The organism is Streptomyces sp. NPDC005393 (assembly GCF_040606675.1).
GTDB lineage: Bacteria > Actinomycetota > Actinomycetes > Streptomycetales > Streptomycetaceae > Streptomyces.
Map to the genome: position 1 here is coordinate 113,666 of NZ_JBEXFG010000001.1, position 398,547 is coordinate 512,212.

369 protein-coding genes, 3 tRNA genes, 24 pseudogenes and 2 riboswitches (1 of these 398 running past the window's edge) are annotated in these 398,547 nt (G+C 70.0%); of the genes and pseudogenes, 224 read left to right on the top strand and 172 right to left on the bottom strand.

The window, feature by feature from the left end:
* Positions 1-744, top strand: partial view of an NAD(+) diphosphatase gene (gene nudC, locus ABZS71_RS00515; RefSeq protein WP_355858489.1) — the 3' portion only. Its footprint begins 192 nt before the window's first position; the window shows 744 of its 936 coding nt (coding positions 193-936); its start codon lies beyond the left edge, outside the window; its stop codon occupies positions 742-744.
* Between the two features lie 119 nt (positions 745-863).
* Here nudC and ABZS71_RS00520 read toward each other — a convergent pair.
* Positions 864-950, bottom strand: a pseudogene (locus ABZS71_RS00520) (NrdH-redoxin); the annotation flags it as partial.
* Positions 951-968: 18 nt separating this feature from the next.
* Between ABZS71_RS00520 and ABZS71_RS00525 the strand changes: the two are divergent.
* On the top strand, positions 969-1,784 hold the full coding sequence (locus ABZS71_RS00525; RefSeq protein ID WP_356206277.1) for a recombinase family protein: 816 nt from the start codon (positions 969-971) through the stop codon (positions 1,782-1,784).
* Here the strand turns inward: ABZS71_RS00525 and ABZS71_RS00530 are convergent.
* From ABZS71_RS00530 to ABZS71_RS00545, 4 genes and pseudogenes are all read right to left on the bottom strand, one after another.
* Positions 1,778-2,200, bottom strand: a complete 423-nt coding sequence (locus ABZS71_RS00530; RefSeq protein ID WP_356206835.1) for a Scr1 family TA system antitoxin-like transcriptional regulator — start codon at positions 2,198-2,200, stop codon at positions 1,778-1,780. The genes ABZS71_RS00525 and ABZS71_RS00530 overlap by 7 nt on opposite strands.
* Positions 2,127-2,651: a transposase gene (locus ABZS71_RS00535; protein WP_356206280.1), complete on the bottom strand. Its 525-nt coding sequence runs from the start codon at positions 2,649-2,651 to the stop codon at positions 2,127-2,129. The genes ABZS71_RS00530 and ABZS71_RS00535 overlap by 74 nt, the downstream gene beginning before the upstream one ends.
* 188 nt (positions 2,652-2,839) lie before the next feature.
* A complete protein-coding gene (locus ABZS71_RS00540; protein ID WP_356206282.1) occupies positions 2,840-3,067 on the bottom strand; it encodes a helix-turn-helix domain-containing protein in 228 nt (75 codons plus the stop codon).
* 27 nt (positions 3,068-3,094) lie between these two features.
* Positions 3,095-3,145 (bottom strand): annotated as a pseudogene (locus ABZS71_RS00545) (hypothetical protein); the annotation flags it as partial.
* Positions 3,146-3,639: 494 nt separating this feature from the next.
* Between ABZS71_RS00545 and ABZS71_RS00550 the strand changes: the two are divergent.
* Together ABZS71_RS00550 and ABZS71_RS00555 are read left to right on the top strand one after the other, a co-directional pair.
* Positions 3,640-5,091, top strand: coding sequence for an amidase (locus ABZS71_RS00550; RefSeq protein ID WP_356206285.1), 1,452 nt, complete (start codon positions 3,640-3,642; stop codon positions 5,089-5,091).
* A gap of 463 nt (positions 5,092-5,554) precedes the next feature.
* Positions 5,555-5,722 (top strand): hypothetical protein, encoded by a 168-nt coding sequence (locus tag ABZS71_RS00555; protein WP_356206287.1) that lies wholly within the window; start codon positions 5,555-5,557, stop codon positions 5,720-5,722.
* Positions 5,723-5,753: 31 nt separating this feature from the next.
* Here ABZS71_RS00555 and ABZS71_RS00560 read toward each other — a convergent pair whose 3' ends face one another.
* The 8 genes and pseudogenes from ABZS71_RS00560 to ABZS71_RS00595 form a co-directional block, all read right to left on the bottom strand.
* Positions 5,754-6,233, bottom strand: coding sequence for a Scr1 family TA system antitoxin-like transcriptional regulator (locus tag ABZS71_RS00560; protein WP_356206290.1), 480 nt, complete (start codon positions 6,231-6,233; stop codon positions 5,754-5,756).
* A gap of 375 nt (positions 6,234-6,608) precedes the next feature.
* The gene (locus tag ABZS71_RS00565) at positions 6,609-6,998 is read right to left on the bottom strand and encodes a hypothetical protein (protein ID WP_356206292.1); all 390 of its coding nucleotides are present in this window, start codon (positions 6,996-6,998) and stop codon (positions 6,609-6,611) included.
* A 123-nt stretch (positions 6,999-7,121) separates the two neighbouring features.
* Positions 7,122-8,363 carry a helix-turn-helix transcriptional regulator gene (locus ABZS71_RS00570; protein ID WP_356206295.1) on the bottom strand — a complete coding sequence of 414 codons (1,242 nt, stop codon included), beginning with the start codon at positions 8,361-8,363 and terminating at the stop codon, positions 7,122-7,124.
* 92 nt (positions 8,364-8,455) lie between these two features.
* On the bottom strand, positions 8,456-8,692 hold the full coding sequence (locus ABZS71_RS00575) for a hypothetical protein (protein ID WP_356206298.1): 237 nt from the start codon (positions 8,690-8,692) through the stop codon (positions 8,456-8,458).
* Positions 8,689-9,108 (bottom strand): helix-turn-helix transcriptional regulator, encoded by a 420-nt coding sequence (locus ABZS71_RS00580; RefSeq protein WP_356206301.1) that lies wholly within the window; start codon positions 9,106-9,108, stop codon positions 8,689-8,691. Before ABZS71_RS00580 ends, ABZS71_RS00575 begins: the two co-directional genes overlap by 4 nt.
* Positions 9,008-9,576, bottom strand: a pseudogene (locus ABZS71_RS00585) (DUF6879 family protein). Before ABZS71_RS00585 ends, ABZS71_RS00580 begins: the two are co-directional and overlap by 101 nt.
* Positions 9,563-9,778, bottom strand: coding sequence for a hypothetical protein (locus ABZS71_RS00590; protein ID WP_356206304.1), 216 nt, complete (start codon positions 9,776-9,778; stop codon positions 9,563-9,565). The pseudogene ABZS71_RS00585 and the gene ABZS71_RS00590 overlap by 14 nt, the downstream one beginning before the upstream one ends.
* Positions 9,779-9,939: 161 nt before the next feature.
* The gene (locus ABZS71_RS00595; protein ID WP_356206306.1) at positions 9,940-10,197 is read right to left on the bottom strand and encodes a mycoredoxin; all 258 of its coding nucleotides are present in this window, start codon (positions 10,195-10,197) and stop codon (positions 9,940-9,942) included.
* Between the two features lie 159 nt (positions 10,198-10,356).
* Here ABZS71_RS00595 and ABZS71_RS00600 point away from each other — a divergent pair, with 159 nt between their 5' ends.
* The 4 genes from ABZS71_RS00600 (at position 10,357) to ABZS71_RS00615 (ending at position 13,844) form a co-directional block, all read left to right on the top strand.
* Positions 10,357-12,651: an ATP-dependent DNA helicase UvrD2 gene (locus ABZS71_RS00600; protein ID WP_356206309.1), complete on the top strand. Its 2,295-nt coding sequence runs from the start codon at positions 10,357-10,359 to the stop codon at positions 12,649-12,651.
* A 143-nt stretch (positions 12,652-12,794) separates the two neighbouring features.
* On the top strand, positions 12,795-13,061 hold the full coding sequence (locus ABZS71_RS00605; protein WP_356206311.1) for a hypothetical protein: 267 nt from the start codon (positions 12,795-12,797) through the stop codon (positions 13,059-13,061).
* 115 nt (positions 13,062-13,176) lie between these two features.
* The gene (locus ABZS71_RS00610) at positions 13,177-13,539 is read left to right on the top strand and encodes a WhiB family transcriptional regulator (protein WP_355851373.1); all 363 of its coding nucleotides are present in this window, start codon (positions 13,177-13,179) and stop codon (positions 13,537-13,539) included.
* The gene (locus ABZS71_RS00615) at positions 13,536-13,844 is read left to right on the top strand and encodes a hypothetical protein (RefSeq protein WP_355851376.1); all 309 of its coding nucleotides are present in this window, start codon (positions 13,536-13,538) and stop codon (positions 13,842-13,844) included. Before ABZS71_RS00610 ends, ABZS71_RS00615 begins: the two co-directional genes overlap by 4 nt.
* Before the next feature lie 75 nt (positions 13,845-13,919).
* Here ABZS71_RS00615 and ABZS71_RS00620 read toward each other — a convergent pair whose 3' ends face one another.
* Together ABZS71_RS00620 and ABZS71_RS00625 are read right to left on the bottom strand one after the other, a co-directional pair.
* Positions 13,920-15,296, bottom strand: coding sequence for an AarF/ABC1/UbiB kinase family protein (locus tag ABZS71_RS00620; RefSeq protein WP_355851378.1), 1,377 nt, complete (start codon positions 15,294-15,296; stop codon positions 13,920-13,922).
* Positions 15,297-15,371: 75 nt separating this feature from the next.
* The gene (locus ABZS71_RS00625; RefSeq protein WP_356206313.1) at positions 15,372-16,493 is read right to left on the bottom strand and encodes a ThiF family adenylyltransferase; all 1,122 of its coding nucleotides are present in this window, start codon (positions 16,491-16,493) and stop codon (positions 15,372-15,374) included.
* A 199-nt stretch (positions 16,494-16,692) separates the two neighbouring features.
* Between ABZS71_RS00625 and ABZS71_RS00630 the strand changes: the two genes are divergently transcribed.
* From ABZS71_RS00630 to ABZS71_RS00645, 4 genes are all read left to right on the top strand, one after another.
* Positions 16,693-17,322, top strand: coding sequence for a M48 family metallopeptidase (locus tag ABZS71_RS00630; protein WP_355851384.1), 630 nt, complete (start codon positions 16,693-16,695; stop codon positions 17,320-17,322).
* A gap of 102 nt (positions 17,323-17,424) precedes the next feature.
* Positions 17,425-19,116: a TerD family protein gene (locus ABZS71_RS00635; RefSeq protein WP_356206316.1), complete on the top strand. Its 1,692-nt coding sequence runs from the start codon at positions 17,425-17,427 to the stop codon at positions 19,114-19,116.
* Positions 19,117-19,125: 9 nt separating this feature from the next.
* A complete protein-coding gene (locus ABZS71_RS00640; protein WP_355851390.1) occupies positions 19,126-19,809 on the top strand; it encodes an AIM24 family protein in 684 nt (227 codons plus the stop codon).
* Between the two features lie 16 nt (positions 19,810-19,825).
* Positions 19,826-20,584 carry an AIM24 family protein gene (locus ABZS71_RS00645; RefSeq protein ID WP_356206319.1) on the top strand — a complete coding sequence of 253 codons (759 nt, stop codon included), beginning with the start codon at positions 19,826-19,828 and terminating at the stop codon, positions 20,582-20,584.
* An 88-nt stretch (positions 20,585-20,672) separates the two neighbouring features.
* Here the strand turns inward: ABZS71_RS00645 and ABZS71_RS00650 are convergent, their stop codons facing one another.
* Positions 20,673-21,200: an NUDIX hydrolase gene (locus ABZS71_RS00650; protein WP_355851396.1), complete on the bottom strand. Its 528-nt coding sequence runs from the start codon at positions 21,198-21,200 to the stop codon at positions 20,673-20,675.
* Complete coding sequence (locus tag ABZS71_RS00655) at positions 21,197-22,642, bottom strand: zinc-dependent metalloprotease (protein WP_356206322.1); 1,446 nt, start codon at positions 22,640-22,642, stop codon at positions 21,197-21,199. The genes ABZS71_RS00650 and ABZS71_RS00655 overlap by 4 nt, the downstream gene beginning before the upstream one ends.
* Before the next feature lie 191 nt (positions 22,643-22,833).
* Here ABZS71_RS00655 and ABZS71_RS00660 point away from each other — a divergent pair, with 191 nt between their 5' ends.
* The 4 genes from ABZS71_RS00660 to ABZS71_RS00675 all read left to right on the top strand — a co-directional run bounded on the left by ABZS71_RS00660 (position 22,834) and on the right by ABZS71_RS00675 (position 26,110).
* Complete coding sequence (locus ABZS71_RS00660; RefSeq protein ID WP_356206325.1) at positions 22,834-23,943, top strand: SDR family oxidoreductase; 1,110 nt, start codon at positions 22,834-22,836, stop codon at positions 23,941-23,943.
* A gap of 76 nt (positions 23,944-24,019) precedes the next feature.
* Positions 24,020-24,478 carry a molybdenum cofactor biosynthesis protein MoaE gene (locus ABZS71_RS00665; RefSeq protein WP_356206838.1) on the top strand — a complete coding sequence of 153 codons (459 nt, stop codon included), beginning with the start codon at positions 24,020-24,022 and terminating at the stop codon, positions 24,476-24,478.
* Positions 24,479-24,764: 286 nt separating this feature from the next.
* Positions 24,765-24,944, top strand: coding sequence for a hypothetical protein (locus ABZS71_RS00670; protein WP_355851407.1), 180 nt, complete (start codon positions 24,765-24,767; stop codon positions 24,942-24,944).
* Between the two features lie 71 nt (positions 24,945-25,015).
* Positions 25,016-26,110, top strand: coding sequence for a PDZ domain-containing protein (locus ABZS71_RS00675; RefSeq protein WP_355851410.1), 1,095 nt, complete (start codon positions 25,016-25,018; stop codon positions 26,108-26,110).
* Between the two features lie 22 nt (positions 26,111-26,132).
* On the opposite strand, the gene ABZS71_RS00680 is transcribed toward ABZS71_RS00675, so the two are convergent.
* Complete coding sequence (locus ABZS71_RS00680) at positions 26,133-26,696, bottom strand: PPA1309 family protein (protein WP_356206328.1); 564 nt, start codon at positions 26,694-26,696, stop codon at positions 26,133-26,135.
* 136 nt (positions 26,697-26,832) lie between these two features.
* Here ABZS71_RS00680 and ABZS71_RS00685 point away from each other — a divergent pair, with 136 nt between their 5' ends.
* From ABZS71_RS00685 to ABZS71_RS00700, 4 genes are all read left to right on the top strand, one after another.
* On the top strand, positions 26,833-29,763 hold the full coding sequence (locus ABZS71_RS00685) for a UPF0182 family protein (protein ID WP_356206841.1): 2,931 nt from the start codon (positions 26,833-26,835) through the stop codon (positions 29,761-29,763).
* 68 nt (positions 29,764-29,831) lie between these two features.
* Positions 29,832-29,905 (top strand) — tRNA-Met (locus tag ABZS71_RS00690).
* A gap of 181 nt (positions 29,906-30,086) precedes the next feature.
* Entirely contained in the window at positions 30,087-31,946 is a 1,860-nt protein-coding gene (locus tag ABZS71_RS00695; protein ID WP_356206331.1) for a tetratricopeptide repeat protein, read from the top strand.
* Between the two features lie 80 nt (positions 31,947-32,026).
* A tRNA-Met gene (locus tag ABZS71_RS00700) sits at positions 32,027-32,100 on the top strand.
* A gap of 79 nt (positions 32,101-32,179) precedes the next feature.
* Here ABZS71_RS00700 and ABZS71_RS00705 read toward each other — a convergent pair.
* Positions 32,180-32,593 carry a Fur family transcriptional regulator gene (locus ABZS71_RS00705; protein WP_356206334.1) on the bottom strand — a complete coding sequence of 138 codons (414 nt, stop codon included), beginning with the start codon at positions 32,591-32,593 and terminating at the stop codon, positions 32,180-32,182.
* A gap of 161 nt (positions 32,594-32,754) precedes the next feature.
* Between ABZS71_RS00705 and ABZS71_RS00710 the strand changes: the two genes are divergently transcribed.
* Entirely contained in the window at positions 32,755-34,221 is a 1,467-nt protein-coding gene (locus ABZS71_RS00710) for a catalase (RefSeq protein WP_356206337.1), read from the top strand.
* 76 nt (positions 34,222-34,297) lie between these two features.
* On the opposite strand, the gene ABZS71_RS00715 is transcribed toward ABZS71_RS00710, so the two are convergent.
* The gene (locus ABZS71_RS00715) at positions 34,298-34,690 is read right to left on the bottom strand and encodes a CBS domain-containing protein (RefSeq protein ID WP_355851558.1); all 393 of its coding nucleotides are present in this window, start codon (positions 34,688-34,690) and stop codon (positions 34,298-34,300) included.
* A gap of 222 nt (positions 34,691-34,912) precedes the next feature.
* On the bottom strand, positions 34,913-35,707 hold the full coding sequence (gene hisN, locus ABZS71_RS00720) for a histidinol-phosphatase (RefSeq protein ID WP_356206340.1): 795 nt from the start codon (positions 35,705-35,707) through the stop codon (positions 34,913-34,915).
* A gap of 139 nt (positions 35,708-35,846) precedes the next feature.
* Between hisN and ABZS71_RS00725 the strand changes: the two genes are divergently transcribed.
* On the top strand, positions 35,847-36,446 hold the full coding sequence (locus ABZS71_RS00725; RefSeq protein ID WP_355851428.1) for a TetR/AcrR family transcriptional regulator: 600 nt from the start codon (positions 35,847-35,849) through the stop codon (positions 36,444-36,446).
* Between the two features lie 10 nt (positions 36,447-36,456).
* On the opposite strand, the gene ABZS71_RS00730 is transcribed toward ABZS71_RS00725, so the two are convergent.
* The 4 genes from ABZS71_RS00730 to ABZS71_RS00745 all read right to left on the bottom strand — a co-directional run bounded on the left by ABZS71_RS00730 (position 36,457) and on the right by ABZS71_RS00745 (position 40,113).
* Positions 36,457-36,780, bottom strand: coding sequence for a multidrug efflux SMR transporter (locus tag ABZS71_RS00730; protein WP_356206343.1), 324 nt, complete (start codon positions 36,778-36,780; stop codon positions 36,457-36,459).
* 127 nt (positions 36,781-36,907) lie between these two features.
* On the bottom strand, positions 36,908-37,918 hold the full coding sequence (gene rsgA / locus ABZS71_RS00735) for a ribosome small subunit-dependent GTPase A (protein WP_356206346.1): 1,011 nt from the start codon (positions 37,916-37,918) through the stop codon (positions 36,908-36,910).
* Between the two features lie 12 nt (positions 37,919-37,930).
* Complete coding sequence (aroA, locus tag ABZS71_RS00740; RefSeq protein ID WP_356206349.1) at positions 37,931-39,283, bottom strand: 3-phosphoshikimate 1-carboxyvinyltransferase; 1,353 nt, start codon at positions 39,281-39,283, stop codon at positions 37,931-37,933.
* A 116-nt stretch (positions 39,284-39,399) separates the two neighbouring features.
* On the bottom strand, positions 39,400-40,113 hold the full coding sequence (locus tag ABZS71_RS00745; RefSeq protein ID WP_356206351.1) for a M50 family metallopeptidase: 714 nt from the start codon (positions 40,111-40,113) through the stop codon (positions 39,400-39,402).
* Positions 40,114-40,219: 106 nt separating this feature from the next.
* Here ABZS71_RS00745 and ABZS71_RS00750 point away from each other — a divergent pair, with 106 nt between their 5' ends.
* The 8 genes from ABZS71_RS00750 to def all read left to right on the top strand — a co-directional run bounded on the left by ABZS71_RS00750 (position 40,220) and on the right by def (position 48,019).
* Complete coding sequence (locus ABZS71_RS00750) at positions 40,220-41,044, top strand: SOS response-associated peptidase (RefSeq protein WP_356206353.1); 825 nt, start codon at positions 40,220-40,222, stop codon at positions 41,042-41,044.
* A 93-nt stretch (positions 41,045-41,137) separates the two neighbouring features.
* Entirely contained in the window at positions 41,138-41,785 is a 648-nt protein-coding gene (locus ABZS71_RS00755; RefSeq protein ID WP_355851445.1) for an alpha/beta family hydrolase, read from the top strand.
* Between the two features lie 298 nt (positions 41,786-42,083).
* Positions 42,084-42,773, top strand: a complete 690-nt coding sequence (locus tag ABZS71_RS00760) for a sigma-70 family RNA polymerase sigma factor (protein WP_356206356.1) — start codon at positions 42,084-42,086, stop codon at positions 42,771-42,773.
* Positions 42,770-43,087 (top strand): mycothiol system anti-sigma-R factor, encoded by a 318-nt coding sequence (rsrA, locus tag ABZS71_RS00765; protein ID WP_355851451.1) that lies wholly within the window; start codon positions 42,770-42,772, stop codon positions 43,085-43,087. The genes ABZS71_RS00760 and rsrA overlap by 4 nt, the downstream gene beginning before the upstream one ends.
* A gap of 224 nt (positions 43,088-43,311) precedes the next feature.
* Positions 43,312-44,742, top strand: coding sequence for an HD-GYP domain-containing protein (locus ABZS71_RS00770; protein WP_356206358.1), 1,431 nt, complete (start codon positions 43,312-43,314; stop codon positions 44,740-44,742).
* Between the two features lie 77 nt (positions 44,743-44,819).
* The gene (locus ABZS71_RS00775) at positions 44,820-46,091 is read left to right on the top strand and encodes a metal-dependent phosphohydrolase (protein ID WP_356206361.1); all 1,272 of its coding nucleotides are present in this window, start codon (positions 44,820-44,822) and stop codon (positions 46,089-46,091) included.
* A gap of 218 nt (positions 46,092-46,309) precedes the next feature.
* Positions 46,310-47,296: a hypothetical protein gene (locus tag ABZS71_RS00780; protein WP_356206363.1), complete on the top strand. Its 987-nt coding sequence runs from the start codon at positions 46,310-46,312 to the stop codon at positions 47,294-47,296.
* A 93-nt stretch (positions 47,297-47,389) separates the two neighbouring features.
* The gene (gene def, locus ABZS71_RS00785; RefSeq protein ID WP_355851460.1) at positions 47,390-48,019 is read left to right on the top strand and encodes a peptide deformylase; all 630 of its coding nucleotides are present in this window, start codon (positions 47,390-47,392) and stop codon (positions 48,017-48,019) included.
* A gap of 78 nt (positions 48,020-48,097) precedes the next feature.
* Here def and ABZS71_RS00790 read toward each other — a convergent pair whose 3' ends face one another.
* The 3 genes from ABZS71_RS00790 to ABZS71_RS00800 all read right to left on the bottom strand — a co-directional run bounded on the left by ABZS71_RS00790 (position 48,098) and on the right by ABZS71_RS00800 (position 53,236).
* Entirely contained in the window at positions 48,098-49,168 is a 1,071-nt protein-coding gene (locus ABZS71_RS00790; protein WP_355851564.1) for a ribonucleotide-diphosphate reductase subunit beta, read from the bottom strand.
* The gene (locus tag ABZS71_RS00795) at positions 49,168-51,585 is read right to left on the bottom strand and encodes a ribonucleoside-diphosphate reductase subunit alpha (protein ID WP_356206365.1); all 2,418 of its coding nucleotides are present in this window, start codon (positions 51,583-51,585) and stop codon (positions 49,168-49,170) included. The genes ABZS71_RS00790 and ABZS71_RS00795 overlap by 1 nt, the downstream gene beginning before the upstream one ends.
* A gap of 134 nt (positions 51,586-51,719) precedes the next feature.
* A riboswitch (cobalamin riboswitch) is annotated at positions 51,720-51,857 on the bottom strand.
* 332 nt (positions 51,858-52,189) lie between these two features.
* The gene (locus ABZS71_RS00800; RefSeq protein WP_356206368.1) at positions 52,190-53,236 is read right to left on the bottom strand and encodes a 2-hydroxyacid dehydrogenase; all 1,047 of its coding nucleotides are present in this window, start codon (positions 53,234-53,236) and stop codon (positions 52,190-52,192) included.
* 94 nt (positions 53,237-53,330) lie between these two features.
* Here ABZS71_RS00800 and ABZS71_RS00805 point away from each other — a divergent pair.
* Positions 53,331-53,486 (top strand): annotated as a pseudogene (locus ABZS71_RS00805) (phosphoglycerate mutase family protein); the annotation flags it as partial.
* Positions 53,487-53,502: 16 nt separating this feature from the next.
* On the opposite strand, the pseudogene ABZS71_RS00810 reads toward ABZS71_RS00805, so the two are convergent.
* Positions 53,503-53,634 (bottom strand): annotated as a pseudogene (locus tag ABZS71_RS00810) (GNAT family N-acetyltransferase); the annotation flags it as partial.
* Here ABZS71_RS00810 and ABZS71_RS00815 point away from each other — a divergent pair.
* Entirely contained in the window at positions 53,612-54,562 is a 951-nt protein-coding gene (locus ABZS71_RS00815; RefSeq protein WP_356206370.1) for an IPT/TIG domain-containing protein, read from the top strand. The pseudogene ABZS71_RS00810 and the gene ABZS71_RS00815 sit on opposite strands and share 23 nt — an antisense overlap.
* A gap of 83 nt (positions 54,563-54,645) precedes the next feature.
* Here the strand turns inward: ABZS71_RS00815 and ABZS71_RS00820 are convergent, their stop codons facing one another.
* The 5 genes from ABZS71_RS00820 to ABZS71_RS00840 all read right to left on the bottom strand — a co-directional run bounded on the left by ABZS71_RS00820 (position 54,646) and on the right by ABZS71_RS00840 (position 59,201).
* On the bottom strand, positions 54,646-57,018 hold the full coding sequence (locus ABZS71_RS00820; protein WP_356206372.1) for an LPXTG cell wall anchor domain-containing protein: 2,373 nt from the start codon (positions 57,016-57,018) through the stop codon (positions 54,646-54,648).
* A gap of 173 nt (positions 57,019-57,191) precedes the next feature.
* Positions 57,192-57,911 carry a DUF6333 family protein gene (locus tag ABZS71_RS00825; protein ID WP_356206374.1) on the bottom strand — a complete coding sequence of 240 codons (720 nt, stop codon included), beginning with the start codon at positions 57,909-57,911 and terminating at the stop codon, positions 57,192-57,194.
* Between the two features lie 31 nt (positions 57,912-57,942).
* Positions 57,943-58,134: a DUF397 domain-containing protein gene (locus ABZS71_RS00830; protein ID WP_356206376.1), complete on the bottom strand. Its 192-nt coding sequence runs from the start codon at positions 58,132-58,134 to the stop codon at positions 57,943-57,945.
* 10 nt (positions 58,135-58,144) lie between these two features.
* Entirely contained in the window at positions 58,145-58,345 is a 201-nt protein-coding gene (locus ABZS71_RS00835; protein WP_356206378.1) for a DUF397 domain-containing protein, read from the bottom strand.
* A 1-nt stretch (position 58,346) separates the two neighbouring features.
* A complete protein-coding gene (locus ABZS71_RS00840) occupies positions 58,347-59,201 on the bottom strand; it encodes a helix-turn-helix transcriptional regulator (RefSeq protein ID WP_356206843.1) in 855 nt (284 codons plus the stop codon).
* Between the two features lie 160 nt (positions 59,202-59,361).
* Here ABZS71_RS00840 and ABZS71_RS00845 point away from each other — a divergent pair, with 160 nt between their 5' ends.
* Positions 59,362-59,856 (top strand): ATP-binding protein, encoded by a 495-nt coding sequence (locus tag ABZS71_RS00845; RefSeq protein WP_356206381.1) that lies wholly within the window; start codon positions 59,362-59,364, stop codon positions 59,854-59,856.
* A 140-nt stretch (positions 59,857-59,996) separates the two neighbouring features.
* On the opposite strand, the gene mctP is transcribed toward ABZS71_RS00845, so the two are convergent.
* From mctP to ABZS71_RS00860, 3 genes are all read right to left on the bottom strand, one after another.
* Positions 59,997-61,610 (bottom strand): monocarboxylate uptake permease MctP, encoded by a 1,614-nt coding sequence (gene mctP, locus ABZS71_RS00850; protein WP_356206383.1) that lies wholly within the window; start codon positions 61,608-61,610, stop codon positions 59,997-59,999.
* Positions 61,607-61,867, bottom strand: a complete 261-nt coding sequence (locus ABZS71_RS00855) for a DUF3311 domain-containing protein (RefSeq protein WP_356206386.1) — start codon at positions 61,865-61,867, stop codon at positions 61,607-61,609. The genes mctP and ABZS71_RS00855 overlap by 4 nt, the downstream gene beginning before the upstream one ends.
* A gap of 214 nt (positions 61,868-62,081) precedes the next feature.
* Positions 62,082-62,870, bottom strand: a complete 789-nt coding sequence (locus ABZS71_RS00860) for a GntR family transcriptional regulator (RefSeq protein ID WP_355851567.1) — start codon at positions 62,868-62,870, stop codon at positions 62,082-62,084.
* Between the two features lie 241 nt (positions 62,871-63,111).
* On the opposite strand from ABZS71_RS00860, the gene ABZS71_RS00865 reads away from it, so the two are divergent.
* From ABZS71_RS00865 to ABZS71_RS00890, 6 genes are all read left to right on the top strand, one after another.
* The gene (locus ABZS71_RS00865) at positions 63,112-64,383 is read left to right on the top strand and encodes an extracellular solute-binding protein (RefSeq protein WP_355851496.1); all 1,272 of its coding nucleotides are present in this window, start codon (positions 63,112-63,114) and stop codon (positions 64,381-64,383) included.
* A 6-nt stretch (positions 64,384-64,389) separates the two neighbouring features.
* On the top strand, positions 64,390-65,391 hold the full coding sequence (locus tag ABZS71_RS00870) for a sugar ABC transporter permease (RefSeq protein WP_356206389.1): 1,002 nt from the start codon (positions 64,390-64,392) through the stop codon (positions 65,389-65,391).
* On the top strand, positions 65,388-66,218 hold the full coding sequence (locus ABZS71_RS00875; protein WP_355851501.1) for a carbohydrate ABC transporter permease: 831 nt from the start codon (positions 65,388-65,390) through the stop codon (positions 66,216-66,218). Before ABZS71_RS00870 ends, ABZS71_RS00875 begins: the two co-directional genes overlap by 4 nt.
* Positions 66,219-66,227: 9 nt before the next feature.
* Positions 66,228-67,775: a glycoside hydrolase family 3 protein gene (locus ABZS71_RS00880; RefSeq protein ID WP_356206392.1), complete on the top strand. Its 1,548-nt coding sequence runs from the start codon at positions 66,228-66,230 to the stop codon at positions 67,773-67,775.
* A 43-nt stretch (positions 67,776-67,818) separates the two neighbouring features.
* The gene (locus ABZS71_RS00885; RefSeq protein ID WP_355851507.1) at positions 67,819-68,901 is read left to right on the top strand and encodes an SIS domain-containing protein; all 1,083 of its coding nucleotides are present in this window, start codon (positions 67,819-67,821) and stop codon (positions 68,899-68,901) included.
* A 332-nt stretch (positions 68,902-69,233) separates the two neighbouring features.
* A complete protein-coding gene (locus tag ABZS71_RS00890; protein WP_356206394.1) occupies positions 69,234-70,703 on the top strand; it encodes a PAS domain-containing sensor histidine kinase in 1,470 nt (489 codons plus the stop codon).
* 94 nt (positions 70,704-70,797) lie between these two features.
* On the opposite strand, the gene ABZS71_RS00895 is transcribed toward ABZS71_RS00890, so the two are convergent.
* On the bottom strand, positions 70,798-71,055 hold the full coding sequence (locus ABZS71_RS00895; protein ID WP_003953983.1) for a WhiB family transcriptional regulator: 258 nt from the start codon (positions 71,053-71,055) through the stop codon (positions 70,798-70,800).
* A gap of 317 nt (positions 71,056-71,372) precedes the next feature.
* Positions 71,373-72,341: a diacylglycerol kinase family protein gene (locus ABZS71_RS00900; RefSeq protein ID WP_355851513.1), complete on the bottom strand. Its 969-nt coding sequence runs from the start codon at positions 72,339-72,341 to the stop codon at positions 71,373-71,375.
* 83 nt (positions 72,342-72,424) lie between these two features.
* On the opposite strand from ABZS71_RS00900, the gene ABZS71_RS00905 reads away from it, so the two are divergent.
* Positions 72,425-72,886 (top strand): hypothetical protein, encoded by a 462-nt coding sequence (locus tag ABZS71_RS00905; RefSeq protein ID WP_356206396.1) that lies wholly within the window; start codon positions 72,425-72,427, stop codon positions 72,884-72,886.
* Between the two features lie 39 nt (positions 72,887-72,925).
* Here the strand turns inward: ABZS71_RS00905 and ABZS71_RS00910 are convergent, their stop codons facing one another.
* From ABZS71_RS00910 to ABZS71_RS00925, 4 genes are all read right to left on the bottom strand, one after another.
* On the bottom strand, positions 72,926-73,813 hold the full coding sequence (locus ABZS71_RS00910) for an RNA polymerase sigma factor SigF (protein ID WP_355851570.1): 888 nt from the start codon (positions 73,811-73,813) through the stop codon (positions 72,926-72,928).
* A gap of 41 nt (positions 73,814-73,854) precedes the next feature.
* Positions 73,855-74,268 carry an anti-sigma regulatory factor gene (locus ABZS71_RS00915; protein ID WP_176180706.1) on the bottom strand — a complete coding sequence of 138 codons (414 nt, stop codon included), beginning with the start codon at positions 74,266-74,268 and terminating at the stop codon, positions 73,855-73,857.
* 246 nt (positions 74,269-74,514) lie between these two features.
* Positions 74,515-75,051, bottom strand: a complete 537-nt coding sequence (locus ABZS71_RS00920; RefSeq protein ID WP_355851520.1) for a GNAT family N-acetyltransferase — start codon at positions 75,049-75,051, stop codon at positions 74,515-74,517.
* A 47-nt stretch (positions 75,052-75,098) separates the two neighbouring features.
* The gene (locus ABZS71_RS00925) at positions 75,099-75,359 is read right to left on the bottom strand and encodes a UBP-type zinc finger domain-containing protein (protein WP_355851523.1); all 261 of its coding nucleotides are present in this window, start codon (positions 75,357-75,359) and stop codon (positions 75,099-75,101) included.
* 47 nt (positions 75,360-75,406) lie between these two features.
* Here ABZS71_RS00925 and ABZS71_RS00930 point away from each other — a divergent pair, with 47 nt between their 5' ends.
* Entirely contained in the window at positions 75,407-77,017 is a 1,611-nt protein-coding gene (locus ABZS71_RS00930; RefSeq protein WP_355851526.1) for a Na+/H+ antiporter, read from the top strand.
* Positions 77,018-77,078: 61 nt separating this feature from the next.
* Here the strand turns inward: ABZS71_RS00930 and ABZS71_RS00935 are convergent, their stop codons facing one another.
* Positions 77,079-77,669, bottom strand: coding sequence for an N-acetylmuramoyl-L-alanine amidase (locus tag ABZS71_RS00935; RefSeq protein ID WP_355851529.1), 591 nt, complete (start codon positions 77,667-77,669; stop codon positions 77,079-77,081).
* Positions 77,670-77,831: 162 nt separating this feature from the next.
* On the opposite strand from ABZS71_RS00935, the gene ABZS71_RS00940 reads away from it, so the two are divergent.
* From ABZS71_RS00940 to ABZS71_RS00950, 3 genes are all read left to right on the top strand, one after another.
* Positions 77,832-78,743: a glutaminase gene (locus ABZS71_RS00940; RefSeq protein ID WP_355851532.1), complete on the top strand. Its 912-nt coding sequence runs from the start codon at positions 77,832-77,834 to the stop codon at positions 78,741-78,743.
* Positions 78,744-78,809: 66 nt separating this feature from the next.
* Positions 78,810-79,034 carry a hypothetical protein gene (locus tag ABZS71_RS00945; protein WP_355851535.1) on the top strand — a complete coding sequence of 75 codons (225 nt, stop codon included), beginning with the start codon at positions 78,810-78,812 and terminating at the stop codon, positions 79,032-79,034.
* A gap of 44 nt (positions 79,035-79,078) precedes the next feature.
* Positions 79,079-79,747: a helix-turn-helix transcriptional regulator gene (locus tag ABZS71_RS00950; protein ID WP_356206398.1), complete on the top strand. Its 669-nt coding sequence runs from the start codon at positions 79,079-79,081 to the stop codon at positions 79,745-79,747.
* Between the two features lie 45 nt (positions 79,748-79,792).
* On the opposite strand, the gene ABZS71_RS00955 is transcribed toward ABZS71_RS00950, so the two are convergent.
* Entirely contained in the window at positions 79,793-80,188 is a 396-nt protein-coding gene (locus ABZS71_RS00955; RefSeq protein WP_355859489.1) for a VOC family protein, read from the bottom strand.
* Between the two features lie 50 nt (positions 80,189-80,238).
* Positions 80,239-81,177, bottom strand: a complete 939-nt coding sequence (locus ABZS71_RS00960) for a beta-ketoacyl-ACP synthase III (RefSeq protein ID WP_355859491.1) — start codon at positions 81,175-81,177, stop codon at positions 80,239-80,241.
* Positions 81,178-81,418: 241 nt separating this feature from the next.
* Between ABZS71_RS00960 and ABZS71_RS00965 the strand changes: the two are divergent.
* Positions 81,419-81,538 (top strand): annotated as a pseudogene (locus ABZS71_RS00965) (DUF2330 domain-containing protein); the annotation flags it as partial.
* Here the strand turns inward: ABZS71_RS00965 and ABZS71_RS00970 are convergent.
* The 3 genes from ABZS71_RS00970 to ABZS71_RS00980 all read right to left on the bottom strand — a co-directional run bounded on the left by ABZS71_RS00970 (position 81,491) and on the right by ABZS71_RS00980 (position 83,570).
* Entirely contained in the window at positions 81,491-81,730 is a 240-nt protein-coding gene (locus tag ABZS71_RS00970; RefSeq protein WP_355859493.1) for a hypothetical protein, read from the bottom strand. The pseudogene ABZS71_RS00965 and the gene ABZS71_RS00970 overlap by 48 nt on opposite strands.
* Before the next feature lie 69 nt (positions 81,731-81,799).
* Positions 81,800-82,498, bottom strand: a complete 699-nt coding sequence (locus ABZS71_RS00975; protein WP_356206400.1) for an HAD family acid phosphatase — start codon at positions 82,496-82,498, stop codon at positions 81,800-81,802.
* Positions 82,499-82,610: 112 nt separating this feature from the next.
* A complete protein-coding gene (locus tag ABZS71_RS00980; protein WP_356206403.1) occupies positions 82,611-83,570 on the bottom strand; it encodes a YafY family protein in 960 nt (319 codons plus the stop codon).
* Between the two features lie 165 nt (positions 83,571-83,735).
* On the opposite strand from ABZS71_RS00980, the gene ABZS71_RS00985 reads away from it, so the two are divergent.
* Positions 83,736-84,125, top strand: coding sequence for an STAS domain-containing protein (locus ABZS71_RS00985; protein ID WP_356206405.1), 390 nt, complete (start codon positions 83,736-83,738; stop codon positions 84,123-84,125).
* A gap of 228 nt (positions 84,126-84,353) precedes the next feature.
* The gene (locus ABZS71_RS00990; RefSeq protein ID WP_356206408.1) at positions 84,354-84,794 is read left to right on the top strand and encodes an STAS domain-containing protein; all 441 of its coding nucleotides are present in this window, start codon (positions 84,354-84,356) and stop codon (positions 84,792-84,794) included.
* Positions 84,795-84,836: 42 nt separating this feature from the next.
* Here ABZS71_RS00990 and ABZS71_RS00995 read toward each other — a convergent pair whose 3' ends face one another.
* Entirely contained in the window at positions 84,837-85,049 is a 213-nt protein-coding gene (locus tag ABZS71_RS00995) for a hypothetical protein (protein WP_356206410.1), read from the bottom strand.
* Positions 85,050-85,296: 247 nt separating this feature from the next.
* Entirely contained in the window at positions 85,297-85,959 is a 663-nt protein-coding gene (gene snpA, locus ABZS71_RS01000; protein WP_356206412.1) for a snapalysin, read from the bottom strand.
* A 306-nt stretch (positions 85,960-86,265) separates the two neighbouring features.
* On the opposite strand from snpA, the gene ABZS71_RS01005 reads away from it, so the two are divergent.
* Positions 86,266-87,291 (top strand): LysR family transcriptional regulator, encoded by a 1,026-nt coding sequence (locus tag ABZS71_RS01005; protein ID WP_356206414.1) that lies wholly within the window; start codon positions 86,266-86,268, stop codon positions 87,289-87,291.
* Between the two features lie 59 nt (positions 87,292-87,350).
* On the opposite strand, the gene ABZS71_RS01010 is transcribed toward ABZS71_RS01005, so the two are convergent.
* Complete coding sequence (locus tag ABZS71_RS01010) at positions 87,351-88,562, bottom strand: serine hydrolase domain-containing protein (protein ID WP_356206417.1); 1,212 nt, start codon at positions 88,560-88,562, stop codon at positions 87,351-87,353.
* Between the two features lie 107 nt (positions 88,563-88,669).
* Here ABZS71_RS01010 and ABZS71_RS01015 point away from each other — a divergent pair, with 107 nt between their 5' ends.
* The gene (locus ABZS71_RS01015; protein ID WP_356206845.1) at positions 88,670-89,197 is read left to right on the top strand and encodes a pyridoxamine 5'-phosphate oxidase family protein; all 528 of its coding nucleotides are present in this window, start codon (positions 88,670-88,672) and stop codon (positions 89,195-89,197) included.
* A gap of 244 nt (positions 89,198-89,441) precedes the next feature.
* Here the strand turns inward: ABZS71_RS01015 and sodN are convergent, their stop codons facing one another.
* Positions 89,442-89,837, bottom strand: coding sequence for a superoxide dismutase, Ni (sodN, locus tag ABZS71_RS01020; RefSeq protein WP_355859511.1), 396 nt, complete (start codon positions 89,835-89,837; stop codon positions 89,442-89,444).
* Positions 89,838-89,998: 161 nt separating this feature from the next.
* Here sodN and sodX point away from each other — a divergent pair.
* Positions 89,999-90,448 (top strand): annotated as a pseudogene (gene sodX, locus ABZS71_RS01025) (nickel-type superoxide dismutase maturation protease); the annotation flags it as partial.
* Here sodX and ABZS71_RS01030 read toward each other — a convergent pair.
* Positions 90,364-91,056, bottom strand: a complete 693-nt coding sequence (locus ABZS71_RS01030) for a CGNR zinc finger domain-containing protein (protein ID WP_355859513.1) — start codon at positions 91,054-91,056, stop codon at positions 90,364-90,366. The pseudogene sodX and the gene ABZS71_RS01030 sit on opposite strands and share 85 nt — an antisense overlap.
* Positions 91,057-91,145: 89 nt before the next feature.
* Here ABZS71_RS01030 and ABZS71_RS01035 point away from each other — a divergent pair, with 89 nt between their 5' ends.
* The gene (locus ABZS71_RS01035) at positions 91,146-91,922 is read left to right on the top strand and encodes a class I SAM-dependent methyltransferase (protein WP_356206419.1); all 777 of its coding nucleotides are present in this window, start codon (positions 91,146-91,148) and stop codon (positions 91,920-91,922) included.
* A 66-nt stretch (positions 91,923-91,988) separates the two neighbouring features.
* On the opposite strand, the gene ABZS71_RS01040 is transcribed toward ABZS71_RS01035, so the two are convergent.
* The 3 genes from ABZS71_RS01040 to ABZS71_RS01050 are packed head-to-tail and all read right to left on the bottom strand — an operon-like array spanning position 91,989 to position 94,698.
* Entirely contained in the window at positions 91,989-92,750 is a 762-nt protein-coding gene (locus ABZS71_RS01040; protein WP_355859517.1) for an amino acid ABC transporter ATP-binding protein, read from the bottom strand.
* Positions 92,747-93,688, bottom strand: a complete 942-nt coding sequence (locus tag ABZS71_RS01045; protein ID WP_356206421.1) for an amino acid ABC transporter permease — start codon at positions 93,686-93,688, stop codon at positions 92,747-92,749. Before ABZS71_RS01045 ends, ABZS71_RS01040 begins: the two co-directional genes overlap by 4 nt.
* 50 nt (positions 93,689-93,738) lie before the next feature.
* Entirely contained in the window at positions 93,739-94,698 is a 960-nt protein-coding gene (locus ABZS71_RS01050; RefSeq protein ID WP_355859521.1) for an ABC transporter substrate-binding protein, read from the bottom strand.
* A gap of 517 nt (positions 94,699-95,215) precedes the next feature.
* Between ABZS71_RS01050 and ABZS71_RS01055 the strand changes: the two genes are divergently transcribed.
* The 3 genes from ABZS71_RS01055 (at position 95,216) to ABZS71_RS01065 (ending at position 98,651) form a co-directional block, all read left to right on the top strand.
* A complete protein-coding gene (locus tag ABZS71_RS01055; RefSeq protein ID WP_356206424.1) occupies positions 95,216-96,448 on the top strand; it encodes an NADP-dependent malic enzyme in 1,233 nt (410 codons plus the stop codon).
* A gap of 241 nt (positions 96,449-96,689) precedes the next feature.
* The gene (locus ABZS71_RS01060) at positions 96,690-97,652 is read left to right on the top strand and encodes a zinc-binding dehydrogenase (protein WP_356206426.1); all 963 of its coding nucleotides are present in this window, start codon (positions 96,690-96,692) and stop codon (positions 97,650-97,652) included.
* A gap of 654 nt (positions 97,653-98,306) precedes the next feature.
* Complete coding sequence (locus ABZS71_RS01065) at positions 98,307-98,651, top strand: hypothetical protein (RefSeq protein WP_356206429.1); 345 nt, start codon at positions 98,307-98,309, stop codon at positions 98,649-98,651.
* A gap of 297 nt (positions 98,652-98,948) precedes the next feature.
* Here ABZS71_RS01065 and ABZS71_RS01070 read toward each other — a convergent pair whose 3' ends face one another.
* From ABZS71_RS01070 to ABZS71_RS01080, 3 genes are all read right to left on the bottom strand, one after another.
* Positions 98,949-99,413, bottom strand: coding sequence for a TIGR03668 family PPOX class F420-dependent oxidoreductase (locus ABZS71_RS01070; RefSeq protein ID WP_356206431.1), 465 nt, complete (start codon positions 99,411-99,413; stop codon positions 98,949-98,951).
* Between the two features lie 493 nt (positions 99,414-99,906).
* Entirely contained in the window at positions 99,907-101,031 is a 1,125-nt protein-coding gene (locus tag ABZS71_RS01075; RefSeq protein ID WP_356206433.1) for a helix-turn-helix transcriptional regulator, read from the bottom strand.
* Positions 101,031-101,894, bottom strand: a complete 864-nt coding sequence (locus tag ABZS71_RS01080) for a DUF4097 family beta strand repeat-containing protein (RefSeq protein WP_356206435.1) — start codon at positions 101,892-101,894, stop codon at positions 101,031-101,033. The genes ABZS71_RS01075 and ABZS71_RS01080 overlap by 1 nt, the downstream gene beginning before the upstream one ends.
* Before the next feature lie 373 nt (positions 101,895-102,267).
* Here ABZS71_RS01080 and ABZS71_RS01085 point away from each other — a divergent pair, with 373 nt between their 5' ends.
* Genes ABZS71_RS01085 through ABZS71_RS01095 form a run of 3 tightly spaced genes read left to right on the top strand, consistent with a single transcriptional unit; the run spans position 102,268 to position 106,529 of the window.
* Positions 102,268-105,147 carry a non-ribosomal peptide synthetase gene (locus ABZS71_RS01085; protein ID WP_356206438.1) on the top strand — a complete coding sequence of 960 codons (2,880 nt, stop codon included), beginning with the start codon at positions 102,268-102,270 and terminating at the stop codon, positions 105,145-105,147.
* Between the two features lie 13 nt (positions 105,148-105,160).
* Positions 105,161-106,096 (top strand): NAD(P)-dependent oxidoreductase, encoded by a 936-nt coding sequence (locus ABZS71_RS01090; protein WP_356206440.1) that lies wholly within the window; start codon positions 105,161-105,163, stop codon positions 106,094-106,096.
* Between the two features lie 34 nt (positions 106,097-106,130).
* Entirely contained in the window at positions 106,131-106,529 is a 399-nt protein-coding gene (locus ABZS71_RS01095; protein ID WP_356206442.1) for a nuclear transport factor 2 family protein, read from the top strand.
* 72 nt (positions 106,530-106,601) lie between these two features.
* On the opposite strand, the gene ABZS71_RS01100 is transcribed toward ABZS71_RS01095, so the two are convergent.
* Positions 106,602-107,222, bottom strand: coding sequence for a malonic semialdehyde reductase (locus ABZS71_RS01100; protein WP_356206444.1), 621 nt, complete (start codon positions 107,220-107,222; stop codon positions 106,602-106,604).
* 137 nt (positions 107,223-107,359) lie between these two features.
* On the opposite strand from ABZS71_RS01100, the gene ABZS71_RS01105 reads away from it, so the two are divergent.
* Both ABZS71_RS01105 and ABZS71_RS01110 read left to right on the top strand, forming a co-directional pair.
* Entirely contained in the window at positions 107,360-108,019 is a 660-nt protein-coding gene (locus ABZS71_RS01105) for a TetR/AcrR family transcriptional regulator (protein ID WP_356206446.1), read from the top strand.
* A 20-nt stretch (positions 108,020-108,039) separates the two neighbouring features.
* Entirely contained in the window at positions 108,040-108,855 is an 816-nt protein-coding gene (locus ABZS71_RS01110; RefSeq protein ID WP_356206449.1) for an AfsR/SARP family transcriptional regulator, read from the top strand.
* 112 nt (positions 108,856-108,967) lie between these two features.
* Here the strand turns inward: ABZS71_RS01110 and ABZS71_RS01115 are convergent, their stop codons facing one another.
* Positions 108,968-109,150: a DUF6104 family protein gene (locus tag ABZS71_RS01115; protein ID WP_355854469.1), complete on the bottom strand. Its 183-nt coding sequence runs from the start codon at positions 109,148-109,150 to the stop codon at positions 108,968-108,970.
* Between the two features lie 105 nt (positions 109,151-109,255).
* Here ABZS71_RS01115 and ABZS71_RS01120 point away from each other — a divergent pair, with 105 nt between their 5' ends.
* Positions 109,256-109,651: a hypothetical protein gene (locus tag ABZS71_RS01120; RefSeq protein ID WP_356206452.1), complete on the top strand. Its 396-nt coding sequence runs from the start codon at positions 109,256-109,258 to the stop codon at positions 109,649-109,651.
* A gap of 178 nt (positions 109,652-109,829) precedes the next feature.
* Here the strand turns inward: ABZS71_RS01120 and ABZS71_RS01125 are convergent, their stop codons facing one another.
* The 4 genes from ABZS71_RS01125 to ABZS71_RS01140 form a co-directional block, all read right to left on the bottom strand.
* On the bottom strand, positions 109,830-113,681 hold the full coding sequence (locus tag ABZS71_RS01125) for a multifunctional oxoglutarate decarboxylase/oxoglutarate dehydrogenase thiamine pyrophosphate-binding subunit/dihydrolipoyllysine-residue succinyltransferase subunit (RefSeq protein WP_356206454.1): 3,852 nt from the start codon (positions 113,679-113,681) through the stop codon (positions 109,830-109,832).
* A gap of 239 nt (positions 113,682-113,920) precedes the next feature.
* Positions 113,921-115,099: an ATP-binding protein gene (locus tag ABZS71_RS01130; protein ID WP_356206847.1), complete on the bottom strand. Its 1,179-nt coding sequence runs from the start codon at positions 115,097-115,099 to the stop codon at positions 113,921-113,923.
* Entirely contained in the window at positions 115,099-115,839 is a 741-nt protein-coding gene (locus ABZS71_RS01135) for a response regulator transcription factor (RefSeq protein ID WP_355854461.1), read from the bottom strand. Before ABZS71_RS01135 ends, ABZS71_RS01130 begins: the two co-directional genes overlap by 1 nt.
* A 108-nt stretch (positions 115,840-115,947) precedes the next feature.
* Positions 115,948-116,691, bottom strand: coding sequence for a spermidine synthase (locus ABZS71_RS01140; RefSeq protein WP_356206457.1), 744 nt, complete (start codon positions 116,689-116,691; stop codon positions 115,948-115,950).
* Between the two features lie 699 nt (positions 116,692-117,390).
* Here ABZS71_RS01140 and ABZS71_RS01145 point away from each other — a divergent pair.
* Both ABZS71_RS01145 and lon read left to right on the top strand, forming a co-directional pair.
* Complete coding sequence (locus ABZS71_RS01145) at positions 117,391-118,263, top strand: rhomboid-like protein (RefSeq protein ID WP_356206459.1); 873 nt, start codon at positions 117,391-117,393, stop codon at positions 118,261-118,263.
* 310 nt (positions 118,264-118,573) lie between these two features.
* The gene (gene lon, locus ABZS71_RS01150) at positions 118,574-121,000 is read left to right on the top strand and encodes an endopeptidase La (RefSeq protein WP_355854452.1); all 2,427 of its coding nucleotides are present in this window, start codon (positions 118,574-118,576) and stop codon (positions 120,998-121,000) included.
* Between the two features lie 393 nt (positions 121,001-121,393).
* Here lon and ABZS71_RS01155 read toward each other — a convergent pair whose 3' ends face one another.
* Complete coding sequence (locus ABZS71_RS01155; RefSeq protein ID WP_356206462.1) at positions 121,394-122,236, bottom strand: lysozyme; 843 nt, start codon at positions 122,234-122,236, stop codon at positions 121,394-121,396.
* A gap of 203 nt (positions 122,237-122,439) precedes the next feature.
* Between ABZS71_RS01155 and ABZS71_RS01160 the strand changes: the two genes are divergently transcribed.
* Positions 122,440-122,970, top strand: a complete 531-nt coding sequence (locus tag ABZS71_RS01160; protein WP_356206465.1) for a MarR family transcriptional regulator — start codon at positions 122,440-122,442, stop codon at positions 122,968-122,970.
* Positions 122,971-123,101: 131 nt separating this feature from the next.
* Here ABZS71_RS01160 and ABZS71_RS01165 read toward each other — a convergent pair whose 3' ends face one another.
* A complete protein-coding gene (locus tag ABZS71_RS01165) occupies positions 123,102-123,872 on the bottom strand; it encodes a hypothetical protein (RefSeq protein WP_355854443.1) in 771 nt (256 codons plus the stop codon).
* 379 nt (positions 123,873-124,251) lie between these two features.
* Here ABZS71_RS01165 and ABZS71_RS01170 point away from each other — a divergent pair, with 379 nt between their 5' ends.
* The 5 genes from ABZS71_RS01170 to ABZS71_RS01190 all read left to right on the top strand — a co-directional run bounded on the left by ABZS71_RS01170 (position 124,252) and on the right by ABZS71_RS01190 (position 130,087).
* Positions 124,252-127,227, top strand: coding sequence for a nitrate- and nitrite sensing domain-containing protein (locus ABZS71_RS01170; RefSeq protein WP_356206467.1), 2,976 nt, complete (start codon positions 124,252-124,254; stop codon positions 127,225-127,227).
* Positions 127,224-127,709 carry a roadblock/LC7 domain-containing protein gene (locus ABZS71_RS01175; protein ID WP_355854437.1) on the top strand — a complete coding sequence of 162 codons (486 nt, stop codon included), beginning with the start codon at positions 127,224-127,226 and terminating at the stop codon, positions 127,707-127,709. The genes ABZS71_RS01170 and ABZS71_RS01175 overlap by 4 nt, the downstream gene beginning before the upstream one ends.
* Complete coding sequence (locus ABZS71_RS01180) at positions 127,706-128,095, top strand: DUF742 domain-containing protein (RefSeq protein ID WP_355854434.1); 390 nt, start codon at positions 127,706-127,708, stop codon at positions 128,093-128,095. Before ABZS71_RS01175 ends, ABZS71_RS01180 begins: the two co-directional genes overlap by 4 nt.
* 13 nt (positions 128,096-128,108) lie before the next feature.
* On the top strand, positions 128,109-128,750 hold the full coding sequence (locus tag ABZS71_RS01185) for an ATP/GTP-binding protein (RefSeq protein ID WP_356206469.1): 642 nt from the start codon (positions 128,109-128,111) through the stop codon (positions 128,748-128,750).
* Between the two features lie 77 nt (positions 128,751-128,827).
* Positions 128,828-130,087, top strand: a complete 1,260-nt coding sequence (locus tag ABZS71_RS01190; RefSeq protein WP_356206471.1) for a styrene monooxygenase/indole monooxygenase family protein — start codon at positions 128,828-128,830, stop codon at positions 130,085-130,087.
* Positions 130,088-130,109: 22 nt separating this feature from the next.
* Here ABZS71_RS01190 and ABZS71_RS01195 read toward each other — a convergent pair whose 3' ends face one another.
* The 4 genes from ABZS71_RS01195 to ABZS71_RS01210 all read right to left on the bottom strand — a co-directional run bounded on the left by ABZS71_RS01195 (position 130,110) and on the right by ABZS71_RS01210 (position 133,503).
* The gene (locus ABZS71_RS01195) at positions 130,110-131,327 is read right to left on the bottom strand and encodes a C40 family peptidase (RefSeq protein WP_356206473.1); all 1,218 of its coding nucleotides are present in this window, start codon (positions 131,325-131,327) and stop codon (positions 130,110-130,112) included.
* 138 nt (positions 131,328-131,465) lie between these two features.
* The gene (locus ABZS71_RS01200; RefSeq protein ID WP_356206475.1) at positions 131,466-131,732 is read right to left on the bottom strand and encodes a hypothetical protein; all 267 of its coding nucleotides are present in this window, start codon (positions 131,730-131,732) and stop codon (positions 131,466-131,468) included.
* 22 nt (positions 131,733-131,754) lie between these two features.
* Positions 131,755-132,543 carry a TetR/AcrR family transcriptional regulator gene (locus tag ABZS71_RS01205; protein ID WP_356206477.1) on the bottom strand — a complete coding sequence of 263 codons (789 nt, stop codon included), beginning with the start codon at positions 132,541-132,543 and terminating at the stop codon, positions 131,755-131,757.
* A gap of 30 nt (positions 132,544-132,573) precedes the next feature.
* Positions 132,574-133,503 carry a diiron oxygenase gene (locus ABZS71_RS01210; protein ID WP_355854416.1) on the bottom strand — a complete coding sequence of 310 codons (930 nt, stop codon included), beginning with the start codon at positions 133,501-133,503 and terminating at the stop codon, positions 132,574-132,576.
* A gap of 190 nt (positions 133,504-133,693) precedes the next feature.
* Here ABZS71_RS01210 and ABZS71_RS01215 point away from each other — a divergent pair, with 190 nt between their 5' ends.
* Positions 133,694-134,803: a ferritin-like domain-containing protein gene (locus tag ABZS71_RS01215; protein ID WP_356206479.1), complete on the top strand. Its 1,110-nt coding sequence runs from the start codon at positions 133,694-133,696 to the stop codon at positions 134,801-134,803.
* A gap of 187 nt (positions 134,804-134,990) precedes the next feature.
* On the opposite strand, the gene ABZS71_RS01220 is transcribed toward ABZS71_RS01215, so the two are convergent.
* Complete coding sequence (locus ABZS71_RS01220) at positions 134,991-135,536, bottom strand: AAA family ATPase (protein WP_356206481.1); 546 nt, start codon at positions 135,534-135,536, stop codon at positions 134,991-134,993.
* Positions 135,537-135,797: 261 nt separating this feature from the next.
* On the opposite strand from ABZS71_RS01220, the gene ABZS71_RS01225 reads away from it, so the two are divergent.
* Together ABZS71_RS01225 and ABZS71_RS01230 are read left to right on the top strand one after the other, a co-directional pair.
* Positions 135,798-136,325 carry a GNAT family N-acetyltransferase gene (locus tag ABZS71_RS01225; protein WP_356206483.1) on the top strand — a complete coding sequence of 176 codons (528 nt, stop codon included), beginning with the start codon at positions 135,798-135,800 and terminating at the stop codon, positions 136,323-136,325.
* A 103-nt stretch (positions 136,326-136,428) separates the two neighbouring features.
* Positions 136,429-136,815 (top strand): nuclear transport factor 2 family protein, encoded by a 387-nt coding sequence (locus ABZS71_RS01230; RefSeq protein WP_356206485.1) that lies wholly within the window; start codon positions 136,429-136,431, stop codon positions 136,813-136,815.
* A 43-nt stretch (positions 136,816-136,858) separates the two neighbouring features.
* Here the strand turns inward: ABZS71_RS01230 and ABZS71_RS01235 are convergent, their stop codons facing one another.
* The gene (locus ABZS71_RS01235; RefSeq protein ID WP_356206487.1) at positions 136,859-137,629 is read right to left on the bottom strand and encodes an alpha/beta fold hydrolase; all 771 of its coding nucleotides are present in this window, start codon (positions 137,627-137,629) and stop codon (positions 136,859-136,861) included.
* Between the two features lie 160 nt (positions 137,630-137,789).
* On the opposite strand from ABZS71_RS01235, the gene ABZS71_RS01240 reads away from it, so the two are divergent.
* On the top strand, positions 137,790-138,029 hold the full coding sequence (locus tag ABZS71_RS01240; RefSeq protein WP_355854398.1) for a hypothetical protein: 240 nt from the start codon (positions 137,790-137,792) through the stop codon (positions 138,027-138,029).
* Positions 138,030-138,195: 166 nt separating this feature from the next.
* On the opposite strand, the gene ABZS71_RS01245 is transcribed toward ABZS71_RS01240, so the two are convergent.
* Positions 138,196-140,529, bottom strand: a complete 2,334-nt coding sequence (locus tag ABZS71_RS01245) for an MFS transporter (protein WP_356206490.1) — start codon at positions 140,527-140,529, stop codon at positions 138,196-138,198.
* Between the two features lie 199 nt (positions 140,530-140,728).
* On the opposite strand from ABZS71_RS01245, the gene ABZS71_RS01250 reads away from it, so the two are divergent.
* The 3 genes from ABZS71_RS01250 to ABZS71_RS01260 all read left to right on the top strand — a co-directional run bounded on the left by ABZS71_RS01250 (position 140,729) and on the right by ABZS71_RS01260 (position 142,305).
* Positions 140,729-141,223 (top strand): MarR family transcriptional regulator, encoded by a 495-nt coding sequence (locus ABZS71_RS01250; RefSeq protein ID WP_356206492.1) that lies wholly within the window; start codon positions 140,729-140,731, stop codon positions 141,221-141,223.
* 93 nt (positions 141,224-141,316) lie between these two features.
* Positions 141,317-141,712 carry a DUF427 domain-containing protein gene (locus ABZS71_RS01255; RefSeq protein ID WP_355854389.1) on the top strand — a complete coding sequence of 132 codons (396 nt, stop codon included), beginning with the start codon at positions 141,317-141,319 and terminating at the stop codon, positions 141,710-141,712.
* 104 nt (positions 141,713-141,816) lie between these two features.
* Positions 141,817-142,305 (top strand): hypothetical protein, encoded by a 489-nt coding sequence (locus ABZS71_RS01260; protein ID WP_356206495.1) that lies wholly within the window; start codon positions 141,817-141,819, stop codon positions 142,303-142,305.
* Here the strand turns inward: ABZS71_RS01260 and ABZS71_RS01265 are convergent.
* The 6 genes from ABZS71_RS01265 to ABZS71_RS01290 all read right to left on the bottom strand — a co-directional run bounded on the left by ABZS71_RS01265 (position 142,302) and on the right by ABZS71_RS01290 (position 149,526).
* On the bottom strand, positions 142,302-142,676 hold the full coding sequence (locus ABZS71_RS01265; RefSeq protein WP_356206498.1) for a hypothetical protein: 375 nt from the start codon (positions 142,674-142,676) through the stop codon (positions 142,302-142,304). The two genes, ABZS71_RS01260 and ABZS71_RS01265, sit on opposite strands and share 4 nt — an antisense overlap.
* Before the next feature lie 162 nt (positions 142,677-142,838).
* On the bottom strand, positions 142,839-145,175 hold the full coding sequence (locus ABZS71_RS01270; protein ID WP_356206500.1) for a tetratricopeptide repeat protein: 2,337 nt from the start codon (positions 145,173-145,175) through the stop codon (positions 142,839-142,841).
* Between the two features lie 120 nt (positions 145,176-145,295).
* Complete coding sequence (locus tag ABZS71_RS01275) at positions 145,296-145,922, bottom strand: DUF6879 family protein (protein WP_356206502.1); 627 nt, start codon at positions 145,920-145,922, stop codon at positions 145,296-145,298.
* Positions 145,915-146,187 carry a hypothetical protein gene (locus tag ABZS71_RS01280; protein ID WP_355854374.1) on the bottom strand — a complete coding sequence of 91 codons (273 nt, stop codon included), beginning with the start codon at positions 146,185-146,187 and terminating at the stop codon, positions 145,915-145,917. The genes ABZS71_RS01275 and ABZS71_RS01280 overlap by 8 nt, the downstream gene beginning before the upstream one ends.
* A gap of 1,213 nt (positions 146,188-147,400) precedes the next feature.
* Positions 147,401-148,609: a hypothetical protein gene (locus ABZS71_RS01285; protein ID WP_356206505.1), complete on the bottom strand. Its 1,209-nt coding sequence runs from the start codon at positions 148,607-148,609 to the stop codon at positions 147,401-147,403.
* A 137-nt stretch (positions 148,610-148,746) separates the two neighbouring features.
* A complete protein-coding gene (locus tag ABZS71_RS01290) occupies positions 148,747-149,526 on the bottom strand; it encodes a penicillin-binding transpeptidase domain-containing protein (protein WP_356206507.1) in 780 nt (259 codons plus the stop codon).
* A gap of 861 nt (positions 149,527-150,387) precedes the next feature.
* Between ABZS71_RS01290 and ABZS71_RS01295 the strand changes: the two genes are divergently transcribed.
* The 5 genes from ABZS71_RS01295 (at position 150,388) to ABZS71_RS01315 (ending at position 153,391) form a co-directional block, all read left to right on the top strand.
* Entirely contained in the window at positions 150,388-150,600 is a 213-nt protein-coding gene (locus ABZS71_RS01295; protein WP_355857189.1) for a hypothetical protein, read from the top strand.
* Between the two features lie 224 nt (positions 150,601-150,824).
* Positions 150,825-151,043: a hypothetical protein gene (locus tag ABZS71_RS01300; protein ID WP_356206509.1), complete on the top strand. Its 219-nt coding sequence runs from the start codon at positions 150,825-150,827 to the stop codon at positions 151,041-151,043.
* A 441-nt stretch (positions 151,044-151,484) separates the two neighbouring features.
* Positions 151,485-151,754, top strand: a complete 270-nt coding sequence (locus ABZS71_RS01305; protein WP_355857183.1) for a hypothetical protein — start codon at positions 151,485-151,487, stop codon at positions 151,752-151,754.
* Positions 151,755-151,927: 173 nt separating this feature from the next.
* Positions 151,928-152,383 carry a DUF6879 family protein gene (locus tag ABZS71_RS01310; protein ID WP_356206511.1) on the top strand — a complete coding sequence of 152 codons (456 nt, stop codon included), beginning with the start codon at positions 151,928-151,930 and terminating at the stop codon, positions 152,381-152,383.
* 180 nt (positions 152,384-152,563) lie between these two features.
* Positions 152,564-153,391 (top strand): AAA family ATPase, encoded by an 828-nt coding sequence (locus ABZS71_RS01315; RefSeq protein ID WP_356206514.1) that lies wholly within the window; start codon positions 152,564-152,566, stop codon positions 153,389-153,391.
* Here ABZS71_RS01315 and ABZS71_RS01320 read toward each other — a convergent pair.
* Together ABZS71_RS01320 and ABZS71_RS01325 are read right to left on the bottom strand one after the other, a co-directional pair.
* Complete coding sequence (locus ABZS71_RS01320; RefSeq protein WP_356206516.1) at positions 153,388-153,612, bottom strand: DUF397 domain-containing protein; 225 nt, start codon at positions 153,610-153,612, stop codon at positions 153,388-153,390. The genes ABZS71_RS01315 and ABZS71_RS01320 overlap by 4 nt on opposite strands.
* Positions 153,613-153,615: 3 nt before the next feature.
* On the bottom strand, positions 153,616-154,491 hold the full coding sequence (locus tag ABZS71_RS01325) for a helix-turn-helix transcriptional regulator (protein ID WP_356206519.1): 876 nt from the start codon (positions 154,489-154,491) through the stop codon (positions 153,616-153,618).
* A 296-nt stretch (positions 154,492-154,787) separates the two neighbouring features.
* On the opposite strand from ABZS71_RS01325, the pseudogene ABZS71_RS01330 reads away from it, so the two are divergent.
* From ABZS71_RS01330 to ABZS71_RS01340, 3 genes and pseudogenes are all read left to right on the top strand, one after another.
* Positions 154,788-155,111, top strand: a pseudogene (locus tag ABZS71_RS01330) (ATP-binding protein); the annotation flags it as partial.
* A gap of 22 nt (positions 155,112-155,133) precedes the next feature.
* Positions 155,134-155,865, top strand: a complete 732-nt coding sequence (locus ABZS71_RS01335; protein ID WP_356206883.1) for a hypothetical protein — start codon at positions 155,134-155,136, stop codon at positions 155,863-155,865.
* A gap of 973 nt (positions 155,866-156,838) precedes the next feature.
* Complete coding sequence (locus tag ABZS71_RS01340; RefSeq protein ID WP_356206522.1) at positions 156,839-157,771, top strand: aminoglycoside phosphotransferase family protein; 933 nt, start codon at positions 156,839-156,841, stop codon at positions 157,769-157,771.
* Positions 157,772-157,796: 25 nt separating this feature from the next.
* Here the strand turns inward: ABZS71_RS01340 and ABZS71_RS01345 are convergent, their stop codons facing one another.
* The gene (locus tag ABZS71_RS01345) at positions 157,797-159,050 is read right to left on the bottom strand and encodes a hypothetical protein (protein WP_356206850.1); all 1,254 of its coding nucleotides are present in this window, start codon (positions 159,048-159,050) and stop codon (positions 157,797-157,799) included.
* 396 nt (positions 159,051-159,446) lie between these two features.
* On the opposite strand from ABZS71_RS01345, the gene ABZS71_RS01350 reads away from it, so the two are divergent.
* The 5 genes from ABZS71_RS01350 (at position 159,447) to ABZS71_RS01370 (ending at position 161,972) form a co-directional block, all read left to right on the top strand.
* Positions 159,447-160,004, top strand: coding sequence for a bifunctional DNA primase/polymerase (locus ABZS71_RS01350; RefSeq protein ID WP_356206525.1), 558 nt, complete (start codon positions 159,447-159,449; stop codon positions 160,002-160,004).
* Complete coding sequence (locus ABZS71_RS01355) at positions 159,997-160,296, top strand: hypothetical protein (protein ID WP_356206528.1); 300 nt, start codon at positions 159,997-159,999, stop codon at positions 160,294-160,296. The genes ABZS71_RS01350 and ABZS71_RS01355 overlap by 8 nt, the downstream gene beginning before the upstream one ends.
* Positions 160,297-160,300: 4 nt before the next feature.
* Positions 160,301-160,600 (top strand): hypothetical protein, encoded by a 300-nt coding sequence (locus tag ABZS71_RS01360; protein WP_356206530.1) that lies wholly within the window; start codon positions 160,301-160,303, stop codon positions 160,598-160,600.
* Between the two features lie 231 nt (positions 160,601-160,831).
* The gene (locus ABZS71_RS01365; protein WP_356206532.1) at positions 160,832-161,284 is read left to right on the top strand and encodes a hypothetical protein; all 453 of its coding nucleotides are present in this window, start codon (positions 160,832-160,834) and stop codon (positions 161,282-161,284) included.
* Positions 161,285-161,612: 328 nt separating this feature from the next.
* Positions 161,613-161,972 (top strand): hypothetical protein, encoded by a 360-nt coding sequence (locus tag ABZS71_RS01370; RefSeq protein WP_356206535.1) that lies wholly within the window; start codon positions 161,613-161,615, stop codon positions 161,970-161,972.
* A 62-nt stretch (positions 161,973-162,034) separates the two neighbouring features.
* Here the strand turns inward: ABZS71_RS01370 and ABZS71_RS01375 are convergent, their stop codons facing one another.
* Complete coding sequence (locus ABZS71_RS01375; RefSeq protein WP_356206538.1) at positions 162,035-162,637, bottom strand: hypothetical protein; 603 nt, start codon at positions 162,635-162,637, stop codon at positions 162,035-162,037.
* A gap of 803 nt (positions 162,638-163,440) precedes the next feature.
* On the opposite strand from ABZS71_RS01375, the gene ABZS71_RS01380 reads away from it, so the two are divergent.
* The 4 genes from ABZS71_RS01380 (at position 163,441) to ABZS71_RS01395 (ending at position 168,809) form a co-directional block, all read left to right on the top strand.
* Positions 163,441-164,769 carry an N-6 DNA methylase gene (locus tag ABZS71_RS01380; protein WP_356206540.1) on the top strand — a complete coding sequence of 443 codons (1,329 nt, stop codon included), beginning with the start codon at positions 163,441-163,443 and terminating at the stop codon, positions 164,767-164,769.
* Positions 164,766-166,397: a restriction endonuclease subunit S gene (locus ABZS71_RS01385; protein ID WP_356206542.1), complete on the top strand. Its 1,632-nt coding sequence runs from the start codon at positions 164,766-164,768 to the stop codon at positions 166,395-166,397. Before ABZS71_RS01380 ends, ABZS71_RS01385 begins: the two co-directional genes overlap by 4 nt.
* Positions 166,398-167,942: an AAA family ATPase gene (locus ABZS71_RS01390; protein WP_356206544.1), complete on the top strand. Its 1,545-nt coding sequence runs from the start codon at positions 166,398-166,400 to the stop codon at positions 167,940-167,942. It abuts the gene before it with no gap.
* 87 nt (positions 167,943-168,029) lie between these two features.
* On the top strand, positions 168,030-168,809 hold the full coding sequence (locus tag ABZS71_RS01395; RefSeq protein WP_356206546.1) for a hypothetical protein: 780 nt from the start codon (positions 168,030-168,032) through the stop codon (positions 168,807-168,809).
* 316 nt (positions 168,810-169,125) lie between these two features.
* Here ABZS71_RS01395 and ABZS71_RS01400 read toward each other — a convergent pair whose 3' ends face one another.
* Positions 169,126-169,866 (bottom strand): GntR family transcriptional regulator, encoded by a 741-nt coding sequence (locus ABZS71_RS01400; protein ID WP_356206548.1) that lies wholly within the window; start codon positions 169,864-169,866, stop codon positions 169,126-169,128.
* Between the two features lie 204 nt (positions 169,867-170,070).
* On the opposite strand from ABZS71_RS01400, the gene ABZS71_RS01405 reads away from it, so the two are divergent.
* The 9 genes from ABZS71_RS01405 (at position 170,071) to ABZS71_RS01445 (ending at position 176,056) form a co-directional block, all read left to right on the top strand.
* Positions 170,071-170,421 (top strand): hypothetical protein, encoded by a 351-nt coding sequence (locus ABZS71_RS01405; RefSeq protein ID WP_356206551.1) that lies wholly within the window; start codon positions 170,071-170,073, stop codon positions 170,419-170,421.
* Positions 170,421-171,740: an FtsK/SpoIIIE domain-containing protein gene (locus ABZS71_RS01410; protein ID WP_356206553.1), complete on the top strand. Its 1,320-nt coding sequence runs from the start codon at positions 170,421-170,423 to the stop codon at positions 171,738-171,740. Before ABZS71_RS01405 ends, ABZS71_RS01410 begins: the two co-directional genes overlap by 1 nt.
* A gap of 13 nt (positions 171,741-171,753) precedes the next feature.
* Entirely contained in the window at positions 171,754-171,948 is a 195-nt protein-coding gene (locus ABZS71_RS01415; RefSeq protein WP_356206555.1) for a hypothetical protein, read from the top strand.
* 35 nt (positions 171,949-171,983) lie between these two features.
* Complete coding sequence (locus ABZS71_RS01420) at positions 171,984-172,274, top strand: hypothetical protein (RefSeq protein WP_356206557.1); 291 nt, start codon at positions 171,984-171,986, stop codon at positions 172,272-172,274.
* Positions 172,275-172,378: 104 nt separating this feature from the next.
* Positions 172,379-172,639 carry a hypothetical protein gene (locus ABZS71_RS01425; RefSeq protein ID WP_356206559.1) on the top strand — a complete coding sequence of 87 codons (261 nt, stop codon included), beginning with the start codon at positions 172,379-172,381 and terminating at the stop codon, positions 172,637-172,639.
* Entirely contained in the window at positions 172,636-174,006 is a 1,371-nt protein-coding gene (locus ABZS71_RS01430) for a replication initiator (protein WP_356206562.1), read from the top strand. Before ABZS71_RS01425 ends, ABZS71_RS01430 begins: the two co-directional genes overlap by 4 nt.
* Entirely contained in the window at positions 173,996-174,208 is a 213-nt protein-coding gene (locus ABZS71_RS01435) for a helix-turn-helix domain-containing protein (RefSeq protein ID WP_356206565.1), read from the top strand. The genes ABZS71_RS01430 and ABZS71_RS01435 overlap by 11 nt, the downstream gene beginning before the upstream one ends.
* Positions 174,205-175,587 carry a site-specific integrase gene (locus tag ABZS71_RS01440; protein ID WP_356206567.1) on the top strand — a complete coding sequence of 461 codons (1,383 nt, stop codon included), beginning with the start codon at positions 174,205-174,207 and terminating at the stop codon, positions 175,585-175,587. The genes ABZS71_RS01435 and ABZS71_RS01440 overlap by 4 nt, the downstream gene beginning before the upstream one ends.
* A 133-nt stretch (positions 175,588-175,720) precedes the next feature.
* A complete protein-coding gene (locus ABZS71_RS01445; protein ID WP_356206569.1) occupies positions 175,721-176,056 on the top strand; it encodes a hypothetical protein in 336 nt (111 codons plus the stop codon).
* Positions 176,057-176,331: 275 nt separating this feature from the next.
* On the opposite strand, the gene ABZS71_RS01450 is transcribed toward ABZS71_RS01445, so the two are convergent.
* Positions 176,332-176,403, bottom strand: a tRNA-Arg gene (locus tag ABZS71_RS01450).
* A gap of 176 nt (positions 176,404-176,579) precedes the next feature.
* Here ABZS71_RS01450 and ABZS71_RS01455 point away from each other — a divergent pair.
* The 26 genes and pseudogenes from ABZS71_RS01455 to ABZS71_RS01580 all read left to right on the top strand — a co-directional run bounded on the left by ABZS71_RS01455 (position 176,580) and on the right by ABZS71_RS01580 (position 204,139).
* Positions 176,580-177,060, top strand: a pseudogene (locus ABZS71_RS01455) (response regulator).
* Positions 177,061-177,555: 495 nt separating this feature from the next.
* Complete coding sequence (nrtL, locus tag ABZS71_RS01460) at positions 177,556-178,548, top strand: ArgS-related anticodon-binding protein NrtL (RefSeq protein WP_356206571.1); 993 nt, start codon at positions 177,556-177,558, stop codon at positions 178,546-178,548.
* Between the two features lie 19 nt (positions 178,549-178,567).
* A complete protein-coding gene (lysA, locus tag ABZS71_RS01465; protein WP_356206574.1) occupies positions 178,568-179,959 on the top strand; it encodes a diaminopimelate decarboxylase in 1,392 nt (463 codons plus the stop codon).
* A gap of 95 nt (positions 179,960-180,054) precedes the next feature.
* Positions 180,055-181,347 carry a homoserine dehydrogenase gene (locus tag ABZS71_RS01470; RefSeq protein ID WP_356206576.1) on the top strand — a complete coding sequence of 431 codons (1,293 nt, stop codon included), beginning with the start codon at positions 180,055-180,057 and terminating at the stop codon, positions 181,345-181,347.
* Between the two features lie 87 nt (positions 181,348-181,434).
* Complete coding sequence (thrC, locus tag ABZS71_RS01475; RefSeq protein ID WP_356206578.1) at positions 181,435-182,553, top strand: threonine synthase; 1,119 nt, start codon at positions 181,435-181,437, stop codon at positions 182,551-182,553.
* Between the two features lie 370 nt (positions 182,554-182,923).
* Positions 182,924-183,838: a homoserine kinase gene (gene thrB / locus ABZS71_RS01480; protein ID WP_355857116.1), complete on the top strand. Its 915-nt coding sequence runs from the start codon at positions 182,924-182,926 to the stop codon at positions 183,836-183,838.
* A 405-nt stretch (positions 183,839-184,243) separates the two neighbouring features.
* Positions 184,244-186,403: a transcription termination factor Rho gene (gene rho, locus ABZS71_RS01485; RefSeq protein WP_356206581.1), complete on the top strand. Its 2,160-nt coding sequence runs from the start codon at positions 184,244-184,246 to the stop codon at positions 186,401-186,403.
* Positions 186,404-186,714: 311 nt separating this feature from the next.
* Positions 186,715-187,836, top strand: coding sequence for an LCP family protein (locus ABZS71_RS01490; RefSeq protein ID WP_356206584.1), 1,122 nt, complete (start codon positions 186,715-186,717; stop codon positions 187,834-187,836).
* Positions 187,837-188,004: 168 nt separating this feature from the next.
* A complete protein-coding gene (gene rpmE, locus ABZS71_RS01495) occupies positions 188,005-188,229 on the top strand; it encodes a 50S ribosomal protein L31 (protein WP_355857107.1) in 225 nt (74 codons plus the stop codon).
* Between the two features lie 122 nt (positions 188,230-188,351).
* Positions 188,352-189,431, top strand: coding sequence for a peptide chain release factor 1 (gene prfA / locus ABZS71_RS01500; protein ID WP_355857104.1), 1,080 nt, complete (start codon positions 188,352-188,354; stop codon positions 189,429-189,431).
* A 52-nt stretch (positions 189,432-189,483) separates the two neighbouring features.
* The gene (gene prmC, locus ABZS71_RS01505) at positions 189,484-190,329 is read left to right on the top strand and encodes a peptide chain release factor N(5)-glutamine methyltransferase (protein WP_355857101.1); all 846 of its coding nucleotides are present in this window, start codon (positions 189,484-189,486) and stop codon (positions 190,327-190,329) included.
* 47 nt (positions 190,330-190,376) lie between these two features.
* Positions 190,377-191,024, top strand: coding sequence for an L-threonylcarbamoyladenylate synthase (locus ABZS71_RS01510; protein ID WP_355857099.1), 648 nt, complete (start codon positions 190,377-190,379; stop codon positions 191,022-191,024).
* Positions 191,021-191,683: a protein-tyrosine-phosphatase gene (locus tag ABZS71_RS01515; RefSeq protein ID WP_355857096.1), complete on the top strand. Its 663-nt coding sequence runs from the start codon at positions 191,021-191,023 to the stop codon at positions 191,681-191,683. Before ABZS71_RS01510 ends, ABZS71_RS01515 begins: the two co-directional genes overlap by 4 nt.
* 280 nt (positions 191,684-191,963) lie before the next feature.
* The gene (gene glyA / locus ABZS71_RS01520) at positions 191,964-193,229 is read left to right on the top strand and encodes a serine hydroxymethyltransferase (RefSeq protein WP_356206586.1); all 1,266 of its coding nucleotides are present in this window, start codon (positions 191,964-191,966) and stop codon (positions 193,227-193,229) included.
* A 165-nt stretch (positions 193,230-193,394) separates the two neighbouring features.
* Positions 193,395-194,132: pseudogene (locus ABZS71_RS01525) on the top strand (methylaspartate mutase); the annotation flags it as partial.
* A gap of 55 nt (positions 194,133-194,187) precedes the next feature.
* The gene (locus ABZS71_RS01530; protein ID WP_355846546.1) at positions 194,188-195,531 is read left to right on the top strand and encodes an MraY family glycosyltransferase; all 1,344 of its coding nucleotides are present in this window, start codon (positions 194,188-194,190) and stop codon (positions 195,529-195,531) included.
* 243 nt (positions 195,532-195,774) lie between these two features.
* Complete coding sequence (locus ABZS71_RS01535) at positions 195,775-196,230, top strand: hypothetical protein (protein WP_356206590.1); 456 nt, start codon at positions 195,775-195,777, stop codon at positions 196,228-196,230.
* Between the two features lie 264 nt (positions 196,231-196,494).
* On the top strand, positions 196,495-197,304 hold the full coding sequence (gene atpB / locus ABZS71_RS01540; protein WP_356206592.1) for a F0F1 ATP synthase subunit A: 810 nt from the start codon (positions 196,495-196,497) through the stop codon (positions 197,302-197,304).
* A gap of 78 nt (positions 197,305-197,382) precedes the next feature.
* On the top strand, positions 197,383-197,634 hold the full coding sequence (locus tag ABZS71_RS01545) for a F0F1 ATP synthase subunit C (RefSeq protein ID WP_356206595.1): 252 nt from the start codon (positions 197,383-197,385) through the stop codon (positions 197,632-197,634).
* Between the two features lie 38 nt (positions 197,635-197,672).
* Positions 197,673-198,236, top strand: coding sequence for a F0F1 ATP synthase subunit B (locus tag ABZS71_RS01550; protein ID WP_356206597.1), 564 nt, complete (start codon positions 197,673-197,675; stop codon positions 198,234-198,236).
* A complete protein-coding gene (locus ABZS71_RS01555; RefSeq protein WP_355846561.1) occupies positions 198,233-199,048 on the top strand; it encodes a F0F1 ATP synthase subunit delta in 816 nt (271 codons plus the stop codon). The genes ABZS71_RS01550 and ABZS71_RS01555 overlap by 4 nt, the downstream gene beginning before the upstream one ends.
* Before the next feature lie 89 nt (positions 199,049-199,137).
* The gene (gene atpA, locus ABZS71_RS01560) at positions 199,138-200,709 is read left to right on the top strand and encodes a F0F1 ATP synthase subunit alpha (protein WP_355846564.1); all 1,572 of its coding nucleotides are present in this window, start codon (positions 199,138-199,140) and stop codon (positions 200,707-200,709) included.
* Positions 200,710-200,711: 2 nt separating this feature from the next.
* Complete coding sequence (locus tag ABZS71_RS01565; protein WP_356206600.1) at positions 200,712-201,626, top strand: F0F1 ATP synthase subunit gamma; 915 nt, start codon at positions 200,712-200,714, stop codon at positions 201,624-201,626.
* A 4-nt stretch (positions 201,627-201,630) separates the two neighbouring features.
* On the top strand, positions 201,631-203,076 hold the full coding sequence (gene atpD / locus ABZS71_RS01570; protein ID WP_356206603.1) for a F0F1 ATP synthase subunit beta: 1,446 nt from the start codon (positions 201,631-201,633) through the stop codon (positions 203,074-203,076).
* 111 nt (positions 203,077-203,187) lie between these two features.
* Positions 203,188-203,565, top strand: coding sequence for a F0F1 ATP synthase subunit epsilon (locus tag ABZS71_RS01575; RefSeq protein WP_355846572.1), 378 nt, complete (start codon positions 203,188-203,190; stop codon positions 203,563-203,565).
* A 118-nt stretch (positions 203,566-203,683) separates the two neighbouring features.
* Positions 203,684-204,139: a DUF2550 domain-containing protein gene (locus ABZS71_RS01580; protein ID WP_356206606.1), complete on the top strand. Its 456-nt coding sequence runs from the start codon at positions 203,684-203,686 to the stop codon at positions 204,137-204,139.
* 21 nt (positions 204,140-204,160) lie between these two features.
* Here ABZS71_RS01580 and ABZS71_RS01585 read toward each other — a convergent pair whose 3' ends face one another.
* Both ABZS71_RS01585 and ABZS71_RS01590 read right to left on the bottom strand, forming a co-directional pair.
* Positions 204,161-204,862, bottom strand: coding sequence for a response regulator transcription factor (locus ABZS71_RS01585; RefSeq protein WP_356206609.1), 702 nt, complete (start codon positions 204,860-204,862; stop codon positions 204,161-204,163).
* Complete coding sequence (locus ABZS71_RS01590) at positions 204,859-206,061, bottom strand: histidine kinase (RefSeq protein WP_356206612.1); 1,203 nt, start codon at positions 206,059-206,061, stop codon at positions 204,859-204,861. The genes ABZS71_RS01585 and ABZS71_RS01590 overlap by 4 nt, the downstream gene beginning before the upstream one ends.
* A 79-nt stretch (positions 206,062-206,140) precedes the next feature.
* Between ABZS71_RS01590 and ABZS71_RS01595 the strand changes: the two genes are divergently transcribed.
* Entirely contained in the window at positions 206,141-206,371 is a 231-nt protein-coding gene (locus tag ABZS71_RS01595; protein ID WP_355846584.1) for a hypothetical protein, read from the top strand.
* A 265-nt stretch (positions 206,372-206,636) separates the two neighbouring features.
* Here ABZS71_RS01595 and ABZS71_RS01600 read toward each other — a convergent pair whose 3' ends face one another.
* Both ABZS71_RS01600 and ABZS71_RS01605 read right to left on the bottom strand, forming a co-directional pair.
* Entirely contained in the window at positions 206,637-207,209 is a 573-nt protein-coding gene (locus ABZS71_RS01600) for a cob(I)yrinic acid a,c-diamide adenosyltransferase (protein ID WP_356206614.1), read from the bottom strand.
* A gap of 47 nt (positions 207,210-207,256) precedes the next feature.
* A pseudogene (locus ABZS71_RS01605) lies at positions 207,257-207,422 on the bottom strand (ATP-binding cassette domain-containing protein); the annotation flags it as partial.
* An 18-nt stretch (positions 207,423-207,440) separates the two neighbouring features.
* Here ABZS71_RS01605 and ABZS71_RS01610 point away from each other — a divergent pair.
* The 4 genes from ABZS71_RS01610 to ABZS71_RS01625 all read left to right on the top strand — a co-directional run bounded on the left by ABZS71_RS01610 (position 207,441) and on the right by ABZS71_RS01625 (position 211,778).
* Positions 207,441-207,656 (top strand): hypothetical protein, encoded by a 216-nt coding sequence (locus tag ABZS71_RS01610; protein WP_356206616.1) that lies wholly within the window; start codon positions 207,441-207,443, stop codon positions 207,654-207,656.
* Positions 207,657-207,742: 86 nt separating this feature from the next.
* Positions 207,743-208,591: a 3-hydroxyacyl-CoA dehydrogenase family protein gene (locus tag ABZS71_RS01615; protein ID WP_355846593.1), complete on the top strand. Its 849-nt coding sequence runs from the start codon at positions 207,743-207,745 to the stop codon at positions 208,589-208,591.
* Between the two features lie 156 nt (positions 208,592-208,747).
* Complete coding sequence (locus tag ABZS71_RS01620; protein WP_355846596.1) at positions 208,748-209,071, top strand: STAS domain-containing protein; 324 nt, start codon at positions 208,748-208,750, stop codon at positions 209,069-209,071.
* A gap of 175 nt (positions 209,072-209,246) precedes the next feature.
* The gene (locus ABZS71_RS01625; RefSeq protein WP_356206619.1) at positions 209,247-211,778 is read left to right on the top strand and encodes an ATP-binding protein; all 2,532 of its coding nucleotides are present in this window, start codon (positions 209,247-209,249) and stop codon (positions 211,776-211,778) included.
* Between the two features lie 319 nt (positions 211,779-212,097).
* Here the strand turns inward: ABZS71_RS01625 and nucS are convergent, their stop codons facing one another.
* A complete protein-coding gene (gene nucS / locus ABZS71_RS01630) occupies positions 212,098-212,760 on the bottom strand; it encodes an endonuclease NucS (protein WP_355846602.1) in 663 nt (220 codons plus the stop codon).
* 210 nt (positions 212,761-212,970) lie between these two features.
* On the opposite strand from nucS, the gene ABZS71_RS01635 reads away from it, so the two are divergent.
* The gene (locus tag ABZS71_RS01635) at positions 212,971-213,363 is read left to right on the top strand and encodes an SCO5389 family protein (RefSeq protein ID WP_355846605.1); all 393 of its coding nucleotides are present in this window, start codon (positions 212,971-212,973) and stop codon (positions 213,361-213,363) included.
* A gap of 37 nt (positions 213,364-213,400) precedes the next feature.
* Here ABZS71_RS01635 and ABZS71_RS01640 read toward each other — a convergent pair whose 3' ends face one another.
* Positions 213,401-214,441, bottom strand: a complete 1,041-nt coding sequence (locus tag ABZS71_RS01640) for an LLM class flavin-dependent oxidoreductase (RefSeq protein WP_356206853.1) — start codon at positions 214,439-214,441, stop codon at positions 213,401-213,403.
* Between the two features lie 207 nt (positions 214,442-214,648).
* Between ABZS71_RS01640 and ABZS71_RS01645 the strand changes: the two genes are divergently transcribed.
* On the top strand, positions 214,649-214,963 hold the full coding sequence (locus ABZS71_RS01645; protein WP_355846608.1) for an ATP/GTP-binding protein: 315 nt from the start codon (positions 214,649-214,651) through the stop codon (positions 214,961-214,963).
* A gap of 16 nt (positions 214,964-214,979) precedes the next feature.
* Here the strand turns inward: ABZS71_RS01645 and ABZS71_RS01650 are convergent, their stop codons facing one another.
* From ABZS71_RS01650 to mce, 8 genes are all read right to left on the bottom strand, one after another.
* Positions 214,980-215,930 carry an ABC transporter permease gene (locus ABZS71_RS01650; RefSeq protein WP_356206622.1) on the bottom strand — a complete coding sequence of 317 codons (951 nt, stop codon included), beginning with the start codon at positions 215,928-215,930 and terminating at the stop codon, positions 214,980-214,982.
* On the bottom strand, positions 215,927-217,258 hold the full coding sequence (locus ABZS71_RS01655) for an ATP-binding cassette domain-containing protein (RefSeq protein WP_356206625.1): 1,332 nt from the start codon (positions 217,256-217,258) through the stop codon (positions 215,927-215,929). The genes ABZS71_RS01650 and ABZS71_RS01655 overlap by 4 nt, the downstream gene beginning before the upstream one ends.
* A gap of 77 nt (positions 217,259-217,335) precedes the next feature.
* Positions 217,336-218,217 carry a hypothetical protein gene (locus ABZS71_RS01660; protein WP_356206628.1) on the bottom strand — a complete coding sequence of 294 codons (882 nt, stop codon included), beginning with the start codon at positions 218,215-218,217 and terminating at the stop codon, positions 217,336-217,338.
* Between the two features lie 124 nt (positions 218,218-218,341).
* Positions 218,342-219,112: an ABC transporter permease gene (locus ABZS71_RS01665; RefSeq protein ID WP_356206856.1), complete on the bottom strand. Its 771-nt coding sequence runs from the start codon at positions 219,110-219,112 to the stop codon at positions 218,342-218,344.
* A 2-nt stretch (positions 219,113-219,114) separates the two neighbouring features.
* Positions 219,115-220,050 (bottom strand): ATP-binding cassette domain-containing protein, encoded by a 936-nt coding sequence (locus ABZS71_RS01670; protein ID WP_356206630.1) that lies wholly within the window; start codon positions 220,048-220,050, stop codon positions 219,115-219,117.
* A gap of 491 nt (positions 220,051-220,541) precedes the next feature.
* Positions 220,542-221,480: a cellulose-binding protein gene (locus tag ABZS71_RS01675; RefSeq protein WP_355846623.1), complete on the bottom strand. Its 939-nt coding sequence runs from the start codon at positions 221,478-221,480 to the stop codon at positions 220,542-220,544.
* A 174-nt stretch (positions 221,481-221,654) separates the two neighbouring features.
* Positions 221,655-225,578: a polarized growth protein Scy gene (gene scy / locus ABZS71_RS01680; protein WP_356206633.1), complete on the bottom strand. Its 3,924-nt coding sequence runs from the start codon at positions 225,576-225,578 to the stop codon at positions 221,655-221,657.
* Positions 225,579-225,848: 270 nt separating this feature from the next.
* Positions 225,849-226,289: a methylmalonyl-CoA epimerase gene (mce, locus tag ABZS71_RS01685; protein ID WP_355846629.1), complete on the bottom strand. Its 441-nt coding sequence runs from the start codon at positions 226,287-226,289 to the stop codon at positions 225,849-225,851.
* A gap of 158 nt (positions 226,290-226,447) precedes the next feature.
* Here mce and ABZS71_RS01690 point away from each other — a divergent pair, with 158 nt between their 5' ends.
* Positions 226,448-227,623, top strand: coding sequence for an acetyl-CoA C-acetyltransferase (locus ABZS71_RS01690; RefSeq protein ID WP_355846820.1), 1,176 nt, complete (start codon positions 226,448-226,450; stop codon positions 227,621-227,623).
* Positions 227,624-227,733: 110 nt separating this feature from the next.
* Positions 227,734-228,693 carry a methylmalonyl Co-A mutase-associated GTPase MeaB gene (gene meaB / locus ABZS71_RS01695; RefSeq protein WP_355846823.1) on the top strand — a complete coding sequence of 320 codons (960 nt, stop codon included), beginning with the start codon at positions 227,734-227,736 and terminating at the stop codon, positions 228,691-228,693.
* A 518-nt stretch (positions 228,694-229,211) separates the two neighbouring features.
* Here the strand turns inward: meaB and ABZS71_RS01700 are convergent.
* From ABZS71_RS01700 to ABZS71_RS01720, 5 genes are all read right to left on the bottom strand, one after another.
* Positions 229,212-229,373: a hypothetical protein gene (locus ABZS71_RS01700; RefSeq protein ID WP_355846632.1), complete on the bottom strand. Its 162-nt coding sequence runs from the start codon at positions 229,371-229,373 to the stop codon at positions 229,212-229,214.
* An 868-nt stretch (positions 229,374-230,241) separates the two neighbouring features.
* Entirely contained in the window at positions 230,242-230,718 is a 477-nt protein-coding gene (locus ABZS71_RS01705) for a MarR family transcriptional regulator (RefSeq protein WP_355846638.1), read from the bottom strand.
* A gap of 94 nt (positions 230,719-230,812) precedes the next feature.
* Positions 230,813-231,493 (bottom strand): AIM24 family protein, encoded by a 681-nt coding sequence (locus ABZS71_RS01710; RefSeq protein WP_356206635.1) that lies wholly within the window; start codon positions 231,491-231,493, stop codon positions 230,813-230,815.
* Positions 231,490-232,140 carry an AIM24 family protein gene (locus ABZS71_RS01715; RefSeq protein WP_355846644.1) on the bottom strand — a complete coding sequence of 217 codons (651 nt, stop codon included), beginning with the start codon at positions 232,138-232,140 and terminating at the stop codon, positions 231,490-231,492. The genes ABZS71_RS01710 and ABZS71_RS01715 overlap by 4 nt, the downstream gene beginning before the upstream one ends.
* A gap of 1 nt (position 232,141) precedes the next feature.
* Positions 232,142-232,780: an AIM24 family protein gene (locus ABZS71_RS01720; protein ID WP_355846647.1), complete on the bottom strand. Its 639-nt coding sequence runs from the start codon at positions 232,778-232,780 to the stop codon at positions 232,142-232,144.
* 159 nt (positions 232,781-232,939) lie between these two features.
* On the opposite strand from ABZS71_RS01720, the gene ABZS71_RS01725 reads away from it, so the two are divergent.
* Both ABZS71_RS01725 and ABZS71_RS01730 read left to right on the top strand, forming a co-directional pair.
* Positions 232,940-233,284: a DUF3817 domain-containing protein gene (locus ABZS71_RS01725; RefSeq protein WP_355846650.1), complete on the top strand. Its 345-nt coding sequence runs from the start codon at positions 232,940-232,942 to the stop codon at positions 233,282-233,284.
* On the top strand, positions 233,281-233,574 hold the full coding sequence (locus ABZS71_RS01730) for an MTH1187 family thiamine-binding protein (protein ID WP_355846653.1): 294 nt from the start codon (positions 233,281-233,283) through the stop codon (positions 233,572-233,574). Before ABZS71_RS01725 ends, ABZS71_RS01730 begins: the two co-directional genes overlap by 4 nt.
* Before the next feature lie 306 nt (positions 233,575-233,880).
* On the opposite strand, the gene ABZS71_RS01735 is transcribed toward ABZS71_RS01730, so the two are convergent.
* Positions 233,881-234,108: a hypothetical protein gene (locus tag ABZS71_RS01735; protein WP_355846656.1), complete on the bottom strand. Its 228-nt coding sequence runs from the start codon at positions 234,106-234,108 to the stop codon at positions 233,881-233,883.
* Here ABZS71_RS01735 and ABZS71_RS01740 point away from each other — a divergent pair.
* From ABZS71_RS01740 to ABZS71_RS01750, 3 genes are all read left to right on the top strand, one after another.
* Complete coding sequence (locus tag ABZS71_RS01740; protein WP_355846659.1) at positions 234,101-234,613, top strand: MarR family transcriptional regulator; 513 nt, start codon at positions 234,101-234,103, stop codon at positions 234,611-234,613. The two genes, ABZS71_RS01735 and ABZS71_RS01740, sit on opposite strands and share 8 nt — an antisense overlap.
* Positions 234,614-234,677: 64 nt before the next feature.
* The gene (locus tag ABZS71_RS01745; RefSeq protein ID WP_355846662.1) at positions 234,678-235,016 is read left to right on the top strand and encodes a DUF3817 domain-containing protein; all 339 of its coding nucleotides are present in this window, start codon (positions 234,678-234,680) and stop codon (positions 235,014-235,016) included.
* A 127-nt stretch (positions 235,017-235,143) separates the two neighbouring features.
* Positions 235,144-236,844: a methylmalonyl-CoA mutase family protein gene (locus tag ABZS71_RS01750; protein WP_355846665.1), complete on the top strand. Its 1,701-nt coding sequence runs from the start codon at positions 235,144-235,146 to the stop codon at positions 236,842-236,844.
* Here the strand turns inward: ABZS71_RS01750 and ABZS71_RS01755 are convergent.
* Positions 236,820-237,497: a TetR/AcrR family transcriptional regulator gene (locus ABZS71_RS01755; RefSeq protein ID WP_355846668.1), complete on the bottom strand. Its 678-nt coding sequence runs from the start codon at positions 237,495-237,497 to the stop codon at positions 236,820-236,822. The genes ABZS71_RS01750 and ABZS71_RS01755 overlap by 25 nt on opposite strands.
* Before the next feature lie 137 nt (positions 237,498-237,634).
* Between ABZS71_RS01755 and ABZS71_RS01760 the strand changes: the two genes are divergently transcribed.
* From ABZS71_RS01760 to ABZS71_RS01780, 5 genes are all read left to right on the top strand, one after another.
* The gene (locus ABZS71_RS01760; RefSeq protein ID WP_355846671.1) at positions 237,635-238,609 is read left to right on the top strand and encodes a tetratricopeptide repeat protein; all 975 of its coding nucleotides are present in this window, start codon (positions 237,635-237,637) and stop codon (positions 238,607-238,609) included.
* Positions 238,610-239,169: 560 nt separating this feature from the next.
* Positions 239,170-239,787 (top strand): DUF6230 family protein, encoded by a 618-nt coding sequence (locus tag ABZS71_RS01765; protein ID WP_355846674.1) that lies wholly within the window; start codon positions 239,170-239,172, stop codon positions 239,785-239,787.
* 138 nt (positions 239,788-239,925) lie between these two features.
* A complete protein-coding gene (locus ABZS71_RS01770) occupies positions 239,926-240,456 on the top strand; it encodes a DUF6114 domain-containing protein (RefSeq protein ID WP_355846677.1) in 531 nt (176 codons plus the stop codon).
* 73 nt (positions 240,457-240,529) lie between these two features.
* Positions 240,530-241,726 (top strand): hydrogenase expression protein HypF, encoded by a 1,197-nt coding sequence (locus tag ABZS71_RS01775; RefSeq protein WP_356206638.1) that lies wholly within the window; start codon positions 240,530-240,532, stop codon positions 241,724-241,726.
* A gap of 63 nt (positions 241,727-241,789) precedes the next feature.
* Positions 241,790-242,173 carry a hypothetical protein gene (locus tag ABZS71_RS01780; RefSeq protein ID WP_356206639.1) on the top strand — a complete coding sequence of 128 codons (384 nt, stop codon included), beginning with the start codon at positions 241,790-241,792 and terminating at the stop codon, positions 242,171-242,173.
* 47 nt (positions 242,174-242,220) lie between these two features.
* On the opposite strand, the gene pyk is transcribed toward ABZS71_RS01780, so the two are convergent.
* From pyk to pta, 3 genes are all read right to left on the bottom strand, one after another.
* On the bottom strand, positions 242,221-243,648 hold the full coding sequence (gene pyk / locus ABZS71_RS01785) for a pyruvate kinase (RefSeq protein ID WP_356206642.1): 1,428 nt from the start codon (positions 243,646-243,648) through the stop codon (positions 242,221-242,223).
* Between the two features lie 72 nt (positions 243,649-243,720).
* Positions 243,721-244,866, bottom strand: coding sequence for an acetate kinase (locus ABZS71_RS01790; RefSeq protein WP_356206645.1), 1,146 nt, complete (start codon positions 244,864-244,866; stop codon positions 243,721-243,723).
* Positions 244,863-246,953: a phosphate acetyltransferase gene (gene pta, locus ABZS71_RS01795; protein ID WP_355846692.1), complete on the bottom strand. Its 2,091-nt coding sequence runs from the start codon at positions 246,951-246,953 to the stop codon at positions 244,863-244,865. The genes ABZS71_RS01790 and pta overlap by 4 nt, the downstream gene beginning before the upstream one ends.
* 211 nt (positions 246,954-247,164) lie before the next feature.
* Between pta and ABZS71_RS01800 the strand changes: the two genes are divergently transcribed.
* The 3 genes from ABZS71_RS01800 (at position 247,165) to ABZS71_RS01810 (ending at position 250,784) form a co-directional block, all read left to right on the top strand.
* Positions 247,165-248,190, top strand: coding sequence for an ATP-dependent 6-phosphofructokinase (locus ABZS71_RS01800; protein ID WP_356206647.1), 1,026 nt, complete (start codon positions 247,165-247,167; stop codon positions 248,188-248,190).
* A gap of 75 nt (positions 248,191-248,265) precedes the next feature.
* A complete protein-coding gene (locus ABZS71_RS01805; protein WP_356206650.1) occupies positions 248,266-249,621 on the top strand; it encodes a hypothetical protein in 1,356 nt (451 codons plus the stop codon).
* Positions 249,612-250,784, top strand: a complete 1,173-nt coding sequence (locus ABZS71_RS01810) for a hypothetical protein (RefSeq protein WP_355846699.1) — start codon at positions 249,612-249,614, stop codon at positions 250,782-250,784. Before ABZS71_RS01805 ends, ABZS71_RS01810 begins: the two co-directional genes overlap by 10 nt.
* Before the next feature lie 16 nt (positions 250,785-250,800).
* Here the strand turns inward: ABZS71_RS01810 and ABZS71_RS01815 are convergent, their stop codons facing one another.
* A complete protein-coding gene (locus tag ABZS71_RS01815; protein ID WP_355846701.1) occupies positions 250,801-251,664 on the bottom strand; it encodes a carbohydrate ABC transporter permease in 864 nt (287 codons plus the stop codon).
* 286 nt (positions 251,665-251,950) lie between these two features.
* The gene (locus tag ABZS71_RS01820; protein WP_356206652.1) at positions 251,951-252,925 is read right to left on the bottom strand and encodes an SDR family NAD(P)-dependent oxidoreductase; all 975 of its coding nucleotides are present in this window, start codon (positions 252,923-252,925) and stop codon (positions 251,951-251,953) included.
* A 227-nt stretch (positions 252,926-253,152) separates the two neighbouring features.
* Between ABZS71_RS01820 and ABZS71_RS01825 the strand changes: the two genes are divergently transcribed.
* From ABZS71_RS01825 to ABZS71_RS01835, 3 genes and pseudogenes are all read left to right on the top strand, one after another.
* Positions 253,153-253,320, top strand: coding sequence for a hypothetical protein (locus ABZS71_RS01825; RefSeq protein ID WP_356206655.1), 168 nt, complete (start codon positions 253,153-253,155; stop codon positions 253,318-253,320).
* A gap of 316 nt (positions 253,321-253,636) precedes the next feature.
* Positions 253,637-253,797, top strand: a pseudogene (locus ABZS71_RS01830) (DUF397 domain-containing protein); the annotation flags it as partial.
* 129 nt (positions 253,798-253,926) lie between these two features.
* Entirely contained in the window at positions 253,927-254,160 is a 234-nt protein-coding gene (locus ABZS71_RS01835) for a hypothetical protein (RefSeq protein ID WP_356206657.1), read from the top strand.
* Position 254,161: 1 nt separating this feature from the next.
* Here ABZS71_RS01835 and ABZS71_RS01840 read toward each other — a convergent pair whose 3' ends face one another.
* The 4 genes from ABZS71_RS01840 to ABZS71_RS01855 all read right to left on the bottom strand — a co-directional run bounded on the left by ABZS71_RS01840 (position 254,162) and on the right by ABZS71_RS01855 (position 259,290).
* Complete coding sequence (locus tag ABZS71_RS01840; protein WP_356206660.1) at positions 254,162-255,076, bottom strand: sugar ABC transporter permease; 915 nt, start codon at positions 255,074-255,076, stop codon at positions 254,162-254,164.
* Complete coding sequence (locus ABZS71_RS01845; RefSeq protein ID WP_356206663.1) at positions 255,076-256,437, bottom strand: ABC transporter substrate-binding protein; 1,362 nt, start codon at positions 256,435-256,437, stop codon at positions 255,076-255,078. Before ABZS71_RS01845 ends, ABZS71_RS01840 begins: the two co-directional genes overlap by 1 nt.
* 318 nt (positions 256,438-256,755) lie before the next feature.
* On the bottom strand, positions 256,756-257,475 hold the full coding sequence (locus ABZS71_RS01850; RefSeq protein ID WP_355846717.1) for a response regulator: 720 nt from the start codon (positions 257,473-257,475) through the stop codon (positions 256,756-256,758).
* Positions 257,476-257,667: 192 nt separating this feature from the next.
* Entirely contained in the window at positions 257,668-259,290 is a 1,623-nt protein-coding gene (locus ABZS71_RS01855; protein WP_356206665.1) for a sensor histidine kinase, read from the bottom strand.
* 230 nt (positions 259,291-259,520) lie between these two features.
* Here ABZS71_RS01855 and ABZS71_RS01860 point away from each other — a divergent pair, with 230 nt between their 5' ends.
* Positions 259,521-260,897, top strand: coding sequence for a cation:dicarboxylase symporter family transporter (locus tag ABZS71_RS01860; RefSeq protein WP_356206859.1), 1,377 nt, complete (start codon positions 259,521-259,523; stop codon positions 260,895-260,897).
* Positions 260,898-261,029: 132 nt separating this feature from the next.
* Here the strand turns inward: ABZS71_RS01860 and ABZS71_RS01865 are convergent, their stop codons facing one another.
* The 6 genes from ABZS71_RS01865 to ABZS71_RS01890 form a co-directional block, all read right to left on the bottom strand.
* On the bottom strand, positions 261,030-261,224 hold the full coding sequence (locus ABZS71_RS01865; RefSeq protein ID WP_356206667.1) for a hypothetical protein: 195 nt from the start codon (positions 261,222-261,224) through the stop codon (positions 261,030-261,032).
* A gap of 351 nt (positions 261,225-261,575) precedes the next feature.
* Positions 261,576-263,768: a 1,4-alpha-glucan branching enzyme gene (glgB, locus tag ABZS71_RS01870; RefSeq protein WP_356206861.1), complete on the bottom strand. Its 2,193-nt coding sequence runs from the start codon at positions 263,766-263,768 to the stop codon at positions 261,576-261,578.
* An 862-nt stretch (positions 263,769-264,630) separates the two neighbouring features.
* Entirely contained in the window at positions 264,631-266,166 is a 1,536-nt protein-coding gene (locus ABZS71_RS01875) for a maltokinase (protein WP_356206669.1), read from the bottom strand.
* Positions 266,167-266,416: 250 nt separating this feature from the next.
* On the bottom strand, positions 266,417-268,153 hold the full coding sequence (gene treS, locus ABZS71_RS01880) for a maltose alpha-D-glucosyltransferase (RefSeq protein ID WP_356206671.1): 1,737 nt from the start codon (positions 268,151-268,153) through the stop codon (positions 266,417-266,419).
* Positions 268,150-270,144 (bottom strand): alpha-1,4-glucan--maltose-1-phosphate maltosyltransferase, encoded by a 1,995-nt coding sequence (locus ABZS71_RS01885; RefSeq protein ID WP_356206673.1) that lies wholly within the window; start codon positions 270,142-270,144, stop codon positions 268,150-268,152. The genes treS and ABZS71_RS01885 overlap by 4 nt, the downstream gene beginning before the upstream one ends.
* 279 nt (positions 270,145-270,423) lie before the next feature.
* Positions 270,424-271,647, bottom strand: coding sequence for a S8 family peptidase (locus tag ABZS71_RS01890; protein ID WP_355846743.1), 1,224 nt, complete (start codon positions 271,645-271,647; stop codon positions 270,424-270,426).
* Between the two features lie 605 nt (positions 271,648-272,252).
* Here ABZS71_RS01890 and glgP point away from each other — a divergent pair.
* Complete coding sequence (gene glgP / locus ABZS71_RS01895; protein WP_356206676.1) at positions 272,253-274,895, top strand: alpha-glucan family phosphorylase; 2,643 nt, start codon at positions 272,253-272,255, stop codon at positions 274,893-274,895.
* 353 nt (positions 274,896-275,248) lie between these two features.
* Here glgP and ABZS71_RS01900 read toward each other — a convergent pair whose 3' ends face one another.
* From ABZS71_RS01900 to ABZS71_RS01910, 3 genes are all read right to left on the bottom strand, one after another.
* Positions 275,249-276,916 (bottom strand): M4 family metallopeptidase, encoded by a 1,668-nt coding sequence (locus ABZS71_RS01900; protein WP_356206678.1) that lies wholly within the window; start codon positions 276,914-276,916, stop codon positions 275,249-275,251.
* A 144-nt stretch (positions 276,917-277,060) separates the two neighbouring features.
* Positions 277,061-278,710, bottom strand: a complete 1,650-nt coding sequence (locus tag ABZS71_RS01905) for a M4 family metallopeptidase (RefSeq protein ID WP_356206863.1) — start codon at positions 278,708-278,710, stop codon at positions 277,061-277,063.
* 312 nt (positions 278,711-279,022) lie between these two features.
* Entirely contained in the window at positions 279,023-281,251 is a 2,229-nt protein-coding gene (locus ABZS71_RS01910; RefSeq protein ID WP_356206866.1) for a M4 family metallopeptidase, read from the bottom strand.
* A 424-nt stretch (positions 281,252-281,675) separates the two neighbouring features.
* Here ABZS71_RS01910 and ABZS71_RS01915 point away from each other — a divergent pair.
* Positions 281,676-282,232 (top strand): annotated as a pseudogene (locus ABZS71_RS01915) (DUF664 domain-containing protein).
* Positions 282,233-282,247: 15 nt separating this feature from the next.
* On the opposite strand, the gene ABZS71_RS01920 reads toward ABZS71_RS01915, so the two are convergent.
* Genes ABZS71_RS01920 through glgX form a run of 3 tightly spaced genes read right to left on the bottom strand, consistent with a single transcriptional unit; the run spans position 282,248 to position 288,268 of the window.
* Positions 282,248-284,122 (bottom strand): ABC transporter ATP-binding protein, encoded by a 1,875-nt coding sequence (locus tag ABZS71_RS01920; RefSeq protein ID WP_355846752.1) that lies wholly within the window; start codon positions 284,120-284,122, stop codon positions 282,248-282,250.
* Positions 284,119-285,969, bottom strand: a complete 1,851-nt coding sequence (locus tag ABZS71_RS01925; RefSeq protein WP_356206681.1) for an ABC transporter ATP-binding protein — start codon at positions 285,967-285,969, stop codon at positions 284,119-284,121. The genes ABZS71_RS01920 and ABZS71_RS01925 overlap by 4 nt, the downstream gene beginning before the upstream one ends.
* A 34-nt stretch (positions 285,970-286,003) precedes the next feature.
* A complete protein-coding gene (gene glgX / locus ABZS71_RS01930; protein ID WP_356206869.1) occupies positions 286,004-288,268 on the bottom strand; it encodes a glycogen debranching protein GlgX in 2,265 nt (754 codons plus the stop codon).
* 435 nt (positions 288,269-288,703) lie between these two features.
* Between glgX and ABZS71_RS01935 the strand changes: the two genes are divergently transcribed.
* The 5 genes from ABZS71_RS01935 to ABZS71_RS01955 all read left to right on the top strand — a co-directional run bounded on the left by ABZS71_RS01935 (position 288,704) and on the right by ABZS71_RS01955 (position 292,882).
* Positions 288,704-289,936, top strand: a complete 1,233-nt coding sequence (locus tag ABZS71_RS01935; RefSeq protein ID WP_356206684.1) for an Ig-like domain-containing protein — start codon at positions 288,704-288,706, stop codon at positions 289,934-289,936.
* Between the two features lie 54 nt (positions 289,937-289,990).
* The gene (locus tag ABZS71_RS01940) at positions 289,991-290,758 is read left to right on the top strand and encodes an enoyl-CoA hydratase-related protein (RefSeq protein WP_355846761.1); all 768 of its coding nucleotides are present in this window, start codon (positions 289,991-289,993) and stop codon (positions 290,756-290,758) included.
* A 277-nt stretch (positions 290,759-291,035) separates the two neighbouring features.
* Positions 291,036-291,539, top strand: coding sequence for an ATP-binding protein (locus ABZS71_RS01945; protein ID WP_355846764.1), 504 nt, complete (start codon positions 291,036-291,038; stop codon positions 291,537-291,539).
* Positions 291,540-291,965: 426 nt separating this feature from the next.
* Entirely contained in the window at positions 291,966-292,586 is a 621-nt protein-coding gene (locus tag ABZS71_RS01950) for a peptidoglycan recognition family protein (protein ID WP_355846767.1), read from the top strand.
* 77 nt (positions 292,587-292,663) lie between these two features.
* Positions 292,664-292,882 carry an EF-hand domain-containing protein gene (locus ABZS71_RS01955; protein WP_356206686.1) on the top strand — a complete coding sequence of 73 codons (219 nt, stop codon included), beginning with the start codon at positions 292,664-292,666 and terminating at the stop codon, positions 292,880-292,882.
* A 29-nt stretch (positions 292,883-292,911) separates the two neighbouring features.
* Here ABZS71_RS01955 and ABZS71_RS01960 read toward each other — a convergent pair whose 3' ends face one another.
* The 3 genes from ABZS71_RS01960 to ABZS71_RS01970 all read right to left on the bottom strand — a co-directional run bounded on the left by ABZS71_RS01960 (position 292,912) and on the right by ABZS71_RS01970 (position 294,449).
* Complete coding sequence (locus ABZS71_RS01960; RefSeq protein WP_356206689.1) at positions 292,912-293,220, bottom strand: hypothetical protein; 309 nt, start codon at positions 293,218-293,220, stop codon at positions 292,912-292,914.
* A 47-nt stretch (positions 293,221-293,267) separates the two neighbouring features.
* On the bottom strand, positions 293,268-293,909 hold the full coding sequence (locus tag ABZS71_RS01965; RefSeq protein WP_356206692.1) for a glycoside hydrolase family 25 protein: 642 nt from the start codon (positions 293,907-293,909) through the stop codon (positions 293,268-293,270).
* Positions 293,910-294,272: 363 nt separating this feature from the next.
* Positions 294,273-294,449, bottom strand: coding sequence for a CsbD family protein (locus ABZS71_RS01970; protein ID WP_355846779.1), 177 nt, complete (start codon positions 294,447-294,449; stop codon positions 294,273-294,275).
* Between the two features lie 205 nt (positions 294,450-294,654).
* Between ABZS71_RS01970 and ABZS71_RS01975 the strand changes: the two genes are divergently transcribed.
* Complete coding sequence (locus ABZS71_RS01975) at positions 294,655-294,825, top strand: hydrophobic protein (RefSeq protein WP_355846782.1); 171 nt, start codon at positions 294,655-294,657, stop codon at positions 294,823-294,825.
* 76 nt (positions 294,826-294,901) lie between these two features.
* Here ABZS71_RS01975 and ABZS71_RS01980 read toward each other — a convergent pair whose 3' ends face one another.
* From ABZS71_RS01980 to ABZS71_RS01990, 3 genes are all read right to left on the bottom strand, one after another.
* Positions 294,902-295,066, bottom strand: a complete 165-nt coding sequence (locus ABZS71_RS01980) for a hypothetical protein (protein WP_355846836.1) — start codon at positions 295,064-295,066, stop codon at positions 294,902-294,904.
* A gap of 219 nt (positions 295,067-295,285) precedes the next feature.
* The gene (locus ABZS71_RS01985; RefSeq protein WP_355846785.1) at positions 295,286-295,444 is read right to left on the bottom strand and encodes a hypothetical protein; all 159 of its coding nucleotides are present in this window, start codon (positions 295,442-295,444) and stop codon (positions 295,286-295,288) included.
* Positions 295,441-295,668: a hypothetical protein gene (locus ABZS71_RS01990; protein WP_355846788.1), complete on the bottom strand. Its 228-nt coding sequence runs from the start codon at positions 295,666-295,668 to the stop codon at positions 295,441-295,443. The genes ABZS71_RS01985 and ABZS71_RS01990 overlap by 4 nt, the downstream gene beginning before the upstream one ends.
* A 237-nt stretch (positions 295,669-295,905) precedes the next feature.
* Between ABZS71_RS01990 and ABZS71_RS01995 the strand changes: the two genes are divergently transcribed.
* Both ABZS71_RS01995 and ABZS71_RS02000 read left to right on the top strand, forming a co-directional pair.
* The gene (locus ABZS71_RS01995) at positions 295,906-296,730 is read left to right on the top strand and encodes a helix-turn-helix transcriptional regulator (protein ID WP_356206695.1); all 825 of its coding nucleotides are present in this window, start codon (positions 295,906-295,908) and stop codon (positions 296,728-296,730) included.
* On the top strand, positions 296,727-296,951 hold the full coding sequence (locus tag ABZS71_RS02000) for a DUF397 domain-containing protein (protein WP_356206697.1): 225 nt from the start codon (positions 296,727-296,729) through the stop codon (positions 296,949-296,951). The genes ABZS71_RS01995 and ABZS71_RS02000 overlap by 4 nt, the downstream gene beginning before the upstream one ends.
* 80 nt (positions 296,952-297,031) lie before the next feature.
* Here ABZS71_RS02000 and ABZS71_RS02005 read toward each other — a convergent pair whose 3' ends face one another.
* Both ABZS71_RS02005 and ABZS71_RS02010 read right to left on the bottom strand, forming a co-directional pair.
* Positions 297,032-297,271 carry a hypothetical protein gene (locus ABZS71_RS02005; RefSeq protein WP_356206699.1) on the bottom strand — a complete coding sequence of 80 codons (240 nt, stop codon included), beginning with the start codon at positions 297,269-297,271 and terminating at the stop codon, positions 297,032-297,034.
* A 53-nt stretch (positions 297,272-297,324) separates the two neighbouring features.
* On the bottom strand, positions 297,325-297,486 hold the full coding sequence (locus ABZS71_RS02010) for a hypothetical protein (RefSeq protein WP_356206701.1): 162 nt from the start codon (positions 297,484-297,486) through the stop codon (positions 297,325-297,327).
* A gap of 213 nt (positions 297,487-297,699) precedes the next feature.
* On the opposite strand from ABZS71_RS02010, the gene ABZS71_RS02015 reads away from it, so the two are divergent.
* Genes ABZS71_RS02015 through ABZS71_RS02025 form a run of 3 tightly spaced genes read left to right on the top strand, consistent with a single transcriptional unit; the run spans position 297,700 to position 300,087 of the window.
* Entirely contained in the window at positions 297,700-298,272 is a 573-nt protein-coding gene (locus ABZS71_RS02015) for a PrsW family glutamic-type intramembrane protease (protein WP_356206703.1), read from the top strand.
* The gene (locus ABZS71_RS02020) at positions 298,254-299,723 is read left to right on the top strand and encodes a hypothetical protein (RefSeq protein WP_356206705.1); all 1,470 of its coding nucleotides are present in this window, start codon (positions 298,254-298,256) and stop codon (positions 299,721-299,723) included. Before ABZS71_RS02015 ends, ABZS71_RS02020 begins: the two co-directional genes overlap by 19 nt.
* A gap of 28 nt (positions 299,724-299,751) precedes the next feature.
* Complete coding sequence (locus ABZS71_RS02025) at positions 299,752-300,087, top strand: hypothetical protein (protein ID WP_356206886.1); 336 nt, start codon at positions 299,752-299,754, stop codon at positions 300,085-300,087.
* A 56-nt stretch (positions 300,088-300,143) separates the two neighbouring features.
* Here ABZS71_RS02025 and ABZS71_RS02030 read toward each other — a convergent pair.
* A pseudogene (locus ABZS71_RS02030) lies at positions 300,144-300,269 on the bottom strand (site-specific integrase); the annotation flags it as partial.
* Between the two features lie 129 nt (positions 300,270-300,398).
* Positions 300,399-300,650, bottom strand: a complete 252-nt coding sequence (locus tag ABZS71_RS02035) for a helix-turn-helix domain-containing protein (RefSeq protein ID WP_356206708.1) — start codon at positions 300,648-300,650, stop codon at positions 300,399-300,401.
* Between the two features lie 371 nt (positions 300,651-301,021).
* Here ABZS71_RS02035 and ABZS71_RS02040 point away from each other — a divergent pair, with 371 nt between their 5' ends.
* Positions 301,022-301,309 (top strand): hypothetical protein, encoded by a 288-nt coding sequence (locus tag ABZS71_RS02040; protein WP_355847641.1) that lies wholly within the window; start codon positions 301,022-301,024, stop codon positions 301,307-301,309.
* A 224-nt stretch (positions 301,310-301,533) separates the two neighbouring features.
* On the opposite strand, the pseudogene ABZS71_RS02045 reads toward ABZS71_RS02040, so the two are convergent.
* A pseudogene (locus ABZS71_RS02045) lies at positions 301,534-301,833 on the bottom strand (enolase C-terminal domain-like protein); the annotation flags it as partial.
* Between ABZS71_RS02045 and ABZS71_RS02050 the strand changes: the two are divergent.
* Positions 301,830-302,231: pseudogene (locus ABZS71_RS02050) on the top strand (hypothetical protein); the annotation flags it as partial. The pseudogenes ABZS71_RS02045 and ABZS71_RS02050 sit on opposite strands and share 4 nt — an antisense overlap.
* Positions 302,232-302,281: 50 nt before the next feature.
* Here the strand turns inward: ABZS71_RS02050 and ABZS71_RS02055 are convergent.
* The 6 genes from ABZS71_RS02055 to ABZS71_RS02080 form a co-directional block, all read right to left on the bottom strand.
* Positions 302,282-302,869: a hemerythrin domain-containing protein gene (locus ABZS71_RS02055; protein WP_356206710.1), complete on the bottom strand. Its 588-nt coding sequence runs from the start codon at positions 302,867-302,869 to the stop codon at positions 302,282-302,284.
* 26 nt (positions 302,870-302,895) lie between these two features.
* A complete protein-coding gene (locus ABZS71_RS02060) occupies positions 302,896-304,095 on the bottom strand; it encodes a hypothetical protein (protein ID WP_356206713.1) in 1,200 nt (399 codons plus the stop codon).
* Between the two features lie 332 nt (positions 304,096-304,427).
* Entirely contained in the window at positions 304,428-304,754 is a 327-nt protein-coding gene (locus ABZS71_RS02065) for a plasmid stabilization protein (protein WP_355847649.1), read from the bottom strand.
* Positions 304,755-305,405: 651 nt separating this feature from the next.
* Positions 305,406-305,876, bottom strand: a complete 471-nt coding sequence (locus ABZS71_RS02070) for an SPW repeat protein (protein ID WP_355847652.1) — start codon at positions 305,874-305,876, stop codon at positions 305,406-305,408.
* Between the two features lie 504 nt (positions 305,877-306,380).
* Complete coding sequence (locus ABZS71_RS02075; protein ID WP_356206715.1) at positions 306,381-306,953, bottom strand: cytochrome d ubiquinol oxidase subunit II; 573 nt, start codon at positions 306,951-306,953, stop codon at positions 306,381-306,383.
* Positions 306,950-307,105: a hypothetical protein gene (locus ABZS71_RS02080; RefSeq protein WP_356206718.1), complete on the bottom strand. Its 156-nt coding sequence runs from the start codon at positions 307,103-307,105 to the stop codon at positions 306,950-306,952. The genes ABZS71_RS02075 and ABZS71_RS02080 overlap by 4 nt, the downstream gene beginning before the upstream one ends.
* 174 nt (positions 307,106-307,279) lie before the next feature.
* Here ABZS71_RS02080 and ABZS71_RS02085 point away from each other — a divergent pair, with 174 nt between their 5' ends.
* The 3 genes from ABZS71_RS02085 (at position 307,280) to ABZS71_RS02095 (ending at position 309,522) form a co-directional block, all read left to right on the top strand.
* Positions 307,280-307,951 (top strand): hemerythrin domain-containing protein, encoded by a 672-nt coding sequence (locus ABZS71_RS02085; protein ID WP_356206721.1) that lies wholly within the window; start codon positions 307,280-307,282, stop codon positions 307,949-307,951.
* Positions 307,952-308,076: 125 nt separating this feature from the next.
* Positions 308,077-308,811, top strand: a complete 735-nt coding sequence (locus tag ABZS71_RS02090; RefSeq protein ID WP_356206723.1) for a DUF2071 domain-containing protein — start codon at positions 308,077-308,079, stop codon at positions 308,809-308,811.
* A 48-nt stretch (positions 308,812-308,859) separates the two neighbouring features.
* Positions 308,860-309,522 (top strand): hypothetical protein, encoded by a 663-nt coding sequence (locus ABZS71_RS02095; protein WP_355847661.1) that lies wholly within the window; start codon positions 308,860-308,862, stop codon positions 309,520-309,522.
* A 103-nt stretch (positions 309,523-309,625) separates the two neighbouring features.
* Here ABZS71_RS02095 and ABZS71_RS02100 read toward each other — a convergent pair whose 3' ends face one another.
* Together ABZS71_RS02100 and ABZS71_RS02105 are read right to left on the bottom strand one after the other, a co-directional pair.
* Positions 309,626-309,880: a hypothetical protein gene (locus ABZS71_RS02100; protein ID WP_356206725.1), complete on the bottom strand. Its 255-nt coding sequence runs from the start codon at positions 309,878-309,880 to the stop codon at positions 309,626-309,628.
* Positions 309,881-309,896: 16 nt separating this feature from the next.
* Positions 309,897-310,163, bottom strand: a pseudogene (locus tag ABZS71_RS02105) (hemerythrin domain-containing protein); the annotation flags it as partial.
* Between the two features lie 5 nt (positions 310,164-310,168).
* Between ABZS71_RS02105 and ABZS71_RS02110 the strand changes: the two are divergent.
* The 3 genes and pseudogenes from ABZS71_RS02110 to ABZS71_RS02120 form a co-directional block, all read left to right on the top strand.
* Positions 310,169-310,615, top strand: a pseudogene (locus ABZS71_RS02110) (SDR family oxidoreductase); the annotation flags it as partial.
* Positions 310,616-311,377: 762 nt separating this feature from the next.
* Positions 311,378-311,548 carry a hydrophobic protein gene (locus ABZS71_RS02115; protein WP_355847668.1) on the top strand — a complete coding sequence of 57 codons (171 nt, stop codon included), beginning with the start codon at positions 311,378-311,380 and terminating at the stop codon, positions 311,546-311,548.
* Between the two features lie 310 nt (positions 311,549-311,858).
* A pseudogene (locus ABZS71_RS02120) lies at positions 311,859-311,984 on the top strand (hypothetical protein); the annotation flags it as partial.
* An 892-nt stretch (positions 311,985-312,876) separates the two neighbouring features.
* Here ABZS71_RS02120 and ABZS71_RS02125 read toward each other — a convergent pair.
* The 4 genes from ABZS71_RS02125 to gcvT all read right to left on the bottom strand — a co-directional run bounded on the left by ABZS71_RS02125 (position 312,877) and on the right by gcvT (position 317,252).
* On the bottom strand, positions 312,877-314,259 hold the full coding sequence (locus ABZS71_RS02125; protein WP_356206727.1) for an L-serine ammonia-lyase: 1,383 nt from the start codon (positions 314,257-314,259) through the stop codon (positions 312,877-312,879).
* Positions 314,260-314,353: 94 nt separating this feature from the next.
* Complete coding sequence (gene glyA / locus ABZS71_RS02130) at positions 314,354-315,619, bottom strand: serine hydroxymethyltransferase (protein ID WP_356206731.1); 1,266 nt, start codon at positions 315,617-315,619, stop codon at positions 314,354-314,356.
* A 24-nt stretch (positions 315,620-315,643) separates the two neighbouring features.
* A complete protein-coding gene (gene gcvH, locus ABZS71_RS02135) occupies positions 315,644-316,024 on the bottom strand; it encodes a glycine cleavage system protein GcvH (RefSeq protein WP_355847677.1) in 381 nt (126 codons plus the stop codon).
* A gap of 100 nt (positions 316,025-316,124) precedes the next feature.
* Positions 316,125-317,252 carry a glycine cleavage system aminomethyltransferase GcvT gene (gcvT, locus tag ABZS71_RS02140; protein WP_355847680.1) on the bottom strand — a complete coding sequence of 376 codons (1,128 nt, stop codon included), beginning with the start codon at positions 317,250-317,252 and terminating at the stop codon, positions 316,125-316,127.
* A 161-nt stretch (positions 317,253-317,413) separates the two neighbouring features.
* Positions 317,414-317,524, bottom strand: a riboswitch (glycine riboswitch).
* A gap of 161 nt (positions 317,525-317,685) precedes the next feature.
* Here gcvT and ABZS71_RS02145 point away from each other — a divergent pair.
* From ABZS71_RS02145 to ABZS71_RS02200, 12 genes are all read left to right on the top strand, one after another.
* The gene (locus ABZS71_RS02145; protein ID WP_356206734.1) at positions 317,686-318,369 is read left to right on the top strand and encodes an AAA family ATPase; all 684 of its coding nucleotides are present in this window, start codon (positions 317,686-317,688) and stop codon (positions 318,367-318,369) included.
* A gap of 506 nt (positions 318,370-318,875) precedes the next feature.
* Positions 318,876-319,646, top strand: coding sequence for an enhanced serine sensitivity protein SseB (locus tag ABZS71_RS02150; protein WP_356206872.1), 771 nt, complete (start codon positions 318,876-318,878; stop codon positions 319,644-319,646).
* Positions 319,647-319,804: 158 nt separating this feature from the next.
* Entirely contained in the window at positions 319,805-320,554 is a 750-nt protein-coding gene (locus ABZS71_RS02155; RefSeq protein ID WP_355847686.1) for an enhanced serine sensitivity protein SseB C-terminal domain-containing protein, read from the top strand.
* 311 nt (positions 320,555-320,865) lie between these two features.
* Entirely contained in the window at positions 320,866-321,870 is a 1,005-nt protein-coding gene (locus ABZS71_RS02160; protein WP_356206736.1) for an ABC transporter permease, read from the top strand.
* 127 nt (positions 321,871-321,997) lie between these two features.
* A complete protein-coding gene (locus tag ABZS71_RS02165) occupies positions 321,998-323,761 on the top strand; it encodes an ABC transporter substrate-binding protein (protein ID WP_356206738.1) in 1,764 nt (587 codons plus the stop codon).
* Between the two features lie 134 nt (positions 323,762-323,895).
* Positions 323,896-324,894, top strand: a complete 999-nt coding sequence (locus tag ABZS71_RS02170; protein ID WP_356206741.1) for an ABC transporter permease — start codon at positions 323,896-323,898, stop codon at positions 324,892-324,894.
* Positions 324,891-326,021 (top strand): ABC transporter ATP-binding protein, encoded by a 1,131-nt coding sequence (locus ABZS71_RS02175; RefSeq protein ID WP_355847698.1) that lies wholly within the window; start codon positions 324,891-324,893, stop codon positions 326,019-326,021. Before ABZS71_RS02170 ends, ABZS71_RS02175 begins: the two co-directional genes overlap by 4 nt.
* A 20-nt stretch (positions 326,022-326,041) precedes the next feature.
* On the top strand, positions 326,042-327,118 hold the full coding sequence (locus ABZS71_RS02180) for a dipeptide ABC transporter ATP-binding protein (RefSeq protein WP_356206744.1): 1,077 nt from the start codon (positions 326,042-326,044) through the stop codon (positions 327,116-327,118).
* A gap of 48 nt (positions 327,119-327,166) precedes the next feature.
* Positions 327,167-327,826: a trimeric intracellular cation channel family protein gene (locus ABZS71_RS02185; RefSeq protein WP_355847704.1), complete on the top strand. Its 660-nt coding sequence runs from the start codon at positions 327,167-327,169 to the stop codon at positions 327,824-327,826.
* A gap of 52 nt (positions 327,827-327,878) precedes the next feature.
* A complete protein-coding gene (locus ABZS71_RS02190; protein WP_355847707.1) occupies positions 327,879-328,208 on the top strand; it encodes a metalloregulator ArsR/SmtB family transcription factor in 330 nt (109 codons plus the stop codon).
* Positions 328,205-329,080, top strand: a complete 876-nt coding sequence (locus tag ABZS71_RS02195; RefSeq protein ID WP_356206747.1) for an SRPBCC family protein — start codon at positions 328,205-328,207, stop codon at positions 329,078-329,080. Before ABZS71_RS02190 ends, ABZS71_RS02195 begins: the two co-directional genes overlap by 4 nt.
* Positions 329,081-329,261: 181 nt before the next feature.
* Positions 329,262-330,431, top strand: a complete 1,170-nt coding sequence (locus ABZS71_RS02200; protein WP_356206749.1) for a cysteine desulfurase family protein — start codon at positions 329,262-329,264, stop codon at positions 330,429-330,431.
* Between the two features lie 37 nt (positions 330,432-330,468).
* Here the strand turns inward: ABZS71_RS02200 and ABZS71_RS02205 are convergent, their stop codons facing one another.
* Positions 330,469-331,170 carry a peptidoglycan recognition family protein gene (locus ABZS71_RS02205; protein WP_356206752.1) on the bottom strand — a complete coding sequence of 234 codons (702 nt, stop codon included), beginning with the start codon at positions 331,168-331,170 and terminating at the stop codon, positions 330,469-330,471.
* A gap of 168 nt (positions 331,171-331,338) precedes the next feature.
* Between ABZS71_RS02205 and ABZS71_RS02210 the strand changes: the two genes are divergently transcribed.
* The 4 genes from ABZS71_RS02210 (at position 331,339) to ABZS71_RS02225 (ending at position 337,121) form a co-directional block, all read left to right on the top strand.
* The gene (locus ABZS71_RS02210) at positions 331,339-332,250 is read left to right on the top strand and encodes a TIGR03619 family F420-dependent LLM class oxidoreductase (RefSeq protein ID WP_356206755.1); all 912 of its coding nucleotides are present in this window, start codon (positions 331,339-331,341) and stop codon (positions 332,248-332,250) included.
* Between the two features lie 78 nt (positions 332,251-332,328).
* Positions 332,329-333,480 carry a tRNA 2-thiouridine(34) synthase MnmA gene (gene mnmA, locus ABZS71_RS02215; protein WP_356206757.1) on the top strand — a complete coding sequence of 384 codons (1,152 nt, stop codon included), beginning with the start codon at positions 332,329-332,331 and terminating at the stop codon, positions 333,478-333,480.
* A gap of 247 nt (positions 333,481-333,727) precedes the next feature.
* A complete protein-coding gene (locus ABZS71_RS02220) occupies positions 333,728-334,837 on the top strand; it encodes a PASTA domain-containing protein (protein WP_356206759.1) in 1,110 nt (369 codons plus the stop codon).
* Positions 334,838-335,648: 811 nt separating this feature from the next.
* Complete coding sequence (locus tag ABZS71_RS02225; protein ID WP_355847725.1) at positions 335,649-337,121, top strand: methyltransferase domain-containing protein; 1,473 nt, start codon at positions 335,649-335,651, stop codon at positions 337,119-337,121.
* Positions 337,122-337,523: 402 nt separating this feature from the next.
* On the opposite strand, the gene ABZS71_RS02230 is transcribed toward ABZS71_RS02225, so the two are convergent.
* Together ABZS71_RS02230 and ABZS71_RS02235 are read right to left on the bottom strand one after the other, a co-directional pair.
* Complete coding sequence (locus ABZS71_RS02230; RefSeq protein WP_356206761.1) at positions 337,524-337,784, bottom strand: DUF397 domain-containing protein; 261 nt, start codon at positions 337,782-337,784, stop codon at positions 337,524-337,526.
* Complete coding sequence (locus tag ABZS71_RS02235) at positions 337,781-338,182, bottom strand: Scr1 family TA system antitoxin-like transcriptional regulator (RefSeq protein ID WP_356206875.1); 402 nt, start codon at positions 338,180-338,182, stop codon at positions 337,781-337,783. Before ABZS71_RS02235 ends, ABZS71_RS02230 begins: the two co-directional genes overlap by 4 nt.
* Here ABZS71_RS02235 and ABZS71_RS02240 point away from each other — a divergent pair.
* The 3 genes from ABZS71_RS02240 (at position 338,104) to ABZS71_RS02250 (ending at position 339,668) form a co-directional block, all read left to right on the top strand.
* Positions 338,104-338,271 (top strand): hypothetical protein, encoded by a 168-nt coding sequence (locus tag ABZS71_RS02240; protein ID WP_356206764.1) that lies wholly within the window; start codon positions 338,104-338,106, stop codon positions 338,269-338,271. The genes ABZS71_RS02235 and ABZS71_RS02240 overlap by 79 nt on opposite strands.
* 10 nt (positions 338,272-338,281) lie before the next feature.
* Positions 338,282-338,809 (top strand): TIGR00730 family Rossman fold protein, encoded by a 528-nt coding sequence (locus ABZS71_RS02245; protein ID WP_355847734.1) that lies wholly within the window; start codon positions 338,282-338,284, stop codon positions 338,807-338,809.
* A 169-nt stretch (positions 338,810-338,978) separates the two neighbouring features.
* Positions 338,979-339,668, top strand: coding sequence for an SDR family oxidoreductase (locus ABZS71_RS02250; protein WP_355847737.1), 690 nt, complete (start codon positions 338,979-338,981; stop codon positions 339,666-339,668).
* A 16-nt stretch (positions 339,669-339,684) separates the two neighbouring features.
* Here ABZS71_RS02250 and ABZS71_RS02255 read toward each other — a convergent pair whose 3' ends face one another.
* Entirely contained in the window at positions 339,685-340,056 is a 372-nt protein-coding gene (locus ABZS71_RS02255) for a PQQ-binding-like beta-propeller repeat protein (RefSeq protein WP_356206766.1), read from the bottom strand.
* The gene (locus ABZS71_RS02260) at positions 339,939-340,397 is read right to left on the bottom strand and encodes a hypothetical protein (RefSeq protein ID WP_356206889.1); all 459 of its coding nucleotides are present in this window, start codon (positions 340,395-340,397) and stop codon (positions 339,939-339,941) included. The genes ABZS71_RS02255 and ABZS71_RS02260 overlap by 118 nt, the downstream gene beginning before the upstream one ends.
* A 108-nt stretch (positions 340,398-340,505) precedes the next feature.
* Here ABZS71_RS02260 and ABZS71_RS02265 point away from each other — a divergent pair, with 108 nt between their 5' ends.
* The 7 genes from ABZS71_RS02265 to gatB all read left to right on the top strand — a co-directional run bounded on the left by ABZS71_RS02265 (position 340,506) and on the right by gatB (position 350,765).
* Complete coding sequence (locus ABZS71_RS02265) at positions 340,506-341,522, top strand: methionine synthase (protein WP_356206769.1); 1,017 nt, start codon at positions 340,506-340,508, stop codon at positions 341,520-341,522.
* Positions 341,523-341,537: 15 nt separating this feature from the next.
* Complete coding sequence (gene ligA / locus ABZS71_RS02270; RefSeq protein WP_356206771.1) at positions 341,538-343,757, top strand: NAD-dependent DNA ligase LigA; 2,220 nt, start codon at positions 341,538-341,540, stop codon at positions 343,755-343,757.
* A 283-nt stretch (positions 343,758-344,040) separates the two neighbouring features.
* Positions 344,041-346,155 carry an EAL domain-containing protein gene (locus ABZS71_RS02275; RefSeq protein WP_355847749.1) on the top strand — a complete coding sequence of 705 codons (2,115 nt, stop codon included), beginning with the start codon at positions 344,041-344,043 and terminating at the stop codon, positions 346,153-346,155.
* A gap of 1,058 nt (positions 346,156-347,213) precedes the next feature.
* A complete protein-coding gene (gene gatC, locus ABZS71_RS02280) occupies positions 347,214-347,510 on the top strand; it encodes an Asp-tRNA(Asn)/Glu-tRNA(Gln) amidotransferase subunit GatC (protein ID WP_355847753.1) in 297 nt (98 codons plus the stop codon).
* Between the two features lie 5 nt (positions 347,511-347,515).
* The gene (gene gatA, locus ABZS71_RS02285) at positions 347,516-349,009 is read left to right on the top strand and encodes an Asp-tRNA(Asn)/Glu-tRNA(Gln) amidotransferase subunit GatA (protein ID WP_356206774.1); all 1,494 of its coding nucleotides are present in this window, start codon (positions 347,516-347,518) and stop codon (positions 349,007-349,009) included.
* On the top strand, positions 349,006-349,245 hold the full coding sequence (locus ABZS71_RS02290; protein WP_355847758.1) for a hypothetical protein: 240 nt from the start codon (positions 349,006-349,008) through the stop codon (positions 349,243-349,245). The genes gatA and ABZS71_RS02290 overlap by 4 nt, the downstream gene beginning before the upstream one ends.
* Before the next feature lie 14 nt (positions 349,246-349,259).
* Entirely contained in the window at positions 349,260-350,765 is a 1,506-nt protein-coding gene (gene gatB / locus ABZS71_RS02295; protein ID WP_356206776.1) for an Asp-tRNA(Asn)/Glu-tRNA(Gln) amidotransferase subunit GatB, read from the top strand.
* Between the two features lie 72 nt (positions 350,766-350,837).
* Here the strand turns inward: gatB and ABZS71_RS02300 are convergent, their stop codons facing one another.
* Positions 350,838-352,292: a M81 family metallopeptidase gene (locus ABZS71_RS02300; protein WP_356206877.1), complete on the bottom strand. Its 1,455-nt coding sequence runs from the start codon at positions 352,290-352,292 to the stop codon at positions 350,838-350,840.
* Positions 352,293-352,683: 391 nt separating this feature from the next.
* Between ABZS71_RS02300 and ABZS71_RS02305 the strand changes: the two genes are divergently transcribed.
* From ABZS71_RS02305 to ABZS71_RS02315, 3 genes are all read left to right on the top strand, one after another.
* Positions 352,684-354,936: an MMPL family transporter gene (locus tag ABZS71_RS02305; protein ID WP_356206779.1), complete on the top strand. Its 2,253-nt coding sequence runs from the start codon at positions 352,684-352,686 to the stop codon at positions 354,934-354,936.
* Between the two features lie 79 nt (positions 354,937-355,015).
* Entirely contained in the window at positions 355,016-355,276 is a 261-nt protein-coding gene (locus ABZS71_RS02310; RefSeq protein WP_355847767.1) for a hypothetical protein, read from the top strand.
* A 67-nt stretch (positions 355,277-355,343) separates the two neighbouring features.
* Positions 355,344-358,460 (top strand): AAA family ATPase, encoded by a 3,117-nt coding sequence (locus ABZS71_RS02315; protein ID WP_356206782.1) that lies wholly within the window; start codon positions 355,344-355,346, stop codon positions 358,458-358,460.
* Between the two features lie 82 nt (positions 358,461-358,542).
* Here the strand turns inward: ABZS71_RS02315 and ABZS71_RS02320 are convergent, their stop codons facing one another.
* The 3 genes from ABZS71_RS02320 to ABZS71_RS02330 form a co-directional block, all read right to left on the bottom strand.
* Entirely contained in the window at positions 358,543-358,728 is a 186-nt protein-coding gene (locus ABZS71_RS02320; RefSeq protein ID WP_355847771.1) for a DUF6191 domain-containing protein, read from the bottom strand.
* Between the two features lie 108 nt (positions 358,729-358,836).
* Positions 358,837-360,018, bottom strand: coding sequence for a PQQ-dependent sugar dehydrogenase (locus ABZS71_RS02325; RefSeq protein WP_356206785.1), 1,182 nt, complete (start codon positions 360,016-360,018; stop codon positions 358,837-358,839).
* 134 nt (positions 360,019-360,152) lie between these two features.
* Entirely contained in the window at positions 360,153-361,151 is a 999-nt protein-coding gene (locus ABZS71_RS02330) for an aldo/keto reductase (RefSeq protein WP_356206788.1), read from the bottom strand.
* Between the two features lie 146 nt (positions 361,152-361,297).
* Between ABZS71_RS02330 and ABZS71_RS02335 the strand changes: the two genes are divergently transcribed.
* From ABZS71_RS02335 to ABZS71_RS02370, 8 genes are all read left to right on the top strand, one after another.
* Positions 361,298-362,224: a 2-hydroxyacid dehydrogenase gene (locus ABZS71_RS02335; RefSeq protein WP_356206880.1), complete on the top strand. Its 927-nt coding sequence runs from the start codon at positions 361,298-361,300 to the stop codon at positions 362,222-362,224.
* 337 nt (positions 362,225-362,561) lie between these two features.
* On the top strand, positions 362,562-365,468 hold the full coding sequence (locus ABZS71_RS02340; RefSeq protein WP_356206790.1) for an EAL domain-containing protein: 2,907 nt from the start codon (positions 362,562-362,564) through the stop codon (positions 365,466-365,468).
* Between the two features lie 215 nt (positions 365,469-365,683).
* Entirely contained in the window at positions 365,684-367,543 is a 1,860-nt protein-coding gene (locus ABZS71_RS02345) for an acetolactate synthase large subunit (protein ID WP_356206793.1), read from the top strand.
* 33 nt (positions 367,544-367,576) lie between these two features.
* On the top strand, positions 367,577-368,101 hold the full coding sequence (gene ilvN / locus ABZS71_RS02350) for an acetolactate synthase small subunit (RefSeq protein ID WP_355847789.1): 525 nt from the start codon (positions 367,577-367,579) through the stop codon (positions 368,099-368,101).
* A 147-nt stretch (positions 368,102-368,248) separates the two neighbouring features.
* Positions 368,249-369,247 carry a ketol-acid reductoisomerase gene (ilvC, locus tag ABZS71_RS02355; protein WP_355847792.1) on the top strand — a complete coding sequence of 333 codons (999 nt, stop codon included), beginning with the start codon at positions 368,249-368,251 and terminating at the stop codon, positions 369,245-369,247.
* 269 nt (positions 369,248-369,516) lie between these two features.
* The gene (gene serA / locus ABZS71_RS02360) at positions 369,517-371,118 is read left to right on the top strand and encodes a phosphoglycerate dehydrogenase (RefSeq protein WP_355847795.1); all 1,602 of its coding nucleotides are present in this window, start codon (positions 369,517-369,519) and stop codon (positions 371,116-371,118) included.
* 417 nt (positions 371,119-371,535) lie between these two features.
* Positions 371,536-372,237: a helix-turn-helix domain-containing protein gene (locus ABZS71_RS02365; RefSeq protein ID WP_356206797.1), complete on the top strand. Its 702-nt coding sequence runs from the start codon at positions 371,536-371,538 to the stop codon at positions 372,235-372,237.
* Between the two features lie 35 nt (positions 372,238-372,272).
* Complete coding sequence (locus ABZS71_RS02370; protein WP_356206800.1) at positions 372,273-373,763, top strand: MFS transporter; 1,491 nt, start codon at positions 372,273-372,275, stop codon at positions 373,761-373,763.
* Positions 373,764-374,349: 586 nt separating this feature from the next.
* Here the strand turns inward: ABZS71_RS02370 and ABZS71_RS02375 are convergent.
* Positions 374,350-375,960 (bottom strand): MFS transporter, encoded by a 1,611-nt coding sequence (locus tag ABZS71_RS02375; protein ID WP_356206803.1) that lies wholly within the window; start codon positions 375,958-375,960, stop codon positions 374,350-374,352.
* Between the two features lie 96 nt (positions 375,961-376,056).
* Between ABZS71_RS02375 and ABZS71_RS02380 the strand changes: the two genes are divergently transcribed.
* The 3 genes and pseudogenes from ABZS71_RS02380 to ABZS71_RS02390 form a co-directional block, all read left to right on the top strand.
* Complete coding sequence (locus ABZS71_RS02380) at positions 376,057-376,665, top strand: TetR/AcrR family transcriptional regulator (RefSeq protein ID WP_356206805.1); 609 nt, start codon at positions 376,057-376,059, stop codon at positions 376,663-376,665.
* A gap of 71 nt (positions 376,666-376,736) precedes the next feature.
* A pseudogene (locus ABZS71_RS02385) lies at positions 376,737-377,502 on the top strand (helix-turn-helix domain-containing protein); the annotation flags it as partial.
* A gap of 153 nt (positions 377,503-377,655) precedes the next feature.
* Positions 377,656-378,189: pseudogene (locus ABZS71_RS02390) on the top strand (transposase); the annotation flags it as partial.
* A gap of 359 nt (positions 378,190-378,548) precedes the next feature.
* On the opposite strand, the gene ABZS71_RS02395 reads toward ABZS71_RS02390, so the two are convergent.
* Together ABZS71_RS02395 and ABZS71_RS02400 are read right to left on the bottom strand one after the other, a co-directional pair.
* On the bottom strand, positions 378,549-378,875 hold the full coding sequence (locus ABZS71_RS02395) for a hypothetical protein (protein WP_356206808.1): 327 nt from the start codon (positions 378,873-378,875) through the stop codon (positions 378,549-378,551).
* A 12-nt stretch (positions 378,876-378,887) separates the two neighbouring features.
* Complete coding sequence (locus ABZS71_RS02400) at positions 378,888-379,130, bottom strand: hypothetical protein (protein WP_355847821.1); 243 nt, start codon at positions 379,128-379,130, stop codon at positions 378,888-378,890.
* 587 nt (positions 379,131-379,717) lie between these two features.
* Between ABZS71_RS02400 and ABZS71_RS02405 the strand changes: the two are divergent.
* Positions 379,718-379,786 (top strand): annotated as a pseudogene (locus ABZS71_RS02405) (hypothetical protein); the annotation flags it as partial.
* Between the two features lie 382 nt (positions 379,787-380,168).
* Here ABZS71_RS02405 and ABZS71_RS02410 read toward each other — a convergent pair.
* Complete coding sequence (locus ABZS71_RS02410; RefSeq protein ID WP_356206810.1) at positions 380,169-381,416, bottom strand: MFS transporter; 1,248 nt, start codon at positions 381,414-381,416, stop codon at positions 380,169-380,171.
* Between the two features lie 123 nt (positions 381,417-381,539).
* On the opposite strand from ABZS71_RS02410, the gene ABZS71_RS02415 reads away from it, so the two are divergent.
* Positions 381,540-382,565, top strand: coding sequence for a LysR family transcriptional regulator (locus ABZS71_RS02415; RefSeq protein ID WP_356206813.1), 1,026 nt, complete (start codon positions 381,540-381,542; stop codon positions 382,563-382,565).
* 264 nt (positions 382,566-382,829) lie between these two features.
* On the opposite strand, the pseudogene ABZS71_RS02420 reads toward ABZS71_RS02415, so the two are convergent.
* Both ABZS71_RS02420 and ABZS71_RS02425 read right to left on the bottom strand, forming a co-directional pair.
* Positions 382,830-383,107: pseudogene (locus tag ABZS71_RS02420) on the bottom strand (hypothetical protein); the annotation flags it as partial.
* A gap of 118 nt (positions 383,108-383,225) precedes the next feature.
* Entirely contained in the window at positions 383,226-384,491 is a 1,266-nt protein-coding gene (locus tag ABZS71_RS02425) for a helix-turn-helix domain-containing protein (RefSeq protein WP_356206816.1), read from the bottom strand.
* A gap of 167 nt (positions 384,492-384,658) precedes the next feature.
* On the opposite strand from ABZS71_RS02425, the gene ABZS71_RS02430 reads away from it, so the two are divergent.
* From ABZS71_RS02430 to ABZS71_RS02440, 3 genes are all read left to right on the top strand, one after another.
* Positions 384,659-385,585, top strand: coding sequence for a proline dehydrogenase family protein (locus ABZS71_RS02430; protein WP_355847836.1), 927 nt, complete (start codon positions 384,659-384,661; stop codon positions 385,583-385,585).
* A 60-nt stretch (positions 385,586-385,645) separates the two neighbouring features.
* Positions 385,646-387,277, top strand: a complete 1,632-nt coding sequence (pruA, locus tag ABZS71_RS02435; RefSeq protein ID WP_355847839.1) for an L-glutamate gamma-semialdehyde dehydrogenase — start codon at positions 385,646-385,648, stop codon at positions 387,275-387,277.
* Between the two features lie 539 nt (positions 387,278-387,816).
* On the top strand, positions 387,817-387,939 hold the full coding sequence (locus ABZS71_RS02440; RefSeq protein ID WP_355847842.1) for a hypothetical protein: 123 nt from the start codon (positions 387,817-387,819) through the stop codon (positions 387,937-387,939).
* 28 nt (positions 387,940-387,967) lie between these two features.
* Here the strand turns inward: ABZS71_RS02440 and ABZS71_RS02445 are convergent, their stop codons facing one another.
* Complete coding sequence (locus ABZS71_RS02445) at positions 387,968-389,551, bottom strand: metallophosphoesterase family protein (RefSeq protein WP_356206818.1); 1,584 nt, start codon at positions 389,549-389,551, stop codon at positions 387,968-387,970.
* 129 nt (positions 389,552-389,680) lie between these two features.
* Here ABZS71_RS02445 and ABZS71_RS02450 point away from each other — a divergent pair, with 129 nt between their 5' ends.
* The 3 genes from ABZS71_RS02450 (at position 389,681) to cimA (ending at position 393,943) form a co-directional block, all read left to right on the top strand.
* A complete protein-coding gene (locus tag ABZS71_RS02450; RefSeq protein WP_355847848.1) occupies positions 389,681-390,724 on the top strand; it encodes a 3-isopropylmalate dehydrogenase in 1,044 nt (347 codons plus the stop codon).
* A gap of 214 nt (positions 390,725-390,938) precedes the next feature.
* Positions 390,939-392,024 carry a branched-chain amino acid aminotransferase gene (locus tag ABZS71_RS02455; protein WP_356206820.1) on the top strand — a complete coding sequence of 362 codons (1,086 nt, stop codon included), beginning with the start codon at positions 390,939-390,941 and terminating at the stop codon, positions 392,022-392,024.
* A gap of 320 nt (positions 392,025-392,344) precedes the next feature.
* Positions 392,345-393,943: a citramalate synthase gene (cimA, locus tag ABZS71_RS02460; protein ID WP_355847854.1), complete on the top strand. Its 1,599-nt coding sequence runs from the start codon at positions 392,345-392,347 to the stop codon at positions 393,941-393,943.
* 84 nt (positions 393,944-394,027) lie between these two features.
* Here the strand turns inward: cimA and ABZS71_RS02465 are convergent, their stop codons facing one another.
* Positions 394,028-394,645, bottom strand: coding sequence for a YceI family protein (locus tag ABZS71_RS02465; protein ID WP_356206822.1), 618 nt, complete (start codon positions 394,643-394,645; stop codon positions 394,028-394,030).
* Between the two features lie 413 nt (positions 394,646-395,058).
* On the opposite strand from ABZS71_RS02465, the gene ABZS71_RS02470 reads away from it, so the two are divergent.
* Both ABZS71_RS02470 and ABZS71_RS02475 read left to right on the top strand, forming a co-directional pair.
* Positions 395,059-396,642: an acyl-CoA carboxylase subunit beta gene (locus ABZS71_RS02470; protein WP_355847860.1), complete on the top strand. Its 1,584-nt coding sequence runs from the start codon at positions 395,059-395,061 to the stop codon at positions 396,640-396,642.
* Between the two features lie 25 nt (positions 396,643-396,667).
* Positions 396,668-396,916: an acyl-CoA carboxylase subunit epsilon gene (locus ABZS71_RS02475; protein ID WP_356206825.1), complete on the top strand. Its 249-nt coding sequence runs from the start codon at positions 396,668-396,670 to the stop codon at positions 396,914-396,916.
* A gap of 105 nt (positions 396,917-397,021) precedes the next feature.
* Here ABZS71_RS02475 and ABZS71_RS02480 read toward each other — a convergent pair whose 3' ends face one another.
* From ABZS71_RS02480 to ABZS71_RS02490, 3 genes and pseudogenes are all read right to left on the bottom strand, one after another.
* On the bottom strand, positions 397,022-397,600 hold the full coding sequence (locus ABZS71_RS02480) for an ATP/GTP-binding protein (RefSeq protein ID WP_078956610.1): 579 nt from the start codon (positions 397,598-397,600) through the stop codon (positions 397,022-397,024).
* Positions 397,581-398,252, bottom strand: coding sequence for a DUF742 domain-containing protein (locus ABZS71_RS02485; protein ID WP_356206827.1), 672 nt, complete (start codon positions 398,250-398,252; stop codon positions 397,581-397,583). Before ABZS71_RS02485 ends, ABZS71_RS02480 begins: the two co-directional genes overlap by 20 nt.
* An 82-nt stretch (positions 398,253-398,334) precedes the next feature.
* A pseudogene (locus ABZS71_RS02490) lies at positions 398,335-398,547 on the bottom strand (roadblock/LC7 domain-containing protein); the annotation flags it as partial.

The following is a 398,547-nucleotide window of genomic DNA, read 5'->3' on the forward strand; positions in this document are numbered from 1 at the left end:
CTCGTCATGACCCCGTCCTTCGACGCCCCGCCCACCGAGACGCACCGCTACTTCCTGGGCACCGACCAGGAGGGTGTGCGCTATTTCGCACTCCAGAAGGACGTCCTGCCGGGGCGGATGGACCAGTCGGCGCGCCCCGCGGGGCTGCGCGAGGCGGGCGCACTGCTGTCCGAGCGGGACGCGGGGCTGCTGGTGCACGCGGTCGCGCTGGAGAACTGGCAGCGGCTGCACCGCTTCTGTTCACGCTGCGGTGAGCGCACCGTGATCGCGGCGGCGGGCCATATCCGCCGCTGTCCGGCGTGTGGGGCCGAGCACTACCCGCGGACCGACCCGGCCGTGATCATGCTGGTGACGGACGAGCTGGACCGGGCGCTGCTGGGGCGGCAGGTGCACTGGCCGGAAGGGCGCTTCTCGACGCTGGCGGGCTTCGTGGAGCCGGGCGAGTCGATCGAGCAGGCCGTGGTCCGCGAGGTGACGGAGGAGGCGGGCGTCAGGGTCGGCGAGGTCGAGTACGTGGCCAGCCAGCCGTGGCCGTTCCCGTCCAGCCTGATGCTCGGCTTCATGGCGCGCGCCACATCCTCCCTGATCCAGGTGGACGGGGAGGAGATCCACGAGGCGCGCTGGTTCTCCCGGGACGATCTGCGGGCCGCGATCGAGTCCGGGGAGGTGCTGCCTCCGTCCGGTATCTCGATCGCTGCCCGGCTGATCGAGCTCTGGTACGGCGAGCCGCTGCCGCGGGGGTGAGTCGGGCCCTGGGGGTGAGTCGCGCCCTGGGGTAGCCGGGTCCTGAGGCGACCCGGACCCGGAGTGACTCGGGCCCGGAGTGACCCGGGCCTGGGGGTAACTCCCGCCCCGGGGGTGACTCAGCCCCCGACCTTCGCCTTGACCTGGGCGAGGGAGGGGTTGGTCAACGTCGAGCCATCGGGGAAGAGGACAGTCGGCACGGTCTGTGCAGGGGTGGGAAGAGCGTGAGCGAGAAGCCCAGGGCTCTTGGCATGGTCCGTCTGTCCGTCGGTAACGAAAACCAGACCGGCGAGGAAACGCAGCGCACGCGGATCAGCAAACGGGCGGACGCCGAAGAGATGGAGCTGGTCGACTTCGCCGTAGACATCGACGTGTCGGCGTCGATCTCACCATGGATGCGCCCGTCCCTGGGGGACTGGCTCAACAACAAGAGAGACCAGTTCGACCACATCATCATCCTGAAGATCGACCGCATCGCCCGATCGGTCCGCCATCTCTCGGACATCATCGAGTGGTGCGAAGCGAACGGTAAGGGCCTGATCTCCTGCGAGGAGGGATTCGACCTCTCGAAGCCGTGGGGCAAGACGATCGCCAAGATCCTTGCTGTGGTCGCCGAGGCGGAGCTGGACGCCATCAAAGCCCGTAACAAGGCTTCTCGGGAGACCATGCGGAGGACGGGGCGCTGGCCGGGCGGCTTTGTCCCGTTCGGGCGCAGAGCGGTGAAGGGCGAAGAAGGGTGCACCCTGGAGCTCGATCCGGAGTACGGACCGAGGCTGATCGAGATGATCCGGCGATTCATCGCCAAGCCGAGCTTCTCAGCTGTAGCTGACTGGCCGAACGAGCAAGGCGTGCCCACGGCTCAGGACATCGCTCGCATCCGTGCCGCGGCGGGGGAGAGCACTACGCGGCTGGCCGCCCCGAAGCCCCGAGGAAGCCGGTGGATGGCAACCACTGTCCAAGCTGTGCTGACGAGCCGGTCGCTGCTCGGTGAGTACGTACGAGCCAACGGCACCGTGGTCCGCAATGACCTTTCCTATTGAGGCAAGAACCCGTCTCGGATGCCCTCGACGAGAGCGCGCATGTCATCGCCGTAGAGCGCCACGTCGGCGAAGCGCTGGAAGGTGTCGACGTACGTCTGAACGTCCCTGGGATCGCGTGTCGTGATCTCCGAGTGGAACGTCTCGACGATCACGAGCCGGTCATCGTGGACGCTGAAGCACGTCATGGGGAAGTCCGGCATCCGACCGGCCAGAGGCACCACCCCAACAGTCACGTAGGGGAGCCTGGACAGGGACACGAGCCGATCGAGCTGGATTGCCATGACGGCCGGCTCACAGATCAGCCACCTTAGTGGTCGGCTCTGGAAATCCTTCGGGGGTTGATCAGGCTGCCAGGGCGACGGAGGATTCTTCTTGTCGGTCGGCGGGTGTGTGTCGGTCGAGCCGGGCCAGCAGATCGTCCACGTCGGAGGTGGTGAACTTCCACTGGAACGGCTGTGCCGTGGCGTTGTAGCGGTCTTCGAATGCTCGGAGCCGGTCCCCGACTTGGGTCAGGTCGGGGAAGTCGTTGGGTTGGACGACCTTGCGCTGGACGACGGAGAAGTAGATCTCCACCTGGTTCAACCAGGAGGCGTGGACGGGGGTGTGGATCATCGCCGCGTTCGGGAACCTGCTGGCCAGGCGGTCGATAGCCCGCTGGCCGCGGTGGGAGGAGCCGTTGTCGACGACCCAGAAGGCGCGTTTCGCGCTGGCGTGGGGCTCCTGGGTCATGACCTGCTCGACCAGGGCCATGAACGGCATGATGCCGGTCTTGGGCTCGCAGCGGCCGAAGACCTTCGCGCGGTGGATGTCGTAGGCGGCCAGGTAGGCCAGCGCGCCGCCGCGGCCGTACTCGTGGTTGACGCGCATCGCCCGGGCCCGGCCCGGGGCCAGGGTCAGATGGCAGTGCAGCCGGCCTGGATTGAGGTCTTCTCGTCGCTGGAGAGGACGTACTCGTCCTCGCCCAGCGGGACGCCCTCGAACGTGCGGGCGTACAGGTCCAGGACGCGCTGGGCCTTGGCGCGGAAGTTGGGGTCGCGGATGAAGATCCAGGACCGCTACTGCCAGGGCTTGAGCGCGTCCTCGCGCAACCAGCGGCGCACCGTGGACGCGGAGACGCTGTCGGTGATCCCGCGCGCGATCAGTTCGGCGGCCAGCTCCGGGCAGGACCAGCGCGACAGCGGTACGCCGGTCTCGGCGGGGAGTTGGCAGGCCAGCGCCTTGGCCTCGGCGACCTGCACGGGGGTGAAACACGCGGGGCGCCCGGAGCGTTTGCGGTCGGCCAAGGCCGGCAGCCCGCCGTCGGCGAACCGGCCGCGCCAGGCACGAACCGTATCCAGGTGCAGGCCCGTCTCGCGGGCGATCCGCGCGTTGGAGCGCCCCCGGCGCCGCGTGCAGGACGACCTGCGCGCGCATCCGCAGCCGGTGCTCGGTCTTGTGGCCGTAGGCCATCTTCTTCAACCGCTCGCGCTCGGCAGCGGTCGGGAATATTGGGCGGGCCGGGGCAACGGGCATGGCAGGCGGGCCGACCGGGAGAAGTGGATCACGATGGGCCGCAGCCTGCCGCATCCTCTGCCACTCGCGGTTGACCCACGCTGCGGAGAAGGGCGCTTCCACGCCGGTGCCGATGAAGCTGTCCGGGCGTACGTCGGTTCGCAGCCTCGCGAAGTACGCGCGGGTGTCCGATGAAGGTCTCCTGAACTCCCAGGCCGACACCAATCCCGCCGCGTGTCGCCATCGCCGGCGGTCGGGCGAATTGTCTGTGGCCGGAGAGGAAGATGATGAGTATAGAGCCGTCCATCCCGTTGTGCGAAGCGGCATTTCATGGCCTGTCCCAGGGGTCGGTACGGTCGGATTCATGGAGTGGAATTTTCAGACGGCCGAAGAACTTGCGGCTGCCTTGCGTGCCGGTGAAGTGACCTCGGCGGAACTGACCGACGAGGCGATCGCCCGTATCGAGCTGGACGACAAGGCGATCAACGCGATCTGTGTGCCGGACTTCGACCGTGCACGGGCCGCCGCGCGCGGTGCCGACCAGGCGCGTGCCCGCGGTGAGGACCGGCCGCTGCTCGGCATTCCGGTGACGGTCAAAGAGTCCTACAACGTCGCCGGGCTGCCCACGACCTGGGGCATGCCGCTACACCGGAACTACATGCCGGCCGAGGACGCGGTGCAGGTGTCGCGGCTCAAGGCCGCAGGCGCGGTGGTGCTCGGTAAGACCAATGTGCCCTTGGGGCTGCAAGATATGCAGAGCTTCAACGAGATCTACGGCACCACCAACAACCCGTGGGATCACGGTCGCACTCCGGGTGGATCCTCCGGCGGATCAGCGGCGGCCCTGGCGTCCGGATTCGGCGCGCTGTCCATCGGCTCCGACATCGCCGGTTCGTTGCGTACCCCCGCACATTTCTGCGGTGTCTACGCACACAAGCCGACGCTCGGGCTGGCGGCGATCCGCGGCATGGTCCCGCCGTCTGCGCCGGCATTGCCGGCCGATGCTGACCTCGCCGTCGTCGGTCCGATGGCGCGCACCGCCCGCGACCTCACGCTCCTGCTCGACGTCATGGCCGGACCGGACCCGCTGACGCTCGGCGTGGCGTACGAGTTGACCCTGCCGCCCGCACGCCACCAGCGGCTGAGCGACTTCCGGGTCCTGGTCCTCGACGAGCATCCGTTCATTCCGACCGGGGCCGCTGTGCGGGCGGGCGTGAACCGGGTGGCCGACGCGCTTATCGACGGCGGCGCCCGCGTCGAACGGCACAGTCCGCTGCTGCCCGATCTGACCGAAGCCGCGGTGCTCTACACGCAGTTCCTGTTTTCGGGCTCCGTTGCACGTTTTCCCGTCGAAGCGTACGAGCAGCTGCAGGCCCGCGCCGCCGGACTGAGCGCAGACGACCAGAGTCTGGATGCTGCGCGGCTGCGCGGCATGGTGTTCAGCCACCGCGACTGGATCGAGGCGAACAGCTTTCGCGAGCTCCACCGCCACTGCTGGCGGCAGTTCTTCGCCGAGTTCGACGCCGTGGTGTGTCCCATCACGCCCACCCCCGCGTTCCCGCACGACCACAACCCCGACCTGATGAAACGCCGGATCGACATCGACGGCGTCGAGTACCCGTACTTCGACCAACTCGTCTGGGCCGGTCTGGCCACCATGCCCGGCCTACCCGCCACCGCCATACCAACGGGCCCGTCCCCCGAGGGCCTGCCGGTGGGAGTGCAGCTCATCGGTCCGATGTTCGAGGACCGCACCCCGCTGCGGCTGGCCGAACTGCTCGAGCAGAAGATCGGCGGCTTCCAGGCCCCGAAGTAGGGCGTACTACCGGGTGTCCGTCGAGGACGAGGCGCGGACCAAACGAGATCCTCCGAATGCGCGCGGCCGCTGCCCGGAACGCGAATGTCACTCGCCTCCCGCAACACGACAGAAGGTCGTCGGACCATGCTGACACAACACGCGACAGTGAAGTCGATCACAGATGCCCCGACCTTATCGCCACACAAGCAGCAACCAGCATCACGAACGCCGCACCCGCAGTCGACCACCTCAAACGCAACACGAACCCAACCGCACACGGCGACTGCGGAGACAAGGCACAGATCCGGCGGGATGGCCGCCATGCCCACGACGCCGGAGTAGACCCAACTGTCATTCGCCCAGCGGCTGACCGAACACGCCCGCACCGCCTGACCACAACTGACGGACCTGCACATCCGCCACCGAGGGCAGTTCGCCTACGTGGAAGGCGAAACTGCCCGACGGCGAACGGGTCAAACTGATGCGCCTGCGCTACAGCGGCACCGCCAGCCGATGGGGCTTCGCCCTCTACTACGCCAGCAGCGACCGCTACGAGGACGCCCTGCTACCCACCGGCGCCTTCGCCGGCACCCCCGAAGACGCACTCGACTGCGCCTGCCACCGCCACCTCGCCGGACCCGAACTCTGACCAAGCAACAGACACACCAGCGACTCCGGACTCAACCCCCGAAGAACCTCCGGAGCCGACCACTTAGGACGTGCTCACAGATCACGAAGTGGAATGACCGGCCGTCTTCGTAGAGCGTCGCCTGCCGCTCCATTCTCGCCGCCACTGTCCGGGCCCTGGTCTCGTCCGGGAGCGCGGGCGGCAGTGAGAACACTGACGAGGCGTACTCCGGTGTCTGGAGGAGTCCGGGGATGAGTTGCCCCTGGAACAGCGAAACCAGCGGGTTCGCGGAATCTGAACGCTGGTGTGTGCCGAACCTGCGGGTGGCGGTGGCTCCGCGAGGGGAAAGGCGCTCGGGTTCAGCCCGATGAGGGATGCATGAGTGCCTGTTTTTCGAAGCCCTGGCAAGTCTAAGCTCGGCGGATGACCTTGGAATGGGAACAGGTAGTTGGCTCAGGTACAAGCCCTTGACGTAGGCGAGTTCGCTGAGTGCGTCGCCGATTCTGCTGATCCTGTCTAGGTCGCGTGGCATGACGGGCACTTTACGGTGGATCACCCCCGGTGAATGCCTGTCTCGCAAACAAGCAATGCCCCGCCTATGCGCCATGGGGGAGCAACGCACAGACGGGGCAGCCGACACGCTGAGCCTTGATTCGCCGTCTCTCAGCGAGCCGGGGTCATTCGTCCCGCGATACACGGGCATGGTCCGTGACGACACGGCGGAAGAGGGCATGACCAGTCCGACCGGTATGGCGAAGGCACCAGTCCTGTGCGTCTTCCTGCTCACCCTGGGGGCCGGATGTCTCCTGGCACTCGCCCGGCTTCGACATGCAGAAGGCTTCGAAGATCCACCCGCCTTCGGGCACATGCCGAATGGTGTGCTGGACGAACCGGAGAACCGCGCGGCTCATTCGACTGCCTCAGCGGACGTTGCCGGGTCTTCGTCGTCATCCTCGCTGGTGTCCGGCGCGGGCAGGCGGAGCCCTCGACTCTCAGCGATTCGCAGCGCGTCAGTCAGGCACTCCGACAGGCGCACAGCCGTGTACCTGACCTCAGCGTTGGGAGTCATGGGGTCTTCCAGCGCCTTGCGGGCTTGCTTGAGAACGTCCTCACCCACGGCAAGCTGCACGGCCTCAAAATCGTCAGCGAGCCGAGACAGGAAGCCGCCTTCGTCGCTAGTGCTCAACAAGCACCGCTTGCCGTCCTCAGTCACCCAGGGCAGCAACCGGAGCGTGTGTCCCGTTGACACGTCGGCAAGGTGCTGCCGTCGCTGCCGGTCGCCTTCCGTTCTCTGCATTGCTTCGGCCCCCTTCGCCGTCGGTCAGTAAGGGGGACCGTATAAGCGGATAGGACGTCAATCTACGTGTGCGGAGCGGTAGTTCAGCGAACCAGCGTGCCGAACTACCACGCTCCGCAGTAGTTACCCGGCAAGCCCAAGATGAGCTGCCATGCTGCGCATCTCTTGCGTCAGCGTCCGCTTACGGGTCTTGAGGATGTCCCCCATCACGCGTCGCGCCATGGGCTGATGCGTCAGCCACACATCGGCCGTCTCGCGAAGGTTGATCAGCTCATCCATGGCGTCCTGATGAGACCCAAGCACGACGTGAGCGCGGGCAACGTCCAGTCGGTGACGGCCCCAATTGTTGGTGCTCAAGCGCCCGAAATTCTTCACCGCTTTGGGGCTCAGGGGGCCTTCATCGGCTCGACGGAGAACACCGCGCGCGTCACCCACAAGGGAAAGGTCCTCAACGGCCTTTGCCTCAGCGGTCACAGGGCCGAATGCGCTCCAGTGTGACGGGAAGTCCGTGTGTTCCCGCTCCAGCGCTCCCCCGGCGGTCGCCGCCATTCGTCGGGCGTGCTTTGCCACATCCGGCCGGTTGTTCCTCCGTGCAGCAGCGGCAACCCTGAGCCACAACTCACCCCAGACAGCAAGCTGTGCGGGGCTCGCCTGAGACATGCGCGGTTCGATCTCCGCTGCCGTCTGCGCTGCAAGCTGTTCGCTTTCGTCGAATCGGTCCTGCCGCAGCAAAAGCCAGCCCAGTCCCACAACTCCCGTTGCAACCAACTGAGTTTGAACAGTCTCACGGGCAAGCCGGATTGCCTCAGCCAGCGCGAAGTAAGCCATGTCGTACTGCCGTACCTGAGTGAGGTACTTGCCCGTGAGCAGCAGCGCGTGAGCGCGGGCAATCATGGCGTGTTGCTGCTCTTCGCCTTCAAGAATGGCTACGGCGGCTTCAGAGGAACGCAGCAGGCCGGGCAGCTTCCGCGCTACGGACGTGTACCGGTCAGCCTGGTAGAGCGCGTGGCCGTCTTGTACGCCCTGCCGGATGATGGACAGTCCCCCAGCCTCACCAGGCTCCGACAGGGGCGCAGAGAGCCCCACAGGGGGCATGAGAGCGCGCCTCAGCTCTGCCAGATAGCGCCGGTTGGCCTCATCCTCCGTGCCGACCACGGACCTAGGCGCTTCGCTTGCGAACAAGTCGGAAGTGGACACCCCCAGTGCGCGGGCAAGCGCGGCAAGAGTGTCCATGCTGACGTGCCCGCCTTGCTCTGCCTTGCGGACCGTGCTGAGCGAGAGATCAGCCGCTTCCGCCAACCCCTCTTGGCTCAGTCCGGCCGTGCGCCGGTACTTCTTGACGTTTTCCGCCAGGCCTGTGGACATCGGCACCACCTCACGGTCAAGGGTACGCACTCGCCGTAGCTGAGCAACGCCGATAGGTCAAGCGAGAGTTTCCGAGATCATCTGACAGCGAGTCAGATACTGAAGGGGTGCGTGCCGTTCCGCTTCTCCAGGGTTGTGGGAGCAAATCCCGCAACGTCCCGGGCCCACAAGTACTCCGACACGGTTTCCAGGTAGAAGCCCTGCTCATCGACGGCATGGGTCTGTGCAGCGGCACGCCGCTGGAGCACCTGGACATCGGCCAGGCCACTGTCCTCAGCCTCGCCGGAGCCGCGTGCATCGCCGTCCTCCGGCTGACCGGTAACTCTCACCTCCTCACTTGCGCTGATCCCCGCACCAAGACCACAGAGGAACCCGCGTGAACTCCATTTCTGAGAACGGCTGTGCTGGCTTCGATGGCCTTGATGGTGTTCTGGTGCTTCCACGGACCCATGCGGCGCAGGAGGCGCCACGCTGTGGCCTCCGTGACCTCGGCTCGCGCAGTCGCGAGGAACTGTTCCTTCACTGCCTCCGAGACGCCGAACGCGGACAGGATGAGGTCGACGTCCTGAACGGTGGGCAGGGTCCGGCGGTTCTCGATCTTCGAGAGCTTCCCTGCGGACATGGAAGCCCTGCGGGCCACCGCGTCACCGGTCAGTCCCGATGCCTCCCGCAGCGCCCGAAGGGCTCTCCCGATCGACTCCGTGGTCAGTGGTGCCGCTCCCAGTAGTCGCGAACGGCAGGGCATTGGTGAGCGCCACGTCGCGGTAACCGTAGTACTCCGCGAGCCGGTCGGAGGGCAGGAGCTCGCCACCGACGAACTTGCCCTCGGGGGTGTAGTGCATCCGGTACACGTCGCGATCATCGAAGAGCCAGAGGTCGTGATCAGGAGGCCGGTCACTTCCTGCTCGGCAACGTCGATGATCCCGATGGACTCCCCGGCTTTGATGTTGCCGGGGTAGGCCGACAACTCGAAACACAGGTAGTCGGTCAAGGGAGAGCGCAGGACGTGAACGCGGGACACGTTCTTGCCCTTGTCGGTCATCGAGCGCACCCATGGGTTGTCGTGCCACTCCGGGCCCATGTCCTCGCCGGCGAGGAAGCGCGCGATTTCCTCCCGCTCCTCTTCCACGTCGTACTCGTCGAGCGTTTCCAGCCGGAACGCGGTCCGCTCGAAGGTCTCGAAGAGACAGCCGAACTCCTCACCTGCGAGCACTGAAGTACTCCTCCAGCACCGCGGCCGGGACCATGACGGCCGCCTCGCCCTCGGGGAGGTCGAGCTGTGCCAGCCGCTCAGGGTCGGTGATCACGTATCCCTGCACGACGTAGTCCTTACTGTCCTCGGTACCCCACAGCGTGGGGCACGTGCCGTTCTTGCACTCCGGGTCTCCCGACAGCTTCCGCAGCGGTGCGCCCACGGCTTCCCCCTCACGTCGACAGTCTTTGTCGCGTTCGATGCTTCCGACCCGCGGACAGCAAGGTCAAGATCGCCGGCTTTCCAGAACAGGAAAGAAGTACGCAGGGCACACAAAACCCCCGATCAGCCATTGAGGTCGTCGGGGGTCGTGTAGCGCGAGGGTCAGGCGCTGAGGGCCTGCTTCACCTGGGCAAGGCTCGGGTTCGTCATGACGACCTCAGAGCCGCCCTGGGCGGGAACTACCAGAACCGTCGGCACCGTCTGATTCCCGCCGTTCGCCTTCTCGACGAAGGCCGCGGACTCCGGGTCCTGCTCGATGTTGATCTCGGTGTACGCGATTCCCTCGCGGTCCATCTGGCCCTTGAGGCGGCGGCAGTATCCGCACCAGGTGGTGCTGTACATCGTCACAGTGCCGGACATGGGTCTTCGCTCTCCTGGAGGCTCGGTGGGGTGGGCAGAGGGAGAACGCTTACCCCCCTCGGGTCATTCCCGGCGGGCTGAGCGGGATTCGTACGACCGGGCGGGCACGGCTGTGGACAACCGGCACGGGGGTCTCAGGGGACCTGGCAGCATGGCGGGGTGACAGCAGCAACGTCCTCCCCTCTGTTCCCGCAAGGCTCCACGCCGGGTGGGTACGCGGCCACGCCGCGTGATGCCGACGCGGTGCTCGAGGGGCTCGACCCCGAGCAGCGCGAGGTGGCGACGGCCCTGCACGGCGCGGTGTGCGTGCTGGCCGGGGCCGGCACCGGCAAGACGCGCGCGATCACCCACCGGATCGCCTACGGAGTGCGCGCGGGGATACTCCAGCCGGCCAGTGTGCTCGCCGTCACCTTTACCAACCGCGCGGCGGGCGAGATGCGCGGCCGGCTGCGGCAGCTCGGCGCGGGCGGGGTGCAGGCGCGCACCTTCCACTCGGCGGCCCTGCGCCAGCTGCAGTACTTCTGGCCCAAGGCGGTCGGGGGGGAGGTTCCGCGGCTGGTCGAGCGGAAGGTGCAGCTGGTCGCCGAGGCCGCCGCGCGCTGCCGGATCCGGCTGGACCGCAATGAGCTGCGGGATGTGACCGGCGAGATCGAATGGTCGAAGGTCACCCAGACCGTGCCCGAGGACTATCCGGCCGTGGCCGCCAAGTCCGGCCGGGAGGCCCCCCGCGACCCCGCCGAGATCGGCCGGATCTATGCCACCTATGAGCAGCTGAAGCGCGACCGGGGCGTGATCGACTTCGAGGACGTCCTGCTGCTGACGGTCGGGGTGCTCCAGGAGCGGCAGGACATCGCCGACCAGGTGCGCCGTCAGTACCAGCACTTCGTGGTCGACGAGTACCAGGACGTCAGCCCTCTTCAGCAGCGGCTGCTGGACCTGTGGCTCGGCGACCGGGAGAGCCTGTGCGTGGTCGGTGACGCCAGCCAGACCATCTACTCCTTCACCGGCGCCACCCCCGACCATCTGCTGAACTTCCGCGCCCGCCACCCCCGGGCCACGGTGGTCAAGCTGATCCGTGACTACCGCTCCACCCCGCAGGTCGTCCATCTGGCCAACGGTCTGCTCTCCCAGGCCCGCGGCCGGGCCGCCGAACACCGGTTGGAGCTGGTCTCGCAGCGGGAGGCGGGCCCCGACCCGGTCTATGCCGCTTATCCGGACGAGCCGGCCGAGGCCGAGGCCACGGCCCACCGGATCCGTGAGCTGATCACCCCGGTCGAGCGGGGCGGCGGTGGCGTCCCGGCGAGCCAGATCGCGGTCCTCTACCGGGTCAACGCCCAGTCGGAGCTCTATGAGCAGGCGCTGGCCGATGCCCAGGTGCCCTATCAGCTGCGCGGCGCCGAGCGGTTCTTCGAGCGGCCCGAGGTGCGCGAGGCGGGGCTGCTGCTGCGGGGCGCGGCCCGCGCGGGAAGCGCCGATCCGGAGCTGGCGGACGAGGACGTTCCGTCCCAGGTGCGGGCCGTGCTGTCCACCCGTGGCTGGACGGCCGAGCCCCTGGCGGGGTCCGGCGCGGTGCGTGACCGCTGGGAGTCCCTGGCCGCCCTGGTGCGGCTCGCCGAGGACTTCGTCCGGGCCCGGCCCGGGGCCACCCTGTCCGATCTGGTGGCGGAGCTCGACGAGCGGGCGGCGGCGCAGCACGCCCCGACCGTCGAGGGTGTGACGCTCGCCTCACTGCACGCGGCCAAGGGGCTGGAGTGGGACGCGGTCTTTCTGGTGGGTCTCACCGAGGGCATGGTGCCGATCACCTACGCCAAGACCGATGAGCAGATCGAGGAGGAGCGCCGGCTGCTCTATGTGGGGGTCACCCGGGCCCGCCGCCATCTGAGCCTGTCCTGGGCGCTCTCGCGCGCCCCGGGGGGCCGCGCCTCCCGTCGCCCCACCCGCTTTCTGAACGGGCTGCGGCCCGGCTCCGCGGCCCTGGGCGCCCGCCCGGCGGGCGGGGGCGGCGGGATCGAGCGCGGCGCCGCCGGCGGCACGGGCGGCGGCGCGGTGCGCAAGCGGCGCGGCCCGGTCCACTGCCGGGTCTGCGGGAGAACGCTGACCGACGCGGGCGAGATGAAGCTGATGCGCTGTGAGGACTGCCCGTCCGAGCTGGACGAGGCGCTGTACGAGCGGCTGCGCGACTGGCGGGCGGAGCAGGCGGGGCTGTTGGGGCAGCCGGCCTTTTGTGTCTTCACCGACAAGACACTGCTCGCGATCGCCGAGGCCGTTCCGGGAACCGAATCGGAGCTCTCCGGCATCTCTGGTGTCGGAAGACGGAAACTCGACAGGTTCGGCGCGGATGTTCTCGCGCTGTGCGCGGGCCGGGAACTGCCCTTGGCGCGCGACGGCGAGGGGGCCGACGAGGCCGGGGGCAGCCAATCGGGTGACCCTCGGCAGAACTCGACGGAAAAATAGTTTGCGCGCGTGGAGGGCGTACCCATAGCCTTCCGAGCACGGAGACAGCGGCCCTTCCGGGATCCGAGGAATCCGTGTTGTACTTGAACACCCGGGCTGGTTCCGACCAGTCCCCTGAGACGCCGAGAGGAGGCGAAGACCAAATGATCAGCTTCATGAACACCATCAAAATGACCGATCGATCGGTCGTCGCCACCTGCCTGCTCGGCTCCGCCCTTCCTGGCACCGGTATGCCCGGCGCCAATGAAGCGCGCCTCAGTGAGCGACCGATTCAGGCACCTGCGGTAGCGGCAGCGGCACGGGCGATTGCCTATGCCTTTGCGGCCGATGGTGCCGGAACCCGGATGACGCAGCAGCACCACAAGACGTGGGCCCTCCGCAGGCTCGAACCCTGGAGTTATCCAGCCTGATCCAGCATCAGGTCGGCACCTTCCAGGGCCGCGGAACCCACACCGGGATCCGCGGCCCTTTTGATTTGCCAGAGCCCGGCCACCAGCCGGACCGAGAGACGAGGAACACACCACCGTGCAACTCAACGCGCACGCCCCGTCCGTAGCAACCGACCTGAACCGCCCGCCTGACGCCTCGGAGGACTCCTTGACCCCGCTCACCGCCCTCACCGAACTTGATGAGGCCATCGAGAACCTGGGCGTCGCCGTCCCGTGCCGCTCGTACGACCCGGAGGTCTTCTTCGCCGAGTCCCCGGCCGACGTCGAGTACGCGAAGTCGCTGTGTCAGACCTGTCCGCTGCGTGAGGCATGCCTCGCCGGGGCCAAGGACCGCCGTGAGCCCTGGGGCGTCTGGGGCGGCGAGCTCTTTGTCCAGGGCGTGGTGGTGGCCCGCAAGCGGCCGCGTGGCCGTCCGCGCAAGAACCCGGTCGCGGCATGAGCACCCTCGGCACTATCGATCGCCCAGCGACGCACGACCCCATGAAGCAGGTCCCGACGATGACCCCACTCTCCGACAGCCCCGCACGCCATACCTCCGGTGCGCCCGAGTCGCGCCAGAACAGGAACCGTGAAATGCAACTCATCCCAGAAGCCCTGGCCCGTGCGCATATGCACGACCGGCTGCACGAGGCAGAGTCCGAACGCAGGGCCGTCCGGCTCGCCGCCGCCCGCCGTATGCAGCGCCGTGCGGAGCGTGCCTCGCTCCGCGCCCGCCGCGCTCTGGCCATGGCGGTCATGCAGTGACGCTCTGACGAACAGTGCGAACGAAGCCGAAGGGCCGGTCCGAATCGGACCGGCCCTTCGGCTTCGCACTGTTCGTCAGGCGGAGGTCTCTGCCGCCTGCTCCTCGGGCTCCGGGTCCGCGGCGAAGCCGGTCACCCACGCCTCGAGTTCACCCCGCAGCCGCACCGTCGCGCCCAACTGGCACAGCACCCCGATCGTGCTCAGGGTCACCCGGTGAATCAGCAGATAGGCGGGCGGCAGATTGAGCTGATTGCCCAGCTCATAGACGGGCGAACGGCGGTCGGCCACCCGCGCCGCCTGGCGCCGTATCCACTCCCGGTCGAAGTGGAATGCCTCGACCTGGGCCGGTTCGAGCATCGGCAGCAGAAAGTCCAGCAGATCGTCCGGGTCGATCTCGATCGTCGGCTTGACGAACCCCTCCCCGCGCATCAGCTCATAGACCCCCTTGGCATCGCCCTCCAGCGCCATCCGCAGCGCGCGGCCGATGGGCTCCGGAAGCCCCTCCGGAAGCCGGCTCACCGAGCCGAAGTCCAGCACGCCCAGCTTCCACCGCTCCGGCGGCCCGTCCGGATCGTCCCCGGTCAGCAGCCGGAAGTTGCCCGGATGCGGATCGGCGTGCAGCAGCCCGGTGCGGGACGCCCCCGAGAAGAGAAAGCGGGCCAGCAACTGGCCTGCCCGGTCCCGCTCGTCGGGCCGGCCCTCCGCTATCACCTCGGAGAGCGGGATCCCCTCCATCCATTCGGTGATCAGCACCTGGTCGCTCTGGTGCACCACCTCCGGCACCACGATCTCGGCGTCGTGCGCGTACTCCTCCGCATGGGCGCGCTGGGACCGCGCCTCCAGCTCGTAGTCCAGCTCCTCGGCGACCCGGTCGCGCAACTCCGCGATCAGCGGCTTGATGTCCAGGCCCGGCACCAGCGGCCCCAGCACCCGGGCGAACCGGCTCAGCTGGGTGAGGTCGGACAGCAGCGCCTCACCCGCCCCCGGGTACTGCAGCTTGACCGCCACCTCGCGCCCGTCATGCCAGACCGCGCGGTGCACCTGCCCGATCGAGGCGGCCGCCGCCGGCTTGTCCTCGAAGTTCTGGAAGAGCTCGGGCCAGTCCGGGCCGAGCCGCTCCGCCAGCGCCGTGTGGACCGTGCGCGTGGGCATGGGAGGCGCCGCCTCTTGAAGCTTGGTCAGGGCAGCCCGATACGGCTTGGCTATCTCCTCGGGCAGTGCCGACTCGAAGACCGACATCGCCTGCCCGAGCTTCATGGCCCCGCCCTTGAGCTCCCCGAGGACCTTGAACATCTGCTCGGCGGTGCGCTGCTGCACCTCGCGCGCGACCCTCTCCGCCGGCCGCCCCCCTATCCGCTTCCCGAGCCCCCACGTGGCGCGCCCCGCGAATCCCAAGGGCAGCGCCGCCAGTTTGGCGGTACGGGTGATCGCCTTGCGCGGCAGATCGGACATGCGCCCCTCCAACTACAACTGAGCCATCCCGGGAGGTGGCCCCCGGGCCCCCGTCGCCCCATCCGCGGACGTCGGTCACCCGGACATTGTCGCGTGTGGTGCCTCTATGGCCGAGGCATATACCGCATCCTCCTCCCCGGCCGCTCCGCAGCCGCAGCCGGGATGCGCTTCGACGGGCCGCGCCTCCCAGAGCAGGGCGGGAAGAGCGAGCTCCCACCGGGCTCCGGCGGCCGGGGAGGGCCGGCCGTCGAGGAACGCCAGCGCCTGAACCGCGGTGAGCCCCGCCACCACCATGGCCAGCGCCGTGTCACAGGCAGGGGCGGCCCGGCGGCGGCCGGACCGCCACTGCGCGAGCATTCTCGGCCATTCCGGCTCCCGCTCGGCCCGACCCGCGGCGGCACAGCCCGCACATGGGGTGATGCCCGGCACCACCAGTGGCCCCACCACCCCCGTGGCCTCGATGACCCCCGCGTACAGATGGGGTGTCCCGGAGGCGAGCAGCGGCTCGGCGGTCACCGGATCCGGTGCGTACGCGGCGAGGCCGTCACGCGGGGTGATCACCGCCAGCGCCAGCCCCGGCTCGCCACAGGACGCGGGCTCCCGCGCCGCCCGGCGCGGCAGCGGGCCGGGCGCGGTCTGCCGCACCAGACGGCGCGCGGCCAGGTCTCGCCGCTCTCCGATCCGCTCGGCGGGCAGCCCGCCGGGAGCCACATCCCAGGGCTCGACACAGCCCCCGTCGACCACATCGACCTGCCCGACGCCCGAGGCCGAGAGCGCGGCGGCGACCGCCGCCCCGACCCGCCCCGCGCCGCGCACCTGCACCCGCATCGCGCGTCGCGCGGCGAGCAGCCGCGCCGCGGCCCCCGGCTCCGGGTGCAGCACCGACAGCGACGCCGCGTCCGGCCGCAGCCGGTCCAGGGCGGCCGCGGGCTCCCCGCCGTCCCTCGGCTCGTCCAGCAGCCCGGCCGCCATCAGCCGGTCCATCAGTGCGTCGGCCCGCCCTTCCGGCAGGCCGATGGCCCGGGCCTCCTGCCGCAGCAGCGGCAGGCCGCGGGTGCCGTCCAGCAGCTCCAGAAAGCTGCCCGTCGCCGTGTCCACCGGGCCCATCACCACCGCATGCGCCCGGGCCACCCCGAACTGCACCGTGTCCCGGCTCCGCCAGCCGCGCCGCAGCGCGGGCTTGAGCATGGGATGCATCGCCGCCCCCCCGTCGATGGTCTTCGTCGGTCCGCCTTCGTCGAACCGCCCCCAGGATGCGTCCGGCGCCAGGCCGCCGCAGAAAGTTGTCCACAGGCCGCCGCATTAGTCGTACAAGCCGTGCACACCCTGGAGTGGTTCGCCCCGCAACCGGGTGCGGGGCGGGACTTCCCCGGCTGCCAGCGGGTAACGTCGGGGCGTGCCCGCCGATCCGCCCCCTCGCATCGCTGGGGAGACCCCCTCGCACCGCGCCGCCCGAGCACCGCGCACCGCCCCGAGCCCGCAGAACCCAGGCTCGGGGGCGAACGCGGTCGATGTCCGCCGGAGCACCCGACGGCGCAGGACGGTCTCCGCCTACCGCGAGGGCGACCGCACCGTCGTTCTCATCCCCGCCCGGATGTCCGAGGCGGAGGAGCAGCGCTGGGTGACGGTCATGCTCGAGAAGCTCGCGGCGCAGGAGAGCAAGCGGATGCTGGGCGACGCCGAGTTGGCCGCCCGCGCCGAGTGGCTGTCCGAGCAGTACCTGGGCGGCCGGGCCCGGCCCGCCACCGTCCGCTGGGTCACCAACCAGAACACCCGGTGGGGGTCGTGCACCCCGGCCGAGGGCAGCATCCGGCTCTCCCACCGGCTCCAGGGCATGCCGGAGTACGTCGTGGACTACGTCCTCCTCCATGAGTTGGCCCATTTGCTGGTGCCCGGCCACGGCCGGCGCTTCTGGCAGCTTCTGGAGGCGTATCCGCGCACCGAGCGGGCGCGGGGATATCTCGAGGGCGTGGTCGCCGCCGGCCGGTTGCCGCATCTTTCCGGGAGCGGAGACGAGCAGAGTTGAGGAACCGCGCCCCGCTCCCTGGCGTCGCTCATAGTCGGCGGCAGCGGCTAGCCTGGCGCGCAACGCACACACCGGTATCGGGATGGGGGACGGTCGTTACGTATGGCCAGGGAATTCCAGCGCGGCCACAAGGCCAAGATCAGTGACCTGACGGCCGGGAGGGATCTGTACGTCGGCGTGCAGATCGCCGGTCCCGGCCTGACCTTCGACATCACCTGCTTCGGCCTCGACGCCGACGAGCGGCTGTCGGACGACCGCTACTTCATCTTCTTCAACCAGCCGAAATCACCTGAAGAAGCGATACAGCAACTCGGGGCGCAGGCGGGTGACACCGAGTCGTTCCGCGTCACCCTCGATGCCATTCCGGCCCATATCCACAAGCTCTCCTTCACCGCGACCGTCGACGGCGCCGGCCAGATGTCGCAGATCGGCCCCGGCCACATCCGGATCGTCGCGGGCGGCGAGGAAGTGGCCCGGTACGCCTTCAGCGGTGCGGAGTTCTCCACCGAGCGTGCGGTGATGCTGGGCGACTTCTACCTCAAGGACGTCTGGCGGTTCGCCGCCGTCGGGCAGGGCTTCGACGGCGGACTGGACGCGCTGCTCAAGAACTTCGGCGGCGAGGTCGCCGAGGAGGAGCCCGCCCCCGCGCCCGCCCGGGGCGCCGCGCCCGGGTTCGCGCCGCCCGGCCAGGCAGCCCCGGCCCCGGGCTTCGCGGCCCCGGCCGCCCCGGCGCCGCCCGCGCCCCAGCCGCAGCCCGCCCCCGCCTTCGGCACGCCCCAGGGAACGCCGCCCCAGGGAACGCCGCCCCAGGGAACGCCGCCGCAGGGCACCCCGCCGCCGGCCCGGCAGCCCGCCCCCGGTACTCCGCAGATGCACGGGGCGCCGACCATCGCCGCGCCGATCGTGTCGCCCGGCCAGGCCCCGCCCCCCGGGCAGGTCCCGCCGCCCGCGCCGCCGGGGCAGTTCCCCGGCCAGCAGCCGCAGTTCGGCCAGATGCCGGGTCAGACACCGCCCGCCCCCGCCCCGTACGGCCGGCCGCCCGCCCAGCCGTACCCCGGCCAGCCCGGCCAGCCCGCCCCGTACGGACAGTCGCAGGGCATGGGGGGCGCCCCTCAGGCACCCCAGGGCGGCGCCCCCGGTGTCCAGGGCGCGCTCGCCCAGTACCGCGAGGCGCCCACCGGCCAGCGCTGGACCCCGCAGAACCCTCGGCTGATGCGGGTGGACCTCGGCGTCGGCGGCCAGCCCGTGCTCGCCCGCCAGGGCACGATGGTGCTCTACCAGGGCAAGGTCGACTTCAGCTATAAGGGCGCCGGTTTCCGCGGCCGGATCGTCGGCAACGCGACCGGCCAGGAGATGCAGCTGATGCGCTGCAGCGGCCAGGGCCAGGTCTTCCTCGCCGAGAACGCCGCCGAACTCCACCCGATCGAGCTCCAGGGCGACGCGATCTGTGTCGCCGCCGAGAACGTGCTCGCCTTCGATGAGTCGCTGCAGCACGAGGTGCGCCGCATCGAGGGCCATGGCATCCCCGGCGGCGCGCTGTTCACCATGCAGTTCCAGGGCACCGGTACCGTCGTCGTGAAGACCGAGGGCACCCCGGTCGTCCTCCCCGTCACCCCGACGACCTTCGCCGACAGCAACGCCATCGTGGCGTGGTCCGCGGGTTCGCAGGTGATCATCTCCAGCCAGGTGCGGCTGCGCCGCAGCGCCTACCCCGGTCACAGTGGGGAGACCGTGAACCTCCAGTTCCGCGGCGCGCCCGGCAACTTCATCGTCGTCCAGCCCTACGAGGTCTAAGGCATCGTCATGGACCAGCAACTGATCACGGGCTATGCCCCTGCCCCGGTCGCCGCCCGGATGGAGAACCACGGCAGCAGCATGCTCAAGGTCGCCATGCAGAGCGGCCAGGACCTCTTCGCCCGCACCGGTTCGATGGTGGCGTATGAGGGCTTCGTGCAGTACGAGCCGAACCCGCCCGCGGTGCGCCAGATGGCCTCCCAGTGGCTGACCGGCGAGGGCGCTCCGCTCATGCGGTGCAGCGGCGACGGGCTGCTCTACCTCGCCGACTACGGGGCGAATGTCGTCTGCATCAATCTGGGCGGCGACGCGCTGTCGGTCAACGGCACCAATCTGCTCGCCTTCGACGCGCACCTCCAGTGGGGCGTCGAACGGGTCAAGGGCATCGCCAAGTTCGCCGGGCAGGGCCTGTTCAATGTGGGCGTCTCCGGCAATGGATGGGTCGCCCTGACCTCCCGGGGCACCCCCATCGTCGTCGACTGCGGACGCGGTGAGGACGAGACCTATGTGGACCCGGACGCCCTCGTCGCCTGGTCCACCAGCCTCAAGGTGAAGGGCAAGCGCAGCTTCAAGGCGTCGTCCCTGATCGGCCGGGGCAGCGGCGAGGCGTACCAGCTCGGCTTCTCCGGGCAGGGCTTCGTCGTCGTACAGCCCAGTGAGGACAGCACCGACCGGCTCCGGGCGCGGGGCTGAGGGGAAGGGAGACACCATGCAGAGCCCGCTCTTCGGCTTCACCGAGAACCAGACCCAGGACCGTTACGCGCTGCAGAACCCACAGCTGCTGCGGGTCGCCCTCAGCGGCCATGAGGATGTGCTCGCCCGTAAGGGCAGCATGGTCGCCTATCAGGGGCTGATCGAGTTCGACGGCGAGTACCAGACGCCGGGACAGCACCGGGCCCGCGCCCGTACCGGCGAGGGGCTCGATCTGATGCGCTGCTCCGGACAGGGCACGGTCTATCTCGCCAATCTCGCGCAGCACATCCATGTGGTGGATGTGGACCACGACGGGTTGACCGTCGACAGCGCCTATGTCCTCGCCCTCGACTCCACGCTGCACTGGGAGTCGATCGCGGTGGACAGCCAGTACGGAATCTCCGGCTCCGGCAAGTACAACCTCAATATCTCCGGACGGGGCAAGGTCGCGCTGATGACCTCGGGCCAGCCGCTGATGCTCCAGGTCACGCCGGACAAGTACGTCAACGTGGACGCGGACGCCATCGTCGCCTGGTCCAGCTCGCTGCGGGTCCAGATGCAGGCGCAGACGCACTCCTCGGGCGTCTGGCGGCGGCGCGGTAACACGGGGGAGGGCTGGGAGCTCAGCTTCCTCGGCCAGGGCTACGCCCTCGTCCAGCCCAGCGAGCTGCTCCCGCCGCAGAACGCGGGGATCGGGGGCGGCATGGCCGCGCAGTTCGGAATGGGCCAGCAGGGCGCCCGGGGACAGAACCAGGGCAACATCTTCAGCAACTGAACGGCGACGGGCCCCGTACTACCGCGGTGCGGGGCCCGCGTCCGCCCCGCCGCTCGGACCAGTGCCCGGGTACCGGTGCCCGGGCAGCTCAGACCAGTGCCCGGGTACGGGCCACCAGACGCCGCACCGACGCGTCGGCCACGTCCGCCACCTCGTCGTACCCGAACCAGCGCAGATCCAGCGACTCGTCGCTGATCGCCGCCACCGCGCCCCGCGGCGCCACCGCCGCGTACTGCACATCCAGATGCCAGGCGCAGGGCGTGTGGTGCCGGTCCAGCCGCACTGGGCCGCCCGGCAGCAGCGTCAGCCCCTCGATACCGGACTCCTCGGTGGCCTCGCGCAGCGCCGCGTCCGCCAGGGTGGCGTCGTCCGGCTCGCAGTGGCCGCCCATCTGGAGCCACATCCGCAGCTTGCGATGCAGGGTGAGCAGCACACGCTCACGGGTGGGGTCGATCACCAGCGCGCTGGCCGTGAGATGCCCGTCCCGGCACGCCTTCCACATACCGTCCGGATGCGCGGTCAGATGGTCGCCGTACTCCAGCCGCAGCCGCTCCTGTGCGGCGTCCGGCGCGGGCCACTCGGTGAGGACCCGCGCCGCGTCCGTGTGAAGACTCACTTCTCGTCGTCGCCCGGGTCGCCCTTGCCGCCGTCCTTGTCGCTGTCCTTATTGCCGTCATCCGACCCCTTGGGGCCGTCCTGACCGCCCGCCGCCTCGCCGAGCATCTTGTCCAGCTCGGAGAAGTCCAGCTGCTCGCGGTGGACGAAGCCGTCCGGGTCGTCGAGGTCCTGTGCCGTCGGCAGCATGTCGGGGTGCGCCCACAGTCCGTCGCGCCCCTCCATGCCGTGGGCGTCGGTCAGCGAGGCCCACAGCCGGGAGGCGTCCCGCAGCCGGCGCGGCCGCAACTCCAGGCCGATCAGCGTGGCGAAGGTCTGCTCGGCGGGCCCGCCGCTCGCCCGGCGCCGCCGCAGCGTCTCGCGCAGGGCGTCCGCGGAAGGCAGATGAGGCGCGGCCGCGGCGTGCACCACCGCGTCCACCCAGCCCTCCACCAGCGCGAGGGCCGTCTCCAGACGCGCCAGCGCGGCCTTCTGCTCGGGGGTGTCCTCCGGCTGGAACATGCCCTGCTGGAGCGCCTCCTGCAGCTGCTCGGGGTGGGTCGGGTCGAGCTGGCCGACCGCGTCCTCCAGCTTGGCCGTGTCGACCTTGATCCCGCGCGCGTACCCCTCGACGGCGCCGAACAGATGCGAGCGCAGCCACGGCACATGCGCGAACAGCCGCTGATGGGCCGCCTCGCGCAGCGCCAGATACAGCCGGACCTCTTCCTTGGGGACGCCGAGACCGGAGCCGAGCGCCGCGATGTTCACCGGGAGCAGCGCCGCCTTGCCCGCCGGGCCCAGCGGCAGCCCGATGTCGGTCGAGCCGACCACCTCGCCGGCCAGCACGCCGAGCGCCTGCCCGATCTGGGTGCCGAACATGGCGCCGCCCATGGAGCGCATCATCCCGAGCAGCGGGCCGGCCATGGCCTGCATCTCCTCGGGCAGCACATCGCCCATGGCGGCACCGACCCGCTCGGCCACCGGGTCCACCAGGTCCTTCCACACCGGCAGGGTCGCCTCGACCCACTCGGCGCGGCTCCAGGCCACCGCGGCCGCTGAGCCCGAGGGCAGCGAGGTGGCGCCGTCCAGCCACAGGTCGGCGAGGCGCACGGCTTCCTGGACCGCGTCGCGGTCGGCGGTGCCGACGCTCTCGTCCTTGGTGCCGTCGGCGGTGCCGCGCGCGACGGTCTGCCGCGCGATGTCCTTGGCCATTTCCCAGTTCACCGGGCCGCCCTCGTACGAGAGCATCTGCCCGAGCTGCTGGAAGGCGGCGCCCAGATCGCCCGGGTCCAGCGAACCGAACATCGCGGCGAACGGATTCTCCGCGCCGGCTCCGCCCGCCCCGCCGAACCCGAAGGGATTCGCGGGGCCCTGCTCGTCGCCCTGGCCGCCCTTCTTCTTGCCGTCGTCGCCGTCCTCCGGCTCCTCCGGCGGAAGGCCGAATCCGAATGGGGAGTCACTCACGGGTTTCCTCGGCTCGTTGGGCCACCGGCCCCGGGCCGGTGGCGGATGCCCGACATCACCACCCAGCCTAGACACCTCGCCGGTTTACCGGCTCGGTGCTTCGCTGATAGCCGCCCTGCGGCAGGATGGACGTCACCTGGTATGCATGCGTCGGTGCGCTGCGTACTGAAGACAACCGCTGGAGACGCCCGGTGAGTTCCCCAGACCGAGAAGTTCGCGCTGCGCGAAACGATACGGCCCGTACCGCACGACGACCCGTCGTGGCGGTCACCGGTGCCGCCTCGGGCCCCGGTGCCCTGCTCACGCAGCGGCTCGCGGAGTCCGAGGAGATCAAGCATGTGGTGGCCATCGACGAGCGCCGCGGCGAGGTGACCGAGGCGCAGTGGCAGGTGCTGGACGTCCGCGATCCGGCCATCGCCGACAAACTGCGCGGTGCCGATGTCGTGGTTCACCTCGCGGTCGACCTCGATCTGGGCACCGACCCGGCCGCCCGCACCGCGTACAACGTGCGCGGCACCCAGACCGTGCTGACGGCCGCGGCGGCCGCCGGGGTGCACCGGGTGGTGCTGTGCACCTCCGCGATGGTCTACGGAGCGCTCGCTGACAACGATGTTCCGCTCGCCGAGGACGCGGAGCTGCGCGCGACCGCCGAGGCCACCGGGGTCGGCGATCTGCTGGAGATCGAGCGGCTCGGGCAGCGCGCGCCCCGCGCGCACCCCGGGCTGAATGTCACCGTGGTGCGCCCCGCGATCCTGGTCGGCGGCACGGACACCGCGCTGACCCGCTACTTCGAGTCGCCACGCCTGCTCGTCGTCGCCGGATCCCGCCCCACCTGGCAGTTCTGTCATATGGAGGACCTGGTCAGCGCGCTGGAGTACGCCGCCCTGGAGAAGGTCGAGGGCGAGCTCACGGTGGGCTGCGAGGGCTGGCTGGAGCAGGAGGAGGTCGAGGAGCTGTCCGGAATCCGGCGCATGGAGCTGCCGTCCGCGGTCGCGCTGGGCGCCGCCTCCCGGCTGCACCGGCTCGGGCTCACGCCGTCCCCGGCCGGCGACCTCGCGTACACGATGCACCCCTGGGCGGTCAGCGGCAGCAGGCTGCACGCGGCGGGCTGGCGGCCCCGCTGGACCAATGAGGAGGTCCTCGCCGAGCTGCTGGAAGAGGTTTCCGGCCGCCATACGGTCGTCGGCCGGCGGCTGGGCCGCAAGGACGCCACGACGCTCGGCGCCGCGGGCGCGACCGTGGCCCTGGTGGGCACCGCCGCGATCGTGCGGCGCGCCCGTAAGGCACGCCGCAGGGCCTGAGAGAGCTCGCTTTCGGAAAAGAGTTTCCGTGATCCGGTATTCCATGAGGACGGGGCAGTACGGCACGATGGACGGCATGGCACATCCGTACGATCACCCTGGCGAGCACGCGGCGGCCGACCCCATCCGGCTGCTCGCCGTCCGTGACACCCCGCTGTCCGTGGACGAGGTGTTGGGGGCGGTCGGCGACGCCGCCGCGGGTGGCACGGCGCTGTTCGTGGGCACCGTACGCAATCACGACGGGGGCTCGGAGGTGGGCGCCCTCGGCTACTCCGCCCATCCGACCGCCGAAGCCGAGCTGCGCCGCGTGGCCGAGAAGGTCGCGGCCGACTTCCCGGTACGCGCGCTGGCCGCCGTGCACCGGGTGGGCGATCTCGTGATCGGCGATCTGGCCGTGGTGGTGGCCGTCTCCTGCCCGCACCGCGCGGAGGCCTTCGCCGCCTGCCGCCGCCTCATCGACGACCTCAAGCGCGAGGTCCCGATCTGGAAGCACCAGACGTTCGCGGACGGCACCGAAGAGTGGGTGGGCGCGTAGCGCCTCGATGAGGGGTGGTGGTCGGGCGACGGGTGGGGGGGTGGGCGCGTAGCGCCTCGATGAGGGGTGGTGGTCGGGCGACGGGTGGGGGGGTGGGCGCGTAAGAAGAATGGGTGGACGCGTAAGGGGTACACGCGCCCCCAGCGCGCTCGGTGGGCACTGAAGGGTGTACTCCACTTGCGTAACCCGCACCCTGCCGTGAGCGTTGACCTGGCGGAGCATTAATCTGCTGATCTGTCAGTCGCTGTTCTTCAGTCGCGGTTCTTAAAGGGGACGGGAGGCCGCTGTGGGTGCGCTTCTCTGGTTGCTCATACCAGTGCTCGCGGCGATAGCCGCGGTCATATATGCCGGTATCGCCGCCCGCGCCGGCAAACGCACGAGCGGGGGAGACGTCGCGGAGTTGGCCGGATACGCGCGCTTCCGCGAGGCGATGGAGCGCGGGCACGCCGATTCGGACGCCGCCTGAGGCCCCGCCCCCGCCCCTCGTACGGACGGCCCCAGGGGTGGACTGACAGACGCGTCCCGTACTGTCGTTCCATGCCACGCCGCACTGCGACGATGCTCGCTTCCCTTCTGATGCTGATCGCGCTGCTTTGCGCCGGGGTGTTGATCCCGGTGCCGTACGCGGAGATGTCGCCGGGACCGACGTACAACACCCTGGGCGAGCACAACGGCGAGTGCGTTCTGCAGATCTCGGGTCACAAGGGCTGTGAGACGACCGGCGGGCACCTCAACATGACCACCGTCCGGGTCACCGGCTCCGAGTACCGGATGAACCTCGTGGAGGCCGTCTACGGCTGGCTGGCCCACGATGACGTGGTCGTGCCGCACAGCACCCTCTACCCGGACAACAAGACCCCGGACGAGGTCAACCAGCAGAACGCCGAGGAGTTCACCCAGTCCCAGGAGAGCGCCAAGGTCGCGGCGCTCAAGGCACTGAAGATGCCGGTCACCGCGCATGTCATCGTCGGCATCGTGGTGAAGGGCAGCCCGTCCGAGGGAAGGCTGCACGCGGGCGATGTGATCAAGTCGGTGGACGGTACGGCGGTGCGCAAGCCCGAGGATGTCGCCAAGCTGGTCACCAAGCACAAGCCCGGCGAGAAGGTGGTCTTCTCGGTCGTGCCGGTCAAGGCGGCCGCGGCGGCGGAGAAGGCCGGCAAGCAGCCCAGCGGAGAGAAGCGGGTCACCCTCACCACCAAGAAGGCGGACCAGGGCCCGGCGCGGGCCATCGTGGGGATCCAGGCCGGGACCGACCACACCTTCCCGGTCCGGATCGACATCAAGCTGGCCGACGTGGGCGGGCCCAGCGCGGGTCTGATGTTCTCGCTGGGGCTCGTGGACCGGATGTCGCCCGGCGATCTGACCGGCGGCACGTTCATCGCGGGCACCGGCACCATCGACGACAAGGGCACGGTCGGCCCGATCGGCGGGATCGAGATGAAGACGATCGGCGCGCGCGACGCGGGCGCCCGCTTCTTCCTCACGCCCAAGGAGAACTGCGCGGCCGCGGCCAAGGATGTGCCCGACGGCCTGCGGCTGGTGAAGGTGCACACCATCGACGACGCGCTGAACGCCCTCAAGAAGATCCGTAAGGGGGACACCGCCGGCCTGCCGAAGTGCTCGACGAGCTGAGGCGGCGCGCCCCCTCGCGGGGTCAGTCGGTGGCGAAGGTGGCGGCCAGCGCGTCCGCGAGACCCGGCACCAGACCGGTCCCGGTCAGCACCTCCGTCGCGGAGTCCTTCTCGCGCAGCCGCAGGGCGGCGTCGCGCGCGCCGTCCCGTAGTACGGCGACCGTCATCCTCACTTCCTGGCGCTCGGGGTGCTCGGCGACCCATTCGGCCAGCTGGGCCTCGTCCATGTCTTTGGGGACGGAGTCCTCGGCGGACGGCGGCAGCATCAGCCGCTCCACGGTCATGGCGCAGCCGATCACGGCGTCGGGCCAGGCGATGGTGGCGAGGAATTCGTCGAGCGGGGTGTCGGCGGGCAGCTCGTCCTGCTCGATGGGGGTCAGTGTGGTGGCTGCCTCACCGCCCTCGTCCAGGCCGAGCTGGGCGGCGAGGCCGGGCTCCTGGGTGCGCAGCTGGGCGGTGTCGACAAGGGCGAAGAGCCGGGCGGGCTGGTCCCATCCGAGCCCGGAGGCGTACTCGTCGATTTCGAGGACGGCTCGGGTCAGCGGATTGGCGGCCAGCGGGCCGGTTCCGGGGGTTGCGTTGGACATGGTTCATATCGTGCCCTGATCGGACCCGGAAACGGGAACTGAGTAAAGCCTGAGTAAGTTGCATCAGGTGGGCCCTCCTGTGTCCGGGCCCGCTCCACCGACAGCGAACTTCGAGGTGCGCACCTTGGCTTTCCAGATGCCGGACCGCGGCGGAGGCCCGACGGGGCCGCGGATCAGAGTCGGCCGACCGTCCCGGCGCGTCCGGACCCTGCTCATGACCCTGGGCGTGCTGGCCGTACTGGCCATGCTCTTCGTCATGTTTGCCGGGTTTTGGACGGATTGGCTCTGGTATCGCTCACTTCATTACTCTTCGGTCTTCAGTACCACGCTGAGGACCAAGATCGGTCTGTTCTTCGTCTTCGGCCTGCTGATGGCGACGGCCGTCGGGATCAACATATGGCTGGCGCACCGGCTGCGGCCGCCGCTCAGCGCGATGTCGCTCGAGCAGCAGAGCCTCGACCGCTACCGGATGGGCATCGCCCCGTTCAAAAAGTGGGTGCTCCTCGCGGTCACCGCCCTGGTCGGGCTGATCGCGGGCGCCTCGGCGGCCGGCCAGTGGCGGGTCTGGCTGCTGTGGGTCAACGGGGTGCCGTTCGGGCAGAAGGACCCGCAGTTCCACAAGGACGTGTCGTTCTTCGCCTTCGATCTGCCCTGGTACCGCTTTCTGCTGAGCTTCGGCTTCGCGGCCACGGTGCTCTCGCTGATCGCCGCCGCCCTGGTGCACTACCTCTACGGCGGGCTGCGGGTCACCAGCCCGGGCGCCCGCGCGACCGCCGCGGCCACCGGCCATCTGTCGGTGCTGCTGGGCGTCTTCGTCGCCCTCAAGGCGGTCGCGTACTGGCTGGACCGGTACGGCCTGGCGGTGAAGTCGAGCGACTTCAAGGCGACCGGCAACTGGACGGGTCTGCGCTATGTGGACGCGAACGCCTATCTGCCCGCGAAGACCATCCTGTTCTGCATCGCGGCCATCTGCGCGCTGCTCTTCTTCGCCACGCTGTGGCGGCGCACCTGGCAGCTGCCGGTCATCGGCTTCGGGCTGATGGTGCTCTCGGCGATCCTGATCGGCGGGCTCTACCCGGCGATCGTGCAGAAGTTCCAGGTCCAGCCGAACGAGCAGGCCAAGGAAGCGCCGTACATCCAGAAGAACATCGAGGCCACGCGCAAGGCGTACGGCATCGATGACTCCAAGGTGGCGGACTACAAGGGCGAGAGCAAGGCGGACAACAAGTCACTGCGCGCCGACGCCGACTCCACCGCGAGCGTACGGCTGCTCGACCCCAATGTCGTCTCGCCGACATTCCAGCAGCGGCAGCAGGTCCGTGGCTACTACGGCTTCCCCAGCACCCTGGACGTGGACCGCTACAAGACGAAGGCCGGCGCGGACCAGGACACCGTCATCGGGCTGCGCGAGCTGAACATCGCGGGCATCCCCGAGCGCAACTGGATCAACGACCACTTCAAGTACACCCACGGCTACGGCGCGGTCGCGGCCAAGGGCACGTCGACGACGCGGAACGGCCTGCCGGACTTCACCGAGAAGAACCTGCCGGCCGAGGGCGAGTTCGACGCGTACCAGCAGCGGATCTACTACGGCGAGAAGACCAAGCAGTACTCGATCGTGGGCGGTCCGCAGAAGGAGCTCGACTACTCCGGCAACAACGGAGACGAGAAGACCTACACCTACACCGGCAAGAGCGGTGTGAGCCTCTCCAACCCGATGAACCGCGCGGCGTACGCTCTGGCGTTCGGCGAGCCGCAGATTCTCTACTCGGGGGCGATCGGCGACGGTTCGCGGATCCTCTACAACCGCACCCCCAAGGAGCGGGTCGAGAAGGTCGCCCCCTGGCTGACCATCGACGGTGACGCCTATCCGGCGGTGGTCGACCATCGCATCAAGTGGATAGTCGACGCCTACACCACGACCAACGGCTACCCGTACGCGTCGCGGACGACCCTGGGCGACACCACGGCCGACTCGCTGAGCGACGGAGAGCGCTCGGTGGTCGCGCAGCAGAACAAGGTCAACTACATCCGCAACTCGGTCAAGGCGACCGTGGACGCCTACGACGGCTCCGTCAAGCTCTACGAATGGGACACCAAGGACCCGGTGCTCAAGACCTGGGAGAAGGCGTTCCCGGGCACCGTCGAGCCCAGGGGCAAGATCAGCGACAACCTGATGGAGCACTTCCGCTATCCGCAGGACCTGTTCAAGGTGCAGCGCGAGCTGCTCACCCGCTACCACGTCACCAACCCTGCCCAGTTCTACAGCGGCAGTGAGGTGTGGCAGGTCCCGGATGACCCCACGAACAAGGGCAATTCGGTCCCGCCGTACTACCTGAGCATGCGGATGCCGGACCAGAAGAAGCAGAAGTTCTCCCTGACGACGACCTTCACCCCCAACGACCGCGACAACCTGGGCGCGTTCATGGCGGTGGAAGCCGACGCGAAGAGCTCTGGGTACGGGACCATACGACTGCTCAAACTGCCCCCCAACACCCCGGTGTCAGGGCCGCAGCTGGTGCAGAGTCTCTTCAACTCCAATCCGAAGATCGCCGAGAGCATCAGACTCCTCAAGGGCGGCGACTCGACGGTCGAGTACGGCAACCTCCTCACTGTTCCGCTCGACGGCGGGCTGCTGTACGTCGAACCGGTCTATGTCCGAGGGGCGGGGACCGACTACCCGCTGCTGAAAAAGGTTCTGGTGTCCGACGGCGGTGACCGGATCGCGTTCGAGGACAGTCTTGAGAAGGCGCTGGACGTGGCCTTCGGCCAAAGCCCGAGCGGTGATCCGACGAAGCCGCCGGCCGACAGCGGCCAGACGCCGTCCGACAACCCCACGGTGCGCCAGGCCCTCAAGGACGCCCAGAAGGCGTGGGAGGACAGCCAGAAGGCGCTGGAGCAGAAGCCGCAGGACTGGGACGCCTACGGCAGGGCCCAGGAGAGCCTCAAGGAGGCGCTGGACAAGGCCGCCAAGGCGGAGCAGAAGGCCGCCGACCGGCAGAGCGGGAAGCAGGGACAGAAGCAGAACCAGCCGCAGAGCCAGGGCGCGCCGGGCAAGGGCGGCTGACCGCGCTCACCTGGGAGAACGGCCGAGCGGCCGGCCCTCCGCGCCGTGGTACGGTGGTCACACAACGGCGCGGGGTGGAGCAGCTCGGTAGCTCGCTGGGCTCATAACCCAGAGGTCGCAGGTTCAAATCCTGTCCCCGCTACTGACAGACAAGGCCCGGATCCGCAAGGATCCGGGCCTTATCTGTGTGTTCATGAGCGTCTACTCGGGGAATCCGGATACAAGCGTTTGGGTTGTCTCTCTGTGGGCAAGTCGACAAAACGCTGAAGTGACCTCGTCGGCTGCGGTATACCAGGTGTACGCCGGGTACGGGTGATGTCACGATGGGATTTATGGGGGACAGGGTCAGTCTGGTGGAGACAGGGCGTTTTGCGCACACGCATGACGATGCCGAGGAAGAGACCCGGCACCGCCGTGCCGCCGAGTCCGGCGACACCTCCGCGATGAGCGCACTCGGCGCGCTGCTGCTGCGCCGTGGCGACCTCGACGGCGCCGAACCGCATCTGCGCGCCGCCACCGCGGCGGGCGACCGCGCCGCCGCCAACAACCTCGGCGTCCTGCTCCACCAGCGTGGCTACGCAGACGAGGCGGCCGGCTGGTGGCGCATCGCCGCCGTCGCCGGATCCGCCGCCGCGGCCCACGCCCTCGGCCGTCACCACCGCGAGCGGGGCGATGAGCCCGCCGCCGAGTACTGGCTGCGCCAGTCCGCCGAGTCCGGGCACACCCTGGGCGCGTACGCCCTCGCCGATCTGCTCGAGCACCGCAGCGACATCGGCGCCGAGCGCTGGTTCCGTACGGCCGCCGAGCGCGGCCACCGCGAGGCCGCGTACCGGCTCGCCCGCATCCTCGACCGCACCGATGACGGCGAGGCCGGGGCCGAGGACGAGCACCGCCGAGGCGGCTCCGAGGCGGAGCCGGAGGAGGCCGAGCAGTGGTACCGGCAGGCCGCCGCGCGCGGCCACCGGCGCGCCGCCCTGCGCCTCGGCACGCTGCTGGAAAAGCGCGGTGAGATCCAGGAGGCCGGCCGCTGGTATCTGATGTCCGCCAAGGACGGCGAGCCCCGTGCCGCCTGCGCGCTCGCCTTCCTGCTGCGTGACGCGGGCGACACCGACAGCGCCGCCGTCTGGTGGCACCGTGCCGCCCTGGACGGCGACGGCAACGCCGCCAACGCGCTGGGCGCGCTGCACGCCGACCGCGGTGAGACCCAGACCGCCGAGCGCTGGTACCGCGCCGCGCTCGATGCCGGGGACATCAACGGCGCGTACAACCTCGGGCTGCTCTGCGCAGAGCAGGGCCGTACCGCGCAGGCCGAGCAGTGGTACCGCCGCGCCGCCTACGCCGGGCACCGTGAGGCCGCCAACGCGGTCGCCGTACTCCTGCTGCAGCGCGGCGACGCGGCGGGGGCCGAGCCCTGGTTCTCCAAGGCGGCCGAGGCGGGCAGCGTCGACGCCGCGTTCAACCTGGGGATCCTGTACGCGGGCCGGGATGAGGAGCGGGCGGCCCGGCAGTGGTACGAGCGGGCCGCCGCCGCCGGGCACACCGAGGCGGCGCTCCAGGTCGGCATCGCCCTGCTGCGGGACGGCGACGGCCAGGCCGCCGAGCGCCATCTGCGGTGCGCGGCGGGCGGCGGCAGCGCCGAGGCCGCCTTCCGGCTGGCCGCGCTGCTGGACCGCTCGTCGGTGGGCGACGGTGCGGGGCACGGGACCGGGACCGGTTTCGGTACCGGGGCCGGTTTCGGCGGCGGCTCGGGGGTGGACGGCACCGAGGACGGGTCCATGCCCGATGTCCCCGAGTTCGAGGAGTGGTACGAGCGGGCCGCGCGCCAGGGCCATCGGCGCGCCCAGGTGCGCGTGGGCATGCTCGCGGCCGCCCGCGGCGATGTGGTCGAGGCCGCGCGCTGGTACCGCATGGCCGCCGAGGCGGGCAGCAGTAACGGCGCGTTCAATCTGGGGCTGCTGCTGGCCCGCGAGGGCAGCGAGCCGGAGGCCGCCCTGTGGTGGACGCGCGCGGCCGGGGCCGGGCACGGCCGCGCCGCCCTGCGGCTCGCGCTCCTCGCGGCCCGCAGGGGCGCGTTGACCGAGGGGCAGCGGTGGTGTGCGCGGGCGGTCGAGCTCGGGCCCGCGGAGGTCGCCGAGCGGGCGGCGCGGCTGCGGGACGCCCTGCAGCAGGAGCTCACGGCGTAGCGCTCAGGGCGTCGGCAGTGACGGACCGGTAACCGGTTTGCTCAGATCGTTGGCCTCGGGTTAAGGTTGTCTCACACCGACGCGGGGTGGAGCAGCTCGGTAGCTCGCTGGGCTCATAACCCAGAGGTCGCAGGTTCAAATCCTGTCCCCGCTACGAGAACGAAGGGCCCGGATCCTCAAGGATCCGGGCCCTTCGTCATGCCGGACGGCGGGCCGCCGGGCCGCGCCTGTCGTCAGGACGCGCAGTCGGGGCACAGGCCCCGATAGGTCACCTCGGCCGCGGAGACCGCGAAGCCGAAGCGTTCCTGCGGGGGGAGGTCGGCGAGCGGGTCGCCCGTCGGGTGGACATCGCGGATCGTCCCGCAGCGCGCGCACACCAGGTGCTGGTGGGCCCGGTGCGCGTTCGGGTCGTAGCGCTTGGCCCGGCCGTCCGTGCTGACCTCGATCACCTCGCCGAGCGAGACGAGCTCGCCGAGGGTGTTGTACACCGTCGCGCGCGAGATCTCGGGCAGGCGGTCGGCCGCCAGCGCGTGTACCTCGTCGGCGGTGTAGTGCACGTGGTCCCCGTCGAGGACCTCGGCGACGACACGCCGCTGCGCGGTCAGTCGCCAGCCGCGTCCCCGGAGCCGTTCCAGCAGGTCACTCATGCCATTCACCTATCAGTCAGATAAGGACAAGGGTAGCAGCGGGTGAGTCCATGACCAGATCCGGTATCACTCTCCAGTGCTTCTTGACTTAGACATTGTCCAATGTAGGATCGGCGTAGCCCCAGACCAAGGGACAGGACGCGAATACGCAGGAGGCGCACGTGACGGTCCAGAGCGAAACCACTGGCCCGCTGACCACGGAGTCCGGGGCTCCGGTGGCGGACAACCAGAACAGTGAGACGGCGGGCGTCGGCGGTCCGGTCCTGATCCAGGATCAGCACCTGATCGAGAAGCTCGCCCACTTCAACCGCGAGCGGATCCCGGAGCGGATCGTCCACGCCCGCGGCGCCGGTGCGTACGGCACCTTCACCGTGACCGCGGATGTGACGAAGTACACCCGCGCGAAGTTCCTCTCCGAGGTCGGCAAGCAGACCGAGACGTTCCTGCGCTTCTCGACGGTCGCGGGCAACCTCGGCTCGGCGGACGCGGTGCGCGACCCGCGCGGTTTCGCGCTGAAGTTCTACACCGAGGACGGCAACTACGACCTCGTCGGGAACAACACCCCGGTGTTCTTCATCAAGGACGCCATCAAGTTCCCCGACTTCATCCACACCCAGAAGCGCGACCCGTACACCGGCTCGCAGGAGGCGGACAACGTCTGGGACTTCTGGGGCCTCTCGCCCGAGTCCACCCACCAGGTGACCTGGCTGTTCGGCGACCGCGGCATCCCCGCCTCGTACCGCCACATGAACGGCTACGGCTCGCACACCTACCAGTGGAACAACGCGGCGGGTGAGGTCTTCTGGGTCAAGTACCACTTCAAGACCGACCAGGGCATCAAGAACCTCACCACCGCCGAGGCGGCCGAGACCTCCGGTCTGGACCCCGACAGCCACCAGCGCGACCTGCGCGAGGCCATCGAGCGCGGTGACTTCCCGACCTGGACCGTGCAGGTGCAGATCATGCCGGCGGCGGAGGCGGCGAACTACCGCTTCAACCCGTTCGACCTGACCAAGGTCTGGCCGCACGAGGACTACCCGCCGATCGAGATCGGCAAGCTGGAGCTCAACCGCAACCCCCAGAACATCTTCGCCGAAGTCGAGCAGTCGATCTTCTCGCCGGCGCACCTCGTGCCGGGCATCGGCCCGTCCCCGGACAAGATGCTCCAGGGCCGCCTCTTCGCGTACGGCGACGCCCACCGCTACCGCGTCGGCATCAACGCCGACCATCTGCCGGTGAACCGTCCGCACGCCACCGAGGCGCGCACCTACGGCCGGGACGGCCTCCTGTACGACGGCCGCCACGCGGGCGCCAAGAACTACGAGCCGAACAGCTTCAGCGGCCCGGCGGAGACCGGCCAGGCGCTGTGGCAGCCGTACCCGGTGGCCGGTCAGACCGGTGACCACGAGGCCCTCTCGCACGTCGAGGACGACGACTTCGTCCAGGCGGGCAACCTCTACCGGCTGATGTCGGACGAGGAGAAGGAGCGTCTGATCGAGAACCTCGCACAGTTCATCGCGAAGGTCTCGCGCGATGACATCGCCCAGCGGGCCATCGAGAACTTCCGCAAGGCGGATGCCGACTACGGCAAGCGGCTGGAGACCGCGGTCCAGGCCCTGCGCGGCTGAGAGACGCTTGTCGTACCAACCGAAGAGGCCGGACGCCAGTGGGCCCGGCCTCTTCGTCGCGCCGGTACCGGGTGCGCTAGGCGAGCGCGGGCTGCGGGACCGGGGCCCAGCAGCGGATGATGTCGCGCACCGACACCACCCCGACGGGGTCGCCCGCGTCGAGGACGACGAGATGGCGGAAACCGCCGTGGGACATCGTGCGCGCCGCCTCGTCCAGCGTCCACCCGGGGGCGGCGAAGACGACGTCGGCGGTGGTGTGGGCGTGCGCGGTCTCGAGGTCCGGGTCCTGCCCCGCGCCCAGCGAGTTGAGAATGTCGCGCTCGGTCAGGATGCCGAGGCCGCTGGTGTCGGGATCGAGCACGATCGCCGATCCCACGCGGCGCGCCGACATCAGCCGGGCGGCCTGACGGAGCGTATGTGCGGGGCCGATGGTGAGGACCACCGAGCTCATGGCGTCACGGACGAGCATGGGCATGGATGGAGCCACCTCCTTGGTGCATCCATAAGAGAATGCCGGGCGCCGGATGCGCCTGTGAAAGGATGCACAAGTTCACAAAGTCCTGGATTCTCATGTTCACATGCCCTGGCGGACACAACAAGGGCGCGCGGAAGCCGATCTCCCCCTTAGCGCGCCCCACGCTCCGGTTGACAGCCCCGACGGCCCATGAGGCCGCGGCTGCTCAGCGCCCGCTCACGAGCGCAGATAGTCCAGCATCGCCCCGTGCAGCAGCCCGTTGGACGCCGCCGCGTCGCCGCTGTTGGGCCCCGGCACCCCGTCGAGCCCGGTGAAGCGGCCGCCCGCCTCCTGGACGATCACCGCGTTCGCCGCCATGTCCCACAGCGACAGCTCCGGCTCGGCGCAGATGTCCACCGAGCCCTCGGCGACCATCATGTACGGCCAGAAGTCGCCGTAGCCCCGGGTGCGCCAGCAGGCGCGGGTCAGATCGAGAAAGCCGTCGAGCTTGCCGCGCTCCTCCCAGCCGCTGAGCGAGGAGTACGCGAACGACGCGTCGGAGACCTTGCCCACCTGTGAGACCCGCAGCCGGCTCGCGGACGACAGACTGCGCCCGGTGTACGCCCCGAGCCCCTCGGCGGCCCACCAGCGGCGGCCCAGCGCCGGCGCCGAGACCACCCCGACCACCGGCCGGTCGCCGCCCTCGCCGCGCTCCATCAGGGCGATCAGAGTGGCCCAGACCGGAACCCCGCGCACATAGTTCTTGGTGCCGTCGATCGGGTCGATGACCCAGCGGCGCGGACCGCTGCCCTGGCTGCCGAACTCCTCGCCGAGCACCGCGTCGCGCGGTCGGGCGCGCTGCAGTGAGCTACGGATCAGCTCCTCGGCCGCCTTGTCGGCCTCGCTCACCGGCGTCATGTCGGGTTTCGTCTCGACCTTGAGGTCGAGGGCCTTGAACCGCTCCATGGTCGTGGCGTCGGCGGCGTCCGCCAGCACATGGGCGAGGCGCAGGTCATCGTGGTAGTCGGCCATGGCCGAACAGTATCGATACGGAAAGAGCCGGATCCACACGGCGGGCCCGTGGCCCGGCGCGTCGGCGTGTACCGGGGCTCTTGACAGTATCTGGCGGGCCGTCAATTCTGTCGGGCACATGCCGGTCTGGGAGGCGACGATGCCCGCAGCGCGTGAATCCTTATTGGACGCGGCCTTCGCCGCTCTCACGGGTCGCCCGTGGTCAGGGATCCGGATGGTCGACATCGCGGCGGCGGCCGGGGTGTCGCGGCAGACCCTCTACAACGAGTTCGGCAGTAAGGACGGCCTCGCCCGCGCTCTGGTGCGGCGCGAGGCCGATGCGTATCTGAGCGGTGTCGAGCGGGTGTTGGCCGGGGTTCCCGGCGCCACGGCCCCGGGGGAGCGGCTGGCCGCCGCTGCGGTGTGGACGGTCCGCGCCGCGACCGAGAATCCGCTGGTGCGGGCGGTGCTCACGGGCTGCTGGACCGAGCGGCTGCCCGCGCCCGTCGTACGGGCCGCGCCGATCCGGCCGCCGCGGTCGCGGCGGTCCGGCGCGATGGAGCCGCTGCCCACGCCGGTCGAGCTGATCGGCCAGGTCCGGGACCGGGCGGTGCGGCTGCTGGAGGGCGAGTGGCCGCGGGGCGGCGCGGGGGAGCTGGCGCGGGCCTGTGAGACGGCAGCGCGGCTGGCGCTGTCGTACGTGGTCGCCCCGGCCCCGGCGGCGGATGTGGCGAGCGTGGTGCGCACAGCGCTGGCCTGATCCCGCCTCCTCAGTGGGCCGAGCCGGAGAGCTGGAGCCCTGTCACGCCGATGATCACCAGGCCGATGGAGACGAGCTTGAGCGTGGAGACGAGATCGCCGAGGAAGACCATGCCGTAGATCGCGGTCCCGGCCGCCCCGATGCCCGTCCACACCGCGTACGCGGGCCCCACGTCGAGCTTCTTCAAGGACAGCGTCAGCAGCCCGAAGCTGCCGAGCGCGAACACGCAGAACGCGATCGTCGGCCAGAGGCGGGTGAAGCCGTGCGAAAGCTTGAGGCAGACGGCGAAGCCAGTTTCGAGGAGCCCGGCGACCACGACCAGCAGCCACGCCATAGATGTCCTCCCGTACCGCTGACGGCTGCCTTCGCCGGAGGGTGCCTTGATCGGACCGTGATCCGATTATCCATTTACCTCGCCGGGTGGGCGCCAAACGTAGCCGCCGGAAGGCGGCGGCGGCCGGTCAGTCGCCCTCGCGCCGCTCCCGGGTGGCCAGCAACCGCCGCAGGGAGTACAGCCGGGCCGGTTCGGCGTGGCCGTCGGCCACCCACTGATCCAGCGCGCAGTCCCGCTCGTCATGGCTGCAGGCGCGCGGACAGCCCTCGGTGCCCGGCTCCAGGTCCGGGAAGGCGTGGATGACCCGCGACGGGTCCACATGGTGCAGCCCGAAGGAGCGCACGCCCGGGGTGTCGATCAACCAGCCCTTGTCGTCCGGCAGCGGCAGCGCGAGCGCCGAGGTGGTGGTGTGGCGGCCGCGGCCGGTGACCGCGTTCACCCGGCCCGTGGCCCGCTTGCGGTCCGCCGGGACCAGGGCGTTGACCAGCGTGGTCTTGCCGACGCCCGAGTGGCCGACGAAGACCGTGGTCCGGTCCGCCAGCTGCTCCCGCACCCGGTCCGCGGCCTCGCCGTCGGCCAGCTCCTCGCGGCTGGTGACGACATAGGGCACACCGATCGGCTCGTAGGTCTCCAGCAGGTCCTTGGCGGACGCGAGGTCGGACTTGGTGAGGACGAGCAGCGGCTCCAGCCCCGCGTCGAACGCGGCCACCAGACAGCGGTCGATCAGCCGCGGGCGCGGCTCGGGGTCGGCGAGCGCGGTGACGATCGCCAGCTGGTCGGCGTTGGCGACGACCACGCGCTCGTACGGGTCGTCGTCATCGGCGGTCCGCCGCAGGACGGACGACCGCTCCTCGACCCGGACGATCCGGGCGAGCGTGTCCTTGTCGCCCGACAGATCGCCGACGACCGCGACGCGGTCCCCGACCACGACGCCCTTACGGCCGAGCTCGCGGGCCTTCATGGCGATGATGGTGCGGTCCTCGACCAGGACATGAAGCCGACCGCGGTCGACCGTCAGGACCATGCCCTCGGTCGCGTCCTCGTGCTTGGGGCGGATGTTGGAGCGCGGCCGGTTGCCCCTGCGGTTGGGGCGGACCCGTACGTCGTCCTCGTCGGTGTGCTTGCCGTAGCGGCGCATGGCGGAAGGCTCTCAGGCTCTCCGCGCCGAGGGCGTCGTCGCGTCGAGCATGCCGGTCCACAGGCCGGAGAAGTCGGGCAGGGTCTTGGCCGTGGTCGCCACGTTCTCGATCTGGACGCCGTCGACGGCCAGGCCGATCACGGCGGCGGCGGTGGCCAGCCGGTGGTCCTCGTAGGTGTGGAAGATCCCGCCGTGCAGCGGACGCGGGCTGATCCGCAGCCCGTCCTCGGTCTCGGCGACCTCGCCGCCCAGCTCGTTGAGCTCCTTGGCGAGGGCTGCGAGCCGGTCGGTCTCATGCAGCCGCAGATGCGCGATACCGCGCAGCACGGACTCGGAGTCGGCCAGCGCCGCGACCGCCGCGATCACCGGGGTGAGCTCGCCGACCTCGTGCAGATCGGCGTCGATGCCGGTGATCCGGCCCGTACCGGTGAAGGTCAGACCGGCGTCGGTCAGCTCGCAGGAACCGCCCATGTCGGTGAAGATCCGGCGCAGCGCGTCACCGGGCTGGGTGGTGCGCTCCGGCCAGTCCGGGATGGTCACCCGGCCGCCGGTGACCAGGGCGGCCGCCAGGAACGGCGCCGCGTTGGACAGATCGGGCTCGACGACCAGGTCCCGGCCCAGCAGCGCGCTCGGCGCGACCCGCCAGACGCCCTGTTCGCCGCCCGCCTCGGCGGTGTCCACGCGCGCGCCCGCCGCCCGCAGCATGTCGACGGTCATCCGGATGTGCGGCAGGGAGGGCAGCGCGGCGCCGATGTGGCGGACCTCGACGCCCTGGTTGAAGCGCGGCGCGGACAGCAGCAGCGCGCTGACGAACTGCGACGAGGACGAGGCGTCAATACGGACCGGGCCGCCGTCCAGCGCCCCGCCGCCGTGCACCGTCATCGGCAGCGCGCCGCGGCCGTCGTCGTCGATCCGGGCGCCGAGCGCGCGCAGCGCGTCGATCACGCCGTGCAGCGGGCGCTCATGCGACCGCGGGTCGCCGTCGAAGTGGATCGGGCCGTCGGCCAGGGCGGCGACCGGCGGCAGGAACCGCATCACGGTGCCCGCGTTGCCGACGTCGATGGTGGCCGGGCCGTGCAGCCCCGCCGGGATGACCCGCCAGGCCTCGCCTTCGCCGTCGGGGCCCACCCCTTCCTCGATGCCGACGCCCATCGCGCGCAGCGCCTCGGCCATCAGGAGGGTGTCACGGGAGCGGAGCGGGCGGCGCAGCCAGCCGGGTTCGGCCGCGAGCGCGGCCAGGATCAGGCCGCGGTTGGTAACCGACTTCGATCCGGGCACGGTGACGGTCGCGTCGACCGCTCCGTCTGCGGTCGGAGCGGGCCAGAGGGCGGTGTGCGCGCCCGGGGAGGTCTCAATGCCGGTCATGGGTCTCACTTTAGTGGTTCGCCGAGAGTGCGAATCTTGATCAAAAGTGGCGAAACCCAGTCGAAACACAGCGCTGGTACAAGTGGCGGTCGGAGCACGCCGGGGGCTCGCACGCGTCACAGGCCCAGCAGCCAGCGGCCGCCGCCGATCAGCGAGCACAGCGAGACGACATGGAAGAGCAGCAGCCAGGCCACGGCCGGGACATCGGTGAGCCGGGCCAATTGGTCGGGGTCGGAGTCGTGCGCGCCGCCATAACGGCGCTTGCGCTGGAGCTCGAAGGGCGGGCGCACGCCGCCCAGCAGCAGGAACCAGACCACGACATAGGCGAACGCCGCCTGGATGTCCGGCTTGGTCAGCCAGGAGACGAGGAAGAAGGCGGCCCCGGCCGTGACGACCGTAAGGACGCCATACGCGTTACGGATCATCACCAGCATCGCGGCGAGCAGCACCGTCGTCCCCCACAGCAGCGCGGTGATGTGGTTCGCGGCCAGCAGCCAGGCGCCGGCCAGGCCGATCAGGGACGGCGCGGTGTAGCCGGCGGCGGCGGTGAGGATCATGCCGAGGCCGGTGGGCTTGCCGCGCGAGACGGTCAGCCCCGAGGTGTCCGAGTGCAGTCGTATGCCGTTCAGCCGCCGCCCGCTGAGCAGCGCGACCAGGCCGTGGCCGCCCTCGTGGGCGATGGTGACGGCGTTACGGGCTATGCGCCAGGTGGTCTGCGAGACGACGGTCGCGAGCGCGACGAGTCCGGTGCCGGCGACGAGCCAGGTGCTGGGGTCCGGCTGGGCGCCGACGACGCGGTCCCACAGATCGGCGGCGTTCGTTGCGTCCATGTGCGGGCGGCTCCTCGCGTTCTGTCGCGGCTTTCGCATGTGGTTGTCGGGCTCGATTCCCGGCTCGGTGGCCACCAGGCGCGGGCGTCGTGGCAGTGTGGCACCTATGTGCGGTCGATACGCAGCGAGCCGGAGGCCGGAGGATCTCGTCGGGCTCTTCGGAGTGGAGAAGTGGGAGCCGGCGGAGACCCTGGCGCCCGACTGGAACGTCGCGCCCACCAAAGACGTGTACGCGGTGCTCGAACGCCCCCTTAAGGACGCCGCCGAGCCGCGTCCGGTTCGCCAGCTGAGGGCGCTGAAGTGGGGGCTGGTGCCGTCCTGGGCGAAGTCGCCCGAGAGCGGGGTGAAGATGATCAACGCACGGGCGGAGACGGTGCACGAGAAGCCCTCGTACCGGCGCCCCTTCGCCTCGCGCCGCTGCATCCTGCCCGCCGACGGCTACTACGAGTGGGTCACCGCGGCGGGGGAGCGGCAGCTGGAGGAGAACGGCAGGCGGAAGCGGCCGCGCAAGCAGCCGTACTTCGTGACGCCGGTGGACGGCTCGGTGATGGCCATGGCCGGGCTGTACGAGTTCTGGCGGGACCGCACGCTGCCGGACGAGCATCCGCGGGCATGGTGGGTGACCTGCACGGTGATCACGACCGAGGCGGAGAAGGAGCCGTTCGGGAGCGGGAGCGGCGGCGAGGGGGAGGGGCCGCGGTCGCTGGCCGACATCCACCCGCGGATGCCGCTCGTCCTCACCGAGGACCGCTGGGCCGACTGGCTCGACCCCGCCCGCACCGACCCCGACGACCTCCGCCCCCTGCTGGCCCCGCCTCCGGCGGGTCTGCTGCGCGCCTATCCGGTGGCGACGGGCGTCAGTGACGTCCGTAACAACGGGCCGGAGCTGGTGACCGAGCTGGAGGCGCCGGAGGAGAGCACGCTCTTCTGATCACCCGGCTGATCCCCCGGCTGATCCCCCGGTCCGGTCACCGCGTCCGCCGCCTGTACGCGGCTGTACGGCTGTACGCGGCAAGATGGTCGGGTGAGCAGGAAGACGACCGAAACTGTGCCGACCCCGGCCGGGGATGCGCGGATCACCTGGCACCGGGCCCCCGACGCACGCGCCGTGCTGGCCGTGAGCCATGGGGCCGGGGGCGGCATCGAGGCGCGGGATCTCCAGGCGCTGGCCGGGGCGCTGCCTGGGCGCGGGGTGAGCGTCGCGCTGGTCGAGCAGCCGTGGCGGGTGGCGGGCAAGAAGGTCGCGCCCGCGCCCAGGACCCTGGACACCGGATGGCGCGCCCTGTGGCCCGCGCTGGAGAAGGCCGGGCTGCCGGTCGTCGCGGGCGGTCGCAGCGCCGGGGCGCGGGTGGCCTGCCGCACCGCCCGGGAGCTGGGGGCGAGCGCCGTGCTGGCGCTGTCGTTCCCGCTGCATCCGCCCGGTAAGCCGGAGAAGTCCCGGGCCGAGGAGCTGCTGGGCGCGGGTGTGCCGACGCTGGTGGTCCAGGGCGGGCGGGACCCCTTCGGGCGCCCCGGGGAGTTTCCGGCGCTCCCCGCCGGCACGGAGCTCGTCGAGGTGCCGTACGGCGACCACGGCTTCGGGGTGCCGAAGACGGCGGACATCGGTGAGACCGAGGCGCTCGCCGTGATCAGCGGAGCCGTCGCCGACTGGCTGGCCCGGGTCCTGCCCTGACCTGCGGGAGGGGCGGGAATGCGACAGCGGCGGCCGGTGTTGTAGGGGGCGTCGGTATCCACCGCGTTCAGAGGCATCGGGCGTCGGTACTGACCGCGTCAGAGGCACGTACGAGGAAAAGGGAGTCCCCCGCATGGGTTCGCTTGCTTGCCCCGCCCGCCCGCACGCCGCCGGCCTCGAGTGGTCTCGGCTGCAGGCGGTGCAGACTGCGAGTATTGAAGCGGCGGGCGGACCGGGTCGTCGTCTATTCTCCGGTTCGAGCGGGTCGGCATCCGGCACCGCCGCGAAGTTGGAGGAGGTGGGTCAGGTCACTGGGACCGACGCAGAGACCGACGGCGTTACCGAGGGACAGCCGGTCGAGCAGTCGCAGGAGTCGTCCCCGGAGCGCAATGCGCGCTTCGAGAGGGACGCTCTCACCTTCCTTGACCAGATGTACTCGGCCGCGCTGCGCATGACGCGTAATCCGGCCGACGCGGAGGATCTTGTCCAGGAGACGTATGCGAAGGCGTACGGGTCCTTCCACCAGTTCCGCGAGGGCACGAACCTCAAGGCGTGGCTGTACCGCATCCTGACCAATACGTTCATCAACTCGTACCGCAAGAAGCAGCGCGAACCGCAGCGCAGCGCGGCCGAGGAGATCGAGGACTGGCAGCTCGCGCGCGCCGAGTCGCATATGTCGACCGGTCTGCGCTCCGCCGAGTCGCAGGCCCTCGACCACCTGCCCGATTCGGACGTAAAGGAAGCCCTTCAGGCCATCCCCGAAGAGTTCCGCATAGCGGTCTATCTCGCGGACGTCGAGGGCTTTGCCTATAAGGAGATCGCCGACATCATGGGTACACCCATCGGTACGGTGATGTCCCGTCTGCACCGTGGGCGCCGCCAGTTGCGCGGTCTGCTGGAGGACTATGCCCGTGGGCGCGGGCTCGTCCCGGCGGGCGCGACCGCCGCGGCGGACGAGTCGCACGATCGGAAAGGCGCGGACTCATGAGCTGCGGAGAGCCGCACGAGACGGACTGCTCCGAGGTTCTCGACCATCTCTACGAGTTCCTCGATCACGAGATGCCTGACGGCGACTGTGCCAAGTTCGAGGTGCACTTCGACGAGTGCTCCCCGTGCCTGGAGAAGTACGGTCTGGAGAAGGCCGTGAAGAAGCTGGTCAAGCGGTGCTGCGGGCATGACGACGTGCCCAGCGACCTGCGTGCGAAGGTCATGGGCCGGATCGAGCTGATCCGCTCCGGGCAGGCGGTGCCCGAGCGCGAGATCACCGCGGAGACGAACGCTCCGACGACCGTCCAGGAGTGACCGGCCGGGAGTGACCCGCGGCCGACCGTGACGGCCCACTGTGACGGCCGGCCGCTGAGGGCCGACCTTTGAGGGCGGCGCACCCCAAGCGGTCCGATCATCACCCGAAGGTGTGGAATCGGGCCGTCCATCCGGTCTCATCCCCTGCGTGCGGCTCTATTCTCCCCAGTCTGACCCACCCCGACAGGGGTGGCTGAGCGGACATGGATGGGGAGGAGGGCGCCGTGCGGGCACTTCCCCTCGGGGCGCGCGCCTATGTGTTGTGCGCCGTGCTCGCCGGGGTGCTGTGCGCCGCCCCGGCCGTGGCACGGTCCGGAGCGGCCGTTCCCTGGGCCACCCTCGCTCTGCTCGCCGCGGTCTACGCGGCCGGCGCCCGCGAGGCGAGGGCCCCCTGGCCCGAGTGGTGCGGCCCCGTGCTTCTGGCCGGGGCCTTTCTGCTGCCGCCCGCCGCCGCGGCGCTCGTGGCCGTGCCCGGCGCGCTGCTGGCCCGGGTCGAGCGGCGCCCGGCCGGGGTGCGGCGGACCTGGCGCGCCGCACGGCTCTCGCTCGCCCTCTGGGCCGCCTCGTACGCCTTCGGGGCTCTCGGCGGCCCGAACGCCCTCCGCGCCGCCCAGGACCCCGGTGCGCCCGGTTTTCCGCACGCCCTGGCGGCCGCGCTGGCCGCCGCGCTCGTCCTGTGCCTGGCCACCACCGCCCTGGAGGGCGGCGTCCTGGTCACCGCCGAGCGCCACTCCCCGCGCGCGGCCTGGCGCGGCCGGCTGCTCGGCTCCCTCGCCCCGCATCTGGTGCACGGGCCCGCCGCGCTGGCCATGGCGGTGCTGTGGCGCAGCCCGTACGGGCCCGCCGCGGCCCTGCTGGCGCTGCTGCCGATGTACGTCTGTGCCTGTGTCTTCGCCCTGTACCACCGTGAGCGCGCCGCCCACCAGGCCACCATCCGCGCCCTCGTCCAGGCGGTCGACATCAAGGACCGCTACACCCGAGGCCACAGCGAACGCGTCGGCCGCGCCTCCGTGATGATCGCCCGGGAACTGGGCATGCGCGGCGACCGGCTGGAGGCGCTGCGGATCGCGGGCATCCTCCACGACGTCGGCAAGCTCGGCGTCCCCACCCGGCTGCTGCGCAAGAACGGACCGCTGACCCCCGAGGAGCGCCGCGTCATCGAGCTTCACCCCGAGTACGGCCATGAGATGGTGCGCGGCATCGGCTTCCTGGGCGAGGCGCGGGCGGCCATCCTCCACCACCACGAGCGGCTGGACGGCAGCGGCTATCCGTACGGGCTCGCGGGGACGGACATCCCGGAGTTCGCGCGGGTGGTGGCGGTCGCGGACGCCTTCGACGCGATGACCTCGACGCGTACCTACCGCAGGGCCCGGCCGGTGGAGACGGCGGTGGAGGAGCTGAAGCGGTGCGCGGGGTCGCAGTTCGACCCCCGTATGGTGCGGGCCCTGGCCCGTGCCCTGGACCGCCACGGCTGGCACGCGGCGGTCACGGCGGACGCCTGTGAGGAGCGCGGAAACGTCCCGCCAGGGTCCCTCGGATCGGAGCCTTCCGCGCCGCCCGCCCCGCTGGTGCGCGCGGCGGCGCCCGGCCGGTCCGGCGACCTTGGCCCGCCGCCGGATCCGGACGGCCCGCGCCGCCCGGACGGTGGCCGGTGACGGCGGCGCCCGGCACGGCCGGCCGGGGCCGGGAGCGTATACCCGGGCGGCGGGAGGGGGCGCTGATCCTCGGGGCCGTGTACAGCGCCGCCGGGGCGCTCGCCGCCGTCGCGCTGGGCTGGACCGAGTGGCACGGGGTACGCGAGCCGGAGGCGGCGCTGGCCTTCGGGGTGCTCATCGCGGTCGGGGAGGCGCTCCGGTGCGCCGATGTCCCGCCCGCGTTTCCGCGCGCGAGCGGGGCGCATGAGCACCGAGGTGAGCCCGCGCCCGTCGCCGCCGCGGGTGCCCTCGGCTACGCCCTGCTGGGGCGGCTCGGCGGGGAGCCCACCACGCATGGCGTCCTTCAGGCCGTCACCGTCGTCGTGGCGGCCTCACTGGCGGGCATGGTGCCGCGGCTGGCGCTCGGGCGTCCGGCCGACCCCGGTCACGCGGCCCGCCGGGTGCTGACCGTCGCGTTCGCCGCCACCTGCTTCCAACCGCTCCACCACAGCGGCCGCTTGGCCTCCTGGCTCGGCCATGGCTCCTACGTCGTCGCGTACTTGCTGGGCCTGCTGGCCCTGACCGCGCTGTGCGACGCCGTCCTGGCCGCGGCCCTCGCCCGCGCCCGTACCGGCTGGCCGTACGGACCGCTGCTCCGCGACGAGCTGCGGGCGCTGCCGGGGGTGGGCGCGGCGATCTGCGCGACCGGGGTGGTGATGGCGCTCACAGCCGCCGTCGTGGGGCTGTGGGCGCTGCCGGTGCTGGCGGTGCCGTTGCTGCTGATCCAGTACTCGTTCCGCCGCTACGCCGGCATACGGGCCACCTACCGGCAGACCATCGCCTCCCTGGCCCGCTCGACCGAGATAGCGGGGTACACCCCGACCGGCCACGCCCGTAAGGTCGCCGTCCTCAGCCGGGCCGTCGGCCGTGAGCTGGGGTTTTCCGAGCCGACCCTGACCGTGCTGGAGTACGCGGCGCTGATGCACGACATCGGGCAGCTGTCGCTGCTGGATCCGGTGCCCGCCGGGGCCACCGAGCCGCTGCCCCTCGCCGAGCAGCGGCGGATCGCGCTGCTGGGGGGCGCTGTGGTACGCCAGACCGGGGTACCCCCGGAGGTGGCGGTGGTCGTCGAACGGCAGGCGGACCCCTACCGGGATCAGCCGCGGGCCGCGCGTATCGTGCGCGCGGTGAACGCGTACACGGAGCTGGCGAGCGGTGGGGCGGGCGGCCCGGCGGGCGCCCCGCTGCGCGCCCTGGAGCGGCTTCGGCTGGCCACGGCGCGTGACTACGACCCGGTGGTGGTCGAGGCGCTGGCCACAGTGCTCTCACGCCCGGTGCACGGCCGTCGCACGGGGAGAACTCATGGGTAATAAGCGGGTCTCCCAAGAGGCGTGGTTGGATGCGAAGAGAGGGGTGTCGGGCCGATGGCCGGTGGCAAGGAGGTGTGGTGGGGCATCGTGTCCCGGCCGAAGGTGAGGGGCCGGGCTGAGATGTCCGCGAATGTGTGGCAGGTTGTCTTCCAGGGAGGGCGACGCCGTCCGCGAAGGCATCTGGTGCGGGACTACTTCGATACCGGCAGGCGGGAATCGTGAAGATCTTCGGCAAGGTACGGCACCGGCCATCCGCCTCATGGCGGCAGGCCACGGACCGTGCGTTCACGCTCATCGGCGACGGCCGGTACGAGGACGCGGGAGCGCTGCTGACCCGCGCCGCCGACCTGGAGCCGTGGCTGTCGGAGTCCTGGTTCAACCTCGCGCTGCTGCACAAGTTCCGGCACGACTGGGAGCAGGCGCGCGCCGCGGGGCTGCGCGCGGTCGCGCTGCTGGACCGCGAGACGGGCGCTCCGGACTGGTGGAATGTGGGGATCGCCGCGACCGCCCTGCAGGACTGGCCGCTGGCCCGCCGCGCCTGGCAGGCGTACGGGCTGAAGGTGCCCGGAGAGGCGTCCGCGTCCGGTGAGCCGCTGGGCATGGAGCTGGGCAGCGCGGCGGTACGGCTGTCGCCGGAGGGCGAGGCCGAGGTCGTCTGGGGCCGCAGGCTGGACCCGGCGCGGATCGAGGTGCTGTCCATCCCGCTGCCGTCCTCCGGGCGGCGCTGGGGCGAGGTCGTGCTGCACGACGGCGTCCCGCACGGCGAGCGTGTGACCTCCGCGGGCCCCTCCTACCCGGTTTTCGACGAGATCGAGCTGTGGGCGCCGTCCCCGGTACCGACCTGGGTGGTGCTGCTGGAGGCGGCCACCGAGGCCGACCGGGACGCCCTGGAGCGGCTCGCGGCGGACGCGGGCTTCGCGGCCGAGGACTGGTCGTCGTCGGTGCGGCTGCTGTGCCGCTCCTGCTCGGAGAGCCGGATGCCCAGCGACGAGGGCGAGGGCGAGCATTTGGACCCGCACGACCACAGCGAACCGGGCCATCCCGGGCCACTGGGGCACCGTACGGCGGGCTCGGGCTCGCTGTGGGTCGCCGAGCGCGAATGCGGGATCGCGGCGCCGGGCGGGCTGGTGCGGGGGCTGCTGGACGGCTGGGTCGCCGACAGCCCGGACACCCGTGAGTGGCGGGACCTGGAAGAGGTCTGCTGACCGCCCGGAGCTGCGCTCACGCCCCGGACGGCCGGGCGGGCCCGTACCCTGTAGGGCGACGCATCACGGTTGAAGGAAGGCATACGGCGGACGATGGCGCAGCAAGGGACTGAACAGCAGGTGGACGACCAGTTCATCGTGGACACGGAGGACTGCGAGGAGCGCGAGCGGGCGTACCGCGAGCGCGGCACCGCCCGCCCGATCACCGTCGTCGGCAATCCGGTGCTCCACAAGGAGTGCCAGGACGTCACCGTGTTCGACGAGGGGCTGGCGCGCCTGATCGACGACATGTTCGCCAGCCAGTGGGCGGCGGAGGGCGTGGGCCTGGCCGCCAACCAGATCGGCGTCGACCTCAAGGTCTTCGTCTACGACTGCATGGACGACGAGGGCGTCCGGCACGTCGGCGTCGTGTGCAACCCGGTGCTGGACGAGCTGCCCGCCGAGAGCCGTGTGCTGGACGACTCCAACGAGGGCTGTCTGTCGGTCCCCACCGCCTACGCCGAGCTGGCCCGCCCCGACTACGCGGTGGTGCGCGGCCAGGACGCCGAGGGCAAGCCGATCGCGGTGCGCGGCACCGGCTACTTCGCGCGCTGTCTGCAGCACGAGACCGACCACCTCTACGGCCGTCTCTACATCGACCGGCTCTCCAAGCGCGAGCGTAAGGATGTGCTCCGGCAGATGGCCGAGGGGACCCCGCGCTACGAGACCGTGCCGAACGACTGAGCGCGCCTCCCGCATACGGCCAAGGGCCGGATCCCTCCCGGGGTCCGGCCCTTGACCTGTACGCGGCTCAGAAGCGGCTCAGAAGTCGTCGTCGAAGGAGACCGAGCCCTCCACCGCGACCTGGTAGGCCGAGGCGCGTCGCTCGAAGAAGTTGGTCAGCTCCTGGACGTTCTGCAGCTCCATGAAGGAGAAGGGGTTCTCCGAGCCGAAGACCGGGGCGAAGCCGAGGCGCTGGAGGCGCTGGTCGGCCACGCACTGCAGGTACTCCTGCATCGACGCGGTGTTCATGCCCGCCAGCCCGTCGCCGCACAGATCGGAGGCGAACTGCAGCTCCGCCTCGACGGCCTCCTTCAGCATGTCGGTGACCTGCTGCTGGAGCTCGTCGTCGAAGAGGTCCGGCTCCTCCTGGCGAACGGTGTCCACGACCGAGAACGCGAAATCCATGTGCATCGACTCATCGCGGAAGACCCAGTTGGTGCCGGTCGCGAGGCCGTGCAGCAGCCCGCGCGAGCGGAACCAGTAGACGTACGCGAAGGCGCCGTAGAAGAACAGCCCCTCGATACAGGCCGCGAAGCAGATCAGATTGAGCAGGAAGCGGCGCCGGTCGGCCTTGGTCTCCAGCCGGTCGATCTTCTCCACCGAGTCCATCCAGCGGAAGCAGAATTCCGCCTTCTCCCGGATGGAGGGGATGTTCTCCACTGCCGCGAAGGCGGCGGTGCGGTCGTCCGGGTCGGGCAGGTAGGTGTCCAGCAGCGTCAGATAGAACTGGACGTGCACGGCCTCCTCGAAGAGCTGCCGCGACAGGTACAGCCGCGCCTCGGGGGAGTTGATGTGCTTGTAGAGCGTCAGCACGAGGTTGTTGGAGACGATCGAGTCGCCGGTCGCGAAGAAGGCGACCAGACGGCCGATCAGATGCTGCTCCCCGGGGGAGAGCTTGGCCAGGTCGGTGACGTCGGAGTGGAGGTCGACCTCCTCCACGGTCCAGGTGTTCTTGATCGCGTCGCGGTAGCGGTCGTAGAACTCCGGGTACCGCATCGGCCGCAGGGTCAGCTCGAAGCCCGGGTCGAGCAGGTTTTTGTGACGCTGGGGGTCGGCGCGAAGCGCCGTCGATGAGGGGCGGTGGTCGGGCGACGGGTGGGCGGTACGCATTACTGGCATGCCTCGCAGGACTCGGGGTTTTCCAGGGAGCAGGCGATGACGTCCTCGTCGGCGGCGGGCGCCTGCTGGACGGGGACGGTGGCGGCGGCCGAGCCACCGCCGCGCGCCGACTGGGCGATCCGGGTCGCCGGGCGCGAACGCAGGTAGTAGGTCGTCTTGATGCCCTGCTTCCAGGCGTACGCGTACATCGAGCTGAGCTTGCCGATGGTCGGCGAGGCCAGGAAGAGGTTCAGCGACTGGCTCTGGTCGAGGTACGGGGTACGGGCCGCGGCCATGTCGATCAGGGCGCGCTGCGGGACCTCCCACGCCGTCCGGTACAGCGCCCGGATGTCCTCGGGCACCCAGGAGAAGTCCTGGACCGAGCCGTTGGCCTCGCGCAGCGCCTCGCGGGTCTGGGCGTCCCAGCCGCCGAGCTTCTTGAGGTCGTCCACCAGATAGGAGTTGACCTGCAGGAACTCCCCGCTGAGGGTTTCGCGCTTGAAGAGGTTGGAGACCTGCGGCTCGATGCACTCGTACACGCCCGCGATCGAGGCGATGGTCGCGGTCGGCGCGATCGCCAGCAGCAGCGAGTTCCGCAACCCGGACTTCGCCATCCGCTCGCGCAGCGCCGCCCAGCGCTCCGGCCAGGTCGCCACCGCGTCCGTGTAGTGGTCCGGGTGCAGCACCCCGCGTGCGGTGCGCGTCGCGGACCAGGCCGGATGCGGGCCGTGGCGCTCGGCGAGCTCACAGGACGCCTCGTAGGCGGCGAGCATGATGCGCTCGGAGATCCGCGTGGAGAGCTTCTTCGCCTCGGGGGAGTCGAAGGGCAGCCGCAGCCGGAAGAAGACGTCCTGCAGCCCCATCAGGCCGAGTCCCACCGGCCGCCAGCGGGAGTTGGAGGCCCCGGCCTCTTCCGTGGGGTAGAAGTTGATGTCCACCACGCGGTCGAGGAAGGTCACGGCGGTACGGACCGTGGCGTCCAGCCGCTCCCAGTCCATGCCCTCTTCCCCGTCGCCGGCGTCCTTGCCGAGGTGTGCCGCGAGGTTGACCGAGCCCAGGTTGCACACGGCGGTCTCGCCGTCGTCCGTGACCTCCAGGATCTCGGTGCAGAGGTTGGAGGAGTGGACGACCTTGCCGGGCTCGGCGGTCTGGTTCGCGGTGCGGTTGGCGGCGTCCTTGAACGTCATCCAGCCGTTGCCGGTCTGCGCGAGGGTGCGCATCATCCGGGCGTACAGCTGGCGCGCCGGGATCTGCTTGAGCGCCCGCCCCTCGGCCTCGGCCTTCCGGTACGCGGCGTCGAACTCCTCGCCCCACAGGTCCACCAGCTCGGGCGCGTCGACCGGCGAGAACAGCGACCAGTCGGCGTCCGCCTCGACCCGGCGCATGAACTCGTCCGGGATCCAGTGCGCGATGTTGAGGTTGTGGGTGCGGCGGGCCTCCTCGCCCGTGTTGTCCCGCAGCTCCAGGAACTCCTCGATGTCCGCGTGCCAGGTCTCCAGATAGACGCAGGCGGCGCCCTTGCGCCGGCCTCCCTGGTTGACGGCCGCCACGGAGGCGTCGAGCGTCCGCAGAAACGGCACGATGCCGTTGGAGTGGCCGTTGGTGCCCCGGATCAGCGAACCGCGCGCACGGATGCGGGAGTACGACAGCCCGATGCCGCCCGCGTGCTTGGAGAGCCGTGCGACCTGGTGGTAGCGGTTGTAGATCGAGTCGAGCTCGTCCAGCGGGGAGTCCAGCAGATAGCAGGAGGACATCTGCGGATGGCGGGTGCCGGAGTTGAACAGCGTGGGGGAGCTGGGCAGATACGACAGCGTGCTGGTCAGCCGGTACAGCTCGGCCACATCGGCGAGGGCCCGCTCGGACCCGTCCTCGGCGAGCCCGCAGGCCACCCGGAGCAGGAAATGCTGCGGGGTCTCGATCACCTGACGGGTGATCGGGTGGCGCAGCAGATAGCGGCTGTGCAGGGTGCGCAGCCCGAAGTAGCCGAAGCGGTTGTCGGCGCCGTCGGCGAGCGCCTGGTCCACCAGCGCGTCCAGCCGGGCGGCGTGCGTGGCCACGAACTCGGCGGTGGAGTCGGCGATCAGGCCCTCGTGGTGGCCCACCCGGACGGAGGCGGAGAAGGAGACCGAGCCCTGCCCGGCCGCCTCCTCCGTGATCGCGAGGGCCAGCAGCCGCGCGGCCAGCCGTGAGTACTCCGGCTCTTCGGCGATCAGCCCGGCCGCCGCCTCGATCGCCAGAGTGCGCAACTCCGCCTCGTCCGAGCCGGGATGGCGGCCGCGCAGGGCGGCGGCCGCGACCTTGCCGGGGTCGGTGGCGGGAAGATCGGCGGTGAGGCCGGTCAGGGTCCGCAGCAGGGCGGTCCCGGGCGCGTCGGTCACTGCCTGAGAAGCCGTTGCCTCTGAAACCGGATCCGCGGGCGCGATGGTCACTGAAGTGCTCTCCCTCGCTCGGCTGGGGGCCAGGAGGGCGGTGCGCGACGGTCGCGTACGGGCATGCCGATTCCGCACTCGCGTACGGAGGCACACCGCGCAGCGTCCATCGAACCCAACCCGCGAGGCCCGGACGTATGCAGACGGCCGTCGGCAGGTCCTCGGACTCGCGGGTACGCATAAAGCGCACACGTACACCGTTGCGGGACAGTTCCGGATTCCCACCGGATTCCCCTGCGGCGACAGCGAGCACGAGCATACATCTTGTGTCGGCCGACGCACGTGCCCCCACATCTTGTGTCGTGAGGTGAGGAGTTTCGTATAAATGTGCTAGTGCGTTCCCGGCGCTGCCCGTGACCTGGGGCCCGTGTTCCGCCATCCGGCGAAAGCCCGGGCGAGGCGGGCGCGGTCGTCGGCGTAGCCGCTTTCGAAGGTCTCGCGGTGGTCCCGACGCGGTCCGACAGTACGCGAATCGGCCTGCCGGTGTGGTGTGTCGACCGGGTCGCCGGGCGACCGCGCCGCACCCCGCGCCCCCACTTCGGGGCTCGGCGGGGACGCGCACCGGGCGGCCGATCACATCCGCGAACAACTGGGAACCGTCAGCTCACCGCTTGCTGCCCTCCGTGGCCTCGGGGTTGGCAAGGTGGTGAAGCCTCTCGCCGCGTGCGTAGCGGCCGACCTCGGCGGCGGTGACGGCGGCGGCGCGGTGGGCGGTCTGCCGGGTGGCGCCGGCCAGATGCGGGGTGGTGACGACGTTCGGCGCGGAGTACAGCGGCCAGTCGGCGGGCGGCGGTTCGATGTCGTATACATCCAAGGCGAGGGCGCCGAGGCGGCCGGTGCGCAGCGCCTCGGGCAGCGGGGCGTAGTCGAGCAGCCCGCCGCTCGCGGTGTTCACGAGGACCGCGCCGGGCCGCATCCGCGCGAGCCGGCCCGCGTCGAGGAGATGGCGGGTCTCGGCGGTCAGCCGGGCGTGCAGGCTCACGATCTCGCTGCGCACGAGGAGTTCGTCGAGCTTGACGGGTTCGACGCCGTCGGCGCGGGCGGCCTCGCCGTCCGTGTACGGGTCCGCGATCAGCACCCGGGCGCCGAAGGCGCGCAGCACCCGGGCGACGATCCGGCCGACGGCCCCGTAGCCGATCAGGCCGACGGTCGCGCCGTCCAGCTCGCCGCCGGCCTCCTGGTACGCGGAGAGGTCACCGGGCCAGCGGCCGGCGCGCAGCTCGGCGTGGGCGGTGGGGATCCGGCGCATCGCGGCGAGCATCATGCCGATCGTGAACTCGGCGGCGGCGACGGCGTTACGGCCCGGGGCGAAGCTCACGGCGACGCCCGCGCGGGCCGCGGCCACCAGGTCGACATTGACCGGGCCGTCGCGGGCGACCGCGACCATGCGCAGCTCGGGGCGGGCGGCGAACACCCGCTCGGTGAAGGGCGCCGTCTGTGTCACACACACCTCGGCATCGAGGAGCGCCTCGATCAGCTGCTCCTCGGTGCCGCTCGCCTCGCTCACCCCGTCCACGGGGCCGAAGGGCTCGTGCGGCCACGGAAGCGTCAGCTCGCCGATGTCCAAACCGTCCGGGTCCAGCTGATCGAGGAGGGCCGCCGCGATCAGCTCGGGCGTGATGAAGTGGTCTCCGGCGGCGAGGACGCGCATGGGTGGCCTTCCTTCGGCGTTCCATCACATGAGCGATGCTCGATTTAACACCTTGGACTTGATGAGGCAATGGCCGACGCGTGGGAGGCGCCGGATGACCGCCCGACTGCTGCTCGTACGCCACGGCGAGACCGTGTGGCACGCGGAGAACCGGTATGCCGGAATCTCCGACAGCGCCCTGACGGAGCGGGGATACCGGCAGGCCCAGGCGCTCGCCCGCTGGGCCGAGGGCCGCGCCATCGGCGCGGTGGTACCCACAGCGGCGCGATGCCCGGTATCGGCTCCCAGTCGCGCTCCGGCGCGCGGACGAAGCCCAGCCGCCCGTAGAGCCGGTGAGCGGCCGTCATCGACTGCTGGCTGCAGATCACGATCCCCGTGAGCCCGAGCCCCCGGGCCCGGCACCGCGTCCGCCGCGACCAGCACCTCGGCCTGCTCGGCCCGCCGCCGGGCGTCGCGCGGCCGCCGTTGCTGCTGTCCGTGGTGCCCAACTCGGACCCCGCCGCCGGTGGGAACCTCGTCCAGCTGAACGGGCAGAACCTGCGCAACGTCATCAGTGTGACCTTCGGCGGCGTGCCCGCCCAGATCGCCAGCCAGAGCAGTTCCGGTGGCGGCGGCTGGGGTCGTGACTGGGACGGCGGCTGGGGCGGCGGTGGCTGGCCCGGAGGCGGCTGGTCGGGGAATCCCACCAACGACGTCGTCGTGGTGATAGCCCCGCCGCACGCGCCCGGGTCCGTCCAGGTCCTCGTCACCACCACCGTCGGCACCAGCAACAGCCAGCCGTACACCTACGTGGCGCCGACGCCGCCCCCCGCCGTCTCCATCACCCCGGTCGTGGGACCGACCACCGGCGGCACCCTGTACTTGATCACGGGCACCAACCTGACCGGCGTCACCAGCGTCACCTTCGGCGGGAGCCCCTCGGCGATCCTGACCATCAACCCGGCCGGGACCGGCCTGGTCGGCATCACCCCGGCAGGCCCGCCCGCGGGCGGCAACGTCACCGTCACACTGAGCGGCCCCAACGGCACCGCCACCGTCCCCGGCGGTTTCACCTACTTCGTCGCGCCGGTCGCCCCGGTGCCCGCCGCCATCACGCCCACCACCGGACCTATCGCCGGCGGCACCGCGTTCACCATCACCGGCACCAACCTCGGCAGCGTGCTGGGCGTGCTGTTCAACGGCGTTCCCGCCACGGGTGTGACCGCCACCGCCACCGCCACCACGGTCACCGGCACCACCCCGCCCGGGGTGCCCGGCAACGCGACCGTCACGCTGGTGACGGCCTTCGGGACCTTCACCGTCCCCGGCGGCTTCCTCTACGTCTGACGGCGGACGTCAGGCCGCTGCTCGCGCCGGTCACCGAGCCTCGTTCCACGGGGCCCGGTGACCGGCGTCGTCGTCCAAACTGCCTAGCTGTGCTCGGTGCTCTTGCGGCGCCGCATCCACCACACCAGCGTTCCGCCGACCGCCGCGAGAACCCCGGCGATGCCTGCGATCAGACCCACAGGGGTGTCGGATCCGGTGTCGGCGAGGTTCCCGTCCGGGTCCTTGGTGGCCGGGGACTGACTGCCGTCGCCGCCGCCCGGGGTGGACGGGTCGGGCGCCGGAGTGGTCGGCTGGTCGGTCGGTTTGTCCGTGGGCTTGTCGGTCGGTGTCGGCGTCGGGGTCGGTGTCGGCGTCGGGTTGGGCTCGTCGCCGCCGGGGAGCTTGCCTGAGGTCCCTCCCAGGTACGCGGTCTCGGTGTCCTGGTAGGTCGTCTCGGCACCGGTGGAGGTCTTCGTGGTCTTGTCCAGGCCGCGGTGCTCAAGGTTGAACTGGGTGCGGGTGATGTTCCGCTTGGGTGCCTTGGAGAAGTCCACGCCGCCGACGGTGATCACCCAGACCTCTTGGCCCTTGGTGAGTTCGTACTTGAACTCGCCTTCGGTGAAGATCTTCCGGTACTTGTCGAAGACCTGCTGCTTGTCCCAGTTCTGGTTGGGGGCGCGCAGCGGCCAACGCTTGACGTCGTTGCTGTCGATGATGCTGTGGAAGTCCGTCGGCGACGCCGCGTCCTTACGGCGGATGTACTCGGCCGCGACGCGGGCGTTGTAGACCCGGCGCAGGTCGGCGTACTGGGGCTCGGTGTTGATCCACTTCTCGACGAGCGGGACCACGGTGCGGCCGAGGACACGTTCGTTGTGCTCGATCTCGGCCTTGGTGAGGTCGTCGGCGCAGGAGTTGCCGCCGCCGGGGCCGGGGGTGTTGATGTCCATGTATTCCGACTTGAGCTTCAGCGGGGCGTCGAGGATGTAGACGCCGCCGTCCTGCTCACGGACCTTGGCCGTCTTGGGCTCGATCCAGTTGCGGCCGGAGTTCAGGCACGGCCAGCCGTTGCGCTTGACCAGGCCGTCCCACGCCGCCTTACCGATTTCGGTCTTGGGGTCCATGGCCTTGAAGAAGTCGTGCTTGAGCCGAAGGTCGGCCTCCAGCAGTACGCGGCCGGCGTCGGTGGACGCGAACTTGCTGTCCGCGATCGTCTCGGGCTGGTCCGGGTTGAGGTTGACCCAGAACTTGTCCGGCGTGAGCGCGAGCCAGGTGAACATGGCGTCCGAGGACATCGTCAGCTTGGCGTCCCCGCCGTAACCCGGGTTGGTGTCGTGGTTCTTGGCGTAGTCGGCCTTCATTGAGTAGTTGAAGCCCTTGCCCTTCACCGGGTCGCCCACGTAGCTGAGTTCGAGGCTGGAGAAGTCGATGCCGCCGGGGCCGCGCATGAAGTATCCGCGGGAATTGTTGTTGTTGTAGATCCGCTGGAGTTTCTGGGCCTCCTCCAGGGACTTCCCCGAACGGAGTGCCTGGTCGATGATCGGGCCGCGCATGCCGTTCTTGCGCGGGTCGGGGTTGAACCGCGGGTCGTAGCGCGTGTAGTTGTTCGGGTTCTGGGTGCGCTCTATCGCGTTCGAGCGGCGCTCGTTGATCCCGGCCACCGTGCGGGTGGTGTTGCGGTGCTGCTGGATGTCCTTGTTGAGCTGGGCGATCCGGTCCTTGGTGGCCTGCTCGGTGCGCGCGCCGGTCAGGTACCGGTTGGTGACCTTCTCGTTCTGCTTGGCGATCTGCCGGTCGGCGTCGACCTGCGACTGCTTCACCTCGCCGTTGGACTTGACCTCGACGTGCACGTCGGTTCGCCGGTTACGGGCGTCGACCCAGCGGCGCTTCTTCTTGCCGTTCTCGTCGGTGTAGTCGACGGGGTCCTCACACCACCAGTCGGGGCCGATCATGTTGTGCTTCTTGACCATGCGGGCCATGAAGGCTTCGCCGCGGTAGTTGTTGCCGGGCTTGCCGATGTACTTCACGTCCAGATAGCGCCTGAAGTCCGTGTAACCGCCACGGCCGCGCTGCTCCTGGTAGCGGGCGTAGATCTCCATGACGCGGTCGGCCGGCTTGCCGGACTTGTCGGCGATCCGCTGCCACTTGCGGTAGTCCTTGCCCGCTTTTTTGAGCTGTTCCTCCGTCGGCGGGAGGACGCCGTCGTACGCCTTGGCCGGGTTGTCGTAGGTGTAGGTCTCGTCGTTGGGCCAGGGGTCGTACTCCAGGTTGTCCGGGGGGCCGGAGTTCGCCGGAGTGCGGTCGAATTTCTGGCCCAGGTACTTCTCGTCACAGCGCTGCGTACGCGGCTTGGCTTCGGCCTCGTCGGTGTGGAGGCCGGGCAGACCGGCGAGCGTGACGGCACTGGCCGCGGTGAAGGCGACCGCCAGGCGCGCCCAGAGGCGCCGTGGGTGCGTGGGTTTGGATATGAGGCTGTTCAACGTGCGCCCTCCCCCTGAGAGCCCCTGTTCAAGACCGCGGCGCGCGAGAGGGCTCCGAGGCTGCGTCTAGGTGGTGGTTGCGCCGACGACGCTTCACGTTAAGGGGCGGGGCGCGTGTTGTTCCGGGGTTTTGTACGGCGTGTTCGCGTCAACTCCCCCTGGTTCTCGAATCGTTACTGATCGAACCAGGTGTCTTCCATCGACACGACGGCATCCTCGGTGCGCCGCACACGGAAGACCGAGGCCATCAGGCCGCGCCGGTCGGTGGGCGAAACAGCCTTGAGCGCAAGACCCGCAAGGGCGTCCCACGCGAAGCTCCGCGGTGCGTGGGCCGGGTTGACCCCGGCAGCGGCGGCCTGCTCCGGGGTGATCCCGAAGGCGTCGAGAATCGCGGTCACCTCGCCTTCGACATCCCAGTTCTCCTCACCGGCGAAACCGGCCGCGAAGAGACGGGCGCCGTCGGGGTGCACGATCTTCCAGGTGCCGTAGTCGGCGCCGGGAAGGTCCATGTCCGCGGCGGCGACGATGACCGCATCGGGGTAGCGGTCGGCGAGCGCTTCGGCCTGCTCCTGGATGGGGAACCGCTCGGACAGGCTGATCAGGGCAGGGTCGTTGATCTCGGTGACGCCGCCCCAGCAGCCGACCCGGATCACATCCAGGTCGGCGCGGGTGTCCACGTCGATGAGTTCGGTGACGGGAATCGTCCCTTGGTCGTCCAGCACCCGGTCGACGGTGCCGAACGCCTCGGCGAACGACCGCGCCCGCGCCTGATCGTGGGCCGCGAGCACGCCATCGGGGCCGGGGAACGGCGGCGGCACGACGGTCAGGGTGAACTCGCCGTGCCGTTCCACGGGTTCATCGGAGGGGTAGTCCCACAAGGTCTCGTCAGACATGGACGACACCGTAGCGGGCCGTCCCCCGCCCTCACGCTGTGCCGAGGTGGTCGAGTCGTCCTGCCTTGGCGCTGCGTATGAGGGCGGTGGGGGTGGTGGTGAGGATGGTGTCCGGCTGGTCGCTCTCGCGGAGTCGGACGGTGGTGTCGTCGGGTGCGGAGACGTACAGGCAGGCGTTGCCTGTGGAGCTGTACGAGGACTTCTGCCACTGGTGGGTTCGCATGTGCCCCGTCCTATGCCTTGCCGAGGCGGTCGAGTTGCCCGGCCTTGGCGCTGCGTATGAGGCGTCCTAGGGCCCTGGGGGTGGTGGTGAGGATCGTGTCGGGTTCGTCGCTCTCGCGGAGTCGGATGGTGGCATTGTCGGGTGCGGAGACGTAGAGGCAGGCGTTGCCTTCGGAGCTGTACGAGGACTTTCGCCAGTCGTGGGCGGACATCTCATTCACCTTCCAGGGTGCTGACGATGTGCCGGATGAAGTCGCGGGATTGCTTCTCTGGCAGAGCGACCGCCTCCATGCGATCAAGCACGACGCGGTACTTCTCCAGCTGGGCCGCTGCATCGAGGAGTTCGGAGCCATACTCCGCATCGAGTTGCACCGTGTCCAGCTGAGGCACGGGCCCGGAGACGTAGCAAACGGACTGTCCCGAGCCCGGGAACGACCCGGCATCGAAGGGGATCACCAGCACTTTGATGTGATCGTGCTCGCTCATGTCGAGGATGTGCTGCAACTGCCCATGCGCGGTTACCGGTCCACCGAAGCGCATCCGCAGGGCGGCCTCATGGACGATCGCCGTATAGGGCGTGGGCTTGTCCCGATAGAGGATGGCCTGGCGTTTGACGCGGTGCGAGACGCGGTGTTCCACGTCTGGAGGAGGCAAGGGCGGCACGGCTTGCCGGAAGATCTCCCTAGCGTGCTCGGACGTTTGCAGCAGGCCGGGGACGTGGGCGATGTACGCCGTGCGCAATGCCACGGCGTGGTGTTCGAGCTCGGCCAGGTCGAGCAACCCGGTGGGCAGGATTTCCCGGTACTCCTCCCACCAGCCGCGCTTGCGTTGTGCCGCCATGTCAATGAGCGTCGCGATCAGAGCTTCGTCTGCGCACGAATAGTTCCGCGCGAGTGCTCGTAGCCGGTCCGCGCTCACGCCCAACCGGCTCGCCTCGATATTGCTGATCGTCGTCTGGTTGGTGCCGAGCAAGCTCCCGGCCTCGGTCGACGTCAAACCGGCGCGCTCCCGGAGCCTGCGCAGCTCAGTGCCGAGGCGGAGTTGACGTGCGGTCGGAAGGCTTCTCATGGGCATCTGCCGATTCTCCCTGCTCAGACGCAACAGGCGTGTCACTCACACGAGCGGTATATGCACTCCTTTTCCGTTCAGGGGTAAATACCTTAAGGGTCGCGGTCTACGGTATGTGCCCGGGATCACAGCCCAACTCCACGCACAGACCGGAGACTTCATGCCCATCCCACCCCCGGAAAACCCCTGGTCGTACTCACTCCGCCTGCCCCACGACCCCCGCGCCGCCGCCATCGCCCGCACTACCCTCCGTGCGGTCCTCGCCCGGCACGGCATGGGTGACCTCACCGACCCCGCAACCCTCGTGACCAGTGAGGTGGTCACGAACGCCTACCGCCACACCACCGGTCCGGCCGAAATGCGTATCCGCGCCGTGGAGGAGGGCCGTCTGCGGATCAGCGTGTGGGACACCAATCCGGACATCCCGCCGCCCTTCGACAAGCCCCCGGCCCTCTTCGACCGCTCGTCCGCCCTCGCCGAGGTCGCCGCGAACACCGAGGCCACGTACGGACGCGGCCTGCTCATCGTCCGGATCTGTGCCGACAACTGGGGTGGCTACGCCCTCGCCGACGAGCTGTTCGGCAGGAGCGGCAAGCTGCTCTGGTTCGAACTCGCACCGCAGCCGCCGTGCGGTGCCTACGAGATCGCCGCCTGACGCGCGGGCGTCATGGCCGGTGGCCGGTGGGAAGGGCGAGGCGCACCTTCGACGGGCGGTCGGCGAAACGGGCCGTCGGCTCCCGCCAGGGGGGAGCCGACGGCCCGTTCGCCGTCAGTCAGCGCAGACCGCCGCAGGCTTCAGTGGCCGCCCGGGGAGCCCGCCGTGGCCGGCGGGAGGTCGACCTGGACGCCCGGGTCGCCCGCGTCCGCCTTGTAGTCGGCGGCGGTGGTCTCGTCGATGCCGTCGGGGGCCTTGACCGCGCGCAGCACCACCGTCAGGACGACGGTCACCAGCACGTTGAGCGCGATCGCGGTGAAGCCGATGTAGCCGATCTCGCCGATTCCGGGGATATCGGCGGTGTTGCCGAAGTGCTTCTGGGTGGCGCTCGGGGTGTCGTACGCCTTCCAGGTGCCGTAGATCATGCCGACCGCCCAGCCCGCCAGCAGTGCCCAGCGGTGGAACCAGCGGGTGAACAGGCCGCCCACCAGGGCCGGGAAGGTCTGCAGGATCCAGACGCCGCCCAGCAGCTGGAAGTTGATCGCGACCGTCTTGTCCATGCCCAGGACGAAGATCAGCGCGCCGACCTTGACCAGCAGCGAGACCAGCTTGGAGATCTTGGTCTCCTCCTCCGGCGTGGCGTTGGGCCGCAGGAAGTCCTTGTAGATGTTGCGCGTGAACAGATTCGCCGCGGCGATCGACATGATGGCCGCCGGGACGAGGGCGCCGATGCCGATCGCGGCGAAGGCGATGCCCGCGAACCAGTCGGGGAACATGTCCTCGAAGAGCTGGGGGATGGCCAGCTGGCCGTTTTCGACCGTGACCCCGGCGGCGATGGCCATGAAGCCGAGCAGCGCCAGCAGCCCCAGCATCAGCGAGTACAGCGGCAGGATCGTGGTGTTGCGGCGGATCACCTCGCGGCTGCGGCTGGAGAGCGTCGCGGTAATGGAGTGCGGATACATGAACAGGGCCAGCGCCGAGCCCAGGGCCAGGGTGCCGTAGGCCCACTGGCCCTCCGCCGGGGGTGCGAGCGATCCCGTCCCCGCCTTGGTGAACTTGTCGTTCGCCGCGCTGAAGATGTCGTCGAAGCCACCCAGCTTGATCGGGATGTAGATGATCGCCACCGCGATGACGATGTAGATCAGGGTGTCCTTGACGAAGGCGATGAGCGCGGGCGCGCGCAGCCCCGAGGAGTAGGTGTACGCCGCGAGGACGCCGAAGGCGATCAGCAGCGGCAGGTCCTTGATGAACCAGTTGGTGTTCTCCCCGCCGCCGACGCCCATCACGTCCAGCACCGCCTGGATGCCGACGAGCTGGAGGGCGATGTACGGCATGGTGGCGAGGATGCCGGTGATCGCGACGGCCAGCGAGAGCCCCTTGGAGCCGAAGCGGCCGCGGACGAAGTCCGAAGTGGTGACATACCCGTGCTTATGGGACACCGACCACAGCCGGGGCAGGAAGGTGAAGATCAGCGGGTAGACCAGGATGGTGTACGGGACCGCGAAGAAGCCGGACGCGCCCGCCGCGTAGATCGCCGCCGGGACGGCGACGAAGGTGTACGCGGTGTAGAGGTCGCCGCCGAGCAGGAACCAGGTGATCCAGGTGCCGAAGCTGCGGCCGCCCAGTCCCCATTCGTCGAGGTTGTTGGCGTTCTCGGCGGAGCGCCAGCGCGCGGCCAGGAACCCCATGACCGTGACGACCAGGAAGAAGAAGATGAAGACGGCGAGTGCGACGCCGTTCACTCCGTCGTTCATGCCGGGTCACCCCCCTTGCGCGCCCGCTGCTCACGGCGGACCAGGATGTAGGCGACCGAGGTCAGCACGGCCGAGACCGGCACCCAGAGCATTTGGTACCAGTAGAAGAACGGGATCCCGATGAGGGTCGGCTCGACCTTGGCGTACGAGCCGACCCAGAGCATCCCGACAAAGGGTGCGATCAGGCACAGAGCGGCCACGACGCGCGTAGGCGTCACGACCGGTCTCCTGCCGGGTGAAGCGGACGTGTCTGACATGCGGCGGGCTCCAGTCCCCTCGGCTCATCACCTGCGTCACAGTCGATCACCTGGATCCCAGCTGATCATTTGTGTAATGCGCAGGAAATCTAAGCCCCCGGCCCGGCGGTCGTCACTACCCGTCCGTATATCGGTATGAGAAAGAAAGCAGGTCGCCGTGGCGCGACCCAGCCGTGGCGCGGCGCAGTCGCGGCGCGCCCGGACGTACCGCCGCTCAGCCGTTCGGCCGCTGGAGCCGTGCCACGAACTTGTAGCGGTCCCCGCGGTAGACCGACCGCACCCACTCCACCGGCTCACCCGACGCGTCCAGCGAGTGGCGCGAAAGCATCAGCATCGGCAGCCCGACATCGGTGCCGAGCAGCCCCGCCTCGCGCGGGGTGGCCAGCGATGTCTCGATGGTCTCCTCGGCCTCGGCCAGATGGACGTCGTACACCTCGGCGAGGGCCGTGTAGAGCGAGGTGTACTTGACCAGGCTGCGGCGCAGCGCGGGGAAGCGCTTGGCCGACAGGTGGGTGGTCTCGATCGCCATCGGCTCGCCGCTGGCCAGCCGCAGCCGCTCGATGCGCAGCACCCGGCCGCCGGTCGCGATGTCCAGCAGCCCGGCCAGCCGGTCGTCGGTGGTGACATAACCGATGTCCAGCAGCTGGGAGGTGGGTTCGAGGCCCTGGGCCTTCATGTCCTCGGTGTACGAGGTGAGTTGCAGGGCCTGGGTGACCTTGGGCTTGGCCACGAAGGTGCCCTTGCCCTGGATCCGCTCGAGACGGCCCTCGACGACGAGCTCCTGCAGCGCCTGGCGCACGGTCGTACGCGAGGTGTCGAAGTCAGCGGCCAGGGTGCGCTCCGGGGGGACCGGGGTGCCGGGTGGCAGGGTCTCGGTCATCTCCAGCAAGTGACGCTTGAGGCGGTAGTACTTCGGGACGCGCGCGGTGCGCGTCCCACCGGAGCTGTTGCCGCTCTCGGCGGCCGTCGTGGTGGCCGCCGCCGTTGCCCCCTCGGTCTCCATCGCGCGCCCTTCCGACTCCTGGTCTGCTGCCGTCACCGGCTCCTCCGAACTCAGCGGCTCACATCGTGGCACGGTCCCGGCACCGGGCGGCCGCTCGGGCCGGATGTCGGGAGGTGTCGGTCCGGTAACGGAGCCGCCGGCGACTCTTATACACCCTTGACACCCCCAAAGGTCCAGGCCAAGCTTCCCCGGACTGGTCTAAACCATTAAACCTCTCATCCGGTCCTTTGAGGAGAGTGCTGTGAAGCGTGGGCTCATAGCGGCGACAGGCGTCGCGGCAATGCTGGTGAGCGTCGCGGGCTGTGGATCCGGCGGCGATGACGACAAGGCCGGAGCGGACGGTTTCAAGGGGGAGACGCTGACCGTCTGGGCGATGGACGGATCCACCCCCGCCGGGTGGACGAAGGATGTCAAGGCCGCTTTCGAGAAGAAGACCGGCGCCAAGCTGAAGCTGGAGATCCAGCAGTGGAACGGTATTCAGCAGAAGGTGACGACCGCGCTCTCGGAGTCCGACCCGCCGGACGTCCTGGAGATCGGCAACACCCAGACCCCCTCCTACGCCCAGACCGGCGGCCTCGCGGAGCTGGATGACCTGAAGAAGTCGATCGGCGCCGACTGGTCCGCATCGCTCAACAAGTCCGCGGTCTACGACGGCAAGCAGTACGCCGCGCCCTGGTACGCGGCCAACCGGGTCGTCCTCTACAACAAGAAGATCTGGGCCCAGGCCGGGATCAAGGACACCCCGAAGACGCGGACCGAGTTCTTCCGGGACCTCGACACCATCGAGAGGAAAACGAACGCCGAGCCCCTCTATCTCCCGGGCCAGAACTGGTACTTCTTCGACGGTCTGACCATCGGCACCGGCGCCGACCTCGTCAAGAAGGACGGCGACAGGTGGGTCTCCGACCTCGGCGACCCCAAGGTCGGCAAGGCGATGGACATCTACAAGCAGTACCAGTCCTTCAGCAAGGCGCCCAAGGACAAGGACGAGGCCACCCCGCAGCAGGGTGAGGTCTTCGCCAAGGGCAAGACCGGCGCCTTCATCGGGATGGGCTGGGAGGCGGCCATCGCCGTCAAGGCCAACCCGAAGATCGAGAAGGACATCGGCTACTTCACCATCCCGGGGGAGACCGCGGACAAGCCGGAGGGCGTGTTCCTCGGCGGCTCCAACCTCGCCATCGCCGCGGGCAGCAAGAAGCAGGAGCTGGCCAAGGAGTTTCTGAAGATCGCGCTGAATGACACCTACGAGGGGCAGCTGGCCGAGGAAGGCGGCGTGATCCCCAACAAGGAGTCGCTGCAGGCCGAGCTGAAGGGCAACGCCGCGGCACAGGCGGCCGCGCCAGCCGCGGCGGGCGGCGGTACCACCCCGCTGATCCCCGAATGGGCCGCGGTGGAGAACGCCCCGAACCCCGTCAAGTCCTACATGACGGCGGTGCTCAGGGGGAAGTCGCCCGCTGACGCCGCGAAGTCGGTCGAGGACGAGATGAACAAGCGCCTCAGCCAGGAGCAGTAGACAACGATGGCCGTAGCGACCGAACGCAACGACCCCGGCCCGGCGGCGGCCGGGGTCCGCCGGAGCGGGGCACCGCCGGTCCCCACCGCCCCGGCCCCGGCCCCCTCCGGGCGCGGGCGGCTGACCGGCGTCGCCCCGTATCTGCTGCTTCTGCCCGCGCTCGCCGTGACCGCGGTGCTGCTGGGCTGGCCGCTGGTGAAGAACGGCATGCTGTCGTTCCAGAACCTCAATATGCGGCAGCTGATCCAGCACCTCACCGAGTGGAACGGCGTCGACAACTACCGCACGGCGCTGACCAGCGAGGACTTCTGGCGGGTCACCGCCCGGTCGGTGATCTTCACCGGGGCCAATGTCGTGCTGATCATGGTGCTGGGCACCCTGACCGGGCTGCTGCTGGCCCGGCTCGGGAAGGCGATGCGGCTGCTGCTCTCCATCGGTCTCGTCCTGGCGTGGGCGATGCCCGTCATCGCGGCGACCACCGTCTTCCAGTGGCTCTTCGCGGCCCGCTTCGGGGTGGTCAACTGGGTGCTGGACAAGCTCGGCCGGCACGCCATGGCCGACTACAACTGGACCGGCAGCCAGTTCTCCACCTTCTTCGTCATCACCGTGCTGATCGTCTGGCAGTCGATCCCCTTCGTCGCGATCAACCTCTACGCGGCGACCACCACGATCCCCAGAGAGCTCTACGAGGCGGCCGCGCTCGACGGCGCCGGTACCTGGAAGAGCTTCACCTCGGTGACCTTCCCCTTCCTCAAGCCGTTTCTGCTCGCCACGACCTTCCTCGAAGTCATCTGGGTCTTCAAGGCGTTTCCGCAGGTCTTCGCGATCAACGAGGGCGGCCCCGACCGGCTCACCGAAACCCTTCCCGTATACGCCTTCATCGAGGGCGTCGGCAATCAGCACTACGGCATGGGCGCCGCGATCTCGCTGCTGACCATCCTGGTGCTGCTGGCCCTGACCTCGTACTACCTCCGGATCGTGCTCAGGCAAGAGGAGGACGAGCTGTGAAGCGCTCGCCGCTCGCCCGGCTGTGGCCCAACGCGATGGCCGTCGTGCTCTTCATCGGCTTCGCGTTCCCCGTCTACTGGATGTTCAGCACGGCGCTCAAGCCGACCTCGGACATCATCTCCGAGGACCCGGTGTGGTTCCCGACCAGCGCCACCTTCGAACACTTCCGGAAGGCGGTGGACGCCAAGGACTTCTGGACGCTGGTGGGGAACTCCCTCACCGTCACCGTCTCGGCGGTCGCCCTCTCCCTGGTGGTCGCGCTGCTCGCGTCCTTCGCCATCGCCCGGATGCGCTTCAAGGGGCGCCGCGGCTTCCTCGTGACGTTCATGGTCGCGCAGATGGCGCCCTGGGAGGTCATGGTGATCGCGATCTATATGCTCGTCCGCGACGGCGACATGCTGAACAGCCTGCTGCCCCTCACCCTGTTCTACATGGTCATGGTGCTGCCCTTCACCGTACTGACCCTGCGCTCCTATGTCGCCGCCGTGCCGAAGGAGCTGGAGGAGTCGGCGATGGTCGACGGCTGCACCCGGACGCAGGCGTTCCTCAAGGTGATCTTTCCGCTGCTGGCCCCCGGGCTGATGGCCACCTCGCTTTTCGGCTTCATCACCGCCTGGAATGAATTCCCGCTGGTGCTCATCCTGAACAAGGAGCCGGGCGCGCAGACCCTTCCGCTGTGGCTGTCCAGCTTCCAGACCAACTTCGGCGACGACTGGGGCGCCACCATGGCGGCCGCCTCCCTCTTCGCCGTCCCGATCCTGCTTCTGTTCCTGTTTCTGCAACGCAAGGCGGTCGGTGGGCTCACTTCCGGCGCTGTGAAGGGATGAACCGCGGCCATGACGACCCTCGCACACGACTCGGCCACCCTCACCCGGGACGCCCTCACCGTTCTGCAGCCCGGCTTCACCGGTACGACGGCCCCCGACTGGCTGCTGCGGAGACTCGGCGAGGGGCTCGCCTCCGTCGGTCTGTTCGGCCGGAACATCGCCTCGTCCGAGCAGCTCGCCGCGCTCACTGCCCAGCTGCGCGCCGAGCGTGACGACGTCCTGGTGGCGATCGACGAGGAGGGCGGCGATGTCACCCGGCTGGAGGTACGCACCGGCTCGTCCTTCCCCGGCAATCTGGCACTCGGCGCGGTCGACGACCCCGAGCTGACCCGCGCGGTCGCCCGGGAGCTGGGCCGCCGGCTCGCCGAATGCGGCGTCAACCTCAACTGGGCGCCGTCCGCCGACGTCAATTCCAACCCGGACAACCCGGTCATCGGCGTCCGCTCCTTCGGCGCCGAGCCCGGGCTCGTCGCCCGGCACACCGCCGCGTACATCGAGGGGCTGCAGGGCGCCGGAGTCGCCGCCTGCACCAAGCACTTCCCCGGACACGGCGACACCGCCGTCGACTCCCACCAGGCCCTGCCGCGGATCGACGCCGGTCTCGACACCCTCGCCGCCCGCGAACTGGTGCCCTTCCGCGCCGCCGTCGCCGCCGGGACCAAGGCCGTGATGAGCGCGCACATCCTGCTGCCCGCGCTCGACCGGGAGCTGCCCGCCACCCTCAGCCCCGCCGCGCTGCACGGCCTGCTGCGCCGCCCCGTCGCCGACGGCGGACTCGGCTTCGACGGACTGATCGTCACCGACGGCATGGAGATGCGGGCCATCGCGGACGCCTACGGCATCGAGCGCGGCAGCGTGCTGGCGATCGCCGCGGGCGCCGACGCGATCTGCGTCGGCGGCGGACTCGCCGACGAGGACACCGTCCTGCGGCTGCGCGACGCGCTGGTGGCCGCCGTAAGCGAGGGGTGGCTGCCCGAGGCGCGGCTGGCCGACGCCGCGGCGCGGGTGCGCGCCCTGGGGGAGTGGACGCGGCGATCCGGCGGGCCGGGCGCGGCCGATCGCATCGCGCCCGCTCCCCAGGTGGGGCTCGCGGCGGCCCGCCGGGCGCTGCGGGTCACCCCCGGCGGCCCGGCGTACGAACCCCTGACCGGCCCCGGCTACGTCGCCGCCTTCACCCCGGTCGCGAACATCGCCGTCGGCGACGAGACCCCCTGGGGCGTCGCCGCCGAACTGGCCCGGCTGCGCCCCGGCACCGGGACCGCCACCTACGGCCGGCAGGACGCCGAAACCGCGGGGATCCCCGCCCTGATCGAAAATATGCTCGACGATGCGGCGGACCGTAGGATCGTCGCAGTGGTCCGCGATGTCCACCGTCACCCCTGGATGGCCGACGCCCTGGACGCCCTGCTCGCCGCCCGGCCGGAGACGGTCGTCGTGGAGATGGGGGTGGACCAGGCGCCGCCGGCCGGAGCGCTGCACATCGCGACTCATGGCGCCGCCCGGGTCTGTGGCCGGGCCGCCGCGGAGGTCATCGCCGGCGACGCGGCCGGGGACTGACACCACCCAGCTCAGCCAGCACAGCCACCTGGAGGCACCCAGCATGTCCGCCACGACGACGGCCCAGCGCAGTGACCAGCCGGGCCGGATCATGTCCGGCGAGATGGCCGAGCAGCCCGCCGTGCTGCGCCGCTTGCTCAGCCGGGAGGAAGGGGAAGGCGCCCCGAAGATCCGTGAGGTCGCGGAGCGGATCGCCGCGCGCAACCCGCGCTTCGTCCTCCTCACCGCACGGGGTACCTCCGACAACGCGGCCCTCTACGCCAAGTACCTGCTCGAAGTGTTGCTGGGTAAGCCCTGCGGCCTGACGTCCATGTCGACCACCACCGCGTACGGCGCCCGGCAGGACCTCACCGATGTGCTGGTGATCACCGTCAGCCAGTCCGGCGGCTCCCCGGACCTGGTCGCCTCCACCGAGGCCGCCCGCGCGGCCGGTGCGATCACCCTCGCGGTGACCAACAACGCCGACTCGCCCCTCGCGGCCGTCTCCGAGTTCCACATCGATGTGCTGGCCGGGCCGGAGAAGGCGCTGCCCGCGACCAAGACCTACACCGCCGAGCTGCTGGCCCTGTATCTGTTCGTGGAGGGCCTGCGCGGCGGCGACGGCGGGGCCGCCAAGGCGCTGCCCGACCTCGCCCAGCAGATCCTCGACCGCAAGGACGAGGTCAGGCAGCTCGCGGGGCGCTACCGCTTCGCCGAGCGCATGGTCCTCACCTCGCGCGGCTACGGCTACCCGACCGCCAAGGAAGCCGCGCTGAAGCTCATGGAGACCAGCTACATCCCGGCGCTCTCCTACTCCGGCGCCGATCTGCTGCACGGTCCGCTCGCCATGGTCGACAACATCTCGCCGGTCATCGCGATCGTCACCGAGGGCAAGGGCGGCCAGGCGCTGCAGCCGGTGCTGGAGCGGCTGCGCGGCCGGGGCGCCGATCTGGTCGTCATCGGTGCCCAGTCGGAGGTGGACCAGGCGTCCGCGGGGTTCGCGCTGCCGACCGAGGGCGTGGCCGAGGAGGTCCAGCCGATCCTGGAGATCCTGCCGCTGCAGATGCTGGCGTACGAGGTCACCATCGCCCGCGGCCAGGACCCGGACGCCCCCCGCGCGCTGGCGAAGGTGACGGAGACGCGCTGACCGGAGAACCGCTGATCCGAGGCGCACGAAAAGGCTCCCGCCGCCTCCTGGTGAGGCACGGGAGCCTGTGTGTCACCCGCGGGCCGCGGCGCCAGGGCGGGACCCTCAACCCACCCGGCACCGCAGCCCGGAGTTGCATCGGCCGAGCGGCCGACCTGAGGCCCCCGGGGCAGTCAGGGCAGAGCGCGCCGGGTCCCTCGATCCGCCCTCCTGTGCGGGGAGAGCGGAAGATCGTATTGCTGGTTATTCTGGACTAGACCACTGCTGTCTGTCCATGCTTATGCGCGGATAGGCTAATCGACCTGTCCGGGTAGGCTCGCACCGTGCCCTCCATGAACGACCTCGTCCACCAGCACACCGCGCTCGATGATTCCGATCTCGAGTGGCTGCACCTGCTGGTCTCGGAGTGGCAGCTGCTCTCCGACCTCTCCTTCGCCGATCTCGTCCTGTGGGTCCCGACCAGCGATGGGACCCGGTATGTCTCGGTCGCGCAGATGCGGCCCAACACCGGGCCCACCTCCTATCAGGACGATATGGTCGGCCATCTCGTTCCCCGTGGCCGCCGCCCCATGCTGGACGCCGCCCTCGACGAGGGCCGTATCGTCCGCGAAGGGGATCCCGAGTGGCGCGAGGAGGTGCCGGTCCGGGTCGAGTCGATCCCGGTCCGGCGGGACGGCCGGGTCCTCGGTGTGATCGCCCGGAACACCAATCTGCTGACCGTACGGACCCCCAGCCGGCTGGAGCTCACCTATCTCCAGAGCGCGTCCGACCTCGCCCAGATGATCGCTGCCGGATCGTTTCCCTTCCCCGGGCAGCAGGTCGACATGGACGCCTCGCCGCGCGCGGGCGACGGGCTGATCCGGCTGGACGCGGACGGTGTGGTCCAGTACGCCAGCCCCAACGCCCTGTCCGCGTACCACCGGCTCGGCCTCGCCGCCGACCTCGTCGGCCACCATCTGGGCCAGACCACGGCCGAACTCGCCCCGGTGCGCGGCCCGGTGGACGAGGCGCTGGTCAAACTCGCCAGCGGCTGGGCGCCGCGGGAGTTCGAGGTGGAGGGCGGCGACGGGGTCATCCAGCTCCGGGCCATTCCGCTCAAGCCCAAGGGGCTGCACATCGGCTCGCTGGTGCTGCTCCGGGACGTCACCGAACTGCGCCGCCGCGAGCGCGAGCTGATCACCAAGGACGCCACCATCCGGGAGATCCATCACCGGGTGAAGAACAATCTGCAGACGGTGGCCGCGCTGCTGCGGCTGCAGGCGCGGCGGATGGACTCCGCACAGGGGCGGGAGGCGCTCAACGAGGCGGTGCGCAGGGTCGGTTCGATCGCGATCGTCCACGAGACCCTGTCCCAGAACCTCGATGAGCGGGTCGAATTCGACGACATAGCCGACCGGGTGCTGGCCATGGTGGCCGAGATATCACCCGGCAAGGTGACCGGCCGGCGCACCGGCCGCTTCGGCATTCTCGACGCCGAGGTCGCCACCCCGCTGGCGATGGTGCTCACCGAGGTGCTGCAGAACGCGCTGGAGCATGGCTTCGGACCGGGGGAGCAGGGCACGGTCGAGGTCTCGGCGGTACGCGGCGGCAGCGGTGAGGACAGCCGGCTGATGGTGATCGTCCAGGACAACGGGCGCGGGCTGCCCGAGGGGTTCGACCCCCAACGGGCCGGGAATCTAGGGCTCCAGATCGTCCGCACCCTGGTGGAGGGGGAGCTGGGCGGGACGTTCGACATGGTGCCCGCGCCGGAGCGCGGCACCCGCGTCATCCTCGACTTCCCGGTCCGGGCCGAAAAGCACTGAGCCCCGGACCGGTTGGTCCGGGGCTCAAAGCTCACGTTGCTGTGCGCATCGGGGTTACTGCGCGCTGCGGCTCGGGGGCCACGGGGTGTGGGCGTCAGGCGCTGGCGTTGCGTGCCCGGTTGCGAGCGGCACGGCGCTTCATCGCGCGGCGCTCGTCCTCACTGAGTCCACCCCAGACGCCGGAGTCCTGGCCGGACTCAAGCGCCCACTGCAGGCACTGCTCCATGACGGGGCAGCGGCGGCAGACGGCCTTGGCTTCCTCGATCTGCAGCAGCGCAGGACCGGTGTTGCCGATGGGGAAGAACAGCTCGGGGTCTTCCTCGCGGCAAACGGCGTTGTGACGCCAGTCCATGGCTGCTCCATCTCCTCGTATTGCGGGCTCATTGCTTGTGAATGTGAACGCTTTCACGAATCCCCCCACAAGGGTAGGGACGCCGACCAGTTGGGGCTGGTGCTGTCCCGTGGAATGTGGAGGGGGTTCGGGCTCTCAAGGGGGTCTTCTGAAGGCCGTCCCGATCGCCAAGAAGAGACTCGCAAACCTCGGCGGCGGATACAACCCCTTCCGAAAAGTTTTTTTTGATTCCTTGGTGTCGGCTGTATCACAGCCGTACTTCCCGGGGGTGGATCCCAGCCTAAACGTTCGACTGTAAGGACTTTATGCGGTCTCACTCACACAATCACACGCAGTGCACGGCGTACGCCTGTGAACGTCACGCTCGTACGCAGTCCCAGATGGTCACCGTCCATCTGGAACGGCAGTGGCGCCTGGGATTGCAAGGTGAAGTCGGTCAGATCGTGGAGCGATACGGCGTGCCTACCGCGGGGCCCGCGCTCGGGCGACGACATCAGCAGCTGAGTCGCGTAGCGGGTCACCGCCGACGTCGACAGCTTGGTGAGTCCCAGCACGTCAAGGGCGGTGTCAAAGGACGCCCGGGGCGATGCGTAGACCGGGCGGTTGCCCAGATAGGTCCAGGGGGCGGTATTGCAGACTATCGACAGCGCCAGTTCCTTGATCGGGTCCTGGCCCGGCCGCTGAAGGGTGATGGTGCCGTGCCGTCGATGCGGCTCCCCGAGGAACTGCCGCACCATCTGCCGTATATAGAGGGCATGGGTCGAGCGCTTGCCCCGTTCGCGCTGCTGTTCGACCCGGCCGATGACGCTCGCGTCGAAGCCGAGGCCCGCGCAGAAGGTGAACCAGCGGGCCGGAACCGCCTCGTCCGCGGTGCCCGGAGTGCCCGCCGCGAGCCCGAGGCCCACGGTGCGCTCGGTGCCGTCCCGCAGCGCGTCCAGCAGCGCGCCGGTCGCCTCGACGGCGTCATTGGGCAGGCCGAGCGCGCGGGCGAAGACATTGGTGGAGCCACCGGGGACCACCGCGAGGCGGGGCAGCTCGCGCGGGGCGGGACCGTTGTGCAGCAGTCCGTTGACGACCTCGTTGACCGTGCCGTCGCCGCCGAGGGCGACGACCAGCTCATGGGTGCCGCCGTCGACCGCGCGACGGGCCAGATCGCGTGCGTGCCCCCGGTACTCCGTGGTCGCCACATCGAGCTTCAGATCGCTGGCGAGCGCGTGGATCAGGACGTCACGGGTGCGGGCACTGGTGGTGGTTGCTGCCGGATTGACCACGAGGAGTGCGCGCATGCGCGCCAGCCTACCCATCCGGGACGACCACCCCTAACCCCCGGGTGCGCCCCGAGGGCCCGCACGGCGGCTAGGCTGCCGGGGTGAGCAGTAAGAAGTCCGCTACCGCCAAGAAGGCCGCACCCGCCTCCGAGACCGACGCCGCCCCCGCCGGGCCCCGTCCGGCCCGGCTGACCGCGGCCTCGGTGCTCGCCGCCGTCGAGGGCGTGGTGCTCCTGGGTTTCGGCGTCTATGTGCTGATCATGGGGCTGACCGGAGACCCGGAGAGCCCGCAGCAGGCGGAGATGCTCGGCGTCACCGTGCTCGCGCTCGCGGCCCTGCCCCTGGCCGCGGCCCGCGGGCTGTGGCGGCGCCGCCGCTGGAGCCGCGGCCCTGCGATGATCACCCAGCTGATGGCGCTGCCGGTGGCCTGGACGCTCGTACAGAACGGTGGCGCACTGCTCGCCGCCGGAGTGGCCACCGCCCTCGCCGCCCTCGCCGCCCTGGCGCTGCTGATCAATCCGACGGCGACCGAGGCGCTGGGCATCGGCCCGCGCGACGCGTAGGCGCAGCGGGTGCCCGGGACGGGCCCCGGGCACCGCTCACTACTCCTCGACGAGCAGCTTGTCCCGCAGCTGCGCCAGCGTGCGGGCCAGCAGCCGTGAGACATGCATCTGGGAGATGCCGACCTCCTGCGCGATCTGCGACTGCGTCATATTGCCGAAGAAGCGCAGCAGCAGGATCTTCTTCTCGCGCGGTGGCAGATCCTCCAGCAGCGGTTTGAGAGACTCGCGGTACTCGACGCCCTCCAGCGCCTCGTCCTCCGCGCCGAGGGTGTCGGCGACCGCCGGGGACTCGTCGTCCGTGTCCGGCACATCCAGGGACAGGGTGCTGTAGGCGTTGGCGGACTCCAGCCCCTCCAGCACCTCCTCCTCGGAGATGGTCAGATGCTGGGCCAGCTCATGCACGGTCGGCGCGCGGCCGTGCCGCTGGGAGAGCTCCGCGGTGGCCGTGGTCAGCGACAGCCGCAGCTCCTGCAGCCGGCGCGGCACCCGCACCGCCCAGCCCTTGTCGCGGAAGTGCCGCTTGATCTCGCCGACGACCGTGGGGGTCGCATACGTCGAGAACTCCACCCCGCGGTCCGGGTCGAACCGGTCCACGGACTTGATCAGCCCGATGGTGGCGACCTGGGTCAGGTCGTCCAGCGGCTCGCCCCGGTTGCGGAAGCGCCGCGCCAGGTGCTCGACCAGCGGCAGATGCATTCGCACGAGGCTGTTGCGCAGCTCGGCCCGCTCGGAGGAGCCCTCCGGAAGCCGTCGCAGCTCGAAGAACATCGCCCGCGCGCCGGTCCGGTCGTGCGGATCGTGTTGCTGACGCACCTGCTCGTGCTCGTGCTGATCCATGTGGTCCGCCCGCTCTGGTCGGTCTCCTGCCGCCTCCGAGTCCGCGGGATGCGGCCGGGCCGGCGGGTGCGGGATGGCCGGGGTACGCACTCCCCGCGATGATGCAGTGCTCACGGAGCCCCCTCGTTCCGTCACGGCTGTCCGGGGCCGGCGCCGCGCTCCTTGTACAGGCTGATGCTGACCGTACGGTCCTCGGCCACGGTCGAATCCACCTTGCCCGCCAGTGCGGAGAGCACCGTCCAGGCGAAGGTGTCGCGCTCGGGGGCGCGGCCGTCGGTGGTGGGAGCCGAGACGGTCACCTGCAGTGCGTCGTCGATCAAGCGGAAGACGCAGCTCAGCACACTGCCGGGCACGGCTTGCTGCAGCAGGATCGCGCATGCCTCGTCGACGGCGATACGCAGATCCTCGATCTCGTCGAGGGTGAAGTCCAAGCGGGCTGCGAGGCCGGCGGTCGCCGTACGCAGCACCGACAGATAGGCACCCGCAGCGGGCAGCCGGACTTCGACGAAGTCCTGGGTCCCGGGCTCGCCTGCGATCTGGGACACCCTCACCTCCAAGGTGACACAAGCTGGTTGAGCTGAGCTGATTGGAGCGTCGGCCGTGAACCCTTATGGTGGAGGATGGACGGACCGGCGCTATGTGTGGTTCGGCTGCGACGCTATCGCGATCTGCGGCTCGGTGTCGCCCGGACGAAGCACGGCCCCCGTCACGGGTGAAACCCTGACCCGAAGGTTCCCGATATTACTCATAGTAAGCACATGAGTACACAGCGTGGCTAGGGGTCTGCGGTCTCAATTCGAAAGAGATGTCGCCTCACTCAACGAACCGCTGGTCGCAGCAGTGCCCGATCCCTGGGCGGCCAGCGCTCGCAGCGGCTCTCCCGCCAGTCTGCGCACCGTCCACTCGTCCATCGGCTCGGCGCCCAGCGAGGCGTAGAAGCCGATCGCCGGCTCGTTCCAGTCGAGCACCGACCATTCGAAGCGGGCATAACCCCGCTCCACGCAGATCCGCGCCAACTCGGCCAGGAGCGCCTTGCCGTGGCCGCCGCCGCGGGCCCGCGGGGTGACATACAGATCCTCCAGATACACGCCATGGGTGCCCGTCCAGGTGGAGAAGTTACGGAACCACAGGGCGAAGCCCACCGGCTCGGCGGGCTCCCCGGCCTCCTCGGCGATCAGCGCGAAGACCGCGGGATGCGCCCCGAAGAGCGCCTCGCGCAGCTGCTCCTCGGTGGCCCTCGCCTCCCTCGGCGCCCGTTCGTACGCCGCCAGCTCGCGGATCATCGCATGGATCGCCGGGACATCGGACGGCTTCGCTGATCGGATCATGTGTGAAGGCTACGGGCCGCACCGACAAAACGGCAGGGCTCCCTCCCCTACACGATGAGCCGGTCCACATAGCACCAGCGCCACTCCTCACCGGGTTCGAAGCTGCGGATCACCGGATGGCCGGTCTCCTCGAAGTGCCGGGTCGCGTGCTGGTGCGTCGAGGAGTCGCAGCAGCCGACATGGCCGCACTCCAGACACAGCCGCAGCTGCACGGGGTGGCTGCCGACCGCCAGACACTTCGGACAGGTGTCGGTCAGCGGCTCCGGCTCGGAGCGCGGCAGGCCGAGAACATGCGCACACTCGCTCATGATTGCCAGACTAAGCCAACCGAACGGGGACGGGACGGGCCTGGCCGATGGACGTATTGCCGTTGTTGATGCTGGTCGCGGGCAGCGCGGCAGTCGCCGGCGCGGCCCGCCGGACCCCGGTGCCCGCGCCGCTGCTGCTGGTCACGGCCGGGCTGATGGCCTCGTATGTGCCGGGGGTGCCCGACTACACGCTCGACCCCCACATCGTGCTGCCCCTGGTGCTGCCGCCGCTGCTGCACACTGCAGCGCTCGAGAGCTCCTATCTGGACCTGCGCGCCAATCTACGGCCCATCGCCCTGCTCTCGGTCGGCTATGTCCTCTTCGCGACGGTCGCGGTCGGCTGGATCGCCCATCTGCTGATGCCGGATCTGCCGTTGCCCGCCGCCCTGGTGCTGGGCGCGGTGGTCGCCCCTCCGGACGCCGTGGCCGCCACCGCCATCGGCCGGCGCGTCGGGCTGCCCTCCCGGCTGACGACGCTTCTGCAGGGTGAATCCCTGGTCAACGACGCGACGGCGATCACCGCGTACCGGGTGGCGCTGGCCGCGGCGGTGGGGGAGGGGGCCACCTGGGTCGACGGGGTCCGGGAGTTCGTCCTCGCGGCCGTCGGCGGGGTCGGGGTCGGGCTGGTCCTGATGGTGCCGCTGCACTGGCTGCGCACCCGGCTGCGCGACCCACTGCTGAAGAACACCCTCTCGCTGCTCATCCCCTTCGTCGCGTACGCGGCCGCCGAGCAGGTCCAGGCGTCGGGCGTGCTGGCGGTCGTGGTGGTCGCGCTCTACCTCGGACACCACTCCTGGCAGGTCGACTTCGCGACCCGGCTCCAGGAGGCCGCGGTGTGGCGGGTGATCGCCTTCGTCCTGGAGTCGGCGGTCTTCGCGCTGATCGGGCTGCAATTGCGGGTCGTGGTGCGGGCCCTGAGGGAGTACGGGGCGGGGGAGGCGGCCTGGTACGCGGCCGTCGTCTTCCTGGCCGTGGTGGTGGTGCGCTTCATCTGGGTCTTCCCGGCGACCTTCCTGCCCCGCATGCTCTCCGGACGGATCCGCGAGCGCGAGCCGGAGACCGACTGGAGAGCGCCGGTCATCGTCGGCTGGGCCGGGATGCGCGGCGTGGTCTCACTGGCCATCGCCTTCTCGATCCCTGAGACGGTGCACGGCGGGGCGCCCTTCCCGGCCCGCAATCTGATCCTCTTCGTGACCTTCACCACCGTCATCGGGACGCTGGTCATCCAGGGCCTCACCCTGCCGGCCCTGATCCGGCGGCTCGGGATGCCCGGCCGCGATCTGCGGGCCGAGACGCTCGCGGAGGCGCAGGCGCAGAGCGCGGCGTCCCAGGCCGCCGAGCGCCGGCTCGACGAACTCCTCGCCGATGAGCGCAACGCCCTGCCGCCGCCGCTCGAAGAGCGGCTGCGCTCGGTGCTGGAGCGGCGCCGTAACGCGGTCTGGGAACGGCTCGGCGCGGTCAACGAGGTGACCGGCGAATCGGTGGACGACACCTATCGCAGGCTGGCCCGGGAGGTGATCGACAGCGAGCGGGAGGTGTTCGTGAAGCTGCGGGACGCACGGCAGATCGACGACGAGATGCTGCGGACGCTGCTGCGGAGGCTGGATCTGGAGGAGGCCGCGGCCTACCGGGAGGGGGCCCCGGAGGACGGGGACTGAGCCCCGCCCTCCCTCGATCACCTCAGCCCGGTATCACGTCATCCCGATCACGTCATCCCGATCACTTCAGCCGCTCATGGATCCGCGCGCGCATCGCGTCCATGGTGAAGCCGCGCGGGTCGACCTTGCCCGGCTGCCATTCGAGGTGGCCGATCACCGAGCGCTCCGTCCAGCCGTGGTAGCGGCAGACCGCCGCCGCGGCCCGCGCGATCGCCTCCAGCTGGGCCTGTGGCCACGGGTCCTCGCCGTCCCCGAGGTTCTCGCATTCGAAGCCGTAGAAGGCGCGATTGCCATCGGTGTTCGCCTCGTTGTCCGGCGGCAGCGCCTTTTCGGCGATCACCGCGCGCAGCACGTCGTCATCGCCGAGCCCCGCGTGATTGGCGCGGCCGTAGCCGACCAGGTGCACTCGGCCGTCCTTGGCGATCACGCCGTGGCACAGCGGGCCGGGCAGCCCCTCGAAGCCGTCCCGGCAGATTTCCACGGTCAGCTCGGTGCCCGAGGTGACGGTGTGGTGGATCATCACTCCGTGGACCGGGCCCCACGGCCCCTTGTGGTTTCTGTTGTGATGCCGCCAGTCGCCGACCTGCTCCACCCGCAGCCCCTCGTCCTTCAGTGCCGCCAGGAAGTCCCCCGCGGACATGGGTGAGGCCATGACCGCCTCCGTCCTCATCGTGCGGCGGGCCCCGGTCGCGGCCCGCCCGTGTCACTGCTTGCTTACCCATCGCACACCTATCAACACATGGGGTGATGAACGCGCGGCTGCGGATATCGTGCGTCTGATCCGCTCGACGACGCGCAGGAGAACCACGGCACCATGGACTACCAGGCAGTACTCGACGAGGTCGCGGCCCATGTGGAGCCGGAGATCGGCCGGGGACAGCCGGCCCAGTACATTCCGGCGCTCGCCTCGGTGGACCCGGGCCGCTTCGGGATGGCCCTCGCGGGCGTCGAAGGCGGCGTCACCGGCGTCGGCGACTGGGAGCACCCGTTCTCCGTGCAGAGCATCTCCAAGGCGTTCAGCCTCGCGCTCGTCCTCGCGCAGGACGGTGCGAAGCTCTGGCGGCGGGTCGGCCGGGAGCCGTCGGGCAACCCCTTCAACTCCCTGGTGCAGCTGGAGTACGAGAACGGCATCCCGCGCAATCCGTTCATCAACGCCGGCGCGCTCGTCGTCACCGACCGGCTGCACACCCTGACCGGCGACGCCAGCACCACCATGCTGGACTTCCTGCGCGCCGAGAGCGGCAACCCCGACCTGGCCTTCGATCGGGCCGTCGCCGAGTCCGAGTCCGCTCATGGCGACCGTAATGCCGCCCTCGCCCACTTCATGGCCAGCTACGGCAACCTCGACAACCCCGTCCCGACCGTTCTCGAGCACTACTTCTGGCAGTGCTCGATCGAGATGAGCTGCCGCGACCTGGCCCTGGCCGGCGGCTTCCTGGCCCGCCACGGGCTGCGCGCCGATGGCTCCCGGCTGCTGTCGGGGCGCGAGGCGAAGCGGGTCAACGCGGTCATGCTCACCTGCGGTACGTACGACGCGGCGGGCGACTTCGCCTACCGCGTCGGGCTGCCCGGCAAGAGCGGCGTCGGTGGCGGCATCGTCGCGGTGGTACCGGGCCGCTGCGCGCTGTGTGTCTGGAGCCCCGGGCTGGACTCGCGCGGTAATTCGGTGGCCGGGGTGGCGGCGCTGGACCACTTCACCACGCTGACGGGGTGGTCGGTCTTCTAAGGTGGCGTCCGGCGTGGGGCGGCGGGACCATGGTGAGTAGTGGTGGTGAGCAGGAGGTGAACCGCCATGCTGCATGAGATGCGCGCCGAATACGAGGAGGGCAGCTCCGGGAGGGTCGCGGGCGCCCCGGTCAAGATCTGGCACATGGTCCGCGGCAACGGCACGACCGCGATGTGTGGACGGGAACTGGCCCCGGACGCGCAGACGCAGGCGGCCGACCTGTGGGCCACGGACGATTCGGGCCCCTTCTGCCACTCCTGCGGTGCGATGTATCTGCGCGAGGTCCCTTGAGCGGGTATCGGGAGCGGAGGTCGCGGCTCGGTGGTGGCGCGGTTGTGTGGACCCGTACGGCCGGGGCCGGGGAGCAGCGGGTGCTGCCGGACGGCTGTACGGATCTGATCTGGAGCGACACGGGACCCGCGGGCGAGCTCCTCGTCGCCGGCCCCGACACCCACCCCCACCTGGCCTCCGCCCCGCCCGGCAGCCACTATGTGGGCCTGCGCTTCGCCCCCGGGGCCGGGCCCGCCGTGCTCGGTGTGCCCGCCCATGAGCTGCGGAATCTGCGGGTGCCGTTGGCCGCGCTGTGGCCGGAGGCGCAGGTGCGGAGGGTCCGGGAGCGGCTGGCGGAGGCCGGTGGCGGCGGCCGTGGCTTCGCGGGCCGCGTCCTGGAGGAGGCCGCCCTGGGCCGTCTGCGTGACGCGGAACCTCCCGACCCGGCGCTGGGCGCGGTCGTCGCGGGGCTGATGGGCGGAGCGAGCGTGTCCGAGGTCGCCGCCACGGTGGGTCTGAGCGAGCGCCAACTCCACCGCCGCTCCCTCGCGGCCTTCGGCTACGGCCCCAAGACGCTGACCCGTGTGCTGAGGCTGAACCGGGCGCTGACGCTCGCGCGGGGCGGTGTCCCGTACGCGGAGGTGGCGCTGGTGGCGGGTTACGCGGACCAGGCGCACCTGGCGCGGGAGGTCAGGGCGCTGGCCGGGCTGCCGCTGAGCCGACTGCTGGCATAGGGGCACACCGGGCCGTGGCCGGGCCCGGCCGCGGTGGGCGTGGGGTCAGGGGGACAGCGGGGCGAAGAGGTCCACGGCGTTGCCGTCCGGGTCGAGGACCACCGCGTAGCGCTGCCCCCAGAACGCATCCCACGGCTCCTTCTCTCCCCGCACCCCCGCCCGCACCAGCTCCGCGTAGGTCTTGTCGACATCGGCCGGGCTGTCGCAGGCGAAGGCCATCCCCACCCGGTTGGAGCCGCTCGGCGGGGTCCAGTCGGGGTCGAAGGAGCGGATCGTCTCGACGGTGTCCCAGAGCAGGCGGTATCCGCCCGGCAGCGGCGCCTCGGCGTGCGGCTGGGTGTCGGCCTCGGCGGGGATGTCCAGGCCGAGGCGGCGGTAGAAGGCGAGCGAGGCGGCCATGTCCGCGACGACCAGGCCGATCGCGTCGAATCGTGGTGTCATGCGGGCAGCCTAGGCACCGCCACGGCCGCCGGTCTTGAACGAATCGGACGTCAGGGGCAGCGGATGACCTGCCCGGCGTACGACAGATTGCCGCCGAAGCCGAAGAGCAGCACGGGGTCGCCGGCCCCGACCTCCCCGCGTTCGGCGAGCTTGGAGAGGGCCAGCGGAATGCTGGCGGCCGAGGTGTTGCCGGACTCGACGACATCGCGCGCGATGACCGCGTTCACGGCGCCGAGCTTCCGCGCGACCGGCTCGATGATCCGCAGATTGGCCTGGTGGAGGACGACCCCGGCCAGATCCTCCGGCCCGATCCCGGCCCGTTCGCAGACCTCCCGCGCGATGGGCGGCAGCTGGGTGGTGGCCCAGCGGTAGACGGACTGGCCCTCCTGGGAGAAGCGGGGCGGCGTGCCCTCGATACGGACGGCGTGGCCCATCTCCGGGACCGAGCCCCACACCACCGGGCCGATGCCCGGCTCCTCGGAGGCGACGACCACGGCCGCGCCCGCGCCGTCGCCGACCAGCACACAGGTGGAGCGGTCGGTCCAGTCGGCGGCCTCGGTGAACTTGTCGGCGCCGATGACCAGCGCCGCGGTGGCGGACCCGGCCCGCATGGCGTGGTCGGCGGTGGCGAGGGCGTGGGTGAAGCCCGCGCACACCACATTGACGTCCATGGCGGCGGGGCGGGTCAGGCCGAGCCGGGCGGCGACGCGGGCCGCCATATTGGGGCTGCGGTCGATCGCCGTGGAGGTCGCGACGAGCACGAGGTCGATGTCGGAGGGGGAGAGCCCGCTGTGGGCCAGCGCCTTGGCGGCGGCGGCCGCGGCCATCTCGTCGACCGTCTCGTCAGGGCGCGCGATATGGCGGGTGCGGATGCCCACCCGGCTGCGGATCCACTCGTCGCTGGTGTCGACCATGGCCGCGAGGTCGTCGTTGGTGAGCACCCTCGCGGGCTGGTAGTGGCCGAGCGCCAGTACGCGTGATCCGGTCATCGGGTATCCCCTTCGCGCGGGTGTCGGTGTCGACGTATTTCGCGTCCTTCGCGTAGGTGCCGACGCACAGTCTGCGGTGTGTCCAGTCTTGAGGGGAACCGACGTGCCGTGCGCGCGGGTACTCACCAATCTTCCACCCCGAGATCTGGAGCTTTCGGCCTTTCCTCATCCGGCGCCGGAGTGAAGCCGGCGGACCGGATCACCCCGCACACTGGAGCTGTACGTACTGGCCCCGCACCGGATGGAGCCACGCGGCGACATCGGCGGCCGGCCGCCCGAGGCGGTCCACGCCGGGCGGGTCGGCCGGGACCGCTCACCGCACGGAGAGCTGGCTGAGTCGGCGGGCGGCCCGCCGATGTTCCTGACGGCGCTCCGGCAGGACTTCCCGCGGCCCGAACGAATCTCGGGCGACCACGAGTTGCGCCGGACGGCCCACGACGACCCGTATCAGCAGGTGATCTACCACGACACCCTGCTGACGGTGGGCGGCGTCCCGGTGTGGCTGCTGACGGTGGGCGGCGGCCTCCTCGTCCGTCCTTACGGCCGCGCTCACGGCCGTAAGGACGAGGCGACGCCGCCGCGCCGTGAGGTGGTCCTGGGGGCCGGGATACCCGGCGCCGGCTCAGGACAACTGGCCGTCGTAGTCCGGCAGCTTGAAGGACTTCTCGGCGTGGCCGCCGGTGAGGTCCGTGGGGCTGTTGCCGATGTTGGCGATGATCGTGTAGCCGTTCTTCTCGATCTCCGCGCGCTTGGCCGTCTTGTACGCGGCGACGTCCTGGAAGAGGTCGGGCAGGTGGCGTACGTACACACCGGCGACCGGGTAGCCCACCTTCTCCAGGTTGTACTCGGTCGGGAGGGTGAGGATGCCCGGCCGGGCGGTGACGAAGAAGATGGCCACGCCGCGGTCGTGCGCGTACTGGGAGAGCTTCATGACCGGGGCGACGGCGGGCTGCGGGTAGGTGAAGCCGAAGTCCGTCTCCAGCGACGTGTTGTCGATGTCGAGGACGATGGCCTGCTTCTCGCCCGCCGGGTGCGCGGTGCGCTGCTCGACGTAGGGGCGGGCCTGCCCGTCGATGATGGCCCGCACATCGCGCTGCCAGGTCTCGTAGTCGACCTTGTCGTTGGTGCCGGTGCCGGTGCCGGTGCCGGTGCCGGTGGCGGCGCCGGTGGCGGCGCTCGGCTGCGCCGTGGCCACCGTGGTGCTGGTCGTGGCGGCGGTCGCCGTGGTGGCCGTGGTGGCCGTGGTGCCGACGCCGATGGCGATGGCTACGGCCACCGTCGTCGCGCCGAGCCGTCGCGATCGCGCGCGTGCTGCTGTCATCGGTCACATCCCTCGAGTCGAAACGGGTCTGCCCCATGACATGTTCACGGCTGCCGGTGGACGTGAGGAGGCGGATACGTTACTGATGAGTAACGTTTCATGGGGCCGCCTCTCAGCCGTCCCCCGCCGCCCGGCCGGCCCGGGCCCCGAGCGTCCGCAGGTACGCGATCAGCTCGGGCGGCTCATGGACCTCGAACTCGACGCCGAGCAGCACCAGCCGGAAGGCCAGCCACTCCAGGGAGTCGGTGCCGGTGCGCAGCAGACAGGAGTGCGCGTCGAGGGGTTCCAGGGTGGCGCCCGGCACCCGCTCGGCCACGGCCGCGGCCGGTGCGTGCACCGTCGCCACCGCCTTATAGGCGGGCGCGAGGTCGTACAGGGCGCGGACGAGATAAGCGGCGGCGTCCTTCGCGGGCAGTTCGCGCGGCGCGGTCCGTACGCCGGTGGGGCGCGGGTCGCGGATCCGGTCGACCCGGAAGGTGCGCCAATCCTCGCGGTCGTTGTCGTACGCGACGAGATACCAGCGGCGCCCGGCGGGCACCAGACGGTGCGGCTCCACCAGCCGTCGGCTCTCGGTGCCGTCGCTCGCGCGGTAGGCGAAGCGCAGCCGCTCATGGCCCGCGGCCGCGGCGGCCAGCGCGGTCAGCCGCCCGGGGTCGACGGTCGGGCCCTCGCCGGCCGGCGGCAGCGGCACGGTGGCCGCGCTCAGGGCGCCGACCCGGTGGCGAAGCCGGGACGGCAGCACCTGTTCGAGCTTGGCGAGGGCCCGTACGGACGCCTCCTCGATGCCCTCGATGGTGTGGCCCGCCGCCGTGCGCAGCCCGACCGCGATGGCCACGGCCTCCTCGTCGTCCAGCAGCAGCGGCGGCATGGCGGTGCCCGCCGCCAGCCGGTAGCCGCCCGTCGCGCCCATGGTGGCGCGCACCGGATACCCCAGATCGCGCAGGCGGTCGATATCGCGGCGGATGGTGCGGGGGCTGACCTCCAGCCGCTCGGCGAGCTCGCTGCCGGGCCATTCGCGGGGCGTCTGAAGCAGCGAGAGCAGCGCGAGCAGCCGGGCGGGGGTGTCGGTCATGGCGACAGCCTAAATAGGCCAACGACACGTGCCCGGCTGTTCGTTGACTGGTCAGCCGGTAGATGGGTATGTCATGTACTGAAGGGCCGGCCTGGATCCCCGGCGGTGACCGGCGTGGCTGCGGGCTCCGGTGTCGCGCGCCTCCACCATGTCAAGGAGGCTTGCATGTTCGATGATCGGCCTGCCTTCGGTGTCCGTGTGCGTGCGCTGGGCGGCGTCACGGTCGCTGAGATCGCGGGAGAGCTGGACATCTTCGCCGCGGGGCGGATCGCGGCTCGGCTCGACGCCCTCGGCCAACCGAGGTGTCCGGATCTGGTCCTGGACCTGCGGCCGGTCACGTTCCTGGACTGCGCCGGGCTGTCCTTGCTGTGCCGATTGCGCAACCGGGTGCTGGACCGGGAGGGCCGGCTGCGGCTGGTGATCGTCGATCCGCGGTTTCTGCGGCTGCTGCGGATGGTCGGGCTGGACGACGCCTTCGAGGTGCTGGATGATCTGGCACCGGTGATCGCGGGGGATGCGGACCCAGTGGCCGGGGGGAGCGACGCCTTCGCATGAGGCGCATCTGACCAAGTGTCAATAGGACGAACAGAATTTCACTCGGATGAGCGGACTTCCGGGGCGTAATGCTGCGTTCCTCCCTCCACAACCCAGGGTCACCCCCGTACGCTCGCGGGACGTCACCCAAGGACCCGGCGGATCCGTACCCGAAGCCCGACCCTGCCCGCTCCCGGGACCCTGACGGAGGTGAGAGGGGGCAGTGTGCCGTTCCGAGGGGATATCGCGATGACGCAGCAAGGCGCTCCCCGTCATGCGCCGGTGCCGCCGCACACCGCCGCCCCGGCCGCCGCTGCCCCGGATACCGCCCGCCCGTCCCCGGACCCCGCGCCCCGCGCCCGTACGCACTGGATCGGCGAGCACGCGGTCGTCGAGCTCCATGGCGAGATCGACATCGCGGGGCTGGAGAGCGTGGGGCCGCTGCTGGACGCCGCCACCGCCGCCGTCACGCCCCCGGGCCTGGTCATCGTCGACTTACGGACCGCCGCCTTCGTCGACTGCTCGGGCCTGGGGCTGCTGTGCCGCGCCCATCGGCGGGTCGCGGAGCGCGGCGGCCGGCTGCGGCTGGTCTGCGACAACCCCTTGGTCATTCGTACGCTGCACGCGGGACGGCTGCTCGATGTGCTGCGCCCGGTGCCCACACTGTACGAGGCGCTCCGGGAGGAGTAGCCCGGCCGGTCCGGCGCGGCCGGGGCCGTCCGGCGGCGGGTCTCACACCCGGCGGTCCTGGGGAGGCGTCATCCGATGGCTCCGGTGCGACCGCCCGTGGAGCCAGCGGCCGAGACGGGAGTGGCGGCCGGCCGGGAGGTCGTCGTGCTGCTCGGCCGAGACGTGGTTGCCGTTCAGGATGTTCGTCCGGTGGATCAGCAGGGCGCCCACGGCGATCATCACGAGGATCACGACCACGGTGATGACGGTCTCCATGGTGCTCACTCCCTGGGGCGGAGCCCCGGCCGGGAGGAGGTCCGGCCGGATTGTGCGGAATGCTCCTGGTGTCTACACCGTACCTCCGGTCGCGAGCGGCGGCGCTCCCCGCGCACCGCTCTCTCTCCGTCCCCGTACGCGCCTCCGTACGCCGACCGCCCGCACCCGGCGTCGGGTGACCGGGTGCGGGCGGGTGGGCCCTGATCCATGGATCAGCGGATCAGTGGGAACAGTGGGATCAGCAGGCTCAGTGGGCCTTGGCGAGTCCCTTGTCGATCGAGGCCAGACCATTGGCCCACAGCTGGTTGACGCGGCTGATCTCGGCCTGGTTCGGCTGCGCGTTCGTGCAGGACGGGCCGGGGCCGCCGCCGGACATCAGCTCGCTGCACGGGCCCGAGTAGTGGTCCGGCAGACCCAGCACATGGCCGGTCTCATGGGCGGTGACCCGGGTGGAGTCGTACTGCTGGTTCTGCGCGTAGTCCAGGAAGACATAGCCGCTGCCGTGGCCGTCGGTGCTCGCGTACGAGCCCCTCGAGTCATTGCCCTCGCGGTAGGTGAAGTCGGGGTTGCTGCCCTCCTGCAGCTTCACATTGCTCACCGACGCGTTCCATATCTGGGCGCTGCGCGTTATCACGGACCGGAAGGTCGGGGCCTGGCCGGCGTTGTAGGTGACGGTGACGGCCGCGGTCGTGCTGGGCGACTTCGCGCGCTTGGCCAGTGCCGACTTCATCACGGCCTTGATGAAGGCGTCGGTGTCGGCCCGCTCCTGGCCGCTCGCGACATAGGCGGCCGCGGTAATGCGGTGGGCGGCGGTGTGACCGGGCGTGGCCGCGGAAGCGGGCAGGGCGGACAGGCTCGCCGCCAGGCCGAGGCCGAGGGTCACGGACAGCGCCGATGTGGGCAGGGTCATGTGGGGGGCTCCTCATCGTCCTCGGGCCACCGGCCGCCGTGTGGGGTGCGGCGGCCGGTGACCGTGGGATGAACTCTTGGTGCCGAAGAGTCTTGAGGAGATCCGGTGTCGCGCGGAGATATCAACTGGCGATAGCAGGAAGGCATATCCCACCCCGCTTTCGACCGGCGCTCGACGGCGGCCAATTGGCCGTCCGTTGACCGGTGTTGGACCACCGATTGGCCCTCGTCGGCGCGGGTTTGGCGGGGTTTCAGAGGCTGGTGTGGCGTACGGGAACGCCGTTATGCTCCCGCCGTGGAGCTCGAGGTGAGGCACCTTCGTGCACTGTGCGCCATCGCCGACACCGGCAGCCTCCGGAAGGCGGCGCGACAGCTGGGCATGACCCAGCCCTCTTTGACGACACAGCTCCGGCGCATCGAGAAGACCGTGGGCGGCCGGCTGTTCTCGCGGGAGGTCACCGGCAGCCGCCCGACCCCGCTCGGGCGCTCCGTGCTGTGCCGCGCCCGGCCGATCGTGGCCGAGATGAACGCCCTGGTCAGCGAGGTCCGGCTGGAGGCGGGGCAGGCGGCGGACGCCCGGCTGCGCATCGGCAGTACGAGCAGCCGGGCCGTCGTGGGATGGCTGCGCAGGCTCCGCACCCGGTACCCCGACACGGACACCACCATCCATATCGACGTCTCCGCGAACGCACTGCTGCATATGATCGCGGCGGGCCAGCTGGACGTCGCCTTCGTCCACGAGGTCGAGGGCGCGCCGCTGAGGGTCCCCGAGGGCGTGGAGCGCCGCGTACTCCTCGCGCGGGAGCCGCAGTTCGTCGCCCTCGCCGAGACCCACCCGGCCGCCGGCCGGCCCGTGGTGCGGCTCACCGATCTCGCCGCCGACCAGTGGATGGTCGACCCCAGCGTGGACGGCGAGGGGCCGGGGCTGCGCCGGGTCCTCGCCGCCGCCGGGCTGAACCCGAGGGTCGTCTACGGGGACTATCTGACGGCCGCGGACCTGGTCGCCTCGGGGGAGGTGGTCACCCCGTGCCAGCCCACGGCGCGGTCCCGGCAGGGCGTGGCCGTCCGGCCGCTGTACGGGGATCCGCTGACGGTCCGGCTGTTCCTCGCCTCACGGGCGGGTACGGGCGCCCGCGCCGAGACCGCCGGCCCCCTCGACGTGGACGCCCTCTTCGGCGATCTCGAGGACGCGTACGTCGAGATCGCCTGGGCGAGCGCCGGGTACCGCCAGTGGCTGATCCGTAACGAGAGCCCGCTGCTGCGCTTCCACAGCGCCCGGATACCGGACCCGGTCCTGGACATCGGGCTCGCCGGGCCCGCCGACGGCTCGTAGGCCCGCCTCGTAGGCCCGCCTCGTAGGCCCGCCTCGTAGGCGCGCCTCGCGGCGCCTGCTCAGTCGTCGATCGCCTGGTACGCGAGCGTCCAGAAGTCGAGATACGCCGCGGAGAAGAGCGGGAACTGCGCCCGCTGGCTCATCATGATGGCGACCATCTCCTCGGCCGGGTCCGACGCCCAGGTCGTGCCGAGACCGCCGTCCCAGCCGTACCGCCCGGGGACCGCGGCCACGCCGTCCCGTCCGGTGACCACCGATACGCCGAAGCCCCAGCCGCGGTTGTCCCACTCGCCGGCGAGCAGCCCGGAGGCGGCCTTCTGGGCGGGCGTCAGCTGGTCGGTCGTCATGACCTCGACCGCCGGCCGGGACAGGAGCCGCCCGCCCTTCCCGTACCGCCCCTTGTCCAGCATCATCTGCCCGAAGGCCAGATAGTCGTCGGCCGTCGAGACCAGCCCCGCGGCGCCGTCCGGGAACGCCGGCGGGCGGCTCCACTGGCTGTCCTCGACGCCGTCGTAGAGCCCGAGCTTCCCGGTCTCGGGGTCGGCCATATAGGAGGTCGCCAGCCGGTCGAGCTTCTCCGGCGGCACATGGAATCCGGTGTCCTTCATGCCCAGCGGCTCGAAGATCCGTTCTTGCAGGAAGGTCTCCAGCGGGCGGTCCGCGGCGCGCGCGATCAGCACGCCCAGCACCTGGGACCCGGTGTTGTACAGCCACCTCTCGCCGGGCTGGTGCATCAGCGGCAGCGTCGCGAAGCGCCGTAGCCACTCGTCGGGGCCATGCTCGGTGGCGGGCTTGGGCGGGCCCACGGCGAGCCCCAGTTCCTCCGCCGCCCTCATCACGGGATACGCGTCCGGGGGCCCGGGCGGCAGGCCGAAGCCCATCCGGAAGGTCAGCAGATCGCGGACGGTGATCGGACGCTCGGCCGCAACCGTGTCCTCCAGCGGTCCGTCGAGCCGTCCGAGCACCCTGCGGTCGGCCAGCTCGGGCAGCAGCCGCTCCACCGGCTCGTCCAGCCGCAGCGCGCACTCCTCGACCAGGATCATCGTCGCGGCGGCGATCACGGGTTTGGTCATCGAGGAGATCCGGAAGATCGTGTCCCGGCGGAGCGGATCGCCGCCGCCGACCGCCTTCGTGCCGACCGCCTCGACCTGTGTCTCGCCGCGCCTGCTGACCAGCGTGACCAGGCCGGGCACCTCGCCGTCCGCCACATGGCGGGCCATCACCTCACGCATCCGGCCGAGCCGTGCGGTGGACCACCCTCCGGCGCTCATCGCGTGTCCCCTTCGCCTGGTACAGCTGGTTCATCTGGTTCAGGTCGTTCCCGCTCGTGAAGACTCCCACAGGAGCCGCGGTGACAAGCGATGACTTTCCCGCCGCCGTGCGCACCGCCACCGCATGGTCCGAGGGGCGTGAGCGGCTGGCGGCGGCACAGCTCTACTGGCTGTCCACCGTCCGCCACGACGGCCGCCCGCATGTCACGCCCCTGCTCTCCGTCTGGCTCGACGGCGCCCTGTACTTCTGCACCGGACCGACCGAGCAGAAGGCCAGGAACCTCGAGCGCAACCCGCACTGCGCCCTCACCACGGGCGCGAACGCCCTCCACGAGGGGCTGGACCTGGTGGTCGAGGGCGAGGCGGCGGCGGTGCGCGACGACACCACGCTCCGGCGGATCGCCGAGGCGTATGTGCAGAAGTACGGAGAGGAGTGGACCTTCCAGGTGCGCGACGGCGCGTTCCACCACGAGGGCGGCGAGGCGCTGGTCTACGAGGTCGCCCCGACCACGGCGTTCGGCTTCCGCAAGGGCGACTGGGCGGGCTTCGGGTCCTCGAAGTGCTTGAACATCTGGGCGGTCCAGCTCGTCGCGACAAACCGCCCCTCCCGGAGCCCGGCCACATCGGAACCCTGATCGTTCAGGCTCGCCTCGCTCGGTAGTTGTCGGGGCGGAAGCCGCCGGGGCGAAGAAAGACCTCGTCTCCGTTGGGAGAGCGGTAGTTCCGCCCTCTCTGCGCCGTTCCGTAGGTCCAACCTGCGGCGGGCGGGGGGGAAAAAGACGACCGCACCCGGGCCGTCATGGACTCCGTGCTGGAAGTCCTGCGGACCGGGTGCGGACAGTCGAACTCTGCGGAGAGGAAGCCGCAGTTCAGGGCGGGTCAGCCCTTCTTGGTCTCCCAGAAGATCTTGTCGATCTGGGCGATGTAGTCCAGTGCCTTCTGGCCCGTGGCCGGGTCGGTCGAGCCCTTGGCCGCGCTCAGGGCCTTGAGGGTGTCGTTGACCAGCTGGTGCAGCTCCGGGTACTTCTCGAAGTGCGGGGGCTTGAAGTAGTCGCTCCACAGCACCGAGATGTGGTGCTTGGCGAGCTCCGCGCGCTCCTCCTTGATGACGGTGGCGCGGGCGCGGAAGTGGGGGTCCTCGTTGGCCTGGTACTTCTCCTGGATGGCCTTGACCGAGTCGGCCTCGATGCGGGCCTGGGCCGGGTCGTACACGCCGCAGGGCAGGTCGCAGTGAGCGCTGACCTGGACCTTGGGGGCGAACAGGCGGGAGAGCATGGAGCCGTCCTTCCATTCGTGATCGTCTTCTCAGGTGCGAGATTACTCCGTGGGGGAAGCCTTTTCTCGGGTGCCCCGGGGGGCTTAGGTCAAAAGTCCGGTGGCAGGCTGGGATGCCTGGGATGGTGGTGGGTGGAGTACGGACCGGAGGTGCCGTGGTGATGCGGGAGCAGCTGCACGATCGCGGGCAGGAGCGGGACCGCGACCAGCGCGGACTGCTGCGGATCGGGCTCGCCGAGGTGTACAACCCGTCGATGCAGCCGACGCTGTACCCCGGCGACCAGCTGGTGGTGCGGTACGGCGCGCCCGTGCGGCCGGGGGATGTGGTGGTGCTGCGCCATCCGTTCCGGCAGGACCTGCTGATCGTCAAGCGCGCGGTGGAGCGGCGCGAGGGCGGCTGGTGGGTCATGGGCGACAACCCGTACGTGGAGAACGACAGCCGGGAGTTCGGCGTCGTGCCGGACGAGCTGGTCATCGCCCGTGCGTGGGTGCGGCTGCGGCCGCTGCCCGGCGCGGGGCGCGGGGTTCAGCGGCCGAAGGCGGGGCCGGCCGGGTTGGCCGGGTGGGTGTCGTGGGCGGCGTCCGCCGTGCGGCCCGTACGGTCGCGGTCGAGGTCGCGCTCCTCGCGGGGGCTGCGCTCGGCGTCGGCGGAGCGCTCGGCGTCGAGGCGTTTGCGCGCACGGTAGGCGGCGACGTTGGCGCGGGTCGCGCAGCGGTCGGAACAGTAGCGCCGGGATCGATTTGTCGATGTGTCGAGATAGGCGTTGCGGCAGGGTGACGCCTCGCAGATGCCGAGCCGGTCGACGCCCAGTTCGGTGAGGTGGAAGGCGAGCCCCATGGAGGCGGTCGCGGCGAAGCCGGCGCCCGCGTTGGCCGCGTAGTCCGCGATGTGCATATGCCACTTGGGCCGGTCGTCCTCGTCGCGGTATTCGTGCCCGGAGATCTGCGGGCTGACCGGGAACTCGATGAGCAGCGCGTTCAGCAGATCCACGGCCAGCACCTCGTCCCCGCCCGCCGCCGCCTCGAAGACGGCGCGCAGCCGGGCCCGTACGGACCTCAGCCGGGTGACATCGGCGTCGGTCGCGCGCCGTGCCGCCTGCTGGCTCGCGCCGAAGAGCGCGCGTACGGCGTCCACCGAGGTGAGGGCGTCGGTGCCGCGAGCGGGCTCCTCGCTGTTGACCAGACGCACGGCGAGATCCGAGTAATAAGCGAGTTCCACTTGTGGTCCTTACGAGGGGCGGTCTAAGGTCGGTAAGAGGCGCGCTGGGTACGAGGGTATTACGGACGGGTACGACATGGAGGAGCGCGATGACGGACACCGTGACCGTGACGGACTGGCAGGCGTGGCAGCGGAGCTGGGACCGGCAACAGGAGTGGTACCTCCCCGATCGTGAGGAGCGGTTCCGGGCGATGCTCGACGCGGTCGAGGCGGTCGTCGGCCCGGAGCCGAGGATTCTCGATCTCGCATGCGGCACAGGGAGTATCTCGGACCGGGCGCTGCGCCGGTTCCCGGGAGCCACCAGCACCGGCGTCGACCTCGACCCCGCGCTGCTGACGATCGCGCGCGGCCACTTCGCGGCGGACGGCCGCGCCGCGTTCGTGACCGCCGATCTGCGCGACCCGGCGTGGCCGGAGCGGCTTCCGCACCGCACGTACGACGCCGTTCTCACCGCCACGGCGCTCCACTGGCTGCGCTCCGACGAGCTGCGGGTGCTGTACGGCCAGGTCGCGGGCCTGGTACGGGACGGCGGGGTGTTCCTCAACGCCGACCATATGCCGGACCCGGCGACGCCCCGGCTGAACGCGGCCGAGCACGCGTACCAGAAGGAGCGCCAGGCACGGGCCAGGGCCGAGGGCATCCAGGACTGGGTGGACTGGTGGCAGACCGCCGCGGGGGACGCGGCGCTGGCCGGGCCCGTCGCCGAGCGGTTCGCGATCTTCGGCAATCCGGCGGACGGCGATCACGCGGACGGCGAGGCGCAGTCCCCCGCCTGGCACGCGGACGCGCTGCGCGAGGCGGGCTTCGGGGAGGCGCGGACCGTGTGGTGCTCGGTCTCGGACGCGATGGTGCTCGGTCTGAAGTAGCCCGGAAAGGGCGCGAGGGCGGTACGGGCGTGTGGCGCCCGTACCGCCCTCGTGGCTCAGACCGGCTCAGAGCACCTTCGAGAGGAACGACTTCGTCCGCTCGTGCTGCGGATTGGTCAGCACCTCACGCGGATGCCCGGACTCCACGACCACCCCGTCGTCCATGAAGACGACCGAGTCCCCGACCTCCCGGGCGAAGCCCATCTCATGGGTCACGACGATCATCGTCATGCCGTCCTCCGCGAGCCCGCGCATCACGTCGAGGACATCGCCGACCAGCTCCGGGTCGAGCGCCGACGTCGGCTCGTCGAAGAGCATCAGCTTCGGCTCCATCGCCAGCGCCCGCGCGATCGCGACGCGCTGCTGCTGTCCGCCGGACAGCTGCGAGGGGTAGTTGCCCGCCTTGTCGGCGAGCCCCACCCGGTCCAGCAGCTTCAGCGCGCGCTCGCGCGCGACCGCCTTGGTCTCGCGCTTGACCTGGACCGGCGCCTCGATCACGTTCTCCAGCGCGGTCATGTGCGGGAAGAGGTTGAAGCGCTGGAAGACCATGCCGATGTCGCGCCGCTTCTCGGCGACCTCGCGGTCCTTGAGCTCGTAGAGCTTGTCGCCCTTCTGCCGGTAGCCGACCAGGTCCCCGTCGACGTACAGCCGCCCGGAGTTGATCTTCTCCAGGTGGTTGATACAGCGCAGGAAGGTGGACTTCCCGGAGCCGGACGGGCCGATCAGACAGAACACCTCGCGCGGGGCGACCTCGAGGTCGATGCCCTTGAGGACCTGCACCGGACCGAAGGACTTGTGGACGCCCTCGGCCTTCACCATGGCGGTCATACGCTCACACCTCCGGAGCGGTTGGAGAAGGAGAGCACATTGGCCCGGATCCGCTGCAGCGGGGTGGCCGGGAGGCTGCGGCTCGACCCGCGGGCGTAGTACCGCTCCAGGTAGTACTGGCCCACGCTCAGGACGGAGGTGAGGATCAGATACCAGGCGGCGGCCAGGAAGAGCATCTCGGCGGTGGCACCGGAGTTCTGGCCGACCTCCGAAGTGGCCTGCAGCAGATCCCAGTACTGCACGGCGATCACCAGCGACGTCGTCTTGAGCATGTTGATGAACTCGTTGCCCGTCGGCGGCACGATCACCCGCATCGCCTGGGGCAGGACGACCCGGCGCAGCGTCTTGGTGTGGCTCATGCCGAGCGCCTGGGCGGCCTCGGTCTGGCCCTCGTCGACCGACTGGAGGCCCGCGCGGCAGATCTCCGCCATATAGGCGGCCTCGTTCAGTCCGAGGCCCAGAAGGGCGGCCAGGAACGGGGTCATGAAATCCGACCACTCGTCCTTGTAGATCGGCATGATGTTGATGTAGTCGAACACCAGGCCGAGGTTGAACCAGACGAGCAGCTGCACATAGACCGGGGTGCCGCGGAAGAACCAGATGTAGCCCCAGGCGATGGCCGCGGTCACCGGGTTCTTCGAGAGCCGCATCACCGCGAGGACGATGCCGAGGGCCACGCCGAGCACCATCGCGAGGATGGTGATCCAGACGGTGTTGCGGACGCCCTTGAGGATCTCGCTGTCGAAGAAGTAGTCCGGAATGGCGCCCCAGCTCACATCGCCGCGCGCGAAGGCGAGGACGAGCAGCGTGAGCAGGGCGATGGTGATGACCGCGGTGACCCAGCGGCCGTAGTGCCGCACCGGAATGGCTCTGATGTTCCCCGGCGCGGGCGGCGGGGCGTCGTCGACCGGCCCAGCCTTTTCGATCTCAGTAGTCACGGATAGTGCCTTTCAGCGCGAGTGCGCGAGCGAGCGGGGGAAGGGCCGGGTCACTTGCCGCCGTTGATGATGGCCTTGGTGACCGCGCCCTCCTTGACGCCCCACTTCTCGGCGATCTTGTCGTAGTCGCCGTTCGCGATGATGAAGGCGAGCGCCTGCTTGAGGGCCTCGCGCAGCTCGGTGTTGTCCTTGCCCACGGCGATCCCGTACGGGGCCGCCTCCACCTGGTCGCCGACGAGCTCGAAGTCCTTGCCCCCGCCGGAGGTCTTCACCGCGTACGCGGCGACCGGGAAGTCGCTGGAGCCGGCGGCGGCGCCGCCGCCGCGCAGCCGGGTCTGGGCCTCGGTGTCGTTGGCGAACGCCTCGATCGAGATCTTTCCCTTGTGGTCCTTCTCGCACTTCTTCGACTGGGATTTGGCCAGATCGTGCGAGACGGTGCCACGCTGGACGACGATCTTCTTGCCGCACAGATCGTCCCAGGTCTTGATCCCCTTGGTGTCGCCCTTCTTGGTGTAGATCGAGACACCGGCGGTGAGGTAGTCGACGAAGTCGACGCCCTTGCCTGCCTTCTTGCCGGTGTCCGGGTCGATGCCCTGCTGACGGCCCTTGTTGTCGGTCATGGCCGACATGGCGATGTCGTACCGCTTGGAGCGCAGACCGGACAGCAGGGTGTCGAAGGTGGCGTTGTTGAACTCGAACTTCACACCGAGCGCCTTGCCGAGTGCGTCGGCGACGTCCGGGTCGATGCCCATGACCTTGCCGTTCTTCTTGAACTCGACCGGCGGATAGTTGATGTCCGAGCCGACCTTGATGACGCCCGCGTCCTGGATCTTCTTCGGCAGCGCGCTGAAGAGCGGGCCCTTGTCGGCCGCGCTGGACGAGCCGCTCTTCGCCTTGTCGGTCTGGTCGCCACAGCCCGTCAGCAGCAAGGCGCCTACCACCGCTGTCGCACCGACAGCGGCCAACCGGGACTTCGGGGCGACCCGACGGCGCGTAAAGCTGGCGGTCATGCTGATTCCTCCGGCGGGGTGAGAGGGTGACCGAGATCTCAGGAACACATCTACGAGTGTCGCGATCTCGTGTGATTGGGGCATCTTGTCACCGGACGCGCTCGAACGGGCGGCCTACCATGTCAAAATCAGATAACGGGCGATCCCCGTGGAGCGCAGGAGCGGTACGCCGGGCCGGACAGTAGCGACCGGGGAAGCGGGACGGGCTCATGGGCGCGCGGAAAAGGGCGCGTGACATGGGCATGTACATCCAGAAACGATTCGACCGCTTTCGTTGGTAACGCGACGTTTCCCAACACCACTGCAACGGGAACTCGCTCGTTCTTGGAGCGCGCGTCCGGTAGAACAGACGGCTACACCCCCTTATCCGGGGCTCAGGGCGCGTGTGCGACGCGCCCGGCGTCCGTATCTCGTCCCACTATGGCGACGATCTGCTCAGTGGGAACCGGACGCGGTGCCCGCCCGCTCCGAACCTGGGGCGGCTACCCTCGACAGAAAACGACAAAGGGGTCAAACAGTGGCAGCGGAGATGGTGAATCCTCGCAGCGACAGCACAAGCGGCAGCGACGAAGGGGCTGAAGGAGTGACCGACGGAGAGCCCTTCGATCCGGCCTTCGCGCTTCACCGCGGCGGCAAGATGGCCGTCCAGGCGACCGTGCCCGTGCGCGACCGGGACGATCTGTCCCTCGCCTACACACCGGGCGTCGCCAAGGTCTGCAGCGCCATTGCCGAGCAGCCCGAGCTGGTCCACGAATACACCTGGAAGTCCCAGGTCGTCGCCGTGGTGACGGATGGCAGCGCGGTGCTCGGGCTCGGCGACATCGGCCCGGAGGCGTCCCTTCCGGTGATGGAGGGCAAGGCCATCCTCTTCAAGCAGTTCGGCGGCGTGGACGCGGTGCCGATCGCGCTCGACTGCCGGGAGGTGGACGAGATCGTCGAGACCGTCGTCCGGCTGGCGCCCTCGTTCGGCGGCGTCAACCTGGAGGACATCTCCGCGCCCCGCTGCTTCGAGATCGAGCGCAAGCTCCAGGAGCGCGTGGACATCCCGATCTTCCACGACGACCAGCACGGCACGGCGGTCGTCACCCTCGCCGCGCTGCGCAACGCCGCCAAGCTGACCGACCGTTCCCTCGGGCAGCTGCGCGCCGTGATCTCCGGCGCCGGCGCCGCCGGGGTCGCCATCGCCCGGATCCTCACCGAGGCGGGCATCGGCGACGTCGCCGTCTGCGACCGCAAGGGCATCGTCTCCCCGGACCGCGAGGACCTCACCGACGTCAAGCGCGAACTGGCCGGCTTCACCAACAAGGCCGGTCTGACCGGATCACTGGAGACCGCGCTGGACGGCGCCAACGTCTTCATCGGCGTCAGCGGCGGTACGGTGCCGGAGGACGCGGTCGCGAAGATGGCGCCCGGCGCCTTCATCTTCGCGATGGCCAACCCCAACCCGGAGATCCACCCGGATGTCGCGCACCAGTACGCGGCCGTGGTGGCCACCGGCCGCAGCGACTACCCGAACCAGATCAACAACGTGCTCGCCTTCCCCGGCATCTTCGCGGGCGCCCTCCAGGTCCGGGCCTCCCGGATCACCGAGGGCATGAAGCTCGCGGCCGCCGAGGCGCTGGCCGCCGTGGTGGCCGACGAGTTGAGCGCGGACAAGGTCATCCCCTCGCCCTTCGACGACCGGGTCGCCCCGGCCGTCACGGCGGCCGTAGCGGCGGCCGCCCGCGCGGAGGGCGTGGCACGCCGCTGACCCTTCGGGGCGCGCGGGGAGGGGGCCGGGGCAAACCCCCGGCCCCCTCCGCCGTCCATCCCCCGGCTGCGGCCGGGGGGAGGGGCCCGGCGGGGCCGGCCGGCATGCCGCCCGGCCGGGTGGCACCCCGGGTACCGCCGGAGGTGGGCGGCGGGGCCGCGCCCGGGTACCGCCGGAGGCGAGCGGTGTCACACCTCGGTGTGGTTCCATCGCGTCGCCGGCGCGGCCTATCGTCGGGATCATGTTCGCTGCCTACGCCGCACGTATTGACCCTGACCAGCCGCTGAGCGGCCTTGAACTGGGGGAGCGCCCCGAGCCGGAGCCGCGCCCCGGCTGGACGACCGTGAGCGTCAAGGCCGCCTCGCTCAACCATCACGACCTGTGGTCGCTGCGCGGCGTCGGCCTCGGCGAGGGGTCGCTTCCGATGATCCTCGGCTGTGACGCCGCGGGGATCGACGAGGGCGGCAACGAGGTCGTCCTTCACTCCGTCATCGGGCAGAGCGGCCACGGCGTCGGCCCGCACGAGCCCCGCTCCATCCTGACCGAGCGCTACCAGGGCACCTTCGCGGAGAAGGTGACGGTCCCGACCTGGAATCTGCTGCCCAAGCCGAAGGAGCTCTCCTTCGAGGAGGCCGCCTGTCTGCCGACGGCCTGGCTGACCGCGTACCGCATGCTGTTCACCAACGCGGGGGTACGCCCCGGCGACAGCGTCCTGGTCCAGGGCGCGGGCGGCGGCGTGGCCACCGCCGCGATCGTGCTGGGTGCCGCCGCCGGGCTGCGGGTCCTGGCCACGAGCCGTGACGGGGCGAAGCGGGCACGCGCCGTGGAGCTGGGCGCCGAGGGCGCATACGCGCCGGGGGAGCGGCTGCCGCACCGCGTGGACGCGGTGATCGAGACGGTGGGCGCGGCGACCTGGTCGCATTCGGTGAAGTCGCTCAAGCCGGGCGGCACGCTGGTGATTTCGGGTGCCACCAGTGGCCCCAACCCGCAGGCCACCGAGCTCAACCGGATCTTCTTCCTGGAGCTGAAGGTCGTCGGCTCGACGATGGGGAGCAAGGACGAGCTGGAGGATCTGCTGAGCTTCTGCGCCGCGCGCGGGGTACGGCCGGTGATCGACTCGGTGCTGCCGCTGGACCGGGCGCGCGAGGGATTCGAGAAGATGGCGGGTGGCGAGCTGTTCGGCAAGGTCGTTTTGACGGTCTGACGTACGACCAGCGAACATTTTTGGCGCGATTTCCACCCCCTGCGCTCAGTTCCGGAAAATATTGGTAACTCTGCGTGATGGCTCTGATGCTCACCGGAGTGGATGGGGATGCTGGTGTCGGGGGATGCTATGTCTGCTTCGGTACCACCGCTGCCAAAAATCGAATCGCTGGTCGACGCGCCCGAACAGCTCATCCCGCTGCCGCCCGCTCGGCGCGGCCCGGCTCCACAGATCCTGCTGACCCAGCTCGAAGAGGGCCCGGAGGCGGGAAACATCGCCGACGGTCTGTGCGGGCGCTATAGCGCGGGCGGCACCGCCCGTATTCCCGTTCGCACAAGTGGCGGGTGGGCTCGCGGGCCCGCGGCGGGAGCGGGTGGGGGACACGGCGAGCCAATATCGTGCATACGGCGCCGGGGAAGTGCGCGCCCGCCAAGAAGGCGGCGGTGACCGGCGATCCCGGCGACATCCACAGCCAAGAATCCGAGCGAGCGATTCGCGCAGAAATTCAAGGGCGCCCGGCAGATCTGGTATCCCCTCGATCCCGCTCCCGCCGCTCCTCCGTCCGGGCAGAACGATGAAGGGGACGAGTGGGTATCCAATCCCACCGGGATGGCCGCGAGCATATGCCGGAGACTCAAAGAGGAACCGCGCACGGTGGTCTACTGGGCCGCCCGGTCCAATGAATTCCAGGATTTCCTCGACGCGTTCGGCAACGGCACGTCATGCAGGGGCCAGGCGACCGTCCTCGGTGGCAACGACGTCACCAATGCGGTGGTCGAGGAACAGCGCCCCACCGTGCAGCGCTCGGGGCTGCGGCTGTACTACGCGGCGCATGCCCTGCCGCAGGACGATCCGCCCAATGTGATGGGCATCGTCTTCCGCGATCGTGCGCAGGCACGTACGGGAGCGACCTGTGGAGCAACGAGGGGCAGACGCCGCTCGCCTGGGACGCCCTCAGGCCGCTCTCCGAGGCGATCAACTCGGCGCACCAGGACGTGAGCCCGGCGCCCCTCGGGCGGGGCACGGTGCAGTTCGCGCTGGAGAAAGGGGGCGGCGGGACGGACGGGGTGCGCGGGGCCACCGGATCGCTGGTGTTCGGGCAGAACGGCAAGGTCCCCGCGGACAAGCGGCTGCTGATCCTCCATGACCGGGCGAGTGCGGCACCGGAGGTGGCGCTGGAGTGCGGGTCGGGATACGGGACAGCGGCGTCGAGAGGACGACGTGGGGTCCGGGCGGCAGGTTCTCCTGCCCGCGCGATGAGCGCGACGACTGATCAGCCCTCGGCGGGGGCCGTGATCAGCCCTCGGTGGGGCCGTGGGCGGGGCGGTCGTCCGGGCCGTCGGTGAACGCCCATCCCGTCCAGCGGACCACATCGATCGCGATCACCGGCCCTCGTGGCGGCCGCTCGGTGTACTGCGGGTACTTCTCGACCAGCCGCTCCACCGCTCTCTCGCGGTCGGCCGCGGACTCGTCGGGAAGCACCCGCGCCCGGCCGTCGGCCCGCACCCACCACAGCCGCCGCCAGTCCTCCTCGTAGTGGTCCACGAGCAGGGAGACCCCCGGATGGGCCCGGATGTTGTGCAGCCGCCGCAGGTCCTGATGGCGCTTGGGCTTGTCGTCCACGGCGGTGACCACCCTCTCCCCGTCGAGCGCGAAGGTGGCAGGGACGATATGCGGCTGCCCGCCCTCGTCGGTGGTGGCCAGCCGCAGCACCCTGGCACGGGTGAACCGCCGCCGGGCTACGTCGATCTCCAGTCGCATGCGGGGAGGCTACTGTGGCGCGCTCTCCGGATGGCTGAGGCTCCGCCGGAAGCGGTAGCGCCGGATCTCGGCGCGACGCCGACATCGGGCCGGGCCGGATCGGGCTTCAACCGCGCGTCAGGTCAAGCGTCGTCAGCCCCACGGCTCCGGCCATCGGGACAGGACCCAGGCGTACGACACCCGCACCGCGGCGATGCCGAGCGTGCTCTGCGTGGGCAGCATCCCCGACTCGAAGACGCCGCCCAGCAGCGGCCCCGTCAGCTTCGCCAGCCGTTCCGCCAGGCGAAGTAGCTGGGCCGGCGTGACGCGACGTCATAGCCGAGGGCCGCGGCCCCTTCGAACGCCTGCGGGGCGAAGTAGAGGCTGGCGTGGATCGGTTCCAGCTGGTGCCACGTGCGGCGGGCAAGCGCCCGGTACTCCGTTTCACTGGGCCACCTCTCAAGGGGAGGGACAGGGCAGTGGAGCGAGGAAGCACGGCGGGGGGAGACGGAGCTTACGCCTTCGCCTGCCCGCGCAGCAGGCTGTTGATCCGCACCGCGGTCGCCGCCAGCCGGCGGTGGGCGTCGGCCAGATGGGCGTCCGTCACTCCGTGGTCCCGGGCGGTGTCGCGGATGTCGTCGCGGAACCGGTCGAGCAGCCGGTCCAGATCGCGGGCGGGGTCGCCGGACGGGGTGAAGTCCCGGGCCCACTCGGGTTCGTCCGCCTCCGCCCGGTCACCCTCGCGGTCCTCGGTCCGGCCGGCCCCGACTGTGCCGTCCTTGGCCTCGCCGCCCTTGGTGCCGCCGCCCGGCTTCGGCTCGTCCGCCCGCTCGACCGTGACCTTCGTCGGCCCGGACGGCTCGTCTCCCCAGTCCCAGCCCGCGTCCGCGTCCGCGTCCGACGAAGCGGCGCCCTGCCGGGAGATACGGCTCATCCCGCGCGATACCTCGGCCAGCCCCTCCCGGACCGCGCGCTGCCAGTCGCCCGACCGGATGTGCGCCTGCGTCTGCTCCTGAAGGCGCCGGGCGATCCGCTGGACCTCCTCGCGCGCGAACTCCTGCGCGTCCCTGGCCTGCTTACGGGCGCGCTGTGCGTCCTGCCTGGCCCGCCGGCTCTCCTCCTTCGCCCGGCGCGCCTGCTCCTTCCACTCCTCCTTGGCGCGCCGCATCTCCTCCTTCGCCTGCCGCCACCCCTCCTTGTCGCCCCAGGCGCTCTCCCACTGGCCGTGCTTGCCCTCGGCGTCGCCGGACGTACGGGCCCGCTGCGCCGCCTCGCGCATCTCGCGCCGCAGGTCGTTGGCCGAGCCGCGGACGTCCTCCCGGATCTCGGCGGCGAGCTCGGCGACCGACTCGCGGATCTCCAGCTCCAGATCGGCCAGCTCGCCGCCGCGGTCGGCCAGTTCGGCGCGTCCGGCGTCGGTGATGGAGTAGACCTTGCGCCCGCCCTCGGTGGTGTGGGTGACCAGGCCCTCGGCCTCCAGCTTGGCCAGCCGCGGATAGACGGTGCCCGCGGAGGGCGCGTACAGCCCCTGGAACCGCTCCTCCAGCAGCCGGATGACCTCATAGCCGTGGCGCGGCGCCTCGTCGAGCAGCTTGAGCAGGTACAGCCGCAGCCTGCCGTGGGCGAATACGGGGGGCATCAGAGAACCTTTCCCTGGGGACCGTCGGTGGTGTCCGTGGCCGCGTCGTCCTCGGACGGCGGGCGGCGCAGCAGCGCTATGGCGCCGGAGACGGTGGTGGCCTTGAGGCTGCCAGTGCCCGCGCCGAGCCTGCCGGTGATCCTCTTGGCGCCCCACTGGCCGCTGACCCGCAGATCGTCGAACGCGTTGGAGACGGCGCCGCTCGCGGTGTGGGCCTCGACCTCGGCGTCGGCGGGGTGCGGCAGCCGGATGGCGATCTCGCCGGAGACGGTGGTGAGGCTGATGTCCGAGCATGTCGGGGTGGGGGCCAGGTCGAGCACCATATTGCCGCTCACTGAGTCGGCCCGTACGGCAGGTCCCGAGCCCTCGACGACGGTGAGGTCGCCGGAGACGGAGTTGAAGCGCAGAGAGCCGGTGACGGCCTGGGCCTCGACCCGCCCGGAGACGGTGCCGGTACGGACCGGCCCGGTCAGCCCGAGCAGGGTGAAGTCGCCGGAGACACCGCGCAGGTCGGCGCGGCCGGTCAGCCCGGAGACCACGGCGGAGGCCCCGATGACGCCGACGGAGGCGCTGGTGCCGGCGGGGACGGTGAGGGTGACATGGACGGCACGGTTCCAGTGGCCGAGCCACGTGCGGAAGCTCTTCCAGTGGAGGTCGTCGTACGCGACGCTCAGAGTGCCGTTCTTGTGGGTGACCGTCAGCGGCGGGCCGTTGATCTCCGAGACCTCCAGACGGGCGGGTCCCGCGCCGTTGCCCACCACATTGACCGTGCCGCCCGCGATGCGCACCTCCAGGGTGGCGACGGGGCCGTCGAAGGTGAGCTTCTGTGGTTCGGTGATCGACCACTGTGATCGGGCTGACATCCCTGGCCTCCCCTGGCTGGACGTATGACGCAACATATCGTGTCTCCCCTAGACACGATATATCGCGGACGGCGGGAGTCAAGCCCGACCCGGCGTCCGGCCCGGTGCCTGGCCCGGTGCCCGACCCGGTGCCCGGCTCCGCGCCCGGCCCGTCCGGCGTGTTCGGCCCGTCGGCACATTCCGGTATCAGGGCGCATGTATGTCACAACCATGGTTTCCGTGTGATGTGAGTCGCCTTCTCCAAGGAAAATCCCGTTCGAGAGATTTCTGCTAGAGCACCACTAGAGCCCTGGTAGAGCGTCATGGAGAGCGAATGTTCGAGGCTGTTACCTTCGTGGCCTCGTAATCGGGAAGGAAGAGGGTGGTGAGGGTAATGGCGTCACAGCCCTTGAAAAACTCGGCACCAGAGGAATGCCAGGATCTGCGTTCCGTCGCCCGGCTACTGCTGCGGGCAGCGCACGATCACCCCGATGCGGGGGTGCGTTACGTGTCCGGGCAGGCGGCCGAGGATTCACAACGCCAGACCTATCCGGAACTTCTTGAATCAGCCCTTGAGTTCCTTGCCGCGCTGCGGGACCGCGGGCTGCGGCCATGTGACAAGGTGGCCCTGCTCCTCGACGGACAGTCGGAATTCCTGACGGTCTTCTGGGCGTGCGTGCTGGGCGGGTTCGTCCCCTGTCCCATGGTGCCGGTCCCCGGCGACCCGGCCCGCTGGGCCACCCAACTCGCCCATGTGAACCAGCTGTTGGAACGTCCCCTGCTGGTCACCACCGAGGCGATGCGCGCCGAGCTGCCCGAGGTCCCCGGGCTCGCGGTGGCCGCCGTGGAGGAGCTGCGAGACGTCGCCGCCTCATCCGGCGCCGCCTCATCCGGCGCCGCGCGCCGGCAGCAGCCCGAGGTGCACTCCGCGGCGCCGGAGGATCTTGCCCTGCTGGTGCTGACCTCCGGCTCCACGGGGAATTCCAAGGCGGTCATGCTCACCCATGGAAATATCCTGGCGTCCATGGCCGGAAAGGCGGACAAGCAGCGCCTCACCGCCGCCGACACCACCTTCAACTGGATTTCCTACGACCATGTGGCCGCGCTTCTGGAAGCGCATATGCTGCCGCTGTACGTAGGTGCAGAGCAATTGCATGCGGAGGCATCGGTCATTCTTGAGGAGCCGCTGAGGTTCCTCCGTATTATTTCCCGTCACCAGGTGACGATGAGCTTTACCCCGAACTTTCTCCTCGGCCCGCTCAACTCCTCGGCGGGGGAGATAGCGGAGGAAATATCGGCGGGCGGTGAAAGGCTCGATCTCAGCGCGCTGCGCCATATCGTCAGCGGGGGCGAGGCGAATGTCGTCGCGACCGGCGAGGCATTCCTTGAGAACTACGCCCCGTACGGTCTGCGGGAAACCGCGCTCTGGCCCGCCTTCGGCATGACCGAGACCTGCGCCGGCAGCATCTACAACCGCGAATTCCCCGCCACGGACGCGGGCCAGGAGTTCGCCAACCTCGGCACCCCCGTGAAGGCCCTGCGGATCCGGGTCGCCGACGACGACAACCGGGCGCTGCCGCCGGGCGAGGTCGGCGAGCTGCAGCTCAGCGGGCCGATGATCACCAGCGGCTACTACAACGACGAGGAAGCCACCCAGGAAGCCTTCACCCCCGACGGCTGGTTCCGCAGCGGCGATCTGGGCCGGATCGACGACGGGCGGCTGACTCTCGTCGGGCGCAGCAAGGACAGCGTCATCGTCAACGGCGTCAACTACTTCAGCCATGAGATAGAGGCGGCGCTGGAGCAGCTCGACGATGTGGCGGCCGGCTATGTCGCGGCCTTCCCGACCCGCCGGCCGGGCAGCGACACCGAGCAGCTGGTGATCGCCGTCAGCCCCGGGGTGGCGGACGGCGACGAGCCGGGGCTGTATCGCTTGATCTCCGCGGTGCGTTCCACCGTCGTGATGCACTGGGGCTTCCGGCCCTCCCTCATCCTGCCGCTGCCCGAGGACGCGTTCCCCAAGACCAGCCTGGGCAAGACGCTGCGCCGGCGGATGCGGATCCGGCTGGAGTCCGGCGGCTTCGACGATGTCATCGCGTACGTCGCGGAACTGACCACCCGGCAGCTCGGCGGCCACACCCCGCCGCGGGGCGAGACCGAGCGGGAGCTCGCCGAGATCTACGCCGAGATGTTCGACACCGACCCCGAGCGGATCAGCGCGACCGCGAGCTTCTTCGACCTGGGCGGCACCTCGCTGGACATTCTGCGGCTGCGCCGCCATGTCACCCGGCGCCTGGGCGTCGCGGACCTGCCGATCATCACCGTCCTCACCGCTCCGTCGGTGCGGCAGCTGGCCGCTCGGCTGGCCGACGGCGGTTCGCCCGCCTCCGGGGCGTACGACCCGATCGTGCCGCTGCAGACGGGCGGCGAGAAGACCCCGCTGTTCTGTGTGCACCCGGGCGTCGGCGAGGTCCTGGTCTTCGTCAACCTCGCCAAGTACTTCGTCGGCGACCGGCCCTTCTACGCGCTGCGCGCCCGCGGCTTCAACGAGGGCGAGAAGCCCTTCGGGAGCTTCGAGGAGATGGTGGCCTGCTATGTCGAGGCCATCCGCGCCCGGCAGCCGCACGGCCCGTACGCGATCGCCGGCTACTCCTACGGCGGTGCGGTGGCCTTCGAGATCGCCAAGGCGCTGGAGGCGGCGGGCGAGCGCGTCGACTTCGTCGGCAGCTTCAACCTTCCGCCGCACATCACGTACCGCATGGAGGAGCTCGACTTCGTCGACACGGCGGCCAACCTCGCCTTCTTCCTCGATCTGATCAACAAGAAGCAGTCGATCGACCTCCCCGACGAGCTGCGCCCGCTCCCCAAGGAGGAGCAGCTCGCGCACCTGCTGCGGATCGCCCCGCGGAACCGGCTGGCCGAGCTCGATCTGGATCTGGCGAAGTTCTCCGCCTGGGCGGAGCTGGCCAACGGCCTCACGTACCTCGGCCGTAGCTACCACCCCACCGGCACCACCCGGTCTATGACGGTCTTCTACGCCATCCCGCTGCGCGGCACCAAGGAGGACTGGCTGGAGAACGAGCTGCGCAGGTGGGACGAGCACACCACGGAGCCCAACCGGTACATCGACGTGCCCGGTGAGCACTACACCCTGATGGGCCCGCAGCATGTCGCGGCCTTGCAGGCCATTGTGCGCAAGGAGCTCGACCGTGCGCTGGGCGACGCCGACCGGTCCCGGACGGACCAGGCACAGGCCCCACGGGGCCAGGCTTAAGGAGAAGAGCAGGGTGGAAGGCAAGAAGATCCTGGTCACCGGCGGCACCGGGCAGGTCGCCCGGCCGGTGGCCGAGGCGCTGGCCGAGCGCAATGAGGTGTGGTGCCTGGGCCGGTTCGGCACCCCGGGTGTCGAGAAGGAGCTGACCGACCGCGGGATCACCACATTCCGCTGGGACATGGACGATCTGGGCACGTCGTCGTACGAGGGGCTGCCCACCGACTTCACCCATGTCATCCACTCGGCGGTGCGGCGCGGTGAGGACGGCGACTTCAACGCCGCCGTCGAGGTCAACTCGGTCGCCTGCGGGCGGCTGATGACCCACTGCCGGGACGCGGAGGCGTTCTTGTACGTCTCCACCGGCGCCCTCTACAAGCGGCAGACCCTCGACCATCCGTACGCGGAGGACGACCCCATCGACGGGGTGGCCGACTGGCTGCCGGCCTACCCGGTGGGCAAGATCGCCGCCGAGGGCGCGGTGCGGGCGTTCGCCCGGGTGCTGAACCTGCCGACCACCATCGCCCGGCTCAATATCGCCTACGGGCCGGGCGGCTATGGCGGCGTGCCGATGCTCTACTTCCGGCGGATGCTCGCGGGCGAGCCGATACCGGTGCCGAAGGAGGGCCAGAACTGGTGCTCCCTCCTCTACACCGACGATCTGGTCGCCCAGGTCCCCAAGCTGTGGGAGGCCGCGTCCTCACCCGCCACGCTGGTCAACTGGGGCGGTGACGAGGCAGTCGGCATGACCGACTGTGTGCGCTATATGGAGGAGCTCACCGGGGTGCGGGCCACGCTCGTCCCGAGCGAGGTCACCCGGGAGACGTACCAGTTCGACCCCACGGGGCGCCGGGAGATCACCGGCCCCTGCCGGGTGCCATGGCGCGAGGGTGTGCGCCGTACGCTCCAGGCGCTCCACCCCGAGCACCTCGCGCCCCAGCACACCGTCTGAGCCGCCGCACACCGTCCGAGGAGACGCGAACACCGTGGCATCACAGAACATCGAGGCCATCCGCCGGTCCTACGCGGGATTCCGGGACCGCGACATCGAGGGGATCCTGTCGGGGATGCACCCCGATGTGGAGTGGGTCCATCCGGAGGGGATGGCCGCGTACGGCCTTGGCGGCACCAAGCTGGGGCATGCTGGGATCAAGGAGTTCCTCGCGCATGTCCCGACCGTGCTGGGCGGGATGAAGCTCGCTCCCCAGGAGTTCATCGAACAGGGCGACCGGGTCGTGGTCTTCGGCACCCGAGAGGTCACCTCGCGCCGTGGCACCACCGTGACCCTGGACTTCGTCCACTCGTGGACGATGCGGGACGGCAGGGCGACGCGGATGGAGGACATCTTCGACACCGTGGCGTTCCACCAACTGATCGAGAGCTGAGAACCCCCGCCGGGTCACAGGCCGGTCCGCACCCGCCGTGGCGGGTGCGGACCGGCCGCCCGCGCGGGGCGCTCAGACGGTCGTGACGACCTCGTCGTACTCCAGCCGCGGCAGCCGGCCCATCCAGGCCTCTGGCCCCGGCTTGCCGATGTTGACCACACAGACCGCCGCGTGCCGGCCGTCGCCGAAGAACTCCTTCGAGACGGCGGCCTGGTCGAACCCGATCATGGGCCCGGCCGCGAGCCCGGCGGCGCGGACGCCCAGGACGAAGTACCCCACCTGCAGCGCGGTGTTGAACCGGGCCGAGGTCTCCCGGGCGGCGGGCTCCGCGAAGATGTCCTGCGGGTTCTCCATGAACGGGACGAGCCGCGGCAGCTCCTCGTGGAAGTCCAGATCCGCCGCCAGCACCGCCACCAGCGGCGCCTTCGCCGTCTTCTCCTGGTTCCGCCCGGTCATATGCGACACCAGACGGGCACGCGCCTCCTCCGAGCGCACCAGCACCACGCGCAGCGGCTGCTGGTTCATCGAGGTGGGCGCGTACTTGACCAGTTCGTAGATCGCGCGGACCTGGTCGTCCGTCACCGGCTCGGCGGTGAAGGTGTTCGCCGTACGGGCCTCCAGGAACAGCTGGTTCTGCGCCTCCGGCGCCAGGGTGAGGTGGAGCAGGGCCGCGCTGTTCTCAGGTGCGCTCATCGAGCTCTCCCATGTCACGCGCTTGTCGCGCGGGCTGAATTAATTGGACTGGACGGGCTAGTCCAGCGCGATGAGGGAAGGTTAGACTCACAGGTCCACCCAGGGCAAGACCGGGTCAGAGCGAGGAGGTTGGACCGTTGCGGACGGACAACGGTCCCCGGCGCAGCGCCGCGGGACGCCCGGCGGGCCCCCAGCCCGCCAAGCGGCAGGCGATATTGGAGGCGGCCGTGGCCGTCTTTCTGCGCGAGGGATACATGCGGGCGAGCGTGGACGTCATCGCCGACGAGGCCCGGGTGTCCAAGCAGACCGTCTACAACCACTTCGGCGGCAAGGAACGGCTGTTCATCGCCGCCGTGGACGGCGAGCGGGAGCGGGTGGCCGCCGGATTCGCCGCCGACTCCCCGTACGCCCCCGAGCGGCACGACGACGCCGACGCCCGTACGGCGCTGACCGCCTTCGGCCACCGGGTGCTCGCCGTACTCCTGGACGAACGGGCCTCCGCCCTGCGCCGCCTGGTCATCGCCGAGGTCGCCCGCCACCCCGCCCTGCGGCCCGCGTGCGCGGAGGGCGAGCCCCGGCAACTGGTGAAATACCTCACCGAGATGCTCGGCCGGCGCACCGACCGCGGGGAGCTGAGCGTCCCCGATCCCGCCACCGCCGCCCAGCAGTTCGTGGCCCTGCTCGTCCAGCAGGGCCTCTATCAGTCGATGTACGGCACCCGCCCGATCGCCGACGGCGACGCCGCGGCCATCTGCGAGAAGGCCGCGGATCTGTTCGTCCGCGCCTACCGCATATGAAGCGTGAAGAGGTGGCACCCATGCGTGTGAACGTTCTCGGACCGCTGACGCTGCGCCATGGCGCTCTCTCCGGAGTGCCCAGCGCGATGAAACCGCGCAAGGTCCTGTCCCTGCTGGTGCTGGGCGACGGCCGGATGGTGCCGGTGCGGTCGCTGATGGCCGAGCTGTGGGGCGACCAGCCGCCGCGGACCGGGCTGACCACGCTGCAGACGTACATCCTGCAGGTGCGCAAGCTGCTCGCCCAGGTGCTCGGCATACCGTCGGCCATGGTCGCCAGGGAGGTGCTGCAGACCAGACCCGGCGGCTACGCCTTGGTGCTGCGCCCGGGGCAGCTCGACGTCCACGACTACCGGAATCTCGTCACCGAGGGCGAAGGCGCCCTGGAGGCCGGCCACGAGCGGGCGGCCGACGCGGCCTTCCGGCAGGCCCTCGCCCTCTGGCAGGGCCCGGCCCTGGTCGACGTCACTCCGCTCGGCCGGCCGCTCCAGGCCGAGGTGGCCCGTCTTGAGCAGTCCCGGCTCACGGTCACCGAGCGCGGCATCGAGACCCGGCTGCGGCTCGGCGGCCATCTGGAGGCGCTCAGCGATCTCGCCTCGCTCGTCGTGGAGCACCGCTTCCACGAGGGCATCCACGGCCAGTACATGCTCGCCCTCCACCGCTCGGGCCAGCGAACCCGCGCCCTGGCGGTCTATCAGCGGCTGCGCATGGCGATGACGGAGGAGCTGGGCCTTGAGCCGTCGGCGAAGCTCCAGCGACTCCAGCAGGCGGTGCTGGCCTCCGACCCCCGGCTCGACCACGAGGTGGGGACGCCCGGGCGCGGGCCGGCGGTGGCGTAGGAGGGCCGTGTCACCGCCGCGGGCCGGGCACTGGTCGTGGCCGCTACGGCACGGCCGACGAGGACGGAGGCCATGCGGCCTGAGCCTCCTCGGCCGGCCTTACCCGCCGTCCTCAGACGTCGTCGTCCTCCTCATCGAGCCGAGCCAGCCACGTCGCCAGCCGCTCCACCGGCACCTCGAAGTCCGGGTTCAGGTCGACGAACGTCCGCAGCTGCTCGGCGAGCCACTCGAAGGTGATCTCCTCGTGGCCGCGTCGCTGCTCCAGCTCCTCAATGCCGCGGTCGGTGAAGTACACAGGGTCGCTCCGGAAGGGGTGAGGTGGATCTACCAGCCCAGGATATGCGGCCCGGGCTGCTTGGTGCTCCGCCACAGAGGTGCCCCCGTCCGTGCGCCGAGACGTATGGACGGGGGCGCAGCGCACGAGCGGCTATGGACCGCTCGGCCTGTCGCTCCGGAGCGCAAGCGGGTAGCGGACGGGGTTTTCCAGAAGCACCACGAGGTCACCGCGAACCACCCACCGACTTCCACGCCCGCTTCGCCCCTGGGCCTCCGGCTCCCCGGTGTCCACTGGGACAGCGAGGGGTGGCTCGCCACCACCGACTCGTGGGCGTACGTACGCGACGGCGCCGTCCACCAGTGGGGTCCCCGCGACCTGTTCACCGAGCTGGAGCGCGCATGCCGGTGGTGGCGGGAGTCGGGGTCGCCTGAGCTGTACGACTTCGGCCTCACCGTCACCGCCGGCGGGCAGACCGCCTGGCTCGGCACCCCGGGGAGCGGCCGGTCCTGGGATCTGTAGCGCCTCCGTGCCCGTGCGAGAACAATGGGCCGAGCGCCGCGAGACGCAGGCCGCGCGTGACGGTATCCGCCCGGTCCGGGACTTCGAGCCGTTGCTCATCTGATCGGCCGCTACGCCGGAAGGCCCGGCTCCCGCGCATCGCGGGGACCAGGCCTTCCGTACGTACGAGGCGGGCGGGTCAGATCTCGAAGACCTCGGCCACCAGCGCCTGCTGCTCCGCCTGGTGCCGCTTGTTCGACCCCACCGCCGGCGAGGACGAGTGCGGCCGGGAGACGCGGACCAGCCGCTCGGCCGCGGGGACGTCCGCGCCGACCGACAGCTCCAGGTGGTCGATCAGGTTGAGGGCCATGAACGGCCATCCGCCCTGGTTCGCCGGCTCCTCCTGGGCCCAGACGAACTTCTCCACGTTGGTGTACTTGGCGATCTCGGCCTGCACCTCCGCGCCGGGCAGCGGGTACAGCCGCTCCAGGCGGATGATCGCCGTGTCCGTCGCACCGCGCTTCTTCCGCTCCGCGATCAGGTCGTAGTAGACCTTGCCGGAGCAGAAGACCACCTTGCGGACCGCGGCCGGGTCGGCCGTCTCGTCACCGATGACCGGCCGGAAGGCGCCGGTGGTGAACTCCTCGGTCTTCGATGCCGCGGCCTTCAGACGCAGCATCGACTTCGGGGTGAAGACGACCAGCGGCTTGTGGTGCGGGTTGTGGACCTGCCAGCGCAGCAGGTGGAAGTAGTTCGACGGCAGCGTCGGCATGGCGACCGTCATGTTGTTCTGCGCGCACAGCTGGAGGAAGCGCTCGATCCGGGCCGAGGAGTGGTCCGGGCCCTGGCCCTCGTAGCCGTGCGGCAGCAGCAGCGTGACGCCGGAGGTCTGGCCCCACTTCTGCTCGGCCGAGGAGATGAACTCGTCCACGATGGTCTGCGCGCCGTTGACGAAGTCGCCGAACTGCGCCTCCCACATGACCAGCGACTCCGGCCGGGCCAGCGAGTAGCCGTACTCGAAGCCCATCGCCGCGTACTCGCTCAGCAGCGAGTCGTAGACGTTGTAGCGGGCCTGGTCCTCGGAGAGGTAGAGCAGCGGGGTGAAGTCGTCGCCGGTCTCGCGGTCCACCAGCACCGCGTGGCGCTGGCCGAAGGTGCCGCGGCGGGAGTCCTGGCCGGCGAGCCGGACCGGGGTGCCCTCCATGAGCAGCGAGCCGATGGCGAGGGTCTCGCCCATGCCCCAGTCGATCGTGTCGTCCTCGATCATCGACGCGCGCCGCTGGAGCTGCGGGAGCAGCCGCGGGTGGACGGTGATCCGGTCGGGGATGTTGACCTGGGACTCGGCGATCCGCTTGACGACCTCCTGGGAGATCGCCGTGTTCACCGCGACCGGGAACTCCGGCTGCGGTTCGGGGACCGCGGGCTGGGCCGGGGCGGAGACCACGTCACGGACCTCGGTGAAGACCTTCTCCAGCTGGCCCTGGAAGTCCTGCAGCGCCTGCTCGGCCTCTTCCAGGGTGATGTCGCCGCGCCCGATCAGTGACTCGGTGTAGAGCTTGCGCACCGAGCGCTTCTTGTCGATCAGGTCGTACATCAGCGGCTGGGTGAAGCCGGGGTTGTCGGTCTCGTTGTGACCGCGGCGGCGGTAGCAGATGAGGTCGATGACCACGTCCTTGTTGAACGCCTGGCGGAACTCGAAGGCCAGACGGGCAACGCGGACGACGGCCTCGGGGTCGTCGGCGTTCACATGGAAGATCGGCGCCTCGATCATGCGCGCCACGTCGGTGGCGTACATCGAGGAGCGGGACGCGGCCGGGGCGGCGGTGAAGCCGACCTGGTTGTTGATGACGATGTGCACGGTGCCGCCGGTGCGGTAGCCGCGCAGCTGCGACATGTTCAGCGTCTCGGCGACCACGCCCTGGCCCGCGAAGGCCGCGTCGCCGTGGAGCTGCACCGGCAGGACGGTGAAGTCGGTGCCGGCCTTGCCGATGATGTCCTGCTTGGCGCGCGCGACACCCTCGACGACCGGGTCCACCGCCTCCAGGTGGGAGGGGTTGGCGGTGAGCGAGACCTTGATCTGCTCGCCGTCGAGGCCGGTGAAGGTGCCCTCGGCGCCCAGGTGGTACTTGACGTCGCCGGAGCCGTGCATGGACTTCGGGTCGAGGTTGCCCTCGAACTCGCGGAAGATCTGCGCGTACGACTTGCCGACGATGTTGGCGAGGACGTTGAGCCGGCCGCGGTGGGCCATGCCGATGACGACCTCGTCCAGCCGCGACTCGGCGGCCGCGTCCAGCACGGCGTCCAGCAGCGGGATGACGGACTCGCCGCCCTCCAGCGAGAACCGCTTCTGGCCGACGTACTTCGTCTGCAGGAAGGTCTCGAACGCCTCGGCCGCGTTGAGCCGGCGCAGAATCCGCAGCTGCTCCTCGCGCTCGGGCTTGTCGTGGCCTCGCTCGACGCGGTCCTGGATCCACTTGCGCTGCTTCGGGTCCTGGATGTGCATGAACTCGATGCCGGTGGTGCGGCAGTACGAGTCGCGCAGCACGCCCAGGATGTCGCGCAGCTTCATCATGGACTTGCCCGCGAAGCCGCCGACCGCGAACTCGCGCTCCAGGTCCCACAGGGTGAGCCCGTGCTCGATGATGTCGAGGTCGGGGTGCTTGCGCTGGCGGTACTCCAGCGGGTCGGTGTCGGCCATGACATGGCCGCGGACCCGGTAGGCGTGGATCAGGTCGAAGACGCGCGCCGCCTTGGTGACGTCGTCGTCGTGCGAGACGTCGATGTCCCTGAGCCAGCGGACCGGTTCGTAGGGGATGCGCAGCGCCTTGAAGATCTCGTCGTAGAAGTCGTTCTCGCCGAGCAGCAGCTGGTTCATGATCCGCAGGAACTCGCCGGAGGCGGCGCCCTGGATCACCCGGTGGTCATAGGTGCTGGTCAGCGTCATGACCTTGGAGATGCCCAGCTTGTTCAGGGTGTCCTGCGAGGTGCCCTGGAACTCGGCCGGGTACTCCATGGCGCCGACGCCGATGATCAGGCCCTGGCCGGGCATCAGCCGCGGCACCGAGTGGACGGTGCCGATGCCGCCCGGGTTGGTGAGGGAGGCCGTGACGCCGGTGAAGTCGTCCATCGTCAGCTTGTTCGCGCGGGCGCGGCGGACGATGTCCTCGTATGCCTGCCAGAACTCGAAGAAGTTGAGCGTCTCGGCCTTCTTGATCGCCGCGACGACGAGCTGGCGGTCGCCGTTGGGCTTGACCAGGTCGATGGCGAGGCCGAGGTTGATGTGCTCGGGCTTGACCAGGGTCGGCTTGCCGTCCTTCTCGGTGAACGAGTAGTTCATCGAGGGCATCGCCTTCAGCGCCTGCACCATGGCGTAGCCGATGAGGTGCGTGAAGGACACCTTGCCGCCGCGGGCGCGCTTGAGGTGGTTGTTGATGACGATGCGGTTGTCGAACAGCAGCTTGACCGGGACGGCGCGCACGGAGGTGGCCGTCGGCAGCTCAAGGCTCGCGTTCATGTTCTTCGCGACGGCGGCGGAGGGGCCGCGCAGCGTCACGAACTCCGGACCGGCGGGCGCGGCGGGCTCGGCCGGCTTCGCGGACGGCGTCGGCTCGGCCGGGGTCGGCTTGACCGGGGCGGGCTTGGCCGGTGCGGCCTTGGCCGGCGCCGGGGCGGCCGGGGCCGCGGCGGCGGGCTTCGCGTCCGCGGGCTTGGCCGCCGGTGCGGCGGGCGCGGCGGGCGCGGGCTTGGCCGCCGGTGCGGCGGGCGCGGGCTTCGCGGTGGCGGGCGCACCCGCCGCCGGTGCAGCCGGGGCGGCACCTCCGGTTACTGTCTGTGGTGGCGCGGCCACCGCGGAGCCGGTGTCCTGGCCCGGCTTGTAGTCGGCGAAGAAGTCCCACCAGGCTCGGTCGACCGAGTTCGGGTCCTGGAGGTACTGCTGGTAGATCTCGTCGACGAGCCACTCATTGGGTCCGAAGGCAGCGGCAGGGTGACTTCCCTGTCCGTCCTGCTCGTCGGTCGAGATGCTCGAAGTGTTGGGGGACTGTGGCGACACGGCGGCAACCGCCCTCTTCCGCTTCCTAAGGTGGTGGACAGCGGGAATTAAGGCTACGCCCCTTGGACCCTTACGTGCAGGCCGCACTGGTCATCGTCGCGCAAGTCACATTGATCGGCGGGTTTCGGTGCAGTATGCGGCGGGAAACAAGCGGGGTTCCGCTGTGTTTCCGCAGATACGAGCGAACGCAAAAGTGCACCCACACCGCTCGGGTGTGCGCGTCCGCGACCGACTTTACGTCAATTTTGATCTTTAGGGGGGCCCGGTTTGGTCTTCGGGGTACCCGGGAGGGTGACCTTGATCCGGCAGCCCCGCGGCGACTCCGCGACGCCTATGCGCCCGCCGTGCAGATCCACCGCCCAGCGCGCGATCGCGAGCCCCAGCCCGGTGCCCCCGTCGCTGCCCTGCCCCGATCTGCGCCGCGCCCACGGCTGACCCGAGCCGTCCGGGGACAGCCCGCCCCGGTTGAACCGCTCGAAGACGCGGTGCCGCTCCGTCTCCGGGATGCCGGGGCCCTCGTCCAGCACCTCGAGATCCAGGCTCTCCGGACCCTCGCCGCGTCGGGCGCGCACGGTGACCCGGCCGTGCGCCGGGCTGTGCTTCATCGCGTTGTCGATGAGATTCGCCACGACCTGGTGGAGCCGCTCGGCGTCGGCGTGCGCGGTCAGCTCTGGCGGCGAGACGTCGAGGTGGAGATGGACGTCCTTACGGGTGTGCGCGCCCGACTGGGACTCCGCGCCCTTGGCCATGCTCGCCTCCTTGAGGATCCCGGCGAGATACGGCCAGACCTCGAAGCGTCGCGCGTAGAGCGGCACCACCCCGTTGTCCAGCCGCGACAGATCGAGCAGCTGGTCGACCAGGCGGCCGAGCCGCTGGGTCTGGCGCAGCGCGACCCGCATCGTCTCCGGATCGGCCTCCGAGACGCCGTCCACGACGTTCTCCAGCACGGCCCGCAGAGCCGCGATCGGCGTGCGCAGCTCATGCGAGACGTTGGCGACCAGCTCCTTGCGGTGGGTGTCCACCGCCTCCAGATCGGCCGCCATCCGGTTGAAGGCGGTCGCCAGGTCGCCGAACTCGTCCCGGCGCTGCGCCGCCCCCACCCGCCGGGTGTAGTCGCCGTGCGCCATGGCCCGGGTGACCTCGGTCATCTCGTCCAGCGGGGCGGTCAGGCCGTGCGCCACGAACTGGGTGATCAGCAGCGAGGCGATGATCGAGAAGATGGTGATCACGCGCAGCTCGGTGTCCGAGTGCATCGCCGCGAACACCAGCAGCGTGGTGATGATCACCGAGCCGATCACCAGCGCGCCGAGCGCCGCCTTGACCGAGCGGTACGGGTCGAACGGCCGCAGGGCCTCCCACACCCGGCTCCACGTGGCGCGGCTCCATGCGATCCGGCGGCCGGGACCGGGCGGCCTCATCATGCCGCCGGAGTCTCCAGGGCGTAGCCGACACCGTGCACCGTACGGATCCGCTCCGCGCCGATCTTCCGGCGCAGCGCCTTGATGTGGCTGTCCACGGTCCGGGTGCCCGAGGCGTCCGCCCAGTCCCACACCTCGGCCAGCAGCTGCTCACGCGAGAGCACCGCGCGGGGGGTGTGCGCCAGGCACACCAGCAGATCGAACTCGGTCGGCGTGAGATGGACGTCGGAGCCGCGCACCCGCACCCGGCGCTGGGCGTGGTCGATCTCCAGCTCGCCCAGGCGCAGGATCCCGCTGCGCGGGGTGTGGGCGGCCAGCGCCGCCCGCTCGACTCTGCGAAGCAGGACATGCACCCGGGCGGCCAGCTCGCGCATCGAGAACGGCTTGGTCATGTAGTCGTCCGCGCCGACCCCGAGCCCGACCAGCATGTCGGTCTCGTCGTCCCGGGCGGTCAGCATCAGCACGGGCACCGGCCGGCGGGCCTGCACCCGGCGGCAGACCTCCAGGCCGTCGAAGCCCGGCAGCATCACGTCGAGGACGAGCAGATCGGGCTGCCATGCCTCGGCCGTGTCGACCGCCGCCGGACCGTCCCCGGCCGTCTGCACCTGGAACCCCTCGGCCCGCAGACGGGCCGCGATGGCGTCCACTATCGTCGGGTCGTCCTCGACGACGAGGACCCGGCGCTGAGCGCCCGGGGTGGTCGTGGCGGCCCCGTTGTGACCGATGTGAGTCTGCTCCATACGCCCGCCCCTGCGTCGTCCCGTGAAACCCGCGGCTTGTTCGCGCCTGGTCATCGCCCGGCCGCGTTTGGTAGGCAAGCAAGCGTAAAGCCAGCCTACGCGGCTCGGCTACGCGCCCCGAACCGCGAGGTGCACGACGTCCGGCACACCTCGGGCAACAGCGATCTCATCCGTACGGACCTGAGTGAACCCGGCATTCCGGAGCGATTCCTCAAACGCGGCGGACGGCTGCGCCGACCAGACCGCGAGAACTCCGCCCGGCGTGAGGCGGGCGGCGCAGGCGGCGAGCCCGGCGGGGGAGTAGAGGCCGCCGTTGTCCTCGGTGACGGTCCAGTCGGGTCCGTTGTCGATGTCGAGGCACAGCGCGTCGTACGTCGGGGCGCCCGAGCCGCCCGTGCGGAGGTGGGCGATCAGATCGGTGTGGACGATCTCGGTGCGCGGATCGGCCAGCGCCTCGGCGGACACGGCCGCGAGGGGGCCGTTCCGGTGCCAGTCGATGACCGCCGCCTCCCGCTCGACCACCGCGATCCGCCCCCACCGGGGCTCGGCCGCCGCCTCCACCAGCGAGAAGCCGACGCCCAGCCCCCCGATCAGCAGCGCGGGCGCCGGGCGTCCGGCGGGCAGGGCGTCGAGCGCGGCGCGTACGAGCAGCCGCTCGGAGCGGCCGTCGGAGGTGTCCATGAGGAAGCAGCCGTTGGCGATGATCTCGAAGACGGCCTCGGATCCCTGCTCGCCCCCGCCCCGCCGCCGCAGCACCACCTCGCCGTACGGTCCCTCCCGGCGGTCGACGGTCACCGGCGGCCGGTCGGCGGCGGCGTCGTACGGCTGCGGTGGCTGCGGCTGAGGCTGCATGGGACGGGGTCCTCCTGGGCGGTCCGTAATGCCGCCATCCTCGCGCCGGTGCGGCCCGCCGGTCCAGCGGGTCCAGCGGGTCCGCGCGCGGCAGGCACTGTGGCGGCGTTCACCTCACAATCGGCTGCACGGTGACATGGCTCACGATCCGGAGGTTGTTCTCCGCCGGCGTGGAAAAGCGGGAACAGATGTATCGGGAACACGGGAACAGATGTATCGGGAACAGACGTAGGGCGAAGGCGGCGGACGAGGAAGGGGCCCTCGGTGACGACATGGGCACAACCAGCCGAACCGACGGCCGACGACGCGGACACATCCGACGCGACCCCGGCCGCCCCTGCCGTCCCGGCTGCCGATCCGGCCGCCCCTGCCGTCCCGGCTGCCGATCCGGCCGCCCCCGGCCGGCGCCCGGCCGTCCCCGGTGGCAGGGCGCCTGCCGTCCGCGCGGATCTGCCGGGCCGAGACCCGGCCGTCGACCCGGGCAAGGCCACCGATGGGAGTCCGGGCGCGTCGAGCCGGGGCCCGGCCGCCGGCCCGGACGACAAGGCCACTGATGGGAGTCCGGGCGCGTCTGGCCGGGGCCCGGCTGCCTCCGCCGAGGGGCGCCCAGCCGCTTCCGTACGGGCCCCGGCCACCCCTGACCGGGGCCCGACCGTCCCCGGCGTCCGTCCGGCGGCTGACGGCGATGCGAGCCCGAGCATGGCCGCCGACACCGCCGACACCGCCGACACCGCCGACACCGCCGACAACGCCGACCCGGCGACGCCCCGCCGAAGCCGGACCGCCGGCCCGGCGGTGCGCGGCCCGGGGGTGCGCGGCCCGGGGGTGCCCGGCCCGGGGGTGCCCGGCCGGGCGGGGCCCGTCGCCGTCGGGGCCAGTACGCCGCAGACTCCGGCGCGCGGGCGCCGCCCGTCGCCCACAGCGGCCCGGCTACGGCGACTGGTGCCCACCCTCACCGCGGCGCCGTTCACCCTCTGCTACTCGCTCGTCCTCCTCGGCACCGGGCTCTTCGCCTACCTCGGCGACCCCGGCACCGTCCATGACCTGCTCACGAGCTCCAGCACCGATGTGTCCCATCTGTCCGAGCGGCCGCTGCTGACGCTGCTCGCCAGCGCGCTGTGGATCGTGGGCGGCATCAGCTCGCCGTATCTGCTCGCCTTCCTCCTCGTGCTCACCGCGCTCGAGCGCCGCATCGGCGGACTCCGCACCGCCGGGGTGTTTCTGCTCGGCCATGTCCTCGCGACGCTCCTCACCGAGCTTCCGGTGGGAGCGTCCGTCGCGGTCGGCCGGCTCCCGGACAGCTCTCTGCGCCGCCTCGACTACGGCGTCAGCTACGGACTGATCGCCTGCGCGGGCGCCCTCGCGGGGCTGCTGCGGCCCCGGCTGCGGTGGGCCCTGGTCGGCGGGGTCGGGCTGGCGGTCGTCGTCGGGAGCCTGGTGGATTTCGACCCGCTCACGGACGGGGGCCACGCCCTCGCCCTACTGACCGGCGTCGCCTGCCGGCCGTACGTCCGCCGCGTCGCTCAACGCCGCGGCGCCGGTCCCTCCGAACGCGCCCCGCGCATCGGGTAGCCCGCCGCGCCCAGGGCGAAGGCCCCGCCCGCCGTCCACCTTGCCGCCCGCCGCGGCCCCGGCCAGAGCGGCCAGCGCGTCCGCGTCCCCCTTCGCGACGGCGCGCGGCAACTCCGCGTCGCTTCGGTCTGCCCCCATGGGCCGGAACAGTCTCACGCCCCTCTATCGCTCGGGGGCCGGCCGGCGGTTCACGCTCTGCTCCGGGTCTGATCGCTCACAGCGAACAGACGTCCGGGAACACCGGAGTCCCGCAGCGCATTGTGTGGACATTGAGTCTGCATAGCTCAACTTGCCTGCCGAAGGGGAGATCATGGCTTCGCTGCCCACACCGCTCACCCTGCCCGTGCTGCCTCTCGATGACGAGGTGGTACTGCCTGGCGTGGTGGTGCCACTGGACCTTTCCGATGCCGAGGTGCGCGCCGCGGTGGAGGCCGCGCAGGCCGCCGCGCGCTCCAGCGGGGACGGGAGCGGGAAGCCGCGGGTGCTGCTGGTGCCGCGGATCGACGGGACGTACGCCGCCATCGGCACGCTCGGCACCGTGGAGCAGGTGGGCCGGCTCTCCGACGGGGACCCCGGTGCGCTCATTCGCGGCGTACGGCGCGTCCGCATAGGGGCCGGGACCACCGGGCCCGGGGCCGCGCTGTGGGTGGAGGGCACCCAGGTCGAGGAGATCGTGCCCGACCCGCTGCCCGGTGCCGTCACCGAGCTGATGAAGGAGTACAAGGCGCTGGCCACCAGCTGGCTGCGCAAGCGCGGCGCCTGGCAGGTCGTGGACCGGGTGCAGCAGATCGACGACGTCTCGCAGCTCGCCGACAACTCCGGCTACTCCCCCTTCCTCTCCGCCGCCCAGCGCGTCGAGCTGCTGGAGACCACCGACCCCGTGGCCCGGCTCAAGCTGGCCGTCACCTGGCTGACCGACCACCTCGCCGAGCAGGACGTGGCCGAGTCGATCGCCAAGGACGTCCAGGAGGGCGTCGACAAGCAGCAGCGCGAGTTCCTGCTGCGGCGCCAGCTGGAGGCGGTCCGTAAGGAGCTGGCGGAGCTCAACGGCGGAACCCAGGGCGAGGCTGACGAGGCTGACGACTACCGGTCCCGGGTCGAGGCCGCCGATCTGCCGGACAAGGTCCGCGAGGCGGCCCTCAAGGAGGTCGACAAGCTGGAGCGGGCCTCTGACCAGAGTCCCGAGGGCAGCTGGATCCGCACCTGGCTGGACACCGTCCTGGAGCTGCCCTGGAACGAGCGCACCGAGGACGCGTACGACATCCGGGGCGCCAAGGCCGTGCTCGACGCCGACCACGCGGGCCTGGACGACGTGAAGGAGCGCATCACCGAGTACCTGGCGGTGCGCAAGCGCCGTGCCGACCGGGGGCTCGGGGTCGTCGGCGGCCGTCGCGGCGGCGCGGTGCTCGCGCTCGTCGGGCCGCCCGGCGTCGGCAAGACCAGCCTGGGCGAGAGCGTCGCGCGCGCGATGGGGCGGAAGTTCGTCCGCGTCGCGCTCGGCGGCGTCCGCGACGAGGCGGAGATCCGCGGCCACCGGCGCACCTACGTGGGCGCGCTGCCCGGTCGCGTCGTACGGGCCATCAAGGAGGCCGGCTCCATGAACCCGGTCGTCCTCCTCGACGAGATCGACAAGGTCGGCTCCGACTTCCGCGGCGACCCGGCCGCGGCCCTGCTGGAGGTCCTGGACCCGGCGCAGAACCACACCTTCCGCGACCACTACCTCGAGGTCGAGCTCGACCTGAGCGACGTCGTCTTCCTCGCGACGGCCAACGTCCTGGAGGCCATCCCGGAAGCGCTGCTGGACCGTATGGAGCTGGTGCGCCTCGACGGCTACACCGAGGACGAGAAGGTCACCATCGCCCGCGACCACCTGCTGCCCCGGCAGCTGGAGCGCGCCGGCCTGGAGCCGGGCGAGGTCGTGGTGGCGGACGAGGCGCTGCGCAGGCTCGCGGGCGAGTACACCCGGGAGGCGGGCGTACGGACCCTGGAGCGGTCCATCGCCCGGCTGCTGCGGAAGGTCGCGGCCCAGCATGAGCTGGGCGAGCGCGAGCTGCCGCTCACGGTCGGCGTGGACGAGCTGCGCCCGCTGATCGGGCGGCCGCACCACACCCCCGAGTCCGCCCAGGACCCGGCCGAGCGCCGCACCGCCGTCCCCGGCGTGGCGACCGGGCTCGCGGTCACGGGCGCGGGCGGCGATGTGCTCTTCGTCGAGGCGTCGCTGGCCGATCCGGAGACGGGCGGCGCGGGGCTGAGCCTCACCGGTCAGCTCGGCGACGTCATGAAGGAGTCCGCCCAGATCGCGCTCTCCTTCCTCCGCTCCCACGGCGCGGAGCTGGAACTGCCGGTCGGCGATCTGAAGGAGCGCGGCATCCACCTCCACGTCCCGGCGGGCGCGGTCCCCAAGGACGGGCCCAGCGCGGGCATCACCATGACCACGGCCCTGGCCTCGCTGCTCTCCGGCCGTCAGGTGCGGCCCGAGGTGGCGATGACGGGCGAGGTGTCCCTGACCGGGCGGGTGCTGCCCATCGGCGGCGTCAAGCAGAAGCTGCTGGCGGCGCACCGGGCTGGGGTCACCACCGTGATCATCCCCAAGCGCAATGAGCCCGACCTGGACGACGTCCCCGCCGAGGTCCTGGAGAAGCTCGACGTCCACCCGGTTTCGGACGTTCGCCAGGTCCTGGAGCTGGCCCTCGAACCCGCCTCGACGGCCGCCCCGGAGGTTCCGGTGGCGGCGTGACGGACGCTGCCGGTGCGCCGGCCCGGGACCCCGGTCGAACGGGGTTCCGGGCCACGCGTGACCTGTCGGCCGTGCGTATCGCCGGACTAACCGGTCGCATGCGGTTCGAGTGTGCGGCGGGGAGGAGCGGCACGGTAACCATCGCGGAGATGGCAGGGACTGACGCACGCTGCCTCGTTCCAACAGGGACGCCTCCGGATCGGCCCGGTCGCGGTGGACAGGATCCGGTCGTGGGCGGAGGGGCGGGCGCAGCTCATGGTCAGGCTCCTCGGGGCGGACACGGGACACGGCCGAGGACGGCCGATGCCCTCCGGTGTACAGGCAGACCTGTCCGTACACCGGAGGGCGAGGAGACCATCAGATGTGGGGGGTAGGTGGTCTCAGCGGTGGGCCTCAGCCGTTGGCGAGCGCCTGCAGCCGGTCCATCGCGCCATTGAACTGGTCGTGGTCGCCGACCGTCGGACCCGTCGAGGTGTACTGCCAGATGGTGTGGAAGCCCCAGCCCGCCGGCAGCTCACCGACGGATGAGCCGTAGCGGGGGATCCACAGCGGGTTGACGCTGCCGAAGGCGCTGGAGTTGCCCGTGCAGCTCTTCCACCAGCTGGTGGAGGTGTAGATCACCGGGTCGCGGCCGGTGCGCGACTTATAGGTGGTGGTGAAGTCCTTGATCCAGCTCACCATCGCGCTGGCGCTCTTCCCGTAACAGGTCGCGCCGTAGGGGTTGTACTCCATGTCGAGGGCGCCCGGCAGCGTCTTGCCGTCCTTGGTCCAGCCGCCGCCATGGTCGACGAAGTAGTTGGCCTGTGCGGCGCCGCTGGAGTTGTCCGGCAGGGCGAAGTGGTACGCCCCGCGGGTCATGCCGACGTTGTACGAGCCGTTGTACTGCTGCGCGAAGTACGGGTTGATGTAGCTGGTGCCCTCGGTCGCCTTCACATAGGCGAACCGGACTCCGCTGCTCCAGAGCGTCGACCAGGCGACATTGCCCTGGTGGCTGCTGACGTCCACGCCCTCGACGGTGGCAAGCAGCCCCGAGGGCTCCTCATCGGACAGGGACGCGCCCTCGTGCTTGAGTATCTGCGAACCCGCCCAGTCGTCCTCGGGGTGGGGGATGGCCTTCGCGCCCTGGGCGGCGAATGCCGAACCGGGCAGGGCGAAGGTAGCGGTGAGGAGAGCGGCGAGAAGACCGATCAGCGCGCTGAGGGCGCGTCGGGCCGAACCAGATCTGTGCACAGGCATGGCGTGCCTCCGAAGCCTCGGTGGGGAGAGGGACATGCGATTGGAATGGCCATGTCAGAAAGACGCTACGGGCGTAGATAGGTGCATGGAAGGGGGAGGGTGTGATGCCGTTGGTCTAATCCTGCGAAATACTGGTGGAGCTGCGGTAACAGCCGTGCGTGCAAGAAACTTTCACGATGTGAAAATCCGGAGAGGGCTCTGACGTGCACAACACCGGGCCAACGCCCCCCGCGCAGGGTGAGGGCGGTACCGCGGGCGGAATTGGCGTAGATCATGCATTCCTGGCTCTGGAGCGCGAATTGGCGCTTTTCCTCCGCCGGGCCCGCGCCGCTTCGGGTGAATTGGCCCGGGAAGTCCATCCCGACCTGGAATCCGCCGCCTATGGGCTTCTGATGCGGCTCGAGGACGCGGGCGCGCAGCGGGCCACGGATCTCGCGGCCTATATCGGCGTCGGCAAGGCGACGATGAGCCGTCAGCTGCGTGCGCTGGAGGGGCTCGGTCTGGTGGCGCGGACGCCCGACCCGGCGGACGGCCGGGCGTCTCTGGTGCAGCTGACGGACGAGGGCCGGACCCGCTTCCGCTCCGTCCGGGTCGCCCGGCGGGCGCGGTATGCCCGCCGGCTCGCCTCCTGGGAGCGCAGCGAGGTCGCCGAACTCGCCAGGCTGCTGCACCGGTTGAACCGGGAGCAGGAGGCCGACGACCGAGGTCGGACGGCCCGCGCAGGCGACGAGTAGGGCGCTCATACACGCCAGGATCGACGAGCTCCGTGGATCCGGCGACGCGGGTGTGGCAACGGCGTTACGGCGCCCGTGGATACGGCGGCGACCGCCGCTCTTATGGGGCGCCCTCTCCCGGCCCCGCCCCCTTACGGCTCGACGAAGACGACCGCCGCGTCGTCGTGCGCCTTGCCCCGCGGGAAGGCCGTCCTGTCCGGATCGGAGTGCTCCGCCGCCCGCACCCGGTCGATCAGCGCCTGCGGGCCCTCCTTGCGCAGCAGCGCGAAGCACGCGGCCCAGTCGCCCTCGCCGAACACCTCCACCCAGCGCGACGCCCCGTCGGTGAGCGCCGCCAGCGCCCGTACCTCGGTGCGCGGAATCTCGCCCACGACCGCCTTATGGGCGACGTCGGGGTCGGCGGCGGCGGTGAAGAAGCCGCCCTCCGCATTGCGCAGCGGGGCGAGCCGGCGACCGGCGGCCCGTAGCTGGTCAATGCGGTCGTCAAGCACCGGGGTCACCCCGCCGTGGCTCCGCTCGATCAGCAACGCGGAGTCGGAGAGCACCAGATACTCGACCCGCCGCACGTCCCAGCGCACCGTGACCACGGTTGCCTGGGGTGTGAGCGAGTGAGAAAGGTCACAGGTTGAACGGTGTGTTTCGGCGGTACGCCTGATCGCCTCGGAGAGGCACTCTGCCAGGGGCATATCCCGTCGCGAACCGGACAGTTCGAGCAGCGCTCCGCCGAGCCGTGCGGTGAACCAGGGCACGCCATGGACGCATCCGTCGTCGCCCTCGGGTGGCGTCACTCCGTCCAGCACCACCAGGGCACCGCCGCCCCCCGACGCTGGTAGGGCTACTGACGCGTAGTCCTCATTGGGCAGTTGATGATCGCCGGGTGCGGTCGCGAGTTCGATGCGCATGGAGTCAGTCTGCCGGATCGGCGCTGCTCAGCGCCGTTACCCAGGGTTAGGGCCGGTCTTGGTCCATACCAGGCTGACGCATGCCGGATTGGGGAGGAATTGACACCTCTTGGGAAGGCGTGGGCGCGCATCCTGCCAGGATGACCAATCCTTTTCCAGCCCGTGAAAGGCGGCGGGAGGATGTGGCCCGCGCCAAAAGTTGGTGGTCAACTACGCAATGCGGTTCACTCGTTCGGGTGGCCGGGTGGATGATGCATGCCCGCCCCAGAGCCGTCCTGAAAGGGTCGGAATCCCTACCAGAGGTGGGGAAACACAATTGTTGATCCGTCGTCACCTCTGGATAGCCCAGCGGTCGGGCGAGAAAAGATTGTGAGCACCGGTGCGGAAGAAGTGGCTTCGGGGCAGCAACCGCGAACAGAATGGCGAGTCACGCCAGCAACAGGAGGCGCCGCAGCGGCGCACCGCACGCGTCCGTAATCGACTGGCCGCGTCCGTCGCCCTCGTCTCCGTGGCCGTCCTCGGGGCCGGCGCGCCCGCCGTCGTCCTGGCCCTGGACGACACCACCGACGCCCAGCGCCTCGTCGACCTCGCCGAGACCAACCGCGGTGCGGTGGCCCTCGCGCATTCCCTCGCCGATGAGCGCGACGCCATGACGCGGTATGTCGCGGACGGGCGCACCACCGCGTCCGGCGGCGGGGTCTCGGAGAGCATGCGCGCCCGGGTCGACCGGCAGGTCAAGGAGGTGCGTGGAGAGGTCCCGGCCACGGTCCGGCGGCTTCTCGACGACCTCCCCGGACTGCGTCAGCAGGCGCTGAGCGGCCATGGCTCGGCGCTTGACGTCTTCACCTCGTACACCAAGGCCGTCCAGGCGCTGAACGGCATCGCCGACACCCTCGCCCGCAAGCTCCCGGCCGACGCCGACTCCGGCGCCACCGCCGCGCTGGCCCCGCTCGGTCGCGGCGCCGAGGAGGCGTCGGCCACCCGCGGGCTGCTGCTCGCCGCGCTCGCCGCGGGCGGCGGCCAGTCCAAGCTGGTCACGGCCGCCCAGCGGACCAATGTGCGCGAGCAGTCCGCGCTCGCCGACTTCCGGGAGCTCGCCCCGGCCTCGGTGCGCGACCGCTACGACCGCACCGTCAACGGCACCGAAGTCACCGACGCCGAGCGCTATATCGCCCGGCTCACCGACCAGGACCGGTTCGCGGGGAATGACTTCTTCCTCGACGACGGCCGCGTCGAGTCGAGTCTGAACGCCCGAGTCGACCAGATGCGCGGCGTCGAGTCCGCGCTCGCCTCCTCCGAGGCGGCCCATCTCGCGCAGCTGCGTGACGACGATGTCACCGCCCTTGAACTGCGCATCGCCCTCGTCGGCGGCGCGCTGCTGCTCGCCCTCGGCATCAGCGTCCACAGCGCCCGGTCGATGACCCGGCCGCTGGCCGCGCTGCGCCTCGGCGCCCGCCGGGTCGCGGCCGATCCGGCGGCCGAGGAGCCGGTCGCGTTCAAGGGGCGCGAGGACGAGTTCGCGGAGGCCGTACGCTCCGTCAACGAGCTGCACGCCGCGGCGGTGCGCGCGCAGGAGCGCGCCACGAGGCTCGACGCCGAGCGCGCCCGGCTCGTCGGCGAACGGCAGCGGCTGGCCGACGAGGCGGACGGGCTGCGCGAGGAGCGGGACGCGGTCGCCACCCGCCTGGGCGGCCTGCGGGCCCGGGTGCACGGCAGCTTCGTCAGTCTCGCGCTGCGCTCCCTCGGCCTGATCGAACGGCAGCTGGCCGTCATCGAGTCCATGGAGGAGACGGAGCAGGACCCGGACCGTCTGGAGACGCTCTTCCAACTCGACCACCTGGCCACCGGGATGCGCCGCTACGGAGAGAACCTCCTGATCATCGCGGGCTCCGAGAACCAGGCCACCCACCCCGGCCCGGTGTCACTGCTGGATGTGCTGCGCGCCTCCATCAGCGAGGTCGAGCGGTACGACCGGGTGCAGATCCAGGCGCTGCCGCCGCACGCCCAGGTCGCCGGGTTCGCCGCGGACAGCATCAGCCATCTGATCGCCGAGCTGCTGGACAACGCGACATCGTTTTCGCCGCCGGACGCGCAGGTCCAGGTCGCCGGCTGGCTGCTGGAGAGCGGCGAGGTCATGCTCTCCATCCAGGACGAGGGCATCGGCATGACGCCCGAGCGCTTCGTGGAGCTCAACAACCGGCTCGCCGACCCGGTCCCGGAGTACTGCCAGGGCCCGCAGCCGGAGGATCCGCTGGGGCTCGGTCTGTACGTGGTGACCCGGCTCGCCGCGCGCCACGGCGTCCGGGTGCAGCTGCGCGAGCAGAAGCCGGGCGGGGTGGCGGCCACCGTCGTTCTGCCGATCAAGATCCTCCCGGCCGGTCCGCCCGGCGCCGGGCTGCCGCCCGCCCCGCCGGTGGGTGTGGGCGCGTCGCTCGGCGGCGCCCGTCTGCCCGCCTTCCCGGGCTCGGAGGCCGAGGCCAACTCCAACGCCCTCGCCGCCCGCGACCGTTCGGCGGCCTCCGGCGGTACGCGGCGCGACCAGGCATCCGCTGAGATACCCACCCAGGCCGTGCCCGAGGCCGCCGCCGGGGTCCCGGTCGGGGCCGCGCCGGTCGCGGAGCCGGAGCCGCGCGCTCCGGAGCCCGGGCCCTTCGAGACGGCCTCCGAGGCCGAGGCGTCCGCCCCTTGGGCCGCGCCCGGCGAGGGATGGGCGCAGGCCACGGCCACCGACGGCGCGTACCCGATGGAGCCGACGCCGCCGCGCGGCCATCCGCATCCGGGGAGCGGCGGCGAGCTGCCCAACCTGCCGAAGCACGCCCGGACGTCGGCCCAGGCCGCACCGGCCGGCGCCGGCGGCGCCCCGGCCCCGACGGCCCCATCGGCCCCACCGGCCGAGCCGGATGTACCGGCCGTCGAGCAGACGATGGAGCTGGGCGTCCAACGGGACGACCATGAGCAGCGGTTCGGCAGCCACGGCATACGCCCGGTCGGCGCTGACGCCTGGGGTCCGGCCCAGGGCGGTGGTACGCCCGCCCCGGATCCGTACGCCATCGGCCCCGATCAGCACGCACGGGCGGATGAGCGGCCCCGCACCGACAAGGGGCTGCCCAAACGCACGCCGAGGAATCTCGCGCTGCCCGAGCCCGATCCGCGGGAGCGGACCGGCTCGCTGAACGCGGAGGAACTGCGGCGCCGACTCGGCGGCTTCCAGCGCGGTGCCCGCGACGGACGCCGTGACGTCGAGGCCGAGATCGCGGCGGACGACCGGCAAGCGGAGCAAGCAGGTCACACAGGACAAGAAGGTCAAACGGGGGCGCAGGGCGAGGGCGGCACGGTTGAGGAGGCACGCAGGTGAATGCGCCCAGTAGTACCTATGGGTTGAGTTCCGAGGCCCGTAATCTGCACTGGTTGCTGTCGAACCTGGTCGAGGAGGTGCCGGGCGTCCGCTCGGTGGCCGTCGTGTCATCCGACGGGCTGATGCTGCTCTCCTCCGACACACGGCACGCCGTCGGGTCCGCCGGTCCGGTGGGTCGGGACGGCCCCAAGGGCTCCAGTGCGGACCTCGCGACGATCGTCTCGGGGCTCGGCAGTCTGACGCTCGGTGCGTCGAAGCTGATGGACGCGGGCGGCGTCAAGCAGACGATGGTGGCGATGGACGAGGGCAGTCTGTTCGTCATGTCGATCAGCGACGGCTCGCTGCTGGGGGTGCATGCCACCCCGGACTGCGATATGACCGTCGTCGCCTACCATATGGCGCTGTTCGTGGGCCGGGCCGGACATGTGCTCACCCCCGAACTCCGCAGTGAACTCCGCAAGTCCATGGAGTCCGCGCAGTGACGGCCCTGTCCCGCCGGCCCGACCGCAAACCCGGCCGGGTACGTCCGTACTCGCTCACCGGCGGCCGCACCCGCTCCGGCCATGTGCTGCTGGTGGAGACCTTCGTGGCGTCGCTGGAGTCCCCGGACGGACGGCTCGACCTGGCCCTCAGCGGGCTGAACGCCCGGATGCTGCCGGAGATCAGGGAGATCATCGACCTGTGCCGCCGGATGCGCTCGGTCGCGGAGGTGTCCGCGATGCTCAAGATGCCACTCGGGGTGGTGCGTGTCCTCCTCAGTGACCTGGCCGATCAGGGAAAGATCCGCGTCTACGGCACCGGGCGGAGCCCCGGTCAGCCGGATCGCGCGTTGCTCGAAAGGGTGCTCAGTGGACTTCGCAGGCTCTGAGTCGGTGACGACGATGACTGTGACATCGCCGAGAGAGTCGGAGATACCCGGGGCCGGGATACCCGGCGCCGAGGAGGCGCTCCAGGGGTGGCAGACGGATCGTTCGCGCGCGCCGATCGCCACCAAGATCGTGGTAGCGGGGGGCTTCGGCGTCGGCAAGACGACCTTCGTCGGCTCGGTGTCGGAGATCACGCCGCTGCAGACCGAAGCGCTGATGACGCAGGCCAGCGAGGACGTGGACGATCTGGCGGCCACGCCGGAGAAGCTGACGACGACCGTCGCGATGGACTTCGGCCGGATCACGCTGGAATCCGATCTTGTGCTGTATCTCTTCGGCACCCCCGGCCAGCAGCGGTTCTGGTTCATGTGGGACGACCTGATGCGCGGGGCGATCGGCGCGGTGGTGATGGCCGACACCCGGCGGCTCGAGGACAGCTTTCCGGCGCTCGACTACTTCGAGAGCCTCGGTCTGCCGTATGTGGTGGCGGTGAACCACTTCGAGGGGACTCCGCGGTATGAGCCCGAGGACGTACGGGATGCGCTCTCCGTGGCGGCGGATGTACCCGTTGTGATCATGGATGCGCGTCAGCGGATCTCGGTCGTGGACGCGCTGCTGGCATTGGTGGGGCACGCCGTTGACGTCTCACCTGAGTGACGTAACCTCAGCTCCGCTCGCGGAATGGAATACTCCGCTCCTCTTTTTGGTCTGAGCTTGAGGGAGAGTCGACAGTCATGCGGAAGATACTCATCGTCGGAGCCGGGCAGTCCGGGCTCCAACTCGCCCTCGGGCTGCAGTCCCGGGGATACGAGATCACCCTGATGTCCAACCGGACGGCCGATGAGATCCGCAGTGGACGCGTCATGTCCACCCAGTGCATGTTCCACACCGCGCTCCAGCACGAGCGCGACCTGAAGATCAACTTCTGGGAACAGCAGGCACCGCGGATCCAGGGCCTCGGCGTCTCCGTCGCCGGACCGCCGACCCCCGAGGGTCACGCGCGGGCCATCGACTGGGTCGGCCGGCTCGACGGCTACGCCCAGTCCGTCGACCAGCGGATCAAGATGGCCGGCTGGATGGAGGCGTTCGAACAGCGTGGCGGCCAGGTGGTCATCCACGGCGCGGCCGTCTCCGACCTGGACGTCTTCGCCAAGAAGTACGATCTGGTGCTGGTGGCCGCCGGCAAGGGCGAACTCGTCTCGCTCTTCGGCCGCGACGCCGCCCGCTCCCCGTACGCCACCCCGCAGCGCGCGCTCGCGGTCGCCTATGTGCACGGCCTCGGCCCGCGCCCCGAGCACCCCGACTTCGACGCGGTGCGCTGCAATCTGGTCCCCGGCGTCGGCGAGCTCTTCGTCATGCCGGCCTTCACCAACACCGGACGTGCCGACATCCTCTTCTGGGAGGGCGTGCCGGGCGGTCCGGTCGACGCCTTCCAGGGCATCACCGACCCCTCCGAGCATCTGGCGCGGACGCTGGAGCTGATGGAGCGGTTCACGCCCTGGGAGTACGCGCGCGCCACCAAGGTCGAGCTGACGGACGCGGGCGGCACGCTGGCCGGGCGGTACGCCCCGACCGTGCGCAACCCGATCGGGCGGCTGCCGAGCGGCGGTCTGGTCCTCGGCGTCGCCGATGTCGTGGTCGCCAACGACCCGATCACCGGACAGGGCTCGAACTCCGCGGGCAAGTGCGCGGCGTCGTACCTGGAGAGCATCGTCCGGCACGGCGGCCGGCCGTTCGACGAGCAGTGGATGCGGGCGGCCTTCGACCGCTACTGGGAGACCGCGGCCCACGTCACCAAGTGGACGAACGCGATGCTGGCGCCGCCGCCGGAGCACATCGTGAACCTCCTGGGCGCGGGCATGAGCCTCCCCGCCGTGGCGGACCGCATCGCCAACGGCTTCAACGACCCCTCCGACTTCGAGAACTTCTTCTACGAGCCCGAGAAGACGGCGGCCTATCTGGCGGAGGTCGGCGCCGCCCAATCCGTCGGCTGACCGCACGCGGCCCGGGCGCGGTTCAGTTCCTGGCCGCGCTGGCCGGCCCCGGACGCACCGCGCCCTGCAGCGGGTTGGAGGCGAGCGGGGAGAGCTTCACCCGCTGGCCGGGGCGCGGCGCCTGCACCACCTCGCCGTCGCCCGCGTACAGCGCCACATGGCTCGCGCCCTTGTAGTAGATCACCAGGTCGCCGACGCGCAGCCGGCTGAGCGGCACCTTGGGCAGCCGGCGCCACTGCTCCTGGCTGGTGCGCGGAATGATCCGCCCCGCGTGCGCCCACGCCTGGGAGGTCAGCCCCGAGCAGTCGAAGGAGTCCGGCCCCTCGGCGCCCCAGACGTACGGCTTGCCGATCTGGTCGAGCGCCCAGCGCAGCGCCCGCTGGCCGGCCGCCGCCGAGGCCCTGGGGGTGCGTGGGGTGGTGCCGGTCGTCGTCCGGCCCGGACGGCCGGGCCGGACGGGCGTCGGGCGGCGGCCGGTTCCCCGGCCGGTGCCGGCGGTCGGCGTGTCCGGGGCGGGCGGCGGGTGAGCGGCCTCCTGGGCGGCGCCGTTCGCCGCACCGAGGGCTCCGGAGGCGAGCAGCTCGCGCTGCGCCGTCTCGGTCTCCTCGCGCTCGCGCTCCGCCACCCGGGTGATCTCGCGGGCGCTCAGCGAGGCGAGCGTCTTTTCGATGGTCGCGAGCCGTTTTTTCACCTTGTCGTGCTGTTTCTTTCGCTTCGCCATCAGGGACATCTGTTTGTCCAGCGCGGCGCGGGCCTTGGTGGCGACGGTGTCGGCCCGCCGCTCGCCCCTGGTCAGCCGTTCGATCAGGGCCGCCTCGCGGCCCGCCGCCCGGTCGAGCTCGCGCTCCTCGTCGGCGGCGTCCTCCGGATGGGGGGTGAGCAGGGTCAGCAGAAAGGTATAGCCGGCGAGCGGGGTGTGGCCCTGGTACTGCTCTCGGGCCAGCCGCCCCGCATCCTCCTGGCTGTCGGCCAGCTCGGTACGGGCGCGGGCGAGGTTCTCCGTCAGCGCCCTGGTCTTCTCGCGCTGCTCGCGCAGCTTCTCCTCGGTCGCGTTGTACGCCTCGGTCGCCTCCTCGGCCTTCCGGTACAACGTCTTGAGCTGCGTCAGCAGCTCGGAGACGGACCGCTCCTCGGGGCGGGTGGGGGCGGCGGCCGCCGTGGCCGCCGCGAGGGGCGGCACGAGTGCGGCGGCCGCGGTGATCGCCGCCGCGCAGACCGAGCCTACGATGCGTCCTGACACGAGCTCACCTCCGGCTCCTGACACCTCTGTCCGGTGTCCAGCTGAGCAGGATCGTGACATGACGGTCGTATCTTCAGGAGAATTGTGGGCGAGTCGGACCAATACGGTCACCCGTCCGGTGGTGGCTCCGTCACGCCGTCAGCTCGGCTTGGACCACGGCCACTTCGGTCGGGAGCGCGGCGTGCCTTCCGGGTCGTACTCGTACCGCCAGCCCCGGATCAGACCCAGCCGCTTCGACATCCCGGCCGGGACCCTGCGGTAGACGTACACCGTCGGCGGTCCGCCCGCCTCGTCCTCCACCGGGACCTCATAGGTCTTCGGGGGCGCTCCGGTGGCGCCGACCAGCACCGCAAGCACCCGGCCGTCCAGCGGCCCGCCCACGAAGGGCGTCTCCTCGCTTCTCACCGCACCAGTCTCACAGCAGCGCTCACAGCAGATGCGACGCCTCACCCAGCACCGGCACCACCCGGCGCGCGAGCGCGCCGACCAGGCCCTGCGCCGGCTCCACCGCGAGCGCGGCCCGGATCACCCGCGCCGCCTGTGGATCGCTCGCCGCGGTGGCGGCCAGCAGGGCGACGAAGTGGTCCACGAGCCAGTCGCGCAGCTCCCCGGCCGACGGCTGCTTCTCCTCGTCCAGCCAGATCAACGAGGCCGCCTCGACTGCCGTGATCCAGGTGCGCACCATCATCCGCAGCCGCGCACCGGGCTCCTTGACCGCCAGATGGAGCAGAATCTGCTCGGCCGCCGCGCGTCGCACCTCGTCGACGATCGCGGTCGTCCGCGAGGTCTCGACGACGCTGCCGCTCTGCAGCAGCGCGCTGAACCCCGCGCCGTGCTCGTCGACGAAGGCGAGATAGCGGTCCAGCACCCGGCTGAGCCGGGTGCTGAGCGGGCCGCTGCGGGGCTCCTCGAAGCACCGCTCCAGCTCATCGGCGGCGCTGCGCAGCGCCGCCTCGTACAACTGCTGCTTGCCGCCGGGGAAGTAGCGGTAGACGAGCGGGCGGGAGGCGTCGGCGGCCGAGGCGACATCGTCCAGCGACACGTCCTCGGGCGCGCGATGGGCGAAGAGAACGAGCGCCGCGTCGATCAGTTCGGCGCGCCGCGCCTCGACGCTGAGCCTGCGGTAGGCCCCGCGGCGCGGCGCCGCCCCCGGTGGCGCCGCCTGCGCGGGGGCGGCTTCCGGGGGCGCCGGGGTGGTGCCGCTGCCTGTCGTCATGCCTGGCAGCGTAACCGCCGCCGGAACCGATTACGCCAGCAGCCCGGAGCTCTTCCACAGCCGGCGGCCCAACCCCTGCATCACGCCGACGTCATCGAGGAATTCGGTCAGCCGCCGGGCACCGGTCTGCATCACCTCGCGGCGATGGGCGCTCGCCCGCACTTGGGCGACGGCCGCACGCCGGTCGAGCCCGACCTCCGTATAGACCTGGGGGTTGATGAACGCCTGCGAGAAGATACGGGCGAACTCACCCGAGCCGACGCGGGTCAGCTCCGCCTCCCAGCGCGGCGCGCGCAGCATCTGGCGGCGCAGTTCCTCGCGCGCGTACCGCACATGGCGCGCCTCCTCCACGACATGGATCCGGGTCACCCCGCGCACCAGAGGCTGCACCCGGTCGTCGGGGAAGGTCAGCCGCTGCATCCAGTCCAGGATCTCCTCGCCGAGCAGCGTCGCCGTGAAGGAACCGGGGGTGGTGGAGAACGTCTTGAAGAACCGGCCCAGGTTGTGGTGGAGCCGGGAGACCGGGTAGGCGGGGGTGCCGCCCTTGGCGATCAGCCGCGCGAACATCTTGGAGTGACGGCACTCATCGGCGATCTCGGTGAGCGCGTACCGCACATGGGCGCTCGTCGCGGGCTTGTCGTAGATATGGCGGGTGAGCAGCTGGATCAGGATGATCTCGAACCATATGCCCAGCGAGGCCAGCGCCGCGGCCTCGTGCTGGGAGAGCAGGATGCGCTGCTCCTCCGACATCCGCTGCCACATCGGCGTGCCGTACAGCGAGACCAGCTCCGGCGGCCAGAACCACTTGCCCGGCTCGTAGGGTGCGTCCCAGTCCAGCTCGGCGTCGGGGTCGAAGGAGTGCTTGGCGGAGGACTGGAGCAGCCGCTCCGCCACCCGCTCACGGTCCTTGATCAGCCCGAGCGCGTCCCGGGGCGCGGGGGGTTCGGTCGTGGTCGTCATCGCTGAGGGCACCTCGCTGATGGCTCGGACGTAACGCCGGATCGATCGGTTACCGGCGGACACACCTTATGAGACTGCGTGTCAGTAAGCTCGTCAATCCCTCGGAGGTGTTGTTGACCGTTCGGTAACCGACGTGTGAGCCTGCCGAGTACGCATCCGTTCACGGGGGAGCGAGGCGAAGGAGGCGTCGGTGTCGACGCAAGAGCTCTACGCGATGGATCCCGGAGACCCGAGGTGGCAGGTGCCGGCCGGCGGCGCCGCCCGATTCAGCTGGGAGTACGACGACAACCGGGCCCGGCTGCTCGCCCTTTACCAGAAGGGCAAGGACAAGCAGTGGGACGCGAACAAGCGGATCGACTGGGAGCTGGACGTCGACCCGTACGATCCGCTCGGCACGCCCGACGAGTCGCTCGCCCTCTTCGGCACCCGGTACTGGGACCGGATGACCGACCGGGACAAGGGCGAACTGCGGCACCATGTCGCCTCCTGGCAGTTCAGCCAGTTCCTCCACGGCGAACAGGGCGCGATGGTCTGCGCGGCCCGTATCGTCGAATCCGCGCCCGATCTCGACGCGAAGTTCTACTCCGCGACCCAGACCATGGACGAGGCGCGTCACGCCGAGCTCTACGGCCGCTTTCTGCGCGACAAGATCGGGATGCTGTACCCGATCAACGACAACCTGCAGGCCCTCCTCGGCGACACCCTCCGCGACTCCCGCTGGGACATGGCCTATCTGGGCATGCAGGTGCTCATCGAGGGCCTCGCGCTCGCCGCGTTCGGCCTCATCCGCGACACCACCGACAAGCCGCTGCCACAGCAGATCCTCGCGTACGTCATGCAGGACGAGGCCCGGCATGTGGCCTTCGGCCGGATGGCGCTGCGCGACTACTACCGGCAGCTGACCGACGCGGAGCTGCGCGAGCGTGAGGAATTCGTCATCGAGGGCTGCTACTTGATGCGCGACCGGCTGCGCGGGGTCGAGGTGCTGGAGAACCTGGGCATCCCGAAGGCCGAGGCCGAGGAGTTCAGCGAGCAGTCGCCGTATCTGCACATGTTCCGCAAGCTGCTCTTCAGCCGGATCGTGCCGTGCGTCAAGGACATCGGGCTGTGGGGTGGGCGACTCCAGCGGGCGTACGTCGACATGGGCGTGCTGGAGCTCGGCGACAGCAACCTCGACCTGCTGATGGCCCAGGACGAGGAGCTGGCCCAGCGGCTGGACGCCCAGCGCTTCGCGGAGGAGGAGGCGGCGCGGACGGGCGAGGTCGAGGAGGCGATCGCGCAGGGCGCGGCGGACGGCTGACGGCAGGGCGCGGCGGACGGCTGACGGCGGAGGCGCGGCGGACGGCTGATGGCGAGGCGCGGCGGACGGCTAAGGCCGGGGAGCGCGGACGGCTGCGGGCGGGGGAGCGGCGGACGGTTGCGGGCGGGGGAGCGGCGGACGGCTGAGGCCGGGGAGCGGCGGACGGTTGCGGGCGGGCGGGTCCGCGTCACGGGCCCGCCGCCACGCCCAGACGTGCCAGCACCTCCTCCGCGAGCTCCCGCGACGGCCGCTCGCCGTCCAGGAACACCGTGTCGCCGGGCATCCGGTCCACCGCGGCCGTGCACGGCGCGATCTGCTCCTTGCCCCAGCGCCGCGCGGCCTCGTCGCGCTCGGGGTCGCCGGGCGCGACCACGCGGGCGTCGAGCCGGCGCTCCAGAACCTCGGGGGAGACCTTGAGGAAGAAGTGGTGGACGGTCACGCCCGCGCCCATGAGCGCCCCGAAGATCTCGCCGAGGTAGCCGGGATCGACCACCGTCATCGGGGCCAGCACCGGCCGCCCGTACTCCTCGGCCAGTCCGATGGCCATGGCCGCCGCCTGCCGCCGCCACAGCGGCAGATCCTGGAAGTTCCCGGTCGGCACCGCCACGATGTCCCGCAGGACATAGCCGATCCGCTCGGGGTCGTACACCAGCGCCTCGGGCCACCGCCGGCTCAGCTCGGCGGCCAAGGTGGTCTTCCCGCTTCCGAACGCGCCGTTCAGCCAGACGATCACGCGCCGCTCCCGCTCCCCGGCCGCCGCCCACCGGGGCCACCGGGCCCACCCTACGGAAGCCGGCGCGTGGCGCGGGCGCCACACCGCCAACACCGGGCCGTGACACGGACTTTGTTGGCGTCGTGATCAGTACCACCGGGAACACCGAGGCCGTTGGGGTGACCTGGGTCCGGTGGCACCGGTAGTTCAGGGAACGGCCAAAGGGTGCTCTCCACGGCGGTGGGGGCACCTCTTTGTGGCGCGCCGGAGGATGATGGTGCCGTGCGGATTCGAACGAGCACCATCGAGGAACTCCCCGTCCTCCAGGACATAGAGCGCGCCGCCGGGCTGTGCTTCCGGGACATCGGGATGGACGAAGTCGCCGACGACGAGCCCCTGAGCCTGGAGGAGCTGGGCCACTACCAGCGGGCGGGACGGGCCTGGGTCGCGGTGGACGACACCGACCGGGCGATGGCGTACCTGATCACCGACCCCGTCGACGGGAACGTGCATATCGAGCAGGTCTCGGTCCACCCCGACAGCGCCCGGCGCGGTGTCGGACGGGCGCTGATCGAGCACACCGCGGCGCGGGCCGCCGCCGAGGGCGTACCGGCGCTGACCCTGACCACCTTCGTCGACGTGGCCTGGAACGCGCCGTACTACGCCGCGCGCTGCGGCTTCCGGACGCTGACCGAGGCCGAGCTGACCCCCGGACTGCGGGCGATCCGCCGCAGCGAGGCCGGCCACGGCCTGGACCGCTGGCGACGGGTCTGTATGCGCCGGGAGGTGCGCCAAGGGCTGTCTCCTTGACCTCCGCTTGACCTCCGCGGGCCCGGGACGCCCGTTCGGCTGGACACGATCGCCGACGGCGCAATCACCGCCAACGGCGACGGGCGCTGGCTAGCGTGGCCGTATGATGACCAAGCCCGTGCCCGCGGAGGCCGCCGACCTGCTGCGCCGGATGTACGACGTCTTCAACACACAGGATGTCGACGCGATGATGGCCGAGGCCCTCCACCCCGAGGTGGACTGGCCGAACGTCGCCGACAACACCCGTCTGCACGGCCACGCCGCGGTACAGGCGTACTGGCAAGCGCAGTTCGACGCCCGGCATCCGCTGGTATCCCTGGAGGGGCTGGCCCTCGGCCCGGACGGCCGCGTCGTCGCCACGGTGCGCGGTGGACTGCGCGACGCCGACGGCGACCACTGGGCCGAGGAGCCGGTCGAGCACGTCTACACCTTCCGGGACGGGCTGATCACCCACATGGAAGTCCGGGCGGTCCGCTCGGACCAGGGCTGAGCAACACTCGGCGCTCGTCGAGCGGACCTGGGCCCGGAGCGCGTTACCCGTCGTGGACGGCGCGCAGCCGCTCCGCCACCGCCTTGACCACGACCGGCACCTGCTCATTGATGAAGAAGTGCCCGCCGGGGAAGACCTGGAGATCGAACGCGCCCGTGGTGTGCTCCTGCCACGCACGCGCCTCGTCGGTCGTCGTCCTCGGATCGGCGTCCCCGGTCAGCACGGTGATCGGGCAGCTGACCCGCTCGCCGGGCACACAGCGGTACGTCTCGATGGCGTGGTAGTCGCCGCGTATCGCGGGAAGGGCCATCCGCAGCAGCTCCTCGTCCTGGAACACCGCCCCGTTCGTCCCGTCCAGCAGCCGCAGCTCACGCACCACCCCGTCGTCGTCCCGCAGCCGCACGGCCTCGTCGCGGTGGGTGGACGGGGCGCGCCGCCCGGAGGCGAAGAGCACGGCGGGCGTCACCCCGAGCGCCTCCAGCCGCAGCGCCACCTCGTACGCCAGCGTGGCGCCCATGCTGTGGCCGAAGAGCGCGAGCGGCTTGTGGAAGAAGCCGTCGATCTCCCGCAGCGACTCGACCACGGCGTCGGCGAGCGTGTGCAGATCCTCCACACACGGCTCGCGGTAGCGGTCCTGCCGCCCCGGGTACTGCACCGCGCGCACCTCGACCGATGGCGCCAGGGCCTTCGACAGGGGGAAGAAGTAGCTGGCCGATCCTCCGGCGTAGGGGAAGCAGAGCAGCTGTATCTCACTGTCCGGCGCCTCCTGGTAGCGCCTGACCCAGGCGCCGGCGCCACGGGCGATGCTCGTCATGGTGGGGTGGATCCTTCCGCTCGGGGCACTGGCCAACGATCACCGCTTTCCTACCAGGAATCCCCTACGGTCCGGCTCGAGCCGCGAAAATTCAGGTCGTGTGCACCCGGCGCGCAGATGAGACCCTGAAACCAGGGGACTCGTCTTCGGGAGTGGTCCGATGGCAGTGAGCATGCACGTGGTCTGGAGTAAGACCGAGCCGGGACGCGTCATCTACGAGACGCACTCGATCGAAACGATCACCGACGGCGAGGGCGTCCACGCGACGGTTGACAGCCACACCTATGAGATCTCCGTCCGTAGCCGCGCCCAGGCGGAGTCCATCGCGGACGAGGAGGGGTACGAGCTGTTCCGGAAGGGTGAGGCGTGGGAGAGCCTCCCCGAGGAGGAAGAGGAATGAGAAGGAGCAGCGCCCGGGGGGCGCTGTGCCCTCTGCCCGGTTGCCCGAGTGCCCGGTATCCGACCGGTCGGATACCCGTCCGGGCGTGCTCGGCGTCAGCCGAGCGTCAGCGGGGCCGTTGGTCAGCCGTTGGTCAGCCGTTGGTCAGCCGTTGGTCAGCCGTGGGTCAGCCGTGGGTCAGCAGGAAGTCGATATTCCGCGCCTCCGTGCCCTCCGCACCGCCGACCGTGACCGGCCGGGTGGCCGGTGCGTAGCCGCTCGCGACCACCGTGTACTGCTCTCCGGTGAGGCCCTCGAAGCCGAACACCCCGTCCTCGCCCGTGACGCACTGCCCCACGACATCCCCCGACGCGTCCAGTAGCGAGACCCGGGCGTCCTCCAGCGGACGTCCGCCACGGTCACGTACGGTGCCACGGACCTGGGCCGCGGGCCGCAGTTCCACGTCCACGCGGACCGGCTCACCCGCGGTGAGCTCCACCGAGGTGGCGTGCGGACGGTGCCCGGCGGCACTGAGGGTCAGCGTGTACGGGCCGGGGGCCAGCTCCGCCAGCGCGAACTCACCCTTCGCGTCGGCCGCCGCCGACCCCGCCACCTGCCCGTCGGGCCCGGTCGCCGTCGCGGTCGCACCGGCCAGCGGCTCGCCGCCGGAGGCCCGTACGGAGCCCGTCAGACCGCCGCCACCGCCGGACAGCCGCAGATCGCACTCAACGGACGGGTCCGAGATCAGCAGGGTGGCGGCCTGCGGCTGATGGCCGGTGGCCGAGCCGATGAGGACGAGGCTCCCGGTGGCGGGGGAGGTCACGCGGTAGCGGCCGTCGTGCCCGGTGACAGTGCGGCCGAGCTGATGGCCGCCGGTGTCGATCAGGGTGACGGCGGCGTCGGCGAGGGGGCTGTCGCCGGGGCCGAGGACCCGGCCGTGGATGACGCTGCCGGTGGCGACGGCGCCGGGCTCGGCGGCGGTCGCGGGGGCCGGCTCGCCGACCGGCTCGGCAACGGGGTCGGCGTTCGGCTTGGCGATCGGCTCGGAGGTGGCCGCGGGGGCCGACGTGCCGAGGGGGGCGCGGCGCCGGGCGGGCAGGAAGAAGGCGATCAGCAGACCGACGACGGAGGCCGCGCACGCGACGGCGAACGACGTCCGGAATCCGTCCTTGTTCGGCAGCGCGATCCCGCCGAAGTCCGTGGTCTGGTGCGCCAGGATCACGCCCACCACCGCGCTGGAGGTGGACATGCCGATGGACCGCATCAGGGTGTTGAGGCCGTTCGCCGCGCCCGTCTCACCGGCCGGTACGGCGCTGATGATCAGGGTCGGCATGGCCGAGTACGCGATGCCGACACCGACGCCGAGCGCGGTGGACAGCACCACGATCTGCCAGATGTGGTCCATCATCACCATGCCCGCGCCGTACGTACCGCCGATCACGATGAGCCCGAGGATCAGCGAGACCTTCGGCCCGCGCGTGGCGTTGATGCGCGCTGACAGCGGCGAGACGAGCATCATCGCCACCCCCATCGGGGCGAAGCACAGCCCGGCCATGACCATCGACTGGCCGAGGCCGTAGCCGGTGGCCTTCGGCAGCTCCAGCAGCTGGGGGAGGATCAGCGACATCCCGTAGAAGGAGAAGCCGACCATGATCGATGTGAGGTTGGTCAGCGGCACCTGACGGCGCGCGGTGGTCCGCAGGTCCACGAGCGGTTCGCTGGTCCGCAGCTCGAAGAGCCCCCACAGGGCCAGGATGACCGCGGCCGCGCCGAACAGCCCGAGGGTGGTGCCGCTGCCCCAGCCCCAGTCGCCGCCCTTGGTGATGGGCAGCAGCAGACACACCAGGCCGGCCGAGAGGCCGAGGGCGCCGATGAGGTCGAAGCGGCTGGGGGTGCGTACGGCGGACTCGGGGACGACGGCCAGGACCAGCGCGATCGATGTGACGCCGAGGCCCGCGGCCCCGTAGAACAGCGCATGCCAGTTGGTGTGCTGGGCGACAAACGCGGCGGCCGGGAGCCCGAGCGCGCCGCCGATGCCCAGCGACGAGCTCATCAGGGCCATGGCGGAGCCGAGCTTCTGGGGCGGGAGCTCGTCCCGCATGATGCTGATGCCGAGCGGAATGGCGCCCATCGCCCCGCCCTGGATGGCCCGGCCGATCACCATGACCACCAGCTGGGAGGTGACGGCGCAGGTCAGCGAGCCGATGACGAGCAGCGCCAGAGCGACCATCAGCATCCGGCGCTTGCCGAACATATCGCCGAGCCGCCCCATGACCGGGGTCGAGACGGCACCGGCGAGAAGGGTCGCGGTGATCACCCAGGACGCGTTGGAGCTCGTGGTGTGCAGCAGCTGGGGCAGCTCGGTCACCAGCGGGACGACCAGCGTCTGCATCACCGAGACGGCGATGCCGCAGAACGCGAGGACGGCCACGAAGCCGCCACCGACCTCGCGCGGAAGTGGCGAGCCGGGCGGCGCGGCGCTCGGTGGCTCGTCGACGCGGGTTGGGGCTGACTGGGACATGCGGTTGCCGCCTCCAAGCGGGTTCTAGCGGTTCTGGCCAGCGGTGCCGGCGGAGTTCCAGCGGGCTGAAGCGGGTTCCAGCGGGCCTCCGGCAACTGATGGAGAGTGGTTCCATGGGAAAGTGGGAGATGTGCATCCTACACGCGATGTGTATCGTGCACATTTCCATTGATGAGCGCGGGGGCTGCGAGGAGGAATCGTGCTGGAGCGGCTGGAACGCGAGTTGATGCTGGTCGCCAGATGCCATGTGCTGACACCGCGCGAGCGGAAGGGGCCGGGCGCCGGCGATCAGGACGGGCGCGGCGGCCAGTGCGGCCCGGACCGCCTGGACCGCTCCGCCTACCTGCTCCTCTCCCGTCTGGACGCCGAGGGCGCGATGTCCATCGGCCAACTCGCCGACGCCTTCCAGCTGGACGTCTCGACCGTCAACCGCCAGACCGGCGCCCTGCTCCGGGGCGGCCTCCTGGAGCGCATCCCCGACCCCGACGGCGGCCTGGCCCGCAAGCTCCGCGCCACCCCCCTGGGCGCCGACCGCATGGCAGCCGAACGGGAATGCCGCCAGACGAGCCTCGCCCGGCTCCTCGCGTCGTGGACCCCGGAGGACGTGGCCCGCTTCGAGGAGGTCCTCACCCGCTTCAACAGCGAGGTGGAAAGCCAGGACGGCCGCCCCTGGCCGCGCGAGCCCGGCGCGTAGCCGGAGCGCGGCGGCGCACGGGTGCCGGACCGGCCGGAATCACCGTCCGGGACCATACGTTGACGTGAATAAGGACTACCGGAGGAGATCGATATGTCGACCCATACCCCCCACCCCCCGACGACCGGCACTGGTGGGCACCGCGTGGACGTGGAGCGCGGCTCGCAACACGTCACGGTCGCGATCGACGGCCGGGTGGTCGCCGAGTCGAACCACCCGCTGCTCGTCCACGAGACCGGGCTGCCGGTCCGCTACTACCTCCCGCCACAGGACGTGGACCTGACCCTCTTCGAGCCGACGGACACCCACACCACCTGCCCCTTCAAGGGCCAGGCGGCGTACTGGACGTATCGCGGCGCGGCGGGCGACGGGGCCGAGCCCCGGCCGGATGTGGTGTGGGCGTACCCGGAGCCGATCGAGACGGTGGCGGAGATCAAGGACCATCTGTCGTTCTACGACGAGGTCGCCGAGATCACGGTGACGAAGTAACGCGGAGGCGGAGCAACGGCGTAACGGCGTAACGCGGACGACCAGGCGGCCCCATCACCCCATCAGGGGCCTTCCCCACCGCCCGGCACGGGAACGCCTGACGCGTGCACATCCACGCGTACTCATGGCTGGGCGAAAAGGAGCTGTTCGACCGCGACGCCCTCCGCCGCCTCCCGGACCGCCCCCGCCCGCCCGCCACGGCGGAGGACGAGGAGTACTACCGCACGCTCGTCGACACCTTCCGCCGCTCCGAGCTCCCCCCGCTGCAAACCGCCCACTGGCTTCTCAAATCCCCCCACCTCATCCGCGCCACCTTCGACGAACCCAAGGACGCCACCGCCTGGCTGGCCCGCGAACTGACCGACCACGCCCCCGGCTTCCTCTCCCAACAGGAAGCCGACACCTCCCGCCTGGCCCGCGTCGTCACCTCATCCGCGACCACCCTGACCCACGCCGGAGACGTCTCGGTCGGCTTCTACCTCGGCCGCACATCCTTCCTCTCCCTGGCCCTGGTCACCTGCTCCCCCAACCGCTGGGCCCCCGACCTCCCCTGCCCTGCGCCCCCGGCCCCCCAACCGCCGAGGCCCGCCTAACGCGAATCGGCTCGCGGGCCACTTTGCCGCCGGCCCTGGACGGCGTTGCCGATGGCCGTGACGAGGAGAGCCCCCGCGAGCATGAGCCCCGCATGACCGGCCCGCTGCGTCCGCGCCACGGTGCACTCCTCGCGGTAGCGCGAGAATTCGCCCTCCACCCGCTCCGCATCGGGAGAGACCACGGACCCGCACTCCAGGGAGATGCTCTTCTCCAGCCCGCTCGGGCGCTCGATCGTCTCGTGATACCCGGTCGGCAGCAGCAGCATGAACACCGCCACAACGGCCAACAGCACCGTCAGCCCCACCCACACCAGATGCTCTTTCCCGGCGCGCTCTTCACGCGTGAGTTCCGCCCTCACCTCTGGCGGCAACCGATGCTCACTCCCAAAGGACATGCTGAACCGAACCCCCGTCGTCTGGCATGGCCATGCCTTGTTGTGGGGGAGAGCGTACCGGCCTTAAGGAGATCGGCCGCCCGAACAGCCACCACCCGCGACCGCGCGAGCGCAGAACGCCGAGAACGAGGAGCGCCCTCAGCCTTCAGCGGCCTCCAGAGCCCGGTTGATCCTCGTGCGCATCGCAGCCGCCCGACCGTCCTCGTATCCAGCGAGCACCCTCAACGCCTCACCCCAATGCCGCCGGGCCTCTTCCCCCGCTCCGCCCTCCTCGGGCTCGCGCAGTGCGGTGGCGAGACCGTCGAGCGCTGTGGCCATCTGCCAACCATCGTTCAGTTCGCGATGCGCAGCGGCCGCGCGCCGGTGAAACGCGGCTGCCTCCTCGAATCGGCCCAGCCGACCGTACGCTTCACCGGTGCCGTTCCAGGCACGTGCCTCGCGCGAGCGGTCCCCCAGCTGCCGGTGCAGCACGGCGGCACGCTGGTAGGAGACCAGGGCGTCTTCCGGGCGGCCGTCGGCCAGCTGCGCCTGCCCGAAGTCCAGCAGCCAGTACCCCTCCCAGGCGTGGTTGCGATACCGACGGGCGATGTCTACGGCGCTCTGGGCGGATTCCAGAGCCTCTCCTATGTCACCCGTCTCCCGCTGTACGGCGCTCAGGATCCGCAGAGCGTTGCCTTCACCACCCTCGTCGCCTCGCTCTCGCAGAGCTGTCAACGCCACGCGGACGAAGTCAGAGGCTTCCGCGAGATCTCCCGCCTCGTAGCTCACCGTCGCGAGATTTGCGAGCATGGTGGGCTCCCACTCGGCGGCACCGAGTTCCCGGAAGAGCGCCAGAGCCTCCGTAAAACGCTCCTTCGCCGCCTCTAACTGCCGGGTCCGAAGATGGACCAGCCCGAGCGCGTTCAGCGACAGCGCTTCCGCCAGCCGGTCACCCAGCTCACGACGCACGGCGAGGGCACCCTCGTGGTACTGCGCCGCCTCCGCGAGTCGGTGCGACTGTCGGCAGGCCATGCCCAGGCTTTCCAAGAGCCTCGCTTCCCCGGCGCGGTCGCCCGCCCTTCGTGCGGCACTCAGCCCCAGGTGGCCCATGGCGAACCACTCCTCGAACGCGTTGAGGCGTGCGTGCACGGGACGCAGCAGAGCGGGCAGCTGCCAGGCGATCGCGTCGAGCCCGGCGTCGGCCGCGGCACGCGTGGCGGCCAGGAGATTGCCGTGCTCCAACTCGTACCAGCGCACCGCCTCGTCGTAGTCCGCGAAGACCGGTGGCGTGACGCCGTTGGGCGGCGATTCGAGCGGGAGGGGCGGCTCGGCCGGGCTGACGCGGGTGCGCGCGGCATCGGCAGCGTGCAGATACCAGGCCAGTACGCGCAGCCGGGCCGCCTCGCAGGCCTCGGCGGGTTCCTCGTCCTGAGCCTGATCGGTGGCGTAGGCACGGAGGAGATCGTGGAACTCGAAGCGGTCGGGTGCGGTCTGTGTGAGCAGGTGCGCGCCGACCAGAACGTCCAGTAAGTGCTGCGCCCGGCTCACGCCGACCCCGGCGAGGGCAGCGGCGGCCGAGGTGCCGAATTCTGGCCCTGGGTGGAGACCGAGCAGCCTGAAGAAACGTGCGGCGTCCGCGGGCAGCGCCCGATAGGACCAGGCAAACACCGTACGTACCGCGTCCGCTTCCTCGTCGTCTCCCACGGTCAGAGCCTCCCAGAGGCCGGACTCATCACGTAGGTCTCTTATCAAGTCGTCAAGACTCATCAGCGGTCGGCTGGCGGCGCGTTCCGCGGCGATACGCAGCGCCAGGGGAAGCCGAGCGCACAAGCGCGCCAGCTCGGCGAGCTTCTCCGCGTCATCCTCGGTCCGGTAGCCGGCGGTGACGGTACGCAGCAGGGCGACGGCCTCCGGCTCGGCCAGTGTCCCCAGGGTCAGCCGGTGCGCCCCGTCACGAACGGCCAGCCCCGACAGTCTGCTGCGGCTCGTGACCAGCACCAGACAGCCTGCGGTGCCCGGCAGCAGCGGACGCACCTGGCTCACGGTGGCGGCATTGTCGAGCACGATCAGCATCCGCCGCCCGGCCAGCAGCGAACGGTACAGCGCCGCACTGGACTCCGGATCGGCTGGAATGGCCGCTGAGGACACACCCAGCGCCAGCAGGAACCGGTGCAACACCTCAGGCGCGGTGACGGGCGCGCCGGGGTCATAGCCGCGCAGGTTCACATACAACTGGCCGTCGGGGAAGTGCGCCTGCGCCTGATGCGCCCAGCGCAGCGCCAGAGAGGTCTTGCCCGCTCCCGCCGTGCCCGCGATCACGCAGATGGAGACGACGAGAGGTTCCCCGGTGTCGCCGGTCAGAATCGCGTTGAGCCGCTCCAACTCGCTGGTCCTGTTGACGAAACCGCGTACGTCGCCCGGGAGCTGCCGTGGACGCGGGGTATCGCGGGTCGCGCCGTGCTGACCCGTGCCGTGGAAGTGAACACCGCCGCTCACGTCACGGGCCTGTACGACGTCACCGGCGGACCCCGACAGCCGCGACTGGGTTCCGTGGGGGCCCTGGGACTGCCGGGGTTCTTCGTGGGGGCCTTCCTGCCCTCTGTCCTCGTTGATCGTCTACTCCGCTGGTGTCGGGGGTGGGAGAAGGGCCACCTTGCGTTCGAAATAGGAGCTCATGTCTTCGCCTCTTTCGTAGAGGCCCTTGATGAACTCTTCCCAGCGCCCGAGGATTTCGGGATCCACGAACCGTAGTGCGCCGTCGCTGATTCCCCGGCTGTCGTAGATGACCTTGTACATGGTCCGGCCACCCAAGGAGACAAGCTCCGGAAGCGGTCCGTTTTCCTCGAACCCCCTGATGTGCTCGGGCCCGACCACCCTGATCCGCTCGCCGCACTCCGCCCGCAGCCGCAACAAATACAGCTCCCATTGGAGGTAGGGGACGATGGGCTCCTCCACGACCCGCACGCGATAGAGGCTGAAGTTCCGCTTCTCTGCCTCGCTCATGTATTGCAGCAGGCCGTCGCGTCGTTGCTCAATGAGCCGCAATGCGCCTTCCCAGTCACCTTGGGAGAAGGCTTTCCAGCTGTCGCTGCCGGGCTCTTGAAAACACTGCTGCCTCTCCAGTTTCCATGAGTCACGGCCGTCGTTGTCCCACACACGGTCCCGGAAGTCGGCTCGGTAGGCGTCCCGCGACAGCCGATCGCCCTGCGAGATGTCGAGGGTGGGAACTTTAAGGCTAAGCATCTGGAATCTCCGACTTCGCCGCGCTAAGGGTATTTCCCGGGATGACGACGAGTCGTTCATCCATGGCGATGCGGACATCTCCGGGAAGGCGTGACCTATACGCATCAGTGAGGTCCCGCCCGATCACAGCGATATCGCCGTTGTCAAGCTGCCAGATATCGGGACAGTCGTCGTGGTCACCTGTATTGCCAAGTTCGCTCGGTGACTTTCCTAACCGACGCACGAGCGATGCGGTGGGATCCGCATCCCATGAACGACGAGCCATGATCGCCTCCCTGTGGGCCTTCCTGTCTGCCTGACCCGGTGGCGGCACCAGGTGGTTGGCAACGGATTGTAGGGGAGGTGGTTACAGTGCGCAATGATTCCGGTTTGGAATGCTTGCTTTCGTGATGTTATTTCGGCCATTTGTGCTCGAAAAGCTGTTAGTGGCAATCATGCGGCCCATATGCATCTTCACATGACAGTGTCATCTGAAGATGAACCGTCAGCCGGGACCGTCGCGCCACGAGGCTCCGGCAGGGCGGTGCTGTCGCCCTGCCGATCGCCTGCCTCGCTGCTGGTCAGGCGGTGAGCAGTGGTTCCAAGAAGGGACTCGGGGCGCCATGCCAGAAGATGTCCAGGGGGCACGGGCGCGGGTCGTGGCGACGAAGAGCAACGACCGAGCCCGCTGTGCTTCCCGCCGATACCGCACCAGATCGGTGCCTCGCAGCCGGTAGCACTGTTGACGATCGCGTCGTCGAGCAGCCGCACCTCGATGTGCCCCGGCCGCAGCCCGTACCGCCTGCGGAGGTACTCGGTGGCTCCGGCCGCGTCGAGCCCGAGGCACCGCCGGGTCCAGGTCCTGGTACCAGCCGCCCCGCCCGGTGACCATGTCGAAGACCGACCGGTCCTTCTGGCCGTCGAGCAGGAACCTCGGCGGTGCCATGCCGTCCGGGAAAGCGGGCATTCCATCGGGCCGGCCGCCCCAGATCTTGTACCGGGCCACCCCGGTGTCCTTCATCCAGGCTCCAGCCACCGGTGCCGTACGGACCGCGCAGGCGCAGCCGCGCCAGCAGGCCGCGCACAGAGAACGGGATACCGCTCGGCGTCGGCAGACCACCCGTCGCGACCAGCTGCCCCGGCAGGGACAGATGCGGATCGCGGGCGAGGTCGGTGACGCACTCCGGATCCGCTACACGCGGATCGCGGACCTGCTGACCAAGGCCCGCGCCTGCCACGAAGCCCTCGGCACGCTGGACGACTTCACCGCGTACCTGGCCGGGCTCCGCCGCGGAGCAGAAGCGCAAGCGCAACCTGATGCGCATCCTGGACCAGCGGGGGCTGTGACCAGCCGGGTGGGTCCCACCGGGGCATGCCCGGCAGTGCGAGTCGGGGCTGGTGATACGCGGTGGATGTGGACCCGCGTAGAGGGCGTCGGGCGGTTCCCGGGTTCGGCGCCGGGCTCGGTGGGGGACGCGGCGGCCCGGGGAGCTCCGCAGTCAGCGGATGAGCAGCGTAATGATCAACGGGATGGCTCCGGTGAGAAGTGTCAGAGTCATTGAGGCGATGGTCTGGTTGTTGACCACGCCGGTCGGGCTTCCGCTCACACGACTGAACAAGTCGAAAAGTCGCATACTTTCCTCATCGACCTGACCGGATCCGATGGGCGGCTGTTGAGGCAGGGCTCGTTTGAGGCGACGCAGCGACGCGATTCTCTTTTCCGTTACGGTGGCGGACAGGCGCCAGTGTGAATAAAGCCCGAACAGGGCAACCGAGAGCATGAGGGTAATCGCCAGTCCCCACTTGATGATGGCGAACACCCTGTCTCCCGGTACATACCGGGAAATGTATACGGCCGGCGCGAAGGCGATCGTGCCTCCCAGGGCAGCCCAGGCCGTCACTATCCGGTACCAGCGTGACAGGCACTCGATCCCGGGCGTATTGGCCGGGGACATCCACCAAAGTCTGATGTGCCCGCGCCGGGTGATGAGCCTGGAGAGCCGTGCCGCTCTGAGGATCCAGTACAGACAGTTGGCACCCGCGGCCCCCGTGAGCGCCACAGACATGTAGGAGGCCAGGCCGATGTACAGGTGGTCGGTTAACCGGTGGATGGTCGAGAGCCCGAAGAGGGTGACGACCGCGATGACTGAGCCCAGGAGCATATAACGTAACTGGCGCCGTTGGGGGTTGCCCCGATCGAGCCATGCGTGCAGCTCGGCGCGGCCTCGAATGGTCAGCATCTCGTCGATGCTCTGGGTGATCGCGTTGAAGAGGCGACAGCCGCTCCACTGGCACAGCACAACGACGAAGTTGACCGCGCAGTAGTAGGCCAGCCAGCCGAAATAGGGCACCATTCGCGAGGTCTTCGCCGGGTGCAGCATTTGCTCGACGGCTGCGAGCAGGAGTGGCGAGACGTTCACCACGATGAAGGGGACGCACCGCTTCGGGGACCATGTGTTGCGTTGGCCCGCGGTGCGAATCCCGAACAGCCGCAGCACCGTCATCTGTGAAATGTCGGAAGGATATCTGTCGCGGAGATCTCCAAGGGCGGGCACTGCTCGTTCCTCAGGTGTCGAGTCGGCCGCCGCCGCGTTGAACCTCGGCTCGGCGCCGGTCGGGCCGAACGTGCCGGTCGCGCCGATCATGTGGCGGAACGGAGGGCCGGAGATGACTCCCAATTCCGGAATGATCCCTTCCTTCCATAACATGGCCCCTCGAAGCACCTTCCCCCTAAATGTGTTGAACCAAAACCTTGTTGGGGTGACCTACGGCGATTGCCGCAGAAGTCGTTCCATCGTGGGACCGAGATGAGCGCCGCGACGGCACAAGGGCCCGACGACCGGTCCTAGCCGATCGCTGCCTGCATGATCCGCTTGGCGATCCGGGCCCCCGGCCCCGCCGTCTGCCGAGCCGCTCGCGCCCTGGTCCTCCACGACCACCGCCACGGCCATCTGTTTGCCCCTCCGCCGCGCCGGGCGTACGAGGTGAACCAGCTGGTCTCCGCGCCGCCCGCGCCGCCACGCGCGGTGGCGGGCTTGCCGCCGAGCTCCGCGCCGTCGATCCGGGCTGCGCTGCCCGCGCCGCGCGCGACGACGTCTGCCATCGCCGTGCGCAGCTGGCCGGCCGTATCCGCGCTGACGACCTGGGTCGTGGTGGGCTTCGCGCCGTCGCGCAGCACCTTGCCGTCGCCGTCCGTCACCCGTGAGACCACGTGCGGTGCGACCAGCTTGCCGCCGTTCGCCAGGGCCGCGGACACCATCGCCATCTGGAGCGGTGTCGCCGTCACGTTGGACTGCCCCATGCCCGAGAGGGCGGCCTGCGCCTTGCTCATGCCGTTCGGGTACAGGCTCTCGCCGGCCCGTGCGGGCACGAGCTGCTCCTTGGCATTGAAGCCGAACTTCTCCGCTGTGCTCCGCACCGTCTCCTGGCCGAGATCGGAGGCCAGCTTCGCGAAGACGCTGTCGCAGGAGTCGCGCAGCGCGACGCGCAGGCTGACGTTCTCGCAGTGGGCCCCGCCGTTGTCGTTCTTGAGTACGGTGGCGGTGCCGGGGAGGGCGTACGGCTCCGGGCTGTTCGTCGCCTCGTCGATCGACCCGTACAGGCCGTGCTCCAGCGCCGCCGCCATCGGCACCCGTGCGGGCAGGTGCGCGGTGCTGGCGCCAGGTCGCTGATGCTGCCGACGCGCTCAGGCAGCCCCCTCATGTGCCTTAGCGGTGTGGAGGGGGCCAGCCCGTTCGGGTCGGCGAGGTGGGTCGACACCCGCTTGAGGAGAGAGGTGGGGATGCCCTGCCGGTGGCCTGCGGCTTCTCTGGTCGAGCCAACGTGTCCGGATACGCCCGCTAGCCGCCCTTGTTGACCGTGGCTGACCCCTGCATCTGGCACGGATGTGGCACGCGGCCCGAGCTACATCCTCAGTCTTCGCCCGGTCCCGTTGAAGTAGTGCATGCGGCCATCCTCTCCGACGTGCGCCGGCGCCTCCTGCGCTTTCGCAGGTCTGGGCAGTCTCCGCTGCGTACGATCCGCGCAGTCTCCGTTGCGCACGATCCGCTATCGATCGACAACGGTCAGTTCCCGAGCGTGGGATGGTAGTCCGGCTTCAGTGAACCTGCACATAAAATGCGCAGCTGCGGCACGGGGTGCGTTGGATCCGCACAAGAGCCTGCCGGGTGGTGCTCTCTTGGTGCGGAGAGTGTCCCGTTCGGAACCACCGTGGCAATACCCGTCACCTCCCAGTGTCGCGCAGCATGTAGAGAAGCTGTCGTCATTTTGTGTTCACACCTGCACGGATGAGTAGCCTTGCGTTCAACTGCTGTGGTGGGAGTGTCGATTGATTGGATGCCCGGCGCGCTCCGTGATTTGATCCTTCGCGCCGCCCGGGGTCGCGCGACGGTTTCCGGAAACGGATGTCGCACGCCCGCGGTAGCGGCCCGCCGTCCCCCAGCGGGGCCGCTCCCCCTTTTGGAACATCCATGCGAAGGAACTCATCATGAACTCCGCTCCCCAGATTCAGACCGTTGAGATCTCCGATGCCGAGCTCGACAACGTCTCCGGCGGCGTGAGCCCGCACGCCAGCGTCACCGCCGGCTCCACGACGGTCAGCGACTCGAGTGTCCTGGCTCAGGTCGACGCGGCCAAGAACGAGGCCATGGGCGCCAGCGGCCAGTTCCCCCACCAGGTCGGCGCCGTCGTCTCCTTCTGATCGGCAGCCTGGCCGCCGGTCGGTGAGGTCCCTTCCAGCCCAACGGTGTGGTGGGGGCCGGAAAGGCGGATGCAGGCTGTAGGGAACGACAAGGCTCCTGGCAGGCACGGGTTCTCGATCAAGATCACCCGTGCCTGGCAGGAGCTTCGCGTGCTCGTCCACCCGCCGCCGGTCTATCTGCCCACGCGGTCGGCGACGGTGGGGGAGAAGACAGCCTCGCAGTTGTGGCCCTGGCCATGGTCCAGCGTGACGAGGGCGTCCCGCCGGATGAGGAACTGCGGCTTGCCCTGCGGTGGGCGGTCGTGCCCGCAAACCATGACACCGAAGTGCCGGCGGGGCTCAAGGCCGCGTTCGACTGGCTGAGCACGTCAGACCGGCCGGTCACCGACCTCAACAAGCCGGAAGTCTTCCGGGACGTGCACGTGAATCGCGTGGGCACGTAACCGATCGGCGCTCCGACGGCAGCGCACGGGAGCGGCGCCTCACGGCCCTCCCCACGCGTGTGCGGCGCACGTCCGGCCGGGCGCAGGAGCGCGCCGTCAGATCTTGATGACGGTGACGCGTCCGCAGCACAGTGCCAGGGCGCGCACCAGCCAGGCCGGGGCAGACGTCTGGCCCCTTCCGAAGAAGGCCGTAGCTGTGTGGGCTCAGGGCATCACGACAGCGTTGTGGGATTGCGGGACCTGAGAAGGCAAGCTCCTCGGCCCCACGGAGGAGGCGACGGCTGACGCCGCACCGCCTTCACCCTTGCCGCCGTTGGTGTCGTCGCTCCTGATGTTGGCCATCCACGTGACGACCGTGGGGGCGACCCTCTCACCTATGGGTGTGGTCCTGGATACAGTGGGTAGCCACAGCGTGCTCGACCACCTCGACCGGAGGCAGACGTGGCCCGTGCCTGGGAGGCTGACCCGTCCGCGTTATTCGAGCGTCGGCTGGGGAAGTCGGCCGAAGAGCTCGGGAACTCCGACGGCAATGACGAGTGTCCGGACATCTGGCAGCTCGACAACGGTGATGTGGCTGTGATCGGCAGGGATCTGACAGCCGTCTACGGCCCCCGCCTGCCGCAGGGCGTGCACCTCGCTCCGGATGAGCGGCTGGTCGTCATTCCAGGGAACATGGTCAGCGCGGCAAAGAAGGACATCCCCGATGCTTGACCTCCTCGCCCCCGATCTCGTTCCCGAGCAGGGCGATCGGCTCACCCGCACCGCCTACAAGCAGGACTTCCGGCAACGGGAGGACGCGGTCCGTGACGGGAGTTCCTGGAAGCTGGAGTGCCGACAGCACTTCGAGGAGCAGGGCAGTCCGAGCCGGGACGCCCTGCGCCGGGGTGACTGGGAGGAGGCGCTTCGGCTCCTCGCCGACCGGCGCGACACCTTGGCCGCGACCGCTCAGGAGGACGAGCGCAGGGGGGTATGCCTTTCACCGGGTGCGGGTGGTCGAGAGGCCACTGACGCCGTATGTGCAGTGGGAACTCCACTCCCAGCGGCAGCGTGCGGAGTACGGGCAGCGGATCAGGGTCGTCCCCGCCGCGCAGGTGGCCGCCTCGGAGGACACCGGTCCGCTTCCGGAAGTGGTTGTGCTGGGCGGCCGCACCCTCTTCCAAGTCCTGTACACCGAAGCAGGAGTTGCGAACGGCGCGATCCGCTACACCGACCGTGACCTTGTCGAGCGCTGGGAGAACTACATCAAGGCGCTCTACGCGGTGGGTGAAGAGGTGATCTCCTACTTCGACCGCGAGGTGGCGCACCTTGATCCTCCGACGCTGAGCGCGGGAAGGGAGTAGGCCGATCACAGCGTCAGGCGGACAGGACGAGCACTTCGGCAGCGCCCACTCCGAGCTGTCGGGATCCTCACGTGACGTCGTCCAGGCGAGAAGTGTCCACGGAGGCATCCACTTCCACGCGCAGGGCACACCGGACCCGGGGAGCTCCTCCAGCCCCGTCCCACCCCGTTACCGGCCGACGTGGGCGGATTCGTCAACCGAACCGATGAGCTTGGCCAGTTGAATGCCGTCCTCACCAGCGAGGACGGCGATCCGCTTGTCGTCTCGGTATACGTGATCGCCGGCACCGCCGGCGCCGGAAAGACATCGCTGGCACTGCGCTGGGCACACCAGGTCCGGGAGCGTTTCCCGGATGGCCAGCTGTACGCCAATCTGCGCGGCTACGACCCCGGAGAGCCGGTCGCGGCACGCGAAGCCCTGCACCGCCTGCTGACCCGGCTCGGTGTCCCGGCCGAAGCCGTACCGCAGGACCTCGACGCGGCCGCAGCGTTATACCGCTCGTTGCTGGCCGACCGCCGGGTACTGGTTGTCCTGGACAACGCGGCGACTGTCGGCCAGGTCAGGCCGATGCTGCCGGGGAGCGCGCACAGCCTGGTGCTGGTCACCAGCCGTAGCCGTCTGTCCGGCCTCGCTGTCCGCGACGGGGCCCGCCGGCTCACGCTTGGCGTGCTGCCGGAGCCGGAGGCGGTTGCTCTGCTGCGCGTCGTCACCGCGGGATACCGGCCGGTCGATGACGAACGGCAGCTCGCCGAACTGGCCCGGCTGTGCGCACGACTTCCGCTCGCTCTGCGGATAGCCGCGGAACGCGCCGCCAGTCACCCCCACCTACGGCTGACTAACCGAAACAAGCTGAAGCACCGACCGAGGCGGAGGCCGACGTGGACAGGGGCGGGGCCGCTGATTCGGCGGCGCTCATCTTCTTGGCTGATTCCCAGCCTCCGCCTCCCGGCCGATCAGCCGCAAGATTCGCAAGTTGAACCGGTGAGCGGTTCCGAAAGATCGATTTAAAGATCGTCAAAGTCTCCTGCGGTCATGCCTGCCTTGAAGGCTCGCCACTCTCCGGAAGAGAAGCAGAGATGCGGGCCGGATGGATTCTTTGAATCACGAACGGCCACCCCTCCACCGGGGAGGGGCGCCAGCTCGAAGCACTGGCCGTTGTTCGCGGTGAAGCTGCTCTTCTGCCAGGTGAGGGAGGCAGGGTCGATCGAGTAGAGGTCTATCTTCTCCATCAGTCAGCTTTCCCTGTTTCTCGTGTGAGCGATGACGTCGCGGCTCTCCTCCGGGGAGAGGGCCGCGTCGGTGAGACTGCGGAACAGTCGGTGCAGGCGTCGCAGGTCCCGTGGGTCGTCCATCGTCAAGCTACCAGCCACCGACTCGCCGAAGGCCACGTCGGGAACGTCTTCGTCCGAGAACTGAAGGATCATGAACGCTGAGATCTGAGCGGCCTGTTCACCCTTCTCGTAGGGGATGACGCGAAGGTCGACACTCGGATGAGCTGAGACTTCCACCAGATGTTCCAACTGTTCCTGGTGCGTGCGCGCACCACCGACCTGAAAGTCCAGAGCAGCCTGCGCGATGACGTAGCGGCACACCAGTGGGGATTTTGTCTCGTGAAGGCAGTGCCGCTGACGCAAGCTGCGCACCTCGACAAGAGTCTCGATCTGGTCCGGACCCAGCGAGGCGAAGCCCACGCCGGTGACGGCCGTCGCATACGCCTCTGTCTGCAAGAGCCCTGGCACGATCCCGACTTGATACTCGTGGACAGTGGAGGCTGCGGCCTCGAACCCAAGGAAGCGTTCGTACTGCGCACTGATCACTTCGCCGTAAGGCGCCCACCACGACTGGCGTCGCTCCCGGGCGGCTGCGTGCAGTTCGGCAAGTTCGTCACGCTGGTCAGCGGGGACCTCGTAGAGGTCCATGAGCTGGGCGAAGTGCTGCTGGGAGCAGACCCGCTTTCCGTTCTCGATCCGGCTGATCAAGGAGACGTCGCAGCCGAGCGCCGCCGCGACTTCCGCGATGGTGAAGCGATTGGCTTCATGCCGCAGACGCCGCAGAGCCCGGCCGAACGTGACGCGAGACATCAGCAAGGTGCTGTTGCTGTTGGTCATTGCTTCTCCTTGTGCCCGCGAGTTGACCTCAAAGACCGGGCGGGTGAGGGACATTCTCGATCCCGATGTGGCCAGGAACGATCAATTGGCAACGTCTTGTCACTTGACACGATGTGTGACTTGACGATGCCTGGCTGTGGGGTGCAGCTTAGCGTTCATGACGTTATGCGCTCAACTGAACGCTGAGCGTGGCAAAACTCCGTGCGATGACTCAGAGGCACGGGTAACTGACGACCGAGCAAGTTCCCGCTCACACCTCGGAGTTCGAACTGCTCGCTGGATCGGTGGGAGCTGTCGTGAGCGAACCGTACGAAGTCAAGTTCCGCCTGTCCCGTCGACGCAACAGCGTTCCGAGGGCGCGGGCGCTGCTGCATTCCGTGCTCGCCGACTGGGGTGTCGGACAGGAGGCCGTGGATGTGGGGGAGTTGGTGTTGTCGGAGCTGGTGACCAATGCCCTGCGTGTGCGTGTGCCCAATGACCGACTGGTGGAGGTGCGGATCGCGCGGCTGGTGGATGAGGGCGTGCTACGGCTCGAAGTCAGCGACGCCGGCGGGGGCAAGCCGGAGGTGCGGAAGCCGGAAGAGGACGAGGCAGGCGGGCGAGGGCTGCTGCTCGTGGAGACGCTGGCTTATTGCTGGGGCTATGAGAGGCGCGCCTGCGGGATCGGGCGACATCTACTGGGAAGGCGACTTCCCCGAACTCCTCAACGGCAACGATTTCGAGACGTGGAAGAAGCGGGCCGAGGAGGCCGCCCGACAGTGCGCGGCCTCGGAGGCCGCGGTCGACGTCCTCAGCAACGCCGGGAGGCGGCTGACCGTCCACCCCGGAACAGCTCCCCAGGGCACCACCCTGACCGGGGACACCGTAGAGAGCGACCAGGGCAAGCGGCTCCTGGGCAAGGTGCGAGGCAAATGCGCCAAGACGGAGGGAGCGGGCACCGCGTGGATCTGGGTGGAGGACCACAGCGGCCTCTTCCACTTCCCGATGCCCTTCGCCGACATGTCGCTCGCTGCCAAGACCGACGCGCTCGCAGACCTGCTCGGGCCAGTCCTGGGGGAGTACGTCCACGTCGCCGGGATCATCGTCTCGAACGCGGCCCGCCGACGCCTGCCGCTCCCGCTGGACGAGGACGCGCTCCGCCCAGCCGCGCAGGGGTTCCGACGGGGGCTGCCCCTCGACCGGGTCCGCGAGACGATCGTGATCCCGCGGAGAATCATTCTGCCTGACCAGACGAACCTGATTGCCAGAATGTGCCATGCCGAAGCTGCCTCGCTCGACTGGGCTTTGGGGAGGCTCGGTGTTCCCGGGGGCGTGACGTCGCTGCTGGCCGACTCGTCGACACCGCGCCGGGTTTCCCCACTATGGACGCCGTGAGCTGGCCTCGGCGGTAAAAGAGCGTGGAGCTAGGCCTTGCTGGCGATGACTCCATTCGCTTCGCGGCGGCGTCACAGAATGCGATCTGAGCGCGAACACCGGCCGCGGCGCGGTCAGCGGGCCACGGCCGGGCGCTGCACGACGCCGAGCAGGAAGTCACCTATGTCTGGGATTCGGCGACCGCCACCGTACGGTCGGAGGTCTCGATGCCGCTGAGCCGCGCACTATATTTACGGGACAGCCCTTATGGAGACCCTAGGGGTGCTTTCCGTAGGCTTCATAGTTCGGCGAATTGTTCGCTCCATCGGTGCAACCTTCCATCCAGATAGCCCGGTCGCTGACGTCATCGGGCATCTGCTCACCGCACTGTTCATGGATCGTGGCCTGCGAAGGGGCTTCTGGGCCGGTGCACGACATGAGGTACTCCGCGGTGTCCGTGATGCTCCCGTCGGTGCACTCTGGACCTTTGGGCGGGGGCCGGTAGTCCTGAGCGGCCTGGACGCCAACGTCGAACGCGTCCCAGTAGGTGTCTTCCCGAGATGCTGAACATCCTGCTGCTGTGAGGACACTGATCGAAGCCAGCACAGTCCCGATGAGTAGGCGCTTCACGCCGTCTCCTTGAGAAGGGGATCTTGATGGATCAAGTGCGTCGGAGCTGTGTCGTGTGTATCGCAGATGGTGCGCGAACGCTGAGAGACAGCGAGAGAGGGCGGGAGTCAGTGAGACTGACTCCCGCCCTCTTCTGTCGGCATCCGCCCTGGTCAGAGCTTGACTTTTGCTGGCTGACTGGCGAGTGCCCCCGGCAGGATTCGAACCTGCGCACACGGCTCCGGAGCCCAGGTGAGCTCACTGGGCCTACACCCCTCTGACCTGCGCCGGAGCTGCCTGACGCCGGGCAGCTAACCAAGATCATTACGTCCCCATTGCGCAGGTGACCTGTCGGCGTAGGGATGCGCCCCGTATGGTCGGTCACATGATCTCGGGCAGCGACGGCGGGTGGGAAGACGGCGGCGACACGGGGTTCACGGCCGGGGGTACGGCGCCAGTCCTCCGAGACGCCTGCCGCTCCGCCGGCCTCGACCCGACCGGCGCCGAGTTGCTCCGCCTTGGCTCCAACGCCGTGTACCGCTTGGTCTCGGAACCGGTGATCGTCCGCATTGCTCGTGACCCTGCCCTCCTTCCTGAGATGGAACGAGCCGTAGACGTCGCCCGCTGGTTGGAGCAGTCCAACTTCCCGGCTGCGCGCGTTCCGCGGGACACCGCCCAACCTGTGGTCGTCGGTGGCAGGGTCGTGACCTTCTGGGAGAGCGTCCAGGAGCGGGAGGAGTACGCCACGGTAGGCGAACTTGCAGATCTGTTAAAGCGCCTGCACTGGCTGGAGGAGCCCGAATCCATGGGCCTGCCGTACTTCGACCCACACGCCAAGCTGGCCTCGTCCCTGGCGGGCCTGGACGGCATCTCAGACCGGGACCGAGAGTTCCTGGAGGGCCGGGCGGCCGAGCTGGCCAAGGAGTACGACCGCCTGGACTTCGTCCTTCCCTTCGGGATGATCCACGGTGACGCCAACATTGGGAACGTCCTCCGTCACCGCGACGGCCACGCCGTCCTGATCGATCTCGATGGCCTCGCCCTGGCCCCGCGTGAGTGGGACCTGATCCTCACTGCGATCTACTACGAGCGGTACGGGTGGCACACCCGCGAGGAGTATGCGGAGTTCGTCCACCGATATGGCTTCGACCTGATGAACTGGCCCGGCTACGAAACCCTCGCGGACCTCCGCGAACTGATGATGGTGGCGTGGATCGGGCACCAGGTGACGACGAGCGAGCGTTTCGCGGCCGAGTTCCATAAGCGCATGCACTCCCTTCGGACCGGTGAGGGCCGGGACACGTGGGGCGCCTTCTGAACAACCTCGGACACCGCCTGCCGACTCAACGAGCGGCAGGACCACCGGCCGCGGCTGCCACCCACAACCGGTGCTCGCCTACCTGCTCCGCGAACGCCTGGGACACCGCGTTGTCCCCTGCCGCGAGCAGATTCGCCCGGAACTCGGCCAGGTAACTCACGCATCGTGCGGACTTCAAGTTCTCCCCGAGATCCAGCGCATCCACCGCCACCCGGCAGGCCTCCTCGATGTCGTCGGCGCGTAAGTGGGCGTCGGCGAGGACCATCGTGGCGAAGAAGTCGCTCCGCACGTGGCTGCCGCTCATCGCGTTCTCGGCGTGGGCGACGGCTTGCCTCGCGCTGTTGACGTCGCGGAAGCAGTGCGCCGCTTCCGCAGCCAACTCCGCCTCATCGAAGTAGGCGATCCACTCGGGCTCGTCGTCGCTGTTCCTACCCTCCAGCGCTCGCGTCGCCGCCGCCAGAGCTCCTTCACACCCTCGGACATCCCCTGTACGGGCGAGCGCGCGAGCCTCCATCGCATGGAACTGGGCCCGGAGCGTCGGCGTCGCCACCGCCGAGATTCCCATCAGGGCGGCACGGGCGAGCGTCGCTGCCTCGGTGTAGCGGCCGAGGAAGGTGGCCTGGTGGCTCATCGCCGACAGGATGCTTCCGGCAAGGCGCCGATCGTTGGCGTCCTGGGCCAGCCGGAGGGCTTGAAGGAAGTAGCGCTGCGCGAGTCCGTGATGGCAGGCGTCGTACGACATCCAGCCGGCGAGAAGGGTCGCCTCCGCCACGGTGGAGTAGAGAGCCCTCCCCACGGCGTCGCTGTAGCCGCCGCGCAGCAGCGGAACCACCTCGGCACTGAGGTACTGGATAACGGACCGCCGAGCGTGGTCGCCGCCGAACTGGTCGTCGAGTCTGGCGAACATGTCGGCCGTGGTCTTCACCGTTGCCACGTCTCCGAGCCCCACACGCAGCCCCACCGGGCGACCGGATCGGGGCGCCGGCTCCGGTGCCACCAACCACCGTAAGGACGCTTCGTTCCACGCTGGCTCGGACGCCTCGGACTGCAACAAAGGCTCGTACCGGTTCAGGTCGGCGCTCCACAGCCGGTCAACCGTGTTGATCGCTGCGTCAGGGCTGTCGGGGTAGCTGGCGTCCAGAAGAGCGGCGTCCTCTCTGCCGTTGTGTTCCAGCCCCAGCTCATGTGGGCTGGCGCCGTATGCGTCCCCGAGCAGCGCGCCGTAGAACCCGTCCGGCACGCTGTGCCCGTTCTCCCAGCTCGCGATGCGCCGCTTGATGCTGTCGTCGGTGGGGAGTTGGTGACCGCGCTTGGCCGCGGCCTTGCGCAGTTCACGTACCAATCGCAACTGGCTCCAGCCGCGTTCGGTTCGAGCCCGGCGTAAACGCTCGCTGACGGGGTCCATAGGAGACGGCCTTTCCCTCCTCGTGGCAGTGCAAAGGGGGTGGTGCGTGGTCCTTGACCATCACGAACGTACGTGATTTACAACCCCGTTGGCAGCGGCGAACGGGATTTGTCGCCACCACTTCGGGACGACGGGGGGTGACGGGCCTCCGCGCCACACGTCATCCCCCATCACCAGTCGTCATCTGCCCTGGTCAATGCCGGTCCAGCGACTCTGAACCCACTGCGGCGCAGGCGCCGTGGGGTAGCCGACCCAAGGTGGGAAGAAGACGTGCAAACGATGACAAGGAGAGGCATCGAGTGGCTGTCGGCAGCGGCGGACGACCCGGTGATGTGCCGGGCGCTCTGGGCGGACGACCCGCGTAGCCCGTCGATGATTCCGGCCGGCCGCCTCTTCGACGTGGTGTCGGTGGAACAGCGGCTCGGCCTGGAGACGTTCGATCAGATGTGCCGCCGAGAGCTGCCATGCGGCCCGGTCATGGTCGACCACCGGGCCCGCAGGGCCGGCTTCTTCCTCAACTCCAACAGCCGCGACTGGTTCACCTACTTCCTCAGGCGTGAGACCAGCCAGCCGCCGGAGTACCGCTACCTCGGTCTCAAATCCGTTGTCGTGGTTCCGGGTCCCATGCCTCTGAGCGGCGACCGTTACGAATGGCTCCGCGCCCCGGTACGGCGTCCAGAGGCCAATCCGCTCCGTCCGATTGCCCTGGCAACAGTGCTTGTCGCAGCCGCCGAGCTACTGGCACGTGTCGACCGCTACGGCGATCGGTTCAGCTCCGCCGCTGACGCCATGGCGGCTTACCCGGAGGAGTCGACTTCCGGTGCATGAGGAATCCCGCGGCCGCCTTGACGCAGCGCGCTGGTCCCCGTTGGACAGCGACGGTTGGTACGCCGCTCGTGACGCGACAACGGCCCTCCGCGACGCATTGATCAGCGCGGGCATGGAGCGCGACTTCCCGTACCTGCGGGCCGACCTGAACGCCTTCGGCCACGGCCTGGTCGAACTGGGCCGAGTCTCACCTGCGACTGCCGAGCACCTGGCCGAGCTGCTGCGCCTGGCCCTGGCGAGCGCTGCCGCGCCTCGCCTCGACACCGAGACTGACCGCGAACCGGGGGAGTGACCTCATGACAGACCGACGCGGAGTCGTCGCCCCACGCGCCGAGAACCTGACGGCCGGCGTGAGCTATGTCCGAGGCTGGGGCGAGGCTCGACGCGGTGCCGACCGGCTCGCCGAACAACTCGTCTCGCTGGGGCTGGAGGCAGACTTCCCGGGGCTCACAGCGGACGTGAATGTGCGCGGTGACGGCCTGGTCCGGCTCGGCACGGTGCGCCCTGAAGCAGCCTTGCTCCTGGCACGGCTCATCCAGACCGGCTTGGAAGCGAGGGATCGTGAAGCGCGCTCTTCGGCGACTGCGCTGCGCTGAACAGAGAGACGCTCCTCCCTAAGAGCTTTCCACAAAGTTCGGCGGCGGCACCAGTTGCTCAGCGGATACTCGCGAGACTCCGACGTGGTGGCTGTGGGAGCCCGCGGACACGCCAGGGCAACGCGTGCATGCCGGCCCCTAATACACCATCCTCGGACTCGGCGCTGCTGCCAGTTGGGAACTCACCGGCACATAAAGCCCAAACATCCCTTTCAGCGCTACCCTCCGTCCATGACGAGCGGCCACGACTCCATGCCTCAGCCACTGCCCGCAGACGGGGACACCCTACGGATACGCGTAGACCCCGGGGGCTCCTTCGGCGAAGTCAAGCTACGGACCACCCCAAGCCTCGCCCCCGCACTGCTCGCCAGCCTCCAAGAGCACGGGGCCGAGGCCAGCTACGGCGCCGAGTTCGGCATCGACCCGGGGCACCTGCTGATCGTTGCCCTGATGATCCCTGACAGCGGGGCCTGGATGACCCTACGGACTGCCATCGACGCCATCGCTGGTCGACATCAGGCCACGCGCATCCGCATCGAACTCGGCGACCGGGCCGTGGAAATTGAAGGCAAGAGCACGGCGGACATGGAGCTCCTCCTCACCCAGGCCCGCGAGATATTCGAGTCAGACGCGCAGGAGTGGCGGCGGATCAGCGGCGGAGGCGGAGACGGCACGGCAGAGTAACCGCCAGCCTTCGCCACGACTGGAACCACGTTGGCTCACCAACTGTGCTACGGCCTGTTCCGTAACGAAGACCAATCAGGTGGTCTGCTGCTCGGCCGGGACCGGCGCCCTAGCGCCGCAGCCCGGACGGTCAGCAGACCACCCCAGTTGCGCCAACGTTCGGGAAGCTGTTAGCAGTAGCGGCCGATTAAGGCCCTGGACTGGCCGAACGGGGAAGCGGTGACTTCGTGGGGTAGGCCGCTTTCACCACGACTCCCGGCTACAGCGCTTCACGTCTTCAGTGTGCGTCACGGCTCGCGCTACGATCCGTGCGCCATAAGGGGGGCAAGTGAAGCGATTTCATGTTGGGGCAACGCTGCCAGTGTTGGCCCTACTCACTGTGGTGGGATGTTCGACGTCGGCATCTCGCGACGATATCTACTGGGACGCGTTCGATGGCGGGGCGAAGATCGCTGGGGACTATGAGCCGCCCCCCGTCGATGCAGGTTGTACCGACGGCAGCATCACCGACACTGCTCAACGGATCCTGAAATGCAGCAGATGGGACAAACCGTCACAGGACTGGGTCCGCCAGCAGTGCGGCGAGCAGATGCCCAACGATGTGGCGGACCGAACCACGTGGATGGCGGGCTGTACCGACGGCGCGAACGACTCGCCTGAGTACGAGGTTTACGGCAAGCATCCTTGAGTCCGTCGGCTAGGCAACCGAGTGGCGTCCGGGGCCGCCTCCGCCTGTCGGTCTCAACCAGGTTAGCGGCGTCGCCATGGCAGACGGCGCTGGGCGGTCGGATAGAGGACCTCTCTGATTGCTGCACCAAACTCATAGCTTGCTGCTTCGAGCTGCGCTGCATTCCTCGACTCGTGGTAGGAGAACACTGCCTCCCTGAAGCGTTCCGTCGCTTCTCGCACCGTTTCATTTGGATGACGCATCAAAGGTGCCGCGGCAGCGACTACGGCTTCCAACTTTGGCACGAGGCTGGCTGTCGCGGTCTTCATTCGCTCGCGCTCCAGAGCCAGGTACCAACCAGCACCACCGATGGCGGCGGCGATCTGTCGTCGTTCGGATCCCCTGACGAAAGCAGCTGGCGCGAGGCCCGTCACGGTGGCCAGGGCGAAGGTGCGTAGCCCCTCCAACCAGCTGCTGCGCAGTACCTTATCGGCGTCAATGGCAGCGCGGAGCCCAGCGACGGCTACCACTATGGCCTCGAACTGCGTTCCCAGGGCGTCGCGCTCCGCCTTCTCTTCGGTGCGAGCGGCGGCGCGGGAGCTGTATCGGGCGCTCAGCCAGGCCCCAAGTGCAACGGCACCAAGAGTGCCGACGAGATTGACGAGCGCGTTAACGTCCAGGTTCACAGGCTCAGCGTGTCCGGCGCCATTCCGGATAGGGGCGGCTGTTGCTGAGCCGTGACTTCCCAGGAGCCACACAGTGATCTTGCAAGCATGGCGACGGCCGCACGGGGTCGTGCGGTCCGCCCCGACGCGGGCGGCTCGGCCGCCTGGTACGCCCGCTCCCTGGACCAGGCCGCCGGACTGCATGAGGCTGCCTGCACTTGGGACATGCAGGGGCTTCATCGGTCACGCGGAGCACCGAAACCGAGTAACCGCTTCGTCGCGAAGCAACTTGGTGGGACCTTGACTTGGGTGGGTGCCCCTCACCTGTTGCGAACGTCCACTGACCTTCGCAGGTGGTTGCCTCTGTGTCGACCTTGTCACCCAGTTAGACACTCAGGGCCCGCTCGTCTTCTACGACGCTGGCGGCGTGCAGCGGGTCGCCCACGACCCCGCGGCTGGCAGGTCGCAACATCTTGCGCTTGAGGTGCACTGCTATGTGCTCGGCTGGCACTACCCAGAGACCGATCACCGTGTGGCTGTCTGAATGCCCAGGAGTATTGCCTGCTGGGCAGTCGCTCGCTCCGGCACTGCGACTGCTCCGGAGGCTGAGGGTGGCGCCGATCGTGGCCGACCGGCTCACAGACTGCGCCAGACGCCAGGCCAAGCACCTGCAAGGCGATACGTCGGTCTTACGTCAGACACACACGGAGGGGGCGCTCCTGGGTAGGCTGGGTCGCCACCAACCTAAGGATGCGACCATGCAAGACACTTCGGATGTGACCCGAAGGCTTTGGGCTCTGTGCGGAGTGCTGAGAAACGAAGGTGTGACCTATCACGAATATTTGAATGAACTTACATATTTGCTTTTCCTCAAGCTTGCTCATGAACTTGAGATGGAAAATAGAATTCCGCGCAACTGTCGCTGGGTTGAGCTTAGCGAAAGTGCCCCTGAAGACATTCTCCCTCGATACGCCGAGATGCTGAAGAATCTCGGTGCGGCTGACGACGAAGTCGTCAAAACCATCTTTGCGGATTCGAAGACAGGCATCAATTCCGGCGAATCCCTGATGCAGCTAGTCCAGGGCATCGAGGATATTGACTGGTATCGAGCGCGGCAAAATGGCCTTGGTGACGTCTACGAAGGGCTGATTCAGAAGAACGCGCAGGAGTCTCGTTACGGTGCCGGCCAGTACTTCACGCCTCGACCAGTGGTTGAGGCACTTGTTCATGTCACTGCGCCGAGTAACGACGACGTTGTGTACGATCCTGCCGCAGGCACCGGTGGGTTCCTGGTGGCCGCAGGCTTGGGTGCTGCGGCCCGCAACATTTCGCCTCCTAAATTGGTTGGCATTGAGTTGGTTCGGGACGTGCAGCGTATGGCGCTCATGAATCTTTTGCTGCACGGGCTCGAGGGGAAGATTATTCTCGGTGATGCTTTGCATCACGATGTGGGCGAGAACGGCTACTCAGTCTGCCTCACGAATCCGCCCTTCGGTGCAAAGGGTGCTCTAACTGCGGAGCAGAACGAGAGGCTTGAGTACCAAACCTCGAACAAACAGTTGGCATTTTTGCAGCACGTCTATCAGAACCTGGCTAAGGGGGGGCGTGCTGCGATTGTCGTTCCTGACAACGTTCTGTTCGAGGGAGGGACGGCCGCAGCTGTACGGACCAAGCTTCTGGAAAGCTACAGAGTCCATACCATTCTGAGTCTCCCGACAGGCATCTTTTACGCGACCGGCGTCAAAACTTCAGTGCTATTCTTTTGCGCCGATGGCACCACTGAAGAAACGTGGTTCTATGACTTGCGTTCGGGCCAGACGAGCTTCGGCAAGAGAAGGCAGCTACTGGCTAGTGACTTGAACGAATTCATCTCAGCCTATGGTGCAGATGCGTTCGGGAAAAGCCCTCGGATTGAAACGGATCGATTTAAGCGGCTAACGCGTGAAGAACTCATCGCGCGTGGTGATCGTCTCGACTTCGCGCACGTGAAATCTACTGATAGGTCGGCAGGTTCAAGTAGTATTGCAGAGCTTCTCGATGACACCAGAAGCCTGCGCGAGGAACTCGACAGCGCGTTGTCTGGAATTTCTGAGATTGAGAAGATTCTTACGCGTCACTTCCAGGACCGCGAAGGGGAGGCACTCGGGCGATGATAATTCCAGATGCTTTCCCTGCTGCATGGCGCTTCTGCCTGGTTAAAGAAGCCGGCGAGACTCTGGTTGGCCAACAACGTTCACCAGAGACTACAAGCGGCCCAGCAGATGATCAAAGGAACTATCTGCGTGTTGCGAACGTTCGTGATGACGCGCTGGATCTGCAGGACCTAGCAACAATGAGCTTCGACACTGATGCTAGAGAGAAGTACAGGCTTGTAGACGGAGACATTCTCCTATGTGAGGGGCAGAGTCGTGAGCTGGTAGGGCGAGCGGCGATGTATCGATCCGAACCTGAGGAGCTCTACTTCCAGAACACGCTTATTAGGTTCCGTGCTCACCGTGAAATTCTGCCAGAGTTTGCGCTTCTGGTCTTCAGGGCTTACCAGCACTCAGGTGTTTTCACAGAGATTGCCAAGGCTACTACCAATATCGCTCACCTCGGACTTCGGCGCTTCCAAGAGCTACCTTTCCCATTGCCTCCCCGAATTACTCAGGAGGCAATCATTGATTGCGCCCGCGACATACAGAGTTCCATCGACGCCGCTCTCGCGGCGATGAGTAACATCATTGACACAGCAACCGGCCTTCCGGGGACGGCGAGAAACATCCTCATCTTGGAGGGCGCGGAGCTTGGAGCGCCTGGAAAGTCAGATCCGAAAACGCGGATAACTTGGCAACAAGCGGCAGATGTTGTAGCTGAAGATTCACCCATTGTCTATGGGATTCTTCAACCCGGGCCTGACATTGACGATGGTTCAGGCGTTCCGTATGTTCGCGGCCAGGACTTGCAAGACGGGTTTATTCTGCAGGATCAACTTAGGAAGACATCACAATCGATCGCTCAGCGATATAAGAGGTCATCGCTGAAGCCGGGTGATGTGCTACTTGGGATCATCCGCAGTCTGCGTGTTGCCGTCGTACCGCAAGAGCTCAGCGGGGCAAATATCACTCAGGGAACTGCCCGGATAAGACCCAGCGATCATGTGGATAGCGACTACCTAGCGCATTGGCTATCAAGCTCGGCTGCACAAGAGTGGCTTCGAAGTCGATTGCGCGGTATCGACATGCCTGGGTTGAATCTGCGCGATGTCAGGCAGTTGCCTGTACCAGTACGGGATCTTAGTACTCAACGTCAGATCGCCGAAGCCTTGAATGAGGTGACCTCGGCACACCAGAGCGTCATCAGGGATGCGCAAAGCGCCGTCGGCCGGCTCCAAGCACTGGAGCGTGAGTTCACCGCATCCTGTGCTTTTGGAGAAATGGCCAGGTGGATTACACAGAGGACAGCGGGCGACGAGAGTGAGGAATTGTCATCGCTGATCCTGACCCAGGTAAAGGAAGCAGCTTCAAAGCAGCGTAAGAAGCCTGCTTCTAGGTCGCCGCGGTCCAGCAAGAATGGGAGCAAGCGGATTAGTCTCAAATCCAGCACCAGTCCGGAAGAGATCCTAGCCGTGCTGCAAGAGGCTTCGGGGCCTTTGGATCCAGAACACCTATTCCGGCAGCTTTCCCTTGCCGATAGCGCCGTTGATAGCTTCTACGCCGCGTTGCGTGAGCTGAAGCAGTTGCGCCAGCTTGAAATAGCACGACCGAACGACACGGATGTCAAGATTTCGGTGGCAGAATAGATGCGCATCACACGTGTGAAAGTAGAGTCGTTCAAGAACCTGCAAGACTTCGAGATCCAACTCGACGAAAATGCCGCCGTATCCGTACTAGTGGGACGTAACGGCAGCGGAAAGTCCAATCTCCTCGAGGCTTTAACAATCATTTTTCGTGACCTTGACCTCGGGCGGCGGCCTGACTTTTCGTTCGAGTTGGATTATCTCATCAAAGGAAATGCAGTTTCCATTTCCTCGGAGCGGTCTCGAACCGGCCACAGTGTTAAATGCAGTGTGAATGGCCGCTCAATGAGTTTCGCCAAGTTCTCAGGCGAAGATGGTCGAGGGTACCGCCCCCAGCATGTATTCGGATACTACTCCGGGCCGAGCAATCGGCTTGAAGAGCACTTCATTCCTCATCAGGAGCGTTTCTACAAGGATCTCCTTGACGGCATCGAGAGGCCGTTGCGGCCTCTTTTCTATGCACGTAATGTGCACTCAAACTTTGTTCTCCTGGCCTTCTTCTTAGATGATGACCCTGTAGTCCTGCGGTTGCTGCGTGACCATCTGGGTATCGAAGGCTTGGACTCGGTGCTTTTTGAGATGCAGAAGCCCTCATGGCCTGGCAAGAACGGCGATGAACGGTTTTGGAACGCGCGTGGCACGGTTAGGGCCTTACTCGATCGCCTCTACCGTCTCTCACTAGCGCCAATGAGGCTGGAACGCAAGGTGAGAACGGGGTTGGCCCGATCCTCGCAAACGGAGCACCTCTACCTTTACCTTGAGGGTCTATTGGAGGCCAAAGAGCTTAGAGCTGCCTACGCAAGTAACGGGGACTTCTTCAAAGCCCTCGAAAGTACTTACATCTCCGAACTCATCCATGACGTACGCATCAGGGTGAGAACCAGTAGGTCATCCTCTCCTCTCACATTCCGGGAGTTGAGCGAGGGGGAGCAGCAGCTTCTTCTTGTCCTTGGATTGATGAGATTCACGCGAGAGGAAGAATCCCTGTTTCTGCTGGATGAGCCTGACACACATCTGAACCCGGCCTGGAGCGTGCAATACCGGAAGTTCCTCGGCGAGTTTGGTGGGCTTGACGACGGTTGTCAGGTTCTGATGGCAACCCATGACCCGCTCGTTGTAGCCGGCCTACTCAGGCAGGACGTTCGCATTCTTGAACGGCATGCCGACGGGCGTATAAGCGCCGTGGAGCCGTTGGAGGACCCTCAAGGAATGGGAGTCGGAGCGCTTCTAACGAGTGACGTTTACGGGTTGAGGTCTCAACTCGACCTCGAGACGCTCGACAAGCTAGATGAGAAGCGACTGCTGTCGGCTCGTCCTGACGACCAATTGACTTCCGAGGAGCAGGACAGGCTAAATCAACTCGGTAATGAGCTTAGGCATCTCGGTCTTTTGATGGAAGACAGGGACCCGGAGTTTCACGCCTATCTCAAAGCTAAATCGGCGAGTCATACCACGCAGCGTCGTCTTTCTTTCACACGGGAGGAAGTAGAGGAGAACTTCGAAGACGCTGTGGCGCTATTGAATGAGATCGAAGAGCAGGAAGGCTAGTACTGTCGGGGGCGGTTCTTGATTTTCATTGATCGGCAGGAAGTGATCGCGCGTCTTCCGGAAGGGTGGAAGGCCAAGGCGAAGAGTGTGACCGATGAGTTGTTGGGGGCCAATGGTGCGACGGCGCGGAAGAAGATTATCGACGATAACGAGGAACTCTGGCGCAGTATCAAGGGAGTCTTGGCAGCCGTTGGACATCAGAAGTGCTGGTATTGCGAGACGGCTGATATCAGGTCGGACAACGCGGTTGATCATTTCAGGCCGAAGGGAAGAATTTCCGGGGAGAGTAAGGAGGGGTACTGGTGGTTGGCCTTCGATGTACGTAATTACAGATTTGCCTGTACTTTCTGTAATAGCCGGCGCCACGGAGAGGGTGGGACCACCGGAGGTAAGGCCGACTTTTTCCCCTTGGCTGACGGCTCGCGCAGGGCGGACAGTTATTTAATTCCAATATCGGTCGAGATTCCGATGCTTCTCGATCCTTGCGATCAGTTCGACATCACCGCTATATGGTTCGATGAGACGGGCCAAGTGAAGGTGAATCCTGACGCAGAAGCCCTGGAGGATAATGTATCCGATCGGGTAGCTGTGTCGCGTAATCTGTATCATCTAGATCACGTAAGGCTCATTGAAGCGCGGAAGCGTATTTTCCTAGAGGTGCTTCAGATGTGTGATCAGGCAGATGAGGCGCTTGTGAGCTATAAAGCGACTCAAGATGTCATGGCGCGAAGCGTCTTCCATGAGTCAATTAATGCTCTTAGGCGGATGAAGAAGGAAGACGCGCCCTACTCGGCGGTGGCTAAGTGTGCTGTCAGGGGCTATCGCGTTAGTAGTCCCTCAGCGAAACTCATTGCTGAAGCTTCATAGGCGCAGCGGGTTTGGCCGGTGGCCTGCCCGGTCTGGGGTCGAGCATGATCAGGGGGCCGTACGCTAGTTGGCAACTCGGGCAGGCTTTGGACCTGCCCGCAATGTGCACGAGTGGCCCCCTGGTCTTGCTCGACGCGGGACCCTGACTGGGGAGGTGGCTAAAGCCGTGGAGCCGACCGCCCCAGCCGCGACGCATCCCTTCGCTGGCATTGGGTGGCTGACTGCTCTGAGCTTGGCTCGGTTGGCGGGCCAAGCGCGGTGAGCGGAGCGAGCCGCCTTGATGACGTAGAGAAAGTCTGAGCCAACTCGGCTCGTGCTACAGCCGGAACGACAGTTCTAGCTCGTCGCCTGGGAGGTGGAACTCCTCAAGGGCGAGGGGCTTGTCCGACTCGGTGAGGGTCACGCGGATGACGTGGAGCATCGGGACCCCGTCGGCGAGTCGTAGCGCTTGAGCCTGATCGGGTAGAGGCATGCGGGTGCGGATGTATTCCGTGAAGTGGAGTTCGTAGCCCAGGTCGGCCAGCGCTGTGTAGAGCTCTGGCGCCGGCGGCGGAGCTTCCTCCTCGTACTTGGTGTCGATGAGCACCGAGAACGGGACGTATGTCCTGTGGAGTTGGCGAAGGCGGCCATGGTCCGCAGTCTGCAACGCGTCGTACGTGAACATGGGCTCGCCCGGCGGGATGCGGAGTAGGTCCGCCAGGGCCAGTGGAGCGTCGGTGCGGGTAGCTACCGGCGGCTCCGCATCTGTCCAGCGGATGCCGTCCGCTTCGACGTAGCGGCCATCTGTGGTTCGGCGTACGCCGCGCGGGCGCGTGTGGCTGGGGCGGCTGTGGGGGGAGCGAGCGAAGGTGCCGCGGCCCATGATGGCTTCGACGAGACCTGATGCCCGGAGTTCGCTAAGGCCCTGGCGGACTGTGGGGCGCGTCACGCCGAACTGCTTCGCCAACGCCTCTTCGGAAGGCAGTGGTTGGCCGGCAGCGAAGGTGCCGTCCAGGATGCCTTCGCGCAGGTAGTCGGCGATCTGCCGGTACTTCGGCTGCGTGTTCTTCGGCGGCATGCGTGCCCTCCACGGCCGTGGTCACTGCTTCTTCCGTCCGTGGGTGGAACGTAACCGCCCGCGGACGGACCTAGCTTCTCCCACGCGAAGGCGGTTGACAACCCGTACTACGGGTGGCCAACCTTGTCCGTGCACCCGTACTACGGGTGGACTAGCAACCCGGAGGAATGGCCTCCGGGTGCCTGAGATGAGGAGATTTGAAAAGTGGCAACCCTTCCGATCGACACCGCGAAGTACACGGGGATCATCTGCGCCGTGCCCCCGGCCCCGCGGGTCGCCAACCGTGAGACCGGTCAGCTTCGCGTTGACCGCGACACGGGCAAGACCGTGTACCAGGTCGGCCTCTGCCTGATGGCGGGTGCGTCGGCCGACGTCGTGAACGTGAGCGTGGCCGGTGAGCCGGCCGGTGTGCAGCTCGGCATGCCGGTGGCCGTGCGGGACCTGGTCGCCACGCCGTGGGAGAACGAAGGGCGGCACGGGATCGCGTTCCGCGCGGCGGAGATCCGGCCCCTGAGCGCTCCCGCCACCCCGGCAGGTAAGGGGGCCAGTCAGTGATGAAGCCGGCCTCCGCCGCTTCGGCCGGTGAGACCTGGCCGAGCTGGGTTCTGGTGGTGGCCGCAGTGCTGGTGTCGGGTCTGCTTCTGGCAGGCCCGGCCCTGCGCCGCCGCTGTCCCGTCGCCTGGTGGCTGTTATGCGGCTTCCCGGCCGCGGCCTTCCGGGCCGTGCAGACCTGGCGGCCCTTGATGGCTGGCTGCGGGCTCGCCGTGAGTCGTCGGCTGGCGCTGACCGTGGTGTCCGGGCTCGTCGGCAAAGGGGCGCCTCCGCCGCAGCCGCGGGTGCCCCGGATGGGGCTCATACGCCCGACCTCCGGCGGCTTCGCGCTCCTCGTGCGGTTGTTGCCGGGGCAGGTGCCGGAGCACTTCGTCAAAGCTGCGCCCGCCATGGCGGAGAACTGGCAGGTGCACGCGGTGCGGGTGACCTCCTGGAAGCCGGGGATCGTGCGCATCGTCGCCTCGGCGACCGACCCATTGGCCGATCCTCGGGTGCCGAAGCAGCGAGGGCCCGGCCATCTGCTCCGGGTGACCGTGGGCGCCTTGGAGACCGGGGCCGCGTGGGTGGTCGACCTGCGGCGCGTGCCTCACTGGCTGATCGTCGGCGCCACCCGCTCCGGCAAGTCGACCCTGATCAACGCACTCGTGGCGGGTCTCGCCCCGCAATCCGTCGCCCTGGTCGGGATCGACTGCAAGGGCGGCATGGAACTGTCTCTCTACGAGCCGCGGTTGTCCGCCCTTGCGACGAGCCGAGAGCAAGCCGTCCGGCTGCTGGCCGCTCTCGTCGACCTGACCCTCGACCGGATGGCCCTCTGCCGGGCGGCCCGCGTCCGGAACATCTGGGGTCTGCCTGACAAGGAACGCCCGGTCCCCGTCGTCGTCATCGTCGACGAAATCGCGGAGCTCTTCCTCGTGGCGAGCCGGAGCGAGAAGGACGTAGCACATGCGGCCGGTACGGCGCTGATCCGGCTGGCCCAGCTCGGGGCGGCGCTGGGTGTCTTCCTCGTTGTGGCCGGACAGCGCGTCGGTTCCGACCTCGGACCCGGTGTCACGGCTCTGCGGGCGCAGTTGGGCGGCCGGGTGTGTCACCGCGTGGCCGACCCCGGTACGGCGGAGATGGCGCTCGGCGACCTCAACCCCGACGCGCTGAAGGCGGCGCAGGCCATCGCCCCTGAGCAGGCCGGTACGGCCGTCCTCGCCTCCGGCGACGGCTGGGAACGCGCCCGGTCCCATCTGATCACGGAAGCGGAGGCGGAAGTTGTCGCCGCGGAGTACGCGCACCTGACTCCCGTTCTGTCCGAGCTCCGCGTCGAAGCGCTGTGAGAGGGGGACTGCCGTGCTGGTGTCCATGTCGGCCGTTCTGCTGCTCGGCCTGCTGATCTGGTTCCTCCTGCGCATTCGGTACCTCAGGTGGGCCGACGCGCTGCTCTGCGGAGCCTTCGGCTTTCTGCTCGCCCGGACCGTGGCCGCACCGTTCGTTCAAGCCTTCCTCGACGGCGTGAACGGCTTCCTCGGCCAACTCCGCTTCTGAAACGCCTCACCACCGACCCGACAAGGGGACTTCCTGTGTCCGACTACGTCATCCGCTCCGGTGACCGCGCCGCCTTCCTGGCCGGTCTGCGGGAGCTGGTCGACTTCTTGACCGCCAATCCCGCCGTCGTCGTACCGCGTCACGCGTCCGTCGTCGTCCTGGTCGACGCCTCCGACTCGACCGCTCGCCGCGACGGTGTGGAGTCCGTCGCCGCTCCGCTCGGCGTGCCGGCGGAGGACATCGGCCGGGGCTACTTCGACGCACGCCGTGACTTCGGCCCGATCTCGTACAGCGTTGTCGGGATCCCTCCCGAGGAACGGCAGTGATCGCCCGTACGAAGGGCTCCCGACGGGGCGCGAAGTCGCCAAACCCGACCCCGTCAGGAACCCACTCCATCCGCCATATGAGCAGTGAAAGGAGCACCCACACTTTGTCCACCGCGCATCATTCGCGCAAATCCCCGTCGCTCGCCTGCGACCTCAGGCAGCACGACGCGCAGGTCCCGACCTGCGCCGGACGGGAACAGATCGTCCTCGTCGAACTCGACGGAACCGAACAGTGGCTGTGTCCCGCGCACGCGGCGGCCGTCTGGCTCACGGACCCGACGCTCCGCTTCAGCGCCAAGACTCGGCCGGAAGGGATCTCGGCCGTGATGGGGCAGGCGTTTGGCAACGGGGGTGGTCGCCGATGACTACCCACCTTCCGCAGAGCGTCGCCGCTCTTGTCACCAGGGCGTCGGAGCCGGAGTTCGCGGCTTGGCGCCGGAGCATCGTCCGCCTCGGTGGCTGTACCAACCCGATTCACCTGGTCGGTGCGGCCACCGTCTACGACACGACGACCGGCGCCGCCCTGCTCTCCTACGGCTCGGACATCTACGGCGGTCGCCTGCTCACTGCGTGCGGCAACCGGCGGGCGACGGTCTGCCCGGCGTGCTCGGCCTTGTACCGGGCGGACACGTACCAACTCGTCCGTGCCGGCCTCGTCGGCGGCAAGAACGTCCCGGAGGCGGTGAGCGGTCACCCGCGGGTGTTCGCCACGCTCACCGCCCCCGGGTTCGGCCCGGTTCACACCCGCCGTGAACGTGATGGACGCGTGCCGCCCTGTCGGCCTCGTCGGGCAGGGGACCGCTGCCCGCACGGGACTCCGGTCGGATGCCGGGAGCGGCATTCGGCGGACGACCCTCGTCTCGGCGAACCTCTCTGCCCACGCTGCTACGACTACGCGGGGGCTGTCCTCTGGCACGCGTTCGCCGGTCGGCTCTGGCACCGCTTCGGGCTGGAGTTGCGGCGGGAGGTTGCGCGCCGAGCCGGACTGCCCCGTACCGAGTTCGGGGAAGTCGCCCGACTCTCGTACGCGAAAGTCGCCGAGTACCAACAGCGGGGCCTGGTCCACTTCCATGCCGTGATCCGCCTCGACGGGCCGGATGGACCCGACTCGCATCCGCCCTGCTGGGCAACCGTGCCGCTCCTGGTCGACACCGTACGGGCGGTGGTCGGACGCGTGGGGCTGAACGCCCCCGGCGTGGGCGTCATCGGCCCGCGGGCACTGCGCTTCGGCGCCCAGGTCGACGTACGTCCGGTCACCTCGTACCGGCGGGACGCGGGGGAGAGGCCTGCTTCCCCGGCCTCCGTGGCGGGCTACATCGCCAAGTACGCCACCAAGGGTGCGGAGTCCGCCGGCGCGGTGGACGGTCGCATTCATCATGCGCGGGACATGGTCATGTTGCCGGTGCGCGCTCATGTGCTGCGGATGATCAGTACGTGCTGGTGGCTCGGCGGACTACCGGAGTTCCAGCCGCTCGGGCTGCGTCGCTGGGCCCACATGCTCGGGTATGGCGGCCACTTCTCCACCAAGTCGCGCCGGTACTCGACCACGCTGACCGCGCTCCGGCGGGCGCGTGTCGAACATCGCGCGGAGCAGCAGCGGGCTTCTCTCGGTCTGGCCGACTACCCCACGGTCACGGTCGGCGAGTGGCGGTATGCGGGGCGCGGCTACTCGCCGGAAGCGGCTCTCCTGGCTGCCTCGGTACGGGAGGGCGGTGGTCTCCATGGCGCGTGACAGCCGCACGAAGCCGGCCGAACTGCTCACGGTCCGGCAGGTGCTCGACGAACTCGGCGGCATCTCTCGGCGGACCTTCTACCGCTGGCGGGAACTGCGGCTCGCTCCGGCCTGCATCCGGCTGCCGAACGGGGAGCTGAGGGTCCGTCGTGACGTGCTCGACGAGTGGTTGGAGGAGCGGGCGGAGGGGGCGGCGTCGTGAAGTCGTACAAGGTCGTCGTCTGGAAGCTCAGCGTCAACCGCTCGGCGAAGAAGCCGACCCATCTCGTCCGCTGGTCGGTGGACGGCCAGCCGTTCCACGAGTCCTACAAGACCAAGGCACTGGCCGACCGCTTCAGGTCTCAGCTCTTGAGGGCGGCGGACAAGGGCGAACCGTTCGACACCGTGACCGGCCTGCCCGATTCGCTGCGCGGCGGTAAAGCTGCCCTGTCGTTCCTGGACCTGGCGGTGAAGTACGTGGATGCCCGGTGGGCGGAAGCGTCGGCCAAGCAACGGGACAGCATGACGGACGCACTGGCGACGGTCGTTCCCATCCTGGTCAAGCCGGGACGGGGGCGGCCTGGGCCGGAGGTACTGCGGCGGGCCCTGCGTTCGTACGTCCTGCCGGTTCCTCGTCGAGAGCGGGAACGGCCGGAGGAGATTGCCACGGCGGTGAAGTGGGTCGAGAAGGCGTCGCTGCCGGTGGCCGAACTTCAGGAGATCACCCGGGTGCATGACCTGATCGATGCGCTGGGCCGTAGGTTGGACGGCAAGCCTGCGGCGACCCAGACGTACCGGCGGCGACGCGCCGTGGTCTTCAACGTCCTCGAATACGCGGTGGAACTGGAACTTCTCCCGTCCAACCCACTGAGCCGAGTACGGCGTAAGCGGGGCAAGCGGGCCCTGCAGGAAGTTGACCGCCGGGTGGTGGTCAACCCTCGGCAGGCTCGGGAGCTACTGACCGCACTCACGTATGTGGGCGGCTATGACCGGGCGAGCGGCCGGCGACTGCGGGCGTTCTTCGGGTCCCTGTACTACGCGGCGATGCGGCCGGGGGAGGCCCTGGGCCTTCGCCGCTCCGACTGCACGCTTCCAGAGTCGGGCTGGGGTCGAATCGAGTTGGCGGAGACCCGGCCCACTGCTGGGAAGTCGTGGACGGACTCCGGGGAGGCGCACGATCGGCGCGGTCTGAAGCAACGGGCCCATGGTGAGGTACGCATCGTGCCGATTCCGCCCCCGCTGGTGCGGCTGCTCCGCGAGCATCTGGCGGATTTCGGTATGGCGAAAGACGGCCGATTGTTCGCCAGCGAGCGGGGCAACGTGATCGCTGCCTCGTCGTACTCGCGGGCGTGGAAGCAAGCTCGCGAACTCGCGCTCGTCCCTGATCAGGTGTCGTCGGTTCTGGCCTTCCGCCCTTACGACCTTCGGCATGCGGGAGTCTCCCAGTGGCTCAACTCGGGCGTTCCGGCGCCAGAGGTCGCCGCTCGGGCAGGCCACTCGGTGGACGTCCTTCTGAAGATCTACGCGAAGTGCATCGACGGCCAGGAACAGGAGATGAACGACCGGATCATGCAGGGACTCGGGGAGGACACGGCGGACTGACGCAAGGACCTGATCACATACGGAGCCCTGGACTGACTTGAGTGGTCCGGGGCTTCGGCCTGCTGTCAGGCGTGTAGCCTCCTGGCCGATACGGCCGGAGAACGATCCCGCCAGGTCCGATTGAGGAGACGCCATGGCCCCCGAACACATGAGCACGTCTGCATCAACCCGCGTTGGTCTGAAGGACGGTACCTATGCCGTCCTTACGCTCGCGGACGTCGCTGTTGCTGCCCTGCATACGTCCGAAGACGAGAAGTACGACGTGCTCGCGGTGGTCGGCGGGAAGAACGTCCCCGCACTCGTGCTCGTGCGGAACGCGCTGAAGGGACAGGACCCGGCGAACACGAATGCCGCCGAGATGGCTCTGCATGATCTCGGGTTCAGCATTCTGGTGCGGCGCCGGTTCGACAACGCGACCGGTGAGCCTGTGCGGCTGACCCGTGAGCAGATCAACAACTCTTCGATCTGACCTCGAACGACGTCTTCGACGAGATCGACTGCATGTCGGAGCCCCGGGTCGTGAGTGGTCCGGGGCTCCGGCCTGTCCACAGGTGGTCCACAGGGCTACGCTCAGGGCCTCGCAAAAGATGCTCTGACCTGGCACGACGTCATCAAGATCATTACGTCGCCATTACGTGATCACTGGCAAATTGCTGCTTCCGGCGGCATCTGCCTGCACATACGACAAGACCCCGCACTCAGCAAACTCGCTGGTGGCGGGGTCTTTAGGCACTTCACGCGAAGTGCCCCCGGCAGGATTCGAACCTGCGCACACGGCTCCGGAGGCCGTTGCTCTATCCCCTGAGCTACGGGGGCGTTGTCGCTGCTGATTGCGGCGACGGGTAGAACCCTACCAGCTCGATCCGGGTGGCCATGAACGCTTATCGGGAGCCCGCGGGCGGGGAGGGGGAGGTGGGAGCGGAGGGGTATATACCGCATGTGGAGGTGGCGGCGCAGGGGTCTGGGGGAAAGGTCCCCCGCACGTGGCGGAAGTGGGCAAAACCCGGACGCGGCCGGGGCCGCCCGCCTACTCTTCAGGATGTGCCTGGCTTGTCCGGCCGGGTCCTTGTCGTCGACGACAACAAGGTCATCCGGCAGCTGATCAGGGTCAACCTCGAGCTGGAGGGCTTCGAGGTCGTGACCGCGGCCGATGGTGCCGAGTGCCTGGAGATCGTTCACCAGGTGCGGCCCGATGTGATCACTCTCGATGTCGTGATGCCCAGACTGGATGGGCTGCATACGGCATCCCGATTGCGTGCTGACGCTCGTACGTGTCATGTGCCCGTCGCGATCATCAGTGGGTGTACGCAGTACGAGGTGGACAGCGCGAAGGCTCTGGGAGTCGATGCCTTCCTGGCGAAACCCTTCGAGCCCGCCGAGCTGGTGAAGCTCGTACGGCGGCTGATGAGGCGAGGGGCTGCTGGGGCGGCGGCGCCCGGTGATGCCGAGCCGGTTGTGGGGCCCACCGGCTAGCGGGTGGCCCTGTTGGCCGGTGGGGCCCATATCCGGTGCGATCACCATCCGGCGCGATCACGTCCGATGCGGTCACCGTTCGGCGCGATCACTTTCGGTGCGTGCGTGGGCGGTGGGCCGCGTCCCGGTGGGGTCGCATCTGGCAGAGGTGTCCTGTCGCCTTTCATGGGGCGTCCCGTGGCGCCGCGTCGCCGTCCGCCGGGCCGGGTGCCTCCTGGGAAACGGTTGATGTGGTGCTTGCGCCAGATCAACCGTTTTTTGGAGGGGTACCCCAGGCGCGGCCGGAAGCGTGGGTGTTCCGGGGCCGCGTCCGGCCGGGGCGTCCCGTGGGGCCGTGCCCGGCGGGGGTGTCCCGCGCGGGGCCGCACTCGGCAGACGCATCCCCCGGCCCGCATGCCATCGGCCGCGGCCGGTGCGGTCGGGTCAGAGGCGATGCGCGTCCGAAGGGCGAAACCGGTTCGCGGAGTCACCCCCCTCCTCCCATACGCTTGTCCCGTGACTCCCGCCCAGCTCTCCCGCACTGTGCTGCACACCGTGCGTCGCGCCGTTGAGGACGACGAGCTGAGTGTCGCCGTGCCGGAGCGGGTCACGGTGCGGACGCCGCCGCGGCCTGGGTGTGGGGATTACGCGACCAATGTGGCGTTGCGGCTGGCCCAGGGGCAGGGGGGGGACAACGGGGCGGCGCTGCGCATCGCGGAGATATTGCGGAGGCGGCTCGTCCGTACGCCTGGGATCGCCCGCGTCGACATCGCCGCGCCCGGGTTTTTGAACATCACCCTCGACGCCACCTCCCATGCCCAGCTCGTGCGGACCGTCCGCTCCCAGGGCGGGGACTACGGCCGCGGGGACGGGCTTGCGGGGGTGCGGGTTCGGGTGGCCGAGTCCGATGAGGTTCGGGGGGCGCTCGTCGCGCATGTTGTTCGGGGGCTTGTCCGCGCGTGTGGGGGAGAGGTTCTGGAAGGGGATGTGCCGGTCGTGCGCGGTGCCGGGGTTTCCGCCGCAGCCCTCCTCACCCGCCTCGGGTCCGATGCCGCCCGCTGGGCGCTGCTCCGGCCCGCCGGCCATGACCTCCCCGATCTCGACCCCGCCCACCTCCTCTCCCAGCGTGAGGCCAATCCCCTCTTCCGGGTGCGGTACGCCCATGCCCGCGCCCGGGCCCTGCTGAGGAACGCGAGCGATCTTGGGATGGAGGCCGACCCGGGGTCCTATGACCACCCCGCCGAGAGCGCCCTGCTCGCCCTTCTCGCCGACTTCCCCCGGACGATCGAAGCCGCCGCCCGCCACCGCGCCCCAGACCGCGTCGCCCGCCACCTCGAAGCCACCGCCGACGCCTTCTTCCGCTTCCACGACGCGTGTCCGCCCCTCCCGCGCGGCGAGCGGAAACCCTTGGCCGTTCACCGCTCCCGGCTGGCCCTCGCCGAGGCCGCCGGCACGGTGCTCGCCAATGGCCTTCACCTGCTCGGCATCAGCGCCCCCGATCATCTGTAAGACGTGTGAGAGAGACAGCATGAGCCGTTCCGCCCACCCCGCCGGACCCCGCCACGCCGATGTCCTTCCCGAGGGGCACTATGCCGCGCCGCCCGCGGATCTCAATCAGCTCGACCCACGGGTCTGGTCCTGCACGGTCACCCGGGACGCCGAGGGCGTCGCCGTCGTCGGCGAGATCCCCGTCACGCGGCTCGCCGAGGAGTTCGGGACCCCTGGCTACTTCCTCGACGAGGAGGACTTCCGGGCCCGCTGCCGCGCCTGGCGCGAGGCGTTCGGGGAGGACGCCGATGTGTTCTACGCCGGCAAGGCCTTCCTCTCCCGCGCCGTCGTGCGCTGGCTGCACGAGGAGGGGCTCAACCTCGACGTCTGCTCCGGCGGGGAGCTGGCCACGGCCCTCGCCGCCGGGATGCCCGCCGAGCGCATCGCGCTGCACGGGAACAACAAGTCGGCGGAGGAGATCGAGCGGGCCGTCCAGGCCGGGGTCGGGCGGATCGTGCTCGACTCGTTCCAGGAGATCGTGCGGGTCGCGCACATCGCCCAGCGGCTCGGCAGGCGCCAGCGGGTGCAGATCCGGGTGACCGTCGGCGTCGAGGCGCATACGCATGAGTTCATCGCGACCGCGCACGAGGACCAGAAGTTCGGGATTCCGCTCGCGGGCGGGCTGGCCGCCGAGGCCGTCCGCAGGGCCCTCAAGCTCGAGGGGCTGGAGCTCATCGGCATCCATTCGCACATCGGCTCGCAGATCTTCGACACGTCCGGTTTCGAGGTGGCCGCCCACCGCGTCGTCGGGCTGCTGAAGGAGATCCGCGACGAGCACGGGGTGGAGCTGCCCGAGATCGACCTCGGCGGTGGCCTCGGCATCGCGTACACCTCGGACGACGACCCCAGCGAGCCGCGGGACATCGCGAAGGCGCTGCGGGAGATCGTCACCCGTGAGTGCGCGGGCGCCGGGCTCTCCGTGCCGCGGCTGTCGGTCGAGCCGGGTCGGGCGATCGTGGGGCCGACCGCGTTCACGCTGTACGAGGTGGGGACGGTCAAGGAGCTGCCGGGGCTGCGGACGTACGTCAGCGTCGATGGCGGGATGTCCGACAACATCCGCACCGCGCTCTACGACGCGGAGTACTCGGTGGCGCTGGTCTCCCGCTCCTCCACCGCCGAGCCGATGCTCTCCCGCGTCGTCGGCAAGCACTGCGAGTCCGGCGACATCGTCGTGCGGGACGCCTTTCTGCCCGCTGACCTGGCGCCCGGCGATCTGATCGCCGTGCCCGCCACCGGCGCGTACTGCCGCTCGATGGCGAGCAATTACAACCACGCGCTCCGTCCGCCCGTCGTCGCCGTACGGGACGGACAGGCGCGCGAGATCGTCCGGCGCGAGACGGAGGAAGATCTCCTGCGGCTCGATGTCGGCTAGCGAGAAATAAATCTCGGATACTGGACCTGGGATAGGAAATTCCGTCCAGTGCATGAGACTGGTGCACCACCAAGATGGATGAGAAGCGAGGTCGGATGATGCGTACGCGTCCGCTGAAAGTGGCGCTGCTGGGCTGTGGAGTGGTGGGCTCAGAGGTGGCGCGCATCATGACGACGCACGCGGACGATCTCACGGCGCGCATCGGGGCCCCGGTCGAGCTGGCCGGGATCGCCGTGCGGCGGCCGGGGCGGGTCCGCGAGGGGGTGCCGGCCGAGCTGGTGACCACCGACGCGATGGCCCTGGTCAAACGCGGGGACATCGATGTGGTGGTCGAGGTCATCGGCGGGATCGAGCCCGCCCGCACCCTCATCACCACCGCCTTCGAGCACGGCGCCAGCGTGGTGTCCGCGAACAAGGCGCTGGTCGCCCAGGAGGGCGCGGCCCTGCACGCCGGCGCCCAGGAGCGCGGCGCGGACCTGTACTACGAGGCCGCGGTCGCGGGTGCGATCCCGCTGGTGCGGCCGCTGCGCGAATCGCTCGCGGGCGACAAGGTCAACCGCGTTCTCGGCATCGTCAACGGCACCACCAACTTCATCCTCGACCGGATGGACGGAAGCGGGGCCGGCTACAGCGAGGCGCTCGACGAGGCCACGGCCCTCGGATACGCCGAGGCCGACCCGACCGCCGATGTCGAGGGCTTCGACGCCGCCGCCAAGGCGGCGATCCTCGCCGGGATCGCCTTCCACACCCGGGTCACCCTCGACGATGTGCACCGTGAGGGCATCACCGAGGTGACCGCAGCCGATATCGCCTCCGCCAAGCGCATGGGCTGCACCGTCAAGCTGCTCGCGATCTGTGAGCGGGCCGCCGACGGCCGGTCCGTCACCGCGCGGGTGCATCCGGCGATGATCCCGCTGACCCACCCCCTCGCGTCCGTGCGCGAGGCGTACAACGCGGTCTTCGTGGAGGCCGACGCCGCCGGTCAGCTGATGTTCTACGGGCCGGGGGCCGGCGGCTCGCCGACCGCATCGGCCGTCCTCGGCGATCTCGTCGCCGCATGCCGCAACAAGCTGGCGGGCGCCACCGGACCGGGGGAGTCCGCCTACAGCCGGCTTCCGGTGAGCCCCATGGGCGACGTGATCACGCGATACCACATCAGTCTGGACGTCGCCGACAAGCCGGGAGTTCTCGCGCAGGTCGCGACAGTCTTCGCCGAGCATGGGGTGTCCATCGATACGGTCCGCCAGCAGGGCAAGGACGGCGAGGCGTCCCTCGTCGTCGTGACCCATCGCGCGAGCGACGCCGCGCTGTCGGCGACCGTCGAGGCGCTCCGTAGGCTCGACACCGTCCGCGACGTCGCCAGCATCATGCGGGTCGAGGGCGAGTAGGCCCGGTGGAGAGCGGGTGGAGCGACGTGCCCAGCGGGCGTACCGCGCATCAGCGGGGCCGGGAGTAGCAGGGGAGTAAAGGAAATCATGAACGCAATCGCCGACGCCGGGCCCCGAATGTCCGGCACCCGCCAGTGGCAAGGCTGGCAGGGCATCATCGAGGAGTACCGCGACCGCCTCCCGGTCAGCGAGACGACCCCCGTCGTCACTCTGCGCGAGGGCGGCACTCCGCTGGTCCCCGCCCAGGTGCTCTCCGAGCGCACGGGCTGCGAGGTCCACCTCAAGGTCGAGGGTGCCAACCCCACCGGGTCCTTCAAGGACCGGGGCATGACGATGGCCATCAGCGCGGCCAAGGAGGCCGGCGCCAAGGCCGTCATCTGCGCCTCCACCGGAAACACCTCGGCCTCGGCGGCGGCCTACGCCGTACGGGCCGGGATGGTCTGCGCGGTGCTGGTCCCGCAGGGCAAGATCGCGCTGGGCAAGATGGGCCAGGCCCTCGTCCACGGCGCGAAGATCCTTCAGGTCGACGGCAACTTCGACGACTGTCTGACGCTGGCGCGCGGGCTCTCCGAGAGGTACCCGGTGGCGCTGGTCAATTCGGTCAATCCGGCCCGTATCGAGGGGCAGAAGACCGCGGCCTTCGAGATCGTCGACATGCTCGGCGACGCCCCCGACATCCATGTGCTGCCGGTCGGCAACGCGGGGAACATCACCGCCTACTGGAGGGGCTACCGGGAGTACGCGGCGCCTTTCGCGGGCGATGCGGCGCGCGCCTCCCGTACGCCCCGGATGTGGGGGTTCCAGGCGTCCGGCGCGGCCCCGATCGTGCGCGGTGAGCCGGTCAAGGAGCCGAGCACCATCGCGACGGCGATCCGCATCGGCAACCCCGCTTCCTGGGCGTTCGCCGAGCAGGCGCGGGACGAGTCGGGCGGCCTCATCGACGAGGTGACCGACCGTCAGATCCTCGCCGCCTACCGGCTGCTCGCCTCCCAGGAGGGGGTCTTCGTGGAGCCGGCCTCCGCGGCGAGCGTGGCGGGTCTGCTGAAGGCCGCCGAGCAGGGTCTGGTCGACCCGGGCCAGCGCATCGTGTGCACGGTGACCGGAAACGGGCTCAAGGACCCGGACTGGGCGGTGGCGGGCGCGCCGCAGCCGGTCGTCGTCCCGGTGGACGCAGACGCGGCGGCCGTGCGGCTCGGCCTGGTCTGACGGCGTCAGCGGGCCGGGGTCCACCGGATCCCGGCCCGCCGGAGTCCCGCGGAGGCCGCGGCAGGGCCCCTCCCGAGTGATCCTGTCTAAAGATCCACTCAAGTGGTGGCAGAGAAGCACGGGATCGACGAGGGCGCACGCAACGCTCCAGTAGAGTGGTCGCGAACGACGGCAGGGAGCGCGACACGCATCGTGCGCCTCCCGTGCGCCCTATGTCGCCACAGAACCTTCCTTCGATAGGCTGTACTGAATCCGCCCCGACGCAGAGCGCTCACCTCTGCGCGGCGTCGCCGTACTTCGCGTCACGGCCCCCGCGGTGTTCCGTACCTCTTCGAGCAATCTCACGTCTCACAAGGAGAGTCATCGAGCGATGGCCGGTCCAGCGTTCCGCGCCGCCGCCGTCCGAGTGCGCGTCCCCGCCTCGAGCGCCAATCTCGGTCCCGGCTTCGATGCCCTCGGCCTCGCCCTGGGGCTCTACGACGACGTGGTCGTCCGGGTCGCCGACTCCGGTCTCCATGTGGACATCGCGGGCGAAGGCGCGGAAACCCTCCCGCGCGATGAGAGCCATCTGCTCGTACGGTCCCTGCGCACCGCGTTCGACCTGCTGGGCGGGCAGCCGCGCGGCCTCGAGGTGGTCTGCGCCAACCGGATTCCGCACGGCCGGGGCCTGGGTTCCTCGTCCGCCGCCATCTGCGCCGGGATCGTCGCCGCGCGCGCCGTGACGATAGGCGGCGCCGAAAGGCTCGACGACGAGGCGCTGCTGGAGCTGGCCACCGAGATCGAGGGCCACCCCGACAATGTCGCCGCCTGTCTGCTCGGCGGCTTCACCCTCGCCTGGACGGACGCGGGAGCCGCCCGGGCGATCAGAATGGACCCAGCCGATTCCATCGTTCCGGTGGTCTTCGTCCCCGGGAAGCCGGTGCTGACGGAGACCGCCCGCGGACTGCTGCCGCGGACCGTCCCGCATGTGGACGCGGCGGTCAACGCGGGGCGGGCGGCCCTGCTCGTGGAGGCCCTGACCAGGCGTCCCGAGCTGCTGCTCGCGGCGACGGAGGACCGGCTGCACCAGGAATACCGCGCTCCGGCGATGCCCGAGAGCGTGCGCCTGGTGAACCGACTGCGCGCGGACGGCGTCCCCGCGGTCATCTCCGGCGCGGGGCCGACGGTGCTCGCGCTGGCCGAGGACGGTGCGGCCGACAAGGTCGCACGGCTGGCGGGCGAGGGGTGGGCGGCCAACCGGCTGGCTCTCGACGCAGGGGGGGCCAGTGTCCTGCCGCTCACCTGACACAGCGGCCCGGGGACGCCCCCGGACCCTGGGAAATTCGATGTGCCGGTCTTGGAGAGGGGGAATGTTTGTTGGATCCGGTAGTGTTAACCTCAAGTCTGCACTTGATGCCTCTTGGATGTACTCGGAGGCGCGGTGCTCAGTGTCCCCATCCGGGACCACCCTTCTTCCGGGAGCCTCCCCCACTGCCTGAGCAGCCTGCCTGAGCAGTAGCGAGCACGCTCCGGAATCGGCGTGGCGGATCCAAGTGAGCCTTCCTCCGCGTCGGAACCAAGAAATTCTCTCTCCGCCGTACCCGGCGGACCACCGCCCCGGCCCCGGTCCTCAAGAGAAGGACCACAGCCGGACAGCACAACCGGTCGCCGAGCCAGACAGGCCGACGCCCGCTCCAGGGAAGGACCCTTCGTGAGCGACACCACCGATCTGATGGGCGTGAACGCCTCCGGCACCTCCGACAGCGGTGTCGGCAATGCCGACGCGCCCGCTACGGACGCTCCCGCCGCGCCTGCCACCGGTGCTGCCACTGGCACTGCCCCGCGGCGACGCCGCTCGGGCACCGGCCTTGACGCCATGGTCCTGGCCGAGCTGCAGCAGCTCGCCTCGAGCCTCGGCATCAAGGGCACCGCGCGGATGCGCAAAGGCCAGCTGATCGAGGTCATCAAGGAGAAGCAGGCCACCGGCGGAGCCCAGGGCTCCGAGGCCGCCCCGTCCGCAGCGGAGGGGGTGACCAAGCCGAAGCGCCGCGCCACCTCCAAGGCCCGTACGGGCGACGACAGCGACGACGCCGCCGCGGACAAGGCCGAGAAGGCCGACAAGGCCGAGAAGTCCGTCGCGCAGCAGCAGATCGACATCCCGGGCCAGTCCGGTGAGCCCGCCGCCGATGAGCAGCCGGCCGGTGAGCGCCGCCGCCGTCGGGCGACCGCGCCCGCGACGAGCGCCGCCGAGTCCGGTGGCACGGCCACCGCCGTCGACACCAAGACGGAGGCCCGGACCGATGTCGGCGCTTCCGCCAAGGCCGAGACCAAGGCCGACGCGAAGGCCGAGGCCGCTGTGGACAGCGCCGAGGGCAAGGGCGCCAAGGGCGGCGACCGTCAGGACCGCGGCCAGAAGGGCGACCGCCGGGAGCGCGGCGGTCAGCGCGACCGCGGCGACCGCGACCGTGGCGACCGCGACCGTGGCGACCGCGACCGTGGCGACCGCGACCGCGGCGACCGCGGCGACCGGGACCGCCGCGGTGCCAAGGGCGACGACGGCCAGCAGGGCGGCCGCCAGCAGCGCGACGGGCGTGGCCAGGGCCAGCAGCGCCCCGATGAGACCGACGACGACTTCGACGGCGGGCGCCGCGGGCGCCGCGGCCGCTACCGTGACCGCCGTGGCCGGCGTGGCCGCGAGGACTTCGGCAATGAGCCGCAGGTGGCCGAGGACGATGTGCTGATCCCGGTCGCGGGCATCCTCGACATCCTCGACAACTACGCGTTCATCCGGACCTCCGGCTACCTGCCGGGTCCGAACGATGTGTACGTCTCGCTCGCCCAGGTCCGTAAGAACGGTCTGCGCAAGGGTGACCATGTCACCGGTGCGGTCCGCCAGCCGCGCGACGGCGAGCGCCGCGAGAAGTTCAACGCGCTCGTCCGTCTCGACTCGGTCAACGGCATGGCGCCCGAAACCGGGCGCGGGCGCCCCGAGTTCGGCAAGCTGACGCCGCTTTACCCGCAGGACCGCCTGCGGCTGGAGACCGAGGCCGGCGGGCTGACGACCCGGATCATCGACTTGGTCGCGCCGATCGGCAAGGGCCAGCGCGGTCTGATCGTGGCCCCGCCGAAGACCGGTAAGACCATGATCATGCAGGCGATCGCCAACGCGATCACCCGCAACAGCCCCGAGTGCCATCTGATGGTCGTTCTCGTCGACGAGCGTCCGGAAGAGGTCACCGACATGCAGCGGTCGGTCAAGGGCGAGGTCATCTCCTCGACCTTCGACCGTCCGGCCGAGGACCACACCACCGTCGCCGAGCTGGCGATCGAGCGGGCCAAGCGCCTGGTCGAGCTGGGTCATGACGTGGTCGTGCTGCTGGACTCGATCACTCGTCTGGGCCGTGCCTACAACCTGGCGGCGCCCGCCTCCGGCCGCATCCTGTCCGGTGGTGTCGACTCGACCGCGCTCTACCCGCCGAAGAAGTTCTTCGGCGCCGCGCGCAACATCGAGGACGGCGGCTCGCTGACCATCCTGGCCACCGCGCTGGTCGAGACCGGCTCGCGGATGGACGAGGTGATCTTCGAGGAGTTCAAGGGCACCGGCAACATGGAGCTCAAGCTCGACCGGAAGCTCGCCGACAAGCGCATCTTCCCGGCGGTGGACGTCGACCCGTCCAGCACCCGTAAGGAAGAGATCCTGCTGGCTCCCGATGAGCTGAGCATCGTCTGGAAGCTCCGCCGGGTGCTGCACGCGCTCGACTCGCAGCAGGCCATCGAGCTGCTGCTGGACAAGATGAAGCAGACGAAGTCGAACGCCGAGTTCCTGATGCAGATCGCCAAGACCACGCCCACTCCGGGCAACGGCGACTGAATCGGACACGCTCCGTAGCCGAAGGGCCTTCCCACCATGGTGGGGAGGCCCTTCGCCATGAGATCTGAACCACAGTGGCCGGACCCGTCACGGACCGGCCGCTGTGGCGTTATCACGCGCGAAAGTGCAGGTGAGAGCGGTAAGGCGGACGAAGGGGACGAACGGCGCTGTGGCCGCCCCACAAGAAAAACCGAGGAACTCGGTATGCAACCCTGGCGCTCGGCCTTCCATCTGTCAGGTCAAGACAACCGACGCCACGCCTGACCGTGACGGCAGGGGGTACCCGGGGACACAGAGGGACTGAGGAGCACATGGCAGAGGACTTCAATGGCACACCGGTGAACCCGGGCCGCCACCGCGCCCGCGGCGCCGCCGGCGGCCGCCGCCGCAAGGGGCCCAGCACGCGCCGTAGGACCGTGCACTACGTGGTGTGGACGCTGGCCGCGGTGCTGGTCCTCGGCGGAGCCGGTCTGGGCTATCTCTACTTCAAGCTCAACGGCAACCTGACCGGCGTCGACGTCAACGCCGCCCTCGGCCCCGACCGCCCCAAGAACGTCGACGACGGGTCGATGGACATCCTCGTCCTCGGCTCCGACTCCCGGGCCGGCAAGAACGCCAAGTACGGCACGGACGAGGGCACCTCCCGCTCCGACACCGCGATGATCGTCCACGTGTACAAGGGCCACAAGAAGGCCAGCGTGGTCAGCATCCCGCGTGACACCCTCGTCAAGCGCCCCTCCTGCGCCAAGGGCGGTCAGCAGACCCCCGCCATGCGGGAGGCCATGTTCAACAGCGCGTACGAGGTCGGCGGCCCGGCCTGCACCGTGAAGACCATCGAGTCCATGACGGGCATACGCATGGACCACTTCCTCGAGGTCGACTTCTCCGGCTTCAAGCAGCTCATCAACGATCTCGGTGGCGTCAACATCACCACCACCGCCTCGATCCACGACAAGAAGAGCCACCTCGATCTGGAGGCGGGCCCGCACACCCTCGACGGGGAGCAGTCCCTGGGCCTGGTGCGGACCCGGCACGGCATCGGCGACGGCAGCGACCTGGGCCGGATCAAGCTCCAGCAGGCGTTCGTCAAGGCGCTGCTCGACCAGATCAAGCACGTCGATCTGTTCGGCAACCCGCAGAAGCTGTACGACCTGGCGGACACCTCCACCAAGGCGCTCACCACCGACTCGGACCTGGCCTCGGTGAGCAAGCTGAGGGGCTTCGCCGAGAGCCTCAAGGGCATCGGCTCGGGCGATATGAAGATGACGACGCTGCCGGTGCAGTACGACCCCCAGAACCCGGCCCGGGTGCTGCCCATGGAGCGCAAGGCCCACCTGATGTGGACGGCGCTGCGCAACGACCAGCCCATCCCGGCCTCCGCCACCAAGGGCTCGGCGGGCGACGCCACCAGCGCGGGCAAGGTCGTCAAGTAACGGGGGGCCCGCCGGACGCGGCGGCGCGGACGGGGCCCCGGGAATAACCGGGCCCCACCCCCGGTTTTGGGGTATACGGCCAGTGCTGGCAGACTGGACCGTCGGTCCCGGTTCACGACAGGCAACCCGCCCGTCGACCCGGTGCCCTCCCGAACCTAGGAGAATCCCTTGAAGCGCGACATCCACCCCGAGTACGTCGAAACGCAGGTCAGCTGCACCTGCGGCGCGTCCTTCACCACCCGTAGCACCGTGAGCGGCGGCGCGATCCGTTCCGACATCTGCTCCGAGTGCCACCCGTTCTACACGGGCAAGCAGAAGATCCTCGACACCGGTGGCCGTGTGGCGCGGTTCGAGGCCCGCTTCGGCAAGAAGGCCGGGTCCGCCAAGAAGTAGCGACCCGCACGGCGCCGGTCTTCGGTCGCCCCTTCCCTGGGGTGACCGGACCGGCGTTTTGTCGTCACCGGCCTTTCCGGCTCTACCGGCACCACCCCACGCAGACCACCCAGGGAGCCCTGATGTTCGAGGCTGTCGAGGAGCTCATCGGCGAACACGCCGACCTCGAGAAGCGGCTCGCCGACCCCGCGGTCCACGCCGACCAGCGCGAGGCGAAGCGGCTCAACAAGCGCTACGCCGAGCTGACCCCTATCGTCTCGGCGTACCGCTCCTGGAAGCAGACCGGGGGCGATATCGAGACGGCCCAGGAGCTGGCGCAGGACGACTCCGACTTCGTGGCCGAGGTCAAGGAGCTGGAGCTGCGGCGCGAGGAGCTGACCGACCGGCTGCGCCTGCTGCTCGTCCCGCGCGACCCGAGCGACGACAAGGACGTCATCCTGGAGGTCAAGGCGGGCGAGGGCGGGGAGGAGTCGGCCCTGTTCGCGGGCGACCTGCTGCGGATGTATCTGCGCTACGCCGAGCGCGTCGGCTGGAAGACCGAGATCCTCGACGCCAATGAGTCCGACCTCGGCGGCTACAAGGACGTCCAGGTCGCGGTGAAGACCAAGGGCGGGAACGGCGCCACCGAGCCCGGCCAGGGCGTCTGGGCCCGGCTGAAGTACGAGGGCGGGGTGCACCGCGTGCAGCGCGTGCCCGCCACCGAGTCGCAGGGCCGTATCCACACCTCCGCCGCCGGTGTGCTGGTCACGCCCGAGGCCGAGGAGGTCGAGGTCGAGATCGGCCCCAACGATCTGCGGATCGACGTCTACCGCTCCTCGGGCCCCGGCGGCCAGTCCGTCAACACCACCGACTCCGCGGTGCGCATCACCCACCTGCCCACCGGCATCGTCGTCTCCTGCCAGAACGAGAAGAGCCAGCTCCAGAACAAGGAGCAGGCGCTGCGCATCCTGCGCTCGCGGCTGCTGGCCGCGGCCCAGGAGGAGGCCGAGCGGGAGGCGTCGGACGCCCGCCGCAGCCAGGTCCGCACCGTCGACCGGTCCGAGCGGATCCGTACGTACAACTTCCCGGAAAACCGGATCTCGGACCACCGGGTCGGCTTCAAGGCGTACAACTTGGACCAGGTGCTCGACGGCGAGCTCGACCCGGTCATCCAGGCGTGCGTCGACGCCGACGCGGCCGCCAAGCTCGCGGCCGCGCAGTAAGCACGCGCCAGGATAGCTCTGTGCCCTTGTCCGGACCGGCTGGAGGAATTCAGTGAATGTGCTGCTCGCCGAGGTGGCCCAGGCCACTCAGCGGCTGGCCGACGCGGGCGTGCCCTCTCCGCGCTTCGACGCGGAGGAGCTCGCCGCCTTTGTGCACGGCGTCAAGCGGGGTGAACTGCACGGCGTCGTCGACGCCGACTTCGACGCCCGCTACTGGGAGGCGGTCGCCCGCCGCGAGGCCCGCGAGCCCCTGCAGCACATCACCGGCCGCGCCTTCTTCCGCTATCTGGAGCTCCAGGTCGGGCCGGGGGTCTTCGTGCCCCGGCCGGAGACCGAGTCGGTGGTGGGCTGGGCCATAGACGCGGTCCGCGCCATGGACGTCGTCGAACCGCTCATCGTCGATCTGTGCACCGGCTCCGGGGCCATCGCCCTCGCGCTGGCGCAGGAGGTGCCGCGCTCCCGGGTGCACGCCGTGGAGCTGGACGAGGGCGCCCTGCGCTGGGCCAGCAAGAACGTCGAGGGGTCCCGCGTCGTTCTCCACCACGGAGACGCGTTGACGGCGCTGCCGGAGCTCGACGGGCAGGTGGACCTCGTCATCAGCAACCCGCCGTACATCCCGCTGACCGAGTGGGAGTACGTCGCGCCGGAGGCCCGCGACCACGACCCCCAGCTCGCGCTCTTCTCCGGTGAGGACGGCCTCGATGTGATCCGCGGCCTTGAGCGCACCGCCCACCGGCTGCTGCGCCCGGGGGGCGTGGTGGTCATCGAACACGCAGACACCCAGGGCGGCCAGGTGCCATGGATCTTCACGGAGGAGCGTGGCTGGGCGGACGCCGCCGACCACCCCGACCTGAACAAACGGCCCCGGTTCGCCACCGCGCGGAAGGCCATGCCGTGACGGCGGCACCGCACCACACATTGGCCACGTACGAGGAGGTCCGTTAGATGGCACGGCGATACGACTGCGGGGATGCGACCGACCGCAAGACCGGCCTGCGCGAGGCCGCCTCCGCCGTCCGCCGCGGCGAACTGGTCGTGCTGCCCACCGACACCGTCTACGGGATCGGTGCGGACGCCTTCAACGCCGAGGCGGTCGGCGATCTGCTGGAGGCCAAGGGCCGCGGCCGGAGCATGCCGACCCCCGTCCTCATCGGCTCCCCGAACACCCTGCACGGCCTGGTCACCGACTTCTCCGAACAGGCGTGGGAGCTCGTCGACGCCTTCTGGCCCGGCGCGCTCACCCTCGTCGCCCGCCACCAGCCGTCGCTCACCTGGGACCTCGGGGAGACCGGGGGCACCGTCGCGGTCCGGATGCCGCTGCACCCGGTCGCGATCGAGCTGCTGACGGACTTCGGCCCGATGGCGGTCTCCAGCGCCAACCTCACCGGACATCCGTCCCCGCAGGACTGCGACGCCGCCCAGGACATGCTCGGCGACTCCGTCTCGGTCTACCTCGACGGCGGGCCGACCCCCGCCGCCGTACCGTCCTCCATCGTCGACGTCACCGGCAAGGTGCCGGTGCTGCTCCGCGCGGGCGCGCTCACCGCCGAGCAGCTCCGCGAGGTCGTACCCGACCTCGAGGTGGCCAATTGACCACCCCTGAGACGGGGCGTGGCATAGCGGAACACCGGGCGAAGAACGCCGAGACCTCCTTCCGCATCCTCCACGTCAGCACCGGCAATGTCTGCCGCTCGCCGATCACCGAGCGGCTGACCCGGCATGCTCTCACCCACCGCCTCGGGAACGCCCGCACCAGCGGTCTGATCGTGGAGAGCGCCGGCACCTGGGGCCATGAGGGCGCCCCCATGGAGGCGCACGCCGCGACCGTCCTGACCGACCTCGGCGCCGATCCGGCCGGCTTCCTCGGCCGCGAGCTGCTGGACGAGCACGTCATCCGCGCCGACCTCGTGCTGACCGCGACGCGCGACCACCGCGCCCAGGTCATCTCGATGGGCCACTCGGCGGGCCTGCGCACCTTCACGCTCAAGGAGTTCACCCGGCTGGTACGGGCCATAGACCCCGCGACGCTGCCCGATCCGGAGGAGGCGGGCGGCGTGGTCGAGCGCGCCCGCGCCCTGGTGCAGGCGGCTGCCGCGCTGCGCGGCTGGCTGCTGGCCCCGACCGAGGAGGCGGACGAGGTGCACGATCCCTACGGCGCGCCCATCACCTTCTTCCGCTCCATCGGCGACGAGATCAACCAGGCCCTGGATCCGGTTGTGACGGCACTGACGGGGTTTCCCGCCCCCGCGTAGCCCTTGGGCGGGCCGCGGAGCCGCCCAGCGCCGCTGGGGCTGGTGTGGCAGCGCCCGGCCCGGACTCGTGACATGAGCCCCCATGAGCCCCACATGGGCCGTCGGCTCGGCACCGCCGGACTCCGCCGTGCTGGTCGCCCGCCGTCGCGGCGGGCAGTACGCGCCCGGTAGGGCGGGCCCCCGTGGCTCTGTGCGGGCGCGCACGGCGCGCGCAGACGGCTTCCCGGGCCTACCTTGGGGGTGACAGCCCGACGACCCCTCCCAAGGCTGTGAGCATGCCATGGCCGTCACCCCCTGGGGCCCGGATTTCGACGCGCTCGCCCGCCAGGACCCCGAGCTCGCGGGCATCATCCTGAGCGAGGCCGAGCGCGTCTCCAGCGGGCTGCAGCTGATCGCCGCGGAGAACTTCACCTCGCCGGCCGTGCTGGCGGCGCTGGCCTCGCCCCTGGCCAACAAGTACGCCGAGGGCTATCCCGGCGCCCGCCACCACGGCGGATGCGAGGTGGTCGACATCGCCGAGCGGGTCGCCATCGACCGGGCGAAGGCCCTGTTCGGCGCCGAACACGCCAATGTGCAGCCGCATTCGGGCTCCTCGGCGGTGCTCGCCGCCTACGCCGCGCTGCTGCGGCCCGGCGACACCGTGCTGGCGATGGCGCTGCCGCACGGCGGCCATCTCACCCATGGCTCCCGGTCCAATTTCTCCGGCCGCTGGTTCGATTTCATCGGCTACGGCGTCGATCCGGCCACCGGACTGATCGACTACGACGAGGTGCGCGGTCTCGCGCACGCGCACCGGCCGAAGGCGATCGTCTGCGGTTCCATCTCCTATCCCCGCCATCTCGACTACGCCGCGTTCCGCGCCATCGCGGACGAGGTGGGCGCGTACCTCATCGCCGACGCCGCGCACCCCATGGGCCTGGTGGCCGGGAAGGCGGCGCCGAACCCGGTGCCGTACGCCGACGTCGTGTGCGCGACCACGCACAAGGTGCTGCGCGGACCGCGCGGCGGGATGCTGCTGTGCGGCGCGGAGCTCGCCGAGCGGATCGACCGGGCGGTGTTCCCGTTCACCCAGGGCGGCGCCCAGATGCACTCCGTCGCCGCCAAGGCCGTCGCCTTCGGCGAGGCCGCCGCGCCCGCCTTCACCGCCTACGCCCAGCGGGTCGTCGCCAACGGCCGGGCGCTCGCCGACGCCCTGGCCGAGGAGGGGCCGACGGTCGTCACCGGGGGCACCGACACCCATATCATCACCGCGGACGTCTCCCCGCTGGGCCTGGACGCACCCACCGCACGGGCCCGCTGCGCCGCCGCCGGGATCGTGCTCGACATCTGTGCGCTGGCGTCCGCCACCGAGCCCGGCGGCTGCGTCAAGGGGCTGCGGCTGGGCAGCGCGGCGGTGACGACGCAGGGCATGGGGGAGGACGAGATGGCACGGATCGCCGCGCTGCTCGGGATCGCGCTGTGCGAGGAGGAGACGGCGCCACGGATGCGGGGCGTGCGCGCGGAGGTCAGGGAGCTGACGGCCGGCTTTCCCCCGTATCCGGCATAACCGTGTTTCCGCCTACCGGTGCCGTGTGTGGTGGCCGATCACCGCGACCCGGGAGTTCCGCGCGTACAAGACCCCGGACCTGCCGTTCGGGCCGGCGTACACGAAGTTCACCCACACCATGTCCGCCCAGATGGAGTGGGCATGGCAACGCCCCGCGGTCAACAGGAGGCCCTGGTCTTCCTCCAGCACGGGGTGCGCAGCGTATCGGTCAGTTACGCACAGCAAACGCACGCCGGACAGGACCGGGAAGCGGTGGCGGCGCTGCGCAGGCTGTGCGGCGAACTGCTGCCCACCGACGACTGGCACGTGGTGGTCTACGCCTACATGGGGCTGTACCCGCGGACCGAGCACGGGGCCTACCGGCTGCTCGGGCAGGCGGCCGAGCCGGCGGTGGCGAGCGGGGCCGAGCGGCTGATCGTCAAGACGGTGGCCGAATCCCGGCGCATTCCGACGATCGAGGAGAACGTCAGCGCGCTGGAGTACGCGGGCCGGGTGGCCGCCCGGCCCGGTCCCGCGCCCCACAGCGCGCCCGGCCCCGTGGCCGACACCCAGACCTACCGGGAGGCGGCGGCCCTCACCGAAGCGGTGCTGAATCTTCACCCGGACATCGGAACGGCCCTGCTGCGGGCCTTCCGGGCCGGATATCTGGACAACCCGTATTGTCTGCACCCGGACAACCGGGGGGAGACCCGCAGCTACATCGGCGGCAACGGCCGGCTGCTGTGGGAGCGGACCGGTTCCCTGCCGATCGGGGACATCGCCGGGGCACGGCGTGCGCGGCGGGTCACCTCGGCGGGGCTGCTGGAGGACCTGTCGTACATGCGCAGAAGGTTCGACGAGGTGCCGGTGGAGCACCGGGCGCCCCAGCCCGTCCCGGGCACATCGGGAACCGGAGCAGGCTAGGGTGAGGTCTTCTAGGGTGTGGCCCTGATCTGCCCTCACGACTTCTGGGGAATAGGTGCGTGAATACCTGCTGACTCTGTGCATCACGGCCGCGGTGACGTATCTGCTGACCGGGCCGGTGCGGAAGTTCGCCGTCGCGGCCGGCGCGATGCCGGAGATCCGTGCCCGCGATGTGCACCGCGAGCCCACTCCGCGGCTCGGTGGCATCGCCATGTTCGGCGGGCTGTGCGCGGGGCTGCTGGTCGCCGCGCACCTCAGCAACCTCAAGGACGTCTTCGAGCTCTCCAACGAGCCGCGGGCGCTGCTGTCCGGTGCCGGACTGATCTGGCTGCTCGGGGTGCTGGACGACAAGTGGGGCGTGGACGCGCTGATCAAGCTCGGCGGCCAGATGATCGCCGCGGGTGTGATGGTGCTTCAGGGTCTGACCATCCTGTGGCTGCCGGTGCCCGGTGTGGGACCGGTCTCACTCACGCCCTGGCAGGGCACGCTGCTGACGGTCGCTCTGGTCGTCATCACCATCAACGCGGTCAACTTCGTCGACGGTCTCGACGGTCTGGCGTCCGGCATGGTGTGCATCGCCGCCGCCGCGTTCTTCATGTACGCGTACCGCATCTGGTACGGCTACGGCCTCGAAGCCGCCGCCCCCGCGACCCTGTTCGCCGCCATCCTCATGGGCATGTGCGTGGGCTTCCTGCCGCACAACATCCACCCGGCGCGGATCTTCATGGGCGACTCGGGCTCGATGCTCATCGGGCTGGTGCTCGCGGCGGGCGCCATCTCCATCACCGGCCAGGTGGACCCCGACGCGATGAAGCTGTTCTTCCACGGGTCCAAGACCGCCGCGGTGCACGCCACCGTCCCGGTCTACATCCCGCTGCTGCTGCCGCTCACCGTCATCGCGGTGCCCTTCGCCGACCTGGTGCTGGCCATCGTCCGGCGCACCTGGCGGGGCCAGTCGCCGTTCGCGGCGGACCGCGGCCATCTGCACCACCGGCTGCTGGAGATCGGCCACTCGCACAGCCGGGCCGTCATGATCATGTACTTCTGGTCGGCGCTGATCGCCTTCGGCGCGGTGGCGTACTCGGTGAACACCGCCGGGGTGTGGTTCGTGCTCGCGATCGTCGCGCTCAGCGCGGTGGGGCTGGTTCTGTTGCTGATGCCCCGGTTCACCCCGCGGGTGCCGGGCTGGGCGGAGGCGTTCGTACCGCCCCGCTACCGGCGCGGCGAGCGGGCCGGGGCGGTGGCCGAGCGGATCGCGGAGCCGGAGGCGGCCGAGCAGTCCGCACCGGAGACGATCGCCCCCGAGGTGATGACGCCGCCGCCCGGGCTGAACGGGGCCACCGCGATCGGCGACCGGTCCGGCTTCACCCACCGGCGGAAGATCGGAACCTCGCGATAACGGCCCGCTTGGTCTCACCGAAGGCGTCAAGACGGTACACGTTCCATAACTCTTGCGTGTGACCTCCAGCACAGTTGACGGGTAAAGACCTCATCAAATAGTTTGTGATACCGTTCACTAAACCCGGTGCCCAGAGCCGCGGGACCGTAGTGCATCGGTCCATCATCGCGGGTCTCCCTCATGTCCGGGGATACGCTCGTCCACGACGAATCGTTGCTTCCGACTCTGCCGGAGAAACCCTTCATGCAGTCCAACGACGCCAGAACGCTGCTGAGTTGCGCAGTGCCCACCGCCGTGGTCGGGGTGGTCGCCGTCGCTGTCAGTTCTGTGCTCGCCGGTGGAAAGGGTGCGATCGGGGCCGCCTTCGGGGCGGTTCTGGTGGCCGCGGTCATGACGGTCGACCTGATCATCCTGGAGCGCACCGCCAAGCACCTTCCCCAGCTGTTCCAGATGATGGGGCTCGCGCTCTACATGGTGCAGTTCCTGCTGGTCGCCGTGGTGCTGGCCGTCTTCAGGGACACCACCTTGTTCAACACCAGGGCATTCGCCTTCTCCCTGCTCGCCGCGACGCTGACGTGGATCGCCGCGCAGACCCGCGCCCATATGAAGGCCAAGATCCTTTACGTGCAGCCGGAAGCCGAGGACGAACGTAAGCCCGAGGGGGCGAAGAAGGGTGCGCCCGCCGGGTCCGCATCGTGATTGGTAGGGCCGGTATAAGGGGGCGTCCGCTCACCTGCTATCGTCCGGTGCCATATGAGGCACGGCAGGCGCAGGTAGCTGAACCCCCGGTTTCCACGGGACGGAATCGGCGGCCCATGCAGCTGATGCCCTACACGCCACTCGGCCACACGCCGACCATGCACGCCCATATCCGTATGACCAGTCCAGTGCCGCTCCGTGGCCGTGTGCCGCGCCGACACAACGAGGTTGCCGTACCCATGCGCCACGCTGAAGGAGCTCGCGGTGAGTCCTGATCAGACGCTCGCCTTCGAGACCGATTGCCACATCTTCAACGGGTGCGGCTTCCCGGCCCCGGGGCTCCAATCGTTCACGTTCGAGCCGATCGCCACGATCGGCGGCATCGAGATCAACAAGCCGATACTGCTGGCTCTGCTGGGCACCGTTGTCGTCGTGGCCTTCTTCTGGGCCGCCTTCGGCAGGGCCAAGGTTGTCCCCGGCAAGCTACAGCTGGTCGGCGAGGCGGGCTACGACTTCGTGCGCCGCGGGGTCGTCTACGAGGCGCTGGGGAAGAAGGAGGGCGACAAGTACGTCCCCCTCATGGTCTCGCTGTTCTTCTTCGTGTGGATCATGAACCTCTGGTCGGTCATTCCGGTCGCCCAGTTCCCGGTGACGTCGATCATCGCCTTCCCGGCGGGGCTCGCCGCGCTCGTCTACATCCTCTGGGTGGGCCTCACCTTCAAGAAGCACGGCTTCGTCGGCGGCCTGAAGAACATCTCGGGCTACGACAAGTCGATCGGCCCGGTGCTGCCGCTCGTCATGGCCCTGGAGCTGTTCTCGAACCTCCTCATCCGGCCGTTCACCCACGCCGTCCGGCTCTTCGCCAACATGTTCGCGGGCCACGTCCTGCTGCTGATCTTCACCGTGGCCAGCTGGTACCTGCTGAACGGCATCGGTATCGCGTACGCCAGCGTCTCGTTCGTGATGGTCATCCTGCTGACCATGTTCGAGCTGTTCATCCAGGCCCTTCAGGCCTACGTCTTCGTCCTGCTGGCCTGCGTCTACGTTCAGGGCGCTCTCGCCGAGCACCACTGACAAGCCAGCCAGCACCCGTCCTAAAAGACGTCCGGTGGCCAACCCCCACCGGTCCGTGAAAGAGAAGGAAGAAACGGCATGTCCGCTCTCCAGACCCTCGCCGCAGACGCTGTCCAGATCAAGGGCAACCTCGGCTCGATCGGTTACGGCCTCGCGGCCATCGGTCCCGGCGTCGGCGTCGGCATCATCTTCGGTAACGGCACCCAGGCGCTCGCCCGCCAGCCCGAGGCGGCCGGTCTGATCCGCGCCAACCAGATCCTCGGCTTCGTTCTCTGTGAGGCGCTGGCCCTGATCGGTCTGGTTATGCCGTTCGTCTACCCGACCAAGTGACGGCGTAGCGCGAGCCGTTTTCGACGAAAGGCAATGATGTGAAAGCCCTGACACAGCTGGCGGCCGAGGGGGCACAGAACCCCCTCATCCCCGAGTGGCCGGAAGTTGTCATCGGCCTCATCGCCTTCGCCATCGTTTTCTTCTTCTTCGCCAAGAAGCTCCTCCCGAACATCAACCGGGTTCTGGAGGAGCGTCGCAAGGCGATCGAAGGCGGCATGGAGAAGGCCGAGGCCGCGCAGGCCGAGGCCCAGCAGGTCCTCGAGGACTACCGCGCCCAGCTCGCCGACGCCCGTCACGAGGCCGCGCGACTGCGCCAGGAGGCGCAGGAGCAGGGCGCCGCGCTCATCGCCGAGATGCGTGCGGAAGGCCAGCGGCAGCGTGAGGAGATCATCGCCGCCGGTCACGCCCAGATCGAGGCCGACCGGAAGCAGGCCGCTCAGGCGCTGCGCCAGGACGTGGGCAAGCTCGCCACCGACCTGGCCGGTAAGCTGGTCGGCGAGTCCCTCGAGGACGTCGCCCGGCAGAGCCGCACCATCGACCGGTTCCTCGATGAGCTCGAGGCGAAGGCGGCCGACGGCTCGAAGGCCGAGGCCGGCCGATGATCGGATCGAGCAGGGAGGCGCTGGCAGCCGCGCGTGAGCGGTTCGACGCACTGACGGACAACACCTCCGTCGACGCGACGAAGCTCGCCGATGAGCTGGCCGCCGTCACCGCGCTGCTCGACCGCGAGGTCTCGCTGCGTCGGGTCCTCACCGACCCGGCGCAGCCCGGCGAGGCCAAGGCCGAGCTGGCCGGGCGTCTGCTGCGCGGGCAGGTCGGCGGCGAGACCGTCGATCTGATCTCCGGCATGGTCCGCTCCCGCTGGTCGCGCTCGCGCGACCTCGCGGACGCGGTCGAGGAGCTGGCGAACACCGCCGACCTGGTGGCGGCCCAGCGGGCCGGCACCCTGGACGATGTCGAGGACGAGCTGTTCCGGTTCGGCCGGATCGTCTCCTCCACGGCCGAGCTGCGGGCCGCGCTGACCGATCGGGGCGCGAGCTCCGCGGCCAAGGCCGGACTGGTGCGCGAGCTGCTGGGCGGCCGGGCCGACCCGGTGACCGTGCGGCTTGTCGTCCGCCTTGTGACGCATCCGCGGGGACGTAGCCTGGAGGCGGGACTCGAAGCCCTCTCCAAGCTCGCCGCGGCGCGCCGGGACCGTATGGTCGCGGTCGTGACCTCGGCGGTGCCGCTCAGTGACCAGCAGAAGCAGCGTCTCGGTGCGGCTCTTGCGAAGCTGTACGGCCGCAAGGTGCACCTCAACCTCGATGTGGACCCGGAGGTCCTCGGCGGGGTCGCGGTGCGCATCGGCGACGAGGTCATCGACGGGACCATCGCGGATCGCCTCGAAGAGGCGGCCCGGCGGATTGCCGGCTGACCAGCCAACCAACTCAACAAGCATGTCAGCGGCCCGAGTTGGGCCGTAGTCAGACACTTCGGGCCCAACAAGGAGAGCAGGGAACCCAGATGGCGGAGCTCACGATCCGGCCGGAGGAGATCCGGGACGCACTGGAGAACTTTGTCCAGGCGTACCAGCCGGACGCGGCCTCGCGCGAGGAGGTCGGTACGGTCAGCGCTGCCGGCGACGGCATCGCGAGGGTCGAGGGTCTTCCCTCGGCCATGGCGAACGAGCTGCTGAAGTTCGAGGACGGCACCCTCGGCCTCGCCCTCAACCTTGAGGAGCGCGAGATCGGTGCGGTCGTCCTCGGCGAGTTCAGCGGCATCGAGGAGGGCCAGCCGGTGCAGCGCACCGGCGAGGTCCTTTCGGTCGCCGTCGGCGAGGGCTACCTCGGCCGCGTCGTCGACCCGCTGGGTGCCCCGATCGACGGCCTTGGCGAGATCGAGACCGAGGGCCGCCGAGCCCTCGAGCTGCAGGCCCCCACGGTCATGGACCGCAAGTCGGTGCACGAGCCGATGGAGACCGGCTACAAGGCCGTCGACGCGATGACCCCGATCGGCCGCGGCCAGCGTCAGCTGATCATCGGTGACCGCCAGACCGGCAAGACCGCGCTGTGCGTCGACACGATCATCAACCAGCGCGACAACTGGCGCTCCGGCGACCCGAAGAAGCAGGTCCGCTGCATCTACGTCGCCATCGGCCAGAAGGGCTCCACCATCGCCGGCGTGCGCGCCGCGCTGGAGGAGGCCGGTGCGCTGGAGTACACGACGATCGTCGCCGCCCCGGCGTCCGACCCGGCGGGCTTCAAGTACCTCGCCCCCTACACCGGCTCGGCCATCGGTCAGCACTGGATGTACCAGGGCAAGCACGTCCTGATCGTCTTCGACGACCTGTCCAAGCAGGCCGACGCCTACCGTGCCGTCTCGCTGCTGCTGCGCCGTCCGCCGGGCCGTGAGGCCTACCCGGGCGACGTCTTCTACCTGCACTCGCGGCTGCTGGAGCGCTGCGCCAAGCTCTCCGACGAGATGGGCGCCGGCTCGATGACCGGTCTGCCGATCGTCGAGACCAAGGCCAACGACGTCTCGGCGTTCATTCCGACCAACGTCATCTCCATCACCGACGGCCAGTGCTTCCTGGAGTCGGACCTGTTCAACGCCGGTCAGCGCCCGGCCCTGAACGTCGGTATCTCGGTCTCCCGAGTCGGTGGCTCCGCGCAGCACAAGGCCATGCGCCAGGTCTCCGGCCGGCTCCGGGTGGACCTCGCCCAGTACCGTGAGCTCGAGGCGTTCGCCGCCTTCGGCTCCGACCTGGACGCGGCCTCCAAGGCAGCGCTGGAGCGCGGTCAGCGCATGGTCGAGCTGCTGAAGCAGCCGCAGTACGCCCCGTACTCCACCGAGGACGAGATCGTGTCCATCTGGGCGGGTACCACGGGCAAGATGGACGACGTCCCGGTCGAGGACATCAGGCGCTTCGAGCGTGAGCTGCTCGACTATCTGCACCGTGAGCACAAGGGGCTGCTGACCAGCATCGTCGAGGGCGGCAAGATGTCCGACGACACCCTCCAGGCGCTCGGCGAGGCCGTCGACAGCTTCAAGCGGCAGTTCGAGACCTCGGACGGCAAGCTGCTGGGCGAGGGCTGAGCATGGGTGCCCAGCTCCGGGTCTACAAGAGGCGGATCAAGTCCATCTCTGCGACCAAGAAGATCACCAAGGCGATGGAGATGATCGCCGCCTCGCGCGTCGTCAAGGCGCAGCGCCGGGTGGCCGCGTCGAATCCGTACGCCAGTGAGCTCACCCGGGCGGTGGGCGCGGTTGCCACCGGGTCCACCACCCAGCACCCGCTCACCACCGAGTCGGAGAACCCGACGCGGGCCGCGCTGCTGCTCGTCACGAGCGACCGCGGTCTGGCCGGTGGCTACTCGTCCAACGTCATCAAGGCGGCCGAGCAGCTCACCGAGCGGCTTGTCGCGCAGGGCAAGGAGGTCGACGCCTACATCGTCGGCCGCAAGGGCGTCGCCTACTACGGCTTCCGTGAGCGCAAGGTCACGGAGTCGTGGACCGGCTTCACCGACAACCCGACCTACGCGGACGCCAAGAAGGTCGCGGGCCCGCTGATCGAGGCGGTCCTCAAGGACACGGCCGACGGCGGCGTGGACGAGCTGCACATCGTGTTCACCGAGTTCGTCTCGATGCTGACGCAGACCCCGGTGGCCGACCGGCTGCTGCCGCTCAGCCTCGAGGAGAAGACGGACGAGCAGGCGAAGAAGGGCGAGATCCTTCCGCTGTTCGAATTCGAGCCGTCGGCCGAGGACGTCCTTGACGCCCTGCTGCCGCGGTACGTCGAGTCCCGCATCTACAACGCTCTGCTGCAGGCCGCCGCATCCAAGCACGCGGCCACCCGGCGGGCGATGAAGTCGGCGACCGACAACGCCGAAGAGCTCATCAAGTCGCTCACGCGACTTGCCAACGCGGCCCGACAGGCCGACATCACCCAGGAAATCAGCGAGATCGTCGGTGGCGCGAGTGCTCTGGCCGACGCCTCTGCGGGGAGTGACTGACACTATGACCACCACTGTTGAGCCGACCGCTGTGGCCACCGGCCGCGTCGCGCGGGTCATCGGCCCGGTCGTCGACGTGGAGTTCCCCGTCGACGCCATGCCGGAGATCTACAACGCGCTGAAGGTCGAGATCGCCGACCCCGCCCAGGAGGGCGCGAAGAAGATCCTGACCCTCGAGGTCGCGCAGCACCTCGGCGAGGGCCTGGTCCGCGCCATCTCCATGGAGCCCACCGACGGCCTGGTCCGCCAGGCTGTGGTGACCGACACCGGAGCCGGCATCACCGTCCCGGTCGGCGATGTCACCAAGGGCAGGGTGTTCAACACCCTCGGCAAGATCCTCAACGACCCCGAGGCCGAGTCCGAGGTCACCGAGCGCTGGTCCATCCACCGCAAGGCCCCGGCCTTCGACCAGCTCGAGTCCAAGACCGAGATGTTCGAGACCGGCCTCAAGGTCGTCGACCTGCTGACCCCGTACGTCAAGGGCGGCAAGATCGGACTGTTCGGCGGCGCGGGCGTCGGCAAGACCGTCCTCATCCAGGAAATGATCATGCGTGTGGCCAAGCTGCACGAGGGCGTTTCCGTGTTCGCCGGTGTCGGCGAGCGCACCCGTGAGGGCAACGACCTGATCGAGGAGATGGCCGAGTCCGGCGTGCTCCCGCAGACCGCACTGGTCTTCGGTCAGATGGACGAGCCCCCGGGCACCCGTCTGCGCGTGGCCCTGGCCGGTCTGACCATGGCGGAGTACTTCCGCGATGTGCAGAAGCAGGACGTGCTGTTCTTCATCGACAACATCTTCCGCTTCACGCAGGCCGGTTCCGAGGTCTCGACCCTGCTCGGCCGGATGCCCTCCGCGGTGGGCTACCAGCCGAACCTGGCCGACGAGATGGGCATCCTCCAGGAGCGCATCACCTCGACCCGTGGTCACTCGATCACCTCGATGCAGGCGATCTACGTCCCTGCGGACGACCTGACCGACCCGGCCCCGGCGACCACCTTCGCGCACCTCGACGCGACCACGGTGCTCTCCCGGCCGATCTCGGAGAAGGGCATCTACCCGGCGGTGGACCCGCTGGACTCGACGTCCCGGATCCTGGACCCGCGCTACATCTCGCAGGCCCACTACGACTGCGCCATGCGCGTCAAGTCGATCCTGCAGAAGTACAAGGACCTCCAGGACATCATCAACATCCTGGGCATCGACGAGCTCGGCGAGGAGGACAAGCTCACCGTCTTCCGCGCCCGCCGTATCGAGCGCTTCCTGTCGCAGAACACCCACGCGGCGAAGCAGTTCACCGGTCTTGACGGATCGGATGTTCCGCTGGACGAGTCCATCGCCGCGTTCAACGCGATCGCCGACGGTGAGTTCGACCACTTCCCGGAGCAGGCGTTCTTCATGTGCGGTGGCCTGGACGACCTGAAGAAGAAGGCCAAGGAGCTGGGCGTCTCCTGAGCCCCGCGCTCATGGGAGAGGGGTGGGCCCGGTCCCGCCCCTCTCCGAACGCCCGTTATTCTTTGACGAAAGCCCTGTCGTACCCGGCAGGTGGAGACCCGAGGAGCCACGTTGGCTGCTGAGCTGCACGTCGAGATGGTCGCGGCGGACCGTAGTGTCTGGTCCGGTACGGCCACCTTGGTGATCGCGCGCACCACATCGGGTGACATCGGCGTCATGCCCGGCCACCAGCCGCTGCTCGGTGTGCTGGAGTCCGGCCCGGTGACCATCCGTACGAGCGACCGCGGGACGGTCGTCGCCGCGGTGCACGGCGGCTTTATTTCATTTTCGGACGACAAGCTCTCGCTGCTGGCCGAGGTCGCGGAGCTGTCCGACGAGATCGATGTCAAGCGCGCGGAGCGGGCGTTGGAGCGTGCCAAGGCGGAGGCGGACGCCGCCGCCGAGCGGCGCGCCGATGTCCGGCTGCGTGCGGTGACGGGAGCCCACTGAGCCTGTCACGTACGGTCGATACCCTCAGCCGCGGACCTCGCTGGAGCTCTCTTCAGCGATCCGCGGCTGAGGCGATGCAGGTGCGGTTTTTCCGGATGACGCGAGGAGGTCGGTGAAGATGGTCCTCGCTCTGCTTGTGAGCGGCGTGGTCGTCGCGCTGGTGGTGGTGGGGCTCTTCGTCTTCGGTCTCCGGCGGCGGCTGATCCAGCGGTCCGGCGGAACCTTTGACTGTTCGCTTCGCTGGGGCGCGCCCCCACCGGAGTCCGAGCCCGAGCCCACCGGCAAGGGGTGGGTGTACGGGGTCGCCCGTTACAACGGTGACCGGATCGAGTGGTTCCGGGTCTTCTCCTACGCGCCGCGGCCCCGCCGGGTGCTGGAGCGCGCCTCGATCGAGGTGCTGGAGCGGCGTACGCCCAAGGGCGAGGAGGAGCTCGCGCTGCTCTCCGACGCGGTCGTGCTCGCGTGCCGGCACAGCGGCACCCGGCTGGAGCTCGCGATGAGCGACGACGCCCTCACCGGCTTTCTGGCCTGGCTGGAGGCGGCGCCCCCCGGCCAGCGCGTCAACGTCGCGTAGGGCCTCAGGGCCGTTCGCCCGCTACACCCCCAGCTCCTGGGCCAGCACCGCGGCCTGGACCCGACTGCGCAGCTCCAGCTTGCCCAGCACCCGGCTGACATGGGTCTTCACCGTCGCCTCCGCCATCGAGAGCCGCACCGCGATCTGCGCGTTCGACAGCCCCTGGCCGAGACAGCCGAGCACCTCCCGCTCGCGCGGGGTGAGCGTGGCCAGCACCGACGGATCGGCCGCGCCCGGGGAGCGCCGGTCCCGGGGCCGGGTGAACTCCGCGATCACCCGGCGGGTCACCGCCGGGGCGATCAGCCCCTCACCGCGCGCCACGGTGCGGACCGCGTCGATCAGGCCCGCCGCGTCGCTGTCCTTGAGCAGAAAGCCGGCCGCCCCGGCGCGCAGCGCCCAAAAGACGTACTCGTCGAGGTCGAAGGTGGTCAGCACCAGGACGTCGGCGAGCTGCTCGCCGACCACCTGACGGGTGGCCTGGACCCCGTCCAGGCGCGGCATCTGCACATCCATCAGCACCAGATCGGGGCGGAGCGAGCGGGCCAGGTCCACCGCCTGCCGGCCGTCGTCGGCCTCGCCGACCACCTCGATATCGGGCGCCGACCCCAGGATGAGGACGAGCCCTGACCGCACCGAGGCCTGGTCCTCGGCGACGAGCACCCGGATCGGCGACGACGCGGCGGACGGCCGGGTCACGGCGGCTCCTGGTCGGTGAGCGGTCATGGCTGAGGTGCGCCCTCGTACCCGAGCGGCAGCGCGGCCCGGACCCGCCACACGGTCCCCCAGGGGCCGGTGACCGGGCCCGCGTCGAGGGTGCCGCCGAGCAGGCTCACCCGCTCGCGCATCCCGATCAGCCCGGTGCCGGAGCCGGGCGCCCGGGGGACCGGACTCTCGCCGTACGGGCTGGTGACGCTGACCTCCAGCGGGCCGCCCGTGACATGGGACAGCGTCACGTCCACCCGGCCGGGCGCGGCGTGCTTGAGGGCGTTGGTCAGCGACTCCTGGACGATGCGGTACGCGGCGAGCTCGACCGGGGCGGGCAGCGGGGCGGCGTCGCCGGGCCGTTCGTCGCACAGCCGGAACTCCTGGCCGCCGGTGCGTGCCTGTTCCAGAAGGGTGTCCAGCGCGTCCAGGGTGGGCGTGGCGGCCGGTTCGTCCTCGTCCCCGGCGTCGCGCAGCAGCCCGATCAGCCGGCGCATCTCGGCGAGGCCCCGCACGCTGTTCTCCCGGATCACACCGAGCGCCTGATCGGTCGCGGCGGGGTCGCCCAGGGAGAGCGCGGCCGTGGAGTGGATGGCGATGGCCGAGAGATGGTTGGCCACCAGGTCATGGAGCTCGCGCGCCATCCGGGCGCGCTCGGCGGTGACCGCCTCCCGGCGGTCCAACTCGGCCAGCAGCGCGGTCTGCTCGGCGCGCAGCCGCTCGGTGGCCGCGGTGTCCCGATGGCCGCGGATGATCCATCCGGTCCAGGCCGGGGTCAGCACGACGAGCCCGAAGGCCACGCCGATCAGCAGCGAGACGGCCGTACGGAAGATCACCAGCGGTACGACGGTGGCCGCCACCGTCAGATAGACGGTGGCCTGCGGGATGCTGCGGGCCGCCCTGGGTGTCCCGTACACCACGGCCGCGTACAGCACGTCGGTGAACATCAGCACGGTCGCGATCAGTGAGCCGCTCGTCTGGTCGACGGCGAGCGCGACGGTGGCCAGCGGCAGCGCGACGGCGGGCGCGGTTCTGCGCAGCAGCTCGGCGCCCGCCATCACGGTGAGCGGAACCAGTGGCAGGGCGTCCGGCAGCCGGGGGAACCAGTCGTTGTTGACCAGCCCGAGCGACCACAGCACCACCCCGCCGAGCAGCCCGCCGAGGCCGATCAGCACATCGTCGCGGTGCGGACGCGGCGGGAGGCGCGGACGGGACGGCATGGCCCCATCCCACCACGCGGCACGGGCCCGGTGGATCCGCTCGCGGGTGGGCGCGGACGGGGCGCGCGTACATCGAAGGATGCAGTCCCGTCTCATCGCCGCCGACGACGCGACGGCCCGGACCGCACGGGATGGTGAGGGGGAGCGAAGGGAGCACGCCGTGATTGTCGCGCTGATCATCGCCTGTGAGGTCGGCTCGTTGCGGGACCGGCGGTCGAGAACGCTCTTCGTCATCGGCGTCAACGTGGTCATCGCCCTGAGCTACACGCTCTGGCCGAAGCGGGAGCGAGCCGGTTCCACCGAGCGGTAGCACGGCATATCGGCGGCACCCAGGACAGAGCATCAGCGCCCGGACCCGGCGGTCGGCGATGCCGCGCAGCGAGTCCCCGAGCAGTGCCCCGCCGCCCGTGTGGTGCCGCGCCGGGCGGTGGGTGCCGAAGCGCAGCACCAGCGCCGGGGCCGACCAGGCCCGCCGCCGTGATCTCCGGCACGGCACGCGGCGAGACGGCGGCCGACCGCGAAGGGCCGGGGTCCGGGGGGCGCCCCGGACCCCGGCCCTTCGCCGACGCCTCGTCTCAGCGGTTCTCGCCGGGCACCCACAGCACGTCCCCGACCTCCTTGTTGGCCGTACGGGCCAGGATGAACAGCAGATCCGAGAGCCGGTTGAGATAGGTGGCGGTGAGCGGATTCATGGAGTCCGCGAACTCGCCGAGCGCCGCCCAGGTGGAGCGCTCGGCGCGGCGTACCACCGTGCACGCCTGGTGCAGCAGAGCGGCGCCGGGGGTGCCGCCGGGGAGGATGAAGCTGCGCAGCTTGTCCAGATCCGCCAGGAAGCGGTCGCAGTCCGCCTCCAGCTTGTCGATATAGCTCTGCTCGACGCGCAGCGGCGGATGCGCGGGGTTCTCGACCACCGGGGTGGACAGATCCGCGCCCACATCGAACAGATCGTTCTGGACCCGGACCAGGACCTCGGTGATCTCGGCGGACAGCCCGCCCAGCGCGATGGCCACCCCGATCGCGGCGTTCGCCTCGTTCGCGTCGGCATACGCGGCGATACGGGGATCGGTCTTGGCGGTGCGGCTCATATCCCCGAGGGCGGTGGTGCCGGTGTCCCCGGTACGCGTATAGATGCGGGTGAGATTGACCATGAGGCCGAGCCTACGCGCCGGCCTCAGGCGCCGGCCTGCCGGAACGGGAGCAGCGTGGTGAGCATGCGCAGCGTGGTGGTCTTGCCCGCGCCGTTGGGGCCCAGGAAGCCCAGGATCTCCCCTCGCTCGACGGTCAGATGCCGCGCACGGCCTCCACGGGACCGCGCTTGTCGAGAAGGTGCGGGCGAGCCCGCTCGTCGTGATGACTGCCATGCGCCCAAGAAAAGCAGGGTGACGCCAGATGTGCCGCCCGACGACCCCGAGCCGATGCTGATCGCCGGCCGGCTCTCCTGGGTCGGCAGCGTGACGTTCAACAGCGTGCGGCGCCTCCTCGCCGCCGGAGGCGATCCCGTGGACGTGGCACGGCAGGTGCTCCAGAGGCTGGAGATGGTCAAGTCGCTTCTGGGAGAGCGGACGCTCAACTATGCGGTGAAGAACACACCGTGACGCGCCTTACTAAGGGCTGCCGGGAGGGGTGAACGGACGTTAAGGTCCGGCACATCAACGTCTCGCCATTCGGAAGGGTGTGTGTCGTGGCCAAGAAGCTCGCGGTCATCGGAGCCGGTCTCATGGGGGCCGGTATCGCGCAGGTCTCGGCCCAGGCGGGCTGGGACGTCGTACTGCGCGATGTGACCGACGAAGCGCTGCGGCGCGGCACGGACGGGATCCGGGCCTCGTACGAGAAGTTCGTCGCCAAGGGCAAGCTGGCGGCGGAGGACGCCGAGCGGGCGCTGGAGCGGATCACCACCACCACCGACCTCGACGCAGCCGCCGACGCGGATGTCGTGGTGGAGGCGGTCTTCGAGAAGATCGAGGTCAAGCGGGAGATCTTCCGTACCCTCGACGGGCTGGTGAAGGACGACACGATCCTCGCCTCCAACACCTCCGCCATCCCGATCACCAAGATCGCGTCGGCCACGCAGCGCCCGGAGCGGGTCGTCGGCACGCACTTCTTCTCACCCGTTCCGATGATGCAGCTGTGCGAGCTCGTCCGCGGTTACAAGACGAGCGACGAAACGCTTGCCGCGGCGCGGGAGTTCGCGGAGGGCGTGGGCAAGACCTGTATCGTCGTCAACCGCGACGTCGCGGGCTTCGTCACCACCCGGCTCATCTCGGCACTCGTCGTAGAGGCAGCGAAGCTGTACGAGTCCGGGGTCGCCACGGCCGAGGACATCGACATCGCCTGCAAGCTGGGCTTCGGCCATGCGATGGGGCCCCTCGCGACAGCCGACCTGACCGGCGTGGACATCCTGCTGCACGCCACCGACAACATCTACACCGAGTCTCAGGACGAGAAGTTCGCGCCACCGGAGATCATGCGCCGAATGGTCGACGCGGGTGACATCGGCCGCAAGAGCGGCGTGGGCTTCTACCGCTACTGAGGGCCCCGGAGCCGCGCCAGGCCCAAAAGCTCACCCTCGCGGGTGAATTCGGTATCGGTTCGCTTACAAGCGGCAACTTCGTCGCGTGGGAGACCGTCAGTTCTGTAGACAGAATGGCGCATTGACGACACCGACGCACCGCACAGGGGAGCGCATATGTACATCAGGGGCGACCACGCCGAGCTGGTCGTCGGGGGCCGACTGGATGTCCGGAGCGCGGCGGACGCCCGTACAGCCCTGCACACCGCCGTCGACTCCGGCGGCGGGGATCTCGTACTCGACCTCACCGAGCTGGCCTCCTGGGACGCCACCGGGCTCGGGGTGATCATGGGGGCGCACCGCCGGGCGGGCCGGGCGGGCCGGCGGCTCGTGCTGCGCGGGGTGCCGCCACAGATGCAGCGGCTGCTGGTGGCCACCCGGTTGCACCGCATTCTGGCCATCGAAGGCGGGCTCGAGGCGGAGTCGCTGCCCCGGGTCTGACCCCATCCTTCCCTTGGACACCGGGGCGGCGCGCCCCGGTCCGGGGGCAGTGGATACTGTGTCGAGATCTGGGGTCCGGTACGCGCCGGACATCATCCCTACGGCGGCACCGGACCAGAAGCGCGGAGAGGCCGGGGAGCCACACAGCACGCCACGCATCTGGGGGTCAGGGGCCATGGAGCAGCAGTACCGGGGACCGGAGGATCACGGTCACGACGGCGCGAGCCCTCATCCCGCGGACGAGGCCGCTCCGTCGCGGTCTTCGCGGTCGGCGGCCGACGGCCGCGGCCCCAAGTCCGGGCCCGCCCGCACCGCCAGGATGGTCTCCGGCGACCATCTGCTGACGGTCAACCCCGTCGACGGCAGCGAGATAGAACCCTGCCCGCCCGGGGAGCGCCCCGCCCGGCCCGACCGCCACGGCCCCGAGGAGCGCGCCGAGCTGCGCCGCGCCGCCGCCGCGCCGCGCCCGTCCGGCACCGTAGTGCCCGAACTGCCGATGCTGGAGCGCGACGAGGACCGGGAGCGGCTGGCCCGGCTGCTCGCCCGCGGCCGCTCGGTGCGGGTCACCGGGCCCTCCGGCTCGGGGCGCAGTGTGCTGCTGGATGCCGTCGCCGCCGACTGCGAAGGGCTCGCGCCCGACGGCGTCGTACGGCTCTCCGGCTACCACCGCACCGCCACCGACCTCCTCCACGATCTGTACGCCGCCGTCTACGACGCGCCGCTCTACCGGCCCGACCGGGCGGAGCTGTTGGAGGCGGTCCAGGAGATCGGCGCGGTCGTCCTCCTCGACGACCTCGAATTCGGCGGCACCGCGCTGGACGAGTTCCTCGACGCGACCCCCGAATGCGCCTTCCTGATCTCCGCCACCCCCGATGTCCCGGCGCCCTCCGCCGAGTCCCACCTCGAAGAGGTCTTCCTCTCCGGACTCTCCCGCACGGCCGGTCTGGAGCTGCTGGCGCGGGCCGTACGGCGCCCCCTGGAGGAGGACGAGGCGAGCTTGGCCGCGGACCTGTGGTTCGAGTCCGAGGGGCTGCCGCTGCGCTTCGTCCAGGCGGGGGCGCTGCTGCGGCAGCGGGACGCGCTGCGCGAGGACGCCGCCGGCTCCGCCGCAGAGGTGCCGCTGCCGTCGCTGGCCGAGGCCGCCGCCCCCGCCGCGCTGCTCGCCGGGCGGCTCGGCGAGGCGGCCCGCGACGCCCTGCGGTTCGCGGTCGCGCTCGGCGGCGAATGCCCGCACCAGGCCCATCTGCCCGCGCTCGCCGGGGACACCCACGCGGACGCGGCGCTCGGCGAGCTGCTCGGCTGCGGCCTCGTCACGACCGTAGGGTCGCACTACCGGCTGGCGGTCGGTGTGGCGGCGCAGCTCGCGGACGAGGGTTACGGGGACGAGAGTGCCGGGCGCGCGCACACCGTCGCCCGGCACTACGCCTGGTGGGCCGCCCACCCCTCGGTGGCCCCCGAGCGCGTCGCCGCCGAGGCCGACGCGATCCTCGCCGCGATGACCGCCCTCGTCGCCGGCCGTGAGGCCGGCCACGCCGACACCGCCGTGCTGCTCGCCCGCGCCGCCGCGCCCGCCTTCGCCGCCGGGCTGCACTGGGGCGCCTGGGAGCGCGCCGTACGCCACGGGCAGGAGGCGGCGCGGCTGGCGGGACAGGTCGCCGACGAGGCGTACTTCCACCATGAGCTGGGCGTCCTCGCGCTGTGCACCGGCAATCTGGACCGGGCCCGCGCGGAGCTGGAGGCGTCCATCGGGCTGCGCGGCGTCCTCGCCGACAAGCGCGGCACGGTCGCGGGCCGACGCGCCCTGGCCCTGGTCTCCGACCGCTCGGCCGGCCCGGCCATGTCGGGTGCGTTCGGGGTGAGCGGCGGCCGTACGGCGGCGGGGGAGGAGGCCCCGGCGGCGCGGCGCGAGGAGTCGGCCTCGGCGCCGGGTGCCGTGCCCGGTGCCGTGCCCGGCGGGGTGCCGGACGACACGGAGACGACGATCGTCACGCCGAGGGTGGAGTTGACGACCCCCACGGCCGGCCTCGGCGCGGCGCTCGCAACCCCGAGCGCCCCTTCGGGCACCCCCGGTGGCCCGGGTGGCTCCGGTAGCCCCGCGCAACGGTCGAAGGGGCTGCGCGGTCTGTCGCTGACGTCGCTCAAGTCGCTGAGCGGTGCCCGGCGCAACGCGGCCGCGGCAGCCGCCGGCGCGCTGCTGGTGGCCGTCCTCGGCACGGTGGTGACCCTCGGCGTCACATCGGGCGACGACCCCGGCGGCCCCTCGTCCGACAAGGTCAAGCCCGGTCAGTCGACCTCCCGGCAGGGCGAGGACAAGGATCTGACGGCCGACGAGCCGACGAGCGACCCCAGCCACGCCCCCCAGCCGGGCCTCAGCGGCGTCCCCCAGTCGTCCACATCCTCGACCACCCCGAGCACCGGCGCCCCCAGCGGCTCGACGAGCCCGGGCGACCCGACGTCGACAAGCAGCGGCCCGTCGACGACCGACGATCCGAGCTCCCCGCCGTCCTCGCACTCCCCGACGCACCGCCCGACGCATTCGCCCAAGCCGCCGTCCGGCACCCCGTCGCCCTCGGACAAGCCGACCCCGAGCCCCTCGTCCACGCCGCCCCCGAGCCCCTCCACCACCCCCGGAGGTGGCACCTCCACCACAGCCGGCGCCCCCGCCACGGACACCGCTCCCGCCACGACGACAACGGTCTCCGCGTAGCCCCCTCGGGCAATCCGCCCACACGAACGCGGCTGGTCGGCCCTGGTACCAGCGAGGCGTCGCGACTCGCCGTGGGCGGTTTTTTTGGGGGGGCACCAGGCTCCCGTACTGCGGCCGGTGGGATACCTCCTTCCGCCGCAGCGGCGGGGAGTGGGACGGAGCGGTCCGGCGGCGCCAACCGGCCCATTCGCGCCGGGCCCGGCGCGGTCCGGGTGGCGGGATGTGGTCGCCCGCCGGCGTGGCCGGGGGCGCCGAGCCTCCGTACTACGGGGGGCGACGCCGTGGGGGCGCCGGGCCGGCGGGCCCGGCCCCGTGGGGCTCAGAACAGGCGGAGCTTGTCGTCTTCGATGCCCCGCAGCGCGTTGTAGTCCAGGACCACACACCCGATGCCCCGGTCGGTGGCGAGGACGCGGGCCTGGGGTTTGATTTCCTGGGCCGCGAAGATTCCCTTCACCGGGGCGAGATGCGGGTCCCGGTTGAGGAGCTCCAGATAGCGCGTGAGCTGCTCGACGCCGTCGATTTCGCCGCGCCGCTTGATCTCGATGGCGACGGTCACCCCGTCCGCGTCCCGGCAGAGAATGTCCACGGGGCCAATGGCAGTGGGGTATTCACGCCGAATAAGCGTCCAGCCATCGCCAAGTGTCTCGATACGATCGGCGAGCAGCTCCTGCAGATGGGCCTCGACGCCGTCCTTGATCAATCCGGGGTCGACGCCGAGTTCATGCGAGGAGTCATGGAGGACCTGCTCCATGGTGATGATGAGCTTCTCGCCCGCTTTGTTCACGACCGTCCACACATCGTCATCGCCTTCCTTGAGCGTGCACGGCGGAGACATCCAGTTGAGGGGTTTGTAGGCCCGGTCGTCCGCGTGGATGGACACGCTTCCGTCGGCTTTGACGAGGATCAGGCGGGGTGCCGAGGGAAGGTGGGCCGTGAGACGGCCGGCGTAGTCCACGGAGCAACGGGCGATGACGAGACGCATGGTCGGCAACGCTACTCGACCATCGCCGCTCGACGCGATTCGTCCGGCGATGGGCCCCTCCGGCGGTGGCTGGTTGTGTGCCCACTCTCCTGGTGCGGGCGGAGTGGCCGAATTACCGTTGAAGCCGGCGGTCGCCGGACGGGTACGCTGCGTCGCCGTCCGCCTTTCCATCCCTGAGACCCCGCTCCCGGGGTCGCGAGAGGAGAACCCATGTCGCTCGACGTCTCACCGGCCCTGCTCGAACAGGCCGAGCGAGGCGAGGTCGACGAAGCCGACTTCGTCGACTGCGTCAGGAACTCCCTACCCTTCGCATGGGAGATGATCAGCTCACTGGTGGCCCAGCTGAAGGTGGACGGCGGAGAGTTCGCCGACAACCAGACGCCACCGCCGGACGAGCAGGCACGCGGCCAACTGCTGCGCGCACTGGCGAGTGACGCGATACGCGGCGCGCTGCAGCGCCACTTCGGGGTGCGGCTGGCCTTCCAGAACTGCCACCGGGTAGCGGTCTTCCCGCTGGACGCGTCGGCCGACGAACGCCTGGCCCGCTTCACCTCGGTACGGGGACAGCTGCTGAATCAGTCACCCGAACTCCGGGACTGCTGACGCGATGTCCGCTGCCGCTCCACCAGGGGGAGGTGTATCAGCGCAGGAGCGGCAGCACCTCACCACCCAGCCGGCGCACATTCTCTTCCGTGGCCACGAGATCGCCCGACCCCTCGACCAGCAGCGCGAACCGGCTGATGCCGGTGCGCTCGGCGGTCGCCGCGATCCGGTCGGCGCACAGCCGCGGCGGCCCCACGGGGTGCAGTTCGCACAGCAGCTCCGCGTAACCGATCGGGTCGCGCATCCGGCGCTGCCGCCCGTCGACCGTGACATGGGCGTCAAGGCCCTGCCGTAGCCAGCCGGGCATCGTCTTGGTGAGGGTCTCGGCGGCCGTGGGCCGCGCGTCCGCGATCTGCACCACTCCGGCCGAGACATGCTCCGCGGCCACCGCCGCGACCTCCTCGGGCGAACGGCGCGCGGCGAGCGCGGACGTCCGCCACAGGCCGACCGCCTCGGCCTTCTCCTCGTCCCCCCAGTGCATACCGAGCAGCATGGGCAGCCCGCGCTCGGCGGCGAGCCGCACGCTCCCGGGCGAGGTGCAGGCGACGATCACCGGCGGGGCGCTCGTGGCGCGCTCGCCGAGGGTGTCGTCGGAGCGCGGGACGACCGGGACCTCGCGGAAGGCGAACCGCTCCCCGTCCGCTCCCACCCGGGGCTCGCGCAGCCAGCGCAGCAGCAGATCGAGCGATTCGGGGAAGTCGCGCTCGTACGCCCGCAGGCCCGTGCCGAAGACCTCCAGATCCACCCAGGGGCCGCCGCGGCCCACACCCAGCGTGAACCGGCCACCGGAGACGAGGTGGAGCAGTGCGGCCTGCTCACCCAGTGCGACGGGATGCGCGGTCGGCAGTACGCTCACCGCCGTACCGACGCCTATGGCGCGGGTACGTCCGAGCAGGAGCGCGGCGAGGGTGACCGCGGACGGACAGACGCCGTAGGGCACGAAGTGGTGCTCGGCGAACCAGACCGCGTCCAGCCCGGCCTCCTCGGAGAGCTCGGCGGACCGCACCGCCCGGTGCAGCGCCTCCTCCTGTCCCTGGCCGGGGAATTGAGCGGACAGGATAAAAGCCCCCACATCCATCGCCATCTGCCTCCTTGTCGCGGCTCAGGGGCCGGCTCGTGGGCACCCCCTTATGGGCATTAACGTCTGACACGTGCCAAGGGCACGGCTTGGCAAGACGTTTTCATGATGATCGGAGAGTCGTTGTGGACGACGACTTTCCGGGACCGTGACCCTAACGCGTACGCTGGTCACAGCCAGTAGCTCCCAGTTGTGTCGAGGTGCCCCGTGTCTCCACGCCGAAACCGCCCGCGAGGCGGCGAGAAACCCGTCGGCCGCGAAGGCACAGACCGTTACGGGCTGGAGTCCACGGTGAGCTGGCAGGGCGAGGAGTGGGTGGTGCGTCAGGTGGGCGGCGGGGCCGCCAAGCACTACCGCTGCCCCGGCTGCGACCAGGAGATTCCGCCCGGCGTCCCGCATGTGGTCGCCTGGCAGCACCACACGGGCGCGGACGACCGCCGCCACTGGCACAAGGCCTGCTGGAACGCACGGGACCGCCGGAGCGCCAAGCTCCAGCGGTCCCGTAACGCGCCGAGGTACTGACCGAGTCAGCCGGATGTCACACGTCGCGCTTCTCAAGGAGTGCGAACGCGGCGACCAGCGCCGCCGCCGTGATCGCGGCCAGCACCCCCACCTGCTTCCAGCCGCTGCCCAGGCTGTCGTCGATCTGGAAGAGCGCGGCCAGCGAGTTCGGCGAGGAGAACTCCTGCATCTTCTCGCCGAACTTGTCGAGGCTGCTCGACATCATCAAGAACGCCGGGAGGATCGCCGGCAGCAGCACCACGCCGAGCATCGCGGTGATCGCCCCGGCGGAGTGCCGCAGCATGCTCCCGACCGCGAGCGAGAGCAGCCCGAGCAGCGATACGTACAGCCCCGCGCCGACGGTCGCGCCCATGATCTGCTCGCTGGTCGGCTCCACGACGTCCGGGCCGCTGTGCATCCCCGTGCCGGCCCAGGCCACCAGCGCGAGCGCGGCGGTCGTGGTGACGAGGGAGAGCGAGAAGAAGACCAGCGCCTTGGCGGTCAGCACTCGCGAGCGCTGCGGGGAGGCGGTGAAGGTGGTGCGGATCATCCCGGTGCCGTACTCGGAGGAGACGACGAGCACGCCGAGCGTGACGATGCACAGCTGGCCGAGCAGGGTGCCGAAGAACCCGGGGAGCGTGGGAGGGGTGATGGTGTAGTCGGTGTCGTTGGTTGTCGCCGCCACGAGCAGTCCGATCCCGACGACCAGCGCGATCATGACGCTCAGCGTCCAGATCGTCGAGCGCACCGACTTGATCTTGGTCCACTCGGAGGCGATGGCGTTCCCGAGGTGGGTGCGCCGGACCGGGATCGGCGAGGTGTACGCGCCGACGGTGGCGTACGGCTGGGAGGGGCTGCCGGCCGGGGGGTGCGGCGATGCCTGGTGGGGCATCTGCGGCGGCATGTTCGGCGGCATGTGCGGGGGTGTCTGCGGAGGACCCTGCGGCGGGACGGGCGCCTGGGACTGCCGCTGGTAGGGGGTCGTCATCGGGCGTCCTCGCTGTCGCGCTTGGTCAGATCGGCGGGGGCGGGAGCGGCGGGCGGCTGCGCCGCCGGGGCCGGGGCCTGAGTCGGAGGGATGGCCGGAGCGGCCGGAGGAGCGGCCGGAGCCGCCGGGGGAGTGGCGGGCGGCGTCGCGGGAGCGGCCGGGGCGGCGGGAGCCGGTGCGGCCGGGGTGCCGTGCGGTGCGGCCGGGGTGCCGTGCGGCACGGGCGGGGTGCTGCCGTGCGGTGCGGCCGGCGGTTCGGCGTACCCCGGCAGCACGGTGCCCGGCGGGTAGCCCATGGGCCCCGCGGGCTGTCCCGGGATCGCCGGGCCGTATCCGTACGGACCGCCCGGTCCGCCCTGCGGTCCCGTTCCGGGGACGGGGACCGGCTGCTGCAGCCCGGCCCGCTGATCGACGGTCGAGCGGTAGTCGACCGCGCTCTGCGTCATCCGCATGTACGCCTCTTCGAGCGAGGCCTGGTGCGGGGAGAGCTCCCACAGCCGCACGTCCGCCTCATGGGCCAGATCGCTGATGCGCGGCAGCGGCAGCCCGGTCACCCGCAGGGCGCCGTCCTGCTCCGGCAGCACCTGGCCGCCCGCCTCGCTCAGCGCGGCGGTCAGCTTCTCGCGCCGGCCGGGGTCGCCCTCGGGGGTGCGGACGCGCGCGAAGTCCGCCGAGTTGTAGGAGATGAAGTCCCGGACGCTCATATCGGCGAGCAGCTGACCGCGCCCGATCACGATCAGATGGTCGGCGGTGAGCGCCATTTCGCTCATCAGATGGCTGGAGACGAAGACGGTGCGGCCTTCGGAGGCCAGCTGCTTCATCAGGTTACGGACCCACAGGATGCCCTCGGGGTCAAGGCCGTTGACGGGCTCGTCGAAGAGCAGCACCTGCGGATCGCCGAGCAGCGCGGCCGCGATGCCCAGGCGCTGCCCCATGCCGAGCGAGAACCCCTTGGACCGCTTGCGCGCGACGCTCTGCAGCCCGACCACGCCCAGCACCTCGTCGACCCGGCGGGCCGGAATGCCGGACAGCTGGGCGAGGCAGAGCAGATGCTGACGCGCGCTGCGCCCGCCGTGCACGGCCTTGGCGTCGAGGAGCGCGCCCACCTGGCGCGGGGCGTTGGGGAGTCGGCGGAAGGGATAGCCACCGACCGTGACATGGCCGGCGGTGGGCTCGTCGAGGCCCAGGATCATGCGCATCGTCGTCGACTTGCCGGATCCGTTGGGCCCCAGAAAGCCGGTGACGGCACCCGGCCTCACCTGGAACGACAGGTTGTACACGGCTGTCTTGGCGCCGTAGCGCTTCGTCAGGCCGACTGCCTCGATCATTCTCCGCCCCTCGCGCAATGGTCGGGGCGCTTGCCCCCGTGAGAGTTAGGAGCTTAACGGGGCGTTGACGGTTCCCCTTACCGGAGGGCTGAGAGCACATCGTAACCACGGGGCTCCGCGGGCCCGGTGGTCTCGTCCTCCAGATAGCGCAGGAACGCGGGCTGCGGCAGCGCCCAGCCCTCGTCCTGGAAGACCTGGGTGCCCTCCTTCCGGATCGTCGGGTCGGCGCCCGCGCGGCTGACCCAGGTGTGCGGGTCCGGGCCGAGGAGTGCGCGCAGACGCCGGGAGGCGGCGAGCAGACGGGTCAGCAGGGCGCTCTGGTCCCCGCCGCCGGGGAGGGGGGTCGCGGTCGCGGTGGCGTCGGGGGACAGGAGTACTCCGCGTACGCCGACGTAGAGATACCCGCCGCCGAGCCGCTCGCCGGACGGCAGGACCATCGGGAAGTCCGCGCCGGGCAGCAGTATGCGCCGGTAGTTGGGGTGCTCGGTGGCGTCCACGGCCCGCAGCTGGGCCGCGTCGAGCCAGCTGACGACGAGCGGGGTGCGGGTGCCCGGCGCCGTGTACGGGGCGGAGGCGACGTATCCGTACCGTCCGATGTGCGCGGAGCAGCCGACCGCGATGCCGTCCACCTCCACGGGGACCATGGGAACGACGGCCGGGCGGTCCGGGCGGGTCAGCTTGTGGTGGAGCTGGGCGGGCGAGGCGTTGGAGCCGACCGCGATGACGGGGTGGCGCTCCCCGGTGGGTGCCTGGCCGAGCCGGGTCAGCAGGGCGTCGAGGGGCTCGCGGGACGGTCCGCCGGCCGGCCAGGTGCCGAGGCGGCCCGGTGCGGGCTCCAGGTCCCACAGCTCGCCGCCGATGAGGAGGGTGGGGGCGGTGACGGGGCGGCCGGGGTAGGTGAGGGGCCGGGCGGCGGGCACGTCGGCGAACCCGAGGGCGGCGAGGCTGCGATCGTCCACGCTGGTGAGTCTTCCCCACCCCGCCCCTTCCCGCAGCATCGATACGCGGCTCCGCCGCATGGCAAGGGCTGCACCCTGGACCCTGCCGGGGCTGCACCCCGGACCCTGCCGGGGCTGCACCCCGCTACGCGTCGCGGCGCTTCATCAGCAGATACCCCGCCGTCACGGCCACAGCCACCCACAGTGCCATGATCGCGAAGCCGCCCCAGGGGCCGTAGGGCGGGGGATCCTCGGGGGTGACCACGCGCATGATCTTCTGGCCCGCCTGGTCCGGGAGGTACGCGCCGAACGTCCGGGTCACCGACACATTGGCCAGAATGTTCGAGATCAGGAAGAAGAACGGCATCAGCACGCCCAGCGACAGCATCGGGCTGCGCAGCATCGTGGCGACGGCCATCGAGAAGACGGTGATGAGCGTCATGTAGAGCCCGCCGCCGATGACCGCGCGCAGGACGCCCGGGTCGCCCGGCGAGGCGCCGTAGCGGCCCAGCATCAGCTGGCCGGTGGCGAAGGCGGCGCAGCTGGTCACCAGCCCCACGACCAGCGCGGCCAGCGTCGCCACCGCGATCTTGCAGAAGAGGAGGACGCCGCGGCGCGGAACGGCGGCCAGCGAGGTGCGGATCATTCCGGTGCCGTATTCGCCGGATACCACCAGCACCCCGAAGACGATCATCGCGAGCTGGCCGAGACCGGTGCCGGCGAAGCTGGTGAAGGTCGGGTCGAAGGCGCGTTTGTCGTGGGCCGACAGGGTGGCGTAGTCGTGCCGGACCAGCGCGCTGATCAGCGTGCCGATCGACACCGTGACCGTCACGGCCATGCCCAGCGTCCAGAGGGTCGAACGCACCGAGCGGATCTTGGTCCACTCCGAGCGCAGCACCCGCGTCACCATGGCCATCATCAGGCCCCCTTCGCGACGGGTTCGGCGGCGGCCGGGCGCGCCTCGTACTCCACCGCACCGGCCGTAAGCTGCATGAACGCCTCCTCCAGGGACGCCTGCTGGCGGCTCAGCTCATGCAGGACGAGCCCCTGCCCCGCCAGCAGCTCGCCGAGGTGCGCGGGATCCGCGCCGTCCACCTCCACCGAGCCGTCGGAGCCGGGGACCGCGGGGAAGCCGCCCGCGGTGAGGAGGTCGCGCAGCCGCTCCTGGTCGGGCGAGCGCAGCCGCACATACGACCGTGAGTTCTGGGTGATGAAATCGGACATCGAGGTGTCGGCGAGCAGCCGTCCCCGCCCGATGACCACCAGATGGTCGGCGGTCAGCGCCATTTCGCTCATCAAGTGGCTGGAAACGAAGACGGTACGGCCCTGGGCCGCTAGATCGCGCATCAGATGGCGGATCCAGTGGATGCCCTCGGGATCGAGGCCGTTGACCGGTTCGTCGAACATCAGGATCCGTGGATCGCCCAGCAGCGCCGCCGCGATCCCCAGCCGCTGGCTCATGCCGAGCGAGAAGCCCTTGGAGCGCTTGCGGGCGACGGAGGCGAGCCCGACCATGTCCAGCACCTCGCGCACCCGGGCGCGCGGTACGCCGTTGCTCTGCGCGAGGCACAGCAGATGGTGGTACGCGCTGCGGCCGCTGTGCACGGCCTTGGCGTCGAGCAGGGCGCCGACATGGGTCAGCGGGTTGGTCAGCTGCCGGTAGTGCTTGCCGTCGATACGGACCCGGCCGGCCGAGGGGTGGTCGAGGCCGAGCACGATCCGCATGGTCGTGGACTTGCCCGCGCCGTTCGGGCCCAGGAAGCCGGTGACGATTCCGGGCCGGACGGTGAAGGAGAGGTCGTCCACGGCCGGCGTGTCGCCGTAACGCTTGGTCAGCCCCTCGATCTCGATCATGCGGCCACGCTAAGCGCGGGCCATGCCCCCCGCCACCGGGCCGCCGCCCACCGAGGGAAGGGCCCCGGCTGGGGGCACCTCCCAGCGGTAGCTGGGGGCGAGCCGAAGGGGCGCGCCGCTGTCGTAAGGGAGAGCGCGCGCAGGCCCCTCGGGCTCCTATCGGTTTGGGGTGGCCCCCTCGGCTGGGGGCACCTCCCAGCGGTAGCTGGGGGCGAGCCGAAGGGGCGCGCCGCTGTCGTAAGGGAGAGCGCGCGGAGGCCTCTCGGGCTCCTATCGGTTTGGGGTGGCCCCCCTCGGCGAGTGTGCCGAAGGGGCGCGCCGCTGTCGTAAGGGAGAGCGCGCGGAGGCCGCGAGGAACGAGTGGCCGAGCACGGTCGACCGTCGACAGTGGCTGAAAGCGCCCCGGAGGCGAACCGAGCCCTGAAAAATGGCGCGTGCCCCGCGCCGCTCACCGCGGCACGGGGCACCGTACGCTCCGTCGTGACGGAGCGTCACCGGGTCTGCTGGGCCGGGACGCCGCGGGAGACCGCCTCGTCCTCGCCCGGGGTGCCGGCGGCGGCCACCGCCGCGCCGGTCAGCGTCGCCAGCATCTCGCGGACGTTGGTCAGCTGGGCGTTGATGCTGTCGCGGCGGTTGGTGAGCGCCGCCAGCTCGCGCTCGGACTCGCTGCGGATACGGTCCGCCTTGGCGTTCGCGTCGGCCACGATGTCCTCGGCCTGGCGCTGCGCGGTCTCCACCGTCTGGCGGGCCCGGCGCTCGGCGTCCGTACGCAGCTTCTCGGCCTCAAGGCGCAGCTGCTCCGCGCGGTGCTCGATCTCCGCGAGCCGCTTCTCGGCCTTGGCCTGACGGGAGGCCAGGTCGCGCTCGGACTGCTCGCGCCGCTTGGCCAGGTTCGTCTCGAAGTCGGCGGCGGCCTGCGCGGCCTTGGCGCGGGTCTCCTCGAAGAGGGAGTCCGCCTCCTCGCGCTTGGACTGCGCGTCCTTCTGCGCCTCCTGGCGCAGCGTGGCCGCCTCGCCCTTCGCCTTCTCGACAATACGCTCGCCCTCGTCCTCGGCCTTCGCCTTGCGGTCGGAGGCGAACGACTCGGCGTCGTTGCGCACCTGCTGGGCCGCCGACTCGGCGAGCTCACGGTGCTGATCGGCGGCCCGGCGGGCCTCCTCGCGCAGGTCCTTCGCCTCTTCCTCGGCGAGACGGAGGATCTTCTCGACCCGGGCGCCGAGCCCCGCGTAGGACGGCTCCGAATCGTTGATCTGGGCCTGGGCGTTCTGCGTCTCGAGATGCAGCTCCTCGATGCGCTTTTCCAGCGAGGTGATACGGGCCAGTGCACTGTCACGGTCGGCGACGAGCTTGGTAATGCGGTCGTCCACCTGACCGCGGTCGTACCCACGCCGCACGAGCTCGAAGCCGAAGGGGGAGGAAGTGTCGCTCATGGGGTTCCTGTCGAAAGAGACCGGTGAGGTGATAGAGGGAATCCTAGGGGGCCAAGCGGCGTGTCATCGAGTCAACGTCTGTTTGATCTGGAGAATGTCCAGCCTTTTGAGTGGCAGTAAGACGGAGACCTCGTCACTCGTCGGGATGATACGGACACGACACAGTGAGTGTCGCTAGCCCTCGGACCGTTTTCCACTCGACCTCGTCGCACCCGCACCCGCCGTCGTCTTGGCTCCGCCATTCTCCTTGCCGCCCGCGCCGCCCGACGCGGGGGTCTCGAAGGACTCCAACGCCTCCAGCACGTCCTGGACACGGGAGATCTCCGCGTTGATGTCCTCGCGGCGTCGCTTCAGCAGCTCCAGCTCGCGCTTGCCCTCGTCGACGATCTCCTTCGCCTCGGCCGTGGCCTCGGAGCGGACGCGCTCCGCGTCCCGCGTGGCGTCGGACTTCTTCTGCTCGGCCTCCTTCAGCAGCGCCTCGGCCTTCTTCACCGCCGCGATCCGGACCCGGCTCGCCTCGCTGTTGGCATCCGAGACCAGCGACTTGGCCTTCTCCTCCGCCTTCATCAGCTGCGCCGTCGCGGCCGCGACGAGCTTGTCCACGCGCTCGCCGGTCGACTTCATCTGCTCCGCCGACTCCCGGCGGGCCCGCTCGTGCAACCCCTCGACCTCGGCCTCGACCCGCGCCCGCAGCTCCTCGGCGCGCTCCCGGATGGCGGTCGCGTCGCCGCGCGCCTCGCCGAGCATGGTGTCCGAATCCGTACGGGCCTTCTCCACCATCGCATTGGCCTCGGCCGTGGCCTCGGCGACCAGCCGCTCCGCCTCCTGGCGGGCCACGCCCACCATGGTGTCCGCCTGCTCCTCGGCCGCGGTCGCCGACCGCAGCGCGGCCTCCTGCGCCTCGGCGACGAGCCGCTCGGCCTCCGCCGAGGACTCGGTGACCAGCCGGTCCGCCTGCTCGGCGGCGTCCGAGCGGCGCTTGTTGGCGTCCTCGCGCGCCCGGTCGACCAGCCGGTCGGCCTCCGCCTGCGCCTCGTTGCGGATCCGCTCCGCCTCGGCCGCGACCCGCTCCGCCTCCGCGCGGGTGCGCGCCGCGTGCTGCTGTGCCGAGCTGACGGTCTCCGCGGCCTCGCTGCGCAGCCGCTCGGCCTCGCCGGTGGCCTCCGAGCGGATGGTGTTCGCGTCCCCGCGGGCCTGGGCGCGGGTGCGCGCGGCGTCCTGCTCCGCCGTCGCCCGTGCGTCGGACGCCTCCGTACGCAGCGCCTGCGCCCGCGCGGTGGCCTCGGCGAGCAGCCGCTGCGCCTCCTCCGTCGCACCGGCCATCAGCGTGTCGGCCTGCTCCGCCGCCTCCGCGCGGGTCTTGTGGGCCGACCGGCGCGCCTCGTCGAGCGTCTCGTTGGCCTCCGCGTGCAGCCGCTCGGCCTCGTGCGTGGCCTCGGTGACCAGCCGGTCGGCCTGCTCGGCCGCCTCGGCGCGGCGCCGGTTCGCGTCCTCGCGGGCCTGTGCGCTCAGCCGGTCCGACTCGTTGATCGCCTCCGAAACCGTACGCTCCGCGAGCGACTTGGCGGCCTCGGTCTCCTCCTGCGCCTCGCGCCGCAGCCGCGACGCGTCCTCCGAGGCGCGCTCCCGCTCCGCGTACGCGTCCGCGCGGACCCGGTCGGCCTCCTCCTGCGCCTCGTGGCGGGTGCGCTGCGCCGCGTGCTCGGCGGCCGTACGCAGCCCCGCGATCTCCGCCTCGGCCTGCTCGTGCAGCCCCGCGACCGAGTCCCGCACCTGCTGCGCGGTCTGCTCGGCGGCCGCCACCAGACCGGCAGAGCGCCGCTCCGCCTCCTCGACCAGCTGCTGCGCCTCGGTCTGCGCCTCGGAGACCCGGGTCCGGGCGGCGGCCAGCAGCTCCTCGCCCTGCTCGCGCGCCGTCGTCCGCTCCGCTTGCGCCTCCTCGCGCGCGTCGGTCAGCAGCTCCTCGGCCTCGCGGCGGCGACGGGCCGCCTCCTCCTGGGCGGCCGCCAGGGCCTCCGCGGCCTCGGCGCCGATCCGCTCGGCGGCGCTCGCCGCCTCCGCCCGCACCCGGTCGGCCGTCTCCTGCGCCTCGGAGCGCAGCCGCTCGGCCTCCGCCGTGGCCTCGCCGCGCAGCCGTACGGCCACCGACTCGCCCTCGGCCCGCGCGTTCGACGCGTCCGCCGCGGCCTCGTCGCGCAGCCGGTCGGCCTCCTCCTCGGCCTGCTGGCGCAGCGCGTTCAGCCGCTCCGCGGACTCCGCGCGCTGCCGCTCGATCTCCTCGCCGGTCTCCCGGCGCAGCCGCTCGGCCTCGGCGCGGGCGTCCCGCAGCGCCTGGTCGGCGGAGGCGAGCCGCTGCTCGGCCTCCTGGTGCAGCCGGGTCAGCTCGCTCTCGGCCTCGGCGCGGCGGTCCTCGGCGGCCCGCTCGGCCTGCTCGCGCATCTCCTCGGCCGCGCGGGACGCCTCCGACTTGACCCGCTCGGCCTGCTCATCGGCCGAGGACACCAGCTCCTCGGCCTCGCCGCGGGCCCGCTTCAGCAGCTCGTCGGCCTGCCTGCGCAGCGCGTTCGCCCGCTCGATCGCCTCGGTGCGGACCCGCTCGCTCTCCGTGGTCGCGCCCGAGCGGGTCTCCTCCGCGTCGGCCTTCGCCTTCGTCAGCAGGTCCTCGGCGCTGGTGGCCGCCTCCTCGATCTGCTGGACCGCCTCGCGGCGCGCCTCGGCGCGGATCCGCTCGCCCTCGGCCACCGCCTCGGACCGCAGCTGCTCGGCCTCGCCGCGCAGCCGGCGCGCCTCCTCCTGCAGCTCGACGGTCTTGGCGCGGTACTCCTTGGTGTCGTCCTTCGCCGAGCCCTTGAGCTGCTCGGCGGCGTCGTGCGCCTCGGCGCGCAGCCGGTCCGCCTCCGCCTCGGCCTCGCGCCGGATCCGCTCCGCCTCGTCGGCGGCCGCCTTGGTGGTGGCCTGCGCGTTGTCCGACGCCCGGGACAGCACCTCCTCGGCGCTCCGGGCCGCCTTGGCGAGCTGCGCCGCGGAGTCCTCGGCCACCCTGGCCCGCGCGTCGTCGCCCGCCTCGGCGAGCAGCCGCTCGGCCTCGGCGCGGGCGTCGTCCCGCAGCTGCTCGGCCTCGGTCCGCAGCGCCTCGGCCTCCTTGGTGGCCTCGCCGACCAGCCGGGCGACCTCCGCCTTGGCCGTGCGGGTGCGCTGCTCATTGTCCGACTCGGCGGCCGAGAGCCGCTTGGTCGCCGCGTCCTTGGCCTCGGTGAGCACCTTCTCGGCCTCGGCGCGCGCCTCGCGCAGCGCCGTCTCGGCCTGCTGCATCCGCTGCTCGGCGGCGCGGGTCTGCTCGACGGCCGCACGGCGGGCCTCGTCCGCCTCGTTCGCCGTGGTGCTGCGCAGCTGCTCGGCGTGTTCGGTGGCCTCCTGGGCCCGGGCGCCCGCCGCGTTGAGCAGCCGCTCGGCGTCGGTGCGGGCCCGGCGCAAGATCGTGTCGGCCTCGGCGCGGGCGGCCTCCGCCTCGGAGCCGAGCCGCTGACGGGCCTGCTCGGCCAGGCGCTGCGCCTCGGCGCGGGCCGCGGACAGGGCCTGCTCGGCCTCCGCCCGGGACTCGTCCATCAGCCGGCGGGCCTGCGCCTCGGCACGGGCCCGCAGCTGCTCGGCCCAGGCCACGTTCTCGTTGACATGCGACTCGACGGTGGCGCGCCGCTCCGCGAGCTCCTGGTCCAGCCGCTGCCGCCGGGCCACGGCCTCGGCATGCAGCTCGGCTTCGAGCCGGGCCTGCTGCTCGGCCTGCTCCTGCAGCAGCCGCTGGGTCTGGGCCCGGGTCTCGCGCAGCTCGCGCTCGGCGTTGGCGCGCAGCTGATCCGCCTGGAGCTGCGCGTCCCGCAGCAACTGCTCTGCCTGATAGCCGAGATTGGCGCTGTCGTAGGCAGGGCGGCTCGCCAGATTGCGGCGCGCCTCATGCAGCTTGGCGCGCAGCACCTCGACTTGGTAGCCGAGGTCGTCGGCGTGCTGGACGGCCTTCTCCCGCTCGGTCTTCAGCCGCTCCATCTCGGCCTCGAACTTCGAGAGGTGGTCGTCAGGCTCGTAGCGGTCGTAGCCCCGCACTGCGCGGTCCCATCCGTCCCCTTGTCGCGGTGGCGGCCGGCTCCGTACCTCGCGGTCCCCCGATGGTCCCTTGCGGTACCCGGGGTTCCTTGGCGGTTCCCTTGCGGTCCCGACCTGGCGAGGTGCGTGCCGGGTCGGACCGGAGCTGGCCCTTCCGAAGAAATGGTGTCAGATCATCGGCAAAGCCTGGGCCGGACCCCGATCCGATTCCCGTACCCCGGCCGAGGCTGCACTCTACCGGCCGGGGAAGGGGTAGGTCAGTGGTCCGTTTCAGTGGCCCCCTTCCGCGGGGTCCGCGGCGGTGACGAGTTCGGTCAGCACACCATGGCAGTCCTTGGGGTGCAGGAAGGTGATCCGCGAGTCCATCGAGCCACGGCGGGGCTGCTCGTAGAGGACCCGGACGCCCTTGTCGCGGATGGCCTCGGAGTCGGCGTCGACGTCGGCGGTGCCGAAGGCGATGTGGTGGACGCCCTCACCGTTCTTGGCCAGCCACTTGCCGACCGCCGAGTCCTCCCTGGTCGGCTCCAGGAGCTGCAGATACGAGGCTCCGCCGTCGGAGGTCTCGTTGATCTTGAGCATGGCCTCGCGGACGCCCTGCTCCTCGTTGATCTCGGAGTGGAACACCTCGAAGCCATACGTGGCACGGTAGAACTCGACGGTCTTGTCGAGGTCGAAACAGGCGATCCCGATGTGGTCGATTCGCGTCAGCATGAGGACAGTGCACCGCTCACCCAGGCGGTTACGCAACGTGCGCGCGATCACACTGGTGGAGCGGTGACCGTACGGGGTACTCGTCAGTACATTGACGATAACCCTCGTTAACTTCCTTCTTCTCGTGAAGGGAAGCACCAATGACTCGTACGACATCTGTGATTGTGGCGGGCGCCCGGACGCCCATGGGACGGCTGCTCGGCAGCCTGCGCTCGTTCTCCGGCGCCGACCTCGGCGGAATCGCGATCAAGGCCGCGCTGGACCGGGCCGGGGTCGGCGGTGAGCAGGTGCAGTACGTGATCATGGGCCAGGTGCTGCAGGCCGGCGCCGGGCAGATCCCCGCCCGGCAGGCGGCCGTCAAGGCCGGCATCCCGATGAGCGTGCCCGCGCTCACGGTCAACAAGGTCTGCCTCTCCGGGCTGGACGCCATCGCCCTCGCCGACCAGCTGATCCGCGCGGGTGAGTTCGACATCGTGGTCGCGGGCGGCCAGGAATCCATGACCAACGCCCCCCATCTGCTCCCCAAGTCCCGTGAGGGCCACAAGTACGGCCCCATCGAGATGCTCGACGCGATGGCCCACGACGGGCTGACCGACGCCTTCGAGAACATCGCCATGGGCGAGTCCACCGAGAAGCACAACACCCGGCTGGGCATCCTCCGCCCCGAGCAGGACGAGATCGCCGCCCGCTCCCACCAGCGGGCCGCCGCCGCCCAGAAGAACGGCCTGTTCGACGCCGAGATCACGCCGGTCGAGATCCCGCAGCGCAAGGGCGACCCGGTCGTCTTCGCCAAGGACGAGGGCATCCGCGGCGAGACCACCGTCGAATCCCTGGCCAAGCTGCGCCCCGCGTTCTCCAAGGACGGGACGATCACGGCCGGGACGGCCTCGCAGATCTCCGACGGCGCCGCCGCCGTCGTCGTCATGAGCAAGGCCAAGGCCGAGGAACTGGGCCTGGAGTGGATCGCCGAGATCGGCGCCCACGGGAATGTGGCCGGGCCCGACAACTCCCTCCAGTCGCAGCCGTCCAACGCGATCACGCAGGCGCTGGGCAAGGAGGGGCTGACGGTTCGCGATCTTGATCTCATCGAGATCAACGAGGCGTTCGCGGCGGTCGCGGTGCAGTCAATGAAGGACCTGGGCGTTTCCTCCGAAAAGGTGAACGTGAATGGGGGCGCGATTGCCCTTGGACACCCCATTGGGATGTCCGGTGCGCGGATCGTGCTGCATTTGGCGCTGGAGCTGCGGCGGCGGGGCGGCGGCGTGGGGGCGGCGGCGCTGTGCGGTGGCGGCGGGCAGGGGGATGCGTTGATCATCCGCGTGCCGGGCGCGTAGCTTCTCGACGCGTTTCGTCGCGCCCCGTCCCGTCCCGTTTCGTCTCGTCGTATTTCGTATGTCGTCCGTTCCGAGCGTTGAGGAGCGCAGCACCCATGGCCGCAGCACCTATGGCTGACGTGCCCACCCTGGTGGAGCAGGCCCGGCAGGGGCGGCCGCGTGCGGTCGCCCGGCTCATCTCGCTGATCGAAGGCGATTCGCCGCGGTTGCGCGAGGTGATGGCCGCGCTCGCTCCGCTGGCCGGGGGCGCGTACGTGGTCGGGGTGACCGGGTCGCCGGGGGTCGGCAAGTCCACGTCGACCTCCGCGCTCGTCTCGGCGTACCGGAGGGTCGGGAAGCGGGTGGGGGTCCTCGCGGTCGACCCCTCCTCGCCCTTCTCCGGCGGGGCGCTCCTCGGCGACCGCGTACGGATGTCCGAGCACGCGTCGGACCCCGGCGTCTACATCCGCTCCATGGCCACGCGCGGGCACCTGGGCGGGCTGGCATGGGCCGCCCCCCAGGCCATCCGGGTGCTCGACGCGGCCGGCTGCGATGTGGTGATCGTGGAGACGGTGGGCGTCGGCCAGTCCGAGGTCGAGATCGCCGCGCAGGCCGATACGAGCGTGGTGCTGCTCGCACCGGGCATGGGGGACGGGATCCAGGCGGCCAAGGCCGGAATCCTGGAGATCGGCGATGTGTACGTGGTCAACAAGGCCGACCGGGACGGGGCCGACGCCACGGCCCGGGAGCTCAACCACATGCTCGGGCTGGGCGAGGCGCGGTCGCCGGGGGACTGGCGGCCGCCGATCGTCAAGACGGTGGCGGCGCGGGCCGAGGGGATCGAGGAGGTCGTCGAGGCGCTGGAGAAGCACCGGGCGTGGATGGAGGAGCACGGGGTGCTGGCGGAGCGCCGCATGCGGCGGGCGGCGGGCGAGGTCGAGACGATAGCGGTGACGGCGCTGCGGGCGCGGATCGGTGACCTGCACGGGGACCGTCGGCTGGGGGCGCTGGCGGAGCGGGTGGTGGCGGGGGAGCTGGATCCGTATGCGGCGGCGGACGAGTTGGTGGCGGGGGTGACGGAGGGGGCGTAGCGGTGTGCGGGTGCCGGGTGCCGGGTGCCGGGTGCCGGGTGCCGGGTGCCGGCGGGTGCCGCCGGGTGCCGGGTGCCGGGTGCGGGGCCTCCGGGGCGGGGGGTCTGGACCGTATATTTACGGCGCCGGTGCCCGGAAGCGTGGTGTTGCCCGGAGATGGGCGCCACAAATACACGTAAGCGTCCAGACCCCCCACCCCTGCACCCCCGCCCCCTCCCGTCTCGTCGCCGACCCCGCCCGCGTGGGCCCGTCCCCGTCCGATCGCCGGGTTCGGGGCTGGTGGCGGTGCCCCGCCCCCTCCCGAGCGTCCCCTGCTTCTCACTCGGTGCCTCCCCGGCCGGGCGGTCGCCTGTGCGGAGCCCCCGCAGACAGCCGCGCCTGAGCCTGACGACAGCGATATCCGGGACTGACCCTGCCCCCGCATGCGTCCGCGGGGGCTTTCGCGTGCAGCAGGCTTCCGCAACGCTGCGGGCTCACTTACTGAACGAAGATCACCATTCTAGTTTGCGACTCGAAAATCAGCAGCGCCATGCGCCGCCAACCAGATCCGCTTCGCGGAAGCTGCCATCGGCGACGCGGCGGGGCACTTCTTCCCATTCGCGGATCACTCTGCGCTTGCCGTCCGGAGTGAAGGGCCAATCGGCGCGAATGCCGCGATACCGAGCAAGCAAGACAGCCACCTGGTAGCTAGGTTTATGTCTTTGCGTTGTCGCACGGCTCCGGCACTGTCGAGGAATCCATTTACGTACGACCTCACCATGAGAAGCTCGTCGTACACGTCCGCAGGAGGCGTAGCGGAAATCGACTATTACGACCCGCGCCCGGTCGGCATCGTGCCCTGCCGGTAGCCTCTTTGGCGCATCCGGCGCCCTCGCGGCTCGTGGACGTTCCGACGATCCCACTGCGCCTGGATGGAGAGACACCCGCCCTGGTGCGTCCCTACGTCACCGCCCACGAGAAGCGGCAGGAGCACGTGGCGTGGAGTGGGGCCCGGTGAACGCCCCGGCTCCGGCGCCTGGCTGCGCCCTGTGCGCGGTGCCCGGTGCATTCGGGCACCGTGACCCCAGCGATCCGCGCTCGGGTCTGTGCCCGGCGTGTATCGCTGCGGGCAGGCCCACCCGCGAGGGTCTGGAGCGGGCCGTGGTGATCGTGGCCGGGCAGTCCCTCGCGGGCGCCGAATCTCTCGACCTGGCCACTGCCGCGCCGGTAGAACTGGCCTACCACCTGGGCGCGGTGAAAAGGAGTCTGCACAGCGTGCTTCAACCCCTCGCGCCAGTCGAGGGGGAGGTCCGGTGAACGCCGACGAATGTTCCCGGATGACGATGCGGGTCTACTGCGCGACCCGCGACGGGATCGTGACAGCCGGACGGGCGGTGGTAGGCGTGATTGTCGGGATGGATGACACGAACCCGCACCCACCGGGCGCGGCCTCTTTCCTGGAACAGGAAGGGGCGAGGTGGGAGGCTCCGCCCGCCGCAGGCGCCCGCGGCGCCCGCGCGCGACAATGGCGACAATGGCGAGGCCGCACCAGCCTCGCCATCGTGCGGGTCAGACCCGGCCGCGCTGCGCGCGCAGATGGTCGGCCACGGGCACCAGTGACGCGTAGAGCGCCTCGAGGTCGGCCGGGGCGAGCAGGTCGATGAAGTGCCTGCGGACGGACGCGACATGGTGGGGCGCGACCTTGCGCATGATGTCCCAGCCCTGCTCGGTGAGGACCGCGTAGAGCCCGCGCCGGTCGGATTCGCAGTTCTCGCGGCGGACCAGGCCGGCGTTCTCCATCCGGGTGATCTGATGGGAGAGACGGCTCTTGGACTGCAGGGTCGCGGAGGCGAGGTCGCTCATCCGCATCCGGTGGTCCTCCGACTCCGAGAGGTTGACCAGGATCTCGTAGTCGTTCATCGTCAGGCCGAACGGCTGCAGGTCTTTTTCGAGCTGGTAGGTCAGCAGCCGGCTGACGTCCAGATGGGTGCGCCACGCGCGCTGTTCCTCATTGCTGAGCCAGCGCGTGCCGTTCTCGGTCTCCATGGGATGTATTCTACCTATAGAAGTTGAATTCCGAACCAATGGATGTATCGGGCTAGAGGTCACCTGTTCGACGCTACACTCCGCACGCTTGTGCTCACGAACCGGTACCCCCTGTTGCGCCAACCTCTATCTGGGCCATGACGTCCTCCGTGGACTGGAGCAGCACGGTCCCGGCGCCCACGAACTCGAACTGATGCTCCTCGCCCGATGTGCCCCCGATGCCCGTGCGCGCCCGTATCCCGCCGAGGAAACCGCGCAGATACGCGTGGTCGTAGTGGTGGCAGGGGGAGGGGCAGTCGGCCCAGCCGACGAGGGCCTGCGGATCCACCCGGATCGGCGGCTCCATGAAGACCACGGGCCCGTTGGAGGCCGCCACGAACGTGCCCGTGCCGATGAGGGTGAGAAAGCCCGGGACGATCGACTGCTTGAGCGCGAGGGACGGCTGAAAGGCGAGGAGATTGCCGGACCGGATGGTGAGGTTGCCGTCGTCGAGGTCGTAGGAGTTGACGTCGAAGGCGCGGTCCGCGAGCACCATCTTGCCCTGGCCCTCGGCGACCACCCACTCCGCGGCGTGCAGCGGGGAGTGGAAGCTGCCCGCGACGAGATGGTCGAGACGGCCGAGCCCTATGCCCTGGAAGTCGATCTTCCCGTAATAGGCGACCATCTTCCCCTTCTGCAGGAACCACTGGCCGTCCAGGTCCACGCTGAAGGCGTACGGATTGATGTTGCCATTGGCCGGGAGCGTGTGGGCGTCATGGACGACCGGGCCGTTCACAGCTTCTCCTCCGATGCCTGGACATAGACCATGCCGGTGCCGGACAACTCCAGTTGGAACGCCTCCCCCGAGCCCCGGCCCACCATTTCGCGCCAGCCGATCGCCGTCGAGAGCTTATTGCGAACATCACCCCGGTGGGCGACATACGCCTGCGGATCGACATGGACCGGCCGCCCGGGGTGTATCGGCAGCTCGATCACGCCGCCGTGCGCCATGACCGCGGCGGACCCCTGCCCCTCCAAGGTGGTGGTGAACAGCCCCTGGCCGGTGACCTGGCCGCGCACCATGCCCATCACCCCGCCCTGCGAGCCCATGAACATCGTGCCCTGGCGCAGCGATCCGTCGAAGGCCAGCAGCCGGTCCGACTCGACGTAGAGCGTGTCGCCGATCAGACCGATCACATGCACATGGTGGCCGCCGTGCCCGAACATCACCGTGCCCTGGCCCTCGACGGTCATCAGCGGCGTCGCCTCATTGGCGACCCGGCGCCCGATCATCCCCATCACCCCGCGCTGTCCGCCGGTGATGCTGGGGGTGAACCGTACGTCACCGCGGTACGCGAGCATCGCGCCGCGCTGGCTGAAGAGCGTCTGGCCGGGCATCACCTGGGCCTCGACCATCCGGGAGGTGAGGGTGGTGAACGGCATGTCAGAGCTCACCCCCGACCGTGTTGCGCTCGCTCGGTTGGATGTACACCAGCCCGTCCCCCTCGAAGCGGATCTGGAAGGACTCGCCTCCGCTCTCGCCTATGAGCGCACGGAAGTTCACCCCCGACTGGAAGTGCTGTTTGAGGTTCCCGGTGTGGGCGATGTACGCGCCCGGGTCGACCTGGAGCGGCGTCTGCGGGGTGACACGCAGCACGATCGCCGTGCCGTCGGAGAGGACCGCCGCCTGGCCGGTGCCCTCGACGGTCGTGGTGAACAGGCCGTTGCCCTGCGCGGAGCCGCGCAGTCCGGTGAAGGAGGTGCCGGTGCGCAGCGCGGCGTCCGCGCACAGCAGATTGCTGGCCTCCACGTACAGCTTCTCGCCGTGCAGCGACACCAGGTTGATCTCGCTCGCCCGGTCGGCGAAGTAGCACGTGCCGTGCCCCTTCACCTCCATGACCGCCATCTGCTCACCGGTGAGCCGCCGGGTCACCATCCCGCGCAGCCCCTCCCCGCCGCCGGTCTTCTTCTTGAAGGTCATCTCCCCCTCGTACGCGACCATCGCGCCGTTCTTGGCCTTCACGGAGTCGCCGGTCATGTCGACCGCGAGCACCTTGCTTCCCTGGAGCCGAAACTGAGCCACGGAGCCGACGTTATCGGTCTCTCACGTCGGCGGACAGGGACCACCGGGGCGGCCACGGTGACCCGCGAGCGATGATCGCCCGCAATGCTGTCACAATGGGCGATGGCTTGTGCATGACTTCACAAGCCATCCGTGTCCTCCTCACGCGAAGGTGCTCCCGTGGACCTCAAGACCGCCACCGCGCTGCGCCGGCTCCGCCTGGTCTCCGCGCCCGAGGCCGTGTCCTTCCTGCTGCTGCTCGTCTGCTCGGTGCTCAAGCGCACGACCGACTTCAACGCGGTGCCGGTGATGGGCATGGTGCACGGCGTCCTGTTCATCCTGTACCTGGTCTTCTGGGCGGACGCCTGGAACCGCACCAAGTGGACGTGGCAGACCGCCGCCCTCTACTTCGTCCTCTCCGTCCTGCCCACCGGCGGATTCTTCGCCGAGCGCAAGCTCAAGCGCGAGACCGAGGCGAGCGTCATCGCGGCCCGCGCCCGCAAGGAGGGCGTGGTCAACGCATGATCGTCGCCTTTTCGGTGACGCCGCTGGGCGTCGGCGAGGACGTGGGCGCATACGTCGCGGACGCGGTGCGGGTGGTCCGGGAATCGGGGCTGCCCAACCGTACGGACGCGATGTTCACGTCCATCGAGGGCGAGTGGGACGAGGTCATGGCCGTCGTCAAGCGAGCCGTCGCGGCGGTGGAGGCACGGGCGCCGAGGGTCTCGGTCGTCCTGAAGGCCGATATCCGACCGGGTGTGACGGACGGCCTGACGTCCAAGGTCGACACGGTGGAGCGCCACCTGTCCGCGTAGTGGTGCGTGGGGCTCCGCCCCGGCGGACCCGGGGCGACGCCCCCGGACCTCGGCCGGGGTCCCGCCCCCCGGGCGGCGCTCCTCACACGCCGGAGGGGCTGGCGTGCCCGGCCGGGAGAAATCCAGTCCGTCCCGACACCTCCAAGCGGTGGCTGGGGGGAGTCCCGGGGGCCCGGAACGGAGCCCCTGGAAGGGATCGGGCGGGGGTGTCAGCCCCCGCCCGTCGGCGCCATGCCGAGCGGCGTTCGTACAGCACCTGACGGCCCTGGCGGCGCGAGGTCAGGCGGCCGGCGTTCCGCAGGACCGTCAGACCGGCGCGGCGAAGCCGCTCACCACATCCGGCCGGACGAAGACGCTCGCGGTGGCCGAGTTCGCGCCGGTGCATGTCGTGGCGGCGGTGGGGGCGGCTGCGGGGCGGTCTGCTCGCTGCTGGTGGCGCTGGAGGTGCGGCGCGCCGTCGCCGGGGCCGGGCCCGAAGTGTGAGACCGGGCTGACCACGATATGACCGGCCGGTAGGGTCGGTACCGTGCCCAAGCCGCTCAGCCTGCCGTTCGATCCCATCGCCCGCGCCGACGAACTCTGGAAGCAGCGATGGGGGTCCGTGCCTTCCATGGCCGCGATCACCTCGATCATGCGGGCCCAGCAGATTCTGCTGAGCCAGGTCGACGCCGTGGTCAAGCCGTACGGACTGACCTTCGCCCGCTATGAGGCGCTGGTGCTGCTCACCTTCTCCAAGGCCGGTGAGCTGCCCATGTCGAAGATCGGCGAGCGGCTCATGGTGCACCCCACCTCGGTCACCAACACGGTGGACCGCCTGGTCAAGTCGGGTCTGGTCGACAAGCGGCCGAATCCCGACGACGGCCGCGGCACGCTGGCCTCCATCACCGACCGGGGCCGTGAGGTGGTCGAGTCGGCCACCCGCGATCTGATGGCGATGGACTTCGGGCTCGGGGCGTACGACGCCGAGGAGTGCGACCGGATCTTCGCGATGCTGCGTCCGCTGCGGATCGCCGCGGACGACTTCGAAGAAGAGGCATAACAGGCCCGAGCCACCGCCGGGGGCGGCGAAGATCGCCCCGGAACGGACGGTTACGCTCAGTGCCATGAAACGAAGCGTCCTGACCCGCTACCGGGTGATGGCCTATGTCACCGGCGTCCTGCTGATCCTGCTGACCATCGGCGTGGTCGCCAAGTATCTGCTGGACATGGACGGCGCGGCCGGGTTCGTCAGCGTCGTCGGCATCGCCCACGGCTGGCTGTACGTCCTGTACCTGGTCTTCGCCTTCGACCTGGGCTCCAAGGCGAAGTGGCCGTTCGGCAAGCTGGCGTGGCTGCTGCTCGCGGGCACGATCCCGACCGCGGTCTTCTTCGTGGAGCGCAAGGTCGTCCGCGAGGTCGGCCCGCAGGCCACCGACGCGGCGCCGCAGCCCGCGAAGGTCTGACGGCGCTCCGCGCTCTCATCTCGCGCCGGGCCGCTCACCTGCGGGTACGGTCCGGCGGGCCACTCGATCGGCCACCTCGGGCCGTCAGCCGTCGACAATTAGTTGGACGTCCTAGTAAATTTGAACCATGGACGCCGAAGGCATTGAGGCAGGCCGCCGTCGCTGGCAGGCCCGGTACGACGCGGCTCGCAAGCGCGAGGCCGACTTCACCACGCTCTCGGGTGATCCCGTCGAGCCGGTCTACGGACCCGCCGCGGGCGACACCGTCGAGGGGTTCGAGCGGATCGGCTGGCCGGGCGAGTTCCCGTTCACCCGCGGCCTCTATCCCACCGGCTACCGCGGCCGGGCCTGGACCATCCGCCAGTTCGCGGGGTTCGGCAACGCCGAGCAGACCAATGAGCGCTACAAGATGATCCTGGAGGCGGGCGGCGGCGGTCTTTCGGTCGCCTTCGACATGCCGACCCTGATGGGCCGCGACTCCGACGATCCGCGCTCGCTCGGCGAGGTCGGCCACTGCGGCGTCGCCATCGACTCCGCGGCCGACATGGAGCGCCTCTTCAAGGACATCCCGCTCGGCGATGTGACCACCTCGATGACGATCAGCGGCCCGGCCGTCCCCGTCTTCTGTATGTATCTGGTCGCCGCCGAGCGCGAGGGCGTCGACACCTCGGTGCTCAACGGCACGCTCCAGACGGACATCTTCAAGGAGTACATCGCGCAGAAGGAGTGGCTCTTCCCGCCCGAGCCCCATCTGCGGCTGATCGGCGACCTGATGGAGTACTGCGCGCACGGCGTCCCCGACTACAAGCCGCTCTCCGTCTCCGGCTACCACATCCGCGAGGCCGGGGCGACGGCCGCGCAGGAGCTCGCGTACACCCTCGCCGACGGCTTCGGCTATGTGGAGCTCGGGCTCTCCCGCGGGCTGGACGTCAACACCTTCGCGCCCGGTCTGTCCTTCTTCTTCGACGCGCACATCGACTTCTTCGAGGAGATCGCCAAGTTCCGCGCGGCGCGCCGGATCTGGGCCCGCTGGATGCGCGATGTCTACGGGGCGACCTCCGAGAAGGCGCAGTGGCTGCGGTTCCACACCCAGACCGCCGGGGTCTCGCTGACCGCGCAGCAGCCGTACAACAACGTCGTTCGGACCGCCGTGGAGGCCCTCTCCGCGGTCCTCGGCGGCACCAACTCGCTGCACACCAACGCCCTGGACGAGACCCTCGCGCTGCCCAGTGAGCAGGCCGCCGAGATCGCCCTGCGCACCCAGCAGGTGCTCATGGAGGAGACCGGGCTCCTCAATGTGGCCGATCCGCTGGGCGGTTCCTGGTATGTCGAGGCGCTGACCGACCGGATCGAGGCCGACGCCGAGAAGATCTTCGAGCAGATCAAGGAGCGGGGCCGCCGCGCGGTGCCGGACGGGCAGCATCCGGTCGGCCCGATCACCTCCGGCATTCTGCGCGGTATCGAGGACGGCTGGTTCACCGGTGAGATCGCCGAGTCCGCCTTCCAGTACCAGCGGGCGCTGGAGAAGGGCGACAAGAAGGTCGTCGGGGTCAACTGCGCCCATGGCTCGGTCACCGGCGATCTGGAGATCCTGCGGGTGAGCCACGAGGTCGAGCGCGAGCAGGTGCGGGTGCTGGGCGGCCGGAGGGCCGGGCGCGACGAGGCGAAGGTCGCCGCGGGGCTCAAGGGGATGCTGGCCGCCGCCCGGGACGGCTCCAACATGATCGAGCCGATGCTGGAGGCCGTGCGCGCCGAGGCGACGCTCGGCGAGATCTGCGACGCCCTGCGCGACGAGTGGGGCATCTATACGGAGCCCGCCGGCTTCTGATCGTGCCCCGGTACGGGCTCCGGCACCGCGTAGGCGCCGGAGCTCGCCGCGGCCAGCCCGTGCAGCAGGAGCACCGAGAACTCACGGGCCCACCGCGGGTCCACCGGCTCCGCGCTGACCAGCATGCGGTGCACCACCGCGCCCGCGATCACATCGAAGATCAGGTTCGCGTTGCGGGCCGCCGCGTGCGGATCCTCCTCGCGCGGCAGCTCGCCGCGCAGCTGTGCCCGCTCGCGACCGATCAGTACAAGCCGCTTCTGCCGGTCCACGATCGCCGACCGGACCCGGTCCCGCAGCGCGTCGTCGTGGGTGGCCTCGGCGATGACGGCCATCAGCGCCGTCTTGGTCTCGGGGCGCTCCAGCAGCGCGGCGAACCGGAGCACCACGTCCTCGATATCGGCCTGCAGACTGCCGCGGTCGGCGACCTCCAGCTGCTCGTCGAAGACCGCCGCGACCGCGTCCACGACCAGCTCGCTCTTGCCCGCCCAGCGGCGGTAGAGGGTCGTCTTGGCGACGCCGGCGCGCGCCGCGACATCCCCCAGCGTCAGTTTCGCCCAGCCGAGCTCGACCAGGGCGGCGCGGGTGGCGCCGAGGATGGCGCGGTCGGCCTCGGCGCTGCGGGGGCGCCCGGTGCGGCGTGCGGGCGTGCTCATGGCCGGGACCCTACCCGCCAGTACCGGGAGGAGTCCCGGTGAGTTACGCTACGGCTCGTAGCGTAAGGCGTGTGCCCGGTCCGTACGTCGGGTGGTGCGCTTTTCCATTCGCCGCGTGAAGAGGGGAGGATAGGACCATGCAGCCACGGAACATGTCCATGAGTGGAGTGGTCGACCTCGCCGCGGTGAAGGCGGCCGGAGAAGCGAAGCAGAAGGCGGAGACGGCGCGGGCCCAGGCGGCCCGCACCGGTGGCGCCCCCGCGCCCACGCGTCTGGTCTTCGACGTCGACGAAGCGGGTTTTCAGCAGGAGGTCCTGCAGCGCTCCACCGAAGTACCGGTCGTCATCGACTTCTGGGCCGAGTGGTGCGAGCCGTGCAAGCAGCTCGGTCCCATCCTGGAGCGGCTGGCCGAAGAGTACGCGGGGCGGTTCGTCCTCGCGAAGATCGACGTCGACGCCAACCAGATGCTCTTCCAGCAGTTCGGCGTCCAGGGCATCCCCGCGGTCTTCGCGGTGGTCGCGGGCCAGCCGGTGCCGCTCTTCCAGGGAGCCGCGCCCGAGGCGCAGATCCGTCAGGTGCTGGACCAGCTGATCCAGGCCGCGGAGCAGCAGTTCGGCATCGTGGGTACACCTGTTGAGGGCGGAGCGGAGGCGGAGCCCGCGCAGGAGGAGGCCGCCGAGCAGCCGCCCGCGTCGCCGCACGACGCCGCGCTCGCGGCGGCCCATGAGGCGCTGGACGCGGGTGACCTGGGCGGCGCGGTGCAGGCGTACAAGAACGTGCTCGCGGACGACCCGGGCGACGGCGAGGCGAAGCTGGGCCTGGCGCAGGCCGAGCTGTTGCAGCGGGTTCAGGGTCTGGACGCACAGCAGGTGCGCAAGGCGGCCGCCGAGAACCCGGGGGACGTGGCGGCGCAGATCGCGGCGGCCGACCTGGATCTGGTGGGCGGTCATGTGGAGGACGCTTTCGGACGTTTGGTCGAAACGGTGCGTCGCACGACGGGGAACGACCGGGAGGCGGCGCGCGTCCATCTCCTCGGTCTCTTCGATGTGATCGGCGGTGACGACCCCCGAGTGGTCACGGCGCGTAGTGCGTTGGCACGCGTGCTGTTCTGACCTCTGGCATCTCAAACAGCACAGCGACCGCTCTTTACTAAAACTTGGTAAACGCGGTCGCTGTTACTGCCAGTAAATGTGCGTCAGTACTTTGTCCGGTCCTGGAGTAAATCTCCCCCTCTTTCCGGTCACCGTGCGACGACCCTGCGTGCCCGGCCTCGACCATCCTGCCGCAGTTCGGTTATCCGTCCGTTACTCGCTGGTAACGAACCCCTTGTGCCTCAGCCAGGAATGGACCACGATCGGCCAAGCTCGGTCCGTTCCCCGCAGCCCGGCAGCCGGTCGGTGCGTCGGGGAACGGGTCCCCACCGGGCAGGCCGGCGGCAGTGACGTCGGCCTTGGACAGGGGGGTCTCTGCCCAACAGGCAGGGCCTGTCCAGGAGGTTGCGCGAGAAGCGTGGCCAGTGGTTGTCGCTCGGGGGTGATCGCCGGTGTTGCGGGTGCGGTGTGCGCCTGTGAGACGTGGGCGCTCTCCTTCCCGAGGACGTAGCACTTCTCCCATCCCAGGTCCGGGGCTGGACGCCCCGGCCGGAGATGTACGTCCGAGAAGGAGGAAAGTCATGGAGTCTCTGGCTCGTGGCGGGACCAGATGGAAGCGGTTCGCCGTTGTCATGGTGCCGAGCGTTGCTGCCACGGCCGCGATTGGCGTCGCCCTGTCACAGGGTGCGCTCGCGGCTTCGTTCAACGTGTCCGGCCAGCAGTTCAAGGTCACGGCCGACCGGCTTGACGGTACGGGCTTCGCCCAGTACGGCGCCCTTGACACGCAGCACGGGGGGAAGACCATCCCCGTCGCCGTGTCGGCGTTCAAGAGTGCCAAGATCAAGGGTCTGTGCCAGTCCGTCGTGGTTCCGGTCCCGGTCTTCGGCGATGTGTCGCTGAAGCTGTCGGCCGGCAACGGCAGCAAGTTGGTCGAAGCCAAGAACCTCTTCATCGATCTCGATCAGCTGGACGCGGACGCGACGTTCCGCGGGATCGACATCGGTGTGGCGGCGGGCGACGCGTCCAAGGGTCCCGGCATCAAGAAGGGCGACAAGGCCGATCCCGGTGCCTTCGCCCAGCAGGCCGATTCCGCGACGCTGACCGATGTGAAGCAGACCGCCTGGGCGACCAGCGCGGGCACGTTCAAGCTCTCGGGCCTTTCGATGAAGGTCAGCAAGGGTAAGAACGAGTGCTTCTGACGCGCTGAGCTGGGGGTGAGGGGCCGCGGCGCTGCCCCTCACCCGGCATCGCCCGGCAGCGCATATGCGCCATGCTTTTTAGTACCGCTGTAGAACACTGCGATCGCACCGATCGCCAGCCCCAGGGAGCTGTTTTCAATGAGTGCCGAGTCGCCGGGGGCGCGTGACCGTATCAGCCGCTGGCGGAAGTCCTTCCGGGCGTGGCGCTGGCAGCGCCCGTTCTGGGCGGGGCTGTTGACCCTGCTGGCAGGGCTGCCGATCATGTACTTCCCGTACAACAGCCTCAACGCGGGCGGGTTCACCATCAACCTGTCCACCACCGCGGGATCCGCCTCGCTGATCATCGGCGTGCTGTTGGTGATCCTGGGCCTGACCATGTGGTTCCAGCCCTTGGTTCGGGTATTCGCCGGAGTCGCCTCGATCCTCCTCGGCCTGGTGTCGCTTCCCGTCTCCAACATCGGCGGCTTCCTGATGGGATTTCTGCTGGCGCTGTTCGGCGGCGGCATGAGCGTCTCCTGGGCACCGGGCGAGGCGTCGGCGGCGCAGCCGGCCGAGGGGCCGGGAGCCGTACCGGAGGACGACGGGAACGGTGACAGCGTGCCGGAACCGGCCGGAGCCGGGACCGCGGCGGACCAGGATTCCATGAATGGGAGGCACCGTGCGGGGTGAAGAGGAGCAGCCGGAGGGCGCGAGCCCTCGGCGGATCAGAATGGGGCCGCGGCACGCGGCGCCGAGAAAGTCGATGCTCACTCGCCTTCAGGTGCCCACGGGCAAGGCGATAGCGCTGGCCGCCATGCCCACTGCCGTGCTCATGGGCATGGGGTTGACTCCGCAGCTCGCCTCGGCGAGCTCCAAGGCCGACGACCGGTACAAGGCCGGGCCGTGTGTGTCCCAGCCCGATGAGGCGGACAAGAGCGACGCCAAGGGCAAGGAAGCCTCGGACACCAAGGGCAAGGACACGGCGGACTCGAAGGACGACGCCAAGGACGACTCCTCGGCCGATCCGAGCCCGTCGGCCGACAAGCCCACTCCCGAGCCGTCCCCGTCCGGCTCCGCGTCCGGCTCCGGGGACAAACAGGAGTCGACGGAGCCCTCGGCATCGCCGAGCCCCTCGGAGTCCGATTCCAAGAACCCGCTGGATCCGCTGGGTGTCGGGGACGCGCTGCACAACGTCCTCACCGGTGGCGGTGGTGACGACGCCAAGGGCGACGCGTCCGCCGAGCCGAGCCCCTCGTCGACCACGAAGCCGAGCCCGTCGCCGTCCGGTACGTCCGACAAGGCCACCGACAAGGTCACGGACCCGGTCAAGGACACGGTGGACAAGGTCGGCAAGGGGGTCAAGGACACCGTCGACGGGGCGAAGAAGACCGTCGACGATGCCAAGGACGCGGCGGACAAGGCCGTTCCCACGCCGTCCGCCTCGAAGTCCGGCGGCGCCGACGGCAAGGAGGCGTACCCCTGCCCGGAGTTCGACGCCGACGCGTACAAGAACGCCGAGGCGGAGCAGACCTCCAGTCTGCTGCCCGAGGACCCCTGGACCCTCAAGAGCACCCTGCTGAGCCTGCACGGCCTGGACTACCAGGGCATCGTGAAGGTCAAGACGTACAGCGGCCAGGTCAAGAAGGTCCTGAAGTTCACCGCCAAGGGCGTGGACATCAAGGATCTGCACCAGACGGTCGTGGGCCCGGCCGGGACCACCACCCATGTGCAGGCCCGTGAGGGCTCCACCTCGACCATCCGCAACGGCACGGTGACCATGTACACCGAGGAGCTGTCGGGCAATCTGCTGGGGATCATCCCGATCACCTTCAGCCCCAAGACCCCGCCGCCGGTGAACATCCCCGAGGTCTTCTTCACCCATGTCACGGTCAAGCAGGCCGGCCAGTTCGGTGGCGATCTGACCGTACCGGGCATGCATCTGTACAAGACCGGGGGATGACCCCGCGACCACACAGGCCCGTTCGGGAGCCGCACAACCCCTCCTCAGGGAGGGGAAGCGCCCGTGGACACCGACTCCGCCCGGAATTGGTGCCCACGGGCGCAGTTGTCTGCGCCGGGCGCCGATCTGGAATCGCTCGCCGAGTGGCTGCGGGGCGAGCCCGAGTCGGCCGGCCGGGTGCGGCCGCGATCGGCGCCTCCGGCGCCCGGCGAGATGGGCGCGGTCACCGAGCCGCTGGTGGTCTCGCTCGGCGCGGGCGGCGCCGTCTCCGTCCTCGCGTCGGCGCTGCGGGCCTGGCTCTCCCAGCCCAGGAGGTCGGCGATCCGGATCAAGGTCCATGGCCCCGACGGGCGGCGCCTCGATATCGACGCGAAGCAGGTGAGCAAGGGCGCGGTGGCGGATATCCTCCGCCAGGCGCGGCGCGAAGAGCGGACGTCTGGGCCATGAGCTGAGCGGCCGGACTCCCCGGGGGAGTCCGGCCGCTCAGCCGTGACTTACTCGTTCCCGCCGCCCAGGTGGTGCACCCGGACCATGTTGGTGGTGCCGGGGACGCCCGGGGGCGAGCCCGCCGTGATGATCATGATGTCGCCCGAGGCGTAGCGGCCCAGCTTCGACAGCTCGGCGTCCACGAGGTCCACCATCGCGTCGGTGTTCTCCACATACGGCACGACAAAGGACTCCACGCCCCAGCTCAGCGTCAGCTGGTTGCGGGTGGCGAGGTCCGTGGTGAAGGCCAGGATCGGCTGCTGGGCGCGGTAGCGGGAGAGCCGGCGGGCGGTGTCGCCGGACTTGGTGAAGGCCACCAGCGACTTGGCGCCCAGGAAGTCGGCGATCTCGGCAGCCGCGCGGGCCACCGAACCGCCCTGTGTCCGCGGCTTCTTGCCGGGCACCAGCGGCTGGAGGCCGCGCGAGAGCAGCTCCTCCTCGGCCGCCTGGACGATCCGGGACATCGTCTTGACGGTCTCGAGCGGGTAGGCGCCGACCGAGGACTCGGCGGAGAGCATGACCGCGTCCGCGCCGTCCAGGATCGCGTTGGCGACATCGGACGCCTCGGCGCGGGTCGGCCGCGAGTTGGTGATCATCGACTCCATCATCTGGGTCGCGACGATCACCGGCTTGGCGTTCCGGCGGCAGAGCTCGATCAGCCGCTTCTGCACCATCGGGACCTTCTCCAGCGGGTATTCCACCGCCAGGTCGCCACGGGCCACCATGACGCCGTCGAAGGCCGCGACGACGTCCACCACATTGGCGACGGCCTGCGGCTTCTCCACCTTGGCGATCACCGGCACCCGGCGGCCCACCTCGTCCATGACGCGGTGGACGTCACGGACGTCGGCCGCGTCCCGCACGAAGGAGAGCGCGACCATGTCGCACCCCATGTGCAGGCCGAACTTCAGGTCCTCGATGTCCTTCTCGGACAGCGCGGGCACATTGACCGCCGCACCGGGGAGGTTGATCCCCTTGTGGTCGGAGATCACCCCGCCCTCGATGACGATGGTCCGCACCCGGGGACCCTCGACCGCGGTGACCCGCAGCTCGACATTGCCGTCATTGATCAGAATCTGGTCGCCCTTGGACACATCGCCCGGCAGCCCCTTGTAGGTGGTGCTGCAGATCGTCCGGTCGCCCGGCACGTCCTCGGTGGTGATGATGAACTCGTCCCCGCGGACCAGCTCCACCGGGCCGTCGGCGAAGGTCCCCAGGCGGATCTTGGGGCCCTGGAGGTCGACGAGCACGCCGACCGCGCGCCCGGTCTCCTCGGACGCCTTGCGGACGCGGTGGTACCGCTCCTCGTGCTCCGGATGGCTTCCGTGGCTCATATTGAAGCGGGCCACGTTCATCCCGGCCTCGATCAAGGACTTCAGCTGGTCGTAGGAGTCGACGGCTGGGCCCAGAGTGCAGACGATTTTGGAACGGCGCATGAGGCGGATCCTATCGGTTTGTTTCGGAGCGGAATATTCAAGGCTTGAGTCAAGGTGAGCAAAGCCCGAGAGCTAGGCGCTGACCAGGTCGAACGCCTGGCCGGCGATCTCCAGTTCCTCGTCCGTGGGCACCACGGCCACCGCGACCCGGCTGCTCCCGGCGGAGATCAGCCGCGCCGTGGTGGAGCGCAGCGCGTTGCGCACCGAGTCCACCTCGATGCCGAACGCGGTGAGGCCGCGCATCGCCGCCTCCCGCACCGCCGCGGAGTTCTCCCCCACGCCGGCGGTGAAGGCGATGGCGTCCACCCGTCCGAGTACCGCGGTGTACGCGCCCACATACTTGCGCAGCCGGTGGATGTAGATGTCAAAGGCCAGCTGTGCGGCCGCGTCGCCCTCGCCCATCCGGCGGCCGATCTCGCGCATGTCGTTGTCCCCGCACAGACCGAGCAGCCCGCTGCGCTTGTTGAGCAGGGTGTCGATCTCGTCGGTCGACATCCCGCCCACCCGGGACATATGGGAGATCGCCGCCGGGTCGATGTCCCCGGACCGGGTACCCATGACCAGGCCCTCCAACGGAGTCAGCCCCATCGAGGTCTCCACGCACACCCCGCCGCGCACGGCCGAGGCGCTGGCGCCGTTGCCCAGGTGCAGCACGATCGTGTTGACCTCGGAGACGTCCTTGCCCAGCAGCCCGGCGGTGGCCCGGGAGACATACGCGTGCGAGGTGCCGTGGAACCCGTAGCGCCGCACCCCGCACCGGTCGGCGGTCTCCACGTCGATCGCGTAGCGCGCCGCGGCCTCCGGGATCGTCGCGTGGAAGGCGGTGTCGAAGACCGCGACCTGCGGCAGATCCGGGCGCAGCGTGCGGGCCACCTTGATCCCGGTGACGTTCGCCGGGTTGTGCAGCGGGGCCAGCGGGATCAGCTTCTCGATCTCCTCGACCACCTCATCGGTGATCAGGGTCGGCTCGGTGAACCGGGTGCCGCCGTGCACCACCCGGTGGCCGACCGCCGCCAGCTCGGGCGAGTCGAGGCCCAGGCCCTGCCCCCTCAGCTCCTCGGAGACCTGCTTGAGGGCCGCCGCGTGGTCGGCGACGGGGCCCTCCCCGATCCGCTCCACGATGCCGGAGGCGAGCCGGGCGCCGTCGGCCATGTCCAGCAGCCGGTACTTGACGGACGAGGAGCCGGAGTTGAGGACGAGGACTCGGGTGCGGTTCACGCGGTCTGCGCCTTCTGCGTCGGGGACTGGGCCTGGATGGCGGTGATCGAAACGGTGTTGACGATGTCCTGGACGAGTGCCCCGCGGGACAGGTCGTTCACCGGCTTGCGCAGACCCTGGAGGACCGGGCCCACCGCCACGGCGCCCGCCGAGCGCTGTACGGCCTTGTAGGTGTTGTTGCCGGTGTTCAGGTCCGGGAAGATCAGGACGGTGGCCCGGCCCGCCACCTCGGAGTCGGGCAGCTTGGTCGCCGCGACCGCCGCGTCCACCGCCGCGTCGTACTGGATCGGGCCCTCGACCAGCAGATCCGGGCGGCACTCGCGCACGATCTCGGTCGCCTTGCGGACCTTGTCCACATCCGCCCCGGAGCCGGAGGTGCCGGTGGAGTACGACAGCATCGCGATCCGCGGCTCCACCCCGAACTGGGCGGCGGTCGTCGCCGCCTGGATGGCGATGTCCGCCAGCTGCTCGGCGTTCGGATCCGGGTTGACCGCGCAGTCGCCGTACACCAGCACCCGGTCGGCCAGGCACATGAAGAAGACGGACGAGACGATCTCGGCGCCCGGCGCGGTCTTGATGATCTCGAAGGCGGGCCGGATGGTCGCCGCGGTCGAGTGCGCGGCGCCCGAGACCATGCCGTCGGCCAGGCCCTCCTGCACCATCAGGGTGCCGAAGTACGAGACGTCGGCCACCACGTCGTACGCCAGCTCGTAGGAGACGCCCTTGTGGGCGCGGAGCCGCGCGTACCGCTCGGCGAAGCGCTCCCGCAGCGGGGAGGTCTGCGGATCGACGATATCGGCGTCCGCGAGCTGGATGCCGATACCGGCGGCGCGCTTGCGGATCACGTCCTCCTCGCCCAGCAGGGTGAGGTCGCACACATCGCGGCGCAGCAGGACGTCGGCGGCGCGCAGCACCCGCTCCTCGGTGCCCTCCGGGAGGACGACCCGGCGGCGCTGGGAGCGGGATCGCTCGATCAGCTCGTGCTCGAACATCATGGGCGTGACCCGGACGGAGCGGGCCAGCGAGATGCGGTCGGTCAGCGCGGCGGTGTCCACATGGCGCTCGAAGAGGCCGAGCGCGGTCTCGGCCTTGCGCGGCGAGTCCGCGGTGAGCTTGCCCTCGATCGCGAACAGCTCGGCCGCGGTCGGGAAGGAGCCGCCCGCCACGGACACCACCGGGGTGCCCGGGGCCAGCCGCGAGGCGAGCGCCAGGATGTCGGGGCCCGGCCGCTCGTCCAGGGTGAGCAGCACGCCGGCGATCGCGGGCGCGCCCGCGCTGTGCGCGGCGAGCGCGCCGACAATCAGGTCCGCCCGGTCGCCGGGGGTCACCACCAGGCAGCCCTCGGTCAGCGCGGGCAGGAAGCTCGGCAGCATCGCGCCGCCGAAGACGAAGTCCCGTACGTCCCGGGAGAGTCCGGAGTGATCGCCGAGCAGCACCTCGGCGCCGAGCGTGCGGACGATCTGGGAGACGGTCGGCGCGGAGAGCGCGGCGTCCTCGGGGAGCGCGTAGCAGGGCACGGGCAGCCGGGTGGCCAGCCGCTCGGCGATGGCCTCGCGGTCGTCGGGGGCGACCCGGTTGACGACGACGGCGACGACGTCGCAGCCCTGCGCCTCGTAGGCGCGGTAGGCGTTGTGCGCCTCGGCGCCCACCGACTCCGCGGTCTGGTTCTGGCCCCCGACCACCGTGATCACCGAGGCGCCGAACTCATTGGCGAGCCGTGCGTTCAGCCCCAGCTCGTCGGGGAGGCTGGTGGCGGCGTAGTCGCTGCCCAGCACCAGCACGTACGCGTACGCGCGGGCCACCTCGTGGAAGCGCTCGACCAGGTGCGAGACCAGCTCGTCGGTGCCCCGCTCGGCCTGGAACGCGGCCGCGTCCTCATAGGTCATCCCGAAGACGGACGCGGGCGACTGACTCAGCCGGTAGCGGGCCCGCAACAGATCGTAGAGACGGTCGGGATCGTCGTGCACGAGGGGGCGGAAGACGCCGACCCGGTCGACATGGCGGGTCAGGAGCTCCATGACTCCCAGCTCGACGGCCTGGCGCCCGTCGCCGCGTTCGATCCCGGTCACGTACACGCTGCGCGTCACGCGTGCTCTCCGTTCCTTTGGCGTTCCTCGGCGTTTTCCCGGTGTGCGCCACTTCGGACACAAATTGGCCATATTGGATGGCCCAGTCCTCTTGACAATACCCGCGGGCGTGATTATGGCGCTCGTCAGCGTGGGGGACACAGCATCACCTCGCCCATGAAACAATCGGACTGGCTCAGATCTACCCGTAGGGAGCAGGAGACACAGCACGATGCGCATCGGAGTTCTCACCGCAGGCGGCGACTGCCCCGGCCTGAACGCTGTGATCCGGTCGGTCGTCCACCGCGCGGTGGCCGGCCATGGTGACGAGGTCATCGGGTTCGAGGACGGCTTCAAGGGCCTGCTCGACGGCCGTCACCGCAAGCTCGACCTCGACGCGGTCAGCGGCATCCTCGCCCGCGGCGGCACCATCCTCGGCTCCTCCCGGCTGGAGCGGGCCCGGCTGCGCGAGGCGTGCGAGACCTCCAAGGACCACGCCCGCGACTACGGTATAGACGTGCTGATCCCGATCGGCGGCGAGGGCACCCTCACCGCCGCCCGGATGCTCTCGGACGCGGGGCTGCCGATCGTCGGCGTCCCCAAGACGATCGACAACGACATCTCCTCCACCGACCGCACCTTCGGCTTCGACACCGCCGTCGGCGTCGCCACCGAGGCGATGGACCGGCTCAAGACCACCGCCGAGTCGCATCAGCGGGTCATGGTCGTCGAGGTCATGGGCCGCCACGCGGGCTGGATCGCGCTGGAGTCCGGTATGGCGGGCGGTGCGCACGGCATCTGTCTGCCGGAGCGGCCCTTCGAGGTCGACGGGCTGGTGAAGATGATCGAGGAGCGCTTCGCCCGCGGCAAGAAGTTCGCGGTCATCTGTGTCGCCGAGGGCGCCCACCCCGCCGAGGGCTCGATGGAGTACCAGAAGGGCGAGATCGACCAGTACGGCCATGAGCGGTTCGCCGGTATCGGCAACCGCCTCGCGGCCGAGCTGGAGCGGCGCCTGGGCAAGGAGGCCCGTCCGGTCATCCTCGGCCATGTGCAGCGCGGCGGCACCCCCACCGCGTACGACCGTGTGCTGGCCACCCGCTTCGGCTGGCACGCCGTCGAGGCCGCGCACCGCGGCGACTTCGGCATGATGACCGCGCTGCGCGGCACGGACATCACGATGGTGCCGATCGCCGAGGCCGTCACCGAGCTCAAGACCGTCCCCGTGAACCGCATGGACGAGGCCGAGTCGGTCTTCTGAGCCACCTCCTGGTACTGTCCCGGCCTGATCTTGGCGGACGCAGGATCAAGGGGGGATGAAGGAGCAACGGGCGGGATGCGTGGGTTATGGGACCGGGTGCGGCTGCGCCGCACCGTCCTCTTCGTACTGATCACAGCGCTGGTCGCGAGTGGTGTCGCCCTCGCGAACCTTGGCGGCGACGGCGGCCATCTCGCCGCCAACCGGGACCAGTTGCGCAAGGCGTGCGACGGCACGCTGCCGTACGGCGACCTCGAACGGCTGGTGCGTGACGGCCGGCCGGGCGAGCTGAGCCAGCACGGCACGATGCTCGCCCCGGGCCGGCAGAGCCGGTCCCTGCTGGACTGCTCGCTGAACTGGGGAGCCGGCTACGGGGTCACGGTCCACGCCGAGGCACTGGTCTCCGATGTGCCCGAGGCCGTGAAGACCCGCGAACTCCTCGATACGGGCGGCGGCGCCTTTGTCGCGCCCGGCACCACCGGCCAGTACGGCAAGCGGGGCGCCTGGCTGGTGGCCGACTGTCTGTACGGACTCAGCGGCCGGGTCCGGCCGACGACCGATCTGTATGTCACCGCCCGGGTGACCGCCGGGGCCGACCAGGGCAAGGGCGAGCCCGACCGCACCGCCGCGCTCACCGGCTTCCGTACCGCCGTCCATGTCGCGAACGCCATCACCAAGGCCCAGCACTGCGGCTCCGCCCCGCTGGACCTGCCCACCGATGTGGTGAACACGGACGAGACACATGGCGCGCCCGGCCGTGATCTGCGCACCTGCGGATGGATCAGTGGCTCCTCGCTCCCCGGCGTCAGGTCCGGCACCTGGACCACCGTCGGCGATCTGCAGGAGTCCACGCGCCTGAGCGCCTGCGCCGGCGCCTGGGACGCGGACGCCGAGCGGAATGAGGGCGAGCGCCCGAAGCAGTGGCAGATCACCGGGGTCGAGGCGGCCAGCTGGTCGGGGATCCTCGGCCGGTCCGCCTATGACGCGTACGAGCGCGAGGGCCATGTGCCCGGCTGGGGAGCGGACGAGGAGAGCCGGCGCCCCTCCGAGGCCGGTCCCGAAGCGGACGCCAAGACCGATGCCAAGACCGACTCCGACTCCGACTCCGAGTCCGACTCCCCGTCCGGCTCCGGGACCGGCTCCGGGGCGGATCGGCGCGAAGACCGCATCTCCTCCGATGTGAGCCATCCCCAACTCGCCCTGTGGGCCCGGTCGGTGTGCGGCGGCCGGGCCACCTACCACCGCGTCTCCGTCCTCCCTGAGGTCCGGCTCGCGGACGGTGAGACCGCCGTCCTCGGCGCCGAGGACCGCGCCAAGCTCTCCCGCACCGCGCGCACCGTGCTGGACCGCTATCTCAGCGCCAAGGACGGCTGGCCGAAGTCCGCGGACTGCCGCGATACGAAGGTGCTCGGGGAGGTGGAGCAGTGGCACTGACCCCACCACGGCTCAGCCGGCGGCACCTACGGGCCCTCGTGGCCGCCGTCGTCGCGCCGGCCGCCCTCACCGGCGCGATCGTCTGGTTCGCGGGCAGCGACGACCGGGCGCTGGACGAGGCGTGCGACGGGGTGCTCCCCGTCGGCGACGTCCGCGCCGTGCTCGGCGACGACGGGCTGGACGTCACCAACCGCACCAAGGGCTCCTTCGGCGCCAAGAGCGAGGGCGCCAAGAGCGACGGCGGCAGCAGCGACGGGGGCAAGCGGGGCAACACCCTGTCCGTCCACTGCCAGGTGACCGCCGGGGACAAGGGCCGCCTCTCGGTGACCATCGCCGGCTCGCCCCGCCCCCACAGCGCGTACGGACGCGGCGAGCTCTACATCGCCGTACCCGCCCGCGACACCCTGCCCGTCCCGCTGGGCCACGGCTGGTCCGGCCTCTTCGCCACCGACACCGCACGGCTCGGCGACGCCAAGGACGGCACCGCGACCGCCGCCGTCCTGCTCGACTGCGACCGGCGCGGCGACAGCCTGCTGATCACCGTCGAGACCGCGCTCGGCGGCGACGCCACCCTCGACGACCCCGCCGCCCGCCCCGACTTCGTCCGCACCGCCACCGCCACCGCCAAGGCGGCCAACGACCACTGGCACTGCGGCGCGCCCCTCGGCAAACCGGTCCGCGGCGTCGGCCTCCCGGTGAACAAGGACGAGTACGAACCCCTCCTCGGCGCCAAGGGCACCTGCGCCGGCGTCCCCACGGCCTCCCGCTCCGCTGTCTCCACCGCCCGCGAGACCGCCCGCGGCCGGGCCCCGCGCGAGGTCTGCGCCCTGGGCGCCCGCGACGGCTCACCCCGCTACCGGCTGGAGGCGTACTACGGCCCGTACGCCGAGGACACCCGCTCCCAGTACACCCGGGACCACGACTACGAGAACGTCACCCCCGCCGAGAAGCCCGCCGGACGGCTCGGCCAGAGCGCCTACTGGGCCTCCGCCCCGTGCCCGGCCGGCGCCGAGCCCGCCCTCTATCTCATCCGCGCCGACGACGCCGACGGCGACACCCGCCGCCGCCCGGACCTGGCGTACGAACGCGCCGCCCTCAAGGCGTTCGCCACCCGCTCCGCCGCACACCACGGCTGCACCGTGCCGTCCCTCCCCGACACGTGACCGGCCGGCGGCGCCGTCACCCCTTGACGGCGCCGCCCAGCGCGAAGCCGCCGCCCATGCGGCGGGCGATCAGCACGTACAGCAGGACCACCGGGGTGGAGTAGAGGATCGAGAAGGCGGCCAGCTGGCCGTAGACCACCTGGCCGTAGTTGCCGAAGAAGGTGAAGATGGAGACCGACGCCGGAAGTTGGTCGGGGGAGAGCAGCAGCATGAAGGGGACGAAGAAATTGCCCCACATCATGATGAAGCTGTAGATCATCACCACCGTGATCCCCGGCCCCATCAGCGGCAGGATGACGCGCGTCAGGCTCTGCAGCCACGACGCGCCGTCCGTCCACGCCGCCTCCTCCAGGATCACCGGCACGCCGTCCATGAAGTTCTTCATCAGCCAGATGGCGAAGGGGAGCTGGGAGGCGGCCAGGAAGAGGGCCGTGCCCGACATGGTGTCGATCAGGTCCACCTGGACGAAGAGGCCGTAGACCGGGACCATGATCGCGGTGATCGGCAGACAGGTGGTGAACAGCACCGTCAGCAGATACGGGCGCACCAGGCGGGAGCGGAAGCGGGAGAGCGGATAGGCGGCCGGCGCCGCGCACGCGACCGTCAGCACGGTCGCGCTGCCGCACAGCAGCAGGCTGTTCAGCATGGGCGTGAAGGTGATCTCGTCCGTCCACACCGCCGAGAAGTTGTCGAGCGTGGGGGAGCCGGGCGCCGATACCCGCAAGGTGGCCGCGCCGTCGACCGAGGCCAGCACCAGCCACGCCAGCGGAAGGAGAAACGCCGCCGCGACGGCCAGCAGAGCGGTGTCGGCGGCCAGCCGGCGGCGGACGCGAGGGGACCAGAGGGGACGGGGCCAGGGATCACGGGAGAGTGCGGACAACCTGGGACCTCCTCGCGCGGCGAGCGCAGTCGATCAGCGTCCCGTCCATGAAACCGTGTGCCCCACCGTGGGGGAAGACCGGTGCGGACCTCTGGCTGTCTTCGGCTACTCCACGAAATAGCTGTCGGGGCGGACCAGGAAGTCGGCGAACTCCTGGCCGCCGCGCTGAGCCGGCTCCGGAGCCGGCCCGCCGGGCGGCGACGGCGCGGTCTGGGCCCCCACCGCCCCGATGCGCGTCTGTGCGCCGAAGGCGCGAGACGGCGCCGCCCTCAGAAACGGCGTTGGCTCAGCCGGTCGTCGGGAAGGCGTTCACCCCCGTGAGGTCGGCGGAGAGGCGCCACAGCCGCTCCGCCGCCCCCGGGTCCGTCGCATACGTGCGTACGCCCGCGATGAGCTCGCCCTCGCCCGCCGGCTCGGCGATGTCGCAGTCCTCGCAGTAGACGCCGCCCGCGCCCGTCAGCCGGGGGGACGTCGCCGCCCACACCTGGGTCGCCGCGCCCTGTTCGGGTGTCTTGAACGAGCCTGCCCAGGTGCCGTTCTCGTCCATCCAGCCGGCGGCGACCATCTCTTCCTTGGGGACGTGGCGGGCCAGCTGGGTGGCGATGGTGCCGGGGTGGACCGAGAAGGCGCGGACGCCGGCGTCCCGGCCCAGGGCGTCGAGCCGGACGGCGAACAGGGCGTTGGCCGTCTTGGCCTGGCCATATGCCCGCCACTTGTCGTAGCCGTGCTCGAAGCGGACGTCGTCCCAGTGGATATCGGAGAGCTGATGGCCGTTGGAGGACACCGAGACGACGCGCGCCCCGCCCCGCGCGCCGCCCTGGGCGATCGCGGGCCAGAGGTGGTTGACGAGGGCGTAGTGGCCGAGGTGGTTGATGGCGAACTGGGCCTCCCAGCCCGGTCCGACGCGGGTCTCCGGGCAGGCCATGATCCCGGCGTTGTTGATCACGAGGTCGATGGGACGGCCGGAGGCGAGGAGGCGTTCGGCGAAGGCACGGACGCTGTCCAGGTCGGCGAGATCCAGTTCGTCGACCTCGACGCCGTCGATGCCGGCGACCGCCTCCTCAGCCGTCGCGCGCCGCCGCGCGGGGACCATGACCGTGGCCCCGGCGCGGGCGAGCGCCCGTGTCGTCTCCAGACCCAGGCCCGAGTAGCCGCCGGTGACGACCGCGAACTTATCCGTGAGGTCGATCCCGCGCAGGACCTCCTCGGTGGTGCTCCGGGCTCCGAAGCCCGAGCCGATCCGGTGCTGGGGTGTTGTCATGCGGCGAAGCTATGGCCTGGAGGGCGCTCGAAGTCAACGCACGGGCCATGCCGCGGGCCGGGTTCACTCCGGTGCGCTCGAGGACGGCGGGACGCGGTCGTCGTCGGCCGGCCGCGCGCGGCCGGCCGGAAGACGCTTTCCCGCCTCCGTGACGCCGTCGAGGGCCGGTGCCGACAGCTGTCCTGTCTTGATATGGGCGCAACAAACGGCTTCTACGGTGGGGGTCCATGACCACCGTCACTCGTCCCAAGCCCCGAACGGCCGTCGTTGTGGCGGCCGTTCTCGCCCTCGTCGCGGCCCTGGTGACCCTTGGCCCGCTCTCGTGTGCCTCCGGCGACGCGGACAACGGCAGAGCCAGGGTCCGGCCATCCTGGACAGCCGCCGACTGGACCTGAGCAAGGCGTACTTCCTCACCTCCGGTATCGGCGGCGCACGCCCTCGGACAACGGCACCCTGGGCACACGGCCACCTGGACCGCTACGTCGACCTGCGCACCGCGAGCGACTTCGACCAGCCGTACCAGGGACAGAGCGCCAAGGAGGCGCTGTCGGCCTTCCCGGGCTTCAGGATCTCCGTTGGCCCAGGAGACCTCGTCCGGCACCTCGATCTCGGCGTGCAGGGCACGCAGGGCCGGGGTCGCGGCCACACACGCCCCCACTTGAAGCGCTCTCCCGGATGAATCCGGGAGATTCCTACCTACCTTGCTGAGCCATGCCTGATTTCGTGTACCGCAAGTCGAGCTACAGCAACGCAGAACGCGAGTGCGTCGAGGTGGCCACCAACGTGCCCGGCACGGTGGCCGTACGCGACTCCAAGGACCCCGACGGCCCCAGTGCACGCCCGCCGCCTGGGCGGCTTTCCGGGCCGCTCTTACCGAGGGGCTTGGGGCGCCGCACGCCCCCGTGCTCCCGGTCCAGGCCGGGGCCATGGCTATGCTGACGCCCGCGTGGCGTGTTTCGAACGAGTGAGCTGCTCGGTGACCTAGGGGGAAGGTGGGGCGCGTGGCCAAGCCTGTGCGTGCGGCTATCGGGGATGTGTGGATCACCTGCACGTTCTGCAAGGGCGATCTGTTCCGGGACCGTGAGGTGAAACTCAACAGCTCCGGCATGGAGTTGCTGAACTTCGCCTGGGCGAACGAGTCGGCGACCGGGCTGATCTGCCGGAACTGCGGCTACGTTCACCTGTTCGCGAACCGGGACCTTGAGCTGTACAAGGCCAAGAAGGGCGAGCGCTGATTCAGACCTCTTCCCTCATCAGCCGCAGGTGGACCACCGAGAACACCGCCCCCACCAACAGCAACAGCAGCGCCACCGCCGTCCCGTAGCCGATCAGCGACTTGTTGAACGCCTGGTCGTACATGAAGACCGGCAGCGTCTGGCTGCGGTTTCCGGGCCCGCCGCGCGTCATGGCCCAGATGAGGCCGAAGACGGACAGCGTCTGGAGCGTGTTGAGCATGAGGTTCGTGCCGATGGACCGGCGGATCATCGGCAGGGTGATATGCCAGAAGCGCCCCAGACCACCGGCGCCGTCGACCTCCGCCGCCTCGGTGATCTCCTTGGGGATCTCGGAGAGCGCGGCGGAGTAGACGAGCATGGAGAAGGCCGTACCGCGCCAGACGTTGGCGAAGGAGACGGCGAGGATCGGCAGGGTGTAGAGCCAGTTCTGGGACGGCAGACCGAGCCGGTCCAGCAGCTCGTTGAGCGTGCCCTCGCGGCGGAAGAAGGCGTACAGCAGGAAGCCCGCGACGATCTCGGGGACGACCCAGGCCGCGATGACGATCGAGCCGGTGAGCGTACGCACCGGCTTGGAGGCGCGTTGCATCAGGGCGGCCAGGGCCAGACCCAGGGTGTTCTGGCCGACCAGGGAGGACACAAACGTAAAGACGAGGGTGAGAACGACCGCGTTGCGGAAGTCGTCGTCCCCGAAGGCGCGCCGGAAGTTGTCGAGGCCGACGAAGTCCGTGGTGGACGCGCCGGTCAGTTGCATATTGGTGAAGGCGATATAGACGCAGTAGCCGATCGGCCCGCCGAGGAAGAGCAACAAGAGCACCGTGGCGGGGGCGAGGGGGAGCCAGCGCAGGGGGCGGCGGCGACGCCCCGGGCGCACGGGGGCAGTGGGCGGCGCCGCCGCCACCTTGGTCGCGGTGGTCATCAGCCCGTGGCGCCGGAGGCGATGGACTTCAGCCGGCTGTCATACGCCTTGGCGGCGCCGCTCGGCGAGGAGTCACCCGTGGTCGCCGCCTCCATGGCCTCGCCGATGGCGGTGGAGACCTGGGGGTAGAGGGGGGTGGCCGGGCGGTAGTGGGTGTAGTTCACCAGGCCGGTGAAGAAGGTGATGCCGGGCATCGAGGAGGCGTACTCCGGGTCCTTCGCCACGTCCTTGCGGACCGCGATCTGGGCATCGACGATGCACCACCTGACCGCGTTGTCCTTGGTCTGGAGCTGCTCGATGAACTTCCAGGCGAGGTCCGCGTTCTTGGACTTGGCGCTGATGGCCCACGTCCAGCCGCCGGACATGCTGACCTTGCCGGGTGCCTGGCCGTGCTGGGTGGGCATCGCGGCCTGGCCGAGCGTCTTCGACCACTCCGGCCACGGCTTGCCGCCGGTCTTCAGCCAGTTCTGACCGAGCCAGGAGCCGTCGAGGGCGATGGCGAGCTTGCCCTCGGGCAGCCATTCACTGAAGACCGTGGTGCCGACGTTGGGGTCGAGGGCGTCGGAGATGTCGGGGCCCAGCTTCTCGGAGTAGACGGTCTTGAGGAAGGTCAGGGCGTCCCGGAAGCCCTTGCCGCCGGTGACCCACTTCTTCGTCTTGGGGTCGTGGAGCGGATGCGCGTCCGCGCCGCCCGTGCCGTACAGCAGCATCTCGAAGCTCTGCATGACCGACGTCTCGCCCGGGGCCTTGCCGGTGTAGAGGTTGAGCGGGGTGACGCCGGGGACCTTCTTCTTGATCGTTCGGGCGGCTTCGAGGATGTCGTTCCAGTTCTTCGGCGCCCAGTCGGCGGGGAGCCCGGCCTTGGCGAAGATCTTCTTGTTGAACCACAGGCCACGGGTGTCGGTGCCGTCCGGCACCCCGTAGGTCTTGCCGTCCTCGGCCTTGGCCGCGGTCTTCGCCGTGTCGACGAACTGGTCCCAGCTCTTCCACTTGGCCAGATAGTCGTCGAGGGGGCGCAGATAGCCCGCCTTGATATCGGAGTTGATCCGGAAGGTGTCCTCGTAGACCAGGTCGGGCGCGGTCTTGGGGGACCGCATCATCTGCTGGACCTTGGTGGCGTAGTCGTTGTCCTGCGCCTGGATCGGGATCAGCTTGATCTTCTTGCCGGGGTTCGCCTTTTCGAACTGCTTCTTCACCGCGGCGAGATGGTTGTCCTTGAAGCGGATCTTGTTGTCGGTGCTGCGGTTGTAGGCGACCTTGACGGTGTCCGGGTCGCTTCCCGAGCCGCCGCCGCAGGCGGTGAGGCCCATGGTGGCGGTGAGGGTGGCGGCGGCGAGGATCAGTGGGGTGGTGGGGCGCACGGGCACGACCTCCTTGCTGGCCTCTGAGGGCTGCGGGCTGACCGTAAGGTCGGCTTCACCGCAAGGTCAATCCCCGTGACCGGCAAGCCATTTGATCGAACGCCGGTCCGGTCGCGGGGGCTCAGCCGGTGCAGCCCGCGAGCACCTCGGTGAAGTCGTACGTGCCCTGGTGATGCCGCCGCAGGCGTCCGCGTCCGTACCGGAGCCGCACTTCCGGTCGCGGTTGAGCGACCAGAAGCTGACCCGGGCGAGATGGTGGTTCTTCGCGTACGTGATCATGGACTTGAAGTGGGATGGGAAAGCTTCCTCACAGCATTGCTAGTGGTCGCCCTCGTGCTCGCTGAGCCAGCGGTAGAAGAGCTCGGGGCGGCCGATCTGCCCGTAGTGCGGGGAGCGTGCCGCCCGTCCCGCGTCCACCAGATGCTCCAGATAACGGCGCGCGGTGATCCGGGAGATGCCGACCGTCTCGGCCGTCGCCGCGGCCGAGATCCCCTCCCCGGCGCCGCGCAGCACCTCGGTGACCGCGTGCAGGGTGGCCTGGGTCAGCCCCTTCGGCATCGCGGCCGGCTGCGGCGCGCGCAACGCGGCCAGCGCGCGGTCCACCTCGTCCTGTCCGCTGGCCTCGCCGGCGGTCGCCCGGAACTCGGCGTACCGCAGGAGCCGGTCCCGGAGGGTGGAGAAGGTGAACGGCTTCAGTACGTACTGCACGACCCCGAGCGAGACGCCGTCCCGCACCATGGCGAGATCCCGGGCCGAGGTGACCGCGATCACGTCCGCCCCGTGCCCGGCCGCGCGCAGCGCTCGGACCAGCTGCAGGCCGTGGCCGTCGGGGAGATAGAGGTCCAGCAGCAGTAGATCGGCGGGCGTCCGCTCCAGCCGCCGCTGGGCATCGCCGCCCGTGCGTGCCGTCCCGACGACGGCGAACCCGGGGACGCGCTCGACGTACATCTGATGCGCGTCCGCCGCGACGGGGTCGTCCTCGACGACGAGAACCCGGATCGGCGCCGGTTTCGCCGGTCTCGCCTGCGTCGGGCTCATGGGGCGGATTCCTCTCGGGCAGGGGTCGCGGCTGGAGGGGCGTGGGGGGTGGGACGCCCGCGCGCCGGGTTGGTGGGCGTGCGGAAAGCTCGGGGCTCTAATTTACGGAGGGTAACTGCCGCTGGCCAGGGCCGGGCGCTGCCGATTCGTGTGCGGGCGCTGCGCCCGTCGGGCTGGACCGGGTGCGGCAACTCATGGGGTGGGGGCCGCCGAGGGCAAGGGGAGGCGGACGGTGAATTCGGCGCCGCCCTCCTGGGACGTGGTGACCTCCACCGTGCCCGCGTTGCGGCGGGCGGCCTGCTGGACCAGGGCCAGGCCCAGGCCGCGCCCCGGCGACTTGGTGCTCCAGCCGCGGCGGAAGGCCTCCTCGGCCGCCGCCGGGTCGAGACCGGCCCCGGTGTCCGCGACGCGCAGCGTCAGCTCGCCGCCGTCCGCGCGGGCGGTGACCGTGACGCGGGCGCTGCGCGGAGCCGTACCGCTGCCCACGCCCTCGGCCGCGGCGTCCGTCGCGTTGTCGATGAGGTTGCCGAGGATGGTCACCAGATCGCGGGCGGGCAGACCGGGCGGCAGGAGACCGTCGTCGATCCGGCTGTCGGGGGCGAGGACGAGCTCGACGCCGCGTTCATTGGCCTGGGCCGCCTTGCCGAGCAGCAGCGCGGCCAGCACCGGTTCGGCGACGGCCGCCACCACCTGGTCGGTGAGCGCCTGGGCCAGCTCCAGCTCGGCCGTCGCGAAGTCGACCGCCTCGTCCTCCCGGCCCAGCTCGATCAGCGAGACGACGGCGTGCAGCCGGTTGGCGGCCTCATGGGCCTGGGAGCGCAGCGCCTCGGCGAAGCCGCGTACCGAGTCCAGCTCGCCGGAGAGCGCCTGGAGCTCGGTGTGGTCGCGGAGCGTGACGACCGTGCCGCGCTGTTCACCGCTGCTGACCGGCGAGGTGTTGACGACCACGACCCGCTCCGCGGTCAGATGCAGCTCGTCGACGCGCGGCTCGGTGGCCAGCAGGGCGCCGGTCAGCGGTGCGGGCAGGCCCAGCTCGGCGACGTACCGGCCGACCGAGTCCTCGGGCAGGCCGAGCAGCTCCCGGCCGCCGTCGTTGATCAGCGCGATCCGCCGTCGGCCGTCGAGCATCAGCAGCCCCTCGCGCACGCCGTGCAGCGCGGCCTCGTGGTAGTCGTGCATCCGGCTCAGCTCGGAGGCGTTCATCCCGTGCGTATGGCGGCGCAGCCGGGCGTTGATGACATACGCGGCCACGCCGCCGACCGCGAGCGCGCCGAGCGCGACGCCGAGCAGGGCGAGCAGCTGGCGGCGCACCTGGGCGCTGATGGTGTCCACCGTGATGCCCGCGCTGACCAGCGCGGTGATCCGGCCGCCCGCCCGCGGATCGTGCACGGGGGCGACGACGCGCACCGAGGCGCCCAGGGTCCCGGTGTAGGTCTCGGAGAAGATCCGGCCGCGCAGCGCGGGCCGGATGTGGCCGAGGTATTTCTCGCCGATCTGGTCCGGGTCGCGGTGGGCCCAGCGGATACCGCGGGTATTCATGATCGTGACAAAGGTGACGCCGGTGTCGCGGCGCACCTTCTCCGCGTACGGCTGGAGCCGGGCGCTGGGGTCGTCGGACCGTACGGCCTCGGCGACCGCCGGGGAGTCGGCGACGGCGGCCGCGGCGGCCGTCGCCTGGCGGCGTGCGGCGACCTCCGCCTGGCTCCGGTCGGTCACGTAGGCGAAGACGGCGCATCCGGCCACCAGAGCCGCGACCAGCACGACCTGCATCGCGAAGAGCTGGCCGGCCAGGCTCCGGGGGTGGGGGACGCGCATGCCCATCAGTCTGCACACGCATCTTTGGATGAACGAAATGAACGGAAGGGTGACCCCCGTCACAGGGTGGGGCATAGTCGCCGGGACCGTTCAAGGCGGTGTGCGAGCCGCACACAGTACAGCGCCAGGACAGTTGGACGGCAGATGAAGAAGGGGGCAGCACCGTGGCTGCGCAGACCTCGCCGCCCGCATCGGGGCGTCACGAGCCCGAGCGGGCGAACAAGGCAAGGATTCACTACCTCTACCTCGCCGTGATCGGCGCGGTGGTGCTCGGCATCATCGTGGGGTTCGCCGCCCCCGGGGTGGCGGTGGAGCTGAAGCCCATCGGTACCGGCTTTGTGAATCTGATCAAGATGTTGATCTCGCCGATCATCTTCTGCACGATCGTGCTCGGCATCGGTTCCGTACGGAAGGCCGCCAAGGTCGGCGCGGTCGGCGGTCTCGCGCTCGGCTACTTCATGGTGATGTCGACCGTGGCCCTCGCCATCGGCCTGGTCGTCGGCAACATACTGGAGCCCGGCAGCGGCCTCCATATGAGCCATGAGGCGGCCCAGGCCGGGCAGAGCCAGGTCGAGGGCGGCAGCGAGTCCCTGCCGGACTTCCTGCTCGGCATGATTCCCACCACCCTCGTCTCCGCCTTCACCGGCGGTGAGGTGCTGCAGACGCTGCTGATAGCCCTGCTCGTGGGCTTCGCCCTGCAGGCGATGGGCAAGGCGGGCGAGCCGGTGCTGCGCGGCGTGGGCCACATCCAGCAGCTGGTCTTCAAGCTGCTGTCGATGGTCATGTGGGCCGCGCCGGTGGGTGCCTTCGGCGCGATCGCCGCGGTGGTCGGCGAGACCGGTCTGGACGCGCTCAAGGCGCTCGCGGTCATCATGATCGGCTTCTATGTCACCTGTGCGCTGTTCGTGATCGTCGTCCTCGGCACGATCCTGCGGCTGGTCGCGGGCGTGAATCTGTTCCTGCTGCTGAAGTATCTGGCGCGGGAGTTCCTGCTGATCCTGTCGACCTCGTCGTCCGAGTCGGCGCTGCCGCTGCTGATCGCCAAGATGGAGCACGCGGGCGTCAGCAGGCCGGTCGTCGGCATCACCGTGCCGACCGGCTACTCCTTCAACTTGGACGGCACCGCGATCTACCTGACCATGTCCTCGCTGTTCATCGCCGAGGCGATGGGCAACCCGCTCTCGATCGGCCAGCAGATATCCCTGCTCGTCTTCATGATCGTGGCCTCGAAGGGCGCGGCCGGTGTGACCGGCGCGGGCATGGCGACCCTGGCCGGCGGCCTCCAGTCGCACCGCCCGGAACTGGTGGACGGCGTCGGCCTCATCGTCGGCATCGACCGCTTCATGAGCGAGGCCCGCGCGCTGACCAACTTCGCGGGCAACGCGGTCGCCACCGTCCTGGTCGGCACCTGGACCAAGGAGATCGACAAGGAGCGCATGCAGGAGGTCCTCGCGGGCCGGCTCCCGTTCGACAGCGAGGCCTTCGCCCGCGGCGGCGACGGCCACGGCGCTCACGGCGAGGCGATCCCGGGCCATGAGGCCGACGAGGGCAAGACCCTCCCCGAGCAGCGCGACGGCGACACGGCGAAGAAGCACGTCCCCGCCTGACGCCTCACGCGCGACCGCGGCCCTGCCCTCCTGAATCGGGGCAGGGCCGCAGGTGCGTGCAAGTGGGTGTCGATCGGCGCCCCGCGTCCTCCCCCCGTTGGAAGCCGCGAGACGCCCGCAAAGGGAGCCCCGTCAGCGCTCGCCGTCCGCCGCGAGGCGCAGTTGCTCCGGGAGCGCCGTCCACTCGGGGCCGTCGTGCTGGGGTTTGAGCCAGGCGAGGTTGGAGCCGGTGTCGACATAGGCGACACGGCCGATGGCCTCGCGCTCGGTGTCGTAGACGAGATCGCCTGTCCGAGGTGCGCCGCGGATCCGTCCAGCTGTGGTCATGAGCCGCCCTTTCGGCATCGCACCGCCCAGCCGCCCCCCTTCACGGTCGGGAAGAGGGTCCCCGGGAGCGGACGCTTCCCGCCCGGCCGCCGTGGCGGACCGGGGTGAGTTTCCGGTGCCCGTGGGACCCTCGATGACCGTAGGGTGCTACATACCGCTGATGTCCCGCTGATGCCTCGCTGACCTGGCCCTGTGGGCAGGCCGCGATGGTCGTCGCAGTGAATCTGCCGCCGGGGACCGGGCCGGGGCCTGCCACAGCCGGCAGCAGGCCCTGACCCGCTTCGACACCCTCGGCCACCCGGACGCCCACCGCGTCCGCACCGAACTGGGCCGGCTCGGCGTCAGCCAGGCCTAAGCCGGCCGCAGCCAGATCGTGGCGAGCGGGGGGAGGACCGGGAGGATGCTGGCGGGGCGGCCGTGCCGGCCCGTGGGCTCGGACTTCAGCGGTTCCGGGTTGACGACGCCGCTGCCTCCGTAGCGCCGGTCGTCGGTGTTCAGCACCTCGCGCCACTCCGGCACGGCGTCCGGCACCCCGATCCGGTACTCATGCCGGACCACCGGGGAGAAGTTGCTGATGGCCAGCAGCGGTGTGCCCGCGGCGTCGAAGCGGAGGAAGGCGAAGACATTGTCCTCGTAGCCGTCGCCCTCGACCCAGGCGAAGCCCTCCGGGTCGGTGTCGCGCTGCCACAGGGAGGGCGTGGCGGCGTACACCCGGTTGAGGTCGCGGACCAGGTCGCGGACGCCGCGGTGGTCGGCCTCGGCGGAGTACGAGGGGTCCAGCAGCCACCAGTCGGGGCCGTGGGCCTCCGACCACTCCGCGCCCTGCGCGAACTCCTGGCCCATGAACAGCAGTTGCTTGCCCGGGTGGGCCCACATGAAGCCGAGGTAGGCGCGGTGGTCGGCGCGCTGCTGCCACCAGTCGCCGGGCATCTTCGAGACGAGGGCGCCCTTGCCGTGCACCACCTCGTCATGCGAGATCGGCAGCACATAGTTCTCGCTGTACGCGTACACCATCGAGAAGGTCATCTCATGGTGGTGGTACGTGCGGTGCACCGGCTCGTGCGCGACATAGGCCAGCGAGTCGTGCATCCACCCCATGTTCCACTTCAGCCCGAAGCCGAGGCCGCCGAAGCCGCTCGGGCCGACATGGTGGGTCGCGCGGGTGACGCCGTCCCAGGCGGTGGACTCCTCGGCGATGGTGACCACGCCGGGGCAGCGGCGGTAGACGGTGGCGTTCATCTCCTGGAGGAAGGCGACGGCGTCCAGGTTCTCCCGCCCGCCGTGCGCGTTGGGCGTCCACTGGCCGGGCTCGCGGGAGTAGTCGAGATACAGCATGGAGGCGACGGCGTCGACCCGCAGACCGTCGATATGGAACTCCTGGCACCAGTAGACGGCGTTGGCGACCAGGAAGTTACGGACCTCGGTGCGGCCGTAGTCGAATTCGAGCGTGCCCCAGTCCGGATGCGCGGCCCGCGCCGGGTCGGCCGGTTCGTACAGCGGGCGGCCGTCGAACTCGGCCAGCGCCCAGTCGTCCTTGGGGAAGTGCGCGGGCACCCAGTCCACGAGGACGCCGATGTCCGCCCGGTGCAACGCGTCGACCAGGTACTTGAAGTCGTCGGGGGTGCCCAGGCGGGCGGTGGGCGCGTAGAAACCGGTGACCTGGTAGCCCCAGGAGCCGCCGAAGGGGTGCTCGGCCACCGGCATCAGCTCGACATGGGTGAAACCGAGGTCCTTGACGTAGGCGGGGAGCTGCTCGGCGAGCTGCCGGTAGGTCAGGCCCGGCCGCCACGACGGCAGGTGGACCTCGTACACCGAGAACGGGGACTCATGGACGCGCAGGCCCTCCCGGCGCGCCATCCAGGCGTCGTCGCGCCAGCGGTGGTGCGAGGAGTGGACGACGGAGGCGGTGGCGGGCGGGCATTCGGTGCGCCGCGCCATCGGGTCGGCGCGCAGGGTGTGGGTGCCGTCGGGGCGGGTGATCTCGAACTTGTAGAGCGCGCCCTCGCCGACCCCCGGCATGAACAGCTCCCAGATGCCGCTGCCGCCGAGCGAGCGCATCGGGAAGGCGGCGCCGTCCCAGTAGGTGAAGTCGCCGGTGACGCGCACCCCGCGCGCGTCGGGCGCCCAGACGGTGAACCGGGTCCCGGCCACGCCGTGGTGCGTCATTGGGAGCGCGCCGAGCGCCCGCCACAGCTCCTCGTGGCGGCCCTCGCCGATGAGGTGCAGATCGAGTTGGCCGAGGGCGGGCAGGAAGCGGTACGGGTCGTGCACCTCCAGTTCGGTGTCGTCGTACGCCACGAGCAGCTGGTAGTCGGGGATCTCCTGGAGCGGCAGCACGCCGGAGAAGAGCCCGTCGCCGTCGGCGTGCAGCCGTGCGCGCAGCCCGGCGGCGGTGACCGTCACGGAGCGGGCGTACGGGCGCAGCGCCCGGAAGAGGACGCCGCGGCGGACGGGGTGGGCGCCGAGCAGGGCGTGCGGATCGTGGTGCGCGCCGGCGAGCAGCCGCTGCCGCTCCTCGTCGCCGAGCGCGGGCGCGGCGCGCACCCGCCGGTCGGCGTACGCATCGGCCTCCGGCCGCTGGGCGGCCCGTGCCGTGGGCCGCCCGGCGACCGGCGGCCGGGCCGGGGCGCCGCTCTCGGCTCCGGGCCCCGCCTCGGCGGCCCGGTCCGGGGCGTTGGTCCCCTCGTCCCGGCCCTCTTCCGGGCGCGGCGCGCGGGGCCGGGGGGCGGAGCCGTAGGACACGCGCGCGTCGGGGCCGGGGGACTCCTGGCCGGGCGCGGGTTTGACGCCCGCCGACTCGGCGGACGCGGGATCCTCGCGGGGGGACGAGCCGGCCTCTGCCGCGGAGGCGTCCGCCGGGCCCGGTCGGTCCGGGCGCGGGTGTCCGGCTGTCGGGGTGTCCGGCGTCCGTGACCGACCGGCCCCGGCGTCGGCGGATGCGGGATCCTCGCGGGGGGACGAGCCGGCCTCTGCCGCGGAGGCGTCCGCCGGGCCCGGTCGGTCCGGGCGCGGGTGTCCGGCTGTCGGGGTGTCCGGCGTCCGTGACCCGGCCCCGGCATCGGCGGACGGCTCGGCACGGGGGTGTTCCGGTCGTGCGGGCGGCGGGGAACCCGGGCCCGCCTCCTGGGCCGGTGCCGCGGCGGGGCCCGCGGCCCGGCGCGCCCGGTCGGGGGCGGGTGGGACACCCTCGCCCGCCTCCCGGGCCGGTGCGGCGGCGGGGGCCGCCTCGGTGCGCGGCCGGGCGCGGTCGGGGAGGAACGTGCGAGGGACCGCCGGGCCGGTCCTGGCACCGGTGGCGGCGGGACCGCGCCCCGGGTCCTCGTCGGACGGGTACTGGCTGGAGGGCGGGCGTGCGGTCACGGGGTGGTCCTCCCGGAGGTGTCGGGGGCGTCGGAGGGAACGTCGGTCATGCGCGGGCGCCGGCGAGGCGGCGGATCGCGGTCATGGGGACGGACAGCCAGTCGGGTCGGTGGCGCGCCTCGTAGAGGACCTCGTAGACGGCCTTGTCGGTCTCGTGGGCGCGCAGCAGCTCCGGCTCGGCGCGCGGATCGGTGCCGGACGCGTCCGCGTAGCCCGCGCAGTAGGCGGCGCGGGTGTGGCCGGCCCACTCCTGGGGGTCCTCGTGCTCCCCTACGGCCGCCGCGTAGTCGAAGGACCTGAGCATGCCCGCGATATCGCGCACCGGCGGCTGCGGGCGGCGGCGCTCGGCGAGCGGACGCGACGGCTCGCCCTCGAAGTCGATCAGCGACCACCGCCCCTCACCCCCGGAGTCGGTCGTCAGCAGCGCCTGCCCCAGATGCAGATCGCCGTGGATGCGCTGGGCCGCCCAGGTGCGGCCCGCGCGCCCGAGCGCGGCGAGGTCCTCGTAGGCGCCGTGCAGCGCGGCGCGGTACGGCTGGAGCGCGGGCACCGCGGCGGCGGCCGAGTCGAGCCGTTCGCTCATGGCGGCCGCGAGGTGTTCGATCTGCGGCCGCCGTAGTACGGAGGTGGGCAGCGCGCAGGCCATCGCGAGATGCACCTCGGCGGTGGCGTGGCCGAGCGCTCGGGCGGCGTCGGTGAAGTCGGCCCGTACGTCCAGGGCGTCCAGGGCGAGCCGCCAGCCGTCGGTGGAACCGGTGAGGAAGGGCTGCAGCACACCCAGCGTGAAGGGCTCGGGCGGAGGCCCCGCGCCCTCGACGGGCGGTTCGGCCTCGAACCAGGCGGCGGGCGCGGGCACCCGGGTGCAGCTGGTGTGGGCGAGCGCGAGCGGAAGTTCGAGGTCGGGGTTGGTGCCGGGGCTGACCCGGCGGAAGAGCTTGAGAATAAACGTATCGCCATAGACCACCGAGGAGTTGGACTGCTCGGCGGTCATCAGCCGGGGCACCAGCACGGAGGGGATGACGGTGGACGGCTCGCGGACGAACCGCAGCGGCCCGAGCCGGCCCGGCACCCGCAGCCGCTCCAGCAGGAGCCCGGCGAGACGGGGGTCGAACAGGGCCTCGTACACGGTGCGCCCGTCCAGCGGCCCGCCGCTCGGGCGGCCGACGAGCGCGTGCGCGAGCGGCGGCGGCAGGGCGGAGCGCACCCCGAGGAGGATCTGATAGCAGTCGCTGGCCGCCGCACCGCGCCGGTGCCCGCAGCCGAAACCGTGCCGGTGGCCGGGCGGCTCCGGCTGCTGGGCGCGGATGAGCAGATGGAGCAGTCCGGGCGTGGCGCCGCCCGCCGCGCACGGCAGCAGCTCGGTCGCTGAGACGAGCGCGAAGCCGTTGACGGGGCGGCCCTTGCCCGCGAACCAGCGCTGCCGGGGCAGCCACTCGGCGAGCAGCGGCGCGAGCGAGGTGAGCAGCCCGGCTGAGCCCGCGTCACCCGACGCGGCGGCGCGGACGGCGGGTGACAGGGGCTCGGCCCGTGGTGCAGCGGTCGGCGGGTGGTGTGCCCCCCGGGAGAATGAAGCTTCCGGCATGGCGTCGCGTCCTTTCCCCGGGCACACGACCGATCAGGGCAAAGTGTCCCGGATTGCGGCATTGACTGTGCGACGGTGCGGGACGTGTCGGGCGAGGATCGTCCGTACGGCGAGTACGGAGTACGCGATCGGCGCTCCGCCTGCGGCGGTAGTAGACAAGTGCCCATGACGGGGGGTCGAAAACGCCCGTACGCGCCCGATGTGGACGCGTACGGACGAGGGGCCGTAACAGCGGGCCGAAATCGGCCGCTCAGTCGGCCCAGTGCCCCGCGGCCTCGTTGCGCCGCAGCCGGAACCAGTAGAAACCGTGCCCGGCCAGGGTCAGCAGATACGGCAGCTCACCGATGGCCGGGAAGCGGACCCCGCCGATCAGCTCGACCGGATGGCGGCCGGCGAAGGACTGCAGATCGAGCTCGGTGGGCTGGGCGAAGCGCGAGAAGTTGTGCACGCACAGCACGAGGTCGTCCTCGCCGTCCCGGGTTCCCGGGGCCTCTCGGAGGAAGGCGAGGACGGCGGGGTTGGAGGACGGCAGCTCGGTGAAGGAGCCCAGGCCGAAGGCGGGGTTCTGCTTACGGATCTCGATCATCCGGCGGGTCCAGTGGAGCAGCGAGGACGGGCTGCTCATGGACGCCTCGACATTGGTGACCTGATAGCCGTAGACCGGGTCCATGATCGTCGGCAGGAACAGCCGCCCCGGATCGCAGGAGGAGAATCCCGCGTTCCGGTCGGGGGTCCACTGCATGGGGGTACGGACGGCGTCGCGGTCACCGAGCCAGATGTTGTCGCCCATGCCGATCTCGTCGCCGTAGTACAGGATCGGCGAACCGGGCAGGGACAGCAGCAGCGCCGTGAACAGCTCGATCTGATTGCGGTCGTTGTCCAGCAGGGGCGCCAGTCGTCGGCGGATGCCGATGTTGGCGCGCATTCTCGGGTCCTTGGCGTACTCCGCGTACATGTAGTCGCGCTCTTCGTCGGTGACCATCTCCAGCGTCAGCTCGTCGTGGTTGCGCAGGAAGATGCCCCACTGACAGCCGGAGGGGATCGCGGGGGTCTTGGAGAGGATCTCCGAGACCGGATAGCGGGACTCGCGGCGCACCGCCATGAAGATGCGCGGCATGACGGGGAAGTGGAAGGCCATATGGCATTCGTCGCCGCCTGCCTCGAAGTCGCCGAAGTAGTCGACGACGTCCTCCGGCCACTGATTGGCCTCGGCCAGCAGCACGGTGTCGGGGTAGTGGGCGTCGATCTCGGCCCGGACGCGCCTGAGCATCTCATGCGTACGGGGCAGGTTCTCGCAGTCGGTGCCCTCCTCGGCGTACAGATACGGGACGGCGTCCAGCCGGAATCCGTCGATGCCCAGGTCCAGCCAGAAGCGCAGGGCGGCCAGTACCTCTTCCTGGACGGCGGGGTTCTCGAAGTTGAGATCCGGCTGATGCGAGAAGAAGCGGTGCCAGTAGTACTGCTTGCGTACCGGATCAAAGGTCCAGTTGGAGGTCTCGGTGTCGACGAAGATGATCCGCGCGTCCTGGTACTGCTTGTCGTCGTCGGCCCATACGTAGTAGTCGCCGTACGGTCCGTCCGGGTCGGTGCGGGACTCCTGGAACCACGGATGCTGGTCACTGGTGTGGTTCATGACAAAGTCAATGATGACGCGCATGCCGCGCTGATGGGCGGCGTCGACGAACTCGACGAAGTCCGCGAGGTCCCCGAACTCCGGCAGGACGGCGGTGTAGTCCGAGACGTCATAGCCGCCGTCACGCAGCGGGGAGGCGAAGAACGGCGGCAGCCACAGGCAGTCCACGCCCAGCCACTGCAGATAGTCGAGTTTGGCCGTGAGTCCCTTGAGGTCGCCGATGCCGTCGCCGTTGCTGTCCTGGAAGGAGCGGACCAGGACCTCGTAGAAGACGGCGCGCTTGAACCAGTCGGGATCGCGGTCCTTGGCGGGCGTGTCTTCGAATTTGTCCGGTACGGGCTCGTTGACGATCATGGTGTGGGTGACCCTCCGATCGGTGAGGACGGTCGCAGGGAGAGCACATGCGCGGGAGCCATTTCACGCCCTGGCTCCAGGCGCACATAGTTGTCCCTGCCCCAGTGATAGGTCTCGCCGGTGAGCTCGTCGCGCACCGGGACGGACTCGTGCCATTCGAGGCCGAGTTCCGGCATGTTCAACGAGACCCTCGCCTCCTGGGTGTGGTGGGGATCCAGGTTGACGACCGTGAGGACGCACGAATCTCCCGTGCGCTTCGAGTAGACGATGACGGAATCGTTGTCGGCGTGGTGGAATCTGAGGTTGCGCAGTCGCCGCAGGGCGGGATGGCGGCGGCGCACCCGGTTCAGCCGGGTGATCAGCGGGGTGATGGTCCGGCCGTCGCGCTCGGCCGCCGCCCAGTCGCGCGGCCGCAGCTGGTACTTCTCCGAGTTGACGTACTCCTCGCTCCCGGCGCGCAGCGGGGTGTTCTCGCACAGCTCGTATCCCGCGTAGACGCCCCAGGCGGGGGAGAGGGTGGCGGCGAGGACGGCCCGTACCTCGAAGGCGGGGCGGCCGCCCCGCTGGAGGTAGGCGTGCAGGATGTCGGGGGTGTTCACAAAGAAGTTGGGTCGCATCCAGGCGGCCGCGTCCCCGGACAGCTCGGTCAGATAGTCGGTGAGCTCCCGCTTGTCGTTGCGCCAGGTGAAGTACGTGTACGACTGCTGGAAGCCGATCGCGCCGAGGGTGTTCATCATCGCGGGGCGGGTGAACGCCTCGGCGAGGAAGATGACATCGGGATCGGTCCGGATGATGTCCCCGATCACTTTCTCCCAGAAGACCACGGGCTTGGTGTGCGGATTGTCGACGCGGAAGATCCGTACGCCGTGCGCCATCCAGAAGCGCAGCACCCGCTCGGTCTCGCGGACGAGCCCGGTGAAGTCCGCGTCGAAGGCGATCGGATAGATGTCCTGGTACTTCTTGGGCGGGTTCTCCGCGTACGCGATCGTGCCGTCGGCCCGCTGATGGAACCACTCGGGGTGCTTGGCCACCCAGGGGTGGTCCGGTGAGCACTGGAGCGCGAAGTCCAGCGCGACCTCCATGCGCAGCTCGCGCGCCCGCGCGACGAAGTGGCCGAAGTCGTCCAGGGTGCCGAGGTCGGGGTGGATCGCGTCATGGCCGCCGTCGGCCGAGCCGATCGCCCAGGGGCAGCCGACGTCGTAGGGGCCCGCGGACAGCGTGTTGTTGGGACCCTTGCGGAACGCGGTGCCGATGGGGTGGATCGGCGGCAGATAGACGACGTCGAAGCCCGCGGCGGCGACGGCGGGCAGCCGCTCCGCGGCGGTGCGCAGCGTGCCGCTGACCGGCCGCCGCCCCTCGGCGACCTTGGCGCCCTCGGAGCGCGGGAAGAGCTCGTACCAGGAGCCGAACAGCGCGCGCTCCCGGTCGACCTGGAGCGGCATCGGGCGCGAGGAGGTGACCAGTTCGCGCAGCGGATGGCGGTCGAGGGCGGCGGTGACATCGGGGGCGAGGGCGGCGGCGAGCCGGTCGGCCACCGGGCGCCGCTCGTCCCGCAGCCCGTCGACGGCCCGCAGCACCGCCTCCCGGCCGTCGTTCTTGGGCACGCCGGCCGCGGCTCGCTCATGCAGCCGGGCGCCCTCCTCCAGGACCAGATCGGTGTCGATCCCGGCCGGGATCTTGATCCGTGCGTGGTGGCGCCAGGTGGAGACCGGATCGCTCCATGCCTCGACCGTGTACGACCAGCGGCCGGGTGCACCGGGGGTGACCGAGGCACCCCAGCGGTCGGTGCCGGGCGCGAGCTCGCGCATCGGGGTCCAGGGGCCGGACCGGCCGGCCGGATCGCGGAGGATGACATTGGCGTTGACCGCGTCGTGACCCTCCCGGAACACGGTGGCACTGACCTCGAAGGTCTCGTCCACCACCGCCTTGGCGGGGCGGCGGCCGCAGTCGATCAGCGGGCGGATATCCAGAATGGGAATGCGACCGATCATAGGATCACCTGACGGCGTTGCGGGCTGATGTGCTTCGGCGGCTTTTGTCCCTTTGTATCGGTCTGCCGCCGGGCGACGGGTTGCGGGCATGACAGCTCCTGTCCGCGTTCACTCTGGTGGGCGGATGGGGTCGGCCATGGGGGGCGCGTCTGGGAAGCCTTCCCCTGCGCCACCGGGGAACAATCCGGGTTCCCGGTAACTACCGGTTCGTAACGCCGGGTACATGGAGCGGCCCCGCCCGTAGGCGGGGCCGTCCAGTCATAGCGTCATACCAGTACGTCAGTTGGCCACCCGCAGCAGACGGTTCGGCGAGCCGAAGCCCGCGCCCCGCACCCGGCCCTTGGCCGCCTCCGCCGTCAGCGCCGCGCTCACCTGGTCCGCGCCGGCCGAACGGTGATCGGCGAGATAGAGCGCGGCGGCGCCCGCGACATGCGGCGCCGCCATCGAGGTGCCCGACAGCGTCCTGACCGCCGTGTCGCTCGTGTTCGAGGCCGAGACGATCCGGTCGCCGGGCGCGAACAGATCAATGGCCGGGCCCCAGTTGGAGAAGTCGGAGCGCCGGTCGGCACGGTCGGTCGAGCCGACCGTGATCGCCTCCCGCACCCGGCCCGGTGAGAAGGAGCCCGCGGGCAGGTTCTCATTGCCCGCCGCGACGGTGAAGGTGAGCCCCGAGGCGATCCCGGTCCGTACCGCCGCGTCCCATTCGGGCACCGGTGTCGCGACCGCGGTCCCCAGGCTCAGATTGACGACGGCGGGCCTTCTGGCGTGCTTCAGCACCCAGTCGAGACCGGCGAGCACCTGGGCGCTGGTGCCCTCACCCCGGTCGTCCAGCACCCGTACGGCCACGATGCCGGCCTTCTTCGCCACGCCGTACCGCGTACCCGCCGCGGTGGCGGCCACATGGGTGCCATGGCCGTTGCCGTCCTCGGCGACCGGATCGTCGTCGACGAAGTCCCAGCCGGAGCGGGCCCGGCCGCCGAAGTCCTGGTGGGTGGTGCGGACACCGGAGTCGATGACGTAGATCGTGGTCCCCCGGCCGGCGCTCGCCGGCGCGGTGTACGCGTCGTCCAGCGGGCGGTCCGGCTGGTCGATCCGGTCCAGGCCCCAGGACGGCGGACGGGACTGGGCGCGCCGCAGCGACACCTCCGCGTCCCGGGTGACCGAGGCGACGCCGGGATCGGCGGCGAGCCGCCGGGCCTGCGCCTCGTCCGCCCGTACCGCATAGCCGTTCAGCGCCGTGCTGTAGGTGCGGCGAATGCTCGCCCCGTACTTCTCGACGAGTTCCCTGCCCGGTCCGGACGAGGCCGCGGGCGCCCCCGCCCCCCGCTTCAGCGTGACGATATAGCCGCCGTCCACCGCCGTGGCCGCGCCCCGGACCCGCCCTTCGGCGGGGGCGGCCTGCGGGGGAGTGGCCTGTGCGGGCAGCGCGGCCGCGAGGAGTGCCGCCGCGGCGGCGGCCAGAGCCCCGGCCGTGCGGCGGCGGCCCGCCTTTCTGAATGCCATGGATCGATTCCCCTCCCCAACTCGACGGCGACAGCCTCTCGTGAGGGAAAAGATCCGAACAAGGGCGCATCAGGGGGTGGAACCGGCCATATCGGCGGCGCGGATTCCGGGCGGGGTTGCGGTGGTTATCGGCCGTTCTCGTGGAGGCGGTCGTGAAGGCGGTCGTGAAGGCGGCGGTCCGGGGTGGCGGGGGTCGGGTTGAGCCCCGAGGCGAGCAGCCGCAGCGCCGCCTCGGACGGGGAGTCGGGCTCGGCGCTGTGTGTCCATACCGATCAGTGTCCGGTACGGGGTGCCTGTCCCTGTGAGGAGCTTGTTGGACGGCCAGGTGGCGGCCGAGACGGCGGAGAGGGACAGACCGGTGGTCGGGGCGCCGACCGTCAGGGCGGCGGCGCCGAGGCCGCCGGCGATCGCCCGGCGCCGCGCGGTCCGGCGCCTGGTGAGCTGTTCAGCCATGTCAAGGCTCCTTGTGTGCGGGGGAGTGGAAGCGGGGGGTGTCGCCGTGCGGTCGTCGCCTCGGCCGGAAAGGCTGCCGCCTCCGCCACGACTTCTCGGGGGGCCGGGCGAAACAGCCGAAACGGGGACTCCTCGGCCGCTACCGTCGAGGGGTGAAGGCCATCCGTCGATTCAGCGTGCGTCCCGTCCTTCCGGAACCCCTACGACCGCTCCACCGGCTGGCGCGTAATCTGCGCTGGTCCTGGCACCCCGAGACCCGCGAGCTCTTCGAGTCCGTGGACCCCGAGGGGTGGCAGGCGTCGGGCGGCGACCCGGTGCGGCTGCTGGGCAGCGTGCCCGTCTCCCGACTCGCGGACCTCGCCGAGGACCGCCCCTTTCTGCGGCGGCTCACGGCGGCCGCCGACGATCTGCACGACTATCTGACCGGCCCCCGCTGGTACCAGGGTTGGGCCGGGGCCGGGGCCGGCGACCGGGCCGGGTCCGGCGCCGGCGCCGGCACCGGCACGGGGAGCGCCCCCGAGCCCGCCGGACTGCCCGCCGCCATCGCCTACTTCTCGCCGGAGTTCGGCATCACCGCCGCCCTGCCGCAGTACTCCGGCGGCCTCGGCATCCTCGCCGGGGACCATCTCAAGGCCGCGAGCGACCTCGGTGTGCCTCTGATCGGCGTCGGGCTCCTCTACCGCCACGGCTACTTCCGCCAGTCCCTCTCCCGCGAGGGCTGGCAGCAGGAGCAGTACCCGCTGCTCGACCCCAACGAGCTGCCCCTGACCCTGCTGTGCGAACCGGACGGCCGCCCCGTCGGGATCCCGCTCGCCCTCCCCGGCGGCGGCCCGCTGCACGCGCGCGTCTGGCAGGCCCAGGTGGGCAGGGTGCCGCTGTTGCTGCTCGACTCGGACGTGGAGGAGAACGGCCACGGCGAGCGCGATGTCACCGACCGGCTCTACGGCGGCGGCAGCGAGCACCGGCTGCTCCAGGAGATGCTGCTGGGCATCGGCGGCGTCCGCGCCGTGCGCGCGTACTGCCGGCTCACCGGCCACCCCGCCCCCGAGGTGTTCCACACCAACGAGGGCCACGCCGGCTTCCAGGGCCTTGAGCGGATCCGCGAACTCATCGCCGACGGCGCCGACTTCGCCACCGCCCACGAGGCGGTGCGGGCCGGCACCGTGTTCACCACCCACACCCCCGTCCCGGCCGGGATCGACCGCTTCGACCGCGAGCTCGTCGCCCGCCATCTCGGCGAGGACGGCGAACTGCCCGGGATCGAGGTCGAGCGGGTCCTCGCGCTCGGCATGGAGACCTACGCCGGCGGCGAGCCCAATCTCTTCAACATGGCCGTGATGGGCCTGCGGCTGGCCCAGCGCGCCAACGGGGTGTCCACCCTGCACGGCAGCGTCAGCCGCGAGATGTTCGCGGGGCTGTGGCCCGGCTTCGACCCCGAGGACGTGCCCATCACGTCCGTCACCAACGGCGTCCACGCGTCCACCTGGACCGCGCCCGAGGTCACCCGGCTCGGCGCCCGCCGGTTTGGCCACCTCCCCGACGGCGAGCTGTGGGAGCTGCGCCGGGCCCTGCGCAAACAGCTCGTCGCCGAGGTCCGCCGGCGGCTGTACGCGTCCTGGCGGCAGCGCGGCGCGGGCACCGCGGAGCTCGGCTGGATCGACGGGGTGCTCGACCCCGACGTCCTCACCATCGGCTTCGCCCGCCGCGTCCCCTCCTACAAGCGGCTCACCCTGATGCTGCGCGACCCCGACCGGCTGATGGAGCTGCTGCTCCACCCCGAGCGGCCGGTCCAGATCGTCGTCGCGGGCAAGGCCCATCCGGCGGACGACGGCGGCAAGCGGCTCATCCAGGAGCTGGTGCGGTTCGCCGACGACCCGCGGGTGCGCCACCGTCTGGTCTTCCTGCCCGACTACGGCATGGCGATGGCCCAGAAGCTCTACCCCGGCTGCGACGTCTGGCTCAACAACCCGCTGCGGCCGCTGGAGGCGTGCGGGACCAGCGGGATGAAGGCGGCGCTCAACGGTGGGCTCAACCTCTCCGTCCTGGACGGCTGGTGGGACGAGTGGTACGAACCGGACTTCGGCTGGGCCATCCCGACCGCCGACGGCACCGCCATCGACGAGACCCGCCGGGACGACCTCGAGGCCGCCGCCCTCTATGAACTCCTGGAGACCCGGGTCGCGCCGCGCTTCTACGACCGCGGGGTGGACGGCCTCCCCGGCCGCTGGATCGACATGGTCCGGCGCACCCTCAACACCCTCGCCCCCAAGGTGCTCGCGGGCCGGATGGTGCGCGAGTACGTCGAGCGGCTCTACGCCCCCGCCGCCCGCTCCCACCGCGCCCTCGACCACGCCGCCGCCCGCGAACTGGCCCTCTGGAAGGAGCGGGTACGGGACGCCTGGCCGGGCGTCGCCGTCGACCATGTGGAGGCCCACCTGACCCCGCCCGCCCCGGGCGGCGCCGCCGAGCTGGGCTCGGCCCTCTCCCTGCGGGTCCGGGTGCGGCTCGGCGGCCTCGAACCCGCCGATGTGGAGGTCCAGGCGGTCGCCGGACGCGTGGACGACGCCGACCGTATTACGGACGGCACCCACGTTCCTCTGAAGCCCACCGCGGGCCCCGACGAGGAGGGCCGCAGACTCTACGAGGGCCCCCTCGCACTCGACCGCACCGGCCCCTTCGGCTACACGGTCCGCGTCCTCCCCGCCCACCGACTCCTGGCGGACGCCGCGGAGCTGGGCCTGATCGCCCACCCCTCGGAGACCATGGCCGAAGAGGCAGGTGTCCTGATGCGGTGATTTCCGAGCAACTGGCTGGTGAGCCGGCACGCGAAACCGGGGACGCGGGGCGTCTTCGAGAGCCGGGTCCTGCGGAACAACGAGATCTCGCGGACCTCCGACAACTGCCGGACCACGAAATTCAGCAGGGACAAGGTCGTCCGCTGTGAGCTCGACAGCACCGCCGAGGTGCTGAGGACGGTGGCCCGGACGCCGGGCGCGATCGGCTATGCGGAACTGCACACCGCGGAACGAGAAACACGGCCATCTGCCCTGCTCGGTGCCGGAGAACCAGGAGGCGGGCCGGCGGGCCGGCGGGGAGCGGTAGGAACCGGGTGCGGCCGGGCGGGCCAGTGGCCCGCCCGGCCGGTGGGCTACTTCACGTTGACGCCCGCCCAGGCGCTGTTGACCGTCTTGTACTCGATGCTGCTCGAGCCGTACAGGGCCTTCGCCGCGTTGAGGGTCGCGGTGCGGGCCTTGGCGTAGTTGGTGGTCGAGGTCATGTACGTGGTCAGCGCCTTGTACCAGATCTTCTCGGCCTTGGCGCGGCCAATGCCCTTGACGGTCCGGCCGTCCTTGGTCGGGCTGTTGTAGGTCACGCCGTTGATGATCTTCCGGCCGCTGCCCTCGGACAGCAGGTAGAAGAAGTGGTTGGCGATGCCCGAGGTGAAGTGCGGGTCGTCCTCGCCGACGCCGCTCTTCCAGTAGTCGTAGGACAGACCGTCCTTGCTGGGCCTGTCCATGTAGCGCAGCGGGGTGCCGTCGCCGTTGATGTCGATCTTCTCGCCGATGAGGTAGTCACCGGGGTCCTTGGCGTTCTTGGCGTAGAACTCCACGGCCGTACCGAAGATGTCGGAGGTGGCCTCGTTGAGCCCGCCGGACTCGCCGCTGTACTCCAGGTTGGCGGTGGCGGAGGTCAGCCCATGGCTCATCTCGTGGCCCGCGACGTCGAGCGAGGTGAGCGGCTTCTTGTCGCCCTCGCCGTCGCCGTAGGTCATGCAGAAGCAGTCGTCGTCCCAGAAGGCGTTGACGTACCCGGTGCTGAAGTGGACGCGGGAGTAGGCGGCCTTGCCGTTGTTCCGGATGCCGTTGCGGTGCAGGACGTTCTTGTAGTAGTCCCAGGTCTTCGCGGCACCGTAGTGCGCGTCGACGGCGGCGGTCTGGGCGATGGTGGGCTTGTAGTTGCCCCAGACGTTGTCGGCGTCGTAGAACGCCGACCCCTTGCCCACTTCCTTGTGCTTGAGGTTGTACGTCTGGTGGCCGCCGCGCGCGGTGTCCTTCATCAGCCACTGGCTGCCGCTTCGGACGGTGCCGATGGTGACCTTGCCGTTGTGCTGGCCCTGGCCCGTGCCGTTCTCGACGGCCTGGTACTCGTACAGCTTCCTGCCGGTGTCGGCGTCGGTGATGACGTGCAGCTTGCTCGGCGTGCCGTCCTTCTGCACCCCGAGGACGACCGTCTCGTACGCGAGCACGGGCTTGCCGCCGGCGGCCCAGATGACCTTGCGGGGCGTGCGGTCGGCGTCGGTCCCCTTGTCGCCCGCCGACTTCGCGGCGGTCAGCGCGGAACGCTCGGCGCCGGAGGGGGCGACCGCGGCGCGGGTGTCCGGGACCTTGATGTCGGCGTCGGTGGCCTTGGTGACGCCCTCGGAGGCCCCGGAGGGCGACTCGTGGACGACCAGATCGCCGCCGAGGACGGGCAGCCCGTCGTAGGTGCGCTCGTAGCGGGTGTGGGTGGTGCCGTCGGCGTCCTTGACGACATCCCGGACGATCAGCTTCTCCTTGCCCCCGAGGCGGATGGCCTTGGCGGTGGAGACCGTCGTCGCACCGGCCTCGCGCAGCAGCTCGGCGCGGACCGAGGGGGAGAGCGAGAGCGTCGAGGCGTCCGCCGAGGCGGACGTCGGGGTGGCCGCGCCCGCGGATCCGGCGGTGGCGCCGGCGGCGAGCAGGGAGGCGGCCAGGGTCGCCGCTCCGGCGGCGAGGGCGGTACGCGAGCGTCTGAGACGGGATATGCCAGATATGGACGACGTCGAACGTGAATCCACGCGTATCTCCAGCTGTTATGGGGAGTTGGGTGAAGGTTCCGCCCAACACGACAAAGATGTGACTTTGCCGTGGATAAAACATACCGGTGCCCGGGCCTGAAGCCCCGGACACCGGTATGTGTGTCGTGCGTAACTCAACCAGTTTTACTTGACGTTGACCCCGGCCCAGGCCGCGTCGACGCCCTTGTGCTCGGCGCTGTCGGCGCCGTACAGGTCGGCGGCGGCCTTCAGAGTCGCCTCACGGGCGGCGTGGTAGTCCGTGCTGGACGTCATGTAGGTGGTGAGAGCCTTGTACCAGATCTTCTCGGCCTTGTCGCGGCCGATGCCCTTGACGGTGGAGCCGTCGGAGGTCGGGCTGTCGTACTTCACGCCGTTGATCTCCTTCGCGCCGCTGCCCTCGGACAGCAGGTAGAAGAAGTGGTTGGCGACGCCGGACGAGTTGTGCACGTCCTTGTTGCCGACATCGGCGGACCAGGCGTCCGCGGACGCGCCGTCCTTGCTGGGCTTGTCCATGTAGCGCAGCGGCTTGCCGTCGCCGTTGAGGTCGATCTTCTCGCCGATGAGGTAGTCGCCGACGTCGGTGGCGTTCTTGGCGTAGAACTCGACGGAGGTGCCGAAGATGTCGGAGGTGGCCTCGTTGAGACCGCCCGACTCACCGCTGTACTCCAGACCGGCGGTCTTCGAGGTGACGCCGTGGGACATCTCGTGGCCCGCGACGTCGAGCGCGGTCAGCGGCTTCTTGTTGCCCTGGCCGTCGCCGTAGGTCATGCAGAAGCAGTCGTCGTCCCAGAACGCGTTGACGTAGGAGTCGCCGTAGTGGACCCGGGAGGGCGCGCCCTTGCCGTCACCGGCGATGCCGTTGCGGCCGTGCACGTTCTTGTAGTAGTCCCAGGTCATGGCGGCGCCGTAGTGGGCGTCGACGGCGGCGGTCTGCGGGTCGTCGGGCTTGCCGGTGCCCCAGGTGTCGTCGTCGTCCGTGAACGGCTTTCCGTCGCCGCTCTCGCCGTTCTCGAGGTTGGTGGTCTTCTGGCCGCCGCGGCCGGCGTCGGTCAGGGTGAAGCCGCTGCCTTCCTTGCTGGTGCCGAGGTCGACCTTGCCGCTGTACTCGCTCTGGCCGGCGCCGGTCTCGACGGCCTGGTACTCATAGAGCTTCTTGCCGCTGGCCGCGTCGGTGACGACGTGCAGCTTGTTCGGCGTGCCGTCTTTCTGGAGGCCGCCGATGACGGTCTCGTAGGCCAGCGTGGGCTTGCCGGTGCCGGCCCAGATCACCTTGCGCGGGGTCTGGTCGGCCGCGGCCTTCTTGGTGTCGTCGGCCTTGGCGAGCTTCACCGCGGACTTCTCGGCGGCGCTCGGGGCGACCTCGGCCGTGGTCGTGGCGACCTTGACGGTGGCCTTCGTGGCCTTGGTGACGCTCTTGACGTCGCCGCCCTTGGCCTGGTGGACGATCAGGTCGCCACCGAGGACCGGCAGCCCGTCGTAGGTGCGCTCGTAGCGGGTGTGGGTGGTGCCGTCGGCGTCCTTGACGACGTCCTTGACGACGAGCTTCTCCTTGGCGCCCAGGTCCAGGGTCTTGGCGGTGTCCGCCTTGGTCGCGTTGGCGTCGCGCAGCAGCTCGGCGCGGGCCGACGCGGTGAGGGTGGTGGGTATCGCGCCCGACGTCGTCTCGGCGCCGGCCGTTGTCGCGGCACCGGCCGAGTTGGCCGCTATCGCCGCGCCGATCAGCCCGGTCACGACCGCCGCGGCGCCGGCCGCCTTGACCGAACGGCGCTTGCGGGCGTGGGCACCTCTGGGCATGGAGCTGTTCTTGCTCACGTGAACTCCTTGTTGTTGTGGGGGGTCAGCGCCGGGCGGCGGGGAAGTGCGGCCCGGTGCCGAACAACAGGGGTTATGGGTTCGAGTGCGTGGCAGACTGTCACACAAGTCCGGTACATGTCACGGGCGTTATGGCAGATCGGCCGGAAAATGTTCGTTGAATGTTGATCAACCTCCGGATAACGGACAGAATGTGATCAACGGAGGCGCCGCCAGGGGGAGTCGGGTCACCCCTGGCGGCGCCTGTCTGCGGGACGGCTCAGGCCCTCGCCGGGCGGGTCGTCAGAACCACTCTCAGAAGGTCAGCTTCCAGCTGTTGAGGTAGCCGGAGTCCTGCGAGTACATGTCCTGGACCTTCAGCTTCCAGGTTCCCGCCGCGGTCTCGGAGGAAGCGCTGACGGTGTACGTGGTCTTCACGTCGTCCGCCGAGTCGAACAGGCTGGAGCCCTTGAGCCGGTAGGCCGTACCGTCCGGGGCGATCAGGTCGATCACCAGGTCACCGCGGTAGCTGTGCACGATGTCCACGCCCACCTGGAGGTTCGAGGGCGCGTTGCCGGGCCGGCTGACCGTGATCGGCGAGGTGACGGCGGCACCGGCATCCGGAATGGCGACGTCCGTGGTGTTCTCGAAGACATTGCCGCCGGTGGTGTTCACGGTCCAGGTGAAGGACGCCGTGCCGGTCTTGTCGGTCGAATCGGTCACCGTGACCGTCACCGCGCCGGCGCCGGTGGTGGTCGGGGTGCCGGAGATCAGACCGGTCGAGGAGTTGATCACGAGGCCCGCGGGCAGCCCGGTGGCCGCGTAGCCGAGCGCGCCCGCGTTGGAGCTGGTCGCGGTGATCTGCAGGCTGGTGGCCTGGCCCACGATGCTGGTCTGATCGCCGGGCGGGGTGACGGTGACGCCGTCGGTGATCCGCGCACCGACGTTGACCCCCGCCCAGGCGTTGGCCACGGCGTTGTACTGGGCGCTGCCCTGGCCGAAGAGCTGACCGGCCGCCCACAGCGTCGCGTCGCGCGCCCCCGCGTAGTTGGTGTTGGAGGTCATCCGCTGGGTCAGCGCCTTGAACCAGATCTTCTCGGCGTTGTCCCGGCCGATGCCGGTGACCGGCAGACTGTCGGAGGTCGGGCTGTTGTAGCTGACGCCGTTGATGACCTTGGCGCCGCTGCCCTCGGAGAGCAGATAGAAGAAGTGGTTGGCGATGCCGGACGAGTAGTGCACATCCACGTTGCCGACCCCGGAGTACCAGCTGTCCTTGGACGCCCCGTCCTTGCTGGGCTTGTCCATGTAGCGCAGCGGGGTGCCGTTGCCGTTGATGTCGATCTTCTCGCCGACGAGATAGTCACCGGGGTCGCCTGCGTTGCCCGCGTAGAACTCGACGGCCGCGGCGAAGATGTCCGAGGTGCCCTCGTTGAGGCCGCCGGACTCGCCGCTGTAGCTGAGATTGGCGGTGGCGGCGGTCACGCCGTGGGTCATCTCGTGCGCCGCGACGTCGAGGGAGGTCAGCGGCTTGGCGTTGCCCGAGCCGTCGCCGTAGGTCATGCAGAAGCAGGCGTCCTGCCAGAAGGCGTTGACATAGCCGCTGCTGTAGTGGACCCGGGAGTACGCCCCGACGCCGTCGCCCCTGATGCCGGTGCGGCCCTGAACGTTCTTGTAGTAGTCCCAGGTCTCAGCGGCGCCGTAGTGCGCGTCCACCCCGGCGGTCGCGGCGTCGGAGGTGGTGCCGTTGCCCCAGACGTCGTCGGCGTCGGTGAAGAGCGTGCCGGTGCCCGAGGTGCCGCGGTTGAGGTTGTACGTCTTGTGGCCGCCGCGGCCCGCGTCGGTCAGGTTGTACGAGCCCGAGCTGCCCGAGGTGCCGAGGGTGACCTGGCCGCTGTACTGGCTGTTGCCGGTGCCGGTCTTGACGCCCTGGAACTCGAAGAGCTTCGTGCCGGTCGTCGCGTCGGTGATGACGTGCAGCTCGTTCGGGGTGCCGTCCTCCTGGAGGCCGCCGACGACGGTCTCGTACGCAAGGGTGGGCGTGCCCTTCGCCGCCCAGATGACCTTGCGCGGCGCCCGGTCGGCCGCGGTCTTCCGCGAGCCCTGCGCGTTCGCCGCCTTCACGGCCGCCTTCTCGGCGGTGGCGGGCGCGACGGCGGCGGTGGTCGTCGCGACCTTCATCCGCGCCTTGGTGGACTTGGCGACCGTCTTCACGGCCCCGCTCCCCGCCCGGTCGATGACCACGTCGCCACCGAGGACCGGAAGTCCGGCGTAGGTGCGCTCGTAGCGGGTGTGGGTGGTGCCGTCGACGTCCTTGATGACGTCCTTGACGACCAGCTTCTCCTTCGCCCCCAGACCCAGGGTCCTGGCGGTGGCGCCCTTGGCGGCGTCGGCCTCGCGGATCAGCTCGGCACGGGTCGCGGGCGACAGCTTGGCGGGCAGGGCGCCCGGGTCCGGCCTGCCGGATACCGTGCCGGCGGCGGCGGTCCGGGCCGAGTCGTCCGGACGGGCGGCGGCGGGGCCGGTCTGTACGCCGACGACGATCATCGCCGCCGCGGCGACCAGCGCACCGCCCGCGACCGCGTGGCTGCCGGGTCTGCGGCTGCCGGATCTGAGATGCCGGTGGGGGAGAGATCTCACGCTGACTCCTTCTGCGCTGGCCGCGCGGTGGCGCGGCCGGGACGACCGGGCGGCTGGGTCGCCGTCCGGGCAGGGCGTGGCAGAACGGGTGCGGATGCGGGTGCTGTGGTGCGGGTGTGGGGGGTGGCTCTGGCCGCGGGTACAGCGACGAGCTTGGACTGCTGTCCCTCGGCCGAGGGAAGAGTGCCATCAATGCACTCAACCTGTCAGGACCGCGACAAGAGATTGTCCGGAAAGCGTCCGTCGACACATGTGCCGTGTCCGCATGCCGGTGACCCACGGTCAGTTCGAGCCATCCGCTCTGTCAGCGGCCGTCCGTAGCGTCACCGGTATGCCCACCCCCGTGAACCCGATCGACGAGCCCCCGCACTCGCTCACCGACCCCCGCCGGATGCTCGACGCCTGTCTCGACTACTTCCGGCATGTGGTGCCGCACAAGCTCGACGGGCTACCGGAGCGCGAGCTGCGCACCAGCAGGCTCCCCTCCGGCTGGACGCCGCTGGAGCTGCTCCACCATCTGACCCATGTCGAACGGCGCCGGCTGCGCTGGGGGTTCCTCGGGGAGCCGGTCGACGACCCGTGGGGCGACCGCGGCCCGGACGACCGCTGGCACGTCCCCGAAGGCGGTTCGCCCGCCGAGGTGCGGGCCCGGTTCGAGGAAAGGAGCAGTGCGCCTGGCCGCGGGCGGCCGTCGCGGGCGTACCGCTGGAGCGTCGGGCGCGCACCGGCGGCCGGTTCGCCACCGAGGCCGATGCAGCGCGCCGACGCGGCCATGGCCGGGCCCCGACGCTCGGCTGGATCCTCGTCCATCTGCTCCAGGAGTACGCCCGCCACGCCGGACAGCTGGATGCCGTACGGGAGGTGGCCGACGGCACGGTCGGCGAGTGAGGTGTCGCTCGCAGCTCACACAAGGCTGTCCCGCCACGCCTGGTGCAGCGCGGCGAACCGGCCCTCGCCCGCGATCAGTTCGTCCGGGGCGCCGTCCTCGACGATCCGGCCGTCGGCCATCACCAGCACCCGGTCGGCGATCTCGACCGTCGACAGACGGTGGGCGATGACGACGGCGGTACGGCCGTGCAGCACCGTGCCCATGGCGCGCTGCACCGCGCGCTCACCCGGGATGTCGAGGGAGGACGTCGCCTCGTCGAGGATGAGGACCGAGGGGTCGGCGAGCAGGGCGCGGGCGAAGGCGACCAGTTGGCGCTGGCCCGCCGAGATCCGGCCGCCGCGCTTGCGTACGTCCGTGTCGTAGCCGTCGGGCAGGGCGGCGATGAAGTCATGGGCGCCGATCGCCTTGGCCGCGCGCTCGATCTCCGCGCGGCCGGCGTCGGGGCGGCCGATGGCGATGTTGTCGGCGACCGTGCCGGAGAAGAGGAACGCCTCCTGCGTCACCATGACCACGCCGCGCCGCAGCTCGGGCGTGGCGAGAGCGCGCAGATCCACGCCGTCGAGCAGCACCCGGCCGTCGGTGGGGTCGTAGAAGCGGGCGAGCAGCTTGGCGAGGGTGGACTTGCCCGCGCCCGTCGCGCCGACCACGGCGACGGTCTGCCCGGCGGGGAGCGTCAGATCGAAGCGGGGCAGCACCTCGCCGCCGGTGCGGTAGGCGAAGCGGACCCCGTCGAAGGCGACCTCCCGGCCCGGGGCCTTCGAGGGGCGCGGGGGGAGGGGCACGGGGTCGGCGGGCTCGGGGACGGAGGGGCGCTGGGCGAGCAGACCCGCGATCTTCTCGAGCGAGGCGGCCGCCGACTGGTAGGAGTTGAGGAACATCCCGAGCCGGTCGATGGGGTCGTAGAGCCGGCGCAGATACAGCGCCGCCGCCGCGAGCACGCCGAGCGCGAGTCCGCCGGAGGCGACCCGGTAGACGCCCCACAGCACGATCGCGGCCACCGCCGCGTTGGCGACCAGGCGGGAGCTGACCACATAGCGGGCCATCTCCAGGATCGCGTCGCCGTTGACCCGCTCATGGCGGTGGTTGAGCTCGCCGAAGCGCGCGTCGTTGACGCGCTCGCGGCGGAACGCCTGGACCGGGCGGATGCCGTTCATGGTCTCCGCGAAGGTCACGATGACGGAGGCGATGGCCGTGGAGCGCTTGCGGTACACGCGCATGGAGCGGCGCTGGAAGGAGCGGATGAGCAGATACAGCGGCCAGAAGGAGAGCATTGCCGCGGCGCCGAGCCCCCAGTCCAGATACAGCAGCGTCGCCGAGATGTAGACGACCGACAGCGCGACGCCGAGCAGCTCGTCGAGCCCCTCGTTGAGCAGTTCGCGCAGCGACTCGACGTCCGTGGTGGCGCGGGAGATGAGGCGGCCGGAGGTGTAGCGCTCATGGAAGTCCACGCTGAGCACCTGGGCATGGCGGAAGATCCGGCCGCGCAGATCCAGCAGGACGTCCTGGTTGACCCGGGCGGAGGAGCGGATGAACGCGTACTGCAGGGCCCCGGAGGCCAGCGCACACCCCAGATAGCCCGCCCCGACCGCGATCAGCGGGCCGTGCTCGCCGTCGCGGAAGGCGGGCACGGCGCGGTCGATGGCATACGCGACGAGCAGGGGACCCGCCTGGACGGCCGCCTGCTGCAGCAGCAGTAATACGGCCGTCAGCCAGACGCGGCGGCGGCGTGGGGCGAGCAGGGAGCGCAGCAGCGCGGGGGACGCGCCCTTGGGCGTGGGCAGGACGTCGCGGTCGAACGGATCGGCCGCGCCCCGGCTCTCCTCGCCCGGGCCCGCGTCCTCCGGAGCCTCCTGGCCTGTGCTCGTTTCCTCGTCCTCGGCCGTGGTCATGGGCCCCCCTCCCCCTCGTGTCCGGACATGAGCGACCGGTACTCGGCGCTGTCCCGCAGCAGTTGGTGATGCGTGCCGACCGCGGCGACGCGGCCCTCCGAGAGCAGCGCGACCCGGTCCGCCAGCAGCACGGTGGACGGCCGGTGCGCGACGACCAGCGCCGTCGTCGTCGCGAGGACCTGCCGCAGCGCGGCCTCCACCAGCGCCTCGGTGTGCACATCGAGCGCGGACAGCGGATCGTCGAGCACCAGGAAGCGCGGTCCTGCGACGACGGCCCGCGCCAGCGCGAGCCGCTGCCGCTGCCCGCCGGACAGACTGAGCCCCTGCTCGCCGACCTGGGTGTCGGTGCCCCGCGGCAAGGCGTGCACGAACTCCGCCTGCGCCACCCGCAGTGCTCGTACGAGATCCTCCCGCCGGGCGTCGGCGGCGCCCATGAGGACGTTCTCGCCCGCCGTCGCGGAGAACAGCGTGGGCTCCTCGAAGGCGACGGCCACCAGCCCCCGTAGCTCCTCGCGGGGCAGGGTCGTGATGTCCCGTCCGTCGACGGTGATCCGCCCGCGCGTCACCTCGTGCAGCCGGGGCACCAGGGCGGTCAGCGTGGTCTTCCCGGATCCGGTCGCCCCCACCAGCGCCATGGTCTCGCCGGGCCGGATGTGCAGATCCACGCCCCGCAGGACGGCCGGGGCATCGGCAGCCGCGTCGGCGTACCGGAACACCACCCCCTCGAACCGCAGCCCGCCCTCCGCCGACGGGCTCGCGTCCGCGCCCAGCTGCCGGGCCAGACCGGGCGCGGCAGGGCGGTCCTCGGCGTCGGCCGGCGGGGCGTCCATGACCTCGAAGAAGCGGTCGGTCGCCGTCGCCGAGTCCTGGCTCATCGCCAGCAGGAAGCCGAGGGACTCCACCGGCCAGCGCAGGGTCAGGGCCGTGGAGAGGAAGGCGACGAGCGTGCCCGCCGACAGGTCGCCGTCGGCCACCTGGACCGTGCCGAGGACCAGCGCCGCGCCGATCGCGAGCTCCGGGAGGGTCATGATCAGCGCCCAGAGCGTGGCGAGCAGGCCCGCCTTGCGGAGTTCGGTGGAGCGGAGGCGCTCCGACAGGGCGCGGAAGGCGCGGGCCTGGCTGCGATGGCGGCCGAAGCCCTTGACGATGCGGACGCCCAGCACGCCTTCCTCGACGACCGTCGTCAGATCGCCGGTCTGGTCCTGGACGGTGCGGGCGACGGACGAGTACCGCGTTTCGAAGAGCGAGCAGAGGATCACCAGCGGGACCGCCGGGACGACGAGCACCAGGCCCAGCGTCCACTCCTGCGACAGCAGGATGGCGAACCCGGCGAGGATGGTGACCCCGTTGACCACCAGGAAGGTGAGCGGGAAGGCGAGGAACATCCGCAGCAGCATCAGATCGGTCGTCGCGCGCGAGAGCAGCTGGCCGGAGGCCCAGCGGTCGTGGAAGGAGACCGGCAGCCGCTGCAGATGCCGGTACAGATCGGCGCGCATCGCGGCCTCGACGGAGGCCAGCGGCCGGGCGACCAGCCAGCGCCGGAGCCCGAAGAGACCGGCCTCGGCCGTGCCGAGCGCGAGCAGCAGCGCACCGCCCAGCCAGACCCCGCCCGGGTCCCGGTCGGCGACCGGGCCGTCCACCATCCACTTGAGGACGAGCGGGATGACCAGACCCAGGCAGGAGGCGACGACCGCCACCCCGGCCGCCGTGAACAGCCGCGCCCGCACCGGCCGCACATACGGCCACAGGCGCAGCAGCGAGCGCGTGGCGGAGCGGTGCCGCGCGGCGGCGGGCCCGCCCGCCTGGGGTGGGCCCTGGGTCTGGGGGGCTTCACTCGTCACAGTCATCAGTGGCGAGAGTACGGTTGACCACTGACAGTGCTCACTCGGTTTTTTGGCGTAGGTCCGTGGCCGCAAGGGCGCGCAGCAGCAGCACCGAGCGCTCGGGAAGCTCGATCGGGGCGCCCGCGGGGTGGTGTGTGCCCGGGGCCGTGTCCTGGTCCTCGCGCGCGGTGTCGAGCAGGAGTTCGTACCCGAAGGCCCACGGGGGGCCGGGCAGGGTGAAGGAGAGCGGCTCCGGGCCCGCGTGCAGCAGCAGCAGAAAGCTGTCGTCGGTGACCGGCGCGCCGCGCGGATCGCGCTGCGGCAGGTCGCTGCCGGAAAGATAGACGCCGAGGGCGGTCGTCGGCGCGTACCAGTCGGATTCGGCCATCTCGGTGCCGTGCGGGGCGAACCAGGCGAGGTCGCGCAGCCCGTCCGGGAGCCGGGCGCGGCCGGAGAAGAAGGCGGGGCGGCGCAGTACCGGGTGGACGCGGCGCAGTCGTATGAGGCGGGCGGTGAGGTCGGTCAAGGCCCGCCAGCCGGGGTCCTCCAGCAGCGACCAGTCGATCCAGCCGGTCTCGTTGTCCTGGCAGTAGGCGTTGTTGTTGCCGCCCTGGGTGCGGCCCAGCTCATCGCCCGCGACGAGCATCGGCACCCCGGTGGACAGCAGCAGGGTGGAGAGCAGATTGCGCAGCTGGCGGCGGCGCACCGCGCGCACCCGCGCATCGTCGGTCTCGCCCTCGGCGCCGCAGTTCCAGGAGCGGTTGTCCTGGGTGCCGTCGCGGTTGCCCTCCCCGTTGGCCTCGTTGTGCTTGCGCTCGTAGGAGACCAGATCGCGCAGGGTGAAGCCGTCGTGCGCGGTGATGAAGTTGACCGAGGCGTACGGGCGGCGGCCGCTCCAGGCGTACAGATCGCTGGAGCCGGACAGCCGGTAGCCGAGGTCGCGCACGTCGGGCAGCGCACCGCGCCAGAAGTCCCGTACGGCATCGCGGTAGCGGTCGTTCCACTCGGCCCACAGGGGCGGGAACGCGCCCACCTGATAGCCGCCGGAGCCCACGTCCCACGGCTCGGCGATCAGCTTGACGCGGCGCAGCACCGGGTCCTGCGCGATCACGGCGAGGAAGGGGGAGAGCATGTCGACGCCGTGCGCGGAGCGGGCGAGCGCGCTGGCGAGGTCGAAGCGGAAGCCGTCCACGCCCATCTCGGTCACCCAGTAGCGCAGCGAGTCCGTGATCAGCCGGAGCACGTGCGGCTGGACCGCCTGGAGGGTGTTTCCGCAGCCGGTGAAGTCGGCGTAGCGGCGCGGGTCCTGCTGGAGGCGGTAGTAGCCGCGGTTGTCGATACCGCGCAGCGAGAGCGTGGGGCCGAGCTCACCGGCCTCGGCGGTGTGGTTGTAGACGACGTCGAGGATCACCTCGATCCCGGCGGCGTGCAGCGCGCGCACCATCCGCCGGAACTCGCCGACCTGCTGGCCGCGGGTGCCCCCGGCGGCGTAGGCGCCGTGTGGCGCGAAATAGCCGATGGAGTTGTAGCCCCAGTAGTTGCGCAGGCCCCGTCGCAGCAGATGGTCCTCATGGGCGAACTGATGCACCGGCAGCAGCTCGACCGCCGTGACCCCGAGCCGGGTGAGGTGCTCGATCGCGGCCGGATGCGCGAGCCCGGCGTAGGTGCCGCGCAGCTCGGGCGGGACGCCGGGGTGGCGCATGGTGAAGCCGCGCACATGCAGCTCGTAGATGACCGACTCGGCCCAGGGGGTCTTGGGACGGTGGTCGTGGGTCCACTCGTCGGGCGGGCCGTCCTGGGCCTCGTGGCCGACGACCACGCCCTTGGGGACGTACGGGGCGGAGTCGCGGTCGTCCCGTACGGTGTCGGCGACATGCTGCTGCGGCCAGTCCCGGACATGCCCGTAGACCTCGGCGCTCAGCGCGAACTCGCCGTCCACGGCGCGGGCGTACGGGTCCAGCAGCAGCTTCGCCGGGTTCCAGCGGGCGCCTGTCCAGGGGTCCCAGCGGCCGTGCACGCGGTAGCCGTACCGCCGCCCGGGCAGCACGCCGGGCACAAAGCCGTGCCAGACCCCATGGGTCGGCTCGGTGAGCGGACAGCGGGTCTCGGCCCCGTCCGCGTCGAACAGACACAGCTCGACGGCCTCCGCACCGCCCGCCCACAGCGCGAAGTTGGTCCCCGGCACCCCGCCGGGGCCCCGGCAGACCCGCGCCCCCAGCGGCTCCGGGCTGCCCGGCCATACGGCGGGGCCCGGCGACGGGGCGCCGCGCGGGGCGGTCAGCGGCGCGGCGGGGCGGCGGCGCCCGACGAGGCCGGCGGTCACGGTCGCGACGGACACGGGGCCGGCCAGGCCCGCGTCCGGCTCCGGCTCCGGCGGCTCGCTCGTCGCCGTCTCCTGCTCGGCTGCTTTGGACACGTCGGCCTCCGGCGGCTCGCGGCTCTCGCGCCGCCGCCCCAGCCGGGGCGCGGCGGGCAGCGCCTCATGGCGGGTGGCGGTCCTCGCGGCCTCCCGTGCCGCGCGGGCATGCCCCCGCCCTCGGAGCTGTTCTGCCCGCAATCCCACCAGCCCTCACCCACCCGGGCCTTGTGCGCGACGCACCTTGGCCGATTACCGGTGTGACCGCTCCCACCCGGGACTGAACCGTGACCATCAAGGGGAGTCCACGATCACCGCGATGTGATTACCTGTCGCCATGCGCGCGTGCGCGTGACCGGGGTTGCCGCGGGGCGCGGCCCTGCGGAGGGGGGGAGAGCTGTGGTGAGGGTGCGACCGATAGCGGGGGTTGCGACGGCGCGGGGTCGCAGGGGACTCTTCGCGCTGCTGCTCGGGGCGTTGCTGACGCTGGTCGCGGCATGCGGCGGAGGCGGCGGCTCCGGCGACGACGGCAAGAAGGGCAAGGACGGCAAGGGCGGCGCCGAGCGGAAGGCGTCCCAGGCCGTGGTGACGATCGCGCCGAAGAACGGGGCGAAGGGCGTCGACACCAGCGGGGCGCTCAAGGTCACCTCGGCCAAGGGCCGGCTGACCTCCGTCAAGGTCGAGGACGCCAAGGGCCGCCCGGTCGCGGGGAAGGTCGCGAAGGACGGGCGCGGCTGGCGGCCGGACGCCCACCTCCGCTCGGAGACGACGTACACGGTGGACGCCGTCGCCAAGGACACCGCGGGCCGCACGACGGCCAGGCACACCACGTTCACCACGCTGCGTCCCAAGGAGACCTTCCTCGGGACCTACACCCCGGAGGACGGCTCGACGGTCGGCGTCGGCATGCCGGTCTCGCTCCGCTTCGACCGGGGGATCACCCACCCCGGGGCCGTGGAGAAGGGGATCAAGGTCAGCGCCTCCCCGTCGGTGCCGATCGAGGGCCACTGGTTCGGCAACGACCGGCTGGACTTCCGGCCGCGGACGTACTGGAAGCCCGGCACCAAGGTGACGATGAGCCTGGACCTCGACGGTGTCGAGGGCAGGCCGGGGGTGTACGGCGAGCAGAAGAAGTCCGTGTCGTTCACCATCGGCCGCAGCCAGATCTCCGTCGTCGACGCCAAGACGAAGAAGATGACGGTCAAACGGGACGGCAAGACCATCAAGACCCTCCCGATCACCTCCGGCGCGCCCGGCCATGAGACCTACAACGGCACGATGGTGATCAGCGAGAGGCTCGCCGTGACCCGGATGAACGGCGCCACCGTCGGCTTCGACGGCGAGTACGACATCAAGGACGTGCCGCATGCGATGCGGCTGTCGAACTCGGGCACCTTCATCCATGGCAACTACTGGGCGGGCCGGGCGACCTTCGGCTCGGTCAACGTCAGCCACGGCTGCGTGGGCCTCTTCGACCAGCGCGGTGGCGGCGACTCGTCCACCGCGGCCGCCTGGTTCTTCCGTAAGTCGCTCCTCGGCGACGTGGTCATCGTGAAGAACTCGCACGACGAGACCGTCCAGCCGGACAACGGCCTCAACGGCTGGAACATGTCCTGGGCCACGTGGAAGGGGTAGGCCCCGCGCGGCCCCAGCCGCCCGCTCCCCGTTAGCCGGCGCTAACCTGCGCCCATGACTGTGAATCTCGAGGTCGCCGACGGCGTCGCCACCTTCCGCCTTGACCGCCCGCCGATGAACGCGCTCGACGTCGCCACCCAGGACCGGCTGAGGTCGCTCGCCGACGAGGTGACCCGCCGCGACGACGTACGCGCCGTGGTCATCTGGGGCGGCGAGAAGGTGTTCGCGGCGGGCGCGGACATCAAGGAGATGCGGGAGATGGACCACGCCGCGATGGTGGCCCGCTCCGGTGACCTCCAGGACTCCTTCACCGCCGTCGCCCGGATCCCCAAGCCCGTCGTCGCCGCCGTCACCGGCTACGCCCTGGGCGGCGGCTGCGAGCTGGCGCTGTGCGCCGACTTCCGGATCGCCGCCGAGAACGCCAAGCTCGGCCAGCCCGAGATCCTGCTCGGGCTGATCCCCGGCGCGGGCGGCACCCAGCGGCTCGCCCGGCTGGTCGGACCGTCCCGGGCCAAGGACCTCATCTTCACGGGCCGTCAGGTGAGGGCCGACGAGGCGTTCGCCATCGGCCTGGTCGACCGGGTGGTACCGGCCGACGAGGTCTACGAGCAGGCCCACGCGTGGGCGGCGAAGCTCGCGCAGGGGCCGGCGATCGCGCTGCGCGCGGCCAAGGAGTCGGTGGACCGGGGGCTTGAGACGGACCTCGACACCGGTCTCGCCATCGAACGCACCTGGTTCGCCGGGCTGTTCGCCACCGAGGACCGGGAGATCGGGATGCGGAGTTTTGTCGAGGACGGGCCGGGCAAGGCCGAGTTCAGCTGACCACGGACGGGTTCGGATCGCACCGGCCGAGGTTTCCGGGTCGCGTATGCCCCGTGCGAGCGAATTTTCTTCGCCATCGGTTGAGCCTTGGATGACCGGTTCGGGTACGCTGGGTGATCACGCGAACGCGCGGTGACATCGCTGGTCAGATGGGGTGTTTTAACTCCCTAACTGCCATTGGCATATGTCGGATCCGGTTTGTGGAGCCTGGGGCTCCGGTGTTCGGGATCCTATGGTTCCGCCCCGGACGGCCTTTCGGGCGGCCATGATGGGGGGCATGGCGGGCTTGGAGGGAATGGAGCAGCCGCAGCAGCGCACTGGTACGGCTGCGGTACGGCGGATGCCGTCCGTCGAGGACGATCCGGCTCTCAGGGCGCTCGAACTCTTCGGGAATCCCGCGGTCGAGGAGGTGCGGCTGCCCTCCCGCCCCGAATCCGCGGGGACGGCCCGCCGGTTGGCCGAATTCATCGTTGTGCGGGACTGGGGGCTGGCCTCTCAGCTCGCCGAGTACACGGTGCTACTGGTGTCCGAGCTCGTCGGCAACGCCGTACGGCACACCGGCGCCCGCACCTTCGGACTGCGGATGCTGCGGCGGCGCGGCTGGATCCGGGTCGAGGTCCGCGATCCGTCCCGCGGGCTGCCGTGTCTGCTGCCGGTGGGCGATCTCGACACCAGCGGGCGCGGGCTGATGCTGGTGGACCAGCTCTCCCAGCGGTGGGGCGTGGATCTGCTGCCCTGCGGCAAGACGACATGGTTCGAGATGCGGGTGACCGAAGGCTGAGCCGGCGTACGAAAGAGGTCCCCGTGCCGTCGGCGCGCGACGGTACGGGGACCTCTTCCGCCCCGGCCGTGGAGCGGAAGGGGTGTGCTCCGCGGCAAATGGGGGAACGACCTGGCCCGGGTCAATGGGGGTCGCGGCCCCGACTATCGCAGACGTGCTAGATCACTTCCAAGCCAATCCAAGGTGAGCTGTAACACTTGCCTTGTTAATGGCGGGTAAGGGGGCATATTTCCTTCGTTGTCTCCTTCTGGGCTCGGAATTTCCAGTGGTCCAGACCGTGACGCGAAATCTTTCTTTGCCCGGCGGTCCTTGGCATGGCCCTGTCGGCCGTTCACCATGGAACCGCGCTACGCGCGTCAAGCCCCCCCACGCCGCACCCCTACGCGTCACATCCCTTGTCTCGGCTACGCATTCGGGAGACCCCCCATGGAAGCGCACGGCCGCACCCCGACCCGTCGCACCCTTTTCCGCTCAGGCGCCTATCTCGCCACCGCCGCCATCGGACTCGCCGCCACCGCAACCCCCGCCCACGCCCACGACAGATACCGCCGCCGGGCCGCCGTCGCCTATCCCCCCACCCACTGGATCCCGGCCTCCACCTCCAACTACCGCGTCTCCAGCCGCCCGACCTCGTATCCGATCGACTTCGTCGTCATCCATGTGACCCAGGAGACCTTCCCGGACGCGATGAAGATCTTCAAGGACCCGGCCAAGCAGGTCTCCGCGCACTACATGGTCGCCTCGGCCGACGGCTACATCGGGCAGTTCGTCCGCGAGAAGGACGTCGCCTGGCACGCGGGCAACAAGGACTACAACAACCGCAGCATCGGCATCGAGCACGAGGGCTGGGTGGATCAGCCCAAGTGGTTCACGGACGAGATGTACGCCTCGTCCGCGGCCCTGACCGCGGCCGTCTGCGACCGCTACGGCATCCCCAAGACCCGCGACCACATCATCGGCCATGTGGAGGTCCCCGGCACCGACCACACCGACCCGGGCCCGCTGTGGGACTGGGACCGCTATATGGACCTGGTCAACGGGGCCTGATGCGCGTCCGGCGGGCCGCCGGCCACGGACCGCTAATCTGTGCGGGTCAGAACACACGCACGGAAGGGGCGGAACAGGTGTCGGACTTCGAGGCGGCGCGCAAGGCGTTCGAGCGGTACGACCTCAACGGTGACGGTCAGATCACCGCGGCCGAGTACAAGAGCGTGATGGCGCAACTGGGGGACCCGTATGTCACGGAGCCCGTCGCCCAGGCCGTCATCAACGCCCATGACTCCAACGGTGACGGGCTGCTCACCTTCGACGAGTTCTGGGCGGCCCAGAGCAAGAAGGGCTGACCGGGCCGCACGGCGGCGCCGCCGGCGCGTCAGCGCCAGCCGCGCCGCTGTGCGCTCGCCCGCCGTCTGCGGTCGTTGCACAGCAGACAGCGGCCGTAGCCGGGCGGCAGCGGATCGTCCGGGTCCCCGTACAGCGGATCGACGGCCCCGCGCGGATGCTCGGCGCAGCCCGTCGCACCGTGCGTGGCCGTGAGCGCTCCGGCCGCGGAGAGCGCCCGGCGCAAGGCGTCATTGAGCAGCTCGGTCTCCTGGCCGGAGGGCGTGGCGTCGAGTGCGAAGGCGATGTCGGACGCGGTGGTGAGCGCGCTGCGAAGTTCGCGCAGATCTGCGTAGCTCATACCGGGCAGCGTAGGCGCACCCACTGACAGCGCCCCGCCCGGCCGCCCTACGCCTCGCTCTCCCGCACCTCCTCCGGGCTCCGCGCGGTGCCCTCCGAGCCGGTGTCCTCCGGTTCCCCGACGGTGAGCGCCGCCCTGCCGGGGTCGGCCCAGGCCTTGAGCGCGGCCTTGCTGGAGAAGTCGGCGACGTCCTTGTCGAGCGGGCGGTCGGTGTACTGGTGGATCCGCCACTTCGCCTTGATGCGCGGCTTGCCCGCCGTCACGTAGTCCGCGATCCACAGCCCGTCCCCGGCGTAGGACGTGGTGTCGTGGTTGAGCCAGAAGTCCCGGTTGCAGTACAGCATCACGCGGTGCGTGGGCCGCAGCTTCTTGACCTCCCGGATGAACCGGTCCTTCTCGGCATTGCCGGCGCGGGTGCCCGAGCCGGTGGTCTCCCAGTCCACGGCGAGCAGATCGTGCTGCTTGGACGCGCACTTCTCGACGAAGTAGCGCGCCTGCGCCGCGATGTTGCCGGGCCACAGGAAGTGGTAGAAGCCGACGACGCACCCCGCCTCGCGCGCGCGGGCCGCCTGGGACGTCTGCTTCGGGTTGATGTACGAGCGTCCCTCGGTGGCCTTGATGAAGACGAACGCCAGCCCGTCCGCGTCGAAGCTGGTCTGGTGCGAACTCACGTCGATGCCGTGGAGCATGGTGCCTGCCTCATGGGGGAGAGAGAAGGATGGGAAGAAGGGCGTGCTCCCTTGTCATGCCCGGCCCAGGACCCTATGCAACGGGGACGGCGTCGCGCGTGCGATGTTCACGAAAGGGGTTGTACAGCCGCAAAATGCGCGGTTTCCCTTCGGGGTCGTGGTATGGCGACGAGGCTACGGTCGACGATCAGCTCCCTGTGACGCCGGTCGTGGGGCCCGTCGCGGGGCCGTCGCGTTCGCCGGGCCGGCAAGCGTGATGCTCGGGCGTCTCGCATTTCGACCGTCTGATCAGCCGCTGACCCGACGAGGCCCGCCGCACCCTTCGTCTGGGTGCGGCGGGCCTTTGGATGACGAGGTGGGACCTCAGCGGCGGCGGAAGACGTCCTTCATTTTCTCCTTCGCCTGCCGCGTATCGCCCTTGGCCTGCTGGGCCCGGCCCTCGGCCGTCAGCCGCTCATTGCCCACGGCGCGCCCGACGGCCTCCTTGGCCTTGCCCTTGAGCTCGTCGGCCTTCGCCTTGGCCTTCTTGTCAGCAGCCACCGCACTCACATCCCTAGGGTCTCGACAGCGGGTGCTCATCCCCCGGGTAACCGCAGATCCCGGATGTAAAACATGTGCCACGTCGGGGCCATGGGCCGACCTTGGAAACTTCCCCTGGTTCCCCTCGGATGCCCTGAGAAACATGCAGATTCAAGTGCGTGAGCTTCGTTCCGGAGGGCACACGTGGTGCTGGAGGTTGATAACCATGATTCCCCTGCTTCTCGTTCTTCTGCTCGCGCTGGTTCTCTTCGGTGCCGGATTCGCTCTCAAGGCACTGTGGTGGATCGCCGTTATCGTGCTTGTCCTGTGGCTGCTCGGCTTCGTTGTCCGCACCACGAAGGCAGGCGGTGGACGAGGTCGCTGGTACCGCTGGTAACGGGTACCACAGACAGTTCCTCGTGAACGCGGAAAGGCCCGGGCCTCGAAGAGAGGTCCGGGCCTTTCCGTGCCGCTCACCCCGACCCGACGGCGTCCGCGGTGGTCCGCAGGATGTCGCAGGTGTTCCGGAACTCCTCCGTCAGCCGGGTGGCCTCGACGACCAGCACGCCGTAGGGCCGCGTGGGGTCGGCCAGGCGCGCAGCATTATGGAGTGTGGCGTCGGGCGCTCCCTTCCCCATCCGGCGGGAAGCGGAGGGCTGCGGCGTCGGCCGTCCACTCGACGCCGCCGCCGGCCGGACGGAGGAAGGCGACGCGGTTCCCGGCTACCTGGTGGTCGAAGAGCAGCTCGGCCCTGCTGTGAATGGCCTGCACCACCCCCGTCCGCCTGCTGACCGGGTCATACGCCGTCTGTCCGGGCCCCGGGCGGCCCGGACAGTCCGTCCTCTCGGTTCCGGTGCTCATCCACGTCCCCCTGATTGCCTGGGCACGTAGGCGCTGTGGGTGGGATGGCGGCGGCGCAGAACCTCGTAGTCCGTCGCCTTGCTGTAGTCCCCGGCCTGTTTCGCTTGTTCGCGCAGCACCTCGTAGTGGCGGCACTTGGGGCATGGGTCGTTCATGCGTCACCTTCCGGGTGTTGCCTGGACGGCTGGACGCCGTCCTCTGCTTGCTGGGCTTCGGCCTCGCGCTGCCGTTGCTCGCGCGTGAGGTGTGCGCGGACCTTCGCGCCCATCAGGTCGGCGAGCCGCCACAACTCCGCGAGAGGGGGCTGCGGCTGTCCTTCGTCGCCCGACTGCTGTTCCTGGTTCTCGGCGGTGGGGGAGGCCGGCGTGTCGGGGGTCATTGGTTTGCCTTGGCGGGTTGCGACCGCTGACGGCGCGAGATCAGCCGTCGCGCGATGTTCGCCCATCGCGCGGATTCGCTTATGTGTTCGGAGGGAATGACCATCGGGGGAACTTTCTGACCTGGATGCCACTTGCGGGCTTTAATCACTGTGTGTACTCCCAGCGTTGCGGTGAGGAACAGCGAGCAACAGGGGGTTGAGCACACCAAGCGGCTTGGCGTGAGGGGAGAATCACAGGTGAGTGAGGCGAAGGAAGGTCAGGAACCGACCAGCGGAGCGGCGTTCCTCGGAGCCGAGGTGCGGACTTGGCGGTTGCAGGCGGATCTGAGCCAGCGGGAGTTGGGCTTGAAGGCCAACTACGGGCAGCAGTATGTGGCCAAGGTGGAGGCGGGCGAGCGGCTGGCGAGTCCTGAGTTCGCCGACGCGTGTGACCGGATCTTCGGGACGCCGGGTACGTTCGCGCGGCTTCGGAAGCGGGCCAGCCAGTTCGGTTACCCGGACTGGTTCGTGCCGTACGTGCAGTTGGAGCAGCAGGCGACAGGTATCTCGAACTACTCGGCTGCGCTCGTCATGGGCATGCTGCAGACGGCCGAGTATGCACGGGAGGTCTTCCAAGCCGTGCATCCCAGGGAGAGCGCGAACAACATCGACCCGATGGTCGAGGGGCGGCTGCGGAGGCGGGAAGTGATGGAGAGGGATGCGCCTCCGCTGCTCTGGTGCGTCCTGAACGAGGCATGCCTACGAACTGCGGTGGGCGGCGCCGAGGCCATGGCCGAACAGCTTGCCCACCTGCTGAGGGAAGCGGAGTCTCCGCACATCACCCTTCAGGTACTACCGTTCGCGGTGGGAGCACCCCCAGCGGCAGAGAGTTTCACGCTTCTGACGTTCGACGAAGGGCCGAACGTCGCCTACGCAGACACGGCGATGGCGGGCCAACTGATCGATTCAACAGAAGCGGTGGCGAACGCGACTGCCGCCTATGACCGGCTACGGGCTGCCGCTCTGCACCCCGACGAGTCGTTGGCCATGATCCGTAGAGTGATGGAGGAGTACGCCCGATGAGGACTGACCTCGACCTGTCCCGTGCTGAATGGGTCAAGTCCAGCTACAGCAACGGTAACGGAGGTGAGTGCGTGGAGTTCGCGCCCGGCATAGCCGCCACCGCCGGGGTCGTCCCGGTCCGGGACAGCAAGAACCCGGCAGGCGCGGCCCTGATCTTCTCGGCGGACGCATGGGGATCGTTCACTACTGCTCTGCGGAGTGAACAGTTTCCCACCGCCTGAGGTGTAGTGCCGCTGCAGCCCCGTTTGTTCGCGCGCACGCCTGAGGACGAACGGGGCCGCGGGCGCAGCCTTACGCGACGTCACGGAAACGTACCGTTGCCGGTCAGAAGGCCGTCCGCGATCCCTAGTCCGGTTGCCTTCAGCTTGCGCAACCCTGCCTCTTCTAAAGTGATTTGCTCATCCACACAGTCCAAGCGCTTCAGAAATGTGCGTTGTTCGGCGAGGTCCAGGTGCGGGAAAGGGCATGCGCGCACGTCGCCCTTGCTGCCCGCCGAGTCGGCGAAGTCCTTCAGTAGATACTCGTAGGCGGCGCCGATCATGTCGGGGAACTCGAAGTCCTCGCCGCGCAGCCGCAGGCTGCCGAAGTGGCCGATCAGGGTCGAGAGCCGAGCAGCGGATAGACCTCGATCGACTTGCCGTCGGGCAGCTCCACGGTGCGTGTCGCCGCCGCGTCCTCGTCATGAGGAACGACGAAGGAGAGCTCCTGCTCGTCGCGTAGGGACAACGCGTTCGCCACGCGGAATCTCAGCAGCATGCCACCCTCCTCACCGGCACAAAGTAACCGTGATGCGGCAGCATGGAGTGATCGTCTTGCACTCCGGTCAGCACGGCCATGACGTGGACGGTGAGGCCGCCTCGCGGGGTCTCCTTGTCTGTGCGGCGGATCCACTGAGGCCACCTTGCCCCCCTCGTGCCCACGTCCTAATCTCGCCATCTGAGTCGAACGGCCGTTTGGGGGAGGCTGGGCGTGGCGTTGCTCATGGTGGCCGCGACCGTGTACGGGGTGGCGCAGCTGCTGATCCTGGCATCGCCGACACGGTCGGTGCGGATTTCCACAGCACTGCTGACGATCGCGGTCGGCGTCTACGGGTGCGGCCTCGCGGCGGCGCTGCTGGAGCTCGCGTACACGCGGAGCGTCGCGGAGGTGACCGGGGACTCGCTGACCAAAGTTGTGGAGACCGCGAGCTATACGGTCGACCCGGTCATCGAAGAGCTCATCAAGGTCATGCCGCTGGTGCTGATCGGGTGGAATATCAAGATCCGCCGGCAGTGGGGGCTCACCGACCATGTGGTGCTCGGCGCGGGACTGGGGGCCGGGTTCGGGCTGCTGGAGGCGTTGGCGCGGTTCGGGCTGGACGCGGACCGGGCGATCGCGCATCCGGCCGGGGCTGGGCCGTTCCCGACAGCCTCCGCGCCCCCTATATCCCCGGCCCCGAACAGGTCTTATCCGCCTGGTTCCCCGCTCCGCAGGGCACCCTCGAACTGGGCGACCTCACCCCGAGCGCGGCTACCAGCCCTCACTTGGTCTACACGGCTCTGACTGCCCTCGGCGTCGGCGTCCTCCTGCGTGCGAGGGGCTGGATACGCGCGCTCGGCGCACTACCGCTGGCTGCCACGTCGGCCCATCACATGCTGACTAACTACGCTGCCGCGCACCCGATCGACCGCGACGCCGCGTCGCTGGTCGACACGTTCGAGGCGATGCTGTGGGTCGTGCCGCTGGCGTGTCTAGCGGTCGCCATGGCCGTCGATCTGCGGCAGCTTCGGCGCGGGAAGTCGGTCGTGCCGGGCGTCCTGCTGTACGCGGAGCGAGCCGGGGGTTCCGGCCTGACCGCGCTGGCGTCGTACGGGGCCTGGTGCGTTCCCTGGTCCACGCTGATCGCATTGCGCTTCGCCCGGCTGCGGCGGTCCTTGCTCTACGGGGTGACGGGCCGGGCACCGTATCCCGGCGCCGAAATTCTGCACCGCACCGTCGCCTGGAGCGTCGCCCAGATCGACGCCTCGGACCGCGAACACGCCTGGCGGGGCGTCGGCTTACGGGACGTGGTCACGGCGGGGCGTGGCATGCGGGACTGGCGCCGGAAGTGGTTCGTCCTCATCTCCCTCGGGCTGATGGTCCCGGCCGTGGCCCTCCTGGGGGTCGGCTCCTTTCCCGCCGCGGCCGAAATCCAGGAGCGCTTCGCGTCGGGCAATGGCCCGTACATCCTCGTGGGCTTCGGGATCGCGGGCCTGCTGTGGACTGGCTGGCAGCTCGTCCTGCTGCTGCGCGCATGGCGGGCGACCCTCGCGTCGCCGCATGGCGAGGTGCTGGCCACCATCCGCTTGCGCGTCTGGACCGCGGCGGGCGGCTGTGTCACGGGTGTGCTGCTGTTGCTGAGGTTGCGGGACGGTGTGGGGCCGGGCGACCCGGTGATCCGCAATCTCCACCTCCTGGAGGCGCTGAACAACTTCCTGGCCTACCTCGGCTTCGCCCTCCTGCTGATCGCGCTGACGGCTCTCATCCCGCCCGGCGGCGGGCTCGGGCTCGCTCTGGCAGGCGCCAGAGTGGGGGCGGGCGTCATCACCCAGGAGGCCGCCGTCCACGCGGCCGTGTACGGCGCCCTGGGCGTCGTCCTCATGGCCGCGGCCGGCAACGCGAGCTCGCCTGACAGTTCCTCCCGCCAGCAGGGGGAGGATGCCTCGAAGTCCGCTGATGAAGATCAGCAAAACTTGACTTTCGAGCCGTCACCCAAGCATGGCCAGGCACAAAGGGGAAATACTGCCCCTGAACCTGCAAATCCTCAGAGCACCCTGGAGGACTCGATTACCTTCAATCCGAATACGACGCGACGGGTGGGAGTTGACAAAGGCCGGGGAATTCGCCGTATTCGACGAAACGCACAATGGGACCGGCATATATCATGGTCATGTCCGGAAGTGGAGCGAACTGAGTCAGCAGATGCAGAGTGCCCTGCGGAAGGCAGGCCTCGTGACGGCCAAAGGCAAGATTAAGTAGCCCCCCCCCGGCTAGGAGTATCCCATGCAGTATGAGAGGCCCCGGCAGGTAACTGCGGAAGAAGCCGCAGCGACCTTCCACTCTGGGCAGCCGCGAGAAATTGCCGAGACTTTGATCGCAGCCTCTTTGAGCCTTCAGGACAGGGAATGGGTGGAGCAATGGCTGATTCACTTCAGCGCTCACCCTGCTTCCGACGTGCGAAGGGCCGCTGCTCTCTCGCTAGGCCACCTTGCCCGGCTTCACCGGCAGGTTTCGCCCCAGGCAGTTGAGGCGGTGGGGCAACTTCGGGATGACCAGTCTCTTTCGGGTGCCGCCGCTGACGCACTCGAAGATGTAGAAATTTTCACGCGTGATTCGTGACCGGGAGCCGTGGAGGCTCGGCGACCTCTGTATTGCGCCAGGGCAGAGTGCACTCGACGGACCCCGGGGATGCCCTTGACGCGATAGCGCATGCCCTTCCCGTATAGGGCAGTTCGTTCACGCTTCCCGGTCTCCTTGTTGGGCCGCTTCTTCAACCATCTGTCCTCTATGTAGCCAGCCAAGGTGGTTACTGCTCCTCGTTCGGTACACCCGGGATCCCCGGCGATCGGTTGGTGTGAACGCATCCGGGCGCTCGTCCTTATCCCGCGTTCGCGGATGCGTTGCTGAAATATTGCTTCTGCCGGCAGCGGCTACCGCCTAGCACGTGACGTACGTCGCGTGCGCTTCTGGGTCAGGGGGTTGAGAGCCGGGTTGGAGCGTGAATCTGAGCGCTCCTGGGTTGCAACCCATTCATTCAGAGCAGATATCCGATACATCACTCGTCCGCCCATCCTGAAACTGGGAGGGTCCTGACGGCGGTGTCGCCATACATAGAGGGTGTTTGGGGATATGCCCAATATTGCGCCGCCCGGGGGAGTGTAAGAAAGGCTGGCTTCGCGCACGGCGCTGTCGCTTCGGTCATGCTGACCCCACTTCGGTTGCTTGCTGGGTCAGCATCACCAAGGAGTGACGATTTGGGTGAACCGAAAATAGGTGATATGGGGAGCCCTGGACATCGTGGCAGGCGATGTAATCAAGATGCCCACATATGGTGTCCACTGCGGCCGGGTCTGTCTCGCCAGCTCGGTGAGGCCCTCAGACCCTTTCCGCCAGAGGTCGGCGGCGGCCGACGCAATCGCACCACTGTCATGTGACACAGCAGCGACCGATCGAACGGGGACCACGAAGGCGAGGAGCGGGGGATCCGAGTGGTCAGACGTCTCCAGCCGCGCCGTATCACCCTCGCGGCGGCCGTGAGGCGGTTGCTCTAACCGTGGAGGAATACGAGCAGCTGATCGCCAGTCGACGGCAGATCGGCGGTCAGAGCGCCCGGGTACGGGTGCTCGCCCAGCAGGCCAAGCGGACCGAACGGCTTCTGCAGGACCTCAAAACGCTGATCGCGACCCCGCCCGCGAGCTGTCCGGAGCAGGGCAGGACCGTTCCGACGGCGTGCGCGGCATCGTGCCCCCCGCAGGAGGCAAGGGCGGAAGACGCGGATGCGGGCTGTCTGCGCTGCGCGATAGCGGCGCTGTTGCGCCATCACCGGGAACCGGTCTCCTGAAGCCCTCGAACTCCTCCACCGAAAAGCGACCGGTAGGAAGTTGAAAGCCAGCACCGGCGAATCCATCCTGCCTCCTTGCGCCCAAGCGCCATTCTCTCCCCAGCTCCGAACCGGCGAGACGTCGCGACACCATGTCACCTGGGCGCCCTTCGCGCTCAGAACATTGTGATACTGCGCTACGACAGTCCGGCGGCCGGGCACGGTCGTGTCCCGCGTCGTCGGTGTCATGCCTTGCGGTGTCGCGCGGCCTGGTTGTGCCGGAAGGTGAGCCCGTGGCCGGGTTCACCGGACGCGCCGGGTCGAATGTTTCCGCCGGAGGGGTCGAGCGTGCCGTCGAAGAGCATGTTTTCGATCCGGACGTGGTCGTGGAACCACTCAAGGTGCCGGAGATTGGGGATGGCCGCGGCGGCGTGGGCGTGGAGATGAGGGGCACAGTGTCCGGAGATCTGGAGGCCCAGTCCTTCGGCTACGGCGGCCGCGCGCAGCCAGACGGTGATGCCTCCGCAGCGGGTGACGTCTGCTTGCTGCCTGGCTGCGGTATCCGACGGCGGTGGACGCCGCGCTGGTGGCGATGGCGGGGCCGGGCGGCTCTGCCCGGTTGGACTGGCTTCTGGGTGGAGATCCGCGTGAGGTGGCCGAGGCGGACTACGCCTGGCGTACCTGGGTGGACGAGGTCGTGGCGAGCTGGGCGGCAAGCCTGCTCACCTCTCCCGCTCTGGCCGATGCGGCCGTAGCGGCGCTCGCGGGCTGCGAACACGCTGCCGCATCACCGGTCGACTTCCGCCGGCTGACGACTCCCGACGCGTACGACCGGCGGGCGACCCCGCTGCTGCGCCACCCGGATCTGATGGCACCGGTCATAGATCTGCACCATCGGCAACTTCTTGATCGTCTGCACAGCGACCCCGTGGGCGCGGTGTGATGGTGAGGACGGTCGCATCGTCCTCGCCATGAGCGGTGGCGCCTGCCTCGTCAGCGGTCCTTGCCCATGGCCTTGCGGACGGTGTCGCGGGTCCGATCGATCATGGCCGCCATCGGACCGAGTGCGACGTTCTTCGCTGCCGTCTCCACTCCCGGGTGCGGGTGGGTGGGAGCCATGGCCTCGGCGGTTTTGACGGCTTTGGCCATGGTGGCCAGCTGCCCGGGATCGGTCCGTCGCCGCAGCTGAGCGAACTCGTAGCGCTCCTCGGAGCGGGCGTGTTCCATGACCTCGGTGCGCAGCTGGAGGAGCATGGGCAGGAACTGGGGGTTTTCCGTGCCCATCTCATCGAGTCGGCTCAGCTTCTCCTTGGCCTGCTTTTCCTCCCGCAGCCGGTCCTCGACCAGCTGATCGCCGCCGTCGAAGGTCCGGCGCGCCACGGGGTGGACGACTTCCTCCTCCGCCGTTTCGTGGACCGCCAGCATGCGGACCAGGCGGCGGAAGGCATCCTGTCGCTCCTCGCCCGTGGTCCGCTCCACCTCGTCGAAGAGATTGCGGATGTCGCCGTGTTGGCGCATCAGCAGCGCCACCACGTCGTCCTGGACGTCGGCGGCGGCGTCGTGAGTCTGATCTTTCACCATGTCCTCCCTTGAGCGGGGCAGCCGGGTCAGTCGCGTGAGCGCAGGGACCGCACCGGGTGTTCGCCCTCGGACAGCCGGTATTCCCGGCCGAACATCTCGCGGTGCTGCTCCATCACGCGCTCGCTCGGCGGCTGGTCGCCGTCGTTGAGCTGGGCCTGCATGGCCTCGAACCGCTCATGGGCCTCGCGTACGTAACCGGTGCCGAGGGTCGTGAGGTCCATCTGGGTGTCCAGCAGCTCACGGAGGTACGCCTTGTTGGGCTCGAAGGTGAGCACGTTCGGCAGCTCCGGGGCGACGACCTCTTCGGGCTCGCGGCCGTCGTTTCGGCGCATGAGGTCGCAGGCGATGCGCAGGTGCTCCAGCTCCATGTTCAGGTGCAGCTCCCACACGGCCTTCACCTTGGGGTCCGGTTCCTGCTCCATGAAGGAGTAGTAGAGGTAGCACTCGTTGTACTCGTGGTTGACCAGTTGCTCCCACCAGGTCTCGCCCGGGTCGACCAGGGACTCGTAGTGGGTGACGTGCTCCTCCTCGATGAGCCCGATCTCCTGGTAGAGCTGTCTGGCGATCGGCTCCATGTACTGCGGGCCGACGTTCATGTAGAAGTTCATGGTCTGCTGCTCCGCCGACATGATCGTCAGCGCGTGGAGCTTGGACAGCGGGTCGGTGTGGTTCCGGTCGTAGGGCTCGCGGACGTTGTCCACCGGATCGCGGTGGTGGAACCTTGTCGGACGGCCGGGCATGACCTCGGTCAGACCCTGGACGATCTCCTCCGCCTTCCGGTGCTCGATCATCTCGTACAGGTTCGCGTACCGGTACAGGTGATCAAAATCTTCCAGCACACCGAACTGGTATGCCTGCGTGAGATACGGATCGGGCTCCATACGGGCCACCCACGCCGTCAGATCCACCGCCACCTGCTCGTAGGCGATCGTCGTCTCCAGCACCGAGGCCACCCCGGGCAGAAGCCAGTTCACCACCTTCTGCTGCTGCGCCTCGATAGAGCGGGTACGGGCCAGCTGCCGCTTCACTTCCTGGTCCCGGCAGTGGCGAGCCATCTGGTGGCTGAACAGAATCGCCTCGACCTCGATCCCGTTCATCGCGATGATCCGGCACCGCGTATAGGGGTCGCAGTGATCCGGGTCGATCGGGGCAACATCCAGCTCACGCCAGGTGCGCAGTTGGCGGTCAAGCGGGATTCCGCGCTGCTCCAACGGGTTGAACGGCATACAGGCTCCTACGAGGCGACGGGAATATCTTCCGTACCCGGCCCAGACGCCGAAAATGCGATTATTTGACACATTCCGCCTGTCGGCGGAGCCCAGAAGACTGGCGAACGCGAAGGCATTCGAAGTTCAGGGGGACGAGGGGCCATACCGGACTCTCCCCGGTGGATTCCTCCCAGCAGCGTGCGGGGCACCCCGCTCCCGATCGGTAGACCCTGCTTCCAGCAGGCCCCGGGTCCAGGGGCGGGGCCGCAGGGCGGGAGGGATGTCGACGAGGGCAACCCTGCTCGCGTTTACACCGCGGCACCGCCCCCGCAAGGGCGGTACCGTTCCAGTCAGCGGCCGAGTGCCTTGGCCAGCTGTTGCTTGTTCATGTTCGAGCGGCCCTCGATGCCACGCTGCTTCGCCTCGTTGTAAAGCTGATCGCGGGTCGGACCCTCAGGGCCCCGGTGGGAACGCTCGCCGCCTCGCTGCGGCGCGGACTTCCTGTCCTGCGTCGAAGTCTTGCTGGCGGACTTTGCCTCTCCCGAACGAGCGCGTTCCTTATTGACGGTGCGGGCCGCGATTTCCTTGGCACGGCCGGTGGACGTACCGCGCTTCTCCGCGCCTTCCTTGATGTGTTCGTACTGCCGTTCACGCTTACGGCTGGATCCTGCCGGCACTGTCCTGCCTCTCTTTCCCTATTCGCCCCGAGCATGGCGCGATCCCGGAACTGGCACGGGGCACGTCGCGAGGCGCGAGCGGCTCCCGCTATTTGCCGCGAAGGGTCGGCGATCTCCTTGTCGGCGATCTGGTCCCCTCCCTCCAGGTGGCGGCGAACGGCAGGGAGAGGTGCTGTTCCTCGGCGGCTGAATGGCGCACCACTTCGATGACCAGTGGTCAGGCGGTCGCTTCCGTTCGGAATTTTCCGAGTGACGGCCTGGATCTCGTCAAAAAGGACGTCGACCTCGCGGTGGTCGGTGGCCAGTTCGTCGATGACGTCCCCGCCATCCCCGCCCTGCCATCACAACCCTCACTGCCTCGTGGCGGCTACAGTGTCACCGCCCGAGTTCCCTCGAATTATCGCTCTCTGACAAGCATCCCGCCAGGGCCGCCGACCGCACTCCCACGCCGTCCTTCGCATGTCACTGGCTGGAATGAAGGACACACCGAGCGGTACTGGGACGCGGAAGACCTATACACGCGGGCCGATCAGGACGGCGCACGGATAGGTCCGGTATGCCCACGTCTTCCGGCCCAGTCCGCTGCAGACGTGGGCACGGACGAATATGACGCCGGTGCGTCGGGCTGGCGGCGGCGTCGCAGGCCCCACATCAGCGAGCCGTCCGGGCGGTGCGGCTGTGGCCGCCCCGGTCGGTGTCGCTCGCGGCCGCGCTGGCAGCGAGTGCGAGCAGCAGCGCGATGACGCCGATGATGATGTTGTTGACCACGGTGCGTGTGGTATCCACGTTACCGGCCACTACCCACGGCGCGACGATGGTCCAGACCCCGAGCAGGGCGGCAGCCCACGCCCTGGCGTGCGTGCGCTCGTAGGCGAGCCCGAAGCCGCTCAGCAGCAGCGCGTAGGCGATGCCGGTGATCAGGTTGTTCACGGTCAGGGTGCTGAAGCCATTGAAGCCCGCGATCCATGGCGACGCGGCCAGGTACAGGCCGGTGATGAGGGCCAGCGCTTCAACGGCCTGTCCCTGCTGGGTCGATGCAGCCCGCTCGGCCCGGGCGTGGCGCTCCCGCATGTCCAGGATGTCCGGGTGGGACTCCATGGTGGTGTGCGTCCGGTCGGTCATGATCGCCTCCTGCTTCTGGGGTCCGGGTGTCCCGCTGAGAGCCGGGTACCCGCCAGATGGCCGCACACCCACCCGGCCCCGGACACGTCACGCCGCCATCCGGACGGACACCGACGGCCGACAGCTCCAAGGCAGCGCCCGCCAGGCACAGGGGAGAAACACTCCGTCGGCATCGCGGCATCAGTGACGCCATCAACGTCAGCGAACGCGGTCCCCCTCTGCCACGCCCCGTTCCGTGCGCCCCCGCCGCGGCACATGGCCATCGCGAGCGGCCGTCGAGCGTGTCGGGTGCCGGCCCCCGTGGCCGTTGCCGCCCCGGGTACTCAAAACCGTCCCGTCGCCGCCCAGGTGGCCACGGGAAGGCATTGCGTGCTTACCCGGTGGCCGAGGCTCTGTTCGAGCCGTGGGACGCGCCGGCATGACGACGGGCAGCTGTGCGCCCACGCAGCCTGAGTCGGCCAGGGGGTCTCACTTCGATACCGTGCCGTCCCGAATCAAGCGCCGTCATGTGTGTCTGTCTCCGCCGGTCGGCTGGTCCGCCTGGGTGGCCGGTCGAGGATGGGCGCGCTGGAAGGTGGAGTACAGCCACCACAGGGACGGCAGCAGGAGAACGGCTCCGGCTGCGAGGGAGACCAGGCCGGCCGACAGGACGGTGTCGGTGGCAAAGGCGTTCTGGAGTGTGGCGCCGGGCAGCAGGCGGGGGTACTGGGCGATGCCCCAGCCCCATAGCAGGCCGGCGACGGCCAGGGCGGCTGTCAGCCGCACGGCCAGAAAACGTTGGCCCCACCTCAACAGGCCGAGCGAGACCAGCCCCGACGCCACAAGAGGATCAGCAGAGGCAGGGCGCTGCCGGAGGTGAGTTCGGAGTACAGCTCGGGCGCGTCGACATGCAGAGACGACGAGCCCTGCGGCGGACAGGACCCCGACGACGAGGCCCGTGACGAGGGCGCGGCGGCGGAACGCCTCGGTCAGCGGCATATCACCGGCTCGCTGGGCGTCTCGGGTGAGGTAGACCGCAGCGAGGTAGGCGGCGGTTCCCACCGCGAGAGCCCCGCTGACAACGGAGGTGGGGTTCATCCAGCTGGAGACCGTGTCGCCTCGGGTGATGCCCGCGGGGACCCGGCCGGAATGTCCAGGACGGCGGTGTCCTCGGTGACGTTCTCCCGGTGCAGCGCCTCGGTCAGCAGCCACGTGTCATGCTGCGGCGCGTACACCCTCGGAGGGGTCATCAGCATCATCCACCACGAGTACCCGCAGATGGCGCCGAGGCACGTCTCGCGGCCCGGAACAGGGGTATGTGGCCCGCTTGTTTCTTCGTGCCGGGGTTACCCGGCCAGCGACCGGCCAAGGTCGCCAGGGGCCGGCCGCTGCCACTGGCCTTCCGAGCCTGAACGGAGAAGCGCATGATCAAAGCCATCAAGGAACAGACCGTCGGGCAGTTGGGCGGAAAAGGGAGTGTCCTGGCGCGGCAGCGGCGCGACCATGCTGAGATCGACCAACTGATGGACCGCTACGCCCTTGCTGGAGGCGACGATCGGCAACGTGTGCTGAAGGAGCTCGTCCAGCTTGTCTTCAGCCACGCCTTCGCCGAGGAGACCGTGCTGTGGCCGGTGGTCAGGCGCAGTGTGGCGGACGGAGAAGAGCTCACCTGCCGCGTGGAGGAGGAGCACCAGGAGATCAACGACCTGGTCGCCGAGGTCGAGCGCATGCCCCAGGGCGATCCCGTGCGTGAGGAAAGGATCGAGCGCGCCTTCGGCCTGATCCGTCAGGACATCCGCGACGAAGAAGACCTGCTGCTACCGCGGCTGCAGGAGACGATGGACGCGGCCCGGCTGCGCCGGCTCGGAGCGGTCTGGGAAGCCGCACGTCTGACAGCCCCCACCCACCCGCACCCCGTCGTCCCGCGGCGCCCTCCGGGCAACGCCGTCCTGGGCGTGCCGCTGAGCGGGTATGACCGGTCGCGCGACCTGCTCGGTGGCACCGTCGGTCATGGCGCCAGGAGGCTGCTGGCCTGGGCCGCGGGCTTGTTGTTCGCGGCCTTCACCGCAGCCCGACGGCTGCGCAAGAGGTCGTGAGAAGGCTCTGAGTAACCGCCCTCGGACACCCTCGGCGTACCCAGCTGGTCGGATGGGGGCGGGGTGTTCCCCTTGCTCTTGCTCTCTGCACGTTTCCGCAGGCGATGGGTGGGGACTCGCCCTTTATGGTGGCGTATGGATCGGAGCAGCGGGTTCGTGTTCCCGCGTTGCGGGCCGGCTGGCTGACTCAAGCGTTCGTGCATTGGCCCTTCCGTCCGGATCAGCTCCAGGCTCTGGTGCCCGAGGGGCTGGTCGTGGACGAGTACGAGGGTGCGGCATGGGTGAGTCTCACGCCCTTTGTCATGGCGGACGTGCGTCCCCCCGGCATACCCGCGGCCGTGCCGGGGCCTCCGACGTTCGCGGAGACCAATCTGCGGACCTACGTCCGGCGTCCGGACGGGCGGGACGGGCTCTGGTTCTTGTCCATCGAGGTGGCCTGCCCGTTGATGGTGGGAGCCCGTGCCGTCGGCGCACCGTACAACCCGGGCAGACTGAGTGTCTCCCCGAAGGGCGATTCCATCTCATACGTCGGCTCCCGGTGGGGCGGTACGCCGTCGTACCGCCTGGTTGTCCGCCGTGGCGAGCCGATGACGCCGACCGATCGGGACATATGGCTGACCTCGCGCTGGCGGGCGTACACGCGCCGACTCGGCGCGCTCTGGGAGACGCCTGTCGAGCACGAGCCCTGGCCGTTGTCCGATGCCACTGTTGACGTGCTTGAGGAGACGCTGACCACCGCGGCGGGCCTTCCCCCGCCCCTCGCCGAGCCCGTGGTGCACTTCTCGCGAGGCGTCAGGCATGTGCGTCTCGGCGTCCCCCGGCCCGTCGGGCCTTGGGCGGCCCCGGCGGATAGTACCTGAGCCCGTTGCACAGCTGGCACTGTCCGAGGACATGCAACGGGAGCGAGCATGAGCCGAAAACACGGCAAGGCCACCCGCCCCGCGCGGCTGCGCTTCGAAGGATGGATCGCGGGCACGGGCACCTCCTCCGGGGCGCGCATCGTACTGGGACACTGGAAGCGATCGCCGTTCGGGCCGTTCAGCGACGTGATGATCGAGCGAGCGAACGGGGAACGGCTGCTGTTGGCTCCCACGCGGGAGACGGCGGACTTCATCGCCCGCACCTACACCTTCGACACGGTGGGCATCGTCCCGGTCCGCGTGAGCGTCGAGGCGGGCACCTGGACCATCAAGGCCGGGTCACTGGACGTGTGCTTCACCACCGGTCGACGAGGACCCGTGGGACTTGCGCTACGTGCTGTGCCCGGCGCACTCGCCCGCCGTCCTGCCTGGAGCGCCTTGATGGACTTCCCCGCCCGCCTGCTGCTGACCGGAGTGCGGACCCGCGGCAGCACCGGCGCCGGGCGCCGTGAATGGTACGGTGCGCGGGATCTGAGACCGATCGGCGCGGTTTCGGCGGTCTTTGAAGGCGATGACCTCGGCGTAATGGCGCCGGTCGAACCGCCTTTGCGCTTCGGGTTCGGTTCGGTGCCCCGGAAACCCACCGTCACACGGATCACCACGACGGTGGCACCGAGCTGGAGCGGCGCACCCTTCAGGTCCCGGGCCTGAGCACGGGCCGACCAGCCGTCCCTGAGCCTTTCCCCTCAACGCCGGCGGCTTTGTCCATCAACGCGCCGTACGCCAGTTGCAACGGGGGGCGGCGGGGTCCCCGTCAGCGGCCAAGTGCCTTGGCCAGCTGCTGCTTGTTCATGGTCGAGCGGCCCTCGATACCACGGTGCTTGGCCTCGTTGTACAGCTGGTCGCGGGTCGGGCTCTTGGGGCCGCGGTGCGAACGCTCGCCGCCTCGCTGCGGCGCGGAGTTCCGGTCCTGCGTCGAAGTCTTGCTCGCGGACTTCGCCTCTCCCGACCGAGCGCGTTCCTTGTTTACCGTGCGGGACGCGGTTCCGACGCTGGACGGGGCGGCCACGCAACGCGGGTCTCCGTTATTTTCCGCGTCCGGTGACGAAGTCGCGGGCTCGGTCCACCAGCCCTGCGCCGGGGGCGAGGATCTTGTTACTCGGCGGCGTGTCCGGGGCGCTGGGGTGCGGCCGAGTGGGGGCGGTCTTCTTCGCGCGCCGGACCTTTTCTCCCAGCTCGTGCAGCTCATCCGCGTCGCAAGCCTGCCGCAGCTGGACAAAGAGGTTCTGCTCCTCATCACGGACGTGGCTCGTGACCTCTGTCTTCAGCTTGGTGACAAGCTCGTCGAAGTCAGCGGGGACTGGAAGCAATCACCACCGAGCAGTTCGACCGCGTGATGCGCACGAATCTGTACGGCATGTTCTGGCTCTGCAAGATGTCCCTGCCGCATATCCCGGAAGGCGGCAGCATCATCAACACCACGTCGGTGCAGGCATACAAGCCCAGCCCTCACCTGCTGGACTACGCCACGTCCAAGGGCGCCATCGTGACCTTCACCCAGGGCCTCGCCGGCAACCTGGCGGAACGCGGCATCCGGGTAAACGCCGTGGCCCCCGGCCCCGTGTGGACACCTCTCATCCCGGCCACCTTGCCGGACACCTCGAAATTCGGCGGCCCAAGCCCCCTGGGGCGCCCGGCCCAGCCCGCTGAGATGGCACCCGCCTACGTTTTCCTGGCATCACAGCAGGCCAGCTACGTCACCGCCGAGATCCTCAACGCCACCGGCGGTACACCCCTGCCCTAGCATCGCCTGCCCTGACCGGCATCAACCCGCACCGGCCCCCGGGGGCGGGGGCCAGCGCCCGCAGCATTCGCTGTGCGGACGCACTCATTCTCGGCATGTGCCGGCCGCGCGGACGCGAGTGCCTGCTCCATGGCGCACGACGTCGCGGGCGGGCTTGTCACGGCGTAGCCCTTGGTAGTGGGCTCCGTTGGGGGCCACTCGGTGAAGGCACTGCGGACGGGTGTGGAAGCCGATATGAATCTTTCTGACGCGGGCGATCCGAACCATGGCCGCCGACCTGCCGGGCATGAACAGCCGTACTGGTGGCCGCAGTTTGGTACTTGCTGTGCTGGGTGACATCGGCCAATACCTGTCAGACTTCGGTGTGAGGCGACGCCGAATGCTTCCCTGCCGCCCGGAGTTGGTTGCGCATCAGCGCGATCGCAGGCCACAGTATCCACCGCGCATAGGGCATCAGCCGCAGGGAAGGCGATAGCCGTGCGCCTCAAACGCTTTCAGCATTCTGACGAAGGGATATCCGCCATGCCTTACGTCCTTCACCGCCTGTACCGGGGACTGCGCTTCATCGGGGTGCCCCGGAAGAAGCGTCCGACCGGCGCCCCGTCTCGCCTCGGCCGAGGCCCCCACGGCGTAACTGCCGCATCGATGATCCAACAGGTCGTGCACAAGCGAAATTTGGTCCGGAGGAGCGCCGATGGAGCCCGGGAATAGCGTGCATGGCGCGTTCACAGGGGGGTACTCGGCCCTCGGAGGTTGATAATCATGGTTCCCCTGCTCCTTGTCCTGCTTCTCGCTCTGCTCCTTTTCGGTGCCGGATTCGCTCTGAAAGCATTGTGGTGGATCGCAGTCATCGTTCTGGTCGTCTGGCTGCTCGGCTTCGTGGTGCGCTCCACAGGAACCGCCGGGCGAAAGAGCCGCTGGTATCGCTGGTAGAGGCTGAAACGCTCTTCTTCCCAGATCGGGCCGGACCGGAGTGGTCCGGCCCGACCGCGCGGACGCCCCAGGACACAGCACCCGCATGCCTCCAGCAGGTGGCGACCCGCCCGCACACCCAGGTCGAAAGCTGAAATCACATGCCGTCACTGACCGATTGGGCCTGGAATGCGAAAGGCACGACGCGGCGCTGACGCAGTGGGCCCAGGAAGGCGCGCGGCGGTGAAGGACGACGCGAAGCAGTCGAAGCCGGGCAAAGGAGCCCGTCGGCGGCGAGGATACCACCCTCGCCGACGCTCTCGGCGACAACATGCGGACCCGGAACTACGACCCCGCACAGGGCCGCTTCACCGCCAAGGACCCCTTGAAGCCGGGACAGAACACCCCGGCCGAATCCTCCTACGTGTACATCGGCAACAGTCCGACGAACCGTTATGACCCGGCCGGTACCTGCTGGTGGATCCCCGGCAGCGGCGACGAGAGCTGCTGGACCGCCGAACTGCCGGGCACTGAATTCATCCCGTTGGAACCGGCGCTGGACAAGATCGGCAGCGCGTTCGTCGACACCTGCACCTCGGGGGCCGACTACGCCAAGGCGAACGGCCGCTGGGGCTGGACCGGCTGCGTGGACGAGTTCACCGGAGTCGGTTCGGCGCGCCGAGGCGTGGACTCGTTCCAGCACGGTGACGTGGCCGATGGAACGGTTCAGTCCGCGAACGGCTCGGCACCACCCACCTCAACCTGGACGGCACTGTCATCCGCACCGACCGTGTGGCCGCCGCCGGCCCCAACGGCGCGGACCTGTGCCGTCTCGCCTGTGCAGACTTGACAAACCAGGCCAGCATGTTGATGAGGCGAGTGACTCGTGTAGGTATTCTCCATTGCTGGGCGGCAGGGGAGCGCGGACGCCTTTGGACAGGGCAACACGCGGTGCGAGCAGCGGGACCGCGACATGCGTTCTGATCTGGGAAGACGGATCTGGTACGACCGCGCGGCACAACCCAGCATGACCCCTATCGGGCTCGTAATGCGTAGGCGATGGCGCGGTGCGTCTTAGTCGTGAGCACTCGTGTAGTCACGGGCCACCCGAGTTGGACCGGGGCCGTCGCTGTCGACCCGCCTGATCGACGAGTCATGGGCGAGCAGGACACGGGGCCGATGCACGCGAGTCGGGCCGCGCAACCGCGGGGTCCCGCAGGGGCATCCCAGGGACTTTTCAGGGACTTTCGGCTCTGTCAGAGGGACTTCCCAGGGACATTCCGCCGTACAGACGAGGAAGTCCGTGACAGAGCTGAAAGACGCGAATCACCTGGTCAGCGCTGGTTCCGTCAGCACTCGATGACGTTCACCGCGAGCCCGCCCCGCGCCGTCTCCTTGTACTTGACTTTCATGTCGGCGCCCGTCTCCTTCATGGTCTTGATGACCTTGTCGAGGGAGACATGGTGGCGGCCGTCGCCGCGCAGTGCCATGCGGGCGGCGGTGACCGCCTTGACCGCGGCCATGCCGTTGCGCTCGATGCAGGGGATCTGGACGAGGCCGCCTACGGGGTCGCAGGTGAGGCCGAGGTTGTGCTCCATGCCGATCTCGGCGGCGTTCTCGACCTGTTCGGGGGAGCCGCCCAGGACCTCGGCGAGGCCGCCGGCGGCCATGGAGCAGGCGGAGCCGACCTCGCCCTGGCAGCCGACCTCGGCGCCGGAGATGGAGGCGTTCTCCTTGAAGAGCATGCCGATGGCGCCCGCGGCGAGGAGGAAGCGGACCACGCCGTCCTCGCCGGCGCCGGGCACGAAGTGGGTGTAGTAGTGGAGGACGGCGGGGATGATGCCGGCCGCGCCGTTGGTGGGGGCGGTGACGACGCGGCCACCGGCCGCGTTCTCCTCGTTGACGGCCATGGCGTAAAGGGTGATCCACTCCATCGCGCGGGCGGTCGCGTCGCCGTCGGAGCGCAGGGCGCGGGCGGCGGTGGCGGCGCGGCGGCGGACCTTGAGGCCGCCGGGCAGGATGCCCTCCTGGGACAGGCCGCGGGTTACGCAGGACTGCATGACCTGCCAGATCTCCAGCAGGCCCGCGCGGATCTCCGCTTCCGTGCGCCACGCCTTCTCGTTCTCCAGCATGAGGGCCGAGATGGACAGGCCCGTCTCGCGGGAGAGCCGCAGCAGCTCGTCGCCGGTGCGGAAGGGGTGGGCGAGGACGGTGTCGTCGAGCTTGATGCGGTCCTCGCCGACCGCGTCCTCGTCGACCACGAAGCCGCCGCCGACCGAGTAGTACGTCTTCTCCAGCAGCGGATGGCCGTCGGCGTCGTAGGCCAGCAGTGTCATCCCGTTGGCGTGGTACGGCAGGGAGCGGCGGCGGTGCAGGATCAGCTGGGACGGCTCATCGAAGTCGATCTCCTGGCCGGCGCCGATCTCGGCGCCGAGCAGCCGCAGCCGCTTGGTGGTGCGGATACGTTCCACCTCGCCGTCGGCCGCCTCGACGTCGACGGTGCGCGGGGAGTGGCCCTCCAGGCCCAGCAGGACGGCCTTCGGGGTGCCGTGGCCATGGCCGGTGGCGCCGAGCGAGCCGAAGAGCTCGGCGCGTACGGAGGAGGTGTGGGCCAGCAGACCCTCGTTCTTCAGCCGGCGGACGAACATCCGCGCCGCCCGCATCGGGCCGACCGTATGAGAGCTGGAGGGACCGATGCCGATCGAGAAGAGGTCGAAGACGGAGATGGCCACCGGGTGAACTCCTTCGCTGCACGGGGGCGTGCGGGGTGCGGGGTGGTGCGGTGCGGGGGGCGCCGGGGCCGGCGCCCCCCGCGGCCGGCGCCGGTTACTTGCCCAGATGCGGGTAGAGCGGGTGCTTGTCGGCCAGCGTCGTGACCCGGGCCTTCAGCGACTCGGCGTCGTACGACGGCTTGAGGGTCTCGGCGATGATGTCGGCGACCTCGCGGAAGTCCTCCGCGGTGAAGCCGCGCGTGGCCAGCGCCGGGGTGCCGATCCGCAGACCCGAGGTGACCATCGGGGGCCGCGGGTCGTTCGGGATGGCGTTGCGGTTGACGGTGATGCCGACCTCGTGCAGGCGGTCCTCGGCCTGACGGCCGTCCAGCTCGGAGTCGCGAAGATCGACCAGGACGAGGTGGACGTCGGTGCCGCCGGAGAGGACGGAGACGCCGGCCTCGCGCACGTCGGGCTGGGTGAGGCGGTCGGCGAGCAGCTTCGCGCCCTCGAGCGTGCGCTCCTGGCGCTCCTTGAAGGCGGAGCTCGCGGCGATCTTGAAGGAGACCGCCTTGGCCGCGATCACATGCTCCAGCGGACCGCCCTGCTGGCCCGGGAAGACCGCCGAGTTGATCTTCTTGGCCAGGTCGGCCGTGGAGAGGATCACACCGCCGCGCGGGCCGCCCAGGGTCTTGTGGGTGGTGGTGGTCACCACATGGGCGTGCGGTACGGGCGAGGGGTGCAGCCCGGCCGCGACCAGACCCGCGAAGTGGGCCATGTCGACCATGAGGTACGCGCCGACCTCGTCCGCGATCCGGCGGAAGGCCGCGAAGTCGAGCTGGCGCGGGTAGGCGGACCAGCCCGCGATCACGAGCTTGGGGCGGTGCTCCTTGGCGAGGCGCTCGACCTCGTCCATGTCGACCAGACCGGTCTCGGCGTCCACGTGGTAGGGGACCACGTCGTAGAGCTTGCCGGAGAAGTTGATCTTCATGCCATGGGTCAGATGGCCGCCGTGCGCCAGGCTCAGACCCAGGATGGTGTCGCCGGGGGAGAGCAGCGCGAACATCGCGGCCGCGTTGGCCTGGGCGCCCGAGTGCGGCTGGACATTGGCGGCCTCGGCGCCGAAGAGCTCCTTGACCCGGTCGATGGCGATCTGCTCGACCACATCGACATGCTCACAGCCGCCGTAGTACCGGCGGCCGGGGTAGCCCTCGGCGTACTTGTTGGTGAGGACCGAGCCCTGGGCCTCCATGACGGCCGCCGGAGCGAAGTTCTCCGAGGCGATCATCTCCAGGGTGGACTGCTGGCGGTGGAGTTCGGCGTCGACGGCGGCGGCGACATCCGGGTCGAGCTCGTGCAGGGAGCTGTTGAGAAGCGACATCAGGGTCCCGATCGAAGAGGAGGGTCAGTTTCCGGCGAAGGTGGTGTACTCGTCGGCGGAGAGTAGGTCCTCCGGCTCGTCCGTCACCCTCACCCTGAACAGCCAGCCGCCCTCGAAGGGGGCGGAATTCACCAGCGCCGGGTCGTTCACCACGTCCTCGTTGATCTCGGTGACCTCGCCGGAGACGGGCGCGTACAGGTCGCTGACCGACTTCGTGGACTCCAGCTCACCGCAGGTCTCACCGGCGGCGACGGCGGAACCGACATCCGGGAGCTGGACATAGACGACATCGCCGAGCGCGTTGGCCGCGTATTCGGTGATGCCGATGGTCGACACGCCGTCCTCGTCGGCGGCCGACAGCCACTCGTGCTCCTTGCTGTAGCGCAGCTGCTGGGGGTTGCTCATGGTCCGATTCTCCTGGATACGGGGGAGTGCTTGGGAAACGGGTCTTGACTGGTGGGACGGGGTGGAATGCGGCGCCGCGATGCCGCGGGCACCGCGGGGCTCAGCGCCCGCGCCGGTAGAAGGGGAGCGCGACGACCTCGTACGGCTCCTGGGTACCGCGGATGTCCACCGACACACCGTCGGTGCCGGGCCCCGCGTGCTCCGCGTCGACGTACGCCATCGCGATCGGCTTGCCCAGCGTCGGGGAGGGCGCACCCGAGGTGACCTGGCCGATCCGCGAGCCGTCCGCCGCTACGACGGCGTATCCGGCGCGCGGCACCCGGCGGCCGGCCGCGATCAGGCCCACCAGCGCGCGCGGCGGCCGGCTCTCCGCCTGGCGCGCCGCGGCCTCCAGCGCCTGGCGCCCGACGAAGTCACCGGCCTTCTCGAACTTCACCACCCGGCCGAGCCCCGCGTCGAAGGGCGTCGTGTCGGTGGACAGCTCATGCCCGTACAGCGGCATCCCGGCCTCCAGCCGCAGCGTGTCCCGGCAGGACAGACCGCAGGGAACCAGACCCACCGGAGCCCCCACCTCCGTCAGCGCCTGCCAGACCCGCTCGGCGTCGTCCGGCGCGACGAACAGCTCGAAGCCGTCCTCGCCCGTGTAGCCGGTGCGGGCGATCAGCGCGGAGACGCCCGCGACGGTGCCCGGGAGCCCCGCGTAGTACTTCAGGCCGTCGAGATCGGCGTCGGTGAGGCTCTTCAGGATCCCCGGGGACTCGGGCCCCTGGACGGCGATCAGCGCGTAGGCGTCGCGGTCGTCCCGTACGGCCGTCTCGAAGCCGGTGGCGCGCTCGGTCAGCGCGTCCAGCACCACCTGGGCGTTGGAGGCGTTGGCCACGACCAGGAACTCCTGCTCGGCGAGGCGGTAGACGATCAGGTCGTCGAGGATGCCGCCCTCGATGTCGCAGATCATGGTGTAGCGGGCGCGGCCCACGGCCAGCGCCGAGAGATGACCGACCAGGGCGTAGTCCAGGGCCTCGGCCGCCTGGGGCCCGGTGAGAGTGATCTCACCCATGTGGGAGAGGTCGAAGAGCCCGGCGCGGGTGCGCACCGCGGTGTGCTCGTCGCGCTCGCTGCCGTAGCGCAGCGGCATGTCCCAGCCGGCGAAGTCGGTAATGGTGGCGCCGAGCGCACGGTGGGTCGCGTCCAGCGCGGTACGGCGTGGCGTGGGCGGGGCGTCGGACATGATTCACAGCTCCCAGGATCAGGATTGCGGCGACGACAGGGACGGTCCTCCCCATCTGTCATCGGAACCTGAGAGGTTCGCCGTGACTCCCCTCACAACAAGAGGGCCTTCGGCTTGCACCTTGGGTGGAGCCACACCAGCGGCTCGCTTTTCAGATCTGCCTCGCCCGCGCGGTATTCGGGCCTGAGAGATTCAAGGGAGGACTTGCTCCTTCGGCGCCCCGGACGCCCGGCACGGCTGCCGGTGACCAAGGACTCTCCCGCGCGGATTCAAGCGGCCGGTATGGAGTTGCGCGCACATCATCGCACGTATGGGCGAGAAGGGAAGCCCCGCAATGTGACCAGGACCGCGAGCGAGCGCCTTGATGGACATTACCTTTTCTTGACACTCTTCGGGTACGAGCCGCAGTGACCGACCTGGGAGGACGATCACGGTGCAGGGGCAGGGAACATATGCGACGACCCATGGACCCCTGCCCGCGCGGCGGGGTGAGGCGCCGGCCGCCGACACGCTCCGGCCGGGGCGCAGAGCCGCCGTGCACGACCTGCGCGCCGCCGCGGGACCGCGCGAGCTGCGCTACCCGGCGCGGGATGTGCTGGTCGCCTCCGGGCTGCCGGGCAGCGGCAAGACCACTCTGATCAACCGGGCGGTGCCGGTCCTGGACCACGGCGGCGCCGCCGTCATACGAGTCGACTCACAGGACACCCGCGCGTCATGGGAGGGCCGGCTGCCCCGCTGGCTGCCGTACGCGCTGTACCGCCCGCTGGTCCGGTGCGCGCACTACGCGGGCCTGCGCCGTGCGCTGCGCTCGGGCGCGAGCGTGGTCGTGCACGACTGCGGCTCGCTGGCGTGGGTCCGCCGCTGGCTGGCACGGGACGCGCGGCGCAGCGGCCGCCGGCTCCATATGGTGCTGCTGGACGTGGAGCCGGCGGTGGCGCTTCAGGGGCAGGCCGCACGGGGCCGCGGCGTCTCGGGCTACGCCTTCGGACGGCATCGGCGCGCGGTGCGCCGGCTGGTCTCGCGGGTGGAGGCCGGTCGGCCGCCCGAGGGCTGCGCCTCCGCGGTGCTGCTGGACCGGTCGACCGCGAACGCGTTGCGTGGTATCTCCTTCGAGTGACGTGGGTGCTACGCCAAATTGGGCGCTACGCCAAAGGGGCGCGCCGCCGTGGAGCCTCGTGGGGGCACCTCCCAGCGGTAGCTGGGGGCGAGCCGATTGGGGCGCGCCGGTGTCGAGCCTCGGGTCGGACCTCCGGCTGGGGGCGAGCCGGTGGGGCGCGCCGGTGTCGAAGGAGAGAGCGAGCGCAGGCCGGGAGGGCTCCCATCGTTGTGGGGTGCCCCCGGCTCCGTGGCGAGTGAGCCGAAGGGGCGCGCCGCTGTCGAAAGGGAGAGCGCGCGGAGGCCGCGAGGAACGAGTGGCCGAGCACGGTCGACCGTCGACAGTGGCTTGAGCGCCCCGGAGGCGAACCGAGCCCTGAAAAAAAGGGGGGCCGAGCACGGTCGACTGTCGACAGTGGCTCGAGCGCCCCGGAGGCGAACCGAGCCCTGACAAAGGGCGTTAAGGTGCTGGTGAAGGCCGGACGAGATGGTGGTTGGACGAACATGAGTTTCCCGGAGCAGCCCGGTATGACATCGGCTCACGGTGGATTCCCCGACAGCGCTTATCCCGCGTTCCCGGGCAATGAGCTCGAAGAGGTGCTCGCCGCCTCGGTCGAGGTCCCGGGGGCCGGGGCGCGCATCGTCGAGACGCTTGCCCGCAGCCATATCTGGGTTCCGCTGCCGAACGGCGGGGGCCCCGACAGCCCGAGCCTCGATCTGCCCACCATGGAGATCGACGGCGCCGCGTATGTTCCGGTGTTCAGCTCCCAGCAGCAGTTTCTGCAAGTCGTCGGCGCCCATATGCCGTTCACCATCGCCCCGGCCGTCGAGTTCGCCCGCGGCCTGCCGCCCAAACTCGGCATCGCGGTGAACCCCGGTGGTGCGGTTGGCGTACCGCTTCCGCCCCCCGCTGTCGCGCGGCTGTGCCGCGCCGGGCGTACGGAACTCGACGGATCGGCCACCGGCGGCCGGGTGCGGCTCTTCGAGCCCGACTGGCAGGACGAGCCGGTCGACTTCCTGGCCGCCGCCGGGATCGAGTTCGCCAAGGAGACCGGGGTGCGGACCGCCCGGCGCGCCCTGGCCAGCGTCGAGGGCGACGCGCCCGCGCTCTTCGTCGGCGTCGAGCTCGATGCGCCCGGCCCGGACGGCCAGGCCTTCGCGGTGGAAGCGCTGGGCCGCGCGCTCGGCTCGGTGCCGTTGCCGTGGCCGGTGCAGCTCGTTCTGCTGGACGTCGCCCAGGACCCGGTCGCGGACTGGATGCTCGAGCGCGTGCGGCCGTTCTACGACCGTGACCTCTGACTCACCCCAGGGCCCGCTGCGGGGGCCCGTAAGCTGGTTTGATGACCAGGCGGGGCGTGACGACGCGCCTCGGTGAGGTGTGGGCAAGGCCGAGAGAGGGGCGGACCCAGGTGAGCGCGGGCGCGGATTGGGGGGCTGCGGCCGGTCAGGTGGAGCGGATGCTGCAGCAGGTCGCTCCCGGCCGGTACGACGCCTACGAGGCGCTGCTGCACGCCCTCGCCGAGGGCGAGGTCTGGATGCTGCTGTGGCACGGTGCGCCCGGCTCGTCCGACGCCCAGTACGGAAACATGGACGTGGGCGGCCTTGGTTACGCCCCGTGTGTGACCTCCGCCCAGGAACTCGCCGCGAGTGGCTGGAATCGTGCGCACGAGGTGGTGGACGGACGCCGGATCGCCGCCTCGCTCTACCGCGACCGCTACGGCCTGTGGCTCAACCCGCACGCGCCCGGCGGCGGGGTGGGCATCCCCTGGCTCGACCTGCGCCGGATCGCCGGCGGTCTGGACCGGCTGCCCGCCGGACCGCTGAAGCTGACCGAGCCCGCCATCGACATCCCCCAGTTCTACGCCCTGTTGGGGCAGAACGCGCACCGCACCGCCGTGGTGCGCTCCTTGCGGCGCGCCTGGGTGCAGCCCGCGCTGGGCGCCCCGTACCTGGCCATCGGTCTGGATCTGTACGACACCAGCGGGCCGGCCGTGCAGTCCGTGCGGGTGATGATGGAGCAGTCGATCGCCGCGGTCCCGGACGGGCTGCCGGTCTCCACGGTCGCGCTCTCGGACGAGTACGACCCGGTCGCGATGTGGATGCGGGCCGGCGCCCGCCCGTTCTTCGACCGCGACGCCTACGGCACCGCCCCCGCCGCGCCGCCGTCCTACGGCTACGGCTATCCGCCGCCGCGCCACGCGTACTGATCCACCGCGAAGCGGCTGAAACCGTCCCCTCGGGGCGCATGTTACTGCTGCGTTCTCGTGTCGCGACTGTCCGTATAACGGAACACCCGTCCTCACATCACGGTTAAGCATCCATTGCCCGGGAGCACTGGCGGGTGATCACAAACGCGATGAAGACTCCCGCTCCAAGGGGTGCCGGTTCCTGTGTACGACCCCCTTCCAGAGGGGTTCCGTACCACGAGCGCGACTTTCACCCATGGAGTGAACGAAGCCGCCACAGCGGCGAGTCGTGGGCCGGTCACCACCGGTCGAGATGAGGAGTCTTCACCACGATGTCGGCACCATTGCACGGCACGACCACCGACGCGGATCCGGTCGCGACTGCCGATGTAGCGGCGAACGCAGTCAAGGCGTCGGTCCAAGGCAGGTCGCTGCGGCAGATCGCCTGGATGCGCCTGAAGCGCGACAAGCTCGCGCTGGCCGGTGGCATCGTTGTCGTCCTCCTGGTCCTGGTGGCGATCTTCGCGCCGCTGATCGTGAATCTGCTCGGTCATCCGCCCAACGAGTTCCACCAGGAGGAGATCGACCCGCTGTTCGGCACCCCGAAGGGGTCCATGGGCGGTATCGGCTCCGACTTCCTCTTCGGCGTCGAGCCGAAGAACGGTCGCGATGTCTTCAGCCGGGTCATTTACGGCGCACGGATCTCCCTGCTGGTGGCGTTCCTCGCCGCCGTGGTCGCCGTCGTCCTCGGCACCGTCTTCGGCGTCATCGCCGGGTACTTCGGCGGCTGGGTCGACACGGTGGTCAGCCGGGTCATGGACATGCTGCTGGCCTTCCCGCAGCTGCTCTTCATCATCGCCCTGGTCTCGGTGCTCCCCAACGATCTGCTGGGGCTGACCGGAAGCGGCGTCCGCATCCTGGTGCTGGTCTCCGTCATCGGCTTCTTCGGATGGCCATACGTCGGACGTATCGTGCGAGGTCAGACGCTCTCGCTGCGCGAGAAGGAGTATGTCGAGGCCGCGCGGAGCCTGGGCGCCGGCCGGCGCTACATCCTCTTCCGTGAGCTGCTGCCGAACCTGGTGGCGCCGATCACCGTCTACGCGACGTTGATGATCCCCACCAACATCCTCACCGAGGCAGCGCTCAGCTTCCTCGGGGCGGGCGTGAAGCCGCCGACCGCCTCCTGGGGGCAGATGCTCTCCAAGGCGGTGGGCACCTACGAGGACGATCCGATGTTCATGATCATCCCCGGTGCGGCGATCTTCATCACGGTGCTGGCCTTCAACCTCTTCGGCGACGGTGTCCGCGACGCGCTCGACCCCAAGGGGGTCCGTTGACGGTGACCCCGGCGGCCACGACCGCGCCGCATCTATCCGAACGTGCCCCTGCCACAACTGTCAGGCGGCTCCCTGATGGTTCCCCGGCGCCATGCCACGAACCGCTACTCCGGAGGTTGCAGGAACAATGAAACCCCTACATTCGTCGAGGAGAAGGCAGATCGCCGGAGTGGCGGTCGTCGTCGCCCTCATGTCCACCGCCGCCTGCGGTGGCGGTGGCGACGACAGCAAGAGCGAGGGCGCCGGCTACAACGCGGCGATGAAGGGCACCGCCAACAAGTCCGCCAAGAAGGGCGGCACGCTGAAGTTCATCAGCAAGCAGGACTTCGACTCGCTCGACCCGCAGCGCCAGTACTACGGCTTCGCCTGGGACTTCTCCCGCTTCTACGCGCGCAGCCTGGTCTCCTACACGCCGAGGCCGGGTGACGCGAGCGCCGAACTGGTCCCGGACCTGGCCACCGCCAACGGCAAGATCACCGACGGTGGCAAGACCTACACCTACACCCTGCGTGACGGGGTCGCCTGGGAGGACGGCTCGCCGATCACCTCCAAGGACGTCAAGTACGGCATCGAGCGCATCTGGGCCAAGGACGTCGTCTCCGGCGGTCCGGCCTATCTGCGCCAGGTCCTCGACCCCAAGAGCGAGTACCCGGGCCCGTACAAGGACAAGTCCAAGGACAAGCTGGGCCTCAAGGCGATCGAGACGCCCAACGACAAGACCATCGTCTTCCACCTGGCCAAGCCGAACGGTGACTTCGAGCAGATGCTCGCGATGCCGACCGGCGCCCCGGTGAAGCAGTCCAAGGACACCGGCGCCAAGTACGCCAGCCGGCCCTTCTCCTCCGGCCCGTACAAGATCCAGTCGTACAAGTCGGGCAAGAGCGCGGTGCTGGTCCGCAACGACAAGTGGAAGAAGGCGTCCGACCCGATCCGCCCGGCCCTGCCGGACAAGATCACGGTCACCGTCAACACCAACCTCGAGGCCATCGACAAGCTGCTGATCAAGGGCGACTACGACGTCGACATGAACGGCACGGGCATGACCCAGGCCGGTCGTACCGAGGCGCTCAAGCAGCACAAGGGCAACGTTGACAACGTCGTCACGAGCTTCGTCCGCTATGTCGACCTGGCCACCAAGGTCAAGCCGTTCGACAACATCCACTGCCGCAAGGCGGTCTTCTACGCGACCGACTACAAGTCGATCCAGACCATCCGCGGCGGCCCGCTGGCCGGTGGTGACATCGCCACCAACATGCTCCCCAAGAGCATCAAGGGGTCGGATGACTACGACCCGTACGGCATCCTCAAGCGCGGCGGCAAGCCGGATGTCGCCAAGGCCAAGGACGAGCTGAAGCAGTGCGGCAAGCCGAACGGCTTCTCCACCGTCATCAGCGCCCGCTCCAACCAGCCGGGTGAGACGGACGCCGCCGAGGCGATGCAGGCGGCGCTGGGCAAGGTCGGCATCAAGCTGCAGGTCGACCCGATCGACGGTGCGCAGTCCGCGAGCATCACCGGTTCCCCGTCCGTGGTGAAGAAGCGGAACTACGGCCTGTCGATGTCGGGCTGGGGCCCGGACTTCCCGACCGGCCAGGGCTTCTCGCAGCCGCTGGTGGACGGCCGCTTCATCCAGCAGACCGGTAACTACAACGTCTCCGAGATCAATGACTCGAAGATCAACAAGTTCTTCGACGACGCGCTCAAGGAGACGGAGCCGGCCAAGGCCGGTGAGGTCTACCAGCAGATGAACCACCGGGTCGCGGACCTGGCCGTGGAGATGCCGTTCATCTACGAGAAGAACTTCACCTGGCGCAGCTCGCGGCTGACGAACGCCTTCTCGTCGGCGGCCTACAACGGCCGTTACGACTACTCCCAGCTGGGCGTCGTCAAGTGACGTCTCGTCACACGAGTCGTCACACACCCCCACCCTCGCCGCACCGATAGGCCCGAAGGGCAGGTGATGGCCGCGGGCGGTGGTCCGGGAGCCCCTTACCCCGGGGCTCCCGGACCACCGCCGGGCCGCGCACAGTGCTTGCTTATGTCATCCGGCGCTTGTTCGCCGTCGTCATGATGCTGTTGGTCGTCACCCTGACGACCTTCGCCATCTTCTTCATGATCCCGAAGTGGGCCGGTTCCGACCCCGCCCTCCTGTTCGTCGGCAAACAGGCCGACCCCGCGGCCATCGAGGGCGTCCGCCAGAAGCTGGGCCTCGCTGACCCCCTCCTGGTGCAGTTCTGGCACTTCGTTCAGGGGCTGTTCGTCGGCCGGGACTATGCCAACGGCCCGGATGTCACCCACTGCCCCGCCCCCTGCTTCGGCTACTCCTTCCGCTCCGAGCAGGCGGTGTGGCCGCAGCTGACCGAGGCGCTGCCGGTCACCCTCTCGCTGGCCGCGGGCGCCTGTGTGCTGTGGGTCGTCGGCGGCGTCGCCACCGGTGTCGTCTCCGCGCTGCGCCGGGGCAGCCTGTGGGACCGCTCGGCGATGACCATCGCCCTCGCCGGTGTCTCGCTGCCGATCTACTTCACCGGTCTGCTGTCGCTCGCGATCTTCAGCTACCAGCTGGACTGGGTCAATGTGGACTACCAGCCACTCGGCGACAATCCGGGCATGTGGTTCGAGAGTCTGATCCTCCCGTGGATCACGCTCGCCTTCCTCTACGCCGCGATGTACGCCCGCCTCACCCGGGCCACCATGCTGGAGATCATGGGTGAGGACTACATCCGCACGGCCCGCGCCAAGGGCCTGCGGGAACGGGTCGTCATCGGCCGGCACGCGATGCGCTCCACCTGGACGCCGATCCTCACCCTGCTGGGCCTGGACCTCGGCGCGCTGCTCGGTGGCGCGGTGCTCACCGAGACCACCTACAACCTGCCGGGCCTCGGCCGGCTCGCGGTGAACGCGATCAACGAGAAGGACCTGCCGGTGATCCTCGGCGTCACGCTGATCGCCGCCATGTTCATCGTCGTCGCCAACCTCGTCGTGGACCTTCTGTACGCCGTCATCGACCCGCGAGTGAGGCTCGGATGACCGACCTGAACAAGACCGGCGGCAGCGATCTGCCGGCCACCGGAACCGCCGTCGGGGAGGTGGCCGCGGCCGGTTCGCCCGCCCCGACCGCCTTCCTTGAGGTGCGCGACCTGCGCGTCCACTTCCCGACCGACGACGGCCTGGTCAAGTCCGTGGACGGGCTCAGCTTCCGGCTGGAGAAGGGCAAGACGCTCGGCATCGTCGGCGAGTCCGGCTCCGGAAAGTCCGTCACCTCGCTCGGCATCATGGGGCTGCACACCGCCGGTCAGTACGGCCGCCGCAAGGCCCGGATCTCCGGCGAGATCTGGCTGAACGGCCAGGAGCTGCTGGGCGCCGACCCGGACGAGGTGCGCAAGCTGCGCGGCCGTGAGATGGCGATGATCTTCCAGGATCCGCTGTCCGCGCTGCACCCGTACTACACCATCGGCCGCCAGATCATCGAGGCGTACCGGGTCCACCACGACGTCACCAAGAACGTGGCCCGCAAGCGCGCGATCGAGCTCCTGGACCGCGTGGGCATCCCGCAGCCCGACAAGCGGGTGGACGGCTATCCGCACGAGTTCTCCGGCGGAATGCGCCAGCGCGCGATGATCGCGATGTCGCTGGTCAACAACCCCGAGCTGCTGATCGCCGACGAGCCGACCACCGCCCTCGACGTCACCGTCCAGGCACAGATCCTCGACCTCATCCGGGATCTGCAGAAGGAGTTCGGCTCCGCGGTCATCGTCATCACCCACGACCTGGGCGTCGTCGCCGAACTCGCCGACGATCTGCTGGTGATGTACGGCGGGCGCTGCGTCGAGCGCGGCCCGGCCGAGAAGGTCTTCTACGAGCCCCAGCACCCCTACACCTGGGGGCTGCTCGGCTCGATGCCTCGCATCGACCGCGACCAGACCGAGCGGCTCATCCCGGTCAAGGGCTCCCCGCCCAGCCTGATCAACGTGCCGTCCGGCTGTGCCTTCCACCCGCGCTGCCCGTACGCCGACGTGCCCGCGGACGGCATCACCCGCACCGAGCGGCCGGAGCTGCGGGAGGTGTCCGGCGGCAACGGGCACTTCTCCGCCTGCCATATGGCGCAGGAGGACCGTACGCGGATCTGGACCGAAGAGATTGCGCCGAAGCTGTGACCGACACAAAGGATCCGAAGATGACGGTCCCGGAGCAGGCGACCACGACGCCCGAGCCCCTGCTCAAGGTGTCGGGCCTGGTCAAGCACTTCCCGATCAAGAAGGGGCTGTTGCAGCGCCAGGCCGGCGCGGTGCAGGCGGTCGACGGCCTGGACTTCGACGTACGGCCGGGGGAGACCCTGGGCGTGGTGGGGGAGTCGGGCTGCGGCAAGTCCACCATGGGACGGCTGGTCACCCGGCTGCTCGAACCCACCTCCGGGAAGATCGAGTTCGAGGGCAAGGACATCACGCACCTGGGCACCGCCGCGATGCGGCCGATGCGCCGCGAGGTCCAGATGATCTTCCAGGACCCGTACTCCTCGCTGAACCCCCGGCACACGGTCGGCACGATCGTCGGCGCGCCCTTCCGGCTCCAGGGCGTCGAGCCGGCGGGCGGCGTCAAGGCGGAGGTGCAGCGGCTGCTGGAGCTGGTCGGCCTCAACCCCGAGCACTACAACCGCTATCCGCACGAGTTCTCCGGCGGCCAGCGCCAGCGCATCGGCATCGCGCGGGCGCTCGCCCTCAACCCCAAGCTGGTCGTCGCCGACGAGCCGGTCTCGGCGCTGGATGTGTCCATCCAGGCGCAGGTGGTCAATCTGCTGGACGACCTCCAGGACGAGCTGGGCCTGACGTACGTGATCATCGCGCACGATCTGTCGGTCATCCGCCATGTCTCGGACCGGATCGCGGTGATGTACCTCGGGAAGATCGTCGAGCTCGCGGACCGCAAGGACCTCTACGAGTCCCCGATGCACCCGTACACCAAGGCGCTGCTGTCCGCGGTGCCGGTGCCGGACCCCAAGCGGCGCGCCAAGCGTGAGCGGATCCTGCTCAAGGGCGATGTCCCCTCGCCGATCTCGCCGCCGTCCGGCTGCCGCTTCCACACCCGGTGCTGGAAGGCGACCGAGGTGTGCAAGCAGCAGGAGCCGCCCCTGGTGGCGCTCGCGACCGGGCACCAGGTGGCCTGCCACCATCCGGAGAACGCGCCCGACCAGGTGCCGCAGGAGAAGGCCGGGGCCGAGGCGGCACAGAAGGTAACGAAGAACACCGACAGCTGACATGAGCCGGCCGATCCGGCCGCTATCAGCGGCAGGTAAGAATGTCGCGTGCTCATCGAACTGTTCACCCCGTCCGTCCAGCATGCGCTCGAAGTCGTCGGGATCTTCGTCTTCGCGATCTCCGGGGCGCTGCTGGGCGTGCGCAAGAACTTCGACGTCTTCGGCATGGCGGTGCTCGCGGAGGTCACCGCGCTGGGCGGCGGGGTCTTCCGCGACCTGGTCATCGGCGCGGTGCCGCCGGCCGCCTTCGTGGATCTGGGGTACTTCTTCACCCCGCTCGTCGCCACCGCGATCGTCTTCTTTCTCCATCCCGAGGTCGAGCGGATCACGGCCGCCGTCGGCGTCTTCGACGCGGCCGGGCTCGGCCTCTTCTGCGTCGAGGGCACCATGAAGGCCCATGACCACGGGCTCGGTCTCACCTCATCCGTCACCCTCGGCATGGCCACGGCGGTCGGCGGCGGGGTGCTCCGCGACCTCCTCGCCCACGAGGTGCCCTCGCTGATGCGCTGGGACCGGGACCTGTACGCCGTCCCGGCCATCGTCGGCGCGTCGATAGCGGCGCTGCTGATCCACTTCCACGCCCTGTCCGGGGCCGCCAGCGCCCTCGCGGCCACCACGGCGTTTGTCGTCCGGCTGCTGGCGATGCGGTTCGGCTGGCGGGCGCCACGGGCGTGGAACCGGCGGAGCACGGCGGCCGAAGAGGTCTGAGGCGCTTTTGTATTCCCTGGTGGTTATATAGCTGTCGCGTTATTTTCGACGCATGACCATACCGTTCGACGTGCTCGCGGAGCCGAGCCGACGGCAGATCCTGGATCTCCTGCTGGTCCGTCCCCGCCTGGTCGGTGAGCTCACCGAGCAGCTCGGGCTGAGCCAGCCGGGCACCTCCAGACATCTGCGGGTGCTGCGCGAGGCCGGTCTGGTGCGGGTCCGCCAGGACGCCCAGCGGCGGTGGTACGAGCTGTGTCCCGAGCCGCTCGCCGAGGTCGACGCATGGCTCGCGCCGTATCGCCGGCTGTGGACCGACCGTCTCGACGCGCTCGAACGACACCTCGACACGATGCCGGATCCCACCGACGGAGAAGAGCCATGAACGACACCCTCAGCCAGGCCGGCGGCGGCCGCTCCGCCCTGACCCTCGAGCGCCGGATCGCCCACCCCCCGAAGAAGGTCTGGCAGGCGCTGACCGAGCCCGCGCAGCTCGCGCACTGGTTCCCCTCCGAGGTGCGGGTGGAGCTCACGGTCGGCGGCAGGATGGGCTTCGTCTTCCCCGGCCGTGAGGGGCCGGACATGGACGGCGTCGTCACCGAGCTCGACCCGCCCCATGTCTACGCCTTCACCTGGGGCGAGGACCACCTTCGCTGGGAGCTGCGCCCCGACGGCGACGGCTGTGTGCTCACCCTCACCCACACCTTCGGCGACCGCTTCGGTGCCGCGAGCTTCGCCTCCGGCTGGCACGTCTGCGTCAGCGGCCTCGCGGCCCTGCTCGACGGCGAGAAGTCCGCCCCCGTCGACATGGCCGAACTGCACGAGCGGTATGTCGAGGAGTTCGGGCTGGCCGAGGGGGCGGTGGAGACCGCCGAGGACGGCGGCTGGCGGCTGCGCTTCGAGCGGCAGCTCGTCCGTCCCGAAGAGACGGCCTGGCAGGCGCTGGCCGGGCAGACCGACGCCACCACGCTCGCCGTGGGCGCGCCCGTCCCCGTCGGATTCCGGACGGACGCGGTCCCGGCCGGTGCGATCAGCGAGGTCGACGCCCCTCGTGTGCTCTCCTACGACTGGGAGCGGGGTGGGCGCCCCGCCGGCCGGGTCCGCTGGGAGCTGACCCAGGGCACCGGCCACGGGGCACGCCTCGTCCTGACCCAGACCGGGCCGGAGGGGGCGGACGAGGAGCGCTCCGCCGCGGCGGCCGCGTGGCGCCGCCACATCGGCCTGCTCGCCGCCAAGCTGCTCCGCATGCCGGGCTGACCCCCGGCAGCGCCCGCCCTCAGCCCCCGGCCCGCCGCGGGCGCCGGCAGCCGGGTGTCATGAGCAAAAGGCCAGGTACTCCTTACGAGCTTGTCGAGAGGTTCCCCAACGGGGGCGCGCGGCCTCTGCGTCCGCGCGCCCGGTACGCGCCCCCGCAACGGCTCGTAGAATCGAGCACACCATGGCTTATCTCGACCACGCCGCCACCACCCCGATGCTTCCGGAGGCGGTGCAGGCGATGACCGCCCAGCTCGCCGTCACCGGCAACGCCTCCTCGCTGCACGCCGCCGGCCGGCGTGCCCGCCGTACCGTCGAGGAGTCGCGCGAGTCCCTCGCCGCCTCGCTGGGCGCCCGTCCGAGCGAGGTCGTCTTCACCTCCGGCGGGACCGAGGCCGACAACCTCGCCGTCAAGGGGCTCTACTGGTCCCGCAGGGACGCCGACCCGGCCCGCACCCGCCTGCTCGCCAGCCCCGTCGAGCACCACGCCGTCCTCGACGCGGTCGACTGGCTCGCCGAGCACGAGGGCGCGCGGGTCGAATGGCTGCCCGTCGACGCCTACGGGCGGGTGCACCCCGACACGCTGCGCGAAGCGATCGCCCGCGACCCCTCGGATGTCGCCCTCGCGACCGTCATGTGGGCCAACAACGAGATCGGCACGGTGCAGCCGGTGCGTGAACTCGCCAAGGTGGCAGGGGAGTTCGACATACCCCTGCACGCGGACGCGGTCCAGGCGTTCGGCCAGCTGGAGGTCGACTTCGCCGCCTCGGGGCTGGCCGCGATGACGGTCAGCGGCCACAAGATAGGCGGCCCCTACGGCATCGGCGCGCTGCTGCTGAGCCGTGAGCACACCCCCGTGCCCGTTCTGCACGGCGGCGGCCAGGAGCGCCAGGTGCGCTCGGGCACACTCGACGCCCCGGCCATCGCCGCCTTCGCGGTCGCCGGTGCGTACGCGGCCGCGCACCGCGAGGAGTTCGCGCGCGAGATCGGCGTGCTGCGCGACGCGCTGATCACCGCCGTCCTGACGGCCGTCCCCGACGCGATCCTCGGCGGCGACCCCGACCCGGCGGGCCGCCTTCCCGCCAACGCCCACTTCTCCTTCCCCGGCTGCGAGGGCGATTCGCTGCTTCTGCTGCTGGACGCGCAGGGCATCGAATGCTCGACGGGCTCGGCCTGTACGGCCGGGATCGCCCAGCCCAGCCATGTCGTCCTGGCCACCGGCACCGACCCCGCTCTGGCCCGCGGCACCCTGCGCTTCTCCTTCGGCCATACGTCGACGAAGGCCGATGTCGAGGCGGTGGCGGAGGCGATCGGCCCCGCGGTGGAACGGGCGCGCGGCGCGGGCCTCAGCTAGCGGGGGCGCCCCGCCCGCCCATCCGGCTCGTGGCGACTCATCCGGCTCGTGGCGAGGACCCGGGACCGGGCCGCACCGCCCGCACCAGGCGCAGATAGCGGCCCCAGTCCCAGTGGCGGCCCGGATCGGTGTGGTCGGTCCCCGGCACCTGCACATGGCCGACGATGTGCTCGCGGTCCCGCGGTATGCCGTATCGCTCGCAGATCGCCGCGGTCAGCCGGGCCGAGGAGCGGTACATCGCGTCCGTGAACGAGCTCGCCCGGCTGACGTACCCCTCGTGCTCGATGCCGATGCTGCGCTCGTTGTACGGGCGGTTGCCCGCGTGGAACGCCACGTCCGACTCACGGACCATCTGCGCTATACGGCCGTCGCGGCGCACCACATAGTGCGCCGCGGCGCGGTGTCCGGGGTCCCGGAAGACCCTCACCGCGTCCTGGAAGCTGCCCTGGACGACATGGATCACCACCCGGTCGACGGTGTAGTCGTACGGCCGGTCCGCCCGCCGCCAGTTCGCCCCCGAGGCGGCGATCCACTCCGCGCCCGGCTGGTCGACCGCCCCCTTCTCGCGCGGCTGGTCCACCCCAAGCAGCCGCCACCACAGCCGGGCCGGCTCGTCCCGCGCGGCGTACCCGGCGACTCCGGCCGCGCCGAGCCCGGCCGCGGTGGTGCCGAGCAGCACGGTGCGCCGGCTCACGCCGCTGCCGGCGCGGCGCCCCTCGCCGGTCGTGGTCTCGCTCATGGACCGCTCAACGCGTGGGGGAGGCCCTCCGGTTCCGCCATCGGGGATCATGGCGGGATCCGTATGTACCGGGGAGCCGCCCTCTGGCCCCACGGGTAACCGGAGGTTGAACTAACGAAGATCCATCCATGTTCGCCATGACCACCAGCACGATGAGGAGCTGACGGTATGCGCATCGGGTTCGCCCTTCCCCAGTTCGGTGAGCTGGCCCACCATCCGGAGGACATCGCGCGGTTCGCGCGCCGGGCCGAGGAGCTCGGCGCGGACAGTCTGTGGGTCGGAGACCGGCTGCTCGCCCCCGTCCATCCCACCGTCGGCTACGCGGGCACCGATACGATCCCGCCGGAGTTCCGTACCGCTCTTGACCCCTTCACCCTGCTGGCCACCGCCGCCGCGGCCACCGAGCGGGTCCAGCTCGGCACCAATGTGATCAACGCGCCCTGGTATCCGCCCGCGATGCTCGCCCGCTCCCTCACCACCGTCGATCTGCTGAGCGCGGGCCGGCTGCTGGTCGGGCTCGGCACCGGCTGGTCCCCCGAGGAGTACGAGGCGGTGAACGTGCCGATGGCGGAGCGCGGCCGCCGCCTCGACGAGTCCATCGACGCCCTGACCGCCTGGTGGACCGAGAACCCGGTCGAGTACCGCGGCCGGCACTGGACCGTGCCCGCCGGCCATGTCGACCTCAAACCGGCCTCCCGCCCCCACCCGCCGATCTACCTCGCCGCCTTCGCCCCCGCCGCCCTCCGCCGGGTGGCCCGGCGCGCCGACGGCTGGCTGCCGATCGCGATCGTCCCGGGAAAGCCCGGGGGCCCCGACCCCGTGGCCGCCCTCGCCGAGCAGCTGGGCGCGGTGCGGGAGGCGGTCGAGCGGGAGGGGCGGGATCCGGCCCGGTTCGACGCGATCCTGCGGATCAACCCCGACGCCGTCGCCTCCGTCGAGGACATCGTGACCACCCTGGTCCGGGCGGAGCGGGAGGCGGGCATCCAGCACGCCTTCGTCGACATGATCTACCTCGCGAACGAGGTCGACCAGGCGCTGGACACCGTCCAGCGTGTCCTGGAGCGTGCCCGCGGAAACTGAGGCGGGGGCAGGCCCCAGGCGTGGCCGGAACCCATCTCATTAGTCGTCGCACATGCGGCGACTTATGCTGGCTGGGTTATGACTGACTTCCCCGGTGCGCCCACAGGTCCCCGCGACGGCCGTCGCCTGCGTGTCCTCGCCGCCATGTCCGGCGGCGTGGACTCCGCGGTCGCCGCCGCCCGCGCGGCCGAGGCGGGCCACGATGTGACCGGCGTCCACCTCGCGCTCTCCGCCAACCCGCAGTCCTTCCGTACCGGCGCCCGGGGCTGCTGCACCATCGAGGACTCGCGCGACGCCCGGCGCGCCGCCGATGTCATCGGCATCCCGTTCTACGTCTGGGACCTGGCCGAGCGCTTCCGCGAGGACGTGGTCGAGGACTTCATCGCCGAGTACCAGGCGGGCCGCACCCCCAATCCGTGCCTGCGCTGCAACGAGAAGATCAAGTTCGCGGCGCTGCTGGACAAGGCGCTGGCCCTCGGCTTCGACGCCGTCTGCACCGGCCACTACGCCACGGTCGTACAGCGCGAGGACGGCACCCGTGAGCTGCACCGCGCCAGCGATATGGCCAAGGACCAGTCGTACGTCCTCGGCGTCCTCGACGAGCGTCAGCTCGCCCATGCGATGTTCCCCCTCGGCGACACCCTGACCACCAAGGACGAGATCCGCGCGGAGGCCGAGCGGCGGGGGCTCGCCGTCGCCAAGAAGCCCGACAGCCATGACATCTGCTTCATCGCGGACGGCGACACCCAGGGCTTCCTCGCGAACCACCTCGGCACGGCCGAGGGCGACATCGTCGACGAGGACGGCCGTAAGCTCGGCAGCCACGAGGGTGCGTACGGCTTCACCATCGGCCAGCGCAAGGGCCTGCGCATCGGCCACCCCGCGCCCGACGGCAAGCCGCGCTATGTCCTGGACATCTCCCCGGTGAACAACACGGTCACCGTCGGCCCCGCCGAAGCCCTGGACGTCTCCGCCCTCACCGCCATCAAGCCCCGCTGGTGCGGAGCCCCTCCGATGGGCCCCGGCACCTACACCGCCCAGCTGCGTGCCCACGGCGGCGAGACCGAGGTGACGGCGGAGCCGCTGGGAGACGCCGAGCTCCACGTCACCTTCGCCGAGCCGGTCCGGGGCGTGGCCCCGGGCCAGGCGATCGTCCTGTACGACGGCACCCGCGTCGTTGGCTCGGCCACGATCGCCACGACGGAGCGCGCGCCGGCGGTCGCTCGGTAGCCCCACTCCGCACGGTCCGCGTGTCGGCCCGGGCGCGCGTCGGCCCGGGCGCGCGGGGCGCGGGGGCGCGGGGGCGCGCTGAGGAGCGCGTACCTGCACCGCTGCCACACCTCTGGTGCGGCGGAATGCCGCTGAGACCGCCGAGGCGTATTCGGGTAAATCAACTCGATAAGTCGCAACCGGGCGGTTTGCGGAGACCTCTCCCACGGGGAACCTGGCTTTCAGGAAATCGGGGGGAGAACAGAACATGAGGGTTCGTGCGGTACGTCGCCGTCGTGGCAGGGTCGGACGAGCGATATCCGCCCTGCTGGTGCTGGTCGTCGGGATGGGCCTGCTGGCGAACGGCTGCGTGAAGAAGGCCGCCGTCGCGGCGGAGGCGGTCGGCATGGTCGCCGAGTCGCCGTTCTTCACACGGCTGAGCGGCGGTGACCGCGACGGGGTCAGGCCCGTGGCGGGCGGCGGGGAGCAATCCGGCGCGAAGAAGGGGCTGTTCGGCGGCAGCCTCAGCAAAAAGCGGTGCAAGACAGGCGCGTTGGTCAGCTTCCTGCTCGACCCCGGGAACCGGAAGAAGGCACTGGCCTGGGCCGAGGCGCTGGGCATCGATGTGAGCGACATCAAGAAATTCATCGCCACGCTGACGCCCGTGCTGCTGGGAAACGACACCCTCGTACGCAACCACCGCTTCAAGGGCGGCAAGGCGGAGGGGTATGACGCCCTGCTTCAGGCCGGTATCGCGGTTCTGGTCGACGAGCGGGGCGTGCCGGTCGTCAAGTGCAATTGCGGGAACCCGCTGAAGGAGCCCAAGCACGGCCTGGGTGACATCAAGGTCGAGATACCGGACCACCTGGGCGAGCGGTGGAAGCACGACAAGGACAAGGACGTGATCGTCCGCCCCGGCAAGAAGAAGGTCGGCAAGTTCGTGCTGCGGGACGTCGACCGGCCCGGCAGGGTCATCGACCGCCCGGTCGGCCCCGCCACCGGCGACACCACCCGCAAGGACACGGGCAGCGACGCCTCGGACAGCGGCGACGGTGAGGGAGTCCTCGTCCCCGACCTTCAGGGCATGTCCCGGGAGGAGGCGACCCGTACGCTGGCGCAGGCGGGTCTGACCGCCCAGATCACCGAGGAGCCGTCCGGCACGGCCGGCGCCGGCACGGTCATCACCCAGAGCCCGGACCCGGGCACCTCGCTGGAGCCGGGCGCCACCGTCACCCTCGTCATCGCCACGGCGAGCGTGGGCCCCGAGCCGACGGGGCCGGTGGCCGAGCCCACGGAGCCCGAGCCGCCCCTTCCCTCGGTGGAACCCACACAGCCGGAGCCGTCCACCGAGCCGACGCCGCAGCAGACCCCGGGCTGATCCGCGTCTGTCCGCGGCGGGACACGACCCGTTTCATTTTCCTCGGAATGCGGTGAATTCACATCACCGGCCATCGGAAATAATCCGCGGATCACTTCGACTGATGTATGGATAAGAAATAGTCGATTTGAATTATCGGGTCATGAGAGGCAGGATTCAAAACCGCCCCCGCCGCATTCGTCAAACGGCACCCGTATGTCCGCGTACGGGCGGGCCTCATTCGAGAGGGAGAATCCCAGTGGCGCATCCGCCTCAGCCTCCGTCCCATCGGCCACCGCATCCTCCGCCCCCTGCCGGGCCGGTCCGTGGCCGACGCCGCGGCCGGGCCAAGCCTTCCGCGGCGGCCGTCGTCGTCAGCGTGGCGGTGGCGGTGGCGCCTAACCGGATTCCCGCTCGTCCGAGGCTCTGATGTTCCTGGCCGGCTGGGCCGCCACCGAGCAACCCACCCCGCGGACATGACCCGGTTCGCCCTGTGCATGCGTATATGCCACCATTAGTTCCATTTGGTGAAGTTGCGATTCCTGGGATTTACGCACAATTGGCTCTGCGGGTGGCATGTATCTTGTGATATCGGGAATGTGCACCGGCGGGCAACGGGTGCCGTTGTCCGCTGTCTCAGCACCGGAGGTTCGTTATTTCTGCGCGATCTGTACAGAAATTCGGCGACAATCCATTCGACGTCCGGGACACCGATCATTACACCGAGGAGTACGTACCGAGCTTCGTCGAAAAATGGGACTCGCTCATCGACTGGGAAAGGCGGACGGAAAGCGAGGGGGCGTTTTTCATCGACCTCCTGCGGGAGCGTGGCGTGAAGAAGGTCCTCGATGTGGCCACGGGGACCGGTTTTCATTCGGTGCGGCTACTGGAAGCCGGATTCGAGACCGTGAGTGCCGATGGCAGCGCCGAGATGCTCGCCCAGGCATTCGACAACGGACTCAAGCACGGAGAACACATCCTCCGCGTCGTACATGCGGACTGGCGCTGGCTCAATCGCGACGCGCACGGCGAGTACGACGCCATTGTCTGCCTCGGGAACTCCTTCACCCACCTGTTCTCGGAGCGTGACCGACGCAAGGCGCTCGCGGAGTTCTACGCGATGCTCAAGCACGACGGAATCCTCGTCCTCGACCAGCGCAACTACGACGCGATCCTCGATCGCGGCTACACCAGCAAGCATGTGTACTACTACTGCGGAGAGGACGTCGCCGTCGAGCCGGAGTACGTGGACGAGGGGCTGGTGCGCATGCGCTACAGCTTCCCCGACGAATCCGTCTACCACCTGAACATGTTCCCGCTGCGCAAGGACTACACGCGCAGGCTCATGCAGGAGGTCGGCTTTCAGCGGATCGAGACGTACGGCGACTTCCAGCACACCCACCGGGAGGAGCAGCCCGACTTCTTCATCCACGTCGCGGAAAAGGAATACCGAATGACGGCGGAGCCGGTCGTGGAGTATTCCCAAGCCGTCGGCACCGCACGCGACTACTACAACTCCGCGGACGCCGACGCCTTCTACTCCCATGTCTGGGGAGGGGAAGACATCCACATCGGCATGTACGACAGGCCCGACGAGCCGATTGCCGATGCCAGCAGGCGCACCGTGGCGCACATGGCGCGACAGCTCGACCTCACGCCGTCCTCCGTTGTGCTCGATCTCGGGGCGGGCTTCGGCGGCTCCGCGCGCTACCTGGCCGAGACGTACGGCTGCAGCGTCATCGCCCTCAATCTCAGCGACGTGGAAAACGCCCGTCACCGTGCGCTGAACGCCGAGCGCGGGCTGAGCGAGGCCATCGAGGTGGTGGACGGCTCCTTCGAGAGCATCCCGCTCCCCGACCACAGCGTCGACATGGTCTGGTCCCAGGACGCCCTACTGCACAGCGGCAACCGCGCCCGCCCCCTGGAAGAGGCCGCCCGCGTGCTGCGCCCCGGCGGCCACTTGATCTTCACCGACCCCATGGCGGTCGACGGCTGCCCGCCCGAGACGCTGCGCCCCATCCTGGACCGCATCCACCTGGAGGACATGGGCTCGCCCGACTTCTACCGCCATGAGCTGGCGCGACTTGGGTTCACCGAGGTCGGCGGCGGCTTCGAGGAACACCGAGAGCAACTGACAACCCACTACGCCCGGGTGCTGGACGAGACCCTCCGCCAGGAGGCCGACGGCCTGGCCGGCCAGGTGAGCGCCGACTACCTCGCGCGCATGAAGAAAGGTCTTACCAACTGGGTCGAGGGCGGCAGAAACAACCATGTGACATGGGGCATCTTCCATTTCACGCGGTGACCCCAGCGGCCGGGGCGGGCCCACCCCGCCCCCGGTCGCCCCCCGCCCGTCGCGGGCCCGCCCCACCGGCTATCGGCCCGCCGGCCCCTGGCGCCGCCCCACCGGCTGACGCCTATCCGGCAACTGGCACGACCAGCCCAAACGGGCATGGCACCGGGCGGCGGAACGCTCCGGTGGTTGGCTGCGGGCATCGTCTCGCGCGCTTCGCGCGGGGGAGCATCGGGCGGGGTGGGGCGCGGGTGACCGTGCCGTCGCCGTCCGGGAGGCCGGTATCGGCGCCAGGGGCGGGTGCCTTTTCTCAATTGCTTGATGAAGTAGTTGCGGCAGATCAAGCATTTTTTTGGGGCCGGGGGAGGGGGAGCGCCGACGCCACCCCGAAGCGCGCGAGGCGAAACCCGCACATCAGTTGTCGGCGGCGACGGGCTGCCGGGCGGCGAAGGCCACGAAGGCGGACCAGGCGGGTGCGGTGACGGTGAGGGGCGGTATCGCGGTGTCCTTGGAGTCGCGGATGTGTATGGCATGGGCGCAGGCGGCCACCTCGACGCACGCTTCGTCTTGGCCGCCGCTGTAGCTGGACTTGCGCCACTCGACGGCGACTTCGACGCAGGCTTGGCCCTCGCCGCCGCTGTAACTGCTCTTGAACCATGCCAGTTCGGTGCTCATTGGTCTCCTGCCAGCAGTCGCTTGATGAAGGTCACCGATGACTCGGGGTCCAGGGCTTGCGACTGGATGGTGCCATAGCGATGGCTGAGCACGCTCACGTCTTCGGGGTCCGTCAGGAAGTAACTGCCACGCTGCCCCTCGACGTAACCGATGGTGCGGTGATCCGGGGTCTCCAGCAAGACCATGGGGCCGTCGACACCGGCATTGGTCTCCCGAGAGTTCGGCATGATCTGTAGCTGGAGGTTGTGCAGTTCGGCGCACTTCAGCAGGTGACGCAGCTGGCCCTCCCATACCGCCCTGCGCAGACCAGATCGAGGCCATGCAGCTGACCATCGGCGAGGAGCTGCTGCGCCACGCGCGGGCGATGCTCGCCGACCCCAAGATCCCGCGCGGTGAATTCCGTTTCCTCTCCGCCCGGCTCACCGAGGCGCTGCACGACGCGATCCGCGTGGCGCGCAGTCGGGAGACTGTCAGGGGCGGCTCGTAGAGTGACCGGCATGAATATCTGCGTCTTCTGCTCCGCCGCCGATCTCGACGCCCGCTACACCGCTCCCGCCCGGGAGTTCGCCGAGCTGATCGGGAAGGGCGGGCACACCCTTGTCTGGGGCGGGTCGGATGTCGGGCTGATGAAGGTCATGGCGGACGGGGTGCAGGAGAACGGGGGGCGGCTGGTCGGGATATCGGTGGAGTTCCTGGCGGAGAAGGCCCGTAAGAACGCCGACGAGATGGTGGTCGCCAAGGATCTCGCCGAGCGCAAGGCGCAGCTGCTCGCGCGGGCGGACGCGGTGGTGGTCATGGTGGGCGGGACCGGGACGCTGGACGAGGCGACCGAGATCCTGGAGCTGAAGAAGCACGGGCTGCACATCAAGCCGGTGGTGCTGCTCAACGCGGCCGGGTTCTACGACGGGCTGAAGCAGCAGTTCCAGCGGATGGAGGAGGAGGGCTTCCTGCCCCGCCCGCTGGGCGAGCTGGTCTTCTTCGCGGAGGACGGTGCGGCGGCGATGGCGTATCTGGAGGCCGTTTAGTCCCCTGGCCCCAGGCCGAGCCGATACATGATGAAGGCGACCGGCGGGAAGGCCGCCGGCGCGTAGTGCGCGGGATTGCGCCAAGCCCGGGCGGGGAGGGCCGGCGCCCCGTCGTCTCGACGAACGGGTCGTCGTCGGGTCGGCGGGACCAGTGGGGCAAGCTGGGGGCATGGGAACGCATCTGATCACTGGGGCAGGCTCGGGCATCGGCGGGGCGGTCGCGGAGCGGCTGGCCGCGCGCGGCGACGAGCTGTGGCTGCTCGCGCGGGACGCCGGACGGGCGAAGGAGCTGGCGGGACGGTTTCCGGGCGCGCGGACGGTCGTCGGTGACCTGGCGGACCCGGAGAAGCTGTCCTGGGCGCTGAGCCACCAGACGCTGCCCGACCGGCTCGACTCGCTGATGCACATCGCCGGGGTCGTCGACCTGGGGGAGATCGGCGAGCTGACCCCGAAGGCCTGGAACCGGCAGCTCGCCGCCAACCTCGTCGCGCCCGCCGAGCTGACCCGGCTGCTGCTGCCGCAGCTGCGGCTGGCGCAGGGCCATGTCATCTTCGTCAACTCCGGCGCCGGGCTGCGCGCCAACGCCCAGTGGGGCGCGTACGCCGCCAGCAAGCACGGGCTCAAGGCGCTGGCCGACGCGCTGCGCTGGGAGGAGAGCGGCAACGGTGTACGGGTGACGACCGTCTACCCGGGCCGGACGGCCACGCCGATGCAGGTGAAGGTGCACCAGCAGGAGGGCAAGGAGTACGACCCAGAGCGCTGGATGGCGCCGGAGACGGTCGCGATGACCGTCCTCGCGGCGCTCGATCTGCCGTGTGACGCGGAGATCACCGACCTTCAGGTGCGGCCCCGAGGCTGAGCCGGGGATGCGTCCGTCAGCCGCCGATGACGGCGAGGTCGGGGTCGCGGTTGGTGAACATCCCTGACCGGCCGACGGCGACCACACCATCCCGCGCGACCCACGGGTCGAGGACCTGCTCTTCGTCGCCGTCCAGGGGCAGCTTCGGCAATGCGGCGGTGTGCAGCAGGCAGTGCCAGCGCACCGCTCCACTCCGCCTGTCGATTCCGGGCACGGTGTCATCGCCGTAGGACGAGCGCGGGCAGGAGGCGCGGATCGCGACCGCGGTCCCTACGGTGAAGCTGACCGCGCCGGTCGTCCGGCAGTTCTTCGGGAGGTCGGCCGGCCACGCCCGCTTGCCGCTCTTCGCGTCGAAAGCCGTGAGCTCGCCGCTTCGGGATGCCAGCACTTCGCCGCCTGCGATCCGCAGTGCCTCCTGCGAATCACTGTCGGCTTGCCGGTGCGCAGATCACGGGCCACCAGGCCACGGCTGTTGCCCATCTCGTCGTCGTCGGCCTCGTGGAAGGACAGCCCGCCGAAGATCGCCGCGGTGTCGCGGATCTGCTTTCGTACGACGCGGTCGGGCGCCGCCGGGACGCCGCGGCCGAGCGGGGTGGGGAACGCGCCCTCCGCCCCGCTGTTGTGCTCGTGGTAGTCCGTCGGCCGCAGGTGCTCCCACGCCTGCCAGCCGCCGATGTCCAGCGCGAGCGCCCACGGTGTGCGCGGCCGTCGCCGCGTTGCCTTCGTCATGTTCCCCCTGGTTCTCATGGCATGACCGTGACACCTCAGCGGTGCGACCTTGGACGACGGACGCCCTGCCCTCCGAGGCATGGCCCCCGAGCGGACTACCCTTCCCGGGTGAGCGAGAAGACGACCAACAGGCACAGCTGGGGCACGGGGGCCGCGAGCGGCGTCGGATCGATGCCGGGCGGCGACGCGCGGGAGGCCGCGAAGACCGTCACCGGGTCGCTGGATGCCCTTCCGTACCTTCCGGAGCTGCCCGCGCGGGGGCCCGGCGCGGACATGATCGGGCGGACCGCCGGGATGCTCGTCGAGCTGTACGCCCACGTGGAGCCGAGCGGCTGGCGGATCAGCGACCGGGCGGGGCGGGACACCCGGCGGGCCCGGTCCTGGCTGGGAGAGGACCTCGACGCGCTGGAGGAGTTCACCCAGGGGTACCAGGGTGCGCTCAAGGTGTCGGCCGTCGGGCCGTGGACCCTGGCCGCCTCCCTCGAGCTGCGCAACGGGGAGGTCGCGCTGAGCGACCCGGGCGCCCGCCGCGATCTGACGTCCTCGCTGGCCGAGGGGGTGCGCGCCCATCTGGCGGAGGTACGCCGCAGGGTGCCCGGCGCCGAGGTGGTGCTGCAGCTCGACGAGCCGTCGCTGACGTCGGTGCTGCGCGGGAGCGTCCGTACGGCCAGCGGCTACCGCACGCACGCCGCCGTGGAACGGGGCGTGGCCGAGGGCGCGCTGCGGGATCTGGTGACGGCGGCGGACGGGCCCGTGGTGGTGCACTCGTGCGCGCCCGCCGTGCCGTTCGGGCTGCTGCGGCGCGCGGGCGTCAGCGGGATCTCCTTCGACCTGTCGCTGCTCACGGAGAGTGAGGAAGAGGCGATCGGGGAAGCCGTGGAGGGGGGTACGGCGCTGCTCATCGGCGCGGTGCCGGGCACGGACAGCACGTTGTCGGACCCTGCGGGTAGCGTCAGGGGTGTCAGGACGCTGTGGCGCAGGCTGGGGCTGACGCCGGGGGCTCTCGCGGAGTCCGTGGTGATCACTCCGTCGTGCGGGCTGGCGGGCGCTTCGCCCGCGTACGCACGCGCCGCGCTGGCCCACTGTGTCCGGGCGGCGAGATCGCTCGCGGACAACCCTGAGTAACGGGAGGACCATACGGTGGCCGGCGAACAGCAGTCGACAGTCCCCGCTGAGGTGCGGGACCAGCACGCCAAGCTCGCTGAGCAGATCGAGGAGCACCGCTTCCGGTACTACGTCAAGGACGCCCCGATCATCAGCGACGCGGAGTTCGACGAGCTGATGCGCGAGCTGGAGGCCCTGGAGGAGAAGTACCCCGAGCTCCGGACGCCCGACTCGCCCACCCAGAAGGTCGCGGGCGCGTACAAGACGGAGTTCACCGAGGTCCAGCACCGCGAGCGGATGCTCAGCCTGGACAACGCCTTCGACGACGAGGAGTTGGAGGCCTGGGCCGACCGCATCGCCAGGGAGCTCGGCGACACCACGTACCACTTCCTGTGCGAGCTCAAGGTGGACGGCCTCGCGGTCAATCTGACCTATGAGCGGGGGCGGCTGACCCGCGCCGCGACGCGGGGCGACGGGCGCACCGGCGAGGACATCACCCCCAATGTGCGCACCATCGCGGGGATCCCCAACCGGCTGAAGGGCGACGGGATTCCGGAGCTGGTGGAGGTCCGCGGCGAGATCTACTTCCCCCGGGACCGTTTTGAGGAGCTCAACGCCCGGCTGGTGGAGGCCGGAAAGCCGCCCTTCGCCAACCCGCGGAACGCGGCGGCCGGTTCGGTGCGGCAGAAGGATCCCAAGGTCACCGCGAGCCGGCCGCTGCGCATGGTGGTGCACGGCATCGGCGCGCGCGAGGGCTTCGACATCGACCGCCTCTCCCAGGCGTATGAGCGGCTGCACCAGTGGGGGCTGCCGACCGCGGCCCACTACAAGGTCGTGGACTCCCTGGAGGGCGTGCGGGAGTACATCAGGTACTACGAGGACAGCAAGCACCGGCACTCGCTGGAGCACGAGATCGACGGTGTGGTCGTCAAGATCGACGAGATCCCGCTGCAGGGTCGGCTCGGCTCCACCTCGCGGGCGCCGCGCTGGGCGATCGCCTGGAAGTTCCCGCCCGAGGAGGTCACCACCAAGCTGCGCGACATCCGGGTCGGCGTGGGGCGTACGGGGCGCGTGACGCCGTACGCGGTGGTCGAGCCGGTCACGGTGGCGGGCTCGGAGGTCGAGTTCGCGACGCTGCACAACCAGGACGTGGTCAAGGCCAAGGGTGTGCTGATCGGCGACACCGTGGTGCTGCGCAAGGCCGGCGATGTCATTCCGGAGATCGTGGGGCCGGTCGTCGACCTCAGGGACGGCACCGAGCGCGAGTTCGTGATGCCGTCCGAATGCCCGGAGTGCGGTACGCCGCTGCAGCCCGCCAAGGAGGGCGACGTCGATCTGCGCTGCCCCAACGCGCGCTCCTGCCCGGCACAGCTGCGCGAGCGGGTCTACTACCTCGCGGGCCGCAAATGCCTGGACATCGAGGGCCTCGGCTATGTCGCCGCCACCGCCCTCACCCAGCCGCTGGAGCCCGCCGAGCCGCCGATGAAGGACGAGGGGGATCTGTTCGATCTGAAGGTCGAACAGCTGCTGCCCATCAGGTCGTACGTCCTGGACCCGGACAGCGGACTGCCCAAGCGCGACCCCGAGACGGGCGAGGAGAAGGTCGTCACCTTCTTCGCCAACCAGAAGGGCGAGCCCAAGAAGAACACCCTGGTCATGCTGGCCAATATCGAGGCGGCCAAGCGGCGCCCGCTGGCCCGCTTCATCACCGGTCTTTCGATCCGTCATGTCGGGCCGGTCGCGGCCGCGGCGCTGGCCCGCGAATTCCGTTCCCTGGACCGCATCGCCGAGGCGAGCGAGGAAGAGCTGGCGGCCGTCGAGGGAGTGGGGCCGACCATCGCCGCCTCGGTGAAGCAGTGGTTCACCGTGGACTGGCACCGCGAGATCGTGGAGAAGTGGCGGCGGGCCGGGGCGCGGCTGGAGGAGGAAGGGGGCGAGGCCGAGGAGCCGCGCCCGCTGGAGGGGCTCACCGTCGTGGTCACGGGCACGCTCACATCGCATACGCGGGACGCTGCGAAGGAGGCGCTGCAGAGCCGCGGTGCGAAGGTCACCGGCTCAGTTTCGAAAAAGACCGATTTCGTTGTTGTGGGCGACAATCCCGGTTCGAAGTACGACAAAGCGATGCAGTTGAAGGTTCCCGTGCTCAACGAGGACGGTTTTGCCGTCCTGCTCGAACAGGGGCCCGAAGCGGCGCGAGAGGTCGCGTTGACACCTTCGGAGGAGTCCGGGGAGCCGGAGGAAGAGACGGCGAAGTAGCCCTGGGATCAGCCCATTGGAGTAGTCGGGTCCACCCGTCCGGCGGAGTAGTCCGGCCATCTTGTCCGCACAGCGGTTCAAAGCTGGCCGGATTACGACTGGGAGCACTTCCCGGGCACAGTCGGCGGGCATCACCCTTACAGCGCATACCAGAAGGTTATGGATCGCCGGGTGACATTTGGGCAACCGCCGCCGATCGCCGCCCGCCATGGCCTTCTGCCGCCTACTGTTGAGGTGTGCGCCTGCCGTGGCGCTGGCACCGCCGGCTGTGAGAGGGACGGGTATGAAACCGACCGAAAGCGCCGCTCCGGCGTCGCGGCTGCGCCGGGTTGTGCTGCCCGCGCTGCCCGCCGCGGCAGTCGCCATGGCCGCTTTCGCATTCGGCATCGGAGTATTCCGAGTGCTCGACGCGGGCCATGCGCTCTTTCCCGACGGCACCGAGGGCTGGTCGCTCGCCGTGCTCACCGGAATCATCGTCGGCCATCTGGTCGCCCTCGGCCGTGACCGCTGGTGGGGCGGGACCGGATCCGGCGCCGCGTTAACCCTGGCCGCGCTGCTGCTCTACGGCTGGATGCCGGCCATGCTCGTCAGCCTCGCCGTGGTCGTGCTCGTCGGCGCCGCCCGCCGGCACCGCTGGCGGCAGGCGGTACTGCACGGCGCGGTCGACATCCTCGGGGTCGGCGCCGCCGCCCTCACCCTCGCCGCCTTCGGCACCACCCCCTCCGTCGAACACCCCTGGCGCACCGGCACATGGGATGTGTCCGCCATCCCCCAGACGGCCCTGGCCGCCTTCGTCTACCTCGCGATGACCCGCGCCCTGCTGTGGTACTCCCTCGCGCCGCCCGGCGCCGGACTGCCCACCGTCGCCCGCACCGCCCTCTTCCGGCAGGCCCTCGTCGGCATCGCGCTGCTCGGCATCGCCCCGCTCATCGTCGTCGTAGCCGGGGACACCCCGCTGCTGCTCCCGCTCTTCGCCGTGCCGCTGGTCGCCCTCGACTCCACGCTGTGGATCGCCCGGGTGCGCGCCGAGGAGCAGCTGCGCGATCCGCTCACCGGGCTGCCCAACCGCCAGTGGCTGCTGGAGCGCACCTGGACCGCGCTGGACGAGGCCGAGCGGGCCGGCACCCGTACGGCGCTCGTCCTGCTGGACCTCGACCGCTTCCGTTCGGTGAACGACACCCTGGGCCATCTGGCGGGCGACCGGCTGCTGGTCCAGATCGCCGATCGACTGCGGCTGGCGCTGCCGGGCGGGGCGGAGGTGGCGCGGCTCGGGGGTGACGAGTTCGCGGTGCTGCTGCCCACCACCGACTCGCTCACCAGCGCCCAGCGCACCGCCCGCATCCTCGTCGGCGATCTCGGCTCGCCCCTCGACCTGGACGGGCTGACCCTGGTGCTGGAGGCCAGTGCCGGGGTCGCCGTCTATCCCGACCACGCGCTGGACGCCGAGGGGCTGCTGCGCCGCGCCGACGTCGCCATGTACCAGGCGAAGCGGGACCGCAGCGGCGTCGAGCTGTACGAGGCGCGGCGCGACGGCAACACCCCCGACCGGCTCGGACTGCTCGGCGATCTGCGGCGGGCGCTGGACGCGGGCGATGTCGATCTGCACTACCAGCCCAAGGTCGGCTTCGACGGCCATGTGGCCGGCCTGGAGGCACTCGTACGGTGGGTGCACCCGGACCGGGGGCGGGTGCCGCCGGACGAGTTCATCGCCATGGCCGAGAGCTCCGGGCTGATGCCGCGGCTGACCGAATACGTGCTGGAGACGGCGCTCGGCCAGGTCGCGCGGTGGCGCGCCGACGGTCTGGAGGTGCCGGTCGCCGTCAATGTCTCCCCGCGTGACGTCCACACCCCCGGCTTCGCCGGCGCGGTCGCCGGCCGGCTGGCCCGGCACGGGGTCCCGGCGGGCGCCCTCCAGCTGGAGATAACGGAGCACGTCCTGCTGGAGGACCCCCAGCGGGCCGCCGACACGCTGGCCGGGCTGACCGGGCACGGCGTGAAGATGTCCCTGGACGACTTCGGCACGGGGTATTCGTCGCTGGTGCATCTGCGGCGGCTCCCGGTGAGCGAGCTCAAGATCGACCGCTCCTTCGTGGCCCGGCTGGCCGTGGACAACGAGGACGCCGAGATCGTCCGCTGCACGGTCGATCTCGCACACTCCCTGGGCCTGCTGGTGGTGGCCGAGGGGGTCGAGGACGACGAGACATGGGAGCGGCTGCGGGACCTGGGCTGCGACGCGGTGCAGGGCTGGCTGGTGGCCGCCGCGATGCCGCCGGAGGAGACGACGGCGTGGCTGCGGGCGCGAGGGGAGAGCGGCTGGCGACGCGACGAGGAGGCGCCGCCGGCGGAGGCCGCGGCCGAGGCTGAGGCCGAGGAGGACGCGGACCAGCCGGTCACCTAGCGGTGGGCCCACCAGGCCCCACCCGCCCAGCGCGGGGGCTCGGCCCCCGGACCTGCCTCGGGGCTCGGCCGCCGGCCCCCGCCTCGGCCCCCGGACCCGCCACGGGGCTCGACCGCCGGGCCCGTCACCGGGCTCTGCCCCGGCCCCCCGCCACGGGGCTCGGCCCCCCCGCCACGGGGCTCGGCCCCCGGACCCCACGGGGCTCGGCCCCCGGACCCCGCGGGCTCGGCCCCTGGGCCCCGCCCCGGGCCCCGCCTCGGGGCTCGGCCGCCGGGCCCGTCACGGGGCTCGGCCCCCGGACCCCGCGGGCTCCGCCCCGGCCCCCCGCCACGGGGCTCGGCCCGGTCTTCGCCCGAAACCTTGGCCACTGCCCCCGGCCTCGCCGAGGCTCCGCACGGGCCCCGGTCCGCCGGCCCCCGCTGGGGCAAGCCCCAGGTCTCCGCCTTGCCCTCTTGGGCTGAGCCTCCGGCCTGGGCCCCCGTGGGCTCCGGATGCTGCGCCTGGCCTCGCCGAGGCTCCGCTGGGGCATCGGCCGCTGGCTCAGCCGGGGCGCAAGTCTCTGGGTCCCTCTGGGCCCCGGCCCCCGGGCCCCCGCCGGGGGCTTCGCTCGGGTACCCGGCCGTCGCCCCGCCGGGGGCGAGTCCGCGAGTCCACGGCCCCCAGGGCCCCGCGCACCGTCTGGGCGGGTCCGCCCGGGCCCGCTAGGGCACCGGTCGTGGCCCCCGCTGGGGGCAAGCCCCCGAGTCCGCGAGCCCCCATGGCCCCGCGTACCGGCTCCCGGCGCCCGCCCGGGTCCGCTCGGGCGGGCGCCCGGAGCGTCGGCCTCGCCGGGGCACGTCCCCTGGCCCCTGGGGCCCGCCCCCCCGTACTCCGGCCGGCCCCGCTTGGGGTTCGCCCCCATGGGCGCGCTACGGGCCTGGTCCCGGTGCCGGACGGGGCCGGGGGCCCGGATCGGGAGGGGCGCGAATCCCCGGTGGGGAAAGCGTTTCGCCCCCGGCACGGCGGGAGCCATAGGATTGGCCGGGAAAACACTCCACACTCACCTTGAGGATCGCTGCATGCCTGGCATCACGCGCGAGGAGGTCGCCCACCTCGCCCGGCTGGCGCGTCTGGAGCTGAAGGACGAAGAGCTCGCCCACTTCGCCGGACAGCTGGACGACATCATCGGCGCGGTCGCCCGCGTCTCCGAGGTCGCCGACCAAGACGTACCGCCGACCTCTCACCCGCTGCCGCTGACCAATGTCATGCGCGCGGATGAGGTCCGTCCGTCGCTGACCCCGCAGGAGGCGCTGGCCTGCGCCCCGGCCAAGGAGCAGCAGCGTTTCAAGGTGCCGCAGATTCTGGGGGAGGAGTGACCGCCATGACCGATCTGACCAGGCTCACCGCGGCCGAGATCGCCGCCAAGGTCGCCTCCGGCGAGGTCACCGCCGTCGAGGTCACCGAGGCACATCTGGCCCGTATCGAGGCCGTGGACGAGAAGGTGCACGCCTTCCTCCACGTGGACCGCGAGGGCGCGCTGGTGCAGGCGCGCGCGGTGGACGAGAAGCGGGAGCGCGGCGAGGAGCTGGGCCCGCTGGCCGGGGTGCCGCTCGCGCTCAAGGACATCTTCACCACCAAGGGGATCCCGACCACCGTCGGTTCCAAGATCCTCGAAGGGTGGATCCCGCCGTACGACGCGACGCTGACCAAGCGGCTGCGGGACGCGGACGTGATCGTGCTCGGCAAGACCAACATGGACGAGTTCGCCATGGGGTCCTCGACCGAGAACAGCGCGTTCGGCCCCACCGGCAACCCCTGGGACCTCACCCGTGTCCCCGGCGGCTCCGGCGGCGGCTCCTCCGCCTCGCTCGCCTCCTTCCAGGCCCCGCTCGCCATCGGCACCGACACGGGCGGCTCGATCCGCCAGCCGGCCGCCGTGACCGGCACGGTCGGGGTCAAGCCGACGTACGGGGCGGTGTCCCGCTACGGCATGGTCGCGTTCTCGTCCTCGCTGGACCAGGGCGGCCCGTGTGCCCGTACGGTGCTGGACGCCGCGCTGCTGCACGAGATCATCGCCGGCCACGATCCGCTCGACTCGACCTCGATCGACGCCCCGGTCCCGCCGGTCGTCGAGGCCGCCCGCAACGGAAACGTGAAGGGCATGCGCATCGGCGTCGTCAAGGAGTTCGCGGGCGAGGGCTACCAGGCCGGCGTCATGCAGCGCTTCAACGAGTCGGTGGAGCTGCTGCGCGAGCTGGGCGCCGAGATCGTGGAGATCTCCTGCCCGTCCTTCGACAAGGCGCTGGCCGCGTACTACCTGATCGCGCCGTCGGAGTGCTCGTCCAACCTGGCCCGCTTCGACGCCATGCGCTACGGCCTGCGGGTGGGCGACGACGGGACGAAGTCCGCCGAGGAGGTCACCGCCCTCACCCGTGCGGAGGGCTTCGGTCCGGAGGTCAAGCGCCGCATCATGCTCGGCACGTACGCGCTGAGCTCCGGCTACTACGACGCGTACTACGGCTCCGCGCAGAAGGTCCGTACGCTCATCACCCGGGACTTCGAGAAGGCGTTCGAGCAGGTCGATGTGCTGATCTCGCCGACCACCCCGACCACCGCCTTCCCGATCGGCGAGCGCGCGGACGACCCGATGGCGATGTATCTGGCCGACCTGTGCACGATTCCGGCGAACCTGGCGGGGAACGCGGCAATGTCACTGCCCTGCGGTCTGGCGCCGGAGGACGGTCTGCCGGTCGGTCTGCAGATCATCGCTCCCGCCATGGCCGACGACCGGCTCTACAAGGTCGGTGCCGCGGTCGAGGCCGCGTTCACCGCCACGTGGGGCCACCCGCTGCTTGAGGAGGCACCGTCCCTATGAGTGCGATCAAGAAGGCCAAGGGCTTCAAGAAGTCCAGGCCCGGCACCTACCTGTCCATCGGAACCACGCTGTTCGGCGCGGTCAGCGTGATCAAGCAGGCCAAGAGGGCCCGCTTCGAGAACGACAAGCTGCAGCTGATCGACGCGGTGGTCTCGGCCGCCGCCATCGTCACCGGCGTCGCCCTGCTCGTCCGCGAGCTCAAGCGTCAGGGCGACAACGACGTCCTCGCGGACTGAGAGGTTAGTTTTCCGTGACCGTCACAGAACTGGTGTCGTACGAGGACGCCCTCGCCGCCTACGAGCCCGTGATGGGGCTCGAGGTGCATGTCGAGCTCGGCACCGCGACCAAGATGTTCTGCGGGTGTTCGACGACGCTGGGCGCCGAGCCCAACTCGCAGACCTGCCCCACCTGCCTCGGCCTGCCCGGCTCGCTCCCCGTCGTCAACGCGACCGGCGTCGAGTCCGCCATCAAGATCGGGCTCGCGCTGAACTGCGAGATCGCCGAGTGGTGCCGCTTCGCCCGGAAGAACTACTTCTATCCGGACATGCCGAAGAACTTCCAGACCTCGCAGTACGACGAGCCGATCGCCTTCAACGGCTATCTGGACGTCGAGGTCGACGGCGAGATCTTCCGGGTCGAGATCGAGCGCGCCCATATGGAGGAGGACACCGGCAAGTCCACCCATGTGGGCGGCGCGACGGGCCGTATCCAGGGCGCCTCGCACTCCCTTCTCGACTACAACAGGGCCGGCATCCCGCTCATCGAGATCGTCACCAAGCCGATCGTCGGGGCCGGGGAGAAGGCCCCGGAGGTCGCCAAGGCGTACGTCACCGAGCTGCGTGAGCTCATCAAGGCGCTCGGGGTCTCCGAGGCGCGCATGGAGATGGGCCAGATGCGCTGCGATGTGAACCTGTCGCTGCGCCCGCACGGCGCCGACAAGTTCGGCACCCGCTCCGAGACGAAGAACGTCAACTCGCTGCGGTCGGTGGAGCGGGCGGCGCGCTTCGAGATCCAGCGCCATGCCGCGGTGCTGAGCAGCGGCGGGACGATCATCCAGGAGACCCGGCACTTCCACGAGGAGGACGGCTCCACGACGGCCGGCCGGGTCAAGGAAGAGGCCGAGGACTACCGCTACTTCCCCGAGCCGGACCTGGTGCCGGTCGCCCCGTCCCGCGACTGGGTGGAGGAGCTGCGGGCCGGGCTTCCGGAGCTGCCGCGGGTGCGGCGCAACCGGCTGCGCGAGGAGTGGGGCATCTCCGGGTTCGAGATGCAGTCCGTCCTCAACGCGGGCGCGATCGACCTGATCACCGCCACGATCGACGCGGGTGCGGACGCGGCGTCCGCGCGGAAGTGGTGGATGGGCGAGCTGGCCCGTCGCGCCAACGAGGAGGGCGTGGACCTCGCGGCCCTGCCGATCACTCCGGCGCAGGTCGCGCGGGTGTGCGCGCTCGTCAAGGAGGGCTCGCTCAACGACAAGCTGGCGCGCCAGACCATCGAGGGCGTGCTGGCGGGCGAGGGCGACCCGGACGCGGTCGTCGCCGCCCGTGGCCTCAAGGTCGTCTCGGACGAGGGTGCGCTCGGCACCGCGGTCGACGAGGCGATCGCCGCCAACGCCGCCATCGCGGACAAGATCCGCGGCGGCAAGGTCGCGGCGGCGGGTGCGCTCGTCGGCGCGGTCATGAAGGCCACGCGCGGCCAGGCGGACGCGGCGCGGGTGCGTGAGCTCATCCTGGAGAAGCTGGGCGTCGAGGGCTGACCGGTTGTCGGTACGGCGGCGGGGCGTGCCTCGGGCACGCCCCGCCGCCGTCGTTGTGGCCGAAGCCCCCCGTCACAGCAGAAGCGGATCCAGGTGCGGGACCTCGAACCCCTCGTCGTCGAAGGGGTACAGCGGCCGCTCCACCCGGTGGTGGCCGAGCCGCGGCAGGTCCTGGTCCACCCCGCCCGGCGTAAGGGCCAGCCGCCAGTCCGCCGCCATCTCGTACAGCTCCGGCTCCAGATAGCCGATCTTGACGACGACGAGGTCGTACGTCCGCGGGTCCAGTTCGCCGAAGTCGGCCAGGGTGTGGAACGGCTTGCGGCGGCTGACCAGGACCACCGTGACCCCGCCGCGGCGCACGGCGGCGAGGTCGCCGCCGACCGGGTCGTCCCGGCGCAGGGCGACCACCTCGCCGGTGAGGTCGTACGGACCGCCGTGGTCCGACGCGCTGATATGCCCGCCGACACGCAGGTTCACCGTCGCGCCCAGCCCGGCGGCGAAGCACTCCGCGACCGCCGCGGGGTCGGTGATGCCGGGGTGCAGGGCGGTGGCGCGGCCGGCGGCCAGGTCCTTGTTGGCCAGCAGCCGCCCGAGCACATAGGCGAGGTCCCCGGCGCCGCCGGCCGTCGGATTGTCGCCGGAGTCGCTGATCAGAAAGGGGCGGGCGGAGGAGGCGACGGCCTCGGCGATGCACTCGTCGGCGCTGCCGGTGGGGCCGACGAAGCCGAAGTCGCGGCGTACCTCCCAGTACTCGCGGGCGAGGGAACGGGCCTGCTCGACCGCGAGGACGGGGTCGTCGGCGGTCACGACCACCGCCGCCCGGCAGCGCGGCTCGTCCGCCCAGGCGTAGCCGACCCAGATCCCCGCGTCCACGACGCCGTCCATCGCCTCCACGGCGGCCAGCCGCCCGTACAGCGATCTGGCGGGCTCCAGGCGGGTGCTGGTCCTCTCGCCGGGCAGCAGCACCGGGATCTGGACCCAGGCGACATGCGGACGCCCCTTGCCGGGGGAGAGCCGCTCCACGAGCTTGCGGGCGGCGCGCTCGCGGGTCTCCCAGGCGTCCTCGTGCGGGGCGAGGCGGTGCGCGGTGATCAGATCGAGGCGGTCGGCGAACCGTCGGGAGACATTGCCGTGCGGATCCATGGCGGCGGAGATCAGCGCGTCGGGCCCGATCGCCTCCCGTACGGCCTCGGTCAGATCGCCCTCGGCGTCCTCCATGCCGATGACGCTCATCGCGCCGTGAATGTCGTAGACGAGCCCGTCGAGGGGGCCGTCCCGCCGTAGCCGTTCGATGAGCTCGGCCTTGATCCGGTCGTACGTATCGCGCTCGACCGGCCCGCCGGGGAGGGACTCGGCGTGGACGAGGGGCACCCACTCGACACGATCGCCGAGCCCGCCCTCGTCCCCCGTCCAGGCGTAGCGGCCCAGCAACTCATCGCCGCGCGTGACGCGGAAGTCGTCGTACGTGGTGCGGTGCGGACAGAAGGTGCTGGACTCGATGGCCATGCCACCGATCCCGATCCGCAGACGCCGCTCTCGGGGCGCCGCACCGCCGGCCGGGCTCCGGTCCGTCGCCGAACCGTCGGCGGGGCGGGGTGCGGTGGGGGCCATGCTGGAGGGTGCCCTTTCCTTCGATGCGGCGGCGGTCCGGTTCTGCCCACTGTATTCCGTTGCCGGACGAAGACCAGGTAACCGGTCGAAACCGGTGTGGAACCCCCGGTCGGTGCCTGGCCGGGCCGTCGGGGAGGATGTGGGTAACCCCACAAAGGGAAGGATGTGGGTAACCCCACAAAGGGGACAAAGGATCTTTTCGGGGTGGCAGAGTGCACAGGTCACAAGAAGGTCACGCGCTCGCCGTCACGGGCCCGGCTGTCCCCGAGGATCCATGCGAGACAGGCGCAATACCCGGAAAGCAACCATGGCCGCACTCGCCCGGTGGTGTCTCAGGCGCCGCATCGTCGTCATCGTGCTGTGGCTTGCCGTCTTCGCCGGGGTCGCCGCCGCGGCGGCCGTGACCGGCTCGGCGTACTCGAACAACTACGACATCCCGGGCACGGAGTCCTCGAAGGTCTCGGCCCTCCTGCAGAAACGATTCCCCGACCGGGCGGGCGACAGCGACACCCTCGTCTGGCACACCGCGGACGGCGCCGGAACTGTACGCTCCGCGGGCGTCGAGCACCGGATGACGGCGGCGCTGCGGCAAGTCGCGGAGCTGCCCGGCGTCGCCTCCGTGACCGGTCCGTACGGCACCGACGACACCAGCCGGATCAGCGCGGACCAGCACACCGCCTACGCCACCGTCGTCTTCCGGGAATCGGCACCCGACCTGGGCGAGGCCGAGGTGCGCCGGGTCCTGGACACCGCGCGCTCGGCCGCCACCGGGGCCGACGGCCTGAAGGTCGAGATGGGCGGCGCGGGCGCCGGGCTCACCGAGACGGCCGGATCGGCCCATCTCAGCGAGGCGATCGGCGTCGCCGTGGCCGCCGTCGTCCTCTTCCTCGCCTTCGGATCGCTCGCGGCGACCCTGCTGCCGATCGCCACCGCGCTCATCGGCGTCGGCACCGCCTACGCGGGCATCGGGCTGCTGGGCCACGCCATGACCGTCGCCGACTTCGCACCCATGCTCGGCATGCTGATCGGCCTCGGCGTCGGCATCGACTACGCGCTGTTCATCGTCACCCGGCACCGCACGGGGCTCCGGCAGGGGCTGCCGGTCGAACAGGCCGCACAGCGGGCGGTGGCCACCTCGGGCCGTGCGGTGGTCTTCGCGGGCGCGACCGTCTGTCTCGCGCTGCTCGGCATGCTCGTGCTGCGGCTGAGCTTCCTGAACGGTGTGGCGGTCGCGGCGGCACTCACGGTCGCCCTCACCGTCGCCGCCTCCCTCACCCTGCTCCCCGCGCTGCTCGGCCTGATCGGGATGAAGGCCCTGAGCCGGCGCGAGCGCGGACGGCTCGCCGAGCACGGGCCGCGCCCCAGCACGGCCCATGGTCTCGCCGCCTGCTGGGCGGCCCTGGTCGAGCGGAGGCCCAGGCTGCTGGCCGCTGCGGCGACCGTCGTCGTCGTGGCCCTCGCCCTGCCCACCGTCTCGCTCCGGCTGGGCACCTCCGACCAGGGCAACAACCCCTCGACCTCGACCACGAGACGGGCGTACGACCTGCTCGCCGAGGGGTTCGGACCAGGTTTCAACGGCCCGCTGACGCTGATAGGCAGCATCGACGGAGCCGGCGACCGTATGGCCTTCACCAAACTGCCCCGGACCCTGCGCACCACCGACGGCGTCGCCTCGGTGAGCGCCGCGGATCTCGGCGGCGGTGGCGACACCGGCGTCATCACGGTCGTCCCCACGACCGCCCCGCAGTCGCGGGCCACCTCCGAACTCGTTGGGAGGCTGCGCGCCGACGTCCTGCCCGCGGCCGAGGAGGGCAGCTCGCTGCGGGTGTATGTCGGCGGGCTGACCGCGGGCTACGACGACTTCGCCGCGGTGATCGTCGCCAAACTGCCGCTGTTCGTGGGGGTGGTGGTGGGCCTCGGCTGTGTCCTGCTGCTGCTCGCGTTCCGCAGCATCGGCATCCCGGTCAAGGCCGCGGCCATGAATGTGGCCGCCGTCGCGTCGTCCTTCGGTGTGGTCGTCGCGATCTTCCAATGGGGGTGGGGGAGCGAGCTGCTGGGGCTCGGCAGAGCGGGCCCGATCGAACCCTTCCTACCGGTGATCATGGTGTCGGTGCTCTTCGGACTCTCCATGGACTACCAGGTCTTCCTGATCAGCCGGATGTACGAGGAGTGGCAGCGCACCGGCGACAACCGGATCGCGGTCCGGGTCGGCCTCGCCGAGACCAGCCAAGTCATCAACTCCGCCGCCGTCATCATGATCGCTGTCTTCTCGGCGTTCGTGCTCAGCGGCGACCGGATCATCGCGATGTTCGGCATCGGGCTGGCCGCCGCCGTCGCCCTGGACGCCTTCGTCCTCCGTACGCTGCTGGTCCCCGCCCTGATGCATCTGCTCGGCCGCGCCAACTGGTGGCTGCCGGGCTGGCTCGAGCGCCGGCTGCCGCGGATCAGCATCGAGGCGGAACCGGTGCCGCTGCCCCTGCCGCGAGGGCACACGGCCGGATCCGAGCCCGCGGCGAGCCCGGACGCCGAGCCGGATACGGCACGGTCGCCCGTGCCCTAAGGCATCTCCCTAAGGCTCCTCAGCCCTCCGGCCCCGCGGCCTAAGGCCTCAGGACGAGCGAAGATCAGGCAGCCTCCCGATGTGCCGGGCCCCCCTTGGCGACGACAGTGGACGCATCGACAACCCCTCCGTCACCAGGGAGATCACGATGTTCCACTACGAGCTGCACCGCATCCGCGAGGCCGAACTGCTGCGTCAGGCCGAGCACCACCGGCTGGTCCGCGAGGCACGGGGCGACGAGGACGGCCGGTCCGCGGCGCACGCGTCCGGAGGGCGGGTGAAGCTGCGGCGGTGGCGCGACGGCCATCGCTCACCGCGGTCGTACGATACGGCCGCCTGACGACGGCGGCGCCGTGCTGCCCGTTCCGCTCTCCGCAAGCGGTGCCCGGTTGTCGGACCCCTGTGCGATGCTCAACGACGTGCACACGACGTCTGTCAGCCCGGTGTTCGTCGGCCGCACCGAGGAACTGGCCACCCTCACCCACGCGCTCGCCCGCGCCACCGCGGGCGAGCCGCAGGTGCTGCTGGTCGGCGGGGAGGCCGGGGTCGGCAAGACCCGGCTCGTCGACGAGTTCCTGGCCGCGGCGGTCGCCGGCGGGGCCGTCGCCGCCGTCGGCGGCTGTGTGGAAATCGGCGCCGACGGACTGCCGTTCGCGCCCGTCTCCACCGTGCTGCGCTCGCTGCGCCGCAAGCTCGGCCCCGAGCTGGACGGGGCCGCCGCCGGGCAGGAGGGCGAGCTGGCCCGGCTGCTGCCCGAGCTGGGCGAGACCGCCCGCGCGTCCCACGACGGGGACGGCCGGGCCCGGCTCTTCGAGCTCACCGTCCGGCTGCTGGAGCGGCTGGCCGCCGAGCGCACCCTCGTCGTCGTCATCGAGGATCTGCACTGGGCCGACCGCTCCACCCGCGAGCTGCTCGGCTATCTCTTCCGCTCCCTGCTCAGCGCCCGGCTGCTGGTCATCGCCACCTACCGCTCCGACGACATCCACCGCCGCCATCCGCTGCGCCCCTTCCTCGCCGAGACCGACCGGATGCGCGAGGTCTCCCGCATCGAGCTGTCCCGCTTCACCCGGGGCGAAGTGCGTGCGCAGATCGCCGGGATCAACGGGGCCGAGCCCGCGCGCGAGCTGGTCGACCGGATCTTCAAGCGCAGCGACGGCAACGCCTTCTTCGTCGAGGAGATCGCCCGCTCCATCAACGAGGGCTGCAGCAGCGGCCTCAGCGAATCGCTGCGCGATCTGCTGCTCGTGCGGGTCGAGGCGCTGCCCGAGGAGGCCCAGCGGGTGGTGCGGATCCTCGCCGAGGGCGGCTCCGCCGTCGAGTACGACCTGCTGCGCGCGGTCGCCCGGCTCGGCGAGGACGATCTGATCGACGCGCTGCGCTCCGCCGTCGGCGCCAACATCCTGCGCCCCACGGCCGACGACAGCGGCTACCGCTTCCGGCACGCCCTGGTGCGCGAGGCCGTCGTCGACGATCTGCTGCCCGGTGAGCGCTCCCGGCTCAACCGGCGCTTCGCCGAGACGCTCGAGGCCGAGCCCGCGCTGGTGCGGGCCGATGAGCGGGCCGCCCGGCTCGCCAGCTACTGGTATCACGCCCACGACCCCGCCAAGGCCCTGCCCGCCGTGCTCCAGGCGTCCGTCGAGGCGCGGCGGCGGTACGCCCACGCCGAGCAGCTGCGGCTGCTCGAGCGCGCCATGGAGCTGTGGGAGGACGTGCCCAAGGAGATACGCGAGGCGCAGCGCCCCGTCGACTACGCCGAGGTGTACCCCGCGTGCGGCTGCGAGGACGAGGCGCTGCGCCATCTCGACCTGCTCGCCGAGGTGGTGGTGGCCGCGCATATGTCCGGGCAGCGGGAGCGGGCGCTGACCGTCAGCAAGCGGGCGCTGCGGACACTGGACAAGAGCGGCGACGACCCGCTGCGGGCCGCCTGGTTCTGGACCCAGAAGGCCAAGCTGGTGGAGGGCCTGGCGCGGGGCGACGGCTGGAAGGAACTGGGGCGCGCCCAGGAACTGGTGCGCGGGCTGCCGCCGTCCGCCGTGCACGCGGAGGTCCTGGCGCAGGTGGCGGGCTGGACGATGACCCATCGGCCCGGCCCGCACGGCCTCGAAGTCGCCGAGCGGGCGGTGGAGCTGGCCCGGATGGTCGGCGCCGAGAGCACGGAGCTGCACGCCCGGCTGACCTTGGGCTACTTCACCGGTGACTCCGGCGACATCGAGCGCGGGCTGGCCGAGATGCGGGAGGTCTGCGCGCGGGCCGTGGCACTCGGCGACATCAGCGTGCTGGGCCGCTGCTACGTCAATCTCGCTTCCGCGCTGGAGGGGGTGGGCCGGTCGGGCGATGCGGTGGAGGTCGCCGAGGAGGGCGCCCGGGTGCTGGACCGCTTCGGTCTGGTCGACTCCCGGGCGTGGGTGTACGGGAACCAGTGCGAGTCGCTGTTCTCCCTGGGCCGCTGGGCCGAGTCGGAGGAGGCGGCCTTGACGACTCGGCGACTCGCCCTGGGCATCAAGCCGCGCGGCACCGCCTCCACGCGGCTCGCCGAGCTCGCGCTGGCGCGCGGCGACTGGCGCACCGCGGAGCGCGAACTGGCCACGGCCCGGGAGCACTACGGCAGCCATAACTCCGAGCCCCAGTACACCCTCCAGCTCGCGGGGTACGCCATCGAACTCGCGGCGGCGCGCGGCCGGATCCTGGACGTCCGGTCCGTGCTGGACCAGGCCCTGGAGGCCGGTTTCCCGCCCGGGATGCAGCGCTACGCCTGGCCGCTGCTCTACGCGGCGGCCGCGGCCGAATCGGCCGCCCGCGGCCTGCCCACGGCCGAGCCCGGCCGGGGCGAGGTGCTGGACCGCATCCGGGCGGCCGCCAAGCGGCTGCCGCAGCCCGTGCCGGTCTGGCGGGCCTACGCCGCGCTGCTCCACGCCGAACTGCTGCGCGCCGAGGGGCAGAACCGACCCGACCGCTGGGCCGAGGCCACGGCCGCCTTCGCGGCACTGGACCGCCCGTACCCGCTGACCCGCGCCCGCCACCGCTGGGCCGAGGCGCTGCTCGTCTCGGGTCCCGGCGCGGCGGACCCGGCCGGGCGCGAGCGATCAGCCGAGCTGATGGCCCAGGCATACACCGTGGCCGAGCGGCTGGGCGCGCGCCCGCTGCGCGAGGAGCTCGAGCTGCTGGCGCGGCGCGCCCGGCTGCCCCTGGCTCCGACCGGGACCGGCGCCGCGCTGACCGCCCCCGCGCCCGGCACCCCGGCGCTCCCCATGGCGCCCGGCTCCCCGGCCCCGGCTCCTGAAGCCGCCGACCCGGCCGAGGAGCTGGGTCTGACCCCCCGGGAGCGCGATGTGCTGCGGCTGGTCGCCGCGGGCCGCAGCAATCGGCAGATCGCCGAGGAGCTCTTCATCTCGCCGAAGACGGCGAGCGTCCATGTCTCCAACATCCTGGCCAAGTTGGGCGTCTCGGGCCGGGTGGAGGCGGCGGCGGTGGCCCACCGTCTGCGGCTGGTGGACGGTCTGGCGGATGGCGCGGTGGCGCGCTGACGGCGCCGCGGTGGCGCGCTGACCGGGTGGAGGCGCGCTTGACGGTGCGGTGCCGGGGTGCGGGGCGTGCCGGCGGACCGGGTCAGCCGCCTTCGCGGGGGCGGATCACCACATGGCCGGATTCCAGGTCTATGGGGCCCTTCCCCGGGTCGTTGCTGCCCACCTCGTCCAGCGTGACCTCCAGCCGGTTGCGCTCTTCGTCGGTGTGCTTGCGGCCGGGCGCGAACAGTTCCTCGATGAGGTTGAACAAGGCGACCCCCTGGGGCATGCGGCTCGTGCCAGTGTAGGCAGACCGCACGCAGAACGGGCGCTCCATGACATCTCCGGCGAACGCGGCGGCGGAACCGGCCCCGACGTCGGCCCGGTCGGCCCTCCCTCAGCGGATGTCGACCCGCAGAATGCGGTCGTCCTCCTTCCCCGGCTCACCGCGCCCGTCCGTATTGCTCGTCGTCACCCACAGCCCCCCGCCGTCCGCCACCACCACACTGCGCAGCCGCCCGTACTTCCCGGCCAGGAACGACTGCGGCTCGGCCACCGGCCGCTCGCCCTTCAGCGGAATCCGCCACAGCCGCTCCCCGCGCAGCGCCGCCATCCAGATCGAGCCCTTGGCGAACGCGATACCGCTCGGCGAGGCGTCCTTGGGCCTCCACTGCTCGACCGGATCGACGAAACCCTTCTTCCCGGCCCTGCCCTCGACTTCCGGCCAGCCGTAGTTCTTGCCCGGCTCCACCAGATTGAGCTCGTCCCAGGTGTCCTGGCCGAACTCGGACGCCCACAGCCGCTTGTCCGTGTCCCAGGCCAGACCCTGCACATTGCGGTGGCCGTAGGAATAGACCACCGAATCGGCGTCCGGATTGCCGTGCGCGGGCTCACCGTCCGGAGTCATCCGCAGGATCTTGCCGCCGAGGGAGTCCCTGTCCTGGGCGAGCCCGCGGTCACCGCCCTCACCCGTGCCCGCGTAGAGCATCTTGTCCGGCCCGAAGGCGATCCGGCCGCCGTTGTGGATGGTGCCCTTGGGGATGCCCTTGAGGATCGTGTCCGGCGCGCCCAACTGATCGCCCGCCGGGCGCTTGTCGTCGTACATCATCCGGGCGATGCGATTGTCCGAATCCGTGGTGAAGTACGCGTACACCATGTGGTCCGAGCCGAAGTCGGAGGAGACCGCCAGCCCCAGCAAACCGCCCTCACCCGCCGGGGAGACCCCGGGGACGGACCCCAGCTCGGTCTTCTTCCCGGTGTCCGCCGAGATCTTGAAGATCTTCCCGGTGTCCCGCGAGGACACCAGCAGATCCCCGCCGGGGAGCGGAGCCAGCCCCCACGGCGAGTTCAGCTTCGTGGTGAGCGTGCGCACCACCTTCGCCGCGCCCTTTCTGGGCGCCGCCGAGGCGGTGGCGGAGGGGGCGCCCGGCGAGGGGGAGATGCCCCCGGACCCCGACTTTCCGGGGGAGGGCGTCCGGGCGCCGGGGTTCACGATGCTGTCGCCGTCGGACGAGCAGCCCGCCACGAGCAACAGGGTGGCAGCGGCGGCGAGGACGGGGGTGAGGCGAGGACGTCGCACGGTCGGATTCCTCTCGATGGGCACATGTGCCGCGGCACGACACTGATTCTTATACACCGCGGCCCTCCGCCCGGTTCCCTCCCTCGTATCGGGCCCCCGACCCGATAGGGCCCGGTTGAACCGCATCGCAGGGCCTAGTCCCACGACCCCCGCGCCGGCGGCAGCTCCGCGATCTCCGCGAGGTCCTCGCGGGTCAGCATCACCCCGGCCGCCGCGCAGTTCTCCACCGCCCACCGCTCCCGCTTCGTCCCCGGCACGGGCACCACATGCGGCCCCTGCGCCAGCAGCCACGCCAGCGCCACCTGCGCCGCCGTCACCCTCTCCCCGTGCCGCCGGGCCACCCGCCGCAGACCGGCCACGATCGGCTGGTTCGCCGCCATCATCTCGGCCGTGAAACGCGGATGCCGGGCACGCATGTCCTCCGGTTCGAAGCCCTGACCCGGAGTCAGCGTCCCGCTCAGAAAGCCATTGCCGAGCGGCATCGCCGCCAGGAAGCCGACCCCGCGTGAGGCACACCACGGCACCAGCGCCTCCAGCGCCTCGGGCGACCACACCGACAGCTCCGCCTGCACACAGCTGACCGGAAACACCTGCTGCACCCGCTCCAGTTGGCGCACTGTCGCGTCGTGCATCCCGGCGCCCGCCCGCCGCTGCGCCCGCGCCCCCACGGCGCACAGCCCCAGCGCCCGTACCTTTCCGGCCGCGACCAGCTCGGCCATCGCGCCCCAGGTCTCCTCTATGGGCACCTCCGGATCGGCCCGGTGCAGCTGGTAGAGATCGATCACATCGGTCTGCAGCCGCCGCAGCGAGGCGTCGCACGCCCGCTTCACATAGCCGGGCCGCCCATTGGCCACGATGTGCTGCTCACCGACCAGCAGCCCGCACTTGGTGGAGACGAAGGCGTCCGCCCGCCGCTCCTTGAGCACCCGCCCCACGAGCAGCTCATTGGTGAAGGGCCCATACATATCGGCGGTGTCCAGCAGGCTCGCGCCCGAGTCGAGCGCGGCGTGCACGGCGCGCACCGAGTTCTCGCCGCTGCGCTGTGAAGCGGTGTATGCCCAGCTCATGGGCATGCACCCAAGGCCGATCGCGCCCACCTCGAGCGCCGCCGCTCCGATTGTCCTGCGCTCCACCTGGCCTGACCCCTCCCGTTCCCTCGCACCAAACTAACCTCTGCCGAGGGCCCGTGATCGCATAGCCTCCTGGCATGAGTGCAGATCACGGCGATACGTTCCGGCACCACGATTCGTCTCACGGCTCAGCCGGAGAGCGTCCCCTGGTGTGGCTGCCCATCCCGCCCGAGGAGATCGACGGCCTCCCCGGCGACCTCGAATACGCCCACTGGGACGGCGGTCCCGGCTTCCCCACCGACCCCGCCCGCTGCGTGTTCTACTGCGTTCCGTACATGAAGAGCGTGGAGGTGTGTGTCCGTCCGCTGTCCGCGATGACGAACCTGCGGGTCGTGCAGACCCTCACCGCCGGCATAGACCATATGAAGCCCGCACTCGCGGACCTCGCGCCCGGCGTGCGGCTGTGCAACGCGCGCGGGGTGCACGACGCGAGCACCGCCGAGTTGGCCCTGACCCTCATCCTCGCCTCGCTGCGCGGCGTCCCGGACTTCGTCCGCGGCCAGGACGCCGAGGAGTGGCGCTCCGGCTTCCGTCCGGCGCTCGCCGACAAGTCCGTCCTGATCGTCGGGTACGGGGCGATCGGCAGCGCGATCGAGGACCGGCTTGTGCCGTTTGAGTGCGAGCGGGTGGCGCGCGTCGCGCGCTCCCCGCGCACGACCGAGCGCGGCCTGGTGCATCCGATCGACGAACTGCCCCGACTGCTTCCGGACGCGGATGTGGTGGTGCTCGTCACGCCGCTCACCGAGACCACCCGCGGGCTGGCCGGGGCCGACTTCCTCGCGAGCATGAAGGACGGGGCCCTGCTGGTGAACGTCGCGCGCGGCCCGGTGGTGGACACTAAGGCGCTGCTCGCCGAGGTGGAGACGGGCCGGCTGCGCGCCGCGCTGGATGTGACCGACCCCGAACCACTGCCCGCCGGGCATCCGCTGTGGCACGCTCCAGGGGTGCTCATCACCCCGCATGTGGGCGGTCCCTCGTCGGCGTTCCTGCCGCGCGCCAAGCGGCTGTTGCGCGACCAGCTGACCCGTTTCACGAACGGCGAGTCGCTGCGACATCTCGTCGCGACGACGGGGTAGACATGCCTCTGGCACCACATACAGGCACCGAATGACTCCACTCCGTATATACAACGGCGTAGTCGGTTACGGTACGTAGATGACCTATGTCCCTGAGTGACCAGTCTGGTGTATCGTCCCGAGCGGGGGCTGCGCCACTGACCTGACGGCGTCAGCGATGGACCGGAACTCGAGGGGGGCGACGGGCGATGTATGGCCGATGGACCAACGACCCGACGCAGCTCAGGCGTCGACCGCGACATTTCCGCGCAGCCGCGAGGCTCTCCGACTCGATGAGGCCCTCGGGGATACGGCTCCCGGGGCGGACGTGGTCCTCCGCGCAGTGGATGGACGTCCAGTGAGTGCCACCGGAGCGGTGCTCGCCCGGCCGTCGGTGTCCGGCGGCGGGGCGGGGCTGCTGCCGCAAGTGGTCCTGGCCCTGGTCTGCGGCGGTTATGCGGCGGGCGCGGTCCTCGGCTGGGGATCGCCCGAACTGGCCGTCTGTATGGGTGACTTCGGTCTGAGCGCCGCGGCCCTCGCCGCCGCCGCGTCCTGTCTGTGGCACGGCCGCAGGCACGCGGGGCGGATGCGCCCGGCCTGGCTGCTGTTCGCGGCCTCCTCCGCCATGGCGGCGCTGGGGAACGGCGTATGGGGCTGGTACGAGGTGGTGCTCGGCCGCACCGTGCCGTCCCCCTCGCCCGCCGACTTCTGCTTCCTGCTCTTCGCCCCGCCCGCCATCGTCGGCATGCTGGTGCTCGCCAAGCGCCCGACGACCCGGGCGCGGTGGATCTGCCTGGGGCTGGACGCCTGGCTGATCGCCGGATCGCTGGTGACCCTGTCCTGGAGCCTCGCGCTCGCGCACACCGGCCAGTTCGGCGGCCACGGCGAGTCAGTGGCCCGCAGGGCCTTCTCGCTCGCCTATCCGCTGCTGGACATCGTGCTGGTCAGCATGGTGATCGTGCTGCACTTCCGGCGCTCGTCCGCCAACCGCTCCGCGATCAACACGGCGATCGCCGCCTTCGCGCTGACCGTGCTGTGCGACGCGCTGTTCACCTCGCCGCTGCTGCGCGAGCACTACCGCTCGGGGCAGATTCTGGACGCCGGGTGGTTCGCCGGTTCGATGCTGCTGGCGTACGCCCCGTGGGTGGCCCGGCGTGAGGCCGCCGAGACCCCGCCGCCGGTACGCCGTTCCATGCAGCCGAGCCGCCCCATCGCGGGGTCGCTCGGCGCGCTCGCGCCGTATCTCGCCGCCGCCGTCTGCACCCTGGGGATCCTGTTCAACGTGATGGACGGCCGGCCGATCGACGGCGTGGTGCTCTTCACCGCGTGCGCGGTCGTGCTCGCCCTCGTCGTCCGCCAGGCCATCATGCTGATGGACAACATCGCGCTCACCCAGGAGCTGGCGCACAAGGAGAGCTACTTCCGCTCCTTGGTGCAGAGCTCCAGCGATGTGATCATGATCGCCGCGCCCACCGGGATCCTTCGGTACGTCAGCCCGGCCGCCTCCGGCGTCTACGGCCGCGACGCGGACGAGTTGGAGGGATCCGAGCTGGCCTCCCTCATTCACCCCGAGGACCTCGGGCCGGTCGTCCACGAGGTCCGCCGGTTCCTGGCCGCCTCGCCGGGGGAGGAGCCCACTACGCGCATCGAGTGCCGCTTCCGTTCCGGCTCCGGCGACTGGCTCAACGTGGAGTCGACGATCAACCGTCACCAGGGCGGGCTGATCTTCAACAGCCGCGATGTCACCGAGCGGGTGCGGCTCCAGGCCCAGCTCCAGCACAACGCCGAGCACGACCCGCTCACCGACCTGCCCAACCGCGCCCTGTTCACCAAGCGGGTCCGGCACGCGGTCGGTGGCCGGCGCCGTACCGACGCGGGCACCGCCGTGCTCTTCATCGACCTCGACGGGTTCAAGGCCGTCAATGACACGGTCGGCCACCAGGCGGGCGACGAGCTGTTGGTCCAGGCCGCCCGCCGGCTACAGGAGTCCGTGCGGTCCGGGTCGGGCGACTGCGCGGCCCGGCTCGGGGGTGATGAGTTCGCCGCCCTGATCGTCGGCGACGGCGACGGGGACTCCGGCGCCCGTGAGTGCCGCATCATGGACATCGCCGACCGGCTGCGGGTCAGGCTCTCCCAGCCCTACCGGGTCGAGGGTGGCACCGAGGTGCGGGTGGCCGCCAGCATCGGCGTCGCCTTCGCCGAGCCCGGTATCAGCCCCGGCGCCCTGATGCGCAACGCGGATCTGGCGATGTACCGCGCCAAGGCCGCGGGCAAGAACCGTGTCGAGCTCTACGCACCGCAGATGCAGGCGGAGGTGGCCCGTCGCGCCGAGGTCGCGACGAGGCTGCGCGCCGCCCTGCACGACGGTGAGTTCGTGCTGCTGCACCAGCCCGTCGTGGAGCTCGCGAGCGGCCGTATTACGGCGGTCGCGGCGCAGGCCCGCTGGCGCTCGGCCCAGGGCATCCTGTTCACCCCAGCCGAGTTCCTCCGGGTCGCGGACAACGGCCGTGGCGGCGGCGAGGACACGGCCCGCACCGCCGAGCTGGCCCGCTGGATGCTGGAGGCGGCCGTCGAACAGGCCGCCCAGCGCCGCCGGGACGGGCACCCCGTGCCCGTATGCGTACGCCTGCCCGCCAGCCGCCTGGTGGACAAGTCCATGCCGCCCAAGGCCGTCGAGACCCTGCTCGCCCGGCACGGGCTGCCGTCCGGCGCGCTGATCCTGGAGCTGACCGACAGTGATCCACGGGTGCCGCTCGACGAGCTGGAGCACCGGCTCGGCGCGCTGCGCCGTCTGGGGGTGCGTATCGCCCTCGACGGCTTCGGCAGCGGCTATGCCGCGATCAGGTCGCTGCGCAGGCTTCCCATCGATGTGCTGAAGCTGGACCCCGGGCTGGTCGAGGGGGTTGTCGAGTCATCCCGGCTCCACAAGATCACCGCGGGGCTGCTGCGGATCGCGGGTGATCTCGGCATGCAGTCCATCGCGGAGGGGGTCGACCTCCCCGAGCAGATCGTCACCCTGCGCGGTATGGGCTGCACCCATGCCCAGGGGATGGCCTTCAGCGGGCCGCTGGATGAGCACCGGCTGCGCCGGGCCCTGGCCCGCGGTGGCTATCCGGTGCCGCGCTCGGACGCACCGGTGCTGGTCGGGAGCGCGCTCCCGGCCCGCTACGGCGGGCACGGCGGCACCCATGGACCGCGCCGTACGGAGCCGCATACCCATCCACCGACCCGCTCAAATACTGAGACGCCTGTCCCACCCACTTGACACTCGACATGCGCCGGGGGGAGGGTCAGAGCCATGCGCACCCGAATTCTCGTAATTGGACAGCGCGTCGGCTGAGCAGGGTCTCCATGAAGCCCTGCGGACCCTCACCGGCGCGCTCCCCTCGCTTGCCTCCTGGCACGAGGGGTTTTTTGTTGCACTGACGCCTTGTGCACCGCCCTCTCCCTCCCGCACAGAACCTCATCTTCGAGAAGAGAATGCCGATGACCGAGCAGGCCACCGGGGCCCACCATCCCCAGCCTCGGCCCCGTAACGGCGGACCGCAGTCCGCCCCCGTCGAGCACGTCACGGGCGCGCAGTCCCTCATCCGCTCGCTCGAGGAGGTGGGCGCCGACACCGTGTTCGGCATTCCCGGCGGCGCGATCCTCCCCGCGTACGACCCGATGATGGACTCCTCGAAGGTCCGGCATGTGCTCGTCCGCCATGAGCAGGGCGCGGGCCACGCCGCCACCGGTTACGCACAGGCCACGGGCAAGGTCGGGGTCTGCATGGCGACCTCGGGTCCCGGTGCCACCAACCTGGTCACCCCGATCGCCGACGCCCATATGGACTCGGTCCCGATCGTCGCGATCACCGGTCAGGTGGCCTCCAAGGCGATCGGTACGGACGCCTTCCAGGAGGCGGACATCTGCGGCATCACGATGCCGATCACCAAGCACAATTTCCTGGTCACCAAGGCCGAGGACATCCCGCGGACGATCGCCGAGGCGTTCCATATCGCCGCCACCGGCCGCCCCGGCCCGGTCCTGGTCGACATCGCCAAGGACGCCCTCCAGGCCAGGACCACCTTCTCGTGGCCGCCGCAGACCGACCTCCCGGGCTACCGCCCGGTCACCAAGCCGCACGCCAAGCAGATCCGCGAGGCCGCCCGCCTGCTCACCCAGGCCGAGCGCCCGGTGCTGTACGTGGGCGGCGGCGTCCTCAAGGCGCAGGCCACCGCGGAGCTGAAGGTCCTGGCCGAGCTGACCGGGGCGCCGGTCACCACCACCCTCATGGCGCTCGGTGCCTTTCCCGACAGCCACCGTCTCCACCTCGGCATGCCGGGCATGCACGGCACCGTCGCCGCCGTCACCGCCCTCCAGAAGGCGGATCTGATCGTGGCGCTGGGCGCGCGCTTCGACGACCGGGTCACCGGCAAGCTGGACTCCTTCGCTCCGCACGCCAAGATCGTGCACGCGGACATCGACCCGGCCGAGATCGGCAAGAACCGTGCCGCCGATGTGCCGATCGTCGGTGACGCCCGCGAGGTCATCGCGGATCTGGTCGTCGCGGTCCAGGCCGAGCACGAAGCGGGCCAGGTCGGCGACTACACCGACTGGTGGGAGGACCTGGGCCGGTGGCGCGAGACCTACCCGCTCGGCTATGACCAGCCCGAGGACGGCAGCCTCTCCCCGCAGCAGGTCATCCAGCGGATCGGGCAGCTGGCGCCGGAGGGCACCATCTTCGCGGCAGGCGTCGGCCAGCACCAGATGTGGGCCGCCCACTTCATCGAGTACGAGACCCCCGCCACCTGGCTGAACTCGGGCGGCGCCGGCACCATGGGCTACGCCGTCCCGGCCGCCATGGGCGCCAAGGCCGGCGTGGCCGGCCGGACGGTCTGGGCGATCGACGGCGACGGCTGCTTCCAGATGACCAATCAGGAGCTGGCCACCTGCGCGCTGAACAACATCCCGATCAAGGTCGCGATCATCAACAACGGCGCCCTGGGCATGGTCCGCCAGTGGCAGACCCTCTTCTACAACCAGCGCTACTCCAACACCGTGCTGCACTCCGGCCCCGACGCGCAGGGGACCCAGCCGAACGCGGGCACCCGCGTCCCCGACTTCGTGAAGCTCTCGGAGGCCATGGGCTGCGTGGGGCTGCGCTGCGAGGACCCGGCCGACCTCGACGCCATCATCGAGAAGGCCAACTCGATCAACGACCGGCCGGTCGTCGTGGACTTCATCGTCCATGAGGACGCCATGGTCTGGCCGATGGTCGCGGCCGGCACCTCCAACGACGAGATCCTGGCGGCACGCGACACCCGCCCGGACTTCGGCGACAGCGAAGACGACTGAGGCCAGGACCGAGAGAGAAGAGAGACCGAGCCCATGTCCAAGCACACGCTCTCCGTCCTGGTGGAGAACACCCCCGGCATCCTCGCCCGGATCGCCGCCCTGTTCTCCCGCCGAGGCTTCAACATCGACTCGCTCGCCGTCGGCGTCACCGAGCACCCCGACATCTCCCGGATCACCATCGTGGTCAATGTCGAGGAGCTGCCCCTGGAGCAGGTCACCAAGCAGCTCAACAAGCTCGTCAACGTCCTGAAGATCGTCGAGCTGGAGGACGGCGCGGCGATCCAGCGGGAGCTCATCCTGGTGAAGGTCCGCGCCGACAACGCGACCCGCTCCCAGATCGTCGAGATCGTCCAGCTGTTCCGGGCCAAGACCGTGGACGTCTCCCCGGAGGCCGTGACCATCGAGGCCACCGGCGGCAGCGACAAGCTCGAAGCCATGCTCAAGATGCTGGAACCGTATGGCATCAAGGAGCTGGTGCAGTCCGGCACCATCGCCATAGGGCGCGGTGCCCGCTCCATCACCGACCGGAGCCTGCGCGCACTCGACCGGTCCGCCTGACCCTCCCCCCAGCTGACCGCTGGGAGGTACCCCCTGCCTGCGGCGGCGCGAGACACGCGCCGGACCGCATGGCGAGACCCCGAAACCTTCACCCGCCCGCCCGTCATACGGTGGGAAGCACAACCCACACGCTAGGAGATTCCCGAAGTGGCCGAGCTGTTCTACGACGACGACGCAGACCTGTCCATCATCCAGGGCCGTAAGGTCGCAATCCTCGGCTATGGCAGCCAGGGTCATGCCCATGCGCTGTCGCTGCGCGACTCGGGCGTCGACGTCCGGGTCGGCCTGCACGAGGGCTCGAAGTCCAAGGCCAAGGCCGAGGAGCAGGGCCTGCGTGTCGTCACCCCGGCCGAGGCGGCCGCCGAGGCGGACGTGATCATGATCCTGGTTCCGGACCCGATCCAGGCCAAGGTCTACGAGGAGTCCGTGAAGGACAACCTGAAGGACGGCGACGCGCTGTTCTTCGGCCACGGCCTCAACATCCGCTTCGACTTCATCAAGCCCCCGGCCCATGTGGACGTCTGCATGGTCGCCCCCAAGGGTCCGGGCCACCTGGTCCGCCGCCAGTACGAGGAGGGCCGCGGCGTGCCGTGCATCGCGGCCGTCGAGCAGGACGCCACCGGCAACGCCTTCCCGCTCGCCCTGTCGTACGCCAAGGGCATCGGCGGCACCCGCGCCGGCGTCATCAAGACCACCTTCACCGAGGAGACCGAGACCGACCTCTTCGGTGAGCAGGCGGTCCTGTGCGGCGGCACCGCGGCGCTGGTCAAGGCCGGGTTCGAGACCCTGACCGAGGCCGGTTACCAGCCGGAGATCGCGTACTTCGAGTGCCTCCACGAGCTGAAGCTGATCGTGGACCTGATGTACGAGGGCGGCCTGGAGAAGATGCGCTGGTCGATCTCCGAGACCGCCGAGTGGGGCGACTACGTCTCCGGTCCGCGGATCATCAACGAGTCCACCAAGGCCGAGATGAAGAAGATCCTCGGCGAGATCCAGGACGGCACCTTCGCCAAGAACTGGATGGCGGAGTACAACGCCGGTCTGCCGAAGTACAACGAGCTGAAGAAGGCGGACGAGAACCACCTGCTGGAGACCACCGGCAAGGAGCTGCGCAAGCTCATGAGCTGGGTCGACGACGAGGCGTAAGCGCCTGGTGGCGCGGGCGGCCGTGCCCCGGCTGTGGCGGGGGTTCCCTGAACCCTCGCCACACCCGGTTGGCGGTGTCCACCGTGTCACACCACGTGCGGGTGATCCTGCCGCATTGGCGCAATACGCACGCCCGACCGCCACTACACTCATCTGCAACAAGCGCGTCAGGCTCACAGCGTCGTGCGTCTTCCACGCGGCTGACCCCTTCACCGCCAGCGGCCGTCGGGACGGCCGTCCGCTGAGGACTAGTGAGGACTGAAGACCACGTGAGCACTGCTTCCACGGGTAAACCCGTCGTACTCATCGCCGAAGAGCTGTCGCCGGCCACCGTCGACGCCCTGGGCCCGGACTTCGAGATCCGGAGCTGCAACGGCGCGGACCGAGCCGAGCTGCTCCCCGCCCTCGCCGATGTGGACGCGATCCTCGTCCGCAGCGCGACGAAGGTAGACGCCGAGGCCATCGCCGCGGCGAAGAAGCTGAAGGTGGTCGCTCGCGCGGGCGTCGGCCTGGACAATGTGGATGTCTCCGCCGCCACCAAGGCGGGCGTCATGGTCGTCAACGCGCCGACGTCCAACATCGTCACCGCCGCCGAGCTCGCCTGCGGTCTGCTGGTGGCCACGGCCCGCAATATCCCCCAGGCCAACGCCGCGCTGAAGAACGGCGAGTGGAAGCGCAGCAAGTACACCGGCGTGGAGCTCAGCGAGAAGACCCTGGGCGTCGTGGGCCTCGGCCGCATCGGCGTCCTGGTGGCCCAGCGGATGTCCGCGTTCGGGATGAAGATCGTCGCGTACGACCCGTATGTACAGCCCGCGCGCGCCGCCCAGATGGGCGTCAAGCTGCTCTCGCTGGACGAGCTGCTCGAGGTCTCGGACTTCATCACGGTCCACCTCCCCAGGACCCCCGAGACGGTCGGCCTGATCGGCGACGAGGCGCTGCGCAAGGTCAAGCCGGAGGTCCGGATCGTCAACGCGGCCCGCGGCGGCATCGTGGACGAGCAGGCGCTGGCCGCGGCGCTCAAGGAGGGCCGGGTCGCCGCCGCCGGTCTGGACGTCTTCTCCAAGGAGCCGTGCACCGACTCCCCGCTGTTCGAGTTCGACAATGTGGTCGTCACCCCGCACCTGGGCGCCTCCACCGGTGAGGCCCAGGAGAAGGCGGGCATCGCGGTCGCCCGCTCGGTGCGGCTCGCGCTGGCCGGCGAGCTGGTGCCGGACGCGGTGAATGTGCAGGGCGGTGTCATCGCCGAGGACGTACGTCCCGGGCTGCCGCTGGCCGAGCGGCTCGGCCGGATCTTCACCGCGCTCGCGGGCGAGGTCGCGGTCCGGCTCGACGTCGAGGTGTACGGCGAGATCACCCAGCACGATGTCAAGGTGCTGGAGCTCTCGGCGCTCAAGGGTGTCTTCGAGGACATCGTCGACGAGACCGTCTCGTATGTGAACGCCCCGCTGTTCGCGCAGGAGCGCGGTGTCGAGGTGCGGCTGACCACCAGCTCGGAGTCCACGGAGCACCGCAATGTCGTCACCGTGCGCGGCACCCTGGCCGACGGGGAAGAGGTCTCGATCTCCGGCACCCTGGCCGGTCCCAAGCACCTTCAGAAGATCGTCGCGGTCGGTGAGTACGACGTCGATCTGGCGCTCGCCGACCACATGGCCTTCCTCCGCTACACCGACCGCCCGGGCGTGGTCGGCACGCTCGGCCGCATCCTGGGCGAGGCGGGCATCAACATCGCGGGCATGCAGGTCTCGCGTGCGGCGGCGGGCGGCGCGGCTCTGGTGGCGCTGACCGTGGATGACACGATTCCGCAGCCCGTGCTCACCGAGATCGCCGAGGAGATCGGCGCCACCTCGGCCCGGTCGGTCAATCTGGTCTGATCCGGCTGTCGTACGGACGCACTGGGCCCGGCCCCCGCTTCGGCGTGGGCCGGGCCCCCCTTTTTTGAGGCTCGGTTCGCCTCCGGGGCGCTCAAGCCACTGTCGACGGTCGACCGTGCTCGGCCCCTCGTTCCTCGGGGCCTCCGCGCGCTCTCCCTTACGACAGCGGCGCGCCCCTTCGGCTCACTCGCCGAGGGGCCTCCGCATACCGGATGGGAGCCCGAGGGCCTCCGCGCGCTCTCCCTTTCGACGGCGGCGCGCCCCTTCGGCTCACTCGGCCGGCCGATGTCCGAGGGAGGGACCGAGGGGGTTCCTGATTCTTTTCATCACGTGTTGAATAATGCGGGCGGGCTCGCTACGCTCTGAGCTATGTGGAGAAAAATTCTCCACATAGCACGTCGTTTTCCAGGAGCCCCCGTGTCCGCTGACACAGCCGCTGACGAGCCCCCGTCGCCCCGTATGCGCGCCGACGCGCGGCGCAACCGCGAGCGGATCCTGCGAGCCGCCCGTGAGGTCTTCGTCGACGAGGGGCCGGACGCCCCGCTCGACGAGATCGCCCGGCGCGCCGGAGTCGGCATCGCCACCCTCTACCGGCGCTTTCCGCAGCGCGCCGACCTCTTCCGGGGCGTGGCCGTCGAGGTCCTCACCGCGCTGGTCGAGGCCGCGAACCAGGCCATCGCCGCCGAAGGCGACGCCCTCGACGCGCTGCGCCGCTTTATGCACAGCGCCCTCGATCTCAAGATCGGCTCGGTGATGCCCTCGCTGCTGGGCCGGATCAGCCTCGACGAGATCCTCGACGACGTACGCGGCGATGCCGTGGACCCGATCGACGCGCTGCTCGTCTGCGCCCAGGCGGACGGCCTGGTCCGGCTCGATGTCGTCTTCGGCGACATCACGCTGATGATCATGCGGCTGTCGCGGCCGCTGCCCGGCGGTGGCGGGTTCCCGGACGACGAGGCCCTCGCCCACCGCCAGCTCGATCTGTACGTGGACGGGCTGCGTCCCGCCGGCTCCACCCGGCCCAACACTCTGCTCACCGGCCCCGCCATGGACGCCACCGCGTTCAAGCGCCTCAGGAAGCGAGTGATCGGCAACGCTCCCCCCGTCGAGACCGACTGACGTCCCCCGTGTACGGCCCCGAGAAAGGCACCATCATGTCCCAGCGCTCCGGTACCCAGCCCGAGGCCAACTCTCGACGCTGGCTCGCCCTCCTCTTCATCGGCCTGGCCCAGCTGATGATCGTCCTCGACATCACCATCGTGAACATCGCCCTGCCGTCGGCCCAGAAGGACCTCGGCATCTCCAACGGCGACCGCCAGTGGGTCATCACCGCCTACACCCTGGCGTTCGGCAGTCTGCTGCTCCTCGGCGGCCGGATCGCCGACTACACCGGCCGTAGGCGCGCCTTCCTCATCGGTCTGTTCGGCTTCGCCGGAGCCTCCGCGCTCGGCGGCGCGGCCTCCGGCTTCGAGGTGCTGCTCTCGGCCCGTGCCCTGCAGGGCGGATTCGCCGCGCTGCTCGCCCCCTCGGCGCTGTCCCTGCTCACCGTGAGCTTCACCGAGGCGCGTGAGCGCGCCAAGGCGTTCGGGATCTACGGCGCCATCGCCGCGGGCGGCGGTGCGATCGGCCTGGTCGTGGGCGGGCTGCTGACCGAGTACCTCGACTGGCGCTGGTGCCTGTACGTCAATGTGCCGATCGCCGCGATAGCCGCCTTCGGCTGGTCCGTGCTGCCGCGCGACACCCGCTCCGAAGGCCGCGCCCGCTTCGACATCCCCGGAGTGCTGCTGGCCGTGACCGGTCTGGTAGCGGTGGTCTACGGATGCAGTGAGGCCGAGTCCGAGGGCTGGGACTCCCGGCTGGTGATCGGTCTGCTCGTCCTGGGCGCGGTGCTGCTCCTCGCCTTCGTCATGGTCGAGCGGAGTGTCGCCCGGCCGCTGCTGCCGCTGCGCGTCATCGCGGACCGCACCCGGGGCAGCGCCTATCTGGCGGTCGGCCTCTCGGTGGTCGGCATGTTCGCGATGTTCCTGTTCCTCACGTACTACATGCAGATCGTCAAGGGGTACTCGGCGCTGGTCACCGGTGTGGCCTTCCTGCCGATGACCGCGTCGGTGCTGGCCGGCGCGGGCGGCCTCGCCTCACGCCTCATCCCCAAGGTGCCGCCGCGGCTCCTGGTGGCGCCCGGTCTGCTCATCGCGGCCACCGGTGTGGCGCTGCTGATCCCCCTGGACGTCGACAGCTCGTACGCGGCGGGCGTACTGCCGGCCGAGATCCTCGTCGGCTTCGGCATGGGCCTGGTGATGGCGCCCTCGATGAACTACGCGACCCACGGGGTCCAGGAGCAGGACGCGGGTGTCGCCTCCGCGACCGTCAACACCGCGCAGCAGATCGGCGGTTCGATCGGTACGGCACTGCTCAACACCATCGCCACCAGCACGACCTCCGACTACATGGCCGCGCACGCCCACCGGATGACGCCGCAGACGGCCAAGGCCGGTCTGGTCGAGGGCTTTTCGGACGGCTTCGTCTGGTCGTCCACGATCCTCGCGGGGGCGGCGGTCCTCGTGGCGCTCCTGATGAACGCACCGCGCCCCGCGCGGGAGCCGGGCGCGCAGGACGTGAAGTCGCTGCCGGTGCATATGGGCTGACGGCTTCCCGGCCGCTGTCCCGTGGCCCTTTCGCTCCGGAGCCGGAGCCGAAGGGCCACGACCGCTTCCCGGGGCCGGCTAGCCCGCCATCCCGTACGCGTGGGAGGCGCCGCCGCAGTCGCGGTGGGGGATCCGATAGGTGACCAGGACGGGGAGCTGGCCCTTGGCGGAGCGGTGGAGGTGACCTTACGGACGTCCTCGGTGACGGTGGCGGGGGAGTACCGGGAGAACCAGAGGGTCTGTGGCCGGCCGGCGATCCGTGAGGCGATGCGCGGCTGCCGGGAGTCGCCCGGGTTGGCCGCGACCCATGTGTTGACGAGCGAGTCGGGGTTGTCGAAGAACTCTGTGCCGCCGGGCAGTTCGCCCGCGACGGCATGGGGCGCGTGGGCGGCGCCCATCAGGAACACGGTGGCGAGCGCGGCGGTGGCTATCACTCTGGCGATGCGCACGGGGCATCAGTCCTCTCGCGTGGGGGCTCAGGTCTCTGGTTGCCGCGGCGCGGGGGAAGGTTGCCGCCGCATGCGACGGATGTTCGGCGCAAGGCCGAGGGGACCCCTCCAGGGCGGGGTCCCCTCGCATCCGGGACTCAGGGGCCGGACACCGTCTCCGCCGCCGCCTCGCCGCTGACGGGCGAGGGGCCGCTGTCGGACGAGGCCGCCGCCTCACTCCCGGGCGTGGCGACCGGTACCCGGCGCAGCGTCACGCTCGCCAGGACCGCCGCCGCCACCAGGACCGCTGCCCCGACCACGCATGCGAGCTGCATACCGTTGGTGAACGCCTCGCGCGCCGCGCCGAGCACCTGCGCACCGGTCCGTCCCTTCAGCTGCCCGGCGACCGCGATGGCGGTGCCCAGCGTCTCGCGCACCGCGTCCAGCGCGTCGGCGGGCAGCCCGTCGGGCACCGAGTCCTTGACGTCGCTCCGGTAGACGGCGGTGCCGACGCTGCCGAGCACCGCCATGCCCATCGCCCCGCCGAACTCCTGGCCCGTCTCCAGCAGGGCGGCGGCCGAGCCCGCCTGCTTGGGCGGCACGGTGCCGATCGCCATGTCGGTGACCAGCGCGATCACCATGACGAGGCCGCTGGCGAGGACGGCGGCGCCGATCAGGACGGTCCACAGCGCATCCGTATCGGCCAGGGCCAGCACCCCGTAGCCGATGGCCCCGATCAGAAAGCCGGAGCTGATCACATAGGCGCGGTTCGCGCCGCGCTGGACGAGCACACTCGCGATCGGTCCGGCGAAGCCGACGCATACGGACGGGACCAGGCTCCACAGCGCGGCCTCCAGCGGGCCCTTGCCGAGCACCGACTGCAGATACTGGGTGGTGAAGTAGGCGGAGCCCATCATGGCGAAGGTGGCCAGGGAGTTGATCGCGATCGACGGGCCGAAGCCGCGGTTGTGGAACAGCTCGGGGCTGATCACCGCGTCGCGCCGGGTGAGCTGGCGGTGTACGAAGACGGCGCCGATGGCGAGACCGGCCACGATGGACAGCGCCGGCGGGAGGCTGAAGCCGTTGTCGGCCGCCATCTTCTTCAGGCCGTAGATCACCGGGAGCACGGCCCCCATCGACAGCGGGACGCTGAGCACATCGAAGCCACCGGGCTTGGGGTCCTTGAACTCCGGCACCAGGATCGGCGCCAGCAACAGCAGCAGCACCATCGCCGGGACGTTGATCAGGAAGACCGAGCCCCACCAGAAGTGATTCAGCATCACTCCGCTCATCACCGAGCCGAGCGCGACGCCGCCCGCCATGGCCGATGACCAGATCGCGATCGCCTGGCCACGCTGCCTCTCGTCGCGGAACATATTGCGGACCAGCGCCATCGTCGACGGCATCAGGGTCGCGCCGCCGATCCCGAGCACCGCCCGCGCGGCGATGAGCATCTCGGCGCTCTGCGCGTACGCCGCCGCGACCGAGGCGGCACCGAAGGCCACAGCCCCGCACATCAGCAGCTTCCGGCGCCCGAACCGGTCGCCGAGCGCCCCCATGGTGATGAGCAGGCCGGCGAGGGCGAAGGCATAGATGTCGAAGATCCACAGCTGCTGGGTGGAACTGGGGTGCAACTCCCGGCTGATGGCCGGCACCGCGAAGTACAGCACCGACACATCCATGGAGACAAGGAGGAGCGGAAGCATCAGGACCACGAAGGCGGTCCATTCCTTGCGTCCGGCGCGGGTGCCGACGGGAGTTGAGGTCATGCCGGTGAATATACGGACGTCTTAAACATGTGTCTAGTACGCATGTGTAAGACACGCGTCTAGGACGGTCGTATGGGCTCGGGATAGGCTGGGGCCATGGGACATCGAGAGGATCTGCTGGCCGGCGCGAAGCGCTGTCTGCTGGAAAAGGGCTGGTCCCGCACGACCGCTCGGGACATCGTGGCCGCCTCGGGTGCCAACCTGGCGTCCATCGGCTACCACTACGGTTCCAAGGACGCCCTGATGAGAGAGGCGCTCTTCGCGGCCATGGGCGACTGGGCCGATGACGTCCAGCGATCCCTCGAGGAAGACGCCGCGACCGGCGGCTCCAGCCGCGATGCCGGTCTGCAGAAGCGTTTCGAGACGGGCTGGACACGGGTGCTCGAGCTCTTCGACAAGCACCAGGCCGTCTGGCGGGCCCAGTTGGAGGCCATCTTGCAGGTCCAGAGCGACCCCGAGCTGCGCGCGGCCTTCGGCCGGGCCCAACCGGAGGGGCGCCAGGGGCTGGTGGGGCTCCTCCACGGCATCGATGAACGCGAGGTCGACGAGGAGACCTCCCGGGTCATGGGCTCGTTCTATATGACGCTGGTGAGCGGGATGGTCGTGCAGATGGCCATCGACCCGGATCTCATGCCCAGCGCGCAGGACCTGATCGAGGCGATGCGCCGCATCATGGGCGGCGGCCTTCCGGCCCCCTCCGATTGACCTTGCCCATGGGTCAGGCCCCAGCGTCCGGTGTCCCCGGGCGCGGTGCCCGGCACGGAGGATACGAACCCGTGGAACCACCACTGCTCAGCATCGGCGCGTTCGCCCGCCGAACACGGCTGTCACCCAAGGCGCTCCGGCTCTACGACCGGCTGGGCCTGCTGGCCCCGGACCGCGTCGACGAGGCCACCGGCTACCGCTGGTACCGCGCCGACCAGGTGGAACGGGCGCGCCTGGTGGCGCCGTTGCGGAGGCTGGACATGCCGCTCGCGCGGAATCGGCCGGGTGCTGGAGCTCCCCGGGGAGCAGGCGGCGCGGGAGGTGGCGGCCTATTGGGCCGCCGTCGAGGAGCGCACCGCCCAGCAGCGCGCCCTCGCGGCGCACCTCCGTGACCGACTGTCAGGCAGGAGACCCACCATGTACGACGGGATCATCCGCGAGGTCGGCGAGCAGACCTTCCTCACCGAGCGCAGGCATCTGCTCGTGGCCGACCTCCCCGCGTGGATCGGCTCCACCCTCGACCGGCTGGAGGCGGTCGCCCGCGAATGCGGCGGCATCGCCGGCTCGCCGTTCGTCCGCTACTACGCCGAGGTGAGCGACGAGAGCGACGGTCCGGCCGAGGCCTGCGTCCCGGTGGCCGACCCCGCCGCCGAGCGCTATGCCGCCGCCCACCGCCGCACCGTTGCCCTCGGCCACGAACCCGCCCACCGCGAGGCCTACACCCGTCTCGTCCAGGCGCAGGTCGCCCATCCGCAGATCGACTCCGCCTTCGACGCGGTCGAGCGCTGGACCGCCGACAAGGGCCTGACCGTCACCGGCCCCTGCCGCGAGGTCTACCTCTGATCTTGCGCAGTGCTCCCCCGTTCACGGGGGAGGTGAAGCGCATCAAAAAGTGCTCCGGCCTGCGCGTAAGTGCGGGTCTGCATTGTTGGCCTCAGCCGACTACACGGGGCGCTGTTGATTCTCGATGTACTGGCGTGCAACGGTCAGGGCAGCTTCTTCCCCAGCCTGCTGGAACGCCGCCGCCGCATCGACCGCGCCCTGTTCGCGGTCATCATGGAGGCGTACGTCCTTGGGGTGTCCACCCGCTCGGTCGACGACCTGGTCAAGGCCCTCGGCTCGGACACCGGGATCTCCAAGAGCGAGGTCTCCCGCATCTGCGCCGACCTCGACACGGAACTGACCGTCTTCCGCAACCGACCCCTGGACCACACCCGCTTTCCCTACATCTACCTCGACGCCACCTACGTCAAGGCCCGCGTCAACCACCAGATCGTCTCGCAGGCCGTCGTCATCACCACCGGCGTCACCGAAGACGGCGGCCGTGAAGTCCTGGGCGTGATGGCCGGCAACAGGGAGACCGAAGCATTCTGGAGCCACTTCCTGCGCTCCCTGCGTGAACGCGGCCTGACCGGGGTGCGCCTGGTCATCTCCGACCACCACAGCGGTCTGGTCAAGGCGATACGCAAGGTCATGCTCGGCGCGTCCTACCAGCGCTGCCGGGTCCACTTCGTCCGCAACGTCTTCGGCGTGATCAGCAAGGCCGTGGTGAGGCCGGTAACATCGGCCAGATCGGCCAACAGCCGGGACGCGGCATGGCTGACGACTCCTCGGCCGTCGGCCGATACGGCAAGCCTGGGACGCGAACCGGTAGTGTGCACGCAGAAAGTGCCTTCCTGCTGAGACGACAGAAGCCTTAGACAAGCCTTATCGTCCCAGGTCAGAGGGCACTTTCGCTTTCCCGCTCAAGATCCGGACGTCACCGCAAGTGAAACGCGGAGGCTAAGGGTGGCAATTTCGAACCTCGCCTCCAGCACTCTTAGGCCCTGGAATGGCCAGCGGCCCTGCCCCTCTGATTCGAGGGGCAGGGCCACCGAAATGTCCTAGGTCAAGCGCTCGCCGAGCCTGGCCGACTGCCGCTCGGAGCCCTTGGTATGCCACCACTCGAACAGGCGGATTTGTAGTGACATGGCCACCGCCTGTACGAGTTCCTCCGGCGGGCTGCCGTCGAAGATGCGGTGCTCGGAACTGTCACACTCCAGGCGGACTCTCCAGTGCCCGTCTGGGGCGATCAGTTCGATGGCCACCGTGAACCTTCGTCCCTGGTCGATGACCGCAAGTCCAAGTACTTCAAGACAGACCGAGCTGTCCTCGAGCTGCCCCATCAGATGTGGGGCGAGGAGGCTGCGGACACCTTCGGCAGAGGGCACGGATTCCTTCTCCTAGCAGGAAGGCGAGGTCAGTGATGCGGGCTTGTAGGCAGTGATGATCCCCTGCGGCTTGATTCGGGGATCCGCGCCATAGGAGTCCGGGTTGGTCACCACCTTGAACAGGATCCTCGGCGGACACTGGATCACTCGCCTCTCATAGACGCGCTGGCCTGGTACGTCGGTCACGATGTCGCCACTCCAGATCGTGTTCTTGATCTTTTTGCTGAAGTTGGCACTCCATCGTCCCTTAGCCACCAGATGACGGTACCCCCAATTCCTTGTGCCGCAGCGCAGCACTACTGTGGCAGGGCCCCGGTAGTACGTCGTGACGATGTGCTTCTTCGGCTTTCCCGTGCACGCGTTGGACGCGGTACCTACGGCAGCGGTCGGGTCTGCAGCCCTCGCCTCCGTAGATAAAGGCAGCACAAGACAGAGCGACGCAATGCCGAAAACCGCAGCCTTAGTAAACTTCACTGTTTCCCCGTTCCCCTGCGATTGGTCGATGACAAGTACATGCCTATCGCATCTAGGACTGGAAATCACTTCCTAATCGAACAGATGACTCAAAGTGGAGATCAATTTGGCCAACAGGCCCAGCGTGGGCGGTGTTTGACATTGCGGCATTGTCAGGCTAGGCGCCGCCGCGAGGACGTGCGCGGCACGGAATTCATTGAAACGGTGACGAATGGTAGATCGGGCTGCGCGGTAATGCCTCCCCTATTGATCCGAAACGGTAGGTGTTCTGGGTCGTTGATGCCTGCGTGAGTGAACTGGCGGGTGGCGCACGGCAGTTGTCGCCGTCGGCGCAGGAGGCCCTTCGGCTGCGGGCGGTGGCCGCGTTGGTGGCGGGCCGGACTCGCGAGGATGTCGCGGCGGTGTTCCAGGTCTCGCTCAAGGCGGTGGACAACTGGTGGGCGAAGTGGATGGCCGGCGGGCGCGAAGCGCTCGTAGCCCGGCCGCGTGGACGCCGGGTCGGCGAACATCAGGTTCTCGACGCAGCCGAGCAGCAGGCGATCCGGCAGGCCGTACTGGATCACCATCCCTGGATGTTGCTCCGGTTTGGTGGACACCTACCCGCTTGGGGACACTGGTCCCCGCAAGGAGGAGTTCACGCGCCAAGGACGCGTCCGGCCTACCCGCCGGAGTTCCGTCGCCGGATCGTCGAGCTCGTCAGGGCCGGCCGTACGCCGGAGGACCTGGCCAGGGAGTTCGAGCCGTCCGCCCAGACGATCCGCAGTTTGGCGGACCAGGACCGCGTGGATGCGGGAGAGCGTGGCGGGGTGTTGCGGTGAGTCATGCGACCCGGACGTTTTCGGCCGACGCGTCGGGCTCAAGGGCGGACAAATGTATCCGTTTGGGCAGCAAGAGCGGGGTGGCGAGCAGGAGAACGCCGGACATGGTGATCGCGGCGAGCGGGCTGGTGAGTGTGGCGAGAATGCCCCAGATCACCATCAGGGCAGCTTGTAGGAGTTTGCTGATGGCACTCCACGTACTGAGGATTTGGGCGGTGTGATCCGCGGGAGTCCGTTGCAGGCGTTCTGTTGCGTAGATCGGATTGAAGATGCCCATGCAGGTGATCAGCAGGCCCTCCACGATGATCACGGTGAGGAGTCCGGGGATGCCGGGATGGACGAACGTGAGGCCGAGTGGGAAGAGCGATCGCAGCCAGCCGGAGACGATCATGACCCGGTGCCGGCCGTAGCGGGTCACGAGGCGCGCGGAGAGGCGGGCGCCCACGAAGCCGCCGAGTGCCGGGATGCCGAAGGCAAGACCGAATTGCCAGGCCGGGAAGTGGTACTGGCCCAGCAGGAGGACGGACAGGAGCGGGACGGTGGCCATGATTAGGCCGCTGACCAGGATTGAGTTGAGGAACAGGCGCCTTAGTGCGCGGTCGCGGAGGATGAACCGCCAGCCGCCAAGAAGGTCGGCTCCGCGCAACCTGGTGGCCCGGTCGCGGGGTGCCGCGACGTCGCCTCCGCGGATGCGGAGGACCCCGAGCGCGGACAGCAGGTAGCTGAGGGCGTCGGCCATGACAGTGATGACCGGGCCGAGTAACCCTATGAGTGCACCACCGAGGGGCGGGCCCGCCGCGGTCGCCACCCAGCTCGTGCCCTCGAATCTCCCGTTCGCCACAAGGAGGTGATCGCTACGGACGAGATACTTCAGATACGCGCCGGATGCCGCAGTGAAGGCGATGCTCGTGGTCCCGGAGATGACCGAGACGACCAGCAGTTGGCCGTATGAAAGCAAGCCGAGGACGTACGCGATCGGGACACTTGCCATCGCGACGAACCGGATCAGGTCCATCGCGATCATCACCGGACGCTTGGCCCGGTGCTCAACCCACGGCCCGAGCGAGAACGCAACAATCGCCGCGACGGCAAGCCCGGCCGCCTCCAGGAGCGACACGGCGAATGCCGGCGAGTGCAGCACTCGAACCGCGATCAGCGGGAACGCGCCGAAGGCAATCCACGTACCGTATGTACTGACGGCGTAGGCCGACCACAGCCAACCGAAACTGCGCCCCAACTGCACGCGCATGCGACTCCCTCGCGACAACCGATGTTCGGGTCTCTGAATCACACCGGCCGCACCGTCGCGGGGTCAAACAACCGACTCCAGGGCGAGCCACAACCATCAGTTGGGCACATGTAGGCTGGATCGATGCATACCGAGGCGGTGCGATCGTTCGTCCGCGCGGCCGAGCTCGGACAGCTGCAACACGCGGCCGACGAGCTCGGCGTAACGCAACAGGCCGTGTCGAAGCGGATCGCAACCCTCGAGCGCGAACTCGACGTCCGGTTGTTCACCCGCACCGCCCGAGGGGTCGAGCTGACACTCGACGGCCAAGCTTTCCTCCCGTACGCCCGGAACATCATCACGGGTGTCGATCGCGCCATCACCGCGATCAGACCGGGCTCGCGGGCCCTTCGGATCGACGTTCTCGGCCTGCGATCCGCGCAGGCCGTCGTCCTGCACGACTATTGGCGGTCGCATCCCGAAACCGACCTCGACGTGGTGACCCTCAAGGTCAACGACCCGCGCGTGGCGGTCACCGCCGTCCAAGCAGGCGATATCGACGCCTCGTTCCGCTCGGTCACCGACCCGGCCACACTTCCGCGCGACGTGCAAATGATCCACGCGTTCGACTCCCCGCTGGAACTCCTCGTCGGCCCGAGGCACCCGCTCGCCCCCGCACGAACACTGACACCATCCCAGCTGCGCCAGCACCGGATCTGGGTGCCGGGTATCGCGCCGCGAAGCGAATGGGCAGAGTTCTACGATCAGCTCGCCACCGACTTCGACCTCCGCATTGACGCCGCGGGCCCGAACTTCGGCAACGAGGTACTCCTCGACATCCTCGCGGACTCCGCAGACGTGGCAACCCTCGTAGGCTCGCGCGACCGGTACATCTGGCCGACGAACTACGACTTACGCCGCATCCCGATCGTGAATCCGACGCTCGCATACCCGCTCTCGCTCATCTTCCCCCGAGCGAATCCACACCCAGGACTCCGGGCAATCATTAACCACTTCGGAAGCCTGGCACCGCTCCCCGAGACAGCCTGGCTCCCATCGTGGGCAACGACACCACGCCGCAGCGAAGCGGAATTCGGTGCAGTTCCAGGCGAAGTGGGATGCTGCGCCGCCAGGGGTCGGATGGAATTCGCCGGTCAGCAGCATCAGTAGGTACCAGCGCAGGATATGGACGCGGTGCTCGCCTCCGGTCCGTGAGTCCTGCTGGGTGCAGAACCGTCTGTAGGCGTCGAGGTCGCGTGTGACCGTGGTGTTGGTGAACAGCTTGCGCCGCATATGTAGTCGATTGGCGAGCTGTGCTCGTCGAGGGCGTAGGCGAGTTGGGCAAGAGTGGATGCGAGCGGAGCCAGGTCCTGGCCTCCGTAGGTGCGCCGCTCGATACTGTCCCGGTCGCGATCGATGTAGTGGTTGCCGAGCACCCTGCACCTCAGGATCAAAGTCCGCCAGCAGCAGCCGAGCCAGCTCCAGACGGCTCTCATAGACCACGTGCCCGCCCGCCGTCGCGGACGCGTACTTCCCCGAGTAGTGGGCCATCCCGCGTACCGACCGGACATCCCGCCACGGCTTCGACTCCGAGAAGTCCGCCAACCGCAGCTGTCGCACCGGCATTCACGCACCGACAGGTCCTCGTACCGGATCGACGCCGTAGGAACCTTGCGTGTAAGACGGGCGTCGCCCGCGTTCCGTACTGCCATGCTGGGGACGGTACGGCGGACGGTCGGCGCACACTCAGAGAAGATCAGAAGACCCCCGACAAGGACCGCTACTGAACGTAGTCATTGTCAGCGGGATCGTGGATTTGCCAATCCACTGCTAACGAACTGCCTTCACTGCTGACGAACTCGCGGATCCTGGAGGCGGGCCGAGGCGGGCGGCCTTGAGGGCCATGTGAAGGAGCAGACGGTCCTCGCCCGCGTCCAGGTCGAGGCCGGTCAGCTGCTTGATCCGGGAGAGGCGGTAGTACAGCGTCTGCCGGTGGATGCCGAGCCGCTGGGCGGTGCGGCCCGCCTGGCCGGCGCAGTCGAGGAAGGTCTCGGCGGTGCGGGCGAGTTCGGCGTGCGAGCGCTCCAGCAGGGGGCGTACGGCCGGGTCGGGCTCGGCCCAGGGCAGGGCGGCCAGCAGCCGGTACGGGCCGATGGCGGACCACTCCGCGACCGGCCCGAGCCGTGCGTCCGCCCGCGCGGCCCGCGCCGCGGCCAGGGCCTCGCGCCAGGCGGCGGGCAGATCGTCCAGCCCCCGCCGGGGCCCGCTGACCCCGGCGGCGGTCAGAGGGCGCCCGCCCGGGGCCGTGCCGCCGGCCGTGGCGCGGGGGGAGCGCAGCAGCTGTTCGGCCGTCGCCCGGGCCGGGTCGAGGGCGGTGGCCGCGCGCAGCCGGATCAGGGCGGCGAGCCCCGCGTCCGCCGCCCCGTCGTCGGGGAGCACGCAGGCGGCCGCGATGCCCGGCAGATGGGGGAGCCCGGGGTCCGCGTCCTCGTCCGTCCCCGGGGTCCACGGCACGACCGCCACCAATGTCAGCGGCCCGTCGGCCGCCCCGCGCAGGGCGGCGCGCAGCCCCGCGCGGGCAGCGTCCCGGCCGGCCGGCGGTCCGGTGATCACATCGTGCAGCAGTTCGCCGAGCTCCTCCCCGGCCCGCGCCTCGGCCGCCAGCAGGGCGCCGATGCGCGCCGCGGTCTCCATGGCCCGGGCCAGCCGCGGGTCCGGCGCGCCCGTGGGGCCGCCGAGCTCCAGATCGGAGAGGTGGCCGTCGTCCAGCAGCCAGACATAGCCGTGCACCACCCCGCGGTGCCGCACCGGCAGGCAGATACGGCCCATGAAGACCCCGGCCGCCGGGTCGGGCGGGATCCGCAGCGGGGCCTGCGCCCGCGCGATCCCGAACGCCTCGAACCAGGCCCGCACCGCCGCGGTCGAGCGGCGCTGGAGGATGGAGCGGGTACGGACCGGGTCCAGTGCCGGCTCCCCGGCGTCGTCGCTGTCGTGGGCGCCGAAGGCGATGAGCGCGAAGTCGCGGTTCTCCAGGGTCGCGGGCGCGCCGAGCGCCGCCGTGATCTCGTCCACGAGCTGCTGGTAGTCGTCGCGCACCGGGCTCCTGCCTCCTTCCCCGATCCGGTCTTCAGTCTCTCATACAGATGTCTGAGATCCCGGACACCGATGCGTGACAGCTGTCGATGGCCCGGGTTCCGAGAGATCCTTAGATTTCACGGTGAGTTGAGGAAGCCGTTCGTCGGCCGTCATCGTGGAGGTGTCCCGTGCTAGGACCCGTGCTGCTCGCCGCTTCGCGCAGTGCCGCCATCCGCCGTATCGTCTCCGCCGCGCCGGTCACCCGCCCGATGGTGGACCGGTTCGTCGCCGGGGAGCGGCTGGCCGAATCGCTGGCGGCGGTGCGCTCGCTGACCGGCCGCGGCCTTGAGGTCACCCTGGACCATCTGGGCGAGGATGTCACCGACCGGGCCGAGGCGCTGCGCAGCCGTGACGCGTACCTCGCGCTGACCGAGGCGCTGGCCACCGAGGGGCTCGGCGGGCGCGCGGAGATGTCGGTCAAGCTCTCCGCCTTCGGGCAGGCGCTGCCGGGCGGCCATGACATCGCGCTCGCCAATGTCACCCTGGTCGTGGAGGCCGCGGCCGAGGCGGGCACGACGGTTACCCTCGACATGGAGGACCACACCACCGTGGACTCCACCCTCGCGATCCTGGGCGAGCTGCGCACCCGGTTCCCGCAGACCGGCGCGGTCGTCCAGTCGTATCTCATCCGGACCGAGGACGACTGCCGCGCGCTCGCCGGGGAAGGCTCGCGGGTGCGGCTGGTCAAGGGCGCCTACCAGGAGCCCGCGAGCGTCGCCTACCAGGACAAGCGCGAGGTGGACCGGGCGTATGTGCGCTGTCTGAAGATTCTGATGGCCGGCAAGGGCTATCCCATGATCGGCTCGCACGATCCGCGCATGGTCGCCATCGCGCAGGACCTGGCGCACCGCCTCGGGCGCAAGCTCGACGAGTACGAATTCCAGATGCTGTACGGGATCCGCGAGGCCGAGCAGGAGCGGCTGGTGGCGGAAGGTCACCGTATGCGGGTTTACGTCCCGTATGGAACAGACTGGTATGGGTACTTCATGCGCCGCCTCGCGGAGCGCCCCGCGAACCTCGGGTTCTTCCTGCGCTCGCTGGTCAGCCGCGGCTGACCGGAGCCCCCTCCGCCTCGTAGACCTCGTAACCCGACGATCGAAGGAGCAACGGCCACTATGGACGCCGTGACCCAGGTCCCCGTGCCGGTGAACGAGCCGGTGCACACCTACGCCCCCGGTACTCCGGAGCGCGCCCGCCTCGAGACCAAGCTCAAGGAGCTCACCCAGAACCCGATCGACCTGCCGATGACCATCGGCGGCGAGAAGCGGATGGGCGGCGGTGAGCGCTTCGACGTCGTACAGCCGCACAATCACTCGGCCCGTCTCGGCACCTACGCGAACGCCACCCAGGCGGACGCGCAGGACGCGATCGACGCGGCGCTCGCCGCCGCCCCGGGGTGGCGCGCGCTCAGCTTCGACGACCGTGCCGCGATCATCCTCAAGGCCGCCGATCTGCTCTCCGGCCCGTGGCGGGAGACGCTCGCCGCCTCCACCATGCTCGGCCAGTCCAAGACCGCGCAGCAGGCGGAGATCGACACGCCCTGTGAGCTGATCGACTTCTGGCGCTTCAACGTCCACTTCGCCCGCCAGATCCTGGCCGAGCAGCCGGTGACCAACTCCCCGGGGGTCTGGAACCGCACCGACCACCGGCCGCTGGAGGGGTTCGTCTACGCGATCACGCCCTTCAACTTCACCGCCATCGCGGGGAACCTCCCCACCGCCCCCGCCCTCATGGGCAATGTGGTGGTCTGGAAGCCGTCCCCGACCCAGACGCACGCCGCCGTGCTGCTGATGGAGCTGCTGGAGGAGGCGGGGCTGCCCAAGGGCGTCATCAACCTGGTCACGGGTGACGGCAAGGACGTCTCCGAGGTGGCGCTGGCCCACCCGGACCTCGCGGGCATCCACTTCACCGGCTCGACCCGCACCTTCCAGCACCTGTGGAAGACGGTCGGCAACAACATCGAGAACTACAAGACCTACCCGCGGCTGGTCGGCGAGACCGGTGGCAAGGACTTCATCGTCGCCCACCCCTCCGCCGACCCGGCGGTGCTGAAGACGGCGATGACGCGCGGCGCCTTCGAGTTCCAGGGCCAGAAGTGTTCCGCCGCCTCGCGCGCCTATGTGCCGCGCTCCCTGTGGGACAGCGGCCTCAAGGAGGAGTTCGCGGCCGAGGTCAACGGTCTGACCATGGGCGATGTGAGCGACCTCAGCCACTTCATGGGCGCGGTCATCGACGAGCGCGCCTTCGCCAAGAACAAGGCGGCGATCGACCGGGCGAAGTCCGACCCGACGGTCGAGATCATCGCGGGCGGTACGTACGACGACAGCGAAGGGTACTTCGTCCGGCCGACCGTCCTGGTCTCCACCGACGCCGACAACGAGATCTTCAAGGACGAGTACTTCGGCCCGATCCTGGGGGTGTTCGTCTACGAGGACGCGGAGTACGACGCGATGCTCCAGCAGATGGAGTCGGCATCGCCGTACGGCCTCACCGGCTGCGTCATCGCCCAGGACCGTGCCGCGGCCGCCGCCGCCTGCGAGGCGCTGCGCTTCGCGGCCGGCAACTTCTACATCAACGACAAGCCGACCGGCGCCGTCGTCGGCCAGCAGCCCTTCGGCGGCGGCCGCGCGTCCGGCACCAACGACAAGGCGGGTGCCAAGCAGAACCTGATGCGCTGGACCTCCACCCGCTCCATCAAGGAGACCCTGGTGCCGCCGACCGATTACCGCTACCCGCACATGGGCTGACCGCCCGGCGCACCCGTCTATCCCCGCCCCCGAGCCGCTTCAGTGCGGGTCGGGGGCGGTGTGGTGGGCGGGGACGGAACCGCCGTAAAGCTGTGGACGCCCCAGGCGTGGCGGTGCTAGCGTCTGGCAGTCAAGTAGGCATTATTACGGCAGTTAACGTGGGTAACCCAAGCGCGGTGTCACCCACGGCGCAGCGGGATCGGCCAAGGTGGTCGAGGTCGGACGGGGGTCGGCCTCGACCATTGGGGCGACGCCGACCGCACGCCCTCTCTGTGGCCGATGGCTCCCCTCGGCCTGTCTGTCCTTCGGCTCGGCTCGCCGCGTCTCAGATAGTAGGACGTCCGACTAATTGTGCAGACACTGACGCTCCACTGCCTTACTTTTATGAGAGCCGAACGTCTCGCTCCATCCAGCGATGGCGGCTGCGGCCGGTGCGTACGCGCAGGTGACCCCTGCCGCACTCAGGCCCCCGCCCTTCCGGCAGCCACCTTCTCGGGGATTCCTCCCGTCCATCGGGGTTCAGCAGAGGAGATGCGATCATGGCCGAGACGACTGTCCGCAGGACCCGTCGCAAGATCGACAACACCGACCGCAAGAACGCGGCCGCAGCCCTCCAGCGCGCGCTCGACCGCCGCGACAACGGCGGCGCCACTGGCCACTGAGGGCGGCGGCGCCACCGGCCGGCCGAGGCTAGGGGCGACGGGCGCGCGTGATCTCGAAGTGGTCCACGCGCTCGCCCGACTCCGCCAGCGTCGTGACCGTGAGCTTCGGGCGGGGACCCGGTTCCACCTTCACCGCGAGGAAGGAGAAGCCGGTGTAGCGGACCCGGGACCACTCCACGGTGTCCCGGTTCTTCTCCCCGTCCTTGGTCCAGTGGTAGGTCTTCACCTCGTCGAGGTCCTTGATGTGCCCCTCATAGGAGTCGGGCACCGGGAACTCGTAGAGATCCGCCCCCGCCCCGCCGGCCGTCACATAGACGATCCCGTCGCGCACCGCGTCGACGCCCCCGCCGACCGGGACCCGGCGGGCGACCTTGCCGCCGCGGATGGCGTCGGTCCGCTCGTAGACATGGTTGTGGCCGTTGACCACCAGATCCACCTGGTGCTTGTCGAACAGCGGCACCCACGCCTCGCGCACGCCGCCGTCCGAGGCGTGGGCGCTGGTCGTCGAGAAGGCGCAGTGGTGGAAGAAGACGACCAGGAAGTCGATACCGGGCTGCTTGCGCAGCTGTCCCAGCCGCCGGTCCAGCCACCGTGTCTGCGCGCCGTCCGTATAGCCCTTGTTGGCGGGGATCTCGTACGAGACGTCATTGGCGTCCAGCGCGATCACGCCCACGTTCCCGTAGACGAACGAGTAGACGCCGGGTGTCTTTCGCGGATCCGGACCGTTGTCGGGGAGCGACCAGCGGGCCAGTTGGCCGCCGTAGCCGTCGGGGGAGTACCACGCCTCCATGTCGTGGTTGCCGGTCGTCACCATCCACGGCACGCTCGCCGCGACCGAGTCGGTCTGGGCGAGGAAGGAGTCCCACACGCGGGCGTCGTAGAGGTCCGACTTCTTGCCGTGGCCGGTGGTGTCCGCGTAGCAGAGGTCCCCGGCGTGCAGATGGAACGCGGGGTTCTGGCCCAGGATCAACTGGTCGTTGGCGAGCGCGTCATAGCTGACGCCCTGGTCGCCGAAGGCGGTGAAGACGAACTTCCCGGGCTTGTCGGGCGCGGTGCGGAACGTGCCCACCGAGGAGAAGCGGCGGGGGTCGGCCGGGTCGTAGCCCTCGTGGCCGACGCCGTAGTAATAGGTGACATCGGGGCTCAGCCCGTCCACGTCGGCGTGCAGATAGTACTGGTCGACCGCCGGGAGCTTGTCGCCGAGCGACGGGGTGTGCAGATGGCGGACCTCGGCGTCGACCGTGCGGCTCAGCTCCAGCGGCCCCGGCCCGATCCGCACATACGGCTTCCGCACGGCGAACGGCACCTGCCAGGAGATCCGCATCCGGGTTCTGGGGTCGGCGCCGAAGGCGAGATGGCGGCCGAAGGGGGCCACGCGCGCGCCGTCGACCGTCACGGCTCTCGGGCTGGTGGCCGCCGCGCGGGACGGCTTGGGGTCGGCGGCGCACGCCGAGCCGCTCAGAAATCCGGCGCCCGCGACCGCGCCCGCCGCCCCGGCGCCCCCGCGCAGCACACGGCGGCGGGAGAACCTGGCGCGCAGGTACTCATGCTGCTCGGCCATGGTCATCCGGCTCGCGAGCGGCTCCGGAATGCCGAACCGTGGTGTATCCATGGCACGAAATGTCCCCCCGGCGGGCAACCCCGTCCCGTACGGGGGGTGAACGCAACCTTTCAAGTCGGCGATCCGTCCGAATGGCGGACGCCCTATGTCAACCAATGGGACGAGCGGTAGGGTCCGGGTATGTCTCGCTCCATTCGCCTCGCAGTGATCCCCGGTGACGGTATCGGCCAGGAGGTCGTCGCCCAGGGCCTGAAGGTCCTCTCCGCCGCCCTTCCTCAGGACGTGAAGCTGGAGACCCAGAGTTATGACCTCGGCGCCCAGCGCTGGCACGCGACCGGCGAGACCCTGCCGGACCCCGAGCTGGAGTCGCTGAAGAACCACGACGCGATCCTGCTCGGCGCGATCGGCGATCCGTCGGTGCCCTCCGGCGTGCTGGAGCGCGGGCTGCTGCTCAAGCTGCGCTTCGCCTTCGACCACTACGTCAATCTGCGTCCGTCGAAGCTCTTCCCGAACACCGCGACCCCGCTGGCCGGCCGCCCCGACATCGACTTCGTGGTCGTGCGCGAGGGCACCGAGGGCCCGTACGTCGGCAATGGCGGCTCCCTGCGCACCGGCACCCCGGCCGAGGTCGCCACCGAGGTCAGCCTCAACACGGCCTACGGCGTCGAGCGCGTGGTCCGCGACGCGTACGCCCGCGCCGCCGCGCGCCCGCGCAAGAAGCTGACCCTGGTCCACAAGAACAACGTCCTCGTGCACGCCGGTCACCTGTGGAAGAACATCTTCGACAAGGTCGGCGCGGAGTACCCCGAGGTCACCACCGACTATCTGCATGTCGACGCCGCGACGATCTTCTTCGTCACTCAGCCCGAGCGGTTCGACGTGATCGTGACCGACAACCTCTTCGGCGACATCCTCACGGACCTCGCCGCCGCCGTCACCGGTGGCATCGGGCTCGCCGCGAGCGGCAACATCAACCCCTCCGGCGCCTTCCCCTCGATGTTCGAGCCGGTCCACGGCTCCGCGCCGGACATCGCGGGCACCGGCAAGGCCGACCCGACGGCGACCGTCCTGTCGGTGGCCCTGCTCCTCCGGCACCTCGGCCACGAGGGCGAGGCGGCCCGGATCGAGACCGCCGTCGCGGAGGACCTCGCGGAGCGGGACGCGGCCACGCCGCGCACCACCGACGAGATCGGCGACGCGCTCGCCGCCCGAGTATCCGGCTGACCCCAGCCTGTGCCACTGCGCGGCTGGGGTGCGACCATCGACGTGGGCCGCGCATGTCGCACGCGTCCTTACCCCCGGCCCCACCGAAGCGATCAGCCATAATCGCTCGTGGGGCCGCTGTGGGAGGGGAAGCTCGGACGTCCTAGTACCCGGTCACGGGCAGGATGGTGTGAGCGCGGTCCGCCACAATCGAAACGGTGAAGGACTACCACTCATGACGACGCCCACGATCGAGCTCAAGCCCTCCTCCCACCCGCTCTCCGCCGCCGAGCGGGAGAAGATCCTGGCCGACCCCGGATTCGGCCGCCACTTCACCGATCACATGGTGACGATCAAGTGGACGGAGGGCCGCGGCTGGCACGAGGCCCAGCTCGTGCCGTACGCCCCGCTCTCGCTCGACCCGGCGAACATGACCCTGCACTACGCGCAGACCATCTTCGAGGGGCTCAAGGCGTACCGGCAGCCCGACGGCACCGTGGCGACCTTCCGCCCCGAGCAGAACGCGGAGCGCTTCCAGGCCTCCGCCCGCCGCATGGCCATGCCCGAGCTGCCCGTCGAGACCTTCATCGCGGCCTGTGACGCGCTGGTCACCCAGGACAAGGCATGGGTGCCGGGCACCGGCGAGCAGTCCCTCTATCTGCGGCCGTTCATGTTCGCGACCGAGGTCGGGCTCGGCGTCCGCCCCTCGAACGAGTATCTGTTCGTCGTCATCGCCTCCCCGGCCGGCGCGTACTTCTCCCGTGGGGTGCAGCCGGTCTCGGTGTGGCTGTCGGAGGAGTACGTCCGGGCCGCGCCCGGCGGCACCGGCGCCGCCAAGGCGGGCGGCAACTACGCCGCCTCGCTGGTGGCCCAGGCCCAGGCCGCCGAGCAGGGCTGCGACCAGGTGGTGTGGCTGGACGCCATCGAGCGCCGCTGGATCGAGGAAATGGGCGGGATGAACCTGTACTTCGTGTACGGGAACCGCATCGTGACCCCCGAGCTGTCCGGTTCGCTGCTGCCGGGCATCACCCGCGCCTCGCTGCTGCGGATCGCCGAGGACCTCGGCTACGAGGTCTCCGAGGGCCGTATCTCCGTCGACGACTGGCGCGAGGGCAACGCCGACGGCAGCCTCACCGAGGTCTTCGCCTGCGGCACGGCGGCCGTCATCACCCCGGTCGGCTCGGTCAAGTCCGCCCGCGGGAACTGGTCGGTGGCCGACGGGCAGCCCGGCGAGGTGACGATGAAGCTGCGCAAGGCCCTGCTGGACATCCAGACCGGCGCCGCCGCGGACACCCACGGCTGGATGCACCCCCTGGGTTGATGCATGCCCCTGGGTTGACGGACGGGGTTCGTATCCTGAGACGGGTGAGAGCGCGGGGGCTGAATGTGCCAGACTGCCTCCGTGCTCTCGTTCGCCATGATTATTGGCAGCAGGCGCGCCGGTCCGCAGTGACCGTCCCGTACGACCCGGTACGGCGCGGCCACCGTGCCCCCAGACCCGCGCGCAGACCTCTCGCACCCGCGAGGGGTCTTTTCGTTTTCCGGACCATCCCACCGGATGCGGAGCGTGAGGGATCATAGGAGGGTGCGGAACCGGTCATTCCGGTAGACCGAGATCCATCCGACAGGAGCCAGACCACCATGAAGGATCTGCCCGACGACAGTTTCCATGTCTTCGACACCACGCTGCGCGACGGTGCGCAGCGCGAGGGCATCACCCTGACGGTCGCGGACAAGCTGACCATCGCCCGGCACCTGGACGACTTCGGCGTGGGGTTCATCGAGGGCGGCTGGCCCGGCGCCAACCCGCGCGACACGGAGTTCTTCGCGCGGGCGCGCACCGAGATCGACTTCAAGCACGCACAGCTCGTCGCGTTCGGCGCCACCCGCAAGGCGGGGGTACGTGCCGAGGACGACCCGCAGGTGGGGGCGCTGCTCGACTCCGGGGCGCCGGTGATCACACTGGTGGCCAAGTCGCATGACCGCCATGTGGAGCTGGCCCTGCGCACCACGCTGGAGGAGAACCTGGCGATGGTCCGGGACACCGTCGCGTATCTGCGCGCCCAGGGCCGCCGGGTCTTCCTGGACTGCGAGCACTTCTTCGACGGCTACCGGGCCAACCCCGGCTACGCCAAGCAGGTCGTCGCCGCCGCGCACGAGGCGGGCGCCGAGGTCGTCATCCTCTGCGACACCAACGGCGGCATGCTCCCCGGGCAGATCGACGCGGTGGTCCGTACCGTCATCGCCGACACCGGCGCGCGGCTGGGCATCCACGCGCAGGACGACACCGGCTGCGCGGTCGCCAACACCCTCGCCGCGGTCGACGCGGGCGCCACCCATGTCCAGTGCACGGCAAACGGGTACGGGGAGCGGGTCGGCAACGCCAACCTCTTCCCGGTCGTCGCGGCGCTGGAGCTCAAGTACGGCCGCCGGGTGCTGCCGCCGGGCGCGCTGGAGGAGATGACCCGGATCTCGCACGCGATCGCCGAGGTCGTCAATCTGACGCCGTCCACTCACCAGCCCTATGTGGGTGTTTCCGCCTTCGCTCACAAGGCGGGACTGCATGCCTCGGCCATCAAGGTCGACCCGGATCTGTACCAGCACATCGACCCCGAGCGGGTCGGCAACACCATGCGGATGCTCGTCTCGGACATGGCCGGCCGCGCGTCGATCGAGCTCAAGGGCAAGGAGCTGGGCATCGACCTCGGCGGCGACCGGGCGCTGGTGGGCCGGGTGGTCGAGCGGGTCAAGGAGCGCGAGCTCGCGGGCTACAGCTACGAAGCCGCCGACGCCTCCTTCGAACTGCTGCTGCGCGCGGAGGTCGAGGGGCGGGCCCGCCGCTACTTCCGCGTCGAGTCCTGGCGGGCGATCGTCGAGGACCGCCCGGACGGCACCCACGCCAATGAGGCGACCGTCAAGATCTGGGCCAAGGGCGAGCGCATCGTCGCCACGGCGGAGGGCAACGGCCCGGTCAACGCCCTGGACCGGGCGCTGCGGGTCGGCCTGGAGCGGATCTACCCGCAGCTCGCGAAGATGGAGCTGGTGGACTACAAGGTCCGCATCCTGGAAGGCAAGCACGGCACCGAGTCGACGACCCGGGTGCTCGTCTCGACGACGGACGGCCAGGGGGAGTGGTCGACGGTCGGCGTCGCGGAGAACGTGATCGCGGCGTCCTGGCAGGCGCTGGACGACGCCTACGCCTACGGACTGCTGCGGGCCGGAGTGGAGCCGCAGGAGTAGCGGACCGGCGTTGGAGTCCGCAGCCCCGGCAGGGCCCTAGGGGGTGTAGCCCTGCCGGGGCCGCGGAGTGTGAGGGGGCCGGGATCAGCCCTGCGGGGTGTTCTTGATCGCGGAGATGTCGAAGGTCAGCTTGACCTTGTCGCTGACCATCACACCGCCGGTCTCCAGGGCGGCGTTCCAGGTCAGGCCCCAGTCGGAGCGCAGGATGGTCGCGCTGCCCTCGAAGCCGACGCGCTCGTTGCCGTACACATCGGTCGCCGACCCGTTGAACTCCAGGTCGATGGTGACCGGCCGGGTGACGTCCTTGATGGTGAGGTCGCCGGTGATCCGGTACTCGTCGTCGCCGACCCGCTCGGCGGCGGTGCTGCGGAAGGTCATCAGCGGAAACGTCTCGGCGTCGAAGAAGTCGGCGCTGCGCAGATGGGCGTCGCGGTCCGGCATCCCGGTGTCGACGCCGGCGATCGTGACGTCGATCGAGGCGGTCGACCGGGACGGGTCGGCGCCGTCGAGGCTCAGCGTGCCCTCGTGCTCGGAGAAGGCCCCGCGGACGTTGGTGACCATCGCGTGCCGCACGGTGAAGCCGATGCTGCTGTGGGCGGGGTCGATCGTGTACTCGCCGGTCAGGGCGGTGAGGGCCGGGTCGGCCGCGGCCACGGAGCCGGTGGTCGCGGTGGTGCTCTTGTTGCGGCCGAACAGAGCCATGGGCTCCTCCTCCGAGCGGTCTGGTTTAAGTTTGAACAATTGCGAGAGTAGACCTATCCGGTTCAAGTTTCAACATCCGTGGGCGCGGGGAGAGACGCACACCGGCGACGGAGGCCGTCAGGGGTCTGGCGACGCGTGGACCGGTCGGGCATCCCCCAGCGTGCCGGGCGGGAGTGCCCCGTCCGGCGGACCTGCCGCTCCAGCGGGCGCCGCCCATCCGGGTGGTCAAGCACGCGGCGCGACCGGGCACCCGGCGGAAGTTTGTGGAGTGCCGACAGTGCCGAATGTCCTTGAGGACACCAGGTGGCGCGAAATCCGCTGTCCAGTTCTGTTCTGCCTGCCCACCAAATCGCGCCCGACGTTGTATGAAATTGACATGCGTTTCCGGGGGTCCGGGAACGTACCGTCGATGCATGACCAATCTCGAAGGTGCGCCCGCTGAGGCGAGTGACGTTCGCGGGCGCGTCGCAGAGCTGCACGCGATCCGCGAGCAGGCTCGGCGCGGCCCGAGCGAGCGGGCGACCGAGGCCCAGAAGGCCAAGGGGAAGCTGACGGCTCGCGAGCGGATCGATCTGCTGTTGGACGAGGGGTCCTTCACCGAGGTGGAGCCGCTGCGGCGGCACCGCGCGAGCGGGTTCGGGCTGGAGGCGAAGAAGCCCTACACCGATGGGGTCGTCACCGGCTGGGGGACCGTCCACGGACGGACGGTGTTCGTCTACGCACACGACTTCCGGATCTTCGGCGGGGCGCTGGGGGAGGCCCACGCCACCAAGATCCACAAAATCATGGACATGGCCATCTCGGCCGGGGCACCACTGGTGTCCCTCAATGACGGCGCCGGAGCCCGCATCCAGGAGGGCGTCTCGGCGCTCGCGGGCTACGGCGGCATTTTCCAGCGGAACACCAAGGCGTCCGGCGTCATCCCGCAGATCAGCGTGATGCTCGGCCCGTGCGCGGGCGGGGCGGCCTACTCCCCGGCGCTGACGGACTTCGTCTTCATGGTCCGTGAGACCTCCCAGATGTTCATCACCGGACCCGATGTGGTCCAGGCGGTGACCGGCGAGAAGGTCTCGCAGAACGGGCTGGGCGGCGCGGATGTGCACGCCGAGACCTCCGGTGTGTGTCACTTCGCCTACGACGACGAGGAGACCTGCCTGGAGGAGGTGCGCTACCTGCTGTCGCTGCTGCCGCAGAACAACCGGGAGAACCCGCCTGCCGTCGAGTCCGACGACCCGGCGACCCGCCGCGGCGACGCGCTGCTCGACCTCGTCCCGGCCGACGGCAACCGCCCGTACGACATGCGCAAGGTCATCGAGGAGATCGTCGACGACGGCGACTACCTCGAGGTCCACGAGCGCTGGGCGACCAACATCATCTGCGCGCTGACCCGGCTGGACGGCGCAGTGGTGGGCATCATCGCCAACCAGCCGCAGTCGCTCGCCGGGGTGCTGGACATCGAGGCGTCGGAGAAGTCCGCGCGCTTCATCCAGATGTGCGACGCCTTCAACATCCCGCTGATCACGCTCCTCGACGTGCCCGGCTTCCTGCCCGGTGTCGACCAGGAGCACGGCGGAATCATCCGGCACGGCGCCAAGATGCTCTACGCCTACTGCAACGCCACCGTGCCGCGGATCTCGGTCATCCTGCGGAAGGCATACGGCGGTGCCTACATCGTCATGGACTCCCAGTCCATCGGCGCCGACCTGACCTTCGCCTGGCCGACCAACGAGATTGCGGTGATGGGCGCCGAGGGTGCCGCCAATGTGATCTTCCGCCGTCAGATCGCCGAGGCCGACGACCCCGAGGCCATGCGCGCCCGCATGGTCAAGGAGTACAAGTCCGAGCTGATGCACCCCTACTACGCGGCCGAGCGGGGCCTGGTCGACGACGTCATCGACCCGGCCGACACCCGCGAGGTCCTGATCCGGTCCTTGGCGATGCTGCGCGACAAGCACGCCGATCTGCCGTCCCGTAAGCACGGCAACCCGCCGCAGTAATCGCGACAAGGGAGAAGAGACAACCGTGAGTACGCCCAGCGACATCGCTGATACCGCCACCGCCGGATCGGCGGCCACCCTGGTCCGGGTCGAGAAGGGCCACGCCGACGCCGAGGAGCTCGCCGCGGTCACCGCGGTGCTGCTCGCCCGCGCGGCCGTCACCGCGGGCCACCACCGCGCGGGCGGTGCGGTCCGCTCGCGCCGCAGCGCCGCGCGCTGGCGCCGGCTGGAGCGCCAGTCGGCGTTCCGCGCCCCGCACAGCTGGCAGGGCTGAGCACCACCGCCATCGCGTCCGGACGGCCGCACACCGCCCGGATACGCACAAATCCCCTGTTCTCCTCGGAGAGCAGGGGATTTTGGCTTCTCTGGCCGTCCTCGGCTACCGCAGCCGGGCCATCAGGGCGTGCTCGACCAGCGTGATGAGCGCGCTCTTGGCCTCGCTGCGGTGGCGGGCGTCGGTGACGATGATCGGCGCGTCGGGGCCGATCTGGAGGGCTTCGCGGACCTCTTCGGGGTTGTAGGGCTGGTGTCCGTCGAAGCCGTTGAGGGCGATGACGAAGGGGAGCCCGCTGTTCTCGAAGTAGTCGACGGCGGGGAAGCAGTCGGCGAGGCGGCGGGTGTCGACGAGGACGACGGCGCCGATGGCGCCGCGGACCAGGTCGTCCCACATGAACCAGAAGCGGTCCTGGCCGGGGGTGCCGAACAGGTACAGGATCAGGTCCTGATCGAGCGTGATGCGGCCGAAGTCCATGGCCACCGTGGTGGTGGTCTTGTCCGGCGCGTGGGTGAGATCGTCGATCCCCGCCGAGGCGGAGGTCATCACGGCTTCGGTACGCAGCGGGTTGATCTCCGAGACCGCGCCGACGAACGTGGTCTTGCCCACGCCGAAGCCGCCCGCCACCACGATCTTCGCGGAGGTGGTGGAGCGGGCTGCACCGCTAGAGCTTGCGAAGTCCACTGAGCACCCTTTCGAGCAGTGTCACGTCAGGCTGTCCGCCGGCGGACTCGTCGCCGCCGGGCTGATGAATGGCGACGAGGCCGGCCTCTGCCAGGTCGGCTACGAGGATCCGGGCGACGCCCAGGGGGATGGTGAGCAGTGCGGAGATCTCGGCGACCGACTTGATCTCGCGGCACAGATGGCAGATCCGCTGATGCTCCGGGAGCTGGCCCTGGAGCTTCGAGGGTTCGGCCGTGGTGTGCACCAGCGCCTCGATGGCGAGCTGGTACCGGGGCCTGGTCCGGCCCCCTGTCATGGCGTACGGGCGCACCAGAGGGTTATGTGTCGCGCCCGCGGGGGAAGGATCCGGGGCGAGGCGCTCAGGCGGCTGTACGGGCTGGATACGGGGCGGGGGCGGCGGATCGTACCTCGGCCCCTCCGACGGGGCGTAGGAGGGCGTGTACGGCCGCTGCTGGGCCCGTTGCGGCCGCCGCTGCGGGGGCAGCTCGTACGGCTGCTCGTACGGCTGCTCGTGCGGCTGCTCGGCCGGCTCCTGGGAGCGGGCCTGGCGGCTGGGCGCGGAGGGGAAGTTGAAGCGCTTCAGCGGGGTTTCTCCGCGCGGCTCGGACGGCTGCCCATGGCCGTACGGATATCCGCTAGGGGGCGTTGCCACGTGTCCTCCTCCAACTCGCCTGTCTTGCCGGTCGCGCCACCGCACCCTATGGCGCGGTGGCGCGAAACGCACTCCATGTTTGCTAGTTGAGAAGACTGCCCTGCAATTCGGCGCGCAGGTCCGGGGTGAGGACGTTGCCCGCGCGATCGACCAGCAGGGCCATCTCGTAGCCGACGAGGCCGATGTCGCAGTCGGGGTGCGCGAGTACGGCGAGGGAGGACCCGTCGGAGATGGACATGAGGAAGAGGAAACCGCGTTCCATTTCGACGACGGTCTGGTTGACCGCGCCGCCTTC

Excerpts from the sequence above, each read along its gene's own strand:
- ABZS71_RS00535 (WP_356206280.1), bottom strand. The coding sequence starts at position 2,651 with ATGCGCGTCAACCACGAGTACGGCCGCGGCGGCGCGCTGGCCTACCTG.
- ABZS71_RS00550 (WP_356206285.1), top strand. The coding sequence starts at position 3,640 with ATGGAGTGGAATTTTCAGACGGCCGAAGAACTTGCGGCTGCCTTGCGT.
- ABZS71_RS00555 (WP_356206287.1), top strand. The coding sequence starts at position 5,555 with ATGCGCCTGCGCTACAGCGGCACCGCCAGCCGATGGGGCTTCGCCCTC.
- ABZS71_RS00560 (WP_356206290.1), bottom strand. The coding sequence starts at position 6,233 with ATGCCACGCGACCTAGACAGGATCAGCAGAATCGGCGACGCACTCAGC.
- ABZS71_RS00565 (WP_356206292.1), bottom strand. The coding sequence starts at position 6,998 with ATGCAGAGAACGGAAGGCGACCGGCAGCGACGGCAGCACCTTGCCGAC.
- ABZS71_RS00570 (WP_356206295.1), bottom strand. The coding sequence starts at position 8,363 with ATGTCCACAGGCCTGGCGGAAAACGTCAAGAAGTACCGGCGCACGGCC.
- ABZS71_RS00580 (WP_356206301.1), bottom strand. The coding sequence starts at position 9,108 with ATGCCCTGCCGTTCGCGACTACTGGGAGCGGCACCACTGACCACGGAG.
- ABZS71_RS00595 (WP_356206306.1), bottom strand. The coding sequence starts at position 10,197 with ATGTCCGGCACTGTGACGATGTACAGCACCACCTGGTGCGGATACTGC.
- ABZS71_RS00605 (WP_356206311.1), top strand. The coding sequence starts at position 12,795 with ATGATCAGCTTCATGAACACCATCAAAATGACCGATCGATCGGTCGTC.
- ABZS71_RS00615 (WP_355851376.1), top strand. The coding sequence starts at position 13,536 with ATGAGCACCCTCGGCACTATCGATCGCCCAGCGACGCACGACCCCATG.
- ABZS71_RS00620 (WP_355851378.1), bottom strand. The coding sequence starts at position 15,296 with ATGTCCGATCTGCCGCGCAAGGCGATCACCCGTACCGCCAAACTGGCG.
- ABZS71_RS00625 (WP_356206313.1), bottom strand. The coding sequence starts at position 16,493 with ATGCATCCCATGCTCAAGCCCGCGCTGCGGCGCGGCTGGCGGAGCCGG.
- ABZS71_RS00635 (WP_356206316.1), top strand. The coding sequence starts at position 17,425 with ATGGCCAGGGAATTCCAGCGCGGCCACAAGGCCAAGATCAGTGACCTG.
- ABZS71_RS00640 (WP_355851390.1), top strand. The coding sequence starts at position 19,126 with ATGGACCAGCAACTGATCACGGGCTATGCCCCTGCCCCGGTCGCCGCC.
- ABZS71_RS00645 (WP_356206319.1), top strand. The coding sequence starts at position 19,826 with ATGCAGAGCCCGCTCTTCGGCTTCACCGAGAACCAGACCCAGGACCGT.
- ABZS71_RS00665 (WP_356206838.1), top strand. The coding sequence starts at position 24,020 with ATGGCACATCCGTACGATCACCCTGGCGAGCACGCGGCGGCCGACCCC.
- ABZS71_RS00675 (WP_355851410.1), top strand. The coding sequence starts at position 25,016 with ATGCCACGCCGCACTGCGACGATGCTCGCTTCCCTTCTGATGCTGATC.
- ABZS71_RS00680 (WP_356206328.1), bottom strand. The coding sequence starts at position 26,696 with ATGTCCAACGCAACCCCCGGAACCGGCCCGCTGGCCGCCAATCCGCTG.
- ABZS71_RS00685 (WP_356206841.1), top strand. The coding sequence starts at position 26,833 with ATGCCGGACCGCGGCGGAGGCCCGACGGGGCCGCGGATCAGAGTCGGC.
- ABZS71_RS00695 (WP_356206331.1), top strand. The coding sequence starts at position 30,087 with ATGGGATTTATGGGGGACAGGGTCAGTCTGGTGGAGACAGGGCGTTTT.
- ABZS71_RS00705 (WP_356206334.1), bottom strand. The coding sequence starts at position 32,593 with ATGAGTGACCTGCTGGAACGGCTCCGGGGACGCGGCTGGCGACTGACC.
- ABZS71_RS00715 (WP_355851558.1), bottom strand. The coding sequence starts at position 34,690 with ATGCTCGTCCGTGACGCCATGAGCTCGGTGGTCCTCACCATCGGCCCC.
- hisN (WP_356206340.1), bottom strand. The coding sequence starts at position 35,707 with ATGGCCGACTACCACGATGACCTGCGCCTCGCCCATGTGCTGGCGGAC.
- ABZS71_RS00725 (WP_355851428.1), top strand. The coding sequence starts at position 35,847 with ATGCCCGCAGCGCGTGAATCCTTATTGGACGCGGCCTTCGCCGCTCTC.
- ABZS71_RS00730 (WP_356206343.1), bottom strand. The coding sequence starts at position 36,780 with ATGGCGTGGCTGCTGGTCGTGGTCGCCGGGCTCCTCGAAACTGGCTTC.
- rsgA (WP_356206346.1), bottom strand. The coding sequence starts at position 37,918 with ATGCGCCGCTACGGCAAGCACACCGACGAGGACGACGTACGGGTCCGC.
- aroA (WP_356206349.1), bottom strand. The coding sequence starts at position 39,283 with ATGACCGGCATTGAGACCTCCCCGGGCGCGCACACCGCCCTCTGGCCC.
- ABZS71_RS00745 (WP_356206351.1), bottom strand. The coding sequence starts at position 40,113 with ATGGACGCAACGAACGCCGCCGATCTGTGGGACCGCGTCGTCGGCGCC.
- ABZS71_RS00750 (WP_356206353.1), top strand. The coding sequence starts at position 40,220 with ATGTGCGGTCGATACGCAGCGAGCCGGAGGCCGGAGGATCTCGTCGGG.
- rsrA (WP_355851451.1), top strand. The coding sequence starts at position 42,770 with ATGAGCTGCGGAGAGCCGCACGAGACGGACTGCTCCGAGGTTCTCGAC.
- def (WP_355851460.1), top strand. The coding sequence starts at position 47,390 with ATGGCGCAGCAAGGGACTGAACAGCAGGTGGACGACCAGTTCATCGTG.
- ABZS71_RS00790 (WP_355851564.1), bottom strand. The coding sequence starts at position 49,168 with ATGCGTACCGCCCACCCGTCGCCCGACCACCGCCCCTCATCGACGGCG.
- ABZS71_RS00800 (WP_356206368.1), bottom strand. The coding sequence starts at position 53,236 with ATGCGCGTCCTCGCCGCCGGAGACCACTTCATCACGCCCGAGCTGATC.
- ABZS71_RS00825 (WP_356206374.1), bottom strand. The coding sequence starts at position 57,911 with ATGTCTGACGAGACCTTGTGGGACTACCCCTCCGATGAACCCGTGGAA.
- ABZS71_RS00830 (WP_356206376.1), bottom strand. The coding sequence starts at position 58,134 with ATGCGAACCCACCAGTGGCAGAAGTCCTCGTACAGCTCCACAGGCAAC.
- ABZS71_RS00835 (WP_356206378.1), bottom strand. The coding sequence starts at position 58,345 with ATGTCCGCCCACGACTGGCGAAAGTCCTCGTACAGCTCCGAAGGCAAC.
- ABZS71_RS00840 (WP_356206843.1), bottom strand. The coding sequence starts at position 59,201 with ATGAGAAGCCTTCCGACCGCACGTCAACTCCGCCTCGGCACTGAGCTG.
- ABZS71_RS00845 (WP_356206381.1), top strand. The coding sequence starts at position 59,362 with ATGCCCATCCCACCCCCGGAAAACCCCTGGTCGTACTCACTCCGCCTG.
- mctP (WP_356206383.1), bottom strand. The coding sequence starts at position 61,610 with ATGAACGACGGAGTGAACGGCGTCGCACTCGCCGTCTTCATCTTCTTC.
- ABZS71_RS00855 (WP_356206386.1), bottom strand. The coding sequence starts at position 61,867 with ATGTCAGACACGTCCGCTTCACCCGGCAGGAGACCGGTCGTGACGCCT.
- ABZS71_RS00860 (WP_355851567.1), bottom strand. The coding sequence starts at position 62,870 with ATGGAGACCGAGGGGGCAACGGCGGCGGCCACCACGACGGCCGCCGAG.
- ABZS71_RS00870 (WP_356206389.1), top strand. The coding sequence starts at position 64,390 with ATGGCCGTAGCGACCGAACGCAACGACCCCGGCCCGGCGGCGGCCGGG.
- ABZS71_RS00880 (WP_356206392.1), top strand. The coding sequence starts at position 66,228 with ATGACGACCCTCGCACACGACTCGGCCACCCTCACCCGGGACGCCCTC.
- ABZS71_RS00885 (WP_355851507.1), top strand. The coding sequence starts at position 67,819 with ATGTCCGCCACGACGACGGCCCAGCGCAGTGACCAGCCGGGCCGGATC.
- ABZS71_RS00890 (WP_356206394.1), top strand. The coding sequence starts at position 69,234 with ATGAACGACCTCGTCCACCAGCACACCGCGCTCGATGATTCCGATCTC.
- ABZS71_RS00895 (WP_003953983.1), bottom strand. The coding sequence starts at position 71,055 with ATGGACTGGCGTCACAACGCCGTTTGCCGCGAGGAAGACCCCGAGCTG.
- ABZS71_RS00900 (WP_355851513.1), bottom strand. The coding sequence starts at position 72,341 with ATGCGCGCACTCCTCGTGGTCAATCCGGCAGCAACCACCACCAGTGCC.
- ABZS71_RS00920 (WP_355851520.1), bottom strand. The coding sequence starts at position 75,051 with ATGATCCGATCAGCGAAGCCGTCCGATGTCCCGGCGATCCATGCGATG.
- ABZS71_RS00925 (WP_355851523.1), bottom strand. The coding sequence starts at position 75,359 with ATGAGCGAGTGTGCGCATGTTCTCGGCCTGCCGCGCTCCGAGCCGGAG.
- ABZS71_RS00930 (WP_355851526.1), top strand. The coding sequence starts at position 75,407 with ATGGACGTATTGCCGTTGTTGATGCTGGTCGCGGGCAGCGCGGCAGTC.
- ABZS71_RS00935 (WP_355851529.1), bottom strand. The coding sequence starts at position 77,669 with ATGGCCTCACCCATGTCCGCGGGGGACTTCCTGGCGGCACTGAAGGAC.
- ABZS71_RS00940 (WP_355851532.1), top strand. The coding sequence starts at position 77,832 with ATGGACTACCAGGCAGTACTCGACGAGGTCGCGGCCCATGTGGAGCCG.
- ABZS71_RS00945 (WP_355851535.1), top strand. The coding sequence starts at position 78,810 with ATGCTGCATGAGATGCGCGCCGAATACGAGGAGGGCAGCTCCGGGAGG.
- ABZS71_RS00955 (WP_355859489.1), bottom strand. The coding sequence starts at position 80,188 with ATGACACCACGATTCGACGCGATCGGCCTGGTCGTCGCGGACATGGCC.
- ABZS71_RS00960 (WP_355859491.1), bottom strand. The coding sequence starts at position 81,177 with ATGACCGGATCACGCGTACTGGCGCTCGGCCACTACCAGCCCGCGAGG.
- ABZS71_RS00975 (WP_356206400.1), bottom strand. The coding sequence starts at position 82,498 with ATGACAGCAGCACGCGCGCGATCGCGACGGCTCGGCGCGACGACGGTG.
- ABZS71_RS00980 (WP_356206403.1), bottom strand. The coding sequence starts at position 83,570 with ATGACCGACACCCCCGCCCGGCTGCTCGCGCTGCTCTCGCTGCTTCAG.
- ABZS71_RS00985 (WP_356206405.1), top strand. The coding sequence starts at position 83,736 with ATGTTCGATGATCGGCCTGCCTTCGGTGTCCGTGTGCGTGCGCTGGGC.
- ABZS71_RS00990 (WP_356206408.1), top strand. The coding sequence starts at position 84,354 with ATGACGCAGCAAGGCGCTCCCCGTCATGCGCCGGTGCCGCCGCACACC.
- ABZS71_RS00995 (WP_356206410.1), bottom strand. The coding sequence starts at position 85,049 with ATGGAGACCGTCATCACCGTGGTCGTGATCCTCGTGATGATCGCCGTG.
- snpA (WP_356206412.1), bottom strand. The coding sequence starts at position 85,959 with ATGACCCTGCCCACATCGGCGCTGTCCGTGACCCTCGGCCTCGGCCTG.
- ABZS71_RS01010 (WP_356206417.1), bottom strand. The coding sequence starts at position 88,562 with ATGAGCGCCGGAGGGTGGTCCACCGCACGGCTCGGCCGGATGCGTGAG.
- sodN (WP_355859511.1), bottom strand. The coding sequence starts at position 89,837 with ATGCTCTCCCGCCTGTTCGCCCCCAAGGTCCAGGTCAGCGCTCACTGC.
- ABZS71_RS01035 (WP_356206419.1), top strand. The coding sequence starts at position 91,146 with ATGACGGACACCGTGACCGTGACGGACTGGCAGGCGTGGCAGCGGAGC.
- ABZS71_RS01040 (WP_355859517.1), bottom strand. The coding sequence starts at position 92,750 with ATGACCGCCATGGTGAAGGCCGAGGGCGTCCACAAGTCCTTCGGTCCG.
- ABZS71_RS01050 (WP_355859521.1), bottom strand. The coding sequence starts at position 94,698 with ATGACCGCCAGCTTTACGCGCCGTCGGGTCGCCCCGAAGTCCCGGTTG.
- ABZS71_RS01060 (WP_356206426.1), top strand. The coding sequence starts at position 96,690 with ATGTTCGCTGCCTACGCCGCACGTATTGACCCTGACCAGCCGCTGAGC.
- ABZS71_RS01070 (WP_356206431.1), bottom strand. The coding sequence starts at position 99,413 with ATGCGACTGGAGATCGACGTAGCCCGGCGGCGGTTCACCCGTGCCAGG.
- ABZS71_RS01075 (WP_356206433.1), bottom strand. The coding sequence starts at position 101,031 with ATGCCCCCCGTATTCGCCCACGGCAGGCTGCGGCTGTACCTGCTCAAG.
- ABZS71_RS01080 (WP_356206435.1), bottom strand. The coding sequence starts at position 101,894 with ATGTCAGCCCGATCACAGTGGTCGATCACCGAACCACAGAAGCTCACC.
- ABZS71_RS01085 (WP_356206438.1), top strand. The coding sequence starts at position 102,268 with ATGGCGTCACAGCCCTTGAAAAACTCGGCACCAGAGGAATGCCAGGAT.
- ABZS71_RS01100 (WP_356206444.1), bottom strand. The coding sequence starts at position 107,222 with ATGAGCGCACCTGAGAACAGCGCGGCCCTGCTCCACCTCACCCTGGCG.
- ABZS71_RS01110 (WP_356206449.1), top strand. The coding sequence starts at position 108,040 with ATGCGTGTGAACGTTCTCGGACCGCTGACGCTGCGCCATGGCGCTCTC.
- ABZS71_RS01120 (WP_356206452.1), top strand. The coding sequence starts at position 109,256 with ATGGACGGGGGCGCAGCGCACGAGCGGCTATGGACCGCTCGGCCTGTC.
- ABZS71_RS01130 (WP_356206847.1), bottom strand. The coding sequence starts at position 115,099 with ATGAGGCCGCCCGGTCCCGGCCGCCGGATCGCATGGAGCCGCGCCACG.
- ABZS71_RS01135 (WP_355854461.1), bottom strand. The coding sequence starts at position 115,839 with ATGGAGCAGACTCACATCGGTCACAACGGGGCCGCCACGACCACCCCG.
- ABZS71_RS01140 (WP_356206457.1), bottom strand. The coding sequence starts at position 116,691 with ATGCAGCCTCAGCCGCAGCCACCGCAGCCGTACGACGCCGCCGCCGAC.
- ABZS71_RS01145 (WP_356206459.1), top strand. The coding sequence starts at position 117,391 with ATGGCCGCCGACACCGCCGACACCGCCGACACCGCCGACACCGCCGAC.
- lon (WP_355854452.1), top strand. The coding sequence starts at position 118,574 with ATGGCTTCGCTGCCCACACCGCTCACCCTGCCCGTGCTGCCTCTCGAT.
- ABZS71_RS01155 (WP_356206462.1), bottom strand. The coding sequence starts at position 122,236 with ATGCCTGTGCACAGATCTGGTTCGGCCCGACGCGCCCTCAGCGCGCTG.
- ABZS71_RS01165 (WP_355854443.1), bottom strand. The coding sequence starts at position 123,872 with ATGCGCATCGAACTCGCGACCGCACCCGGCGATCATCAACTGCCCAAT.
- ABZS71_RS01185 (WP_356206469.1), top strand. The coding sequence starts at position 128,109 with ATGACTGTGACATCGCCGAGAGAGTCGGAGATACCCGGGGCCGGGATA.
- ABZS71_RS01190 (WP_356206471.1), top strand. The coding sequence starts at position 128,828 with ATGCGGAAGATACTCATCGTCGGAGCCGGGCAGTCCGGGCTCCAACTC.
- ABZS71_RS01205 (WP_356206477.1), bottom strand. The coding sequence starts at position 132,543 with ATGACGACAGGCAGCGGCACCACCCCGGCGCCCCCGGAAGCCGCCCCC.
- ABZS71_RS01210 (WP_355854416.1), bottom strand. The coding sequence starts at position 133,503 with ATGACGACCACGACCGAACCCCCCGCGCCCCGGGACGCGCTCGGGCTG.
- ABZS71_RS01230 (WP_356206485.1), top strand. The coding sequence starts at position 136,429 with ATGATGACCAAGCCCGTGCCCGCGGAGGCCGCCGACCTGCTGCGCCGG.
- ABZS71_RS01235 (WP_356206487.1), bottom strand. The coding sequence starts at position 137,629 with ATGACGAGCATCGCCCGTGGCGCCGGCGCCTGGGTCAGGCGCTACCAG.
- ABZS71_RS01240 (WP_355854398.1), top strand. The coding sequence starts at position 137,790 with ATGGCAGTGAGCATGCACGTGGTCTGGAGTAAGACCGAGCCGGGACGC.
- ABZS71_RS01245 (WP_356206490.1), bottom strand. The coding sequence starts at position 140,529 with ATGTCCCAGTCAGCCCCAACCCGCGTCGACGAGCCACCGAGCGCCGCG.
- ABZS71_RS01255 (WP_355854389.1), top strand. The coding sequence starts at position 141,317 with ATGTCGACCCATACCCCCCACCCCCCGACGACCGGCACTGGTGGGCAC.
- ABZS71_RS01275 (WP_356206502.1), bottom strand. The coding sequence starts at position 145,922 with ATGCTTAGCCTTAAAGTTCCCACCCTCGACATCTCGCAGGGCGATCGG.
- ABZS71_RS01280 (WP_355854374.1), bottom strand. The coding sequence starts at position 146,187 with ATGGCTCGTCGTTCATGGGATGCGGATCCCACCGCATCGCTCGTGCGT.
- ABZS71_RS01285 (WP_356206505.1), bottom strand. The coding sequence starts at position 148,609 with ATGTTATGGAAGGAAGGGATCATTCCGGAATTGGGAGTCATCTCCGGC.
- ABZS71_RS01290 (WP_356206507.1), bottom strand. The coding sequence starts at position 149,526 with ATGGCGGCGGCGCTGGAGCACGGCCTGTACGGGTCGATCGACGAGGCG.
- ABZS71_RS01295 (WP_355857189.1), top strand. The coding sequence starts at position 150,388 with ATGAACTCCGCTCCCCAGATTCAGACCGTTGAGATCTCCGATGCCGAG.
- ABZS71_RS01320 (WP_356206516.1), bottom strand. The coding sequence starts at position 153,612 with ATGGAGAAGATAGACCTCTACTCGATCGACCCTGCCTCCCTCACCTGG.
- ABZS71_RS01325 (WP_356206519.1), bottom strand. The coding sequence starts at position 154,491 with ATGACCAACAGCAACAGCACCTTGCTGATGTCTCGCGTCACGTTCGGC.
- ABZS71_RS01335 (WP_356206883.1), top strand. The coding sequence starts at position 155,134 with ATGAGAGGCGCGCCTGCGGGATCGGGCGACATCTACTGGGAAGGCGAC.
- ABZS71_RS01340 (WP_356206522.1), top strand. The coding sequence starts at position 156,839 with ATGATCTCGGGCAGCGACGGCGGGTGGGAAGACGGCGGCGACACGGGG.
- ABZS71_RS01360 (WP_356206530.1), top strand. The coding sequence starts at position 160,301 with ATGACAGACCGACGCGGAGTCGTCGCCCCACGCGCCGAGAACCTGACG.
- ABZS71_RS01365 (WP_356206532.1), top strand. The coding sequence starts at position 160,832 with ATGACGAGCGGCCACGACTCCATGCCTCAGCCACTGCCCGCAGACGGG.
- ABZS71_RS01385 (WP_356206542.1), top strand. The coding sequence starts at position 164,766 with ATGATAATTCCAGATGCTTTCCCTGCTGCATGGCGCTTCTGCCTGGTT.
- ABZS71_RS01390 (WP_356206544.1), top strand. The coding sequence starts at position 166,398 with ATGCGCATCACACGTGTGAAAGTAGAGTCGTTCAAGAACCTGCAAGAC.
- ABZS71_RS01400 (WP_356206548.1), bottom strand. The coding sequence starts at position 169,866 with ATGCCGCCGAAGAACACGCAGCCGAAGTACCGGCAGATCGCCGACTAC.
- ABZS71_RS01410 (WP_356206553.1), top strand. The coding sequence starts at position 170,421 with ATGAAGCCGGCCTCCGCCGCTTCGGCCGGTGAGACCTGGCCGAGCTGG.
- ABZS71_RS01430 (WP_356206562.1), top strand. The coding sequence starts at position 172,636 with ATGACTACCCACCTTCCGCAGAGCGTCGCCGCTCTTGTCACCAGGGCG.
- ABZS71_RS01435 (WP_356206565.1), top strand. The coding sequence starts at position 173,996 with ATGGCGCGTGACAGCCGCACGAAGCCGGCCGAACTGCTCACGGTCCGG.
- ABZS71_RS01445 (WP_356206569.1), top strand. The coding sequence starts at position 175,721 with ATGGCCCCCGAACACATGAGCACGTCTGCATCAACCCGCGTTGGTCTG.
- lysA (WP_356206574.1), top strand. The coding sequence starts at position 178,568 with ATGAGCCGTTCCGCCCACCCCGCCGGACCCCGCCACGCCGATGTCCTT.
- ABZS71_RS01470 (WP_356206576.1), top strand. The coding sequence starts at position 180,055 with ATGATGCGTACGCGTCCGCTGAAAGTGGCGCTGCTGGGCTGTGGAGTG.
- thrC (WP_356206578.1), top strand. The coding sequence starts at position 181,435 with ATGAACGCAATCGCCGACGCCGGGCCCCGAATGTCCGGCACCCGCCAG.
- thrB (WP_355857116.1), top strand. The coding sequence starts at position 182,924 with ATGGCCGGTCCAGCGTTCCGCGCCGCCGCCGTCCGAGTGCGCGTCCCC.
- ABZS71_RS01490 (WP_356206584.1), top strand. The coding sequence starts at position 186,715 with ATGGCAGAGGACTTCAATGGCACACCGGTGAACCCGGGCCGCCACCGC.
- prfA (WP_355857104.1), top strand. The coding sequence starts at position 188,352 with ATGTTCGAGGCTGTCGAGGAGCTCATCGGCGAACACGCCGACCTCGAG.
- ABZS71_RS01510 (WP_355857099.1), top strand. The coding sequence starts at position 190,377 with ATGGCACGGCGATACGACTGCGGGGATGCGACCGACCGCAAGACCGGC.
- glyA (WP_356206586.1), top strand. The coding sequence starts at position 191,964 with ATGGCCGTCACCCCCTGGGGCCCGGATTTCGACGCGCTCGCCCGCCAG.
- ABZS71_RS01535 (WP_356206590.1), top strand. The coding sequence starts at position 195,775 with ATGCAGTCCAACGACGCCAGAACGCTGCTGAGTTGCGCAGTGCCCACC.
- ABZS71_RS01545 (WP_356206595.1), top strand. The coding sequence starts at position 197,383 with ATGTCCGCTCTCCAGACCCTCGCCGCAGACGCTGTCCAGATCAAGGGC.
- ABZS71_RS01555 (WP_355846561.1), top strand. The coding sequence starts at position 198,233 with ATGATCGGATCGAGCAGGGAGGCGCTGGCAGCCGCGCGTGAGCGGTTC.
- atpA (WP_355846564.1), top strand. The coding sequence starts at position 199,138 with ATGGCGGAGCTCACGATCCGGCCGGAGGAGATCCGGGACGCACTGGAG.
- ABZS71_RS01565 (WP_356206600.1), top strand. The coding sequence starts at position 200,712 with ATGGGTGCCCAGCTCCGGGTCTACAAGAGGCGGATCAAGTCCATCTCT.
- atpD (WP_356206603.1), top strand. The coding sequence starts at position 201,631 with ATGACCACCACTGTTGAGCCGACCGCTGTGGCCACCGGCCGCGTCGCG.
- ABZS71_RS01580 (WP_356206606.1), top strand. The coding sequence starts at position 203,684 with ATGGTCCTCGCTCTGCTTGTGAGCGGCGTGGTCGTCGCGCTGGTGGTG.
- ABZS71_RS01585 (WP_356206609.1), bottom strand. The coding sequence starts at position 204,862 with ATGACCGCTCACCGACCAGGAGCCGCCGTGACCCGGCCGTCCGCCGCG.
- ABZS71_RS01590 (WP_356206612.1), bottom strand. The coding sequence starts at position 206,061 with ATGCCGTCCCGTCCGCGCCTCCCGCCGCGTCCGCACCGCGACGATGTG.
- ABZS71_RS01595 (WP_355846584.1), top strand. The coding sequence starts at position 206,141 with ATGCAGTCCCGTCTCATCGCCGCCGACGACGCGACGGCCCGGACCGCA.
- ABZS71_RS01600 (WP_356206614.1), bottom strand. The coding sequence starts at position 207,209 with ATGGTCAATCTCACCCGCATCTATACGCGTACCGGGGACACCGGCACC.
- ABZS71_RS01620 (WP_355846596.1), top strand. The coding sequence starts at position 208,748 with ATGTACATCAGGGGCGACCACGCCGAGCTGGTCGTCGGGGGCCGACTG.
- ABZS71_RS01625 (WP_356206619.1), top strand. The coding sequence starts at position 209,247 with ATGGAGCAGCAGTACCGGGGACCGGAGGATCACGGTCACGACGGCGCG.
- nucS (WP_355846602.1), bottom strand. The coding sequence starts at position 212,760 with ATGCGTCTCGTCATCGCCCGTTGCTCCGTGGACTACGCCGGCCGTCTC.
- ABZS71_RS01635 (WP_355846605.1), top strand. The coding sequence starts at position 212,971 with ATGTCGCTCGACGTCTCACCGGCCCTGCTCGAACAGGCCGAGCGAGGC.
- ABZS71_RS01640 (WP_356206853.1), bottom strand. The coding sequence starts at position 214,441 with ATGGATGTGGGGGCTTTTATCCTGTCCGCTCAATTCCCCGGCCAGGGA.
- ABZS71_RS01650 (WP_356206622.1), bottom strand. The coding sequence starts at position 215,930 with ATGACGACCCCCTACCAGCGGCAGTCCCAGGCGCCCGTCCCGCCGCAG.
- ABZS71_RS01655 (WP_356206625.1), bottom strand. The coding sequence starts at position 217,258 with ATGATCGAGGCAGTCGGCCTGACGAAGCGCTACGGCGCCAAGACAGCC.
- ABZS71_RS01665 (WP_356206856.1), bottom strand. The coding sequence starts at position 219,112 with ATGGCCATGGTGACGCGGGTGCTGCGCTCGGAGTGGACCAAGATCCGC.
- ABZS71_RS01670 (WP_356206630.1), bottom strand. The coding sequence starts at position 220,050 with ATGATCGAGATCGAGGGGCTGACCAAGCGTTACGGCGACACGCCGGCC.
- ABZS71_RS01675 (WP_355846623.1), bottom strand. The coding sequence starts at position 221,480 with ATGAGCGACACTTCCTCCCCCTTCGGCTTCGAGCTCGTGCGGCGTGGG.
- mce (WP_355846629.1), bottom strand. The coding sequence starts at position 226,289 with ATGCTGACGCGAATCGACCACATCGGGATCGCCTGTTTCGACCTCGAC.
- meaB (WP_355846823.1), top strand. The coding sequence starts at position 227,734 with ATGGCTGACGTGCCCACCCTGGTGGAGCAGGCCCGGCAGGGGCGGCCG.
- ABZS71_RS01705 (WP_355846638.1), bottom strand. The coding sequence starts at position 230,718 with ATGGAGACCGAGAACGGCACGCGCTGGCTCAGCAATGAGGAACAGCGC.
- ABZS71_RS01715 (WP_355846644.1), bottom strand. The coding sequence starts at position 232,140 with ATGCCGTTCACCACCCTCACCTCCCGGATGGTCGAGGCCCAGGTGATG.
- ABZS71_RS01730 (WP_355846653.1), top strand. The coding sequence starts at position 233,281 with ATGATCGTCGCCTTTTCGGTGACGCCGCTGGGCGTCGGCGAGGACGTG.
- ABZS71_RS01745 (WP_355846662.1), top strand. The coding sequence starts at position 234,678 with ATGAAACGAAGCGTCCTGACCCGCTACCGGGTGATGGCCTATGTCACC.
- ABZS71_RS01750 (WP_355846665.1), top strand. The coding sequence starts at position 235,144 with ATGGACGCCGAAGGCATTGAGGCAGGCCGCCGTCGCTGGCAGGCCCGG.
- ABZS71_RS01755 (WP_355846668.1), bottom strand. The coding sequence starts at position 237,497 with ATGAGCACGCCCGCACGCCGCACCGGGCGCCCCCGCAGCGCCGAGGCC.
- ABZS71_RS01760 (WP_355846671.1), top strand. The coding sequence starts at position 237,635 with ATGCAGCCACGGAACATGTCCATGAGTGGAGTGGTCGACCTCGCCGCG.
- ABZS71_RS01765 (WP_355846674.1), top strand. The coding sequence starts at position 239,170 with ATGGAGTCTCTGGCTCGTGGCGGGACCAGATGGAAGCGGTTCGCCGTT.
- ABZS71_RS01770 (WP_355846677.1), top strand. The coding sequence starts at position 239,926 with ATGAGTGCCGAGTCGCCGGGGGCGCGTGACCGTATCAGCCGCTGGCGG.
- ABZS71_RS01775 (WP_356206638.1), top strand. The coding sequence starts at position 240,530 with ATGCTCACTCGCCTTCAGGTGCCCACGGGCAAGGCGATAGCGCTGGCC.
- pyk (WP_356206642.1), bottom strand. The coding sequence starts at position 243,648 with ATGCGCCGTTCCAAAATCGTCTGCACTCTGGGCCCAGCCGTCGACTCC.
- ABZS71_RS01800 (WP_356206647.1), top strand. The coding sequence starts at position 247,165 with ATGCGCATCGGAGTTCTCACCGCAGGCGGCGACTGCCCCGGCCTGAAC.
- ABZS71_RS01805 (WP_356206650.1), top strand. The coding sequence starts at position 248,266 with ATGCGTGGGTTATGGGACCGGGTGCGGCTGCGCCGCACCGTCCTCTTC.
- ABZS71_RS01820 (WP_356206652.1), bottom strand. The coding sequence starts at position 252,925 with ATGACAACACCCCAGCACCGGATCGGCTCGGGCTTCGGAGCCCGGAGC.
- ABZS71_RS01825 (WP_356206655.1), top strand. The coding sequence starts at position 253,153 with ATGACCACCGTCACTCGTCCCAAGCCCCGAACGGCCGTCGTTGTGGCG.
- ABZS71_RS01840 (WP_356206660.1), bottom strand. The coding sequence starts at position 255,076 with ATGACCACCGCGACCAAGGTGGCGGCGGCGCCGCCCACTGCCCCCGTG.
- ABZS71_RS01850 (WP_355846717.1), bottom strand. The coding sequence starts at position 257,475 with ATGAGCCCGACGCAGGCGAGACCGGCGAAACCGGCGCCGATCCGGGTT.
- ABZS71_RS01855 (WP_356206665.1), bottom strand. The coding sequence starts at position 259,290 with ATGCGCGTCCCCCACCCCCGGAGCCTGGCCGGCCAGCTCTTCGCGATG.
- ABZS71_RS01865 (WP_356206667.1), bottom strand. The coding sequence starts at position 261,224 with ATGACCACAGCTGGACGGATCCGCGGCGCACCTCGGACAGGCGATCTC.
- ABZS71_RS01875 (WP_356206669.1), bottom strand. The coding sequence starts at position 266,166 with ATGCCGGAAGCTTCATTCTCCCGGGGGGCACACCACCCGCCGACCGCT.
- treS (WP_356206671.1), bottom strand. The coding sequence starts at position 268,153 with ATGATCGTCAACGAGCCCGTACCGGACAAATTCGAAGACACGCCCGCC.
- ABZS71_RS01885 (WP_356206673.1), bottom strand. The coding sequence starts at position 270,144 with ATGATCGGTCGCATTCCCATTCTGGATATCCGCCCGCTGATCGACTGC.
- ABZS71_RS01890 (WP_355846743.1), bottom strand. The coding sequence starts at position 271,647 with ATGGCATTCAGAAAGGCGGGCCGCCGCCGCACGGCCGGGGCTCTGGCC.
- ABZS71_RS01905 (WP_356206863.1), bottom strand. The coding sequence starts at position 278,710 with ATGCCCAGAGGTGCCCACGCCCGCAAGCGCCGTTCGGTCAAGGCGGCC.
- ABZS71_RS01910 (WP_356206866.1), bottom strand. The coding sequence starts at position 281,251 with ATGATCGTCGTCGGCGTACAGACCGGCCCCGCCGCCGCCCGTCCGGAC.
- ABZS71_RS01920 (WP_355846752.1), bottom strand. The coding sequence starts at position 284,122 with ATGACCACGGCCGAGGACGAGGAAACGAGCACAGGCCAGGAGGCTCCG.
- ABZS71_RS01925 (WP_356206681.1), bottom strand. The coding sequence starts at position 285,969 with ATGACTGTGACGAGTGAAGCCCCCCAGACCCAGGGCCCACCCCAGGCG.
- ABZS71_RS01940 (WP_355846761.1), top strand. The coding sequence starts at position 289,991 with ATGACTGTGAATCTCGAGGTCGCCGACGGCGTCGCCACCTTCCGCCTT.
- ABZS71_RS01945 (WP_355846764.1), top strand. The coding sequence starts at position 291,036 with ATGGCGGGCTTGGAGGGAATGGAGCAGCCGCAGCAGCGCACTGGTACG.
- ABZS71_RS01950 (WP_355846767.1), top strand. The coding sequence starts at position 291,966 with ATGGAAGCGCACGGCCGCACCCCGACCCGTCGCACCCTTTTCCGCTCA.
- ABZS71_RS01960 (WP_356206689.1), bottom strand. The coding sequence starts at position 293,220 with ATGAGCTACGCAGATCTGCGCGAACTTCGCAGCGCGCTCACCACCGCG.
- ABZS71_RS01965 (WP_356206692.1), bottom strand. The coding sequence starts at position 293,909 with ATGCTCCACGGCATCGACGTGAGTTCGCACCAGACCAGCTTCGACGCG.
- ABZS71_RS01975 (WP_355846782.1), top strand. The coding sequence starts at position 294,655 with ATGATTCCCCTGCTTCTCGTTCTTCTGCTCGCGCTGGTTCTCTTCGGT.
- ABZS71_RS01980 (WP_355846836.1), bottom strand. The coding sequence starts at position 295,066 with ATGGGGAAGGGAGCGCCCGACGCCACACTCCATAATGCTGCGCGCCTG.
- ABZS71_RS01985 (WP_355846785.1), bottom strand. The coding sequence starts at position 295,444 with ATGAACGACCCATGCCCCAAGTGCCGCCACTACGAGGTGCTGCGCGAA.
- ABZS71_RS01990 (WP_355846788.1), bottom strand. The coding sequence starts at position 295,668 with ATGACCCCCGACACGCCGGCCTCCCCCACCGCCGAGAACCAGGAACAG.
- ABZS71_RS02000 (WP_356206697.1), top strand. The coding sequence starts at position 296,727 with ATGAGGACTGACCTCGACCTGTCCCGTGCTGAATGGGTCAAGTCCAGC.
- ABZS71_RS02005 (WP_356206699.1), bottom strand. The coding sequence starts at position 297,271 with ATGATCGGCGCCGCCTACGAGTATCTACTGAAGGACTTCGCCGACTCG.
- ABZS71_RS02010 (WP_356206701.1), bottom strand. The coding sequence starts at position 297,486 with ATGCTGCTGAGATTCCGCGTGGCGAACGCGTTGTCCCTACGCGACGAG.
- ABZS71_RS02025 (WP_356206886.1), top strand. The coding sequence starts at position 299,752 with ATGCAGTATGAGAGGCCCCGGCAGGTAACTGCGGAAGAAGCCGCAGCG.
- ABZS71_RS02055 (WP_356206710.1), bottom strand. The coding sequence starts at position 302,869 with ATGGTGAAAGATCAGACTCACGACGCCGCCGCCGACGTCCAGGACGAC.
- ABZS71_RS02060 (WP_356206713.1), bottom strand. The coding sequence starts at position 304,095 with ATGCCGTTCAACCCGTTGGAGCAGCGCGGAATCCCGCTTGACCGCCAA.
- ABZS71_RS02070 (WP_355847652.1), bottom strand. The coding sequence starts at position 305,876 with ATGACCGACCGGACGCACACCACCATGGAGTCCCACCCGGACATCCTG.
- ABZS71_RS02075 (WP_356206715.1), bottom strand. The coding sequence starts at position 306,953 with ATGAACCCCACCTCCGTTGTCAGCGGGGCTCTCGCGGTGGGAACCGCC.
- ABZS71_RS02080 (WP_356206718.1), bottom strand. The coding sequence starts at position 307,105 with ATGACCCCTCCGAGGGTGTACGCGCCGCAGCATGACACGTGGCTGCTG.
- ABZS71_RS02085 (WP_356206721.1), top strand. The coding sequence starts at position 307,280 with ATGATCAAAGCCATCAAGGAACAGACCGTCGGGCAGTTGGGCGGAAAA.
- ABZS71_RS02090 (WP_356206723.1), top strand. The coding sequence starts at position 308,077 with ATGGTGGCGTATGGATCGGAGCAGCGGGTTCGTGTTCCCGCGTTGCGG.
- ABZS71_RS02095 (WP_355847661.1), top strand. The coding sequence starts at position 308,860 with ATGAGCCGAAAACACGGCAAGGCCACCCGCCCCGCGCGGCTGCGCTTC.
- ABZS71_RS02115 (WP_355847668.1), top strand. The coding sequence starts at position 311,378 with ATGGTTCCCCTGCTCCTTGTCCTGCTTCTCGCTCTGCTCCTTTTCGGT.
- glyA (WP_356206731.1), bottom strand. The coding sequence starts at position 315,619 with ATGTCGCTTCTCAACAGCTCCCTGCACGAGCTCGACCCGGATGTCGCC.
- gcvH (WP_355847677.1), bottom strand. The coding sequence starts at position 316,024 with ATGAGCAACCCCCAGCAGCTGCGCTACAGCAAGGAGCACGAGTGGCTG.
- gcvT (WP_355847680.1), bottom strand. The coding sequence starts at position 317,252 with ATGTCCGACGCCCCGCCCACGCCACGCCGTACCGCGCTGGACGCGACC.
- ABZS71_RS02150 (WP_356206872.1), top strand. The coding sequence starts at position 318,876 with ATGACATCGGCTCACGGTGGATTCCCCGACAGCGCTTATCCCGCGTTC.
- ABZS71_RS02155 (WP_355847686.1), top strand. The coding sequence starts at position 319,805 with ATGCTGCAGCAGGTCGCTCCCGGCCGGTACGACGCCTACGAGGCGCTG.
- ABZS71_RS02160 (WP_356206736.1), top strand. The coding sequence starts at position 320,866 with ATGTCGGCACCATTGCACGGCACGACCACCGACGCGGATCCGGTCGCG.
- ABZS71_RS02165 (WP_356206738.1), top strand. The coding sequence starts at position 321,998 with ATGAAACCCCTACATTCGTCGAGGAGAAGGCAGATCGCCGGAGTGGCG.
- ABZS71_RS02175 (WP_355847698.1), top strand. The coding sequence starts at position 324,891 with ATGACCGACCTGAACAAGACCGGCGGCAGCGATCTGCCGGCCACCGGA.
- ABZS71_RS02180 (WP_356206744.1), top strand. The coding sequence starts at position 326,042 with ATGACGGTCCCGGAGCAGGCGACCACGACGCCCGAGCCCCTGCTCAAG.
- ABZS71_RS02190 (WP_355847707.1), top strand. The coding sequence starts at position 327,879 with ATGACCATACCGTTCGACGTGCTCGCGGAGCCGAGCCGACGGCAGATC.
- ABZS71_RS02195 (WP_356206747.1), top strand. The coding sequence starts at position 328,205 with ATGAACGACACCCTCAGCCAGGCCGGCGGCGGCCGCTCCGCCCTGACC.
- ABZS71_RS02200 (WP_356206749.1), top strand. The coding sequence starts at position 329,262 with ATGGCTTATCTCGACCACGCCGCCACCACCCCGATGCTTCCGGAGGCG.
- ABZS71_RS02205 (WP_356206752.1), bottom strand. The coding sequence starts at position 331,170 with ATGAGCGAGACCACGACCGGCGAGGGGCGCCGCGCCGGCAGCGGCGTG.
- ABZS71_RS02210 (WP_356206755.1), top strand. The coding sequence starts at position 331,339 with ATGCGCATCGGGTTCGCCCTTCCCCAGTTCGGTGAGCTGGCCCACCAT.
- mnmA (WP_356206757.1), top strand. The coding sequence starts at position 332,329 with ATGACTGACTTCCCCGGTGCGCCCACAGGTCCCCGCGACGGCCGTCGC.
- ABZS71_RS02220 (WP_356206759.1), top strand. The coding sequence starts at position 333,728 with ATGAGGGTTCGTGCGGTACGTCGCCGTCGTGGCAGGGTCGGACGAGCG.
- ABZS71_RS02230 (WP_356206761.1), bottom strand. The coding sequence starts at position 337,784 with ATGAGCACCGAACTGGCATGGTTCAAGAGCAGTTACAGCGGCGGCGAG.
- ABZS71_RS02240 (WP_356206764.1), top strand. The coding sequence starts at position 338,104 with ATGCAGCTGACCATCGGCGAGGAGCTGCTGCGCCACGCGCGGGCGATG.
- ABZS71_RS02245 (WP_355847734.1), top strand. The coding sequence starts at position 338,282 with ATGAATATCTGCGTCTTCTGCTCCGCCGCCGATCTCGACGCCCGCTAC.
- ABZS71_RS02250 (WP_355847737.1), top strand. The coding sequence starts at position 338,979 with ATGGGAACGCATCTGATCACTGGGGCAGGCTCGGGCATCGGCGGGGCG.
- ABZS71_RS02260 (WP_356206889.1), bottom strand. The coding sequence starts at position 340,397 with ATGACGAAGGCAACGCGGCGACGGCCGCGCACACCGTGGGCGCTCGCG.
- ABZS71_RS02275 (WP_355847749.1), top strand. The coding sequence starts at position 344,041 with ATGAAACCGACCGAAAGCGCCGCTCCGGCGTCGCGGCTGCGCCGGGTT.
- gatC (WP_355847753.1), top strand. The coding sequence starts at position 347,214 with ATGCCTGGCATCACGCGCGAGGAGGTCGCCCACCTCGCCCGGCTGGCG.
- gatA (WP_356206774.1), top strand. The coding sequence starts at position 347,516 with ATGACCGATCTGACCAGGCTCACCGCGGCCGAGATCGCCGCCAAGGTC.
- ABZS71_RS02290 (WP_355847758.1), top strand. The coding sequence starts at position 349,006 with ATGAGTGCGATCAAGAAGGCCAAGGGCTTCAAGAAGTCCAGGCCCGGC.
- ABZS71_RS02305 (WP_356206779.1), top strand. The coding sequence starts at position 352,684 with ATGGCCGCACTCGCCCGGTGGTGTCTCAGGCGCCGCATCGTCGTCATC.
- ABZS71_RS02310 (WP_355847767.1), top strand. The coding sequence starts at position 355,016 with ATGTGCCGGGCCCCCCTTGGCGACGACAGTGGACGCATCGACAACCCC.
- ABZS71_RS02315 (WP_356206782.1), top strand. The coding sequence starts at position 355,344 with ATGCTCAACGACGTGCACACGACGTCTGTCAGCCCGGTGTTCGTCGGC.
- ABZS71_RS02320 (WP_355847771.1), bottom strand. The coding sequence starts at position 358,728 with ATGCCCCAGGGGGTCGCCTTGTTCAACCTCATCGAGGAACTGTTCGCG.
- ABZS71_RS02345 (WP_356206793.1), top strand. The coding sequence starts at position 365,684 with ATGCCGATGACCGAGCAGGCCACCGGGGCCCACCATCCCCAGCCTCGG.
- ilvN (WP_355847789.1), top strand. The coding sequence starts at position 367,577 with ATGTCCAAGCACACGCTCTCCGTCCTGGTGGAGAACACCCCCGGCATC.
- ABZS71_RS02370 (WP_356206800.1), top strand. The coding sequence starts at position 372,273 with ATGTCCCAGCGCTCCGGTACCCAGCCCGAGGCCAACTCTCGACGCTGG.
- ABZS71_RS02375 (WP_356206803.1), bottom strand. The coding sequence starts at position 375,960 with ATGACCTCAACTCCCGTCGGCACCCGCGCCGGACGCAAGGAATGGACC.
- ABZS71_RS02380 (WP_356206805.1), top strand. The coding sequence starts at position 376,057 with ATGGGACATCGAGAGGATCTGCTGGCCGGCGCGAAGCGCTGTCTGCTG.
- ABZS71_RS02410 (WP_356206810.1), bottom strand. The coding sequence starts at position 381,416 with ATGCGCGTGCAGTTGGGGCGCAGTTTCGGTTGGCTGTGGTCGGCCTAC.
- ABZS71_RS02415 (WP_356206813.1), top strand. The coding sequence starts at position 381,540 with ATGCATACCGAGGCGGTGCGATCGTTCGTCCGCGCGGCCGAGCTCGGA.
- pruA (WP_355847839.1), top strand. The coding sequence starts at position 385,646 with ATGGACGCCGTGACCCAGGTCCCCGTGCCGGTGAACGAGCCGGTGCAC.
- ABZS71_RS02440 (WP_355847842.1), top strand. The coding sequence starts at position 387,817 with ATGGCCGAGACGACTGTCCGCAGGACCCGTCGCAAGATCGACAACACC.
- ABZS71_RS02445 (WP_356206818.1), bottom strand. The coding sequence starts at position 389,551 with ATGGATACACCACGGTTCGGCATTCCGGAGCCGCTCGCGAGCCGGATG.
- ABZS71_RS02450 (WP_355847848.1), top strand. The coding sequence starts at position 389,681 with ATGTCTCGCTCCATTCGCCTCGCAGTGATCCCCGGTGACGGTATCGGC.
- ABZS71_RS02455 (WP_356206820.1), top strand. The coding sequence starts at position 390,939 with ATGACGACGCCCACGATCGAGCTCAAGCCCTCCTCCCACCCGCTCTCC.
- cimA (WP_355847854.1), top strand. The coding sequence starts at position 392,345 with ATGAAGGATCTGCCCGACGACAGTTTCCATGTCTTCGACACCACGCTG.
- ABZS71_RS02465 (WP_356206822.1), bottom strand. The coding sequence starts at position 394,645 with ATGGCTCTGTTCGGCCGCAACAAGAGCACCACCGCGACCACCGGCTCC.
- ABZS71_RS02470 (WP_355847860.1), top strand. The coding sequence starts at position 395,059 with ATGACCAATCTCGAAGGTGCGCCCGCTGAGGCGAGTGACGTTCGCGGG.